The sequence below is a fragment of the Pseudomonas sp. F3-2 genome, from assembly GCF_038804275.1.
GTDB lineage: Bacteria > Pseudomonadota > Gammaproteobacteria > Pseudomonadales > Pseudomonadaceae > Aquipseudomonas.
The window spans coordinates 1084872-1544040 of record NZ_CP152388.1; the positions used below are offsets into that span (position 1 = coordinate 1084872).

413 protein-coding genes, 1 tRNA gene, 2 pseudogenes and 2 riboswitches (2 of these 418 only partly in view) are annotated in these 459169 nt (G+C 60.4%); of the genes and pseudogenes, 195 read left to right on the plus strand and 221 right to left on the minus strand.

Annotated elements, in window-relative coordinates; translation table 11 throughout:
• The 3 genes from AAGQ88_RS04975 to AAGQ88_RS04985 form a co-directional block, all read right to left on the minus strand.
• Positions 1-222, minus strand: partial view of an MFS transporter gene (locus tag AAGQ88_RS04975; RefSeq protein WP_285423133.1) — the 5' end (the start) only. Its footprint begins 945 nt before the window's first position; only the first 222 of its 1167 coding nucleotides appear in the window; its start codon is at positions 220-222; its stop codon lies off the left edge, out of view.
• A gap of 35 nt (positions 223-257) precedes the next feature.
• Complete coding sequence (locus AAGQ88_RS04980; RefSeq protein ID WP_285423134.1) at positions 258-560, minus strand: helix-turn-helix transcriptional regulator; 303 nt, start codon at positions 558-560, stop codon at positions 258-260.
• 156 nt (positions 561-716) lie between these two features.
• Positions 717-5735, minus strand: a complete 5019-nt coding sequence (locus AAGQ88_RS04985) for an RHS repeat-associated core domain-containing protein (protein WP_342654582.1) — start codon at positions 5733-5735, stop codon at positions 717-719.
• A 473-nt stretch (positions 5736-6208) separates the two neighbouring features.
• Between AAGQ88_RS04985 and AAGQ88_RS04990 the strand changes: the two genes are divergently transcribed.
• On the plus strand, positions 6209-6805 hold the full coding sequence (locus AAGQ88_RS04990) for an ACP phosphodiesterase (protein WP_342654583.1): 597 nt from the start codon (positions 6209-6211) through the stop codon (positions 6803-6805).
• On the opposite strand, the gene AAGQ88_RS04995 is transcribed toward AAGQ88_RS04990, so the two are convergent.
• Positions 6766-7554 carry a lysophospholipid acyltransferase family protein gene (locus AAGQ88_RS04995; RefSeq protein WP_342654584.1) on the minus strand — a complete coding sequence of 263 codons (789 nt, stop codon included), beginning with the start codon at positions 7552-7554 and terminating at the stop codon, positions 6766-6768. The genes AAGQ88_RS04990 and AAGQ88_RS04995 overlap by 40 nt on opposite strands.
• Entirely contained in the window at positions 7554-8309 is a 756-nt protein-coding gene (gene olsB, locus AAGQ88_RS05000; protein ID WP_342654585.1) for an L-ornithine N(alpha)-acyltransferase, read from the minus strand. Before olsB ends, AAGQ88_RS04995 begins: the two co-directional genes overlap by 1 nt.
• A 240-nt stretch (positions 8310-8549) precedes the next feature.
• Here olsB and AAGQ88_RS05005 point away from each other — a divergent pair, with 240 nt between their 5' ends.
• From AAGQ88_RS05005 to AAGQ88_RS05020, 4 genes are all read left to right on the plus strand, one after another.
• Complete coding sequence (locus AAGQ88_RS05005) at positions 8550-9653, plus strand: serine hydrolase (RefSeq protein ID WP_342654586.1); 1104 nt, start codon at positions 8550-8552, stop codon at positions 9651-9653.
• Positions 9650-9985 carry an amidase gene (locus AAGQ88_RS05010; RefSeq protein WP_342654587.1) on the plus strand — a complete coding sequence of 112 codons (336 nt, stop codon included), beginning with the start codon at positions 9650-9652 and terminating at the stop codon, positions 9983-9985. Before AAGQ88_RS05005 ends, AAGQ88_RS05010 begins: the two co-directional genes overlap by 4 nt.
• A gap of 109 nt (positions 9986-10094) precedes the next feature.
• Positions 10095-10679 (plus strand): DJ-1/PfpI family protein, encoded by a 585-nt coding sequence (locus AAGQ88_RS05015; RefSeq protein ID WP_285423140.1) that lies wholly within the window; start codon positions 10095-10097, stop codon positions 10677-10679.
• A 230-nt stretch (positions 10680-10909) separates the two neighbouring features.
• A complete protein-coding gene (locus AAGQ88_RS05020) occupies positions 10910-12067 on the plus strand; it encodes a phosphatidylserine/phosphatidylglycerophosphate/cardiolipin synthase family protein (protein WP_342654588.1) in 1158 nt (385 codons plus the stop codon).
• A gap of 30 nt (positions 12068-12097) precedes the next feature.
• Here the strand turns inward: AAGQ88_RS05020 and AAGQ88_RS05025 are convergent, their stop codons facing one another.
• The 9 genes from AAGQ88_RS05025 to AAGQ88_RS05065 form a co-directional block, all read right to left on the minus strand.
• Positions 12098-14632, minus strand: a complete 2535-nt coding sequence (locus tag AAGQ88_RS05025) for an RHS repeat-associated core domain-containing protein (protein WP_342654589.1) — start codon at positions 14630-14632, stop codon at positions 12098-12100.
• A 108-nt stretch (positions 14633-14740) separates the two neighbouring features.
• Complete coding sequence (locus AAGQ88_RS05030; RefSeq protein ID WP_342654590.1) at positions 14741-15742, minus strand: hypothetical protein; 1002 nt, start codon at positions 15740-15742, stop codon at positions 14741-14743.
• 47 nt (positions 15743-15789) lie between these two features.
• Positions 15790-18429 carry a hypothetical protein gene (locus AAGQ88_RS05035; protein ID WP_342654591.1) on the minus strand — a complete coding sequence of 880 codons (2640 nt, stop codon included), beginning with the start codon at positions 18427-18429 and terminating at the stop codon, positions 15790-15792.
• Positions 18426-19475: a hypothetical protein gene (locus tag AAGQ88_RS05040; RefSeq protein ID WP_342654592.1), complete on the minus strand. Its 1050-nt coding sequence runs from the start codon at positions 19473-19475 to the stop codon at positions 18426-18428. Before AAGQ88_RS05040 ends, AAGQ88_RS05035 begins: the two co-directional genes overlap by 4 nt.
• A gap of 336 nt (positions 19476-19811) precedes the next feature.
• A complete protein-coding gene (locus tag AAGQ88_RS05045; RefSeq protein ID WP_093461653.1) occupies positions 19812-21335 on the minus strand; it encodes a fumarate hydratase in 1524 nt (507 codons plus the stop codon).
• Between the two features lie 243 nt (positions 21336-21578).
• The gene (locus tag AAGQ88_RS05050) at positions 21579-23987 is read right to left on the minus strand and encodes an RHS repeat-associated core domain-containing protein (protein WP_342654593.1); all 2409 of its coding nucleotides are present in this window, start codon (positions 23985-23987) and stop codon (positions 21579-21581) included.
• Between the two features lie 44 nt (positions 23988-24031).
• The gene (locus AAGQ88_RS05055) at positions 24032-26476 is read right to left on the minus strand and encodes an RHS repeat-associated core domain-containing protein (RefSeq protein WP_342654594.1); all 2445 of its coding nucleotides are present in this window, start codon (positions 26474-26476) and stop codon (positions 24032-24034) included.
• 92 nt (positions 26477-26568) lie between these two features.
• Positions 26569-29202 carry an RHS repeat domain-containing protein gene (locus AAGQ88_RS05060; protein WP_342654595.1) on the minus strand — a complete coding sequence of 878 codons (2634 nt, stop codon included), beginning with the start codon at positions 29200-29202 and terminating at the stop codon, positions 26569-26571.
• Positions 29203-29284: 82 nt separating this feature from the next.
• Positions 29285-30289, minus strand: coding sequence for a hypothetical protein (locus tag AAGQ88_RS05065; protein WP_342654596.1), 1005 nt, complete (start codon positions 30287-30289; stop codon positions 29285-29287).
• A gap of 327 nt (positions 30290-30616) precedes the next feature.
• Here AAGQ88_RS05065 and AAGQ88_RS05070 point away from each other — a divergent pair, with 327 nt between their 5' ends.
• A complete protein-coding gene (locus tag AAGQ88_RS05070) occupies positions 30617-31738 on the plus strand; it encodes a GGDEF domain-containing protein (protein WP_285423150.1) in 1122 nt (373 codons plus the stop codon).
• Positions 31731-32669 carry an iron-sulfur-binding ferredoxin reductase gene (locus AAGQ88_RS05075; RefSeq protein WP_342654597.1) on the plus strand — a complete coding sequence of 313 codons (939 nt, stop codon included), beginning with the start codon at positions 31731-31733 and terminating at the stop codon, positions 32667-32669. The genes AAGQ88_RS05070 and AAGQ88_RS05075 overlap by 8 nt, the downstream gene beginning before the upstream one ends.
• 172 nt (positions 32670-32841) lie before the next feature.
• On the opposite strand, the gene pyk is transcribed toward AAGQ88_RS05075, so the two are convergent.
• On the minus strand, positions 32842-34293 hold the full coding sequence (pyk, locus tag AAGQ88_RS05080; RefSeq protein ID WP_093461632.1) for a pyruvate kinase: 1452 nt from the start codon (positions 34291-34293) through the stop codon (positions 32842-32844).
• Positions 34294-34471: 178 nt separating this feature from the next.
• On the opposite strand from pyk, the gene AAGQ88_RS05085 reads away from it, so the two are divergent.
• Positions 34472-34846 (plus strand): hypothetical protein, encoded by a 375-nt coding sequence (locus tag AAGQ88_RS05085; protein WP_093461629.1) that lies wholly within the window; start codon positions 34472-34474, stop codon positions 34844-34846.
• 307 nt (positions 34847-35153) lie between these two features.
• Positions 35154-35513, plus strand: coding sequence for a PilZ domain-containing protein (locus tag AAGQ88_RS05090; protein ID WP_285423152.1), 360 nt, complete (start codon positions 35154-35156; stop codon positions 35511-35513).
• An 11-nt stretch (positions 35514-35524) separates the two neighbouring features.
• Here AAGQ88_RS05090 and AAGQ88_RS05095 read toward each other — a convergent pair whose 3' ends face one another.
• The 6 genes from AAGQ88_RS05095 to AAGQ88_RS05120 are packed head-to-tail and all read right to left on the minus strand — an operon-like array spanning position 35525 to position 42480.
• The gene (locus AAGQ88_RS05095) at positions 35525-36880 is read right to left on the minus strand and encodes a DUF58 domain-containing protein (RefSeq protein ID WP_342654598.1); all 1356 of its coding nucleotides are present in this window, start codon (positions 36878-36880) and stop codon (positions 35525-35527) included.
• The gene (locus tag AAGQ88_RS05100; protein WP_342654599.1) at positions 36877-37956 is read right to left on the minus strand and encodes a MoxR family ATPase; all 1080 of its coding nucleotides are present in this window, start codon (positions 37954-37956) and stop codon (positions 36877-36879) included. Before AAGQ88_RS05100 ends, AAGQ88_RS05095 begins: the two co-directional genes overlap by 4 nt.
• Complete coding sequence (locus AAGQ88_RS05105; protein ID WP_342654600.1) at positions 37953-39173, minus strand: DUF4350 domain-containing protein; 1221 nt, start codon at positions 39171-39173, stop codon at positions 37953-37955. Before AAGQ88_RS05105 ends, AAGQ88_RS05100 begins: the two co-directional genes overlap by 4 nt.
• A complete protein-coding gene (locus AAGQ88_RS05110; protein ID WP_342654601.1) occupies positions 39170-40762 on the minus strand; it encodes a DUF4129 domain-containing protein in 1593 nt (530 codons plus the stop codon). Before AAGQ88_RS05110 ends, AAGQ88_RS05105 begins: the two co-directional genes overlap by 4 nt.
• Positions 40749-41729 (minus strand): stage II sporulation protein M, encoded by a 981-nt coding sequence (locus AAGQ88_RS05115; protein ID WP_342654602.1) that lies wholly within the window; start codon positions 41727-41729, stop codon positions 40749-40751. The genes AAGQ88_RS05110 and AAGQ88_RS05115 overlap by 14 nt, the downstream gene beginning before the upstream one ends.
• Before the next feature lie 13 nt (positions 41730-41742).
• On the minus strand, positions 41743-42480 hold the full coding sequence (locus AAGQ88_RS05120) for an RDD family protein (RefSeq protein WP_342654603.1): 738 nt from the start codon (positions 42478-42480) through the stop codon (positions 41743-41745).
• Between the two features lie 239 nt (positions 42481-42719).
• Between AAGQ88_RS05120 and sbcB the strand changes: the two genes are divergently transcribed.
• Positions 42720-44165, plus strand: a complete 1446-nt coding sequence (gene sbcB / locus AAGQ88_RS05125) for an exodeoxyribonuclease I (RefSeq protein ID WP_342654604.1) — start codon at positions 42720-42722, stop codon at positions 44163-44165.
• 87 nt (positions 44166-44252) lie between these two features.
• Here the strand turns inward: sbcB and mvaT are convergent, their stop codons facing one another.
• Positions 44253-44630 carry a histone-like nucleoid-structuring protein MvaT gene (gene mvaT / locus AAGQ88_RS05130; RefSeq protein WP_093461602.1) on the minus strand — a complete coding sequence of 126 codons (378 nt, stop codon included), beginning with the start codon at positions 44628-44630 and terminating at the stop codon, positions 44253-44255.
• A 343-nt stretch (positions 44631-44973) separates the two neighbouring features.
• Here mvaT and purU point away from each other — a divergent pair, with 343 nt between their 5' ends.
• Together purU and AAGQ88_RS05140 are read left to right on the plus strand one after the other, a co-directional pair.
• Positions 44974-45825: a formyltetrahydrofolate deformylase gene (gene purU, locus AAGQ88_RS05135; RefSeq protein WP_285423160.1), complete on the plus strand. Its 852-nt coding sequence runs from the start codon at positions 44974-44976 to the stop codon at positions 45823-45825.
• A gap of 170 nt (positions 45826-45995) precedes the next feature.
• Positions 45996-46184, plus strand: coding sequence for a hypothetical protein (locus AAGQ88_RS05140; RefSeq protein WP_285423161.1), 189 nt, complete (start codon positions 45996-45998; stop codon positions 46182-46184).
• Here the strand turns inward: AAGQ88_RS05140 and AAGQ88_RS05145 are convergent.
• The 3 genes from AAGQ88_RS05145 to AAGQ88_RS05155 are packed head-to-tail and all read right to left on the minus strand — an operon-like array spanning position 46161 to position 49037.
• A complete protein-coding gene (locus AAGQ88_RS05145) occupies positions 46161-47096 on the minus strand; it encodes a lysylphosphatidylglycerol synthase transmembrane domain-containing protein (RefSeq protein WP_342655741.1) in 936 nt (311 codons plus the stop codon). The two genes, AAGQ88_RS05140 and AAGQ88_RS05145, sit on opposite strands and share 24 nt — an antisense overlap.
• Positions 47097-47152: 56 nt before the next feature.
• Positions 47153-47932, minus strand: coding sequence for a polysaccharide deacetylase family protein (locus AAGQ88_RS05150; RefSeq protein ID WP_342654605.1), 780 nt, complete (start codon positions 47930-47932; stop codon positions 47153-47155).
• Complete coding sequence (locus AAGQ88_RS05155) at positions 47925-49037, minus strand: glycosyltransferase family 1 protein (RefSeq protein ID WP_342654606.1); 1113 nt, start codon at positions 49035-49037, stop codon at positions 47925-47927. Before AAGQ88_RS05155 ends, AAGQ88_RS05150 begins: the two co-directional genes overlap by 8 nt.
• A 212-nt stretch (positions 49038-49249) precedes the next feature.
• On the opposite strand from AAGQ88_RS05155, the gene AAGQ88_RS05160 reads away from it, so the two are divergent.
• A complete protein-coding gene (locus AAGQ88_RS05160) occupies positions 49250-50743 on the plus strand; it encodes a helicase HerA-like domain-containing protein (protein WP_342654607.1) in 1494 nt (497 codons plus the stop codon).
• Between the two features lie 81 nt (positions 50744-50824).
• On the opposite strand, the gene AAGQ88_RS05165 is transcribed toward AAGQ88_RS05160, so the two are convergent.
• Positions 50825-52297, minus strand: coding sequence for an inorganic phosphate transporter (locus AAGQ88_RS05165; protein ID WP_285423164.1), 1473 nt, complete (start codon positions 52295-52297; stop codon positions 50825-50827).
• A 226-nt stretch (positions 52298-52523) separates the two neighbouring features.
• Positions 52524-52721 (minus strand): hypothetical protein, encoded by a 198-nt coding sequence (locus AAGQ88_RS05170; protein WP_093461580.1) that lies wholly within the window; start codon positions 52719-52721, stop codon positions 52524-52526.
• Positions 52722-53552: 831 nt separating this feature from the next.
• On the opposite strand from AAGQ88_RS05170, the gene pcaR reads away from it, so the two are divergent.
• The 6 genes from pcaR to pcaD all read left to right on the plus strand — a co-directional run bounded on the left by pcaR (position 53553) and on the right by pcaD (position 59713).
• On the plus strand, positions 53553-54395 hold the full coding sequence (gene pcaR / locus AAGQ88_RS05175; RefSeq protein ID WP_285423270.1) for a pca regulon transcriptional regulator PcaR: 843 nt from the start codon (positions 53553-53555) through the stop codon (positions 54393-54395).
• A gap of 145 nt (positions 54396-54540) precedes the next feature.
• Positions 54541-55398 (plus strand): CoA transferase subunit A, encoded by an 858-nt coding sequence (locus tag AAGQ88_RS05180; protein ID WP_285423165.1) that lies wholly within the window; start codon positions 54541-54543, stop codon positions 55396-55398.
• Positions 55395-56177, plus strand: a complete 783-nt coding sequence (locus AAGQ88_RS05185; protein ID WP_342655742.1) for a CoA-transferase subunit beta — start codon at positions 55395-55397, stop codon at positions 56175-56177. The genes AAGQ88_RS05180 and AAGQ88_RS05185 overlap by 4 nt, the downstream gene beginning before the upstream one ends.
• Complete coding sequence (gene pcaF, locus AAGQ88_RS05190; protein WP_342654608.1) at positions 56174-57376, plus strand: 3-oxoadipyl-CoA thiolase; 1203 nt, start codon at positions 56174-56176, stop codon at positions 57374-57376. Before AAGQ88_RS05185 ends, pcaF begins: the two co-directional genes overlap by 4 nt.
• 177 nt (positions 57377-57553) lie before the next feature.
• On the plus strand, positions 57554-58843 hold the full coding sequence (locus tag AAGQ88_RS05195; protein ID WP_093461569.1) for an MFS family transporter: 1290 nt from the start codon (positions 57554-57556) through the stop codon (positions 58841-58843).
• Positions 58844-58924: 81 nt separating this feature from the next.
• Complete coding sequence (gene pcaD / locus AAGQ88_RS05200) at positions 58925-59713, plus strand: 3-oxoadipate enol-lactonase (RefSeq protein WP_342654609.1); 789 nt, start codon at positions 58925-58927, stop codon at positions 59711-59713.
• 146 nt (positions 59714-59859) lie between these two features.
• Here pcaD and AAGQ88_RS05205 read toward each other — a convergent pair whose 3' ends face one another.
• Genes AAGQ88_RS05205 through AAGQ88_RS05215 form a run of 3 tightly spaced genes read right to left on the minus strand, consistent with a single transcriptional unit; the run spans position 59860 to position 65597 of the window.
• Positions 59860-61326 (minus strand): AdeC/AdeK/OprM family multidrug efflux complex outer membrane factor, encoded by a 1467-nt coding sequence (locus tag AAGQ88_RS05205; protein ID WP_285423168.1) that lies wholly within the window; start codon positions 61324-61326, stop codon positions 59860-59862.
• On the minus strand, positions 61323-64451 hold the full coding sequence (locus AAGQ88_RS05210) for an efflux RND transporter permease subunit (protein WP_285423169.1): 3129 nt from the start codon (positions 64449-64451) through the stop codon (positions 61323-61325). The genes AAGQ88_RS05205 and AAGQ88_RS05210 overlap by 4 nt, the downstream gene beginning before the upstream one ends.
• Positions 64452-64454: 3 nt before the next feature.
• Entirely contained in the window at positions 64455-65597 is a 1143-nt protein-coding gene (locus AAGQ88_RS05215) for an efflux RND transporter periplasmic adaptor subunit (protein WP_285423170.1), read from the minus strand.
• 251 nt (positions 65598-65848) lie between these two features.
• Here AAGQ88_RS05215 and AAGQ88_RS05220 point away from each other — a divergent pair, with 251 nt between their 5' ends.
• Positions 65849-66511: a TetR family transcriptional regulator gene (locus AAGQ88_RS05220; protein ID WP_093461554.1), complete on the plus strand. Its 663-nt coding sequence runs from the start codon at positions 65849-65851 to the stop codon at positions 66509-66511.
• A gap of 337 nt (positions 66512-66848) precedes the next feature.
• Positions 66849-67661 (plus strand): cache domain-containing protein, encoded by an 813-nt coding sequence (locus AAGQ88_RS05225; RefSeq protein WP_342655743.1) that lies wholly within the window; start codon positions 66849-66851, stop codon positions 67659-67661.
• A 61-nt stretch (positions 67662-67722) separates the two neighbouring features.
• On the opposite strand, the gene AAGQ88_RS05230 is transcribed toward AAGQ88_RS05225, so the two are convergent.
• The 3 genes from AAGQ88_RS05230 to AAGQ88_RS05240 form a co-directional block, all read right to left on the minus strand.
• On the minus strand, positions 67723-69231 hold the full coding sequence (locus AAGQ88_RS05230) for an MDR family MFS transporter (protein WP_342654610.1): 1509 nt from the start codon (positions 69229-69231) through the stop codon (positions 67723-67725).
• Between the two features lie 127 nt (positions 69232-69358).
• Positions 69359-69490, minus strand: a complete 132-nt coding sequence (locus AAGQ88_RS05235) for a hypothetical protein (protein WP_285423278.1) — start codon at positions 69488-69490, stop codon at positions 69359-69361.
• 193 nt (positions 69491-69683) lie between these two features.
• A complete protein-coding gene (locus tag AAGQ88_RS05240) occupies positions 69684-70577 on the minus strand; it encodes a LysR substrate-binding domain-containing protein (protein WP_285423172.1) in 894 nt (297 codons plus the stop codon).
• Between the two features lie 157 nt (positions 70578-70734).
• Between AAGQ88_RS05240 and AAGQ88_RS05245 the strand changes: the two genes are divergently transcribed.
• Both AAGQ88_RS05245 and AAGQ88_RS05250 read left to right on the plus strand, forming a co-directional pair.
• Positions 70735-72372, plus strand: a complete 1638-nt coding sequence (locus AAGQ88_RS05245) for a 5-guanidino-2-oxopentanoate decarboxylase (RefSeq protein ID WP_342654611.1) — start codon at positions 70735-70737, stop codon at positions 72370-72372.
• A gap of 14 nt (positions 72373-72386) precedes the next feature.
• Positions 72387-73829, plus strand: coding sequence for an aldehyde dehydrogenase family protein (locus AAGQ88_RS05250; RefSeq protein ID WP_342655744.1), 1443 nt, complete (start codon positions 72387-72389; stop codon positions 73827-73829).
• Here the strand turns inward: AAGQ88_RS05250 and AAGQ88_RS05255 are convergent, their stop codons facing one another.
• Positions 73830-74738: an AraC family transcriptional regulator gene (locus tag AAGQ88_RS05255; protein WP_285423274.1), complete on the minus strand. Its 909-nt coding sequence runs from the start codon at positions 74736-74738 to the stop codon at positions 73830-73832.
• Between the two features lie 378 nt (positions 74739-75116).
• Between AAGQ88_RS05255 and AAGQ88_RS05260 the strand changes: the two genes are divergently transcribed.
• Positions 75117-75470: an antibiotic biosynthesis monooxygenase family protein gene (locus AAGQ88_RS05260; RefSeq protein WP_342654612.1), complete on the plus strand. Its 354-nt coding sequence runs from the start codon at positions 75117-75119 to the stop codon at positions 75468-75470.
• 90 nt (positions 75471-75560) lie between these two features.
• Positions 75561-75800 carry a hypothetical protein gene (locus AAGQ88_RS05265; RefSeq protein WP_285423175.1) on the plus strand — a complete coding sequence of 80 codons (240 nt, stop codon included), beginning with the start codon at positions 75561-75563 and terminating at the stop codon, positions 75798-75800.
• On the opposite strand, the gene AAGQ88_RS05270 is transcribed toward AAGQ88_RS05265, so the two are convergent.
• The 7 genes from AAGQ88_RS05270 to bglX all read right to left on the minus strand — a co-directional run bounded on the left by AAGQ88_RS05270 (position 75801) and on the right by bglX (position 85774).
• Positions 75801-76424: a flavin reductase family protein gene (locus tag AAGQ88_RS05270; RefSeq protein ID WP_342654613.1), complete on the minus strand. Its 624-nt coding sequence runs from the start codon at positions 76422-76424 to the stop codon at positions 75801-75803.
• A 204-nt stretch (positions 76425-76628) separates the two neighbouring features.
• Complete coding sequence (locus AAGQ88_RS05275) at positions 76629-76952, minus strand: hypothetical protein (protein ID WP_342654614.1); 324 nt, start codon at positions 76950-76952, stop codon at positions 76629-76631.
• Between the two features lie 421 nt (positions 76953-77373).
• The gene (locus AAGQ88_RS05280) at positions 77374-77799 is read right to left on the minus strand and encodes a hypothetical protein (RefSeq protein WP_342654615.1); all 426 of its coding nucleotides are present in this window, start codon (positions 77797-77799) and stop codon (positions 77374-77376) included.
• A 291-nt stretch (positions 77800-78090) separates the two neighbouring features.
• Positions 78091-79413 carry an MFS transporter gene (locus AAGQ88_RS05285; protein ID WP_285423179.1) on the minus strand — a complete coding sequence of 441 codons (1323 nt, stop codon included), beginning with the start codon at positions 79411-79413 and terminating at the stop codon, positions 78091-78093.
• A gap of 731 nt (positions 79414-80144) precedes the next feature.
• Complete coding sequence (locus AAGQ88_RS05290) at positions 80145-81491, minus strand: sigma-54 dependent transcriptional regulator (protein ID WP_342654616.1); 1347 nt, start codon at positions 81489-81491, stop codon at positions 80145-80147.
• Positions 81485-83242, minus strand: a complete 1758-nt coding sequence (locus AAGQ88_RS05295) for an ATP-binding protein (protein ID WP_342654617.1) — start codon at positions 83240-83242, stop codon at positions 81485-81487. Before AAGQ88_RS05295 ends, AAGQ88_RS05290 begins: the two co-directional genes overlap by 7 nt.
• Positions 83243-83473: 231 nt before the next feature.
• Positions 83474-85774, minus strand: coding sequence for a beta-glucosidase BglX (gene bglX / locus AAGQ88_RS05300; RefSeq protein WP_342654618.1), 2301 nt, complete (start codon positions 85772-85774; stop codon positions 83474-83476).
• A gap of 343 nt (positions 85775-86117) precedes the next feature.
• Between bglX and AAGQ88_RS05305 the strand changes: the two genes are divergently transcribed.
• The 4 genes from AAGQ88_RS05305 (at position 86118) to AAGQ88_RS05320 (ending at position 89438) form a co-directional block, all read left to right on the plus strand.
• The gene (locus AAGQ88_RS05305) at positions 86118-86678 is read left to right on the plus strand and encodes a LemA family protein (protein ID WP_342654619.1); all 561 of its coding nucleotides are present in this window, start codon (positions 86118-86120) and stop codon (positions 86676-86678) included.
• A complete protein-coding gene (locus AAGQ88_RS05310; RefSeq protein WP_342654620.1) occupies positions 86678-87430 on the plus strand; it encodes a TPM domain-containing protein in 753 nt (250 codons plus the stop codon). The genes AAGQ88_RS05305 and AAGQ88_RS05310 overlap by 1 nt, the downstream gene beginning before the upstream one ends.
• Before the next feature lie 26 nt (positions 87431-87456).
• Complete coding sequence (locus AAGQ88_RS05315; protein WP_342654621.1) at positions 87457-88074, plus strand: TPM domain-containing protein; 618 nt, start codon at positions 87457-87459, stop codon at positions 88072-88074.
• Between the two features lie 146 nt (positions 88075-88220).
• Positions 88221-89438, plus strand: a complete 1218-nt coding sequence (locus AAGQ88_RS05320; RefSeq protein ID WP_342654622.1) for an SAM-dependent methyltransferase — start codon at positions 88221-88223, stop codon at positions 89436-89438.
• Here the strand turns inward: AAGQ88_RS05320 and AAGQ88_RS05325 are convergent.
• Positions 89435-90334 (minus strand): DMT family transporter, encoded by a 900-nt coding sequence (locus tag AAGQ88_RS05325; RefSeq protein ID WP_285423186.1) that lies wholly within the window; start codon positions 90332-90334, stop codon positions 89435-89437. The genes AAGQ88_RS05320 and AAGQ88_RS05325 overlap by 4 nt on opposite strands.
• A 37-nt stretch (positions 90335-90371) precedes the next feature.
• Here AAGQ88_RS05325 and AAGQ88_RS05330 point away from each other — a divergent pair, with 37 nt between their 5' ends.
• Positions 90372-90554, plus strand: a complete 183-nt coding sequence (locus AAGQ88_RS05330; protein WP_342654623.1) for a hypothetical protein — start codon at positions 90372-90374, stop codon at positions 90552-90554.
• Positions 90555-90595: 41 nt separating this feature from the next.
• Positions 90596-90826, plus strand: coding sequence for a hypothetical protein (locus AAGQ88_RS05335; protein ID WP_342654624.1), 231 nt, complete (start codon positions 90596-90598; stop codon positions 90824-90826).
• Between the two features lie 111 nt (positions 90827-90937).
• Here AAGQ88_RS05335 and AAGQ88_RS05340 read toward each other — a convergent pair whose 3' ends face one another.
• The gene (locus AAGQ88_RS05340; protein ID WP_342654625.1) at positions 90938-91969 is read right to left on the minus strand and encodes a DUF4917 family protein; all 1032 of its coding nucleotides are present in this window, start codon (positions 91967-91969) and stop codon (positions 90938-90940) included.
• A gap of 245 nt (positions 91970-92214) precedes the next feature.
• On the opposite strand from AAGQ88_RS05340, the gene AAGQ88_RS05345 reads away from it, so the two are divergent.
• From AAGQ88_RS05345 to AAGQ88_RS05360, 4 genes are all read left to right on the plus strand, one after another.
• A complete protein-coding gene (locus tag AAGQ88_RS05345) occupies positions 92215-92382 on the plus strand; it encodes a hypothetical protein (RefSeq protein ID WP_342654626.1) in 168 nt (55 codons plus the stop codon).
• 90 nt (positions 92383-92472) lie between these two features.
• Positions 92473-92697, plus strand: coding sequence for a DUF2188 domain-containing protein (locus AAGQ88_RS05350; RefSeq protein ID WP_342654627.1), 225 nt, complete (start codon positions 92473-92475; stop codon positions 92695-92697).
• Between the two features lie 293 nt (positions 92698-92990).
• The gene (locus AAGQ88_RS05355; RefSeq protein WP_342654628.1) at positions 92991-93464 is read left to right on the plus strand and encodes a hemerythrin domain-containing protein; all 474 of its coding nucleotides are present in this window, start codon (positions 92991-92993) and stop codon (positions 93462-93464) included.
• A 721-nt stretch (positions 93465-94185) separates the two neighbouring features.
• Positions 94186-95373: an MFS transporter gene (locus AAGQ88_RS05360; protein ID WP_342654629.1), complete on the plus strand. Its 1188-nt coding sequence runs from the start codon at positions 94186-94188 to the stop codon at positions 95371-95373.
• Positions 95374-95707: 334 nt separating this feature from the next.
• Here AAGQ88_RS05360 and AAGQ88_RS05365 read toward each other — a convergent pair whose 3' ends face one another.
• The 9 genes from AAGQ88_RS05365 to AAGQ88_RS05405 all read right to left on the minus strand — a co-directional run bounded on the left by AAGQ88_RS05365 (position 95708) and on the right by AAGQ88_RS05405 (position 102958).
• Complete coding sequence (locus tag AAGQ88_RS05365; RefSeq protein ID WP_342654630.1) at positions 95708-95884, minus strand: rubredoxin; 177 nt, start codon at positions 95882-95884, stop codon at positions 95708-95710.
• A 436-nt stretch (positions 95885-96320) separates the two neighbouring features.
• The gene (locus AAGQ88_RS05370) at positions 96321-96806 is read right to left on the minus strand and encodes a LysR family transcriptional regulator (RefSeq protein ID WP_342654631.1); all 486 of its coding nucleotides are present in this window, start codon (positions 96804-96806) and stop codon (positions 96321-96323) included.
• Between the two features lie 146 nt (positions 96807-96952).
• On the minus strand, positions 96953-97825 hold the full coding sequence (locus tag AAGQ88_RS05375) for a DMT family transporter (protein WP_342654632.1): 873 nt from the start codon (positions 97823-97825) through the stop codon (positions 96953-96955).
• A gap of 63 nt (positions 97826-97888) precedes the next feature.
• Positions 97889-99136: a cation:proton antiporter gene (locus tag AAGQ88_RS05380; RefSeq protein ID WP_342654633.1), complete on the minus strand. Its 1248-nt coding sequence runs from the start codon at positions 99134-99136 to the stop codon at positions 97889-97891.
• A gap of 35 nt (positions 99137-99171) precedes the next feature.
• Positions 99172-100413 (minus strand): ATP-grasp domain-containing protein, encoded by a 1242-nt coding sequence (locus AAGQ88_RS05385; RefSeq protein ID WP_342654634.1) that lies wholly within the window; start codon positions 100411-100413, stop codon positions 99172-99174.
• Positions 100410-101279, minus strand: a complete 870-nt coding sequence (locus AAGQ88_RS05390) for an iron-containing redox enzyme family protein (protein ID WP_342654635.1) — start codon at positions 101277-101279, stop codon at positions 100410-100412. The genes AAGQ88_RS05385 and AAGQ88_RS05390 overlap by 4 nt, the downstream gene beginning before the upstream one ends.
• A gap of 10 nt (positions 101280-101289) precedes the next feature.
• On the minus strand, positions 101290-101730 hold the full coding sequence (locus AAGQ88_RS05395; protein ID WP_342654636.1) for a DUF3291 domain-containing protein: 441 nt from the start codon (positions 101728-101730) through the stop codon (positions 101290-101292).
• A 9-nt stretch (positions 101731-101739) separates the two neighbouring features.
• The gene (locus tag AAGQ88_RS05400; RefSeq protein ID WP_342654637.1) at positions 101740-102192 is read right to left on the minus strand and encodes a VOC family protein; all 453 of its coding nucleotides are present in this window, start codon (positions 102190-102192) and stop codon (positions 101740-101742) included.
• A gap of 16 nt (positions 102193-102208) precedes the next feature.
• A complete protein-coding gene (locus AAGQ88_RS05405; protein WP_342654638.1) occupies positions 102209-102958 on the minus strand; it encodes an ArpA protein in 750 nt (249 codons plus the stop codon).
• A gap of 546 nt (positions 102959-103504) precedes the next feature.
• On the opposite strand from AAGQ88_RS05405, the pseudogene AAGQ88_RS05410 reads away from it, so the two are divergent.
• A pseudogene (locus AAGQ88_RS05410) lies at positions 103505-103657 on the plus strand (IS5/IS1182 family transposase); the annotation flags it as partial.
• Positions 103658-104007: 350 nt separating this feature from the next.
• On the opposite strand, the gene AAGQ88_RS05415 reads toward AAGQ88_RS05410, so the two are convergent.
• From AAGQ88_RS05415 to AAGQ88_RS05470, 12 genes are all read right to left on the minus strand, one after another.
• Positions 104008-104081: transfer RNA gene (locus AAGQ88_RS05415), tRNA-Gly, on the minus strand.
• Positions 104082-104311: 230 nt separating this feature from the next.
• Positions 104312-105196: an alpha/beta hydrolase gene (locus tag AAGQ88_RS05420; protein ID WP_285423193.1), complete on the minus strand. Its 885-nt coding sequence runs from the start codon at positions 105194-105196 to the stop codon at positions 104312-104314.
• Positions 105197-105509: 313 nt separating this feature from the next.
• Positions 105510-106202, minus strand: a complete 693-nt coding sequence (locus tag AAGQ88_RS05425) for a pseudouridine synthase (protein WP_342654639.1) — start codon at positions 106200-106202, stop codon at positions 105510-105512.
• Between the two features lie 22 nt (positions 106203-106224).
• Positions 106225-106443, minus strand: a complete 219-nt coding sequence (locus AAGQ88_RS05430) for a cysteine-rich CWC family protein (protein WP_342654640.1) — start codon at positions 106441-106443, stop codon at positions 106225-106227.
• The gene (locus AAGQ88_RS05435) at positions 106440-107921 is read right to left on the minus strand and encodes a sensor domain-containing diguanylate cyclase (RefSeq protein WP_342654641.1); all 1482 of its coding nucleotides are present in this window, start codon (positions 107919-107921) and stop codon (positions 106440-106442) included. The genes AAGQ88_RS05430 and AAGQ88_RS05435 overlap by 4 nt, the downstream gene beginning before the upstream one ends.
• Before the next feature lie 97 nt (positions 107922-108018).
• Positions 108019-111342 carry a DUF6543 domain-containing protein gene (locus AAGQ88_RS05440; RefSeq protein WP_342654642.1) on the minus strand — a complete coding sequence of 1108 codons (3324 nt, stop codon included), beginning with the start codon at positions 111340-111342 and terminating at the stop codon, positions 108019-108021.
• 124 nt (positions 111343-111466) lie between these two features.
• A complete protein-coding gene (locus AAGQ88_RS05445) occupies positions 111467-115249 on the minus strand; it encodes an urea carboxylase (protein ID WP_342654643.1) in 3783 nt (1260 codons plus the stop codon).
• A 125-nt stretch (positions 115250-115374) separates the two neighbouring features.
• Complete coding sequence (locus AAGQ88_RS05450; RefSeq protein ID WP_342654644.1) at positions 115375-116004, minus strand: urea amidolyase associated protein UAAP2; 630 nt, start codon at positions 116002-116004, stop codon at positions 115375-115377.
• Positions 116005-116015: 11 nt separating this feature from the next.
• The gene (locus AAGQ88_RS05455) at positions 116016-116741 is read right to left on the minus strand and encodes an urea amidolyase associated protein UAAP1 (RefSeq protein WP_342654645.1); all 726 of its coding nucleotides are present in this window, start codon (positions 116739-116741) and stop codon (positions 116016-116018) included.
• An 11-nt stretch (positions 116742-116752) separates the two neighbouring features.
• A complete protein-coding gene (locus AAGQ88_RS05460; RefSeq protein ID WP_093461452.1) occupies positions 116753-117517 on the minus strand; it encodes an ABC transporter ATP-binding protein in 765 nt (254 codons plus the stop codon).
• Entirely contained in the window at positions 117514-118329 is an 816-nt protein-coding gene (locus tag AAGQ88_RS05465) for an ABC transporter permease (RefSeq protein WP_285423200.1), read from the minus strand. Before AAGQ88_RS05465 ends, AAGQ88_RS05460 begins: the two co-directional genes overlap by 4 nt.
• A gap of 26 nt (positions 118330-118355) precedes the next feature.
• A complete protein-coding gene (locus tag AAGQ88_RS05470) occupies positions 118356-119423 on the minus strand; it encodes a putative urea ABC transporter substrate-binding protein (RefSeq protein WP_342654646.1) in 1068 nt (355 codons plus the stop codon).
• 60 nt (positions 119424-119483) lie between these two features.
• A riboswitch (guanidine-I (ykkC/yxkD leader) is annotated at positions 119484-119585 on the minus strand.
• Positions 119586-119861: 276 nt separating this feature from the next.
• Here AAGQ88_RS05470 and AAGQ88_RS05475 point away from each other — a divergent pair.
• Entirely contained in the window at positions 119862-120419 is a 558-nt protein-coding gene (locus AAGQ88_RS05475) for a hypothetical protein (RefSeq protein WP_342654647.1), read from the plus strand.
• 338 nt (positions 120420-120757) lie between these two features.
• On the opposite strand, the gene AAGQ88_RS05480 is transcribed toward AAGQ88_RS05475, so the two are convergent.
• The gene (locus AAGQ88_RS05480; protein WP_342654648.1) at positions 120758-121870 is read right to left on the minus strand and encodes an enoyl-CoA hydratase/isomerase family protein; all 1113 of its coding nucleotides are present in this window, start codon (positions 121868-121870) and stop codon (positions 120758-120760) included.
• Between the two features lie 170 nt (positions 121871-122040).
• Between AAGQ88_RS05480 and ung the strand changes: the two genes are divergently transcribed.
• Positions 122041-122739, plus strand: a complete 699-nt coding sequence (gene ung / locus AAGQ88_RS05485; RefSeq protein ID WP_342655745.1) for a uracil-DNA glycosylase — start codon at positions 122041-122043, stop codon at positions 122737-122739.
• 149 nt (positions 122740-122888) lie between these two features.
• On the opposite strand, the gene AAGQ88_RS05490 is transcribed toward ung, so the two are convergent.
• The 4 genes from AAGQ88_RS05490 to AAGQ88_RS05505 form a co-directional block, all read right to left on the minus strand.
• On the minus strand, positions 122889-123935 hold the full coding sequence (locus AAGQ88_RS05490; protein ID WP_342654649.1) for an AbrB family transcriptional regulator: 1047 nt from the start codon (positions 123933-123935) through the stop codon (positions 122889-122891).
• On the minus strand, positions 123928-125442 hold the full coding sequence (locus AAGQ88_RS05495) for a tripartite tricarboxylate transporter permease (RefSeq protein ID WP_285423205.1): 1515 nt from the start codon (positions 125440-125442) through the stop codon (positions 123928-123930). The genes AAGQ88_RS05490 and AAGQ88_RS05495 overlap by 8 nt, the downstream gene beginning before the upstream one ends.
• A gap of 1 nt (position 125443) precedes the next feature.
• The gene (locus tag AAGQ88_RS05500) at positions 125444-125902 is read right to left on the minus strand and encodes a tripartite tricarboxylate transporter TctB family protein (protein ID WP_342654650.1); all 459 of its coding nucleotides are present in this window, start codon (positions 125900-125902) and stop codon (positions 125444-125446) included.
• A 64-nt stretch (positions 125903-125966) separates the two neighbouring features.
• On the minus strand, positions 125967-126950 hold the full coding sequence (locus AAGQ88_RS05505; RefSeq protein ID WP_342654651.1) for a tripartite tricarboxylate transporter substrate binding protein: 984 nt from the start codon (positions 126948-126950) through the stop codon (positions 125967-125969).
• Positions 126951-127046: 96 nt separating this feature from the next.
• Here AAGQ88_RS05505 and AAGQ88_RS05510 point away from each other — a divergent pair, with 96 nt between their 5' ends.
• The 3 genes from AAGQ88_RS05510 (at position 127047) to AAGQ88_RS05520 (ending at position 129499) form a co-directional block, all read left to right on the plus strand.
• Complete coding sequence (locus tag AAGQ88_RS05510) at positions 127047-127253, plus strand: hypothetical protein (protein ID WP_342654652.1); 207 nt, start codon at positions 127047-127049, stop codon at positions 127251-127253.
• Between the two features lie 166 nt (positions 127254-127419).
• Entirely contained in the window at positions 127420-128091 is a 672-nt protein-coding gene (locus AAGQ88_RS05515) for a response regulator (RefSeq protein ID WP_093461419.1), read from the plus strand.
• Positions 128084-129499: a sensor histidine kinase gene (locus tag AAGQ88_RS05520; protein WP_285423208.1), complete on the plus strand. Its 1416-nt coding sequence runs from the start codon at positions 128084-128086 to the stop codon at positions 129497-129499. The genes AAGQ88_RS05515 and AAGQ88_RS05520 overlap by 8 nt, the downstream gene beginning before the upstream one ends.
• Before the next feature lie 26 nt (positions 129500-129525).
• Here AAGQ88_RS05520 and AAGQ88_RS05525 read toward each other — a convergent pair whose 3' ends face one another.
• Together AAGQ88_RS05525 and AAGQ88_RS05530 are read right to left on the minus strand one after the other, a co-directional pair.
• The gene (locus tag AAGQ88_RS05525) at positions 129526-130347 is read right to left on the minus strand and encodes an HDOD domain-containing protein (protein ID WP_285423209.1); all 822 of its coding nucleotides are present in this window, start codon (positions 130345-130347) and stop codon (positions 129526-129528) included.
• Positions 130348-130447: 100 nt separating this feature from the next.
• Positions 130448-131389 carry a folate-binding protein gene (locus tag AAGQ88_RS05530; RefSeq protein ID WP_342654653.1) on the minus strand — a complete coding sequence of 314 codons (942 nt, stop codon included), beginning with the start codon at positions 131387-131389 and terminating at the stop codon, positions 130448-130450.
• A gap of 143 nt (positions 131390-131532) precedes the next feature.
• On the opposite strand from AAGQ88_RS05530, the gene AAGQ88_RS05535 reads away from it, so the two are divergent.
• Together AAGQ88_RS05535 and AAGQ88_RS05540 are read left to right on the plus strand one after the other, a co-directional pair.
• Entirely contained in the window at positions 131533-131787 is a 255-nt protein-coding gene (locus tag AAGQ88_RS05535; protein ID WP_093461407.1) for a succinate dehydrogenase assembly factor 2, read from the plus strand.
• Positions 131771-132238, plus strand: a complete 468-nt coding sequence (locus tag AAGQ88_RS05540) for a protein YgfX (RefSeq protein ID WP_342654654.1) — start codon at positions 131771-131773, stop codon at positions 132236-132238. Before AAGQ88_RS05535 ends, AAGQ88_RS05540 begins: the two co-directional genes overlap by 17 nt.
• On the opposite strand, the gene nadB is transcribed toward AAGQ88_RS05540, so the two are convergent.
• Entirely contained in the window at positions 132207-133823 is a 1617-nt protein-coding gene (gene nadB, locus AAGQ88_RS05545; RefSeq protein WP_342654655.1) for an L-aspartate oxidase, read from the minus strand. The two genes, AAGQ88_RS05540 and nadB, sit on opposite strands and share 32 nt — an antisense overlap.
• A gap of 497 nt (positions 133824-134320) precedes the next feature.
• Here nadB and rpoE point away from each other — a divergent pair, with 497 nt between their 5' ends.
• The 11 genes from rpoE (at position 134321) to pdxJ (ending at position 144807) form a co-directional block, all read left to right on the plus strand.
• On the plus strand, positions 134321-134902 hold the full coding sequence (gene rpoE, locus AAGQ88_RS05550; protein ID WP_037014368.1) for an RNA polymerase sigma factor RpoE: 582 nt from the start codon (positions 134321-134323) through the stop codon (positions 134900-134902).
• Positions 134903-134935: 33 nt separating this feature from the next.
• Positions 134936-135526 (plus strand): anti sigma-E factor RseA C-terminal domain-containing protein, encoded by a 591-nt coding sequence (locus AAGQ88_RS05555; protein WP_285423213.1) that lies wholly within the window; start codon positions 134936-134938, stop codon positions 135524-135526.
• Between the two features lie 8 nt (positions 135527-135534).
• Positions 135535-136500, plus strand: a complete 966-nt coding sequence (locus tag AAGQ88_RS05560) for a MucB/RseB C-terminal domain-containing protein (RefSeq protein ID WP_342654656.1) — start codon at positions 135535-135537, stop codon at positions 136498-136500.
• A gap of 316 nt (positions 136501-136816) precedes the next feature.
• Positions 136817-138247, plus strand: coding sequence for a DegQ family serine endoprotease (locus AAGQ88_RS05565; protein ID WP_342655746.1), 1431 nt, complete (start codon positions 136817-136819; stop codon positions 138245-138247).
• 170 nt (positions 138248-138417) lie between these two features.
• Positions 138418-140214 (plus strand): translation elongation factor 4, encoded by a 1797-nt coding sequence (gene lepA / locus AAGQ88_RS05570; protein ID WP_093461389.1) that lies wholly within the window; start codon positions 138418-138420, stop codon positions 140212-140214.
• Positions 140215-140223: 9 nt separating this feature from the next.
• A complete protein-coding gene (lepB, locus tag AAGQ88_RS05575; RefSeq protein ID WP_093461386.1) occupies positions 140224-141078 on the plus strand; it encodes a signal peptidase I in 855 nt (284 codons plus the stop codon).
• A gap of 103 nt (positions 141079-141181) precedes the next feature.
• Positions 141182-141559: a DUF4845 domain-containing protein gene (locus AAGQ88_RS05580; RefSeq protein WP_342654657.1), complete on the plus strand. Its 378-nt coding sequence runs from the start codon at positions 141182-141184 to the stop codon at positions 141557-141559.
• Positions 141556-142245, plus strand: a complete 690-nt coding sequence (rnc, locus tag AAGQ88_RS05585) for a ribonuclease III (RefSeq protein WP_342654658.1) — start codon at positions 141556-141558, stop codon at positions 142243-142245. The genes AAGQ88_RS05580 and rnc overlap by 4 nt, the downstream gene beginning before the upstream one ends.
• Complete coding sequence (gene era, locus AAGQ88_RS05590) at positions 142238-143140, plus strand: GTPase Era (protein ID WP_093461375.1); 903 nt, start codon at positions 142238-142240, stop codon at positions 143138-143140. The genes rnc and era overlap by 8 nt, the downstream gene beginning before the upstream one ends.
• Positions 143141-143315: 175 nt before the next feature.
• Complete coding sequence (gene recO / locus AAGQ88_RS05595; protein WP_285423218.1) at positions 143316-144005, plus strand: DNA repair protein RecO; 690 nt, start codon at positions 143316-143318, stop codon at positions 144003-144005.
• Between the two features lie 58 nt (positions 144006-144063).
• The gene (gene pdxJ / locus AAGQ88_RS05600; RefSeq protein ID WP_342654659.1) at positions 144064-144807 is read left to right on the plus strand and encodes a pyridoxine 5'-phosphate synthase; all 744 of its coding nucleotides are present in this window, start codon (positions 144064-144066) and stop codon (positions 144805-144807) included.
• Positions 144808-144946: 139 nt separating this feature from the next.
• Here pdxJ and cmoB read toward each other — a convergent pair whose 3' ends face one another.
• The 4 genes from cmoB to lon all read right to left on the minus strand — a co-directional run bounded on the left by cmoB (position 144947) and on the right by lon (position 150007).
• Entirely contained in the window at positions 144947-145906 is a 960-nt protein-coding gene (gene cmoB, locus AAGQ88_RS05605; RefSeq protein ID WP_342654660.1) for a tRNA 5-methoxyuridine(34)/uridine 5-oxyacetic acid(34) synthase CmoB, read from the minus strand.
• Positions 145903-146646, minus strand: coding sequence for a carboxy-S-adenosyl-L-methionine synthase CmoA (gene cmoA, locus AAGQ88_RS05610; RefSeq protein ID WP_093461363.1), 744 nt, complete (start codon positions 146644-146646; stop codon positions 145903-145905). The genes cmoB and cmoA overlap by 4 nt, the downstream gene beginning before the upstream one ends.
• A 119-nt stretch (positions 146647-146765) precedes the next feature.
• The gene (locus tag AAGQ88_RS05615; RefSeq protein WP_342654661.1) at positions 146766-147158 is read right to left on the minus strand and encodes a protease inhibitor I42 family protein; all 393 of its coding nucleotides are present in this window, start codon (positions 147156-147158) and stop codon (positions 146766-146768) included.
• A 431-nt stretch (positions 147159-147589) separates the two neighbouring features.
• On the minus strand, positions 147590-150007 hold the full coding sequence (gene lon, locus AAGQ88_RS05620; protein ID WP_285423223.1) for an endopeptidase La: 2418 nt from the start codon (positions 150005-150007) through the stop codon (positions 147590-147592).
• A gap of 266 nt (positions 150008-150273) precedes the next feature.
• On the opposite strand from lon, the gene AAGQ88_RS05625 reads away from it, so the two are divergent.
• The 4 genes from AAGQ88_RS05625 to AAGQ88_RS05640 are packed head-to-tail and all read left to right on the plus strand — an operon-like array spanning position 150274 to position 154627.
• A complete protein-coding gene (locus tag AAGQ88_RS05625; RefSeq protein ID WP_285423224.1) occupies positions 150274-150945 on the plus strand; it encodes a methylamine utilization protein in 672 nt (223 codons plus the stop codon).
• Positions 150942-153293: an EAL domain-containing protein gene (locus tag AAGQ88_RS05630; RefSeq protein WP_342654662.1), complete on the plus strand. Its 2352-nt coding sequence runs from the start codon at positions 150942-150944 to the stop codon at positions 153291-153293. The genes AAGQ88_RS05625 and AAGQ88_RS05630 overlap by 4 nt, the downstream gene beginning before the upstream one ends.
• Positions 153294-153305: 12 nt before the next feature.
• Positions 153306-154196, plus strand: a complete 891-nt coding sequence (locus AAGQ88_RS05635; RefSeq protein WP_342654663.1) for a DUF3034 family protein — start codon at positions 153306-153308, stop codon at positions 154194-154196.
• A 2-nt stretch (positions 154197-154198) separates the two neighbouring features.
• Positions 154199-154627 carry a group 1 truncated hemoglobin gene (locus AAGQ88_RS05640; protein ID WP_093462554.1) on the plus strand — a complete coding sequence of 143 codons (429 nt, stop codon included), beginning with the start codon at positions 154199-154201 and terminating at the stop codon, positions 154625-154627.
• Positions 154628-154673: 46 nt separating this feature from the next.
• On the opposite strand, the gene AAGQ88_RS05645 is transcribed toward AAGQ88_RS05640, so the two are convergent.
• Positions 154674-155675, minus strand: coding sequence for a GntR family transcriptional regulator (locus AAGQ88_RS05645; RefSeq protein ID WP_342654664.1), 1002 nt, complete (start codon positions 155673-155675; stop codon positions 154674-154676).
• Positions 155676-156010: 335 nt separating this feature from the next.
• Here AAGQ88_RS05645 and AAGQ88_RS05650 point away from each other — a divergent pair, with 335 nt between their 5' ends.
• From AAGQ88_RS05650 to AAGQ88_RS05685, 8 genes are read left to right on the plus strand one after another with little or no spacing between them, the layout of a single operon-like run.
• Entirely contained in the window at positions 156011-157390 is a 1380-nt protein-coding gene (locus AAGQ88_RS05650; RefSeq protein WP_342654665.1) for an amidase, read from the plus strand.
• Between the two features lie 42 nt (positions 157391-157432).
• Complete coding sequence (locus AAGQ88_RS05655; RefSeq protein WP_285423229.1) at positions 157433-158314, plus strand: polysaccharide deacetylase; 882 nt, start codon at positions 157433-157435, stop codon at positions 158312-158314.
• 27 nt (positions 158315-158341) lie between these two features.
• A complete protein-coding gene (locus tag AAGQ88_RS05660; RefSeq protein ID WP_285423230.1) occupies positions 158342-159682 on the plus strand; it encodes an MFS transporter in 1341 nt (446 codons plus the stop codon).
• Between the two features lie 10 nt (positions 159683-159692).
• Positions 159693-160454: an SDR family NAD(P)-dependent oxidoreductase gene (locus tag AAGQ88_RS05665; protein WP_342654666.1), complete on the plus strand. Its 762-nt coding sequence runs from the start codon at positions 159693-159695 to the stop codon at positions 160452-160454.
• Between the two features lie 42 nt (positions 160455-160496).
• Positions 160497-161243 carry an SDR family NAD(P)-dependent oxidoreductase gene (locus tag AAGQ88_RS05670; protein WP_342654667.1) on the plus strand — a complete coding sequence of 249 codons (747 nt, stop codon included), beginning with the start codon at positions 160497-160499 and terminating at the stop codon, positions 161241-161243.
• 19 nt (positions 161244-161262) lie between these two features.
• The gene (locus AAGQ88_RS05675) at positions 161263-161562 is read left to right on the plus strand and encodes a hypothetical protein (protein WP_285423233.1); all 300 of its coding nucleotides are present in this window, start codon (positions 161263-161265) and stop codon (positions 161560-161562) included.
• Positions 161559-162563, plus strand: a complete 1005-nt coding sequence (locus AAGQ88_RS05680; RefSeq protein WP_342654668.1) for a GTP-binding protein — start codon at positions 161559-161561, stop codon at positions 162561-162563. Before AAGQ88_RS05675 ends, AAGQ88_RS05680 begins: the two co-directional genes overlap by 4 nt.
• The gene (locus tag AAGQ88_RS05685; RefSeq protein WP_342654669.1) at positions 162560-163750 is read left to right on the plus strand and encodes an extracellular solute-binding protein; all 1191 of its coding nucleotides are present in this window, start codon (positions 162560-162562) and stop codon (positions 163748-163750) included. The genes AAGQ88_RS05680 and AAGQ88_RS05685 overlap by 4 nt, the downstream gene beginning before the upstream one ends.
• A gap of 150 nt (positions 163751-163900) precedes the next feature.
• On the opposite strand, the gene AAGQ88_RS05690 is transcribed toward AAGQ88_RS05685, so the two are convergent.
• The 3 genes from AAGQ88_RS05690 to AAGQ88_RS05700 all read right to left on the minus strand — a co-directional run bounded on the left by AAGQ88_RS05690 (position 163901) and on the right by AAGQ88_RS05700 (position 170242).
• Positions 163901-166333 (minus strand): glucose/quinate/shikimate family membrane-bound PQQ-dependent dehydrogenase, encoded by a 2433-nt coding sequence (locus tag AAGQ88_RS05690; protein WP_342654670.1) that lies wholly within the window; start codon positions 166331-166333, stop codon positions 163901-163903.
• Between the two features lie 129 nt (positions 166334-166462).
• The gene (locus AAGQ88_RS05695; RefSeq protein ID WP_342654671.1) at positions 166463-167827 is read right to left on the minus strand and encodes a carbohydrate porin; all 1365 of its coding nucleotides are present in this window, start codon (positions 167825-167827) and stop codon (positions 166463-166465) included.
• Between the two features lie 384 nt (positions 167828-168211).
• Entirely contained in the window at positions 168212-170242 is a 2031-nt protein-coding gene (locus AAGQ88_RS05700; RefSeq protein ID WP_342654672.1) for a TonB-dependent receptor, read from the minus strand.
• A 251-nt stretch (positions 170243-170493) separates the two neighbouring features.
• Between AAGQ88_RS05700 and AAGQ88_RS05705 the strand changes: the two genes are divergently transcribed.
• Positions 170494-170721: a VF530 family protein gene (locus AAGQ88_RS05705; RefSeq protein WP_062388148.1), complete on the plus strand. Its 228-nt coding sequence runs from the start codon at positions 170494-170496 to the stop codon at positions 170719-170721.
• A gap of 35 nt (positions 170722-170756) precedes the next feature.
• Positions 170757-171413 carry a Pr6Pr family membrane protein gene (locus AAGQ88_RS05710; RefSeq protein WP_342654673.1) on the plus strand — a complete coding sequence of 219 codons (657 nt, stop codon included), beginning with the start codon at positions 170757-170759 and terminating at the stop codon, positions 171411-171413.
• Positions 171414-171446: 33 nt separating this feature from the next.
• Here AAGQ88_RS05710 and AAGQ88_RS05715 read toward each other — a convergent pair whose 3' ends face one another.
• The 6 genes from AAGQ88_RS05715 to AAGQ88_RS05740 all read right to left on the minus strand — a co-directional run bounded on the left by AAGQ88_RS05715 (position 171447) and on the right by AAGQ88_RS05740 (position 180335).
• Positions 171447-172217, minus strand: a complete 771-nt coding sequence (locus AAGQ88_RS05715) for a siderophore-interacting protein (protein ID WP_342654674.1) — start codon at positions 172215-172217, stop codon at positions 171447-171449.
• Complete coding sequence (locus tag AAGQ88_RS05720) at positions 172214-172807, minus strand: PadR family transcriptional regulator (protein WP_342654675.1); 594 nt, start codon at positions 172805-172807, stop codon at positions 172214-172216. Before AAGQ88_RS05720 ends, AAGQ88_RS05715 begins: the two co-directional genes overlap by 4 nt.
• 93 nt (positions 172808-172900) lie before the next feature.
• A complete protein-coding gene (locus AAGQ88_RS05725) occupies positions 172901-176023 on the minus strand; it encodes a transglycosylase domain-containing protein (protein WP_342654676.1) in 3123 nt (1040 codons plus the stop codon).
• Positions 176024-176436: 413 nt separating this feature from the next.
• Complete coding sequence (locus tag AAGQ88_RS05730) at positions 176437-177579, minus strand: OpgC domain-containing protein (RefSeq protein ID WP_285423242.1); 1143 nt, start codon at positions 177577-177579, stop codon at positions 176437-176439.
• Positions 177580-177832: 253 nt separating this feature from the next.
• Complete coding sequence (locus tag AAGQ88_RS05735) at positions 177833-179446, minus strand: FMN-binding glutamate synthase family protein (protein WP_342654677.1); 1614 nt, start codon at positions 179444-179446, stop codon at positions 177833-177835.
• Positions 179447-179522: 76 nt separating this feature from the next.
• Positions 179523-180335, minus strand: a complete 813-nt coding sequence (locus tag AAGQ88_RS05740) for a helix-turn-helix transcriptional regulator (RefSeq protein WP_342654678.1) — start codon at positions 180333-180335, stop codon at positions 179523-179525.
• A 135-nt stretch (positions 180336-180470) separates the two neighbouring features.
• Here AAGQ88_RS05740 and AAGQ88_RS05745 point away from each other — a divergent pair, with 135 nt between their 5' ends.
• Both AAGQ88_RS05745 and AAGQ88_RS05750 read left to right on the plus strand, forming a co-directional pair.
• Positions 180471-181295, plus strand: a complete 825-nt coding sequence (locus AAGQ88_RS05745) for a carbon-nitrogen hydrolase family protein (protein WP_342654679.1) — start codon at positions 180471-180473, stop codon at positions 181293-181295.
• A 126-nt stretch (positions 181296-181421) separates the two neighbouring features.
• On the plus strand, positions 181422-182747 hold the full coding sequence (locus tag AAGQ88_RS05750; RefSeq protein WP_342654680.1) for an APC family permease: 1326 nt from the start codon (positions 181422-181424) through the stop codon (positions 182745-182747).
• An 84-nt stretch (positions 182748-182831) separates the two neighbouring features.
• Here AAGQ88_RS05750 and AAGQ88_RS05755 read toward each other — a convergent pair whose 3' ends face one another.
• Positions 182832-183197, minus strand: coding sequence for a hypothetical protein (locus tag AAGQ88_RS05755; RefSeq protein ID WP_285423247.1), 366 nt, complete (start codon positions 183195-183197; stop codon positions 182832-182834).
• Positions 183198-183387: 190 nt separating this feature from the next.
• Between AAGQ88_RS05755 and AAGQ88_RS05760 the strand changes: the two genes are divergently transcribed.
• The 3 genes from AAGQ88_RS05760 to AAGQ88_RS05770 all read left to right on the plus strand — a co-directional run bounded on the left by AAGQ88_RS05760 (position 183388) and on the right by AAGQ88_RS05770 (position 185312).
• On the plus strand, positions 183388-183657 hold the full coding sequence (locus tag AAGQ88_RS05760; protein WP_093461301.1) for a type B 50S ribosomal protein L31: 270 nt from the start codon (positions 183388-183390) through the stop codon (positions 183655-183657).
• A gap of 162 nt (positions 183658-183819) precedes the next feature.
• Positions 183820-184911: a D-alanine--D-alanine ligase gene (ddlA, locus tag AAGQ88_RS05765; protein ID WP_342654681.1), complete on the plus strand. Its 1092-nt coding sequence runs from the start codon at positions 183820-183822 to the stop codon at positions 184909-184911.
• Positions 184908-185312 carry an NUDIX domain-containing protein gene (locus AAGQ88_RS05770; RefSeq protein WP_342654682.1) on the plus strand — a complete coding sequence of 135 codons (405 nt, stop codon included), beginning with the start codon at positions 184908-184910 and terminating at the stop codon, positions 185310-185312. The genes ddlA and AAGQ88_RS05770 overlap by 4 nt, the downstream gene beginning before the upstream one ends.
• Positions 185313-185384: 72 nt before the next feature.
• On the opposite strand, the gene metR is transcribed toward AAGQ88_RS05770, so the two are convergent.
• On the minus strand, positions 185385-186302 hold the full coding sequence (gene metR, locus AAGQ88_RS05775) for a transcriptional regulator MetR (RefSeq protein WP_093461292.1): 918 nt from the start codon (positions 186300-186302) through the stop codon (positions 185385-185387).
• 237 nt (positions 186303-186539) lie between these two features.
• Between metR and AAGQ88_RS05780 the strand changes: the two genes are divergently transcribed.
• The 6 genes from AAGQ88_RS05780 to AAGQ88_RS05805 all read left to right on the plus strand — a co-directional run bounded on the left by AAGQ88_RS05780 (position 186540) and on the right by AAGQ88_RS05805 (position 192743).
• The gene (locus AAGQ88_RS05780) at positions 186540-187532 is read left to right on the plus strand and encodes an alpha/beta hydrolase (RefSeq protein ID WP_342654683.1); all 993 of its coding nucleotides are present in this window, start codon (positions 186540-186542) and stop codon (positions 187530-187532) included.
• A gap of 80 nt (positions 187533-187612) precedes the next feature.
• Positions 187613-188281, plus strand: coding sequence for a DsbA family oxidoreductase (locus AAGQ88_RS05785; RefSeq protein WP_342654684.1), 669 nt, complete (start codon positions 187613-187615; stop codon positions 188279-188281).
• 183 nt (positions 188282-188464) lie between these two features.
• A complete protein-coding gene (locus AAGQ88_RS05790; protein WP_342654685.1) occupies positions 188465-189178 on the plus strand; it encodes a GntR family transcriptional regulator in 714 nt (237 codons plus the stop codon).
• Positions 189175-190191, plus strand: a complete 1017-nt coding sequence (locus tag AAGQ88_RS05795; protein WP_342654686.1) for an ADP-ribosylglycohydrolase family protein — start codon at positions 189175-189177, stop codon at positions 190189-190191. The genes AAGQ88_RS05790 and AAGQ88_RS05795 overlap by 4 nt, the downstream gene beginning before the upstream one ends.
• A gap of 163 nt (positions 190192-190354) precedes the next feature.
• On the plus strand, positions 190355-191824 hold the full coding sequence (locus AAGQ88_RS05800) for a cytosine permease (protein ID WP_285423254.1): 1470 nt from the start codon (positions 190355-190357) through the stop codon (positions 191822-191824).
• Entirely contained in the window at positions 191814-192743 is a 930-nt protein-coding gene (locus AAGQ88_RS05805) for a PfkB family carbohydrate kinase (RefSeq protein ID WP_342654687.1), read from the plus strand. The genes AAGQ88_RS05800 and AAGQ88_RS05805 overlap by 11 nt, the downstream gene beginning before the upstream one ends.
• 52 nt (positions 192744-192795) lie before the next feature.
• On the opposite strand, the gene AAGQ88_RS05810 is transcribed toward AAGQ88_RS05805, so the two are convergent.
• The 9 genes from AAGQ88_RS05810 to glpK all read right to left on the minus strand — a co-directional run bounded on the left by AAGQ88_RS05810 (position 192796) and on the right by glpK (position 204044).
• On the minus strand, positions 192796-194073 hold the full coding sequence (locus tag AAGQ88_RS05810) for a sigma-54 dependent transcriptional regulator (RefSeq protein ID WP_342655747.1): 1278 nt from the start codon (positions 194071-194073) through the stop codon (positions 192796-192798).
• A 178-nt stretch (positions 194074-194251) separates the two neighbouring features.
• Positions 194252-196144 (minus strand): ATP-binding protein, encoded by a 1893-nt coding sequence (locus tag AAGQ88_RS05815; RefSeq protein ID WP_342654688.1) that lies wholly within the window; start codon positions 196142-196144, stop codon positions 194252-194254.
• A gap of 91 nt (positions 196145-196235) precedes the next feature.
• Positions 196236-196970 carry an amino acid ABC transporter ATP-binding protein gene (locus AAGQ88_RS05820; RefSeq protein ID WP_093461263.1) on the minus strand — a complete coding sequence of 245 codons (735 nt, stop codon included), beginning with the start codon at positions 196968-196970 and terminating at the stop codon, positions 196236-196238.
• The gene (locus AAGQ88_RS05825; protein WP_177182116.1) at positions 196967-197635 is read right to left on the minus strand and encodes an ABC transporter permease subunit; all 669 of its coding nucleotides are present in this window, start codon (positions 197633-197635) and stop codon (positions 196967-196969) included. The genes AAGQ88_RS05820 and AAGQ88_RS05825 overlap by 4 nt, the downstream gene beginning before the upstream one ends.
• Entirely contained in the window at positions 197632-198378 is a 747-nt protein-coding gene (locus AAGQ88_RS05830; protein WP_093461256.1) for an amino acid ABC transporter permease, read from the minus strand. The genes AAGQ88_RS05825 and AAGQ88_RS05830 overlap by 4 nt, the downstream gene beginning before the upstream one ends.
• Positions 198379-198496: 118 nt before the next feature.
• The gene (locus AAGQ88_RS05835) at positions 198497-199414 is read right to left on the minus strand and encodes a glutamate/aspartate ABC transporter substrate-binding protein (RefSeq protein WP_285423258.1); all 918 of its coding nucleotides are present in this window, start codon (positions 199412-199414) and stop codon (positions 198497-198499) included.
• Positions 199415-199808: 394 nt separating this feature from the next.
• The gene (glpD, locus tag AAGQ88_RS05840) at positions 199809-201347 is read right to left on the minus strand and encodes a glycerol-3-phosphate dehydrogenase (protein WP_342654689.1); all 1539 of its coding nucleotides are present in this window, start codon (positions 201345-201347) and stop codon (positions 199809-199811) included.
• A gap of 310 nt (positions 201348-201657) precedes the next feature.
• The gene (locus AAGQ88_RS05845) at positions 201658-202413 is read right to left on the minus strand and encodes a DeoR/GlpR family transcriptional regulator (protein WP_037012305.1); all 756 of its coding nucleotides are present in this window, start codon (positions 202411-202413) and stop codon (positions 201658-201660) included.
• A 125-nt stretch (positions 202414-202538) separates the two neighbouring features.
• The gene (gene glpK, locus AAGQ88_RS05850) at positions 202539-204044 is read right to left on the minus strand and encodes a glycerol kinase GlpK (protein ID WP_285423260.1); all 1506 of its coding nucleotides are present in this window, start codon (positions 204042-204044) and stop codon (positions 202539-202541) included.
• 286 nt (positions 204045-204330) lie between these two features.
• Here glpK and ybaK point away from each other — a divergent pair, with 286 nt between their 5' ends.
• Entirely contained in the window at positions 204331-204801 is a 471-nt protein-coding gene (gene ybaK / locus AAGQ88_RS05855; protein WP_342654690.1) for a Cys-tRNA(Pro) deacylase, read from the plus strand.
• Between the two features lie 102 nt (positions 204802-204903).
• Positions 204904-205692 carry a PhzF family phenazine biosynthesis protein gene (locus AAGQ88_RS05860; protein WP_342654691.1) on the plus strand — a complete coding sequence of 263 codons (789 nt, stop codon included), beginning with the start codon at positions 204904-204906 and terminating at the stop codon, positions 205690-205692.
• 956 nt (positions 205693-206648) lie between these two features.
• Here the strand turns inward: AAGQ88_RS05860 and AAGQ88_RS05865 are convergent.
• The gene (locus AAGQ88_RS05865) at positions 206649-207728 is read right to left on the minus strand and encodes an ABC transporter ATP-binding protein (RefSeq protein ID WP_342654692.1); all 1080 of its coding nucleotides are present in this window, start codon (positions 207726-207728) and stop codon (positions 206649-206651) included.
• The gene (argF, locus tag AAGQ88_RS05870; protein ID WP_342655748.1) at positions 207725-208645 is read right to left on the minus strand and encodes an ornithine carbamoyltransferase; all 921 of its coding nucleotides are present in this window, start codon (positions 208643-208645) and stop codon (positions 207725-207727) included. The genes AAGQ88_RS05865 and argF overlap by 4 nt, the downstream gene beginning before the upstream one ends.
• A gap of 461 nt (positions 208646-209106) precedes the next feature.
• On the opposite strand from argF, the gene AAGQ88_RS05875 reads away from it, so the two are divergent.
• The 3 genes from AAGQ88_RS05875 to grxD all read left to right on the plus strand — a co-directional run bounded on the left by AAGQ88_RS05875 (position 209107) and on the right by grxD (position 212110).
• On the plus strand, positions 209107-209409 hold the full coding sequence (locus tag AAGQ88_RS05875) for a hypothetical protein (protein ID WP_342654693.1): 303 nt from the start codon (positions 209107-209109) through the stop codon (positions 209407-209409).
• Positions 209410-209556: 147 nt separating this feature from the next.
• Positions 209557-211665, plus strand: coding sequence for a molybdopterin oxidoreductase family protein (locus tag AAGQ88_RS05880; protein WP_342654694.1), 2109 nt, complete (start codon positions 209557-209559; stop codon positions 211663-211665).
• A 115-nt stretch (positions 211666-211780) separates the two neighbouring features.
• A complete protein-coding gene (grxD, locus tag AAGQ88_RS05885; RefSeq protein ID WP_110950078.1) occupies positions 211781-212110 on the plus strand; it encodes a Grx4 family monothiol glutaredoxin in 330 nt (109 codons plus the stop codon).
• Positions 212111-212278: 168 nt separating this feature from the next.
• On the opposite strand, the gene bfr is transcribed toward grxD, so the two are convergent.
• The 4 genes from bfr to pyrC all read right to left on the minus strand — a co-directional run bounded on the left by bfr (position 212279) and on the right by pyrC (position 215134).
• Entirely contained in the window at positions 212279-212755 is a 477-nt protein-coding gene (gene bfr / locus AAGQ88_RS05890; protein WP_037012292.1) for a bacterioferritin, read from the minus strand.
• A gap of 201 nt (positions 212756-212956) precedes the next feature.
• Entirely contained in the window at positions 212957-213175 is a 219-nt protein-coding gene (locus tag AAGQ88_RS05895; protein ID WP_092410435.1) for a bacterioferritin-associated ferredoxin, read from the minus strand.
• A 238-nt stretch (positions 213176-213413) separates the two neighbouring features.
• Positions 213414-214091, minus strand: coding sequence for a ribonuclease T (gene rnt, locus AAGQ88_RS05900; protein ID WP_342654695.1), 678 nt, complete (start codon positions 214089-214091; stop codon positions 213414-213416).
• Positions 214088-215134 carry a dihydroorotase gene (pyrC, locus tag AAGQ88_RS05905; protein WP_342654696.1) on the minus strand — a complete coding sequence of 349 codons (1047 nt, stop codon included), beginning with the start codon at positions 215132-215134 and terminating at the stop codon, positions 214088-214090. The genes rnt and pyrC overlap by 4 nt, the downstream gene beginning before the upstream one ends.
• 147 nt (positions 215135-215281) lie before the next feature.
• On the opposite strand from pyrC, the gene AAGQ88_RS05910 reads away from it, so the two are divergent.
• Positions 215282-216253 carry an OmpA family protein gene (locus tag AAGQ88_RS05910; protein ID WP_342654697.1) on the plus strand — a complete coding sequence of 324 codons (972 nt, stop codon included), beginning with the start codon at positions 215282-215284 and terminating at the stop codon, positions 216251-216253.
• 130 nt (positions 216254-216383) lie between these two features.
• Complete coding sequence (locus AAGQ88_RS05915; RefSeq protein WP_062387973.1) at positions 216384-217601, plus strand: argininosuccinate synthase; 1218 nt, start codon at positions 216384-216386, stop codon at positions 217599-217601.
• Between the two features lie 129 nt (positions 217602-217730).
• Here AAGQ88_RS05915 and AAGQ88_RS05920 read toward each other — a convergent pair whose 3' ends face one another.
• Entirely contained in the window at positions 217731-218285 is a 555-nt protein-coding gene (locus AAGQ88_RS05920) for a hypothetical protein (protein WP_342654698.1), read from the minus strand.
• Positions 218286-219428: 1143 nt separating this feature from the next.
• On the opposite strand from AAGQ88_RS05920, the gene AAGQ88_RS05925 reads away from it, so the two are divergent.
• The gene (locus tag AAGQ88_RS05925) at positions 219429-220055 is read left to right on the plus strand and encodes a response regulator transcription factor (protein ID WP_093461208.1); all 627 of its coding nucleotides are present in this window, start codon (positions 219429-219431) and stop codon (positions 220053-220055) included.
• A 107-nt stretch (positions 220056-220162) separates the two neighbouring features.
• Here the strand turns inward: AAGQ88_RS05925 and AAGQ88_RS05930 are convergent, their stop codons facing one another.
• From AAGQ88_RS05930 to metG, 4 genes are all read right to left on the minus strand, one after another.
• Complete coding sequence (locus tag AAGQ88_RS05930) at positions 220163-220345, minus strand: hypothetical protein (protein WP_342654699.1); 183 nt, start codon at positions 220343-220345, stop codon at positions 220163-220165.
• Positions 220346-220450: 105 nt separating this feature from the next.
• Complete coding sequence (nth, locus tag AAGQ88_RS05935; RefSeq protein WP_342654700.1) at positions 220451-221089, minus strand: endonuclease III; 639 nt, start codon at positions 221087-221089, stop codon at positions 220451-220453.
• 85 nt (positions 221090-221174) lie between these two features.
• A complete protein-coding gene (gene rsxB, locus AAGQ88_RS05940; RefSeq protein ID WP_342654701.1) occupies positions 221175-222212 on the minus strand; it encodes an electron transport complex subunit RsxB in 1038 nt (345 codons plus the stop codon).
• A 46-nt stretch (positions 222213-222258) separates the two neighbouring features.
• Positions 222259-224301: a methionine--tRNA ligase gene (gene metG / locus AAGQ88_RS05945; protein ID WP_342654702.1), complete on the minus strand. Its 2043-nt coding sequence runs from the start codon at positions 224299-224301 to the stop codon at positions 222259-222261.
• A gap of 182 nt (positions 224302-224483) precedes the next feature.
• Between metG and apbC the strand changes: the two genes are divergently transcribed.
• Positions 224484-225578, plus strand: a complete 1095-nt coding sequence (gene apbC / locus AAGQ88_RS05950; protein ID WP_342654703.1) for an iron-sulfur cluster carrier protein ApbC — start codon at positions 224484-224486, stop codon at positions 225576-225578.
• A 192-nt stretch (positions 225579-225770) separates the two neighbouring features.
• Here the strand turns inward: apbC and AAGQ88_RS05955 are convergent, their stop codons facing one another.
• Positions 225771-225980, minus strand: coding sequence for a cold-shock protein (locus AAGQ88_RS05955; RefSeq protein ID WP_002554837.1), 210 nt, complete (start codon positions 225978-225980; stop codon positions 225771-225773).
• Between the two features lie 320 nt (positions 225981-226300).
• Here AAGQ88_RS05955 and dcd point away from each other — a divergent pair, with 320 nt between their 5' ends.
• Both dcd and AAGQ88_RS05965 read left to right on the plus strand, forming a co-directional pair.
• Positions 226301-226867, plus strand: a complete 567-nt coding sequence (dcd, locus tag AAGQ88_RS05960) for a dCTP deaminase (protein ID WP_017126297.1) — start codon at positions 226301-226303, stop codon at positions 226865-226867.
• A gap of 121 nt (positions 226868-226988) precedes the next feature.
• Positions 226989-227210 carry a hypothetical protein gene (locus AAGQ88_RS05965; protein ID WP_285422640.1) on the plus strand — a complete coding sequence of 74 codons (222 nt, stop codon included), beginning with the start codon at positions 226989-226991 and terminating at the stop codon, positions 227208-227210.
• Positions 227211-227289: 79 nt separating this feature from the next.
• On the opposite strand, the gene pdeM is transcribed toward AAGQ88_RS05965, so the two are convergent.
• The 13 genes from pdeM to AAGQ88_RS06030 form a co-directional block, all read right to left on the minus strand.
• On the minus strand, positions 227290-227946 hold the full coding sequence (gene pdeM / locus AAGQ88_RS05970; RefSeq protein ID WP_342654704.1) for a ligase-associated DNA damage response endonuclease PdeM: 657 nt from the start codon (positions 227944-227946) through the stop codon (positions 227290-227292).
• A complete protein-coding gene (locus AAGQ88_RS05975) occupies positions 227943-230435 on the minus strand; it encodes a ligase-associated DNA damage response DEXH box helicase (RefSeq protein ID WP_342654705.1) in 2493 nt (830 codons plus the stop codon). Before AAGQ88_RS05975 ends, pdeM begins: the two co-directional genes overlap by 4 nt.
• Positions 230436-230867: 432 nt before the next feature.
• Complete coding sequence (locus tag AAGQ88_RS05980) at positions 230868-231632, minus strand: ATP-binding cassette domain-containing protein (RefSeq protein WP_093461177.1); 765 nt, start codon at positions 231630-231632, stop codon at positions 230868-230870.
• Positions 231633-231644: 12 nt separating this feature from the next.
• Complete coding sequence (locus tag AAGQ88_RS05985; RefSeq protein ID WP_342654706.1) at positions 231645-232763, minus strand: succinylglutamate desuccinylase/aspartoacylase family protein; 1119 nt, start codon at positions 232761-232763, stop codon at positions 231645-231647.
• 9 nt (positions 232764-232772) lie between these two features.
• The gene (locus AAGQ88_RS05990; RefSeq protein ID WP_093461171.1) at positions 232773-233483 is read right to left on the minus strand and encodes an ABC transporter permease; all 711 of its coding nucleotides are present in this window, start codon (positions 233481-233483) and stop codon (positions 232773-232775) included.
• Positions 233480-234208: an ABC transporter permease gene (locus AAGQ88_RS05995; protein WP_342654707.1), complete on the minus strand. Its 729-nt coding sequence runs from the start codon at positions 234206-234208 to the stop codon at positions 233480-233482. Before AAGQ88_RS05995 ends, AAGQ88_RS05990 begins: the two co-directional genes overlap by 4 nt.
• A gap of 84 nt (positions 234209-234292) precedes the next feature.
• A complete protein-coding gene (locus tag AAGQ88_RS06000; protein ID WP_062387926.1) occupies positions 234293-235075 on the minus strand; it encodes a transporter substrate-binding domain-containing protein in 783 nt (260 codons plus the stop codon).
• A 390-nt stretch (positions 235076-235465) separates the two neighbouring features.
• Complete coding sequence (locus tag AAGQ88_RS06005; RefSeq protein ID WP_342654708.1) at positions 235466-237187, minus strand: ATP-dependent DNA ligase; 1722 nt, start codon at positions 237185-237187, stop codon at positions 235466-235468.
• Positions 237184-238236, minus strand: coding sequence for a ligase-associated DNA damage response exonuclease (locus AAGQ88_RS06010; RefSeq protein WP_342654709.1), 1053 nt, complete (start codon positions 238234-238236; stop codon positions 237184-237186). The genes AAGQ88_RS06005 and AAGQ88_RS06010 overlap by 4 nt, the downstream gene beginning before the upstream one ends.
• 324 nt (positions 238237-238560) lie before the next feature.
• On the minus strand, positions 238561-241044 hold the full coding sequence (locus AAGQ88_RS06015) for a penicillin acylase family protein (protein WP_342654710.1): 2484 nt from the start codon (positions 241042-241044) through the stop codon (positions 238561-238563).
• A gap of 317 nt (positions 241045-241361) precedes the next feature.
• The gene (locus tag AAGQ88_RS06020) at positions 241362-242006 is read right to left on the minus strand and encodes a glutathione binding-like protein (protein ID WP_285422631.1); all 645 of its coding nucleotides are present in this window, start codon (positions 242004-242006) and stop codon (positions 241362-241364) included.
• Between the two features lie 123 nt (positions 242007-242129).
• Positions 242130-242345, minus strand: coding sequence for an SEC-C metal-binding domain-containing protein (locus AAGQ88_RS06025; protein ID WP_342654711.1), 216 nt, complete (start codon positions 242343-242345; stop codon positions 242130-242132).
• A 4-nt stretch (positions 242346-242349) separates the two neighbouring features.
• On the minus strand, positions 242350-242835 hold the full coding sequence (locus AAGQ88_RS06030) for an LEA type 2 family protein (protein WP_342654712.1): 486 nt from the start codon (positions 242833-242835) through the stop codon (positions 242350-242352).
• A 110-nt stretch (positions 242836-242945) separates the two neighbouring features.
• Between AAGQ88_RS06030 and AAGQ88_RS06035 the strand changes: the two genes are divergently transcribed.
• Positions 242946-243521 (plus strand): hypothetical protein, encoded by a 576-nt coding sequence (locus tag AAGQ88_RS06035; protein ID WP_342654713.1) that lies wholly within the window; start codon positions 242946-242948, stop codon positions 243519-243521.
• 12 nt (positions 243522-243533) lie between these two features.
• On the opposite strand, the gene AAGQ88_RS06040 is transcribed toward AAGQ88_RS06035, so the two are convergent.
• Entirely contained in the window at positions 243534-244007 is a 474-nt protein-coding gene (locus AAGQ88_RS06040) for a YchJ family protein (protein WP_342654714.1), read from the minus strand.
• 10 nt (positions 244008-244017) lie between these two features.
• A complete protein-coding gene (locus AAGQ88_RS06045; RefSeq protein WP_342654715.1) occupies positions 244018-244515 on the minus strand; it encodes a DUF6231 family protein in 498 nt (165 codons plus the stop codon).
• A gap of 280 nt (positions 244516-244795) precedes the next feature.
• Here AAGQ88_RS06045 and AAGQ88_RS06050 point away from each other — a divergent pair, with 280 nt between their 5' ends.
• Entirely contained in the window at positions 244796-245497 is a 702-nt protein-coding gene (locus AAGQ88_RS06050; protein WP_285422626.1) for an OmpA family protein, read from the plus strand.
• Here the strand turns inward: AAGQ88_RS06050 and AAGQ88_RS06055 are convergent.
• The gene (locus AAGQ88_RS06055; RefSeq protein ID WP_342654716.1) at positions 245487-245678 is read right to left on the minus strand and encodes a hypothetical protein; all 192 of its coding nucleotides are present in this window, start codon (positions 245676-245678) and stop codon (positions 245487-245489) included. The two genes, AAGQ88_RS06050 and AAGQ88_RS06055, sit on opposite strands and share 11 nt — an antisense overlap.
• On the opposite strand from AAGQ88_RS06055, the gene AAGQ88_RS06060 reads away from it, so the two are divergent.
• Positions 245677-245952, plus strand: a complete 276-nt coding sequence (locus AAGQ88_RS06060) for a DUF1145 domain-containing protein (protein ID WP_342654717.1) — start codon at positions 245677-245679, stop codon at positions 245950-245952. The two genes, AAGQ88_RS06055 and AAGQ88_RS06060, sit on opposite strands and share 2 nt — an antisense overlap.
• On the plus strand, positions 245945-246718 hold the full coding sequence (locus AAGQ88_RS06065; RefSeq protein WP_342654718.1) for a collagen-like protein: 774 nt from the start codon (positions 245945-245947) through the stop codon (positions 246716-246718). The genes AAGQ88_RS06060 and AAGQ88_RS06065 overlap by 8 nt, the downstream gene beginning before the upstream one ends.
• A gap of 129 nt (positions 246719-246847) precedes the next feature.
• Here AAGQ88_RS06065 and AAGQ88_RS06070 read toward each other — a convergent pair whose 3' ends face one another.
• Entirely contained in the window at positions 246848-247312 is a 465-nt protein-coding gene (locus tag AAGQ88_RS06070; protein WP_342654719.1) for a CopD family protein, read from the minus strand.
• 129 nt (positions 247313-247441) lie between these two features.
• On the opposite strand from AAGQ88_RS06070, the gene dinG reads away from it, so the two are divergent.
• The 6 genes from dinG (at position 247442) to AAGQ88_RS06100 (ending at position 255916) form a co-directional block, all read left to right on the plus strand.
• Entirely contained in the window at positions 247442-249586 is a 2145-nt protein-coding gene (dinG, locus tag AAGQ88_RS06075; protein WP_342654720.1) for an ATP-dependent DNA helicase DinG, read from the plus strand.
• A gap of 103 nt (positions 249587-249689) precedes the next feature.
• On the plus strand, positions 249690-252035 hold the full coding sequence (locus AAGQ88_RS06080; RefSeq protein ID WP_342654721.1) for a beta-galactosidase: 2346 nt from the start codon (positions 249690-249692) through the stop codon (positions 252033-252035).
• Positions 252036-252193: 158 nt separating this feature from the next.
• Positions 252194-253342 carry a serine hydrolase domain-containing protein gene (locus tag AAGQ88_RS06085; protein ID WP_342654722.1) on the plus strand — a complete coding sequence of 383 codons (1149 nt, stop codon included), beginning with the start codon at positions 252194-252196 and terminating at the stop codon, positions 253340-253342.
• Between the two features lie 151 nt (positions 253343-253493).
• Complete coding sequence (locus AAGQ88_RS06090) at positions 253494-254576, plus strand: OmpA family protein (protein WP_342654723.1); 1083 nt, start codon at positions 253494-253496, stop codon at positions 254574-254576.
• A gap of 48 nt (positions 254577-254624) precedes the next feature.
• The gene (gene pdxH / locus AAGQ88_RS06095) at positions 254625-255272 is read left to right on the plus strand and encodes a pyridoxamine 5'-phosphate oxidase (protein WP_342654724.1); all 648 of its coding nucleotides are present in this window, start codon (positions 254625-254627) and stop codon (positions 255270-255272) included.
• A gap of 179 nt (positions 255273-255451) precedes the next feature.
• Positions 255452-255916 carry a glycine zipper 2TM domain-containing protein gene (locus tag AAGQ88_RS06100; RefSeq protein ID WP_093461110.1) on the plus strand — a complete coding sequence of 155 codons (465 nt, stop codon included), beginning with the start codon at positions 255452-255454 and terminating at the stop codon, positions 255914-255916.
• 90 nt (positions 255917-256006) lie between these two features.
• Here AAGQ88_RS06100 and nhaA read toward each other — a convergent pair whose 3' ends face one another.
• The 4 genes from nhaA to AAGQ88_RS06120 form a co-directional block, all read right to left on the minus strand.
• A complete protein-coding gene (gene nhaA, locus AAGQ88_RS06105; RefSeq protein WP_342654725.1) occupies positions 256007-257200 on the minus strand; it encodes a Na+/H+ antiporter NhaA in 1194 nt (397 codons plus the stop codon).
• 314 nt (positions 257201-257514) lie between these two features.
• On the minus strand, positions 257515-259128 hold the full coding sequence (locus tag AAGQ88_RS06110) for an NAD(P)/FAD-dependent oxidoreductase (RefSeq protein ID WP_342654726.1): 1614 nt from the start codon (positions 259126-259128) through the stop codon (positions 257515-257517).
• 170 nt (positions 259129-259298) lie between these two features.
• Complete coding sequence (locus AAGQ88_RS06115; RefSeq protein WP_285422615.1) at positions 259299-259979, minus strand: hypothetical protein; 681 nt, start codon at positions 259977-259979, stop codon at positions 259299-259301.
• 62 nt (positions 259980-260041) lie between these two features.
• On the minus strand, positions 260042-260641 hold the full coding sequence (locus AAGQ88_RS06120) for a short chain dehydrogenase (protein ID WP_342654727.1): 600 nt from the start codon (positions 260639-260641) through the stop codon (positions 260042-260044).
• A 105-nt stretch (positions 260642-260746) separates the two neighbouring features.
• On the opposite strand from AAGQ88_RS06120, the gene AAGQ88_RS06125 reads away from it, so the two are divergent.
• Positions 260747-261664, plus strand: a complete 918-nt coding sequence (locus tag AAGQ88_RS06125) for a LysR family transcriptional regulator (protein ID WP_342654728.1) — start codon at positions 260747-260749, stop codon at positions 261662-261664.
• 335 nt (positions 261665-261999) lie between these two features.
• On the opposite strand, the gene AAGQ88_RS06130 is transcribed toward AAGQ88_RS06125, so the two are convergent.
• The 5 genes from AAGQ88_RS06130 to AAGQ88_RS06150 all read right to left on the minus strand — a co-directional run bounded on the left by AAGQ88_RS06130 (position 262000) and on the right by AAGQ88_RS06150 (position 267000).
• Positions 262000-262701 (minus strand): ABC transporter ATP-binding protein, encoded by a 702-nt coding sequence (locus tag AAGQ88_RS06130; protein WP_093461091.1) that lies wholly within the window; start codon positions 262699-262701, stop codon positions 262000-262002.
• A complete protein-coding gene (gene livG, locus AAGQ88_RS06135; protein ID WP_093461088.1) occupies positions 262702-263469 on the minus strand; it encodes a high-affinity branched-chain amino acid ABC transporter ATP-binding protein LivG in 768 nt (255 codons plus the stop codon).
• A complete protein-coding gene (locus tag AAGQ88_RS06140) occupies positions 263469-264731 on the minus strand; it encodes a high-affinity branched-chain amino acid ABC transporter permease LivM (RefSeq protein WP_342654729.1) in 1263 nt (420 codons plus the stop codon). The genes livG and AAGQ88_RS06140 overlap by 1 nt, the downstream gene beginning before the upstream one ends.
• Positions 264728-265657 carry a high-affinity branched-chain amino acid ABC transporter permease LivH gene (livH, locus tag AAGQ88_RS06145; RefSeq protein WP_342654730.1) on the minus strand — a complete coding sequence of 310 codons (930 nt, stop codon included), beginning with the start codon at positions 265655-265657 and terminating at the stop codon, positions 264728-264730. The genes AAGQ88_RS06140 and livH overlap by 4 nt, the downstream gene beginning before the upstream one ends.
• Positions 265658-265872: 215 nt before the next feature.
• Entirely contained in the window at positions 265873-267000 is a 1128-nt protein-coding gene (locus AAGQ88_RS06150) for a branched-chain amino acid ABC transporter substrate-binding protein (RefSeq protein ID WP_285422610.1), read from the minus strand.
• Between the two features lie 328 nt (positions 267001-267328).
• Between AAGQ88_RS06150 and AAGQ88_RS06155 the strand changes: the two genes are divergently transcribed.
• Positions 267329-267637: a DUF2288 domain-containing protein gene (locus AAGQ88_RS06155; RefSeq protein WP_342654731.1), complete on the plus strand. Its 309-nt coding sequence runs from the start codon at positions 267329-267331 to the stop codon at positions 267635-267637.
• A 515-nt stretch (positions 267638-268152) separates the two neighbouring features.
• Here the strand turns inward: AAGQ88_RS06155 and AAGQ88_RS06160 are convergent.
• The 3 genes from AAGQ88_RS06160 to AAGQ88_RS06170 form a co-directional block, all read right to left on the minus strand.
• The gene (locus tag AAGQ88_RS06160) at positions 268153-270339 is read right to left on the minus strand and encodes a hypothetical protein (RefSeq protein ID WP_285422609.1); all 2187 of its coding nucleotides are present in this window, start codon (positions 270337-270339) and stop codon (positions 268153-268155) included.
• Positions 270340-270556: 217 nt separating this feature from the next.
• The gene (locus AAGQ88_RS06165; protein WP_342654732.1) at positions 270557-272848 is read right to left on the minus strand and encodes an EAL domain-containing protein; all 2292 of its coding nucleotides are present in this window, start codon (positions 272846-272848) and stop codon (positions 270557-270559) included.
• Positions 272849-272995: 147 nt separating this feature from the next.
• Positions 272996-273385, minus strand: a complete 390-nt coding sequence (locus AAGQ88_RS06170; RefSeq protein ID WP_342654733.1) for a YkgJ family cysteine cluster protein — start codon at positions 273383-273385, stop codon at positions 272996-272998.
• A 339-nt stretch (positions 273386-273724) separates the two neighbouring features.
• Between AAGQ88_RS06170 and AAGQ88_RS06175 the strand changes: the two genes are divergently transcribed.
• Positions 273725-275080: an MFS transporter gene (locus AAGQ88_RS06175; RefSeq protein ID WP_342654734.1), complete on the plus strand. Its 1356-nt coding sequence runs from the start codon at positions 273725-273727 to the stop codon at positions 275078-275080.
• Positions 275081-275272: 192 nt separating this feature from the next.
• Here AAGQ88_RS06175 and rapA read toward each other — a convergent pair whose 3' ends face one another.
• Entirely contained in the window at positions 275273-278119 is a 2847-nt protein-coding gene (gene rapA / locus AAGQ88_RS06180) for an RNA polymerase-associated protein RapA (RefSeq protein ID WP_342654735.1), read from the minus strand.
• A 206-nt stretch (positions 278120-278325) separates the two neighbouring features.
• Here rapA and AAGQ88_RS06185 point away from each other — a divergent pair, with 206 nt between their 5' ends.
• The 3 genes from AAGQ88_RS06185 (at position 278326) to ccoM (ending at position 279151) form a co-directional block, all read left to right on the plus strand.
• Positions 278326-278673 carry an aspartate-semialdehyde dehydrogenase gene (locus AAGQ88_RS06185; protein ID WP_285422604.1) on the plus strand — a complete coding sequence of 116 codons (348 nt, stop codon included), beginning with the start codon at positions 278326-278328 and terminating at the stop codon, positions 278671-278673.
• A 65-nt stretch (positions 278674-278738) separates the two neighbouring features.
• Positions 278739-278900, plus strand: coding sequence for a hypothetical protein (locus AAGQ88_RS06190; protein WP_285422603.1), 162 nt, complete (start codon positions 278739-278741; stop codon positions 278898-278900).
• A 134-nt stretch (positions 278901-279034) separates the two neighbouring features.
• Positions 279035-279151, plus strand: a complete 117-nt coding sequence (gene ccoM, locus AAGQ88_RS06195) for a cytochrome c oxidase subunit CcoM (protein WP_285422602.1) — start codon at positions 279035-279037, stop codon at positions 279149-279151.
• A gap of 129 nt (positions 279152-279280) precedes the next feature.
• Here the strand turns inward: ccoM and AAGQ88_RS06200 are convergent, their stop codons facing one another.
• The gene (locus AAGQ88_RS06200; protein ID WP_093461054.1) at positions 279281-279751 is read right to left on the minus strand and encodes a MaoC family dehydratase; all 471 of its coding nucleotides are present in this window, start codon (positions 279749-279751) and stop codon (positions 279281-279283) included.
• 55 nt (positions 279752-279806) lie between these two features.
• On the minus strand, positions 279807-280751 hold the full coding sequence (locus AAGQ88_RS06205) for a lysophospholipase (RefSeq protein ID WP_342654736.1): 945 nt from the start codon (positions 280749-280751) through the stop codon (positions 279807-279809).
• Between the two features lie 224 nt (positions 280752-280975).
• Between AAGQ88_RS06205 and fadD2 the strand changes: the two genes are divergently transcribed.
• From fadD2 to AAGQ88_RS06225, 4 genes are all read left to right on the plus strand, one after another.
• Positions 280976-282664 (plus strand): long-chain-fatty-acid--CoA ligase FadD2, encoded by a 1689-nt coding sequence (fadD2, locus tag AAGQ88_RS06210; RefSeq protein ID WP_342654737.1) that lies wholly within the window; start codon positions 280976-280978, stop codon positions 282662-282664.
• A 442-nt stretch (positions 282665-283106) separates the two neighbouring features.
• On the plus strand, positions 283107-284804 hold the full coding sequence (fadD1, locus tag AAGQ88_RS06215; RefSeq protein ID WP_285422599.1) for a long-chain-fatty-acid--CoA ligase FadD1: 1698 nt from the start codon (positions 283107-283109) through the stop codon (positions 284802-284804).
• Between the two features lie 290 nt (positions 284805-285094).
• Positions 285095-289006 (plus strand): ATP-dependent RNA helicase HrpA, encoded by a 3912-nt coding sequence (gene hrpA, locus AAGQ88_RS06220; RefSeq protein WP_342654738.1) that lies wholly within the window; start codon positions 285095-285097, stop codon positions 289004-289006.
• A gap of 263 nt (positions 289007-289269) precedes the next feature.
• The gene (locus tag AAGQ88_RS06225) at positions 289270-290391 is read left to right on the plus strand and encodes a beta-ketoacyl-ACP synthase III (protein ID WP_342654739.1); all 1122 of its coding nucleotides are present in this window, start codon (positions 289270-289272) and stop codon (positions 290389-290391) included.
• 196 nt (positions 290392-290587) lie between these two features.
• On the opposite strand, the gene AAGQ88_RS06230 is transcribed toward AAGQ88_RS06225, so the two are convergent.
• Positions 290588-291925: a putative porin gene (locus AAGQ88_RS06230; RefSeq protein ID WP_285422597.1), complete on the minus strand. Its 1338-nt coding sequence runs from the start codon at positions 291923-291925 to the stop codon at positions 290588-290590.
• A gap of 281 nt (positions 291926-292206) precedes the next feature.
• On the opposite strand from AAGQ88_RS06230, the gene AAGQ88_RS06235 reads away from it, so the two are divergent.
• Positions 292207-293334, plus strand: a complete 1128-nt coding sequence (locus tag AAGQ88_RS06235; protein ID WP_342654740.1) for a GNAT family N-acetyltransferase — start codon at positions 292207-292209, stop codon at positions 293332-293334.
• Positions 293335-293655: 321 nt separating this feature from the next.
• On the opposite strand, the gene AAGQ88_RS06240 is transcribed toward AAGQ88_RS06235, so the two are convergent.
• The 5 genes from AAGQ88_RS06240 to AAGQ88_RS06260 form a co-directional block, all read right to left on the minus strand.
• Positions 293656-295488 (minus strand): ABC transporter ATP-binding protein, encoded by a 1833-nt coding sequence (locus AAGQ88_RS06240; protein ID WP_285422595.1) that lies wholly within the window; start codon positions 295486-295488, stop codon positions 293656-293658.
• Between the two features lie 166 nt (positions 295489-295654).
• Positions 295655-296212, minus strand: a complete 558-nt coding sequence (locus AAGQ88_RS06245; RefSeq protein WP_285422594.1) for a peptidylprolyl isomerase — start codon at positions 296210-296212, stop codon at positions 295655-295657.
• Between the two features lie 152 nt (positions 296213-296364).
• Positions 296365-296679 carry a hypothetical protein gene (locus AAGQ88_RS06250; RefSeq protein ID WP_342654741.1) on the minus strand — a complete coding sequence of 105 codons (315 nt, stop codon included), beginning with the start codon at positions 296677-296679 and terminating at the stop codon, positions 296365-296367.
• A gap of 6 nt (positions 296680-296685) precedes the next feature.
• The gene (locus AAGQ88_RS06255) at positions 296686-297486 is read right to left on the minus strand and encodes an alpha/beta hydrolase (protein WP_342654742.1); all 801 of its coding nucleotides are present in this window, start codon (positions 297484-297486) and stop codon (positions 296686-296688) included.
• 516 nt (positions 297487-298002) lie between these two features.
• On the minus strand, positions 298003-298929 hold the full coding sequence (locus AAGQ88_RS06260) for a LysR family transcriptional regulator (protein WP_285425212.1): 927 nt from the start codon (positions 298927-298929) through the stop codon (positions 298003-298005).
• Between the two features lie 60 nt (positions 298930-298989).
• Between AAGQ88_RS06260 and AAGQ88_RS06265 the strand changes: the two genes are divergently transcribed.
• From AAGQ88_RS06265 to AAGQ88_RS06290, 6 genes are all read left to right on the plus strand, one after another.
• Complete coding sequence (locus AAGQ88_RS06265) at positions 298990-299304, plus strand: 3-phosphoglycerate kinase (protein WP_342654743.1); 315 nt, start codon at positions 298990-298992, stop codon at positions 299302-299304.
• 160 nt (positions 299305-299464) lie between these two features.
• On the plus strand, positions 299465-300064 hold the full coding sequence (locus tag AAGQ88_RS06270) for an FMN-dependent NADH-azoreductase (protein WP_285425210.1): 600 nt from the start codon (positions 299465-299467) through the stop codon (positions 300062-300064).
• 240 nt (positions 300065-300304) lie between these two features.
• Complete coding sequence (locus AAGQ88_RS06275) at positions 300305-301171, plus strand: carboxylate/amino acid/amine transporter (RefSeq protein ID WP_342654744.1); 867 nt, start codon at positions 300305-300307, stop codon at positions 301169-301171.
• 153 nt (positions 301172-301324) lie between these two features.
• Complete coding sequence (locus AAGQ88_RS06280) at positions 301325-301558, plus strand: hypothetical protein (RefSeq protein WP_285425208.1); 234 nt, start codon at positions 301325-301327, stop codon at positions 301556-301558.
• A gap of 303 nt (positions 301559-301861) precedes the next feature.
• Entirely contained in the window at positions 301862-302095 is a 234-nt protein-coding gene (locus AAGQ88_RS06285) for a hypothetical protein (RefSeq protein WP_285425207.1), read from the plus strand.
• Positions 302096-302319: 224 nt separating this feature from the next.
• Entirely contained in the window at positions 302320-302565 is a 246-nt protein-coding gene (locus AAGQ88_RS06290; RefSeq protein WP_342654745.1) for a hypothetical protein, read from the plus strand.
• Between the two features lie 116 nt (positions 302566-302681).
• Here AAGQ88_RS06290 and AAGQ88_RS06295 read toward each other — a convergent pair whose 3' ends face one another.
• Complete coding sequence (locus tag AAGQ88_RS06295) at positions 302682-303935, minus strand: mechanosensitive ion channel family protein (RefSeq protein ID WP_342654746.1); 1254 nt, start codon at positions 303933-303935, stop codon at positions 302682-302684.
• A 178-nt stretch (positions 303936-304113) separates the two neighbouring features.
• Between AAGQ88_RS06295 and AAGQ88_RS06300 the strand changes: the two genes are divergently transcribed.
• Entirely contained in the window at positions 304114-305466 is a 1353-nt protein-coding gene (locus AAGQ88_RS06300) for a DEAD/DEAH box helicase (RefSeq protein ID WP_285425205.1), read from the plus strand.
• A 104-nt stretch (positions 305467-305570) separates the two neighbouring features.
• On the opposite strand, the gene AAGQ88_RS06305 is transcribed toward AAGQ88_RS06300, so the two are convergent.
• The gene (locus AAGQ88_RS06305) at positions 305571-305846 is read right to left on the minus strand and encodes a hypothetical protein (RefSeq protein ID WP_285425204.1); all 276 of its coding nucleotides are present in this window, start codon (positions 305844-305846) and stop codon (positions 305571-305573) included.
• 179 nt (positions 305847-306025) lie between these two features.
• Here AAGQ88_RS06305 and AAGQ88_RS06310 point away from each other — a divergent pair, with 179 nt between their 5' ends.
• The gene (locus AAGQ88_RS06310) at positions 306026-306448 is read left to right on the plus strand and encodes a transcriptional regulator (RefSeq protein ID WP_285425203.1); all 423 of its coding nucleotides are present in this window, start codon (positions 306026-306028) and stop codon (positions 306446-306448) included.
• A 55-nt stretch (positions 306449-306503) separates the two neighbouring features.
• On the opposite strand, the gene AAGQ88_RS06315 is transcribed toward AAGQ88_RS06310, so the two are convergent.
• The 5 genes from AAGQ88_RS06315 to AAGQ88_RS06335 all read right to left on the minus strand — a co-directional run bounded on the left by AAGQ88_RS06315 (position 306504) and on the right by AAGQ88_RS06335 (position 309494).
• Entirely contained in the window at positions 306504-307376 is an 873-nt protein-coding gene (locus AAGQ88_RS06315; protein WP_342654747.1) for a DUF6279 family lipoprotein, read from the minus strand.
• A 63-nt stretch (positions 307377-307439) separates the two neighbouring features.
• Positions 307440-308129 carry a TorF family putative porin gene (locus AAGQ88_RS06320; RefSeq protein ID WP_342655749.1) on the minus strand — a complete coding sequence of 230 codons (690 nt, stop codon included), beginning with the start codon at positions 308127-308129 and terminating at the stop codon, positions 307440-307442.
• A gap of 216 nt (positions 308130-308345) precedes the next feature.
• Positions 308346-308831 (minus strand): hypothetical protein, encoded by a 486-nt coding sequence (locus AAGQ88_RS06325; protein ID WP_285425200.1) that lies wholly within the window; start codon positions 308829-308831, stop codon positions 308346-308348.
• Positions 308832-309028: 197 nt separating this feature from the next.
• Entirely contained in the window at positions 309029-309208 is a 180-nt protein-coding gene (locus AAGQ88_RS06330) for a hypothetical protein (RefSeq protein WP_037012170.1), read from the minus strand.
• Positions 309209-309296: 88 nt separating this feature from the next.
• A complete protein-coding gene (locus AAGQ88_RS06335) occupies positions 309297-309494 on the minus strand; it encodes a hypothetical protein (RefSeq protein ID WP_342654748.1) in 198 nt (65 codons plus the stop codon).
• Positions 309495-309590: 96 nt separating this feature from the next.
• Between AAGQ88_RS06335 and AAGQ88_RS06340 the strand changes: the two genes are divergently transcribed.
• The gene (locus AAGQ88_RS06340; protein WP_342654749.1) at positions 309591-310427 is read left to right on the plus strand and encodes a S1-like domain-containing RNA-binding protein; all 837 of its coding nucleotides are present in this window, start codon (positions 309591-309593) and stop codon (positions 310425-310427) included.
• Positions 310428-310514: 87 nt separating this feature from the next.
• On the opposite strand, the gene AAGQ88_RS06345 is transcribed toward AAGQ88_RS06340, so the two are convergent.
• The gene (locus AAGQ88_RS06345) at positions 310515-310895 is read right to left on the minus strand and encodes a hypothetical protein (RefSeq protein ID WP_093460998.1); all 381 of its coding nucleotides are present in this window, start codon (positions 310893-310895) and stop codon (positions 310515-310517) included.
• 252 nt (positions 310896-311147) lie between these two features.
• Here AAGQ88_RS06345 and AAGQ88_RS06350 point away from each other — a divergent pair, with 252 nt between their 5' ends.
• From AAGQ88_RS06350 to def, 3 genes are all read left to right on the plus strand, one after another.
• Positions 311148-311339: a CsbD family protein gene (locus AAGQ88_RS06350; RefSeq protein WP_093460996.1), complete on the plus strand. Its 192-nt coding sequence runs from the start codon at positions 311148-311150 to the stop codon at positions 311337-311339.
• 240 nt (positions 311340-311579) lie between these two features.
• Positions 311580-312593 (plus strand): YihY/virulence factor BrkB family protein, encoded by a 1014-nt coding sequence (locus AAGQ88_RS06355; protein WP_285425197.1) that lies wholly within the window; start codon positions 311580-311582, stop codon positions 312591-312593.
• Between the two features lie 60 nt (positions 312594-312653).
• Entirely contained in the window at positions 312654-313193 is a 540-nt protein-coding gene (gene def, locus AAGQ88_RS06360; protein WP_093462538.1) for a peptide deformylase, read from the plus strand.
• Positions 313194-313214: 21 nt separating this feature from the next.
• On the opposite strand, the gene AAGQ88_RS06365 is transcribed toward def, so the two are convergent.
• Positions 313215-314045, minus strand: coding sequence for a methyltransferase (locus AAGQ88_RS06365; RefSeq protein ID WP_342654750.1), 831 nt, complete (start codon positions 314043-314045; stop codon positions 313215-313217).
• A gap of 48 nt (positions 314046-314093) precedes the next feature.
• Positions 314094-314564 carry a GNAT family N-acetyltransferase gene (locus AAGQ88_RS06370; RefSeq protein WP_342654751.1) on the minus strand — a complete coding sequence of 157 codons (471 nt, stop codon included), beginning with the start codon at positions 314562-314564 and terminating at the stop codon, positions 314094-314096.
• A 132-nt stretch (positions 314565-314696) separates the two neighbouring features.
• Between AAGQ88_RS06370 and AAGQ88_RS06375 the strand changes: the two genes are divergently transcribed.
• The 7 genes from AAGQ88_RS06375 (at position 314697) to AAGQ88_RS06405 (ending at position 320046) form a co-directional block, all read left to right on the plus strand.
• The gene (locus AAGQ88_RS06375; protein ID WP_342654752.1) at positions 314697-315638 is read left to right on the plus strand and encodes a fatty acid desaturase; all 942 of its coding nucleotides are present in this window, start codon (positions 314697-314699) and stop codon (positions 315636-315638) included.
• A 15-nt stretch (positions 315639-315653) separates the two neighbouring features.
• Positions 315654-316433 carry a PhnD/SsuA/transferrin family substrate-binding protein gene (locus AAGQ88_RS06380; protein ID WP_285425192.1) on the plus strand — a complete coding sequence of 260 codons (780 nt, stop codon included), beginning with the start codon at positions 315654-315656 and terminating at the stop codon, positions 316431-316433.
• Positions 316434-316616: 183 nt separating this feature from the next.
• Positions 316617-317123, plus strand: a complete 507-nt coding sequence (locus AAGQ88_RS06385) for a sigma-70 family RNA polymerase sigma factor (protein WP_342654753.1) — start codon at positions 316617-316619, stop codon at positions 317121-317123.
• Between the two features lie 60 nt (positions 317124-317183).
• Entirely contained in the window at positions 317184-318197 is a 1014-nt protein-coding gene (locus tag AAGQ88_RS06390) for an ABC transporter substrate-binding protein (protein ID WP_342654754.1), read from the plus strand.
• 163 nt (positions 318198-318360) lie between these two features.
• Positions 318361-318909: a GNAT family N-acetyltransferase gene (locus tag AAGQ88_RS06395; RefSeq protein ID WP_342654755.1), complete on the plus strand. Its 549-nt coding sequence runs from the start codon at positions 318361-318363 to the stop codon at positions 318907-318909.
• A gap of 175 nt (positions 318910-319084) precedes the next feature.
• A complete protein-coding gene (locus AAGQ88_RS06400) occupies positions 319085-319549 on the plus strand; it encodes a hypothetical protein (protein ID WP_342654756.1) in 465 nt (154 codons plus the stop codon).
• A 59-nt stretch (positions 319550-319608) separates the two neighbouring features.
• Positions 319609-320046 (plus strand): nucleoside deaminase, encoded by a 438-nt coding sequence (locus AAGQ88_RS06405; protein ID WP_342654757.1) that lies wholly within the window; start codon positions 319609-319611, stop codon positions 320044-320046.
• Between the two features lie 70 nt (positions 320047-320116).
• Here the strand turns inward: AAGQ88_RS06405 and AAGQ88_RS06410 are convergent, their stop codons facing one another.
• The 4 genes from AAGQ88_RS06410 to AAGQ88_RS06425 form a co-directional block, all read right to left on the minus strand.
• Positions 320117-321436: a PAS domain-containing methyl-accepting chemotaxis protein gene (locus AAGQ88_RS06410; RefSeq protein ID WP_285425185.1), complete on the minus strand. Its 1320-nt coding sequence runs from the start codon at positions 321434-321436 to the stop codon at positions 320117-320119.
• Positions 321437-321899: 463 nt separating this feature from the next.
• The gene (locus tag AAGQ88_RS06415; protein WP_342654758.1) at positions 321900-322919 is read right to left on the minus strand and encodes a diaminopimelate epimerase; all 1020 of its coding nucleotides are present in this window, start codon (positions 322917-322919) and stop codon (positions 321900-321902) included.
• Positions 322920-322974: 55 nt separating this feature from the next.
• A complete protein-coding gene (locus AAGQ88_RS06420) occupies positions 322975-323577 on the minus strand; it encodes a LysE family translocator (protein ID WP_342654759.1) in 603 nt (200 codons plus the stop codon).
• A 54-nt stretch (positions 323578-323631) separates the two neighbouring features.
• Positions 323632-324468, minus strand: a complete 837-nt coding sequence (locus AAGQ88_RS06425; RefSeq protein ID WP_285425182.1) for an AraC family transcriptional regulator — start codon at positions 324466-324468, stop codon at positions 323632-323634.
• 303 nt (positions 324469-324771) lie between these two features.
• Between AAGQ88_RS06425 and AAGQ88_RS06430 the strand changes: the two genes are divergently transcribed.
• Both AAGQ88_RS06430 and AAGQ88_RS06435 read left to right on the plus strand, forming a co-directional pair.
• Positions 324772-325116: a hypothetical protein gene (locus AAGQ88_RS06430; protein ID WP_342654760.1), complete on the plus strand. Its 345-nt coding sequence runs from the start codon at positions 324772-324774 to the stop codon at positions 325114-325116.
• Between the two features lie 66 nt (positions 325117-325182).
• Positions 325183-326328, plus strand: a complete 1146-nt coding sequence (locus AAGQ88_RS06435) for a PQQ-dependent sugar dehydrogenase (protein WP_342655750.1) — start codon at positions 325183-325185, stop codon at positions 326326-326328.
• 8 nt (positions 326329-326336) lie between these two features.
• On the opposite strand, the gene AAGQ88_RS06440 is transcribed toward AAGQ88_RS06435, so the two are convergent.
• Positions 326337-326975 (minus strand): LysE family translocator, encoded by a 639-nt coding sequence (locus AAGQ88_RS06440; protein WP_342654761.1) that lies wholly within the window; start codon positions 326973-326975, stop codon positions 326337-326339.
• A gap of 180 nt (positions 326976-327155) precedes the next feature.
• Here AAGQ88_RS06440 and AAGQ88_RS06445 point away from each other — a divergent pair, with 180 nt between their 5' ends.
• The 7 genes from AAGQ88_RS06445 to AAGQ88_RS06475 all read left to right on the plus strand — a co-directional run bounded on the left by AAGQ88_RS06445 (position 327156) and on the right by AAGQ88_RS06475 (position 335743).
• Complete coding sequence (locus AAGQ88_RS06445) at positions 327156-329330, plus strand: TonB-dependent siderophore receptor (RefSeq protein WP_342654762.1); 2175 nt, start codon at positions 327156-327158, stop codon at positions 329328-329330.
• A 1216-nt stretch (positions 329331-330546) separates the two neighbouring features.
• Positions 330547-331032, plus strand: a complete 486-nt coding sequence (locus tag AAGQ88_RS06450; RefSeq protein WP_342654763.1) for a GNAT family N-acetyltransferase — start codon at positions 330547-330549, stop codon at positions 331030-331032.
• Between the two features lie 86 nt (positions 331033-331118).
• Entirely contained in the window at positions 331119-331901 is a 783-nt protein-coding gene (locus tag AAGQ88_RS06455) for a helix-turn-helix transcriptional regulator (RefSeq protein ID WP_342654764.1), read from the plus strand.
• A gap of 119 nt (positions 331902-332020) precedes the next feature.
• Positions 332021-333340, plus strand: a complete 1320-nt coding sequence (locus tag AAGQ88_RS06460; protein ID WP_342654765.1) for an MFS transporter — start codon at positions 332021-332023, stop codon at positions 333338-333340.
• Positions 333341-333533: 193 nt separating this feature from the next.
• Positions 333534-334004 (plus strand): VOC family protein, encoded by a 471-nt coding sequence (locus AAGQ88_RS06465; RefSeq protein ID WP_342654766.1) that lies wholly within the window; start codon positions 333534-333536, stop codon positions 334002-334004.
• Between the two features lie 410 nt (positions 334005-334414).
• On the plus strand, positions 334415-334681 hold the full coding sequence (locus tag AAGQ88_RS06470) for a LuxR C-terminal-related transcriptional regulator (RefSeq protein WP_342655751.1): 267 nt from the start codon (positions 334415-334417) through the stop codon (positions 334679-334681).
• A gap of 363 nt (positions 334682-335044) precedes the next feature.
• Entirely contained in the window at positions 335045-335743 is a 699-nt protein-coding gene (locus AAGQ88_RS06475; RefSeq protein ID WP_342654767.1) for a hypothetical protein, read from the plus strand.
• A 51-nt stretch (positions 335744-335794) separates the two neighbouring features.
• Here AAGQ88_RS06475 and AAGQ88_RS06480 read toward each other — a convergent pair whose 3' ends face one another.
• The 4 genes from AAGQ88_RS06480 to AAGQ88_RS06495 form a co-directional block, all read right to left on the minus strand.
• On the minus strand, positions 335795-336874 hold the full coding sequence (locus AAGQ88_RS06480; protein ID WP_285425168.1) for a diguanylate cyclase: 1080 nt from the start codon (positions 336872-336874) through the stop codon (positions 335795-335797).
• Between the two features lie 277 nt (positions 336875-337151).
• Positions 337152-337820: a polyribonucleotide nucleotidyltransferase gene (locus AAGQ88_RS06485; RefSeq protein WP_342654768.1), complete on the minus strand. Its 669-nt coding sequence runs from the start codon at positions 337818-337820 to the stop codon at positions 337152-337154.
• Positions 337821-338118: 298 nt separating this feature from the next.
• Positions 338119-338343: a hypothetical protein gene (locus tag AAGQ88_RS06490; RefSeq protein WP_342654769.1), complete on the minus strand. Its 225-nt coding sequence runs from the start codon at positions 338341-338343 to the stop codon at positions 338119-338121.
• 155 nt (positions 338344-338498) lie between these two features.
• A complete protein-coding gene (locus tag AAGQ88_RS06495; protein ID WP_342654770.1) occupies positions 338499-339446 on the minus strand; it encodes a restriction endonuclease in 948 nt (315 codons plus the stop codon).
• Between the two features lie 247 nt (positions 339447-339693).
• Here AAGQ88_RS06495 and AAGQ88_RS06500 point away from each other — a divergent pair, with 247 nt between their 5' ends.
• Positions 339694-339984, plus strand: a complete 291-nt coding sequence (locus tag AAGQ88_RS06500; RefSeq protein WP_093460941.1) for a hypothetical protein — start codon at positions 339694-339696, stop codon at positions 339982-339984.
• 117 nt (positions 339985-340101) lie between these two features.
• On the opposite strand, the gene hopBF1 is transcribed toward AAGQ88_RS06500, so the two are convergent.
• The 8 genes from hopBF1 to AAGQ88_RS06540 all read right to left on the minus strand — a co-directional run bounded on the left by hopBF1 (position 340102) and on the right by AAGQ88_RS06540 (position 349486).
• Positions 340102-340716, minus strand: a complete 615-nt coding sequence (gene hopBF1 / locus AAGQ88_RS06505) for a T3SS effector protein kinase HopBF1 (protein ID WP_285425164.1) — start codon at positions 340714-340716, stop codon at positions 340102-340104.
• 158 nt (positions 340717-340874) lie between these two features.
• On the minus strand, positions 340875-341330 hold the full coding sequence (locus AAGQ88_RS06510; protein ID WP_342654771.1) for a type VI secretion system amidase immunity protein Tai4: 456 nt from the start codon (positions 341328-341330) through the stop codon (positions 340875-340877).
• Positions 341331-341597: 267 nt separating this feature from the next.
• Positions 341598-342605: an HNH endonuclease gene (locus AAGQ88_RS06515; RefSeq protein WP_342654772.1), complete on the minus strand. Its 1008-nt coding sequence runs from the start codon at positions 342603-342605 to the stop codon at positions 341598-341600.
• A 127-nt stretch (positions 342606-342732) separates the two neighbouring features.
• On the minus strand, positions 342733-343266 hold the full coding sequence (locus AAGQ88_RS06520) for a transposase (RefSeq protein ID WP_342654773.1): 534 nt from the start codon (positions 343264-343266) through the stop codon (positions 342733-342735).
• A 385-nt stretch (positions 343267-343651) separates the two neighbouring features.
• Positions 343652-344899, minus strand: a complete 1248-nt coding sequence (locus AAGQ88_RS06525) for a ribonucleotide-diphosphate reductase subunit beta (RefSeq protein ID WP_093460925.1) — start codon at positions 344897-344899, stop codon at positions 343652-343654.
• 693 nt (positions 344900-345592) lie between these two features.
• Positions 345593-346195, minus strand: a complete 603-nt coding sequence (locus AAGQ88_RS06530) for a putative adenosine monophosphate-protein transferase Fic (protein ID WP_342654774.1) — start codon at positions 346193-346195, stop codon at positions 345593-345595.
• Entirely contained in the window at positions 346192-346362 is a 171-nt protein-coding gene (locus AAGQ88_RS06535; RefSeq protein ID WP_342654775.1) for a YhfG family protein, read from the minus strand. The genes AAGQ88_RS06530 and AAGQ88_RS06535 overlap by 4 nt, the downstream gene beginning before the upstream one ends.
• A gap of 211 nt (positions 346363-346573) precedes the next feature.
• Complete coding sequence (locus AAGQ88_RS06540) at positions 346574-349486, minus strand: ribonucleoside-diphosphate reductase subunit alpha (RefSeq protein WP_285425160.1); 2913 nt, start codon at positions 349484-349486, stop codon at positions 346574-346576.
• A gap of 885 nt (positions 349487-350371) precedes the next feature.
• Here AAGQ88_RS06540 and AAGQ88_RS06545 point away from each other — a divergent pair.
• Genes AAGQ88_RS06545 through fhuF form a run of 3 tightly spaced genes read left to right on the plus strand, consistent with a single transcriptional unit; the run spans position 350372 to position 353460 of the window.
• The gene (locus AAGQ88_RS06545) at positions 350372-351109 is read left to right on the plus strand and encodes a response regulator (RefSeq protein ID WP_342654776.1); all 738 of its coding nucleotides are present in this window, start codon (positions 350372-350374) and stop codon (positions 351107-351109) included.
• Positions 351110-351112: 3 nt separating this feature from the next.
• Positions 351113-352753, plus strand: a complete 1641-nt coding sequence (locus AAGQ88_RS06550; protein WP_342654777.1) for an ATP-binding protein — start codon at positions 351113-351115, stop codon at positions 352751-352753.
• Complete coding sequence (fhuF, locus tag AAGQ88_RS06555) at positions 352711-353460, plus strand: siderophore-iron reductase FhuF (protein WP_342654778.1); 750 nt, start codon at positions 352711-352713, stop codon at positions 353458-353460. Before AAGQ88_RS06550 ends, fhuF begins: the two co-directional genes overlap by 43 nt.
• Before the next feature lie 144 nt (positions 353461-353604).
• Here fhuF and AAGQ88_RS06560 read toward each other — a convergent pair whose 3' ends face one another.
• Positions 353605-354330, minus strand: a complete 726-nt coding sequence (locus AAGQ88_RS06560) for a 4'-phosphopantetheinyl transferase (protein WP_342654779.1) — start codon at positions 354328-354330, stop codon at positions 353605-353607.
• Positions 354331-354727: 397 nt separating this feature from the next.
• Entirely contained in the window at positions 354728-355534 is an 807-nt protein-coding gene (locus AAGQ88_RS06565) for a dienelactone hydrolase family protein (RefSeq protein ID WP_342654780.1), read from the minus strand.
• Positions 355535-355719: 185 nt separating this feature from the next.
• Between AAGQ88_RS06565 and AAGQ88_RS06570 the strand changes: the two genes are divergently transcribed.
• The 3 genes from AAGQ88_RS06570 (at position 355720) to AAGQ88_RS06580 (ending at position 358289) form a co-directional block, all read left to right on the plus strand.
• Entirely contained in the window at positions 355720-356148 is a 429-nt protein-coding gene (locus tag AAGQ88_RS06570; protein ID WP_342654781.1) for a hypothetical protein, read from the plus strand.
• A gap of 123 nt (positions 356149-356271) precedes the next feature.
• Positions 356272-356949, plus strand: coding sequence for a response regulator transcription factor (locus tag AAGQ88_RS06575; protein ID WP_342654782.1), 678 nt, complete (start codon positions 356272-356274; stop codon positions 356947-356949).
• Positions 356946-358289 (plus strand): ATP-binding protein, encoded by a 1344-nt coding sequence (locus AAGQ88_RS06580; protein WP_342654783.1) that lies wholly within the window; start codon positions 356946-356948, stop codon positions 358287-358289. The genes AAGQ88_RS06575 and AAGQ88_RS06580 overlap by 4 nt, the downstream gene beginning before the upstream one ends.
• Positions 358290-358456: 167 nt before the next feature.
• Here the strand turns inward: AAGQ88_RS06580 and AAGQ88_RS06585 are convergent, their stop codons facing one another.
• Entirely contained in the window at positions 358457-359455 is a 999-nt protein-coding gene (locus AAGQ88_RS06585) for an AraC family transcriptional regulator (RefSeq protein WP_342654784.1), read from the minus strand.
• Between the two features lie 344 nt (positions 359456-359799).
• Here AAGQ88_RS06585 and AAGQ88_RS06590 point away from each other — a divergent pair, with 344 nt between their 5' ends.
• Together AAGQ88_RS06590 and AAGQ88_RS06595 are read left to right on the plus strand one after the other, a co-directional pair.
• Entirely contained in the window at positions 359800-361134 is a 1335-nt protein-coding gene (locus AAGQ88_RS06590) for a dicarboxylate/amino acid:cation symporter (RefSeq protein WP_093460893.1), read from the plus strand.
• Positions 361135-361508: 374 nt separating this feature from the next.
• Positions 361509-362690 carry a CaiB/BaiF CoA-transferase family protein gene (locus AAGQ88_RS06595; protein ID WP_342654785.1) on the plus strand — a complete coding sequence of 394 codons (1182 nt, stop codon included), beginning with the start codon at positions 361509-361511 and terminating at the stop codon, positions 362688-362690.
• Between the two features lie 128 nt (positions 362691-362818).
• Here the strand turns inward: AAGQ88_RS06595 and AAGQ88_RS06600 are convergent, their stop codons facing one another.
• Positions 362819-363313, minus strand: a complete 495-nt coding sequence (locus AAGQ88_RS06600) for a SprT family zinc-dependent metalloprotease (RefSeq protein WP_285425149.1) — start codon at positions 363311-363313, stop codon at positions 362819-362821.
• A 222-nt stretch (positions 363314-363535) separates the two neighbouring features.
• Positions 363536-364138, minus strand: a complete 603-nt coding sequence (locus tag AAGQ88_RS06605; protein ID WP_093460885.1) for a Yip1 family protein — start codon at positions 364136-364138, stop codon at positions 363536-363538.
• Between the two features lie 318 nt (positions 364139-364456).
• Here AAGQ88_RS06605 and ttcA point away from each other — a divergent pair, with 318 nt between their 5' ends.
• On the plus strand, positions 364457-365281 hold the full coding sequence (gene ttcA, locus AAGQ88_RS06610; RefSeq protein WP_093460881.1) for a tRNA 2-thiocytidine(32) synthetase TtcA: 825 nt from the start codon (positions 364457-364459) through the stop codon (positions 365279-365281).
• A gap of 131 nt (positions 365282-365412) precedes the next feature.
• Here the strand turns inward: ttcA and AAGQ88_RS06615 are convergent, their stop codons facing one another.
• The 17 genes from AAGQ88_RS06615 to arsC form a co-directional block, all read right to left on the minus strand.
• Positions 365413-366330 carry a dihydrodipicolinate synthase family protein gene (locus AAGQ88_RS06615; RefSeq protein WP_093460878.1) on the minus strand — a complete coding sequence of 306 codons (918 nt, stop codon included), beginning with the start codon at positions 366328-366330 and terminating at the stop codon, positions 365413-365415.
• A 195-nt stretch (positions 366331-366525) separates the two neighbouring features.
• Positions 366526-367563, minus strand: coding sequence for a proline racemase family protein (locus AAGQ88_RS06620; protein ID WP_342654786.1), 1038 nt, complete (start codon positions 367561-367563; stop codon positions 366526-366528).
• A gap of 229 nt (positions 367564-367792) precedes the next feature.
• Entirely contained in the window at positions 367793-368515 is a 723-nt protein-coding gene (locus AAGQ88_RS06625; RefSeq protein WP_093460872.1) for an amino acid ABC transporter ATP-binding protein, read from the minus strand.
• A complete protein-coding gene (locus AAGQ88_RS06630; protein ID WP_342654787.1) occupies positions 368508-369158 on the minus strand; it encodes an amino acid ABC transporter permease in 651 nt (216 codons plus the stop codon). The genes AAGQ88_RS06625 and AAGQ88_RS06630 overlap by 8 nt, the downstream gene beginning before the upstream one ends.
• Before the next feature lie 10 nt (positions 369159-369168).
• Entirely contained in the window at positions 369169-369834 is a 666-nt protein-coding gene (locus AAGQ88_RS06635; RefSeq protein ID WP_285425147.1) for an amino acid ABC transporter permease, read from the minus strand.
• A complete protein-coding gene (locus AAGQ88_RS06640) occupies positions 369827-371596 on the minus strand; it encodes an aconitase X (RefSeq protein WP_342654788.1) in 1770 nt (589 codons plus the stop codon). The genes AAGQ88_RS06635 and AAGQ88_RS06640 overlap by 8 nt, the downstream gene beginning before the upstream one ends.
• Before the next feature lie 196 nt (positions 371597-371792).
• Complete coding sequence (locus AAGQ88_RS06645; protein WP_342654789.1) at positions 371793-372572, minus strand: transporter substrate-binding domain-containing protein; 780 nt, start codon at positions 372570-372572, stop codon at positions 371793-371795.
• A 258-nt stretch (positions 372573-372830) separates the two neighbouring features.
• On the minus strand, positions 372831-373583 hold the full coding sequence (locus tag AAGQ88_RS06650; protein ID WP_342654790.1) for an AraC family transcriptional regulator: 753 nt from the start codon (positions 373581-373583) through the stop codon (positions 372831-372833).
• Positions 373584-373683: 100 nt separating this feature from the next.
• Positions 373684-374943, minus strand: a complete 1260-nt coding sequence (locus AAGQ88_RS06655; protein WP_342654791.1) for an FAD/NAD(P)-binding oxidoreductase — start codon at positions 374941-374943, stop codon at positions 373684-373686.
• The gene (locus tag AAGQ88_RS06660; RefSeq protein ID WP_093460854.1) at positions 374940-375176 is read right to left on the minus strand and encodes a (2Fe-2S)-binding protein; all 237 of its coding nucleotides are present in this window, start codon (positions 375174-375176) and stop codon (positions 374940-374942) included. Before AAGQ88_RS06660 ends, AAGQ88_RS06655 begins: the two co-directional genes overlap by 4 nt.
• Complete coding sequence (locus tag AAGQ88_RS06665; RefSeq protein WP_342655752.1) at positions 375169-376299, minus strand: FAD-binding oxidoreductase; 1131 nt, start codon at positions 376297-376299, stop codon at positions 375169-375171. Before AAGQ88_RS06665 ends, AAGQ88_RS06660 begins: the two co-directional genes overlap by 8 nt.
• Before the next feature lie 14 nt (positions 376300-376313).
• Positions 376314-377264, minus strand: a complete 951-nt coding sequence (locus tag AAGQ88_RS06670) for a 4-hydroxyproline epimerase (protein WP_342654792.1) — start codon at positions 377262-377264, stop codon at positions 376314-376316.
• A 216-nt stretch (positions 377265-377480) separates the two neighbouring features.
• Complete coding sequence (locus AAGQ88_RS06675) at positions 377481-378155, minus strand: GntR family transcriptional regulator (RefSeq protein ID WP_342655753.1); 675 nt, start codon at positions 378153-378155, stop codon at positions 377481-377483.
• A gap of 100 nt (positions 378156-378255) precedes the next feature.
• Positions 378256-378927: a DNA-3-methyladenine glycosylase I gene (locus AAGQ88_RS06680; protein WP_342654793.1), complete on the minus strand. Its 672-nt coding sequence runs from the start codon at positions 378925-378927 to the stop codon at positions 378256-378258.
• Between the two features lie 117 nt (positions 378928-379044).
• A complete protein-coding gene (locus AAGQ88_RS06685) occupies positions 379045-379452 on the minus strand; it encodes a DUF2069 domain-containing protein (protein WP_285425139.1) in 408 nt (135 codons plus the stop codon).
• Positions 379445-380050, minus strand: a complete 606-nt coding sequence (wrbA, locus tag AAGQ88_RS06690; protein ID WP_342654794.1) for an NAD(P)H:quinone oxidoreductase — start codon at positions 380048-380050, stop codon at positions 379445-379447. Before wrbA ends, AAGQ88_RS06685 begins: the two co-directional genes overlap by 8 nt.
• Positions 380047-380400, minus strand: a complete 354-nt coding sequence (arsC, locus tag AAGQ88_RS06695; protein WP_093460832.1) for an arsenate reductase (glutaredoxin) — start codon at positions 380398-380400, stop codon at positions 380047-380049. The genes wrbA and arsC overlap by 4 nt, the downstream gene beginning before the upstream one ends.
• 116 nt (positions 380401-380516) lie before the next feature.
• Here arsC and AAGQ88_RS06700 point away from each other — a divergent pair, with 116 nt between their 5' ends.
• Positions 380517-380984: a TlpA disulfide reductase family protein gene (locus AAGQ88_RS06700; RefSeq protein WP_285425137.1), complete on the plus strand. Its 468-nt coding sequence runs from the start codon at positions 380517-380519 to the stop codon at positions 380982-380984.
• A gap of 119 nt (positions 380985-381103) precedes the next feature.
• Here the strand turns inward: AAGQ88_RS06700 and AAGQ88_RS06705 are convergent, their stop codons facing one another.
• From AAGQ88_RS06705 to AAGQ88_RS06720, 4 genes are all read right to left on the minus strand, one after another.
• The gene (locus tag AAGQ88_RS06705; protein WP_342654795.1) at positions 381104-381508 is read right to left on the minus strand and encodes an META domain-containing protein; all 405 of its coding nucleotides are present in this window, start codon (positions 381506-381508) and stop codon (positions 381104-381106) included.
• A complete protein-coding gene (locus tag AAGQ88_RS06710) occupies positions 381505-381942 on the minus strand; it encodes a hypothetical protein (protein WP_285425135.1) in 438 nt (145 codons plus the stop codon). The genes AAGQ88_RS06705 and AAGQ88_RS06710 overlap by 4 nt, the downstream gene beginning before the upstream one ends.
• Positions 381943-382157: 215 nt before the next feature.
• Complete coding sequence (locus tag AAGQ88_RS06715; protein ID WP_342654796.1) at positions 382158-383141, minus strand: 2-hydroxyacid dehydrogenase; 984 nt, start codon at positions 383139-383141, stop codon at positions 382158-382160.
• A 175-nt stretch (positions 383142-383316) separates the two neighbouring features.
• The gene (locus tag AAGQ88_RS06720; protein ID WP_342654797.1) at positions 383317-386070 is read right to left on the minus strand and encodes a response regulator; all 2754 of its coding nucleotides are present in this window, start codon (positions 386068-386070) and stop codon (positions 383317-383319) included.
• A gap of 217 nt (positions 386071-386287) precedes the next feature.
• Here AAGQ88_RS06720 and AAGQ88_RS06725 point away from each other — a divergent pair, with 217 nt between their 5' ends.
• From AAGQ88_RS06725 to AAGQ88_RS06755, 7 genes are all read left to right on the plus strand, one after another.
• Entirely contained in the window at positions 386288-387031 is a 744-nt protein-coding gene (locus tag AAGQ88_RS06725; RefSeq protein ID WP_285425220.1) for a response regulator transcription factor, read from the plus strand.
• Positions 387024-388403: a sensor histidine kinase gene (locus tag AAGQ88_RS06730; RefSeq protein WP_342654798.1), complete on the plus strand. Its 1380-nt coding sequence runs from the start codon at positions 387024-387026 to the stop codon at positions 388401-388403. Before AAGQ88_RS06725 ends, AAGQ88_RS06730 begins: the two co-directional genes overlap by 8 nt.
• A 510-nt stretch (positions 388404-388913) precedes the next feature.
• Entirely contained in the window at positions 388914-389816 is a 903-nt protein-coding gene (gene cysM / locus AAGQ88_RS06735) for a cysteine synthase CysM (RefSeq protein WP_285425131.1), read from the plus strand.
• Positions 389816-391171 carry a 23S rRNA (uracil(1939)-C(5))-methyltransferase RlmD gene (gene rlmD / locus AAGQ88_RS06740; protein WP_342654799.1) on the plus strand — a complete coding sequence of 452 codons (1356 nt, stop codon included), beginning with the start codon at positions 389816-389818 and terminating at the stop codon, positions 391169-391171. The genes cysM and rlmD overlap by 1 nt, the downstream gene beginning before the upstream one ends.
• 159 nt (positions 391172-391330) lie before the next feature.
• The gene (gene relA / locus AAGQ88_RS06745; protein ID WP_093460803.1) at positions 391331-393574 is read left to right on the plus strand and encodes a GTP diphosphokinase; all 2244 of its coding nucleotides are present in this window, start codon (positions 391331-391333) and stop codon (positions 393572-393574) included.
• A 118-nt stretch (positions 393575-393692) separates the two neighbouring features.
• The gene (mazG, locus tag AAGQ88_RS06750) at positions 393693-394526 is read left to right on the plus strand and encodes a nucleoside triphosphate pyrophosphohydrolase (RefSeq protein WP_285425128.1); all 834 of its coding nucleotides are present in this window, start codon (positions 393693-393695) and stop codon (positions 394524-394526) included.
• A gap of 39 nt (positions 394527-394565) precedes the next feature.
• On the plus strand, positions 394566-395108 hold the full coding sequence (locus AAGQ88_RS06755) for a DUF2058 domain-containing protein (RefSeq protein WP_285425127.1): 543 nt from the start codon (positions 394566-394568) through the stop codon (positions 395106-395108).
• A gap of 52 nt (positions 395109-395160) precedes the next feature.
• Here the strand turns inward: AAGQ88_RS06755 and AAGQ88_RS06760 are convergent, their stop codons facing one another.
• From AAGQ88_RS06760 to purM, 4 genes are all read right to left on the minus strand, one after another.
• Entirely contained in the window at positions 395161-395352 is a 192-nt protein-coding gene (locus AAGQ88_RS06760; protein ID WP_062380056.1) for a hypothetical protein, read from the minus strand.
• Between the two features lie 1111 nt (positions 395353-396463).
• Positions 396464-397180 (minus strand): DUF3108 domain-containing protein, encoded by a 717-nt coding sequence (locus AAGQ88_RS06765; protein ID WP_285425126.1) that lies wholly within the window; start codon positions 397178-397180, stop codon positions 396464-396466.
• Between the two features lie 18 nt (positions 397181-397198).
• On the minus strand, positions 397199-397852 hold the full coding sequence (gene purN / locus AAGQ88_RS06770; RefSeq protein WP_342654800.1) for a phosphoribosylglycinamide formyltransferase: 654 nt from the start codon (positions 397850-397852) through the stop codon (positions 397199-397201).
• 8 nt (positions 397853-397860) lie between these two features.
• Complete coding sequence (purM, locus tag AAGQ88_RS06775; protein WP_093460788.1) at positions 397861-398919, minus strand: phosphoribosylformylglycinamidine cyclo-ligase; 1059 nt, start codon at positions 398917-398919, stop codon at positions 397861-397863.
• 345 nt (positions 398920-399264) lie between these two features.
• Between purM and AAGQ88_RS06780 the strand changes: the two genes are divergently transcribed.
• The 6 genes from AAGQ88_RS06780 to AAGQ88_RS06805 all read left to right on the plus strand — a co-directional run bounded on the left by AAGQ88_RS06780 (position 399265) and on the right by AAGQ88_RS06805 (position 404600).
• Entirely contained in the window at positions 399265-400326 is a 1062-nt protein-coding gene (locus AAGQ88_RS06780) for a DUF2066 domain-containing protein (RefSeq protein ID WP_342655754.1), read from the plus strand.
• A 54-nt stretch (positions 400327-400380) separates the two neighbouring features.
• Complete coding sequence (locus tag AAGQ88_RS06785) at positions 400381-401454, plus strand: AI-2E family transporter (protein WP_285425125.1); 1074 nt, start codon at positions 400381-400383, stop codon at positions 401452-401454.
• A gap of 258 nt (positions 401455-401712) precedes the next feature.
• Entirely contained in the window at positions 401713-402417 is a 705-nt protein-coding gene (gene hda / locus AAGQ88_RS06790) for a DnaA regulatory inactivator Hda (RefSeq protein ID WP_093460782.1), read from the plus strand.
• The gene (locus AAGQ88_RS06795; protein ID WP_342654801.1) at positions 402414-403199 is read left to right on the plus strand and encodes an NAD-dependent deacylase; all 786 of its coding nucleotides are present in this window, start codon (positions 402414-402416) and stop codon (positions 403197-403199) included. The genes hda and AAGQ88_RS06795 overlap by 4 nt, the downstream gene beginning before the upstream one ends.
• 66 nt (positions 403200-403265) lie before the next feature.
• On the plus strand, positions 403266-403955 hold the full coding sequence (locus AAGQ88_RS06800; RefSeq protein WP_285425123.1) for a C40 family peptidase: 690 nt from the start codon (positions 403266-403268) through the stop codon (positions 403953-403955).
• Between the two features lie 108 nt (positions 403956-404063).
• A complete protein-coding gene (locus tag AAGQ88_RS06805; protein WP_285425122.1) occupies positions 404064-404600 on the plus strand; it encodes a C40 family peptidase in 537 nt (178 codons plus the stop codon).
• 180 nt (positions 404601-404780) lie between these two features.
• Here AAGQ88_RS06805 and AAGQ88_RS06810 read toward each other — a convergent pair whose 3' ends face one another.
• Entirely contained in the window at positions 404781-406118 is a 1338-nt protein-coding gene (locus AAGQ88_RS06810; protein ID WP_285425121.1) for a sorbosone dehydrogenase family protein, read from the minus strand.
• A gap of 124 nt (positions 406119-406242) precedes the next feature.
• A riboswitch (cobalamin riboswitch) is annotated at positions 406243-406478 on the plus strand.
• A gap of 112 nt (positions 406479-406590) precedes the next feature.
• On the opposite strand from AAGQ88_RS06810, the gene cobO reads away from it, so the two are divergent.
• The 10 genes from cobO to AAGQ88_RS06860 all read left to right on the plus strand — a co-directional run bounded on the left by cobO (position 406591) and on the right by AAGQ88_RS06860 (position 415572).
• Positions 406591-407202 (plus strand): cob(I)yrinic acid a,c-diamide adenosyltransferase, encoded by a 612-nt coding sequence (cobO, locus tag AAGQ88_RS06815; protein WP_342654802.1) that lies wholly within the window; start codon positions 406591-406593, stop codon positions 407200-407202.
• Positions 407199-408500, plus strand: coding sequence for a cobyrinate a,c-diamide synthase (locus tag AAGQ88_RS06820; RefSeq protein WP_342654803.1), 1302 nt, complete (start codon positions 407199-407201; stop codon positions 408498-408500). Before cobO ends, AAGQ88_RS06820 begins: the two co-directional genes overlap by 4 nt.
• Before the next feature lie 180 nt (positions 408501-408680).
• On the plus strand, positions 408681-409331 hold the full coding sequence (gene bluB, locus AAGQ88_RS06825; RefSeq protein ID WP_342654804.1) for a 5,6-dimethylbenzimidazole synthase: 651 nt from the start codon (positions 408681-408683) through the stop codon (positions 409329-409331).
• Complete coding sequence (gene cbiB / locus AAGQ88_RS06830) at positions 409328-410236, plus strand: adenosylcobinamide-phosphate synthase CbiB (protein ID WP_342654805.1); 909 nt, start codon at positions 409328-409330, stop codon at positions 410234-410236. The genes bluB and cbiB overlap by 4 nt, the downstream gene beginning before the upstream one ends.
• Positions 410229-411227, plus strand: coding sequence for a threonine-phosphate decarboxylase CobD (gene cobD / locus AAGQ88_RS06835; RefSeq protein ID WP_342654806.1), 999 nt, complete (start codon positions 410229-410231; stop codon positions 411225-411227). Before cbiB ends, cobD begins: the two co-directional genes overlap by 8 nt.
• Positions 411217-412695: a cobyric acid synthase gene (locus AAGQ88_RS06840; RefSeq protein WP_342654807.1), complete on the plus strand. Its 1479-nt coding sequence runs from the start codon at positions 411217-411219 to the stop codon at positions 412693-412695. The genes cobD and AAGQ88_RS06840 overlap by 11 nt, the downstream gene beginning before the upstream one ends.
• Positions 412695-413216 (plus strand): bifunctional adenosylcobinamide kinase/adenosylcobinamide-phosphate guanylyltransferase, encoded by a 522-nt coding sequence (gene cobU, locus AAGQ88_RS06845; protein ID WP_342654808.1) that lies wholly within the window; start codon positions 412695-412697, stop codon positions 413214-413216. Before AAGQ88_RS06840 ends, cobU begins: the two co-directional genes overlap by 1 nt.
• On the plus strand, positions 413213-414265 hold the full coding sequence (gene cobT, locus AAGQ88_RS06850) for a nicotinate-nucleotide--dimethylbenzimidazole phosphoribosyltransferase (RefSeq protein ID WP_342654809.1): 1053 nt from the start codon (positions 413213-413215) through the stop codon (positions 414263-414265). The genes cobU and cobT overlap by 4 nt, the downstream gene beginning before the upstream one ends.
• On the plus strand, positions 414262-414834 hold the full coding sequence (cobC, locus tag AAGQ88_RS06855) for an alpha-ribazole phosphatase family protein (RefSeq protein WP_342654810.1): 573 nt from the start codon (positions 414262-414264) through the stop codon (positions 414832-414834). Before cobT ends, cobC begins: the two co-directional genes overlap by 4 nt.
• On the plus strand, positions 414835-415572 hold the full coding sequence (locus AAGQ88_RS06860; protein ID WP_342654811.1) for an adenosylcobinamide-GDP ribazoletransferase: 738 nt from the start codon (positions 414835-414837) through the stop codon (positions 415570-415572).
• Between the two features lie 80 nt (positions 415573-415652).
• Here the strand turns inward: AAGQ88_RS06860 and AAGQ88_RS06865 are convergent, their stop codons facing one another.
• Both AAGQ88_RS06865 and AAGQ88_RS06870 read right to left on the minus strand, forming a co-directional pair.
• Positions 415653-416330: a type 1 glutamine amidotransferase domain-containing protein gene (locus AAGQ88_RS06865; protein ID WP_342654812.1), complete on the minus strand. Its 678-nt coding sequence runs from the start codon at positions 416328-416330 to the stop codon at positions 415653-415655.
• 109 nt (positions 416331-416439) lie between these two features.
• Positions 416440-417030: a TetR/AcrR family transcriptional regulator gene (locus AAGQ88_RS06870; RefSeq protein WP_342654813.1), complete on the minus strand. Its 591-nt coding sequence runs from the start codon at positions 417028-417030 to the stop codon at positions 416440-416442.
• Positions 417031-417244: 214 nt separating this feature from the next.
• On the opposite strand from AAGQ88_RS06870, the gene AAGQ88_RS06875 reads away from it, so the two are divergent.
• Entirely contained in the window at positions 417245-418192 is a 948-nt protein-coding gene (locus AAGQ88_RS06875; RefSeq protein ID WP_285425108.1) for a GlxA family transcriptional regulator, read from the plus strand.
• A 187-nt stretch (positions 418193-418379) separates the two neighbouring features.
• Positions 418380-419588: an MFS transporter gene (locus AAGQ88_RS06880; protein WP_342654814.1), complete on the plus strand. Its 1209-nt coding sequence runs from the start codon at positions 418380-418382 to the stop codon at positions 419586-419588.
• A gap of 212 nt (positions 419589-419800) precedes the next feature.
• On the opposite strand, the gene AAGQ88_RS06885 is transcribed toward AAGQ88_RS06880, so the two are convergent.
• From AAGQ88_RS06885 to AAGQ88_RS06895, 3 genes and pseudogenes are all read right to left on the minus strand, one after another.
• The gene (locus AAGQ88_RS06885; RefSeq protein ID WP_285425106.1) at positions 419801-421096 is read right to left on the minus strand and encodes an outer membrane protein transport protein; all 1296 of its coding nucleotides are present in this window, start codon (positions 421094-421096) and stop codon (positions 419801-419803) included.
• Positions 421097-421255: 159 nt separating this feature from the next.
• Positions 421256-421729: pseudogene (locus AAGQ88_RS06890) on the minus strand (hypothetical protein); the annotation flags it as partial.
• Between the two features lie 278 nt (positions 421730-422007).
• Positions 422008-422232, minus strand: a complete 225-nt coding sequence (locus tag AAGQ88_RS06895) for a hypothetical protein (RefSeq protein WP_285425104.1) — start codon at positions 422230-422232, stop codon at positions 422008-422010.
• Between the two features lie 1101 nt (positions 422233-423333).
• Here AAGQ88_RS06895 and rmuC point away from each other — a divergent pair.
• The 3 genes from rmuC to AAGQ88_RS06910 all read left to right on the plus strand — a co-directional run bounded on the left by rmuC (position 423334) and on the right by AAGQ88_RS06910 (position 426926).
• The gene (gene rmuC / locus AAGQ88_RS06900) at positions 423334-424698 is read left to right on the plus strand and encodes a DNA recombination protein RmuC (protein WP_177182113.1); all 1365 of its coding nucleotides are present in this window, start codon (positions 423334-423336) and stop codon (positions 424696-424698) included.
• 469 nt (positions 424699-425167) lie between these two features.
• Complete coding sequence (locus AAGQ88_RS06905) at positions 425168-426619, plus strand: NCS1 family nucleobase:cation symporter-1 (RefSeq protein WP_342654815.1); 1452 nt, start codon at positions 425168-425170, stop codon at positions 426617-426619.
• Between the two features lie 181 nt (positions 426620-426800).
• Entirely contained in the window at positions 426801-426926 is a 126-nt protein-coding gene (locus AAGQ88_RS06910; RefSeq protein ID WP_342654816.1) for a PA1414 family protein, read from the plus strand.
• A gap of 166 nt (positions 426927-427092) precedes the next feature.
• Here the strand turns inward: AAGQ88_RS06910 and AAGQ88_RS06915 are convergent, their stop codons facing one another.
• The 3 genes from AAGQ88_RS06915 to speB form a co-directional block, all read right to left on the minus strand.
• On the minus strand, positions 427093-427398 hold the full coding sequence (locus AAGQ88_RS06915) for a hypothetical protein (RefSeq protein WP_285425100.1): 306 nt from the start codon (positions 427396-427398) through the stop codon (positions 427093-427095).
• Positions 427399-427629: 231 nt separating this feature from the next.
• The gene (locus AAGQ88_RS06920; RefSeq protein ID WP_342654817.1) at positions 427630-429009 is read right to left on the minus strand and encodes a sodium:solute symporter; all 1380 of its coding nucleotides are present in this window, start codon (positions 429007-429009) and stop codon (positions 427630-427632) included.
• A 213-nt stretch (positions 429010-429222) separates the two neighbouring features.
• Entirely contained in the window at positions 429223-430173 is a 951-nt protein-coding gene (gene speB, locus AAGQ88_RS06925; RefSeq protein WP_093460720.1) for an agmatinase, read from the minus strand.
• Between the two features lie 219 nt (positions 430174-430392).
• Between speB and AAGQ88_RS06930 the strand changes: the two genes are divergently transcribed.
• Both AAGQ88_RS06930 and AAGQ88_RS06935 read left to right on the plus strand, forming a co-directional pair.
• Positions 430393-431286, plus strand: a complete 894-nt coding sequence (locus AAGQ88_RS06930; RefSeq protein ID WP_342654818.1) for a LysR family transcriptional regulator — start codon at positions 430393-430395, stop codon at positions 431284-431286.
• A 12-nt stretch (positions 431287-431298) separates the two neighbouring features.
• A complete protein-coding gene (locus tag AAGQ88_RS06935) occupies positions 431299-431892 on the plus strand; it encodes a DTW domain-containing protein (RefSeq protein ID WP_342654819.1) in 594 nt (197 codons plus the stop codon).
• 1 nt (position 431893) lies between these two features.
• Here AAGQ88_RS06935 and AAGQ88_RS06940 read toward each other — a convergent pair whose 3' ends face one another.
• The 3 genes from AAGQ88_RS06940 to AAGQ88_RS06950 all read right to left on the minus strand — a co-directional run bounded on the left by AAGQ88_RS06940 (position 431894) and on the right by AAGQ88_RS06950 (position 434377).
• Positions 431894-432112 carry a DUF6316 family protein gene (locus AAGQ88_RS06940; protein WP_285425096.1) on the minus strand — a complete coding sequence of 73 codons (219 nt, stop codon included), beginning with the start codon at positions 432110-432112 and terminating at the stop codon, positions 431894-431896.
• Between the two features lie 263 nt (positions 432113-432375).
• Entirely contained in the window at positions 432376-432990 is a 615-nt protein-coding gene (locus tag AAGQ88_RS06945) for an NAD(P)H-dependent oxidoreductase (protein WP_285425095.1), read from the minus strand.
• Positions 432983-434377, minus strand: coding sequence for a class II fumarate hydratase (locus tag AAGQ88_RS06950; protein ID WP_093460710.1), 1395 nt, complete (start codon positions 434375-434377; stop codon positions 432983-432985). Before AAGQ88_RS06950 ends, AAGQ88_RS06945 begins: the two co-directional genes overlap by 8 nt.
• 261 nt (positions 434378-434638) lie before the next feature.
• On the opposite strand from AAGQ88_RS06950, the gene AAGQ88_RS06955 reads away from it, so the two are divergent.
• The 7 genes from AAGQ88_RS06955 (at position 434639) to AAGQ88_RS06985 (ending at position 442823) form a co-directional block, all read left to right on the plus strand.
• Positions 434639-435175, plus strand: a complete 537-nt coding sequence (locus AAGQ88_RS06955; protein ID WP_093460708.1) for a DUF2059 domain-containing protein — start codon at positions 434639-434641, stop codon at positions 435173-435175.
• 12 nt (positions 435176-435187) lie between these two features.
• On the plus strand, positions 435188-435484 hold the full coding sequence (locus tag AAGQ88_RS06960; RefSeq protein WP_342654820.1) for a BolA family protein: 297 nt from the start codon (positions 435188-435190) through the stop codon (positions 435482-435484).
• Between the two features lie 331 nt (positions 435485-435815).
• Positions 435816-436787, plus strand: coding sequence for a rhodanese-related sulfurtransferase (locus AAGQ88_RS06965; protein WP_285425093.1), 972 nt, complete (start codon positions 435816-435818; stop codon positions 436785-436787).
• Positions 436788-436823: 36 nt separating this feature from the next.
• Complete coding sequence (locus tag AAGQ88_RS06970) at positions 436824-437426, plus strand: DsbA family protein (RefSeq protein WP_342655755.1); 603 nt, start codon at positions 436824-436826, stop codon at positions 437424-437426.
• 43 nt (positions 437427-437469) lie between these two features.
• Positions 437470-439257: an ABC transporter ATP-binding protein gene (locus tag AAGQ88_RS06975; RefSeq protein ID WP_342655756.1), complete on the plus strand. Its 1788-nt coding sequence runs from the start codon at positions 437470-437472 to the stop codon at positions 439255-439257.
• Positions 439258-439520: 263 nt separating this feature from the next.
• Complete coding sequence (locus AAGQ88_RS06980; RefSeq protein WP_285425092.1) at positions 439521-441986, plus strand: EAL domain-containing protein; 2466 nt, start codon at positions 439521-439523, stop codon at positions 441984-441986.
• Positions 441987-442022: 36 nt separating this feature from the next.
• On the plus strand, positions 442023-442823 hold the full coding sequence (locus tag AAGQ88_RS06985) for an iron-containing redox enzyme family protein (protein WP_342654821.1): 801 nt from the start codon (positions 442023-442025) through the stop codon (positions 442821-442823).
• 4 nt (positions 442824-442827) lie between these two features.
• Here the strand turns inward: AAGQ88_RS06985 and AAGQ88_RS06990 are convergent, their stop codons facing one another.
• From AAGQ88_RS06990 to AAGQ88_RS07010, 5 genes are all read right to left on the minus strand, one after another.
• Positions 442828-443751, minus strand: coding sequence for a GGDEF domain-containing protein (locus AAGQ88_RS06990; protein ID WP_285425090.1), 924 nt, complete (start codon positions 443749-443751; stop codon positions 442828-442830).
• Positions 443752-444046: 295 nt separating this feature from the next.
• Positions 444047-444793: a YciK family oxidoreductase gene (locus AAGQ88_RS06995; RefSeq protein WP_342654822.1), complete on the minus strand. Its 747-nt coding sequence runs from the start codon at positions 444791-444793 to the stop codon at positions 444047-444049.
• Between the two features lie 151 nt (positions 444794-444944).
• Entirely contained in the window at positions 444945-445616 is a 672-nt protein-coding gene (mupP, locus tag AAGQ88_RS07000) for an N-acetylmuramic acid 6-phosphate phosphatase MupP (RefSeq protein ID WP_342654823.1), read from the minus strand.
• Positions 445617-445619: 3 nt separating this feature from the next.
• Positions 445620-446318: a bifunctional 2-polyprenyl-6-hydroxyphenol methylase/3-demethylubiquinol 3-O-methyltransferase UbiG gene (ubiG, locus tag AAGQ88_RS07005; RefSeq protein WP_285425086.1), complete on the minus strand. Its 699-nt coding sequence runs from the start codon at positions 446316-446318 to the stop codon at positions 445620-445622.
• Between the two features lie 65 nt (positions 446319-446383).
• Positions 446384-447712 (minus strand): TRZ/ATZ family hydrolase, encoded by a 1329-nt coding sequence (locus AAGQ88_RS07010; protein ID WP_342654824.1) that lies wholly within the window; start codon positions 447710-447712, stop codon positions 446384-446386.
• 225 nt (positions 447713-447937) lie between these two features.
• Between AAGQ88_RS07010 and mtnA the strand changes: the two genes are divergently transcribed.
• The 8 genes from mtnA to rpsA form a co-directional block, all read left to right on the plus strand.
• Entirely contained in the window at positions 447938-449014 is a 1077-nt protein-coding gene (gene mtnA / locus AAGQ88_RS07015) for an S-methyl-5-thioribose-1-phosphate isomerase (protein WP_342654825.1), read from the plus strand.
• Between the two features lie 304 nt (positions 449015-449318).
• Positions 449319-452114: a DNA gyrase subunit A gene (gene gyrA / locus AAGQ88_RS07020; protein ID WP_342654826.1), complete on the plus strand. Its 2796-nt coding sequence runs from the start codon at positions 449319-449321 to the stop codon at positions 452112-452114.
• A gap of 261 nt (positions 452115-452375) precedes the next feature.
• Positions 452376-453461 carry a 3-phosphoserine/phosphohydroxythreonine transaminase gene (gene serC, locus AAGQ88_RS07025; protein WP_342654827.1) on the plus strand — a complete coding sequence of 362 codons (1086 nt, stop codon included), beginning with the start codon at positions 452376-452378 and terminating at the stop codon, positions 453459-453461.
• The gene (pheA, locus tag AAGQ88_RS07030; RefSeq protein ID WP_285425082.1) at positions 453461-454555 is read left to right on the plus strand and encodes a prephenate dehydratase; all 1095 of its coding nucleotides are present in this window, start codon (positions 453461-453463) and stop codon (positions 454553-454555) included. Before serC ends, pheA begins: the two co-directional genes overlap by 1 nt.
• 125 nt (positions 454556-454680) lie before the next feature.
• Positions 454681-455793: a histidinol-phosphate transaminase gene (hisC, locus tag AAGQ88_RS07035; RefSeq protein WP_342654828.1), complete on the plus strand. Its 1113-nt coding sequence runs from the start codon at positions 454681-454683 to the stop codon at positions 455791-455793.
• On the plus strand, positions 455786-458029 hold the full coding sequence (locus AAGQ88_RS07040) for a bifunctional prephenate dehydrogenase/3-phosphoshikimate 1-carboxyvinyltransferase (protein WP_342654829.1): 2244 nt from the start codon (positions 455786-455788) through the stop codon (positions 458027-458029). The genes hisC and AAGQ88_RS07040 overlap by 8 nt, the downstream gene beginning before the upstream one ends.
• The gene (cmk, locus tag AAGQ88_RS07045; RefSeq protein ID WP_285425080.1) at positions 458026-458715 is read left to right on the plus strand and encodes a (d)CMP kinase; all 690 of its coding nucleotides are present in this window, start codon (positions 458026-458028) and stop codon (positions 458713-458715) included. Before AAGQ88_RS07040 ends, cmk begins: the two co-directional genes overlap by 4 nt.
• 121 nt (positions 458716-458836) lie before the next feature.
• A protein-coding gene (gene rpsA / locus AAGQ88_RS07050) for a 30S ribosomal protein S1 (protein WP_093460660.1) crosses the window boundary here: on the plus strand, positions 458837-459169 show its 5' end (the start). Its footprint extends 1353 nt past the window's final position; 333 of the gene's 1686 nt are visible here — the first part of the coding sequence; its start codon is at positions 458837-458839; its stop codon lies off the right edge, out of view.

Here is a 459169-nt window from a genome sequence, read left to right on the forward strand (position 1 = left end):
CAGCGTGACCAGAGCGGCCTTGCGCGGCAGCCTGGAGGTGGCCATCGCCATGAACGGTGCGCCGATGGCTACGCCCAGCGCATAGCCGGTTACCAGCCAGCCGGCGCCCGGAATGCTGACGCCCAGGTCCGAGGCGACGTCGGGCAGCAGGCCCATGATGACGAACTCGGTCGTCCCGATGGCGAAGGCGCTCAGGGCCAGAATGAGTAGTGAAAGGGGCACGTGCGTCTCCTGAAGTCTGTGTTTGAGCTGGCCGCTCAGAGTTGCTCGGCCAGTTCCTGCAAAAACGCCTGAATGACGTCTTCGTTGCGTTTGAAAAAGTGCCACTGCCCGAACTTCTTGCTGGTGATCAGGCCGGCACGCTGAAGCGTTGCCAGATGCGAGGAGACGGTCGACTGGGACAGGCCGGCGCGTTGATCGATCTGACCGGCGCACACGCCGTTTTCCAGCGAGTGATCCTGATCCGGAAAGCAGGCATATGGGTCTTTGAGCCAGACGAGGATCTGGCGGCGAACAGGGTGCGCCAGGGCTTTTATTATTTCGTCGAGGTCGATAGGCATGTCGTTCTCAAGTCGTGTAGCGATATATCGCGATGGAGCGAACTTTATATCTGTCTATCGCGATATACAAATATGAAGTGGTGCTAAGCGAAGGCTGAATCGCTATATCGGGTTATAACGATATAGGGCGGTGGCTCCTGCGCCATGTTCGACGAGTCAGGTCAGGAGCAACCGCCATTTGCCGCCAATGAGGAAGGCAGCCTGATCTGTGGAAAAGAAACGTCCTGCGCCAGGCGCATCAGTTTCAGTGCCTGTGTCATCGAGCTTGAAATGACCTGCGCGCTCGGAGTAGGGCTCAGGGTCGGGACGATCAGCTTGATGCTCCGGCAGCTGCAGCTGTCTTGGTCGGATCGGGGGGGCGACGTCGCTCGCAGCCTGGGCGCGCTGTTCTTGCATTTTGGCCTGCCTTTCCTCGATATAGGATTCAATTTCTTTGATGAGCATGCCGAGGAGTTCGTCCCTGATCGTGCCCTCGGTCAGTAGCCACCTTGCGGCATGATTCACTGCTCGGTGGCTAGCAGCTCTGGCCTGTGCATAACTCTGCTGCCAGTTGACCTTAGGCAAGGGTTGTACGTGATAGATAGTCCCTCGCCGTAATATTTTGTTGGCGGCGCGTCCCGCCGAGCGGCTCAATCGGGTCGCCATTTTCACGACTTTGGCAGACGATGCTGCCCATTCGCCCAAGCCGGTGCCAAACGATATCCAGCCCAGGATGTCGGCGGTCTTGTCGTCCTTGCCCCATACTTCCATTGCGCTGGCCGCAGCCCCGGACGCAAGTGAAACAGCGCTTAAGGCTGCAGCACCAATGGCCACTACTTCACTGGCGGTGAGGGCGCCCAATCCATACGCTGCAAAGGTTGCGAAGGCCAGGCTGGCGGTGCCGAATGAGGCGACAGTCGCTGCGATGCCCGCTGCAGTCGTGATACCGATGAACAGCCAGGTCATCCAGCCATGCCCATCAGGATCGATCCGGTTAATGGGATCACCCGCGCAGTAGGCATAGGGGTTCAACCCCCCGCGGCCGAAGGGGCTCTCGCTGTCGGGGCTCAAAAAGCTCATTAACACAGGATCGTAAGGGCGATAGCCGCCTTGAATGTACCAACCGGTCAGGGCCTCCTTGCGCTCCCCCGCAAAACCGAAAGGCCCGGTCTCTTCACTGTCGGGATCGGCTCCCTGCGGGGTGTAGTGGCGGGTCCGTACGTCTGCGTCAGCTTCCAGACGCACGCTGCCCTGAGCGTCTGTACCGAGCAGAGTCGTGCCTTGGCGCACGCCCGCGGCCAGCCGAGTCTGCGCAAAGAAGGTCTGACCATCGCCCGCCAGGCGCAAGGTACCGGTATCGCCACGTTCATGAGTGGGCTGGTTGTCGTTGAAGAAACTGCGGGTCAGGGCGCCATCGACAACCCGATCGGAAAGCTGACCCGGCGGGTCGTAGCGGTAATCGCACGTGCGATTCCGGTAATCGACCTTTATCAGCCGGCCCTGGCCATCCCAATGCAAAACCCGGCCCAGGGTGTCGCTGATCAACCGACCGCACTCGTCATGGGTCAGCTCGATGGATTGGGGCCAGGAAGCGTGGGTGTGCGTGATGTGACGCACCTGGGCAGGATCGTCAGTGGCATAGCTGAACGCCGCCTCGTCACGCGTATGGTCGAGGAACAGGCTGGAAACCCGTTCATAGCCACTGAGCTCATTGAACGTGAAGGTCTGTTCGACGATGCGATTACCGAACGGATCGACAGGAGCCGCCTGGTCGTTGGCGGTGTAGTGCACCAGCCGGTCGCGATTGTCGTAGTCGAACGTCTCCTCGCCTCGTTGCTCTGCGTCCTGCCACTGACGCTGCACCAACTGATCGAGCGGCGACCAGACCAACGTTTGCGTCCACTCGCGTAGCGAGCCATCGAGCGTCGTGCTGAACGTGCGGGTGCGTTCGCGCCCCATGCCGTCGTAAGTCAGGGCGCGTGTGAGGGTGCGGCCCGTCGCGGCATCGTGCGCCGTGTAAGTGTCGGGTCGGGACAGGCTGTCGTAGGTGACGTCCATGGTCACCTCACCGGCGACCACCTGGCGAACCCGACCGCAGGCATCGTAGAACCGACGATGCGTCGCGCCGTCCTCGTCGTCGAATTGCAGCAGCAACCCGTTAAGCGAGTGTTGCCAGCTGGCGACATGCTGCTGGCCATCGACGGTCCAGGTCTGAGAGCGCGGTTGGCCGGACGCCTTGTAAGCCAGCTCCTGCGTACCCAGCGCGCCGCTGGCAGAGGTCGGAAACCCCAGTGTCGGATCATAAGTGAAACGGCTGACAGTCTCCGCCGCGGGGGCAACGGACAGCTTGCGATTCTCCAGCTGCGGCTCGTAGGTATAAGCGATTTCGCTGCCGTCTGGCAGCCTGTGAGCGCAAGCGGGAAGCTGGTTCGGCACATAACGCAGCTGCGTCTCGCGGCCACCTGTTGCAATGGTCAACGGGCGACCCAGGCCGTCGAACGTCTGGCGGCCCAATGTCCCGACCTCATCCATTTCCAGACATTGCGGGTGGTTGCCGTCGCTGTGCAGGGCGTAGGTCCAGCGTACGCGGGTGTCGTCAGGGAAAGTCTTTTCAATGATCCGTGAATACGCGTCATACCGATACTGCGTGACGAACGGGGGCTGATCCGCCACGACGGTCGACTGTTCGATCATTCTGTCCAGACCGTCACGAATCAGCTGCGTGCAGCGTTGCAGCACTCCGCCGTCGTCGTGGACAAGCGTCTTCACCGCGCTGCCGGCGACATTCTTGATGGCGGTCTCTCTTTTGGAAGCCACGCCGGACGCGCTCTGCCGCCAGGTTTGAACCTGCAGGCCGATCGGATCGTTCCACGTGTGCAGCGTCACGCCGTCCGGCCCGGTGTCGGTGGCGGCATTGCCCCAGTCGTCATAGGTGAACGCACGAGTGAGCGTCAGGGGCGCAGATGAATCCGGAACATCCGGATTTGGGAGCCAGTCGGTGCTGGTATGTCGGGTGACCCTGCCCAACGGGTCATACCGCGTGCGGCTGATTTCGCGAAAGGTACCGGGGGCGTTGTCCTTGTCTTCATGTTCCACGCAAATCACTCTGCCCGCGCCGTCGAGCCAGGAGCGTCTGCGCGTGGTGGTGACGTCCGTTTCTTCCTTGAAGGCAATGCTGATGATGTCGGGCGGTCTTTGCGCCACGGCCTCATCGTTGATGTGATAACTGCACGTGCGCTCGGCTTCGAATGCCCCGTCGGCGGCGATGAGTGTCCGTGTGTTCCTGCCCAGGAGATCATATTCATACTGCGTGACCACACCGGCGGCGCTGGTCTGTTCCTTGATCAAACCGGTGGTCAACGAGCGGGCCTCGTGGGTCACGGAGCGCGAAGCCAGATTGAACGTGCTGTAGTCGTGGCCTTCGATGATGGTGGTCGTACGCAGCCAGCCCTCTTTGAGAATCGAGTAGGTGTACCGTGTGGTGGTCGCCAGTCCGTTGAGGGTGGTGATTGACGTGGCAATCTGACCATAGTGGGGGCTGGCTGCATCGGTGACGTACGTCTGTGCCGTGCTTTCGATGAGCTGATCAACAGATTCGTCCCTTAACTGTTCCTGCACGACCACTGAATGAGCAGGGTCGCCAGGGATCAGCGAGGGCAGATCCTCATAAACGTATGATGTCGACAGTGTAGGTGCTTCGACGTCAGCCATCGCCGGCGCAGGGAAGGTCGTTTTTTTCTTCAGAAAGCGCACTTGGCCCGATGCATCTCTTGGACAGCCCTGAGCGCTGCCGTCGGCCGGATAGTACTCCGAGCACTCTACAACGCCCGTTGGCAACTCGGTACGCAGGACATTGCCGTAATCGTCGTAGCTGTATTCGCTGCGCTCGCTGCGCTCGCTGCGCCGCGCGGTGCCTTCTCCGGTCTCTGCCTCCTTTCCATGATCGATGTAGGTGACGGTGACGAGATGCGGCAACTGGCAGTACGCAGGCTGCATTTCCCATGTGGCATCCGGGATGACGCCGTATTCGGTGTCCGTGCGAGTTTCGCACTGGCCGACGACGGTCTGCTCAAGGGTCTGCAAGTGAAAGCGGTTCCAGGTACGGGTGGTGACGGCCAGTACAGTGTCTTCGTGGTCTTTCAGGGTTTCCTCGACGCTGTACAGGTAGTCTTTATTGACCTGATAAAGGTTGTCGCGGCCGTGTTCCCAGGTATACCCGGCATCGGTGCCATAGCCGAGGAAATTCGCCGTACCCTTCCAGACGTACTCATGAATAACGCGAGTGTCATCGTCCCCAGGGGTCTGAGACCAAGTGGTGACACGAGGCAGCCAGCCAAAAGGCGCTCCCTCCGGTAGCTTGTGGCTGTTCTCGCGGGATGACCAAAAGACAGCGTCCCGCGCGCCCAGTGGCCCGTTCACTTCTTTGGGCAACAGCAGGGTTTGGCCAAAACCCACTGCAGTGGATTCATAGACAAAGCGGTGGCGCTCCGAGGTTTCCGGCAATTTGACGGACGCCAGCCTGTCGTTGGCCAAAGACAGTTCGAGGGCATAGGCATGTTCGGTCTGTGGATCGAACACGAATTTCACACCCGTTTGCCGCTCTACTTTCAGCAACGTATGGTTTTCGTCGGAGATAGAGTCCAACCAACTGTCATCTGCGCCAGCTGGCGACCATTTCAAGAACAACCGTCGTCCCTCAGGCGAGCGTAGTTCGCTCAACAGATAAGTGCTCCGGTTAGCGGGCTGCGTGAGGATCTGTATTTCGCCGGATTTGTCGGATATCTGGTAGCTGGTCGGGCTGATGCGCACAACCTCCATCGAGCGCAACTTGTTGTCGGAAAACACCAACTTGCTCTTGTCACCCGACGCCTCCCAATCCACTGCAAACCGCTCACCTGATGACAGCAGCAAGTAAGGGGCATCAGGCTCAAGCACGAGTTCTGACAACAGCAGGGACCAACCCAGGCCATATCCCTGATTCAGGGTCGACCCCATCATGTTGAAAGACAACGCCGTAGAGAGCACAGGCCCGGCCAGGTTATTGCCATGCAACGCGGGCAGTTTGATCGCCAGATTGAACTGTCCGGTGCGTGCATCGACCGCCGATTGCACCGCACCCAGGTAATTCATCGCCTGGGTGTGAATACCACCGGAAAGTTGTCGTGGACGTGAGCGCTCTGCTTCTTCCGGACGCATGATGAAAACTTCCCTGTTAGATTGGCAATGTCGATAGATAAAGTGGGCTGGCGCTCAACGAAATAATGTTGCTATCAGTTGATTGGTCAGGCCGGCGGCGCGCCGGCTGGTGTATTGATAGGTGTCTGAAGAATAGAAAATCTCGCGCCGAGTTCAAGGTGGTCATTAGCGCCCGGAAATTCACTCTTCAATTCTGAGTACTTGATATTCCTGGTGTGACTAACGGACGTGTTGCTTATTGATAAGGAAGGAAAGTTGCGTGAGTTGATTGCACATCTCATCGCGCGTTATAACCCGCCGCGATAAATTAATCCCCGCCGCGATAGCGCTTATCGCGAAATGATTGATCGCGTTGGCGCTCAAGCGACAGCATTTTTCCAAGGTCTGGCACACGTCGGCTTGTCATACACCACGGGCCGGGCTAGTTTCGCCACTGGATACCTTGAGCCGTTGAGCGGCAGACGAAGACTCCCATGAATTACCTCGCACATCTCCACCTGGGTGGCGACCGCCCTGCGCAGCTGTTGGGCAGTCTGTACGGCGACTTTGTGAAAGGGCTGTTGCCTGGGCGTTTCCCGGCCGAGATCGAAACGGCGATCCGCCTGCACCGCAGCATCGACGCATTCACCGATTCGCATCCGCTGATCAGACAGGCGATGGGGCGGTTCCCTGCCGAGCGCAGGCGCTACGCCGGCATCGTGCTGGATGTGTTTTTCGATCACTGCCTGGCGCGGGACTGGCCTCAGTATTCGGATGTGCCGCTGGATGCGTTCACCGACAAGGTCTACCGCGTGCTGGCGAACGAACCCGAGTTGCCTGAGCGTCTGGCGAGGATTGCGCCGCGCATGGCCGCTCAGGACTGGTTGGGTTCGTACCAGGATTTTGAGGTGGTGGGCGATGCGCTCGCCGGGATTTCGCGCCGGTTATCGCGCCCTGAAGGACTGGCCGGCGCCATGCAGGAGCTGCAGGCGCTTTATCGGCCATTGAGCGAAGATTTCACTGCGTTCTATCCACAGGTGCAACGCTTCGCTCAAGCGGCTCTCGCGGCCGGGCGAACATCGGCTGGCTGATCCACTTCGCCGAACAACGCGACCTGCACTGCCTGCTGCGCTTCGAACGCAAGCGCCGCGCGTTCCTTGCCTTGCGAGGCAATGGTCGGCAGCAACTGGATATGCACCTCACTCACCTCATTGGCGAACAGCCGACGCAGATGCGAGAGCAGGTCATCGTCGCCAATGAACGGCGCGATCGGGTCTGGCTTGCCGGCGCGCACGTACTTGATCGCCACCGGTTGCAACGGGACGCCTGTCTCGATGGCGCTGGACAGCAGGCGACCATGAAAGGTGCGCAGGCTGCGGCCATCGGTGGTGGTGCCTTCCGGGAAAATCACCAGCGAATGTTGGCCCAGAAGATGCTGCCCGATCTGCTTCTGGATCAGCTTGCTGTCGCCCGAACCCCGGCGGATGAACAACGTGCCGGCTTTGAGCGCCAGCCATCCCGCGACCGGCCAGGTGCGCACTTCGGCCTTGGACAAAAAGGACAGGGGCGCGAGCATGCCCAGCAGCGGGATGTCGGTCCACGACACGTGGTTGCTGACCCACAGCGTCGGCTGGCTCGGCAATTTGCCACTCACCGTCACGCGAAATGGCAACGCGGCGCTCAGACGCGCCATGAACCAACTCGTCCAGCGCTGGCGGCGGGCCATGGAATTGCCGATGCGCAGGCGCTCCATCAGCGTGAACGCGCCGGCGATGGTCAGGCCCAGAGCGATGACCCACAGCACACGGATGACGCGCGCATGGCTGCGCAGGGTGCTCATCACACTGCAGCCTTGAAGTGGCGGGCGTAGCGCGGGCACAGTTCGTCACGCTTGAGCAGGATGAAGACGTCAGCGACCTGGAAGTCCTCGTCCCAGCAAGGCTCGCCGCAGATCTTGGCGCCCAGGCGCATGTAGGCTTTGAGCAACGGCGGCATTTCGCAGATCACGTTGCCTGGCAGGTCGAGGGTGGGCAGAGGCTTCTTGGGTTCGGCGCGCAGGTGCTCGGTGCTCAGATAACGCTCGCGCAGGCGCTGCATGATTGCATGGGCCTGAATGCCGCCGTCCTGCATCGGAATGCTCGCGCAGCCCATCAGGTAGCTGTAGCCGCCTTCGTTGAGGATTTCTGCCAGCTCACTCCACAGCACAGCGATGGTCCCGCCGTTGCGGTAGGCGGCGTCGACGCAGGTGCGGCCCAGTTCCAGAATCGGCCCCTGCAGATGACCGAGGCCATGCAGGCTGAATTCTTCTTCGCTGTAAAAGCGGCCCAGCGTGCTGGCAGCCTTGTGGTCCAGCAGTCGGGTCGTGGCCACCAGTCGACCGGTGCTCAGGTCGCGCACGCCGATGTGCATGCAGTGCACATCGTAATCATCGATATCCAGGCCCAGCTCGGCGCCTTTGAGTCTGGCGTTGAATTCGCCACTGAAAACGCTGAAGCGCAAGGCCTGTGCTTCCTGCAGGGCTTTGATGCCGACCAGGCGTTCAGCCTGCAGGCGGCGTTCGGAGCGGGTGTCTCGAATACTGGCGATCTGAGTCATGTGGCGTCTCCGTGGGCCAGCCCTGGTCCAGGCCGGTCGACTGATTATTCGAAAGCATTGCTGTACGAATGCAGGCTAGGGAGGGCCGATGTCATCACCGTTAAGCTTTGGTGATGGTTGCGTGACAGGGGAAACGCAGCGGATACGCGACTTGTCTGGGGGGATTCACGCGCGGGCTCGTCCAGAGGCTGTCATGAATCGCTGCTAGGGTTGCCTGCAGCTTTCGTCCGAGGTCCTTCCATGAGCCGTGGCTTGTTTATCTGTTGTGCGCTGGTCGTGGTGCTGTCGTTGATCGACGCCCCGGCCCGCGCTGAAACCTGGCCCGATGCGCGATGGCAGGCGCGCCCCTTGCAGCCTTCGCCTGCGCTGAACGACCTTGAAACCTACGCCTTCCCGCCTCGCGACGAGGAAGAGCGCAAAGGTGTTCGCACCGATGCGCTGCTGATCATTCGCAACGGTGAAGTGGTCTACGAACGCTATGCCGGGGTCACTCGGGCCCAGACGCCGCATCTGATCTGGTCGATCAGCAAAAGCGTGCTGGCAACCGTGTTGGGTGTGGCGTTCGGCGAAGGACGGTTCACGCTCGATGATCCGGTGATGCGCTTCTATGCGCCATTCAGCGCGCATCCCGGGGTCCGGATTCAAGACTTGCTGCACTGGGCCTCCGGCCTGGACTGGCAAGAGGATTACGAATACGCGCCGCTCAACTCCTCCGTGGTGGCGATGCTCTACACGCGGGGTCGCGACGACATGGCGCGCTTCACCGCCGGGCACAGCGTTGCCAGCGCGCCTGGCACCGCCTATCGCTATTCCAGTGGCGACAGCACGGTGCTCGCCGCCGCGCTCAGAGGCATGGTCGGCGAAACGCAATACGCCGGTTATCCGTGGACGGCGCTGTTCGATCCGCTGTGCATCACGAGCGCGACGTGGGAAACCGATGCCACGGGCACGTTCGTGGGTTCGTCTTATGCCTACATGACCGCTCGGGATCTGGCGCGGATCGGCTTGCTGATGCAACGCGGCGGACGCTGGCACGAGCGGCAGTTGCTGCCTGTGGCCTGGGTTGATTTCAACCTCACCCCGTTCAAATCCGGGACGCCGGTGGATGAGGCGCCGGGTGGTCACTGGTGGCTGAACAAGACCGCCGACGGCAAGCCCGGACCCTGGCCGGACGCACCGACCGACACCTTTGCCGGACTCGGCCACTGGGGTCAGGCGCTGTATGTCATCCCGAGCGCAGGGCTGGTGATCGTGCGTTACGGCGATGATCGTGACGGGACTTACGCACACAATCAATTGCTCAAACGGGCCTTGAAAGCAGTGGCCGAGGAGGGCACGCAATGAGTTCGCGCAGTTTTGTCCGGCGGCGTCCGTTCAGCACCGTCTGCATCCTGATCCTGCTGCTTCTGTGCGCGTTAATGTGGGTCTGGCGCGTTGAGCTACAGGCCTTTCCCGGGATCATCAGCGCCTACACCGCCAAGGAGTATTGCTCGTGCCGCTATGTCATGGACAACCCGGCTGAGTACTGTCAGCGCTACGTGAAGCAATGGCTGCCGAGTTCGTTGATCGAGGACGCCGCCAGCAAGCGCATCATCGCCAACGGGATGGGGCGTGAGAGCCGCGCCCAGTGGCTCGGCGCGCGTGAGGGCTGTCGACTGGAGCCTGCAACGCCGTAAGCGTTTTCCATATGTCTGACACCTGAGCTCTGCCAGTTCTGTAGTACTAGTCTGTTACCCGACGAACACGGGCAGCGCCTGCTAACGGCGCAATGACACTGGAGGATGGATGATGGCGGCGAAGAAAATTCTCATGCTGGTGGGCGATTACGTCGAGGACTACGAAGTGATGGTGCCGTTTCAGGCTCTGCAAATGGTCGGTCACACGGTGCATGCAGTGTGCCCGGGCAAGAAGAAAGGCGACGTGATTCGCACGGCCATTCACGACTTCGAGGGCGATCAGACGTACAGCGAAAAACGCGGCCACAACTTTGGCCTCAACTTCGATTTCGACAGCGTGAAGTCGTCCGACTACGACGCGCTGTTGGTGCCGGGCGGACGTTCTCCGGAATACCTGCGCCTGAATCAACGGGTGCTGGAACTGGTGCGCGAATTCGGTCGTGATGACAAGCCGATTGCAGCGGTGTGTCATGGGCCGCAGTTACTGGCCGAGACCGGGCTGCTCAAAGGCAAGTCGTTGAGCGCGTATCCTGCGTGCGCGCCGGAAGTCCGGCTGGCCGGTGGCGAATATGTCGAGATCGCGATGGACGAGGCGCACACCGACGGCAATCTGGTGACCGGCCCGGCATGGCCTGCGCATCCTGCGTGGCTGGCAGCGTTTCTCAAGGTGCTCGGCACGCAGATCATTCTTTGAAGGCTGACGTCTGACCGATCAGCAGGGCGGTCGACAAGAGGATGCGGCAGGGCCGGTTGAATTCGGCCTCCGGCTCACAGAACGTTGCGGTTTGCCAGCGGTCAGACAGGCGGATAAGGTTGCCTCAATCGCCCGCCCGGAGTTTGCATGCTCACTCGCTGTCCTTCCTCGTTCGCCCTGTCGGCACGCTTTGCAGGTGGCGGTGCTTCGCCCATGAAGGCGCGTCGCACATGAGGGGCGCTATTTTTCCGTGGCGCGATGACAACCAGTTCAAGCTGTTGATAGACGGGCCGGCGTTCTTCCCGCGCATGATCGCCGCTATTGATAGTTCGCAGCAGCAGGTCGAGCTGGAACTGTATCTGGTGGAGGCGGGGACCTGCGCCGAGGCCGTGGTTCGGGCGCTGGTGGACGCGGCGAAGCGCGGCGTGATTGTGCGCTGCCTGTTCGATGATTTCGGCTCCCTCGCGTTCACACTCAGTCTGCGCAATCGCCTGACCGAAGCGGGGGTGATTCTGCGTTTCTATAACCGCGTGCATTGGCGTCGCGGCATCCGCAACTTTTATCGTGACCACCGCAAGCTGTTGCTGGTGGACAAAGAACTTGCAGTGGTCGGCGGGACCGGGGTCACGGACGAGTTCTGGCGGCCTGATCAGGACACCAGCGAATGGCATGAAGTCATGGTGGAGATTCGCGGGCCGCTGGTGATCGACTGGCAGGCGCTGTTCGACCGTCAGTTTCATGCCAACAATCGTCGCCGAGCGTGGCGCCCGGCGGAGAATTTCGGATTGCCCCGGCTGCCAAAGGCGCCGGTGGCGGGCGATGGTTTCGGGCGAGTCGCGTATGCTGACTCCCGTCAGCATCGCGACATTCTGCAGTCACTGGTTCGCGCGCTGAATACCGGCAGAAAACGCATCTGGCTGGCCACGCCCTACTTTCTTCCGACCTGGAAGGTTCGACGTGCGTTGCGCCGTGCCGCTTCGCGCGGAGTCGATGTGCGACTGCTGTTGACCGGCCCGCGCACGGATCACCCGTCGGTGCGTTACGCAGGCCATCGCTACTACCCGCGTTTGCTCAAGGCTGGCGTGAAGATTTTCGAGTACCAGCCGTGTTTCCTGCACCTGAAAATGGTGCTGGTGGACGACTGGGTCAGCATCGGCTCCTGCAACTTCGACCACTGGAACCTGCGCTTCAATCTGGAAGCGAATCTTGAGGCGCTCGACGCGCAACTGACGCAGGACGTGGTTGCCAGTTTCACCCGGGATTTCGCCGTCAGCAGCCAGATCAGCCTGGAAGACTGGCAATCCCGTCCGCTCTGGCGCCGCATCAAGCAGCGCGTGTGGGGATGGGTGGATCGGCTGGTGGTCAATGCGCTGGATCGGCGGGGCTGATCCGTGTGTGTCTAGAGCCCGTATCTGGCTTCACACGATGTTATTGGGTCGATACAGCCGCGCTGCTGCTACATCGAACGCTGAACGCGGTCCGAACTTCCCGCTCGATCCTAGAAACCAGTCCAGCCACGAAACTTTAGACAAAGGCAAAGAGGTTGTTCCCGGTCCTACGTCTAGTGTATTTGCGAACTTGGGGTGACCGGTCCATATGATTTTATCGTACGCAGAAACGGTCCTGTTCAGACTGTTGGCAACGTCTTGAGCCGCGCCGGACTTTCCTGCACCGCAGGCTAACAAAATTATTCCTTTGTCGTCTGGATAGCCGACATTACGCAGCGCAGGCGCAATGTCCATCTGAGCAACTTCCGAGGCGGGACGCATTATTCCGTTACTGTTCATCAACTTGCCCACTCCACTGCCATGAGTCTCGAAGGCTGCCACTCCAGAGCCCAACCAGTCTGCGTGAAATACGACATCATGGCTGCCCAGTTCAATCGCTCCATTTTTGTATGCCGTAGGGCGGGCTTCGTACAGGGTGGTTGAGCTGCCTGAGCTGCCTGAGCTGCCTGAGCTGCCTGAGCGGGTGGGTGCAGACAACCGGGCTGAGGAAGCTCCTCGTCCGGACTTGCTAGCGGCGCGTCCTGCTGAACGGCCCAGCTGGGCACTCAGCTTGGCCGCGGCCTTGGGCGCCATTTCCAGCCCTAACCCCACTAATCCGGTGCCCAAGGAAACCCATCCCAAGACACTGGCGGCCTTGCTGTCTTTGTCGGTGGCTTCCAGTACGGTTGAGGCGATCCCGGTACCGAGCGATACCGCGCTCATGGTGGCGGCGGTCATGGCCATGGCGCTACTGGCAGTCAGCGCTCCAACGCCGCCTGCTGCCAGTGCGGCAAACGCCGGAGCAGCGGCACCGAACGTGGCAATGGTGCCGATCACCCCCAATCCGATGCCGATGCCGGCCACCAGCCAGGTGACCCAGCCGTGACCACTGGGGTCGATGCGGTTGACCGGATCGCCTGCGCAGTACGCATAGGCGTTGAGGCCGCCCTGACCGAACGGGCTGTCGCTGTCGGGCGACAGGAAACCCATGATGATCGGGTCGTAAGGACGATAGCCTTCCGGCATGTACCAGCCAGTCAAGGTGTCGCGGCGTTCGCCGGCATAACCAAACGGGCTGTTGTCGTCATTGGCGGCTTCCGCGCCGTGGGCCGAATAGCGTCGGGTACGCACTGCGTTGTCTGCTTCCAGGCGCACGCTGCCCTGAGCATCGCAGCCCAGCAGGGTGGTGACCTGACGCACGCCAGCCGCCATCCTCGTTTGCGCGAACAGCGCGTTGCCGTCCCCGATCAGGCGCAGCGTCTGATCACCGGTTCGTTCATGGGTGAGCTGACTGCCGCTGAAGAAACTGCGGGTAAGCCTGCCATCGACCACCCGATCGGTGAGTTGACCGCTGGGGTTGTAGCGGTAGTCGCACGTCGTGGTCTGGTCGTCGACCTTGACCAACCGATCCTGTGCATCCCATGTCAGCGTCCGATCAAGGGCAGGGCGTGTGGCTGTGGCGGGGAAGCGGTAATTGATCGCTCTGCCGCAGTCATCGTAGGCGATATCTATCTGGGTCGGCCATGAAGGGTGACTGTGGCTGATGCTCGACACTTGAGTGGGGTCGACAATCGAAGCGTACTCGAATGTCGCGACATCAACTTCGCCGCCGATGAAGGTGCTGCTGATCTCCACGTAGCCATCGACGGCATTGAGTTTGAAGACCTGATCGACGACCCGGTTGCCGAACGGGTCGGTCGGGGCGGCGGTTGCGTTGGCGGTGTAACGAATGAGACGGCCACGGCTGTCGTAGGCAAATGTCTCCTCGCCGGTTTCAGTGCCGTCTCGCCATTGACGAAAGATGACTTGATCGAGCGCTGAGTAGACAAGGGTCTGAACGATGTTGCGCGTGCCGCAACCTTTCACGCTGATGTCGAAGGTGCGCGTGTGCTCGCGGCCCAGGGCATCGTAGGTCAGTGTCTGCACCAGACGATTGCCGGAAGTCGTGTCGACATCAGTGAATGAACCGGGCCGGTCGAACTCGTCGTAGGTGATGTCGCGCGTGATGCCGTCGGTGGTCAATTTCGATAAGCGACCGCAACTGTCGTAGTCTCGCTCATGTTGCACCTCGTCAGCATCGGCGAATCCCTTCAACAGACCGCCCAGCGTGTGATGCCACGTGGTGACATGTTCTTTGCCGTCGACCGTCCAGGTGCCGGTTCTGGGCAGCCCTGAGAGGGTATACGTCAAGACTTGGGTGCCTGAAGGGCCAGTCAGGGAACTGGGCAGACCCAGTCGCCGATCGTAGGCAATGCTGTTGGCGGCTTCGTTGGCTGGCTGAATCGTTCGAAGCTGGTTTTCCAACTTCGGCTCATAGGTGAATTCCACCCGCTTGCCGTCGGGCAGCACATTGGCGCTGGGTGGAAGTTGTTCAGCCACATACTCGTAATGAGTGGTGCGGCCGCCGACAACTACAGTCAGTTGTCGGCCCAGACCGTCGAAGGTTTGCTGGCCCAGCGTCAACATACAATCCTCCTAGCCGCTCGTTTCTGACCGCAACTTATCCAGATGAACAGCGGTCAGCACTTCCACTTGTAAAATGATGTCAGGCGAGGTGATGGTGACGATGATGGGCTACATGGATGCACCACTATCGACTAATACGCCAGTGGCAGTGTCGGACAATTGGAAAGTGGTGCCATTGTTGTTGGGAAGCAGGTAGACGTAATGCCCACAACCGTTTTGGTCGATATACATGATTTTTTTAGAGGTGTAGCGTTGGTCCGCCAGCCACGACGCCTCTTCATGGATCGCGTAAGCTGCGCCATGCCTGTCGTACGGCAACACGAAAACATCGTGAATGTTGGTTCCCTCGAATGCGGCACCTAAATCCGCCCGCTGACCCACTCCGCGAACAGGCAATGCCCAATGTCTCGTGTCCTTGTTACCACCAGCTCGAACGAATTGGGAAAAACAGTTAGTAGGATAGGCAGTATCAGATATGTCAGAGCCCAGTATGCGAAAGTTCGCGTTTCTGAACATTATTTCCCAGCGAAAAAAGTATCTGTTGTCGCCGCTGCCCCCAGCGGGGTAGCCATAACCAATGTGTCCGAGATATGCGATCCAGAAGTCTCGAGCCGAAAGTAAATAAGCAGCCAGCGGAGCGACAAGAATGGAGCTGTTGAATTTCCCTTTGTCGACGTGGCCCCCAGGTGCAGAGTCGCGCGCATTGGTTCGGTACGTTGCGCCATCCAGAGTGATCTCTGCTGCAATCTGCATTTGAGCAAAGTTTGCTGAGGCGGGCACCGACATAAAAAATGTAATGGCACTCATGTTCTGCTTGACCGAGCCAGTGCGAGACGGAGGGGGAGCGCCATAAAATTCGTACACATTTTTTGTTGCGCTTCGGGAAAACTGACTATCCACGACAGCACCGCTGTCATAGTTGATAAGCCTTACGCTTTCTAACTGATCCTTGGACAGCGGAACAATAACTCCACCTTCTGCGTAAGCCTCGATAACGATATCAACTTGAAACTGCTGCCGGCCATTTTTGTACACCTTACATTCATGCTGATCCGCCGGTGATCCATTGCCTTTAATCTGAAAATGATTCAAACCTATAATCCTGGCCATGATGACTCCCTCTGTTTCGTGTGCGTTTTGTCTTTCGGGACGGGAAACTAACGATCAAGACTGACCTCAATAACCTTGACCGATTCCGGGTGTTCGCCATCGCTATGCGCGGCATAGGTCCAGGCAACCCGCGTGTTGTCCGGCAGCACCTGCTCGACGACTCTGGCGTAACTGTCGTAGTGGTACCGCGTGACGATGTCTTGTTGCCTCGATACCTTGATCCGACGTTCCACTATTCGGTCCAGGCCGTCACGCTTGAACACAGTCGCGCGAACCACTTGATTCTGATCGTCCAAGATGTCTTCCCGGATCGTGCTGCCGGACACATTGCTGCGGGTCACTCGCTTGGCGGTGCGTTTGCCGGAGGTGGCCTGCTCCCACTGCACGGTGCGCATTTTGATCGGGTCATGGATGAGATGGCTGATGACACCTGAGGGAGAGGTCATGCAGCAGGCGTTTCCCCAGTCGTCGTAAGCTGTCCGGGTGCAAAACTCGAACGCTTTGGTGCCGTCGGCGAGCCACTCAAGAGTCGTTTGCGTGATCACGCGGCCTAATGGGTCGTATGAGGTACGCGAAATTTCGCGGAACGTGCCTTCGGCGTGGTCAAGGTCTTCCAGCTCGACAGCGACGACACGGCCTTTTCCATCCAGCCACGTTCGCCGACGTTGACCCGAAGCGTCGGTTTCTTCGAGCCCGACGCTCGTCGCCAGGTTTCTGGGGCGATTGGCGTCTACGAAGGCATCGGCCACGTGGTAGTCGCAAGTGCGTTTGGCCTCGTACTCGGAGCCTTCGGCGATGACGGTTTGAATGATTCTACCAAGCAGGTCATATCGAAAACTGGTGACAACGCCTGCGGGGCTTGTCTCATCCAGGGTCTGGCCAGTGAACAATGAACGGCTGTCAGACGTCATCGATCGACTGACCGGACGGTTGGGGTCGAAGTCGTGCCCCTCGATAATCATCTGGGTGCGAAGCCGATCTGCTTCCGTGGTGTACACATATCGAGTGGTCGTAGCCCGGCCGTTGAGGTGGGTCACCGAGGTATCGAGTCGTCCGTAGTCCGGCCCATTCCCGCGTATGTACGTTTGCAGCGTGCGTTCCAGCAGCTGGCCCTCGGCTTGGTTCCAGCTCTGCTCTTCAACCACCACGGCGCGGGGATATTCTCCGGGCAGCAGTGACGCAAGATTCTCGTAACGATAAGTGGTGTACAGCGTGGGCGCCGAGTGGTCGGCGGGTGTCGTGGTTTTCCTGCTGAGCAATCGCACCATGCCCAACGGATCCTGCGGAGCGTCATCACAGCCTTCTGCCGGATGATAGAGGCTTTGTTCGATCACGCCCGTTGGAAAACGGGTGTAAATCACATTGCCGTAATCGTCATAGCGGTACTCGATGGCCTCGCTGCGCTGATTCTGCGCATCCTGGTAATAAGTCGTGGTGACTATATGAGGCAATTGGCAGTACGCCGGTTGTGCTTCCCAGCTCAAGTCCGGATCGTCATGGTACACAGTGCTGACCTGAACCTGCGCCTGCCCCCGGACGGTGTTCTCGCGGGTCTGCAAATGAAATCGGTTCCACTGCCGGGTAATGGTGACAAGCGTCGTTCCCGCCTTGTCGGTCAACGTTTCCACAACCGAGTACTGATAGTTCTGCTGAACTTTGTAGAGATTGTCACGGCCTTCATCCCACACAAAGCCGGCCTGACTGCCATATCCGTAGTGATTGGTATTGCCGATCCATCTGTAGCTGTGATGCAAAGTCGTTTCAGAAGCGCCTGTGCTTTGTTTCCATGCCACCACCCTTGGTACGTATTCGACGGGCGCGCCAGTGGGAAGTTGATGCGCGTTGTTCCGCGAACTCCATGTGATCGTGTCTGTGGCCCCCAGGGGGCTGGTGGTTTGCTTGGGAAAGAGAAAGTCCCGTTCGGCGCCCAGGTCGATCAGTTCATACGTGATATGAAATGACGACTCGAATCCTGGCAGCATGATGTTTGAAAGCTGACTATTGAGCAGCCTCAGCTCAATGGTGTGAGGAGACTCGGAACCGGGGTCGAACACAAAATGGACCCGGCCGGTTTCACGCTCGATCTCCAGTAAGGTTCGGCTCGCGTCGGAGATACTGGACAGCCTGTGTCCGCCCTTACCGTCCGGACGCCAGGCGAAAAACATCCTGCGGCCTTCCGGTGATCGCATTTCCCGCAACAGAAAAGCGCCTTCCCCACCAAGCCGCTCCAGGATCTCGACTTCGCCCGATTTGCTGTCCATCCGATAGCTGTCGGCGCTGAGTTTGGTCACCTTCCGTGACTTGAGTTTGTGATCGGCAAATACCAACTCGCTGCCGATGGCGCCGCCGCTGGCGTCTCGATCCACAGAGAAGTGCTCGCCGGACGACAGCGTCAGAAATGCCATATCCATCTTCAGCGTGAGTGCTGATACCAGAGCAGACCAACCCAAGCCATAACCGTAATCTTGCAACGATGACAACGGGCTGAACGACAGGGTCAAGGCGAACGAAGGGCCACCCAGGTCATTGGCGTGTACGGCGGGTAACGTAATAGCAAGATTGAACTGACCCGTACGAGGATCAACGGCAGACTGCACGACCCCCAGAAAATTGTTGCTCTGGGAATAGAGGCCTCCGGGGATTTCGAGGCGTGCGCTGGTAAGCGCCCGGGACACGTCGCTTATCATCTTTTCACGGCTCCATCAGAAGGCTTTGCAAACCGATGTTCGATGTGAGCGGGGGAGACGACGTTGACTTGTAGCGTAGTGCGCTGTTCATACGCAGTACCTTGGCCAAACGAAAACTCCAGTTCATGGCTATTCCCGTTTTTGTCAAAGGCCAGTACCCGACAAGGGCCTTGATGCAAAAGTCCCCCGTCGTAGTAAGGGATCAAGTTATCGGCCTGTAGCACAACGACGACTTGATGACTGTTAGTTGATTTGACCTCTTCATGTCGGCGTTCATAAAAATCGGCTCCGACTACGATAGCCGGGTTGAATCGGAATTTTGTATCGCTCGGATAAGCGACGCCGACGTTCGACGCTGCGAATTCATCTACAGCATTGCGCTGCCATTTGATCATCCCGTCCGGATTATCATCGCGTGCCTCAGCATAAACGAGAACATCCTGCTTGGTAGAAAGCGACCATTCGTTTACGAAAGCGCTAGCAGGAGGGCCTCCGTCCTGCCAGGTAATTGCCCAGTTGTAGTCGTCGGGAAAGGAATAAGTCGGGACGGATACGGAAGATAGATCGACACTTGAATCAAAGGTGTCTTCGGTGACGTAATGTTCATTGTCTGTTTTGCTGATCCTGGCGCGCAGCGTGATCTCACTGCCTCCCAAGGCGACTGTGCTCACGTAAAATTTCTTGGTGAGCTCGGCTCTGCTGGCGGAAGAGGGCGGGGAGGAAGTCACGTGAGTTCTGCCCGAACCTTCGTAGTAGGCAAAACGCTCGTCGTGCGTCAAGCTGGCAAACCAGTCAAAGCTTTCAGTTCTATGATCGGGAAGCGGTATGTAACTGCCTTCGGCATCGAGGTAAACGAGCGTAAGCGACTTCAGTTGCTCCTCTGTAATAATCTCTTCTTCCACCGCTTCGACGGTCAGCGTAACTTCAACTTGTTGTAAGCCGTTGCCGTACAGCCCAGAATTTGTTGAGCTGACTTCAATTTTGAAAGTGCTAAGCCACTCAGTGATATCTCCATGCCTATTGGCCGCTTCATTGGGTCTTTCCATGACTGCATCATCCTGTCAGGACTGCTATTAAACCAACCTTAGCATTCTTTTGGCGGGCAGTATTAAGTTGTCTCGGCAGAGAAAGTTCGAGCGCTGTAGAGCTAAAAAAGTTAATAGCCACTGTGCTTCGGCCAGCAGTGGCGTTATAGCGAATAGCGCTGACGGTGTAAAAAGGGAGTTAAGCAGTCGGTCTTATTATCGCGAAGCGTTATGAGCTATCCAATTTGGAGATAATGCTCATTTCGAATCGGTCTAATCAGTAAAACAGGCAGGCCGTTCGCGCGCATGAAAAAAGCCCGGCACACAGGCCGGGCTTTTTTGACTGACGGTTTGCGCTTATTGCACTTCCACCGCCAGGCTTTCACTGATCTTCTTCTGCCAGATGGCAGGACCTGTGATGTGAACCGACTCGCCCTTGCTGTCGACGGCGACCGTGACCGGCATGTCCTTGACCTCGAACTCGTAGATCGCTTCCATGCCCAGTTCCGGGAATGCCAGCACTTGCGACTTCTTGATCGCCTGAGCGACGAGGTAGGCAGCGCCACCCACGGCCATCAGGTAAACGGCTTTGCTGTCCTTGATCGCATCGATAGCGGTCGGGCCGCGCTCGGATTTGCCGATCATGCCCAGCAGACCGGTCTGCTCCAGGATCTGACGGGTGAACTTGTCCATACGCGTGGCAGTGGTAGGACCTGCAGGGCCGACCACTTCGTCACCGACCGGATCGACCGGGCCGACGTAGTAGATGAAGCGGCCTTTCAGATCGACCGGCAGGGTTTCGCCCTTGTTCAGCATCTCGACCATGCGCTTGTGCGCCGCGTCGCGACCGGTGAGCATCTTGCCGTTGAGCAGAACGGTTTCGCCCGGCTTCCAGCTCTGCACTTCTTCCGGCGTCAGGGTGTCGAGGTTGACGCGGCGAGCCGACGGGCCGGCTTCCCAGACGATTTCCGGGTAAGCGTCCAGCGGCGGCGCTTCCAACGAAGCCGGACCGGAACCGTCGAGCACGAAGTGTGCGTGGCGGGTGGCTGCGCAGTTCGGGATCATGCAGACCGGCAGCGACGCAGCGTGGGTCGGGTAATCCATGATCTTGACGTCGAGCACGGTGGTCAGACCGCCCAGGCCCTGGGCGCCGATGCCCAGTTGGTTGACCTTCTCGAACAGCTCCAGACGCATTTCTTCCAGACGGTTCGACGGGCCGCGAGCCTTGAGCTCGTGGATGTCGATGGATTCCATCAGGACTTCCTTGGCCATGACCGCGGCTTTCTCGGCGGTGCCGCCGATGCCGATGCCGAGCATGCCAGGCGGGCACCAGCCGGCGCCCATGGTCGGGACGGTTTTCAGTACCCAGTCCACGATCGAGTCGGACGGGTTGAGCATCGCCATCTTCGATTTGTTTTCGGAGCCGCCGCCCTTGGCCGCCACGTCCACTTCCACGGTGTTGCCCGGGACGATGGAGTAGTGGATGACCGCCGGGGTGTTGTCCTTGGTGTTCTTGCGAGCGCCCGCCGGGTCGGCGAGGATCGAGGCACGCAGGACGTTTTCCGGCAGGTTGTAGGCGCGACGCACGCCCTCGTTGATCATGTCGTCCAGGCTCATGGTGGCGCCATCCCAGCGCACATCCATGCCCACGCGTACGAATACGGTAACGATGCCGGTGTCCTGGCAGATCGGACGATGGCCGGTGGCGCACATGCGCGAGTTGATCAGAATCTGGGCCATGGAGTCGCGGGCAGCGGGCGATTCCTCACGCAGATAGGCTTCGTGCATGGCCTGGATGAAATCGACGGGGTGGTAATAGGAGATGAACTGCAGGGCGTCGGCGACGCTCTGGATCAGGTCATCCTGCTTGATCACGGTCATGGGCGTTCTCCTCTATCAGGCGGGAACATTATGTAGGGCGGTTCGCGCAGGATGCGATCGGCAATCGCGCAAACGGCCTTGGCTCGGCTACCGCTCGGGCGCTGCGGCAGGAAAAGGCGCGGCAGTATACCGCTTGACCGCCGACGCGACACCCTGCCGCAGGGTAAACATTGGTCTTAATGGGCAGGGGCGCCGAGCGGTCAGGGTTCGTTCCGGGCCCACGGGTCGCGTTGAGGAGAATGTTCAAACAGGGAGGTAGACGCCGGGCGTTGCCAGGTCAAATTTCTGTCCTTTCGAGTAACCTGGCCCTCTGGCGCCAATCAGACGTTTTAGAAAAGGGATTTTCTGTAAGGGAAGACTGGTATCGATGCCATGACGCCCGGCAGTGTGGAAAAACCACTGCAGTTCGCCTGTCTGACCGACGTAGATGATCTCGTCAAATGCAATTACAGGCCTGCGTAAGACATTGGCAACCTGCTGCGCTGCGCCACTGGACCCCGCCTCACACGCCAGCAGTACCAACGGGCGATGGTGTTCATAGCCGACCAGCCGCGGCATGATTTCGCGTTTGGCAACGGTGCCGGCTGACTCGAAGACCCCCTTTGCGTTAAGCAGATGGCCACCTGGTGTACCATGGGTTTCAAAGGCTTTGAGATTATTGGTCCCCCATAGCTGTTCATAGAACGTCACGTCGTGTCCGCCAGGACCACTTTCCCAGATGACATGAGCGTGTGCTTGTTTGCGAAGCGTGGGAGACGGGAATGCAGTTTTGCGCGACGCGGCTCTGGCCAGATGCTGACCAGCTCCGCTCAATGCGCCTGCGGCGACCCCAGTACCCAGCGAAATCCAGCCGAGCACGCCAGTGGTGGTTTTGTCACAGCCCGCTATTTCCATTAACAGCGACGCAGCCCCTGTCGCGATCGAAACCACATCCAGCGTCGCGGCGGTGAGGATCATCACCGAACCTGCAGTCAGCGACGCGTAGCCGGCATAAAACAGTGATCCGATGACGGCCGTTGCAGCGCCCACACTGGCCACCGCTGCCGCAACACCGATCGCCAGGCCAACCCCTGCCAGCGCGTAATTCACCCAGCTGTGTCCATCCGGGTCGATCCGATTGACCGGATCACCCGCGCAATAAACGTAGGGGTTAATGCCGCCCCTGCCGAATGGGCTTTCGCTGTCGGGGCTCAGAAAGCACATCAGCACCGGGTCGTATGGGCGGTAGTCGCCCAGAATCTGCCATCCGGTGAGCGGCTCATGGCGTTGACCCGCGTAGCCGAACGGTACGCTTGCCTCATCCTGTGGCTCGACGCCGTAGGCGCCGTAGCGGCGCGTGCGCACCGAATGTCCGGCCTCCAGACGAATACTGCCTTGCGCGTCCGCACCCAGCAGGGTGGTTTGACGAATTCCGGCGGTCACCTTGCTGACTGCGAACAGGCCCAGTTCACCTGAGCAGAACTGTCGGCTGACGCCTCCGGTCGTTTCATGGGTCAGTTCCTCGCCACTGTAAAAACTGCGGCTCAGCGTGCCATCGACGGTGCGATCGGCCAAGCGGCCATGCGCGGTGTAACCATATTGGCAGGAGCGGTTCGCGTGGTGCACTTCGACCAGGCGATCTTGCGAGTTCCAGACCATGCGACGGCCCAGGCTGTCACTGATGACCCGACCACGGGCGTCGTACGTGAGCGTCACCGTTTTGGGCCACGCCGGGTGGGTATGGTTGATTTTCACCACTTGAACCGGGTTGTTGGCGGCGTAGGTGAAACGCGCCTCATCGACGCTGGTGTCAGCATAAAGGGTCACCACCTTTTCGTGACCGTTGAGCGCGTTGAAGGTGAAGGTCTGTCTGACGATGCGATTGCCGAACGGATCCTCGGGGGCGACTTGCGCGTCTGCTGCGTAACCGGTCAGGCGGCCTCTGACGTCGTAGGTGAACGTTTCCGCGCCCGTTCCGGCGTCGTCGACCCAGGCGCGCGAGGTCATTTGATCCAGCGCCGAATAGCCCAGTGTCTGAGTGGATGTCGTGGATTCGCCGTCATGCGTGACGGCCGTGAATGTGCGTGTGTGCTCCCTGCCCAGGCTGTCGTAGGTGAGTGTGGTCATCAACGATCCTGCACTGTCCGGGTCGTCGACGATCATTTCGACGGGCCGAGACAGCGCGTCGTATCGATAGCGGGTCACCACATCGCCCACCCGCGTTTCCTGCACGCGACCGAAGGCGTCGAATCGGCGGCGGTGAACCTTGCCCAACGCATCGACGAAACCCAGCGGCGTGCCGTTCAGCGAGTAATGCCACTGGGTGCGGTGGTGGCGTTCGTCCACCGTCCAGATGTCCTCCTCAGGCTGCCCGGACGTCGTAAAGCTGAACGACTCGGTGCCCAGCGCACCGCTTGCCGAAACCGGCATGCCCATCGGGTGGTAGGTGATGCGCTGCGTCGCCTCGTCGCGAGGGGTGACACTGAGCAGGCGGTTGTTCAATTCCGGCTCGTAGGTGAACTCAACGTGTGTGCCGTCGGCCAGGGTATTGCCTGACGGCGGAAGTTGTCCTTTCGCATAATGGAAGCGCGTGAGACAGCCCGCTGCTTGCACTGACAACTGACGGCCCAGGCCGTCGAAGGCCTGACGACCGATGATGAGAGGAGCATTCATGGTTCCAATCCTTGGAGGTGATGTCCGAGAAGTGCGCCGACGATTCAGACCGGCACCACGGTGCCGTCAGGGTGATAGATATTGGATCGCGCCGGTTTGTAGGTGGTTTTCCAGGCTTTGAAAGGGTTGCCCGTCGCACGCATGCGTTCGAGGTAAGAAGTGGCTTGCGTCGGGATGTTTGCGGCGTTCGGGTTCAACTGCAGATTGGCGAACCCTTTGACGAACACCTTTTCCGTGAAGCCCTGAACGGGACGGCCCAGCTCCTTGGCAATCTCCAGCGCAGCACCGTTCTTCCCGCCCCAGCACGACAGCAGCACGAACGTGTCATCTGCGCCGGCACCGAGCGCTTGCAGTCGAGGCGCGATGATGTCTCTTGCGAGGTCGGCTGCACGCAATGTGCTGCCGTCTGGCGCCATGAGCAGCGCGCGTTTTGGATCTCCGTGGGTCAGAAGGGCGGCGCGGTTGGAGCCGAGATACGTCTCGATGAACCCGACGTCCACCCCCTTGGATGTGTGCTGCGCCAGCACTTCTCCCTTGCCCAGCCGGCACGGCTTGGGCACTGCCCATCCTTGCTTGCGGTCCAGCGCCTTGAGCTGTTTGCCTGCCTGTTTCAACGTGAACAGCTTTAGGCCTACGCCAGCGCCCGCCAGGCCGGCGACCATGGAAATGCCGCCCAAGACACCGGAGGCGGCGCTGTCGTCGCCAGCGGCTTCCACTATCACGCTGGCAATGCCTGTCGTCATGCCGACGATGTCCAGCGCCATACTGACGAGCCCGGCGATTTGCGTGGAGGTCAGCAAGCCTGGTCCGACGCTGATCAGCGCTCCTGCCACCGGCATGGTCGCAATGAGCCCCGCAATTACTGATGCCAAGGCCACTGCGATACCTGCGACAGGGAGAATGTAATCCGTCCAGCTATGGCCGTCGGGGTCTACTCGATTGACCGGATCCCCTGCACACCACGCATATGGATTGATCCCGCCCGGCCCGAACGGGCTGTCGGTGTCGGGTGCGAGAAAGCACATCAGCACCGGGTCATAGGGGCGATTGCCGCCGGGGATGCTCAGTCCTGACAGGGGCTCGATCTGCTCGCCGGCGTAGCCAAATGCGACTTCGCTGGCGTCTGGAGCCTGTGCCCCATGGGCGGTGTAGCGGCGTGTGCGCACGGAGCCGTCGGCTTCGAGGCGCACGCTGCCCTGTGCGTCAGTGCCCAGCAGGATGGTCTTGCGGATGCTGCCCGTCACTTTGTTCACGGCGAACAGTGTGCTCAGATCGCCGATCAATTCGATGCTGTCTTCGCCGCAACGCTGATGGGTGAGTTGGTCGGCACTGTAGAAATCACGTGTCAGCAGGCCGTCGACTTCTCGGTCAGTCAGCTGTCCGCTGGGGTCGTATCGGTACGTGCAAGTGCCGGATGGCGAGCGGACCTGGGTCAGTCGACCCTGGGTGTTCCAGCTCAGGTGGCGACCAAGGCTGTCGCTGACCACGCGCCCACACGCGTCGTATTCCAGCGTGATCTCTGACGGCCAGGACGGATGGGTGTGAGTGACTTTCACCGGACGGGTCGGGTCGTCGACGGCGTAGCTGAAGCGGGCTTCATCGCGGCTGCCGTCAGCGTAGGTGCTCACGACTGTCTCGTGGCCGTTGTACGCGTTGAAAGCGAAGGTCTGATCGACGATGAGGTTGCCGAATGGATCCGGCGCTGCCGCGTGCTCATCTGCGGTGTAGCGCACGAGCCGGTCGCGCACATCGTAGGCGAAATGCTCTGTGCGGCGCTCGGTGCCATCGTCCCAGGTTCGAGAGAGGATCTGGTCGAGCCCGGTGTACGTCAGGGTCTGGGTGATCGTTCGACCGTCTGTGCCGTGCGTCTCACCCGTTCGCGTGAGGGTGAAGGTGCGCGTGTGCTCACGCCCCGCGGCATCGTACGTGATCGCAGTGGTCAGGGTCTTCCCGGTTTGCGGGTCGCTGACACTGACGGTCGCCGGTCGCGACAGGGCGTCGTAGGTGTAGTGGGTGTCAACCTCGCCGACGCGGGTGGTGCACACGCGGCCAGATGAATCGAACTCACGCTGATGGGTTACCCCCTTGGCATCTCGAAAGCCTTGCAGCAGGCCACTGAACGAGTAGCGCCAGGCGGTGGTGTGCGTTTGTCCGTCGACGGTCCAGCTGTCTTCGGTCGCCTGTCCTGTGGTGCTGAATGCGAAAGCCTGGGTGCCCAGCTCACCGACGATCGTCGAAGGGTGTCCGAATTGTGCGTGCCTGGCTATCTGCGTTGCGGCTTCACCATCAGCTTCAACCCTGAGCAAGGGGTTGTTCAGGTCTTTCTCATAGGTGAACTCAATCTTTTTGCCATCAGAGAGCGTGGTCGATGAAGGCGGTAGTTGCCCGGCACTGTAGTGAAAGCGGGAGGTGTTGCCGCCGACACTGACCGACAGCTGACGGCCCAGGCCGTCGAAGGTCTGACGACCGATGATTGTGGGATTGTTCATGTTTTCGATCCTTCGAAATGTTGCTTCCATCGGAAGCGCTGCTCTGCGCCGCAGCGTTCCCGTTCATGACATGCCGTGTTCCAGCACTGTGCTCAAGACGCCTGGGTGACAAGGGGCGCGGTGACGGCGACGGTCTCGGGGTGGTTGTCGTCGCTGTGAGCGGCGAAGGTCCAGTTCACGACCGTGTCGTCAGCCAGCCGCTGTTCGACGATGCGCCCGTATGCGTCCAGTCGAACGGACGTTACGCGATCGACCTGGCCAGGCACTTGAAGGGTGGTTCGGGTCACTCGATCCAAGCCATCGCGTTGCCATTTTTTGGCGCGAATCAACCTGCCCTCGGTGTCGTAGAGCTGCTCCATGATCGCGCTGCCGGCGGCGTTGTGGTGCGTGACCGTGTGCGGCCCCTTGAGTGCACCATTCTGCTGCCAGCTTTTGACGCTGAGGTTGATCGGGTTGTGCTCGGTATGGCTTTGGACCCCATCGGGTGTAACGCTCAGGCTGGTCTGGCCCCAGTCGTCGTAGTGCGTGTGAGTGGTCAGTCTGAGTGCGGTCACGGTGGTCTGATCCTCGGGATCGCGCAGCCAGTCCTGCTGCGTTTCACTGACCGTGCGGCCTTCGGCGTCGAACACACAGCAGGCGATCTCGCGGAACACGTCAGGGGCGTGGTCGATGTCTTCGAGCTCTACACGCACTGTGCGACCCTCGCCATCGAGCCATTGGCGACGACGCTGTCCGGTCGAATGCCGATGCTCGATCAACACCGGATTCTCGTCACCGGTCCTGCATTCACGCGCTTTTTGATCGTGCACATGGTAGGTCGACGCGCGCCTGGCTTCGTAGCGGCTGTCATCGGCGGTCACCGCCAGTGTGACGCGACCGAGGCTGTCGTAGACGTAGCGCGAAACGACGCCCGCCTGATTGCGCTCTCGCGTCAGCCGGCCCGTGCCGAGGGCTCTGGCACTGCTTTGCGTGGCACGCACGTATTCGGTGTTCTCGAAACCGGTGATGGTGGTGTGAGTGCTCAGCTCGTCCTCGCTCAGTTCGTAGCGAAAGCTTGTCGTGGTGGCTTTGCCGTTGAGGGTCGTGACCTTGCTGTCCAGACGCGCGTAGTGCGGTCCCGGTTCGGTGATGTAGGTCTGCGTGGTGGTTTCCAGCAGACGACCCTGTGTGTCGTCCCTCACGGTTTCGCTGTTCACCACGACAAATGCGGGCGCGCCCTTGAGCTTCGAGGCCAGTGATTCGTAATGGTAGGTGGTGGACATGATCGGGGCGCCGCCGTGGGTGTCGTCCTGGAGGTTCGCGGGCTTGATGGTCTTTTTCTTCAAATGCCGCACCATGCCCAGCGCGTTGGGCGGACAACCGCTGCCTTCGGCCGAAGCCGAAGCGCCTTCAGCCGGGTAATACTCGCTGTGTTCTTCCACGCCCGCGGGCGATCGGGCAAATACGATGTTGCCCGACACGTCGTAGCGATATTCGGTTTGCTCGCTGCGTTGCACACCGGCGCGGCTGTGGTCGATGTAAGTGACGGTCTGCAGATGGGGCAGTTGGCACCACGCGGGCTGGCCATCCCAGTCGACATCGGGCTCAAGGCCGAACGTGGTTTCGGTGCGCTTCTCGGCGCTACCGCGGCGTGTCACTTCGCAGGTCAGCAAATGGAAGCGGTTCCACGTCCGGGTAATGGTCGCCAAGGTGTCCCCGTTGGGCGCGGTCAGGGTTTCGACGACTTCGTACTCATAATCCTGCTCGACCTGATAGAGGTTGTCGCGCCCTCGCTGCCAGTCAAAAGCCTGATCGCTGCCGAACCCGAGAAAGTTATGGGCGCCGGACCATTCGTAATAGCGGGTGAGTGCGGTATGGGCCGTTCCCGCCGAGTGTGTCCATTCCAGCACTCTGGGCATGACGTCGAAAGGCGCACCGGGTGGCAGTCGATGGCCTTCTTCCCCAGTCGCCCAGATCACTGAATCGAACGCGCCCAGAGGGCTGGTGAGGCTGGTTGGCAGCAGCAGAAAGTTCTGGGCGTCGAGGGCATGATGGTCGTAGACGACGGAGAAGGGCGTCTCGATGCCGGGCAGGTACATCTCGCTGAGTTTGTCGTTGGCCAGTTGCAGGCGCACGGCCTCGTCCTCGCGTCCCGGTATCGAGAACACGACTTCGCCGTCATCGGTGTTCACCTCGAGCAAGGTCCGGGTTTCGTCGCGGATCCTTTCAAGGATGAAATCGCCATTGCCATGAGGCGCCCATTCGACGAACACGCGATTGCCTTCCGGGCTGCGCACTTCCGTGACCAGGTAGCGCGCGCTGTCGTGCTGTCGAGTGAGGATCTCCGTCTGACCGTTTTTCTGATCCACGCGAAACCCGTCTTCATGCTCACATGTCACCACCATGGATGTGAGTTTGGCGTCGAACAGCTTGAGCTCGCTGCCCGGGGTGAAGGTGGTGTCGTCGAGGTCGACGGCGAACTGTTCGCCCGACGACAAGCGCAGCGATGGCGCATCCTGATGCAGGTCGAGCTCGCTCAAGTCCAGCGACCAGCCCAGTCCGAACCCTTTATTGCGGGTCGAGCCCAGTACGCCAAAACTCAGCGTGGGGGTGAGCGCGGGACCGGCCAGATTGTTGGCCGGCAGTAGAGGCAGTTTGAAAGCGATGGTGAATTGTCCGGTGCGGGCATCGACACCGGTCTTTATACAGTCCATGAAGTTGTTGGCTTGGGTATGAATGCTGGACATGCGAATTCTCTTTAGTGGTAGGCCATTAAGTGAAAAAGCGCGTCATGAGAAAGTTGATATGACGCGCCAGCGCAAGTTCGACTTACACGTCAAACATTCTGAAATCTATTTCGTTGCCCGAGTTTTTCTGGGTCATTTCAATACCGTACGAGTTACCATACTGGTCGAATACCACCCAGCGCGATGGTCCGTGCGTGGGACTGTGGAGAGCCCCCGGGGGGCCGATCAACTCCAAGCGTAAAAAATTCATCGCGCCGGGTCGATCGTTTATTGCGACAGAAATATTTTTATAATGGAAGTCTCGGGCAGCTCCAGGCTTGAACCCGAAGTGGTACTGGGTTTCAAAGTAGGTGGAGAGAACCCATGAACGGAGTGGGTAGTAGGCTTGTGAGTCTTCATAATAAAAGTACTCATCGTCGCCATTCAGCGGTGTGGCGCCTACAATTCGCAACGTCCGCTCGGCAAATTGCAGATAATAGACGTCAATGTCTACCTCGGTCTCACCGTCGTCGGTGGAGCCTACGAAAGCATGGACTCGCTCCAGCGTGAAGTCGCTGCGTCTGCGGCGCGGGGAGCTGATGGTCTCCAGCTCGATATACGAGTTGAAACGCGACGTGCAGGTGGCATATTCGACGCCTTCCTCCTTAATGATACCTGCGTAGATCTTGTAGCGTTCGCCACCATGGGCCAAGGTGGAGATATAGAAATCGCGGCTTCGCGGCGCGGACTTGAGCAGATTCTGGGGCGCAAAACCTGACGCGGCGTAGTATTCCAAGTCCGCAGTCTTTTCGAGCGATACCTTGAAATTATCTTCCGGAGAACGGCTGTTGATTTTTGCCCGGTCTGAATGATTAGGATACAGAACGAAGTCCCTGCCCAGATCGCGGTAATCACTGCCATCCTTTATGAGAAAGATCCAAAGGCTGTCCATCTGCTCATCAGTGATTTCCTGGCCTTTGACCGGGGTCAGACTCACCGTGACTTTAACTTGCTGGTTGCCATTGTTATAGAGCTTGTTCGAGTTGGATGTAATGTCAATCTTGAATTTGCTCAGCCATTTGGCGTCATCTTTGAATTCGATATGCATGGGTAACCTTCCGTGGTTGTTGAGTGCAGCCTCAGACTACGCGCTTACATCGTCCGAATTGATATAAATATATATATCGAGAAGGCGCCCAGATATAACGTGATGTTTCGGCGCGCGCCGCGGAGAGTCGGCAGTCGTCGCACGGCGCAGTACCAGAATCCTTACACTCGAATGGCAGTATCGACATCCGGGGCGACGGGCGCGTTGGCGAAACGCGCGGTTTCCACTACATTGGCATCTTCCCGGATGATCGAAGCGTCCACTGACCTCTCTCGGCCAGCGGCGCGAAGCAGGCCCCTGTGGCCGGACAGGACGAAAGCGCAGACGATGACGACCCAGCCTCCATTAGACGGATCTATCCAGCGCTTACGGCTCAAGCGTTTTGGCCTGGCAACTGGCACGTACGTGTTATTGATCATGCTGATAATGGTTGCGTACTGCGCCGGGTATTACCACGCGACGTTTTTTGGCGTCTGGCTCGCCAGTGTGTCGGTATTGCTGATGCAGGGCGTGCTGAGTCTGGTGTTCTTTGGCGGCTACAACCTGCGCTTCAAAGACCCGAGCCTGACCGAGTTTCAGGTGCTCATGGGGCTTGGCTGGCAGACCTTTCTGCTCGCCCACATGGATTCGGCCCGAGGCACGTTTCTGGTCCTGTATGTGCTGGTCTTGCTGTTCGGTCTGTTTCACCTGAGGCCGAAAGTATTCATCCGCTGTTCGGTGCTCGCCTTGCTCGGTTTCACAGGGCTTAACCTGTGGGATGCGGCCCATGACCAACTCGACGATCCCGGCCTGGCTGCGCTGCAGACCTGTGCGTTGTTCATCGTGCTTGCCTGGCTGTGCCTCTACGCACGGTTCGTGCAGGCCTCCCGCCAGCGGATGCATCAGCGCAGGATCACGTTGCAGGCCCATCAGGAAACCCTGCGCGGAATGATGTTCCAGCTCGAGGAACTGGCGTCCACTGACGAACTGACCAACCTGTATAACCGTCGGTATTTCCTGCGCCTGGCGACCCGAGAGCTGGAGGCCATGGAGGGCAGTTATGCGGCCGGACTGGCGCTGATCGACCTGGACCACTTCAAGCGGGTCAACGACATTTATGGTCACGCCGCAGGTGACCGGGTCTTGCAGGTCTTCGCCAAGATTGCCGACGAGTGCCTGCGCCCGGATGACATTCTGGCGCGCTACGGAGGAGAAGAGTTCGTGTTGCTGATTCCGCGCTGCACCCGCGCGCAACTGGTCGATTGCTGTGAGCGTATCCGGCTGGCGTTCATGCAGGTCAAGCTTGCGGACGTGCCTGATCTGGACCTGAGTCTGTCCATCGGCATGACCCTCATCGAGCGCAATGACCACATGGACCCGGCACTGCAGCGGGCCGACCAGGCGTTGTACCGGGCCAAGCATCAGGGCCGCAATCGCTGTCACGGCGCCTGGGATTATGCCGATGCCTGAATTGCGGGCAGGCGGCCGTCAATGGACGGTCGCGCCGGCTGCCAACCTGCTCGATGCCCTGAACGATGCCGGTTTTTCCGTTCCTTACAGCTGCCGAGCCGGCAGTTGCCACACCTGTCTGGTGCGCTGCGTCAGCGGCGAGCCGCTCGATGAACTGCCGCAGGCGCTGGACGCCGACAAACGTGACAAGGGCTGGCGGCTGGCGTGTCAGTGCCGCGTGGTCGACGACCTGGCCGTGGAAATTTTCGATCCTGCCAGCGATGGCCTGCCCGCCACGGTGAGCGACTGCAACTGGCTCAGTGCTTCGGTGTTGCGCCTGCGCCTTGAGCCCGAGCGCCCGCTGCGCTATCGCGCCGGGCAGCATCTGGTCCTGTGGACCGCCAGCGGCGTCGCTCGGCCGTATTCGCTGGCCAGCCTGCCTGGCGAGGACGGATTTCTGGAGTTTCACATCGATTGCCAGCGTCCCGGTGCCTTCGCCGATGTGGCGCGCACCCTCAAAGCGGGCGATCCGCTCAGGCTCGGCGAACTGCGCGGCGGCGCACTGCAATACGATCGTGACTGGCAGGACCGGCCGTTGTTGCTGCTGGCGGCCGGCACCGGCCTGGGACCCTTGTGGGGCGTATTGCGCGAAGCCTTGCGGCAGGATCATCAAGGGCCGATCAACGTACTGCATGTCGCTCGCGACAGCAGCGAGCACTATCTGGCCGAACCGTTGAATCAGCTTGCGCACGCGCATACAAACCTGAAGACCGAACTCGTAGCCGCTGCCGATTTTCAAGCCGCCCTCGCGCATCTGCGCATCACCTCGCGGCAGACCATCGCGCTGGTCTGCGGCTCACCCGCGAGCGTCGAGGCGTTTTCCAGGCGCTTATTCATCGCCGGATTGCCGCGAGGGCAGGTGCTCGCCGATGTGTTTCTGGAGAAAACCTGACCGGAGCAGGCTCGCCATTCGGTGTGCCACCCAGAGTACGTGGCGTCACCTGCAGGAGTATGGTCACCGCGATCAGGCCCGAGTGGCCTTGTGATCCTGATGCGCAGCCCTACAACGCAAAAGCCCCGACCTCTCACGAGCGCCGGGGCTTTTGCCTGTTGCGTGCCGCGTCTTAAACCATCGGATCGCCGACGTGCAGGATCTTCATGCCGTTGGTGCCGCCGATCGTGTGGTAGCTGTCGCCCTTGGTCAGGATGACCCAGTCACCTTGCTCGACCAGACCACGCTTGACCAGTTCGTCCACAGCCGACTGGCTGACCTGACCGGCCGGCAATGCCGCCGGGTCGAACGGAATGGTGTAAACGCCACGGAACATCGCGGCGCGTGCCTGGGTTTCGCGGTGCGGAGAAAACGCGTAGATCGGCACCGAGGAGCGAATGCGCGACATGATCAGCGGGGTGTAGCCGCTTTCGGTCAGCGCGATGATCGCTTTGACGCCCGGGAAGTGGTTCGCCGTGTACATCGCCGCCAGCGCAATGCTTTCGTCGCAACGGGTGAACGAGTGGCCGATGCGGTGGCTGGACGTCTTGCCGGTCGGGTGACGCTCGGCACCGACGCAGATGCGCGCCATCGCTTCAACCGCTTCGACAGGGTAGGAGCCGGCAGCACTTTCGGCGGACAGCATGACGGCGTCGGTGTAGTCGAGCACGGCGTTGGCCACGTCGGACACTTCGGCGCGAGTCGGCATGGGGCTCGAGATCATCGATTCCATCATCTGCGTGGCAACGATCACCGCCTTGTTGTGGCGACGTGCGTGCAGAATGATTTTTTTCTGGATGCCGACGAGTTCAGCGTCACCGATCTCGACGCCCAGGTCGCCGCGGGCAACCATGACCGCGTCACTGGCGCGGATCAGCGCATCGAGGGTCTCGTCATCGGCGACGGCTTCAGCGCGTTCGATCTTCGAAACCAGCCAGGCGGTGCCGCCGGATTCGTCACGCAGCTTGCGGGCGTATTCCATGTCCGCAGCGTCGCGCGGGAAGGAAACGGCGAGGTAATCCAGGTCCATTTCCGCAGCGAGCTTGATGTCTTGCTTGTCTTTTTCGGTCAGCGCCGGAGCCGTCAGACCGCCGCCACGACGGTTGATGCCTTTGTGGTCCGACAGCGGGCCGCCGATGGTCACGGTGCAGTGCAGGGCGTCGGCGGTCTGCGTATCAACGCGCATCACCACTCGTCCGTCGTCGAGCAGCAGTTCGTCGCCTACGCCGCAGTCCTTGACCAGATCGGGATAGTCGATACCGACGATTTCCTGGGTGCCTTCGGTCAGAGGATGGCTGGTCGAGAAGGTGAACTTGTCACCGACCTTGAGCTCGATCTTCTTGTTGGCGAATTTGGCGATACGAATTTTCGGGCCTTGCAGGTCACCCAGCAACGCGACGAAGCGGCCGTTCTTGGCAGCGATGTCGCGGATCAGCTTCGCGCGAGCCTTGTGCTCGTCGGGCGTGCCGTGGGAGAAGTTCAGGCGGGCGACGTCCAGCCCGGCAAGGATCAGCTTCTCGATGACTTCTGGCGAATTACTTGCAGGGCCAAGTGTGGCTACGATTTTGGTGCGGCGAACGGACATGCACAAACTCCTTAAATGAAGCGCAGCGAGAGGCTACTACTGTATTGGTCTGTAGTCATTGTTCCTTTGCACTACCTGACTGCCCGAATGGTGGGCAACTGGCAGACCGGCGGCAGTCAAATCGCTCTTGAAGAAATCCCGTCAGGCGCCGATACAATGCAGAGCACAGGAGACTCTCATGCGAATCGTGATCATATTTGTGGCGCTTGCCGCCCTCAGCGGCTGCACTCGCTGGGCGATGAACAGCCACTTGAACAATGCCAACCGCGCCTACGCCCAGGGCGACTGCGACGCTGTGATGTACAACCTGTCGAAGGTCGACCGGGAGAGCCGCGCGCGGCGCTATGTGCAACCGGAAGTGTCAATGTTGCGCGGCCAGTGCCTGGAACGCCAGAAATTGTACGTCGACGCCGTGCAGACCTATCGCTTCATCATTACTCAGTTTCCGTACAGCGAATACGCTTTCCGGGCTCAGGCGCGCCTGGATACCCTGCACCAGCTGGGTTACGACAACCTCGCTCCGCCAGCGGTGGCACGGCCTGCGTCACTCTGATTACACCCGTATGGATGGACGGCACCTGTTTTGAGTGGCCTTTGTAAAAATCTTGGCTAGGCTGCAATGAGTAGGGACCTAAGTGTTTCTCACAGGAGTGGCGAGGGCGCTCGGTTTATCGTCGCGGTTATCGCGAAATCGAATAATCGGATGAGTGACTTCGGTTAACGCTGGTGAGTCAGATGACGTCCCTGTTGTAATGAACAGGTGGATTCGTTCGTTTACGTCGTCCCGGCAGTTCACGTACGACCGAATCTCAATGCACTAGCACGACCATGCTAAATGGTCTTTCCAGGGCGAGTGTCCAATGCTGAACGAAAGGCGAATAGAGCGTCACCAGCTGCCGTATTACCTGCAGGTGTTCAATCGATACACCGATAAGCCGTTAGGTTGCCTGGGTAATGTATCCGAACAGGGGCTGATGCTGATCAGCGACCTGCCCATTCTCGTCGGTGCCGACTTTCAGCTTCGCCTGAAAGTCCCGGACGAGAAGAACGGACTCTACAACATCGATATCAACGCCAGCTGCCTGTGGTGTCAGGAAGACGAAACGCCTGGCGTTTTCGATTCCGGTTTCAGGCTGCAGGTTGCGCCAGCCGAGTATTACCACCTCATTCAGGCCTTGCAGCGTTATTTCAGCTTCTATCCTCTGGAAGCGTCCGCCTGAAAACGGCACCTTCATAAGGTGCCGGCTTTCTTCCAGCTCAGATAGCGACTCACCAATTGCGGCCCCAGCTCTGCGGGGCGCACGTCCAGCACCGGAATGCCGTGGGCGCTCAGGCGCTCATGCAGGCTGGCCCGCGCATTGGAGAATTCCACCGTGCCGCAGTAATCAAGCGCCTGTTGCCAGGTGTGTACCGGCGTGTGACGAAGTTGATCGAGCACTTCTTCGCGCAGGCTGGCAACCAGAACCCGATGATGCCTGCACAGCTGGTTTACCGACTCAATGAGCTGTTCGTCGTCCTCATCACGAAGGTTAGTGACCAGCACCACCAACGCACGGCGTTTCTGTCGGGCCAGCAACTGGCGGATCGCCAGACTATAATCGGCCGGGCGCTGGGTGCTGTTCAAGTCATAGACCTGATTCAGGAGCACGCTCAATTGCCGCGCACCTTTACCCGGTGACAGGTGGCGATCCTCATCGGCGGCAAACGTGGAAATACCCACTGCATCGCCCTGGCGCAGTGCCACGTGACTGAGCAGCAGGCAGGCGTTGAGTGCGTGGTCGAAGTGGGTGAGATCGCCATCCTGGCTGCGCATGCGTCGGCCGCAATCGAGCATGAAGACAATCTGCTGATCGCGCTCGTCCTGGTATTCCCTGGCGATCGGCGTGCGCTGCCGCGCGGTGGCTTTCCAGTCAATCTGGCGCAGGCTGTCGCCCTCACGAAACTCGCGCAACTGATTGAATTCCAGCCCCAGTCCTCGGCGCTGTCGCTGTCGTATGCCGATCTGGCTCAGCCAATTGTCCACTGCCAGCAACTGGCCGTTGTGCAAACGGGCGAAGTCGGGATAGACCCGCGCCGTGTCTGCGCTCGCCAGATGGCGTCGCGACAGCCACAGCCGCAAGGGGCTGCGCAGCTGGATTTCGATACGTTCGAAGAGGAACGCGCCGCGGCTGGTCGGCCTTAGCCGGTAACTCAAATCGGCTTTGCGCTGCGGACGCAGCACGATGTCCTGCGGCAGATTTTCGACCTCGAAGCGATTGCCCGGGCCTTGCGGGCCGTGATCGAACAGGCTCAACGCAACCGAGCGTCGCGAGTCGTGCAGCAGTTCAATGTGCACATCGCTCCAGCGGCCCAGCGCCAGACTGCCGGGCAATCGCCGCTGAGCCTGTGGCGACGGCGTGCGCCAGACCCAGAACGCATCGAGTGCGGCCAGGCCGCCCATCACCCACAGCAACGACCAGAACAGACCCTCCAGTCTGGCCGCGATCCCGCGCCCGAGCGCCTGGCTGATGCCCAGCAACACGGCGATGCCGGCCAGAATCGCCAGCCACTTGAGCAGTCGCGTCGAGGGCTTGAGCAGTTGCTTCATTGGCGGGGCGCCGGGACCTGATCGAGCAGTTGTTTAAGCACCTGATCGACAGACAGCCCTTCGATGTCCAGTTCGGGCGACAGCCTGACGCGATGACGCAGAACCGCCAAAGCGCAGCCCTTGATGTCGTCCGGAATGGCGAACTCGCCACCGCGCAGCAGTGCACGGGCGCGCGCGCCACGCACCAGCGCGATCGATGCGCGCGGACCTGCGCCCAGGCTCAGTCCCGGCCAGGTGCGGGTGGCACGCGCCAGTCGCACGGCGTAATCGAGCACCTGTTCATCCACCGGCAGTTCGCTGGCAATGCGCTGCAACGCGATGACGTCCCTGGCCTGCATGAGCGTGCGCAGCGGCTGCACATCGAGCATGTCCGAGCGCGTGGAACGGGTGACCTGACGGACCATCTCCAGCTCCTGTTCAGCCTGCGGATAGTCCATGCGCAGCTTGAGCATGAATCGGTCCAGCTCGGCTTCCGGCAACGGGTACGTGCCTTCCTGTTCGATCGGGTTCTGCGTCGCGAGCACCATGAAGGGCTGGGGCACCGGCAGGGCGCGGCCCTCCAGGGTGACCTGACGTTCCTGCATGGCCTCCAGCAGCGCCGCCTGGGTTTTCGCCGGCGCGCGGTTGATCTCGTCGGCGAGCAGAAGATGGGTGAAAAGCGGGCCTTTGCGCAGCTTGAATTGCTCGCTCTGCATGTCGTAAACAGCGTGGCCGGTGACATCGCTCGGCATCAGATCGGGCGTGAACTGGATGCGCGCGAAGTCGCCCCCGAAGCATCGGGCGAGGGCGCGCACGAGGAGCGTTTTGCCTAGTCCCGGCACGCCCTCGAGCAAGACATGCCCACCGCCGATCAGCGCGGTCAAGACATCGTCGATGACAGCATTCTGGCCGATGACGGCTTTCTGTAACTCGTGACGCACAGCCTGCGCCAGATGGATCGCACGCTGGCGCTGCTGCGCGGGATTGCTCGACGGCGCCGCGCTTGCCTCACTGTCTTTAGGTTCCAGTGCCGCGGGGTCAGTCTCGCTCGCTCCGTTTAATACGGAACTCGACGGTTCGGTCGGATGTTCGCTCATAAGGCATTCCTGAGTGTCTGCAGGTACGCAACCTGACGGGTGAAGTCGCTGTTGGACAGGCGTTCTTCGGGGCGGGGCCGCAGGGCCTGGCCGACGTTGCTGGTGGGTTGGCGCGTCATGCGTGCCAGGGTTTGCCATTGCTCGGTCACAGGCAGCGTTTCGAATCCGGGGTGTAATTGGCGCGCGCGGCGCAGGATATCCTGCTGAAGCGCACGCAGCAGGGCATGCTGGCCCCGGCGCCGCAGCATGAAGTCGGCGCTTGCGCGCAGATGTTCACTCAACTGACGACGTGCGCGAGGGGCAAGGGGCAGCATCGGCCCGTGACGCATGCCCGCGTGCCATAGCGTGGCGACCAGACACAACCCCAGCGCCAACAGGGCGTGTGGGAAAAACTTCCACAACAGGCCGAACAGATCGTCGTGTTCGGTACGAAGCAACATCGTCACCTCGCTGTCCTGACTCAGGTACCACAGCAGCCACGCGTTATCGTACTTGCCGATCGCGCGGGTTTTCCACAGGTCGGCATCGGTGACGATGGTAATCAGCCCTTTGCCGTAGATCAGTTGCAAGAGGTGCGTGGCGTCAGCGCTGTTGGCCCAGGATCGGGCGTGATCCTGCGGGTCGTCGAGATGAAAGGCCGGGTCGAAACTCATGTACGCCGGGTCGCTTTCATTTTCGACGTAGAGTCGCGTCAACTCGGGCCAAGGCGTTTTCGGTGTCTGAACCTCAGGTGCGCTCAGGGGAATGACCGGCTTGATCAACTCGCGCTCGCGTCGCCGGTCCTGTTCACGCACATCGCGCGTGAGGAACTGGCGAATCTGCAGTTGATCCAGCAGCAGATCGCCGCTGCGTCCTTTTTCTTCATCCCACAATTGCTCGGCGACGAACAACAGACGACCACCGGCGCGCGCCCACGCCAGCAAACGCCTGACCTCGCCCGGCGTCATGTTTTCTCGCGTGTCGAGCAGCATCAGGGTCTGTGCCTGCTGGGCGGTGTCTGGCAGGCTGTTGAGCGTCTCGGCGACGTTCACCGGCACATGCTGCCCACGCAAATAAGTCTGGGCTGCAAGGTAGGGATTGGCCCGGACATCCGGCGAAGGCCCCTGATCGACCACTTCCTCATAGTGCTCGACGCGCTTGAGCAGCGGCAGGCTGGCGATGCTCAGGCCGAGCAGCGCCAATACACTGACCAGAATCCACGTGTTGCGCCGGCTCATGTTGCGCCTTGCGCTGCGAACAATTGCCGCCAGCGATCGCAGAGGTTTTGCCTGGCCGTCAGGGGCGGCAGCTGATGACCGTAAGCGAGGTTCTGCCAATGCTGTGTCAATTCATGGCTGAACGCATCCAGTGACGGCTGTTTGAGTTCGGCGATGCGGGCGAGCACCTGACCTTCGGTATCGGCGTGCCTGAGCGGCAACTGATAGTCCGTCAGCAGGCGGCTGAGCAACGCGCGATAGAGCAGGCTCAAGGCCTCGCGTGGCGATTGCTGCCACAGGCGTTCGGCGGTGCCGGCAATGTCGGCCGGCAGACTCTCGGCGCTGACGTGCAGGCCGAACAACTGTTCAGGCGCCTTGCGCGGCACCGGCGTTTTTTGCTGAGAACGCCCGACATACGTGCCGAACCAGGCGCGATAGCGCCAGATCACCCACGTCACCCCCAGCGCAAGCAGCGTCCACAGCGCCACCTCGAACACCGTTGAAAGGGTCTTGCCGACATTCAACAGCCCGACCACCCACTTCGCCAGCCAGTCGGGTGCGTCGCCGGTCTTGTCTGCTTTCTTGTGCTCGGCCAGGCGCCAGCCGGAAACCGGCTTGGGGTTCTTGAACGGCGGGTTTCCCAGCACGGATTTGATGGCGGTCTGTGACGCCTGGCTGGTCAATGGCTGATTGAGCAGACGCGGCGTTCCCGGCGCTGCGGCCTGTTCGTCCAGTTCGGGCGAATCCAGCGGCGGCAGCGGGCAACTGTAGACCTGCTCCTGTGGGGCATCGTCAGCCATGACCGCCGTGGGTGAAAAACTCAAGGCAACCGACGCGCCGAGCAGCAACGCATAAGCGCTGCCCATGACGCGCTGGCGAAGGCTGCGAAACGCCAGTTCGATGTCCCAGGCCTCCAGCGTGGTGCGTCGATTGAGATACAACGCAAATCCGCACGACACGTAAATCGGTCCCCACAGCACCAGCACAATGGCGTAGAACCCGTTGGTCAGATGCTCAAGCCAGTTCCAGTCGCCCTCGACATCCAGCAGGCTGCGCCACGACCAGTCGATTTCGATCTGTGGCGGGATCATGGCGTAGAACAGCAGCATCAGCCCCAGCCACAGACACAATTCCAGCGAGCCGCCCATGGATGTCAGCAGCCGCGCCGAGCGCAAATCCTTCTGTCCCAGCAACGCGATGCGCTGAGCGCGCGCGGAACCGTCCAGGCCCTCCAACTGCTGAACCGGCAGGGTGAAGCTGCGGCTCAGGCTCAGCCGACGCAGCGTGAGGCTGGCAATCAATTGTGGTTTGAGCGCCGCAATCCAGGCTTTCAATGCCTGCTTCAGCGTTGGCGTGGCGCCGAACAGTGCCTGGGAAAGGATCAACAAGGGCAGTCGTTCGAAAGCCGGTTTGAGCCACCAGAACAACAGGATCGCCAGCGACGGGTAATCCCACAGCAACAGGCTCAGCAGCGCGAACACCGGCAGCGTGACGATCGCCCAACTGCTCATCAGCAAGCGGCGATGCCTGCGCGCAAGGAGCACGCCCAGATCGACAGCCTCCCAAGGGTTGCGCGGACGCAGTTCGACGCTGGCTTCAGTCAGGCGCATGGGACGAGCGTCCAGCGAACAGCAGGTAAGCGGCGACCGACGCCCAGAGCGCTGCGCCGACCAGATACTTGGTGGTCGGTTGCGGCCAGGTCATCGACGACCAGTACGCCTCGATAAACGCGGCGATCAGCAGAAAAACCATCACGCCGCCAATCAGCCGCACGCTGGTGCGGGCAGCCAGGCGCAGCGCTTCATCCCGTCGCAGCGCGCCCGGGGCGAGTATCGCCCAGCCGAGTTTGAGTCCGGCGGCGCCCGCCAGCGCGATGCCGGTCAGCTCGAACGCGCCGTGGCCGATCACGAACGGCCAGAAGGTTTCGCCGAAACCCACCTCGGTCAGGTGGCCCGCCACCGCTCCGATCATCAAGCCGTTGAAGAAGAGGAAAAACAGGCTGCCGACGCCAAACAGCAGGCCGCTGGCGAAGGTCTGAAACGCAATGCCGATGTTGTGCATGATGTAATAGCCGAACATCAGCCAGTCAGTGCTCGACGCCCGTTCGACGGCCTGGCCGATGCGCCGCGCGGCGGGATCGTACATGGCTTCCATTTCATCCACCTGAGCGGGGCTGACCACGCTGTAGATCAGATCCGGGTAGCCGTACACCAACCCTCCCATGACGATCAGACTGCCGAAAAACAGCAGCGCGGCCAGTGCGACCCAACGCCATTCTGCACGCACCGCGCGGGGAAAATCGGCGAGCACGAAGCTCAGCAGTTGTGCGGCAAACTGGCTGCGATGGCGATAGAGCTGTTGATGCCCGCGCATCGCCAGTTGTTGCAGCGGATCGACCAGATGGCTGCTGTAACCCCGCGCTTGCGCGAGGGCCAGATGCTGGCAGATCTGCCGGTAATCACGGGTGAAATCGTCGCCGGATTCGCTCCTGCCGCGGCTGCGTTCCAGCACGTCCAGCCGAGCGCCGAAGCGCTGCCATTCGTCCTGATGCCGTTGTTCGAACTGGCTCTGTTTCATCTCGCCCCCCGCATCATGTCGTGCCCGCCAGCCCGCGAGCGATACCGTTGAGCCGGTCCACGGACTGTTGAGGATCCGCCTGCGACGGGATTTGCAGGGGCTCGACGACAATGGCCGCCAGCTCATGGGCGCGCGCCGTGACGAGCTGGCCCTGACGTTCGGCGAAGGCGAGCAATGCGCGTTGTTCATCCAGCGTCAGGGCGACCGGTGCCACCAGAGGCGCGGCGTCCGGCAACACGGGCCTTGGCGGCAGCGTATCGCGGTAGATCACCAGCGTACCGGCGGCAATGTCGCCCAGCCGTTTGAACAGCGGATGCTGCAGGCAACTGAACGCGCCCACGGTGTAGCCAAAGGGCAGCATGTCCACGAAGCGCAGCAGGTTGCGCAGCAGTGACGCAGACCAGCCGACGGGCGTGCCGTCGTCGTGAATGACCCGCAGCCCCATGACCTGCTTGCCCGGCGTGCGCCCCTGATGCAACACCTCGAACAGCACCATGTACCACCAGTTGATCAGGAACAGCGAAAGCACGAACAGCCCGGTGCCGAAGTCGCCGAGCGTCCCGAGCAAGAAAAACAGACCGGTCAGCAGCACGCCTCGAATGATCAGGTCGATGGCGAATGCCAGCGAGCGAGACAGCAGACCGGCCGGGCGCAGAAGCAGGTCAATGCCCTCAGGCGTTTCCATGCGAATACGGGTGTCCAGTGGAGCAGGCTGTGCAGCGATCCTTGGCCAGGCTTGCGAGGAGGACATTCGGAGGAGGTACGCCAGAAATTAAAGTCTGATGCTAGCCACGCCACGACCGGTAAGCAACCTGCGTTACAAAGTGCTGCGCGCGATCAGGCGCTGACATTTCGCAGCCGTTCGGCCGGCCGGCGGGCGCGCGGTCCTGCACCTCGACTGCGCCTTTGAACCGTGTCCCACCCATGTTGCGCGGATCGGCGTAGAACCCATCTGGTAGACTTCGTCGGTCTTTTGTTCAGGATCAGCCCGTGACTTCCAGCATCTTCTGGTACGACTACGAAACCACCGGGATCAATCCGCGCAACGACCGTCCGTTGCAAGTGGCGGGCATTCGCACGGATGACCAACTCAACGAGATCGGCGAGCCGGTCAACCTTTATTGCCAGCCCAGCGACGACATCCTGCCGCATCCCGCCGCGTGTCTGGTCACCGGGATTACCCCGCAGCGTCTGGCCGAAAAAGGGCTTTGCGAAGCTGATTTCATGACGCGGATTCATGCCGAGCTGTCGCTGCCGGGTACCTGTGGCGCCGGTTACAACACCTTGCGCTTCGACGATGAAATGACGCGTTACAGTCTTTACCGCAATTTCTTCGATCCCTATGCGCGTGAATGGCAGGGCGGCAACAGCCGCTGGGACCTGATCGATGTGGTGCGCACGGCTTATGCGCTGCGCCCGGAAGGCATTGTCTGGCCGGAAGAGGAGGGCAGGGTCACGCTCAAACTCGAGCGTCTGACCGCGGCCAACGGCATCGACCACGGTCACGCTCACGATGCGCTTTCGGACGTGCGGGCGACGATTGCGCTGGCGCGTCTGATTCGAGAAAAACAACCCAAGCTTTATGACTATCTGTTTCAGTTACGCAGCAAGCACAAGGTGCAGGAACAGATCCGCTTGCTGCAGCCGCTGGTGCATATATCAGGACGGTTCTCCGCCGCGCGAAGTTATTTGAGCGTGGTGCTGCCGCTGGCCTGGCATCCGGTCAATCGCAATGCGCTAATTGTTTGCGATCTGTTTCATGACCACAGTCCATTGCTCGACGAAGATGGCGACACCTTGCGTCAGCGTTTATATACACGCCGCGAAGATCTGGCGCAGGGGCAATTACCGGTCCCGCTCAAGTTACTGCATATAAATAAATGCCCCGTGGTCGCGCCATTGAGCGTGCTGCGCGAGGAAGACCGTCAACGGCTGCAATTGGATATGCCGGCCTACAAAGAGCGCGTCGCGCGCTTGAATGAAGGTCAGGCCGTCTGGCTGGAAAAGTTGAAAAGCGTTTATGCCAGCGACGATTTTGCTGTCAGCGAAGACCCCGAACAGCAGTTATATGATGGTTTTATTAACGACCGCGACCGGCGCCTTTGTGAGCAGGTGCGCACTGTCGAACCGCAGCAACTGGGCACTGACCCGTGGCCATTCGATGACCCACGTCTTCCCGAATTACTGTTCCGCTATCGCGCCCGTAACTTTGCGGAGACACTGAATGTCGCCGAGCAGCAACGCTGGTTGAATTTCTGCCAGTGGCGCCTGACTGATCCCGTCGCCGGGGCCCCCAATACATTGAAAGCCTTTTCCCGGGCGTTGATCGAGCTGTCCATGAAGGCGACGCCAGAGCAGTTGAAGGTGCTCGCCCAGTGGCAGGAATACTCGCTGCAGTTGCAGCAACGGCTGGGCCTGCAGACAGGCGGAAGGTGAACCCCAGGCAATAAAAAACGCCAGCGAGTGCTGGCGTTTTTTTACGTCGTACATCACTGCACAACTGCTGTCACATCACGCAGGCTATTAGCCCAGCAGAGTTGCCCAGCCTTCAACCTCGTCACCGCCCCACTTGGCTTTCCACTCTTTCAGAGTCTTGTGGTTGCCGCCTTTGGTTTCGATGATTTCACCGTTGTGCGGGTTCTTGTATTGCTTGACCTTGCGCGCGCGCTTGGTGCCGGTAGTTTTGACGGCGGCGCCGCGTGGTGCTTTCAGTTTGGAATCCGGATCCAGCAGCGCGATGATGTCACGCAGGGATTTTTGATATTCACCCATCAAGGTGCGCAGTTTGCCTTCGAACTCAAGTTCCTTTTGCAGTTTGTCGTCTTGTTGCAGGTTCTGCAGACGGGCTTGCAGTTCTTTGATGGCTTCTTCTGTGGCGCGGTATTCGTTGATCAGAGACATGAGGACTACCTATGTTGTGATGGGCAGGGTGCAATGACGCAATAATAGTCATAGCGTTTGCGCAAGTAAACATTTAAGAAAAGTTTTATCGGTCGATTATTGAAATAGTGACATGCGCTGCGCGTCTTAGAAACAAATGGGCGCTGTCGACAAAAAAATATCGCTTATTTAGTGCCTGTGTCTGGCGCCGAAATCCCGGCGCCCCGAAATGCCGGGCCGGCCGTCCATTACCGCCGATCGGACGTGGTTTTGTGTCCTCATCAATCAGGTGCACCGGAATACTGCACAGTCCTCAGGTAATCGCTAGAATAGCGGCCTTTGCGAAGTTCTGGAGTTTCCCCTCATGCGCACTTTTCGTCTGGTGATTGCTTGCCCGGACCGTGTTGGTATCGTTGCCAAAGTCAGTAACTTTCTGGCGTCGTACAACGGCTGGATTACCGAAGCGAGTCATCACTCTGACAACCTAAGCGGCTGGTTCTTCATGCGTCACGAAATCCGTGCCGATACCTTGCCGTTTGACCTGGAAGGCTTCCGTCAGGCATTCACGCCGATTGCAGAAGAATTCTCGATGGACTGGCGCATCACTGATTCGGATCAGAAGAAGCGCGTGGTGCTGATGGCAAGCCGCGAGTCCCACTGTCTGGCGGACCTGCTGCATCGCTGGCACAGCGATGAACTCGACTGCGAGATCGCTTGCGTCATTTCCAACCACCAGGACCTGCGCAGCATGGTCGAGTGGCACGACATTCCTTATTACCACGTCCCGGTCGACCCGAAAGACAAGGAGCCGGCGTTCGCCGAGGTGTCGCGGCTGGTCAAGCAGCACGACGCCGATGTCGTGGTGCTCGCGCGTTACATGCAGATCCTGCCGCCGCAGTTGTGCCGTGAATACGCCCATCAGGTGATCAACATTCACCACAGCTTTTTGCCATCGTTCGTCGGCGCCAAGCCCTACCATCAGGCGTCACTGCGGGGCGTGAAGCTGATCGGCGCGACCTGTCACTACGTCACCGAAGAGTTGGACGCAGGGCCGATCATCGAGCAGGACGTGGTTCGCGTGAGTCATCGTGACAGCATCGAGAACATGGTGCGCTTCGGCCGCGATGTCGAGAAGATGGTGCTGGCCCGGGGTCTGCGCGCGCACCTTGAGGATCGCGTACTGGTGCACGACAACAAGACGGTCGTGTTTGACTGATCGGGCTCGACCCGACTCGGCGGGGCAGGGGATGCCTGCCCGCGCCGGGCGTCACGCGGACATACCGTTCAGTTTGCGAGGCCGCGTTTGCATGGTTCGTTGACATGATTCAGTGGCGCCCTACGGCACATCCCTGACTGCCGCTTTCATTCCTCACAGAGGCAAACCTCATGACCGACCCGCTCGATAAAGCCACGTCCAAAGCGCCGCCGACGCTGGGGGAGGGCTGCCTGAGTCGCTACGATGTCGACGCCCTTTCACCGGACGACGGCACGGAATTCGAGGGCGCTGCGCAGCTGTGGGAACAACTGAAAGCCAACGAGAAAGACGACGGCTCAGGCGGCTCGGACCCGCAGTAGCTTCAACAGCAACGGACGTCCGACCATCAACAGAAATACCGGACCGCCCGCCACCAGATAGAAGTAGTAGGTGACGATCCGCCAGATCAGGATCGCCGCCGCGGCAGTCGATTTGCCCACCATCGGCGCCAGCAAGGCGGCCGACGTCAGTTCCGCAGCGCCTGCACCGCCTGGCGACAGGCTGAATTGCCCGGCGCTCAGCGACAGCATCTGCACCAAGAACGTCCAGGCCCACTGGATATCCACGCCCAGACCTTGCAGCGCCAGGTACATCACGCTGTAGCGCAGGCTCCAGTGAATGCACGTCAGCACGAAGACCTGGAACAGAATCCGGTGCGGCATTTTCCAGGTGTCGGCCAGCGCGTCGCGAAAGTGCAGCAGCTTGCGAGCCCAGCGAATGCGGGTAGTGTTCTTGCGCTTCAGGCGTTTGAGCAGCCTGCCGTTGAACAGAATGATTCGTCGGTGATACCGCGCGAACCCGGCGCAGGCGCATAACCCGGCGCCGATCAGCAGTGCGCTGGCAATCAGCATCCATTCCAGATTTTCACTGAGTTTGTGAAACACCGCGTAGATCAGAATGCCGATCAGCGCGAGCAGGAAAAACACCAGATCATTGAGTTGATCCGTCGCGAACGCCGCCGTGCTTTTCGCCGGCCCGATGCCGCTGCGCGACAGCAAGGCAACCAGCGTCAAAGGCGCGCCGCTGCCGCCGGGCGTCGCGCAATAGGCGAATTCAGTGGCCATGACCACACCCAGGCTTCTGCGCATGCCAAGGCCCTTAGCGCTGTCACCCAGCAGCAGGCGCAGGCGCATCGTGTTCATGCACCAGCCGACCAACACCATTGCGAACATGCCCATCAACAGCATGACGGGGAAGTTGCGCAAGCGGTGGAACATGTCCGTGCCGCCCATGAACAAGGGAATGAGGAGCGCGAGGATCAGGCCTGCCGCCAGCCAGCCAAGTCGCTTCACGCTGCGGACCTGATCAATGGCTGATGCTGTAACCAGGTGAACTTGGTTACCGGTTCGCGGCCGTTTTCCAGCAAGCGTGTCAGCGTCTGCAGCCAATAGCGGCGGGAAAATTCGTGGCGCATGTCGACCGGGTGCAAACCCAGGCGAATGGTGGCAGCGTTGTGCAAATGAGCCTCTCGATGGTCGCTGATGATTTTCGACAGCCCGCGACGTACGGCGCTGCGGGCGCTCCAGACGATACCCGGTGCGTCTATCGCGTGAAAGTCAGGCAGACGATACAAGTGTTGGGCATCACTTGTGTAGTCCAGCGGCAATTGGCGAAGCGCCTGGCGGGTGCCCTCACTCATCAGCCACGCAGGGGCGACGAAGCCGTGAAGCGGCCAGTCGTTATGTCGAAAGACCTCGATTCCGGCTTCGAGGCGTTGCAGGGCCTGACGTTGGTCGAGGGTGTAAAACTCGCCTTCCCAGGTGTAGATCCGGCGCATGAAAAAGGCCTGCGGGGTACGCGGCGCGGGGCTGTCGTCGCAATGGAAGTAGCCATGCAGCACCAGTTCATCCCCACGCGCCAGGCGCGAGTGCATCAGGCGCTGGAACGCAGGTGCGGCATCGACACGATCGTGTTTGTGGAAGTCCGGCACGACCAGCCACGTGATCGGGATATCGCCCAGCGCATCGACCGCTTCGACAAAGGGGCGATAATCTTCCCAGGTCTGCGGCGCGACGTCGTGCAGCACCAGCATGACGCTGCGTGGCTGGCGAACGTAGTGTTCAGCCATGGGCGTACACCGGGGTGCCGACACCGAGCACGGCTTCATAATGGCCCAGCAGTCCGGCGACGACGGCATCCCATGCGTAATGTTGCTCGACGTGCCGGCGTGCAGCGTTTCCACGGACTTCGACGTCTTCGCTGAACAGCTGCCGAACAGTCGCGGCCATGTCCTGCGCATCATTGGGTTTGCACAGCAGGCCGCAACGCTCGGGAATGATTTCGCGAAACGCCCCGGCATCGACGGCCACCACGGGAATCCCGCATGCCATGGCTTCAAGAACGATCAGCCCGAATGTCTCCTGATCGCCGGCATGCACCAGCGCATCGGCGCTGGCCAGTAACCGTGCAACCTCCCCGGCAGGGCGGAAGTGATCGATGACGGAAACGTTGTCCGCCACGGCGGTCGGCATGTGCGAGCCGACCAGCAGCAGGTGATAGCCTTTGCCAAGTGCCTTCATGCAATCGAGCAGTACCGGCAGGTTTTTCTCCTTCGAGCCGCGACCGGCGAAAATCAGCAAGCGAGTGTCCGGGCTCAGCCCCAGTTCGGCTTTAAGGCCCGGATCGCGGCAGCCTGGTTCGAACGTCTGCAGGTCGACCCCCAGCGGCTGCACATGGACATGCTTGACGCCAAGCCGGATCAGCTTTTCGGCCATCGCTGTGCTGGGCGCCAAAACCCGGTCGAAATTGCCGTACAGCTTGCTGACATAGGTCTCCACGTTGGCGCCCAGCCAGGTGCCTATCCGGTTGCTCACCAGCAGCGGCAGATCCGAGTGATAGAAGCCGATCACCGGGACATCCAGTTGACGACGCGCATCGAGCGCTGCCCATGCCGTCAGGTAGGGATCGCCGACCTCGATCAGGTCCGGTTGCAGGTTGTTCAACGTGTTTCGCCAAGGCGCCAGACGCAGCGGAAAGCGATAGCCGTTGCCGAAAGGCACAGGCGGCGCCGGAACCCGATAGACACCGTCTTCATGACTGCTGTCCGGACCTGGGACCAAAAGGCTGTGCCGAACCCCGGGATAGAGCGCCAGACGCCGATGCTTGGCATCCAGATAGGTGCGCACGCCACCGCTGGCAGGGGCGTAGAACATGGTCATGTCAGCGATGTGCACGGTATGCCTCCGTCCGGACTGTCGTCATTGGTTGACCCTTCCCGAGAATAGATGTTCGGTTACATATCCGCCGCCATAAGCGCCTCCAAGGGGAATTGCGCCACGTGGGCTAAAGTGAAAAAGCCAGCCTGACCGGCACCGTGGGTTGCGGCCGATGCAGGACGCGGCTTCGATGCTCTCGGGAAAATCAATCGCGACTTGTGGGTAAAGACATGTCTGATTCTCAACAGATTCTGATTGGCGCTGATCTGAGCAGCGAACCGGTGGGCCAGGCGTTGCGGCTGGCCAACCGTCACGGGTTGGTGGCCGGGGCGACCGGGACCGGCAAAACCGTGACATTGCAACGCCTGGCAGAGGTCTTCAGCGATGCCGGCGTTGCGGTGTTCGCCGCCGACATCAAAGGCGACCTTTGCGGCCTGGGGGCGGCTGGCAATCCCCAGGGCAAGATCGCCGAACGCATCGCCGGTATGCCGTGGCTGAACCACAAACCGCAGGGATATCCCGTGACATTGTGGGATGTGCACGGCCAGTCCGGTCATCCGTTGCGCACTACATTGTCGGAAATGGGACCGTTGCTGCTGGGCAGCCTGCTGGAGCTGACCGACAGTCAGCAATCGGCGTTATATGCGGCGTTCAAAGTGGCGGATCGCGAAGGTCTGCTGCTGCTGGATATCAAGGACCTCAAAGCCCTGCTCAATCATCTTCGAGACAACCCCGAGGTGCTGGGCGAAGACAGCGCGCTGATGACCACCGGTTCCAGTCAGGCCCTGTTGCGGCGTCTTGCGGTACTTGAGCAACAGGGCGCCGAAGCATTGTTCGGTGAACCCGCGTTGCAGCTGGAAGACATTTTGCAGCCAGCCAGCGATGGTCGCGGGCGCATCCACCTGCTTGATGCCAGCCGCCTGGTGCACGAGGCACCGAAGGTCTATGCGACCTTCTTGCTGTGGTTGCTGGCCGAGCTGTTCGAGCAGTTGCCGGAGCGGGGCGATGCCGATAAACCGCTGCTGGCGCTGTTTTTCGATGAGGCACATCTGCTCTTCGCCGACACGCCGAAGGCCTTGCAGGATCGGCTGGAGCAAGTGGTGCGGCTGATCCGCTCCAAGGGCGTTGGCGTCTACTTCGTGACTCAGTCGCCGGGGGATCTGCCGGACAACATTCTGGCGCAACTTGGCCTGCGGATTCAGCACGGCTTGCGCGCGTTCACCAGCAAAGAGCAGAAATCGCTGCGCGCCGTGGCCGAGGGGTTTCGTCCCAATCCGGATTTCGATGCGCTGGCCGTGCTGACCGAACTGGGCATCGGCGAAGCGTTGGTCGGCACTCTTCAGGAAAAGGGCACGCCCGCTATGGTGCAGCGGGTTCTGGTCGCGCCCCCACAATCGCGGATCGGACCTCTGAGCGAATCGGAGCGCGCGGCGTTGATCGGCCAGTCGGCACTGTCTGGCCGCTACGACAAGCCCATCGACCGGGAGTCGGCGTACGAAATGCTGCTGGCGCGTAAAGGCGAGACCGGCAAAGACACTGCTTCAACTGCGCCTGTCGAAGCCAAGCCCGATGGCGGTTTCGCCGACCTAGCTGGCGGTTTTCTGGGAGGGCTGGCTGGGCAGGCCATGAAAAGCGCGGTGCGTCAGGCGGCCAACCAGATCGGCCGAGAGCTGGTGCGTGGGCTGATGGGGTCATTGCTGGGTGGGGGCAAAAAGCGTCGGTGACGGTTCCTGCCGGAGATGCTCAAGCAACTGCCGGACAAAAAAATGCCCATTCATTGAATGGGCATTTTCACATCGGTCGGGTCAGGCCAATGCTTTGGACGCCAGCCAGAACAGGCCGGCAGACAGCAGCACGGTGGCCGGCAGTGTCAGCACCCACGCCAGCAGGATGTTGCGCACGGTGCCACCTTGCAGGCCGCTCTTGTTCGCGACCATGGTCCCGGCGACGCCGGACGACAGGATGTGGGTGGTCGAAACCGGCAGGCTGAACACGTTGGCCAGGGCAATGGCGCTGGCGGTAGTGATCTGCGCGGACATGCCCTGCGCGTAGGTCATGCCCTGCTTGCCGATCTTCTCGCCGATGGTCAGCACGACGCGCTTCCAGCCCACCATGGTGCCGATGCCAAGCGCCAGCGCGACGGCCAGAATCACCCAGAACGGCGCGTATTCGGTCGTGGCGGTCAGGTCTTTACGTAGCTTCTCCAGATCGGATTTCTCGCGGGCATCGAGCGCCGGCAGCTTGCCGACTTTGCGCGCGGTGTCATCCAGGCACAGCAGATAACGGCGGACTTCGATGCGATGTTCAGGCGCCAGGCTGTGGTAGTCGGTGACGCCTTTGAGATTGTTCAGCAGCGCATCGATGGTAGGCTCGGTCTGCTCCGGGTTGCAGCTGAAACGCTCAGGCAGATCGCCTGTCGTCGCCTTGCCCAGTGCGAGGTACTCACCCAGGGTTGCATTGTTGCGCTGATAGAACTGACTCAGGTGCAAAGTCGCGTCGCGGGTACGTTCGATCTGGTAAGTGGTGGTGCTCAGGTCCAGTACGAACTGGGCCGGCACGATGCCGATGAGCACCAGCATGATCAGGCCGATGCCTTTCTGGCCATCGTTGGAGCCGTGTACGAAGCTCACCGCCATCGCGGAGATCACCAGGACGAGGCGGTTCCAGAACGGAGGATGCTTCTTGTCGTCGAGCTTGCGGCGTTGCTCGGGCGTCTTGTGCATTTTCGACAAGGGACGCCAGGCTTTCAGGCCGATCAGCACCAGCCCCGCGATGATGAAGCCCGCCAGTGGCGAGAAAACCAGCGAGGCGCCGATGTCGATCGCCTTCTGCCAGTTCACGCCTTCGCCCAGTGGGATGTGGTTGATCAGCGCGTTGGCCAGGCCCACGCCGAGGATCGAGCCGATCAGCGTGTGCGAGCTCGATGCGGGAATGCCGAAATACCAGGTGCCCAGATTCCAGGTGATCGCCGCCGCCAGCAGCGAGAACACCATCGCCAGCCCGTGACCGGTATTGACGTTGATCAAAAGCTCGACCGGCAGCAGATGGACGATGGCATAAGCCACGCCGACGCCGCCGAGCAATACCCCGAGAAAGTTGAAGAACCCCGAGAAGAACACGGCCAGATGCGGCGGCATGGCCTTGGTATAAATGACTGTCGCCACCGCGTTGGCGGTGTCATGAAAGCCGTTGATGAACTCGAAGGTGAGGACAAAAGCCAGGGCGAGCAACAGGCTCACAATCACCCAAGCATCCAGTCCGCTGAATAAATCGATCATGGAAGGTTTTCTGACCCGGTATTAAGGGGGCGGGATTATGACAGAAAAAAAACTAATCGATAGGCAAGCTGCCAACTGGTAGCACGCTGCAACGAAATTTCTGCCGATACAGCCCATTGACTTCCTGTCAGGAAGCGCACATGCACGCTTCAACCTTAGCTGAATCCGGGATGGGGCGAGGCGAGTGACCGTCAGTGACCCATGTCGAGCGCACTGCCAAGGTCGCTCAAGGCTCTTCCTTCAGTTCCTGTTCCATCTTCTGCAGTTCTTGCTTGAACGCCTGATCGAGCAGACTCGCTCGCTTGCGCCACGGTTTGCGCTCTGGCTCGGGTTGAGCGGCATAGGTGGTCACTTCGCCACCGTAAACTTCCTTGTAACGTTGTTCCTGGCGCTCTAGTTCTGCGCGCAGTTCATCTTTGGTCACGTTATTACCTGAATGGTCGAGTTTGATTCCGGCGATACACAGGGTCTGAAAAGTACCAAGGCCTGCTGCCCGGATTGCCGGTTGCCAGGACTGACTTTCGCAATCAGAGCGCGGCGAAAGTATTAAGCACATTTCATATCTGCGGCTACGTGCACCAGAACGACAACCTTGTCGTAGCTACAATTCATTATCGAATGCCAGGATGCTGGCATATTGACCAGGCTTCTGGCCTGTCTATCGCTGAACCTGCTCGATGAGTTGTGCAGGGCCTGCGTGAATTGGATCCATGCAGGATGTGCGATGGATTGAAAACACGCTGTAGCGTTTAGATCGTCAATGAAACGCTACTATCTCCAAGAACTACAGAGGAGTCAACTGTAGAAAGTGTCGCAGTTCCATTAGATGGGATAAATACTATTTTGCTGTACGAAGGTTCCGAAGTTTAGACCGAACGGAGTTGTGACAGAACTTTGTTATTCAGGATTCAGAACTGCCGAGACAAATTTCTGACGACGTAAATGCACGCGATCGTGCGTCGGACGGCACGCATGTATCCGAACTCATACACATATCGTGAAGTAACGGCGGGCAGAGACAAAAACGGCCTTGCGGTGAGCAAGGCCGTGCCTGGGACTTCTCAGTGGGTACCTGACCAGTATTTCCAAGAAGCCACATGGTGGCGTGTGAAAGGTATAAGCAACCGGGCGACGGGTCAATTGCGATTATCGGCCAGTGGTTCGATAATCGCCCAAAGCAGCCTTGCCGCATTTGCAAAAAGAGGCGAGAGTGGCGCAACAGAAGGCCTGCATGGCCGCGACGAACGGTGTCAGCATGAACGATCAACTGCGTAATTCCTTTGCCTCCCTGGCGCCGCCCATTGTGGCGTCACCCGCGAAGAGGATTCAGGCCTTAACAGGCGATCCGGATTTCATGACCTCGCTGGCGCGCGGACTTGCCGTGATTCATGCGTTTCAGGAGCGCAAGCGGCACCTGACCATCGCGCAGATCAGCCATCGAACCGAAATCCCGCGCGCCGCCGTGCGCCGTTGCCTGCACACGCTGATCAAGTTGGGTTACGCGACCACTGATGGCCGCACCTACTCATTACTGCCGAAAGTGTTGACCCTCGGCCACGCTTACCTGTCTTCCACGCCGCTCGCGGTGTCGTCCCAGCCTTATCTGGACCGCATGAGCAATCAACTGCACGAAGCCTGCAACATGGCGACACTGGAGGGAGATGACATCCTTTATATCGCCCGCTCGGCCACCACTCAGCGACTGATCTCCGTTGATCTGGCGGTGGGCGGGCGCCTTCCTGCTTATTGCACATCGATGGGCAGGATTCTTCTGGCGGCGCTGGACGACGTTTCTTTGCGCGAATACCTGGACCACGTTGACCTGCAGCCCAAGACCAGTCGAACGCTGCGCACCCCCGAAGCGCTGCTCGAGTGCCTGCAGCAAGTCCGGCAACAAGGCTGGTGCATCGTCGATCAGGAGCTCGAACAAGGTCTGCGGTCGATTGCCGTGCCCGTTTATGATGCATCGGGCCAGGTCCTGGCCGCGTTGAACGTCAGCACCAGCGCTGGCCGGGTGACGCGCAACGAGCTCGAGCAGAAGTTTCTCCCGATCATGCTCGACGCCAGCCGAGACCTGAGCACTCAGCTGTTTACTTGAATGTCTCGTCACTATCTGTTCGATTATCGAACAGATAGTCGATTATCGGATTGTCGCTTTTCTTGCTCAGGCATAACCTCGATCTCAATCAGGCGCTGATGTACGTGCGCCGTCCACCGATCGAGATTTGAACCTGGAGCACCCCATGGCTGAAATTCTTTCCCTGCACGATGCCGTGAAGCAATTCGTCAACGATGGCGACACCGTGGCGCTGGAAGGCTTCACCCATCTGATTCCTACAGCGGCCGGTCACGAAATCATTCGTCAGAAGAAGAAGGACCTGACGCTGGTTCGCATGACTCCGGATCTGATCTACGACCAGTTGATCGGTGCAGGCTGTGCGAAAAAGCTGATTTTCTCGTGGGGCGGTAACCCTGGCGTGGGGTCCCTGCACCGGCTGCGTGACGCGGTCGAGAAACAGTGGCCGCAACCGATGGAAATCGAAGAGCACAGTCACGCCGACCTGGCCAATGCCTACGTGGCTGGCGCCTCCGGTCTGCCATTCGCGGTGCTGCGTGCCTACGCCGGTTCTGATTTGCCCAAGGTCAACCCGCTGATCAAATCGGTGACGTGTCCTTTTACCGGCGAAGTGCTGGCGGCAGTGCCTTCCGTGCGGCCAGACGTCAGCGTAATCCACGCGCAGAAGGCCGATCGCAAGGGCAACGTATTGCTGTGGGGAATTCTCGGTGTGCAGAAAGAAGCCGCGCTGTCTGCCAAGCGTTGCATCGTGACCGTCGAGGAAATCGTCGATGACCTCAATGCCCCCATGAACGCTTGCGTCCTGCCCACCTGGGCATTGAGCGCGGTGTGTGTGGTTCCCGGCGGAGCGCATCCTTCCTACGCCCATGGTTACTACGAGCGCGACAATCGTTTCTATCAGGCGTGGGACCCGATCGGCCGTGACCGTGAGGCGTTTACCGCATGGATCGACGAATACATCCACGGCACGCGTGATTTCAGTGAATTCCAGAGCAAGCTGGCCCACGCTTCGGAGGCAAAATAATGACCTACACCACCAGTGAAATGATGACCGTGGCCGCTGCCCGCCGTTTGAAGAATGGCTCGGTCTGCTTCGTCGGCATCGGTTTGCCATCCAAGGCTGCCAACCTTGCCCGACTGACCTCATCGCCTGACGTCGTGCTGATCTACGAATCCGGCCCCATCGGCGCGAAGCCCAATGTTCTGCCGTTGTCCATTGGCGATGGGGAACTGGCTGAAACCGCTGACACAGTGGTCTCGACCAGCGAGATTTTCCGCTACTGGCTGCAAGGCGGTCGGGTGGATGTCGGATTCCTTGGCGCTGCGCAGGTCGACCGTTTCGGCAACATCAATACCACGGTGGTGGGCGACTATCACAACCCGAAAGTGCGTCTGCCGGGTGCCGGCGGCGCGCCGGAGATTGCAGGTTCTGCCAAGCAGGTGTTGATCATCCTGAAACAGTCCTCGCGGGCTTTCGTCAATAAACTGGATTTTGTAACGTCGGTCGGCCATGGCGAGGGCGGTGACTCGCGCAAACGCCTCGGTCTGCCTGGGGCGGGCCCGGTCGGGATCATCACCGACCTGTGCATCATGGAACCTGAAGCCGACACCCATGAGTTCGTCGTCACCACGCTGCACCCAGGCGTTACCCGTGAACAGGTGATCGCCGCGACCGGCTGGGACGTTCGCTTTGCCGACAACGTGGCGGTGTCCGAAGCGCCTTCCGAATACGAATTGAACGCCCTGCGTGATCTGGAGGCGCGGACCGCCGCCGCTCACGGTCAGGCGCCGGGAGAAGCATGATGCGTGAAGTATTTATCTGCGACGCGATCCGCACGCCCATCGGCCGGTTCGGTGGCGCATTGGCGACCGTTCGTGCCGACGACCTGGCGGCCTTGCCGATCAAGGCGTTGATGGAGCGCAATCCTTCGGTCGACTGGAATCAGGTCGACGAGGTATTCCTCGGCTGCGCCAACCAGGCCGGTGAAGACAACCGCAACGTGGCGCGCATGGCCGCGCTGCTGGCGGGACTGCCGGAAACCGTACCCGGCGTGACGTTGAATCGCCTGTGCGCATCGGGCCTCGATGCGGTGGGCACGGCGTTCCGCGCCATTGCCTGTGGCGAGATGGAGCTGGCGATTGCCGGCGGCGTCGAGTCGATGTCCCGCGCGCCCTTCGTGATGGGCAAGGCAGACACAGCGTTTGGTCGCGGCCAGAAGCTGGAAGACACCACCTTGGGCTGGCGCTTCGTCAATCCGCAGATGAAAGAACAGTATGGTGTCGAAACCATGCCGCAGACCGGCGACAACGTGGCGCAGGATTTCAAGGTTTCTCGCGAAGATCAGGACGCCTTTGCCTTGCGCAGTCAGCAACGGACCGCAGCGGCGCAGGCCTCGGGTTTCTTCGCTGAAGAAATCGTGCCGGTGCGCATCGCCCACAAGAAGGGCGAAACCATCGTCGACAGGGACGAGCACCCTCGCGCAGACACCACTTTGGAGGCACTGAGCAAACTCAAGCCGGTCAACGGCCCTGGCAACACGGTCACGGCGGGCAATGCGGCAGGCCTGAATGACGGTGCGGTGGCGTTGATTCTCGCGTCGGCCGATGCGGTGAAAAAGCACGGTCTGACCCCTCGCGCCCGCGTACTGGGCATGGCCAGCGCTGGCGTCGAACCTCGGGTCATGGGCATCGGCCCGGTCCCGGCCGTTCGCAAACTGGTGGAGCGGCTGGGTCTGGCGGTTTCGGACTTCGACGTCATCGAACTCAACGAAGCGTTTGCCAGCCAGGGCCTGGCGGTCATGCGCGAACTGGGCCTTGCGGACGATTCGCCCAAGGTCAACCCGAACGGCGGAGCGATTTCTCTCGGACACCCGCTGGGGATGAGCGGGGCGCGTCTGGTTCTGACGGCATTGCATCAATTGGAGAAAACCGGCGGCAGCAAAGGATTGGCAACCATGTGCGTCGGTGTTGGGCAGGGCCTGGCTCTGGCGATCGAACGCTAAGCGCCACACAACCGAATCAGCCACCCGAGTCATCGGTTGCCTCCACGAAAAGGCAACTTGATGGCTCGGGCGGTTGTCCTTGTGATGTCGAAGTGTTACTGCTTAAGTCTTAATGTTACAGACTATGTCGTAGACTGGTGGTTTGAAGCTGGTCTTATAAAAACTGGGGATAAAATAATGACAACGACTCACTACACCGGAGAAGAAAGGAGCAAACGGATTTTTGCGATTGTGGGCGCCTCTTCGGGCAACCTCGTGGAATGGTTCGACTTCTATGTTTACGCCTTCTGCGCGATCTATTTCGCACCGGCTTTCTTTCCCTCCGACGACCCGACCGTGCAATTGCTCAATACCGCAGGCGTGTTCGCTGCAGGCTTCCTGATGCGTCCGATTGGCGGGTGGCTGTTCGGTCGCGTGGCCGATAAGCATGGCCGCAAAAACTCGATGATGATTTCCGTCCTCATGATGTGCGGTGGCTCGCTGGTGATCGCGTGTCTGCCCACGTACGCCTCGATTGGCGCGTGGGCGCCGTTTCTTCTGCTGGTGGCGCGTCTGCTGCAAGGCTTGTCGGTCGGCGGTGAATACGGCACCACAGCCACTTATATGAGCGAGGTCGCGTTGCGGGGGCAGCGTGGGTTCTTCGCGTCGTTCCAGTACGTGACGCTGATTGGCGGCCAGTTGCTGGCGGTTCTGACCGTGGTCATCCTGCAGCAATTTCTTTCTGCCGATGAGCTGAAAGCCTACGGCTGGCGGATTCCCTTCGTGGTCGGCGCCGTTGCCGCCGTCATCTCGCTGTTGCTGCGCCGCTCGCTGAAGGAAACCACCACCGCCGAAGCGCGTCAGGACAAGGACGCCGGCAGCATGGCCGCGTTGTTCCGCGACAACAAGGCGGCGTTCATCACTGTGCTGGGCTACACCGCCGGTGGTTCGCTGATTTTCTACACCTTCACCACGTACATGCAGAAATACCTGGTGAATACCGTGCACATGGACGCCAAGGTCGCCAGCTATATCATGACCGGCGCGCTGTTTCTGTACATGTGCATGCAACCGGTCTTCGGTGCGCTCGCCGACAAGATCGGGCGCCGCGCTTCAATGCTGTGGTTCGGTGGTCTGGGTACGCTCTGCACGGTTCCGCTGCTGTTGACGCTGAAAACCACGACCAGCCCGATCATGGCATTCATCCTGATCACGCTGGCGCTGGCCATCGTCAGCTTCTACACCTCGATCAGCGGGCTGGTAAAAGCCGAAATGTTCCCGGTGCAGGTGCGTGCGCTGGGTGTCGGCCTGGCCTACGCCGTGGCGAACGCAATCTTCGGTGGTTCGGCGGAATACGTTGCGCTGGGCCTGAAGAACATGGGCATGGAAAACACGTTCTACTGGTACGTCACCGCCATGATGGCGATTGCCTTCCTGTTCAGTCTGCGCTTGCCGAAAAAGCCGGCTTATCTGCACGAAGATCATTGATCCACTGCGCGCGCCTGCAATCGGGCGCGCGTCTTCCATACTCCTCATGACGTTCACGACAGTCCGCAAAAGGGGGCCGCTATGGCATTCGTACAACTTGAAGACGGTGAAATGCATTACCAGATCGACGGGCCGGCCGACGCGCCCGTGCTGGTGCTGTCCAACTCCCTGGGCACCGACCTGCACATGTGGGACGCGCAGGTCGCAGCGTTCAGCCAGTCATTCCGTGTGGTTCGTTACGACACTCGCGGCCACGGCAAGTCGCTCGTCACCCAAGGGCCATACACCGTCGAGCAGCTGGGCCGCGATGTGCTGGCCTTGCTCGACGCGCTGAACATCAAGCGCGCGCATTTTTGCGGGCTGTCCATGGGCGGCCTGATCGGCCAGTGGCTGGGCATTCACGCCAATGACCGTCTGCACAAGCTGATCCTGTGCAACACCGCTGCCAAAATCGGTGGTCCGGAGATGTGGGGACCGCGCATCGAGATGATCGAAAAAGGCGGTGAACAGGCGATGAAGGAATTAGGCGCCGGTGCGGTAGGACGCTGGTTCACCCCTGAGTTCGCGCGCGATCATGCCGACAAGGTCAAGGCGGTTACGGACGTATTGGCCGCGACCTCGCCACTGGGTTACGCCGCATGCTGTGCTGCGGTGCGCGACGTCGATTTTCGCAAGCAGGTCGGGTCAATCACGGTGGACACCCTCATAATATGCGGCAGTCATGATGCAGTGACGACGGTGGCGGACGGTCACTACCTGCAGAACCATATCCATGGTTCGCAGCTGTCTGACTACTACGCGGCGCACCTTTCCAACGTCGAACTGGGCGAAACGTTTACCCTGCGTGTGAGAGAGTTCCTGCTGAGCTGATACCCAGTTCGAGCGCATCCCCATTGTGGGAAGGCATTCATTCGCGCAGCTCCTGCGGCCGGTAAGGGCTGCTGTCCGAACTGACGGGCGATGCCAACAGCAATAAAAAAACCCACCAGACGGTGGGTTTTTTTATTGAGCGTGGATCAGAACAAGCGTGTCGAGGGGACATCGCCCGAGGTCGGCTGTTGCTGGCCGGTCGGGGTTTGTTCATACCAGCCGCCGCCGAGGGCGCGGTACAGGTTGACCTCGCTGTTCAGCTGCGACAGGCGATCGGTGATCAGCGACTGCTGAGCACTGAACAGCTGGCGCTGAGCGTCGAGGAACGTCAGGTTGCTGTCGATCCCGATACGATAACGACGCTCGGCCAGGCGGTAGTAATCCTGGTTGGCGTTGACGAAATCGGTCTGTGCGCGCAACTGATCGGTGAAGGTCTTGCGCGAAGCCAGTCCGTCGGAGACTTCCTGGAACGCTGTCTGAATCGCCTTCTCGTAGTTGGCGACGCCGATGTCTTTCTGGATCTTCGAGTAATCCAGGCTGGCCCGCAGGCTGCCGGCGTTGAAGATGGGCAGATTGATCGTCGGCTCGAACAGCCAGGTGCCTGAGCCGCCTTTGAACAGGCCGCTCAGATCGCCACTCGCGGTACCGGCACTGGCCGTCAGGCTGATGCTGGGGAAGAACGCGGCACGCGCCGCGCCGATGTTCGCGTTGGCGGCCTTGAGGCTGTGCTCGGCCTGGAGGATATCCGGACGACGTTGCAGCAACTCCGAAGGCAGCCCGGGCGGCAGCTCGTTGAGCATGTCGGCGCTCAGCGGTTGCGAGGCCGGCAGGTTGGCGGGCAGGGCAGTGCCCAGCAACAGCACCAGGTTGTTCTCGTCCTGCGCGACCAGACGCTGATACTGCGCCAGCTTCACGCGGGCGCTTTCAACCGACGTACGCGATTGCGCCAGATCCAGTGCCGAGGCGACACCGACTTCGTTGCTGCGCGAGGTCAGACGCAAGCTTTCTTCGAACGCACCGAGTGTGTCCTGCGTCAGCTTCAACAGCTCCTTGTCCGCCTGCCAGGTCAGATAAGCGTTGGCGACGTTGGCCACCAGGCTGATCTGCGTGCTGCGACGGGCTTCTTCGCCAGCGAAGTAGGTTTCCAGAGCCTGCTCGCTCAGGCTGCGCACGCGGCCGAACAGGTCCAGTTCATAGGCGCTTACGCCCAGACCCACCGAGTACTGGCTGCTGATGCCAGCCTCACCGGTCTGCGACAGGTCGCCCGGCACACGCTGACGCGTGCCGGTCGCCTGTGCATTGATGCCTGGGTACAGGTCCGCACGCTGAATGCGGTACTGCGCCCGGTAGGCGTCGATGTTCAACGCGGCAACGCGCAGATCACGGTTGTTTTCAAGCGATGTCTGGATCAGCTGTTGCAGCGCCGGATCGTGGAAGAACTGACGCCAGCCTTGCTCGGCGGCCGCCTGGTTGGCCGCCTGGGCCGGCGAATACGCCGGACCTTGCGGATACTGTGCGGGCACCGGTGCTGCAGGCTGATTGTAATCGGGGATCAACGAGCAGCCGCCGAGAATGAACGCGGTAACTGCCAGCGAGATCAGGGACTTGCTCATTGGCCAGCCTCATCGTGTGGGGTTTCTTTCTGTTTGCTCTTGAACAGCGAGGATACCGAAACGAAGAACAGAGGTACCCAGAAGATCGCCAGAATCGTCGCCGTGATCATACCGCCGATAACGCCGGTACCGATCGAATGCTGGCTGCCTGAACCTGCGCCACTGGAGATCGTCAGCGGAACCACACCGAGAATGAACGCCATCGACGTCATCACGATCGGACGCAGACGCATCCGGCACGCTTCCACCGCCGCATCCATCAGCGACTTGCCCTGTTCATGCAGTTCCTTGGCGAACTCGACGATCAGAATGGCGTTCTTCGCCGCCAGGCCCACCGTCACCAACAGACCCACCTGGAAGAACACGTCGTTGGACAGGCCGCGCAGGCTGGTTGCCATCAACGCACCGATGACGCCCAGTGGAACGACGAGCAGAACCGCGATCGGAATCGACCAGCTTTCGTACAGCGCCGCGAGGCAGAGGAACACCACCAGAACCGATATCGCATACAGCGCCGGGGCCTGCGAACCGGAAAGTCGCTCCTCGAACGACAGACCTGTCCAGGAGTAACCGATGCCCTGTGGCAGCTGCTTGGCCAGGTTTTCGATTTCGGCCATCGCCTGGCCGGTACTGTAACCCGGCGCCGGCGTACCGAGAATCTCCTCGGCCGGAACACCGTTGTAGCGCGACAGCTTCGGCGAGCCGAACACCCACTCGCCGGTGGCGAAGGCGTCGAACGGGACCATCGTGCCGCTGGCGTTGCGCACGTACCACTTTTTCAGGTCTTCAGGGCTCATCCGGGATTTCGGATTACCCATGATGTAAACCTTCTTCACGCGGCCACGGTCGATGAAGTCGTTGACGTAGTTACCGCCCATCGCCACCGACAGGGTGGTGTTGATGTCCGATTGCGTCACGCCCAGCGCTCGGGCTTTTTCGTCATCGATCAGCAACTGGTATTGCGGCTCGTCGGTCAGACCGTTCGGACGTACGCCCGTCAGAATCTTGCTCTGCGCGGCCAGCCCCAGCAGTTGGTTACGCGCCTGCATCAGTTTCTCGTGGCCAAGACCGGCCTGATCCTGCAGGTACAGGTCGAAACCGGTGGCGTTACCCAGTTCCAGTACGGCGGGAGGAACGACGGCGAACGACATGGCGTCACGGAAACCGAAGAAGTGCGCCTGCGCACGCTTGGCCACCTCGAACACGCTGTTCGACGAATCCCGCTCTTCCCACGACTTGAGCATTACGAACGCCAGACCCGAGCTCTGACCGCGACCGGCGAAGTTGAAGCCGTTGACGGTGAACACCGAGTTGACGCCTGCGTCGGTCAGCAGGTATTCGCGCATCTTGTCCAGGGTGTTCTGAGTCCGCTCGGCGGTAGAGCCGGGCGGCGTTTGCACCTGGGCGAAGATCACGCCCTGATCCTCTTCGGGCAGGAAAGCGGTCGGGATGCGGGTAAACATCCAGATCATGCCCGCGAAAATCAGGATATAGACGAGGAACGACGGGATCTTGTGGCGGATGACGTTGCCGACGCCGCGCTCGTAGCTCAGTACGCTGCGGTCGAAGGTGCGGTTGAACCAGCCAAAGAAACCCTTGCGCGGCTGGCCGTGCTTCTCGGGATCGATCGGCTTGAGAATCGTGGCGCAGAGGGCAGGGGTGAAGATCAGCGCGACCAGTACCGAGAGCGCCATGGCCGATACCACGGTGATCGAGAACTGGCGGTAGATCACGCCCGTGGATCCGCCAAAGAATGCCATTGGCAGCAGTACCGCAGAGAGCACCATGGCGATACCGACGAGGGCGCCCTGGATCTGCTGCATGGATTTGCGCGTCGCTTCCTTGGGAGACAAATGCTCCTCGGCCATGACCCGCTCGACGTTCTCCACCACAACGATGGCATCGTCCACCAGCAGACCGATGGCCAGCACCATCCCGAACATGGTCAGCGTGTTGATGGTGAAACCGGCGGCGGCAAGGATACCGAAGGTGCCCAGCAGTACGACCGGTACCGTCATCGTGGTGATGACAGTGGCGCGGAAGTTCTGCAGGAACAGATACATCACCAGGAACACCAGGACGATTGCTTCACCCAGTGTGTGAACAACGCCGTTGATCGACTCCTTGACCACAGGCGTGGTGTCATACGGGTATACGACTTTCATGCCTGGCGGGAAGAAAGGTTCCAGACGGCTGACGGTGTCGCGGATCGCCTTGGCAGTGTCCAGCGCGTTGGCACCGGTCGCCAGTTTGATCGCCAGACCCGAGGCCGGCTTACCGTTGAACTGTGCGTCGACGCTGTAGTTCTCACCGCCCAGACCAATGCTGGCGACATCTTTCAGGCGAACCTGAGAGCCGTCCTGATTGACCTTGAGCAGGATGTTGCCGAACTGCTCGGCGGTTTGCAGACGGGTCTTGCCGATGATGGTGGCGTTGAGCTGCTGGCCCTTGACCGCTGGCAGACCACCGATCTGACCGGACGACACCTGAACGTTCTGCGCAGTGATGGCGGTCTTGACGTCGACCGGGGTCAGCTGGAAGTTGTTCAGCTTGTCCGGGTCGAGCCAGATGCGCATCGCATACTGCGCACCGAACACCTGGAAGTCACCCACGCCGGGAGTACGCGCGATCTGATCCTGAATGTTGGAAACGATGTAGTTGGACAAGTCTTCCTTGGCCATGCTGCCGTCTTCCGACACCAGACCGACCACCATCAGGAAGTTCTTCACTGCCTTGGTCACGCGCAGACCCTGCTGCTGCACTTCTTGCGGCAGCAGCGGGGTCGCCAGGTTCAGCTTGTTCTGCACCTGTACCTGAGCGATATCCGGGTTGGTGCCCTGGTTGAAGGTCACCGTGATGGTCATGCTGCCATCGGAGTTACTTTCAGACGAGATATAGCGCAGGTTGTCGATGCCGTTCATCTGCTGTTCGATCACCTGCACCACGGTGTCCTGCACGGTCTGTGCAGACGCACCCGGGTAGGTCACCTGAATGGCGATGGCCGGTGGCGCGATCGCCGGATACTGGTTGATCGGCAGCTTGAGAATCGATAACGCACCGACCAGCATGATCACTAGGGCGATAACCCAGGCGAAAATCGGTCGGTCGATGAAAAACTTCGACATGGATCAGTTACTCCCTTGCGCGGGAGCCGGGGCGGCAGCAGGTTTGATGTTGGTCGCCTCGGCCACTTTCACCTGCGCGCCTGGCTTGACGTACTGCAGGCCTTCGGTAATAACGCGGTCACCCGCGCTCAGACCTTTCTCCACGACCCAGTCCGTGCCGCTGGTGCGGTTGGCGACGAGGGTACGCAGTTCGACTTTGTCGTCCTTGTTCACCACCAACGCGGTCGGCGTGCCTTTCAGGTCACGGGTCACGCCTTGCTGTGGGACGAGGAGAGCTTGTTCGTTCACACCCGATTGCAGACGCGCGTGCACGAACATGCCCGGCAGCAGCGTGTGGGTCGGGTTGGGGAACACGGCGCGCAGTGTCACGGAGCCCGTGGTCTGGTCGACCGACACTTCAGAAAACTCCAGCTTGCCGTCAGTCGGGTACTGGCTGTTGTCTTCCAGGGTCAGTTTGACTTTCGCCGCGTTGTCGCCCGCTTTCTGCAGCTTGCCGCTTTCCAATTCGCGGCGCAGACGCAGCATCTCGGCCGACGACTGGATCACGTCTACGTAGATCGGGTCGAGCTGTTGAATGGTTGCCATCGCATCGGCCTGGCCGTTGCTGACCAGCGCGCCTTCGGTGACCAGCGAGCGGCTGATGCGACCGGAAATCGGCGCGTACACTTTGGTGTAGCGCAGGTTGATCTCGGCAGTCTGCACGGCGGCCTGAGCCTGGCGAGCATTGCCAACGGCGGTGTCGTATTCCTGACGGCTGACGGCCTGTTCGTTGATCAACTGCTTGTAGCGATCAGCGAGCGACTTGTTGGAGTCGTAGGTCGCCTTGGCGCTGTTGAGGTTAGCCTCATAGACCGCCGGGTCGATCTGATACAGCTGCTGACCGGCCTTCACGTCGGAGCCTTCGGTGAACAGCCGTTTGAGAATGATGCCGTTGACCTGTGGACGCACTTCGGCGACGCGGTAAGCCGTGGTGCGGCCTGGCAGGTCGGAAATCAGTGTGTAGGCTTGAGGCTGGATAGTCACGACGCCGACCTGAGGGGGCGGTGGTGCAGCCGCGGCCGCGTCTTCCTTTTTACTGCATCCGCTGAGCAGCGATGCCAAGGCGGCGGCAGTGACCAGTACGGTAACAGCTGGCTTGAATTGCATGAAGATCCTCGGGTCAGGAGCATGGCTCATGAAAAGTGGAAGGGGTGTTTAAGCGTTCCGGCTGGATAAGTAGCAAGCTAATGAATATACTTACGTTCACGGTTGTTTGTAAACACCCGCGCCTGCGACACTCGAACGCAGCGGGGGCATCGATTGTAGGTCCGGGACAAGGCATTACAAAGGCCGCCCGGCATGCTGTTCAGGCCACTCGACCAGAGAGCCTGAAGCATTTTTATTGAGGATTTACTGCCATGGTCCGTCGCACGAAAGAGGAAGCCCAGGAAACCCGCAGGCAGATTCTTGAAGCCGCTGAGCAGGCTTTTTACGACCGTGGCGTTGCGCGCACGACCTTGGCAGACATCGCCGCGCTGGCAGGGGTGACCCGAGGCGCTATCTACTGGCACTTCAGCAACAAGGCCGATCTGGTGCAGGCGATGCTCGACAGCCTGCACGAGCCGCTGGAGGAAATGGCCAGGGCCAGCGAGAGCGAAGACGAAGTCGATCCACTTGGCTGGACGCGAAAACTTCTGATTCATTTGTTTCAGCAAGTTGCACAAGATCCCAAAACCCGCCGCATCAATGAAATCCTGTTTCATAAATTCGAGTTCACCGATGAAATGTGTGACATGCGCCGTCAGCGTCAGTCGGTCTGGCTCGATGCCAATGAGCGCATTGCACTTGCGCTGGGTAATGCTGCGCGTCAGGGACAGTTGCCCGCCGACCTGAACCCCCGGCGCGGCGCGTTGTGTCTGCACGCTTATATTCACGGCATTCTCGGTCAGTGGCTGCTGGTGCCTGACAGCTTCTCGCTGTACGACGACGCCGAACGTCTTGTCGAAACCGTGCTGGACATGCTGCGCTTCAGCCCGGCGCTGCGCGACCCTGCGCCCGAAGCCGTCGCGCGACTCGCCTGATTCGCCTCCGGTCCCCGTCATATCGTCTGCAAGCCACGCCGTTCGGCCTGTTCACGCGTTGGACTATAACTGTGTGGCGCTTAGCCTGCATCTATACATTCGTTCTTTCCGATTGAACAGGAGGTTTACCGAGCCTTTACCTGAATTCATCTTCGCATTCAGCCAAGCGACAGCCTGCCGCTGCCTCTTGAGGATGCGCACGCCGTTCATCCAGCGCCCGAATGCTTCCCTATTGCCATCGTCCGTCTAAGCTTGCTGCCAAACCAATAAAAACGGGGTAAGCGCGATGCCGGTCGTTTCAGGATGTGGAGCGTTGAGAAGGCAATTTTTCGGCTTGCTGGCCTGCCTGTGCATCGGCCAGGCGTGGGCGACGGGCGATGAAGCGCAAGAGGCTCCGGCCGCCAGAGCGCTGCTGGAAAAAGCGGTGGCGCGCTATCAGCAGCAGGGCGACAAGGCATTGGCCGAATTCAGTCGTCAGGGCGAGTTCGTCGATGGTGAGCGTTATGTGTTCGTGACCGACACCAACGGCATCATGCTGGCCAGCGGCGGGCCCTCTGTCGTGCTCATCGGGCGCGACGTTTCTTCGGTCCTCGATCCCGATTTGCAGAAGGCCTTCAAGCAGGTGTTGCAGACCCCGGAAAGCGCCGGCATTCAACAGGCCGAATACCGCTGGCAGAACTGGCGCGATGGCAAGGTCGAGCGCAAGCGCGTGTATTTTCAACGCATCGGCGACCGCGTTCTGGCGGTGGGCTATTACTTGCCCCGTGCGTCGCCCGAGCAAGCTCGCGCCTTGCTGGACAAGGCGTCCAAGGCGCTCGAACAGGACACGGAGGGCACCGTTCAGGCCATCAATAGCCTCAAGGGCGGATTCCTTCAAGATGACCTTTATGTGTTCGTGGTCGACGTCGACACCAAGCGATACGTCGCCCACGGCACCAACTTGCGGCTGGTTAATACCGATTTCAGCAAGGTCAAGGACCCGGAAGGCAAGCCGGTGGGGGCGCCGATACTGGAAATGATCAAAAAGCAGGCCGAAGGCGAGTACGAGTATCGCTGGCGTAATCCGGTCACCAGCAAGATCGAACGCAAACACGCGTACGTCCGCAAAGTGGGCCATTTCCTGGTTGCCGTGGGGTATTACAACGGCTGAGTTGTCGGGCCGTTGAGTCGACACCTGTGGGAAGCAGTCCCACAGGTTCGCAAGCACGGTTTCAGCGGTCCTTGTCTTCGCGCCCGCGCAGCAGATGATTGGGCATCGCCAGCGCTGCCGCCAGACCCAGCAGCGATACCGCGGCGCTGCCCATCAACAGGTGCTGGAACGTCATCGACAGTTGTCCACGCAACAGATCCAGCGCGGGGCCGCTGGCTGCGTGCAGGCTGTCCATCAACAGGTTGCCGGAGCTGCCTTCGACGCCGATCATGCTGTGATCTGCCTGGGCAATCCCGGAACCCGCGAGCATCGCCAGCAACAGAGCGGACATACTCGCCACGCCGACGGCACCGCCCAATGAGCGGAACAGATTGGTGGTGCTGGTGGCCACGCCCATGTCTTTCATCTCCACCGAGTTCTGCGTACCGACCAGTGAGGTCGGGAATTGCATCCCGCTGGCGATCCCCGTCAGCACCATGAACAGCCCGGTCAGCAGCGCCGACTGCGGCGGCGTGAAGGCGATGCCGAGGATTGCCAGCGGCATGAGCAGCGCACCCGTAAGGATGATGGGCTTGTAGCGCCCCGTCAGCGAAGTTCTGCGCCCGCCGAAGTACGCGCCCATCGGCATGCCGATGGCGAGCGGCATCAAGTGCAGTGCAGCGCTGTCGGCACCGCCACCGGTGACGGTCTGAAAGCGCAGCGGCAGCAGAACGATCAGCGAAATCGCCTGGAAACTGGTGAAGAAAATCGTGCACCAGCACAGAACCGCGCTGCGATTTGTAAACAGGTGCATCGGCAGCAACGGCTCGCGGGTGCGGCGTTCGTAGAGGACGAAGATCACCAGCGCCAGCAGCGCCACGCCCAGTTGCAACTGCACGTGTTCGTCCTGCCAGCTGTGGCCTTGACCGATTTCAGTGATGCCAAGGAGCAAGGCCGTCAGGCCGATGATCATCAGCACCGTCCCGAGGTAATCGATGATCGGTTTACGCTGCGGAACCGGCAGCCCGACGAGGGTCTTGCGTGCCACCCACCACGCTGCGAAGCCCAGCGGCAGGTTGATGATGAACACCCAGCGCCACGACAGATATTCGGTCATGAATCCGCCCAGAACCGGCCCCGCCACACTGGCCGCCGCGTACATGCCGCTGAAATAACCCTGATATCGCCCACGTTCGCGAGGCGGCACGATGTCGCCGATGATGGCCTGACTGACCGAGACCATGCCGCCCGCGCCGATGCCTTGAAGCACCCGCGCCAGCACCAGTTGTTCCATGCTCTGGGCCATGGCGCAGAACAGTGAGGCAATCGTGAAGGTGCTCAGGCCGAACAACATCAGGCGACGGCGCCCGTACAGGTCGCCTAGTTTGCCGTAGATCGGCACGGCCACGGTGAGGGCGACCATGTAGGCCGAGATCACCCAGGCCAGCAGGTCAAAGTCTTTGAATTGGGCAGAAATGGCGGGCATCGACACCGCCACGATGGTCTGGTCCAGCGCGCTGAGGAATACAGCCATCATCAACGCGAACAGAATGCTGCGGATGTCCGGGCGGGGTTGGTTGAGGCTCGTCACGGATAAGACTCGAACTGGCAAGTTGACCCTCGCAGAGCTGCGCGGGAAAAGTGTGTCCAGTCTAGTCCGTTAGCTTGCTAATCGATAGCCGGCTGTATCGATTCACTTGGCTCGCAACCTGCGATCGTCAGCGCAGGGCGCTGAAACTGGCGTCCGTCGGCATGCAATGGCCGAAGGTGCAGACCACCGCCATGCGCGGTTCACTGCGAAGCTGCTCGATCCTGTAGGCGCCCGCTGCATAGATGCTGAGTACAGTCACAACGGCGGCTACATAAACGCACTGTCTTTTTATTGTGGTTTTCATGACGTCTGCCTCGATCCGGTCAAAAATGAATTTCTACCGTTAAGGTCAGTGTAGGCGCCGATGGCCATCATGGCGCAGGGAACGGGATTGAATGTTTATATCGACCGCGCGGCTGCCAGAGATGCGCTCATGCAGCCGTTCTGGGCAGTCAGTGCGCAATCTGCCGCTGGGCAGCCTGGGTCTTCAGCCAGTCCAGCAGTTCATTGAGTTGTGCAGGGACGGTCGCGCGCTCCGGGTAGACGAAATAGTACGCCGCACCCGTTCTGAGCTTGAGCTCGAACGGTGTGACCAGCCGACCTGCGCTCAGGTCTTCGCCGATCAGGGCCCAATCGCCCATGGCCACGCCTGACCCTTGAGACGCCACGGTCATCGCCAGGTCCATCGTATCGAAATGCTGACCCTTGCCGACGTTGCTCAGCCGGGTGCCCGCCGCTTTCAACCACTGCGTCCAGTCCTGCTCGTCCAGCGTGGGGTGCAGCAGCATGTGTCGTTCCAGGTCGCTGTATTGCGCGAGCGGTTGCGACTCGCCGATCAGCGATCGGGAGCAGACGGGGGTGAGCTGTTCGTCGAACAGGTGATGGACGTTCATCGAGTCGCCGGGATGAGCGCCGTAGACCACCGCCGCATCGAAGCGCTCTCGTCGAAAGTCCACGCCGTGAGCGATGGTGGTCGTCAGTTCCACGGGGACATCGGGCCGTTCTTTTTGCCATTGCATCAAGCGCGGCAGCAGCCATCGCGTGATGCAGGTCGGCGCCTTCAACTGCAGTGCCTGGCGCGCCGTGCCCACCTCGTCGACCGCATCCTCGAGCAAGCTGAAGATCTGCTCGATGCGGGGAAAAAACGCCCGACCTTGGGCGGTCAGGCTCAAACCCCGGGCCTGGCGGTGGAAGAGGCGATAGCCCAAGTGGCTCTCCAGCCCGGAAATCTGTCGGCTGACCGCCCCTTGAGTGATGTGCAACAGCTGCGCCGCACGCGTGAAATTGCAGCAACGGGCCGTGATCAGGAAGGTGTGCAGAGCGGGCAGGGGAGGCAGACGTTTCATGGCAGGCGCGAGGCATGAGCTGGAGACATGGCTAAGCATGACATTTTTTGCGTTGTCACCGATATGGCCGCGCAGGTCCAATGACCGCGCATGCTCAAGCGGGCGCAGTCCGGCGAGCGGCGCAGATGTCATCACACTGAATAAAGGGCCCTGACACATGGCGACGTGCGGCGAAGTATTGGTCAAGTTACTGGAAGGTTATGGCGTCGAGCGGGTGTTCGGCATTCCGGGCGTGCATACCGTCGAGCTGTATCGCGGACTGGCCAGTTCGTCGATCACCCATATCACCCCGCGCCATGAACAGGGCGCAGGCTTCATGGCCGATGGCTACGCGCGTACCCGTGGCAAACCGGGTGTGTGCTTCATCATCACCGGCCCGGGCATGACCAACATCACCACCGCCATGGGCCAGGCTTATGCCGATTCGATTCCGATGCTGGTGATTTCCAGTGTGCAATCGCGCAGTCAACTGGGCGGTGGGCGGGGCAAGCTGCACGAACTGCCGGCCCAGGGCGCGTTGGTGGCGGGCGTTGCGGCGTTTTCCCACACGCTGATGTCGGCTGACGAACTGCCGGCGGTACTGGCGCGCGCCTTTGCGCTGTTTCAGGCCGGCCGTCCTCGCCCGGTGCACATCGAGATCCCGCTGGATGTATTGGTGGAAAACGCCGATCACTTGCTCGACAGCCAACCTGTCTCGGTCACCCGCGCGGGGCCTGCGCCCGTGGCAATCAAGCAAATGGCGGCGCTGCTGGCAGGTGCCAGACGACCGCTGATTCTGGCAGGCGGCGGCGCGATTGATGCCGCGGCGCCTCTGACGGATCTGGCCGAATACCTGGACGCGCCTGTCGCGCTGACGATCAACGCCAAAGGCATGTTGCCTGCCAGCCATCCCTTGCTCATCGGCTCTACGCAGTCGCTCGATCCGACGCGCGAGATCATCGAGGCCGCTGACGTGGTGCTGGCCATCGGGACAGAGCTGGCGGAAACCGACTACGACATTACTTTTCAGGGGCACTTCAAGATCCCGGGCACGCTGCTGCGTATCGACATCGATCCAGACCAGACTGTGCGCAACTTCCCGCCGAAAGTGGCGCTGGTGTCCGACGCCGGCACGGCCGCCGAGGCGCTGGTGGCCGCTGTGAAAAACGAGGCTTCGACGCCGCGCAGTGAGGGCTGGGGACAGGCACGTGCCGCCGCGCTGAAAACCACGCTCGATGCGAGCTGGGATCAGGCGACCCGCGGGCAGACGCTGTTCCTGCACACGGTGCTCGAGGTCTTGCCGAAGGCCGTGATCGTCGGCGACTCCACGCAGCCGGTCTATACCGGCAACCTGACGCTGGATCTGGACGAGCCCCGCCGCTGGTTCAATTCCTCCACCGGCTACGGCACGCTGGGTTATGCGCTGCCTGCGGCGGTGGGGGCCTGGCTTGGCAGTCAGGACTCAGGCGAACGCAACCCGGTGGCGTGCCTGATCGGCGACGGTGGTTTGCAATTCACCTTGTCCGAGCTTGCCAGCGCCGTTGAAGCGAAGACGCCGATCATCGTGTTGCTGTGGAATAACCAGGGTTACGAAGAGATCAAGAAATACATGGTCAACCGCGCCATCGAGCCGGTCGGCGTGGACATCTACACGCCTGACTTCATCGGCGTCGCCAAAGCCCTGGGTTGCTCGGCCCAGACGGTGGTCGAGGTCGAGCAACTGAAAGCTGCATTGCGTGCCGCCAGTGAACGCAACGGCCCGACCGTGATTGAAATTGACCAGCGTGGCTGGATGAACGGATTGAAAGCATCGTGAGTGAGGCAACTGTGTTGAACCCGGTTTTGGCTGGACTGTATATCGACGGGCAATGGCGTTCCGGCGGCGAGCAACTGACGGTGATCAATCCTTCGACCGAGGAGCGTCTGGCCATTGTGACCGGCGGCGACGCCAGGGCGGTGGATGACGCCGTTCAGGCGTCTCGCCAGGCTTTCGAGGCCTGGTCAAAAACCACAGGCGCGGCGCGCGCCATGATCCTGCGCAACATTGCCGCGGGCGTGGCGGCCAAGCGTGAAAAACTGATCGAACTGCAGTGCCGCAACAATGGCAAGCCAGCCTTCGAAGCAGGCATCGACGTCGATGACGTCATCGCCACTTTCAGTTATTACGCTGCGCTGGCGGAGGCATCCGATGGTCAGCAGAACACCGCCGTGGAGCTGCCGAGCGACGACTTCACCGCGCGACTGCGTCGTGAGCCATGTGGGGTCGTCGGCCTGATCGTGCCTTGGAATTTTCCGATGGTGACGACCGCGTGGAAGCTGGCGCCCGCGCTGGCGGCAGGTTGCTGCGTAGTGCTGAAACCTTCGGAAGTGACGCCACTGGCGGAACTGGAGCTGGCGCATATCATCGCGTCCAGCGGACTGCCCGGCGGCGTCTTCAACCTGGTATGCGGCACTGGCGCAGCGGTCGGTGCGCCGCTGTCCGGGCATCCGGGCGTCGCGAAAATATCCTTCACCGGCAGCAATGCGGTGGGCGTGCAGGTCATGCAGCGTGCGGCTGAGACCGTGAAGGGCGTAAGCCTTGAACTGGGCGGCAAATCGTCGTTGCTGGTGCTCGCCGATGCCGATCTGGACCTGGCAGTGGAACTGGCGAGTGGCGGCGGTTACTTCAACGCAGGCCAGATGTGCTCAGCCACCAGCCGGGTGCTGGTCGCGCAAGCGCTGCTGGAGCCGTTTCTCGAACGCCTCGTCTCCAAGGCTGAGTCGATCAAGGTGGCCGGCCCGCTCGAAGAGGGCGCCGAAATGGGGCCGCTGGTCAATCAGGCGCAATACCAGCGGGTGATTGCCCATATCGAGGCTGGCAAGCAAGCCGGGGCACGTCTGCTGTGCGGCGGAGGACGTCCCGACAATCAACTTCGCGGGTATTTCCTGCAACCGGCGGTGTTCACTCAGGTGCCGCTGGACAGTGCGCTGTGGCGCGAAGAGATATTCGGCCCAGTACTGTGTGTGCGCGGCTTCGGTTCAGAGGCTGAAGCGATCGCACTGGCCAACGACAGCCAGTTCGGTCTGGTCGCCAGCGTGGTCAGTGGCGACACCGCGAATGCCGAGCGGGTCGCCAATGCATTGCAGGCGGGGCTGGTCTGGATCAACGCGCCACAGGTCATCTTTGCGCAGGCGGCATGGGGCGGTTACAAACAGAGCAGTCTGGGACGCGAGCTGGGCCCGTGGGGCTTGCAAGCGTTCCAGGAGATCAAGCACGTCATCCGCGCCGTGTGATCACAGTGTTTTGCGCAGGCGCGCCAAGTCTCGCAGGGGCGGCGCGCCGAACAGACGGCTGTATTCGCGGCTAAACTGCGACGGGCTTTCGTATCCCACTCGGTAACCGGCTGCCGACGCTTCGAGGCCGTCGGACAGCATCAACCGCCGGGCTTCCTGCAAACGCAGCTGCTTCTGGTACTGCAGCGGGCTCATGGCGGTCACTGCCTTGAAACGGTGGTGCAACGTCGACACGCTCAGATTGACCTCCCTGGCCAGTTCCTCAATGCGCAGCGGTTGCTGAAAGTGGCTGTTCAGCCATTTGATCGCCTGGCTGACGCGATGGGTCTGGCAATTCGAGATGGCGATTTCGTACAGACGATATCCCTCACTCCCACGCAGCAGGCGGTAAAGAATCTCCCGAGTGATCAACGGCGCCAGCATGGGAATGTCTTTCGGGCTGTCCAGCAGGCGAATCAGGCGGATGACGGCGTCGAGCAACTGCGCGTCGATGCGCTCGACATACATGCCGCGCCCACTCGGCCGGGTTGGCACGCTCATGGGACCCGCTTCGGCGATCAGCGCGTTGATGTCGGCCGGATCGATGTCCAGGCGCATGGCCAGATGAGGGTCTTCCGGCGTCGCGTGAATCACCTTGCCGCTGATCGGCAGTGCGACTGACAACACCAAGTAGTTGAGCGGATCATAGGTGAACACTTCGCCACCCAATGTCACGTCCTTGCGGCCCTGGGCCATGATGCACAACGCCGGTTGTACAAGGCCAGGCACCGATTGCAGCGGACGGTCGTGACGCACCATGAACAGTTGCTTGATCACCGTCTGGAAGCTGCCATCGGTAGGCGCATGACGGCGGATCAGGTCGGCCAGCTCAGCACGCTGCTGCTCCAACTGCGCGCTCAGCTCAGGCATGGGGCGGCTGTCCGATACGGTAGGCTCAAGAGCGGATGGCAACATCGGGAAATTCCTCTGGCGGAGCGTTGATGCAGCACAGCTTATTTTTGTGCAAGCGCAAGCGTTAGGCGAATCCTGTCGGATGATTGCCTGATTCTGCCAACGCTTCATGCCTGTCGCGACGAAAGGCCCTGTAATGCCGGGACGATTGCTTGAAAGTCCGATGCAGCAGCAGGCAAATCCGGTGCTCATTACTGCATGCGCCGGGTTACCAGCGCAGAATCAGGCAATAACCTGGCAGTAATCGGCTAACGGGATTGACCCGCGTCCCCCTAATCTTCACTTCCGGCCACAACGCCTTTCGTGATTGTGGCTGCATCAAAAGGAGCGCAGACCATGCACAGCCAATCAGTCGTGAGCCATCTCGTATCAGTTCGCTCAAGCGCCGGCAACAGCGCGCAAGTGGGCGCACGCTTGAGCGCATTACTCGCGCCTGCTCGCAAGGCCGCCGGTTGCATGCACTTTGTCCTGCAGCAATCGCTGATCGAGGACGACGTCTGGATGATCAGTGGATCGTGGGCTGACCGATCGGCCATGAATGACTGGTTTTCCAACCCCGAACTCCAGGTGTTCGCTGACCTGGTGACCGAGCGGCTGGTGAGCAGTCTGGATTTCCAGACCTTCGCGACCATCAGTGCGGCTCAGGCCGAAGCCTCGGCCCAGATGGGCGACATGCGCAAAGCCGGTTGATGCCCCACGCCCTCCGTCATGGAGCGGGCGCCAAAGTGCGGCTGACGGTTTAAAATCCCGGCCTTCTCACCAAGGCAGGGTTTTCGATTCATGGCACGCAAAGAATTCCAGCATTACGAAGCGGTGTCGGCCGCCGTTCCGGGCAATGAAGGCTACAGCGCCGCCATCGCCGTCAAAGGGTTGGGCGCCGGTGGCGCGCCGACTTTCCATCGTGTACTGCTCGATCAGACATTCAAAACCGCGCTGGCCGCCGATCAGGCTGCGGTCGAGGAACTTGAGCGCCTGATCGACGTTACATCCGAAGGCGAACTGATGTTCGCTCAGGACTGATCAGGCTTTGGGGCGGTACATCTTGAACAACGACTCTGGCCCCAACTGGAAATAATCGGCGGGGCCGCCGCCGCGCAAGATCGGCTCGCCGGCCGCGGTGTCATAGACGCCGTCCTTGAGCAGCCGCTTGGCGATATGAATCGCCACCACTTCTCCCAGAATCAACCAGCTCGGCACGACTTCCTTGTCGGCGCGCTGCAGCTGGATGATCTGCGTTACCTTGCACTCGAAGGCCACGGGCGTCTCTTTCACGCGCGGCACCGAGACGATCTTCGAGGGCTCGGCGGTCAGATTCGCCAGCTCGAATTCGTTGACGTCGGCTGCCACTGCTGCGCAGCTGAGGTTCATTTGCTCGGCCAACGGGCGCGTCGCCAGATTCCAGACGAACTCGCCGGTTTGCTCGATATTGTTCAGGCTGTCCTTGCGACCGATGCTGCAGAAACCGATGATCGGCGGCACATAGTTGAACGCATTGAAGAAGCTGTACGGCGCGAGGTTCAGCTTGCCTTGCGCATCTTTCGACGAAATCCAGCCAATCGGCCGTGGGCCCACGATCGCGTTGAACGGGTCGTGCGGCAGGCCGTGGCCCTTGGAGGGTTCGTAGAAATGAATTTCATCTGACATGGCGCATTTCCTGAAAAGTGCTTCTACACAGCGGATCGGCAATGACGTCCGCAGAGGATGAGGCCCGTCATAGTGCAAGGCATTCACGCGCTATTCCAGACCTGACCAACCTGCGGGCAAAAAAAAGCCCGGCATGTGCCGGGCTACAAAGGGAGTTCGGGAGGTGGAACGTGAAGCGTGAAACGTAGAGCGTGTTGAAACGGATCAGCTGACGCGGTTTGCACCGACGTGATCGGCACCGTCTGCTGCCAGGCGGTTTGCGCCAACGTGGTCTGCACCATCTGCGGCCTGACGGTTTGCACCGACGTGATCGGCACCGTCTGCTGCCAGACGATTCGCGCCAACATGATCGGCGCCATCAGAGGCTTGACGGTAAGAACCAGTGTGCGAAGCATTGGTGTGAGACGAACCACCTTCCGCAACAACAGTGCCATTCAATGCCGAATGAGTGTCAGAAACAGGCAGAGCGAAAGCGCTCGATGCCAGGATGGAGAGACTAAGGCCAAACAGGATATTTGAAGTTTTCATGATGTTCGCTCCAGCGAAAGTTCAATAATTTTTTCAACTTGGGTATGGAGCTAATAATACGCGCGCACGGATTAAGTTGAAGTTAACAACATTGCTAACGACCATCGCTAAAATTGATAGTTGGCTGGAGCGCCCGGTTTTAAAGCGTTTCAGCGGAGGCTGAACCGAAATGGGGCAAAAAACAGCGGCATCGTCAGATTTGTCTGTTGACTTGTCATTGGTTTTGTGGTCGTAAATTTTTATGGCTTTGCGTTGCTGATGAGCGGTGCAGGCTGAAGCCTAGTTGCACAAGTGGATCAGGATCAGGGGAAATCTGCCAGGCGGAGATCGAACGTCAGGGATTCCGTGGGTTGTAACGGGTTGTTGATGCAGAAAAAATTAAGCCCGGCAGAAGCCGGGCTGGAGGATGAGCCTTTTAAAATCAGCTCAAGCGATTTGCACCGACGTGATCGGCACCGTCAGCAGCGACGCGATTTGCACCAACATGGTCAGCACCGTCAGCGGCAACACGGTTGGCACCTACGTGGTCAGCGCCGTCAGCGGCAACACGGTTGGCACCCACGTGATCAGCGCCGTCAGCAGCTACGCGGTTGGCACCTACGTGGTCAGCACCGTCAGCGGCAACGCGGTTGGCACCTATGTGGTCAGCACCGTCAGCGGCAACGCGGTTGGCACCTACGTGGTCAGCACCATCAGCAGCGACGCGACCAATGTTGGTATGGGAAGAACCGTTTTCTGCAACGACAGGGGCATTCACGTGTTTGCTGGCATCGACAGCTGGAAGTGCAAAAGCGCTGCTGGCAAGAATCGAGAAGGCCAGGCCGAAGATCAGTTTGTTAGTTTTCATGGTAGTTGCTCCAGATCTATTTAATTAAGTGGTAACTCGGTATGGAGTTAACTTTACTCGCGTCTGGATTATTAAGAAGTCAATCGCATTAGTAGCGAACATCGCTGAAATTGATACTACGCAAAGGGCCAGCGGTTTCAGCGACTTAGCTGCGTTCACGGCAGCAAAAAGGGCAGCCACTTGCGTGGCTGCCCCATGGCTTGGCGTCTGAAAAGCCGGCGCTGATCCGGTTTTTCTGGTGCTCTTGCTCCAGCAAACCGCTCTGGCAGGGCCGTTGCGACGCTGATTCGGTCAGTCGGTCTCGATGCGGGAGTGCTTGCGGGTGTCCTTCATGAACACATACACCAGCAGAGAAACCGCGATGCACGCGGTGACGTACCAGTAGTAGCCGGTCTCCATGCCAATGCTCTTGAACCACAAAGCAATGTACTCAGCGGTGCCGCCGAATATCGATACGGTCAACGCGTAAGGCAGCCCGACGCCGAGCGCGCGGATCTCGGTCGGAAACAACTCCGCTTTGACCACCGCGTTGATCGACGTGTAGCCGCTGACGATGATCAGCGCTGCCATGATCAGGAAGAACGCGCCCCACCACGTCTGGATCGTGTGCAGCGTGCTCAGGATCGGCACAGTGCAGAGCGTTCCCAGCACGCCGAAGGCGATCAGGATCGGACGACGGCCGACCTTGTCGGACAGCGCACCGATGACCGGCTGCAGGCACATGAACAGGAACAAGGTCGCGGCAGAAATGGTGGTGGAGTCGGAAATGCTCATGCCGACCGTGTTGACCAGATACTTCTGCATGTAGGTGGTGTAGGTGTAGAACGCCAGCGTGCCGCCCATGGTGAGGCCGACGACCGTCATCAGCTCTTTGGGATGACGCATCAACGTGCGCATCAGGCTTTCTTTCGGGGCTTCTTTCTTGCGCGTGAACGATTCGGTTTCTTCCATGCCGCGGCGCAGGAACAGCGCCACCACTGCACACAACGCGCCGATGGCGAACGGGATACGCCAGCCCCATTCATTCAACTGCTCGGTGGTCAGCACCTGCTGCAGCACGATCAGCACGGCCAAGGCGATGAGCTGGCCGGAGATCAAGGTGACGTACTGGAAGCTGGAATAAAAGCCGCGGCGCTCTTTGGTCGCCATCTCGCTGAGATAAGTGGCGGAAGTGCCGTATTCGCCACCCACCGACAGCCCCTGCATGAGGCGAGCGAGCACCAGCATGATCGGCGCGCCGACACCGATGGTCTCGTAGCCTGGGGTCAACGCGATGATCAGCGACCCGAAGCACATCAACAGCACCGAGGCCATCAATGCGGCTTTGCGGCCTTTGCGGTCGGCATAAAGGCCCATCAGCCAGCCACCGATCGGGCGCATCAGAAAGCCCACGGCAAAGATCGCGGCGGTGTTGAGCAGTTGTGCGGTGGTATCGCCTTTGGGAAAGAATACTTTGGCGAAATAGAGGGAGAATGCGGCGTAGACGTACCAGTCGTACCATTCGACCATGTTCCCAACGGAGCCGCTGAAAATGGATTTCAGACGACTGCCGGTGGTTTTCTCGGCGGCTGTTGCAGCCGTCGAGCCGTTCGACACAGAGTTGGGGATAGCCATAGGTTTTCCTGCAATCATTGTTTTTAGAGGGAGCGCAGCGATGCGGTCTGGCGAGTGTGATAGCAGGAGCCGTGCCATGGCCCAGAGGCCCGGTTTAGAAGGGGTTTGGGGCAGGCTATGAGCGGAAATCCGCTTGCTCCCCGAAAATCCTGAGCGAAAATCCGCTCATTGTCCTGCGGGTGTGGGGTGTCATGACACATGCGTCACGTGCTTTTCGTAGGACCGGCTTCAGCCGTGTAGGGGGCAGGTGTCGCGCCGATGAATTGAGGTGTCCATGCCGGCCTGTTCCCGGCTAAAGCCGGTCCTACGGATGCCGCGTACGCCGCGCACCCGCGCCCGCCGCGCCCGCCGCGCCCGTCGCGTGCTCTGGGTGCATTCGTAGGACCGGCTTCAGCCGGGAAAGCGTCAGGTGTCGCGCCGTTGAATCGAGGGTGTTCATGAAGGCCTGTTCCCGGCTGAAGCCGGTCCTACAGATCCCGCGCCCGCCGCGCACGTTGCGTGCTCTGGGTGCATTCGTAGGACCGGCTTCAGCCGGGAAAGCGTCAGGTGTCGCGCCGTTGAATCGAGGTGTTCATGCCGGCCTGTTCCCGGCTGAAGCCGGTCCTACAGATCCCGCGCACCCGCGCACCCGCGCCCGTCGCGTACGCCGCGCCCGTCGCGGGTGTCGCGGGTGTCGCGTACACCCCGTGTTCATCATAAGACTCGCTGAAACCGGTCTTGCTCGGCCTAGGTCAGCGCTGAGCATTAGCCTCAGCCAGAAAGTCCTCGCGCACCAACCCGTGGCGCTGCATCTTCTCGTTGAGCGTGCGGCGGGGCAGTTGCAGTTCCTGCATGACCGCCTTGATGTCGCCTCGGTGGCGCCTGAGCGCCGAGCGAATGCAATGGGCTTCGAAAGCTTCTTGCTGCGCCACCAGCGACTGCCCCGCCGGGATGCCCTGCGCAGCAGGCCCGTCCAGCCCCAACACCTGGCGTTCGGCGGCATTGGCCAGTTCGCGCACGTTGCCCGGCCAGTCGTGGCTGAGCAGGTGGCTCAGCTGTTCACCGCTCAACACCGGCGCGCTGCGGCTGAGGCGCTCCGCCGCGTTGCGCGAGAAGTGACTGAACAGCATCGGGATGTCTTCGCGTCGGTCCCTGAGCGGTGCCAGCCGCAGCTCGGCGATGTTCAGGCGATAGGCCAAATCTTCGCGAAAACGTCCGGCTTTTGCCTCTTCCAGCAAATCCGGCTTGGTCGCAGCGATGATCCGCAGATCGACCTCGATACTCTGATTCGATCCCAGCCGTTCCAGTCGGCGCTCCTGGATCACGCGCAGCAGTTTGACCTGCTGAGCCAGCGGCATGCTTTCGATTTCGTCGAGAAACACCGTGCCGCCGTCTGCAAATTCCAGTTTGCCGATGCGCTTGCCTTGCGCCCCGGTGAACGCACCGCTTTCATGACCGAAGAGCTCTGCTTCGAACAGCTGCTCAGGGATCGCCGCGCAATTGACCGCCACGAAAGGCTTGTTCGCGCGAGGACCGAAGTCGTGCAGACAACGCGCGACCATCTCTTTGCCGCTGCCGGTTTCGCCCCGTATCAGCACGTTCACCGGCAGTTGCGCCAGATCAAGCACCTGACGCCTGAGGGTCTGCATCGTCGGCGACATCCCCAGCAGGGTGGCGTCCAGACGCGTGCGACTGTCCGCCTGTTCGAGCAGTCTTCGGTTTTCCAGCACCAGCGCGCGTTTCTCCAGTGCCCGGCGCAGGCTGTCGAGCAGTGTCTGAGGCGTGAACGGTTTCTCGAGGAAGTCGTACGCGCCGTCGCGCATGGCGTCGACTGCCATCGGTACGTCACCGTGTCCGGTAAGCAGAATCACCGGCAGATCGCGATCCCGCGCCTGCAGCGCTCCCAGCAATTGCAGTCCGCCCATGCCGGGCATGCGCACGTCGCTGAGGATCACACCGGGAAAATGCGCCGGCAGGTGCGTCAGACAATCCTCGGCCCGGCTGAACACCTGAACGGTAAAACCGGACAGCGAAAGCCATTGCTCGACCGCTTCGCGAATCGGTGCTTCGTCATCAACCACGATCACTGAATTCAGCATGGGGGTTCAGTCTCCGGAGCCTTGCTCAGCGAGAAGAAGAATCGTGCGCCATTATTCAGGTTTTCGGCGCTCAGACGACCGCCCGACTCGTGAACGATGGCGTAGGACACTGCCAGTCCCAAGCCGAGTCCGTCGCCGACCGGTTTGGTGGTGAAGAACGGATCGAAGACGTTGGCCAGGTGTTCATCGGCAATTCCGCCGCCGCTGTCGCCGACCGTCAGGCGCCAATGCTCGCCGATGTCATCGATGCGGATTTCCAGGCGCCTGAGGGGCTTGTCGCGCATGGCGTCCAGCGCGTTGCGCAGCAGATTGATCAGCACTTGTTCGAGGCGAATGGCATCGCCGCGCACCCACGCCGGGCGCGTCAGATCCAGCACGCAACTGACGCGCTCTTCACGGATGCGCGCGTCCAGCAGCAACAACGCCTGATCGACCACGCACGCCAGATCGACGCGTTCGCGCAGGCCGCTGGGGCTTTTGCGCGCGAAGGTCTTGAGGTGGCCGGTCAGGGCAGCCATGCGTGTCAGTTGCTGATCCAGCAAATCGAGCGCCTTGCCAGCTTCTTCGACGCGGCCGTGGTCGAGCAGCAGGCGCAAGGTCGCCAGCTGCATGCGCTGAGCGGTCAACGGCTGGTTGATTTCATGGGCGAGGGCGGCGGACATCTGCCCCAGCGCCGCCAGCTTTGTCGACTGGACAAGACCGTCCTGCGCGGTCTGCAGGTCCCGCGTGCGCGCGGCGACCAGTTGTTCGAGCTCTTCGCGACTGCGCTGACGCATCCGGGCCAGCCGCCAGCGCTGGTAAAGGAAAAGCCCCAGAAAGACCAGTGTCAGCCACGTACCGGCAGCCGCCAGCGCCGCATTGCGAATGTCTTCGTCGGCAGGCTGCGGTTTGCGCAGCAGGTGCAGCGTCCAGCCTTCCGGCTGCAGCGGCAGCGATTGCCACAAGTAGTCGGCTTCTTCGCCGGGAGCGGCAACGCGGCTGAGCTGACTGTGCTCGCCGAAGGTGCGCAGTGCCGTGTGCGTGAGCGAGGTCAGCGGCTGTTTATCGTACTGGCGAGTGCTGGCCAGCTCTGCGCGGTCCTGTTCGGACAGCGGGCGCAGCGCACGATAGCGCCAGCCAGGGTGATTGGCGATGAACACGATGCCTTTGGCGTCACTCACCAACAGCAGATCATCGCCCTGCGCCCAAGTGTGCTCCAGATCGGGAAATTCGAGTTTGACCACCATCGCGCCAATGAACTGTCCGGCATCGTCGCGCACCGCGCTGGACAGGAAGTAGCCGGGAATGCCGCTGGTCACGCCCACCGCATAGAAACGGCCGACGCCGTTGGCCCTGGTTTGCGTGAAGTACGGCCGGAAGCCGTAATTGTGGCCGACGTAACTGCTGGGCAGCCGCCAGTTGCTGGCCCCCACGGCGAGACCCTCGCGATCCAGCAACTCGAGGGTGGAGGACTGCGCGGCGCCGTTGATCTGCTCCAGCTTTTCGTTGAGCACCTGCGTGGTTTCAGGGCTGACGGGGCCGCTCAAGGCTGCGCGCATCTGCGTGTCCAGCGCGAGGACGGCAGGCAATGCCCGGTAGCGCTCGATGAGTGTCTGCAACGTATTCGCGTACAGCGAAAGGCGATCCTCGGCGCGTGCCGCGTCTTCTTCGAGTGCGTGACGCTGCGCCTGATGCATCGCCAGAGAGGCAACGAGAACCGCGCCGGCGAGAATCAGCAGGATGGAGAGAGCGAGGCGCGCTGAGCGGGACATGGAGGGGCCTGTCATGTGCGGCGATCCGGTTGGCGCCGTGGCGAGTCATCCCAATGACGGACGGGCTCCTCACACTGTTCTTGTTATTGACGAAAACCTGAATCGACTTGCTGTGGCGCGGTCCAGCGCAGCTGCGCAGCTGCGCAGGTGCGCTCGCCAGACGTCGTCCGTGGAGCGCAGCGCTGCACGTGTGAGGTGCGGCCGAAACGGACCGCACCCCGGCCGCGATGCTTACAGCAGATTGAACGTTGTTTCTTTCACATCTTCTGAATCCAGGCCGATCATCAGCTTGAACTCGCCGGCTTCGGCGGCAAATTGCAGTGAAGGATTGAAGAACTTCAGGTCTTGCTCTGTCACGGTGAAGCTCACGGATTTCTCTTCGCCCGGCTTGAGCATGATCTTCTGGAAGTTCTTCAGCTCCTTGACCGGACGGCTGAGCGAAGCGGCGACGTCACGCAGGTACAGTTGCACCACGGTCTCGCCGGCGACTTTGCCGGTGTTCTTGACCTGTACGGTGGCGGTGAGTTTGTCCTTGCGCGTCATCTTGTTGATCGACAGCGTGATGTCAGAGACGCTGAACTGCGTATAGCTCAGGCCGTAGCCGAACGGGAAGAGCGGGCTGGTCGGCTCTTCGAAGTAGTTCGAGGTGTAGTTAGAATCGTTCGGGCGATACGGGCGGCCGGTGTTCAGGTGGTTGTAGTACGCAGGCACCTGACCGACGGAGCGCGGGAACGTCATCGGCAGTTTGCCCGACGGGTTGTAATCGCCCAGCAGGACATCGGCCAGCGCGTTGCCGCCTTCGGTGCCGAGGAACCAGCTCTCCACCATGGCGTCGGCCAACTGGTTTTCTTCGCCCAGCGCCAGCGGCCGGCCGTTCATCAGCACCAGCACCAGCGGCTTGCCTGTGGCCTTGAGCGCGCGGATCAGGTCGCGTTGGCGCCCCGGCAGAACCAGGTCGACGCGGCTCGCGGCTTCGTGAGACATGTTGCGCGACTCACCCACGACGGCGACGATCACATCCGACTGCTGAGCGACCTTGACCGCTTCGTCGATCATCTCCTGTTCCGGACGGCCGTCGATATGAATCTTGTCGTCCATGTTGTTCAGGTAAGCGATGGCTTCCTGGTTGTCGGTCACGTTGGAACCGGCCGCGTAAAGCAGTTTTGCCTTGTCGCCCACGGCATTGGCCAGGCCGTCATAAGCGCTGACGGTCTGGCGCGCCAGACCGGCTGCCGACCAACTGCCCATCATGTCCAGCGAGCTTTTGGCCAGCGGGCCAATGACGGCAATGGTGCCTTGCTTCTTGAGCGGCAGGGTGTTGCGCTCGTTTTTCAACAGCACGATGCTCTTGCGCGCGACGTCGCGGGCTTCTTCGCGATGCAGGCGGTTTTCCGCGTTGCGATCGGCGGGATCATCGACCGCAGCACCGATGCGCAGATAAGGGTTGGCGAACAGACCCATGTCCCATTTCGCGCCCAGAACCTCACGCACGGCATTGTCGACTTCCTTGACCGACACTTCGCCGCTCTTCACCAGCGCCGGCAGTTCTTCGCCGTACGCCTTGTCGTTCATGCTCAGGTCTACGCCCGCCTTGATAGCCAGCTTGGCGGCCTCTCGGAAATCTTTGGCGACCCCGTGATCGATCAGTTCCTTGATCGCGCCGTGATCGCTGACGGTGACGCCTTTAAAACCCCAATCCTTACGCAGCACGTCTTGCAGCAGCCAGGCGTTGGAGGTGGACGGCACGCCGTTGATCGAGTTGAGCGCGACCATGACACCGCCCGCGCCGGCGTCGATGGCGGCGCGATAGGGCGGCAGATAATCCTGCTGCATGCGCACCGGGCTCATGTCGACGGTGTTGTAGTCGCGACCGCCTTCGACTGCGCCATACAGCGCGAAATGCTTGACCGCCGCCATGATGCTGTTGGGCGCCTGAGTGCTGGTGCCCTGAAAGGCACGGGTCATGGTCGCCGAGAGGCGTGAAACCAGATACGTGTCTTCGCCGAACCCTTCGGAGCTGCGGCCCCAGCGGGCATCGCGCGTGATGTCGACCATTGGCGCGAACGTCATGTCCACGCCATCGGCAGCGGCTTCGATCGCCGAGACGCGACCGGCGCGGGTGACCGCGTCCATGTCCCAGGTCGAAGCCAGACCCAGGCTGATCGGGAAAATGGTGCGCTGACCGTGTACGACGTCGTAAGCGAAGAACATCGGAATTTTGCTGCGGCTGTGGGCAACTGCGGCGTCTTGCATGGCGCGGTTGTCAGGCAGGACCACGGAGTTGAATGTGCCGCCAATGCGCCCGGCGGCGATTTCCTTGAGAATTTCCGGCTTGGGCATCTCCGGACCGATGCTGATCAATCGCAGCTGGCCGATCTTTTCGTCCAGCGTCATCTGCTTCATCAGATTGGCGACGAACGCATTCTTGGCCTGGAGCGTGGAAAGGTTGCCCGCAGGGCTGGAGGCGTTCTCGGCCCAGGCCGACTGGCTGGCCAGACCGATGACGAGACTCAATAAACACAGCTTATTCATGAATGGTTTTCTCAAGGCGGTACCGGCAACTCGCGCGTAATACCGGTCAGCCATTTTTCAGGTGTCGAACCTTTGGTTTTTATTGTCGTCAGGACGGGGAAGTCGCTGAACTCCTGATTCTTATGAGCATCAGTAGCGCAGCGAGTTTTATCTGATTGCGGTCTGGCAATCCAGACCCCTGACAACGCGATGGGGCAGGATTATGCCGGGGATCATCCGATTTGGCTAAAGTCATGTCTGACCGGAACCATTAATAGCGACAACAAGGAGCGCGCAGGCCATGCAAATAGAGCGTTACGGGCACATACGGGGCAGTCGTTACAATTTGTCACTGACATTGTTGATGCTCCTCAGCACCTTCTTGGCCGGCTGCGGCATCAACAATATTCCCACCTACGATGAACAGGTCAAAGCGGCCTGGGCGCAAGTGCAGAACCAGTATCAGCGGCGCGCCGATCTGATTCCCAACCTGGTGGAAACCGTCAAGGGCTACGCCAAGCAGGAGCAGGACACGCTGACCGCTGTCATCGAGGCGCGCGCCAAGGCGACATCGATCCAGGTGGACGCCAATACCCTGAATGACGCGGCCAGACTCAAGCAGTTCCAGGACGCCCAGGGACAACTGACCGGGGCGCTGAGCCGACTGATGGTGGTTTCAGAGCGTTATCCGGACCTGAAGTCCAACCAGAACTTCCTGGCCCTGCAATCGCAGCTTGAAGGGACTGAAAACCGCATTGCCGTTGCCCGGCGCGACTTCATCGCTGCGGTGGAGAAATACAACACCGAAATCCGCACCTTCCCCGGTCGCCTTTGGCATTCGGTGATGTACAGCGATCTGCCGGTACGGCCCAATTTTGAAGCCACTGCCGCCGACGCCGACAAAGCGCCGCAAGTGAAATTCTGATGCTCGGGGTTCGGCGGCGTGCGTGGCTGGCGATTCTGACGCTGTGCCTCAGTGTCTGCGCGCAGTGGGCGCAGGCTGACCTGACATTTCCGCCGTTGAGCGGCCGGGTGGTGGACACCGCCGGCATGCTCGACACACCCGGCAAGGAACGTCTGTCCCAGATGCTGCGGGCGCATGAGGAGCTCAGCACCGAGCAGGTCGTGGTCGTGACGGTGCCGAACCTGCAGGGCTCGACCATCGAGGATTTCGGCTACCAGCTCGGCCGCTACTGGGGCATCGGGCAGAAGGGCAAGGACAATGGCGCGCTGCTGATCGTCGCCCGGGACGAGCGCAAGGTGCGTATCGAGGTCGGCTACGGCCTGGAGGACCGGCTGACCGACGCGCAGGCGTCGGTGATCATCAGCCAGATCATTACCCCGGCTTTCAGACAAGGCGATTTTGTCGGCGGGATCACCCGTGGCACTGAAGCGATCGTGCAGGTCCTCGGCGGCGATCCGCTGGCCGAACCGGCAGTTGGCGCCTCGGGCGGCGAAGAAGAGGTTTCGGACTGGCGAATCACGTTGCTGCTCTTTGCGTTGTTCGTGATTGCCGGCTACATCAGCATGCGCTGGGGCAACGGGATCGGCTTCATCAGTTCGGGCGGCTCGGGCGGCTTCGGCTCCGGCGGTATGGGCTCGGGCGGATCGAGCTCGGGCGGAATGAGTGGCGGCGGTGGCAGTTTTGGCGGTGGCGGTGCCTCCGGTGGCTGGTAGTCGATAGCTCAATAAGGATGCGTGGCATGGCGTTACTCAATGAAGACGAACAGCGACAGGTGGCCGAGGCCATCGAAGCGGTCGAACGCGTCACCGACGCGGAGCTTGTGACCGTGCTGGCGGCCAGCGCCGACGATTACACCTATGTGCCGCTGATCTGGGCCGGGTTCATCGGAATGCTGTTGCCCGGTCTGATCAATTTCTATCCCGGCTGGCTCAACGCCAACGAACTGCTGGTGACGCAAGTGGCCACCTTTATCGCGGTCGCGTTCTTCTGCCGCCTGCCGGCCATCACCACGCGGCTGGTGCCCGCCGCCGTGCGGCACTGGCGAGCGGGAAGTCTGGCCCGGCGTCAGTTTCTCGAGCAGAACCTGCACGCGACGGTCAACGGCACCGGCGTGCTGATATTCGTCAGCGAAGCGGAGCGCTATGTCGAGATCATCGTCGACGATGGCATCGCGCGGCGGGTGGACGATCAGGTCTGGCGGTCGATGGTCGACACCTTCACCGGGCAGGTCAGGGAAGGGCAGATTCTGGAAGGGTTTCTGGGATGCATCCGCTCCTGCGGGGCGGTGCTGAGCGAAGGTGTGCCGGTCACTGATGCGCGCAATGAATTGCCCAATCGCCTGGTAGTGCTCGACTGACCGTCGAGCAGGCGCGCAGGTACTTGCCTGGACGTGCTGGCTGATCGATCCGGCCCGTTACGGACCGGTCGGCAATTAAATCCACCACAATCGTCGGACACGCCTAAAATAGCGCCCTCGCATTTTCGCTCCCGAGGCTTCATCCGATGTCCGCAACAGCTCCCGCCGCCGCTTCAGCGCCCGATCACCGCGCTCAGTTCCTCAGCCTGCTGGAGACCTGCCTGACGCAAAACTCGCTGATCAAGCTGGTGCTGGCCAAGTACGTCGGGAATGAAGTGGACCTGCAGCGGGTCATCATCAAACCGGTGACGGTAAAGGATCAGGCTTGCCTGTCATTCGTCTACCGCTACAAAACCCGGGACATCACCAAGAACCATCCGCTGACCGATGCCCAGGCGCTGATCGCCACGTTGATTCCCGATGCGTTCAAGAATGCGCACTTGCTTTCGCTCACCGATGAAGTGCAGCTGGAGTTCAGCAAGAAGGGCAAGAGCACGCTGTTCCGCAACAAGTCCAGGCAACAGCGCCAGGCGCCTGCGGCAGAACACGATCGCGAGAAGAAGCGTTATCTGGAGCTCAGCCGGCCGTTTCTGGTGGATCTTGGTGTCACCAACAAGCAGCACGAGCTGATTCCCGCGATGTCGCGCAAGTGGAAGCAGATCAACAAGTTCATCGAGGTGTTTTCCCACGCGCTGGCAACGTCGCCCATTCGGCTCGACCAACCGGTGACGGTCGCCGATTTCGGTTCGGGCAAGGGCTACCTGACGTTCGCCATCCATGATTACCTGAGCAACACGCTGCAGGCGCAGGGCAACGTGACTGGCGTGGAGTTGCGCGAGGACATGGTTACGCTGTGCAACGACGCGGCGGCGCGGCTGGATCATCCGGGGCTGGTGTTCAAGTGTGGCGACGTGCGCACTGTGGCGCCGAGCAAGCTGGACGTGATGATCGCGCTTCACGCCTGCGACATCGCAACCGATTATGCGATTCACACCGGCATTCGCTCCGGCGCCTCGATCATCATGTGCTCGCCTTGCTGCCACAAGCAGATCCGCTTGCAGATCCAGAGCCCGACGCTGCTCAAGCCGATGCTGCAATACGGCCTGCACATGGGCCAGCAAGCCGAGATGGTCACCGATGCGTTGCGTGCGCTGTTGCTGGAAGCGTGCGGTTACGAGACCAAAGTATTCGAATTCATTTCGCTGGAACACACCAACAAGAACAAGATGATTCTGGCGGTAAAGCGCGCGACTCCGGCCGATCCCGCGCAGCTGCTGGCGAAGATTCAGGAGCTGAAAACCTTCTACGGCATTCAGGAGCAATGCCTGGAGAGCTTGCTCCAGGCGGACGGCCTGCTCGGCTAGATCCTCGCCGAGGTCACCGGTTTGGGCGCGATGACGGCGGTCTTGCGCCCGATGGCCAGGGTGACCACGACGCCCGCTGCGAAGATCCAGGTGATCGGGTCAATGTGCTCGCCAAAGAACAGCGCCGAGAACGCCATCGTGAAGAACAACTGGATCAGCTGGATCTGACTCACGCGCGCAATGCCGCCCATGGCCAAGCCGGCATACCAGGCAAAAAAGCCGATGAACTGCGAGAACAGCGACACGTAGCCGAACGCCCACCAGGTGCCTGCCGAGATCGGTCCTTCATGCTGCGCGGCAAGATAGCCGACCGGAATGATCAGCACCGGAATCGAGATCACCAGCGCCCAGCAGATCACCTGCCAGCCACCCATCTGTTTGGCCAGTCGCCCGCCCTCGGCGTAGCCCAGGCCGCCGATCGCCACGGCGCCGACCATCAACAGATCGCCCGCCTGAAGATTGCCCGCGCCGCTGATCAACGAGTAACCGAGCACCAGCACGCTGCCCATCGCCGCGCACATCCAGAAGGCTTTCGACGGACGTTCATGGGACAGCCAGGCCGCGTAGATCGCGACGAGCAAGGGCTGCAGACCATTGACCAGCGCGCCGTGCGACGCCGGCAGGGTTTTCATTGCCCAGGCGGACAACACCGGAAACCCGATGATCACGCCCAGCGCCACGACCATCAGCGCCTTCACTTGCGCACGCGTCGGCCATTTTTCCCGGCGCCACAGCAGCAGTGCTGCCGCCGGGATCGCGGCGAACAGCGCGCGGCCCAGACCGTTGAGCAGCGGGTGAATTTCCTGAACGACGATGCGTGTCATGGGCAGGGTCAGGCTGAAGATCACAACGCCGATCAGGCCGAGGATCATTCCAGTGTTTTCACGAGAGGACATGGTAAGCGTGCCTTTCTTTTTATGAGTAAGAGCAGGGATGAAAGAAGGCATTCATTCAGCCACAGATCGTCACGAAAGCCCCTTAACAGCTGGCGACAGAATCATCCGTACACTTGCCGTCAGTGAGGGAAACGCCGTAATCGAGGATTTTCCCGCCGCGCGCATTTCCAGCCCGGATCTTGGTGCAGAACTTGAATGCAATCTTGCTGCAACCGTTTGAAGGTCAAATGGGTGCCATCGAATTCAGCCAGGAGAACAATCGTGTCGGTCATCGGAAAGTGGGCGTTGCAAGGTGTCGTGGTGTTCCTGTTCGCATGGATGGCGACCGTAGCGGCTCAATGGTCATCCAGCGTTGTCAGATCGACCAGCAGCGACCGCCTGGCGGCGCTGAGCAGCGTGCGCCTGTCAACCGAATCGGTTGCACAGAGCGTCAATAAAAAATCACCCGGCGAGGCCGTTGTGGTGGGCGCGCTGTCGGACGGTAACGAATAAGCGTCAGGGTTGGGAAGTTCGGAAGCATCAGGCTTCACCCTCAACAGAGCCGTCTTCGGGCGGCTCTTCCTGATCCGCCCATGGCTGGGCTGTTTTGCACGTCCCGCGGCTTCACGCCTTCTTTTGTTCCAGCGTTTCTTTCAGTCGTCCTGTGGACACACTCAAATGCGGCTGGCCGAGCGGATGGGTCTTCGCATTGAAAAACTGCAGCTCGATGTTCTGGCCCGCGAACAGTGCGCTGTAATGGCGCTTCTGGTGCTGAATGAACGCTTCGCTGCGTGGCAGCACGGAAATCGCGACGGTCTTCGGCCGGGCTTGCAGGATGGCCTGCAGGATGTGTCGATCCTGCTTGCCCAATGAGTGACCGAAGATGCACAGCGCGCCGTCATGTTGCGCCAGTTGCGCGTGACAGAACGACAGGTAATCGGAACTGCGGATGATCTTCATCTTGTCGTCGCTGCGTCCTTCGCAGACGAACAGTGGCACGTCGTCCAGGGCGTTCACCGCAAAGCTGCCGAGCAGCGTGCTCTCCGAAGACATCAATTTGCGCGCCGTGCCGTCGAAGTTCTTCACCAGGTGCATGCCGCCGTGCAGATAGAGAATGCGCGTGGCGTGGCTGTGGGTGCGATGAAGATTGAAGACCGCGTCTTCTTCGAACAGGTCGTCGAATGGCTGCGCCCCGTGCATCACCGCCCAATAGGCGAGCAGGTCATAGTTGGTCGAGTAGACGGTTGCGTATTGGCTCAGCGCCGCGCTGAGGTGGGCAATCGTGCTGGTATCCATCAGCCGCCACGGGATGTGCGCCGAACGAATGCCGTGAATCAGCGCTTCCTTGATGGCGAAATAGCGATTGCGCGGAGAAGACGAGCTGATCGTCAGCGCCGCGTTCACCCGCATGGCGATCTTCAAGCCGCTCAGGACAGGCTCGAAATTTTCGGTCTCCATGGATTTGAACAACGCCAGTTCGGTCGGGCTCAGCGGCTTGTTGCGCGTGGTCTGTGCCAGTTCGAAGAGCGAATCGTAGGCAAAGTTTTTCCACACGGCCAGACTGGCGCCATTGCCCATCAACAGCCCCGAGCAGGGATGCGTGGTCTGCAGCGTGTTCCAGTCGGCCAGTTCGGCATCAAAATCCGTGAATTCCATCTTCTCGCTTCGCTTTCAGGTGAGCAGTACTGACCGGACGCCAGAACGGAGTGGACTTATAGAAACCCAGGTCCGCGTTGTCAACGCTGCGGGGGACGGGTTGCCGCCTGGCAGATATTTCGAACCCGCACATCGGTGGTGCTTCTAAGCTTTGAACCCCGAATCCGGTTCGCTGCGAGGTGAAGATGAAAACCGATCCAGTAAATAGCACAGCGGCACAGAGTCCCGGGCCGCACCCAAGCCCCATGGAAAACCCGCGCAAGGATGCGACCCGCCAGCAGGCGCAAGAGTTCGAGCGGATAGAACACGCCGATGAACAATCGTCGGAAATCCCCCCACCGCAGACCTGGAAACACCCTGACGACGGTAAGAGTCTGTCGGAGAAAGACGAGGAAATTCCCCTCAAGCCTTGAAGGCCATTTGTCTGGCGGTCGTCTGCAGAAGAATGGTCCGGCGTAAGGTTTTGCTTCCAATAACACTCTCAAAACGAGAGGGAGGTCACCATGCACAATGCGATGCTCAGTAAAACGCACTTCAACGGTTACGACGTCATCAACGTCAACAACGGCCCATGGCGGGTCTGCACCCATCATGATCGATTAGGTTCGTTCAGCACCCGTGAAGAGGCGATGGCCTTCGCGGCATCGTTGCCTGCTTATCAGGAGCGAACGGCGTACCGCACCGCGGCTGCGTCAGATGAAACTGAAAAGCCACGAGCCAAGCACTGATCGACCAGAGCCCCGGGAAACCGGGGCTTTTTGTATGGACAGTTTTTCGCGGGTCATCGTCTTGTGCCTGTCACTCCCGCGCTGACTTCGCGTGGTCCCTTCATCTGCAACACCCGTTTGCGCAGATTCATGCAAGGTGCACGACTACCTGCCTCTCACGCTTGACTTAACTCATTGTAATAGCTGAACAAATTCTATTGACGCTCTGCGGCACGGTCGATGCAACTCATTGAGGGTACATGCAGGATCGACGTCAGATCGGTCCACCATTCGTGAAGCCAGAGGAAATAATCATGAACGCTATCGACCTTCTCACCGCCGACCATGAACGCGTGAAGAGCATCCTGTCGCAGCTGAGCGAATCCACCGAACGTGGTGTGAAAAAACGCACTGATTTGCTCAACAAGCTTGAGATGGAAATCACCATTCATACCAAGCTGGAAGAAGAGCTTCTTTACCCAGCCTTTAAGGAAGCCGGCGCCAAAGAGCAGGACATCATGTACTACGAAGCCAAGGAAGAGCACCGCACCGTCGATTCCCTCGTACTGCCAGACCTCAAGCAGACCGACCCCTCGACGCCAGAATTTTCAGGCCGGATCAAAGTGGTCAAGGAGTTGCTGGAGCATCACATCGAGGAAGAAGAATCCGAGATGTTCCCGCAGGCGAAAAAACTGCTGGGTAAAGCCAAGCTCGAAGAACTCGGCGCACAGATGGAGGCCATGAAGGCTCAGTATAAGAAGTCGCTGATGTCGGACCTTGCCGCATAACGGCTCGATGCACGCTAAAAACCCGGACCTGTTCCGGGTTTTTTTATGGGTGATGTCCGGAATGTCGCGTTGCGCCCGAGCGAACGTTTCTCGTGCCGTGAGGCCGAATGAGTAATCGAGCCAGATGTTGCGAGCATGATAAAAATAGAACAGAGCGAATGTCGCCGACGGGCGTGGGGCTTGGCGTTTGTCGTCTGGTCAGTGGGTGCCGTAGTGATTATCTGCTTGCACCGCAGTTTGCCCGAATCAGGGTGGGGCGCGTGGCTGTCCTACCTCATGTACTTTCTGGAATTCTGGTATTTCCTGGCGCTCGGTGAGTTACACAGGTGCTTTTATGTACTGCTGACCCGATCATCCGAATAGCGCGATGCGTCCGGGCAGTGGTCCTGTCGCTTGAAGTGGCGGATGCGGGTTTGATACATTTCGTCACAGACATTGCGCTCACCCGCGCTTTGCGTAAGCGTTAACGTCAACCAACGCAACCATAGGACACGTCCGTCCTTAAGTTGCGTGGTTTTATGACGACCTCTTCACCGGCCGCTTGGGTCGGTCATGTTTCAAACACCTTGTTTTTGCTGATCCGTATTGCGCGGACTGCCGTCGATGCGTGCGCATCGAATATGGATTTATCGCTCCAGTGCGTCGAGAGCGTTTCAAGGTGTTCTCGCGTCATCGACGTGAATGACGCTTTTCCTGATTTTCCTTCTAAAGAGCACTTCTAATGTCTATCCAGCAAACACCTGGCCAAGTGTTGTCTGCCCGCAGCGCAGCCAAGATGGAAGCGGCGATGGCGGTGGGCAGTTTCGCCATCGGCACCGGCGAATTCGCGATCATGGGCCTGATGCCGGACATCGCCAATAACCTTCATTTAAGCGAGCCGCAGGTCGGACATGCGATCAGTGCATATGCGTTAGGGGTGATGGTCGGAGCACCCTTGCTGGCCATCCTCGGCGCGAAGATGTTGCGCAAGCATTTGCTGATTTTATTGATGGTGCTGTATGCAGCGGGCAACGTAGCGACGGCGTTTACCGCCACCTTCGGAAGTCTGGTGGCATTTCGATTCATCAGCGGGTTGCCCCACGGCGCCTACTTTGGCATCGCTGCAGTCGTCGCTTCGAGCATGGTGCCAGCCAACAAGCGTGCCGGTGCAGTCGCGAGAGTGATGATGGGGCTCACGTTGGCGATGTTGCTTGGAAACCCTCTGGCGACGACCCTGGGTCAATTCTTCGGCTGGCGCTCTGCGTTCGCGCTCGTGGGCGTCATTGCGATCATCACCATTGCGTTGATATGGCTCTGTGTCCCTGATCGTCGAGACGAACCCCGCAGCAATCCGCGTAAAGAGTTGCAGGCATTCAGGAAACCTCAGGTCTGGATGGCACTGTGCATTGCCGCCATCGGTTTCTCAGGCATGTTTTCGGTTTTCAGCTATCTGGCCCCGACGATGCTTGAAGTGACCCGGACGTCTCCGACGTTAATCCCGTTTGGTCTGGCAGCCTTCGGTTTAGGCGGCATCATCGGCAACATCGCAGGCGGCAAACTGTTCGATCGCCTGCAATTTCGCGCGGTGGGATGCGTCCTGCTGTGGTCGATTGCGGTGTTGACCTTCTTCCCGTGGGCGGCCGAGTCGGTCTGGGGAGTGATGCTCGGCATCGGTCTCGTCGGAACCATGATTGCTATGGCGGCACCCTTGCAGATTCGCTTGATGGATATCGCCCATGAAGCGCCCAGTCTGGCGGCGGCTTCAAATCATGCCGCGTTCAACCTCGCGAATGCCTTGGGGCCATGGTTGGGTGGAATGGCGATAACGGCGGGATTTGGCTGGACGAGCACGGGATATGTGGGTGCTGCCACTGCACTGGCAGGGTTTGCGATCTATCTTTTCGCCCGACGAATGAAGGGCGGCGAATGACAGTGGCCGGATGAGCATTTGTAAGACGCCTGCGCGCACTTTGAGGGTCTCCGAGCAAGTCCTCAAAACTTCTTCGGGATGAAGGCGCATCGGCGCATCGGCGCAGATGCGGAGTCAGGATTGGTTCATCATGTTCACGGCACGGCGGCCAATGTGGCCGATTGATCTGATCATCCTAGGAGAGCACGGTGCTATGAGACTCAGAAAGCATTTTCCAACGAACGAGCTTGACTAAAGCACTCGCTAGTAAGTTTACGGGCTAAGTGAAAATGGATAAAGGCAGAGTGGCTTGGCTTGAAGCATGGCATCGTTGATGCTTAGCATCTCAAGCCAGTTACTCTAGTTTTGCGATGAAATATTCTTTACCCATGCCGCAGTCTGGGCACACCCAGTCGTCAGGGATATCTTCAAAAGCGGTTCCGGGAGGGATTCCATGCTCTGGATCGCCAATGGCGGGGTCGTAAATATACCAGCAAGGCTCACATACATAACTATGACTTATGTCGCTCATTATAAACTCTCCAAATCCGAATTGTTTAAACCAATAACTTATAACCCACCAAGAGCTCGAAGCCTTGTGGACAGATGATCGGCCATAAGTTTGGTTTTTTGAGAGACGTGTTTCCCTGGTTGAAAGATTAACCAAGCCATGCCTTGGCAAGGACCTTGATACTCCCACCCAGGGAGTACTTGAAAAAGCTGGTTTCTAGCGATGGCGTCGTTAGCCAGCCTTGATGGGAGGCATGAAATTCCAAGCCCAGCCACAGCGGCGTTCTGAGAGGACTCTGGCCCGTCGGAGTAGTAGCGCCCAGAAATCTTTACATCGCATTTTTCAGTTCCTGACACAAAGCTCCAGGTTTCAGTCTCATTAACGGTGGTCACAGGGATGCAACTGTGACCCGACAACTCGCTAGGGTGTGTGGGCAAGCCTTTGTCTTCTTTGTATTCTAGAGACGCGCAAAGACGTAGTCTACGTGAAAGAGTTTTCGTGCTACTAAGCCTAAGGGTGGCTTGTCGGTAACTGTTATTCCAATATCAACGCTATCGGCGATAAAATCGAGTGAACGATCACTCGAGATCAGTTGTATATTGATATCTGGATATTTGCGGAGAAATTCAGGCAGCGTTGTGTTGCATGCGCGGTGAAACGCTTTAGGTACGACCAAGCGTATCAGGCCTTGGGGTTTCTCCAGGAAACGATCTTTTAACCTAAACACGTTTGCAGAAGAATCTAACAGCTCTCGGCAATGAGAGTATATCTCTGCACCCTCGGCATTGACCTTCAGCTGTCGAGTGCTGCGCTCAAGTAATCTAATAGATAGCGCATTTTCCAGTCTGGATATTTGTTTGCTGACCGCAGAAGCGGTGACGCCTAATTTCAATGAGGCGTCAATAAAACTTCCTGTTTCGACTACCACTGCGAAAGCAGCCATGCAAGGCAGCATTTCCACGTGATGCCTAGGAAGATAATCGCTATATATTCCATTATTTATACCACTTATGTCGATTTGAGCCGAAGTTAAGTAGATCTGTATGCATCTATGAGAGAGTTGGCCAGGCGTTGGCGTGAGAATCGTGCTCAGCCATACGCATGTAGCACGGCCGCACCAGCAAGCACTAGGAGAATCCCTGCCAACTGCACGGGCGAGAGCGTTTCTTTATAGAATACGTATCCCATGAGCGCTGCAATGCCTCCGGAGAGAGTACTGATAACTGTGACAATTGAAATCGACCCATTAAGTGCGCCCCATGCAAAAGCGGAGAATCCTCCAAGATTAAATATGCTCGCAGCGCACAATGGAGCCAGTGCAGCTTTTGGGGGAAGTCCCAGTTCCGCTTTAATAGCGCTACTCAGAAACGTAGGCGCCATCATCGCTATTCCCACTGCATAGCCTAACCAAAGCATTGTCGGGGCGCCTAGGCTAGGGAGGGCAAACTTCCCCTGTAGCCAAAAGCTGCTGCCATATAGCAATGCCGCGAGCACGGCAAAAAAAATAGCCACTCCACCGTTCTGCGTAGGCTTAGCCTTGGTGGCCCTCTCTTTCAAACTGGCGAGGACTACACCGCACACGCATATTAAGATCCCCGCGAGTTGCGACGAAGAAATGCTTTCTCCACTCCACCAAGAAAAAAGAGCAGTGAAAACACCATAGGAGGTTACTAATGGAGCGACCACTGCGGTCTTACCTAAAGCAAACGCTTTAGAAATGGCTAACGCACCTGTCAGGGTGAAGCAAGAGGCGACAACTCCGAACACCAATGCGTGAGGGGGGGCTGCAAGAATTTTTGAGTAACCAGAAGACAATAAGAGAATAATACTCATTATCATCAATCCTAAGAGTTGCCCGAAAAAAACAGCTCTCTTGATCCCAACATTACGAGCGTTTACCCCAACGAGGAAATCAGTCGCCCCCCAAAATACAGCCGCCAAAAGCCCCATTACGACGTCCACTGTGCGTCCTTTTTCTTGTTGAATTCCAAATCCTTGGCACAGTAAACTGGATCCAATCGAAAATCAAACGCTTGTCCTTCCAATTTCTCGGTACTGGTTATCAGGCTTTGACACCGTACCATTAATGAGGCTTATAAGAGGGACAGTGAGCGCTGTGGATATCAATGCCAATAGCAGCAAAACGCTATATGCAGCACCACTCAATATCCCCGTTTGAAGTCCCACACCCAAAACCACGAGTTCTACGAGCCCTTTCGTGTTCATAAGAACGCCCACTTCCAGCGAGGTCGCCTTATCCAGGCCAATCAGCCGACTGGCCACATACGATCCGAAAATCTTACCAAAACATCCGCCGATAACGAGAATGCAGAGCCATGCCCAAATGCTGAGGCCATCGGAAAAAATAAGTGAAACTTGGAGGCCGGAATAAGCGAAGAACACTGGCGTAAGGAGAAAGTCTGCACAACCAGATATTGTTTTTTTCCAAGCTTCGGCCACTCCTGGAATGCCAAAAAAAACATATCCGGCAAGCACAGCTCCGATCGCTTGATGAAAACCCAACCAGGAAGTTAGCTGTGCAAAACTAAAGCAGAGGCTGATGGCGATGAAAAGTTTTGCATGGTCATTTTTGGACGCTGAAATATACAGCTTGAGCATGGGTTTAATCAACCACATCGCCACTACAATCAATCCGAACAGTCCTGTGAATCTGATCAGCCCTGCCTCAAGGCTTTGAGCGCTGCTTAGCTGCGCGGTCAACACTAGCGTAAGGCCAATCCACGCAAACACATCTGTATATACTGCAGCTGAAAGGGATATGGCACTAGCTTTGGCACTAATATTGTTGAACTCTCTAACAATCCTTACCAAGACAGGAAGGGCCGTAACGGACAACGCAATGCCACAAAAAAGCATATACGGTAGCAGCGGTTTATCTGGAGCCAGCGCAGTCTTTGAAAAGAAACCGATCAAGCATCCGATAAGAAATGAGACGCCAATGCCAGATAACGCAATTAATCCAGGCGCTATTTTCTGAAATTTCTCATCAGTGATGCGTGGCGCATGCCACGGCACCTCAAACATTAGCAGCATTAAACCAAGCTCGCTCAGTCCAGCGATTACATGAAGCGATTCGGGCTTAAAAATATCAAAAGATGTGCCCGAAAAAAACGATCCGTAAATGGTGGGGCCCAAAATTATTCCAGCGAAGATTTCTCCCACCACCTTACTTTGCCCAATTTTTTTTGCGACCTGTCCAAATAGATTTGAAGCAGCAAGGAGGATGCATATTTGTATCGCCCAATTAGACATGATACGTCCCTGATTAATTTGATGATGAGTATTGATCAGCTTGCTTCTTGAAATTTCATCTTCATGAGCGCATGAACTGTTTCCGCGTGGATATTCAAAGTTTCTGGGTCTTCATGAACAAGATATACAAAGCCCCAAGTGGATAGAAAATCCATGGTGGCATCTACTTTGTCACCAGGAGCTACCAAAAGGCTGGCGGAATGGAAAGAGCTGAGTTTCTCGATTTCAGGCACTCCATCAATTTCTTTCAATACACCGTTCGAATTTGAGATCAAACAGCAGATGCAAAAATGCTTTGTGTACTCGGCCGAGATGTCTAGCGTCGTGTTTCCCAAATAAAGATCAAGATTCAAGTCATAGCAATTTATGCCTGTGCATAACTCGATCAGAGAAGGCACGTTTGCTCCAGGGAGTCTGCCATTTTGCTCAATAACAAAGTGACCGGCCTGATTGATTTTAAACTCAACATCGTTGATCCCAACGTTAAAATCCAGTGCAGCGTTGATGCTTCTGATATATTCAAATGCGCGTTCGGCGACAGGACCTATGGGCGGAATGGATCGAATATTTTTGTAGACGCTTGGGCTGTTTCCGATTTGAATTTTTTCGTATTTAGCCATGCAAAGAATTTTTTTAGACGCTGCATTGCCCAGGTTTGCAGTAGCAATAAAATATTCTTGTCCATGAATGAATTCTTCAACTAACGCGAGTTTTTCATCACTGTTGTATGAGTCGTTTGTAGACTCAATGGCGGCAAGAGCCTTGTAAATATCACTTCTTGAGTCACAGATTTTTACGTTTTTGCTACCGGTCCCTTGACTCGGTTTCACAACAACTGGGAATGGCAATTCAATGGGTAGCCCTGAGCTTAAGCTATCCAACGAAATCTCATATGATTGGGTGGCAGGCACGCCCTTGGCAATAAGGCGTTTTTTCATTTCTAGCTTGTTAACTCGCGCGCGATATGATTCGGTAGGATTTCCGCGCACCGACAACTCTTTGGCTATTTGGTCGCAAAACTTAAGAGCAGAATCTGACCCAGGGATTACAGCCTTTACGTTTTGAGTTAGTAAAACTTTAGACGCAGTGGCTCCGCCGTTAACATGTATCACTTCATCAAAGCCTTCCACGCTATGCAATCTTTGCAGTTGGCCAGGGTATTGCTTTCGAGTGATTAATGCTATCGATTTGTACCCCTTTTTTCTTATTTCAACGCCATACCGCCGTGCAGAGCTGACAGGGTCAATTACCACGATTGAACCATTTGAGGCAGTCATACAATCTTCCTCATGGCTGCGTACATATATTTATAATAACGGAGAGCGACGTTATACCGAATCATCACTCCAATAGCTAATTCTCGGATAATGTATTCTCCGGAGCTTGAATAGTGCTCCAAAACCCTATCAAACCAAGCTGCACTGTGGCGCGTGTCGATACTAATGTGCGCTTTATGATATGCAACTACTTCGTGCGGCAGATTCAATCGCTCCATTGCAGCGGTAGTAGCGCCGAATCGAACAGGTGCAGACCCTTCAACCAATCCCATTGCACCTATCAGCCTTACGTTGTATTCGCGACGGACTGCCCACATCAACAGTATGTTGCCATTCATCAGGCATTCTACAGGAGGGGTTTCAAGTTCAACCTTTCCTGCAATCAATCGACGCATGTAGCTCGATGACGTTTTAAACATGGTTGTGTGGACAAGCGAAAAGTCCCCATTACCCATCTCGTCCCAGTAATTTTCTGCCGCAACCATTTTGCAATTCATCGGCATTCCAAGCTGTGTAATGGCCATCAAGTCATCAAATGAACCATCGACCATTTCTTCCATACAAATGTAATATGCTACTTGCTCGGCAGAGGCGTTGTGACGCATGAAGTCTACGAAAAAACGAATGTCTTCATTTATTTTCTTTTCGCACATCAGATACCATGTCAAAAACTCCTCCTTTGATCGGGGAAGTTCTCTCAGATCCACAAAGCTTTCTTCATGGCTGTTCCATTCATCCTCGATTTTTTCAGCTTCTTCACGCAGCGGATGAATCAATGATGTAGATTTGGCTAAATTTTCAGGGTCGCCCATGAATAGCCGATAATAATGTGCTAGCTTGCTCTGCTGTTCGCGCGATGTGATCATTTCTATCTTCCTAATACAAGGCTATTGGAGGGTGAGCATTTTTCAAATCGAATGCCTGGTACGACGGGCCTCGCTCGTAGAGAAGTGCCATGCGATCATGAGCTTCTCTCAATGTCGGTAATGTACGCTCTGGAATCCACCACATCACTACTTGCGGCTTGGATATTAACTCGAACCACTCTTTGCCGCGCCTGAGAAATTCCATGTGCGGTGTTCGATACAAGAAGTCTTTTAAAGATTCAACATCTTTCCATATTGACAGCGTATATAAATAACCACTTCCCCATAGCTCCTCCAGTAAATCTGCGTCCTCTTCTTTTTGACGCCATATGAACCCAGGCTGCCTTTCTGCCAAGTCGTTAACATATTTAGTTGAAGAGTAGAAGGGATCCATGCGGCTATCGCTTTTCGGAAACTTCGGCTTCACGATGTCAAATTGTGCCAAATGCATTATTGTCAATCACTCCCAGCTTTGAATTTCAATTATGTTTCTGTCCGGATCTCGCACATACACAAAGGTGCAGACGCCCACACCTTCGACTGGTTGATGAGCAAGCTTTCCTAGCATCCAGCCGCCTGCTTTCACTACTTTTCTGCAAGTCTCATCGAGATCGGAAACCTCAAAAGCTATGTGTGTATACCCTTTAGAATTCGCAAATGTTTCGTTTTGCTGTAAAACATTACGGTATTGAAAAATTTCCAAGGTAGGTCCACTGTTGCCGTGCCCAGGAAGGCGCAAGTGAATGCCTTCTATATTGGCGTTCGACACGCTAGTACCATCTTCAACAGTTCGACCAGAAAGCTGACGCACTGGGCCCGATGGAACACAGTCAAATACGTCCATATAAAACTTTGAAATCCGTTTCCAATCAGTTGTAATTAAGTTCGTGTGGCTATATTTGACGGTGCCCATTGGTGGCTAATCCTTCTTAATCACGGAAAACGAAGGTTTCATGTTCAACCTGGCGATCACGATCTCGCGCCCGCTCCCAGGTCGTGTTTAAAATGATGCGGGTCACGTCTTGAGTAAGTGGTTTAACGCGATGCAGAGTGGTATCGGCTTTCAGCAGATACACATCTCCAGTTAGATGAAAATATGAATCAATAGGGTTTTCGACAAGAAGATTCTCTACGCGTGGGTTTTTCTTATCCCAGTTGGTATGTGGTACGCACTCAAGCAGGCCCCCGGCCTCAATGCTCGGGGCTTCAACGATCCAAATAATCGTGTAAGGATAATCGCCCCAATGCCATCCATGGGTGTCGCCAGACTTATGCTGACTATTGATAATGTAGTGATCCCATTTCCATGGGGTTGGGATAATGTCTTCTTTCACAATATTCCCAATCAAGCTCATCAAGTATTTTGACTTGTAGGCCTCCGGGATATATTTGCCGTTTGCTTCAATATTTTCTTGGGTGACATTACTCAGGTAACGAGGGGTGTGCCCTGTGGACTCAATCAGAAAATCACGACGTTTTGAGAAGTTGGATAGCAAGTACTTAACATCTTCCGAAATTTTGTCTCTCACTTCCGGATCGATCAAGTGATTAATCTTGAGGTATCCGTCCCTGGCAAAGCGATGTTGCTCCCAAAAAAAGTCCCGACCAGTAAAAGGATCAGAGTTGAGCACATCGTCGTTAGTCACAATTGTTTTTTCAGGAGCTGCAACGTCAGTCATTACTAATTCCTTTTAAGCGGATGGTTGGGCGGCCTCAGATCAAGGCTCAAATTGGATCCTACAACCTATAAAGCTCCTGATATATTGCTTCATAAGACTTGGACTCGTTCCTGAAACGTTGTAATATTTCATCATATTCGGTATGTCGATACTGACTATTGATTTAATTCATGAACATGCCTAGGTATTAGGAAACAGCTTCGATGAGATAGATAGCGTTTAAGCTCGTACCCCATTGGGGTTTGCTTGGCGGTGATATCAATTGCAGGCTATAGCTGGCGAAGTTTTGTAACGTACCGTCACCGTTTTGTGACTGTGTTTAACAATTTCTCGGCGAATGTCGCTATGGGAGTAGTGGTAAACCCATGTTCGGCAAGCCATTCATTTTTTTGAGGCGTCGATGGTTAGCAGCTTACCGCACGTTATTTGCGTGAGTGCTCCCTCAGTCGTGCTGCACTCAATGAATGGACCGGCTGCTTTACCACCCATATAAATCATCAGACTGGGTGGTGAACCAGCAACCGCGAGACGCCTGAAGCCAAGAAAGATAATCAATTCCGGGTCATCAAGCGTTAGCTTGGCTACGTGAAAGTACGCTTTCACGGGCTGATGAAAAATACAGCTCAGCTGATTACGCTCTTTGGCCTGCCGAATCTGCGAATGGCTCGAAGAGAGCTGATCGGTGTGGGTGAGTTGCGCTCCCGACATGAAGAACCGGGAAAAACGCCCTCGATCTCCTTGGCACTGGGCCATTTTCAGCAAATAGCGCTCCGTGCTGAGCACATTACGACCTGCGGCCGCCATAAAGAAAGTACATCGGAGCGTTCGTAGGGAGACTGCGCATATCGGTTTCCCAAGATGCGCTGATGATTTTATTTTCATGCCGCAAAGTCAGCAGTCAGGACATTCTGATCAGCGTTGAAATTGCATGACGCAGTGTGCAACTGACTGCAAGAGGGCTTCGAGAATGGAGAAGTAATATCGGCGTCGGGGTCAGCCAGGAATGCGGATGAGGGGAAGAGCCAGAGGATTGAAACGAGGAGAGAAGGTGGAGCGGGTAGAGGGAATCGAACCCTCAACTAAAGCTTGGGAAGCTTTCGTTTTGCCACTAAACTATACCCGCTTTTTTCGTCTGTTTACTCACTGAACGGACAGGTCTGTCAGAACCCTCGTATCAGCTGTAAGAACGCTATGACGCTTTCAGCGGCTGACTTTGTACCAGATGCGGGCGGTGAATTGAAGCGTTAAATCGTCGGCGGGGAAATCCGCGTTGTTGCGCGAAGGGACAGGATTCATTCGTCGCCGCGAATGACGGGCGTTGACGAATGAATCCGTTCCTTGAGACCTGCACGGTCAGATTGCAAATGCATGGTGCGTCTGTACCTGTCGATAGCGAGTTCTGCCGGGCTCGGGTGTCGGTGCGAGAAAGTCCATCAGGGCGTTTTGCGATTGCAGGCATGCCGCCTTGTGTTCCATGTCCAGGAAGTGGCCGGCGCCGTGGATCGTGGTGAAATGGCAATCGCGAATGTGGTGGGTAAAAAGCCGGGCGTCCAGCGCTGCGGTGTACTCATCCCATTCGCCGTTCATGAACAGCACGGGAACGTTGATGCGCTTGGCCGCTTTCAGTTGATGCTGGGTGTTGGTGTCCAGCACATGATTGATGTGATGGTGCATCTGCGCATATTCATGCAGATCCAGCGAGCTGACGTGCTTGTAGTTGAAGCGCTTGAACAGCGATGGCAAGTGCTTGCCGATGGTGCTGTTGATCAGCGTGCCAACCTCGTAGCGGTCGAACGCGCCCAAGTGTTGCTGACCGCGTTCGAGGTAGTCGCGCATTGGGTCGTTGATCACAGGCGAAAACGAGCTGATCACGGCTTTTTCGATGCGTTTGGGCCGATGCGCGAGCGCGACCAGCGCGGCCGCGCCACCCCATGAAAACGACATGATGTGCTCGGCGTTGAAGTGGTCGATCAGCTCCAGCAGGATCTGGCCTTCTGTCTCCTTGGTGAGCGGTTTTTCATGAAGATTGTGGGGCTTGGATTTGCCCGCGTAGGGCTGATCGTAGAGGACCACGTTGAATTGCGGATACAGGTTGCGGACGGTCTGGGCGAAAGATGCAGTAGTGGCCAGTGAGCCGTTGACCATGACGATGGTCTTTTCTGCGGCATCTGCGCGATAGAACTCCGTGTAAACCCGAAACTGGCCCTGTATATCAAGCACAGCGATTTCTGGCCTCATATCCATGTCTCCTGACGTAAAAACAGGTGTGCGCGCAACCACGTTGCACGAGTTTCGTGACAGGTAGGCATTTGCCTTGAAGGGGCCCCATGTCGGTCCGGAACGGTCTGTCCGACAGGTGTTGTTATTGGCGGGCGGGTTGCCGGGCGCAGTGCCAGGGGAGGCATCTGCAGCGGCGAAATCGTTTTTTTGGATGCACAGGTGACTCGCCGGTCACTTGTGGACCGACGTCTGGATTCAAGCAGGCGATCGGGTAACCCGCAAGTGCCGTTGGTGAATTGTCCGACACGATCTGCCGGGCGGTCGCAAGCCTTCAGATCAGCTGAATCTCTTCAGCCGTCAATGGCCGGTACTGACCGGGCGCCAGCGATGGGTCGAGGACCAGCGGCCCCATGCTTTCACGGTGCAGGCGCACGACCTTGTTGTCGTAATAACCGAACATCCGTTTCACCTGATGGTAGCGGCCCTCGACGATGCTGAGCCTGGCGCAGTGACTGTCGAGGATCGTGAGCAGCGCCGGCTGCGTGGTCAGGTTTTCGAAAGCGAAATAGAACCCTTCGGCGAACTTTTCGAGGTAATGATCGCCGATCGCTTGCTCGGTCTCGACGTAGTAGACCTTCGGGAGTTTGGTGGTTGGCTGGGTCAGGCGTCGCGACCATTGGCCGTCGTTGGTGATCAGCATCAGCCCGGACGTATTGAAGTCAAGACGCCCGGCAATGTGAAGGTCGTGCTTGTCAGGCTCGTGCAGCAGATCGAGCACGGTCGGATGCTGAGGATCGGTGGTGGCGCTGACGCATCCGGGTGGTTTGTGCAGCATGAAGTAACGAGCGGGCTTGCCCTCCTGCAGCACTTCGTCGTCGAGCATGACACGGCTGAACTCACGCACCTCGTGCAGTGGATCCCGGACCGTGCAGCCATCGACCTGCACACGGCCAGCGAGCAGCGCGAGGCGCACGTCTTTGCGACTGAAGCGGGGGAGGTTGCTGAGAAAGCGATCGAGGCGCATGGCTATGTTCGGCAGGCGAGCGTCATAGGGCCGGCAGGTGTTTATCAGCCAGCCCGGCGCATCGCGGACACAGGCATGCCTTGTCGCGCACCTCGTCAGGCAAGGCGGCGAGAACGGCGGGGTCGATGGTTTCGCTGAAACACCAGCAGGCGCGGTCCAGCGTGCGTGGATCGGCCAGCGTGCAGCGATTGCTCTGGCCGCAGACCGGGCACAGGTCTGCGGCGGGGGATATCAGGGTCATGCCGGTTCCGCTGCTTCAGTGCATACCCGATTGCGGCCGCTTTGTTTGGCGCTGTAGAGCGCCTGGTCAGCGCGTGCGATCAGGCTTTGCAGGGTGTCGTCGGGATGCAGTTCGGTGAGGCCCAGGCTTACCGTTACTTGTAGGGCGGAGCCTGTGAACACATAAGTATGTTGCTCGGCCAGCAAGCGAATCTTCTCGGCGACGCGTCGGGCACCGCTGATGTTGGTGTCCTTGAGCAGAATGATGAACTCTTCTCCACCCCAGCGGCAAATGATGTCGGTGTCGCGCAGGCAACGTCGGATGTCTTCGGCAAACCCGCTCAGCACTTCATCGCCGGCCAGGTGGCCGTGGGTGTCGTTGAGCCATTTGAAGTGATCCAGGTCCAGCAGCATCGCGGACAATGCTTTGTGCTCGCGACGCGTCTCGGCAATGGCATTCATGGCGATCCGGTCGAAGCCACGGCGGTTAGGCAGACCGGTGAGGCTGTCGGTCATCGCCTGGGTTTCGATGCGCAACTGGAATCGGCGCACGACCCGGTTGAGCAGAATCAGCACCACGATCATGACGACAAGGCAGATCAGCAGGTTCAGAAACAGGGAGCGGCGAATCTCGTTCAGCGCGCCGTTTTCGCGCTTGTCGACGAACAGGTACCAGTTCAACTCCGGGATGTAGCGCACGTTGAGAAAGTGCCCGTCGTCGGTGGCGTCATATTGATAGCTGCCGCTGTGGGGCTTCGGCATCTGCCGATGCAGCTCCTTGAGATCCGGCAGATCGCGCAGCACCTGACCGATCTTCGCGCCATTGGGGCCGCCTTCGGCGCCTGTCAGGACCAGCCGACCAAATGTGTCGACGAAATAGACACTGCGTTGATAGCGCTGCTGATAGCGATCGATCAGCTTGATCACGGCGTCCACCGTCAGGCCCACGCCGGTGGCACCAATGAAGTTGTCGTTGTAATCGAAGACCTTGTAGTTGATGAAAAAGGTCAGGTTGTCCTTGTTGGCCATGTCCGGATCGACGTTGATCTCATACGGGTCCCGCATGTCGCGCACGCGGTAGTACCAGACGTCCCGGGGTTCATCGGCGCGGATTTTTTTCAGGACGCCCTTGGCCTGGTAGTAGGTCAGGCTCTGGTTGGAGACGAAGAAAGCGGTGTACGCGCCGTAATGATCCATGACCTCCTTGAGGTAGCGGGTCATCTGCTGCGGATCTTTTTCACCCGCCACCACCCAGTCCCGCACGAACGTATCGCGGGCCATCATCGACGACAGCAGGACTGGCCTGACCAGGTCTTTCTGGATCTCCGAGTACACCGTGTCGGAGGTCAGCGGCAATTCGGTGTTGACGATGCTGTCGCGTATGGCGTCCCTGGAGGCGAAGTAACTCAGCAAGGACGTTGCCAGAAAGCCGCTCCCCAAAAGGATCACCAACGTCAACAGCAGGGAGCGTTGTGAATGGAGCGTGGAACGAAGGGGCATGACCGATCCGCTTGAATGATTAATCCGTTAAGCCGGACATGCTAGCTTGCGGCCACTGTTTTGCGCCATGGGCGTTTTCAGTTTGCGACGGACCGGATCAGGGCGTTATCGGCGACGAACCCTGCGGCGCGACAAACTCCGGCGCCCGGCCCAGCAGCGAGCTGAGCGCAGAACAACGGCAATGCAGCAGCAGGATTCTGTCGTAATGAATGCCGTGGCGATGCAATTCGGCGAACAGATCCTCAAGGCTCGGGTTGGGCATGCCGAACCGGTTGCGCACGGTCATCACGTCCATCGCGACGGCAGGCAGGTCGCTGCCGGGCGAGGGCTGATGAGAGTTGCGCACAATATGGCTGATTTGCCGGTAGCTCTCGTAGCGCTCACTCTGGAATTTGGACAGCGTGTAATTTTTGATGCGACCTGCCAGGGGCGTGCCGGCCATGAGAATGTCGGCACCGGGGGCGCCGGACAACTCGCCGGTACGTGGGCCCGGAAGCGTGTGCGTGTCATTGAGCAGCGAATAAGGCGCAACCTTCTGACTGACCACTCGATGCAGCGACGGGTCGACCAGCGAGTGACCATGGGGCGCGTAGGTCCTCAACTCGGTGCCGTTGGGAACGGCGCTTGTGCGCGTCCAGGGCAGATAATAGCCGTGGCTGCTGACTACCAGCGTGCGCGCCTGTCGGTGTTCGGACGTCCAGAGCAGAAACCGCCGCCCGAGTTTCCAGGCTCGCACCGGTTCTGTCCCGAACGTCGCGTTTCCGGCCACGCTCCAGGTCTTGAGCGGGCCAAGATCGTTGAAGAAGGGCTTGAGGGTGGTCTTGCGCGATGCAGTGATGCGTTCAAGCCAACCGCTGAAACCGCGCGCCGGAGCAATCGGCACCGCTCGCCCCGGCAGTGGGTTCGACACGCTGATAGCCCTGAACGCCCGCAGCAGTCGGGGCGTGGCCGGTCCCATCTGCAGTAACCCCAATGAGAGAATGGCGAACAAAACCTGCCGACGCTCCGCCTCGCGATCCCCGGGCAGATGAGCGGCCTGGACATGAAGCGCGAGTGTGGCGGCGCCTGCGGTCAGCGACGCAATGGACGCCGCGGGAATGAGCAACGCCAGCGGTGCCAGCAGCAACTGCAATCGCTCAGCCAGTCGGGTCCAGTTGCGCAGCGCCACCTCCCGGTCGGTCTTGATGCTGTCCTCTGCATCGTAAAGGCTGTTGCGTTGCAGGCCCTGACAAATGAAGGCTGCCGGCGACCCGTCCACCGGCATCTCGCACAGCGTGTGTTGTCGGGCTTTGTGAGCGTGCGGGCGGTAGAGCGGTTCAAGCCACGGACGCAGAATGGAGACCTGCTCCTGTGGCTGCCTGATGCCGGCCCACAGCTCGAGGATGTACGTCAGCCTGACGTGATAACGGGCTGGCATGTGGTTGAGCAGCGTCCGGCGCCACTGCTCGTCACCGGCCGCACGCGCGAGGTGATCGGTCAGTTGTCGCGGGTCGCGAAACGCCATGAACGGTTGTGTCTGGCCGGCCTGATACAGCAGGCCGCCCGGTCGATCCTTGTGGCGCAGCAGCAACAGGCCCACACAAAAAGGGCAGTCACTCTCGGCGGGCAGTCCGGTGCTGACATAAAACCCCAGCGTGCTCCACTGCAGCGAGGCGTGCGGCGTCTGCCATTCGGCGGCTTCCATCGCCGCCGCCAGCGAGTTGAAATCGTCAATCGAGAGACCGCCGCTTTTCAGGCTCACGAGCGCCTGGCCAATCAGGGTCGAACACAAGGAGCGTTCTATCGCGTCGCGCTGACTGCGCCAGAAGCGCTCGAGCCGGCGCTGCATCAAGGACAGCAGATCGACGCTTGCGAGGTAGGCGTCGACGTCGTTTGCGCGGATGGGCAGTTCGTTCTGGCCTGTCCAGTGGCCCGCGGCGCTCGGGTCCGCGTACACGACCCAGCGCCCGCCGTGGTCGTCATAGCCTTGCGGAGCGCGCACGCGCAGGTTGTCCACCACTGCCTGATCCAGCGCGACAGGTGCTTCATCAGGGGTGAACATGACATTGCCGGCCGCAATGGACGGGCGCCCCCACGGCGTCGTCGACGTACCGCGCAAATACCGGATGAACACCTGCCGTGGGTCCATATCCAGGCCATGTTGATGCTTGAGCCATTTCCTCATGATTCGGTTGGCCAGTTTCAACGGCGTCGGCACACGCTGCGGCATCTGCGCGGGGTCGTGCCAATGGTTCAGGGTGCCGATCAGCGTCAGCGCCGGCAGGATCGGCATCACCACACAGTCATCCTCGTCGGTGGCGTCGTTTTCCAGAAGTTCGCAGGCGTCGCCCGACTCGAGTCTCGCTGTGCAGAACGCCTCCTGCGCGCGGTGCAGCAGGGTGAACACGTCGTCCACCGGTTCTGTCAGCGTGAGCCCTTGTTCGAAATCGCCGGGCTGCAGATGCAGCCGATGCCACTCGGACGCGTTGAGCGCATTCAGAACGCTTTGCGCACGCCACGGCGCGTCGTCGCTGATGTATTCGCGGCATTGCGGATGCTGGCCGAGCACATGAACGTAGCAGTGGCCGGTGTGCCTGGCTTTCAGGTGAAACACGCCAGGAATGATTCTGCCGTTCAGCGCGATGCCGCAGACCGAGGAGCCGCGGCGTCGCTTGCCCTGACGCAGCCGCACCACTGTGCGCGGAAACGCGTCCAGCCCCAACGCATCGAGCGCGAGGGCGTAGCCTTCCTTGTCGATGCGTTTGCGTGCTCGCAGTCGGCACAAACCGTCGAGAAACGACAGTTTGGCGAGGGTTTGCCAGGTGTCGCGATGGCGCGCCCAGAACTGGCCCAGGGTCTGCTCGTACTCCAGCGTCCAGCGAGCGCTGATGAGCTGTTTGAAGAACGCGTTGATGGTGAAGCCGGGAAGCTCGTCCCGCAGCGCGCGATCGGGCTCGGCACAGCGCTTGAGCGCGAGGAAGGCGGCAGGGTCCAGAACAGCGCGGCCCAGTTGCCGCAGGGACAGTCGTCGCTCGAAACGCTCCTCACCGTTGCTGTGCACTTCAGGCGCGTGGTCGGTGCTGAAACCGATGTGGATCGCGTCGAGATCGAGCGTCTGGCCATACTCATCTCGCAGCCCGGCCTGCAGGCAGCGGTCCAGATGGTCGTGGATCGAAGGGGGCAGTTCCAGATCCAGTTGCCAGGCGCGCAAAACCGTGGCCGAGCCGACCAACAGTGTGGCGACGGGGCTGGCGGACAGCTGCGCCAGACGCCTGTGATCCAGCGTGCGTGGCGCATCGGCTTGCAGTTGGGCGGGTGGTGCGGTTTCAGGCCGAGTCATTTCTTCGAAGGGCGGGATGCCCGAGAAAGCGGGGTCTGGCAGGGCGTCGTTGATGTTGAGATTCAGGCCGTGATCGGCCGATGGGTGGATGCTGTCGTTCATGAATACTGCGCCACGTGAAAGACCCTCACTATGGCGCGGTAAGTCCGTCGAAAGGCGCTAACTATTTATGGCGCCTGCGACGGGTTTTTGTGCCTGCGCGCGAGCGAGCCCACGGGCGTGGCGGTCAGGTCGACGCCTCCAGTACCACGACCCGTTGACCCGAGCGCACGGCGGAGCCGGGTTGCACACGGATTTCGCTTACGATGCCGGCAACGGGCGCCAGCACTGGAATCTCCATCTTCATCGACTCCAGCACCACCAGTGTTTCCCCCGCTTCGACGCGTTGGCCGACGTTGACCTGCACCTGCCAGAGATTGCCGGCGATATGGCTGTCCACGCTCATCAGCCCGGCCTGCAATGGCGCTTCTTCGCTGGACTCGGCCACCGCTTCCTCGCTCTCGAAAGTCGCCTGACCGTTGGCAATCCAACGCTCGCGCTCGGCGTTGAAAGCGCCTTGCTGCTGAGCGCGAAACGCCGCGATGCTGTCGGCCTCTTCAGCCAGGAACGCCTGATAGTCCGCCAGATTGAGCGTGCTGTGCTCGATCTGCAGCGGGTAACGCCCGAGCGGGAAGTCGCGACGGATTTTCAGCAGCTCGTCGGCGCTCACCGGATAAAAGCGGATCTGGTCGAAGAAACGCAGCAGCCAGGGCTTGCCATCGAACGCTTCGACGGCGCGGTAGCGGTTCCACATCTGCAGTGTGCGGCCAACGAATTGATAGCCTCCCGGACCTTCCATCCCGTAAACGCACATATAGGCGCCGCCGATGCCGACCGAGTTCTCGGCGGTCCAGGTGCGCGCCGGGTTGTACTTGGTGGTCACCAGCCGATGGCGCGGGTCCAGCGGCGTGGCGACGGGCGCGCCGAGGTAGACATCTCCCAGCCCCATGACCAGATAGCTGGCGTCGAACACTGTACGTTGCACTTCGTCCAGGTTCGGCAGGTCGTTGATGCGACGGATGAACTCAAGGTTGCTCGGGCACCACGGCGCATCCTTGCGCACGGTCGTCATGTACTTCTCGATGGCCAGCTGACAGGCCGGGTCGTCCCACGACAGCGGCAGGTGCACGATGCGCGAAGGCACCTCAAGATTCTTGCTGGCGCAGACGCCGTCCCATTCACCCGCGACGACCGCGAGCAGTTCGGCCAGCGGCAGTTGCTCGGGCTGGTAATGCACTTGCAGGGAGCGAATGCCCGGCGTCAGGTCGATCACGCCCGCAAGGCGTTTGCCTTCCAGCGCCTGCATCAGCGCGTGGCCACGAAAACGCAGCACCAGATCCAGCTCCGGCGCGCCAATCTCCAGCAACAGGTGCGTATCGCCGGACAGACGAGCGACGAGGCGCGTGTCGGCGACGCCAATATCAAGGACGACAGGCGACTGCAGAAAAACCTCCTCTCCAGCCACAGATGATTTGTCGGATGCACTGGCCGCTTCGTGAGCAAGCTCACTCCCACCTGATTGACGTTCACCTGAGCGGACGGCGACATCGAATCCCTGTGGGAGCGAGCTTGCTCGCGAATGCTGAGTTCCGGCCGCAGAAGGGGTACTGGATGCACTGGCCGCTTCGTGAGCAAGCTCACTCCCACCTGAACGGAGGCGATCTTCGCGGGCAAGCGCGCTCCTACAAAACAGCATGCGGGCTGTCTCGATGCTTACGGCATGGAACCTGACTTTATCCCCCGCCTTAAGCTGCCCCAACTGCCACAAGTCCGCCTCGATGATGGTCACCGGGCACACGAAGCCGCCCAGGCTCGGGCCGTCCGGGCCGAGAATCACCGGCATGTCGCCGGTGAAATCCACTGCCCCGATGGCATAAGGATTGTCGTGGATATTCGAGGGGTGCAAACCGGCTTCGCCGCCGTCAGCGCGCACCCATTCAGGTTTAGGCCCGATCAGGCGGACGCCGGTGCGGCTGGAGTTGAAATGCACCTCCCAGTCGGTGTCGAAAAATGTCCTGATGTAGCCTTCGGTGAAGTATTCCGGCGCGCCGTGCGGGCCGTAGATCACCCGGATATCCCGCACCGTCGGCAGATCGGCGATCAATTCGGCGGCCAGTTGCTGACCGGCGCTGCGGTCCACCAGCGGCGCGAGATGAAGGACATCGCCGGCACGCAACGCACGTCCCCCGTGTCCACCGAACTGACCCTGCGTGAACGTGCTCTTGCTGCCCAGATAATCCGGCACATCCAGCCCGCCGCGCAGACACAGGTAACTGCGCGCGCCAGCGCCGGCGATCGTCCCGAGCGACAAGGTCGAACCGGCCGGAACCCGCAGCGATTGATTCATCGGCTGCGCTTCGCCGTCCAGCGCCACAGGGATCACCGCACCCGTCACCGCCACGACCGCGTCGGTATTGAAGCGCAGCATCGGCCCGCTCATGGTGATTTCCAGCGCGGCGCAGCCCTCAGGGTTGCCCAGCAGGCGATTGCCCAGGCGCAGCGAGCGGCTGTCCATGGGCCCTGATGGCGGGACGCCGACTGCCCAGTAACCCAGGCGCGCCGGATAGTCCTGAACACTGGTCTGGGTGCCGCCGCTGAGGACTTCGAATGTGTCGGCGCGGTACACCAGGCCTTCCAGACAGCGCGTCCACGGCTGGCCGCTGGCGAAAGGCGCATCGTCGATGATCTGGCGCAGATAGTCGCGATTGGTTTCGACGCCATACAGGCGCGACTCGCTCAACGCCTTCGACAGCCCGGCGCTGGCCGCTGCCCGATCTGGCGCCCAACTGATGACTTTGGCGATCATCGGATCGAAGAACGGCGGGATCTCGCAGCCGGCTTCGACCCACGTGTCGATACGCAGCTGTCGACCGTCGGCAGGCGGAAACTGCACGGAAGTCAGCAGGCCTGGGCTTGGCTGAAAATCCCGGCCCGGATCTTCGGCGTACAGGCGTGCCTGAATCGCATGACCGTCCGGTTTGAGTTTCGCAGCCAACTGCGGCAATGGCGGCAGATCACCGGCCGCCAGTTGAATCATCCACGCCACCAGATCGACGCCCCAGACCTGCTCGGTGACGCCGTGTTCCACCTGCAGCCGCGTGTTCACTTCAAGGAAATAAAAGCGCTGATCATCGCTGTCGAAGACGAATTCGACCGTGCCCGCGCTGCGATAACTGACGGCTTTCGCCAGTTGGATCGCTGCGGCGCACAACTCATCGGCCATGCCGGTGGGCAGGTTTGGCGCGGGGGTTTCTTCGAGCACTTTCTGGTTGCGCCGCTGCACTGAACAATCCCGCACGCCCAGCGCAATGACATCCCCCTGACCATCGCCGAATACCTGAACCTCCAGATGACGAGCGCGCTGAATGTACTTCTCCAGAAACACGCCTGCGTCGCTGAAGTTGTTCTGCCCCAGACGCTTGACCGCTTCGAACGATTCACTCAGCTCGCTGGCGCTGCGGCACACGCGCATGCCGATGCCGCCTCCGCCTGCCGTACTTTTCAGCATCACCGGGTAGCCGATCGCCGCTGCTGCGCTCAGGGCCGCCTCGACACTGTCGAGCAGTTCGGTGCCTTCGAGCATCGGCACGCCATGCTGTCTGGCCAGTGCGCGGGCGGTGTGCTTGAGCCCGAACACGCGCAGTTGCTCAGGCGTCGGACCGACGAAAGCGATGCCCGCGTCTTCACACGCTTGTGCGAACGCGGCGTTTTCGGAGAGAAACCCATAGCCTGGGTGAATGGCCTTGGCGCCGGTGGATTGCGCGATGGCGAGAATCTTGTCCACCGCCAGGTAAGTCCCGGCCGCGCCGCCTTCACCCAGGCTGTGGGCCTGATCGGCTTCGAGAATATGCAGGCTGGCGGCATCGGCTTCGGAATAAACCGCCACGCCCTCGACGTTCAAGGTGCGCAGGGTGCGCAGAATGCGGCAGGCAATGGCGCCGCGGTTGGCGATCAGCAGTGTGTCGAACATGGCATTGACCCTGGAGACCGACGAGCATCGATCCCGAACTGGGGTAGCGGGCCGTCCCGCTGTGGTACTGGTTGCGCGAAGGCCGTCCCTCGCGCCGAAACGTCAGATCGGTGAGCGCCGCTCGCTCAATCCCACACCAACAGTTCAGCGGGCGTCGGGTTGTAGCCGTTGCACGGATTGTTCAGCTGCGGACAGTTGGAAATCAGCACGATCACGTCCATTTCAGCGCGCAGTTCCACGTACTTGCCCGCGCCTGAGATACCGTCTTCAAAGGTCAGGCCGCCTTCCGCGGTTACCGGCACATTCATGAAGAAGTTGATGTTCGGGCTGATGTCGCGCTTGCCCAGGCGGCCGTCGTGCATACAGGCGCGCAGGTAGTTGTCGCGGCAGCTGTGCATGTGGCGTTTTTCCAGCGCGTAACGCACGGTGTTGCTCTCTTGCGCACAGGCGCCGCCAAGGGTGTCGTGGCGCCCGCAGGTGTCTTCGACGATGGTCAGCATCGGTTTGCCGAGGTTGGAATACAGCACGCTGCCCTTGCTCAGATAAACGTTGTTCTGCCGACGCAACGTGCGCTGTACGTCATAGCGCTCGCGAGGGTCGGCGAGGCTGTAAAACAGCGTATCGACCGCCTGATTGCCTTCCAGGTCGAGCAGGCGCAGGGTCTGCCCGGCCTTGAGCTCGGTCAGCGACGGTTCGCCTGCCGGGATATGGGTGATGGAAACGGGGGCGTTCGTGTGGGTGTGTGCAGTGTTCATGGCAGGCGTCCTCAGGCGAACAGGCGGTCGGTATTGATGAAGCCGCGCACGTTTTCCTCGCGCGAGGTGCGGCAGTGCTCGGCGACACTGGCGTCAGCTTTCATCCAGCTCAGCTTCACAGGCTGCGGGGCATACTCGGGATTGGGGTCCATCGGGTGTTGCAGCGCGGTCAGCACGACCAGCGTGTCCATCGGGGCATAGAGCTCGATGTAATCTCCCGCTTTGGCGTTGCCGGAGACGAAGGCGAGTGCGCCGTGATCATCGACGTTGACCCGGCTGAACAGGTTCAGGGTCATCAGCAGATCGGACAGCCCCAGCCCCCATTTGCCCATTTCCACCAGCAGGTTGTCGGCGCCGTTGCGGAAGAAACCGTTGCGCAGTTCCTGATAGCGGCCCTGGCCGTATTTTTCAGTCACTTCTTCGGCGCACAGCACGCCGCCGATGCTGTCGCTCCAGCCGCAGGTGTCAGCGGTGATCGCCGCCAATACGCGGCCCATGTCCGAGTACAGGCAGTGGCCGGTGGTCAGCTTCGCCGTGTGTTGGCATTTGAGGCTGTCGGGCAGGTTCAGTCGCTCGGTTTTCTCGTGAGCGTTGAACATCGTCAGGCTGACGTTGGCGTTGCCATTGATGTCGGTCAGGCGCAGCAGCTCGCCACGTTTGAGCACGAAAGACAGGTGGCCGCCGCCGGGCAGCAACTCTTCGGCGAAAACCGGAAACACAGTGGTTGAATCAGTCATGTCGAAATCCTTCAAGCCGTTTGCAGCGATTCGATGGCCGCGCGCGCGGCGCGGCGATCACTGTTCAGGGGAATGTCGTAAGTGATGCGGGCGCCGTAGGCACCGGGGGCGTGCGGGTCGTGGCGGACTTTGTCGAAGACCATCAGGCGCGTGCCGAGATTGAAGCCTTCGGACAGGTCGTGGGTGACCATGAACACGGTCAGTTGCGTCTCGCGCCACAAGTCCAGCAGCAGCGCGTGCATGTCCTTGCGGATGCCTGGGTCGAGTGCGCCGAAGGGCTCGTCGAGCAACAGCACGCGAGGTTTCATGATCAGCGCCTGGGCGATGGCGAGACGTTGTTGCATGCCGCCTGACAGCTGCGTGGGGTATTTGTCCAGCGCGTGGCCCAGGCCAACCTTGTGCAGCAGCACCGAAGCCTGCTCCCGCGCGTCGCGTTTGGCTTTTCCGAACAGTCGCCCCAGCAGCGCCGAACGTGGCAGTTCGAGTCCCAGCGCGACGTTGTCGAGCACCGAAAGGTGCGGAAACACCGAGTAGCGCTGAAACACCACGCCGCGGCTGGCATCAGGCTCTCGGGCCAAGGGTTGGCCGTCGAGCAGAATGCTGCCTTTGCTCGGCACTTCCTGACCCAGCAGCAGGCGCAGGAACGTCGATTTACCGCAGCCCGATGCGCCGACGAGGGTGCAGAATTCGCCTTCGGCAATGCTCAGGTTCAGGCCTTCGAGCACCACTTGATCGCCGTATTGTTGCCAAACGTTATTGACCGAAATGAAGCTCATGCGCGCGCCCCCTCGTACCACGGAAACGCTTTACGCGTGAGCGCCTTCAGGCCCCAGTCCATCAGCCAGGCCAGCAAGGTGATCCAGACCACGTAAGGCAGGATCATGTCCATCGCCAGATACCGCCGCACCAGAAAGATCCGGTAACCCAACCCGTCGGTGGACGCAATGGCTTCCGCCGCGATCAGGAACAGCCACGCCGAACCCAGCACCAGCCGCAGCGAGATCAACAGGCGCGGCAGCAGCTGCGGCAGCACCACGCGCAGAATCAACGTCCATGTCGAAGCGCCGAGTGTCTGTGCCTTGATCAGCAGTTCCACCGGAATTTCCCGGGCGCGCTGCTCCAGATCACGCGCGAGCACGGGCGTAATGCCGATCACGATCAGCATCACTTTCGACAGCTCGCCCAGCCCGAAGACGATGAACAGGATGGGCAGAATCGCCAGTGGCGGCACCATCGACAGCACGGTCAGCAGAGGAGACAACGGCGCACCGAACAGCGGCAGCACGCCCGACGCAATGCCCAGGCACAATCCGACGACTGCGCTGATCGCGAGCCCGATCGCCAGACGCTGCAGGCTGGCGCCGGTGTCCTGCCAGAGGATGTACTCGCCAGTGCGTTGGTCGGGAATGACCGCCACACGTTTGATCGCATCCGTCATTTGCACGGCGCTGGGCAACAGCTTGTCGTTGGGGTTTTCCGTCAGCCGCGTTGCCGAGCCTGTGAAGTAGGCGAACAGCAGCAGGGCGAACGGCAGGATCACCAGAATCAAACGGCTGGCGCGATCCGGGCGGCGGTTTATCAGACGCATAAATGTGACCTTCAGCGGAGCGGGTTTTACAACTTGCCGTCAGCGGCCATCTGCACGTAACTCGGGTCGAAGTGCAGCTTGAGATTGCCCTTGTCACCCTCGGTCACGCTGTTGGCGAAGGTCATGCCCACCGCGCTCGAGTCCTTGGCGCCTTCGCCCAACAAGCCGTGTTCGAAGGAAAAGTCGGCCACCTTGCGCATGGTGCTCGGCAGCTGTTTGCTGGTGGCGAATTCCAGGGCTTCTTTAGGCGTGGCGAACAGCTTGGTGGTGTCCAGCTGCGACTGGAAACCGGCCAGATCGGTACCCGAAGCCTTGGCCATGTGCTCAAGCGCCTTGCTGGACTCGGCGGATTTGGCGTTCATCAGTGCGACGACTTCGAACCAGGCGCCGGTCAACGCCTTGCCCAGTGCCGGGTTGTCCTTCAGGGTCTGGGTGTTGACGACCATCATGTCCATGATCTCGCCAGGGATCTTGCTGGAGTCGAACACTTCAGTGACGCCAGGCTTGGCCTTGATCTCCGACAGCATCGGGTTCCAGGTGGTGACGGCTTTGACGTCACTGGTGTTGAAGGCAGCCGCGATGTCTGCGTCGGAGGTGTTGACCACCTTGAGGTCCTTCTCGGTCAGGTCCACCGAGTCCAGCGCGCGGGCCAGCAGGTAGTGGGACACCGACAGCTCCACCAGATTGACGTCCATGCCTTTCAGATCGGTGACTTTCTTGCCGTCGCCCTTGATGACGATGCCGTCGTTGCCGTTGGAGAAGTCACTGACGACCAGCGCCGTGCTTTCCACGCCACCGGCGGCAGGAATGGTCAGGGCGTCCATGTTGGTCATGGTGCAGCCGTCGAACTGCCCGGCGGTGTACTGGTTGATTGACTCGACGTAGTCGTTGAGCTGGGTGACCTTGATGTTGATGTTGTACTTCTTGGCCCACTTGTCGACGATGCCTTGAGTACCCGCATACTCCCACGGCATCCAGCCGGCATAGATCGTCCAGCAAACGTCGAAATCTTTTTTCGGGGCGGCGTTGGCCGAGAGGCTGAAAGCTGCGATGAGGCCTGCGGTGATCAGGCCGAAGAGAGGGGACTTCTGCATTGGAAAACCTCCAGTAGCGAAAAGGGACGTTCAGGAGCACGGCGACACCACTGGTGTCCTGTCTCCCGGGCTTTTATCCCGCCGTGTAACCTCTACTGGAGGTCGCCAACTCTCGGACCAGCCACTCGCTTCAAGCGAGCCGGAACCCTAGTCGGCTATTGCAAATTGTGGTGCCGCGAACCGGTGTTGACTCCTGCACAAGGTTTACCAAGCGAGAGTTGTGCCAAGTTGCAGCAGGCCTTGGTGGGTGGGAGCAATGGCGAAAACCTGGTCTGCCGAGCGGAAGAATATGCACTGTTGCGGGGCGCCGTCCGGCGGTTGGGGCTTGAGCTGGGGCACTCGAAACGGATCCGGCAGTCTTAAATTACGTTCTCGGCAATTGGGAGAACGCCGACCAGCGCCGCTGGTTCGAGCTCTATCGCGGTCCGGGAGGCCGCCATGTATCGACGAAGCTTGCTCACCGTTTTGATGACACTGTCCCTCGCAGGTTGCTACGGAGGCTATTACGAGTCAGAGACGTATACGCTGCCAAGACCGGTCTACGGCAGCGGCTATAGCAGCAGTTATGTGTACGACGGCTATCGCCCTTACGCTCCATCCGGTTATTACGGATCAACGGTTTATTACTCATCACCGCGTTATTACTCGGCGCCGCGCTACTACGCGCCGCCTCCGCGGTATTACGCCCCGCCACGCTATTACGGTCCGGGCTATGGCGGTCGCCCTGGATACGGCGGTGGTCGACCCGGTTACGGTGGTGGTCACTGGAACGGCGGAGGAGGCGGCTATCACGGTGGCGGTGGCTCCGGTTATCACCCACCGCCGCCCGGTCCGAGGCCTGGCGGTGGCGGTAATGGTCCGCGTCCGGGATGGAACGGCAATCCGGGCGGTGGCGGCGGTGGAGGTCGACCTCCGGGAAGGCCTTCAGGCGGCATTCGTCAGGACGGCGGATTCGGCCGTGGCGGACACGGCGGTCCAGGCGGCGGAAATCGCTGAAGCAGACTTCCCTGGTGAGAAAATTGAACGGCGCTCCTGAGAGCGCCGTTTTTTGTCCTGCCGATTCACCCTGCGGCCGTGTAGCTTGTCCCGACCTGGCATGCAACGGCGGCCAATCCAGCACGCCGATCTGGCTGATGCCCCTGGCATACAGAATACGACGGCTGGGAGCGCTGTATCTGTCAAGTCAACGTGTAGGAGCGTGGCTTGCCCCGCGATCTGGCGCGCAGCGGCAGTCAATCCTTCGCACCGAATCTGCCTGGAACTGCCAATGCGCCAGGTTGATGACTGCTCTACAACCGAACACGCAGCAAGCCACGCTTCTGCCTGACCGACCTTCAATATTCCGACAGATCAGCCAACGGATGGCGTCCTTCCCAGGCCTTCTCGAAATGCGCATCGATCACGGCCAGCGGTATCGTCGCGATGTCCTGCCAGTGCCAGCGCGGCGTCTGATCCTTGTCGATCAACCGGGCGCGTACACCTTCGGCGAACTCGGGATGACGGCAGCAGTTGAGGCTCATGGCGTACTCCAGTTGAAAGACCTCGGCCAACGACATATGTCGAGCGCGCTGTATCTGTTCCCAGACCAGCTGTGCCGTCATCGGGCATCCTTCGATCAGCGTCTTCGCGGCCTTGGCGATCAGCGCGTCGTGCGAGCCGAGTTCAAGCTTCAACGCGTTCCAGGCCGCCGGTGCATCGGCGACATCCAGCAGTTCGTCGATGGCCTTTCGACGCGGCAGCCATTGGGCCTGGGGCAACTGCTCGACGGCCTCTTGCTGCAAGGCCTTGAACAGGCTGTTGAGTTGCACCGCGGTCTGTTCCTGCCAGTTGATCTGCAGCAGCCGGTCGATCATTTCCTCTTGCTGGTCGTCCAGCAGAAACCGATCGGCGAGGTCCAGATCCAGCGCGTCGCGACCATTGATGTGGGCGCCGGTCAGGCCCAGAAACAGCCCGAGCTTGCCGGGCAATCGCGACAGGAACCAGCTGGCGCCTACATCGGGATACAGGCCAATGCTGACTTCCGGCATTGCCAGCCGGCTGCTTGGCGTGACGACGCGGATGCTGGCCCCTTGCAGCAAGCCCATTCCTCCGCCAAGGACATAACCGTGGCCCCAACAGATGAGCGGTTTTGAATACGTGTGCAGCTTGTAGTCCAGTCGGTATTCAGCCGCGAAGAAGTGCGCCGCCAATGGTGGGACGGTTCCGGTTTTTCCCTGTCCGGCCTCGATCAGCGCCCTGACGTCACCTCCCGCGCAAAAGGCCTTCTCGCCCTTGCCGCGCAACAGCACGCAGACGATTCCGGAGTCGCTTTCCCACGCGTCGAGCCGATCCTGCAGGGCGAGGATCATTGGCAAGGACAAGGCATTCAGGGATTTTTCCGCGTCCAGCGTGGCAACGCCCAGACGGGCGCCATCGGTAGCGGTGAGCTCTTCGAATTGCAGATTCATCGTGACCTCTTGTCAGTGGTACGGGCATCTATAAAGGACTGTGAGTCCCGTCGACGCCGGGAAGTTGCAAATCAGGTGACGCAGACCAGTGTAGAAAACGCGGCGTGCGCTGCGCTGGAAATAATTGGCGACAACCCCTAAAGTCCGCCCATTTGTTCCTGCCGGATAGCATCATGACCAATGACGACCGCATCAAACTGGAGGCCAGCTGGAAGCAGGCCCTGCGCGAGGAATTCGAGAAGCCTTACATGGGCGAGCTGCGTGAGTTCCTGCGCCAGGAACATGCGGCGGGCAAGGAGATCTACCCGCCAGGCCCGCTGATTTTCAATGCCTTGAACTCCACCCCGCTGGACAACGTCAAGGTGGTCATTCTCGGTCAGGATCCTTATCACGGCCCCAATCAGGCGCACGGGCTGTGCTTCTCGGTGCAGCCAGGCGTGCCCGCGCCGCCGTCGCTGGTCAACATCTACAAAGAGCTCAAGCGCGATCTCAATATCGACATTCCCAATCATGGCTATCTGCAATCCTGGGCCGAGCAGGGTGTGTTGCTGCTCAACACCACCCTTACCGTCGAGCGGGCGAATGCCGCTTCCCATGCGGGGCGCGGGTGGCAGCACTTTACTGACAAGATCATCGAAACCGTCAGCGCCCACCAGCCGCATCTGGTGTTTTTGCTGTGGGGCGCTCACGCGCAGAGCAAGAAAAAATTCATCGATGCCACCAAGCACCTGATCCTGACGTCCGTGCATCCTTCACCGCTGTCGGCCTACAAAGGCTTCCTCGGCTGCGGGCATTTCGGCATGGCGAACAAGTTTCTGGTCGACAACGGCATCTCGCCGATCGAGTGGCGGCTGCCGGCAAACGTCTGAAGCAGGTGCTTGGCCTGTCGGGTACAGGGCTGAATTCTGCTGCGCAGGTATCTACAGCATGCCGGCCTCTTCCCGGGTGAAGCCGGTCAGGCAGGTGCTGCAACGTTTCGTAGGATCGGCTCTGCCCGATCGTGACAACAGCCGCACACCTACGGTTTTGGGTCGGCGCAGGCTTTGCGATCCCAGTAGCGAAACAGTGGCTCCGCCAGAAATAACACGAACAAAAGCCTCATCACCTGCATCGCCGTCACCAGTGGCACTGACAGTTGCAGCACCTCAGCGGTGAGGCTCATTTCTGCAATGCCGCCGGGCATCATGCCCAGGGTGAGGGAGCGCAGGTCCAAGTGAGTCATCGTGCTCAGCGCCAGTGCGCACAGTGCGGCGATGCTCATCGTCAGCGCCGTGCCAATCAGCGTACGCCCGATGAACGAGGGCGCACGGCGGAAAAACGCTCGATTGAAATGACAACCCAGGCCGCTGCCGATCAGCCATTGACCCATCTGACTGCCGCCGTTGGGCAGCCCGATGTGCAGGTCAAAGCTGACGCTGATCACCGCGCTCACCAGCAACGGCCCGAACAGCCACGGATTGGGCTGCTTCAATCGTTGCCAGAGCCAGGCCACCCATGCGCCCAGTGGAAACAGAATCAGCAGCCACCACCCATCCACCACGTTCGCGTGTGAGGGCGGGCCGCCGTTACCCATCAGGTATTTGAAGATCGCCGGAACGCACAGCACCACCGCCAGCACCCGAAGGCTCTGGCCGGCGGCGACGTTGCTGAGGATCGCGCCATTGCGCGCGCCAAGGTTGACCATTTCGCCCGAACCACCGGGCATGCTGGAAAAGAAAGCAGTCGCGCGGTCTTCGCCGGTGCGCAGCATGAGCCACACGCCAACGACGCTGGACACGCTGGTCACCAGCGCGCCGATGAAAATCAGGCCGAAGTGAGAAACCACCTGTTCGATGACCACCGGCGTGAAATGCAGGCCGATCCCGATGCCGACCACCCATTGGCCGCATTTGCGGCCGCCGGGGATTTCAGCCAGCTGCCATGGCGTCAGGCAGCGAACCAGAATGATCGCCAGCAACGAGCCGACCATCCATGGCAAAGGCCAGCCGACCTGACTGGCGAGGTATCCCCCCAGCAGGCCGACCAGCGGTGTTCCCCACCATGTCTTGAATGGCCGGTCAGACATCGGCCAGCGCGCGACGCTGCACGGCGCGTTTACGCCAGATACGGATCAGCGGCAGCACCAGCATGAACGCGGTGACCACCCAGACGCCCAAGGTGATCGGGCTGGACCAAAGGATGTCCATCGAGCCATTGGAAATCGACAACGCGCGACGCAGGTTCTGCTCCATCAGGCCGCCCAGAATGAAGCCCAGCAGAATCGGCGACAGCGGGAAGTCCAGCTTGCGCAGGATGTAACCGAAGATGCCGATGCCCACCATCAGGAACAGGTCGAACGTGGTGGCGTGCACCGCATAGACACCGATACCCGTGATGATCGCGATCACCGGCACCAGCGCCCAGTTAGGCACGGCGAGGATGCGGGTAAAGATGCGGATCATTGGAATGTTCAGGATCACCAGCATGATGTTGGCGACGAACAGCGAGGCGATCAGGCCCCAGACGATGTCCGGTTGCTGTTGGAACAGCAGCGGTCCTGGGGTGATGTTGTACAGCGACAGCGCGCCGATCATGACCGCAGTGGTGCCTGAACCTGGAACGCCCAGTGTCAGCATCGGCACCAGCGCACCGCAGGCGGTTGCGCCGATCGCGGTTTCGGGCGCTGCCAGACCGCGCATGTCGCCCTGTCCGAATTTGCCGCTGGCACCCGCGATGCGTTTCTCGGTCATGTAGGTCACGGCGCTGGCAAGCGTGGCACCGGCCCCTGGCAGTACGCCCATGATGAAGCCCATCAGGCCGCAGCGGATGTTCACGGCGAACACCGAGCTGGCTTCCTTGAAGTTGAACATCATGCGGCCCGTCGCCTTGACGGCTTCCTGACCGCGATGGGTCTTCTCCAGCAACAGCAGGATTTCACTGATCGAGAACAGGCCCAGCACCAGCACCACGAACTGAATGCCGTCCGCCAGGTGAATGTTGTCTCCGGTGAACCGGTACACGCCGCTGTTGGCATCGATGCCGATACTCGACAGAAACAACCCGATCAACGCCGCGACGAAAGTCTTGAGCGGACGATCGCCGGCCATGCCGCCCAGGCAGACGATGGCGAACACCATCAGCACGAAATACTCAGCCGGCCCGAAGGCAATCGCCCATTTGGCCAATAACGGGGCGAACATGACCATGCCGCAGGTGGCGATCAGTGCGCCGATGAACGAACTCCACGCCGACAACGACAGCGCCACACCCGCCAGCCCTTGGCGCGCCATCGGGTAGCCATCGAGCGCGGTCATGACGGTGGATGCCTCGCCTGGAATGTTCAGCAGGATCGAGCTGATGCGCCCGCCATACTCACAGCCCAGATAAACCGCCGCCAACAGAATCAGCGCCGACTCCGGTGGCAGGCCCAGTGCGAAAGCGATGGGGATCAACAGGGCGACGCCATTGATCGGTCCCAGCCCCGGCAACAGGCCGACGATGGTGCCGATCAGGGTGCCGGAAAGCGCTGTAACCAGGTTGTATGGGGTCAGCGCGACGCCGAAGCCCTGGCCCAGATAGCCGAGAGTGTCCATATCAGTTCTCCAGAACGTCGAGCAGGCCCAAGGGCAGTGGCACATCCATCACTTTGTCGAACAGCACGTACAGTGCGATGCTCATCAACGTGATGATGACGATACTGGGCAGCCAGCGACCGCCATACAGGCGCGCCATCGGAATGCCGATCAGCATGCTGCTGAGCAGGAAGCCCAATGGTTCGAACAGCCCGGCGAAGATCAGCAGCAAAAGGGTGCAGATCCCGATTTTGATCAGGGTCGGACGGTCCAGCGGCGGCTCGTCCTCGGAATGCTTGATCGGCGTCGGGCGAATCAGCATGTAGAGCAGGGAAATGCCCATCAGCCCCAGCATCAGCAGCGGAAACGCACGCGGACCGACGGGCTCATAGGAAAACGGGGCCTGATAAGGCCAGGCCATGAGTGCCAGGCCAATGCAGGCCAACAGCAGCACCAGGGCGAAAATGCGTTGCAAGACCATGGGAAAGCTCCTGGGTCACGCCACCGCGCAGGCGGCGTGACCGTCGTCAGTCAATTGGGCTCAATCACTGAATCAGGCCGAATTCCTTGGCCAGCGTCTTGTATTGCGCGACTTGCTTCTTGACGTACTTGTCCAGTTCCTCGCCGGTCATGGCGAAGGGGAACAGTTCACGCTGGTCGCGCAGCTTGGCGAAATCCTCGGAGGCCAGCAGCTTGTCGAACGAGTCTTTCCACCAGTTGTATTCTTCGTCGGTGACCTTCGGCCCGAGGTAGAACCCGCGCACCACCGGCCAGACGATGTCGTAGCCCTGTTCCTTGGCGGTCGGGATGTTCTTCATTTCCGGCTCGTCCAGGCGCTGCTCGGAGAAGACAGCCAGCAGGCGCATGTCGCCGCTGAGGATGTGTGGCATGGAGTCGGAGATGTCAGTGGAACCCACTTGAATATGGCCGCCGAGCAATGCCGTGGCGATTTCGCCGCCGCCTTCGAGGGCCACATAACGCAGGTCACGCGGGTTGATGCCGGCGGCCTTGGCGATCAGCGCCGTCTGCATCCAGTCCTGACTGCCCACAGTGCCGCCGGAACCGATGACCACTTTGCTCGGGTCGGCCTTCAGCGCTTTAACCAGATCGTCGAGGTTCTTGTACGGTGAGTCGGCTTTCACCGCGATGGCGCCATAACTGGTGCCAACGGCCGCCAGCCAGCGCACGGCGTTTTCATCGAAGCGCCCGAACTTGCCCTGTGCCAGGTTGAGCAACGAGCCACTGGACCATGCGACCAGAGTGCCCGCATCTGCCGGCCGCTGGGCGACCACCGCGTTGTAGGCCACCGCGCCAACGCCGCCGGGCATGTAGGTGACGCGCATGGGTTTGGTCAGGATTTTCTCGTTCACCAGCGCGCTTTGCACCAGTTTGCAGGTCAGGTCAAAGCCGCCGCCGGGCGAGGCCGGGGCAATGCATTCGGGACGCTTGGGCTCACTGGCCGCCCATAACTGGGTGGCAAGCAGCATGCAGCTGGCAGCAACGCTGATACGACGCATCGATAGGGTCATGGTCTGTCTCCAGAGGAGTTGTTGTTTTTGGACGGTCAGGTAATCGGTCAGGCGCGTTCGCACGCTGGCTGCGCGTATAGGACCCATGTCAGGGACGTGACGAAGCACCGCGCGGCAAGGCTGCGTGGCGAACAGAAAACAGAACGGGATTCAGGCGGCACGGTGGCCGAGGATTGCAGTGATTGCATCACCGATGACTCCGATATTGTTTTTATTGTTGAAAACGCGTCGAGGCGTTTTTCGTCACGACTCAGAGGCGTTGCGCAGGCGGCGCTGGCCGCAGGCGTAACAAGTCGTGACTGAATCCTAATCAGCGAAGCTTTCATCAACCTTTCAACTACCTTTCATGAAGCTTTCGCCAGACGTGCACTGAGCGGGGCTGGCCGGGTTCGAGGCAGGTCGGGTCTTCACAGACGCCAGCGCGCCTGTAAACTCCGCCCCCAAACAACGCCTGATTCGGGAGAAGTCGATGCGTGTCCTGCTCGTCGAAGACCATCTGCAACTGGCTGAAAGCGTCGCGCTGGCGCTCAAGGGCAGCGGACTCACCGTGGACGTTCTGCACGATGGCGTTGCAGCCGATCTGGCGTTGGGCAGCGAAGAGTACGCGGTCGCGATCCTCGATGTCGGGCTGCCGCGCATGGACGGTTTCGAGGTGCTGGCGCGCTTGCGGGCTCGCGGCAAAAACATCCCGGTGCTGATGCTCACGGCGCGCAGCGACGTCAAAGATCGCGTTCACGGCTTGAACCTCGGCGCGGATGACTACCTGGCCAAGCCCTTCGAACTCACGGAACTGGAAGCGCGGGTCAAGGCGCTGCTCAGGCGCAGCGTGCTGGGGGGCGAGCGTCAGCAGCGCTGTGGCGTACTGGTCTATGACCTGGACACGCGGCGGTTCACCCTTGGCGATGAGATGCTGACCCTGACCTCCCGTGAGCAATCGGTGCTCGAAGCCCTGATCGCCCGACCTGGACGGGTGATGAGCAAGGAGCAACTGGCGGCGCAGGTGTTCGGTCTCGACGAAGAGGCGAGCGCCGATGCCATCGAGATCTATGTGCATCGCCTGCGCAAGAAGCTCGATGGCCAGCCCATCGCCATCGTCACCTTTCGTGGGCTGGGTTACTTGCTGGAAAGCCGGGATGCTTAATCCGTTTCCCTCCGCGGAAAACAGCCTGCGCTGGCGCCTGCTGTGGAACCTTGGCCTGTTGTTGGTCGTGCTGATGATCGCCAGCGGCATGAGCGCTTACTGGAACGGCCGCGAAGCGGCTGACACCGCCTACGATCGCACCTTGCTGGCTTCGGCCAGAACCATCGCCGCCGGTTTGTCAGCGCACGACGGCACCCTCAGCGCCGACGTCCCATACGTGGCCCTCGACACCTTCGCTTACGACAGCGCCGGGCGCATCTACTATCAGGTCAACGACATCCACCAGAAGCTGATTTCCGGCTACGAAGATTTGCCTGCGCCGCCGCCCGGCACGCCTCGAACCGACGCCTATCCCGCGCTGGCGAAGTTCTACAGCGGTCGATATCAGGGCCAGGACGTGCGCGTCGTGAGCCTGCTCAAAGCGGTGAGCGAACCGAACATGAACGGTATCGCCGAAATCCGCGTGGCCGAAACCGAAGAGCAGCGCGTGGCCATGGCCCGCAGCCTGATGGCCGATACGCTGTTGCGCCTTGGCATGCTCGGCAGCGGCGCTTTGTTGCTGGTGTGGTTTACCGTGAGCGCCGCGCTGCGTCCGCTGGAGCGCTTGCGCACGGCGGTCGAGGAGCGTCAGCCGGACGACCTGCGCGCGCTGCCCATGGTTGAGGTGCAGCACGAACTGCGGCCCTTGGTCAGCTCGCTCAATCACTTCACCGAACGCCTGCGCATGCAGTTCGAGCGTCAGGCGCAGTTCATCGCCGATGCCGCCCATGAACTGCGCACGCCACTGGCTGCGCTCAAGGCCCGGGTCGAACTGGGGCTGCGCGATCAGGAGCCGGATGCCTGGCGCGCCACGCTGGAAAGCACGGCCCTCGGCACCGACAAGTTGACGCATCTGGCCAACCAGTTGCTGTCCCTTGCGCGCATCGAAAACGGCGCGCGGGCGGTTGCCGAAGGCGGCGCACAGTTGCTCGATCTCAGCCAGTTGGCGCGCGAACTGGGCATGGCGATGGCGCCGCTGGCACACGCGCGCGGCGTCGCCCTGGCGCTGGAGGCCGATGCGCCGATCTGGGTGCGCGGCGAGCCGACGTTGCTTAACGAGCTGCTGAGCAATCTGGTGGACAACGCCCTGGCGCACACGCCGCCGGGCGGAAACGTCGTGTTGCGCGTACACGCGCCGTGCGTTCTTGAAGTCGAGGATGACGGCTCCGGCATTCCGCTGCACGAGCGCGACCGCGTGTTCGAGCGCTTTTACCGGCGCCATCAGCAAGGCACCGGTTCCGGGCTCGGTCTGGCGATCGTGGGTGAAATATGCCGGGCGCATCTGGCGCGCATCACGCTGCACGACGGTGCTCAGCGCGGTCTGAAAGTCCGGGTGACGTTTGCGGCGGTGGAAACGGAAGGACGGTAGCGGCGCGTACCGCGCGAAAGGCCGACTCAGTACAGCAGCGTCATTGCCTCGTTCATCTCGCCGATGAGGGCGCCTTCCGCCATGTTCAGGCCCAGTTGAGCGACCGCCGGAATCGCCTGGACGTCCAGGTGCGGGTACGGCCTGCCGGTGGCTTCATGAACGTGAACCGTCGCCACTTGCACCAGATCCACGTAATCGGCCTGTTGCGACACCCGGCTGAAATTCTGGAACTGGCGCGGCACGATCGCCAGTGCTTCGGGGAAGTCCCAGGAGCGCAGCAGCCGCTCGCCGATGATCGGGTGAATCCGCTCGATGACATGATTCAGGCTGATCGGGTCTGCGAGCAGTTCGAAGTTATCTTCTGCATACGTGAGGATCGGCAGCACGCCGATGAGGTGGATCAGCCCGGCAAGTGTGGCTTTGTCGGCTTTCAGATGCGCCCGGCGGTGGCTCAGCAGGTTGCTCACGCCCGCCACCTGCAGGCTGAGCTTCCAGATGTCGCGCATCTTGGTTTCGACCACCTCGGATTTGGCATGGAACATCTGCTCCACCACCAGCCCGATCGCCAGGTTGCAACTGTAATTGACGCCCAGCCGCCGAACCGCTGTCAGCACGTCGCTGACCTCGAAATTCGGCCGCAGCAGCGGGCTGTTGACGACTTTGATCAGGCGCGCGGACAGCGCGGTGTCGCTGCCGATGACCTTGCTCAGGGCAATGATGGAAATTTCCGAATCTTCCGCCGCCAGGCGAATTCTCATTGCCACTTCAGGGAGCGTCGGCAGGAACAGGGCGTCTTTGTCGATCGCCTTGATCAGGTTCCTCTGCACCTCGTCAGCCATGCTACTCATATCGGGTCTCTGGACATTGCCTTCCGGCCGGCGCCTGGCCATCCACTGGCACAGGCGCGGGCGACTACGCTGACAGCTGAAACGGTGTCTGTATCAAGGTTCAACGCTGCGTTTCAAGCTTGGCGTCGAGAGTGTATGGCAATTCGCCCAATTGCAACGCGGCGCCATCGGACGAGCCCAGGCGGATATCACCGTTTTCCACCGCATCGGCCTGCAACACCGCCAGCAATTCAACGCCCCCAGAGGCGCGCGCAGCCACGACGACGTTACCCACCGAACTAGCATGAACCGGGGAAAACAATTCGACGCCCGGCGCCGGTACGTCTTCGCCAGACAGCGACAGGCGATACAGGCGGCGTTTGAGTTTGCCCAGATACTGCATCCGCGCAACGATTTCCTGCCCGGTGTAGCAGCCTTTTCGGAAACTGACGCCGCCCACCGCTTGCAGGTTGATCATCTGCGGGATGAATTCTTCGCGGGTTTGCCCGAACACCTGACCGATCCCGGCGCGGATCTGGCCGAGCAGCCAGTTGTTCAGGGTGCCTTGCGTCATTTGCGCGGCGAGACGATTGTGCAGCTCATCGGCCTGATCGGCTTTTGCCCACAATTCTGCGCGCGAAGGCGAGACGCGGATGGCGATCAGATCGTTCGCGCGCACGACCGAATCGGTGTCCTGGGGCAGATCGAGCCCGAGGCTCACCAGCGCGCCGTCGCCGCCGTCCAGGCCGAAACGCACCCACGATGTACTTTGATCAGTCAGCTTCGACTTGGAAAACACGGCGTATTTCTTCAGATCCAGCAGCTGTGGTTCGACCAGTTCGCTGGCCATCGCCAGCACAACACCGTCGCCTTCCAGCAGAATGCGGAAGCTGGACTGCATGCGGCCTTTCTGCGTGCAACGCGCGCCCAGCGTGGCTTTCGCCTCGCTCAGGTAATCCATGTTGCAGGTCAGTTGGCCTTGCAGGAATTTGCTGGCGTCCACGCCGCGAACGGCAAGCACACCTTCATGGGACAAGGGGCAGAAAAAAGCTGAATCGGCCATGAGTCATCGCAGGGGTAAAAGTCTGGGGCACCATCATAGTGCCGTGTTTCGTTTATGGGTATATGCAAAAAGCTGCGACTAAGTGCGGGTACGCCCCGCGACGCTGCCCCTGTATACTCGCCGGCAAATTCGAGGAGCGCCCCATGGTCGAAGATGTTGAACTCAATCGCCTCTTTTGGCACAGCCGCCGCGGCATGCTCGAGCTGGATGTGTTGCTGGTGCCGTTTGTCAGAGAAGTCTATCCATCGCTCAATGATGTCGATCGCGAACTCTACCGTCGCCTGCTGACCTGTGAAGATCAGGACATGTTCGGCTGGTTCATGCAGCGTGGCGAATCGGAAGATCCGGAGCTGCAGCGCATGGTCCGCATGATTCTGGACCGTGTCCAGCCGAAGTGATCGTTTCGAATGCCGTTGGCAGGCCTCTCGGGCATTGCTGACGGCGTACCTCGGCGCGCAGGTCCTGGCGCTCGTGTCACTCTCTCAACTGAATATTCCCCTCTGGGCCGGATCGGTCGGCGTGATGCTGTGCCTGCTGCACGGCGCGTGCACCCTGCGCGCATTGACCGCAAAGAACGGCGCCCGGGCGTTTACGGGCCTGCGCCGCGATACCTCGGGCTGGCATCTCTGGAGCGAGGAGGGCGGATGGGAGCCTGCGCAGCTTCGTCCCGACAGCGTTGCGCTGCCGCAGCTCGTCATCTTGCGATTCCGGCTGCGTTCCGGCTCCTGGTTGCGACAGTTGCGGGTTCGCAGCCTTTGCATTCCTGCCGACGCAATGGCGCCGGACAGCCACCGACGCTTGCGTCTGCGCTTGAAGTTCAGTCGGCGTAGGTGGGCGGCACCAGAATAGTGTCGAGCGCCTCCGGCAACATATCCGGATAGTCCAGCGTGTAATGCAGCCCTCGGCTTTCCTTGCGGGCCATGGCCGAGGCGATCATCAGCTCCGCGACCTGGGCCAGATTGCGCAGCTCGATCAAATCACGGCTGACCTTGTAATTGCTGTAAAACTCGTCGATCTCGTCCAGCAACAGCCGCACCCTGTGTTGCGCGCGCTGCAAGCGCTTGCTGGTGCGCACGATGCCGACGTAGTCCCACATGAATCGCCGCAATTCATCCCAGTTGTGCGCGATGATCACATCTTCGTCCGAATCCGTGACCTGGCTCGAGTCCCATGCCGGCAAGTCCTGTGGCTGACTGACCTCGGTCAATTGTCCGACGATGTCGTTGGCCGCCGATCGTGCGTACACAAAGCATTCCAGCAACGAATTACTGGCCATGCGGTTGGCGCCATGCAGGCCCGTGAAACTGGTTTCGCCGATTGCGTACAGCCCCGGCACATCCGTTCGCCCTTGCTCGTTCACCATCACCCCGCCGCAGGTGTAATGGGCGGCCGGCACCACGGGAATGGGCTGGCGGGTGATGTCGATATTGAACTCCAGACAGCGCTCATAGACGGTCGGGAAGTGGCTTTTGATGAACGCTTCGGGCTTGTGGCTGATGTCCAGATAGACACAGTCCGCCCCCAGGCGCTTCATCTCATGGTCGATGGCCCGGGCAACGATGTCTCGCGGCGCCAGTTCGGCGCGAGGATCGAAACGCTGCATGAAGCGTTCGCCGTCAGGCAACTTCAGGTAAGCACCTTCGCCGCGCAGCGCCTCGGTAATAAGGAAGCTCTTGGCTTGCGGGTGATAAAGGCAGGTGGGGTGAAACTGATTGAATTCCAGATTGCCGACCCGGCACCCCGACCGCCACGCCATGGCAATGCCGTCACCGCAGGCACCGTCCGGGTTACTGGTGTAAAGGTAGACCTTCGCTGCGCCCCCGGAAGCCAGAACGGTGAACCGGGCGCCATGCGTGTCCACCTCGCCCGTGGCGCGATCCAGCACGTAGGCACCCAGGCAGCGCTTACCCTCCAGCCCCAGCCGTCGCTCGGTAATGAGGTCAACGGCGACGCGTTGTTCCAGCAGCTCGATGTTCGGACGCGCCTTGGCCTGCGCCAGCAGCGTGCGGAAGATGGCCGCTCCCGTCGCATCGGCGGCATGGATGATACGACGATGACTGTGGCCGCCTTCGCGGGTCAGATGAAATTCGAAGCCGCCATCTTCCACCGACGACTGATCGTCCCGGGTAAACGGCACGCCCAAGTCGATGAGCCACTGAATGGCTTCCCGACTGTGCTGCACGGTAAAGCGCACGGCCTCTTCATTGCATAATCCACCACCCGCATTCAGGGTGTCTTCGACGTGGGACTGGACTGTATCGGCGTTGTCCAGAACGGCCGCAACGCCGCCCTGAGCCCAGAACGTCGAGCCGTTGGCCAGGTCGCCCTTGCTCAATACGGCGATGCGCAGGTGTGCGGGCAATGTCAGCGCCAGACTCAAGCCTGCTGCCCCGGAGCCGATCACCAATACGTCGTGCTGAAAATGCTGACTCATGTCTTATTCCGGCTTCTAATGGCCACTAGTATATGAAGGGTGGGAACGGCACAATGGCCGTGATTTATGGCAATTGTGAATCACGGCGGAGGCGAATTGTGCGCCACTCCGCGACATCGTGCATACCGTTTGGCAGTCGATCCCGGTCCCGGGTTTTTGGGCGGGAATGGATCCTACATACGGGCAGGTGTGTGTCTTACGCTCTAATGCGAAATGTGGGAACTTTTCATAAAGCCCCACGTTCAATAGAGGGTTGCCGATAAAGGGACAGCGTCGGCGTTCTGCAATGGCCGTTTCACGGACCAGCGCAAGCGCTTTCGACGACAAGATTATTCACGCAGCCGACCTGGTTCGAGCTGCGTTTTTCGTGCGGGCTACCGACGCTCGCCGGAAACTTGCTTGAAGGGGGGAGAACTTTTGCTAAAAGCCCGAGTCTATGTTTGCAAGCCTGCGAAAGAGCCGATGCAATGCTCCTTTAAGCTCTATGAGGAGTGTTCATGCTAACCCAGGAAGAGGATCAGCAACTGGTCGAACGCGTACAGCGTGGCGACAAGCGAGCCTTTGATCTGCTAGTGGTGAAATATCAGCACAAGATTCTTGGGTTGATCGTGCGATTCGTCCACGACACCCATGAAGCCCAGGATGTTGCGCAAGAGGCTTTTATCAAGGCTTACCGCGCGCTTGGGAACTTCCGCGGCGACAGTGCGTTTTATACGTGGCTGTACCGCATCGCCATCAACACGGCGAAAAACTATCTGGTGTCGCGAGGTCGGCGACCGCCGGACAGCGATGTCAGATCTGAAGACGCGGAGTTCTACGACGGCGATCATGGCCTCAAGGACATCGAGTCGCCGGAGCGTGCATTGTTAAGGGATGAGATCGAAGGCACCGTCCATCGGACCATCCAGTTACTGCCAGAAGATTTGCGTACAGCTCTAACTTTGCGTGAGTTCGACGGTCTGAGTTACGAGGACATTGCCAGTGTCATGCAATGCCCGGTTGGTACCGTGCGCTCTCGCATTTTCCGCGCTCGGGAAGCCATTGATAAAGCCCTGCAGCCTTTGTTGCAGGAAACCTGAGACAGCGGCGATAGCCATATGAGAGGAACCGCCATGAGTCGTGAAGCCCTGCAGGAATCGCTGTCCGCGGTGATGGATAACGAAGCGGACGAATTGGAATTACGTCGGGTGCTCAATGCAATCGACGATGCGGATACACGTGCCACATGGTCGCGTTATCAAATTGCTCGCGCAGCAATGCATAAAGAACTGCTGATGCCTCATCTGGACATCTCGGCTGCTGTTTCTGCCGCGATCGCCGATGAAGTCAGCCCGCTGAAGGCCGGTCGTGGTCCGTGGCGTACCTTGGGTCGTCTGGCAGTGGCTGCTTCCGTCACCGTGGCTGTTCTGGCAGGTGTCCGTCTGTACAACCAGGATGAAATCGCTGGCGCTCAACTGGCCCAGCAATCGGCTCAGCCTGCCAACATCGCCATGCCTCAAGTGAAGGGCCCTGCAGTACTGGCCGGCTACACTGAAGGCGAGCAAGCTCCTGGTCCAATGGCCAGCGGCGTGTTGCAGAATCAGGCTGGCTGGCATGACCAGCGTCTGCCAGGTTACCTGCGTCAGCATGCTCAGCAAGCCGCGTTGAAAGGCACCGAAAGCGCTCTGCCATACGCACGCGCCGCCAGCCTGGAAAACCGTTAAGGAGGATCATGCGCGCCATCCCTCTAGTGCCGCTTCTGCTTGGTGGATGGCTGGTCCTTCCAGTTCATGCCGATGATGCGCAAGACCAACTCAAGCGTCTTGCGCAGGCAGAACAGCAGCAAAGCTTTCAAGGCACCTTCGTTTACGAGCGTAATGGAAGCTTTTCCACTCACCGAATTTGGCACCGGGTTGCCGACGGCAAGGTTCGTGAGCACCTTCTCCAGCTTGATGGTTCCGCACAAGAAGTACTGCGCGTCGACGGGGTGACCCAATGCGTAAGCGGTACGCTTGAGGCGGGCGTCTCCAATATCCCCGATTCTCCTGCCCACGCATTCGATGCCGCGAAGCTGTCTTCGTGGTACGACATGAAAGTGGCGGGAAATTCGCGTGTGGCGGGCCGTCCAGCCGTTGTCGTGACATTGACGCCGCGTGACCAGCATCGCTACGGAATCGAGCTGCATCTGGACAGTGAAACCGGCCTGCCGCTCAAATCGCTGCTGTTGAGCGAAAAGGGCCAGTTGCTCGAGCGCTTCCAGTTCACTGAGCTGGACACCAAAGAACTGCCGAACGACCAGGCGCTGCAGCCAAGCGGTGACTGCAAGCCGGTGGATGCGGTGAAGGCGAAGGCCGCTGATGCGCAGAAGACTCAGGTAGCGTGGCGATCTGACTGGCTTCCGCCAGGATTTGCGCTCAGCAGTGCTGCCGCGCGCAAAGATCCTCAGTCCAAGAATCTTGTCACCAGCTTGATGTACGACGACGGGCTGGCGCGGTTTTCGGTGTTTATCGAGCCGGTCAGTGGTGCTGCCGTGACGGATATTCGCACTCAGCTGGGTCCGACCGTTGCCGTTTCTCGCCGACTGACCACGCCCAAGGGCGATGCGATGGTGACCGTGGTCGGCGAAATACCGATCGGGACAGCGGAGCGCATCGCGTTGTCCATGCGTAACGACGCCGCTGCCACGAGCAAGAAGTAACCTGACAATACCGGTGAATGCCCAGTGTGAAAAAGGTTTCATATTGGGCGTTTCAGGCTGCCAGCCCGGCAATTTCGGGCTTTGGACGAGACACTGAAATGTTTGGTGAGCTTTGCAGGTTGCAAACCCACTCTTTTTTTTCTATAGGTCACAGCTTCGCAGCTCTGGCCTTTGTCGTTTCAGCCCCAGTGAATCCGCTGAGCGCTGAAACAGGCATTGAGAATGCGCTGCGGATCACCGCAGCGCGTAGATGCTCCTCGAACCGATTGGTTCGTACCGCTTAACCATGCTCGTTGTGAACGGGAGCCGTATGTCGATACCACGTTTGAAATCCTATCTGTCCTGGATGGCCGCAGTGGTCATGCTTGGCCAGGTCTTAACCGCGCAGGCAGAAGCGTTGCCAGACTTCACCTCTCTGGTGGAGCAGGCCTCACCTGCCGTCGTCAACATCAGTACCCGCCAGAAGCTGCCGGATCGCTCGGTGGCGCAGGGGCAGGCGCCCGACCTTGAAGGGCTGCCGCCGATGCTTCGCGAATTTCTGGAGCGGAGCATGCCGCCAGGTTCGCGTCCGCCGGGAGCGGGCAAAGGCGACCGTCAGCGTGAAGCGCAGTCGCTAGGTTCCGGTTTCATCATCTCCGCAGACGGTTTCATCCTCACCAATAACCATGTGATCGACGGCGCTGATGAGATTCTCGTGCGCCTCTCTGATCGCAGCGAGATGAAGGCCAAGCTGATCGGCACCGATCCGCGCACCGACGTCGCGGTTCTCAAGATCGATGGTAAAGACTTGCCCACCGTGAAGCTGGGCAATTCAGACAAGCTGAAAGTGGGTGAGTGGGTACTGGCCATTGGCTCGCCATTCGGCTTTGACCATTCGGTGACCAAAGGCATTGTCAGCGCCAAGGGGCGCAGCCTGCCGAATGACACCTATGTGCCGTTCATCCAGACCGACGTGGCGATCAACCCAGGTAACTCCGGTGGTCCGCTGTTCAACATGGCTGGCGAAGTCGTGGGCATCAACTCGCAGATTTTCACCCGTTCCGGTGGTTTCATGGGGCTGTCGTTCGCAATCCCGATCGACGTGGCCATGGACGTGGCCAACCAGCTCAAGGCTAACGGCAAGGTCAACCGCGGCTGGCTCGGTGTAGTCATTCAGGAAGTGAACAAGGATCTGGCTGAGTCGTTCGGTCTGGACAAGCCTGCCGGAGCGCTGGTCGCACAGGTACTCGAGGACGGCCCGGCAGCGAAGGGCGGCCTGCAAGTGGGTGATGTGATCCTGAGCGCCAATGGCACGCCGATCATCATGTCCGCTGACCTGCCACACCTGATCGGCAACCTGAAAGACGGCAGCAAAGCCGAGCTGGAAGTGATCCGCGACGGCAAGCGTCAGAAACTGACCGTGACCGTTGGCGCATTGCCAGCTGAAGGTGAAGAAATGGGCGCAGCCGATGCCGGCGTCGAGCGCAACAGCAATCGGCTGGGCGTTTCGGTGACGGATCTGACCGCCGAGCAGCTGAAGTCGCTTGACCTCAAGGGCGGCGTCATCATCAAGGACGTACAGGATGGCCCGGCTTCGCTGATCGGTCTGCAGACCGGTGACGTGATCACGCATCTGAACAATCAGCCGATCACCTCGGCCCGGCAGTTCACTGAGGTCGCCAAAGGCCTGCCGAAGAACCGTTCGGTGTCGATGCGGGTCCTGCGTCAGGGACGTGCGACATTCATCACGTTCAAACTGGCCGAATAAGCGTCGGAAATAGAAAAAGGAGCGGTCGGACCGCTCCTTTTTTTGTGCGCGGAGGGCTTGTGGCCGTCCGGCTTCGCGTGTGAGCGTGACGCCTCAGGCTTCCTTCAGGTACAATTCCCGGCTATTTTTCGGCGGGCAGTCTGCCTGCAACCTTTTTCGAGTGTTGATCCGTGAGTGATTTGAGTCATATCCGCAATTTCTCCATCATCGCCCACATTGACCATGGCAAGTCGACGCTGGCTGACCGTTTCATTCAAATGTGCGGCGGCCTGACCGAGCGCGAAATGGAAGCGCAGGTGCTTGACTCCATGGACCTGGAGCGTGAGCGCGGTATCACGATCAAGGCCCACAGCGTCACCCTTTATTACAAGGCGAAGGACGGCATCACTTACCAGCTGAACTTCATCGATACGCCCGGCCACGTCGACTTCACCTATGAAGTCAGCCGCTCGCTGGCCGCGTGCGAAGGTGCGCTGCTGGTGGTCGATGCCGGTCAGGGCGTCGAAGCGCAGTCCGTCGCCAACTGCTACACCGCCATCGAGCAGGGCCTGGAGGTCATGCCGGTCCTGAACAAGATGGACCTTCCGCAGGCCGATCCGGACCGTGTGAAGGAAGAGATCGAGAAGATCATCGGTATCGACGCCACCGACGCCGTGGCCTGCAGCGCCAAGAGCGGCATGGGCGTGGATGAGGTCCTGGAGCGACTGGTTCAGACCATTCCGGCGCCGACCGGTAACATCGAAGATCCCCTTCAGGCACTGATCATCGACTCCTGGTTCGACAATTATCTGGGCGTCGTCTCCCTGGTGCGCGTGCGTCATGGCCGCGTCAAGAAGGGCGACAAGATTCTCGTCAAGTCCACCGGCAAGATTCATCTAGTGGACAGCGTCGGCGTATTCAACCCTAAACACACCGCGACTGCTGACCTGAAAGCGGGCGAAGTGGGCTTCATCATCGCCGGCATCAAGGACATTCACGGTGCGCCGGTCGGTGACACCCTGACCCTCAGCTCGACGCCAGACGTTGAAGTGCTGCCAGGTTTCAAACGCATTCAACCGCAGGTCTATGCCGGTCTGTTCCCGGTCAGCTCCGACGATTTCGAAGACTTCCGCGATGCACTGCAGAAGTTGACGCTGAACGACTCGTCGCTGCAATACCTGCCTGAGAGCTCCGACGCACTGGGCTTCGGCTTCCGTTGCGGCTTCCTGGGCATGCTGCACATGGAGATCATCCAGGAACGTCTCGAGCGCGAGTACGACCTTGACCTGATCACCACCGCGCCTACGGTCATTTTCGAGCTGTTGCTCAAGACCGGCGAAACCATTTACGTCGACAACCCGTCGAAGCTGCCGGATCTCTCGACGATCGAGGACATGCGCGAACCTATCGTGCGCGCCAACATCCTTGTGCCTCAAGAGCATCTGGGCAACGTCATTACGCTGTGCATCGAGAAACGCGGCATTCAGCACGACATGCTGTTCCTTGGCACCCAGGTTCAAGTGACTTACGACCTGCCGATGAACGAAGTGGTGCTGGACTTCTTCGACCGTCTGAAGTCCACCAGTCGCGGTTATGCGTCGCTGGACTATCATTTCGATCGTTACCAGTCGGCAAACCTGGTCAAGCTCGATGTACTGATCAACGGTGACAAGGTCGATGCGCTTGCGCTGATCGTGCACCGTGACAACGCGGCCTATAAAGGCCGGGCGTTGACCGAAAAGATGAAAGAACTGATTCCTCGTCAGATGTTCGACGTGGCTATTCAGGCTGCCATCGGTGGCCAGATTATCGCGCGTACAACCGTCAAGGCCCTCAGAAAGAACGTACTGGCCAAATGTTACGGTGGCGACGTGAGCCGTAAGCGCAAGCTGCTTGAAAAGCAGAAGGCCGGTAAGAAACGCATGAAGCAGGTCGGCAACGTGGAGATTCCACAAGAAGCTTTCCTTGCAGTGCTCAGGTTGGAATAGTCAGGCCCTATGTCACTAAATTTCCCGCTGTTGCTGGTCGTCGCCGTGTTTGTCTGCGGTTTGCTGGCCTTGTTCGATCTGATCATATTGGCGCCCCGTCGCCGCACCGCGATAGCGAATTACGAAGGCAGCGTCAGCCAGCCGGACGTCGCCGTCGTGGAGCAGTTGAACAAGGAACCTCTGCTGGTGGAATACGGCAAGTCGTTCTTTCCCGTGTTGTTCATCGTGCTGGTCCTGCGCTCGTTTCTGGTCGAGCCGTTCCAGATTCCTTCGGGATCGATGAAGCCGACGCTGGACGTGGGTGATTTCATCCTAGTCAACAAGTTTTCCTACGGCATTCGTCTGCCGGTGATCGACCTGAAGGTCATTCCCGTCGGCGATCCGCAGCGCGGCGACGTGATGGTGTTCCGCTACCCAAGCGATCCGAACGTCAATTACATCAAGCGCGTGGTCGGTCTGCCGGGCGATGTCATTCGCTACACCAATGACAAGCAGTTGTTCATCAACGGCCAGTTGGTCGCCAAGCAGTTGATCGGCTCGGAGCCTGGAACGCTGGGCAGCGCCGAGCTGTACAACGAGAAGCTGGGCGAGGTTGAGCACCAGATTCGTCAGGAAATGAGCCGCTATCGCGCGCCACCCGATCACGAATGGACGGTTCCGGCCGGTCACTACTTCATGATGGGCGACAATCGCGACAACTCCAACGACAGCCGCTACTGGGATGATCCCAACATTCCCAAAGACGAGCTGGGCATGGTTCCGGACCGGAATATCGTCGGCAAGGCCTTCGCGGTCTGGATGAGCTGGCCCGAGCCGAAGCTCAGCCACCTGCCTAATTTCTCGCGGGTTGGCCTGATCAAATAACCGATGCGGCGCTGCCAGATGCAGCGCCGTATGTCATTTCGGCGGGCTATGTTGCGTAGCTGAACGTGCAGGCAGCAGGGAAGGACTATTCTTGAGGGCAAACATGAGTTCTGCCAGATCGCAAAAAGGTTTGTCATTCGTTGGCTGGCTGGTATTGCTGGCAGTTCTGGCGTTTGTCGGGAGTACCGCAGCCAAACTGGTGCCGCATTATCTGGATAATCTGTCGTTGAAGAAAATCATCGAGGCCGCGGGCACCGACCGGGGCGGCGATATCAGTGACAGCGACGATTTCTACAGTTATGTCGCCAAGGGCATGCAGGTCAACAATATTCGGGATGTGGATTTGAAGAAGGCGTTAAGTGTGACGACGGAGAACAACAGGTTCCTCGCCCATTTGAAATACGAACAGCGTGAGCCACTGATCCAGAACATCGATCTGGTGGTCACGTTCGACCACGAATTCAGCGTGGGTAAACCGTGAGCGTGTCATTGAGTCGCCTGGAGCGTCAGCTCGGCTATACCTTCAAAGACCAGGAACTGATGGTTCTGGCCCTGACCCACCGCAGTTTTGCCGGCCGCAATAATGAGCGTCTGGAATTCCTGGGTGATGCCATTCTGAACTTCGTCGCCGGCGAAGCGCTGTTCGAGCGTTTTCCGCAGGCGCGCGAAGGTCAATTGTCGCGACTGCGCGCCCGTCTGGTGAAAGGCGAGACCCTGGCGCTGCTGGCTCGCGGTTTCGATCTGGGCGAATACCTTCGTCTGGGTTCGGGTGAGCTGAAAAGCGGTGGTTTTCGTCGCGAGTCGATTCTGGCCGATGCGCTGGAAGCCTTGATCGGGGCGATCTACCTCGATTCCGGCATGGAAACCGCCCGTGATCGCGTGCTGTCCTGGCTGGCAAGCGAGTTCGACAGCCTGACGCTGGTAGACACTAACAAGGACCCGAAGACCCGTCTGCAGGAATTCCTGCAGTCGCGCGCCTGTGAATTACCGCGTTACGAAGTGGTGGACATTCAGGGCGAGCCGCATTGCCGAACGTTTTTCGTCGAATGCGAAATCACCCTCTTGAACGAAAAAAGCCGGGGACAGGGCGTCAGCCGTCGCATTGCCGAACAGGTAGCAGCGGCCGCAGCCCTTATCGCCCTCGGTGTGGAGAATGGCAATGACTGATTCAACTGCAACACGCTGTGGCTATGTCGCCATCGTCGGCCGGCCAAACGTGGGCAAGTCGACGCTGTTGAACCACATCCTCGGGCAGAAACTGGCGATCACATCGCGCAAGCCCCAGACCACGCGTCACAACATGCTGGGCATCAAGACCGAAGGCGACGTGCAGGCGATCTACGTCGACACGCCGGGCATGCACAAGGGCAGCGACAAAGCGCTCAACCGCTACATGAACAAGACTGCCTCGGCAGCGTTGAAAGACGTTGACGTGGTGATCTTCGTGGTCGATCGCACCAAGTGGACCGAAGAAGACCAGATGGTGCTGGAGCGCGTGCAGTACGTCACCGGTCCGCTGATCGTGGCACTGAACAAGACCGACCGCATCGAGGACAAGTCCGAACTGATGCCGCACCTGTCGTGGCTGCAGGAACAACTGCCGAACGCGCAGATCATCCCGGTTTCCGCCCAACAGGGACACAACCTTGAGGCGCTGGAAAAGGTCATCGCCGAGCAGTTGCCCGAAAACGATCACTTCTTCCCGGAAGATCAGATCACCGACCGCAGCAGCCGTTTCCTCGCTGCCGAGCTGGTGCGCGAGAAGATCATGCGTCAGCTGGGTGCTGAGCTTCCGTACCAGATCACGGTCGAGATCGAAGAGTTCAAACAGCAGGGCAAGACGCTGCACATCCATGCGCTGATCCTCGTCGAACGTGACGGGCAGAAGAAAATCATCATTGGCGACAAGGGCGAGCGCATCAAGCGCATCGGCTCCGATGCGCGCCGTGACATGGAAGTGCTGTTCGACTCCAAGGTCATGCTCAACCTGTGGGTGAAGGTCAAGGGTGGTTGGTCTGACGACGAGCGCGCGCTGCGTTCGTTGGGTTACGGCGACCTGTAAAATCAGGCTGTACGCCGGCCGACTGTGGGAGCGAGCTTGCTCGCGAATGAGGTGTAGCACTCAGCATTGATGTTGATTGATACGCCGCTTTCGCCAGCAAGCTCGCTCCCACAGTGGTTTCTCCCACACTGTTTTCCGGATTGCCTGTAAGACCCGTTCTTTCATTGAGATCGCAATGTCGCAAACGCCTCCCGTCGGCCAGCTTGCCTACGTTCTGCACAGCCGGGCGTACCGCGAAAACAGTGCGCTGGTCGATTTCCTGACCCCGCAGGGACGTCTGCGCGCCGTGTTGCGCAGTGCCCGTGGCAAGGCTGGCTCTCTGGCGCGGCCGTTCGTGCCGCTTGAAGTCGAATTTCGGGGCAAGGGCGAGCTGAAGAACGTCGGCCGGATGGAAAGCGCGGGCATCGCCGCCTGGCTCGAAGGCGAGGCGTTGTTCAGCGGCCTTTATCTCAATGAGCTGTTGATCCGTCTGCTTCCCGCCGAAGACCCGCATCCTGGTGTTTTCGACCATTACGCCGCAACGCTGTTGGCGCTCGCCGAAGGGCGCGCGCTGGAACCCTTGTTGCGCTCGTTCGAGTGGCGTCTGCTGGACGACCTGGGTTACGGTTTCGCCCTCGATGCGGACGTGAACGGCGACCCGTTGTCTGGCGACGGCATGTACCGGTTGCAGGTAGACGCTGGGCTGGAGCGGGTGTATCTCTTTCAGCCGGGGCTGTTTCAGGGCGCCGAGCTGCTGGCGATGTCAGAAGCCGACTGGACCGCACCCGGCGCGCTTTCGGCAGCCAAACGCTTGATGCGTCAGGCCCTGGCGGTCCATCTGGGAGGGCGCCCGCTGGTCAGCCGTGAATTGTTCCGCAAGCCTTAATCGATAAGACCGTCGCAGGCGTCAGTCGCCTGTTCAGATCAAGTTTCAGGAGAGACCCGTGACCCACAGCACCCGAATTCTGCTCGGCGTCAACATCGACCACGTTGCTACCCTGCGTCAGGCCCGTGGCACTCGCTATCCCGACCCGGTAAAGGCCGCGCTGGACGCTGAAGAAGCCGGTGCCGATGGCATCACTGTTCACTTGCGCGAGGACCGTCGCCACATTCAGGAGCGCGATGTGCTGTTGCTCAAGGACGTGCTGCAGACTCGCATGAATTTCGAAATGGGCGTTACCGAAGAGATGATGGCGTTCGCCGAGCGTATTCGCCCGGCGCATATCTGTCTGGTGCCGGAAACGCGGCAGGAATTGACCACCGAAGGTGGTCTCGACGTAGCGGGGCAGGAAGCGCGGATCAAGGCAGCGGTTGAGCGGCTTTCGGCCATCGGCAGCGAAGTGTCACTGTTCATCGACGCCGATGAGCGCCAGATCGAAGCGTCGGCGCGAGTTGGCGCACCGGCCATCGAGCTGCACACCGGTCGCTACGCCGATGCCGAAACCCCGACCGAAGTGGCGCTGGAACTCAAGCGGATTGCCGATGGCGTCGCCTTCGGGCTGGACCAGGGCCTGATCGTCAACGCCGGTCATGGTCTGCATTACCACAACGTCGAAGCCGTGGCCGCGATCAAGGGGATCAACGAGCTGAACATCGGTCATGCGCTGGTGGCGCATGCCCTGTTCGTCGGCTTCAAGTCGGCGGTGTCGGAGATGAAGGCGTTGATTCTGGCGGCGGCCAAGGGCTGAACCTGTGGGCACCTTGTAGGCGTGAGCTTGCTCGCGATTGCGGGGTGTCATAAGACAATCGCATGGCTGGCTCACTGCGGATCGCGAGCAAGCTCACTCCTGCAGGGGGGCGCGGTGGGTCATGACCGCTGTTTTGTGATCAGGCTTTGCGACCGACGATCACCGCACGCCGTGGCGCGGGCAGTCCTTCTACGGTTTTACTGTGGTCGGCCGGATCGAGGAAGTCGCTCAGCGACTGGTAACGCATCCATTCGGTGCTGCGCTGTTCCTCGATCGTCGTGGTGCTGACGTCGACACAGCGCACGTCCACGAACCCGGCGCGGCGCAACCACAGTTCCAGGGCCGGTACGGAGGGCAGAAACCAGACGTTGCGCATCTGTGAGTAACGGTCTTCCGGCACCAGCACCTGCTGCGCGTCGCCTTCCACCACCATGGTTTCCAGGACCAGTTCGCCGCCTTTGACCAGGCAGTCCTTCAGTGCCAGCAAGTGATCGATCGGCGATTTGCGGTGGTACAGAACACCCATCGAAAAAACGGTATCGAAACCCTCCAGTCGCGCAGGCAAATCTTCGAGCGTGAAAGGCAGGTGCCAGGCCGGCAGGTCCGGCAGATAGCGCTGCATCGCCTGGAACTGGCAGAAGAACAGCCAGTTCGGGTCCACGCCGATGACGCTGTCGGCACCGGCGCCCAGCATGCGCCACTGGTAGTAGCCATTACCGCAGCCGACATCCAGTACGCGTTTGCCCTTCAAATCCAGATGCGGGGAGACTCGCGACCATTTCCAGTCCGAACGCCATTCGGTGTCGACGTGAACGCCGAACACATCGAACGGGCCCTTGCGCCAGGGCGACAGGCCCATCAGTGCGGCGCGTGTCTGTTCGCGCGTGGCGTCATCGCAGTCGGCGTCGAGAATGAAGTCGTCCTTGAGCTCGACGCGGCTTGGCGTGAGATCAGGCAGCGCATTGAGCGCACCCTGCCAGCGATCGAGGTCGCCATGGCCTTTTTCAAGCTTCGCATCGAGTTGCGCTTGCAGGCCTTGGGCCCAGGTGTACAGAGGTGTGCCCGCCAGACGGCGAACCAGTGGGGCAAGATCAATCATGGCAGGGCAATCAACGAGGCAAAATTAAGGCACTGGAACCAGGGCACGACTTTACTGAAACCGGCCGCGAGGAGGCGTTCGCGGTGTTGCTCGAGGCTGTCGGGCTTCATCACGTTTTCGATGGCGCTGCGCTTCTGGGCGATCTCCAGCTCGCTGTAGCCGTTGGCGCGTTTGAACGCCACGTGCAGCTCAGTGAGCAGGGCCTGTTCGCCGTCATCGTCGAAGCGCAGCTTCTCCGAGAGGATCAAGGCTCCCCCGGGCAGCAGCGACTGGCGAATCCGGCCGAGCAGCGCCAGACGCTGATCGGGCGCAATGAATTGCAGCGTGAAATTCAGCGCGACGACCGAAGCAGGCTGAAATTCGAGAGCCAGAATATCGCCTTCGATCACCTCGACCGGCAGCAGCTCCTGAAACATTGAGTCCTGCGCGTTGAGGTATTCGCGGCAGCGCTCGACCATCGCCGAGGAGTTGTCGATCGCGATCACCCGGCAGTCCTCGGTGCGCACGTGTCGGCGCAGCGCCTGAGTGACGGCGCCGAGCGAGCTGCCCAGGTCATACAACACACTGTGCGGCTGCGCGAACTGCGCCGCCAGCACGCCAAGATTCTCGACGATGGTTGGGTAACCCGGCACCGACCGTTTGATCATGTCCGGAAATACCCGCACCACGTCTTCGTTGAAAGCGAAGTCGGGCACCTGGGCCAGCGGCTGGGCGAATAGGCGGTCGGGTTCTTGGCTCACGGCGGTTCCGGGGGACGAGGCGAAAAGTGCGGCATTTTAGCCAATTGTGTGGCAATGCCGAAACCTCATCTGATCCGGACGTTTGAGCTCGCAGGTGCCGCGGGTGAGCGCAGCCGTGTTTACTGCACAGTGATCGCGCAATCGAACGTGCGTTCAGGCGCGACTTCCGGCGCCCACGGTTGCTGATAGACCATCATCAGGTGGCCGCTGCCTGCCGCCGCGGCTTTGTAGCGCCAGACGGACTGGCCCGAGGTGCCGACCAGACCGACGTCTTCCGGCGCGTTGAACACTTCCGGGCCGAGGGCGTTGAGGATCGACGGCGCGGGATTCTGCATCAACCAGCGGTGCCCGGTGGTGGGGTTGCTGGGCAGCATGAGCATCAGGGTCTGACCGGTCCGCAGGGTGATGGGGCAGTCCTTCTGATCGTCCAGGGAAACGATCTGTTTCGGTTGCTGGGCACAGGCGGCCAACAGCGCAAGGCTGAGCGGGACGAGCAGTCGTGCAGGGGTCATGAGGGCTCCGGTCGTGGGCAACGTGAGGGGAGCATAACCGAAGAATGCGGGAGAGAAACCCTGCAGCAGTGAGCCAACTGTCTTTAACGCCGCCTTCGATCAACGCGTAACAACCGACGCCTTCCCGGCTAAAGCCGGTCCTACGGAAAACTTGCAACGCCTGCAGGACCTGCCAAAGCCGGTCCTACGGAAAACTTGCAACGCCTGCAGGACCTGCCAAAGCCGGTCCTGCGAAAAACTTGGAACGTCTGTAGGACCGGCTTTAGCCGGGAAGAGGCCAGTGCATGCCGTGGGGATGCAGCGGCTGGAATTCACTCTTCGCGGGCAAGCGCGCTCCTACAGGATTCGTGTCTGGGAGGAGAATTCGGGAATGCCCGGTGATCCCTGCAGGAGTGAGCGTCCTGCAGGGCATCGAGCGAGTGGCGCGAGGCTTAGAACAGCACCTTCGCCACGTCCGAGAAGCGCTTGGCGAAGTGCACGGTCAGGCCTTCTTTGAGGTAATCCGGAAGCTCTTCGAAGTTGCCGCGGTTCGGTTCAGGCAGGATCAGCTCGAAGATTTTCTGCCGTCTGGCCGCGATGACCTTTTCGCGCACGCCGCCAATGGGCAGGACGTGCCCGGTCAGGGTCAGTTCGCCGGTCATGGCGACACCTTTTTTCGGCGCCTGATTGCGAGCCAGTGAGAGCAGGGCGCTGGCCATGGTCACGCCGGCACTCGGGCCATCTTTCGGCGTCGCGCCTTCCGGAACGTGAAGGTGGACGAAGGCTTCATCGAAGAAACCCTTGTCGCCACCGAACTTCGCCAGATTGGAGCTGACGTAGCTGTAGGCGATTTCGGCCGATTCCTTCATCACATCGCCCAGCTGGCCGGTGAGCTTGAAGCCACGGTTGTGCGTGTGAATCCGCGTGGCTTCGATCGGCAGCGTGGCGCCGCCCATGCTGGTCCAGGCCAGTCCGGTGATGACGCCGGTGCCGGACAACACTTGCTCGCTGCGGAACACCGGCATGCCGAGGGACGCTTCGAGGTCTTTCGGGCCGATCTTGACCACGGTGTCCGGGTTGTCGAGCAGCTTGACCACCGCCTTGCGCACCAGTTTGCCCAGCTGCTTTTCCAGCTGCCGCACGCCGGCCTCACGCGCATAACCTTCGATGACCGCACGCAATGCGCTGTCGCTGATGGTCAGGCTGTTTTTCGACACGCCCGCCTTGTCCAGCTGCTTGGGCCACAGGTGACGCTTGGCGATCGCGAGTTTTTCCTCGGTGATGTAGCCCGACAGGCGAATCACTTCCATACGGTCCAGGAGCGGGCCTGGAATCGAGTCCAGTGTGTTGGCGGTGCAGACGAACAGCACTTTCGACAGGTCCAGACGCAGGTCCAGATAGTGGTCGAGGAATTCGACGTTCTGCTCCGGATCGAGGGTTTCCAGCAGCGCCGAGGCCGGGTCGCCCTGATAGCTCTGGCCCATCTTGTCGATCTCGTCGAGCATGATGACCGGGTTCATCACTTCCATGTCCTTGAGCGCCTGCACCAGCTTGCCCGGTTGGGCGCCGATGTAGGTGCGACGGTGGCCCTTGATCTCGGCCTCGTCACGCATGCCGCCGACGCTGAAACGGTAGAAAGGACGACCCAGGGATTCGGCGATGGACTTGCCGACGCTGGTCTTGCCCACACCCGGCGGGCCCACCAGCAGCACGATGGAGCCAGAAATCTCGCCTTTGTAGGCGCCCACGGCAAGGAACTCCAGAATGCGGCTTTTGATGTCGTCGAGCCCGGCGTGGTGCTGATCAAGCACTTTGCGCGCGTGCTTGAGGTCCAGCTTGTCTTCGCCGTACACGCCCCACGGCACCGAACTCGCCCAGTCCAGGTAATTGCGCGTGACGGCGTACTCCGGCGAGCCGGTTTCCAGCACCGAGAGTTTGTTGATCTCTTCATCGATACGTTTACGCGCTTGCGGCGGCAGCACCTTGCCTTCGAGACGTTCCTCGAACTGTTCGATGTCGGCGCTGCGATCGTCTTTGGTCAGGCCCAGCTCCTGCTGGATGACCTTGAGCTGTTCCTTGAGGAAGAACTCGCGCTGGTGCTCGCCGATCTTGCGGTTCACTTCGGCGGAGATTTCTTTCTGCAGGCGCGCCACCTCGACTTCCTTGCGCAGCATCGGCAGCACTTTTTCCATGCGCTTGAGCACTGGCACGCAGTCGAGGACTTCCTGCAGCTCGACGCCGGTGGCGGAGGTCAGGGCGGCGGCGAAATCGGTCAACGGCGAAGGATCATTGGGGCTGAAGCGGTTGAGGTAGTTCTTCAACTCCTCGCTGTACAGCGGGTTGAGCGGCAGCAGTTCTTTGATCGCATTGATCAGCGCCATGCCATAAGCCTTGACCTCATCGGTCGGCTCGTTGGGCTGATGCGGGTATTCGACTTCCACCAGGAATGGCGGGCGATGGTGCTTGAGCCAGGTCTTGATGCGCACACGGCTCAGGCCCTGGGCCACGAATTGCAGCTTGCCGTTTTCCCGGCTGGCGTGATGAACCTTCACCAGCGTGCCGTATTCAGGCAGCGCCTTGGTATCGAAGTGGCGAGGGTCGTCGGGCGGCGTGTCCATGAAGAACAGGGCCAGCGAGTGGTGGTCGGACTTGCTCACCAGTTCCAGCGTTTCGGCCCACGGATCTTCATTGACGATGACCGGGAGCACCTGCGCCGGGAAGAAGGGACGGTTGTGAATCGGAATGATGTAGACCTGGTCCGGCAGGTTCTGGCCGGGCAGAGCGAGACTCTTTCTGTCTGAACCAATGACTTCGTGTTCGTGCTCGTCGTCGTGTTGCGCGTGTGTAGAGTCGGTTTGCTGGTCGCTCATGGGGCACCTGCATAAATGGAGATGAGGCTTAGATGGGGCAGTCGGGCTCAGGTTTCAATAGGAGCGGTCGATAGCAATGAATAACGACGCCGATATAAATAAAGAGAGTGCCTGTGTGCCTTTCGTCGGCGGTTCGAGAGTGATGGCCTTATGCCTGCTTTTAGTGCGTGATCTTCCGTCGGCTGACGGTTAATCTGCGCGGGACGCTGCAACATTTGCCAGGGCCGGCGCTTTTTCTACCGACTACGCCGTTCTGGAACATCTGTATGACCCATGTCCTTTCTTCATTGTTGGTGACCGCATCTGTCCTGTTCGGCGCTGTTGCCAGCGCCGCTACATTGACCGCCGAGTTCGTCGACGGGCAGGGCAAGCCGTTGACTGACGCCGTGCTGACCCTGCAAGGACCGGCGCCCAAGGCAGAGCCAGCGCTCAAGGCCGACATGGATCAGCGCGACCAGCGCTTTGCGCCTCACGTCCTCGCCGTGCGCACCGGAACGCAGATCAAATTTCCCAACAGCGACAACATACGCCATCAGGTGTACTCCTTTTCGACGCCCAAGCGTTTCGAGTTGCGCCTTTATGGCGGCACGCCGTCGGATCCGGTCCTGTTCGATAAACCCGGCGTCGTGGTGCTCGGCTGCAACATCCATGACTGGATGCTGGGCTACGTCTACGTCACCGACGACCCTTGGTTCGGGGTGAGCGATGACAAAGGCACGCTCACGCTTGATCAACTGCCGGCGGGCCACTATTCGGCAACCCTGTGGCATCCGCTTGCGCCTGACATGCAGCCGGTTTCCGGCGGCGAGTTCGACATTCCGGCCTCGGGCCTGCGCCAGCGCTTCAGCGTGGCCGTGCAACCCAAGGGTGACGACATGCCCGCAGCGCCGCCGTCCAGTGCGTTCGGCGACGCCTTTCACAAAGCCGCCCATGAATGAAACTACGAACTAGCTTCCAGGCACGAATTGCCGGCGTGCTGATCATGCTGCTGTTGATCGTTGTCGTCGCGGTGTTTCTGGCCGTCAAGGCCGCGACGCAGGACGCTGTGCGCAAGCAGGCTCAGGCGCAGCTGGAAGTGGGTACGCGGGTTTTCGAAGGGCTGCTGGAGATGCGCGGCAAGCGTCTGCGCGACGCGGTGCAGTTGTTGTCCGCCGACTTCGGGTTTCGGGACGCCGTGGCGTCTGCCGACTCGGCGACCATTCGTTCGGTGCTGCTCAATCACGGCGCGCGCATCAATGCCAATGACATGTTCCTGCTGGGCATGGACGGGACTGTGCTCTCCAGCACCGTGGCGCAGATTCCCGAAGGCACGCCTTTTCCGTACATCCAGGCGCTGCGCGACCTCAAGAGTAAAAACCAGTCGATGCTGATCGTGCCGTTGCAGGGTCAGCCGCACTTGCTGGTCGACAGCACAGTGATGGCGCCGCTGCCGATTGCGCGCGTGGTCATGGGCTTCAGCATGGACAACGACCTGGCGCAGGAGCTGCGTTCGCTCAGTGGTTTGCAGGTCTCGTTCCTGTCGGTCGTGCATCGATCGCCGGGGCAGATCATCAGCACCCAGCCTGAAGCGCTGTTCGAGAGTTTGCGCGGCGTCATGATGAGCACGTCCAGCGATCACATGCAGATGACCGAGCACCAGAGCCAGAGCTTTCTGAGCAAAACCCTGAGGCTGGGCAGCATCAGTGACAGCGATAGCGACGTCGTGGCGTTGCTGCAAAGCCCGCTGGATCAGGCCATGCAAGCGTTCGCACCACTGGACGAGAAGCTGTTCTGGATCACGCTGGTGGCGCTCGCCGGTTCGCTGATCGGCACGCTGTTGCTGGCGCGCAGTGTGTCGTTGCCGGTGCGCGAACTGGCCCAGGCGGCCCAGCGCATTGGTGAGGGCGACTACAGCACGCCGGTGGTGCTGGCGCGCAGCGATGAGTTGGGTCTGCTGGCCGGTGCAATCAACTCGATGCAGAGCGGCATCGCCGAGCGCGAACAGCAACTGGCACACAATGCGCTGCACGACGGGCTGACCGGTCTGCCCAATCGGGCGCTGGTGATGGAGCGTCTGGGCAGTGCGATTGCGGCCAAGCGTGCCGTGGCACTGCTGTATCTAGGGATCGACAACTTCCGGGCGATCAACGACAGCATTGGTCCTGAGGGCGTCGAGCAGTTGCTGCAGATCATCGGCGAACAGCTGTTGTTGCCGCTGCGTCCCGGCGACACCGTCGCGCGCCTTTCCGGCAACGAATTCCTGCTGTTGGTGCACAACGCCGGCACCGACGCCGCCGTGGCGGTGGCCGACCGTCTGCAGCGCCTGTTGCTCAAGCCTCAGCGAATCGGCGAACACGACATCGCCATGGATGCCTGCATCGGTATCGCGGTGTACCCGGCCAACGGCGATTCGGCAGCCGAATTGCTCCAGCGCGCCTCCATTGCCCGCCAGGACGCGGTGCAGATGCCCGGCCGCCTGCAAGTCTACGAAGACGGGCGCGATCTGGCTCACCAGCGCCAGATCAGCCTGATTCGCGACCTGCGGCAGGCCGCTCGCAATGGCGAGCTGATGCTGCATTACCAACCCAAACTCGACATCCGCAATGGCCGCGTTCGTCAGGCCGAGGCGCTGCTGCGCTGGCAGCACCCGCAATTCGGCAATGTCTCGCCTGCCGAGTTCATCGTGCTCGCCGAGCGCACCGGCAGCATTCAGATCCTCACCAATTGGGTCATCGAGGAATCGATGCGCCAGTTGGCTGAGTGGGCTCGCCGCGGTCTGCACGTTCAGTTGTCGGTGAATATCTCGGCCGATGATTTGCTCGGTGGCGATTTGCCCGACCGTGTGTCGGATCTGCTCAAGCTGTACCGCGTGCCCGCCGAACAACTGATATTCGAGATCACCGAAAGCGCCGTGATGCGCGAGCCCGAGCAGTCCCTCAACGTGCTAAACCGCTTGCGTGAGTGCGGCATCAGCCTGTCGGTCGATGACTTCGGCACCGGTTATTCGTCGCTGGCGCACCTCAAGCGCCTGCCGGTGCAGGAATTGAAGATCGATCAATCATTCGTGCGCAATCTGGACGAAACCAGTGAGGACGCGGTGATTGTTCGATCGACCATCGAAATGAGCCACAACCTGGGCTTGAAGGTGGTCGCCGAGGGCGTTGAATACGAACACAGTCTGCGTCTGTTGGAGCGCTGGCACTGCGATACCGCGCAGGGCTACCTCATCAGCCGGCCGCTCAATGCGGTCGCGTTCGAGGCATGGATCGCCAAGTCGCACACTTCTCCGAGCTTGATGGTTCACTGATTGGTCAATGTTATGGCACGTAGTCTCTCGGCTGTTTTCAGCCCTTTGGTGTTGGCAAGTGTGGTCGGCGGCTGCGTGAGCGCGGGCGCGCCACTGGCCTGGGGCGAACAGGGTCGTCTGGTGGCGACCGGCGGTGCGAGCAGCATCGAAGGCGGCGCGGGCGGCGGCGTCATTCCATGGGCCGTCCTGGCCGGTTATGGCGAGAAAGGCGAGTGGGGCGGCAGCGCTTTCGCGACCCACGTCAATCTGCCGGACTACACGCTGGACGTGGTTGGCGCAGCGGCGTCCTACGCTAACCGCATCGAGTTTTCCTACGCCCATCAGCGTTTCGATCTGGGGTCTCTGGTCAGCAAGCTGAGCCTGCCCGAGGACAACCTCACTCAGGACATTTTCGGGGTGAAGGTGCGTCTGTTCGGCGACCTGATCTACGACCAGTTGCCGCAAGTCTCCGCAGGCCTTGAATACAAGCACCAGAACGATTTCCTGATCCCCAGTCTGGTCGGCGCCAAACGCGATTCGGACGTCGAGGGCTACCTGACCGCCAGCCGTCTGTTCATGGGCGCAGCCTTCGGCTACAACGTCGTGGTCAACGGCGGCCTGCGTTACAGCCGCGCCAATGAAACCGGTCTGCTGGGTTTTGGCGGCGACCGCCGAGACACCCGCAGCGTGCTGAAAGAAGGCGGCGCGGCCATTCTATTCAACCCGCACTGGGCGCTTGGCGTCGATTACCGCGAAAAGCCGGACAACCTGTCGTTTGCAGGCGAAAGCGACTGGGTCGACATGTTCGTCGGCTGGTTCCCCAACAAACATGTCTCGGTGGTGCTGGCTTACGCGCACTTGGGCGAAATCGCCACCTTGGATAATCAGAACGGCACGTACCTTTCCGTACAGGGGAGCTTCTGATGATGCGGCCCGTTCGATGGATCAGTGCGTTGGCGCTGGCGTTGCTGGTCGGGTGCGCGCAGCAGCCGCCCAAAGATGACAGCCTGTATCAGGAGCTGGGGCAGCGCGCCGGCATTCAGAAAATCGTCGAAGGCATGTTGCTGCACATCGCCAAAGACGACCGGATTTACAAGTATTTCGCCAAAGTCGACATCGTTCGGGTGCGTGACAAACTGGTGGAGAAATTCTGCGTCGAAGCCGGTGGCCCGTGCACCTACACCGGCGACACCCTGGTCGAGGCGCACAAAGGCCTGAACATCAGCCGCAGTGATTTCAACGCGCTGGTGGAAAACCTGATCGACGCGATGGACGACCAGCACATTCCCGTGCCAGCGCAGAACCGGTTGATCGCGCGGCTTGCGCCGCAGCGTGGGGAAGTGATCGAGAAGTAGAAGGCGTGCCGTCCGATGTGTGCTGGCGCAGGCGACTACTGCGCACTCAACTCAACTTGGTCAGATAACCCGGCGCCTCCTGCTCGGGCAACACCGACAACACCTTCAGGCGCTGCAACATGCGTTGGCGGGCGCGGTTCAGGTGTTCCTTGAGATTCAGTGCCGCGGCGTCAAAAGCGCCGTGCAGCAACAGCTCAAGGATCAGTCGATGTTCGGCGAGCATCGCTTCGTCAGGGCCGATTCCCAACTGGCTGTAGAAGATGCGGCTGATGATCATCGGGTTCTGACCCTGCCGGATGAGCGCGGCAATCTTGCGATTGTTCAGCCCGGCCAAGCAGTGGTGATGAAGATCCTCTTCAATCCGCTCAATGTCGGCGAGGCTGCACTGCGGGTCGTTCTGGGCCGCGATCACCCGCTCCAGCATGGCCTCGAGCACCTCGCGACTCAGCTGTGGCGCTGTCTGGCGCAGGGCCTCGGGCTCGAGACAGGCGCGCAGTTCGTAATCCTCGGTCACCTCACGAGCGGTCAAGGGCCCGGCCAGCCACTGTGAATAAGGCTCTTTTTCCACCAGGCCGCGATCCCGCAGGCGCATCAACGCTTCACGCACCACCGCCCGACTGACGCCGTAATGCTCGGCGGCGCTCTGCTCATCCAGGCGGTAATGACCGAAGGCGATGCAGGTCGAGAGCGCGGCGCCGATTTCGTCGTACATCCTTTCGCCCAGCGGCCGCGTATCGACCAGCTCTTCGCTGCTGTCCAGGCCGAACTGCTTGTGGGTCAACGTCAACCGCACGGGCTCGATTTGCGCACCTTCGGGATTGACCAGATAGCCGCGTCCGTCAAAGCGGCTGATCAGCCCTTCTTCATGCAGCAGATTCAGCGCCTTGCGCACGGGTACACGGCTGGTGCCGAACAGGTCGGCCAGGGGTGCTTCGAGCAGTACCAGGCCCTGGGCCGCAGCGCCATTGACGATGGCGTCGCGCAAGACCTGACGAATCATGGCGTAGCGTGACGCGGTGCGCGAATCCTCAGCAGACATCGATTTCATACGCTTCTCGAACAAACGGACGGCGATTCTCGCACATGTGGATTTGTCACCGCAGGCCACGTTGTTTGTGCCCATTCGTGGGGCCCGCGTTACTTTTCTGCACTGAAATGTATCTTTTATAAAAAGTACATTAATAGTCTTCAACCATTTTTCTCACTGAAGCGTCTGACGATTGGCCCATCGTTGTCCAGCGCTGCAAGGCTCATTCGGCAAGGCTTGCTCCAGAATCGTCGCTTCGTATCAGCGCGGCCAGCCGAGCACCTGTGTCCACTCTGGCATGGTTTCTGCCTCTATAAAACGTACATTTTACTAATATGTACATTTAAGGTGGTCCCATGCCGGATGCCCACGCTGCTCGCTCCAGTGATTTCGCTGATGCCATCGCGATGGCCGAATCGTTCGCTCGCGGCGAAAGCGATCCCGTGCAAGCGCTGGACTCTGCGTTGGCCAGCGCTGCGACGGCAGACCATGTGTTCATCTCGTTGTCCCACGAACGGGCGCGTCGCGAAGCGCAGGCATCCGCTGCTCGCTGGAAAGCCGGACAGCCGTTGAGTCGTCTGGATGGCGTGCCGGTTGCCTGGAAAGACCTGTTCGATGTGGCGGGCAGCGTGACGACGGCCGCTGCGGCTGTTCGCCGTGATGTCTCGCCTGCGTTGCTTGACGCAACGGCGGTGGCGCTGCTGAGCCGATCCGGGCTGGTTTGCATAGGTAAGACCAATCTCAGCGAGTTCGCGTATTCCGGCCTTGGGCTCAACCCTCACTTCGGCACGCCGACCAACCCCCATGGCCTTGATCAGCCCCGGGTGGCGGGCGGCTCGTCTTCGGGATCGGCGGTGGCGGTGGCGGCTGGCGTCGTGCCCATTGCGATGGGCACCGACACCGCAGGGTCGATTCGCATTCCGGCGGCGTTCAATGGCCTGGTCGGGTTTCGCAGCAGTTGCAAGCGCTACAGCCGCGATGGGGTTTTCCCGCTGGCGCGTACGCTCGACAGCATTGGCCCATTGACCCGCAGCGTGCGCGACGTTCTGGCGATCAACGACATTCTCAGGGCGCGTTCACAGCCCACCTCGCTACTGGCGCGCAGCCTCGCTGGACAGCGTTTCTGGGTCGATGAAGCGGTGATGCTCGACCCGCGCACGGAGCCTGCGGTGCGCGACAACCTGATGCGCTGTGTGGCGATGCTCAAGGACGCAGGCGCGAGCTTCGATGTGCGGCCATCGCCTGCATTCCAGGCGACGTTGACGCTGATCGAGCAGCACGGCTGGCTCGGTTCGGCGGAAGCCTTTGCGTTGCATCAACCGCTGCTCGACAGCCCGGCAGCTCAACAGCTCGATCCACGTGTGCGCCGCCGTCTGGAAGCGGCCCGGCATTTCCCGGCCAGCCAGTTGATTCACCTGTGCAACGAGCGCGAGCGGCTGCAACAGCAGCTCACCGATGAACTCGATGGTGCCTTCCTCATCACCCCGAGCGTGGCTCATGTCGCGCCGCCCCTTGCGCCGTTGGAGGCCGATGACGAGTTGTTCGCGCGCACCAATCTGGCGACGTTGCGCCTGACCATGCCGGGCAGTCTGTTGAACCTGCCCGGCGTGTCGCTCCCCAGCGGGCGGGATGCGTCGGGATTGCCCACCGCCTTGCTGATCAGTGCGCCTGCCGGCGAGGACACGCGCCTGCTGCGCGCGGCCCTGGCGGTCGAGGCCGTGCTCGGCGGGCTCTGATTCACGTTTGATCCGATTCGATTAATCCGCAGGAGAACAATGATGGCTAAAGAAATTCTGTGCGCATTCGGCGTCGACGTCGACGCGGTTGCTGGCTGGTTGGGTTCGTACGGCGGCGAAGATTCGCCGGATGACATTTCACGCGGGCTGTTCGCCGGCGAGGTCGGGGCGCCGCGCCTGCTCAAGCTGTTCGAGCGCTATGGCCTGCGCACCACCTGGTTCGTCCCCGGCCACTCGATGGAAACCTTCCCTGAGCAGATGAAGGCGGTTGCCGATGCCGGGCACGAAATCGGGGTACACGGTTACAGCCACGAAAACCCGATCGCGATGACTCCCGAACAGGAAGAAATCGTCCTCGACAAATCCATCGAGCTGATCACCCGGATGACCGGCAAACGCCCGACCGGCTACGTCGCGCCCTGGTGGGAATTCAGCAAGGTGACCAACGAGCTGCTGCTCAAAAAGGGCATCAAGTACGACCACAGCCTGATGCATAACGACTTCCATCCGTACTACGTCCGCGTCGGCGACAGCTGGACGAAGATCGATTACACCCAGCATCCGGACACCTGGATGAAGCCGCTGGTGCGAGGTGAGGAAACCGATCTGGTCGAGATTCCGGCCAACTGGTACCTCGATGACCTGCCGCCAATGATGTTCATCAAGAAGGCGCCAAACAGCCACGGCTTCGTCAATCCGCGTCACCTGGAAGAAATGTGGCGCGACCAGTTCGACTGGGTCTACCGCGAGCACGAGCATGCCGTATTCACGATGACCATTCACCCCGATGTCTCGGGCCGGCCACAGGTGCTGCTGATGCTGGAGCGGCTGATCGAACACATCCAGAGCCACGCGGGCGTGAAGTTCGTGACGTTCGATGAAATCGCCGATGACTTCGTGCGCCGCAACCCTCGTAACCGCTGATTGTTCTTTCATTCCGAGGCATGACCCATGTCCATTTACAACAAGCTCGATCTGACCGGCTGGAAACCTCAGCCTCTGACCTCCCAGCAAGTGCGTTACGCCACGTGGATCGCGTTCTTCGCATGGGTTTTTGCGGTGTATGACTTCATCCTGTTCGGAACGCTGTTGCCGGAGATCGGCCGTCATTTCAACTGGGGCGAAGCGGAGCAGGCCGAGATCGCTACATGGGCGGCAGTGGGCACGGCAGTCATCGCGTTGGCCATCGGGCCATTGGTGGATCGACTCGGTCGGCGCATGGGCATCATTTTCACGGTGACCGGTTCGGCGATCTGCTCGGCCCTGACCGCCATCGGTGGTTCGTGGGGCAAGTCGCCGTTGATTCTGATTCGCTCCCTGAGCGGGCTGGGTTATGCCGAGGAAACGGTCAACGCGACCTACCTCAGTGAAATCTACGCTGCCTCGGAAGACCCGAAGCTGGCCAAGCGTCGCGGCTTCATTTACAGCCTGGTGCAGGGCGGCTGGCCGGTGGGCGCGTTGATCGCTGCGGGCCTGACTGCCGTGTTACTGCCCATCATCGGCTGGCAGGGCTGCTTCATCTTTGCCGCAATTCCGGCCATCGTCATTGCCATCATGGCGCGCAAACTTAAGGAAAGCCCGCAGTTCCAGATTCACCAGCGCATCACTCAACTGCGCAAGGCCGGCGACGTCGGTCAGGCACAGGCGGTGGCGCAAACCTACGGCGTGGATTATGAAGAGCACCGCACTGCAGGCCTTGCGGCAGCGTTTCGCGGCACCTCACGCCGGGCGACGCTGGTGATCGGCGCTGCGATTCTGCTCAACTGGGCAGCGATTCAAGTGTTCAGCGTGCTGGGTACATCGGTCATCGTCAGCGTGCACCACATCTCCTTCGAGAACTCGCTGATCATCCTGGTGCTGTCGAACCTGGTGGGCTATTGCGGTTACCTCAGCCATGGCTGGATGGGCGACAAGATCGGCCGCCGCAACGTCATCGGCCTGGGTTGGATGCTGGGCGGCCTGTCGTTCGCCGGCATGCTTTACGGGCCGAGCAACATGCCGATGGTGGTCGGGCTGTACAGCCTGGGCCTTTTCTTCCTGATCGGCCCTTACTCGGCGGCCTTGTTTTTCATCAGCGAAAGTTTCCCGACCAGCATCCGAGCCACCGGAGGCGCAATCATTCATGCGATGGGCCCCATTGGCGCAGTGGTCGCAGGTTTCGGCGCGACCTCGGTGCTCAGTGCAGGCGGTGACTGGCAGACCTCCGCGCTGTATTTCGGAGCGGTGCCGTGCTTTCTCTCCGGCGCACTGATGTTCGCCGCTCGCCACGTGCGTCCGGAAACCGTGAAATAAGGAACGAGACATGACTCGCAAAGTAGCGTTGATCACCGGTGCCGCCAGCGGCATCGGCCAGGCATTGGCCGTAGCATTCGCCAGAAGCGGTGTGGCGGTGGTGGGTGGATTCTTCCCCGCCGACCCCCACGACCCGCAGATCACCCGCCGGCTGGTGCAGGAGGCGGGTGGCGAATGCCTGATGGCGCCGCTGGACGTGACTGATACCACCTCTGTGGATGCGTTGGCCGAGTGTGCGGTCAGCGCGTTTGGCCGCATCGATTACGCGGTCGCCAATGCAGGTTTGTTGCGCCGCGCTCCATTGCTGGAAATGACCGACGAGCGCTGGAACGAAATGCTTGATGTCGATCTCACTGGCGTCATGCGCACCTTCCGGGCCGCGGCCCGACACATGGGCGAAGGCGGTTCGATGGTGGCGATTTCATCGATTGCCGGCGGCGTGTATGGCTGGCAGGACCATGCCCATTACGCTGCCGCCAAGGCTGGCGTGCCGGGCCTGTGTCGCTCGCTGGCCGTCGAACTGGCGCCCCGTGGCATTCGTTGCAACGCCGTCATTCCGGGGCTGATCGAGACGCCGCAGTCCCTTGACAGCAAAAACTCGCTGGGCCCCGAAGGCTTGGCCAGAGCGGCACGTGCCATCCCGCTGGGACGCGTCGGGCGGGCGGACGAGGTGGCCTCGCTGGTGCGCTTCTTGTGCAGCGATGAGTCCAGCTACCTGACGGGCCAGAGCATCGTCATCGATGGCGGCCTGACGGTGCGCTGGCCAGAGTGAGCGGGCGCATCCGCAGGGCGATCACGAATTGAGGACAATCCTATGCAACTGAACAACAAACGCGCCGTGATCACCGGTGCCGGCAGCGGAATCGGGGCCGCCATTGCGTTTGCCTACGCCGAACAGGGCGCGAGGCTGGTGCTGGGCGATCGCGACGCCGTCACCCTGGCGCACACCGCGCAACGCTGTCGCGAACTGGGCGCGCAGGTGCTTGAAAGTGTCGCCGATGTCGGCAGTGTCGAAGGTGCGCAGGCCGGTGTGGACGCCTGTTTGGCTCACTTTGGCGGCATCGATATTCTGGTCAACAACGCCGGCATGCTGACCCAGGCAAGGTGCGTCGATCTGACTCTGCAGATGTGGAACGACATGCTGCGCGTGGACCTGACCAGCGTCTTCGTTGCCAGCCAGCGCGCCTTGCCGCACATGCTTGCCCAGCGCTGGGGACGCATCATCAATATCGCCTCCCAGTTGGGTATCAAAGGCGGCGCCGAGCTGACGCATTACGCCGCTGCGAAGGCGGGCGTGATCGGTTTCACAAAGTCGCTGGCACTGGAAGTGGCCAAGGACAACGTACTGGTCAACGCTATCGCGCCGGGGCCGATCGAGACACCGCTGGTGTCGGGCATCAGCAGCAGCTGGAAGACCGCCAAAGCCGCCGAGTTGCCGCTGGGACGCTTTGGACTGGCCCAGGAAGTCGCGCCGGTGGCGGTGTTGCTGGCCAGCGAGCCGGGCGGCAACCTGTTCGTCGGTCAGACGCTGGGTCCCAATTCCGGCGACGTCATGCCTTGATACCTCGGAGTGAATGAGCATGTGTGGATTGTGCGGGCTGCTGGGCGAGGATGTGCACTGGAGCGATCCACTGGGCGACGGTTTGCCGCGCCGCCGTGAGCGACTGAGCCGCATCGTTGCGATCAACAAGGTGTTGGCGCCATTTCGACTCAAGGTCGAGGACTTTCAGGGCGTCTCTTACCTGCTGCTCGGCGCGACGGGCAAACAGGAATTGGCGACCGGCCTGGATCAACTCTGGCAGCGCGCCGAGTCGCTGATCGGACGTGCTCTGGATCCGCTGGATCCGGCGCTGCTCAATCAACTGGAGTGCGGATCATGAGTATCGCGCTGAATGTGATCACCGGCTTTCTCGGCAGCGGCAAAACCACCTTGCTCAAACGCTTGCTCAGCGACGAGAACATGGGCGACACCGCGTTGCTGATCAATGAGTTCGGTGATGTCGGTATCGATCACCTACTGGTGGAAGAGGTCGCGCCCGACACGGTGCTGCTGCCCAGTGGGTGTGTGTGCTGTTCGATTCGCGGCGAACTCAGAGATGCCTTGTCGGGATTGCTGGAGCGAAGGGGAAGGGGCGAAATCCCGGCGTTCCGGCGGGTGATTCTGGAAACCACCGGCCTGGCCGACCCGGCACCGATTCTGGCCACGCTGAACAACGACCCTCATCTTCGCGGGCGTTTTCATATCGGTCTCGTGGTGACCCTGGTCGATGCCAGCCACGCCGAGATGCAGCAGCGCCTGCACCCCGAGTGGCTGGCGCAAGTGGCCGCTGCGGACCGGCTGCTGATCAGCAAGACTGACACCGTCAGTCCGGAGCAACAGCAGGTTCTGCGCGCTCGTTTGCACTCCCTCAACCCGGCGCCGGTTCTGGACACTGCTGATATTCACAGCGGCGATCAACTGCTGCTCGGCGAAGGTCTGCGCAGTGCCGAACCGGCTCACGAGGTGGCTCGCTGGCAGTTGCATCGCGTGCAGTCGACACCGGCACGCCACGGTGACGCACAGGTTTGCTGCCTGACCTTTGAACGGCCGCTGGACTGGATCGGCTTCGGGGTGTGGCTTTCCATGCTGTTAAGATGCCACGGCGAACGAATCCTCCGCGTCAAAGGACTGCTCAACGTGAATAACAGCCAGGCCCCCATCGTTATCCATGGTGTGCAGCATTGCCTGCATGCGCCGGTTCATCTGCCCGCATGGCCGAGCGACGATCACACCTCAAGACTGGTATTCATCCTGCGCGGGCTGGACGCGGATCAACTGCGTCGCTCTTTCACCGTTTTCAGTCAGAGCCTTGCGCCCATGACCAACGGGGCGGCGGCATGAGTGTGACGCTTCGGGTGTTGGGCACCTCAGTGACACTGCTTGAATCGCTGCGGGTTCGGGCCGAGCAGGAACTGGGTATCAAGCTGGTGTATCAGGTGCACGACGTGCAGACGGCGCAGCGTATCGCGGTCATGCAGCCCAACAGTTATGACCTGTACGATCAATGGTTCCATAATGTCGACTTCGTCTGGCCAGCCCGGGCCATCCAGCCGATCGACACGCGTCGTATCGCGCTGTGGCACGAAATCAACGATCTCCCCAAACGCGGCCGGCTGTCGGTGAACGACAAGCTGGGCAGCGGCAGCGTGCCCAGCGAACGTTTGTTCGTGCAGCACGATGGCAGCCTGGGCAGTGCGGTCAGCGACCGCATCAGTATGTTGCCGCTTACCCATAATGCCGACAGCTTCGCTTATCGCCCGGAGCGTTTGCCCGAGGGGCTGAGTGCGCAGAATGAAAGTTGGGGCTGGTTGCTCGACCCGGCCTGGGGCGGGCGCATTGCCTTGCAAAGCGATGCGGCCATCGGCGCTCTGGACGCAGCGTTGGCCGTACAGGGTGCTGGTCTGGCGCAGTTCAGAGACATCGGCAATATGAGCATCGAGGAGATCGACGTGCTCGCCGATGTGCTGGTGCGCAAGCAGGAGGAGGGGATGTTTGGCGCCTTCTGGTCCGACGATGAAGAGGCCGCCGAATTGATGCTGCACCCGACCATCGACATTCAGAGCCTGTGGTCGCCGACGTTGGTGCGCCTGCACCGCGCCGGGGTCAAGTACCGAGTGGCGGTGCCGCGCGAAGGTTATCGGGGCTGGTTCGGTGGGTTGTCGCTGTCACGCCATGCCAAAGGCGCAGTGCTCGATGCGGCCTATGCGTACCTGAACTGGTGGCTGTCCGGCTGGCCCGGTGCGGTCATGGCACGCCAGGGTTATTACATCGGCAATCCGGCTCGCAGTCGTGATCACCTGAGCCCGGCTGAGTGGGATTACTGGTACGCCGGTCTGCCTGCCCGTGAGCAGCTGCTGGGCAGCGATGGTCTGCCGCTGATCGACGTGGGAGAAGTCCGCGATGGCGGCTCTTATGAACAGCGCATGGGGCACATCGCGGTGTGGAACGCGGTGATGGATGAACATAACTATCTGGTGCGCCGCTGGGGCGACATCTTGCGCGCCGGCCCTAAAGGGTCGCGCCGATAACGTCCCGGCTCCGGCTGTACGGGCACTCATGGATGGGCGGGTATGCAGCCGACCGCGATCTCCAGGCTCCGAACCTGACACACGAAACCTTCACCCACAAAAAAGGCGGTCATCTTGCGATGACCGCCTTTTGCGTTGCTGCTGACCGGATCAGTCCGGCAGTTTGAACGCCATCACGTAGTCGCCCTGCTTGGTGCCGAGCGATCCGTGACCGCCTGCAACGACCAGCACGTATTGCTTGCCGTCCTTGCCGGTGTAGGTCATCGGTGTGGTCTGGGCGCCTGCTGGCAGACGGCCTTCCCACAGTTGCTTGCCGTTACGCACGTCATAGGCACGCAGGTACTGGTCAAGCGTTGCGCTCAGGAACGATACGCCGCTGGCGGTGATGAACGTGCCGCCCAGGCTTGGAACGCCCATGGTCAGCGGCAGCGGAACAGGCGAGCTGTCACGCACGGTGCCGTTCTTGTGCATCCAGATGGTTTTGTGGGTGGTCAGGTCGACGGCCGCCACATAACCCCATGCTGGCGCCTGGCATGGCAGGCCCATCGGCGACAGCAGCGCTTCGAGGATCACGCCATACGGCGCGCCTTTGTTCGGCTGTACACCTTCGGTTTCGCTCTTGCGACCAGGGCCGCCTTCCACTTCGGCAGCCGGAACCAGCTTGGAGCGGAACGCCATGTAGCTCGGGTTGACGAAAGCGATCTGACGCACCGGGTCGACCGAGATGCCGCCCCAGTCGAACACACCGAAGTTACCCGGGTAGACGATCGAGCCTTGCAGCGACGGCGGCGTGAACGGGCCTTCATAACGCAGCGACTTGAAGTCGATCCGGCACAGCATCTGATCGAACGGGGTGACACCCCACATGTCGCGTTCCTTGAGCGGAGGCGGCATGAAGTTCAGGTCGGATTTAGGCTGAGTCGGCGAAGTGTGGTCGCCTGCGACAGCGCCGCCGGGAACCGGCACTTCGTTGATCGGAACGATCGGCTGGCCGTTGCTGCGATCCAGCACATAGATGCTGCCTTGCTTGGTGGACGCCAGCACGGCCGGCTTCACGCCGTCAGCGGTTTTCATGTCCATCAGGGTTGGCTGACCGCCCACGTCCATGTCCCAGAGGTCATGGTGAGTGAACTGGAAGTTCCACTTCACGTGGCCGGTCGCGATGTCCAGCGCGACCAGGCCGGCGCTGAATTTCTCGGACTCAGGCGTACGGTTGCCGCCCCACTGGTCAGGCATCTGGTTGCCCATCGGCAGGTAGAGCATGCCCAGCTTCTCGTCGACGCTGAACATCGACCACATGTTGGGCGAGTTGCGCGTGTAGGTCTTGCCTGGCGCAAGCGGCGTGGTGTCATCAGGGTTGCCGCTGTCCCAGTTCCAGACCAGACGACCGGTGTGGACGTCGAATGCACGGATCACGCCCGACGGTTCGTCGGTGGAGACGTTGTCAGTGACGTGACCACCGATGACCACCAGATCCTTGGTCACGGCAGGTGGCGAGGTGGAGTAGTAACCGCCTGGCGCGTACGTACCGATGTTGGCGCTCAGGTCGATCGAACCGTTGGTGCCGAAGTCTTCGCAGACCTTGCCGGTGTCAGCGTTCAGTGCGATCAGACGAGTGTCTGCGGTCGGCAGGAACAGGCGACGCGGGCAGGCATTACCGGTGGTGGCAACGGCCGCCGTGGCCGGGCTTTGCGCCGGAGCGGCGGCGTCGGTCGGAGCGGCGGCAGCATAAGCGGCGTCATCGTGATACGACACGCCACGGCAGGTCATGTGGGCCCAGCCTTTGAAGTTGGCCGCCTTGCCGCTGCTGATTTTCGGATCGAAGCGCCAGATTTCCTTGCCGGTGTCCGGATCCAGGGCAATCACCTGGCTGTGCGGAGTACAGACGTAGAGCATGCCGTTGACCTTCAGCGGCGTGTTCTCGGCAGTGGTTTCACCTGGATCGTTCGGACCCGGAATGTCGCCGGTGCGGTAGGTCCAGGCAGGGACCAGCTTGCTGACGTTGTCCGGGGTGATCTGCGCCAGCGGCGAGTAGCGATCGCCGAACGCCGTGCGGCCGTACGACTGCCAGTCGCCTTCAGGCATGGCAGGCGCGGCACTGGAGGTGCCTGCGGTTTCACGGTCCAGTTGGCCTTTGATTTCGCCGGGGTTGGTGAACTGGCTCGCCAGAGCAGCCAGGCCAGCCAGCACGACTGCCACGCTCAGTGCGCCAGTGCCCATGCCGCCTGCCTGGCCACGTAGCACAGGGCGGCGGAACCACGGCAGCAACATGACGATGCCGAGGGCGAACAGCAGGGCCAGACGCGGCACCAGTTGCCACCAATCCAGGCCGACCTCCCACAAGGCCCACACGGTGCTGGCAAACAGCACCAGTGCATACAGACCGAGTGCGGCGCGACGCGCCATGATCAGCAAGACGCCAGTGACAATGAAGCCAATACCGGCCAGCAGGTAGTACAACGACCCGCCCAGCGTCAGCAGTTTGATACCCCCGGCCAGCAAGGCCAGGCCCATGATCAGAATCACCAGTCCGAGCAAGCTCGGAAGCAGGCGACCCTTACCGAAAGCACCTTCAGTGCTCATAGTGTCGTACTCCGTAACGATTAAGTGGTTGACGCTTTGTTCTTTTCAATTTTTTCGGCTCGAGCCCTTTGAATCCGTCTTATTGAAGCTAGTTCCTGAAACGGGATTCAGAAAGGTTAATTAAGCCGATCAGAACGAGGATTGAATTTTCAGTCCGGCAACCAGCGCATCATCGACCTGATTCACGCCGCCCGGATGACGGATGAATTGCAGGTTGGGACGCACGGTCAGCCAGTTGGTAACGTGCACGCCGTAATACACCTCGGCGTTGTATTCGGTGTCCTGCACAGGCAGGAAGGCCGGGTCGTCGTAGTCCGACACGCCTGCGGCCTGATTGCTCAGATTGATGTTCTTGCGATACGCCGGATTGACGTGAATGCGACTGATGCCAACCCCGATGTCATCTTCGGGCCGCGCGTCGAACGGACCTTTGTACGTGGCCCCGAGGGCGACAAAGTTGTCGATCATGTTGGTCTTTTTGTCATGCAGCGTGCCGTTGGCGAACAGGCTCAGGCCGCGGCTGTTATCACTGGCCTCGCGGGTGACTTGCTGGCGCAGGGTCAGCCACATGCCGTGTTTGCTCGACGACGACGCGTAGTCATCGCCGCTGCGGGCTGCGTAACCGCCGTTGCTGTCCTTGACCACATCTGTGCTGCTGGCGGTGCTGTAGTAGTAGCCCAGGCGATATTCACCCGGCAGTCCGTTGACTTTCGGCGACCACACGACTTCCACAGGCAGTACCGCGCCCTTGGTGCCGCTGCCGCTGAGCTTGAACGCGTTGTCGTTTTCCAGATTCGAAGGGTTCTGCTCGAAGGCGCCGATCTGTACGAACAGTTCCGGATTCAGCTCGTACTTGACGCGCATCGCCCACTGGCTGATCGGCCAGTTGTACCAGATGCCGCCGCCCCAGTTGCCCACTTGCGAACCGCACAGCGCCAGGTTCTGGAAGTCGCACGGGAAGGTGTTGAAGTCTTCGCCCGGGTTGAAGCGGCCGACCTTGACGCTGAGCGAGCGGTCGAAGAATTTCTGCTGATACCACATGTCCGTCAGGCGCGTGACGTTGCCACGGCCCCAGACTTCCTGCGAGGAAGAAATCGTGCCCACGCGCGGATCGCCGACACGGTCGTTGCTGATGTTGTCGCCGTTGCGGTTGGTCAGCGTCAGCTGGAATTCGGCGTCCTGCCAGCCAAGGATCTTCTGCAGATCCATGTGCGCGCCGAGGGCGAACTGATCGCTGTAGCGGGTGGCCTTGTCGTGGTCGTAACCGCCATGCAGGTTGGAGCCCACCTCCACGACCGAATCGAGCTTGAAGTCGTACCCTTCCTGCGACAACTCACTGCGTTTGCCGCCCCAGTCTCCCAGCATCCACGGCGATTGGCTGTCGAAGGCGGGCGCAGCGTGAGCGCTTGTCGCCAGGCTCAAGACGGCCAGTCCCAGCGCATGGCGATGACGAAGCGGACGAATGCATATGCAGCGTTTGGAGTGAGAAGGCATAGGGCGATGAGTTCTTTTCAGTGATCTGGAGACGGCACAGGCGCGAGCTGCGTCGATAAGCCGCGTGTCAAAACTTGACAGACAAAAAAATTAATCGTTTCAGCTTGCAACGCGGCGCGATGATAGGGGGCTAACGATTTTAAAAAAAGAGGTTTTTGCGACAAGAATAGTTACAGGTTGCGCAACAGTCGTGAAAGACGGGACAGCGCTGTCCCTTATGATTCGTCTGTTTCGAGAGGATGAGACGATTGAAGCAGGAAGTTAAGACCGTTGCGCAGGATGTACAGATAAGGCGGCAACGCTGCGTGGTTGTGCATGTACAGGAACCAGAGGGCTGGCCCCTGCACACTGCGTACGAATGACTGACCGGATGGGCGAATCAGATCAGAAGGTGGTCCTCAGCCCGACCTCGATACTGCGACCTTGCGCCGGAGCGATGTCGCGCAGAATGGAGCTGGCGTAGCGCACGGTCTGGTTGGTCAGGTTCTCGCCGTTGACGAAAGCGAGCCACTGGCTGCCGCCGACGTCGAATGTGTATCCGGCACTGGCGCCCAGCGTGGTATAGCCGTCGGTGCCGGTTTCGTTGTCCGGCACTCGCCCTTGTGACGCGGCGTGCTCCACATCGATACGCGCTTGCCACTTGTCCAGCGCCCACAGCAACCCGCTGTTCAGGCGAAGTGGGGCGATGCGTGGCAGTGCTTCGCCGGTGTCGAGATTCTTCGCGCGGGTGTAATCCCCCGACAGCTCGAGGGCGAAGCTTCCGTAGCGGCTTTCGCCCAGCTTCCAGTGATCTTGCGCCTCGAAACCGGCGAACCGCGCGCGCACGCCCGAGTACCCGTACTCGGGGATGCCGTCCGGGTCTTCGACGCCCTCATCGTTGAGAGTGCGACCTGTCCCCAGCAGCCCGATGTAGTTGGAGAAGCGGCTATAGAAGACGCCGACGCTGCCTTTGTGGGTACCGTTGTCGAAGCGCAGCGCCAGATCGCTGGAGACGGCTTTTTCTTTCGACAGATCGGCATCGCCGACTTCGTACGTTCCGGTGGCGACATGAGCACCGTTGGCGTACAGCTCATAGAACGTCGGCGCACGTTCGGTGTAGCCCAGAGTGGCCGCCAGCGACCAGACCGGCGTCAACGTGTAGACCGCACCGGAAGACACGCTGCCCGCCGTGAAACTGCTTGAACTGTCGGCGCCGGAGAAGCGCTCGTTGCCCTTACCGTCCGGGTCGACGGTGGTGTGCTCCAGTCGCCCGCCCAGGCTCAGTTTCAGGCGATCGGTTGCCTGCATTTCTTCCAGAATGAACAGCGCGCCGGCATCGGTATCGGTCTGCGGCACGAACGCTTCCTCGCCCAGGGCGGAGAATTCGCTGCGCGTCACCTGCGCGCCAATCACGCCATTCAGCGGACCGATCGGCTGGTGCCGAGCTTCGACGCGGGCTTCGTAACCCTTGTTCTTGAACGTCGTGCCGATCTCGCCGTCTTCGATTTCCATGTGTTTGTATTCGGTGTAGCCGGCGTCCAGTTTCACCGAGCTGAATGGACCGCTGAGGTTACGGATCTCAGAGGCGAAAGCGTAGTGATCCTGCTTCATGCGAATCCGCACGTCCTGCTCGGCGGGCGAACCGTAGTTGGCGTCGTAGTTGCTGTAGGAGAGCCCGGCATAACCGTCGTCCCACGTGTACGCCCCGCCGATTGCCCCGCCGTCCTGGCGCCCGTCGCTGTTGCCGAGTCGATGTTTCTTGTCGTCGCCATCCGGATCGCGTGCGCGTTGATCGGCGGTCCGGGCATACCCCGGAATCTTCAGATCGTTGAACTCGCGAGCGTTCGCGTCCAGATGCAGGGCGAACGTGCCGTTGCCCGCCTCGAGCTTGCCTGCGCTGCTGCGCGTGGTGTCGGCGCCGCCGTAGCGCAGTTCGCCTGCGCCATGAATGCCTTCGATGGCCTCGGTGGGGATGCGGTTATCGAACGTGTTGACCACGCCACCGATGGCGCTGCCGCCATAAAGAAGCGCGGCCGGGCCGCGGACGATTTCGATACGGTCGACGTTGACCGGGTCCAGCGGAACCGCGTGATCGTAGGACAGCGATGAAGCGTCCAGCGCGCCGACGCCGTTGCGCAGCAGACGGATGCGGTCACCGTCCAGGCCGCGAATGATCGGTCGGCTTGCGCCAGGTCCGAAGTACGACGAGGACACACCTGGCTGCTTGTTCAACGTCTCGCCCAGACTGCCTTTTTGCTGCAGCGTCAGTTCGTCGCCCGTCAGTACAGTGCTGGGCGACGCCAATTGATCGCTGCCAAGCGGATTGGCGGTGATGGTTTGTTGCTCCAGTTCTATGGCGTTCGCCGGTGACGCCAGCAGCAGCGCGGTGGCCAGCGGAGTCAGGTGCCAGAGCGGAAAAATGGATGGGCGGGACATGCAGCGTTTCCTTGTCAGGGAGTGATTCGAAAATGATCGGGCTGTTAGTGTTATAACATAACAATAAAATTGCAATCATTTTGGAATCGGACGACGATTACAGCGCTCGTTGGCTGGCGCCGGCGGCCCTTTCGCAGGCCTGTGAGGACAAGGCCGCTCCTGCGCGACAGCTGTCTCTTCACACCTGCCGGTTGCTCCGTTAAGGTGCGCACCTCGCGACCCTGTCACTCATCGAATGCAAAAGGCCCGGCATGACCACACCCCACAACAACCCGCTGCATGGCGTGACGCTGGAGCAGATCCTCAATGCGCTGGTCGAGCACTACGAATGGTCTGGCCTTGCCGAGCGCATCGATATTCGTTGCTTCAAGAGCGATCCGAGCATCAAGTCGAGCCTGACGTTCCTGCGCAAGACACCTTGGGCGCGGGAAAAGGTCGAAGCCCTTTACGTGAAACTGGCCCGCACCAAACGCGGCTGATTCACTCCGCTTCGATCGCACAGGAATGACGCTGGATGGAAAGCCAAACGCTGCACCTGGCGCGGGGACAGCGCCGCTATGCCACCGCCGCTGCGCTACTGGGCTGGTTTGCGCTGGCCGTGCAGCTTTATCTGATTCTGTGGGGCCGCTGGACTGACGACGCCAGTGTGATGGGCGGGCTGGTGCGCTATTTCAGTTTCTTCACGGTACTGACCAACACGCTGGTCGCCGTGGCGCTCACGTGTGCGATCACCGACCGGCACAGCGCGGGTCATCGCTTCTTCAGATCCCCCGTGGTGTGCGGCGGAATCGTCACCAGCATTCTGCTGGTCGGCGTCGCTTACAGCCTGCTGCTGCGCCATTTATGGAGCCCGCAGGGCTGGCAGTGGGTCGCTGACGAGTTGCTCCACGACGTCATGCCGCTGCTGTTTCTGGGGTATTGGTGGCTGTACGTCGCGAGGGGCGTGCTGCGTCTGAACCACGTGCTGCTGTGGATGCTCTATCCGGCGCTGTATTTTGCGTACTTACTGTTTCGCGGGGACATCTACGGCGACTACCTCTATCCGTTTCTGGACATCGGCACGCTGGGGGTGACGAGTGCATTGATCAATGCATTCGGGGTGCTGGCGGGGTTCGTCGGAATCGGGTTGTTGATCCTGCTGATCGACAGGTCCAGGCGTCGAAGGGAATAGCTGCGATCCCCTCGACGTCCCGCGGTGTCAGGGTTATTGCTCGTCCGAACCTTCGATGCGCCAGTAGCCTGCCGCTTTGACCGATGCTTCATCAAGCCCGAATTCATCGAGCAATACGCGACGAACTTTGCGCGACAGGCCTGATTCTGTCGCCACCCAGGCATACAGCGTACCTTCGGGTAAGGTCAGCTGGCGTGTCACCTCCAACAGGTCGCGCTCCCCGCGCAGCACCCAGATCACGTCCACCTGGGCCTTGCTGTTCAAGGTCTGACGCTCTGCGTCGTCTTCGATCTCGATGACGACCTGCGCGCGGCGGTTGGCGGGCAGTTCCTCCAGGCGGCGGGCGATGGCCGGCAGGGCGGTTTCATCGCCGATCAGCAGATAACTGTCGAACATGTCCGGGACAATCATCGAGCCGCGCGGGCCGGCGATGTACAGAAACTGCCCGGCTTGAGCCTGAGCGGCCCAGGTGGCGGCCGGACCTTCGCCGTGCAGGACGAAATCGATGTCCAGCTCGCCCGATGCCGCGTCATAGCGGCGTGGCGTGTAGTCCCGCATCGCAGGCTTTGGCCCTTCGCTGTTCTGCCCAGGCATGAAGCTGTCCAGCGCCGCTTGTTCCTGCGGCGTGGTCGCGAATAGCAGTTTGACGTGGTCGTCGGTGCCCAGGCTGATGAAGCCGGCCAGCTCCGGTCCGTGCAACGTGACGCGGCGCATTCGCGGCGTGATGTCCGTGACGCGCAACACCTGAAGCTTGCGGCGCTTGATCTCGTGGCTGACTCGATGGATCGACTGCTGTGAATTCATACGGACGTCTCCGACGGCTTGACTGGACCGTCGACGACGGCTTTGGCGGTTTCGTTCAACAGGTCGCGAACGCGGATGATTTCTTCCGGGCTCCAGCGACCGTGATGCATCTGCAGGGCGTGACGCAGGTTATGCACAGCCTCGTGGATTTCCGGCGGACGGTCGTGTCCCCGCAGCGAGCGCTTACTGACATCGATGCGCATCTTCACGCCGTCCAGCGCGACGGCCTGTTCTGCAAGGAATTGCTGCCCGGTCGCGGTGATCTGGTAACGCTTCTTGCCTGCCTCGGCGTCGCCGAGGATCAGCTCGCTTTCTTCCAGGAAGGTCAGCGTCGGGTAGATCACGCCGGGGCTCGGGCTATAGGCGCCGTCGAACATGCCCTCGATCTGCCGGATCAGATCGTAGCCGTGGCAAGGCTGGTCGGAAATCAAGGCGAGCAGCAGCAGCTTCAGGTCGCCGGGCGCAAAAACACGCGGCCCGCGTCCGCCGCGTTCGCGGCCGGTCCGTTTCTCGAAACCGTCGCGGCTGTCGCCATGTTCGCCGAAATGCGGCCGGTGATGGTGGGGGTGATCGTGTGAGTGGTCTCTCATCGCTTTTCATCTCTCGTTACAGTTAGATATACCTTAAGATATATCTTAATGCTTCCGCAAGAGACGTTAAGACGAACGGTTCTCGTTTGGCGGTCAGTAGATGCTCGCCACCTGCGTCGCCGCAGGCGCTTTGCACTGGCTGTACGTGCCCGGTTCCAGATACAGATTCAGGATCGGCGCCATGCCTTTGAGCACCTGAACGGGCAAAGCGGAAGTGAACTTGAAACTCTCGGCCGCACGACCGGGCACGTAAGCGGTGAGCGTGCCGAAATGGTTATCGCCGATGAAGAACACGAAGGTGGCGGTCCGGTTGATCGCCTTGGACGCCAGAATGCGCCCGCCGGAGCCAATGCTTTCGATGCGGTTGTCGCCTGTCCCGGTCTTGCCGCCCATCGCCAGGGTCGTCCCGTCCTGCAGCTTGAAGCTTCCGGAGACGCGCCTTGCCGTACCCGCGTCGACCACCTGGGACAACGCCTCGCGCATGGCGGCCGCCACTTGGGAAGACAGCACGCGCTTGCCCAGTTCCGGGTTGTTGTTCAGCTGCGTTTCGTAAGGCGTTCCGGCGGCGAAATGCAGGCTGTCGATACGCAGAACGGGCAAGCGCACGCCGTCGTTCTGAATGATCCCGATCAGCTCGGCCAACGCGGCAGGGCGATCGCCGGAGCTGCCTATCGCCGTCGCAAGCGAGGGCACCAGATGATCGAATGGATAGCCCAGACGCTGCCAGCGCTGGTGGATATCCAGAAAGGCTTCGATCTCCAGCATCGTCCGGATGCGACTGTCCCGAGCGCTCTTGTGCCGACTCTTGAACAGCCAGCTGTACACCTCCTGACGCTCGAAACGACTGGCGGCGACGGCGTCCTTGAACTTGGCATCAGGGTTTTGCAGCAGGTAGCCGACCAGCCACAGTTCCAGCGGGTGAACGCGGGCGATGTAGCCTTGATCCGGCAGATCAAACTTGCCCGGGCCGTAGGCGTAATACAGCTCGTCCAGACGCTTCTCGGTCAGCCCAGGCCTGGTTTTGTCCGCCACGGCATGGGCCCGTACAAATGCGTTGAAAGCACTCTGGCTGGCTTCGGGCAGCAGATAGCGATGCACGGCGGCGAGCCGGCTGGCAGAGGGATGAACGCTGTCGAGAAACGTATCGAGCCGGTCCTGCGTCGACTTGTTCTTGTAGCGTTTCCAGAACCGCAGCAGGAACGATGTGCCCTCGCGATCGGCGAATTCCGCCAGGTACTCCTGACGTCGCGGATCGCTGTCGTCCTTGAGCAACACGGCACTGTTGTTCGGTCCCTGATACGTGGTGTAGCGCACCAGGTCACGCATCAGCCGAATGAACGGCAGGTTGATCGACTCACGCAACGCCTCGCGCAGCGTAGGATTGCGCGCGTTGTCTTCCCGCCGGAAGTTGTTGAAGTGGTGCATGCCGCCGCCAGTGAAAAAGCTTTCGCCTGGGCTTGCGGAATACTTGCGGTCCAGTGCTGCGGCCAGCATCTTCGACAGGTCGCGGTCCTTGTTCTGCATCAAGTAGTCCAGCGCCCACCGGCTCAGCCGGTCAGGATCCTCGACCGGGACTTTCTTGAGTTCGGCATTGCTCATGCCCGCGTACTTGTCGTGGAGTTCGGCGATGACCTGCAGGTAAGTGGTCAACACCCGCATTTTCGCGGTCGAGCCCAACTCCAGCTTGCTCCCCTCGTTGATGTCGAACGGCTGATCGGTGCTGTCGGTCTGCACGCGCACACGCGAGCCGTCGATGTCCCGTTCGAACAGCGTAAAGCTGTAGCGCACCGCCTGGGTGCTGGTGGGCGTGAGCAAGTGCTCACCGATCAGGCCCAGCTTGCCTGCGAATTCAGGATTCGCCAGGTCCCGCAAGTACTGGCCGACACTGATTTGCAGATCGTTTTGCAAGGTGCTGGTTGCGGACAGGTCCAGACGATCAAGATCGTAGAGCGGGCGATCCAGCATGTTCGACAGGCGATTGCGCGCGACCGTTATCCCCTTGTTGGTTTCGATAGGCTGCACGGTAGGCTGCTGCACCCAGTCGCGATAGGTCACGGTCGCCGCGAGCGCAGCGTCGGCCAGCGGCGGGTCGATGACTTTGTTCTGCGCCAGCAGACGAATGTGGCTGTCGGTCAGGTCCGCCAGTTCCTTTCGGCCTTTTGCCAGAAAGTGCGAAGGCCGCCGTTGCGCGATCACCAGTGACAGCACTTCGCGCAGCGCAAGCCCCTGTGCGGCGAGGGTCTTCGCATCGTTGCCCGCTGCCATGAGCAACTGGTTGGTGCGGTCGAAGTCTGCGCCGTACCAGACCCGCAGCCCCTCAGCCATGCCGTGGACCTCTCCGTGGCCCGGCACAGCAGAAAGCGGCACGCTGTTGAGGTAGTCACGCACGACACGCTCCCGGGCTTCAAGGGTTTGCGGCCCTGGTTGATAGGCCCGCACGCTGGCGGACACCATCTGACGGATCTTCTCGCTGCCGGATTGCGTCAAGCCATCAGGCGAATGACGGTATTTCTCAAGTTGCGTGGCAAGCGTGCTGCCACCCGCCGATTGCCCGGGCAAGCCAACTGCCTTGGCGACCTGAGACACGGCGGCTTTGAGGAACCGGGGCCAGTCGACGGCCGGGTTGGCCTGCGGCTGACCGGCATCGAGCAGGTCGCGGTTTTCGATGAATAACAGGCTGTTGACCAGCACCGGCGGGATTGCCGCAAAGGTCGGGTAAAGCTGCTGAGGGTAGGTGTATTGATAGAGGGCATCGCCGCGGCAGTCCGTGATCGTCAAGCCAGACTGGCTTTTCTCTTGATAAGGCACGAAGAAACCGCGGTTGGCGTAGGACAGCATACTGGGGGAGAACCGCGCCTGCGCGCTGATCAGGTAATCGCGCTTGAGCAGACGTGGCAGAAACTCCCCAAGCGCCGAATAACCCAACCGCTTATCGAACGGGCCGTCGCCTGGGTAGACAATCGCATCGCTTGCGCCCGGTTCCACGGTGTAGCTGAGGTCCCTGGCAAAATCACTGAACTCGCGGGCCTGCAGTCTGGAACTGCGCACCTCCGAGGCAACAGCAAACCCCAGAGCTACCATCGCCATCAGCAACACAACCCAGACGACCCGCCAGACATACTGCCTCTGTCTCGGGCTCACAGGCATTGGAGATTCCCCCTGACTGTCAGCCGTAACCGCAGTCTTCTTCGTATCGGAATGCCAGAAAGCGCCCATATCGTTGGCCCGGTTAAACCTGTTAATCGCACCTGACTACAAGCTTAGACGCTGGGTGGGGAGGGTGAGGGATTTGTGAATTTCCCTCGGGGGCGCAGCAGGCGGGGGCGACCGGCTGTGGTTTCGAGCTCGACGTCAGATTTTCACTTCCTGGGCTGCAGTGATGGGTAGAAGTATCCTGTTTCTATATTATTTCGATTATTACCTGAGTAAGACGACGTCACGACGTCCAGTCAGGCCTTGTTGCGGATTCGGTCGGCATTCCTCTTCGGGACGCTGACCCGAAGAGTGATATCCATTATTTCCTCGCTGATTTACCCGTACCTTCTTCGCATAACGGCCGCATGCGAAAAAGCTTTGCCTGATAAACCAGTAGGAAAATTCCGAGGGTTTCGTTCAGTGAGAACCCGTTCTCAGACCTGCACCACCTGCGCTCTCTTCGGGCTGCCCAGTCGCTTGTTCAATTCCAGCCAGTTGGACAGCAGCAACATCAGCCCCAGGCCCAGCAGGGCGGTGATCACGCGCATTTGCCAGATGTCACCTGCCAGCGCGTTGATGCCGTCAGCCAGGGGAGCGAGGAGCACGCCCAGGCAGAAGATCTCCAGAGAGTAGCGGCCCATGCGGCAGGTTTGCTGGGCAGGCCAGTTGTCCAGCCACGCATGTGAGGCGGGCAGCAGTTTGGCGACCACGTAGACCAGCGCGACGAAGTGCAGCAGGCGCAGTGGAGAGAGGTTAGTTTTGTCGATCGGATAGATCAGGTCGGTGAACGCTTTGGGCAGCAAGGCGTCGTGCACCTCCGGGAATTTCCAGAGCAGCGCGATGTTTGCCGCGATCAACAGGTAAAGCGCGGCGCCCATAAACAGCGGCTGTTGCCACAACGGGCGCTCGCCAGAACGAACGGTCATCGGTTTTTGTGTGTGCATGGCGAAGGCGCCGCCGAGCACGAAGATCAATTGCCAGGCGACCGGGTTGAAGTACCAGTAACCGCCGCCTTCATAGGCGCGCAGGTTCCAGCCGAACAGCGGCACCATCATGTACAGCGAGATCGATAGGCCGACGGCGACGGCAGCGTTGCGCAGCATGATCGGCAAGATCAGCGGCAACGCTCCCATCAGCAGGATGTAAAGCGGCAACGGGTCGGTGAGGTTGGGTTTGAAGCGCAGCAGCAATTCGTCGGCCAGCGCCTGTTGCGGATTGCCGACAAAATATTCGAGGCCCATCTCGCGCACCATGTCGCGGGTTTCGACGTGGTTGTTGGCAACGAATACGATGCCCATCAGCAGGGTCAGCAGGAAGATATGCGCCACATAAAGCACCCACGTGCGTCGCAGGATGCGCAGGCAGGCAACAGCATAACCGTCGCGCTGGGCGACACGGCCATAGGCCAGAACAGCGGCATAACCGGCGAGGAAAACGAAGACTTCAGCCGCGTCGCTGAAGCCGAAGTTGCGCAGGGTCAGCTGCGCGAAAGGGTTGTCCGGTACGTGATCCCAAAAAATGAAGATCAGCGCCAAACCTCGAAAGAAGTCGATTCGATGGTCGCGTCCGTTCGTCATGACGGTGGAGCTCTTGCAATGTGTTTAAAGAAGATAGGCTAATGGAGGCCTTGGTTCCGCAGCGACAGCCAGGGCTGATCGGCGGCGCGAAGGGTGGGGCTTTTAGGGGGTAAAGGCAAAGGTTGAATATTACAGGATGTCTCAACCGGCCGCTCTGGAACAGGGCTGGAGCAGCCCTGCGCAGCTGCGCCAACAGCGTGTTCAACACGCTGCTGGCAATAGCGACTTCCATTCAGTGGCGAAGGCGAATCGATCAATCGATATCATTGGGCTCGAAGCTGTCGGCCCGCGCCATGCGCCACATGCGTGAGTAAAAGCTGTCATCGACCACGCCATTGAGCAACTGCCCAGGCTGCAAGAAGACGTGTGACTGAGAGAACAGTTTGACCTCAGTGGCGGACATGCGGCGCACCAGATGCTTGCCTTCCAGTTGCGATGGCGAGTCCAGACCGGCCGCGGCGAGCATTTCGGCCAACGCGTGAAGCGTGTTGCGGTGGAAGTTGAACACCCGCTGGGCTTTGTCCGGAACCACCAGCGCGCGCTGGCGCAGCGGATCCTGAGTGGCGACGCCGGTCGGGCATTTGTTGGTGTGGCAGCTTTGCGACTGGATGCAGCCGATGGCGAACATGAACCCGCGCGCCGAGTTGGCCCAGTCAGCGCCGATGGACAGCACGCTGGCGATGTCGAACGCGCTGACGATTTTGCCGCTGGCGCCCAGCTTGATCTTGTCGCGCAGGTTCAGGCCCACCAGCGTGTTGTGCACGAACAACAGGCCCTCGCGCATCGGCACGCCCATGTGGTCGGTGAATTCCACGGGTGCGGCTCCGGTGCCACCTTCGGTGCCATCGATGACGATGAAGTCCGGAAGAATCCCGGTTTCCAGCATGGCCTTGGCGATGCCCATGAATTCCCACGGGTGGCCCAGGCACAACTTGAAGCCCACCGGTTTGCCGCCGGACAGCTCACGCAATTGCGCAATGAACTGCATCAATTCGGTGGGCGTCGAAAACGCACTGTGCCGAGAGGGCGAAATGCAGTCTTCGCCCATGGGAATCCCGCGCGTCTCGGCGATTTCCTGAGTGACTTTGTGCTTGGGCAGAATGCCGCCGTGGCCCGGCTTGGCGCCTTGGCTCATCTTGATCTCGATCATCCGCACCTGAGGATCCTGCGCCTGTTTCGCAAAGCGTTCCGGATCGAAGCGGCCATCGGCGGTACGGCATCCGAAGTAGCCACTGCCCAGTTCCCAAGTCAGATCGCCACCGTTTTCACGATGGTAGGGGCTGATGCTGCCTTCGCCGGTGTCGTGGGCGAAGTTGCCCAGTTTTGCACCCTTGTTCAGCGCGCGGATTGCGTTGGCGCTCAATGAGCCGAAGCTCATGGCGGAGATGTTGAAGATCGACGCGGAATACGGCTGAGCGCATTGCGGGCCGCCCACTGTCACGCGGAACTGGTTCGGGTCGGCCAACGGCGCCGGGCGCATGGAATGGCTGATGAATTCGAAACCGGTCTGATAGACGTCGATCAAGGTGCCAAACGGTTTGTCGGCCGATTCATTTTTCGCGCGTGCATAAACCAGCGAACGTTGAGCGCGGGAGAAGGGCAGGGCGTCGCTGTCGGATTCCAGCAGGTACTGGCGGATCTCCGGTCGGATGGTCTCGACGGCGTAGCGGATGTTGCCAAGAATCGGGTAGTTGCGACGTATCGAGTGTGGCACCTGGATCAGGTCGAACAGCCCGATCAGGCTCAACACTGCCGTGGTGAGGGTGAACGGCCAAAGCCATTCGTGGTACAGAAACGGAAGGCTGAACAGGGTGAACAATACGCAGCCGACGAATACGGCGTAGCGACTTAGAAGCGACAAGCTCATAGGCGGTCCTGGTCTTTACACGGTTAAGGGAGAGAGCGCTGTGCCGCGCCTTGTTTCGGCAAGACTGTGTTTCGCTTCACGCGCTCTGCGCCTGAAGAAAAATCGAAAACAGCTCGGACTGTGATTTGATCCCGAGCTTGCTGTAGATGTGCTTTTTGTGAACCCGCACGGTTTCGGCGGAGATATCCAGTTTGCGTGCGATTTCCTTACTCGAACAACCGCTGAGCATCAGGCGGCCCACGTCCAGCTCCCTGGCGGTCAACTGTGCTCCGCGACTTTGCTGCACCGAGGCCTCCAGCTGGATACGCCAGTCGGCGCCGGGCTGCTGGGCGATGACCGGTTCGTTATCGGACGTCTTTTCCGCCAGCTCAAACGGCAGGCGTTGGCGCAGCAGCGCAATGACCCACGGTTGGATCGTTGACAGCAGGGCGATCTGCTCGGCGCTGTAACGTTGCGTCGAACCCAGCGAAAGGCAGAGCGTTCGGTCCTGATCGAGCTGGCAATTGAACTGTATTTCATCGGCGACGACATTCAGACGAAAGTATCGCTGGTAGTACTCGGTCAGTTCGAAATGCTCCGGCGCGACTTCTGCAAGCCGAAACAGACCGCTTTGTGAGCGCTCGCGACTGGCGATGTAGAAGGGGTCCAGCAGGTACAGGCCTTTGAGATAGTCCTGGAACAATTGATCGGGGCTGCCGTCCTCAGCCGGGCATTCGGCGAATACGTGGGGCCGTTGGCCAGAGCTGAATTGCAGCGACACCCAACTATCGAAGCTGACGTACTGACCCAGCAGGCGTACCAGTTGCGCCCAGAAGTTGGGGCGGTCAAGCGCTTCGATCAACTGCGCGACCGAGCGATGCCAGGCAATGTCCTGAAGTGCGATTGTCATTGATCTACCCCTAATGGGTTACTACAGCTGCGTAATACCCCGTGACACTTGCTGATGCGCATACTGCCCGCAGAGCCAATGTTCAGGCCAGCATTTTGTGCCCGATCGGCTACGTGACTCTAATAAGGAGAACCCATGAAGGTGGAATTAGCCCAACTGACGGGCCAGGACAACGCCACGGCGCACAACCTGAAAAAGGCGTTGAACGCAATTGCTGCGTGCGCCAGCGATACCGCGCTGATCGTGTTCCCGGAGACCCATCTGATGGGCTTCCCTTCCAGCGAAACCGTCGCTGACGTGTCCGAGCCCCTCGACGGTCCGACCGTGCGCGCAATTGTTCAGGCAGCCCGAGCGCGGGACGTCTCGGTCGTGATCGGCATGGCCGAGAATGACCAGGGGCGTTTCTACAACACCACGTTGCTGATCACCCCTGAAGGCGTCGCGCTGCGCTATCGCAAAACCCATTTGTGGGCCTCTGACCGAGGCGTGTTCAGCGCAGGTGATCGCTATGCAACCTGCCTCTGGAACGGCGTGCGCGTCGGCATGCTGATCTGCTATGACATCGAATTTCCCGAGTCGGCCCGCGCCTTGGCCCAGTTGGGGGCCGAGTTGATTATCGTCACCAACGGCAACATGGACCCGTACGGCCCAACGCATCGCACCGCGATCATGGCGCGCGCCCAGGAAAACCAGGCGTTCGCGCTCATGGTCAACCGCGTGGGCGAGGGCGACGGCGGCCTGGTATTCGCCGGCGGCAGTGCGTTGGTCGACCCGTTCGGCACGCTGTTGCACGAAGCAGGACGTGACGAAGAGCAGTTCAGCGTCGAACTCGATCTGGAGCAGTTGCAGGCTGCCCGTCGCGACTACCGCTATCTGGACGACCAGCGCCTGCGCCTGCCGGGCGAAGTGATCGAGCGGCCCGATGGCATCCGCGAACTGTTGATTCCGAAGCACCCATAAAAAGTCATCAGTGATCGTCGCCGGGCGCAATCCCTCGACGATCACCGCGTCACTCAATAAAAGAAACGCCTTTGTTCTGCCGAACTTTTCTCTGCCATAAAACCTATAAATTCGGAGTAGTCGCTCATGGCTCGTTTGCAACGCACCCTTTCGTTAGGGTCGGTGGTGCTGTTCGGCATCGCCTATATGACCCCCATCATCGTGCTCGGGACATTCGGAATCCTGGCGCAGTCCACCGGCGGCATGGTTCCGGCTTCGTATCTGGCGGCGCTGGTCGCCATGTTCTTCACCGCAATGAGCTACGGCCGTATGGCTTCGGCCTTTCCCGTCGCCGGTTCTGCTTACAGCTACGTGCGCAAGGCGATCAGCCCGAAGCTCGGTTTCATCGCGGGCTGGGCAGTCTTGCTGGACTACCTGTTCCTGCCGATGGCGATCTGGTTGATCGGCGCCGCATACCTGGGTTCGGCGTTTCCTTCGGTGCCGCAGCCGCTCTGGGTGCTGGCGTTCATCGTCGTCACCAGCCTGATCAATATCGTCGGCCTGAAACTGGCCAACACGGTCAATGCCTTGCTGATGATCGTGCAGTTCCTGGTGCTGGCGGCTTTCGTGGCGCTCTCTATCCATTACATCGCTGGCGACGCCAGCAAGCCGTTGTGGACGCTCATCCCTTTCCTGAATGGCGACATGCAGATGCCGTTGATCATGAGCGGTGCGGCGATTGCCTGTTATTCGTTCCTGGGCTTTGACGCTGTCAGCACGCTGACCGAAGAAACCAGAGATCCGCGGCGCACGATTCCCAAAGCCATCATGCTCATTACGCTGATCGGCGGGCTGATCTTCGTGGGTGTGTCGTACTTCGTGCAACTGGCTCACCCATCGGCGCAATTCGACAACGTCGATTCGGCCGCTTACGAAATTGCGCGCAACATCGGCGGCGATGTATTCGTGACCATTTTCATGATCGGTCTGATCGTTGGCCAGTTCGCGTCTGGGCTTTCGGCGCAGGCCAGCGGTTCGCGCCTGCTCTACGCGATGGGTCGCGACGGCGTCCTGCCGAAATCCTTCTTCGCCCGGCTGAGCGAGCGCTTCGGCACGCCGGTCAACAGCATTCTCTTGTGCGCGGTCGTCGCGTTGCTGGCGTTGAAACTGGACGTGACCACGTCGACCTCATTCATCAACTTCGGTGCGTTTCTGGCGTTCAGCCTGGTCAACCTGTCGGTGATCTTTCATTACTGGATCGCGGGGGAAAAGCGCGGCTTGCGTGAACTGTTGCTATTTCTCGTCTGCCCGTTGATCGGTCTGATTGCCGATCTCTGGCTGATGGTCAGTCTGGACAGGTTGGCGATCATCCTGGGCGTGAGCTGGCTTGCGGTGGGTTGTGTCTATCTGGCCTGGCTGACCGGCGGTTTTCGTCGCCAGCCGCCTGAAATGGACTTTCAGGAAGCGACCTGATCACAGCGAGGCGCGCCCGTTGGGTGCGCCTTTTTTTGCTGTGTGGATGTCGCCTGCGCCACTGAACCGCGGCGGTGGCCGTTGTTACTTCGGTTCGGGCATTGGTTTGCGGTTCATGGTTTCGCTGACCATTTTGCAGATGTCCTTCTTCCCGTCGTCGTTGCAGCAGCGAATCTGATGCAACATCTCTCGTTCCGATGGCGACAGCGCGATGTAATTCCACTCGCAGGCCTGGCGCATGAATGCGTCGTGACCGTTGATTGCGCGGACGTCGTCAGCGGCGTCGTTCAGCGCTTCCACCAGCGGTGTCAGCGAGTCGACAAGCTGGTCCCTTCCCAGCGGTTCTTCCGTGGACTGCACCAGACGCTCAAGATGATTCAGCGCGCTCCGTGCGTCGACCAGGCGCATGTGGCCTGGGATGGTCAGTTCATATCGGTCGATCATGTACATGGCATTACCTCCTGGTGGCGGTTCGATTCCGTTCCCGGTAATCCGGGCTGGCTTCAGCGGCGCGAACATTAGCGGCAGGGGGCATGAGAGCAAAGACTAAAGTTGTAACGGTTACAAAATGGTTCGATTGAACTTCTTTCTCGTGTTACTGTATAACGTATTACATGATTACTTACATCTGGAGAGCGCCATGAAAGCCGATATCCATCCCGACTACCGTCAGGTCCTGTTTCACGACACCGCTGCCGATGTGTACTTCCTGATCGGCTCCACCGTCGATACCGATCGCACTCAAAAGCACACGGACGGTAACACCTATCCCTACGTCGCCCTCGACGTGTCCAGCGCCTCGCACCCGATGTACACCGGGCAGCAGCGCAAGACCACCACCGAAGGCCGTATCGCAGGGTTCAACAAACGCTTCGCGACCTTTGGCTCCGGCGCGAAAAAAGCTGAATGACCGGTGCTGCGCCCGCGCTTGAAATGTCGCTTTGCGGCACGCCAGGCGCGGGTTTTTTGTCTGCGTTTCACGTCTGCATTCCGTCCAGCAGATGACCGTGGCACTGGACTAACGGCGCAAATTGCTTTTAGCTCTGCGACCTGAAATCCAGGAGCCATCCCTTTGAAAAAGTCAGTCGCCATCGTTTTCGGTGGGCAATCCTCCGAACATGAAGTGTCGTTGCAATCGGCGCGCAACGTGATCAATGCGATTGATCGCAACAACTACTACGTCACCCTCATCGGTATCGACAAGCAAGGCCACTGGCTGCGCTTCGACGAGCGTGATTACCTGCAGAATGCCTCGGATCCGGCCCATATCAAGCTCAGTGAGTCTGGCCGTCTGCTGTCTCTGATGCCCGGCGCGCAAGGGCCGCAGTTCGTTGAAGTGGAAACCGGGCTGGAAGTCCCGCGCATTGACGTCGTATTCCCGCTGATTCACGGCAGCTTCGGCGAAGACGGTTGCCTGCAGGGCATGTTGCGTCTGCTGGATATTCCCTTCGTCGGCCCCGATGTGCTGGGTTCCGCTGCGTGCATGGACAAGGATGTGACCAAGCGTTTGTTGCGCGACGCTGGGATCGCCGTGGCGCCATTTGTGGTGCTTCATCGCGGCGAATCCGTGGATTTCGTCAGCGTCTCGGCGCAGCTTGGATTGCCGCTGTTCGTCAAACCCGCGTGTCAGGGCTCGTCAGTGGGCGTGAGCAAGGTGACGGACGAGGCCAGCTATCTGCAGGCGTTGAAGCTTGCCTTCGAGTACGACAACAAGGTGTTGATCGAGCAGGGTATCGTTGGCCGTGAAGTGGAGTGCGCCGTGCTGGGCAACCACGAACCTCAGGTCAGCGTGTGCGGTGAAGTGGTCGCCAACGATGAGTTTTACGCCTACGACACCAAGTACCTGAATGATGGCCAGGCGCGCATCGCGATCCCGGCGCAATTGCCCGACGGTTTGAGCGACGAAGTCCGAGAAGTCGCGTTGCAGGCCTACCGCGTGCTCGGCTGCGCAGGTCTGTCCCGGGTCGATTTCTTCGTCACTGAAGCGCGGGAAATCATTATCAACGAAATCAACACGATCCCCGGTTTCACCTCCATCAGCATGTATCCCAAATTGTGGCAGGCGAGCGGCCTGAGCTATCCCGAGCTCATCGACAGGCTGATCGTACTGGCGCTGGAGCGGGCCGAGGAAACCCGCGCGCTGAAAACCGAGGTGGTGCTGTGAAGACGATTCGTATTGCTGCAGCGTTGCTGATCGGGCCCGACGACAGAACCCTGCTGGTGCGCAAGCGCGGTACGCAGGCGTTCATGCAGCCGGGTGGCAAAATCGACGCCGGCGAATCCGCGGTTCAGGCCTTGGCCCGTGAGTTGAACGAGGAACTGGGGCTGGTGATAGCGACCGAAGACGCCGGGTTTCTCGGCGAATTTTCCGCTGTCGCGGCCAACGAACCCGGTCACGAGGTCAATTGCCAGCTGTACCGCGTGCAGGTCGAGCAAGACGTTGTGCCAGCGGCAGAAATCGAAGAAGTCGTTTGGGTTGACGCTGGCGATGTCGGCCATCTCGAACTCGCGCCGCTGACCCGCGACGCCATCCTGCCGCTGTACCGAACGCTGCAGACAGCCTGATCGACGCTGTGTCGAGGGTGAAACGACCGCGTTTCACCCTGCGTTCTTGCGGTCTGCCCAGGACACGCTGGCTCAGCGTACCGCGCTGACGCCATCCAGCGTCGAAAACGACGTGTCCTTTGCCGTCAGCAGGAAGTCCCGCATGTAGGGCGCATCCAGCATATCTGTACGAATCGCCGCATAGAGCGTGGCGAACAGTCCCTTTTCCCCCAGCCGTTTGGCTTTCACATAGCCCCTTGAGCTGTATTCGTGCAGCGCCCAGTGCGGCATCCCACAGACGCCGCGGCCGCTGGCCACAAGCTGCATCATCATCACCGTCAGCTCCGAGGTGCGGACCTGCGCCGGTTCGACATCCGCAGGTTCGAGGAAGCGCGTGAAAATATCCAGCCGGTCTCGCTCCACGGGGTACGTGATGAGTGTCTCGCTGGCCAGATCTTCCGGCACCACGTAGGGGCGCGCGGCCAGCGGGTGCTGATTGGCAACGGCAAGCATCGCTTCATAGGTAAACAGCGGCACATAGGTAATGCCTGCCAGGTCGAGCGGATCGGAAGTCACCACCAGATCAAGATCGCCTCGCGCCAGAGCGGGCAGCGGGGCGAATGCGAAGCCGGAGGCCAGGTCCAGTTCGACCTCAGGCCAGGCATCGCGGAACTGGTCGATGGTCGGCATCAACCACTGGAAACAGCTGTGGCATTCGATTGCCATGTGCAGACGTCCGGCTACGCCGCCCGCCAGGCGAGAAATATCGCGTTCCGCATGACGCAACTGCGGCAGCACCGAGTCGGCGAGTTGCAACAGACGCAACCCCGCGCTGGTGAAGCGAACCGGTTTAGTCTTGCGCACGAACAGCGGCATGCCCATGCGCTCTTCGAGTTCCTTGAACTGGTGCGACAACGCGGACTGGGTCAGATGCAGCCGGTCGGCGGCGTCCACCAGGCTGTCGGTCTCGCGAAGGGCGTGCAACGTTTTCAGATGGCGGATCTCAAGCACCCAGGCGCTCCATGAATGAATTTTGTGGTCGGGACGAATGTGATGAGTTTGTCTCATGTGAGCGTCGCTGTCGATATCGCCTCCAACCCGTGCGCCAGGGCTGTACAGGGTGACAGTACGCCCCGTTTGCCTACCACTCGGCTCCCTTCATCAAACTGTCATGCAACTGTGGCAGCGCGCATCTGAAAACTTCATCAGACTCGCGGCCTACTGGGGTTCTGCGGTTCGGTGTTTTCCATGCGGTTTTTCTTCTTTCTGGCTGCGCTGATGTGCAGCTTGCCGTCTTTTGCGGCCTCTCGATGCGATGTTGACGTTCCCACGCAAGTGGCGGAGCTTGACGACGTGCACCTGGCTTACCAGAGCATCGGTCAGGATTCCGACCCTGCGCTGCTGCTGGTGATGGGGCTGGGCGGGCAATTGATTCACTGGCCCGACGAGGTCGTCGTCGCGCTGTGTCAGCAGGGTTTCCGGGTGATTCGCTACGACAATCGCGACGTCGGACTGTCGACCTGGGTGCAGACACCTGGCAACGCGAACCTGACCTACGAAGTGCTGCGCTACAAAATCGGTTTGCCGGTGTCCGCGCCGTACTCGTTGACCGACATGGCGCAGGATGCGTTGGGCCTGATGGACGTTTTGCGCATTCAGCAATTCCACGTGCTGGGGGCGAGCATGGGCGGGATGATTGCGCAGCATCTGGCCGACATGGCGCCCAAGCGCGTGGAGAGTCTGACGCTGATCATGACCAGTTCAGGTGCGCCGGGACTGCCAATGGCGAGCCCGGCGCTGCTTCAGTTACTGGCCCGCCGTGGCGCGCCGGATCGGCAGAGCGCGCTGGAACAACAGGCTGATTTGCTGGCCGCGCTCGGCAGTCCTGAGGTCAAGGACGATCGACAGAAACTGCTCCAGCAAGCGGCGATTTCCTACGACCGTGCGTTTAATCCTGAGGGCGTGAAGCGGCAGATTCTGGCGATCCTCGCTGAACCCAGTCGAGTGGAGTTATTGAATCGTCTGCGGGTGCCAACGCTGGTGGTGCACGGGACGGCTGATCCACTGCTGCCCGTGATGCACGGCATTCATGTGGCCGCGCATATCCAGGGCAGTCAGCTGAAGCTGATTCCAGGCCTTGCCCATCGTTTTCAGGAGGCATTCAAGGCGCCGTTGCTCGCGGCCGTGTTGCCATACCTGCGTGAGCACCGCGAGGATGCGTCCCACGTGGCGCAACTTTGATGACAGCAGGCAGCGCACAGGTTTGTGTGTCAGCCTGATCGGCGTATCGTGGCGTTTTCCCTCATTTGCACGAGGCTGCCATGAGCACTCCGCTGAAGATCGACTTCATTTCCGACGTTTCCTGCCCTTGGTGCATCATCGGTCTACGCGCCCTGGACCATGCGCTGGAGCATCTGGGCGATGAAGTCCAGGCCACGATTCACTTTCAACCTTTCGAACTGAACCCGAACATGGGCCCGCAAGGGCAGGAAATCTTCGAGCACATCGCTGAAAAATATGGTTCCAGCCGCGAGCAGTATCAGGCCAATGCCGAAAACATTCGTCAGCGTGGTGCCGAGCTGGGCTTTGTCTTCATGCAGGGCGAGCGGAGGATCTACAACACCTTCGATGCTCACCGCCTGCTTCACTGGGCTGAGCTTGAAGGGCAGCAACAGGCCCTGAAAGAGGCCCTGTTTACCGCCTATTTCAGTCATCACGCCGATGTGTCGTCCCACAAGGTGCTTGCCGACATCGCACAGAAAGTCGGGCTGGATCGGATGCGTGCCGAAGCGGTGCTGGCGTCCGACGATTACGCGGTCCAGGTACGGGAGCTTGAACAACTCTGGGTTTCGCGAGGTGTCAGCTCGGTGCCCACCCTCGTCTTCAATGACCAGTACGCGGTGTCCGGCGGGCAGCCTGTCGACGTGTTCGTCAGCGCCATTCGTCAGATCGTCAGCGAACAATCGAGCGTGATCGACCCGGCGCAGTGATGAGCTACGCTGACGGACGCTCTGCCCAGTCACGCGTGTGTCCGCGGGCGTCATCTGTCACCTTCGCATTCTTTAAAAGGGGCAATGCGCGCTCGTAATGCGATGTAACGGATGTAACAAATCTTCGATTGCAAATAAAAAATCACTTGCTCCCATCAACCACTTTCGGATATCAATTTGTACATGATTAGACAGGTTCGATTCGACAAGAAAAAACGCGTGGTCGATGAGCTCGCCCGACGCATTGAAACCGGCCAGATGGGCTCCGGGGAGTTGCTGCCCGGCGAGAACATGCTCGCTCAGGAATTCAATGTCAGTCGCGGCACGCTGCGCGAGGCGCTGTCCGAACTCAAGCGGCGCAACTACATCGCGACCCAGACAGGCGTGGGATCGATTGTCACGTACGACGGTATTTCGCTCGATCAGCGCGCCGGCTGGGCGCAAGCTCTGGCCGATACCGGTGCCAGGGTGACGACCGAAATATTGCGACTGGTGGCTGTGCAGCGCCCGGACCTTGCGGGTCGTTTCGGAACGGCGGATTTCATCGCGCTGGATCGTCGTCGTACGGCGGCTGATGGCAGTGTGGTATCGCTGGAGCGCGTCCTGATTCCGGCCAGTGACGGCCTGGAGAATCTGCCGCGCGATGGCCTGATCGATGATTCGCTGACGGTGACCATGGCCGCCCATGGATTCGTCGGTGACCGGGGCGATCAGTGGATCGGAGCGGAGCCTTTGAGCAAGGACGATGCGACGTTAATGTTGCGCGAGCCCGGCTCGGTGTTTCTCAAGGCCACTCGAACCACCTTTGATCGTCGCGAACGTTTCATGGAGCACGTGGAGAGCCTTCTGGATCCCGTGCATTTTCGACTGCATCTGGCTTTTGGATCGTCCACATGACCGCACTGATCGACATTCGCGACCGAAGCCTGGCCGCTTTCTATGGCCTGGCCCTCGGCGACGCACTGGGTATGCCCACGCAGTCGCTGAGTCGCGAGCAGATCAAGCAACGTTTCAACCGTATCACCACGCTGACGGCAGCCGATGCCGACCAGCCGATTGCTCCGAACATGGCCGCAGGTTCGATCACCGATGACACCGAGCAAGCGGTGCTGGTGGGTGAGTTACTGGTCGAAGGGGGAGGGCGCATCGTCCCTTCGGACCTGGCACAGAGCCTGATCGAGTGGGAAGCCGTGATGCAGGCCAAGGGTTCGCAGGACCTGCTTGGCCCGTCGACAAAGCGTGCGATCGAAATGATTCTGGCAGGTCATAGCCCTGAAGAAGCTGGGCGTTTCGGCACGACAAATGGCGCGGCGATGCGCATTGCACCGATTGGCATCGCTTTCGACGTGGCTGAGGAAGCGGCTTTCGTTGAGTCGGTCAAACAGGCGTGCCAAGTCACCCATAATACCAATCTGGGTATCTCCAGCGCCGCCGCGGTCGCGGCCGTGGTGTCGGCAGGGATCAATGGCGCCAGTCTGAGCGACGCCTTGACTGTCGGCGCGCGCATCGCCGATCAGGCCGAGCGTTTCGGTTACTGGATCGCTGGCGCGCGTATCGGTCCGCGTATCCGCTGGGCCCAGACGCTCTGCGCCGATTGCAGCAACGAGGAGTTGCCCGATGTGATTTACGACGTCATTGGCACGTCGGTGGCGTCGCAGGAGTCGGTGATCGCAGCGTTCGCCATTGCGCATCAAGTGGCGAGCGCAAGGCTCGATGCGTTCGATGCGCTGTGTATGGCCGCGAGTCTGGGCGGCGACACCGACACCATCGCAGCGGTGCTCGGCGCCATGCTCGGCGCTTGCCAGGGCATGAATGCCTGGCCGCACGCCATGATCGAGCAGATCCGCACAGTGAACGATCTCGACCTCACAACGCTGGTCGAAAACCTGTTGATCCTGCGCGCGGCCTGAGCCGGCCGACGCCAGAGCACTGATATGAATAAGACACACGTCGTCGCTGATCACAGCGGCGATCCGGGGCCTCTTGCTGTCCAGAAAGCCCCATGCTGACACGGACGTCGTTTGCTTTGCGTACTGCCCACAACCAGAACAAATGGCAACAGGAGCATTTCCAATGACGTCATCCAACGCCAATCAGGGCGCAGGACAGCTTGAAACACGCGGTATCGAGCCCGTACCGGAAAACGAATGCAACGGTCATCCGCTGCAGCTCTTCTGGGTCTGGTTCGCCGCCAACATCAGCATTCTCGGCTTGCCGTTGGGTGCGACACTCGTGGCATTTCGTGGCTTATCGATCTGGCAGGCCATCATCGTGGCGATTCTGGGAGCTGCGGGCTCCTTCGCCGTGGTCGGGGTGATCTCCATCGCAGGCCGACGCGGCAGGGCGCCAAGCTTGACATTGTCCCGTGCCATTTTTGGGGTGCGTGGCAACATCGGTCCTACCATCGTTTCATTGATGTCCCGCCTGGGCTGGGAAACAGTCAACACCACGACGGCCGCTTTCGTACTGCTGTCGCTGTGCTCGATCCTCTTCGGCACGCCGGTCGAAGCGAAGAGCGCGCCGGGTCTTACGCTGGTGTTCATAGCCATCTTCGTGCTGATGACGCTGACCGTATCCGGTCTCGGCCACGCGACATTGCTGGTGATCCAGAAGTGGGCGACCTACATTTTCGGTGCGCTGAACATCATCGTCGGCGGCTTCCTGATTGCGCACATCGACTGGACGGCGGTGTTCAACGCGACACCGGCGCCCTTGAGCGCGATGATCATCGGCGTCGGCACCATGGCCGCCGGCACCGGTATCGGCTGGGCCAACGCTGGCGCCGACATGTCGCGTTATCAGCATCGCAGCGTGAGGGCTGCGGGGCTGGTTGCGTCTGCGGCGTTCGGTGCAGGCATTCCACTGGTGTTGCTGATCACCCTCGGCGGCCTGCTCTCGGTGGGCAACGATCATCTGGCCTCGGCCACCGACCCGATCATTGCAATTCGCGAGCTGCTGCCGACCTGGATGGCGGTGCCTTATCTGATCACTGCTTTCGGTGGTCTGCTGCTGTCGAACAACCTGTCCGTGTATTCGGCAGGCCTGACCACGCTGACGCTGGGCTTGAAGATCAAGCGCGTGCACGCAGTGATCGTCGACATCGTGGCCATCTTCGCCGGGTCGATTTACTTCATGCTGATCGCAGACAGTTTCTACGGCCCGTTCATCACCTTCATTTCGATGCTGGCAGTGCCGATCACGGCGTGGGTCGGGATCTTCGTCGTCGACCTCATTCATCGCCATTACTACTCGGCCAAAGACCTCATGGATGTCTCGCCGCGCAGCGCCTACTGGTATCGCGGCGGCGTGGAGTGGCGCGCGGTGGGCGCGTGGGCCTTGGCGATCGTGCTGGGTTTCAGCTTCACGACGGTCGCGACCACGCCGGAAAACGTGCTGTTCAAAGGCTTTCTGTCAGATTCCTGGTTCGGCCATAACGGTCTGGGCTGGATCGTGACATTCATAGTGGCGGGCGGTCTGTACGCGATTCTCGGCGGTTCGCGCGATCGCCGCGTCGTCAACGAAGAGGCTGCTCATGCCCGCTAGATTGCTGTACACCGGCCAGGTCGTGGTTGATCTGGTCATGGCGCTCGACACGCTGCCGCGCTCGGGGGGCGATGTGCTCGCCAGCTCCGCCAGATTCGAGACCGGTGGTGGCTTCAACGTCATGGCCGCTGCCTGTCGCAACGGCATGCAGACACGCTATCTCGGGCGTCACGGGAAGGGTCGCTTCGGTGACCTCGCCCGTCAGGCCATGACCGAGGAAGGCATCGAGTTCGCTGCGGCCAGTGCCGATGAGCAGGACACGGGCTTGTCGGTTGCACTGATCGAGCCTTCGGCCGAGCGTTCCTTTATCTCCTATGTCGGGGCAGAAGGTGGTTTGTCGGAAGACGACCTGCGTGATGTCTCGGTGCAGCCTGAGGACTACGTTTTCGTCAGCGGCTACAGCCTGTTGCACCCGAACAAGGTCCCCACGCTGCTCGACTGGTTGGGGACGCTGCCGCAGGGGACTGGCGTGGTGTTCGATCCGGGGCCGCTGGTGAATTCGCCAGATGGCGCCGAAATGCAGGCTGTTCTGCCGGTTATCTCGCTGTGGACCAGCAATTGCGAGGAAGCGTTGCGTTTCACTCGGTGCAACGCCATTGCCGATGCGCTGGAGACCTTGGCGCGGTGGCTGAATCAGGACGCGCTGATTGTGGTCCGCGACGGGCCGCAGGGTTGCTGGATTCGCCAGGCAAACCATACCCAGCACGTGCGCGGATTCCCGGTGAAGGCCATTGACACCAACGGCGCAGGCGACGCTCATGCCGGCGTGTTGCTGGCGGGGCTGGCGGCCGGACTGTCGGCGGAAGAAGCGGCACTGCGTGCCAACGCGGCGGCGGCGATTGCCGTTACGCGCTGGGGACCGGCGACAGCGCCGAAGACCGACGAGGTGGATGAGCTGATCGGGAACGCGCAACAGTAGGTTCGTGCGCTTGGCCGCCATCGCGGGCAAGCGCGCTCCTACAGGATTGACCTCAGCCCAATCCGTACTTTTTCACTTTGTCGAACAACGTGGTCTTGGCCATGCTCAGCTCCTGGCTGGCCTGACTCAGGTTCCCCCCGCTGCGTTGCAGCGCCTCACTGAGCAAGTTTTTTTCGAACGCTTCCACTGCCTCGGAAAACCCGAGGCTCTGGCTGCTCGCCGACAGCCCCGACTTCTTGAACGCCGGAAGTCCCAGCGCATAACGCTCGGCAACGTTGCGCAGTTCACGCACGTTGCCCGGCCAGTCGTGGCTCATCAGTGACGACAGAGTCTGCGCATCGAGCTGCGGCGGCTCCCGGTCGAAACGCAGCGACGACAACTGCAGGAAATGCTCGAACAGTTGCAGGATGTCCTCGCGGCGTTCGCGCAGCGGTGGCAGTTCCAGCGTCACGACGTTGAGGCGGTAGTACAGGTCGCTGCGAAACTGGCTGGCTTTGCTCAGTTCGTTCAGGTCCGATTTGGTGGCCGCGATGACCCGGCAATCCACCGCGACACTCTGGTTGGAGCCCAGCCGTTCCAGGGTGCGCTCCTGCAGCACGCGCAGCAGTTTGATCTGTAGATTGATCGGCATGCTTTCCACTTCATCGAGGAACAGCGTGCCGTTGTGAGCGTGCTCGATCTTGCCGATCCTGCGCTTGCCGGCGCCGGTGAACGCATTGGCTTCATGACCGAAGATTTCACTTTCAAACAGGTTTTCCGGCAATCCGCCGCAGTTCAGCGCGACGAACTGATTGCTGTGGCGCCGACTGAAATCGTGCAGGCAACGGGCGACCAACTCTTTGCCGGTGCCTGTCTCGCCTTCGATCAGCACGTTGGCCGAGGTGTCAGCGACATTGGCGATCAGGGCACGCAGGTTCTGCATGGCAGCAGAGCGGCCGATGATTCTGCCTTCCAGCGAATCGCGCTCGGCCAATTGGCGACGCAACGACCACACCTCGCGAGCCAGGCCACGCTGCTCCAGCGCGCGGCGGGCAACGTCCACCAGGCGTTCGGGCGAAAAGGGTTTTTCCATGAAGTCGTATGCGCCGTCGCGCATCGCCCCGACCGCCATCGAGACATCGCCATGACCGGTGATCAGCACCACCGGCAACGTGCGGTCGCGCGCTTTGAGACGTTTGAGCAGTTCAAGGCCGTCGATGCCGGGCAGGCGGATATCGCTGATGACAATGCCTGCAAAGTTATCGCCGACCAACGACAGCGCTTCCTCGGCGCTGCCCACCCCCTGACTATGAATGTCTTCCAGCGCCAGCGCCTGCTGACAGCCAAGCAACACGTGGGGGTCGTCCTCGACGATCAGAACGGTCAGTTCAGTGTTCATGTGTATGCTTCATCCGTATTCGTAGGCCGCGCTTGCCCGAGAATGCTGTTCATCACGTTTGAAAGTGGTGACTGACAGACTGCAATCGCGGGCAAGCGCGCTCCTACAGGAGAGTGGGCGGTCAGATGCATCATGGAGACGACATTCCAGTCGCCACCAAAGGCAAGACCAGTACGAACATCGTCCCGCCTTCTGCCGGGTCTTCGGCGTTGAGGCTGCCGCCTGCCGCGGCGGCGAGGCTTGCCGACAGGGTCAGACCCAGTCCCAGGCCTTGTTCGCCGGGTTTGGTGGTGAAAAATGGCTCGAACAAATGCTTGCGTGCCTCGGCGTCGATGCCATGACCGTTGTCGCGCACGCGTAACCGATAACGGCCCTCGAACACCTCGCCCTCCAGCCACAGCACCGGCAATGGCTGCGCCTGCATGGCGTCCAGCGCGTTGCCGATCAGGTTCACCAGAATCTGTTCCAGGCGGGTCTGGTCGATCGCCAGTTCCACGTCATCGAGTTGCTGACGCAGCTCCGGCGCGTGGCTTTCCAGCCGACCGGCCAACAGTTGCAGCGCTGCGTCGACCGCCTTGGTCAGTGACGCCTGGCCCTTGTCTTCGCCGCGACGGGCGAAGGCGCGCAGGCTGGCGGTGATGCGACCCATCCGGTCAACCAGATCGTTGATCGTGCGCAAATTGGTGCTCGCGGTCTCCAGCGCGCCGCGTTCGAGAAAGCGCACCGTATTTCCCGACAGCGTGCGTAATGCCGCAAGAGGCTGATTGAGTTCGTGAGCGATGCTGGTGGACATCTGGCCGATGGCGGCGAGTTTTCCGGCCTGTACCAGCTCGTCCTGAGCCTGACGCAACGTCTCCTCGGCCTGGCGACGTTCGCGGATCTGACCCTTCAACCGCTCGTTGCTCGCGCGCAGATCGGCGGTGCGTTCGGTAATCCGACGCTCGAGTTCGTTGTTGGCCTCTTCCAGTGCTTCCCGGGCCGCAAGGCGTGTGGAGATCACCTTGCGCCGCTCATTCCAGGCGATCAGCAGAAACATCGCCAAGGCGCAGGCCACCGCCACTAGCATGCCTTGATTGGCGGCTTCCCGGCGCAGGTCCTCGAGCGGGGTGAGCAGTGTCAGGTGCCAGGGGGTGTCGGCCAGATCGCGCGTCTGCGCCAGATAGCTGACCACCGTGTGTTCGTGGTCGACGCTGCTGTTGGCCGGGAAAGTCAGCTTTTCGACGCCATCGGCAATGGATTCGCGCTCCAGCGGCACCAGCTCGTTAAGCGGCCACCAGTAATATTGCAGGCTGCGCGCCAGACGCTCCTTGATGTCGGCCGTCAGCGGGCGAACGGATTTGAGCCGCCGCGCAGGATCGCTGGAAAGAATGATGATGCCGTTTTCGTCGCTGACGAAAGCCTCCAGGCGCGCCCGCTGCCAGCGCTCTTCCAGCGCTTCCAGGCGTACCTTGATCACGGCGACGCCGATGATCTTGCCTTTCTCTTCCAGCCCGTGGGCCAGGTAATAACCGGGCTCGCCGGTGGTGCTGCCGATGCCGTAGAAGCGCCCCGGCAGTCCGCGAATCGCGTCCTGATAATAAGCCCGGAACGACAGGTCTTCGCCCAGATAGCTGTCGGCGTCGCGCCAGTTACTGGTCGCCAGCACACGGCCCGTGGTGTCGAGCACGTAGATGGCGCGACTGCGGCTGCGGCGATTGAGGCCTTCGAGGTAGTCATTGACCTTGCTGCGCAACTCCGGCGAGGGGTCGTTGAGCAGATCGGAAACGTTGGATTCGAGCTCCAGCACGCTGGGCAGATAGTTGTACTTGTTGATTTCACTTTCGACGGTGCGCGCGTGCAGTTCGAGCTGACGTTCGCCATTTTCGCTCAGCGCCTTGATGCCGTTCTTTTCGCTGTACAGATAGGTGACGTAGCCCAGCGCGATCATCAGCAGAATGACCAGCGGCGGCAGAAACAGGTGGCGGATCAGGCGGGGTTTCACGGCAAGTGATGGCGGCGCGCTAAGAGGTGGATCGCATTTCATCACAGTCGTCCTGGACCGGCCAGCCGCCCGTGTCATTGATGATCGAGTACGGGCGGCGGGTGGTTTTTTGCCCTTGTGAGGCGTGAATCAATTAATGCTGCAGGATCTTGTTGAGGAACTGCTGGGCACGTTCGGAGCGTGCGTTGACGTCACCGAAGAACTCTTCCTTGGCGCAGTCCTCGACGATCTGGCCCTTGTCCATGAAAATCACCCGGTCGGCGACTTTGCGAGCGAAGCCCATCTCGTGGGTCACGCACATCATGGTCATGCCTTCATGGGCGAGTTGCACCATCACGTCGAGCACTTCGTTGACCATTTCCGGGTCCAGCGCGGAGGTCGGTTCGTCGAACAGCATGACCACCGGATCCATCGCCAGCGCGCGGGCGATCGCCACACGCTGCTGCTGACCACCGGACAACTGGCCTGGATGCTTGTGGGCATGGGCCGACAGGCCGACGCGCTCGAGCAATTGCAGGCCCTTTTTGGTGGCCTCTTCCTTGCTGCGGCCCAAGACCTTGATCTGCGCGATGGTCAGGTTTTCAGTGATGGTCAGGTGCGGAAACAGCTCGAAATGCTGGAACACCATGCCAACCCGCGAACGCAGTTTCGGCAGATTGGTTTTCGGGTCGGCGATGGACGTGCCGTCGACCACAATGTCGCCTTTCTGGAAGGGCTCAAGCGCATTGACGCATTTGATCAGGGTTGATTTGCCCGAGCCCGAGGGCCCGCAGACCACGATCACTTCGCCTTTCTTGACCTCGGTGCTGCAATCGGTCAGCACCTGGAAGTCCCCATACCACTTGTTGATATTTTTGATGGAAATCATACGGCTAACCTTTTCTGCATGAGCTTGACCAGACGCGATGCCGCGAAGCTGATCGTGAAATAGACAAGACCTGCGACGATCAGGAATTCATTGGAGCGACCGATGATGTCGCCGCTCGAACGCGCCGAGTTGAGGAAGTCGACCAGCCCCACCGTGTACACCAGCGAGGTGTCCTGAAACAGGATGATGCTTTGCTGCAGCAGCAGCGGGGTCATCTTGCGGAAGGCCTGCGGCAGGATGATCAGGCGCATCATCTGGCTGTAGGTCATGCCCAGCGCCTGAGCTGCGCCCATCTGGCCGCGAGAGATCGATTGCACACCGGCGCGCACGATTTCGCAGAAGTAGGCCGCCTCGAACATCATGAACGCCACGACGCAGGAGGTGAACGCGCCGACCGGCGTGTCTTGCCCGGTGATCCAGCGCAGCACGAAGGGCACCGCCAGGTAGAACCAGGTGATGACCAGCAGCAGCGGAATCGAACGGAAATAGTTGACGTAGGCACCGGCGATGCGCGACAGCAGTTTGTTCGACGACAGCCGCATCAGCGCCAGCAGCGTGCCGATCGCGATACCGCCAATCACACCCATGACCATCAGTTGCAGGGTCATGACCATGCCGTTCCACATGCCTGGAATGGCCGGAATTACTCCAGAGAAGTCCATTATTTACCTCCCACGGAGATCAGGCCGGGCACGGCGACTTTCTTCTCGACCAGGCGCATGAGCAGCATCAGGCTCATGTTCAGGGTGAAATAGATCAGCGTGGCCAGGGTGAACGCTTCGAACAGGTTCGCGGAGAACTCGGCGGTCTGTTTGGTCTGCGCCAGCAACTCCATCAGGCCGATCAGCGACGCCACGGACGAGTTTTTGAACACGTTCAGGAATTCGGAGGTGAGCGGCGGAATGATGATTCGGTAGGCCTGCGGCAGCAGCACGTTCCAGTAGATCTGCGGCAGTTTGAAGCCCATGGCGCGCGCGGCTGATTCCTGGCCGGGCGGCAGCGCCTGGATGCCCGTACGCACTTGTTCGCAAACCCGTGCGGCAGTGAACAGGCCCAGACAGACGACAACGCTCAGGAATGCCGAGGTGGTCGGGTTGAGGTCTTGCTTGTACCACTCTTGCAGGTTTTCGGGCAGCAGATCGGGCACCAGGAAGTACCAGATGAACAGTTGCACCAGCAGTGGCACATTACGGAATATTTCCACGTAGATCGTGGCGATGGAAGAAACGATGCGGTTAGGCACCGTACGCATGACCCCGAGCACCGAGCCCAGGATTAACGCGATGATCCAGGCGGCGACGGCAATGGCGATTGTCCAGCCCAGACCGGTGATGTACCAGTCCAGATAGGTCTCGCTGCCAACGCCAGTGGACTTGAAGAACACGCCCCAGTCCCAGTTGTAATTCATCAGGGTCTCCCCTCTGATCGATCGTTATGCACGCATGCGCTTTGCAGCGGCTCCCGGGAAAACACTGGGTCTTCCCGGGAATCAGGCTTTTACGTTCTTATGGTTTGCGGCGAAGGGCTCAGGCCTTCTTGTCTGGGGCCGGCTTGTCGTTCGGGTTGGCAATCAGCTTCTTGAGCTCTTCGCTCATCGGGAAGCTCAGGTTCAGGCCTTTTGGAGGAATCGGCTGGGTGAACCACTTGTCGTAGATCTTGTTGATCTCGCCCGATTTGTAGAGGCCGACAATCGCGTCGTCGACGGCTTTCTTGAACGCAGGATCATCCTTGCGAACCATGCAGCCGTAGATTTCATAGGATTGCGGCGTGCCGGTCACGTGCCAGTCGGTCGGCTTTTTGGCCTTGGCCATTTCGCCCGCCAACAGTGCGTCGTCCATCATAAAGGCAACGGCACGACCCGATTCCAGCATCTGGAAGGACTCGCCGTGGTCTTTGGCGGAGATGACGTTCATGCCCATCTGCTTGTCAGCGTTCATCGATTTGATGATGCGCTCGGACGTGGTGCCAGCGGTGGTCACGACGTTCTTGCCCTTGAGGTCATCGAAGTCGTTGTACGGCGAGCCGACTTTGGTCAGCAGCCTGGTACCGATTTCGAAGATGCCGACCGAGAAGTCGACTTGCTGCGCGCGCTCGGCGTTGTTGGTGGTCGAACCACATTCAACGTCGACGGTGCCGTTCTGCACCAGCGGAATACGGGTCTGAGAAGTGACCAGGTTGTACTTGACGTTCAGATCAGGCTTGTTCAGGTCTTTTTTGATCGCTTCGACGATTGCCTGCTGAATGTCGTGGGAGTAACCGACTGGCTTGCCGGAAGCGTCAGCGATATACGAGAAAGGAATCGAAGAGTCGCGGTGACCGAGGGTGATGGTGCCTGAATCGCTGATTTTCTTCAGGGTTCCGGTCAGCTCGGCAGCGGACACTGGGGTGCTGATCAAAACGGCGGCAGCGATGGCTGCGCCCAGGAGGTGGGGAACGATACGCATCTGTTTATCCTCGACATTGTTTTTTTTATGGGTCCGGTGTTGGGTCGGCCCTATCGTTTCAGAACGCTACAACGGCGGCCCAACCAGGCGGCACGCTACATCGGAGCAATCGTGAAAGAGTGTAGAGCATGAGTCATGCCAGGCGCGTGACAGTGGCTAAGAGGCTGAAAAATAACGGGATTTAATTTTTTTCTGCAGCGAGGAGGGGATGGGGCGTACGGAATGCCGAATAGGCGGGGAAGGGGTGTTCGGAAATCCGAATGGGATGCAAGCGACGTCGTTTAATCACTGTGGGAGTGAGCTTGCTCACGAGGGGCCATTACTGATCACACTTACGTTGCGTCTGACAGGCATTCTTCGTGAGCAAGCTCGCTCTACAATGTTTGGTATTGATTTATGCCGCCTCGATGGCACCTTTATTCCGTGCCACTTTATCTAGGTAAGTCTGGACGTTCTGCTGTTCTTCAGGCGTGGTGAACAGGCCCAGCTTGGTACGGCGCCACAGAATGTCTTCGGCTTTGGCCGCCCACTCTTCGCTGCACAGATAATCAACCTCACGACTGTACAGACCTCCGCCAAGGTGCTCGCCCAGGTCTGTCAGATCCCGCGCGCCTTCGACGATGCGCCAGCTGCGCGAACCGTAGGTAATCGCCCAGCGGCTGGCGATGTCGGCCGGCAGCCAGCTGAAACGCTGCTTGAGCTCGGCGGCCAGTGCCGCTGGCGTGCTCATGCTTTCGCCACCCGGCAGGCTGGATTTGGCGGTCCAGCTCGGCTTCATCTGCGGGAAGAACGGCGCCAGTTGCTGCATTGCCGATTCGGCCAGCTTGCGATAGGTCGTCAGCTTGCCGCCGAAGACCGAGAGAATCGGCGCCTCTTCAGCGCTTCCCGACAGAGAAAGCGTGTAATCGCGCGTGATCGCTGACGGATTGTCCGACTCGTCGTTGCAAAGCGGTCGCACACCCGAATAAGTGCGGATGATGTCATCGCGGCTAAGCTGCTTTTTAAAGTGCTCGTTGACGATTTTCAGCAGGTAATCGGTTTCGCCTTCAGTGATCGCCACCTTGGCCGGATCGCCGGTGTACTCGCGATCGGTCGTGCCGATGATGGTGAAGCGCTCCAGATAAGGAATCGCGAATACGATGCGCTGGTCTTCGTTCTGCAGAATGAATGCATTCTCGCCTTCATAGAGTTTCGGCACGATCAGGTGGCTGCCCTGAATCAAACGGATGCCGTATTGAGACTCGAGCTTCAAGTCTTCACGAATGAACTTGGCCACCCACGGACCCGCCGCATTCACCAGCGCTTTGGCACGAATGGAGAACAGGCTGCCATCCACGCGTTCCATGTTCAGGTGCCACAGGCCGCCGCTGCGTCGGGCGCTCAGGCAGCGGGTCTGGGTATGGATATGAGCGCCTTTTTCACGAGCGGCCATGGCGTTGAGTACGACCAGACGCGCGTCGTCGACCCAGCAATCCGAGTATTCGAAGCCGCGAGTGATGGTGCTGTTCAGCGGACTGTCAGCACCAAAGCGCAGGTTCTTCGACGCAGGAAGCTTTTCGCGTTTGCCCAGGTGGTCATAAAGGAACAGGCCGGCGCGAATCATCCATGCCGGACGCAAATGCGGGCGGTGGGGCAGCACGAATCGCATGGGTTTGACGATATGTGGAGCCTTTTCCAGGAGCACCTCGCGTTCGGCCAGTGCTTCGCGCACCAGGCGGAACTCGTAATGCTCCAGATAACGCAGACCGCCATGGATCAGTTTGCTGCTGGCGGATGACGTATGGCTGGCCAAGTCGTCCTTTTCGCACAGGAAAACAGAAAGGCCACGCCCCGATGCGTCCGCCGCAATGCCGACACCGTTGATACCACCGCCGATAACGGCGATGTCATAGACTTCTGAAAGGGGTGGGGTGGGCAAAGTGGCGCTGGCCATCGGGGCCTCCTGTGTGGATTCGGTGACGCCTGTCGTCAAAGGCGCTCGTTTGAAAGGCGAATTCGAACATTTATGTTCATTTCCGAAAATAGTAGCGCAATAACGAGCAACGAACCACTCAGTATTGATTGAAAATACTGATTGGAGAGGCAGGAAAAGAACAATATCGAACATTGGAGCGTTGCTCCGATGGAGCATGGACGCGACACGCGACACGCGACTTGCGATTGATTGAGGAGGGAGGTCAAAGAGCGCGGCAGCGCGCAGCCATCCTGCGTCTCAGGGCAGACGCAGGCGGGGCAGGAGGAGGCTAAACCACTTCCAGCCGGATCTTGTTCTGCGTCAGCAGCTGGGCCAGCGCCGGCACCGGCGCCTGATCGGTTACCAGGCAGTCGATCAACGTGATGGGGCCGAGCCGAACCATGGCGTTGCGGCCGAACTTGCTGGAGTCGGCGGCCAGAATGACCTGCCGGGCATTGGCGATGATTGCTTGGGAAACCCGCACTTCCTGGTAGTCGAAGTCCAGCAGGCTGCCGTCTTCGTCGATGCCGCTGATCCCTACCAAGGCGAAATCGACCTTGAACTGCGTGATGAAGTCGACGCTGGCCTGACCCACCACCCCGCCGTCGCGGCGCACATTGCCGCCCGCCAGCAGGACCTCGAAATCATCCTTGCCGCTGAGAATCGACGCAACATGCAGGTTGTTGGTGATGATTTTCAGGTGGTTGTGATTCAGCAGCGCGCGAGCGATGGATTCAGTGGTGGTGCCGATGTTGATGAACAGCGAGGCGTGGTCGGGAATCTGGGCCGCGATGGCTTCGGCGATGCGTTGTTTTTCATCGCGCATCTGGTCGGCGCGCATCGCGTAAGCCGTGTTTTCGATGCTGGAGTCGTAAGCGGCACCACCGTGGTAGCGGCGCAGCAGGTTCATTTCTGCCAGCTGATTGATGTCGCGGCGGATGGTTTGCGGGGTCACGACGAACAATTGCGCCATTTCCTCGATGCTGACATAGCCGCGCTCACGGACCAGCTCGAGGATCTGCTGTTGACGGGGTGGCAGATTCATTTTTTTTCCTTCGGGCAAGGGCGCCCATGATGCCGCAGGCAGCCATTACCTGTCAGCCGGAAAAATCTGCACGTCAGTTCAACCTGTGGGAGCGAGCTCCCTCAGGTCAAACACGGCGTATGTGCTCATTCCGCCTCTTCGTGAGGCTCCCAGTCGCGCGTGCGTTCAACGGCCTTGCGCCAGCCCGCATAGAGTTTTTCCTTCTCGGCTTCGTCGCACTGCGGCTCGAACTTGCGCTCGATCACGGCCTTGTCCTTCAGCTCATCCAGCCCGCTCCAGAAGCCGATCGCCAGCCCTGCAAGATAAGCGGCACCCAGCGCGGTGGTCTCACGCATTTTCGGGCGCTCCACCTGAGTTCCGAGGATGTCCGCCTGGAACTGCATCAGGAAGTTGTTCGCCACCGCGCCGCCGTCGACGCGCAGCGCCTTGAGCGGTTCACCGGCGTCTTGCTGCATGGCATCCAGCACATCGCGGGTCTGATACGCGATGGACTCCAGTGCTGCGCGAATGATGTGATCGACTTTCACGCCGCGCGTCAGGCCGAACAGCGCTCCGCGTGCGTAGGGATCCCAGTATGGCGCGCCCAGCCCGGTGAACGCCGGAACCAGATACACCCCGTTGCTGTTCTTCACCTTGGTGGCGAAATATTCGGTGTCCATCGAGTCGTTGACGATCTTCAACTCGTCGCGCAGCCATTGCACCGTCGACCCGCCGTTGAATACCGCGCCCTCCAGCGCATAAGCCACTTCGCCGCGCGGTCCGCAGCCGATGGTGGTGAGCAGGCCGTGGTTCGACTTGACGGCTTTCTTGCCGGTGTTCATCAACAGGAAGCAACCGGTGCCGTAGGTGTTCTTGGCCTGACCGGGCTCTACGCACATCTGACCGAACAGCGCCGATTGCTGGTCGCCTGCGATACCGGCGATGGCAATCCCGCTTTTGCTGTGACCGTACACTTCAGATGAGGACTTGACCTCGGGGAGCATCTCCCTCGGCACGTCGAGCACTTCCAGCATCCGCTGATCCCATTCCAGGGTGTGGATGTTGAACATCATCGTGCGTGAGGCGTTGGTGTAGTCGGTGACATGCACCTTGCCGCCGGTGAATTTCCAGATCAGCCAGCTATCGACGGTGCCGAACAGCAGCTCGCCTCGGCGCGCGCGTTCCCGGCTGCCTTCGACGTGGTCGAGAATCCATTTCAGCTTGCTGCCGGAAAAGTACGGATCGATGACCAGGCCGGTGGTCTGCTTGATGTAGTCCTCAAGACCGTCGCGCTTGAGCTGCTGGCAGATTTCCGTGCTGCGTCGGCATTGCCAGACGACCGCGTTATAGATCGGACGCCCGCTGTCCTTCTCCCAGACCACCGTGGTTTCCCGCTGGTTGGTGATGCCGATGGCAGCAATCTGATTGTGATGCAGATTGGCCTGCGCCAGCACTTTGGTCATGCAGGCGGTCTGGGTGGCGAAGATTTCCATCGGGTCGTGCTCGACCCAGCCAGGCTGCGGATAATGCTGAACGAACTCGCTCTGTGCAGTGCTGACCACATTGGCGTCACGATCAAAAATGATGGCGCGAGAGCTGGTCGTACCTTGGTCGAGAGCGATGATGTAATTCTTGTTTTCGGTGTCGGTCATGTCGATTGCCTGGTGATAACGCGGGTGTCCGGAAGACTGGCCATCAGTTTACGTGCGAAAACGCACCGATTGCGCGGTGCTCTTCACGAAGGACGACTGAATATTCGTATTCGAAAAAATATAGACGTAAACGAACAATGTCAAAGGTCGAAAGTGAACGGCTGCAAGGCCTGGACGACAGGGTCGATTTTATCCGCGCCAGCGCGCCGAACAGAGGCGTTTTGATAGCAAATGGCATAAAGTGAAAGGAGAAAGCAAGAGACAATCTGGTCCTCTGGAGCGCTGCATGACCCCCGCACTGGATTTACTGAAAAAAGCCCGCGCCGAGCATCGGGTGCACAGTTACGAGCACGACCCCAAAGCGGCTTCGTACGGGCTGGAAGCGGCAGAAAAGCTCGATCTGCAGCCCGCTCAGGTCTTCAAGACATTGCTGGCCAGCACTGAAAAAGGCGAATTGTTGGTGGCGGTCGTGCCGGTTGCAGGCTCGCTCGATCTGAAAGCCCTGGCTCACGCCGCTGGCGCAAAAAAGGCCGAGATGGCCGACCCCGGCGCAGCACAGCGAGCGACCGGCTATTTGCTCGGTGGCATCAGCCCGCTGGGGCAAAAGAAAAGACTGCGAACTTTCATTGACGAGACCGCTCAACCTTTTGCCACCATCTACGTCAGCGCGGGCCGACGGGGACTTGAGGTCGAGCTTTCCGCAGCAGTGCTGGCGCAGCACACCAACGCGACTTATGCGCAGATTGGCCGCGAATGATTCCTCTGCATCGTCAGAAATATTCCGATTATTCGCACAGCGACCGTTTTGCGGCGACCGAGGCAGGACGCCGCCCTACAACAATGATTGGGGATGCCTTCCATGCAGCTTGAATTTCATCAGGTCGATGCGTTCAGTGATCGGCCGTTCGCGGGCAACCCGGCCATGGTTTACCGGCTCGATGCATGGCTGACCGATGAGCTGATGCAGCGCATTGCCGCTGAGCACAACCTTTCTGAAACGGCGTTTGTCGTGCGCGAAGCACAGGGCTGGCACATTCGCTGGTTCACCCCGACCCATGAAGTCCCGCTCTGCGGCCACGCCACGTTGGCCAGTGCGTTTGTGCTGCTTGAGAAATACGGCGAAGCGTCCGAGACCATCGAGTTCGTCAGCAAATCGGGCCCATTGAGTGTGACGCGCGAGAACGGCCGGTTGCTGCTGGATTTCCCCGCCATGCCGCCGAGCGAAGTGGGGGTGACAGTCGATATCGAACGCGCCCTGAATGCAGAAGTGGTCGACGTGCTGGGCTCGGCGGAGCTGCTGGTGGTGCTGGAGTCGGAAGAGGCGGTTCGCGCTTGCAAACCGGACCTCGCCGCGATCGCCCGACTGCCTTGGCCGGGCGTGATCATCACGGCAAAAGGTGATGGCGAGCGCTACGATTTCGTGTCCCGCTATTTCGCGCCTGCCATCGGTATTCCTGAAGACCCGGTCACCGGCTCGACCCATTGCTGCCTGATTCCCTACTGGTCGTCACGCCTGAACAAATTCAGCCTGACCGCACACCAGAGTTCAGCCCGTGGTGGAGAGTTGTTTTGCAGGCTTGAAGGCGACCGCGTCAAGATCGGCGGCTACGCGACACTGGTCGCCAGTGGGACATTGACGGTTGGGTGATCAACCGTTCGGCTAGACACTCACCTGTGGCAGCGAGCTTGCTCGCGAAGGCTAACTGTCACGCGATACCTCTGCGGCGGACATATCGGCCCCATCGCGAGCAAGCTCACTCCCACACGATTTCTGTGGCGTCGTCTGGTATTGGGTCAAGCACAAAACCTGTGGGAGCGAGCTTGCTCGCGAAGGCTTGATGCACTGCCCGTAGGAGCGTGGCTTGTCCCGCGATCGGCGACGAAGTCGTCGTAAAGCCCGGCCATGCGGTCTGCCTGACATACCCCGTCCGATTCTGCTGCCGCTGCGCGCCAGATCGCGGGACAAGCCGCGCTCCTACAAGGGATTTGTGGGGTTGCCAGGTTCGTGTCGAGCACAAAACCTGTGGGAGCGAGCTTGCTCGCGAAGGCGTGATGCACTACCCGTAGGAGCGTGGCTTGTCCCGCGATCGGCGACGAAGTCGTCGTAGAGCCCGGCCATGCAGTCTGCCTGACATACCCCGTCATCCGATTCAGCTGCCGCTGCGCGCCAGATCGCGGGCAAGCGCACTCCTGCAAGGGATTTGTGGGGTTGCCAGGTGTGTGTCGAGCACAAAACTCGAAGGCTGATGGTCACGCGATATCTCTCCGGCGAACATATCGGCCTCATCGTGAGCAAGCTCACTCCCACAGGGATCTCCGGGCATTCCCGATTCTCCTCCCAGACACGAATCCTGTAGGAGCGCGCTTGCCCGCGAAGACTGAATTCCAGACGCTACATCTGTACGGCATGCATCGGCCTTTTCCTGGCTGAAGCCGGTCCTGCAGACGTTGCGAATTTTGTGTAGGACCGGCTTCAGCCGGGAAGGCGTCAGGTATTACGCCGTTGATCGAAGGGGCGTTGAGGACAGTTGGCTCACCCCCACACGATTCCAGCGTCTGCCGGTATCAGGTCAGGCACAAAACCCTGTGCTTGAAGCCTGTTTGTCAGACCGTCGCTTCTTGATGCACTGGCACGCTGCCCGCGGCGCGGAACAGGACCAGGTGTTCCGCGCAGACGCTGATGCCGACTTCGTCCCCTGCGCGCAGGTCGGCATGGCTCGGAAACAGCGCCTCCAGCTGAGTGCCGGTGGGCAATTGCAGGCGATACAGCGTCGACGCGCCCTGAAATGTTTTGCTCGCCACCTTCGCCTTCAATGCGCTGTCCGGTGTGTACACGATGTCGTCGGGTCGCAGAAGGACGTCCATCGCCGTTCCACTGATGCCGGGATAGGCGCGATTGCCGCGCAGAATGCCGAGTTCGGTCTGCACGGATTCCGCGTCAATCATCTGCCCACGGATGAAATACCCCTGTCCGACAAAGCTCGCGACATAAGGCGTAGCCGGTTCGTGATAGAGGTTGTAAGGCGTATCCCACTGTTCCAGCCGGCCTTCCTTGAACACGCCGACATGATCGCTGACCGCGAACGCCTCTTCCTGATCGTGGGTCACCAGAATCGCGCTGGTGCCGCGCGCTTTGAGGATGTCGCGCACTTCATGGCTCAAGCGGCGACGCAACTCGCCGTCGAGGTTGGAAAACGGCTCGTCCAGCAGCAGCAACTGCGGTTCCGGCGCGAGGGCCCGGGCCAGCGCAACGCGTTGCTGCTGACCGCCGGACAGTTCGTGGGGATGGCGCTTGCCCAACGCGCCGAGATTGACCAGATCCAGCATTTCCTGAACGACCTGCGTCAAACGCGGGTGATTGCGGATGCCGAATGCAATGTTATCGGCGACGGTGAGGTGCGGGAACAGTGCGTAGTCCTGAAACACCATGCCGATTCGACGCTTCTCCGGCGCCAGGGTGAATCCGGCTTTGGAGATGACTTCGCCCGCCAGCACGATCTCGCCTTCGTGCACCGGTTCGAAGCCGGCAATGGCGCGAAGTGTCGTGGTTTTACCGCAGCCTGAAGAGCCCAGCAGGCAACCGATGTCGCCCGGATTGAGGTGCAGGTTGAGATTCTGCACCACCAGATGGTCCTGATAGCCGCAGGCGAGGTCGCGCAGTTTCAGCAGCATGGCATCACTCACTCAGGCGTGTAGGCCGGCGCGACAAGGAATTCCAGCAGCGCTTTCTGGGCATGCAGGCGGTTTTCGGCCTGATCCCACGCGACGGAGCGGACGTCATCGAGCAAGTCTTCGCTGATTTCCTCGCCCCGATGCGCTGGCAGGCAGTGCATGAACACGACGTCTTCGGCTGCCAGGTCCAGCAGCGCGCGGGTGACCTGGAACGGTTTGAACAAGGCGATGCGCTTGGCGGTTTCCTCTTCCTGGCCCATGGAGGTCCAGACGTCAGTGCTGACCAGATGCGCACCCTTGACCGCTTCACGCGGGTCGCGGGTCAACGTCACGCGATCGCCCGCCAGCGCCATGAATTGCGGGTTGGGCTCATAACCCTCGGGGCAGGCGACGCGCAGCTGGAAGTCGAACTGGATGGCCGCTTCTATATAGCTGTTGCACATGTTGTTGCCGTCGCCGATCCAGGCCACGGTCTTGCCCTTGATCGAGCCACGATGCTCAAGGTAGGTCTGCATGTCCGCCAATAACTGGCAGGGATGCAGATCGTCGGACAGACCGTTGATGACGGGCACCCGCGAATGAGCGGCGAATTCGGTGAGGTTGCTATGGGCGAAGGTGCGGATCATCACCGCGTCGACCATCCGCGACATGACGCGTGCGCCGTCGGCAATCGGCTCGCCACGACCCAACTGAGTGTCCCGAGGAGAGAGAAAAATGGCCTGGCCGCCGAGTTGAATCATCCCGGCTTCGAACGAAACCCGGGTACGAGTCGAAGATTTCTCGAAGATCATCGCCAGGATCCGGCCCTTGAGCGGCTCGAACAGAACCCCTCGATTTCGCAGGTCCTTCAGCTCAATGCCGCGACGAATCACGCCGACCAGCTCATCGGGCGTGTAATCCATCATCGAGAGAAAGTGCCTTGCGCTCATCATTAACTACCTTGTCTGCAACAGACCGCAGATCCTCTAAGCCGGGTTTTATCGGGAAAACGGGCGAGACCTGCGGCAAAAGCCGCACGGGGCGACGAATAGGGAAGGCGCGAGGGTATAAGAAAATGTCGCCTGATGCCAAGGCCTGACATGTTTCAAAGCCGCAGTCAGACGTTCGGTCGCTTAAAATTGGCGGTTTCAGAACACATCCGCCTCAAGCTGGTGCTAGAGTGTTGCCTGATGGAAGGCAATTTGCCACTCTACGCCATCGCTGTGGGTCCGATGGTGGACGAATGCCCGCTGTATCGCGTGGCGTTCGGTGCATTGCTACTGGATTCGCAACAGTCGAAATCGGGCATAAGGCCTTATGCGACATGCTTCACGCCGCGGAAAACCGGACGTTTCCTAAAACATCGGTGTGGGTTATAAAGGCCGCTTATGTACTCCAAAGGGGGTGAGGAATGGATTCAAAAGAGAAACAACTGACGGAACTGCTCGGGCTGACTGCCCGCACCCTGACGCACCTCACCGCTTCCATGACCTCGATGTCCTTCGAGCTGATGCGCAGTGAAGATGAAGTCACGCGCTCGGCAGGCCGTCGGATGATCGACCGTATGGCGACCATCAGTTCTGGTCTGGACGACCACTGGCGTCTGATCGGCGAACTGACCGGGGTGCAAGTGTCACAAGAGCAGGTCGAGACCGTTCACGAGATCCAGATGCAGCGCAAAGTCGTCACGCCCATCGGTGGCTCGGGGTCCTGATTCCCTCCTGATTGCCCCGGCGAGCTATCGGCTCGCCTGATGCCGTCCGATTCACGGCACTGAAGTCTCTGGCGAAGCACTGCGACAGGCCCCATAGTTTTGTAACCGCGATCGCCTCGATCGCCACACAAAAACATGAGACTGGCGATGACCAAGACTCTTCACTACCGGGCCTGTCACCTGTGTGAGGCCATCTGCGGCCTTGCCATCGAAACCACCCGCCAGGACGATGCCTCGACGCTGATCAGCTCGATCAAGGGCGACGCGCTGGATACGTTCAGTCGCGGACACATCTGCCCCAAGGCCGTCGCGTTGCAGGATATTCAGAACGATCCCGATCGTTTGCGTCAGCCCATGCAGCGCGTCGGCACGCAATGGAAGCCGATCGAATGGCACGCCGCTTTCGAGCTGGTCGCCGAGCGTCTGGCCGATGTCCAGCAGCGTTACGGGCAAAATGCGGTGGCGGTGTATCAGGGTAACCCCAGTGTTCACAACTACGGGCTGATGACCCACAGCAACTACTTTCTCGGCTTGCTGAAAACACGCAACCGCTACTCGGCGACTTCGGTGGATCAGCTTCCGCATCACCTCACCAGTTACCTGATGTATGGCCACGGCTTGCTGTTGCCGATTCCCGATATAGATCACACAGACTTCATGCTCATTCTGGGGGGCAATCCGCTGGCTTCCAACGGCAGCATCATGACCGTCCCCGATGTGGAAAAGCGCCTCAAGGCCATTCAGGCGCGAGGTGGCAAGGTGGTCGTGGTTGATCCGCGTCGCAGCGAGACCGCCGCCATCGCCGATCAGCACCTTTTCATTCGTCCGGGCGGCGATGCGGCATTGCTGTTCGGGATGTTGCACACGTTGTTCGCCGAGGGCCTGACCCGCGAGAGTCACCTGGCCGTGGATGGGCTGGACGAGGTGCGCAGTGCGATTGCCGAGATGAGCGCCGAGGCCATGAGCGCGCGATGCGGCATACCGGCCGGGCAGATCCGGCAACTGGCGCGGGACTTTGCCAGCGCCGGGAGTGCGGTCTGTTACGGGCGCATGGGGGTTTCGACTCAGGCGTTCGGCACGCTCTGTCATTGGCTGGTGCAACTGATCAATCTGGTCACCGGCAACCTGGACCGCCCCGGCGGCGCGTTGTGCACCCAGCCTGCGCTGGATCTGGTGGCTTCGACATCCGGCGGCGGTTTCAATCGTTGGCAGAGCCGTGTTTCGGGCTTGCCGGAATACAGCGGCGAGCTGCCGGTTTCAGCGTTGGCCGAAGAGATGCTGACCGAAGGCGAGGGGCAGGTAAAAGCCCTCATCACGGTCGCGGGTAACCCGGTGCTGTCCACGCCCAACGGGCGCAGGCTCGATGAGGCGCTGGAAGGTCTGGATTTCATGCTCAGCATCGATCCGTACATCAACGAAACCACGCGACACGCCGACCTGATCCTGCCCTCGACGTCCGCACTGGAAAACGACCACTACGACACCACGTTCAACATGTTCGCGGTGCGCAATGTCACACGTTTCAATCGCGCCATCCTGGCTAAACCCGAGGGTGCACTGCATGACTGGGAGATATTCGTCGGGCTGGCTCAGGCGTTCGCTGCCAGGACCGGACGTGAGCTGAAGCCGACGCTGTCGCCCGCGCAAATTGTCGATCGCGGGTTGCGTGCCGGACTTTACGGCGATGAATCGGCGCACAGACTGTCGCTGGAAACGCTGTACGCGCATCCTCACGGGCTGGATCTGGGGCCATTGCAACCTAATCTGGTGACCCGCCTGAAAACGGCGAATCAGCGCGTGCAGGCTGCGCCTTCGGTGATTCTGGCCGACCTTGCGCGGTTTGCGCAGTCATCCACACCACAGGCGGGCGAATTGCTGATGATTGGCCGCCGGCACGTGCGCAGCAACAACTCGTGGATGCACAACTACCACCGCCTTGTGAAAGGCAAGCCGCGTCATCAATTGCTGATGCATCCTGCGGACCTGGCCACGCGCGGCCTGAGCGACGGTCAGCGTGTGCGGGTGAGCTCACGCGTTGGCGTCATCGAGGTGGAGGTGTCGAGCAGCGCCGACATGATGCCGGGCGTCGTGAGCCTGCCCCATGGCTGGGGGCACGAGAGGGCGGGTGTGCGAATGGAGATAGCCAGGGGGCAGCCCGGCGTCAGCGCCAATGACCTGACCGACGAGCGGCAACTGGACGCCTTGTCCGGAAACGCCGCGCTCAATGGTGTTCCGGTGACCGTCGCTGCGGCATGACGCTCATCATATTTCTCACCGTGCTAAGGCCAAGACCGAGCTTTACGCTGGGGATTCCGTTACAATGCGCCACCGTGTCGACTCATACAGTCGTAAAGTTAAGCCGAGGTGCTCCATGGATATCATCGAAACGATCAAAGACCAGATTGCCAAAAACACCGTTCTGCTTTACATGAAAGGCGCTCCGAATGCCCCGCAGTGTGGCTTCTCGGCCAAGGCGTCTCAGGCACTGATGGCGTGTGGCGAAAAGTTCGCGTACGTCGATATCCTGCAGAACCCGGAAATCCGCGCCAACCTGCCAAAATACGCCAACTGGCCGACTTTCCCGCAGCTGTGGGTCGACGGTGAACTGGTGGGCGGCAGCGACATCATCGCTGAAATGCACGCCGCTGGTGAACTGCAACCGCTGATCAAGGCTGCCGTCGAGAAGAACGCGACTGCCTGATCCACCCGGTTACCCAAAAGCCCCGGTCTCGATCGAGATGCGGGGCTTTTTTGTGCGCGGGTATCGCTCAAATCAGACAAAGGCGGGTAGCCATTTGCGGAAACCCGCGCATAAAAAAGCCCCGCCAGGCTCACACCCGGCAGGGCATTTTTGACTGCGAAGCTGGAATCAGCCTTCTTCGCCCATCTGCGACTGCAGGTAGTTCTCGATACCAACCTTGTCGATCAGGCCCAGCTGGGTTTCCAGCCAGTCGATATGCTCTTCTTCGGATTCGAGAATATCTTCCAGCATTTCACGGCTGCCGAAATCACCCACGGTTTCGCAGTGAGCGATCGCCGCCTTGAGGTCGGCGTGGCCTTTACGCTCGATCCTCAGGTCGCATTCGAGCATTTCCTTGGTGTGCTCACCGATCAGGATCTTGCCCAGGTCCTGCAGGTTAGGCAGGCCTTCCAGGAACAGGATGCGCTTGATCAGCTTGTCCGCGTGTTTCATCTCGTCGATGGATTCGTGGTACTCGTGCTTGCCCAGCTTGTTCAGACCCCAATCCTCATACATGCGGGCATGCAGAAAGTACTGGTTGATTGCGACCAGCTCGTTTCCGAGGATCTTGTTGAGATGCTGGATGACTGTAATGTCGCCTTTCATTATCGAGGTCCTGTCGAAGGTGTTCGTATATAAGCCGCAAGTCTGAGCCCGATATAAACGCGTGTCAAACCTAAGTTATTGAATAATAAGTGAAAATAAATAGGAATAAGAATGTTTGTGTTCCGCATCTTGACGCTAAGCAATTGAATTACAGGCATAAAAAAACCGGACACAAGGTCCGGTTCTCTAAAATCGATTGACTCAGGCTGCTGAAAATTCTGCGGGATATGCGAGCGCTGCCTGCGTGGTCTGCAATTCGGTCAGGGTTTCACGTACCACTTCCTTCGCCAGGCAGGCACATTTCCCACATTTACTGGCGACACCCAGGGTCTCGCGCACTTCACGATAGCTGCAGCATCCTTCCATGATCGCTTCGCGGATTTGTCCGTCGGTGACACCTTGGCAGAGGCAGACATACATAAAAAGTAACCGTCGCTGAGTTATTTGCTCAATGCGAAAGATACTAATGTTAATGAGAATGCTTGTCAAAACTACTTCTGCTTCGTCCAATGACGACCGATGAGTGGTCAGATGAGGACCCGCATGATGATGAGTGATGGCGGATGCCAAGACGCTCTGTGCCGGGCCTTCCTGGAGTCGTGCAAGTTTGTGCAATAAAAAACCGGCCCAATGGCCGGTTTTTCAGCAAGCGCAGCACTCAGTCGTTGAAGTCGTGCCAGCCGCCCATTTCTTTCCAGCGGTTGACGATGCCGCAGAACAGCTCCGCCGTCTTCTCGGTGTCGTAGCGAGCCGAGTGAGCCTCACGACCGTCGAAGTCGATGTCCGCCGACTGACAAGCCTTGGCCAGCACAGTCTGCCCGTAGGCGAGGCCTGCCAGCGTCGCAGTATCGAAACTTGAGAATGGATGGAACGGATTACGTTTCATGTCCAGTCGCGCAACGGCAGCATTGAGGAAGCCCAGGTCGAAGCTGGCGTTATGGCCCACCAGAATCGCGCGCTTGCAGCCGTTGGCTTTCAACGCCTTTCGGATACCGCGGAAGATATCGGTCAATGCCGTCTCTTCGCTCACCGCCATGCGCAACGGGTGGTCGAGCTTGATCCCGGTGAACTCCAGGGCTGCCGGTTCGATATTGGCGCCTTCGAACGGTTCGACGCGGAAGAAATAGGTGTGCTCGGGAAACACGAACCCTTTCTCGTCCATGCCGATCGTCGTGGCCGCAATCTCCAGCAAGGCGTCGGTGGCCGAGTTGAAGCCACCGGTTTCTACGTCGACAACGACCGGCAGGTAGCCGCGAAAGCGCGCTGCCATCGGATGCCTGGAGCCTGTGCCGCCGCCAGAACCTTCCTGATCGTCGTCGTATTGGTCTTCACTCACGCGTGTTCCTCCAGCAGGCGCCAGCGCAGTTTCTCACCGGCGCGCAGCGGGATAACGGACAGCTCGCCGAACGGCAGGCTGGCAGGCGCCGTCCACTCGTCGCGAACCAGGGTAATGGTGTCGGTGTTGGCGGGCAGGCCGTAGAACGCTGGGCCGTTGAGGCTGGCGAACCCTTCAAGCTTATCCAAGGCGTTGCGTTGCTCGAATGCTTCGGCATACAGCTCGATCGCAGCGAAGGCGGTGTAGCAGCCCGCGCAACCGCATGCTGCTTCTTTGGCATGCTGCGCGTGAGGCGCCGAGTCGGTGCCCAGGAAAAACTTGCTGCTGCCGCTGGTCGCTGCATCCAGCAGCGCCACCTGATGGGTGTTGCGCTTGAGGATCGGCAGGCAATAGAAGTGCGGACGAATACCGCCCACCAGCATGTGGTTGCGGTTGTAAAGCAGGTGATGCGCGGTGATGGTCGCGCCGACGTTGGCCGAAGCCTCGTTGACGAACTGCACGGCGTCCGCTGTGGTGATGTGCTCGAACACCACTTTGAGGGTCGGGAAGCGCTCCACGACGCGACGCATGTGCTCATCGATGAAGATTTTTTCGCGGTCGAAGACATCGATGTCGCCGCGTGTGACTTCGCCGTGGATCAACAGGGGCATCCCGACTTCGGCCATGGCCTCGAGCACCGGGAAGATCTTGTCGACGCTGGTCACGCCCGAATCGGAGTTGGTGGTGGCGCCGGCCGGGTACAGCTTGGCAGCGTGCACGAAGCCGCTGGCCTTGGCGGCGCGGATGTCTTCGGGCTGGGTCACGTCGGTAAGGTAAAGCACCATCAATGGCTCGAAACGGCTGCCTGCGGGGCGCGCAGCCAGGATGCGCTGGCGATAGGCATCCGCTTGCTCTGCGTTGCGTACCGGCGGCACGAGGTTCGGCATGATGATGGCGCGGGCAAAGGTGCGCGCTACGTCAGCGACGGTATGGGGCAAAACAGCGCCATCACGAAGATGGATGTGCCAGTCGTCGGGGCGCAGGAGGGTCAGGCGTTCGGACATTGGGGATTCCAGGCGGGTCAAACTCGCTGGGAATGCTACCGGAAAAGACTCTTGCAGGCACTCGCTATCAAGTTTTGCAGGAAGCAACCGATAGCCCGCTGTAAGCAATGAATTTTGTAACGCCGTGAATTTTATGTGGAGCCTCCCGTGCGCCAGCGATATCTAGCCCTGCTCAGCGTGTTTGCCAGCCTGCCGGCCATGGCTCTCACTTTCCAGACCCGTCTGGAGAATATTGAGTGGAAGGTAGAAGGCGACCAGTTCGAATGCCGCCTGAGTCAGCCGATCACCGATTTCGGTGCGGGCGAATTCGTGCGTCGCGCGGGCGAGCAGGCGACTTTCCGACTGAAGGCTACCGGCTACAGCCTCGCGTCCGGTTCGGCCACTCTGATCGCCGCCGCCGCGCCGTGGCAGCCAGGGCGCAGTGACCTTAATCTGGGTGCAGTAAAAGTCGGCAACGGCGAGATTCCCTTTAACACCAATCAGGCGCAGGCTGGCCGGTTGATCGCGGGTCTGATGGAAGGGCGCAGCCCGGTGATTCGTCATGCACTGCGGGACGGCGGAGCGATGGAAGTGCGGTTGCTGCCCGTTAAATTCAGCAAAGCGTTTAGTGACTTCCAGCTGTGCACCGCCAAGTTGCTACCCATGAACTTCGAGCAAGTGCGCCAGGCCGAGATCGGTTTTCCCGGCGGCGGCATTGAGCTCGACGCGCAGGCCAAGCGCCGGCTCGATACCGTGCTCGCTTACATGAAGGCCGATCCGACCGTGAATCGGGTCGAGCTCGATGGCCATTCGGACAACAGTGGCAATCGCCTGACCAACCGTGACCTTTCGCGTCGCCGGGCGTTGGCAGTGATGGATTACCTCAAAGCCCAGGGCGTGCCCGAGGAACAGATCACGCTGCGCTTTCACGGCGAGCAGTACCCGCTGGTGCCCAACACCAACAACGCCAACCGTGCGCGCAACCGTCGGGTGAACATTCATCTGGATCGTGTGCCGGAGCCGCAACCTGCCGTGGCACCTGTTGCCGCGCCGGCCGTGTCGCCTGCTCCAGCGCCGGCCCCTTCGCCCGTGCCTGCTCCGTCGACGGCGTCAGGTGCCGCGCCAGCGAAGACCTCCTGAACGCTTGCTATCGAGTCGTGTGTTCGACAGATTCTGTCGCTTCGTCGTCAGAAGCTGTCGCGACACTGTAAATCCACGTGGTTGAACGGTAGAATCAGCGGTTTTCCGTACAACGCGTTGGAGTGATGGCATGGCGGACGTAAACAAGGTAGTTCTCGCGTATTCCGGTGGCCTGGATACTTCGGTAATCCTCAAGTGGCTGCAGGATACGTATAACTGCGAAGTGGTGACTTTTACCGCCGACCTCGGTCAGGGCGAAGAAGTCGAGCCAGCACGCGCCAAGGCGCAGGCCATGGGCGTCAAAGAAATCTACATCGACGATCTGCGCGAAGAATTCGTGCGCGATTTCGTGTTCCCGATGTTCCGCGCCAACACCGTCTACGAAGGCGAGTACCTGCTCGGTACTTCCATCGCTCGTCCGCTCATCGCCAAGCGTCTGATTGAAATCGCCAACGAAACCGGCGCCGACGCCATTTCCCACGGCGCGACCGGCAAGGGGAACGATCAGGTACGTTTCGAACTGGGCGCCTACGCGCTCAAGCCAGGCGTCAAAGTCATTGCCCCATGGCGCGAGTGGGATCTTCTGTCACGCGAAAAGCTGATGGATTACGCCGAAAAGCACGCGATCCCGATCGAGCGTCACGGCAAGAAGAAGTCCCCTTACTCGATGGATGCCAACCTGCTGCACATTTCTTACGAAGGTGGCGTGCTGGAAGACACCTGGACCGAGCATGAAGAAGACATGTGGCGCTGGACCGTCTCGCCGGAAAAAGCCCCCGACCAGGCGCAGTATCTGGAACTGACCTACCGCAACGGTGACATCGTCGCCCTGGACGGCGTCGAGATGACCCCGGCCACTGTGCTGGCGACGCTCAACCGGATCGGCGGCGAACACGGCATCGGCCGTCTGGACATTGTCGAAAACCGTTACGTCGGCATGAAATCCCGTGGCTGCTACGAAACCCCTGGCGGCACCATCATGCTCAAGGCGCACCGCGCCATCGAGTCGATCACGCTGGACCGCGAAGTCGCTCACCTGAAAGACGAGCTGATGCCGAAATACGCCAGCCTGATCTACACCGGCTATTGGTGGAGCCCTGAGCGTCTGATGTTGCAACAGATGATCGACGCGTCTCAGGCTCACGTGAACGGCGTAGTGCGTCTGAAGCTGTACAAGGGCAATGTCATCGTTACTGGCCGCAAGTCCGACGACTCGCTGTTCGACGCCAACATCGCAACTTTCGAAGAAGATGGCGGCGCTTACAATCAGGCAGACGCTGCCGGTTTCATCAAGCTCAACGCGCTGCGCATGCGAATTGCCGCGAACAAGAATCGCAAGCTGTTCTGATCCACTCCGTTCAAGAGCAGCCCTGTCCGGGGCTGCTCTTTTTCAACGCTTGCGCTGCTACCCTTCTTTGCTCTCGTTTTTACTTAGTGCTGCTGCGTGGCTTGCACAGTCATGGCTGGGCGCACCCGATCAATCGCGATCCGCTTTATCTTCTGGCGCCGCCTGCGCCATGTCGCCGTGTTCCCGGTTCTTGTTGAACTCAAAGCGATAGGCCTGACCGATATCCCAGACGTCCCTGACGCCCAGGCCCAATAGTTGGGCTATTTCCGGCACCGTATATCCCAACGTCGAGTAATGCATTGCATGACCGGCAACCACGTCGTCAACCGTCGTGGTTTCTCGGCTTCGAGTGCTGCGAGTCCGCCTCACAGGGCGGCTGTAACGTATCTTCAACCCGTTTTCACTGGCGAGGCGCTTAATGTCCTTGCGGTTCATTCGTAAGGAGTACTGCAACGCCGATACGCCGGCCCCCTTCGCCACGAGGCCCTTGAGCAGCTCCAGTTTGGTGTCCATCTCCAATTCGCAATCAGCTCCGCTCGCCGGCCCTGTCGGGTGCGCCGATTCTCCCGTTGTGCCTTCAGGAACTACATTGATGACGCCCCCGTGAGAAACATAATGCTCCACGGCATTGGCTATCTTTAGATGCTCAGCCGAGACGCCAGACGGATCTGTTTTTTTATTCATGGTTTATTCCTTTGAACGTGTTGATATACACGGCGCTGAAGTGCGCCGCAGTTCTGGATAAAAATAAACTTCGTATAAGAGGGTGCAGTCTTAAACCCGTTTATATCTTTCGTGCTATAAGCCCGGTAAGAGCATAAAAGAGTGTTAAAGACGCTAATTAATGAGTGCGTTGCAAGAAGGCGTCGTTATATCTGCGAATCGCCTGATGGCGTGCTTGAGAAAAAAGTAACGATTGGTAATTGCTTTGGCAAGTGAAAAATCCAGCGAAGCGGGGTTAGCGCTTTAATATTTTTTCAGCGGCAGATCCCGAGGTAATAATGGTCTGTTAGTTATGTAGTATTTTTCTGCTTCGCTATTCATTGCTGGATATCCGGCGCCCGATGGTATTACGTGAATGTCGGAGGAGCCTCGCAGTGTGGCGAACGGTCTTTTAACGTTAGTTGAAGTTCGCTGAGCCAGCGCCTCTGCGGTGTGTCAGCGTCGCTCAAAAAGACCTCGATTTTTGGGCAAAAATGTACCGATTCGGAAGCCTCCCAAGATGGGGTAGGAATCTTCCCAAAATAAATATGTATGAAAATGTGCGTGTGTAAATGTGTACTTTCAACGGAGACATCCGCCGCCGAGATATTTTTATGCTTGCAATATTTTTTGATTTTTGTTTTCTCACATGCTCGCAAGATCAGCTTATCCTGAGTTCAGAGCATGTCATTTGAAGTTGTGCAGGCATGCGTGACATGGTGGGGCAGAGGTGTTCTGAAAAGCGCCAGGACGACACGATTGACAACCGGGCGAACGAATTTCCGGTCTTCACCCATATGTCCGCCGCAGCTAACCCGTTCACCTGATGCTTCAATAAGGTATTTGTTGATGTTCCATCCTGTTGAGAAACTCGGTTCGTCGTCGAGATGGGCTTCCTCGCATTATGTTCTGGCGTTCGCCGGATGGACTGACGTCGCACGGGAAGCACCGATGAAAAAGATCACAATGGATGCGGATGTGGCAGGTTTTGTAGGATTTTTCTGTGGCTTGAGTGGGAAAGGTCTTTGCCTGCTAGTCCGTAGGGAGGAGCGCCATGCAAAGCACTAAACGACTAAGCTATTGTGCGGGCTCTGAAAATTCGAACTGCAAAGAAATGGACTGCTCATGAATAAAGTGTTGATCGTGGATGATCACCCTGTCATTCGGCTTGCCGTACGCATGTTGATGGAGCGGCATGGTTACGAGGTCATTGCCGAGACGGATAACGGCGTGGATGCCTTGCAGCTGGCGCGTGAACATTTGCCGGATATCGTGATTCTGGATATCGGGATTCCCAAGCTTGATGGCCTTGAAGTCATCGCCCGCCTGACGGCCATGACGCTGTCGTTCAAGGTTCTGATCCTTACCTCGCAAGCGCCCGGTCACTTTTCGATGCGCTGCATGCAGGCCGGTGCTGCGGGCTATGTCTGCAAACAGCAGGACCTGACCGAGTTGCTGAGCGCCATCAAGGCGGTGCTGTCCGGCTACAGCTATTTCCCGAACCAGGCGCTGCACACGGTGCGCTCAAGCCTGGGCAATGCCACCGAAGCGGAAATGGTCGACCGACTTTCCGGACGTGAAATGATGGTGCTGCAGCAACTGGCCCGCGGCAAAACCAACAAGGAGATCGCGGACGGCATGTTTCTGAGCAACAAAACCGTCAGCACCTACAAGACCCGCCTGCTGCTGAAGCTCAATGCTCACTCGCTGGTGGACCTGATCGAACTCGCCCAGCGCAACGGACTGGTATGAATGCGCGTGCTGCCAACCCGCCCTTAAGGTGGTGAGGCATCGTCGCGGGGGTGACCTGTACAGGCCAAAGCCTCTCGTGCGGTGGAGAGGCTTGAGGGGAGGGTGGTTCAGAGATCGAAATCGTAATCTGCCAACTGCCGCTGCAGTCGACGTTCTTCCAGCAGATTATCAATGGTGCGGCGTTTGCTGAGATTGGTTTTAGCCGTTTCTACCGGTACTTGCGCGGCTTCGTCAGAGTCTCCGGAAACGAAGTCGTCATCCACGTCGATCTGCTCTTTGTCAGTGCTCATATGTTGACTCCAGACTTAAGCTGTCATTGGCGCACCTTATAGCGACAAACTTCAGTCCGGTAAAAAAGATTTTTTCAATCGATCAACTAGCCAGCGACCTATCGCTCAATCGTCGGAGGTTTTGTGCTTGTACTCGCACAGGTCCTCAATCCGGCAGCTGCCACACCGAGGCTTGCGGGCAATACAGACGTAACGGCCGTGAAGAATCAACCAGTGGTGGGCGTCGAGCAGATAATTCCGAGGCACGAACTTCATCAGTTTGTTTTCCACTTCAACCACGTTCTTGCCCGGTGCGATCCCGGTACGGTTGCTGACGCGGAAGATGTGCGTGTCGACCGCCATGGCGAGTTGGCGAAACGCAGTATTGAGCACAACGTTGGCTGTCTTGCGTCCTACACCCGGGAGCGCCTCCAGCGCTTCACGCGTTTGCGGCACTTCGCCGCCGTGGAGCTCAATCAGCATGCGGCACGTCTCGATGACGTTCTTCGCCTTGCTGTTGTAGAGGCCGATGGTTTTGATGTACTCCGACAGCCCCTCCACCCCCAATGCGTAAATCGCCTGCGGGGTATTCGCGACCGGGTAGAGCCGAGCCGTTGCCTTGTTCACGCTGACGTCGGTAGCTTGCGCCGAGAGAATGACAGCAATCAGCAATTCGAACGGCGTGGTGTAGGCCAATTCAGTTTTGGGATCAGGATTGTCCTCGTGAAGGCGACGAAAGATTTCCAGACGTTTTGCTGCATTCATGAAAAGCGTATTCCTTGAGGAACGGTCGGGCGCGTGTCGCGGCTGCGGTAGATCGTGTGATGCATGGGCTCACCTCAAGCGGGCGTCAATCAGGTTTGCCGGTGGCCAGATCAAATGAAGCCAGATGCTCAGCAGCCTGATCGACTTCGTTGCCAAGCGCTGCAATGTGCTCAGCGCAGGCGTGAGCCGCAATGGCTTTATTCAGCGCGGCACGGCGCATCGCCAGCTGGATTTTCGCGCGGTTCATGCTCGCCGTATCGGCTTCGGCGGCGACCGGAGAAGGCGCCGGCTTCGGTGCTGCGGGAGCGCTTTCGAGTAGCTCTGCCAGTCCGCGTTCGGCTTCGTCAAATTCGCGCCCCAATTCAACCAACCTTGCCGCTTGCTCGGCCGTGGGTGGATGGCCAAACGCTTTGAGCGACTTGTGAAGCTGCGCCCGGCTCATGCTGACGTTAATGCGTGCCTGTTTGAGTGCCGCATCGTTGTCAGCGGCTCGTTGCAGACGGACGCGCTCCAGTGCCGCCTGCACCGGATCGGCGGGCGTGAGGCTGGCCGCAGGAGGCCGCTGCTGTCGGGCCAGACGCTCGGCCTGACGCTGTTTCTCTTCGCGTTCAAGGCGAGCATTGCGTGCTTCGAAACGCTGGCGTGCATGCCCGCGCTTGGTGGCCCGAGCGATGCGCTGAGCTTCGTTTGATGCAAGTCCACCGACGACAGGCACGACAGAGGCGATAGGCAGCGGATGCAGTTCGATGCAATCGACCGGGCAGGGCGCCACGCACAAATCGCAGCCAGTGCATTCATCGACGATAACGGTGTGCATGAGTTTGGCGGCGCCGACGATGGCGTCCACCGGGCACGCCTGGATGCATTTGGTGCATCCGATGCACTCGGCTTCGCGAATGAACGCGACTTGCGCAGGCGCGCTTCCGCGATCGTTATCCAGTGCGATGATGGGCACATTCAGCAGGCGCGCGACTGCCGCGATGGTTTCGTCACCGCCGGGTGGGCATTTGTTGATCGCTTCGCCGTTGGCGATGCCTTCGGCGTAGGGCTTGCATCCTGGGTGGCCGCATTTGCCACATTGGGTTTGCGGCAACAGGGCATCGATGCGCTGAATCAGGTTCATGCGTTGACCAGACTGGCGCTCCGCAGATCGCCAGCCACGTTCAGGGTTACTTGATGCGTTGACCTGGCTTGGCGCCGCTGTCAGGGCTCAGCAGGTAGATTTCTTCACCGCCAGGGCCTGCTGCCATCACCATGCCTTCGGAAATGCCGAAACGCATTTTCCGTGGCTTGAGGTTGGCAATCATCATGGTCAGGCGACCTTCGAGCTCAGCCGGGTTCGGGTAAGCGCTCTTGATGCCGGAGAACACGTTGCGCTTCTCGTCTCCGATGTCGAGGGTCAGGCGCAGCAGCTTATCGGCACCTTCGACATGCTCGGCTTTTTCGATCAGCGCGACGCGCAGGTCAATGGCGGCGAACGCGTCGAAATCGATCTCCGGCGACAGCGGGTCCTTGGTCAGTTCACCGTTGCCTTGCGGACCCGTATCGGTGGCGCTGGCTGCCAGATCTTCTTTCGAGGCAGTGGTCATGGCTTCCACTTTTGCTGGATCGATGCGCGTCATCAGTGCCTGGAACGGATTGAGCTGATGGTTGCTCAGCAGCGTCAGGTGATCGTCCCAGGTCAACGGCGCGACGTTCAGGAACTGCTCGGCATCAGCCGCCAGATTCGGCAGGACGGGCTTGAGGAAGATCACCAGCTGGCGGAACAGGTTGATGCCCAGCGCGCAGATGGCCTGAACTTCGTCCTGTTTGCCTTCTTGCTTGGCCAGCGACCACGGCGCTTTGTCGGCGATCCAGGCGTTGGCGCGATCGGCCAGCGCCATGATTTCCCGCATGGCCCGCGCAAAGTCCCGTGCCTCATAAGCCTCGGCGATGCTCGGCGCGGCGGCGAGGAAGGCATCGGTCAGCTCCGGCGCGGCATTGCCCGCCACCAGCACGCCTGCGTTGCCCTTATGGATGAAGCCTGCACAGCGGCTTGCGATGTTGACCACTTTGCCGATCAGGTCGGAATTGACCTTTTGCACGAAGTCTTCGAGATTCAGGTCCAGATCGTCGACGCCGCGGCCCAGCTTGGCTGCGTAGTAATAGCGCAGGTATTCGGGCGAGAGGTGCTCAAGGTAGGTGCGCGCCTTGATGAACGTGCCGCGGGATTTCGACATCTTCTGGCCGTTGACCGTCAGGTAGCCGTGGACATTGATCGCGGTGGGCTTGCGGAAGCCCGAACCTTCGAGCATGGCCGGCCAGAACAGGGCGTGGAAATTGACGATGTCCTTGCCGATGAAATGGTAAAGCTCGGTCGTGGAATCCTTGTTCCAGAATGCGTCGAAGTCCAGACCTGGCGTGCGATCGCACAGGTTCTTGAAGCTCGCCATGTAGCCGATGGGTGCATCCAGCCACACGTAGAAGTACTTGCCAGGCTCACCCGGAATCTCGAAACCGAAATACGGCGCATCGCGGGAGATGTCCCACTGCTGCAGGCCCGAGTCCAGCCACTCCGACAACTTGTTGGCCACAGCGTCCTGCAGGGTGCCGCTGCGGGTCCAGCTCTTGAGCATGGCGTCGAAGGCGGGCAGGTCGAAGAAGAAGTGCTTGGAATCCTTGAGAACGGGCGTGGCTCCGGAAATCGCCGATTTCGGGTCTTTCAGGTCGGTCGGTGCGTAAGTAGCGCCGCATTTCTCGCAGTTGTCGCCGTACTGATCTTCAGTGCCGCATTTCGGGCAGGTGCCTTTGATGAAGCGGTCGGCCAGGAACATTTTCTTTTCCGGGTCGAAATACTGCGTGACCGAGCGCGTGGCGATGTGGCCAGCGTCGCGCAGACGTGTGTAGATCAGGCTCGACAGCTCGCGGTTTTCTTCGGCGTGAGTGGAATGGAAGTTGTCGAAGTTGACCAGGAAGTCGGCAAAGTCGGCGCTGTGTTCAGCCTGAACGTTGGCGATCAGTTGCTCCGGGGTGATGCCTTCCTTTTCTGCACGCAGCATGATGGCCGAGCCATGGGCGTCGTCCGCGCACACATAAATGCACTGGTTGCCGCGGTGCTTCTGGAAGCGCACCCACATGTCGGTCTGGATGTACTCGAGCATGTGGCCAAGGTGAATGGAACCATTGGCATAGGGCAGGGCGCTGGTGACGAGAATCTTGCGTGGCTCGGACATGGGGCTCGGCTACTTGAAGTGAAACGGAGGTCGGCCACTATAAAGGCCTGAGCGTTTTTTTTCATCCCGCACAGCGTGTGGGAATCGGCTTCGCGAGTCATGGGTAAAAACCCGGCCCTCTTATTCCGACGAACGCGGTAGGATAGCCGCCTGTTTTGCTCAGTCTTTTTCGGGAGTGACCCATGAGCGCTGTCAATCGCGCAACGGTGGAGGCCGTCCTTCGCCAGTACACCGATCCTTATTTGAATCAAGACCCGGTCAGCGCTGGCTGCGTGCGGGCGATCGACATCGATGGTGATCGCGTCAGCGTTCAGCTGCAGCTGGGCTACGCTGCCGACCTGTTCAAGAACGGCTGGGCGCAGATGCTGCAAATGGCGATCGGGAACCTTGATGGCGTGGCGTCTGCCAGTGTGCAGGTCGATACGCTGATCGGTGCGCACAAGGCACAGGGCCAGATTCCTGGCTTGGCCAACGTTAAAAACATCGTCGCCGTCGCCTCCGGCAAGGGTGGCGTGGGCAAATCCACCACCGCTGCCAACCTGGCGCTCGCTTTGTCGCGTGAGGGTGCGCGGGTGGGCATTCTCGATGCCGACATCTATGGACCCAGCCAGGGCGTGATGTTCGGCATTGCTGAAGGCACGCGTCCGCAGATCAAGGATCAGAAATGGTTCGTACCCATCCAGGCGCATGGCATCGAAGTGATGTCGATGGCTTTTCTGACCGATGACAACACGCCGATGGTCTGGCGCGGGCCGATGGTTTCCGGCGCGCTGCTGCAGCTGGTGACTCAGACCGCCTGGAACGATCTGGACTATCTGGTGATCGACATGCCGCCAGGCACCGGTGACATCCAGCTGACGCTGGCGCAAAAGGTCCCGGTTGCGGGGGCGGTCATCGTCACCACGCCTCAGGATCTGGCGTTGCTGGATGCCAAAAAAGGCGTGGAGATGTTCCGCAAGGTCAACATTCCCGTACTGGGCGTCGTCGAAAACATGGCGGTTCACATCTGCTCGAATTGCGGTCATGCCGAGCATCTGTTCGGTGAGGGCGGAGGCGAGAAGCTAGCGTCCCAATACGGCGTTGAGCTGCTGGCTTCGCTGCCGCTGTCGATGCTGATCCGCGAGCAGGCCGATGGTGGCAGGCCCACAGCCATCGCCGAGCCGGAAAGTCAGATTGCGATGGTGTACCAGGAGCTGGCGCGTCACGTCGGCGCGCGCATCGTCCTGCAGGAAGCGGCAACGCCTGCGATGCCTGACATTTCCGTCAGCGACGATTAACGGGCAATCGTCCGGTCTGACGTGCAACTCCACTCATCAGGGTGGGGTTGCTCGCTGGCGTTCGGTCGCTGAAGCAGTCCGGACAGGCACCGCGAGCAGGCTCAGTTCTACGGGTGTTGCACGCTGTGCAAAACCTGCAGGCATAAAAAAACCCCGCCTTGAGGGCGGGGTTTTTAAGCGAATCAGTACAAGTTAGATAACTTGAACTTCTTCAGCTTGCATGCCTTTCTGACCGCGGGTAGCGATGAAAGAAACCTGCTGGCCTTCTTTCAGGCTTTTGAAGCCGTCGGACTGGATTGCTTTGAAGTGTACGAACAGGTCGTCACCGGATTGTGGAGTGATGAAGCCGAAGCCTTTTTCATCGTTGAACCACTTAACGGTACCGGTTTGGCGATTGGACATGGTGTATCTCCTTGGACAAAGTTAACTGCGACTCAGGAAGAGCCCTGGCCGAGACTGAGTGCAAAGAGCAGGAAAAATTCTTGGAGATGGTTGGATCGAAATTCAACATCGTGTAGAGATTCTCAGTGACACAAGCAACACAGTGGACCCACCTTAACCGGTTTTTTCATATGTGCCAATGGGCTTGTTCCATTTATTTCTAACCATGGCAAATGGGCATCGTGCAAAGCGCCAAGGTCCAGCGGACAGCCTTTGAACCGGAGGCCCCGGCCCGGTAAGATGCCGGACATCTTTTTCACCTCGCTATTCAGGACACCGCCATGAGCATCAAATCGGACAAGTGGATTCGCCGCATGGCGCAAGAGCACGGCATGATCGAGCCGTTCGTGGAGCGCCAGATGCGCGGCGAGGGCGCTGACCGGCTGATCTCCTTCGGTGTGTCCAGCTATGGCTACGACGTGCGCTGTGCCGACGAATTCAAGGTGTTCACCAACATCAATTCCGCGACCGTCGATCCGAAGAATTTCGACGAAAAGAGCTTCGTCGACATCAAGAGCGACGTCTGCATCATCCCGCCGAACTCCTTCGCCCTGGCCCGCACCGTCGAGTATTTCCGCATTCCGCGCAACGTCCTGACCATCTGCCTGGGCAAGAGCACCTATGCGCGTTGCGGCATCATCGTCAACGTAACGCCGCTTGAGCCGGAATGGGAAGGCCACGTGACGCTGGAGTTCTCCAACACCACGACTCTGCCTGCGAAAATTTATGCGAACGAAGGCGTCGCTCAGATGCTGTTCCTGGAATCTGACGAAGAATGCGAAGTGTCCTACAAGGACCGTGGCGGCAAGTATCAGGGTCAGCGCGGCGTCACCCTGCCACGCACCTGAGTCTGTGACGTGGTGCACCGTTGGTCATTTTGAAACTGAATTAGTCACGAATTCGGCACTCTATTGATTGAACCGTTCCCATCCGCACCATGCGGATGGGGCCAACGCTCGGGAGTGCCCTATGAAGAGACAAATCAAAACCAGCAGCAAGGAAGCCGACCCCGGACAGAATCAGGTCGGGTTGCTGGCTTGGTCGCTGTTAGCGCATCCACACCTGAATAACATGGTCGCTGGCGGGATTCCCGGCCAGCCTAACCCTGACACCCCTAACGATTATCCTCAGCCCACGGAACCCGGCGAGCCTACATTGCCAGATGAGCCGCCGCCCGCCCCCGTAGCTTGACCGTCTGCCAACTGCCAGCCTGCCGACTTCGCGTCGGCAGGCTGCTTTTCGCCTGCCGATTTGAAGCGCCTCGCGCTTTTTATTTCGCTTCCCACACCGCGCCGTCTCCTACAACGTAAATGCGGCTGCCTTGCGCCGGTCTGATGTTCATGCCCCCGGTAAACGCGCCAAAGGCGGGAAGCAGGCTTACGTCTTCCAGCAAATAGAAGCACGGCAGGCGCAGACTCTGACGCCCTTTGCCTTGCAGTCGATAAGCAGGGTGCACGTGGCCGGCCAGGACGTGATGCGTCGGGTGAGGGTCAGGCTCGTGCTGAAGCGCGAATGCTCCGAGCATGAGCGGCTCGGGAACCACGTTAATGCGCAGGTCCTGCGGCGGGTCTCCCGCTCGCTTGTCATGGTTGCCGCGGATCAGCGTGATAGCGAGGCCGGCGTGACGATCGCGCCAGGTCCTGAGTGCCGACAGCGTCAGTGCCGCATGGGATTCAGGGGCGTGCAGGAAGTCGCCGAGAAAAATCAGCTGTTCGCAGTCGTAGCCTGCCAGCAGATTGTCCAGACGCTGCAGATTGTCATCCGTGGTGCCATGGGGCACCGGTTGACCCAGCCGTCGATAGGCGGCGGCTTTGCCAAAGTGAGCGTCGGCGATCAACAGTGCGCGGTAGGCCGGGTAATAGATCGCTTTTTCTGCCAACAACCAGAGCTCTGCGCCGGCGAGCTCAATGGACAGGTATGGCCTCATGTGATGACCTCAGGGCCGGCGGCTTTTTCCAGATCCTGCACCATGCGTCCAATGCGGTCCGACAGTTTCTCGGTGCTGAGGCTTTCGCGCATGCGTTCCACCAGCAACGGGAACGCCATCGGTGTCGGACGCTTGATCACGTGCATATCCAGCGTTCGGCTGTTGATCCGGCGCAAGGTCTGTTCGAGCCTCGCGACATCGAGTTCTTGCCGCAGCACTTCTTCCTCCGCCTGGGTGAGGAGCAGATTTTGCGCATCGTATTGTTTGAACACTTCGAAAAACAGCCCGCTGGACGCCTGCAATTGTCGATTGCTCTTAGGTGCGCCGGGATAGCCAGAGAAGACCAGACCAGCGATGCGTGCGATCTCACGGAAGCGGCGCAATGCGAGCTCGCCTGCGTTGAGGCTGGCGATGATGTCGGCCAGCAAATGGTCTTCTGAGAATAATGCAGCGCTTATTCGTTCTGGCCAGTCGATCTGGGTAGCGCTCAGCAATTCGAAGCCGTAATCGTTGACCGCAATCGAGAAGGTCAGGGGCGTATCCCTGCTCAGGCGCCAGGCCAGAAGACTCGCCAGGCCCAGATGCACGTGGCGTCCGGCGAACGGGTACAGGAACAGGTGCCAGCCTTCGCGGGACTTCAGCGTTTCGGCCAGTAACGTGTCTTTGCGTGGCAACGCAGACCACTGGCGTTGCACCTCCAGCAGCGGGCTGACCGTGTGCATTTCCGGGCTGTCGAAATGGCCGTGGGCGGCGGAATCGAATTTCTCCACCACGGCGTCGGCCAATTCGCTGGAAAGCGGCATCCGACCTCCGTTCCAGCGTGGGACGGCGGCCTTTTTGCTGGTGGCGCGTTTGACGTAGGCGGTCATGTTCTCCACGCGCACCAGCTCCAGCAGGCGGCCGCTGAACAGGAAGCCATCACCGGGTTTGAGCCGCGCAATGAACCCTTCCTCGACGCTGCCGAGCGAGCCGCCGCCACCGCCCTTGCTCCAGTACTTCACGTTGATGCTGGCGTCGCTGACGATGGTGCCGACGCTCATCCGGTGACGCCGCGCCAGACGTGCATCCGGCACGCGCCAGACGCCTTGGTCATCGGGCTCGACGCGCCGGTAATCGGGATAGGCCGTCAACGACAAACCGCCATGGCGGACGAAGGCCAGTGCCCACTCCCATTCGTCATCGGTCAGGTCGCGATACGCCCAGGCCGTCCGAACTTCGGCCAACAGCTCGTCAGGCAGGAAGCCGCCTCCCAGTGCCATGCTCACCAGATGCTGTACGAGTACGTCCAGCGATTTGTGGGGGGATTCGCGCGGCTCGATCAGGCGCGCAGCCACGGCGTCGCGTGCAGCGGCGGCTTCGACCAGTTCCAGGCTGTGCGTGGGCACCAGCGTGACGCGGGAAGGGCGGCCCGGCGCATGGCCGGAGCGCCCGGCGCGCTGCATCAGGCGGGCGACGCCTTTGGCTGAACCGATCTGCAACACGCGCTCCACCGGTAGAAAGTCGACACCCAGATCCAGGCTCGATGTGCAGACCACGGCCTTTAAATGACCTTCTTTGAGGGCGCGTTCGACCCAGTCGCGAACCTCCCGCGACAGCGAGCCGTGGTGCAGTGCAATCAGGCCAGCCCAGTCGGGCCGTGCATCGAGCAGCGCCTGATACCAGACCTCCGACTGCGCGCGGGTGTTGGTGAACAGCAGGCAGCTGGAGCTGCTGTCCACCTCCGCCAACACCTGCGGCAGCATTCGCAAGCCCATGTGCCCGGCCCACGGGAAGCGCTCGATGCTTTGAGGAATCAGGGTGTCGACGGTCAGCTGTTTTTCGACCTTGCCCTGCACCGTGACACCGCCCTCGCCGAGCAGGACGCGTTGCGCATGTTCTTGATTGCCGAGGGTGGCGGAGAGTCCCCACACGATCAGTGCAGGGTTCCAGCGGCGCAGGCGAGCGATGGCGAGCTGCAGCTGCACGCCTCGTTTATTGCCGATCAGTTCGTGCCATTCATCGACGACGATCATCTTGAGGGTCGAGAAGGTCGCCTGTGCGTCAGCGCGCGTCAGCAACAGGGTCAGGCTTTCGGGTGTGGTAATGAGCGCGGAGGGCAGGCGACGACCCTGTTTTGCCCGCTCGCTGCTGCTGGTGTCACCGGTGCGCAGGCCGACACTCCACGGAATGTCCAGGTCCATCAGCGGCGCTTCCAGGGCCCGTGCGGTATCGGCCGCGAGGGCGCGCATGGGCGTGATCCAAAGCACGCTCAACGGCGTGGGAGGCGGCTTGCGTTTGCGCGCCGTGCCATCGGTCTTTTCAGGAATCGTTCTGGCAAACCGATTGAGCGCGGCGAACCACACCGAATAGGTTTTGCCCGCACCAGTGCTGGCGTGCAGCAGGCCGGACTCTCCTCGCGCAACGGCGGCCCACACTTCTTTCTGGAATGCGAAAGGCTTCCAGCCGCGAGCGGAGAACCAGCGCTGGGCAAAATTGACGGTTTTGGGCATGCGCGGGCTCTGTAGTGTGTTACTTCAGAGACCGTCGGGGGAGTGGATTAGTTTGGTCTGGATTTATCGTCCGGCGCTGAACCTGCAGGAGTGAGCCAACTGTCTTCAACGCCCCCTTAGTTCTACGGCGTAACAGTCGACGCCTTCCCGGCTAAAGCCGGTCCTACGAAGACTTGCAGCCGCTGTAGGACCGGCTTCAGCCGGGAAGAGGCCGGTTCATGCTGTGAAGATGTAGCGTCTGGAAATCAGTCTTCGCGAGCAAGCTCGCTCCCACCGGTTCGGGTGCCTGGCGCGAGACCATGCCATGCCGCAATGCCCTTGTGGGAGTGAGCTTGCTCGCGATTGGATGGGGTCTGCACCGGAAATGGCCGGCTGACATAAGGCAATCGCGAGCAAGCTCACATCCTGCAGGGGATGCAGGTTTCGAGGAATTTACTTCAAGTTGCCACTCAGGAACTGCTTGAGGCGTTCGCTCTTCGGATTTCCCAGCACGTCGTCGGGGTGGCCGATTTCTTCGATCTGACCTTGATGCAGGAACACCACCTGATTCGCGACTTTGCGGGCGAAGCCCATTTCGTGGGTCACCAGAATCATCGTGCGGCCTTCCTCAGCCAGGCCCTGAATCACCTTCAGCACTTCGCCCACCAGCTCGGGGTCGAGCGCCGAGGTCGGCTCGTCGAACAGCATGATTTCCGGCTCCATCGCCAGCGCGCGGGCAATTGCCACCCGCTGCTGCTGGCCACCGGAGAGAAACGCCGGATACTGGTCGGCCACGCGAGCAGGCAAGCCAACCTTCTCCAGGTACTTGCGCGCGCGGTCCTCGGCTTCGACTTTTGAAACGCCCAGCACCCGGCGCGGGGCCATGGTGATGTTTTCCAGCACGGTCATGTGGCTCCACAGATTGAAGTGCTGAAACACCATGGCCAGTCGCGTGCGGATGCGTTGCAGTTCGGCCGGGTCGGCAACGCGCATGCCGCTGGCGTCGGCCACCATGCGAATCTGCTGGCCGTCCAGGCTCATGGCGCCGTCGTTGGGCTGTTCGAGAAAATTGATGCAGCGCAGGAACGTGCTCTTGCCCGAGCCGCTGGCGCCGATCAGGCAGATCACGTCACCGACGTTGGCCTTCAGCGAAACGCCCTTGAGCACTTCGTGGTCACCGTAGCTTTTATGCAGGCCATCGATGGTCAGTTTGTACATGACTGGCAATCCTTAAGGAGAAAGTAGGTAGCCGCTGCGGTAGGCCTCGGTGCCGGCGACATGGGCGATGACCATGCCGGCAGTTGCCATGCGTCGCAAAGAGCGGGCGTACATAAGACCGGCGTTGGCCGTGTGGATCGGGGTCACCGCGTCGCTGATCGGGTCAATGACCTCAGCAATCAGTTGCCCGGCCTCGACGTACTCGCCCGGCAGTGTGCAGAACACCAGCAGGCCGCCGACAGGCGTGGCAACCGGTTCGACCGCCGCCAATGGCGTCGCCGGATAAATCAGTTCGGGTTGCGCCACCGGCTCACCGGCGATCGCGCCGTAATGCATCAGGTAGCTGATGATCGCCTGGCAGTCGCGGCTGCCGAGCGCGTGATTCACATCGCCCTGGCCGCGCAACTCGAGGGTGACGGAGAAGCTGCCCAGTGGAATCGGGAAGCGCTTTTCGAAGCGCTGCTGCAACTGCCACCACACCAGCGTGAAGCATTCATCGAAAGACTGCCCGCCTGAGTCGGTCGCCAGCAAGCTGGCCTGCGCCCCGAGGTAGCGCGACAGCGGCTCGACGTGCGGCCAGGCTTCAGGCGTGGTGTAGAGGTGCTCGACCGATTCGAAATCGCAGTGCAGGTCCAGCACCATGTCGGCGTCGCACGCCAGACGCTGCAGAGTCAGGCGCTGGGATTCCAGCTGAGTGCCACCGATGCAGGCATCAAGGGCATTGCGCAGGCTTTGGCGAATCAACGCGACGTTGTGTTCTGCGTCGTCGGTCAGCAGCGGCTCGACTTCATCGCCCACCTGCTGGCCCAGATCGACGAAACGGCGATTGAAATTCTGCCCGCTTTCCAGCTCGTAACGGCCCAGTGGAATGTCCATCAGGATCTGCTCCAGGCCGATCGGGTTGGCCACGGGAACGACCACGATCTCGCCCAGCAACTGGCCTGCGTTTTCCAGCTCGGCCAGCCGCTGCTTCAGGTACCAGGCCACCAGCATGCCCGGCAGTTCATCGGCGTGCAGGGACGACTGGATATAGATTTTGCAGGCGCCGTTTTCCGGGCCGTAGTGAAAGCTGTGGATCTGCCGCGCCGTGCCAGGCACCGGCGCCAGCAGATCATGGGTCTGGTGTCGCATGCGAGTGTCCTAGTGAGACGGGCCGAGGAAGGCCAGCCAGCGGCGCTCGGCCAGGCGGAACAGGCCGACGAGGATGAAGGTCACTGTGAGGTAGATCAGCGCCGCGATGCCGAACGACTGGAACGTCAGGAAGGTCGCCGAGTTGGCGTCGCGCGCGACCTTGAGCACGTCCGGCACCGTTGCAGTGAAGGCCACGGTGGTCGAGTGCAGCATCAGAATGACTTCGTTGCTGTAGTACGGCAACGAACGACGCAGCGCCGATGGCATGATCACGTATGTGTAAAGGCGCCAGCCGGTCAGGCCATACGCCTTCGCCGCTTCGACTTCGCCGTGGTTCATGCTGCGAATCGCTCCCGCGAAAATCTCGGTGGTGTACGCGCAGGTATTGAGGGCGAAGGCCAGAATGGTGCAGTTCATCGCATCGCGAAAGAATGCGTTGAGCATCGGTTGATCCCGCACGGCGGCAATGCTGTAGATGCCGGTGTAGCAGATCAGCAACTGGATGTAGAGCGGCGTGCCCCGGAACAGATAGGTGTAGAACTGCACCGGCCAGCGCACCAGAGGATTGGGCGAGACACGGGCAATGGACAGCGGAATCGAGACGACGAAGCCGATGGCGATGGAGGCGCTGAGCAGCCACAGCGTCATCGCCAGGCCGGTGATGTTCTGGCCGTCCGTATAAAGGAAGGCGCGCCAGTATTCCTGAAGCAGTTCAATCATCGTTTAGCCTCCCGGCTGCCTGCGGCGTAACGCCGTTCAGCCCAGCGCAGGGCAAAGTTGGACACGCTGGTGATGACCAGATAGATCAACGCGGCGAGTACCAGGAAATAGAACAGTTGATACGTGCTTTTGCCGGCGTCCTGTGACGCCTTGACCAGATCGGCCAGACCGATGATCGACACCAGCGCCGTGGCCTTGAGCACGACCTGCCAGTTGTTGCCGATTCCGGGAAGGGCGAAGCGCATCATCTGCGGGAACACCACGAAGCGAAAACGCTGGGCGCGGCTGAGTCCGTAGGCGATGGCAGCTTCTACCTGTCCGCGAGGCACGGCGAGAATCGCGCCGCGGAACGTTTCGGTGAAGTAGGCGCCGTAGATGAAGCCCAAGGTGATTACGCCAGCGGCGAAAGGGTCGATTTCGATGTAGTCCCATTCCAGCGCTTCGGTGAGGCCGGTCAGCCAGGTTTGCAGGCTGTAGAAAATCAGGAGCATCAGCACCAGGTCAGGTACGCCGCGGATCAGCGTTGTGTACACCTGGGCGGGGACGCGAAGAAACGCGGCCTTGGAGAGTTTGGCACTGGCGCCCAGCAGGCCGAGCACGATGGCCAGCAGCAGCGACATTACCGATAATTTGACGGTCATCCAGGTGCCTTGGAGCAGCAACGGGCCGAAGCCTTTAAGGCTGAACGCGGACAGTCCCAGGTTTTGCAGGAGAGTATCGAACATGTGGAACCTATACAGTCAATAAAAACGCCCGTGAACTTCAGCGGGGGATTCGGATGATCGCTGAAGACACGGGCGTTTGTTTTCTTACTTACCGCTGTACAGATTCAGATCGCCGAAGTGCTTCTTCTGGATCTCGGCATACTTGCCGTCATCGTGTAACGCTTTGATACCTTTGTCCAAAAGCGCTTTCAGGTCTTTGTTACCTTTCGCGATGCCGACTGCGGTCTTGGCTGGCAGCAGCGGATCGTCGATTGGCTTGCTGACTTCGTAGTCAGCGCCCTGTGGCGACTTCAGGAAGCCCAGTTCGGCTTGCAGCATGTCTTGTACGGAAGCGTCCAGACGACCGGACACCAGGTCGGCGTAGACCTGATCCTGGTTGGCGTAGGCTTGGGTTTTAACGCCAGCCTTGTCGAGGATGGCCTTGGCGTAGGCTTCCTGGATGGTGCCTTGCTCGTAGCCGACGGTCTTGCCTTTGAGCGAAGCAACGTCAGCGCTCAGGCCGGAACCTTTTTTGTAAACCAGCGAGGTCGGGCCGGAGAACAGTTCGCTGGAGAAGTCGATGACTTTCTCGCGAGCCGGGGTCACGGTCATGGAGGAAATCACGCCGTCGAACTTGTTGGCTTTCAGGCCAGGGATCATGCCGTCGAAATCGCTTTCGACCCACTTGCACTTGACCTTCAGTTCAGCACAGATCGCGTTGCCCAGATCGATGTCGAAACCCACGAGGCTGCCGTCGGCAGCTTTCGATTCGAATGGAGCGTAGGAAGGATCGACGCCGAAACGCAGCTCCTTGTACTCCTTGGCCATTGCGTTACCCGCGGCCAGACAGATGGCGAGTGCGGAAAGGGTCAGCCATGCTTTTTTCATCGTTCAGTCCTTAAAACCAAATTGAGCGTTGGGAACACGCGAAGGCTTGCTACCGGCAGGTGCCAGACCGCAAAAAGATAGCAATTTCCGAACCAAAGAGACGAACGTGCGTTTTAAATGTACGGAGTTGTCGCAATGATGACTTTGAGCCATCTCTTGTCTTTTTTTCAGGGCGCCGGAGGCAGGGGGAGAGTAGCCGAAACGGTCGAAAAGGGCGCGTAAAAAATCATCCTCGGCGCCTGCTGTTTCCGTAAACGGCAGGTTTGCGTCCAACCGTAGCAGTCGGGGCTGGTTCGGTAGCGATTTTTTGCCGTTACGAGCGGCGCTTGCGTGCCGCTCAAAGGAGCATGTGCGTGAGGCGATTCGGGGCGTGGCGCACCAAAAAGGTGCCTAGGATAATAAATCCTGCAACGTTGCCAAGCTGTCTGCCTCGGCAACAGGCTTGTCCTGTCGCCATCTGAGCATCCGTGGAAAGCGCACGGCGATCCCGCTTTTGTGGCGCTTCGACAGCGCGATGCCTTCAAATCCAAGCTCGAATACCAGGGTTGGGGTAACGCTTCGCACCGGCCCGAATTTTTCGACCGTGGTCTTGCGGATGATTGCATCGACTTTGCGCATCTCTTCATCGGTCAGGCCCGAGTAGGCCTTGGCGAACGGCACCAGCGTACGTTCGCTGGACTGCGGCGGGCCGTCCCAGACGGCGAACGTATAGTCGCTATACAGACTGGCCCGACGCCCGTGCCCGCGTTGGGCATAGATCAACACCGCATCGACGCTGAAGGGATCGATTTTCCACTTCCACCAGACGCCCATGTCCTTGGTCCGGCCGACGCCGTACATCGAGTCCCGCGCTTTGAGCATCATGCCTTCGACGCCCAGGCTGCGGGACGCTTCGCGCTGCTGACCGAGGTCCAGCCAATCCATGCCGCCCAGCACAGGTGAGGCCAGCAGCACGGGGCTCTGCGCCTGAGCGATCACGGCCTCGAGCTGAGTGCGCCGCTCATGCTGAGGTCGACTGCGCCAGTCATGTTCCTGCCATTCCAGCAGGTCGTAGGCGAGGACGACGACGGGCACATCCTCAAGGATCTTTTTGCCCAATGTCTTGCGGCCGATGCGTTGTTGCAGCAGCGCGAAAGGTTGCACGGACGGTGTTGCTTCGCCCGGCGTACCGGGAGCTGGAGTTTCGAGGGAGAAGTCGCTTGCGCTGTCGGCGTCGGTTTGAGGCGCAGGTGCCTTCCAGACGACGATTTCGCCGTCGATCACCGTCCCGTCTGGCAGGCATTGCAGCAAGCTGTGCAGTTCAGGGAAGCGATCGGTGACCAGCTCTTCGCCGCGCGACCAGATCCACAAACGACCTTCGCGCTTGACCACTTGCGCGCGGATGCCGTCCCATTTCCATTCGACCTGCCAGTTTTCGGGCGCGCCGAGCAGCGTTTCGAATTGATCGACCGGCTGTTGCAAGGAGTGGGCGAGGAAGAACGGGTACGGTTGGCCGCCGCGCTGGGCATGTTCGTCTTCTGACTCCTCGGCGATCAGTTTCAGGTAGCCCTCGGCGCTCGGCCGGTGCGAGAGATCGGTGTAGCCCACCAGTCGCTGCGCCACGCGCTTGCTGTCGATATCGGCCAACGCGGCGAGCGCCCGGGTGACCAGCAGTTTGGACACACCCACGCGAAAGCTGCCGGTGATCAGCTTCAGGCAGACCATCAGGCTTTGCGGATCCAGCTGCGCCCAAAACGTCGGCAAGCGTTCCAACAGCTCCTCGGGCGGCAAGCCGCGCAGGGGTAACAGTTTGTTTTCCATCCAGCTCGCCAGGCCTTCTTCGGAGCTGTGCTCGGCCTTCGGCAACAGCAGCGACAAGGTTTCAGCCAGGTCGCCGACCGCCTGATAGCTTTCTTCGAACAGCCATTCAGGCAGGGCGGACAGCTGCATCGCCTGTTCGCGCAGAAGGCGCGTGGGCACCAGCTGCCGTGGCCGTCCGCCGGACAGAAAGTACACCGCCCAGGCTGCATCTTCTGCAGCGGCGTGCGCAAAGTAGTGCTGCATCGCAGCCAGCTTGGCGTTGCTGGAGGTCGTGGCATCCAGCAGGGCGTACAGCTCGGCGAAGGCTTTCATGACGATGCCTCCTGAACCTCGGGCCCATCGCCGTCAGTTTGTGTCTTGCTCGGCGCGTCGTCTTCCTCGTCGCCGTATTCGGTGGTGAAGCCTTGGGCGTCGAGGCCGGATTCTCGCAGGTAGCGGACCAGCACGGCGACCGAACCGTGGGTCACCATCACCCGTTCGGCGCCGGTGTTTTCGATCGCCCAGAGCAGCCCCGGCCAGTCGGCGTGGTCGGACAAGGCAAAACCTCGGTCCACCCCGCGACGCCGTCGGGTGCCGCGCAGCATCATCCAGCCACTGGCGAATGCATCGCTGAAGTCGCCAAATCGCCGCATCCAGATGCTGCCGCCAGCTGAAGGCGGCGCCACGATGAGCGCCTGGCGCAGCGCCGGGTCAGTTTTTTTGAAGTCGCCAGCGTAATGGGTCTCTGGAATGCGAACGCCCGCCTCGCGATATACCCGGTTCAGCGGTTCAACGGCGCCGTGAACCAGAATCGGTCCGATGTCGGGATCGATGCCGTGCAGGATGCGCTGCGCTTTGCCGAAGGAATACGCGAACAGGACGCTGGCCTTGCCCACGGCCGCATTGGCGCGCCACCAATCGTTGATGCCGGTGAAGATTTCCGATTGCGGCTGCCAGCGATAGATCGGCAAGCCGAACGTGGATTCGGTAATGAACGTGTGGCAGCGCACCGGTTCGAACGGCGCGCAGGTGCCGTCGGGCTCGACTTTGTAGTCGCCCGATGCGACCCAGACTTCACCTTTGTATTCCAGCCGCACTTGCGCCGAACCGAGGACATGGCCCGCAGGATGAAGGCTCAGTGTGACGCCGTGATGTGTGATGGACTCGCCGTATTCGAGGGTCTGCAGGTTGATGTCCTGACCCAGCCTTGAGCGCAGGATGCCTTCGCCGGGAGCCGCCGCCAGGTAATGCTGGTTGCCCGTGCGCGCATGGTCGCCGTGGCCGTGGGTGATCACCGAGCGCTCGACCGGGCGCCACGGATCGATGTAGAAATCGCCGGGCGGACAGTACAGACCTTCGGGGCGGGCAATGACAAGATCCATGGTATGACCGGATTTGGGGGCTTGTCAGGTAGAGCGATTCGGGGGGAGGGAAGTTCGGTTTTTTGTCGAGCCGTGTGGGCTGCGCGAAAGCGCGCTTGCCCTGGGCCGCACTCGGACGATCTGCCGCGGCGGTAGCAAAATCAGGCGACCCAATCAGGCCTGACACCCCGCATTCACAGGCTTTGCAGCCGGTTTCCGGCAGATCGCGGGACAAGCCGCGCTCCCAGAGTTGAGGGCGGGAGGCGAGTGCAGGCCGGGCCCCAGGCCTGAACCCGTACTCAACTCACCATCGATTCCCGCTACTCACGTCGTAGCCGCGCGACGTTACTTGCCGGGCGTCAGGGTCAGCCGCTGCTTCCCGTAGACCTTTTCATAGTTCTCAGGCTGCATCGGCACCGACATGTACAGGCCCTTCAGCCACGGATCAATGCCGTCGGCATAGTGCGGGCTGGCCGGATTGCCCGACTGACCTGCCGCGTTCTGCGCCATCATCGGCTCCTGCTGGGCAAAGTCGACGATCATGCGCATCGCCGGAATCACCGCGGCATCGAAGTCCTGCCCCCAATGGAAGCCCGACGCATTGATCGTGGTGTGATCGCCACCCGCTGCCATCGGCCCTTTGACGACGCTCGCCTTGCTGCCGCCCATTGCCGCGGTCAGTTGCGCGCTTTGCGAGGTCCAGCTGTAGGCGTGCAGCTTGCCCCATTGCCAGGCCTTGTGATCGCTGCCCAGACGGGCTTCGCCGGCGACGATGGCCGCCGCGAGACTGCGCGCCAGAATCGCAGGCTTGTCCTCTTTTTGCGGCGTTTTCACGTCGTCCCAATACGGACTGTCCTCACGCCCCAGCAGGTGATCGGCCTCGGGCGAGTAGGAAAGATCCGCGCTTTGCACCAGCGCTTTCCAGGCCGGGCTGCCTTCAGGGCCGAGTTCGTCGAGGAAGGTCTGCTTGGCGCTTTCCTGCAGGAACAACTCGTAAATCGCGGCATCGGCGGAAACCGGCGAGAGCCGGCCATCGAATGCCATCAGGCGAGTGAACGCCTCCCGGGCCTTGTCGCGTTCCGCCGCAGGCAAGGCGTCGATGGCCTGTTGCAACGGTCTGGCCATGCCTGGCGCTTCGAACATTTTCTTCAATTTGGCAGCGAACAGAGTGGTCTGGTCGTACTGCATGCTGATCGTGCTGCGCGTGTCCTGCTTGCCGGTGTTGGCGAGTTCGGCAATGCGCTCGGCACGCTCCGGGTAATCCCACGAATTGGAGAGCTGCATGCCGTAGCCCTTCGGCATCGTGCGCTGGTTGGCGGTGGCGATCCAGCCTTGCTGCGGATCCTGGTCGTAAGGGTGCAGCATGGCATCGGCATAGCCGTCCCAGTCAAAACGGCCCTCCCAGCCCGGCGAAGGAATGAGCCCCAGGCCCTCACGGCGATTCGGGTAGCGGCCGGTGACTTGCCAGCCGGTGCTGGAAGCGTCCGCGAAGACCATGTTCAGCGTAATCGCGCGGATTTCCCGCGTCGTGTCGAACGCACGCTCCACGTTCTGCGCGCGGGTCAGGTCAAACAGCGCGTCGAGGGTTTTGTCGTCCTTGGCATCCGGGGTTTGCAGCGCGATGCCCAGGCCACTGGCCAGCTGCGCCGACCCTGCGTTGAGCAGTGGTCCGTGACGCGTTTCGTAAGCAGGCTCGCGCACGGGCCGCTGGCCTTTGACGAAATAGGTTTCTTCATGAGCGCCCGCAACAACCCATTTGCCATCGGCCATGACCATCAGGCGGTTGTTCTCACGCTTGAGCTTCTCCAGGAACAGGTCCTGATTGTCGCCCATGGCAGGTCCCATGCCCCACGCCAGCTTGCCGTTGAAACCGGACAACACCAGCGGCAGACCGGCGACCGTCGCACCGGCGGCCTGATATTTCGGAGCGCGAATCTGCACGAAATTCCACATTGAAGGCAGCGTGGCCGGCAGTTGGCTGTCGGTGGCCAGCAGGCTCTTGCCCGCGCGAGCCCGTTGCGGCGAAATCACCCAGTTGTTCGACGCCGAGACACCCAGCAGATTGAGGTCGGAAAGCTGCAGTGCGGCTTTGTTCAGATCGCTCAGGCCAGGCATTTGGCTGCTCAGGTTCAAGCCTTTGAGCTTGTCGGCTTCCGCGAACGGCAGCGCTTCGTCGGGGTAGGTCGGCAGCAGCCAGGCCAGTTTGTCGGCACCGACTTTCTGAGCCAGCACCAACGAGGAAATCTCTTCCTGCAGGTTCACGGAAAGGCTGAAGTTGAGCAGGCTGAAGATCAGCGCTGAGTCTTCCGGCTTCCAGTATTCGGGCTTGTAGCCGGCATCGGCCAGGTCCGAAGGCAGTTTGTCGCGATAGCGGAACAGGTACGCGTTGACCCCGCGGCTGTAGACCTCGAAGAACCGTTTAAGGCGTGGCGACGACGCGTTGTACAGCTCGCTGGCCGTCTGCTTGAGGTTGGCGGCGCGCATCATGCGATCCAGGTCCAGCGCGCCGGGCCCGGCGATTTCCGACAGTCGACCCTGGGCGAGCAGACGCATCTGCACCATTTGCGAGATGCGATCACTGGCGTGGACGTATCCCAGGGTGAACAGGGCGTCATGGAACGTGTTGCTTTCGATCAGCGGCATGCCCAGATTGTTGCGCCGCACGGACACGTTCTGCGCCAGCCCCTTGATTGCGAACACGCCGCTGGTGGGCGGCAAATTATCCCGGTCTTCGCCGCCCAACTGGCAGCCGGCAAGGCTCAACAGCCCGATCATGACAGCGGCGGTACTGAGTCGCGTCTTCAGGAAAGATGGGGCTGGCGAGGCCATGATGAAGCTCCTGCGGGGGTAGGCGTTGGAAAGGCGCTACGTTAGAGAGCGGGCAGGCGCCACGCAAGCGGGGGGCAGGGGTTTATTTCAGGATTTTTCAACGCTGTCGTCCAAGCCTCACACCCATGAGGAATAAGCCAACTGTCATTGAAGCCTCTTTTCGATCAGTGGCGTGACACCCGACGCCTTCCCGGCTAAAGCCGGTCCTACAAAAAAGGTGCATCGTCTGTAGGACCGGCTTCAGCCGGGAAGAGGCCAGCGCATGCCGTGGTTGCAAATCTTGCGAGCACGCTTGGGCCTGCGAGGATCATCGCGGCTCAGGGCTTCGGCGGATTGACCTTGTCTACCAGCGCATAGGCGCGCTTCACCGCATCGCGGCTGGCAACCGATTCGAACCAGCGTTTGAGGTTCGGGAAGTCGTCCAGGTTCTGCTCCTGATAAGTGTGCGGCACGATCCACGGATAAATCGCCATGTCGGCAATGCTGTATTGCTCGCCTGCCACGTAGGCACGATCGGCCAGGCGCTTGTCCAGCACGCCATACAGACGCGCGGTTTCATCGACGTAACGCTTGATTGCGTACGGAATCTTTTCCTTGGCAAACCGATTGAAGTGGTGATTCTGCCCAGCCATCGGACCCAGGCCGCCCATCTGCCAGAACAGCCACTGCAGCGTCTGCTCGCGTCCACGCAGGTCGGTAGCAATGAACTGGCCGGTTTTTTCCGCGAGATACAGCAGGATCGCGCCGGACTCGAACACGCTCAGCGGCTCGCCGCCGTCGGCCGGTGCATGGTCGACGATGGCCGGAATCCGGTTGTTGGGTGAGATCTTCAAAAAATCGGGCTCGAACTGCTCGTTCGCGCCGATGTTCACCGGGAAAATCCGGTAAGGCAGGCCCGCTTCTTCCAGAAAGATGGAAACCTTGTGGCCGTTGGGGGTGGTCCAGTAGTGCAGGTCGATCATCGAACGCTCCAAATGAGTCATCGCGACTGCCGTTTCAGGCTGACGCTGTTTTACGCTCTAGGAGGGTTGTCGCACAAACGAAAACGGCCTGATCGCTCAGGCCGTTGAATGAAGCGCAGGCAATCAGGCGCCGTGGCACTTCTTGAATTTCTTCTCGCTGCCGCAAGGGCAAGGGTCGTTGCGACCGACGTCCTTGAGTGCATTGCGAACCGGCTCTTGAGGCTCGTGATTGCAATGCGGGCCGTGGACATGACCGTGGTCATGATGATGGTCGTGATGGTCGTGATGATCGTGATCGTGGTTGCAATCAGGACCGTGCACGTGGGCTTGCTGGTTCATGGGGTTACTCCGGAATCAAATCGCCGGGGATTATCTCGCCATCGCGGCCAATACGCACGTGATGTCCGAATAAAAATCCGGTCTTGAGCTTGCCTTCCAGCCGGTAATGAACAGGCTGCCTGGGTTTGCCCAGCATGCGCGTCACGTCCTTGAGGTGTTCCCAGAGATTGGTGCGGATGGGCACTGAGAAGTTCTTGTGGCTGTCGGCCTTGACGATGAACCAGTCGCTGTAATCGCCTTCGGCGATCAGGATGTCGTTGAGCATCACTTTGTAGCGCAACCCTCGCACCAGAATGCTGGAGTCGTTGGGGTTGTCGACGCGAAAGCGCAGCTTGAGGTCCTGATGAAGCAGTCGCGCCTTGACCACATCGACCTTGAGCAGCCTGACGTCGGGATCTTCGGCGCCGCCGGTGATCAAAGACGAGCAGCCCGTCAGCGTCAGTGCCATGCACAGGCCGAAGATTCTGAACACGCTTGCCGGAAACACCATTGGTTCACTCCCTGTCGGGCTTGAGTCTAGCAAGCGACCGTTTCAGGGCAACTCGCTGTTCTACTGAGCCTGCGCCATACTCACGCGATGTGTCGAAGGAGTATTGACCCATGAAACGCTATGAAATTGTATTTTCCGGCCAACTGGTCCCGGGCGCGCAGCTGGATCGGGTCCAGGCGAACATGGCCAAGCTGTTCCAGGCCGATGCCCAGCGTATCGCATTGCTGTTCTCCGGTCGCCGGCTGGTGCTCAAGAATAATCTTGATCAGGCGGGCGCCGAAAAATACCGCTCGACACTGGAGCGCGCCGGCGCCCGTGTCGAGGTCGTGGAGATGCCCGAGCAGGTCGAAGTCGAAGAAGTGGAGCTCGCTCCGCCGCCCGACGAGCCGACCTGGACCCGCAAGACAACGTCCCCCGCTGCGCCTGCTTCCGGCCAGCCGAAGGCTGAGCAGAAGTCGCGACTCGAGCCTCGGGATGTCTACGCCGCAGCGTTCGTCGATGTCGAGGCGCCGGACTTCACGTTGTCCGAGCCTGGGCAAGATGTGCAGGACCCGAAGGCCGAACCGGTCGCCCCCAGACTCGATCTTTCCGGCCTGAGCCTTGCGCCTGCGGGCAGCGACATGGGTGAGTCCCGGCGTGTCGAACAGGCGCGGGTGCCCGATATTTCACACCTGAAGCTGGCGTGACAGCGCCAGCCCTCAGGCCATGTACCCGGCGCAGCACTTCTTGAATTTCTGCTCACTGCCACAAGGGCAGGCGTCATTACGCGTGGTCTTGAGCGAAACGGTCGGATCGATGAAATACCAGCGGCCCTGATTCTGCACGAACGCCGATTTTTCACGATGACTGTGCTCGCCCGTCGCGTCATGCCAGCGGGCGACAAAGGTGACAAACGCGTGCTCAGGTTTGCCGCCGAGCAGTTCGACGCTTTCGACCTCAAGCCCGAGCCAGGTGCTCTGCGCGCTCCACTGACGGATCGAGTCGCGATCCAGGCCATGTTGCTGCGCCGGCAGCGTGGTTGCCAGCAGATAGTCGATCAGGCCGAGCACGTAAGCGCTGTAGCGCGAACGCATGAGCGCTTCGGCGCAGGGTGCGGGCTGACCGGCGTGATAACGGCCGCAGCAGGCGACCAGAAGGTTGCCGCTGCCACAGGGACAGATTGCACTGCTCATGATGCGAGTCTCACCACCAGTACTTGCCAAAATTCTCCGGGTTGGCCCAGAACTTCGCGTTCAGCCAGTCCGGTACCTGTTTGTATTCGCGCAGGTCGTAGGTGAACAGGGTCAGCACTTGTTCATCTCTGGCGAAACGCTCACTGGCCTGCAGCGCCAGTGAATAGAAATCCGTGGTCTGCCAGCCGCAGGCTTGCAGGTCAGCCAGCACGGCGATGCGGCTGGCGTTGAGATTGCGGATGCCGCCCAGCAGCTCAAGGCCTGCGCGCTTGGAAATATGTTCCAGACAGTCGACGACCAGGGCCAGGTCAAAGCGCCGGGCAGCAAGCTCCGCGGGCAGCGGGCCGGGCGCCGCGAGGGCCAGTTCGGTCTCCGGATGAGCCTCCTGAAAGGCCTGTAGCGCCGGAAAACTGTCTGCTCCGATCAGCAATAGCTGCTTGGGCGCATAGCGATCGAGCAGGGCGGCGAGGGCCTGTTGGGGCGTGCGGGTGGAAAAACTGTCGGTCATCAGAATCCCTCAATGTAGCCCGCAAGGTTAGCGCGCCGAACCTTAATGGCCTAGTGCTTGAACTTTTTCATTCGTCGCCCTGACAAAGCGTACGAGTGAAGGCAAAAGGCTATTCAAATAAAGGGACAGATTTTCTTCGATTTTCCGGAAGGCCCAACGCAACCCAGTATTCGCCCCATGTTTATTGCCACGCGCGGCCTCCGTGAAGTTGAAGAATGGCTAAGTGCCGTCTTTACTCCACCCCAGTCGGTTTTAGCCGATACCAAAGGAGAAGAACTGTATGAGCATGATTCGGACAGCGTTACCTCTGATTTTGGTTACCAGTGTATTGACGGGCTGTGCCGGCTTGCAAAAGACCGACTGGCCTCTGTGTGCGGCAGGCGGCGTGCTGAGCGGTGCCGCTATCGGTGCATTTCAGTCCGCCTCCGTGGCAGCGGGCCTGGGCGGCGCGGTCGGTGTGATGGCCGGCGCCTATTGCTGGGTTCACGGCGATGGCGATGATGATGGCGACGGTGTATTGAACAGCGTCGACAAGTGCCCTGATACCCCTAAAGGCACGCCTGTCGATGCAACCGGTTGCCCGATCGTGACGCCAGCGCCAGAACCTGTCGCAGCGCCGGTCGTTCTGCCTAAAGAAGAAATCATCACCATTCGCGATGTGCACTTCGAGTTCAACAAGGCAACGCTGACCCCAGGCGACAAACAGCAACTGGATATGGTTGCGACCAAGCTGAAAACCGAAGCGACGAACGTGCAACTGCACGTCAGCGGCCACACCGACAGCGTAGGCAGCGATGCTTACAACCAGAAACTGTCGGAAAAACGCGCGCAATCGGTGACTGATTATCTGGTCAGCGCAGGCATTGCTCGCAGTGCGTTCGTCTCGGTGGAAGGCGATGGTGAAGCGCGTCCAGTGGCCGACAACAAAACGGCCGATGGCCGTGCGTTGAACCGCCGTGTGGAAATCAAGATCAATCGCTGATCGATGCGTGATCCGGAAAACCCTGCTTCGGCAGGGTTTTTTTATGACCGCCTGGCGGGATGACGCACGCCTGATCGCGCAGATTTTTGAAATCATCTTCTGGCATAGTCGTTGCTCTGGCCTTACTGTGCGCGAAGCGTTTTCGCCGCACGGAAATAAAAAAACAGCAGGGGCGTTTCATGAAGTTGTTCTGGGGGTTGGGAAAAATCCTGACATTGGGGTTCTGGCTGGTCGTACTGGTCAACGCGGTCGTTGTCCTGCCAAACCCTTTTGACGTGTTGATCAAACTGGCGGGCGGCTTTTTATTGCTGACTCACCTTCTGGAAGTGCTCCTTTTCAATGGCAGCTTGCGCGGGCGACCTCATCCGTGGCGCGACCGTCTGCAGATCGTTTTCTTCGGCATCTTTCACCTGCAATCACTCGGTCGCCGTCAGGCGGAGGTTCACCATGCGTAACGCGTTGTTGATGACAGCGGGCCTGCTGTCGGCCCTGAGCAGTTCCTGGGTGATGGCGCAGGCCATCTCGGTGGAGCCGCACTCGCTGATGCGTCTGCCCAGCAACGCCAGCGTGCTGCAACTGGATCGGCTGGAGGTCGCCGATTACGGCACGCTGCTGATCCCCGCCGGCCTGACCGAGGTGAAGGTCGATCAACTGGTCATGGGGCATGAGTCACGCATCGCCATCGTGCCGAGTCCACAGCCGTTCAGCCTGCAGGTCAAGCGGGGCGAGCTGGGCAGCGGCGCGCAGATCACGGCGCGCGGCGCGCCGGGCACGTTCGAGAAAGCACCGCTGCCAGGTCGCAACCTCACCGTCCGGGTCGAGCAATTGACGGCCGATCTGCTGTCGATCGACGCTCGCGGCGGTGCCGGATCGCCGGGGTTCGTGGGCCTTGATGGCGGCAACGGCCAGAATCCGGGCTGTACCTGGGGATCAGCCAGTCGCGGTTTCGACGGCGACAACGGCGGAAACGGGCGTGAGGGCGCGGCCGGTGCGCTGGTGCGCCTGGAACTGCCTGCGGCCTTCCCGGATGACCACGTGCAAGTCAATGTTCAGGGCGGAGCCGGTGGCGCGGGCGGTGAAGGCGGTCGCGGCGGCAAAGGTGGCGCCTCCAAGGGCTGCATCGTCTACCGAGCCGATGGCGCGAAGTCGGGCAAGAACGGGGAAAAGGGTCAGTCAGGTGCTCAAGGGGCCGCCGGCTCGGTGAGTGTGCGCAAGCTGTAAGCGCGTGACGCGGTCCGACGCTGGGACATTCGGCGCGGGAAACGAGGGTGCTCGTGAACAGGCCGCTGCGAGTCAGCAGCGGCTCTTGAACACGCGTGAGCGTCCTCGCGCTGGCGGCCTTGCGTCGGGCTAGAACCCGGGACGTGCCGCCGCAATGGCGATGACGGCGATCCCGACCAGTAGATTGATCCCCACCAGACGCCGGATCTTGCCCAGCGCCGCGGCGCCATCCGGCCACTGTTCGGCAGCCACGGCTTTTCGCAGCTCCGGCAGGTTGAGGGTCGAGATCCGCAGAAACAGCGCCACCATCACCACGTACAGCCCGATCATCACCTGCACGTAGCGGGGCGCGGTCTGCAGGCCGCTGAAATTGATGTTGATCATGCCGATGCCGGTGACCGGCAGCAGGATCACGGCCCCCCACACCCAGATAAAGAAGCGCGGAAATACCTGCACCCACAGCTTCAGACGCGCCGGGCCCTCGAGGGCGGCGATGACCGCTGGTCGAAGAATCATCCAGGCGAAAAACATTCCTCCTACCCACAGAACAGCCGCCAGCACATGCATGGCGTAGACAAAGGCTACAAGTGACATCAAGAACTCCGATCTGCGCAGAAAGCATTAGCGCGGTATGATAGCCGCCCTCCAGAAACTGGAAATATATCCAGCAGTTTTTTTGTGTTCTTATTCAGCACCCGTGACGCCGAGCCAACGACCCAGCCAATGATCAGCACCGAACTCAAGTCCCAGATTCAGGGCGCCTATTCGCGTTTTCTCGAAGCCAAGAGCCTCAAACCCCGTTACGGCCAGCGTTTGATGATCGCCGAAGTGGCCAAGGTGCTGGGCGACGTGGACACCGACGAGGAAGGCCGGCGTTCGGGCGATCCGGCTGTGGTGGCGGTCGAGGCAGGGACCGGTACGGGGAAAACGGTCGCCTACGCCATCGCCGCGATTCCCACGGCCAAGGCTGCGGGCAAGCGCCTGGTCATCGCCACCGCAACGGTCGCGCTGCAGGAACAGATCGTTCACAAGGACCTTCCTGACCTGATGCGCAACAGCGGTTTGAGTTTCACCTTCGCACTGGCGAAGGGGCGCGGCCGTTACATGTGCCTGTCCAAGCTCGACATGCTCTTGCAAGAGGGCAACGCGCAAAGCGCCACCGCTCAGTTGTTCGAAGAGGAAGGCTTCAAGATCGAGGTCGATGAAGCGAGCCAGAAGCTCTTCACGACCATGATTGAAAAACTGGCCGGCAATAAGTGGGACGGCGACCGCGACAGCTGGCCCCAGGAACTGGCCGATCAGGACTGGGCCCGCCTGACCACCGATCACAGCCAGTGCACCAATCGTCATTGCCCGAATTTCCAGCAATGCGCTTTCTACAAGGCGCGTGAAGGCATGGGCAAAGTCGATGTCATCGTCACCAACCATGACATGGTGCTGGCTGACCTGGCGCTGGGCGGTGGCGCTGTCTTGCCGGATCCTCGCGACACGCTCTACGTGTTCGACGAAGGGCACCATTTGCCGGACAAGGCCATCGGCCATTTCGCTCACTTCAGCCGTCTGCGTTCCACGGCCGACTGGCTGGAACAGACCGCGAAGAACCTCACCAAACTGCTGACCCAGCACCCGCTGCCCGGTGATCTGGGCAAGCTGATCGAGCAAGTCCCGGAACTGGCACGCGAGATCAAGACTCACCAGCAATTCATGTTCACAGCCTGCGAACAACTGGCCGACTTCAAGGCCGGCGAAGACATGGAAGGCCGCGAACGTCCGCGTCATCGCTTCGTCGGCGGCGTGGTGCCTGAGCACATGCGCGAGATGGGCATCGAACTGAAAAAGGGTTTCGCGCGGCTGGACGACCTGTTTACGCGCCTGACCGACCTGCTCAAAGAGGGCATGGACGGCGAATCCAACATCGGTATCGCCAGCCATCAGGCCGAAGAGTGGTACCCGCTCTTCGGTAGCCTGCTGGCCCGGGCCCATGGTAACTGGGAATTGTGGACGGCGTTCACCGCCGAGGACCCAGAGAACAGCCCGCCGATGGCGCGTTGGCTGACGCTGGCCGAGAGCGGCTCGCTGTTCGACATCGAAGTCAATGCCAGCCCGATCCTTGCCGCCGAAATGTTGCGTCGCAACCTGTGGAACGTGGCATACGGCGCCCTGGTGACGTCGGCAACGCTGACGGCGCTCGGCAAGTTCGATCGGTTCCGCATGCGCGCCGGTCTGCCCAAGGACGCGGTCACCGCCGTGGTGCCAAGCCCGTTCCATCATGCCGATGCGGGCGTGCTGCGGGTGCCCGATCTCAAGGCCGATCCGCGCAACGCTGCCGAACACACTGCGGCGATCATTCGTGAACTGCCCGATCTGGTGGAGGGCTCGAAAGGCACGCTGGTGCTGTTCTCCTCACGCAAGCAAATGCAGGAAGTGTTCGACGGGCTCGAGCGGGACTGGCGCAAGCGGGTGTTCATTCAGGGCAACCTCTCCAAGCAGGAAACGCTGAACAAGCACAAGGCTCGCGTCGACGGCGGCGATGAAAGCGTGCTTTTCGGCCTTGCCAGCTTCGCTGAAGGCGTCGACCTGCCGGGCGATTATTGCGAGCACGTGGTGATTGCCAAAATCCCGTTCGCCGTGCCCGACGATCCTGTCGAAGCGGCACTGGCTGAGTGGATCGAAGCGCGCGGCGGCAACCCGTTCATGGAAATCGCCGTGCCCGACGCGTCCTTGCGCCTCATCCAGGCGTGCGGCCGTCTTCTGCGCACCGAAAAAGACCGTGGCATCATCACGCTGCTGGATCGCCGTGTGGTCACGCAGCGTTACGGCAAGGCCATTCTCAACGCGCTTCCACCGTTTCGCCGCGAAATATCCTGACGCCTCTCGGGATGAAACGCAGCGGGTCAGGTCTTAACCCGGTCTGCCCGGGCGACGGCACAGCTGCCGCGCGGGCTTCCGAGATTCAGGAGTTCTTGATCGCATGATTCGCCGTTCGCTGTCTGCCGCCCTCGTGACACTGTGCGCAGGATCCGCCCACGCGGCCCCCGATGTGCAGCAGACGCTGTTCAATTTCGTACGCCCTGCCGACGTGGTGCAGGTCACCACGCAGGACGCCAGCCTGCCGCAATCCAATGGTGAGCAGACCGCCGAGGGTGAAGTGCTGCGGCGGGTGACCTTCAATCCGGTCGCAAGACCCACCTTGCGCCTGGCGCCCCAGACCGGCGAGTGGGACTGGAGTGGCGACAGCGCAATGACCTTGCGGCTGCAAAGCGCGATGGATTGGGCGCTGACCTTGTACGTTCAAATCCAGAGCAGTGACGGAAAAGTGCTCAGCAGCCGCGTTGACCTTCCGGCAGGCCCCGCACAAACCCTGGTTCTGCCGCTCAAGGCCTGCTCGCCGCTCAGTCAGGGCATGCGCGCAGGCCCACCGATGCCGTGGACCTACGAAGGGCGGCGTGTGTTGTTGGCCAGTACCGAAGGCGATCTGGACAGCGCTCACGTGGCGTCGGTGACCGTGTCGATGTCCCGGCCCGATGTCGCCCAGAGCGTGTTGATCGAGAAATTCGGCGTGCAAGAGGGCGATGCGCTGCAACGCGCGGTTTACGGCAATCTGGTCGACGGTTACGGGCAGTACGCTCGTGGCAAATGGCCGGAAAAGATCACCAGTGATGATCAGATGAAGGCGCTGGCGGCCAAGGAGCAACAGCAACTCAAGGGCTGGTTGAAAGAGCGTCCGGCCCATGACCGGTTCGGCGGCCTGCTCAAAGGGCCGTCGTTCGAAGCCAAAGGTTTCTTCCGCACCGAAAAGCGCGACGATCGCTGGTACCTGGTCACGCCGGAAGGCCATCCGTTTTACTCACTCGGCGTCAATGCCATTGCCGCCGATGACAGCCAGACCTACATCGAGGGGCGCGAGGGGATGTTCGCCGAGCTGCCGACCAGCAACGATCCTCTTGCGGCGTTCTACGGCAAGGGCGACGACCATCGTGATACCGGCGCCAGCAAGGATCGTCAGTATGACCGGGGGCGCTGGTTCGATTTCTATGGCGCCAACCTGCAGCGCACCTATGGCCCGGCCAAGTGCGTCGACGTTGTCTCGCCTGCTGCGCCTGATCAGGACGACGCCGACAACGAGGAATCGTCCGCCGAGGCATCAAGCGATTCGAGCACGTCGGCTCCAACTGCGCAGACACCGGCCGTGGTGCAGCCCGCGGCCGAGTGCAAACCGGTCATTCTGGACAGCAAACGCTGGGTCGAGCACACGCTGCAACGCTTGCAGGCGTGGGGATTCAACACCATCGGCAACTGGAGCGAGCCAGCGCTGGAAGGCAACGAAAAGGCCACCAAAGGCCGTGTGCCTTATACCTTGCCGCTGTCGATCGTGGGCGATTACGTCAGCATCAGCACCGGCCACGATTGGTGGGGCGGCATGCCCGATCCGTTCGATCCGCGCTTTGCCATGGCCACCGAACGGGCCGTTGCTATCGCTGCCCGCGATCATCGCGACGATCCTTATCTGATTGGCTATTTCGCCGACAACGAGCTGGCCTGGGCCGCGCCGGGCGACGATCCGAAAGATCGCTACGCACTGGCTTACGGAACGCTGAAACTGACCACGGATGTGCCGGCCAAGCGCGCGTTCCTCAAGCAATTGCGCGACAAATATCGCAACCAGCAAGGGTTGTCCAAAGCCTGGGGAATCGACCTGCCTGCCTGGGAGCTGATGGAGGACCCGGGTTTCGAGCCGCCACTGCCGAGCGCCGATCATCCTGAGATCGAAAACGACTTCCGTTATTTTCAGCGCGTCTTTGCCGAAACCTACTTCAAGACCATCTCCGATGCGCTGAAGTGGCATGCTCCCAACCATATGCTGCTCGGCGGGCGCTATGGCGTCACGACGCCCGAAGCCATCGAGGCCTGTGCGAAGTATTGCGACGTGCTGAGTTTCAACCTGTACACGCTCAAGCCTCAGGACGGCGTGGACTTCGCAAGATTGCGTGTGCTGGACAAGCCGGTGCTGGTCAGCGAGTTTCATTTTGGCTCTCGTGATCGCGGGCCGTTCTGGGGCGGCGCGATCGAGGTGCCGCGCGAGGAGGACCGTGGCCCGGCGTACGCCAACTTCCTCAAAGCCGCGCTGGCAGAACCCTCCATCGTGGGCGTGCACTGGTTTCAGTACCTCGATCAACCCGTCACCGGGCGCCTGCTCGACGGCGAAAACGGCCATCTCGGTCTGGTCGGCATTACCGATGTGCCATATCAAGGTTTCATCGACGCCGTGCGCAAGGCCAATGGACAGGTCGTCGACGTCATGGGCAAGACCCGATAACGCTTTTGATCCGCCGGGTTTCGTCGACAGATCCATTGTCCGGCGAACGCCCTTTGAAGCGTCACGCTGCGTCTGAAGCCGTGTTGCGGTTCCCAAATCCGCTGATCGCTGGAACAATGCACGGCATTTTGTGAAGCCCCTGATCGGAGAGCGAAACCGTGCAGATTCAAGGTCATTTCGAGCTTCAATTCGAGGCCGTCCGCGAGGCATTCGCGGCGCTGTTCGACGATCAGCAAGAGCGCGGCGCGGCGTTGTGCGTGCAGATCGGCGGAAACACCGTGCTCGACCTGTGGGCAGGCACTGCCGACAAGGACGGCGCGGAGATCTGGCACAGCGACACCATCGCCAACCTGTTTTCCTGCACCAAAACCTTCACAGCTGTCACCGCATTGCAGTTGGTGGGAGAGGGCAAGTTGAAACTGGACGAGCCTGTCTCGCGGCTATGGCCTGAATTTGGTGCTGCCGGCAAGCAGGCCATCACGCTGCGTCAACTGCTGTGTCATCAGGCCGGGTTGCCGGCGATTCGCGAGATGCTTCCGGCCGAGGCGCTCTATGACTGGGACGCAATGACCCGCGCGCTGGCTGCCGAAGAGCCTTGGTGGACGCCGGGCCAGGGCCATGGATACGCCGCAATCACGTATGGCTGGCTGGTGGGGGAAATGATCCGCCGCGCCGACGGCCGAGGGCCGGGAGACGCCATCGCGGCGCGGATCTCGAAGCCGCTGGGCCTGGATTTCCATGTCGGATTGCCCGACGCGGAATTTCATCGCGTTGCTCACATTGCCCGCGGCAAGGGCAATATGGGGGATGAAGCAGCACAGCGATTGGTGCAGACCACCATGCGCGAACCGGCTTCGATGACCGCGCGAGCATTCACCAATCCTCCTTCGATCATGACCAGCACCAACAAACCGGAATGGCGCCGCATGCAGCAGCCTGCGGCGAACGGTCATGGCAACGCCCGCAGCCTGGCGGGTTTCTACAGCGCACTGCTCGACGGCAGCCTGCTGGAAGCGGAGCTGCTCAACGAGCTGACGCGCGAGCACAGCGCCGGCCAAGACAAGACCCTGCTGACCCAGACGCGCTTCGGCCTGGGCTGCATGCTGGATCAGCCGTCAGTACCTAACGCTACGTTCGGACTGGGCGGCAAATCCTTCGGACATCCCGGGGCAGGAGGCTCGGTCGGCTTCGCCGATCCGGAGCGCGATGTCGCGTTTGGATTCGTCACCAACACATTGGGGCCTTATGTGTTGATGGATCCTCGCGCTCAGCGCCTGGTGCGTGTCCTTGGTGAGTGTTTGCAATAACTATCGCTGATAAGTGCTTGTTATACCGACTGTCAGTTAAACCGCCCATATCGGAACCGTAGGGCGGTTTCCTTTTCCAAAACGGCGTTTATGCGTGTTATATGGGCGCTGCTTCGTTCATTTTCTGATCAATTATTTGTGTGGGTCACCCATGTCTGCCAATAAATCTCTCGCATTCGCGCTGTGCATCGCCGTCACCGGCTGTGCGCAAACTCCTCAGGATCAATCGGCGAGCAATGGCCACTGGTGGTCGTTCGGTTCGGGCAAGGGCACCGATGCCGCGCCAGTCAAACCGGCCGCCAGCCCGGTCGCCGCCGAGGTTGCCAAGACGGAAGCTGAAAGCGGCACGCACTGGTACTGGCCGTTCGGCTCTGACCATGGCACCACTGAGAAGAAGCCCGAACTGGCCGCGACTCAACCCGCTGAAAAGCCCGCAGTGGCGAAGGCCGATGATGGCAGCAAGTGGTGGTGGCCGTTCGGCAGCAGCGAAGCGAAAAAAGACGCAGCCCCTGCCATTCCCAAAGTCGATCCGAAGGTCACTCAGGCCTGGCTGGACCAGTACGAGCCACGCGTGCGTGACGCGATCAAGGACAGCAAGTTCGAACTCGAGCGCCGCGAAGACGTTCTGGTCGTGACCGCGCCCGTGGACAGCACCTTCAACCCGGACCGGCCCGAGATGCTGCTTCCCGTCAATCTGGGCCCGATCACCCGCATGGCCAAAGTCGTCGAGGGCGATCAGAAAACCGCCATTCTGGTGCTCGGTCACAGTGATGTCGCCAGCGACAGCAATCTGAAAATCAGCCAGCAACGCGCACAATCGGTTGCCGCCATTTTCCGTCTCAGCGGGCTGGAGCGTAATCGCCTGAACCTGCGTGGCATGGGTGCCGTGATGCCGCGAGCGGCCAGCGACAGTGCAACCGGTCGTGCGCTCAACCGTCGTGTGGAGATCATCATGACGCCGCAGGACACCATGGTTGCGCTGATGGCCAAATACAACCTGCCTCCGGCGCCGACCTTGGTCGCTGTGCAGAACGCCAAGCCTGCGCCTGCCCCGGCACCTGCGCCAGCAGCGCCGGCCAAGGCTGCAACTCCGGCGAAAAAAGCTGCCGCCGCCAAAGCCCCCGCTGCTAAAAAAGCAGCCGTTAAGAAAGCCGCGCCAACCAAGGCCAAAGCCGCTCCAGCCAAGGCTGCGGCCAAGAAACCCGCTGCGGATGCACAAGCCAGCAACAACTGAGGTTAATATCGGCGTCCCGCTCATGGATTTCGTTTAAGGAAGGCAGTGATGAGCCAGAGTCTGGCCGATATGCGTCGTAACTATGCCCGCGAGGGTTTGACCGAAGCCCAGGCGCCGGATGAGCCGTTCGCACTGTTTCGCCAGTGGTTCGACGAAGCGGTGAAGACCGAACAGGCGCCGGTTGAAGCCAACGCCATGACGCTGGCGACCGTCGATGCCGACGGTCGCCCTCACTGCCGCGTCTTGCTGCTCAAAGGGCTCGATGCGCAGGGTTTCACTTTCTTCAGCAATTACCTCAGCGCCAAAGGGCAGCAGATCGCTGCGCAGCCTTTTGCGGCCATGACGTTCTTCTGGCCGACCCTCGAGCGCCAGGTGCGGATCGAAGGGCGTGTCGCCAAGGTCACTCACCAGGAGTCTGACGCTTATTTTCAGGTCCGCCCGCTGGGCAGCCGGCTCGGTGCCTGGGCGTCGCCGCAGAGCCAGGTCATTGCCAGCCGCGAGGCACTTGAAGGCCTGCTCAAAGCCACCGAAGAGCGCTTCAGCGACACTCAGCCGACCTGTCCGGACCATTGGGGCGGCTACCGACTGGTCCCGGATCGCATCGAATTCTGGCAAGGACGTCCAAGCCGTCTGCATGACCGCCTGAACTACCGTCTGATCAATGATCGCTGGCAGCGTGAACGTCTGGCGCCTTGACGCTCCGGCGGCAAATCACACGAATCTTTGAATCTATCCAGCACGCCGTCGTCCATAAAAGTAGACGCCGGCGGCTTGCTGTATCGCGCCTGAATAAACGTAAATTATCGGTACAGGACCGTGACATCGGTTGGCGTCGCGGAGTCTAATGGCTACCTGTTCCTTCGGAGATAAAGTTTATGCGTAAGTCTGTTCTGTTGGTCGCTTCGTTCACCGCCATGGCGCTGACGCTGGGCGGCTGCACATCGAGCCTGACTGGCGACTCGTACTCGCGCGATGAAGCTCGTCAAGTGCAGACCGTGCGCCTGGGTACCATCGAATCGTTGCGTCCTGTGAAGATTGAAGGCACCAAGACTCCGATCGGCGCAGGCGCCGGTGCAATCGTCGGCGGCGTTGGCGGTAGCGCAATCGGTGGCGGTCGCGGCAGCATCGTGACAGCAGTGATCGGTGCGGTGGCCGGTGGTCTGTTGGGTTCTGCGGCTGAGGGCGGTCTGACCCGTGCCCAAGGTGTGGAAATCACCGTGCGCGAAGATGACGGCACCATGCGTGCCTACGTTCAGGAAGTACAGGAAAACGAGATTTTCCGTGTTGGCGAACGTGTGCGCATCATGACCGTAAATGGCACGAGTCGCGTGACTCACTAAGCGACGCTTGAAACGCCGAGCAAGGTTCTCGCAATACTTGCTTACAAAAAACGCCCTGATCAATCCGGGGCGTTTTTGTTTGCTCTTAGGTCACGGTGCAGGCGCTGAAGCGACTGCCTTGCGACTGGCGATTGCGGTGATGCCGTAGCCAATCAGCGCCGCGAGTATCGAACCCGTCAGAATCCCCATCCGGTCCATTCCGGCGAAGATACTTTGCCCTGGCACGAACGCCAGTGAGCCCACAAACAGGCTCATCGTGAAGCCGATTCCGCACAGTATCGACACGCCCAGCACCTGGCCCCAGTTGGCGCCCGTTGGCAACGCCGCCATGCCGGTCCTGATCGCCAGCCAGGTCAGGCCGAACACGCCGAGGGTCTTGCCCAGCAGCAGGCCCAGAGCGATGCCCATCGGCACGTGATGGGTGAAGCTTTCAAGGGACATACCGCTCAGCGACACGCCCGCATTGGCGAACGCGAACAGCGGCAGGATGGCGAACGCCACCCACGGATGGAGCCCGTGTTCGATTTGCTGCAGAGGCGAGGGCGCGTTGCGCTGTGTTTTCAGCGGGATGCAGAAGGCCAGGACCACGCCCGCCAAGGTGGCGTGTACGCCGCTTTTGAGCACGCACACCCACAACACCAGCCCGACCAGCAGATACGGTGCAGGCCTGCTGACGCCCAGACGATTCATCACGATCAGTGCGCCGATCGACATTGCAGCCAGGCCCAGCGCGAGGCCCGATAGCTCAGCGGAATAAAACAACGCAATGACAATGATCGCGCCCAGGTCGTCGATGATGGCCAGGGTCATCAGGAACAGCTTCAGTGACACCGGTACGCGCTTGCCAAGCAGTGCCAGAACGCCGAGCGCAAACGCGATGTCGGTCGCCATCGGAATTGCCCAGCCGGACAGGGCAGCAGGGTTGTCTTTGTTCAGCGCCCAATAGATCAGGGCGGGAACCACCATGCCGCCGATAGCCGCGGCACCGGGAAGCACGATCTGGGAAGGATGGGACAAATGCCCCTGAAGCACCTCGCGTTTGACCTCCAGCCCGATCAGCAGGAAGAACAACGCCATGACGCCATCGTTGATCCACAGGAGCAGCGGTTTGGCGATCTTCAGCGCGCCGATCTGCGCGACGACGGGGACGTCCAGCAGGCCGTTATAGAGCCATGAAAGAGGGGAGTTGTTGATGATGAGCGCAAGCGCTGCTGCTGCGATCAGCAGTAATCCGCCGGCTGCCTCCAGTTGGAAGAAACGTCTGAAAGTATTGCGAACGGGCAAGGTCACGCTCCATGGACATGCGCAAAAGGAGTGACACCCTAACCTCAGTTCTTATTTCTGAAAACAAAAGTTATATTCGATTTGGTTATTAAAAATCGAAGCGTGTTCTGTATACAAATAGATATTGAGATAAGTTACAAAGTGCTACAGGGCTTATCCCGCGTGGCTTGTAGGAATCGTTACCAGTATGGGAAAGAAACGACTGTGGGAGCCAACTCGTCGACGATGGTGGATACGACTCATGAAGACAGAGTTGGACGTACCGGCCATTCGCTAACGAATTCGCTCCCACCGAGAGCACCGCTTTCGTTGGATCAGTCGACAATAGCCAGCATGCCCTTCGCCAGAGCTTCGGCAATGCGAATGCCGTCGACGCCCGCGGACATGATCCCGCCTGCATAACCGGCGCCTTCGCCTGCCGGGTACAGGCCCTTCACGTTCAGGCTCTGCATGTCGGCACCGCGGGTAATCCGCAGCGGCGAAGAGGTGCGGGTTTCGATGCCGGTGAGCACGGCGTCGGGTTGCGAGAAGCCTTTGATCTGCTTGTCGAACGCCGGCAGCGCTTCACGAATGGCCTCGATCGCGAACGCGGGCAGGGCGTCGGCGAGGTCGGTCAGCTTCACCCCAGGTTTGTAGGAAGGTTCGACTTCTCCCAGAGAAGTCGACGCCTTGCCAGCGATGAAATCGCCGACCAACTGAGCAGGGGCTTCGTAGTTTTCCCCGCCCATGATGTAGGCGTGGGACTCCAGACGCTCTTGCAGCTCGATCCCCGCCAGCGGGCTGCCCGGATAGTCTTCATCAGGCGTGATGCCGACGACGATGCCGGAGTTGGCATTGCGTTCGTTGCGCGAGTACTGGCTCATGCCGTTCGTGACGACGCGGTTGGGCTCCGACGTTGCGGCGACCACGGTTCCGCCGGGGCACATGCAGAAGCTGTAGACCGAGCGTCCATTGCGTGCGTGGTGCACCAGTTTGTAATCGGCGGCGCCCAGTTTCGGGTGACCGGCGTATTTGCCCAGGCGCGCGCGATCGATCAGGCCCTGAGGATGTTCGATGCGGAAACCGACCGAGAACGGCTTGGCCTCCATGTACACGCCGCGGCCGTGGAGCATGCGGAAGGTATCGCGGGCGCTGTGGCCGAGGGCGAGGATGACGTGGCGCGACTCGATGCGTTCGCCGCTGTCCAGCTGCACGCCCAGCATCTGACCGTCTTCGATCAGCACATCAGTGACGCGCTGCTGAAAGCGCACTTCGCCGCCCAACGCCTCGATCTGCTGGCGCATGTTTTCCACCACGCCGGTCAGGCGGAAGGTACCGATGTGCGGTTTGCTGACGTAGAGGATTTCTTCGGGCGCACCGGCTTTGACGAACTCGTGCAGCACTTTGCGACCGTGGAATTTCGGGTCTTTGATCTGGCTGTACAGTTTGCCGTCCGAGAACGTGCCCGCGCCGCCTTCGCCGAACTGCACGTTGGACTCCGGATTGAGCACGTTCTTACGCCACAGGCCCCAGGTGTCCTTGGTGCGCTGACGAACTTCCTTGCCACGTTCGAGAATGATCGGTTTGAAGCCCATCTGCGCAAGCAGCAGACCTGCGAAAATGCCGCACGGGCCGAAGCCGACGACCAGCGGACGCTCGGTCAGGCCGGCAGGGGCATGGCCCACCACTTTGTAGCTGACGTCAGGTGCAGGACCGATGTGCTTGTCGTGGCTCAGGCGTTTGAGCAACGCAGCTTCGTCGCGCACCTGGAAGTCGATGGTGTAAATGAACTGCAACTCGGTGGATTTCTTGCGCGCGTCATAGCTACGCTTGAACAGGGTGAAATCCAGCAGTTCGTCGCTGCCGATGGCCAGGCGCTGCAGGAGCGCGGCGCGCAGCTCGTCGTCCGCGTGATCCAGCGGCAGTTTGAGTTCGGTGATTCGTAACATTGAGAGGTCCGGTTTCGGGCCGCAGGATCGGCCCGGCAGCGCTACAAGAACCGGCGATTATAAGACAGATTGGACGTAGAGCGTTGGCCGGAGCGACGACCCACAGATAGGTGTCGCTCATCGAGTCGGCGCACAACCTTCAACCGCTACGCTCGACGCGCGCAAGGCGATCAATCGTTCCGCATTGCCCCGAAGTATGCACACCCACGCTGAACCTGACCGTTGACCCGCAACTCGGCGGTCAGATGCTGCACCGAACCGTTGACTGGATCGACGCAACGCTGCGGGGCGACGTACAGCTCGACGTGCTGGTCGTTGGCGTCGGTGATCAGGTTGAAACGGCCTTCGGGCATCTGCTCCTCCATGTAGGGAACAGCGAACGGCTCCATGCCCTGACGCTCGAGGACCAGGCCTTTGCCGCTGGCGTTCAGGCTCCATTTCGGGCTATTGCCGCCGGCATGAATGGTCAGGCGCTTGAAGTTGGGGTCTTCACAGGCGCCGCTGGGACGCTCGGCGCGGTACAGCTGGAAAACGTCGGCCTGACCGTCACTGCCTTGGGCTTTGCTGGCGACGAAATTGCCGCGCACGTCGGCGAATGCCATGCCGTTCTTGTCCACCACCGACGCAGCTTCCTGCAGGATGCCGGTGTTGCCTTTGTCAGTCACTGCGTAGCGGCGCTGTTCATTGCAGGGCGAAAAATACAGTTTGCCGCTGTCACCGCTGAGGATGCCTTGCATGCGGATCATGCCGGCGGTGGAAACCTTGTTGTCGGCGGATTGCGAAGGCAGCAACTGGCACCCGGCGAACAGTGGCAGCAGGGCGAACATGAGGATGGAACGAGCAGCGAACATGTGGCGGTCTCCAGACAAGTGCCGCCACGTTACTCAGGCTTCCCGTTCATCACAAGAGGTGATTAACCGACGTGATAGGTCTGGCCGGTCTGAAGGCCCTCGACGCTTTTTGCGTAGGCCAGCGCGACATCAGCCGCGGGAACCGGCTTGTAACCGCGGAAGTAAGGCGCGTAGCTGCCCATGGCCTCCACCAGCACGGTCGGGCTCACGGAATTGATCCGCATGCCACGCGGCAACTCAATGGCGGCCGCTCGCACGAATGCGTCGATTGCACCGTTGACCAGGCTCGCCGACGCACCTTTGGCGATCGGGTCGTGGCTCAGAACGCCTGTGGTGAAGGTGAATGAGGCCCCGTCGTTGGCGAACTCGCGGCCGATCAGCAGCAGATTGACCTGACCCATCAGCTTGTCGCGAAGCCCCAGCGCGAAGGCGTCTTCCGTCATTTCAGCGAGCGGTGCGAAGGTGACATTGCCCGCCGCACAGACCAGCGCATCGAAAGAACCCGTCCGTTCGAATAGTTTGCGAATCGATGCGCTGTCACTAATATCGACGTGCTCATCCCCACGGGTTCTGCCGATGCGGACGATTTCGTGGCGCGGCGCCAGTTCTTTCTCGATGGCTGAGCCGATGGTCCCGCCAGCGCCAATCAGTAAAATTTTCACGATGCAGTTTTTCCGTTCAGAGGATCAGGTGCACAGTGTGAGTCGCGTTTTCCCACCGATAAATGGCCTGAACGGCAACCCCGGTTTGCGAAAAAGGAAACAATCATGAGCGAAATGGACGACCTGGCAGCGTTCGCGATGCTGGTTGAGGCCAATAGCTTCACGTTGGCCGCGCAATGGCTGGACACCAGTACCAGCCAATTGTCCAAGCGCATCAGCAAACTGGAGAAAAGCTACGGCGTGACGTTGCTGCACCGCACCACGCGCAGTCTGACGCTGACATCAGCCGGTGCCATCTTGCTGCCTGAGGCGCGGGCGTTGCTGGCGCAGCGTGACCGGGTGCGCGATGCCATGGCATACCTCAGCGAGAGTCTGGTGGGAACCGTGCGCCTGACCGTCCCGGTATCGCTGGGCGAAACCTTTTTCGAGGGGCTGCTGGGTGAGTTCGCCAAGACTTATCCGGACGTGCAGGTGGAACTGGATCTGAACAATCAGTTTCGCGACATGCGCCGTGACGGGTTCGACCTGGGCATCCGCTCCAGCGTAGGAATAGATGAGCGGCTGGTGGCCAAACCGCTGTTGTCCTTGCAGGAACTCACCTGCGCCAGCCCCGAATACCTGGCCGAACACGGCAAACCACAGTCGCCGGACGAACTGCGCTTGCATCGTTGCCTGCTCAACAGTCATTACGCGGGGCGCGAAACGTGGGCGTATCACCAGAACCACGAACTGACCCGGGTGAACGTGCGGGGTACGTTTGCCAGCAATCACTATGGTCTGTTGAAAAAGGCGGCGCTGGTCGGCGCCGGTATTGCCCGGCTGCCGTCCTATATGGTCCACGATGAGCTCAATGACGGCCGGCTGATCTGGCTGCTGCGCGACTATCAGACGCCGGTGTCGTCGCTGTATCTGGTGCATCCGTTTGAAGGGCATCTGCCGAGAAGGATTCAGGTGATGGCGGATTACCTGACGCAGTGGTTCGAGCGGAGTACGGCGGCGTTGGAACGACTGGGTCACGTTTAGAATAGCGGCCGCCGGTGCCGATTTTCGGGTTCACCTCTTCGCTGCCCCTACCCGAAATGGTAGGAGCGTGGCTTGTCCCGCGATCGGCTGCGCAGCAGGCGCAAAACCGGTCACCTCGGAGTATCAGGCAAACCGCATTCACAGGATTGGCTGCCGGTCCCCGGCAGATCGCGGGACAAGCCACGCTCCTGCACCTTCTGTAATAGTGGCCCTGCGTGGATCCGATGGTGCTGATTCCGCCAGAAGAAAGCGCGATTGCCCGCAATCCGAAATCCAATAAAAAAGGCCCCAGAAGGGGCCTTTCTATACTTTTCAGAACGCCGGATGGCAGAGATTCAGCCCCCCAAATACGCATCCCGCACTTTCGGATCAACCAGCAACTCAGCCCCCGAACCTTGCATCACCACCCGGCCGTTCTCCAGAACGTAGGCGCGGTCGGCGATTTTCAGGGCCTGGTTGGCGTTTTGCTCGACCAGGAACACGGTGACGCCGTCACGCCGCAGCTGTTCGACGATCTCGAAAATCTGCTGAATGATGATTGGCGCCAGACCCAGCGACGGTTCGTCGAGCAGCAGCAGTTTGGGCTTGCTCATCAGCGCGCGGCCGATGGCGAGCATCTGCTGTTCGCCGCCGGACATGGTGCCGCCGCGCTGATGGAAGCGCTCTTTCAAACGCGGGAACAGGGCCAGAACCTTGTCCATCTGCTCCTGATAATCGCCCTTGTCCGTGAAGAAACCGCCCATGGCCAGGTTTTCCTCGACGGTCAGCCGGGCAAACACGCGGCGGCCTTCCGGCACCACCGCGATGCTCTTGCGCATGATCACCGACGACTCCAGACCGACCAGTTCTTCGCCCATGTAACGGATGCTGCCGCTGTGCGCACGCGGCGACCCGCACAAGGTCATCAGCAACGTGGATTTACCTGCGCCGTTGGCGCCGATCAGGGTGACGATTTCACCCTGCTGAACATCGATGCTGACGCCGTGCAGCGCCTGAATCTTGCCGTAGAAGGTGGAAACGTTGTCGAACTGCAGCATTTACGCTTCCCCCAGGTAGGCTTTGATCACTTCAGGATTGTCACGGATCTGCTCGGGCGTGCCATCCGCCAGAGGCGTGCCCTGGTTGATCACCACGATGTGGTCGGAAATGCTCATGACCAGCTTCATGTCGTGCTCGATCAGCAACACCGTGGCGTTGTGCTCGTTGCGCAATACGCCGATCAACGCTTTCAGATCCTCGGTTTCCTTGGGGTTCAGACCGGCTGCCGGTTCATCGAGCATGAGGATGCGCGGGCGCGTCATCATGCAGCGGGCGATTTCCAGACGGCGTTGCTGACCATAGGCCAGCGTGCCGGCCGGGCGGTTGGCGAACGCTTTCAGATCGACCGCCTCGAGCCAGTGCTCGGCGTACTCCATGGCCTCGCGCTCGCTTTTGCGATACGCCGGCGTCTTGAACAGGCCCGACAGGAAATTGGTGTTCAGGTGCCGATGCTGAGCCACCAGCAGGTTCTCGACAGCGGTCATTTCCTTGAACAGACGCACGTTCTGGAAGGTGCGCACCACGCCTTTGCGCGCGATCTCGTGGCCGGCCAGGCCTTGAATCGGCTCGCCGTCCAGCAGGATCGTGCCCGCCGTCGGTTTGTAGAACCCGGTGAGGCAGTTGAAAACGGTGGTCTTGCCGGCGCCGTTAGGGCCGATCATCGACACGACCTGTTTCTCTTGCACAGTCAGACCCACGCCATTGACCGCCAACAGGCCGCCAAAGCGCATGCTCAAGCCAGAGGCTTGCAGAAGTGGACGGCTCATCAGCGCTCCCCTTTGAGTTTCATGACGGGACGCTGCATTGGCAGGAAGCCCTGAGGACGCCAGATCATCATCAGCACCATCAAGGCGCCGAAGCCGAGCATCCGGTATTCACTGAATTCGCGGAGCAGTTCAGGCAACAGGATCATCACGACCGCTGCCAGAATCACGCCTAGCTGCGAGCCCATGCCACCCAGGACCACGATCGCGAGAATGATCGCCGACTCAAGAAAGGTGAACGATTCCGGGGTGATCAAGCCTTGGCGCGCCGCGAAGAAGCTGCCGGCGAAACCGGCGAACGCCGCGCCCAGGGTAAAAGCGGAAAGCTTGATCACGGTCGGGTTCAGACCCAGCGCGCGGCAGGCGATTTCGTCTTCGCGCAACGCTTCCCATGCACGGCCGATCGGCATGCGCAACAGGCGGTTGATCACGAACAGCGCCAGCAGTGCCAGCAACAGCGCGATCAGGTAGAGGAAGATCACCTTGTTGATGGAGTTGTATTCCAGGCCGAAATACTCGTGGAAGGTCTGCATGCCTTCCGCCGCCTTGCGCTCGAACGTGAGGCCGAACAGCGTCGGTTTTTCGATGTTGCTGATGCCGTTCGGGCCGCCGGTGATGTCGGTCAGGTTACGCAGGAACAGGCGAATGATTTCACCGAAGCCCAGCGTCACGATGGCCAGGTAATCGCCGCGCAGGCGCAGTACCGGGAAGCCCAGCAGGAAGCCGAACGTCGCCGACGCCAGGCCCGCCAGCGGCAGACAGACCCAGAAACCCAGGCCGAAATAGTGTTGCAGCAGGGCATAGGTGTAGGCGCCGACGGCGTAGAAGCCGACATAACCCAGGTCCAGCAGGCCGGCCAGGCCGACCACGATGTTCAGGCCCAGGCCCAGCATCACGTAGATCAGGATCAGCGTGGCGATATCCACCGCGCCGCGGGAGCCGAAGAACGGCCAGATCAGTGCGGCGATGACGATCGCGCCGAGGAACCAGCGCTGCGTCGACGGTAGGGTCAGAAAGTTGCTGGCCTTGTCCGACACCAGTTGCTTTTGCGGGCGCGAACGCCACATGGCGCTGATCTGCTCGTTGAACAGCACGCGCAGGAACATCAGCAGGGCGGCGGCGAAGATCACCAGCACGGTGGTGGTGCTCGCACCGACGACCGCGAGGTTGACCCCGACGATGTCCAGTTTCAGCCCGAGGATCGGGTAGGCGACGGCCAGCACCAGCACTGCGCTGAAGAGGGCCGATTTGAGATTTCTGGTCATACTTTTTCAACCTCCGGACGGCCGAGCAGGCCGGTTGGCCGGAACAACAACACCAATACGAGAAGACCGAACGCCACCACATCCTTGTACTGATCGCCGAAGATATCGGCGCCAAACGCTTCAGCCACACCCAGCACCAGACCGCCAAGCATCGCGCCCGGGATGCTGCCGATACCGCCCAGAACCGCTGCGGTGAAGGCTTTGATGCCGACCAGAAAACCTGCGTTGGGGTTGATCACGCCGTACTGCATGCTCAGCAATACCGCTGCGACCGCCGCCAGCGCTGCGCCGATGACGAACGTCAGGGCGATGATGTTGTTGGTATTGATACCCAGCAGGTTGGCCATCTTGATGTCTTCGGCGCAGGCGCGGCAGGCGCGGCCAAGGCGCGAACGCGAGATGAACCAGGTCAGGCCGAGCATCGCCAGCACGGTGACGATGAAAATCAGGATCTGCATGTACGAGATCACGACTTCATGGGTGCTGGCGCTGCCGAACACGAAGTTGCCGGGAATCAGGTTCGGGATCGATTTGTCTTTGGAGTCCTGCGACAACAGCACGGTGTTCTGCAGGAATATCGACATGCCGATCGCGGAAATCAGAGGGATCAGACGGTTGCTGCCGCGCAAGGGACGGTAAGCGACGCGCTCGATGGCATAACCGTAGGCACTGGTCACCACGATGCTGGCGATGAAGGCCGCCGTGATCAGCAACGGAAGGTTGTCCAGACCCAGCATGGTCAGGCCCGCCAGGGCGATGAACGCCACGTACGAACCGATCATGTACACCTCGCCGTGGGCGAAGTTGATCATGCCGATGATGCCGTAGACCATCGTGTAGCCAATGGCGATCAGGGCATAAGTGCTGCCAATGGTCATGCCATTAACCAGCTGTTGGAAAAAATGATAGAGATCTATCTCGGGCATTGCCGCGCTCCTAAAAACCTTCTCGGTGTTTCACTGGTGAAGTCTTTTTCCCGCTCGCGCGTCGTGATCTACGTCCGCGTTCGGCACGAGCCCAGTGATTCACTGGTGCGGTTTCAAGATGTTCAGGTGTCGGGACTCTTGTGAAATCCGTCGGCCTCGTAAAACAAAGCCCACTGCGGTTGCAGTGGGCTCTGGGTTCAACATGAGGCGTGTGATTACTTCACAGGGGCTTCAGTCTTGGTGCCATCTTTGTGCCAGGTGTAAACGACGAATTTGAAGTCTTTCAGGTCACCCTTGGCGTCGAAAGACAGATCGCCGGTAGGGGTCTTGAAGGTACCGGCGTGGATGGCGGCAGCCACTTTGGCGGTGTCTTCGGACTTGGCGGTCTTGATGGCCTCGGCGATCACTTCAACAGCGGCGTAGGCCGGGAACACGAACGGACCGCTCGGGTCTTCTTTCTTCGCTTTGAAGGCATCTACCAGCGCCTGGTTCGCAGGATCCTGGTCGAAGGATTTCGGCAGGGTCACCAGCAGACCTTCGGATGCATCCTGGGCGATTTGCGAGATGGACGCGTTACCCACCCCTTCCGGACCCATGAAGCCGGCTTTCAGGCCTTTTTCCTGTGCCTGACGCAGAATCAGACCCAGCTCAGGGTGGTAGCCGCCGTAGTAGACGAAGTCGACGTTGGCTTGCTTCATTTTGGCGATCAGCGAGGAGAAGTCCTTGTCGCCGGCATTGATGCCTTCGAACAGGGCGACTTTCACGCCGTCTTTTTCCAGTGTCTGTTTGACGGCGGTGGCGATGCCTTCACCGTACTGCTGTTTGTCGTGGATGACCGCAACGATTTTCGGCTTGACCTGTTTGGCGATGTACTCGCCGGCGGCCGGGCCCTGAGCGCTGTCCAGGCCGATGGTGCGGAAGACCATTTTGTAACCACGGGCGGTGATTTCCGGGCTGGTTGCAGCCGGGGTCACCATGATGACGCCTTCGTCTTCGTAAATGTCGGACGCTGGCTGAGTGGAGCTGGAGCAGAGATGGCCGACCACGAATTTCACGCCGTCGTTGACCACTTTGTTGGCGACCGCGACCGCTTGTTTAGGGTCGCAGGCATCGTCGTAATCAACGGCTTCAAGCTTCTTGCCGTCGATACCGCCTTTGGCGTTGATTTGCTCGATGGCCATCTTGGCACCGCTGAACTGCATGTCGCCGTATTGGGCAACAGCGCCGGTTTTAGGGCCAGCGATGCCGATCTTGATGGTATCAGCTGCGAACGAATGGCTGGCAACCCCCGCCAGAACCAGTGCGGCAAACAGCTTGGAAATCTGATTAATACCCTTAGTCATGATGCTCCACTCTTGCGTTGTAGTTTTTATAATCCTGACGGCCAAAAGCTGCAGGACCGGATTGATCTATCCAGGCCACACCCCCGGCAACTGTACCGGAACAGTTTAGAGCGCCGGTCGAGCGCTTGAAAAGCTGGCTGCAGGGGGCAATACCTGTTGATGTCGCTTAATCGAAAGAAAGATACACAATCAAGCCGGTCGATCAGGCGAACCGGTCGTTCAATCTATCGGCTTGAGCGAAGTTCTCTGCAATCAATCACTTGAATCCAGGTTTGTCCGTATGAAGTGCAGCGGTATCATTACGCCGATTTTCAATACGGTGAAACCCATGACGCAAGAACCTAGCACCCTCTATGCCAAGCTGCTTGGCGAAACGGCTTCGATCACGTGGAAAGAATTGCAACCATTCTTTGCCAAGGGTGCCCTGTTGTGGGTCGAGCCCTCGCAGGATTTGATCGCGGTGGCGCAGGCATTTGCCGAGAATGCCGAGGCAAAGGTAGCGGCCTGGCTGGAAGCGGGAGAGGTCGGCAAGGTCTCTGAATCAAAGGCTCTGGACTTGCTGGAGCGTGATCCGGCGTTGTGGGCGGTGGTCGTTGCACCCTGGGTGTTGATCCAGGAAAGGGCGTCGCAGGGCTAAGTGCACTGATCTGGTGCTTTGCATGATGGCAAAGTGGGTAGGTCGGTAACCTTGGGTTGGCTCTGGATTGTTACTCTGATGCCCTGGCGGGCCTGTCGCGAGCAAGCTCACTCCTACATTTGTTGCAATGTGCCATGGCTTGATAGACCGAGTTGCTAGCCTTTAGAAGCTCAAACCTCGATCTATCAGAATGCGGTTCGTTGCAGAGAATGCAGGAGTGAGCCAACTGTCTTTAACGCCCCTTCGATCAACGGCGTGATACCCGACGCCTTCCCGGCTGAAGCCGGTCCTACGAAAAACTTGCAGCGTCTGTAGGACCGGCTTTAGTTGGGAAGAGGCCGGTGCATGCCAAGCAGATGTAGCGTCTGGAATTCAGTCTTCGCGGGCAAGCGCCGCTCCTACGGGAGTGGGGCGTGCCCGGAGAGTTCGGGAATACCCGGAGATCTCTGTAGGAGTGAGCTTGCTCGCGATCAGGCCCGAAGGGCATCTAATGTGGCGATATCAAGCCAAACCCTTCAATTCAAATACCCCGTCTTCCCCGTGTGCTGATTCAGCGAGATCACCCGGGTCTTGCCGATCCGGTGACGGTAGATTTCGCGCAGGTATTTAACGGCCTTTTTCACACTGTCGCGGGAGATCCGGATGTCGTTGATCGAGACAAAGCGTTCCTTGTCATCGATCAGCTCCCGGTATTTCTTCTCGTACATCGGCTTGATCGCGTACCAGTTGGTGTCGAGGATCTTCGCCGGGTTTTCGTATTCGTTGAGCAAGTCGTCGATGCGGTTCTCGTCGAATTCGTCGCTCATGATGAAGTCCAGAATCGAGTTGTCCAGCGTGTCGTCGAAGCGATACGGCTGTTTGGCAAAACAGCGTTTGATGAAGGCTACGATCAGCGTCAGGAAGTCGTCCGACAGGCACGGGCTTTTGGCGATCAGGGTGGTCAGCGACAGGTTCGCGGAGGCGCCGATCACCAGCGCATAGCGCTTGAGCGTGGTGTTGGGGAACAGGCTGTTGAGGTGCGTCTTGAGCCGGTTAAGGTCCATGTACGACAGCTTGTAGTCCTTCGGCAGCGAGACGATCGACACCACCGACGAGCAATTCTTGAAGAAATGCAGATCGTGCAGCGCTGCGGCGTCATACCCCGATGCCTTGTATTGCTCCAGGGCCGCGCGATAACGCCGCGACTCGATCGGCAAGAGGCTGATTCCCTCAATCGCCTGAGTCATCTTGTTGAAGTGCGGCAGGTCGATCGAGCGGAAGAACAAGTCGTCGATGTCCAGCCTTGGCGGCTCTTTCTCAAAGATCTTCAGCTTGTCCGAACCTTGGGACGGGGTTTCCGGGACGACCGATTCGGCGTAGGCAATCGCGACCGGGCCGGCCAGACTCATGAACAGATCGTTGGCGTCCAGGCGGATGGTTTCACCGATGTCGATGCCCGCGCGCCGGAAGTAATTCTGGTCGTAGTCGGTGGTCACCGCCTGAGCCGTCAGAATGTTGAAGATCTGCTGTGAGATGTACTGGTTGGCGTGCCGCTCCATGGCGTTGACATCGATGTTCTCGATGGTGCCATCGTCGCTTTCTTCCGCGTACCGCATGATGTCGTTGGAGATCAGCATCATTGCGTTCCATGGGCGGATGCGCCCCATGACACTGGCTTCGCTGCTGTCTTCGTTCTCGAAGTTGTACGAGAAGTCCCATTCCTCAGCGAGATACTTGCACAGCAGACGCCCGGCGTTGATATGCAAGGCTTCTGACATTTCGCTGCGGTGATCGGAAATGTTCGGCAGCACGCAGATGCCGCTGGTGAAAATAGGCTCGAAGACGAACGAGCGGCCGCGTTTGCCATCGTTTTCACTGGCCGGTTTGGTGTCGAACGTCTTGTTCATGTACGAGAACTGCTGGGCCAGGCCGAACTCCGATGCCATGCCCGAACCTGTACCGCCGCCGGCGCTGAAGATGTAGAAATACAGCCGCGACTGGTTGGCCTTGATCCCGCACGAGTCGATCAGGTAGGAGTGGATCAGTTTCCAGTCGGCGCTGGAAAAGTGCTCGGTGTCCTTGTTCAGGATGATCTTGGCCAGATACTGGCCCAGGATCGGCGCGTTACCGGCGCCACCGGCGTGGACCTCGGACAGGTCCATGATCTTCATCTTGCTGTAATCCTTGATGAAGCCGCTTTTTTCGCCCTTGCGCGAGAAACGGATGCGTCCGGCGATGTCTTTGTCCAGATCGCCCAGCATCACCAGCGGTTCGACCAAAAACACCGGTTTGCTCGACTTGTTCTGGACCAGCCGCAAATTGTTGCGAATCCAGCGCGCGGGGCTGTAGCCCTTGTCGTCGCGCAGGCGGTCATCGTTGTTCAGCTGGTTCAGATAAAACTTGCGGGCGTTGTACACCAGTTCCGCGACATCCAGTGCGATGTTGGAGCCGCAACGGCCCAGGCCGATCAGGCAGACCGAGGGGAACTGCTGATCGCTGCGGTTTTCGGTGTCCTCGAAATGCATTGAGGGTGGAAACACCATATCCCGCAGGCCATCGAGGTTGTCGAGGATGCGGTCGGTGTCGGTTTCAGTGAAATACAGGTAGGACTGCGCGGGCGCTGCCTGAGGCCGATAGTGCCCTTGGGGCACGACGCTGTGTTCGCTGATTACGTTCTGCAGAAGTTCGGATACAGCGCCTGCTGCCTCGGTTTTATTGGTCATCGCACGCCATGCCTGTGGGATGACGCCGAAATGTCATCGCGCCATCATCAAAAGAGAACCCGACTGTACAGCGGGATATTGGACACGAGCGATAGGGTCGAACCCTAGCCCTGCCTAAGGGAATCCCTCGGGTCATCGGCGACGAACGGTCGTTCTTGAGTCGGGAATGGCGCAAGGCCACGTGGTTGAGCCCTGGTTCACATTTCCATCGGGCGATTCAGCGCATCGGCTGGGCGCCAGACCGGTCCAATGAGGCTGATTTCACGTCACTGACAGCGAGCTGCGCGCCGTGATTCTCGACCGCGAGCGTTAAGGCGTCGAGCATGTGCGTCGACGGCGACAGGTCCGACGGACGACGCAGGTTGAGCTGCTGCACCAACGGCCGCAACTCGCTCAGCGGGGCGGGTTTGCTGAACAGGTAGCCTTGCACATAGTCGCAGCCGTACTGGCTGAGAAACGCCAGTTGCGCCGGGTTTTCCACGCCTTCGGTGACGACCTTCAGGTGCAGCGTGTGGGCCATCAGAATGATCGCCTGCACGATCTCCATGTCCTGAGGTGAAGCGGGAATGTCGAGGATGAACGAGCGATCGATCTTCACCGTGTCCAGCGGCAGACGTTTGAGATACGCCAGCGACGAGTAGCCCGTGCCGAAGTCGTCGATCGACAACGACACGCCCAGTTTGCGGATTTCCTTGAGCAACAGAATCGTATTGCTGATGTTGCCCATGAGCGCGTTTTCAGTGACTTCCAGTTCCAGCCGGTGAGGAGCGACTGCCGCGTCCGTGAGTGCAGCGGCGACCTCATCGACCAGCTCATCTCGCGCCAGATTGAGCGCTGAGCAATTGACGGCAATGATCAATTTTTCGAAGCCCGGCGCCGTGAGCTGGCTGAGGTCGCGACACGCGCGGCGCAACACCCAGTTATCCAGTTCGGCGATCAGGCCATTGTTTTCCGCGATGCCGATGAAGCGGTCCGGCGTCAGCAGGCCGTGGCCAGGGTGGTCCCAGCGCACCAGCGCTTCCAGCTTGGCGACATGCCCGGTGCGCAGGTCGACGATGGGCTGGTAATACAGCTGCAGGCCGCTCTCTTCACGTAATGCAGCGCGCAACTCCTCTTCCAGCAGCAGCTCCAGGCTGGCTTTGGTCTTGAGGTTGGGACTGAAGAAATGAATGCTGTTGCGGCCATGCCCCTTGGATTGATACAGCGCCAGATCGGCGTGTTTGAGCAACTCTTCAGAGGTTTCGCCATCCTCGGGGTAGACGCTGATGCCGATGCTGGTCGTCATGACCATTCGCCTGCCTGACAGCGCAATCGGCTCCTTCATCTTGTGCATCACTCGCTGGGCGAGGTGCAGGGCTTCGTCGGGCTCGTGCAGCGCGAGCAGGATGCAGAATTCATCACCACCGAAACGCGCGACCACATCGCCGGTGCGTGTGGCGCCGCGAATGCGTTCGGCAATGACCTTGAGCAGATCATCGCCAGCGTCATGGCCGAGGCTGTCGTTGATGCGCTTGAAGTGGTCGATGTCGAGGAACATCACAGCCAGTCTGCCTTGGGCTTGCTGCTGCTCGATCAAACGCTCGGCAAATACCTGATTGAAGCCACGCCGGTTGATCAGGTTGGTCAGCGCGTCGTAATGCGCGACTTGTTGCAGGGAGATCCGGGCCTGATCGAGCTGGCTGAGCAAGGCATTGACCCGGCGCAGGTCGCGATCCCTGCTCTGCAGCTTTTTGTCGGCGAGCGCCGCGCTGACGCTTCCGGCGATGATCAGCAGCACGATCAGGGCGATGGTCAGGCTCAATTCCAAAGTGTTCTGAGGGTCGGGCGCCTGTATCTGTGCGTCGACCGGAATGGCCAGGCGCAGCGACCACATGCCCATGAAGTGCGTGAAGACAATGCCGGCACCCAACACCAGACTGGCGCCGTATTTGAGCAACTGATGGCGCGCGCCGCTGCCTTGGCGCAGGCGGATTGCAAGCACCAGTGCGGTCAGGCTGGCGACGATGGCGATCAGGATCGAGGCAAAAAAACGGACGGGTTCGTAATACTGCGTGGCGTGGGAACGCATGGCCGACATGCCGACGTAATGCATGCTGGCAATGCCCAGACCCATGAACACGGAGGCGACCACATACTGCACGATAGTGAGCTGGTCGTGGCTCAACGCTTCCATCGCCACCATGCCCGCGATCAGCGCGATCATCAACGACACCACGGTGACGGACAGGTCGTAATGCATCATCAACGGGGTCTGGAAGGACAACATGCTGATGAAATGCATGGCCCAGATGCCCACAGCCAGGCACAAGGCCCCGAGGCTGCGCCAGCGAATCCTCGCGTGGGCGTCTTCGACATGCCCGATCCGCTCGGCAATGTGCAGCGTCGCAAAACTGGCGGCGCATGCCACGAGGTAAGCAAGTCCCACCAGCATGGGGTTGTGACTGCAGTCCATCAGCAACCGGCTGTCCGCCGGCAACGCGGCGAGAAAATGCAAACCCAGCCAATCCATAGCGTGCCCTATCTGTCCATTACTACGTAACCACGGCCTTAAAGACCGATGGCACTTTGCAATGATTATAGAGAGCGGCCGGTTTTAAACAGCTGTTCGGGGACGGACGTGCCAACTATTTTGGAATAACAGTAATCGCTAAACGTTCTAAGCGATGGCAGCCACTTCAAACACAGACGGGCCGCTCTCATGCATCAGCGAAGGGGCTGCGATCGGCGCCAGGCCAAACGCGGCGCGCGCGGCGTCGCAGTCCGGATTGTGCTGATCATCCGTCCAGGACGCGTCGAATTCGCGGCAGGTGCTCGAGCGCTGAGCATAAATCGAACAGCTCACGCCTTTGCCCACTTCGCCTTCCAGCGCAGTGCAACGAACGTTTTTGCAGTCGGTGCCGAGCATCGCCACGCGGCTCGGGCTGATGCTGCTCACCCATTCATCAGGCACCGTGCCGCCCGCCGACGTGCATTCGCCCCAGAAGAAAGACACGCGAAAATGCGAACAGCAGGCACCACAATTCAGGCACGGACTGACATCGGACATGACGGTAACCGAAAGGAAAGAGTAGGGGGATTTGGGGCACAACGGCTGGCTATTCTAGGCTTTCCGTTGGCGGTGGGAAGTGGGGGCGAAAGATATATTTCGGCGTGTTTCCGGGGGACGTAACGTCGCTCGGTGACACATGGGGATCGCGCGGCTGAGTTCGCGCGCAGCCCCCGTAGCGTTTGGGCTCGAGCATTTGAAGCCGCAGTTCGAGGCCCGTGCAATGGCTGGGTATCAGCCTTGCGAATGATCAGGGACAGCGCGTCTTTCCATGACTAGATTTGCAATCTCCAGGTGTGAGCAGTGTCTGGCCCCCACAACAATAAGAGAGTTCGGCGCATGGACCATTCGACTCAGGCAAGGAACGCGTGGCGCGTTCTGTTTCTGCTGTTTCTCGCCAATCTGTTCAATTTCTTCGACCGAACCATCCCGGCAATCATCATTGAGCCCATCCGCAAGGAATGGCTGCTCAGCGATTTTCAACTCGGCATCATCGGCACCGCGTTCACGCTGGTTTACGCCATCGCCGGTCTGCCGCTGGGGCGCATGGCGGACAATGGATCGCGGCGCAAGCTGATGGGCTGGGGGCTTGCGGTGTGGAGCGGGCTGACGGCCGTCAATGGGCTGGTCGGCAACTTCTGGGCATTCCTGCTGGTGCGCATGGGCGTGGGTATCGGCGAGGCCAGTTACGCCCCCGCCGCCAATTCACTGATCGGTGATCTGTTTCCGGCCCATCGTCGTGCTCGAGCAATGGGCATCTTCATGTTGGGCTTGCCGCTTGGGCTGTTATTGGCATTCTTCACCATCGGCGCGATGGTGCAGGCGTTCGGCAGCTGGCGAGCGCCCTTTTTCATTGCCGCTGTGCCGGGGCTGGTGCTGGCCGTGTTCATGTTTTTCATCAGAGAGCCGGCCCGGGGCGCCGCGGAAAGCGTGGCGATGTCCCAGGAGAAAATCGACAAGCCGATCCGTCGGGTGCTGTCCATTCCGACGTTTCGCTGGCTGGTGCTGGCCGGACTGGCCTTCAACTTCGCGACCTATGCGTGCAACTCGTTCATGGTGCCCATGCTGCAGCGCTACTTTCTGCTGCCCTTGCAGGAAGCGGCGATGGCCACGGGCATGATCGTCGGTGTCACGGGCCTGATCGGGCTGACCGCAGGCGGCTGGGTTGCGGACAAACTTCATCAGCGCTGGACCAACGGCCGCCTGATGTTCGCCGCATTGAGCATGGTGGTGGCGACGCTGTGCACGGGATACGCCTTGCATTCGGGGCGTATCGAGATCGGCGTTTTTGTTGGCGTGTTCAGCCTGGGCTGGCTGTTTTCCTACAACTTTTACACCTGTGTCTACACCGCAATCCAGGATGTCGTACAGCCGCGATTGCGCGCGACGGCGATGGCGCTGTTCTTTGCCGGGCTGTATTTGCTGGGCGGAGGTCTGGGGCCGGTGGTTGTCGGACTGCTCTCAGACCATTTCGCTCATTCGGCGATGTACGCCGCGCAGGCCGAGCAGATGACCGAGCCGTTCAAGGCTGTCGGGTTGCATGACGCGATGTATCTGATTCCAGTGGCGCTGTTCTTCGCGCTGGTGTTTCTGGTGCGGGCGTCGAAATGCTTCAGCCGCGACGCGCAACGGATGAGGGAAGGGATGGTGGCGGATGAGCCAGTGGGGCTGGGGGGGAAGCCGTCGGTGGCGTGATTTTCCGGTGTTCTACGGACCTGTAGGAGCGCGGCTTGTCCCGCGATCGACCGGGAACCGGTCGCAGAACCAAGCGGCACAGTTGTATCTGATACACCGTGCCCTCTGGTTTTACTTCCGCCGCGCGGAAGATCGCGGGACAAGCCACGCTCCTACAAAGGTTTGTGTTCGCCGCATTTGCGGCGAGGTGGTTTAACCCGCCACCAACACCCGAATCGCTTCCAGGCGCAGCGCGGCTTTGTCGAGCATGGCCAGACCTTGTTCGCGCTGTTCACGCAGGGCCGTCAGTTCGCTGTCGCGCACCGTAGGGTTCACGGCTTGCAGAGCGGTCAGACGTGCCAGCTCTTCATCGGTATCGGCAGCCAGACGACGCTGTGCCTCGGCCACGCGCTCGGCGTGTTTGGGCGCGATCTTGCTTTCCGCCGCATTGATCTGCGGATTGAGCACATCGCGTTGTGCCTGGATGAATTTGTTGGCGCTGGCCCGTGGCACGCTTTCGAGCTGGTCGTTCAAGGTGGTGAACGAGACACGGCCCGACAGATCGTTACCGTTGGCATCCAGCAGGCAACGCAGCGCGGCAGGCGGCAGGTAACGACCTAATTGCAGCGAGCGCGGCGCGACCACCTCGCTGACGTACAGCAGCTCAAGCAGGACGGTGCCAGGCTTCAATGCCTTGTTTTTGATCAGCGCAACGGCGGTGTTGCCCATCGATCCGGACAGCACCAGGTCCATGCCGCCTTGCACCATCGGGTGTTCCCAGGTGATGAACTGCATGTCCTCGCGGGACAGCGCCTGATTGCGGTCGTAGGTGATGGTGACGCCTTCGTCGTCGCCCAGCGGGAAGCTGGCATCGAGCATTTTCTCGCTCGGCTTGAGGATCAGCGCATTCTCCGAATGGTCTTCGCTGTCGATGCCGAATGCGTCGAACAGGGTTTCCATGTAGATCGGCAGGGTGAACTGATCGTCCTGCTCCAGGATCGCCTCGACCAGCGCCTCGCCTTCGCCCGCGCCACCGGAGTTGAGCTCCAGCAGGCGGTCGCGACCGGTGTGCAGCTCGCTTTCCAGGCGCTCACGCTCGGCACGCGCCTCGCTGACCAGCGCCTGCCAGTCGTCTTCGTCGCCGCCTTCGAGCTGCGGCAGCAGACGCGGACCGAACTGGTGCTGCAAGGCGTTGCCGGTCGGGCAGGTGTTGAGGAAAGCGTTGAGCGCTTCGTGGTACCACTGGAACAGCCGCTCTTGCGGGCTGGTTTCCAGATAAGGCACGTGCAGTTCGATGACATGCTTCTGGCCGATCCGGTCCAGACGCCCGATGCGCTGCTCCAGCAGGTCGGGGTGTGAAGGCAGGTCGAACAGCACCAGGTGATGGGAGAACTGGAAGTTGCGGCCTTCGCTGCCGATTTCCGAACAGATCAGCACCTGCGCGCCGAATTCCTCATCGGCGAAATAGGCCGCCGCGCGGTCACGCTCAAGGATGTTCATGCCTTCGTGGAACACGGTGGCCGGGATGCCGGAGCGCACGCGCAGGGCGTCTTCCAGGTCCATCGCGGTCTCGGCGTGGGCGCAGATCACCAGCACTTTGACGCGCTTGAGCATCTTCAGCGTATCGATCAGCCAGTCGACGCGCGGGTCGAAGCGCCACCAGCGCTCTTCTTCGCTGGTCTCGCCTTGTGCCTGGAAGCTGACTTCCGGGTACAGGTCGGCATGCTCGCCAATCGGCAGCTCCAGGTATTCGGCAGGGCAGGGCAACGGATACGGATGCAGCTTGCGCTCCGGGAAACCCTGCACGGCGGCGCGGGTGTTACGGAACAGCACGCGGCCGGTGCCGTGACGGTCCAGCAGTTCGCGTATCAGCCGAGCGCTCGCCTCGGTGTCGCCATCGGCCACGGCACTGAGCAGTGCTTCACCTTCGGCGCCAAGGAAGCCGTGAATGGTCTTGTGCGCGTCGGGCGACAGCCGGCCCTGATCGAGCAGCTCCTGAACGGCTTCGGCCACCGGGCGATAGTTTTCGCTCTCGGCGCGGAAGGCGTGCAGGTCGTGGAAACGGTTGGGGTCGAGCAGCCGCAGACGCGCAAAATGGCTGTCTTGCCCCAGTTGCTCCGGGGTCGCGGTCAGCAGCAGAACGCCCGGGATCACCTCGGCCAGTTGCTCGACCAGCGAGTATTCGCGGCTGGCCTTGTCTTCGTGCCAGACCAGATGGTGCGCCTCGTCGACCACCAGCAGATCCCAGCCGGCCGCGAACAGCGCATCCTGAGCCTTTTCGTCTTCGACCAGCCATTCCAGCGACACCAGCGCCAGTTGCGTGTCTTCGAACGGGTTGCTGGCATCGCTTTCGAGGAAACGCTCGGCGTCGAACAGCGCAACCTGCAGGTTGAAGCGACGGCGCATTTCCACCAGCCACTGATGCTGCAGGTTCTCAGGAACCAGAATCAGCACGCGGCTGGCGCGGCCCGAGAGCAACTGGCGATGGATCACCAGACCGGCTTCGATGGTTTTACCCAGGCCCACTTCGTCGGCCAGGAGTACGCGTGGCGCGATCCGGTCGGCGACTTCCCGGGCGATGTGCAGCTGGTGGGCGATCGGCTGAGCACGAACGCCGCCCAGGCCCCACAGGGACGACTGCAGCTGGCGGCTGGTGTGCTCCAGCGTGTGGTAGCGCAGCGAGAACCAGGCCAGCGGATCGATCTGGCCGGCGAACAGTCGGTCGCTCGCCAGACGGAACTGGATGAAGTTGGAAAGCTGGGTTTCAGGCAGCGTCACGGGCTGATTCTGGGCATTCAGGCCGTGATAAACCAGCAGACCGTCGACGTCTTCGACTTCGCGAACGGTCATTTTCCAGTTCTCGAAGTGCGTGATAGTGTCACCCGGCGAGAAACGCACCCGCGTCAGCGGGGCATTGCGCAAAGCATACTGGCGGGTGTCGCCAGTGGCCGGATAGAGCACGGTCAACAAGCGGCCGTCCTGTGCCAGAACGGTGCCCAAACCCAGCTCGGCTTCGCTGTCGCTAATCCAGCGTTGCCCCGGTTGATACTGCTGCGCCATGCTGCCTGACTCCCGCCTTGAAAAAGCCGACTATGGTAACGGAACACGGCGCTCAGGCCAAAGATACATTGTAAATACGCCCGGATTCACTGGGCTTCTGGCCTGATACCGGCACTTGTTGCGAAAAACATAGTCGAAACTTCCACTTCCAACGGCTCAAGTCGACGAAACGGCAGCCGACAGCTTGATAACAGGAGACCATTACCATGCTGCCACCGCTGATTCCTTTGAGCGCGGCCCCCGTGACGTCGCAGCTGGACCCGGTCAAGCCCACGCCGGACATTCCGCCTGTGGCGCCGACGCAACCCAGTTCCAACGAAACCAACATTGATATGAGCGAACGCGACCGCGAACAGGCCGAGCTGCTGCTGCGCGAAGAGCAACGCCGCCAGCAACGACGCCGCCGGGATCGGCGCGTGGCTGATCGTCATCCCGACCTCGAAGAAGGGCCGGCCATCCCGGGCGAGTCGCTGAACGCTGACAACACCGTGCCGGTGGTGCCGATCATCGATAACGAACCGCGTCAGGGGCTGTGGGTGGATTTGAAGGTCTGACGCTGGTCAGCGCTGCCATGATTGCGCATTATTGACAGCAACAGGCATTCAAGAGCGGTACGCCCATGAGCGATGACGGAAAACTGGTAGACCTGAGCGTCGAGCGCGCCAAGCGCGTTCATGACCTCAATGACAAGCGGCTGAACGAAGTGCGACAGGCTTTCGAACAGGCGATGCCGCTCGGCAAGGGCAAGAAAAAGTCGAAAAGCAAACCGAAAAAACGCTGAATCCCTCCTGCTTCCGAAGCGGGTCGGCCCGGCATCGTTCGCGATGTCCCGCGGCATTGACCTGCGTCAACACTCGTCAATACTCGTCCGGTTAGTCTGCACCCATCGAACAGGGTCAAGCAGGAGGCGCGCTCATGTTTCTCGACCACGCAGTGATTGCCGGCGTCATGACAGTCGGTCTGATGGTGGTGTTATTTGCAGGCTTTGGACTGTTCATCTGGAGAGACTCACCCAGGCGCCGCAAGGAGTGAGTGCCCGATAAAAAGAGCACGCAAGGCATTTAGGGCAACTTCGGTTGCCCATTTTTTTGGGTGCATTTTTTTACTTCAGGAACGCGGACCCTGTTCAGGACGTCGTCTGACAGCGCCCGCTTCGGTCATTCAACCCACGGTGATCGGCGGCAACTCGGCGAGACTCACGGTCTGTTCCTTGCGCGGGGCGAGGATCTCGGCTTCGCCCTCGACCACCAATTCATCATGCTGGTTGAACACATTGGTGGCGATGCGCACGCGGAATTTCGGCAGTTTTTCGAGGATCTCCAGGCGCACGGTCAGCGTGTCGCCGATCTTCACCGGCTTCTGAAAACTCATCTTCTGACCCAGATAGATCGTGCCCGGGCCAGGCAGCTCGCAGGCCACTGCCGCGCTGATCAACGCGCCGCTGAACATCCCGTGAGCGATACGATCCTTGAACATGGTCTTGGCCGCGAACTCGGCATCCAGATGCACCGGGTTGCGGTCACCGGACATTTCGGCGAACAGCTGAATGTGACGTTCTTCGACGGTCTTGCTGTAGCTCGCGGTCTGGCCGACTTCAAGGGCTTCGTACGGCGTGTTGGTGACGTGTGTCATGTTGCGGTCCTGTGACGTGAATTGAAAAAAAGAAAAGATGAAAAATCCTGACCGATCACTCGCTGCGGCGCGGTCGCGGCTGTTCCAGCGCCTGTTCGAGCCAGGCGAGTAAATCATGAGTGACGGCCTGGCGGTTGGTCTCGTTGAGTATTTCATGACGCGCCTGCGGGTAGACCTTCAGTGCCACGGCATGATGATCGGTACCGGTCAGGGCGTCGGCCAGATCCTTGAGACGCTTGCCATCGCTGACCGGATCACATTCGCCGCCCATGATCAGAATCGGCAGGCTTTTGTCGATCTGCGCCAGGTTGGAACGCTTGCTGATCTGCTGGAGGCCGCCGAGCATGTCCAGCCAGAACTGATTGGTGCATCGGAATCCGCAGAGCGGATCGCTGATGTAGCGGTCCACTTCCTGTGGGTCGCGGCTGAGCCAGTCGAATGGTGTGCGTACCGGCTTGAAGCGTTTGTTGAAGGAGCCGAATGAGAGGAATTCGATCAGTGCGCTGCGGCCTGTTGCGCCCTGGCGCCAGCGTTCGAAGCGCGCCACCAGTCTGGCGCTCCGGTAAAGCGAGACCGGCTGGAAATTCGAGCCGCTCAAGATCGCGCCTTGCAGGCTCGCACTGTGGTGCATCAGGTAAGCCTGAGCGACGTAACTGCCCATGCTGTGACCCAGCAGAAACACCGGCACCTCGGGATGCTTTTGCGCAATCGAGGCGTTCAGGGTGGCCAGATCGCCTACGACTTTGCTCCAGCCGTCCCGATCGCCGTAGTGCCCGAGCAGTCCCTCGGATGCCGTCTGGCCGTGTCCGCGCTGATCGTGTGCATACAGTGCGAAGCCTGCCTGGGTCAGCGCCTCGGCCAGACGTTCGTATCGCCCGCTGTGCTCGGCCATGCCATGGGACAGCATCACCACCGCTCTGGCCTGTCCTTCAGGTGCCCAGGCATTGACGAACAAACGGCTGTGGTCGCTGGCGTCCAGCCAATAGGCTTCATGGTTCATGGCGTTTCCCTGGCCTTGTAAGAATTTGTCATGAAAATTGCGCGGCGAGCGCCTCGCATCAGTGTATAGCCGTTGCCAGATGGCGGTCTTGTCACACGCAAGATTCACGTCATTGATGACGGCCCGCGGCGTATTTGCCTTCTGCGCGTTAGCTGCTAACGTCCGGCGAACGCCCGTTTAAAAACCATTGGGCCAGCACTCTCAGGTAAGAGGATAAAAACAACATGCAACCTGACTTCTGGAACGACAAGCGCCCGGCTGGCGTCCTCTCCGAGGTGGACCTTCACGCGTACAAGTCAGTGGTCGAGGTGTTCGAGCGCAGTTGCCGGAAGTACGCCGACCGCCCGGCCTACAGCAATATGGGCGTGACGTTGACGTACGCCGAACTCGAGCGCCAGTCCGCGGCCTTTGCCGGCTACCTGCAGCAGCAGACCGAGCTCAAACCGGGCGACCGCATTGCCGTGCAGATGCCCAACCTGATCCAGTACCCCATTGCAGTGTTCGGTGCGATGCGCGCCGGCTTGATCGTCGTCAATACCAACCCGTTGTACACCGCCCGCGAAATGCGTCATCAGTTCAAGGACGCCGGGGTGCGGGCGCTGGTGTACCTGAACGTCTTCGGCAAGCACGTCGAGGAAGTGCTGCCCGATACCGACATCCAGTACCTGATCGAAGTGAAAATGGGCGACATGCAGTCGCCAGCCAAGGGCTGGTTGATCAACACCGTGGTCGAGAAGATCAAGAAGATGGTGCCCGCATACCACTTGCCGCAGGCCGTCTCGTTCAAACGTGTGCTCAAGCTGGGACGCGGCGATCATCTGCAGCAAGTGACACGGGGGCTGGATGATGTTGCGGTGTTGCAATACACCGGCGGCACCACCGGGTCGCCCAAGGGCGCGATGCTGACCCACGGCAATCTGGTGGCGAACATGCAGCAGGTTTATGCCTGCATGCTGCAGCACGGCGCCGATGGCTCGCCGATCTTCAAACAGGGCAGTGAAATCATGATTGCGCCGCTGCCGATGTACCACATCTATGCCTTCACCTGTAACTGCATGTGCATGATGGTCAGCGGCAATCACAACGTGCTAATCACCAATCCCCGAGACATCGGCGGCTTTATCAAAGAGCTGAAAAAATGGAAGTTCTCGGCGATGCTCGGCCTCAACACGTTGTTCGTCGCGCTGATGGATCACCCTGAATTCAAGACCCTGGATTTCTCTACGTTGCGCCTGACCAACTCAGGCGGTACGGCGCTGGTGAAAGCCACGGCCGAGCGCTGGCTGCAGTTGACAGGCTGCCCGATCGTGGAAGGCTACGGCCTGACCGAAACATCCCCCGTGGCCACCGCCAATCCCTACGGCGACAAATCCAGGCTGGGCACCGTCGGAATGCCGGTGCCGGGCACCACCGCGAAGGTGATCGATGACCAGGGCGCGGAACTGCCAGTGGGCGAGCGTGGCGAGCTGTGTCTGAAAGGCCCGCAGATCATGCTGGGTTACTGGCACAAGCCTGACGCCACAGCCGAGGTGCTCGACAGCGACGGCTGGCTCAAGACCGGCGACATTGCCGTGATCGACCCTGATGGCTTTATCCGCATCGTCGATCGCAAGAAGGACATGATCATCGTCTCAGGCTTCAACGTTTACCCCAACGAAATCGAAGACGTTGTCTCGCGCCATCCAAAAGTCGCCAACTGCGCGGTGATCGGCGTCCCTGACGAGCGATCGGGCGAGGCCGTGAAGCTGTTCGTCGTGCCCAGGGACGCAAGCCTGACGAGCGACGAACTCAAGGCGTACTGCAAGGAGAACTTCACCGGCTATAAAATCCCTAAACAAATCGTGCTGCGCGAGTCGTTGCCGATGACGCCGGTGGGCAAAATCCTGCGGCGAGAGCTTCGCGAAACCGCATAAGGCGGTTTGGCAAGAGAAAGGCGTGTCGCGAGGCACGCTTTTTTTTCGCGTGCAATCAGGGCTGTCGCTGCAAGCCGCTGGCCCCTGAATTCATTCGCCAGACGTCGGCGCAGGCGCTATAGCTATAAAGGTGCGGATCCAGCTGAGCCGTTGCGAATGCATTTGCTCTGCGCCGGGTTTGATCGGGTCAGACCGGGGCGTCAAAAGCAGGCATTTTCGACATTTAGGTTCATTGCTCTAAATGTGACCAAGATAAATTCAAGAGTCATTTATGTGACTGTAGGGGCCGCTTTTGGCCCTAGTCGGCATTTGGCAAAGCTGCTACGCTCGGCCCGCTTTTTGTCCAGTCGATAGACAAAACGCAGTGGCTACACCATTCCAAACACAAGAAATCATCGCATGAGCGGTGTGTAGAAACGCTGTCGCTGAGGAGTCGGCTTCCATGATCGAAAACTTCTGGAAGGATAAATATCCGTCTGGTATCGCTGCCGATATCGATCCGGACCAGTATCCAAACGTTCAGGCGGTATTGAAACAGTCCTGCGAGCGTTTCGCCAACAAACCTGCATTCAGCAACCTGGGCAAGACCCTCACTTATGGCGAGATGTACGCGCTGTCCGGGGCGTTTGCCGCCTGGCTGCAGCACCACACCGACTTGCAACCGGGCGACCGGATCGCCGTGCAGCTGCCGAACGTGCTGCAGTATCCGATTGCCGTGTTCGGCGCCATCCGCGCCGGGCTGATCGTCGTCAACACCAACCCGCTGTACACCGCGCGGGAAATGGAACACCAGTTCAACGATTCCGGCGCCAAGGCTCTGGTATGCCTGGCGAACATGGCGCATCTGGCAGAAAAGGTCGTGCCCAAGACCGGCGTCAAACACGTCATCGTCACGGAAGTCGCCGACCTGCTGCCGCCGCTCAAGCGGCTGCTGGTGAACAGCGTCATCAAGTACGTGAAAAAGATGGTGCCGCCGTTTCACTTGCCCAAGGCCGTCAAATTCAATGACGTGCTGGCGAAGGGGCACGGCCAGCCGGTCCAGGACGCGACACCCAAGAGCGATGACGTTGCGGTGCTGCAATACACCGGCGGCACGACCGGCGTTGCCAAAGGCGCGATGCTGACCCACCGCAACCTGATCGCCAACATGTTGCAGTGCAAGGCGTTGATGGGTTCCAACCTCAACGAAGGCAGCGAAATCCTCATCACGCCGCTGCCGCTTTATCACATCTACGCGTTCACGTTTCATTGCATGTCGATGATGCTGAGCGGCAACCACAACGTCCTGATCAGCAACCCGCGCGACCTGTCGGCGATGGTCAAGGAGTTGTCGAAATGGAAGTTCACCGGCTTTGTCGGGTTGAACACGTTATTCGTGGCGTTGTGCAGTAATGCAGACTTCCGCAGCCTGGATTTCTCCTCGCTGAAACTCACCCTGTCCGGCGGCATGGCGCTGCAACAGGCGGCCGCGGAGCGCTGGAAGGAAGTGACCGGTTGCTCGATCTGCGAAGGGTACGGCATGACCGAAACCAGCCCGGTGGCGACCGTAAATCCGATTCAGAAAATCCAGATGGGCACCATCGGTATTCCGGTTCCGTCGACGCTTTGCAAGACCATCAACGATGCGGGCGAAGAGCTGCCGTTCGGGGAAGTTGGCGAGTTGTGCGTCAAGGGCCCGCAGGTCATGAAAGGCTACTGGCAGCGCCAGGAAGCCACCGATGAAATGCTCGACGCCGAGGGCTGGTTGAAGACCGGTGATATCGCGGTGATTCAGCCCGACGGCTATATGCGCATCGTCGACCGCAAGAAGGACATGATTCTCGTGTCCGGCTTCAACGTGTATCCCAACGAACTCGAAGACGTGCTGGCCACGCTGCCCGGCGTGATGCAGTGCGCGGCGATTGGCGTGCCGGACGAGAAGTCGGGCGAAGCGATCAAGATCTTCGTGGTCGTCCGGCCGGGCATGACACTCACCAAAGAGTTGGTGATGGAGCACATGCGCGCGAACGTCACAGCGTACAAAGTGCCCCGCAGCGTCGAATTCCGCGATGCCTTGCCGACCACCAACGTCGGCAAGATCCTGCGCCGCGAACTGCGTGATGAAGAACTGAAAAAACTGGCGCTGAAAAAACCGGCGTAAGTGCTGGATCACCGACAGACCCCGCCATCGTGCGGGGTTTGTTTTTTCCAGCTGCGCAGTCTTTGCAGGAGCGTGGCTTGTCCCGCGGTCTGCCGGGACCGGCAGCAAATTCTGTCGACTCGGTGTGTCTGATGCGGCCGGATCTACCGGTTTGGCTGCCGCTGCGCGTCAGATCGCGGGACAAGCCACGCTCCTACAGGCACTGGGGTGTATCAGTGGATATGCATCCCCACCCCCAAATCTGCGACAATCCGCGCCCTGCATTCAGATAGAAAAGACTTCCCGCCCTGATGACCGACGAATCGACCTCAATCGACCAACTGCTGAAAAGCCTTGACCACGCGATGATCAGTGATCGTCATCGCTTGCGCCGTCAGTTGCATGAGCTGCGCAAGAAGCCCGACGAGGCGAAGTTGGCGCAGTGGGTCGAGCGTGTGCAGGCGTCGTGCGCGCGGGTCGCCAGTCGCAAGCAAAGTGTGCCGTCGATTCGCTACGACGAAAATCTGCCCATCGCGGCCAAGCGCGATGAGATCAAGGATGCACTGCTCAAGCACCAGGTGCTGATCATCGCGGGCGAGACCGGCTCGGGCAAGACCACCCAGCTGCCGAAAATCTGCCTGGAAATCGGCCGCGGCCAGCACGGTCTGATCGGTCACACCCAGCCCCGCCGGATCGCTGCCCGCAGCGTCGGCAGCCGGGTCGCGGAAGAAATCGGCACGCCGTTGGGCGCGCTGGTGGGATATCAGGTGCGCTTCGAAGACCAGAGTGATGAAAACACCCTGATCAAGTTGATGACCGACGGCATCCTGCTCGCCGAAACCCAGCATGACCGCTTTCTCGAACGCTACGACACGATCATCGTCGACGAAGCCCACGAGCGCAGCCTGAACATCGATTTCCTGCTGGGCTACCTGAAAACCCTGCTGCCGCGGCGCCCGGATCTGAAGATCATCATCACCTCCGCGACCATCGACCTTGAGCGCTTCTCCCAGCATTTCGACACGGCGCCGATCATTGAGGTCTCCGGTCGCACTTTTCCGGTCGACACCTGGTACAGGCCGTTGACCGCCGAGCAGGATGAAGAGGGCAACAGCGTCGAGGAGGACCTGACCGTCGATCAGGCGATTCTCGCCACGCTGGACGAGCTGGCGGCCTTCGAACGCAGTGAACGCAAATCGCCGGGCGACGTGCTGGTGTTTCTGCCCGGCGAACGTGAAATTCGCGATGCCGCCGAAATGCTGCGCAAAGCGCAGCTCCGACACACCGAAATCCTGCCGCTGTATGCGCGGCTGTCGCCGGCCGAACAACAACGGATTTTTCAGTCGCATCCGGGACGTCGCGTGGTGCTGGCGACCAACGTCGCTGAAACCTCGCTGACCGTGCCCGGCATCCGCTACGTGATCGACACGGGCACTGCGCGCATCAGTCGCTACAGTTATCGCGCCAAGGTCCAGCGGCTGCCCATCGAAGCCATTTCCCAGGCCAGTGCCAACCAGCGCAAGGGCCGGTGCGGCCGTGTCGAGCCTGGGTTATGCGTGCGCCTGTACAGCGAGGAAGATTTCCTCTCGCGTCCTGAATTCACCGATCCCGAGATTCTTCGCACAAACCTGGCAGCCGTTATCCTGCAGATGCTGCACCTGCGTCTGGGCCAGATCACTGATTTTCCGTTCATCGAGCCGCCCGATGGCAAAGCCATCAGCGACGGTTTCAACCTGCTGCAAGAGCTGTCGGCGGTCAACCGCGAGAACCAGCTGACGCCACTGGGGCGCCAACTGGCGCGCCTGCCCGTGGACCCGCGCATGGGCCGCATGCTGCTGGAGGCTGCCAAGCAGGGCAGCTTGCAGGAAGTGCTGATCGTCGCCAGCGCCATGTCGATTCAGGATCCGCGAGAGCGTCCGCCGGAACGCCAGCAGGCGGCCGATCAGGCTCATGCACAGTGGAAAGATCAGGATTCGGACTTCGCCGGGCTGGTCAATCTGTGGCGTGGGTTCGAGGAGCAGCGCCAGGCGCTGACCGCCAGCCCGTTGCGCAACTGGTGTCGGCGCAACTTCCTCAACTACCTGCGCCTGCGTGAGTGGCGTGACTCTCACCGTCAGTTGAGCCTGATCTGCCGCGACCTGCAGTTGACCGTCAACAAGGATCCGGCCGACTACCCGAAATTCCACAAGGCCGTGCTGTCGGGCCTGTTGAGCCAGATCGGCCAGAAGACCGAAGAAGGCGATTACCTGGGCGCGCGTCAGCGACGGTTCTGGGTGCATCCATCCTCGGGTCTTGGCAGAAAACGCCCACAATGGATCATGGCCGCCGAACTGGTGGAGACCACCAAGCTCTACGCGCGAATGGTCGCCAAGATCGAGCCAGACTGGATCGAGCCGCTGGCCGGGCATCTGGTCAAGAAGAACCATTTCGAGCCCCACTGGGAGAAAAAGCGCGGGCAAGTCGTGGCCTTCGAGCAGATCACCTTGTTCGGCCTGATCGTCGTTGGCCGGCGTCCCGTGCACTTCGGGCCGATCGATCCGGTGGTTTCCCGCGAGCTCTTCATCCGTGAAGGGCTGGTGCGTGGCGAGATTCAGTCGCGGGCCAAATGCCTGAGCGCCAATACCCTCCTGCTCGAGCAACTTGACGAGCTCGAAGCCAAGGCGCGGCGCCGTGACATTCTCGCTGACGAGGAAACGCTGTTCCGGTTCTACGACGAGCGACTGCCTGCCGAAATCCACCAGACGGCGACGTTCGACGCCTGGTATCGCATGGAAAGCCAGAAGAACCCGCAGTTGCTGATCATGCGCGAGGAGGACGTGCTCGCCCGCGAGGCCAGCGAAGTCACCGCCAATCAGTACCCGGACACGCTGCGCCTGGGCGATTTGACCCTGCCGCTGACGTATCACTTCGAACCCAATCATCCGCGCGATGGCGTGACGTTGCGCGTGCCGGCGCCGTTGCTGTTGTCGTTACCGGCCGAGCGGCTGGAGTGGCTGGTGCCTGGGCTGCTGGAGACCAAATGTGTCGCGCTGGTGCGCAATCTGCCCAAAGCGCTGCGCAAGAACTTCGTGCCAGTGCCTGATTTCGTCAAGGCCGCGCTGCAGCGCATGGTGTTCGCCGACGGCTCGCTGCCGCAGGCATTGGGCCGCGAGCTGCTGCGCATGACCGGCGCACGGGTGTCCGACGACGCTTGGGCCGAGGCAGCGCAACAGCTGGAAAGCCATCTGAAAATGAATCTGGAAGTGGTCGACGCCAACGGCAAGTTCCTCGGCGAAGGTCGTGATCTGGATGAGCTGACCGCGCGTTTTGCCGAGGCCGGCCAGGCCGCCCTCGCGGTGCCGCAGTCGGCCAGAAGTCAGCAACCCGTCGAAGCCAAGGGCTTTGCGGCGGTCGCGGAGAAGACCCAGCAGAACATCGCCGGGTTGTCGATGACGGTCTACCCGGCGCTGGTCGAAGAAAACGGCACGGTCAAAGAGGGCCGTTTTTCGACCCAGACCGAGGCCGAGTATCAGCATCGTCGGGCCCTGCAACGCCTGCTGTTGCAGCAGCTGGCCGAGCCTGCAAAATTCCTGCGCAGCAAACTGCCGGGTCAGACCGAGCTTGCGTTGCTGTATCGCGACATGGGCCGGGTCGACGCACTGATCGAAGACATTCTGCTGGCGAGCCTGGACACCTGCATCCTGGAGGGCGAGGCCAGTCTGCCTCGCGACGGCGCCGGGCTGATGTCGCTGGCCGAGCGCAAGCGAGGGGCGCTGACCGAGCATGCCGAGCGGCTGGCGAAGCTGACGCTGGAAATTCTCAAGCTCTGGCATGGCCTGCAAAAGCGCTTCAAGGGCAAGATCGATCTGGCTCAGGCCGTTGCGCTCAACGACATCAAGGCGCAACTGGGCAAGCTGGTGTATCCGGGATTCGTGCGTGAAACTCCGGCACAGTGGCTCAAAGAGCTGCCGCGCTACCTCAAAGCCATCGAGCTGCGACTGGAGAAACTGGGCAGTCAGGTGCAGAAAGACCGGGTCTGGAGCATCGAGCTGGGCAATCTCTGGGCGCAATACCAGACTCGCGCCGACAAGCATGCCCAGGAAGGCAAGCGCGACGACGAACTGGTGACCTATCGCTGGTGGCTCGAGGAGTATCGCGTCTCGCTGTTCGGCCAGCAGTTGGGAACGAAGGTGCCGATTTCCGACAAGCGCCTGAGTAAACAGTGGGCGGCGGTGGAAGGGTGACTCTTTCGTGGACTATCCGAATCGCCAGGCTCACCCCAAAGGTCGGTTATAAGCGGGATTAACGGGCTGCCGTTCAGTGCATCGATAGCGCCAAATCTCGGCCGTTATGGCAAACTTCGCGGCTAAAACCTCAAAGCGTTACCCATATTGATCTCCCGTATACGGGGGAATTTATCGTTGCATTGGTACTGTCGTTCCAAAACAGCCAGGACCATGCTTGCGCAGGCGACTTGTCTGCTGCCATCCAAGAGAGAGGAACGACCGTGTACGACGTCGTGATCAGTGGGACCGGACTTTTCACCCCGGCCAACAGCATTTCAAACGATGAACTGGTGCAGTCTTTCAACACCTACGTCCCCCAGTTCAACGCAGAGAATGCCGCTGCTATCGAAGCGGGTGACGTTCAGCCGCTGACCGAATCCAGCGCCGCGTTCATCGAGAAGGCCAGTGGTATCAAGAGCCGCTTCGTCATGGACAAGGACGGCATTCTCGACCCGCAGCGCATGAAGCCGCGCCTGCCCGAGCGCTCCAACGATGAGTGGTCGATCCTCTGTCAGATGGGTGTGGCCGCTGCCGAACAAGCCTTGCAGCGCGCCGGCAGAACTGCTGCCGACATCGATGGCGTGATCGTCGCCTGTTCCAACCTGCAGCGTGCGTACCCGGCCATCTCGATCGAAATCCAGTCGGCGCTGGGCGTTCAGGGTTTCGGTTTCGACATGAACGTCGCCTGCTCGTCGGCCACCTTCGGCATCCAGACTGCGTGCAACAGCGTCAAGCTGGGTCAGGCCCGCGCGCTGCTGGTGATCAGTCCGGAAATCTGCACGGCCCATCTGAATTTCCGCGACCGTGACAGCCACTTCATTTTCGGTGACGCGGCGACGGCGGTCGTGGTTGAGCGCGCCGATCTGGCGACCTCCGCGCATCAATTCGAGATCGTCAGCACCAAGCTGCTGACCACGTTCTCCAACAATATCCGCAACAACTTCGGCTTCCTCAATCGCACGGCGGAGGAAGGTGAGGGCAAACCGGACAAACTGTTCGTGCAGGAAGGCCGCAAGGTCTTTCGCGACGTCTGCCCGATGGTCGCCGAACTGGTGGCGGCGCACCTGGACGAAACCAGTCTGAATGTCAGCGACGTGAAGCGCTTCTGGCTGCATCAGGCGAACCTGAGCATGAACCACTTGATCGTGAAAAAACTGCTCGGGCGTGACGCCTCCGTCGAAGAAGCGCCGGTCATTCTCGACAGCTACGCCAATACCAGCTCGGCAGGTTCGGTGATCGCTTTCCACACGTATCAGGACGATCTGCCAGCCGGCGCGCTCGGCGTGTTGAGCTCGTTTGGCGCGGGCTATTCGATTGGCAGTGTGATTCTGCGCAAGAAGTGATGCGCCCTGAATGACCGCGGTCGATGAGGCAGGGTTGTCCGGCGTATCGCCTGACGACAAAAAAGCCCGGCGCTGAGCTGTCGGAACGGATGATGGGGATCCGACAGGGCAACGGCGGGCTGGAAGTCTGGAGCGCTTCAGGCGACGGGAGCGGGCCGCCTGGAGTTTGTCACCGGGTATTCAGACGGCGTCTGGCTTAGAACTTGGCCATGACGTCCAGTTGCAGCGTGTTGGCATCCTTGTCGCGTTGATTGCGCGGAGCAGCCTGTGCGGCGGCGTTCGCGAAGTCAGCTTTGGTCAGGAAGTACGTCGCGCCGACCGAGAAGTTCTTGTCGATGTCGTAGGAAACGCCCAGTTTGTGACCGCGCGAACCGGTAGTGCCGTTGGCGAAGTCGGAGTCGGTGAAGGCGCCAACCACTGCGTTACGCTGAGTATCGCGATAGTTGTAGTCCAGGCCGAAGCCGAAAACCTTGGTCTTCACACCCGCCAGCCACGCCGTGTCTTCGTCGCTGTCGGTGGCGCTGTTGACCACGTACTGACCGTACAGGCTGACCGGCACTGCCAGACCGGTGAAGTCCAGTTGACCGAAACCTTCATACAGGCGGAAGTCGTTGGTGTCGTTGCCGTTGATGTTCAAGCCGCAGAACGTGGTCGAGGTGCTTGCCGCTGTCGGATCACAGTCGTTGGCGTTTTCGTACTGATACACCGAACCACCGACGGTCATCTTGGCGTTGTCAGTGACGGCGATGCGTGTGCCCAATTGAGCGGCGTTCAGGCGCAGGTCGTTTTTGAATTGCGTGCCTTCACCGCTGATGTTGTCTTTGAGGGTGTAGGTACCGGCGCTGCCGAACAGCTCGAAGCCCTTGGTGACCGGCAGGCTATAAGTGGCCGCCAGACCTTCAGGGTTGATGTCGTTGTCCCAGATCACGTCGCCTTCGCTGACCCACGGCTGAGCCATCTTGCCGCCGATGATGTGCAGGTTCTGGATGGCGGTCGGGTGGTAATCGATGTAGCCCTGATCCAGCCACAGGTCTTTCTTGGTGAAGTAGTCGTTCTGGTCGACGTTGGTGGAGTTGGCCTTGTTGTCGCCACCGGTGGCGATACGGATACCCGTGCTGACCTGCGGGTTGATGTCGGTATACGCACCCAGACGAACGCGGATACGCTGACGGTTGCGATCCTGGCTGTTGTTCTGGTCGTCGATCTTGACGGTTTCCTGGCGAACGCGAACGTCGCCCTTGAATTGAGTCTTGGCGGCCCAAGCCACTTTCTGTTCGAACGCGGACAGCTCCGACGATTTGGCGGCGGAAGCAGCTGCGATCTGGTCAGCGGTCGCTTTCTGCGCCTGTTGTTGAGCCAGCTGATCCTTGGCGAGCTCCGATTGCAGCTCGGCATACTGAGCAGGTGAAATCGAGCCGTTGGCCTTGAGCATGTCGAGCAGTTTCGCGTCGACTGCGGCGCTGGCCGGTACACTCATGGCCAGCAGCAGCCCGCCACACAAGGCTGCCGCAGTTTTCGTGGAAGCAAGACGCATATCAATCTCCGTAAATGAGAAGGATGACTAAGCCATCCAGGGAACAACCGACCGTTGGCGGGCGGGAAGAAATCGAGGTTTTTAGAACCGGGGGCTCTAAAAACAGGCGCCAGTATTACGGCCGTTTATGACAGGGGGATGGCTATGTGATGGCATGTCGATGACATGTTGGAAATCTGTTGAACCCGCGAGCTAGAGCGGTGTCGTGGGTAAATTCATGTGCAAACGTCTTCGATGGGTGATATTGCGCAAACGTTGGCGTGAAGACCGGGAGCAGTGAGATGTCGTTACATCGATTGGATAGGTTGTCGGATCTGGCGTCCGAAGAATGGGACGCGCTGATACCAGGCGACTCACCGTTTTTGCGCCACGCTTTTCTCAGTTCGCTGGAAGACAGCGGCAGCCTCGGTCCCCGATCCGGGTGGCGTGCGGAGCACTTGCTGCACTACGAAGGTGAGAGGTTGATCGCGGCGTTGCCGAGCTACCGCAAGTGGCATTCCTACGGCGAGTACGTGTTCGATCACGCGTGGGCCGACGCCTGCCGCCGCGCGGGCATCGCCTATTACCCCAAGTTGCTGGTGGCTGTGCCATTCAGCCCGGTCGGCGGGCCACGGCTGCTGGCGAAGACGCCTGAAGATGGCCGCGAGTTGCTGGCCTGCCTGCCCGGTTATGCCGAGGCTGAAGAGCTGTCCAGCGTGCACGTGAACTTTACCGATCCGATGACCGACAGACTGCTCGCCGAACAGCAGGGCTGGCTGCAGCGCATCGGCTGTCAGTACCACTGGCAGAACCGCGGCTATCGCGACTTTCAGGATTTTCTGGACGCGTTTAGTTCACGCAAGCGCAAGCAAATGCGCAAGGAGCGTGAGCAGGTGGCGGGGCAGGGTTTCGAGTTCGAATGGCTGCAAGGTCATGAGCTCAGCGAGGCGCATTGGGACTTCGTCTACGCATGCTATTCGAACACCTACGAAGTGCGTGGCCAGGCGCCATACCTGACGCGGGCGTTCTTCAGTCTATTGGCCGAGCGCATGCCCGAGGCAATCCGCGTGGTGCTGGCGACACAGGGCGCACGCCCCGTGGCGATGGCGTTCAGCCTGATCGGCGGCGACAGTTTTTACGGTCGTTACTGGGGCTGCCTGGCAGAGTTCGATCGGCTGCATTTCGAGACGTGTTTCTATCAGGGCATGGATTTCGCCATCGCCGAAGGCTTCAAGCGATTCGATGCCGGCGCGCAGGGCGAGCACAAGCTGATTCGCGGGTTCGAGCCGGTCATCACCCATTCATGGCACTACCTCGCGCACCCCGGTTTGCGTGAAGCGGTGGCGGACTTCCTGCAACAGGAACGCGCAGGCATCCTGGCCTACGCCGAGGAAGCAAGAAGCGCGCTGCCTTATCGGCAGGCGGATTGACAGCTTCACGACCCCCACGATTCGGCGGCGTCACACCCGACGCCTTCCCGGCTAAAGCCGGTCCTACGAAAAGCTCACAGCGTCAATAGGACCAGCTTCAGCCGAGAAGAGGCCGGTGCATCCGATGGAGATGCAGCGGTTGAAAGCAGCTTTCGCGAGCACGCTCACTCCTACAGGTCATGTGTTCAACCAAACGTCCGGCAAATGCCGAGCTTTTTGTAGGAGTGAGCTTGCTCGCGAAGAGGCCGGTGCATCCGGTGGAGATGCAGCGTTGGAAAACCAGCCGTCGCGAGCACGCTCAATACCCAGGTTTCGTGCTCGTCAATCCACTCCGACAAACCCGCCGGTCTGGTGGGCCCAGAGGCGTGCGTACAGCCCTTTGTGCGCGAGCAGTTCCGAGTGGGTGCCGCTTTCGGCAATGTGGCCATTTTCAAGCACGACCAGCCGGTCCATTTTCGCGATGGTCGACAGCCGGTGCGCGATGGCAATTACCGTCTTGCCTTGCATGAGCGTCTCCAGACTCTCCTGAATCGCCGCTTCGACCTCCGAGTCCAGCGCCGAAGTGGCTTCGTCCATGATCAGAATCGGCGCGTCCTTGAGCAGCACGCGCGTGATCGCGATGCGCTGGCGCTGACCGCCGGAAAGCTTCACGCCTCGCTCGCCGACGTGGGCATCCAGACCGGTGCGCCCTTCGGAGTCTGACAACAGCGGGATGAACTCGTCGGCTCGCGCTTTGCGCATGGCTTCCCACAGCTCGGCGTCGGTTGCATTGGGTTTGCCGTAAAGCAGGTTGTCGCGAATCGAGCGATGCAGGAGCGATGTATCTTGCGTGATCATGCCGATATGCGAGCGCAGGCTTTCCTGAGCGACGTGGGAAATGTCCTGATCGTCAATGAGAATCCGACCGCCTTGTACGTCGTAAAGACGCAGCAGCAGGTTCACCAATGTCGATTTACCGGCACCGGAAGGTCCGATCAGGCCAATCTTCTCACCTGCTCTGATGTTCAGGTTCAGGCCGTGAATCACGCCTTTGTTCTTGCCGTACTGGAACTGCAGATCTTCGAATTTCACCTCACCACGGCTGACCGCAAGCTTCGGTGCGGCTTCGCGGTCCGTCACGCCGACAGGCTGCGAAATGCTCTGCAAACCGTCCTGCACCATGCCGATGTTTTCGAAGATGCCGTTGACCACCCACATGATCCAGCCGGACATGTTGACGATGCGAATGACCAGGCCGGTGGCCAGCGCGATAGCACCGACGGAGATCATCGACTGGCTCCATAGCCACAGTGCCAGCCCGGTGGTCCAGACGATCAGGATGCCGTTGAGCGTCGTGATCACCGTGTCCATTTCGGTAATGACGCGGCCTGCCAGTTGAGTCTTCTCGGTCTGCTCGCTGATGGCCTCGCGGGCGTATTGCTGCTCGGAGTTGGTGTGGGCGAACAGCTTGAGCGTGGTGATGTTGGTGTAGCCGTCGACGATGCGGCCCATCAGTTTCGAACGGGCGTCGGACGACACCACCGAACGCGCCTTGACCCGCGGGACGAAGTACCAGAGCGCAAGGATGAAGCCGAGGATCCAGCTCAGCAGCGGAATCATCAGGCGCCAGTCGGCCTCGGCAAACAGCACCAGCGCGCCGATCGAATAGATCAGCACGTGCCACATCGCGTCCACCGTCTGCACCGCGGAGTCGCGCAATGCATTCCCGGTTTGCACGATGCGCTGAGCGATGCGCCCGGCGAAGTCGTTCTGGAAGAAGTTCAGGCTTTGCTTGAGCACGTAGCTGTGGTTTTGCCAGTTGATCATGCTGGTCATGCCGGGACTGATGGTCTGATGCACCAACAGGTCGTGCAGCGCGACGAAGATCGGCCGCAGGACCAGTGCGACGACCACCATCCAGGTCAGCTCAAGCGCGTGATCACTGAAGAAATTCGGGTTCGGCGCCCCTTGCGCCAGATCGATGATGCGACTGAGGTAACTGAACAGCGACACCTCGATCAGCGCCCCGATCAGGCCGACCACCAACAGCGCTACGAAGCTGGGCCAGACCTGGCGCAGGTAGTAGACGTAGAACGACATGACGGTATTGGGAGGAGCGGCGGTGGGCGCGTCGCGGAAGATATCGATCAATTGTTCAAAACGACGATAGAACATTGGCTATGACGCCCACGCTTGAGCGGGCTCTCCTTTCTGAGGGACCTTCAGGAACAGTCCCTGTTCTGACCACATGAAAATCGCGATTGTTCGCGCTGATTCACGGGTGATTGCCCTGAAAACGTAAAAGCCGGGCACGTGCCCGGCTTTCGTACTGGCGTCGAGCTCAGTTCACGCGCTTGGCGGACTTGATCAGGATCGGGTCCAGCGGAACATTCTGCATGCCGTTTTTGCTGCCGGTCTGCACGTTGACGATCTGGTCGACCACGTCCATGCCTTTGACGACTTTACCGAACACTGCGTAGCCGAAATCCCGGTTGCCGTGGTCGAGCATCGAGTTGTCGACAACGTTGATGAAGAACTGGCTGGTGGCCGAGTTCACGTCAGAAGTGCGCGCCATGGCGAGGGTGCCGCGTACGTTATGCAGGCCGTTATCGGCTTCGTTCTTGATCGGATCGTTGGTGGATTTCTGCACCATCTGCGCCGTGAAGCCGCCACCCTGGACCATGAAGCCCGGGATCACGCGGTGGAAAATGGTGTTGCTGTAAAAGTTGCTGTCCACGTACTTGAGGAAGTTCTGAGTGCTGATCGGCGCTTTGTCCTGATTCAGCTCGATCTCGACCTGGCCGAAACTGGTGTCCAGCACGACATGAGGGGCAGGGGCCGCCATCAGATTGCTGGCGAACAGTGCAGCGGCGGCGGAGAGGGCGATTTTTTTCAGCATGGGCAGAGTCCTGAAATTGATGTCGACTGCAAAAAAAACAGGACGTAAGGGAAGCACGTTTGAAGAGATTTGGACAGCGGGGGAGGTTTTGAATCACGCTATTTGCGTTGAAAGAAAGGCCTGCTTTGAGGCCTCTCCATCGTTTCAAGACGTCATGGTGAATTAAATCCGCTGGTCAATTGGCTGATCGTGTCCGCCAATGTTTTACCCAGCCCGCCGATAACACCACCTAGCCCGTTCGTGACCCCACCCACAGCCTTTCCTACCGTGCTACTTGCCGCCCCGACGGTATTGCCGGCCGTGACGCCCACATCTACGACCACACGGTCTACACTAGGAACGCAGACTTCAATCCCCCCCAAACCCACCTCTGCCGTATAGCCCGCAGGACACGCTGCCAATGCCGGTTGAGCTAACATGGCGCCCGCTACGATTGCTGCAAGCAGCAGTTCCTTTCTTGCCTTCATGACAAGTCACTCCTGTGACGATGCCTCTACTTCTCGAACAAATTCCAGCAGAACCCGATTGAATTCCTCTGGTTGATCCAGCGGCGTCGCATGTCGGGAATCCTCGATGACCACCAACCTCGCCTCTTGAATAAGCCTAACGTAGGACTCCTTAAGCGCCACCGCCATGTAATCATATTTCGCTGTAACAACCAGCGTCGGACAACCGATTCGCGATAACTTCTCCCGCACGCCCCAGCCGACAATCGCGCTGAAACTGGCGAGATACGCACGCTTGTCGTTCTGCGCCCAACGCGTTGCGATCTTCTCTCGCAGGTCGGCCTGATCGGGCCTGGGAAACAGATTCTTGCCCAGCGCCTTGCCGATGGCGTGCATGCTGAAGGCGCGTGCCAGCAGCCAGCGTTTAGCGAACTGCCGCCAGTCCGCGAAACTTTTGATCTTCACCTCCGGCGCGCTGTTGACGATGGTCAGGCTCTTTAACCGTCCGGGATGATCGACGGCCAGTTGGAAACCGATCATGCCGCCCATCGACAGCCCGACGTAATGCACAGGCCCGGTTTGCAGGTGGTCGAGCAGGGCAACGATGTCAGCGCTGAAACCAGCGATGCTGTAGCGCTCGCGTGGCTTGTCGGAGCGACCATGACCCCGAACGTCGACAGCGATCACCCGATAGTGCTGCGCCAGCGCCGGAATCTGATACTCCCAGTCCTGAGCACTCGACCCGAGCCCGTGGACCAGCAGCACCGGCGCGCCTTGGCCGTACTCGTCATAGTGCAGGGAACAGCCGTCACGTTCGAACTGTGGCATGGGACATCCTTGTATCTGAGTAGGGGCGGGCCTGCTCACGAAGCCCGTGGTTCAGCGGCATCACACCCGACGCCTTCCCGGCTGAAGCCGGTCCTACGAAAGTTTGCAGCGTCTGTGGGACCGGCTTTAGCCGGGAACAGGCCGGTTGCATGCTATGGAGATGCGGTGGTTAGAAATCAGTCTTCGCGAGCAAGCTCGCTCCCACAGGTTTGGTCATTGGCTCGGTCTCCGAATCGCTGCAAAACCCCGGTGGGAGTGAGCTTGCTCACGAAGAGGCCGGTACCTCCGACGCAGATGCATCGGTCAAAAATCAGTCTTCGCGAGCAAGCTCTCTCCCACAGGTTTGGTCATTGGCTCGGCCTCCGAATCGCTGCAAAACGCCGGTGGGAGTGAGCTTGCTCACGAAGAGGCCGGTTCATCCGACGCAGATGCATCGGTCGGAAATCAGTCTTCGCGAGCAAGCTCGCTGCCACGGGTTCTATGATCGGCACTGAACCTGTAAGCCTTGCATTGCCCTCAAACCACCTGCTGAGGGGCGGCGAATGCTGCGTCGAGCGGTGCGGTGTCGAAGGTCTGGATCAGCTCGATCAGAATCTGCGTCGCCGGCCCCAGCGGTTTGTCCTTGCTGGAATAAAGGTAGAAGGTCGGATGACGGCTGCCACCTTTGTCCAGCGGCAGGATCTTCAGCACGCCTTCCTTTATCTCGCGCTCGATCATGTGCCTTGGCAACCAGGCGAAGCCCAGGCCGCTGCTGACGAAGGTGGCCGCGGTCGCCAGGCTGCCGACCGTCCAGCGCTGCTCGGCACCCAGCCAGCCGACGTCCCTTGGCTGGTTGCGACCCGAGTCGCGGATCACTACCTGAAGCTGGCTTTCCAGGTCCTGAAAATTCAACTCGCGCTGCATCTGATGCAACGCATGCTCGGGATGCGCCACGGCAACGAACTCGACGTCGCTCATTTCAGTGCCCAGATAGCCCGGAATGCTGAACCCGCTGATCGCCAGATCGGCCACGCCTTCAAGCAACACTTCCTCCACGCCGGACAGGACTTCTTCGCGCAGACGCACGCGACAGCCGCGGCTTTGCGGCATGAAGGCAGTCAGCGCACGAACCAGGCGCGCGTTCGGGTAAGCGGCGTCCACCACCAGCCGCACCTCGGCTTCCCAGCCCTGTTCCATGTGGTGGGCCAAATCTTCCAGCTGGCTGGCGTTCTTCACCAGTTGCCGCGAACGGCGCAGCAGCACCTCGCCGGCCTCGGTCAGTACTGCCTTGCGCCCATCGATGCGCAGCAAAGGCACGCCGAGCTGATCCTGCATTCTGGCCACGGTATAGCTGACAGATGACTGAGAACGGTGCAGCGCTTCGGCTGCCTGGGCGAAACCGCCATGGTCGACCACGGCCTGCAAGGTGCGCCATTGATCAAGGGTCACGCGGGGCGCTTTCATCTCTCGCTCCTTTAGTCCTAAGCTGGCAGTCCTTACACACTCTCGTCTGGAGACTGCCGAATGAAAAAATTCTGTTGTGTGCTGCTGGCCATGCTGCCGTTGAGCGCGTTTGCCTACCCGATCGACGTGGAAAAGGACCTCAAGGGCGTGCAGATCGATTACAACAGCCACGACACCGCTTATGACATCGGCAACATCACCGTGAACAACTACGGCGATGTTCCTGCCAAATGCAGCGTGGTTTTCCGCAACGGGCCGGAGGCTCCGCGCACCCGACGCGTGCAGGTTGCGCCGAAGAGCAGCACCGAAGTCACCGCCAAATTCAACCGCGAGATCGTCAAGCTGCGCATCAAGCTCAGCTGTGAGCCGCTTTGACGCAGGCCTTGCGACAGGGAGAGCGTAATGCTCTTCCTTGCATAAAACAAATTATTAGATGTATAGCAGCAGATTTTTGCGCTTTTTAATCGATTTGTCCGAGCATAATCTTCACTCCATCGAATTCAACCCCCTCATTCATTCGCTGGAGGCCACACCCATGTCTCGCGTCCTGATCATCGAAAGCAGCGCCCGTCAGCAAGACTCCGTTTCCCGTCGCCTGACCCAACAATTCATCAGCCAGTGGCGCGCCGCGCACCCCGCTGACGACATCACCGTGCGTGATCTGGCAGTCAAGCAAGTGCCGCACCTGGACGTCGACCTGCTGGGTGGCTGGATGAAGCCTCAGGATCAGCGCAGCGCCGTGGAACAGGCTGCACTGGAACGCTCCAACGAGTTGACCGACGAGCTGGTGGCGGCGGATGTCGTGGTGCTCGCCGCGCCGATGTACAACTTCGCGATCCCCAGCACCCTCAAATCCTGGTTCGACCACGTGCTGCGCGCCGGCGTGACATTCAAGTATGGCGAGACCGGACCGCAAGGTCTGCTCACAGGCAAACGCGCTTTCGTGCTGACCGCCCGCGGCGGCATCTACGCCGGCAGCACGCTGGATCATCAGGAACCTTACCTGCGTCAGGTGCTGGGATTCGTCGGCATCCACGACGTGACGTTCATTCATGCCGAAGGCCTGAACATGGGCGGCGATTTCTCCGAGAAAGGCCTCAATCAGGCCATCGCCCGGCTGGCTCAGGTCGCCTGACCGCGTGAGAGTGATCGCTTAATCGGCCGTTAATGCCGCCGAGCGATCATTCTCGCGTTCATCGACTCCCCTTGGCACTCGTCCCGCTCCTGAGTGCATTGCCCGATCGACCCGCCTGATTGCGCCGGGTCATCGGTTTTTTTCTTGTCTGCGCAACCGCCGTCCGCCTGGGTGACGGGTATCGCTTGAACAGCATCGCTCGAACCCGCTAAGGTCGCCGCCTTCAAAAAAGGGGCAACCATGGGCTATCTACTTTTCGTCACGCTGATTCAGGCGTTTTCCTTCAGCCTGATCGGCGTGTATCTGGCGGGGCACGTCGACAGTTACTTCGCCGTGCTGATTCGTGTGGTACTGGCCGGACTGGTGTTCATTCCCCTGACGCACTGGCGTCGGGTTCCGGCGCCATTCGTGCGTGGCATGTTGCTGATCGGTGCGCTGCAGTTCGGCGTGACCTATGTCTGCCTGTACTTGAGTTTCCGTGTGCTGACGGTGCCCGAAGTGCTGCTGTTCACCATTCTCACGCCACTGCACGTGACGCTGATCGAGGATGCGCTCAATCGCCGTTTCAATCCGTGGGGGCTGCTGGCGGCGATTGTCGCAGTGCTCGGCGCGGTCATCATTCGGTACGACCGCGTGGACCCCGACTTTCTCGGCGGCTTCTTGCTGCTGCAACTGGCCAACTTCACCTACGCGGCGGGGCAGGTGCTGTACAAACATCTGGTGGCGCGCCATCCCAGCGAGCTGCCGCACTACCGGCGCTTCGGTTTCTTCTACCTGGGCGCGCTGGCCGTCGCGCTTCCCGCGTTTCTGCTGTTTGGCAACGCTCAGCATCTGCCCGATGCGCCGCAACAATGGGTTGTTCTGTTGTTTCTGGGATTGTGTTCGACGGCGCTTGGCATGTACTGGTGGAACAAGGGCGCCTGTATGGTCAACGGCGGCACGCTGGCGGTGATGAATAACCTGCATGTGCCGGTCGGCCTGCTGATAAATCTGCTGATCTGGGGGCAGAACGAAGACCTCGGCAAGCTGTTTTTCGGCGGTCTGGTGATCGTTTTTTCGGTGTGGATCAGTCGGCGCGGACTCGGTAAACAGCCGTTGAATCGCTGAAATAGCGACGCTAGACGCCTGCGCTGCTGACATCATCGAGGTTGATGTTTGATATCTGCGAGCTTGGTTTTTCATGTTGGGGCTAACCGAATAGATTGGCTCCAACGAAACGAATTAACCCCACTTACTCAAAGTTCTGCGGAGATCGCCCTCATGAAAAAATCAATCGCCTTCGGTTTTGCACTTTCGATCCTGGCTGCCGGTTCTGCTTTTGCCGCTCCGGAAAAAACCTACCAACGCGCTATCGTTGATGTTTCCAGCGCCACTGTCCTGGACAGCAAAGTAGCCAGCAAAGACGCCATCAAGCCTTTCGACACCAAGTCGTCGAGCACCGTGATCGTTGCAGAGAACCGCAAAGAGTTCGGTTCCAGCTATCAGCGCTACTGATAACGGCAAGACTGTACGCAACGCATTAAAGCCCGGCACACGCCGGGCTTTTTATTTGCCTGGAATAAATGCAAGGTCGTTACATAGTGCCCCGATTCTGCTTGCGTTTGCGCGGGGTTCGGGGAGGGTTTGCACATTATCCAATGCCCGAATGCCCGTGCCAGACGGCTGCAAGCCTTATATCAGCGGGCTTGATGTCGAATATGCCCAAGCTTGGTTTTCCATTGTCAGCACAGCCGGGTAACTTGGCTCCAACGAAACGAATTAACCCCACTTACTCAAAGTTCTGCGGAGATCGCCCCCATGAAAAAATCAATCGCCTTCGGTTTTGCACTTTCGATCCTGGCTGCCGGTTCTGCTTTTGCCGCTCCGGAAAAAACCTACCAACGCGCTATCGTCGATGTTTCCAGCGCCACTGTCCTGGACAGCAAAGTAGCCAGCAAAGACGCCGTCAAGCCTTTTGATACCCAGTCGTCGAGCGCCGTGATCGTTGCGGACAACCGCAAAGAGTTCGGTTCCAGCTATCAGCGCTACTGATTACAGCAAGACGGCATCAAACGCATTAAAGCCCGGCGCACGCCGGGCTTTTTATTGCTCGATCATAAAGTCAGATTGACGGAGTTTATTGCGCCAATAGTGCTTTCCCTATTATCAGCGCAATCGATGTTCAGCATAAGTCGCGGTGTTTTTTAATTCGTCGGCGATGGGAATAGATTGATTTCAACGCCACGATTCACCCCCAACTACCGGAGACACTGATCATGAAAAAATCCATCGCCCTGGGCTTCGCGTTGTCGGTTCTGGCAGCCACCTCTGCCTTCGCCAGTCCGCAAGCTTCCACCGCCGGCCAGACCATCGTTCTGGAACCCACCTACATCCACGCCACGGCCATCAATGCCGACGGCGCAGATAAAACCAGCGTCAAACCTTTCGCCAGCCCATCAACCAATGCAGTTATCGTCGCTGACAACCGCAAAGAATTCGGCTCGCAGTATCAGCGTTACTGAGTGCAGCAATCGCGCACTGACCATCAAAAGCCCGGCGGACGCCGGGCTTTTTGTTGCGCGGATGAAAAGGCGCAGCCTCTGCTTCCAGGTATACACCGGCTCTGCGCGCCAATTTCTTACGACCTTGCCAGACCGATCCGCATGTCCGATCCACTCGGCTGCTGATAAAGACTCAGCCCGAACTCCGGCAACACCGCTAGCAGGTAATCGAAGATATCGCCCTGAATGCGTTCGTAGTCGGCCCAACTGGTGGTGCGCGTGAAGCAGTAGATTTCCAGCGGAACCCCCTGCGCTGTCGCCTCCATCTGGCGCACCATGCAGGTCATGTCCGGGTGAACGTCCGGATGGCTTTTCAGGTACGCCAGCGCGTAGGCGCGGAAAGTACCGATATTGGTGATCCGGCGCCGGTTTGCCGACAATTCCGCAACGCTGCCCTGAGCCTCGTTCCAGGCTTTGAGCTCGGCTTTCTTGCGGCCCATGTAGTCCGTCAGCAGGCGAACCTGGGTCAGTTTCAGTTCCTCGCTGTCCGACACGAAGCGCACCGCGCTGGCATCGATGTACAAGCTGCGCTTGATCCGCCGACCGCCAGCCTGCTGCATGCCGCGCCAGTTCTTGAACGATTCGGACATCAGCCGCCAGGTCGGGATCGAGACAATGGTCTTGTCGAAATTCTGCACCTTGACGGTGTGCAGCGTGATATCCACCACATCGCCATCGGCGCCGACTTGCGGCATTTCGATCCAGTCGCCCACCCGCAACATGTCGTTGCTGGTCAGTTGGACGCTGGCGACGAACGACAGCAACGTGTCTTTGTAAACCAGCAGAATGACCGCCGACATCGCGCCCAGGCCCGACAGCAACAGCAGCGGCGAGCGGTCGATCAGCGTTGCGACGATGATGATCGCGGCGAACACATACAGAATCATTTTCGCCAACTGCACGTAGCCCTTGATCGACCGCGTTCGGGCGTGTTCGGTACGGGCGTAGATGTCCAGCAGCGCATTGAGCAGCGCGCCAAGGGTGAGCATCAGCGAGAGGATGGTGAACGCCAGGGCGACGTTACCCAGCACGTGGCTGGCCACCGGCGTCAGATCGGGCACCAGGTTTAGGCCGAACTGGATCACCAGCGACGGCGTGATCTGTGCGAGTCGATGGAAGACTTTGTTATGCAGAAAGTCGTTCAGCCAGAACAGCGCCGGCTGGCGGCCGAGGGCTTTCATACCGTGCAGCAGCAGGAAGCGCGCAAGGCGGCCAAGTGCGAAAGCCGCGATCAGCAACATGAACAACCCCAGCGTCGCGCGCAGCACGGGTTGGTGTTCGAGCAGGTCCCAGATCTCCTGGGCGCGGAGCCAGATCGAGTGAGTGTCCATGGGCGCAGATTCTCCTGATGAAAAAAAGGGCGCGATTAGAGCACTGTTGAGCAACACAAAGCAGTGCGCGGCAGATCCGGTAACAAAATAGGCCGTTCGAGGTAAAGAGACTCGGCGAAGACCGCTTAAACCGGTAACCTATGCGACTGTTTTTTTGTATTCCGCCGAGGTAACACCCGTGTTCTCCCAATTCGCCCTGCACGAACGCCTGCTCAAAGCCGTGGCCGAACTCAATTTCGTCGAGCCTACGCCTGTGCAAACAGCGGCCATTCCGCTGGCGCTGGAAGGACGCGATCTGCGGGTGACGGCGCAAACCGGCAGCGGCAAGACTGCCGCGTTCGTATTACCGATGCTCAATCGCCTCATGGGGCCGGCCAAGGTTCGCGTGGACATTCGCGCCTTGATCCTGTTGCCGACCCGCGAGCTGGCACAGCAGACGCTCAAGGAAGTGGAGCGCTTTTCGCAGTTCACCTTCATCAAGGCGGGGCTGATCACCGGCGGTGAGGATTTCAAGGTTCAGGCCGCGATGCTGCGCAAGGTGCCGGACATTCTGATCGGCACGCCGGGTCGCCTGCTCGAGCAACTGAATGCGGGCAATCTGGACCTCAAACAGGTGGAGCTGCTGGTGCTCGATGAGGCCGACCGCATGCTCGACATGGGGTTCGCCGAAGACGTCGAGCGTCTGGCGGGCGAGTGCGCCAACCGTCAGCAGACCATGCTGTTCTCGGCCACCACCGGTGGGTCGGGCCTGCGCGAGATGATCGCCAAGGTGTTGAAGGATCCTCAGCATCTGCAAGTCAACAGTGTCAGCGAACTGGCTGCGGGTACCCGCCAGCAGATCATCACCGCCGACCATAACGTGCACAAAGAGCAGGTTCTGCACTGGCTGCTGGCGAACGAGACCTACCAGAAAGCGATCATTTTCACCAACACCCGGGCCATGGCCGATCGCATTTACGGTCGCCTCGTGGCGCTGGAATACAAGACGTTCGTGCTGCACGGTGACAAGGACCAGAAGGATCGCAAGCTGGCCATCGATCGTCTGAAGCAGGGCGGCGTGAAGATTCTGGTCGCCACCGACGTGGCCGCTCGCGGTCTGGACGTCGAAGGCCTGGACATGGTCATCAACTTCGACATGCCACGCACGGGTGACGATTATGTTCACCGCATTGGCCGCACGGGCCGCGCCGGTGCAGAAGGCCTGGCGATTTCGCTGATCACCCACGGTGACTGGAACCTGATGTCCAGCATCGAGCGCTACCTCAAGCAGAAGTTCGAGCGCCGCACCATCAAGGAAGTCAAAGGCAGCTACACCGGGCCGAAGAAGGTCAAGGCTTCGGGCAAAGCGGTGGGCGTGAAGAAGAAAAAGACTGACGCGAAAGGCGACAAGAAGGCTACCGAGAAGAAAAAAGCCGCCAAGGGCCCGACCAAGCGCAAGACGGTGAATCGTCCGAAGGCCGAATCGCTGGTCAGCCAGGACGGCATGGCGCCGTTGAAAAAACGCGTCACCCGTCCGCCGGTTTCCGAATAAGGCCTCGTTGATCCATGCGCCGGATCGGGCATGGATCACGTGACGTTCTGCAGGCGTGAGTGGGCGCCTGCAGTGTCCTGTCAGCGGCAGGCAGCGGGTTGAACTCAGCCCTGCGCTTTCTTCGCCGCTTCGTCCATCTCTCTCAAGCGCTGATCGATCAACTGGCATTTGTCCGGAACATCTTTGGCCGCTGTCTCCAGCTGCATGTCCTTGATCTCTTGATTCAGCTCCTTGGCCTTCGCCGGGTTCTGCTGCGTCAGCCTTTGCACCTCCTGCGCCAGCTGTTCGCGTTTGGCCTCCGCCTCTTCCGGTGTGCAGGCCCACACCGGCACGGCTGCAAGCAGCGTCAGCGCAGTGGTGATGCTCATCAGGATTTTCATGATTGCCTCGGTATCCATTGCGGGCTTACTGAAGTGGAGAGGGGCGTTCAGGCAAAAGTTCAGCGCCCGACCGCCCGGCCAGCGGGCTGAACGGCGGTCGACGGCTTCGGTCACAGTTTCAGAGCACCAAGCCCGATGACGGGACGTCACGGGTAACTATCCCTGCTGGAGGTTGGACTATGTCTGATGCATCTGACAAAAAAAGCTACGACTGGGACCTGATCGAGCGTCTGCTGCATGAAGTACAGAACAGCGCCGATAAAACATTCGCGCCTCGCAAATATGCCGAAGAACATGCGGCGGCCAAAGCTGCCGAAGGCGAGAGTGCGGGCAATCTGGACGCGCTGAAAAGCCAGGCCGCCGACCTTGAGGCGTTGCTGTTGAAACGCGGATTCATTGAATCGCGGCCTGAGGAGGAGGGCGGAAACGGTGAGAACTTTGTCCTGACTCCACGCGGTTCACGCCTGCTGGCCATGATCGACAGCGGTATTCCCGGCGACACCGGCCCGCGTCAGGCGCTGGATAATCAGGCGGATCCGCTGGATCCTGAGAAGTTTGACAGCATTGCGTCGCAGCCTCAGACATCGCCTGGCGCGATCTGAACGGCCGGCTCCCGACGGGCAATCAAACTCACTGCCGAAGCGAAGGCGTCCTGGTTCAGGACGCTTTCTTCGCCCCTTTCAAACAGGCCAGATCTTTGAAGTCCTTGCGCACATCAGCGATTTTCTCAAGCAGCTTCTGGCGCTGATCCGGCGAACTCTGTGCGACGAGGTCGCTAATCAGTGAAATGGCGGCGTGTTCCGTGTGGTCATACGCCTGGCGGTACTCGGGCGTCCAGAAGGTCTCGCGATCTTGCAGAAGGTTGGCAATCTTTTGATCGAAATCTGCCGCCTGGCGCCGTTTGACGGCGCTGACAAGCAATGACTGCCAGTGAGCGCGGTTGTCGATCCACAGTCGGTTCTGCTCGCCCAGCGATGTCGACCACTGCATCACGCGGTCTCGTTGCACGGGACTGAGCTTGCCGATCCAGGGGTTCAGGCGTTTTTCCATCCGTTGGGCGCGATCACGGATCTGCTTGTCCAGCGGTTGATCGACGAACTCGGCCTCATGCTTTTGCATGTCCTTGGCGAACGCCGATTCCATTTCCGCAACCTGCTGATCGTTGAGCTGGCGGAGCAACTGAATGGCTGAAGGCGTGATCTCTCGGGAAACCGCTGCAATGGCCTGACGTGCCTCGGCAGTGCGAGCCTCGAGCTGCTGCTCGTTCACCTGCTGGGTTTCGACCATGTTCTGCAGACGATCCAGCCAATCCAGATAGCCCGGAATCTGCGTGGTGCAGTGCCAGCTCAGGTGCTCTTTCAGGCGGTCGTCCAGCCAGTCCTTCTGTGCGGCATTCATGTCCAGATAGTCGTTCAACGACCAGGGGATGATCAGATCAAGATGCCGGTAGGTCAGACCAATCTGGCTGCAGCCTGCCACCAGCATCAGGCTCAGGCACAACGACATACAGGTCTTCAGCACGCTCCGCATGACAGCTCCTTGCTCGTTCACTTCCCAGTTATAGAGCAAGTCGGTTCATGCCAGTTCAGCCAATCAGAAAAACGAGCGAACCACCTTCAGGGTGACTGCGCCTTCGCACTGGGTGTTATGGCCGCTGTACGCACTGCAATCGGCGCCGTTGAGGCTCGACCCGCTGTAGATCAGGTTCATGTCCATGCCCATCCAGGGGCGTGACACATTGAACGACCAGTCGTTGTAAGTGCTGACCACGCCGCCGCCTTCGATCACCGACGGCGTGTCGAGCTGATGGTTGCCGTACTGCATGCGCAGGTCCAGGCCCAAGGGAATGAGACTGCCCAGGTCCAGAAACAACGTGCTGTCCTGACGTCCCGCATCGGTGCTGAAGGCTGTGCCGATGCGGCTGTCGAAGATCCTGAATCCGGCATAAAGCTCGTGGCTGTCGAGCTGATCGGTGTTCGGGTAGCTGTAACGGATCACGCCCAGTTCGTACCCGAGGGTTTTGTCGAACGGCTTTTTGAAGCCCATGTAGGAATCGACTTCAAGCGCCGTGTCCGGTGTAAGGCCTGCACTGGGTGACCACTGGCCAAAATAGAAACCGCTGTCGTGTGTCAGGTCCAGGCCGCCGTGAAACGCCGTGTCGCCGCCGCTTGGCGTCACGAGACCTTGCGCCATCGTCCGGCTGGGTGTGGTCCCCAGCTTGAGGCTGAAGTCACCCAGTTCCCGCACCATGACCTGAGCACTGGCGGTCTGATGCACAAACATCGCGCCGGTGAACAGCGCAACGCTCCATCGTGTAAAACAGCGAGCATAAGGCATGCTTCACTCCTTTCAGATTCAGAGGAGTGGGATCGAAGGTGTCTTATCGGTACGCCGATTGGCTCGATAGGAACCGCGAGCTAGAGCGTCGCAAGCATACCGCCGATTGCCGCGACGACTCGACCGCTCATCGATTCGATGCAGAAAATGTGAACTTTGCGATCAGTTGCCCTGCGAAATCAGCTTGTTGACCACGATCAAGGCTTCGGAAAATGAAGGGTATCCACTCTTCGCCACATCGAGTTCGTCGTACTGCGCGCGGTAGCGGATAGCCTTGGCTTGATCCTGTGTCGCAGTGCGCTGGGCCATCAACGCAACGGCCAGTGGGTACTTGCGATCGGCGGAGTCCTTGAGCTTGTCGTTGACCTGCGCCTCATCGGCATTCTGCCGCAGCATCAGCACCGCCTGATAAAACTCGGCCTCACCGGTACTGTCTTCGCGGGCGGCTCGTTGCAGCAGAGCGCTGGCCAGCTCGTAATTTTCCTGACGACGCTCATTGATCAGTAACTTGGCCTGCAACATGTCGTTCTGATACAGCAGATAGTCTGCCCGGCATGAACTGCCCGCGACCGTGTTGTCACACCCATGAGTCGCGCAACCGCCCAGACCGAGACAGAACAGGGCGCCGAAGAACATCCATTTTTTCATATCGGGTTTCCGCAGGGACGACTGGAAAATCAGGGCATCGTCCTGTCTGTCTGGTCATTCAGCCGAATGCCGTGCCGGGACAGCGACGAGCGGTCAATGACGGACAGTAAAGCAGAGCTTTGTGCAGCGAGGATCGATGGACCTGGCGCTTTGTGTTCAAAGCGCCTGGATGTCGACCGCGGGGGCGGGGAAAAATTTTACTTTTTGCCGAGGGAGATCTGTTTCGACGGGCCGAAGGTCTGGCCGCTGACGCCTTTGGCGATCTGCTGGATTTCGCCGCCGGATTTCAGGAAAGCTGCGATCTGAGCGTTGATCGAATCACTGGTCTCAACGGCTGGAGCTGGCTTGGCTTTCGAGTTGGATGCTTTTACGCGCATGGCTGCTATTAACCTATATAAAATTAATACGGCCGGCCATGTTATCTGAATGCGCAGGAAATTGCTCGGCAAATATTGGCGCCGAACCCTATACCGATAAGTCGACAAGACGCAAATCATTTCCTGAAAATATTCGGTAAATGCCTGTTTTAATTGCCAAGTCTGTGATGATGCCGTCCGCGAATGCATGCGCGATGGCGCCCTGAATCGGATTGGCGACCTGACGAATGGCCCCTCGCAGCCGATGCATTGCGCCGCTCGCCCGTGCCAAGACGTTGATTTTCAAGGCCTGCGGCGCCCCCGATCAAACCCGTGCGGGGCAAGCGGCAATCCGCTGGCAAACTCGGGTAGAATGCCGCCCACGTAATGAGGGTATCTGGACATGGCTTTAGTCGGGCGCTACAACAGTTTGCAAGTGGTCAAACACACTAACTTCGGTTTATATCTGGACGGCGCTCAGGACGGCGAAATATTGCTGCCCAATCGTTATATCCCTAAAGATATTCCCAGTGAAGATGAAGACTGGCTCAACGTTTTTATTTACCTGGACAGCGATGACAAGTTAATTGCCACCACTGAAAAACCCAAAGTTCAGGTGGGCGAATTCGCCAGTCTCAAAGTGGTTGAAGTCAACAGCATCGGGATCTTCCTCGATTGGGGCCTGCCCAAGGATTTGCTGCTGCCTTACTCCGAAGAGAAACGTCCGCTGAAGGCCGGCGATTACTGCGTCGTCCACGTTTACCTGGACAAACACACGCGCCGCATCACCGCGACTACCCGCCTGGACCGCTACCTGGACAAAGTGCCGGCCAACTATTCGGTCGGGCAGGAAGTTGACCTGCTGGTGGCCGAAGAGACCGCGATGGGCTTCAAGGCCATCATCAACAACAAGCACTGGGGCCTGATACACAAGAACGAAGTGTTCAAGTTTCTGCGCTCAGGCAAACAGGAAAAAGGCTTCATCAAGGAAGTGCGCAGCGACGGCAATATCAGCCTGAGCCTGCAACCGGTAGGCGAACAGCTTGCCAGCAGCCTGAACGCGAAGATCCTCGACAAGTTACGCGAGAGCAACGGGGTGTTGCCGGTCAGCGACAAGAGCGATCCGCAAGTGATCAGCAATCTGTTCGGGGTCAGTAAAGGCAACTTCAAGAAAGCCATCGGCGCCTTGTACAAACAAGGCCAGATCGTCATTCACGCCGACCGCATCGAGCTGGTCTGAACCCTGCTGTCGTGCCCCGCGCATCAGATTGCCGGGGCGCGGCGTTCACGTCAGCGAATGTGAGCGCCGGCGTTCCGGCCCGCGGGCTTATTTCTGCACGAAGCCTGCAAAGCTCAGGCTGGCGCCGTTGGGGCGCATGTCCTTGAGGTAGGAGTCCTTGTCGGCGGACAGCTCGAGGCTGACGGTCGACTTGCGTTTGCCTTCATTGCGAATGACCACGCCGTCCTTGTTCTCGCGCAGGAATCGGGTGGTCACCTTCAGATGGATCAACTCGTCGGTGGCCGGTGTGTGCAGCAGCAGGTGCAGCCATTCGTACTGGCCCACTGCAAGGCGGCTGACGGGCAGGTCGAACCACCAGATATTGCGCTTGGGGTCCAGGGTGGCGAAATGGGTGTTGTTGGTGCCGAGCACAGCGCCGCCCAGTTGTTCGTTGCGGCGCGCGATGGCCTGCTGCTTGTCGAGTTTCATAACGTTCCTGTGGATCTCTGTCTCGTGAACCTGGTGTTGCATGATAGGCACAGCCCGGCTCGGGCGCGCATTCTCCGGGGTTCTCGGACAAAACTAAAGGCAAACTTGGCGGACGGGACGAAATGTACGACCGCCTCGCGCATGGCCGCCGGGAAAATAATTGAAACTCTGCTCGCGGGAGGCCAGTCAACCACTACGTCGAGGTTATGACACCCGATTCCGCTTCCGGAATCTCACACTGGAGAATTTCCCATGAGCAGCACCAGCGATAAAGTCAAAGGTATGGCCAACGAAGCAGCCGGTAACGTCAAACAAGGCGTCGGCAAAGTGACTGACAACGACAAACTGCGTGCAGAAGGTAAGGCGCAGGAAATCAAAGGTGAAGCGCAGCAGACGGCCGGCAAGGCCAAAGACGCTGTCAAGAAAGGCGTCGACAAGGCCTGAGGCCTCTCCGCTTCAGGCGCATGAGCCTGAAGCGGATACACGTTTCGCCCATAACGGCCATCCTCGGATGGCCGTTATTGTGTCCGGTGCTGTTTTTTGAAACGCATCGGCTATGGCAAAGCTGCTTAACTGTCTGTAAAAAACCGGCCCGTTGCAGCGGGCACACGGAATTTCAAAGCGTTTGCCCGCTCGTATAGGTAAATGTGCTTCAGATACGTCTACGTTGCGAAAGGAGACGCCATGATATTCCCGGATTTGCGCCAGCTGCGTTTGACGACGGTGTTGGTCAGAACGGTCAAAGAATTTCTCGATGACGAGATGTCGACGTACGCCTCGGCATTGGCTTATCAGATGCTGTTTTCGTTGTTCCCGTTTCTACTGTTTCTCATCGCCCTGATCGGTTTCCTGCACCTGCCGGACTTTTTCAGCTGGCTGCGATTACAGTCCGAACTGGTGCTGCCGCCTCAGGCGCTGGATCAGGTCAACCCGGTCATCGATCAACTGCAGCAATCCAAAGGCGGGCTCCTGTCCATCGGTATCGTCATCGCCTTGTGGACCGCCTCGGCGGGCGTGCGCCTGATGATGAGCGCGATGAATGCGGCGTACGACGTGGTCGAAGAACGGCCGGTGTGGAAGCGCATTCCATTGTCAGTGCTCTACACCATTGGCATTGCCGGGATGCTGCTGGCCGCTGCCGCATTGATGGTCACCGGGCCTCAAGTGATCAGCTGGCTGGCTGCGCAGATCGGCATGGAAGATTTCATCGTCACGCTCTGGACGATCCTGCGCTGGCCGCTGATCATCATTCTGCTGATGGTCGCGGTGGCGATCATGTATTACGTGATGCCGGACGTTAAGCAGAATTTCCGCTTCATCACGCCCGGTTCGGTATTGGCCGTCGTGGTATGGATCGTCGCTTCCCTGGGCTTCGCCTATTACGTGAAGACCTTTGCTGATTACAACGCGATGTACGGCAGCATCGGAGCGATCATCGTGTTGCTGCTGTACTTCTATATCTCGGCTGCGGTGCTGTTGCTGGGCGCTGAAATGAATGCGGTGATCGAGCACATGTCCGACGAGGGCAAGGACAAAGGCGAGCGCGAGGCGGGCGAAAACGACAGCGCCACCGGCGCCGGCAAAACTTCCTACGAGCCCGCCTACGAAAAGCAGCACCTGTCCGGGCTGGGTCGTGATCATCGCCACGATCACGACTACGAACAGCAGCCACAGGTGCTCAAGACCGACAAACCGTGATCGAGAATGTGGCAGGATGCGCCTTTCTCCGGCGCATCCGCCCAGTCGAAAGGTTCTGCCATGATTCGTGAAATTCTGAAAATGGGTGACGAGCGCCTGCTCCGTGTGGCGCCGCCAGTGCCTGCATCGATGTTCGGCTCTCGCGAGTTGAAGACGCTGATTCAGGACATGTTCGAGACCATGGAAAGCGTGGGTGGCGTGGGCCTCGCCGCGCCGCAGATCGGCGTCGATCTGCAGTTGGTGATCTTCGGATTCGAGCGCAGCGAGCGTTATCCCGATGCCGAGCCCGTGCCGCAGACCATTTTGCTCAACCCGCTGATCACACCGCTGGCGCCCACGCTGGAAGAAGGCTGGGAAGGGTGCCTGTCGGTGCCTGGGCTGCGGGGTGTGGTGGAGCGTTACGAACACATCCGCTACGAAGGTTTCGATCCCGACGGCAAGCCTGTTCAGCGTACCGCCCGCGGTTTCCACGCACGGGTGGTGCAGCACGAATGCGATCACTTGATCGGCCGTTTGTACCCGTCACGCATTACCGATTTCAGCCGTTTCGGTTTCACCGAAGTGCTGTTCCCGGACATGGACCCGAACGCCGACGATTGAGTTCGGGTCTTGCGGGCTCACCTATTTGCCGGGCTTGATGAAGCGCAGCGTCATCCTGTCCGACTCGCCGATTGCAAGGTACCTGGCCTTGTCCTGATCGCCTTTGACCAAGGCCGGTGGCAAGGTCCAGACGCCGTCCGGGTAGTCCTTGGTGTCTTTGGGATTGGCGTTGATCTCGCTTTCTCCGGCCAGCGTGAAGCCTGCGTTTTGCGCCAGCTTGATCACGTAATCCGTAGGCAGGTAGCCGTTCTTCTCGTTGTCTTTCGCAGTCGTGCCGCTTTTAGCGCGGTGATCGACAACGCCCAGCGTGCCGCCGGGCTTGAGCACTTCATAGAAGGCCTTGAAGGTTGCCGCTTCGTTGCCGGCATCGACCCAGTTGTGCACATTGCGGAAGGTCAGGACCGTGTCTGCAGACCCTGGCTTGCCCAGGACCGGGGCGTCTGGCGCATATTCCACGACCTCGACCTTGCCGTAATGCGCGGGGTCGGCGGCGTATTTCTGCTTCAGACCATCGGCGGATTTTCTGGCGTAGTCGCTGACTGAAGGCGCGACGATTGCCGCCACGTAATGACCCTTTTCCTTAAGCAGCGGCGCCAGCAGTTCGCTGTACCAGCCGTTGCCAGGGGTGATTTCGATGACCGTCTGGTCATCGCGCAGACCGAAGAATTGCAGGGTCTGCTCGGGATGGCGGTATTGATCGCGGGCTGCGTTCTGCGGCACGCGCCAGTCGCCGGCAAGTACCGGCGCGAACTGCGCATGGCTGATAGTTGGGGCTGGCGCGGGTGTTGCGGCAGTGGCCAGCGTCGGGCCGATGAGTGCTGCCAGGGACAAAGCCAGAAGCGTGCGTTTCATGTGCATCCCGTTCGATCAGAAGTGATGGGCGAGGCTAGCACGCGGGATTCAGCGGGGAATGGCACATTTGGTTTGGTGGTCCGCACCAACGGATCTAAGGATTGCGACGTCGGGGTAAACCAGTGCGACCAGCGTCTTTGTCTGGCGATAACGGGCCAGCCGATCGGCCAGGGTCCGGGGCAGGTCTTCGGTTTCGACAAAACCCAACCGCCGGTAAAAGCCTGCGACCAGATCCGGCTCGCAGAACAACCAGACGCAGCCCTGGACGTGCGCGACGGCCGCCTTCACCAGACCTGCGCCAACGCCGCGTCCGCGCATCGATGGCGCGACGAATAACCCGGTGAGCCAGTGCCCTTCGGCCATCGGCGTCAGGCACAGGCCGCCCACCACTTCGCCTGTCCTGGCGACCCAGAACTGCGCCTCGCCTTTGCTGCGCATGGAGGAACGCTGGGCACGGTAGAACTTGTCCAGCAGGGGACGTTGCAGGTCGGGCAGGGCGTGAAACCGGATCGTGGACATCTGCGTACAAGGTTGGGGACGTATCGCGCAGCGTAGCGCTCGGGCTTCGTTCTACCGTCATAACCAATCGATCTACAAGTTTTTCCTGCGCCGATGCACATCCCTGTATCAGCCCCACTGCAGGAACCGGCAATGCCCAACTATCTGGACGACGCGCAACGCGATGAGATCGTACGCCTGCGCACGAGCTTCACTGGCCGCACGGAGTGGCCGACGTGGTTGCTGTTGATCGCTGTGTATGCCGGCTGGCCTGTGCTGATGCTGCTCAGTCCCACGCTGGGTGTGTGGCCGACCACGCTGCTGTTGATCCCGCTGCTGATCCTGTGGATGTCGCTGCAGCATGAGCTGCTTCACGGCCATCCGACTCGCCGTGCGTGGCTGAACAAAATGCTCGGTTACGCGCCCTTCGCGGTCTGGTATCCCTACACGCTGTACCGCGACACCCACCTGCAGCACCACTGCGACGAGGACCTGACCATTCCGGGCCGGGATCCGGAAAGTCGTTACCTCAGCCAGACCCGCTGGCAGCAGACTGGCGCGCCGATGCGTCTGCTGCGCTGGCTGGACAAAACGCCGCCGGGGCGTCTGGTGTTTGGCGTGCCGCTGGCGCTCTACGGCCTGATCGTCGGGGAAGCAACGCGTCTGCAGCAAGGCGAGCGACAGGCATGGGCGATGTGGGTGACGCACGGGTTCTTTCTGGTGTTGATGTTCGGTTTCATCGAGCGTTACAGCGCGTTGTCCAGCCTGCATTACCTGGCTTTCGGCACCGTTCCAGCGCTGGCGATTTCCATGGTCCGCTCCTATTACGAGCATCGGCCCAGCGAACAACCGCAGCAGCGCACCGTGATCAACGAGGCATCATGGCCGTGGGGCTGGCTGTTTCTGAACCTCAATCTGCACCTGGTTCATCACGACTTGCCGGGGCTTTCCTGGTATCACATTCCGCAGGTCTATCGCGCCCGTCGCGAGCAGTGGCTGGCACGCAGCGGTGGTTTTCTGGTGCCCGGATATGCTGAACTGTTCCGGCGTCACAGTTTCAGTCCCATCGACAGCCCACAGCACCCTTACGTCTAGACCCGGAACTCGAACATGCCCCAGGGATTTGCCGAACTGCTGATGTATGTCGCGCCAGCGCGCGTCCATGAGGCGCAGGAAAAGTGGCTGCTGCGAGCGCTGGACATCCTCGGCGTGGAGCGTCTGGATGCGCAGGCGCTGGACTTGAAGCAGCTGTGGTTATCGCCGCAGCTGCTGCTCGCGCAGACCTGCGGTTATCCACTGATGACCGCGTTGCGCGGGCAGGTTCAGGTGGTCGGCCGACCGGTGTATCAACTGGCCCACAGCGCTGACGGCAACCATTGCAGCCTTTTGGTCGCGCGTGCCGACGATGCGCGTCAGACGCTTGAGGCTTTCCGCGGCAGCCATGGCCTGCTCAATTCGCGGGATTCCAATTCGGGCATGAACCTGTTCCGTCACACGCTGGCGCCGTTGCAGCAGGACGGCCGGTTCTTTGCCCAGGTGTCCTTGTCCGGCGGGCACCGCAACAGTCTGGCCCGGATCAAGGCCGGAGAGGGGGATCTTGCCGCCATTGACAGTGTGACGTTCGACTATCTGGCACGCGACCACAGTGAGGAGGTCGCTGGCATCAAGGTGATTGCCCGCACGGCGGCGGGACCGTGCCTGCCGTACATCACCCACCTGGATAACGACGGCGCTGCGATCCGCAGGGCGCTCAATCAGGCACTCCAAGCGCTGCCGGACGTCGCACGAACGCTGGCGATCAGTGAAGTGGTGCCTGCGGCCGAGGGCGATTATCAGGTCCTGCTCGATTATGAACGTGACGCCCAAAGGCAGGGCTTGAGCACGCTTTAGGCGGTTCGATCCGGTGAGCGCGACTGCCACCGCGTCGGCGCGAGCTAAGAATTTCCGCCGATTTCATTTATTTCCGATTCGTCTATAAGAAGCACTTTTAAGTCTTTTTACTGCATAACGGCACTTGTTAGCATGGCGCCACCGGCACTCCCGGGATAACAAGAACACGTCAGGGGACGTCTCATGGCTGGCGCCGATCTTACCCATCGCCAATACCTCAGCGAGTTGTTCGTGCAGCACCATGCGTGGCTGTGCGAGCGCCTGCGTCGGCTGCTCAAGTCCCGCGAATGCGCACAAGACATCGCTTCGGAAACCTTCCTGCAACTGCTCGCGTCGCCCAATGTGGTGCCGATCCGTCAGCCGCGCGCACTGTTGACCACCATCGCCCAGCGCCTGATTTATCAGCGCTGGCGCCGCGGCGATCTGGAACGCGATTATGTGCAAGGGCTGGCGCAGGAGGAACAGCAGGCGCCTTCCCCTGAGCATCTGGCGGCCGCGCTGCAGACCCTCGACCGCATCGACCGGCGCCTCAACCGTCTCCCGCTCAAGGTCAAAGCGACTTTCGTGCTCTCCCACACACAAGGCCTGACCTACCCCGAAATTGCCGTGCATCTGGGCATCTCGCAAAGCTCGGTCAGTGCTTACATGGACAAAGCTGAAACCTGTTGCCGGCGCGCTTGTCTGGAATGAAGCGTGAGCTGTGCTAAACCCAACTGGGCCTTTCCTATTCTTGAGCCACGAGAGACAACGATGACATCGATCAAACACTGGCTGGGCGGCTCGCTGCTGGCCTTGGCTGCGCTGGCGAGCTCAGCGAACGCCGCAGAAAAGACAGCGCCGATCCACTTCGGCGACATCACTTGGGAAAGTGGCAGCCTGATCACCGAGATCCTGCGCACCATCGTCGAAAAGGGTTACGGCTACCCCACCGACAAACTGCCCGGCAGTACCGTCAGCCTTGAAGCCGCGCTGGCTAAAAACGACATTCAGGTGATCGGCGAAGAGTGGGCCGGTCGCAGCCCTGCGTGGGTCAAGGCTGAATCCGAAGGCAAGGTGCACGGCCTGGGCAACATCGTCAAAGGCGCGACTGAGGGTTGGTGGGTGCCGGAGTTCGTGATCAAGGGCGACCCGGAAAAAGGCATCAAGCCGCTGGCGCCGGACCTGAAATCGGTCGCCGATCTGCCCAAGTACAAGGACGTGTTCAAGGATCCCGAATCGCCGGACAAGGGGCGTTTCCTCAACAGCCCGACCGGCTGGACCTCGGAGATCGTCAACACGCAGAAACTCAAGGCCTACAAACTCAACGACAGCTACGTCAACTTTCGCACGGGCTCGGGCGCCGCGCTGGATGCGGAAATTGCCTCCTCGATCCGCCGTGGCAAACCGGTGTTGTTCTATTACTGGTCGCCCACGCCGCTGCTTGGACGCTTCAAGCTGATCAAGCTGGAAGAGCCGCCGTTCAACGAAGCCGCCTGGAAAACCCTGTCCGATGCCAGCAATCCGAATCCGATCGGCTCCAGTTCACTCGCGGCGCATCTGGCCATCGGCGTCTCGGAGCCTTTTCACAAGCAGTATCCGGAGCTGGTGAGCTTCTTCGAAAAGGTTGACCTGCCTATCGACCAGTTGAACAAAACGCTGGGTGTCATGAGCGAGAAGCGCCAGGAACCGGATGCCGTGGCCAAGACCTTCCTCAAAGACCACCCGGAAATCTGGAAAGCCTGGGTGCCTGCCGACGTCGCGGAGAAAGTCTCCGCGGCGTTGTAAGGCGCCAGGACACACGCCGCAGGATTGCGCCGGGCCGTCAGTCATCGGACCTCTGACAGCCCGGTATCAACCCCCCGTGAAGGCAGGCATTCACTTCTCTGCCGCCAGTCACACGCACCAGCCTGCGCCATGCTCAAGGCTTATGCCCGCAGGATCAGCGATCATGACTCATCACGTTTTTTCCCGGCACATCGAGCGTCTGACGCTGCGTGAGTTGATCCCTGACGACACGCCGGCGCTGGCGCAGATACTTGGCGACGCTGCGGTCATGCGTCATTCGGTACGCGGGGTTCTGTCGGAAAAGGCCACGGCTGAATTCATCGAATGGTGCCGCCATTCCTATCGCCAGTACGGTTTCGGGCCGTGGGCGGTGGTGGACAACGCTTCGTCAACCTTGGCCGGATTCTGCGGTCTGAATCCTGAGCGCGTGGATGGGGCCGACGAGGTCGAGCTTGGCTATCGGCTGGCGTCAGCGTTCTGGGGCAGAGGATTGGGCACCGAAGCGGCGCGTTGCGCGCTGCAAGCGGGATTCGCAGGCGCCGGTGTTGATTCAGTGATCGCTATCGTCCAGCCCGCCAATGTGGCGTCCGTTCGGGTGATACAGAAAGTCGGCTTCCAAGGCTTCGTGCACAGCCAGTATCACCGTCAGGGGGTGAGGATCTATCGCATGAGCGCGCAGCAATGGTCTTCATCAAACCCGTCCTGCGCCTGAGCTGACCGATAACGCACGCCTGGAGGACTGGCAAAGCAGGCCTCAACTGCTAGCTTCACCGAACGTGACACCGAGCCGTCAATGAGTTGATCACACTGATAAAAGTCGCCGGGGAGAGGACATGGGATATTGCAGATCGACTGCGTTGACGATTTCAAAGGGGTCGAGCGCGCTGATGCTCAGCCTGTTGCTCGCGACGGCTCCCCAGGCCAGGGCATCGGAAGCGGCGCCGGCAGCGCCCGTGCCAGACAGCGCGCTGACATTCGTCAAAGACCGCCATCTGGGAGAAAGCCTCGGCTGGCTCGGCTATCAGGTTGCGTCACGCACGGTGGCGTTCTCCACCATCGTCGAGGCGGTCGGCCGGACCAAGGCGCAGGAAATCGTGCAGGATGAGCTTCAATACCTGCAGCCTCAGTATCAGCAGGAATGGGACCGGAATCTGGCCGCTGCCTACGCCGCGTCATTCACGCCCGAAGAGCTTCAGGCGCTGGACATCGGCGATCCGGAGCCCGAAATCGCCAATAAATTTCGCACCAAACAGCGCGATGTCGGCATGGACATGAAAGAGCGTTCCAGCGAACTGCTCAAGGTCTATGTGTCGACTGCACTGGACAACGCGCTGAAAAAAGCCAAGCCTTGAGCCCGCCTGACCCTGCACGAGCAGGGCTGCAGATTTATTGACCATACGGGAGAGGGATCATGGACCCATTCATGCAAGCTGCGATTGAAGAGGCGCAAAAGGGGCTGGCCGAGGGCGGCATTCCGATTGGTTCAGTCATCGTCCACGACGACAAGATCATCGGACGCGGGCACAATCGCCGGGTCCAGGAAGGCAGCGCGATCAAGCACGGCGAGATGGACGCCTTCGAAAACGCCGGTCGCCAACCCGCCCGTGTCTATCGCGAGGCCACGCTGTACACCACGTTGTCGCCCTGCGCGATGTGCAGCGGCGCCATCCTGCTTTACGGCATCCGCAAAATCATCGTCGGCGAGAACGAGACGTTCATGGGCGAAGAAGCGTTGCTGCGCTCGCGCGGCGTCCAGGTCGACGTCGTCCACAGCGCCACCTGCATCGCGCTGATGAAGCAATTCATCGCCGACAAGCCAGAGCTGTGGAACGAAGACATCGGCGAGTAATTTCCGTTATCGAACACGTCAAGGCGGCTTACCGCTGGCGATCTGCCGGGTCGCCGCGGTGAGCCCAAAGTCAATCCAGCTGCAGTGTCGAGTTGAACTGGCTGATGGCATCTACCACGTGGCGGGAGCCTTGCTGGATTTCCAGGATGACTTCTCCGGCTTCGTTGGCCAGTTCCACGCCGGTGCCGGTTCGGCTGAGGCTGGATTGCATGCTTGAAACCGCGCTTTTCGCCAGTTCGTTGTTTTGTCGCACCACGTCGACGATCTCAACCGTGGCTTTGCTCGTTCGTGCGGCCAGGCCGCGTACTTCGTCGGCGACCACAGCGAAGCCGCGACCATGCTCGCCCGCCCGGGCGGCTTCAATGGCGGCGTTGAGGGCCAGCAGGTTGGTCTGATCGGCGATGCCGCGAATGGTCTGGACGATGCTGGCGATGACTTCCGACTGTTTGTTCACCGCATCGATGCTTCGCGCGGCTTCATTGAGGTCGCTGGAAATCTGCTCGATCACTTCCACGGTCTGCTGCACCACGCTCGAACCCTTTTGCGCGCTGGCGTCGTTGCGGACCGAGGTGTCATGGGCCGTGGCCGCCGCATGGCGCTGGACCGTCACTTGCTCGGTGATGTCACTGGCAAACTTGACGACTTTGTACAGCCGACCTTTCACGTCGAACAGCGGGTTGTAGGAGGCCTCCAGATAAACCGTCTGACCCAGCTTGTTCACCCGTTCGAAGCGATGGGAATGGTATTCCCCACGATTGAGCGACGCCCAGAAGGCCTTGTAGGCCGGCGACTCCACTTCAGCGCGGGTACAGAAAATGCTGTGATGCTGCCCGATGACTTCGTTCAGCGAGTAATGCATGGTCTGCAGAAAGTTCTCGTTGGCGGTGAGCACGCGGCCGTCCGGGGAGAATTCAATGATTGCCATCGAGCGACCGATCGCATCGATCATGCTCTGGTTTTCATGCTCCTTGTGCGAGCGCGCGGTGATGTCGGACGCGATCTTGACGACGCTCTGGACCTTGCCGCCCGCATCGAAAACCGGCACATAACCCGCTTCCAGCCAGATTTCCCGGCCGGATTTGTCCAGCCGCATGAACGTCCCGCACACCGGCTCGCCCCGTGCCAGATCGCGCCAGAGCCTGGAGTATGCCTCGCTCTCATAGAACGCTTTTTCGCAAAAGATGCGGTGATGCTTGCCCACCAATTCGTCGCGTTCATAGCCCATGGCGCGGCAGAATTTCTCGTTGGCGTCGAGGATGATGCCGTCAGGCGTGAATTCGATCATCGCCATGGCCCGGCTGATAGCAGCAAGCTTGGACTGAGACTGGCTCAGCGCCGCAGTGGACATCTGCAACTCGGCTTCAACGGCCTTGCGGTGTGAATTGAACATCTGCCATGTACCTCAATATTGCGAAATGCGGTCGGAGGACCGTCTTCCCTGAATTGGCTAACCAAAGAGTCGACCTGCGGAAAACCGCCTTGAGTCATGGCGGGATGGCATCAATGTTTGATCGAGTATGCAGAAGAGGGCTGAAACGGCCGGGCCAGAGGCCTGCGTGCTGTACGGGAGGCGTGTCGACCGGTCGTCTGATGAGCATCGAAACGATCAACGGTCGCAGAAATCGGGAGAGAAACGGAGATTCCATGTCGGCGCCTGACGTCCATAGTCGATGACTAGCTGACCTTTGGTCCGCCATTCAAACGGATGGCGGACGACAATTGCTGAAAGCATAGACAAATGCGGCGGCGATGCAATCGCGGTAGTGGCATTTTCCCATGATCCTGCGCGCAGGTTCGCACTTTGGCACAAGCGTCGTACGTCGCCGCAGCCTGCGCGGCGTTGTGGCAACGATTCAGCGTTGCAGGCGCGCGGCGCCGAACAGCTGCACTTGTGCCAAATCACCCTGTTGCTCGATCAGCCGAACGGGCGCTGTCCCGCCCGGCATCACCACTTCAACGAGCCCCGCTTTGACCCAGCCACATCGCCAGGCCGCTGAAGCCACTGCACTGGCACTGGTGCCTGACGACGCCGTCGGACCTTCGCCCCGTTCGAACACCCTGGCGGCGATCCGGTCGGGGCCCAGCCTGGCCGCCCATTGCAGGTTGACGCCCGCCGGACAGGGATCGCCGCTGCCGAGCGCCCCGGCGGCGAAGGCGATGCGCGTCAAAGCATCGTTCAACGGGTTTTCATGGAGTTCCTCGAAACTTGGCAGCGCCTGGATGTCGGTGACCAGTGTCACGCAGTGCGGATTGCCGACCCTCACGAATACGCTGCTGTGCCACGCCGGGTGCAGGCACGCCAGTCGTTCGACCCGGCTGACCCGATGCGGGCCGAGCAGGGCGTCCGTCACGCCGTCCCCTTTTGCGCCGACGGCTTGCGGGCCGAACCCCGGGGTGCCGATGTCCAGCCAGAACCCGCTCACGCCGTTGACGACTGCAGGGACCACCTGAGTCGGCTGCGGGCTGGCGGAGTCGGCGTTGTCGTGATGAACGTGCAGGGTGAAGCTTTCGCCGGCGTTGATCAGTCCAGTGTCGGTGAGGGATTGGGCAAAGATGGTCAGGCCGTTGCCGCTGCGCTCGGCGAGGGTGCCGTCGGTGTTGACGATCAGCACGTCGAACGGCGCAACGCCCTGCAAAGGTGCAACGCTCGGGAAGGGACCTACCAGCAAGCCATCCGAGCGGTGGGCTTTGCTCCCTTGCGGACGCTGCCCCGCAGGCCAGTCGCAGATTGCGCTGATGGCCGCTGACGTCCAGTGCTGACGGGCCGACGCGGCTTGAGCGGCTGACTCCGGCACGTTGACGCCCATGGCACGCAGGGTCTCAGGGGAAATGACGGCGTAGATGTTGCCGCGTGCATCGTAGAAAGGCGCCATGTTGCGTCCTGATCGGCGTTGAAAGCAGGCATTAAAACACGCCCGCCAGCGCGCCTCACATCACCAGCGTCAGCCAGGCGGAGGCCAGCAATAACAGCGCCATGGCTTGATTGAAGCGCTTCATGCTGCGCGCCGAGCGGAACAGCTTCGCCGCGCTCACGCCCACGTAGGCCCAAACGATCAGGCATGGGACCGACACCAGAAAAAACGCCAGCGACAGCCACATCACTTGCAGCATCCGGTCGGCGCCGGTGCCGGCAAATACGCTGACCACGGCCAGTGCCATCATCCAGGTTTTCGGGTTGACCACCTGCAGGCTGGCCGCGCCCCACAGGCCGAGTTGCGGCGTGCCTTTGGTGCGATCAGGCTCGACCGCTTCAGCGGGTGCCCGGAAAATCTGCCAGGCCAGCCAAGTCAGCCAGAGGATGCCGATCCACGACATCGCCGTCTGTATCGCCTGATGTCGTGCCAGCAGGTCACCCAGGCCCGTGCCGACCAGCAACACCAGCAATGCCGCGCCAGCACAGCCGCCCAGCACGATCGGCAGGGTGCGCAGCATGCCGTGACGCGAGCTGTTGGTCAGCACCAGAATGTTGGTCGGGCCGGGGGTGATTGACGCGACGAAGGCGAACAGCAGAAAAGGAAGCAAGGTTTGCATGGGACCCCTCGGCAGTTATTGATCATGAATCGATGATCGCTGCCGCCCGGGTCGTCAGTCTGGAAGATTTGAGCAGCGCCTGCGGTAGTCCGCCGGGGTCATGCGGTAAGCGCGCTGGAACCAGCGCCCCATGTGGCTCTGGTCGGAAAAACCGAGTGCGGCTGCGACGCTGACGGGGAGTTCGCCGCGCGCCAGCAAATGCCTGGCGCGGGTCAGGCGCAACTGAATCAGGTACGCATGGGGCGCCAGGCCGAATGCCGCTTTGAATGCACGGCTCAAGCGGAAGCGGTCCACGCCGGTGGCCCGGGCCAGATCATCCAGGCCGATGTCCTGATGCAGGTGGCTGTGCAGGTAATCGCGAGCCCTTTGTGCCACCAGCGGCAGGCGCGGATCGGGCGTGATCGACGTGCGCCAGCGCAGATGGCTGGTCAGGCTCGACAGCAACTGATCCAGAGCGGTCTGGCGCACGATGCGCAGTTCGTCATGGTGCATGGCTTGGAAAGCATTGGCCGTCGCGACCGCCAGACGGCTGTCCTCGGCCAGGGTTTCGGCGAAGCTCAGGCTGGCGTTGTCCGGCGCTTCCTCGAACTGGGCGCGCAGCTCGCGATCGAGCCAGGCGGGTTCGAGGTAAAGCGTGCGATAGGTGAAGCCGCCTGCATCGGGGGCGTGGCCATCGTGGATGTCGCCGGGCTCAAGCAGGAAGACCTTGCCCGGCGTGCTGTTGTACTGCTGGCGCCGGCAATTGAATTGCTGCACGCCTTGTTCGGTGATGCCGACCAGATAACTGTCGTGCCAGTGCGGGTCGTAGGCGTGGCCCTCGAAATGCGCGCGCACGGTCTCGATGCCGGACATCGCGTCCTGCTTGAGATCGATCCAGTTGCGGTTGGACATCGGGGGCTCCTGAGGGGCACGGCTTGGCGAAACGAACTGCACGGCGCATCCGCTCGATACCCGCACGCTGCGGGTGAATGCGCTGCCATCGCTGCTTACCTTATCAACAGCGGACGGTCGGGTCTGGAAGATTTGTGCAGCAGCCGACCGACTGCCCATCACCCGGCGACAGACTAGTCTTGTTACAAAGCGAATCGTCCTACGCGTTGCTACGCCACCCGAGCGGCGCGAACCTACGCGCTCGATCGTCATCAAACACCGGACTCGTGACTCATTCGATCGCCCTCCCACATGAGATAACCGATGAACAGTTTCCTGCGACGTCTCGTGATGTTTTCTCTGACCGGTCTGCTTTGCGCCGGTGCCGCGCAGGCCGCTGAGCGCGGGGTGGATTCATCCCTGCAACTGGCTGCGGCCAACTACCCTGGCCGATCGAACACTACGTCGGACAATGGCGCCATCCGCCGCGCCAACCCCAACAGCCGTCAAGGCACCCAGTCGATTACGCCCGGCATGCGCGGCCCTGATTTGCGGCCAGTACAGCCGCGGCCGCCGACCCTCGAAAACGGCGGTATCGGCAATGGCTACCCGGCGCGCCAGCCTGCGCCTGCGGCGCCTTCCACCGACGCACCGCGCCGCGTTCAATGAAAACGATGATCGTGACCGCCACTTTCGCTCCCCGCCATAAAGGAATCGCCCATGATGCATAGCTCGTTGATCCGCAGGACCCTGATTGCCACTGTGAGTGCGTGCGCCTTGCTTGGCCTGTCGATACACGCGTCGGCAGCAACTTATCAAAGCGAGGAGGGCACATTGACCGTGGATGAAGTCGTCGGTGGATTGCAGCATCCGTGGGCCGTGGCATTTTTGCCCGGCAACGACGGCATGCTGGTGACCGAGCGCACCGGCAGCCTGCGGCGCGTGGCGCCTGACGGCAAGCTGTCAGCACCCATTTCGGGTGTGCCGAAGGTCTGGGTGCAGGGCCAGGGCGGGCTGCTGGATGTCGAGCTTTCCCCTGATTTCGTCAAGGACCGAATGGTCTACCTGACTTACGCCGAGGCCGGCAGCGATGGCAAAACCGGCGGCACCGCTGCGGGGCGCGGGCGACTGTCCGAAGACATGACCAGGCTGGAAAACTTCACGCGGATTTTCCAGCAACAGCCGAAATTGTCGGTGGGCAATCACTTCGGTTCGCGCATCGTGTTTGACCGGGACGGTTACCTGTTCATTGCCTTGGGCGAGAACAACAACCGGCCGACCGCGCAGGATCTGGACAAGCTGCAGGGCAAAATCGTGCGGCTTTATCCCGACGGCACGGTGCCCAAGGACAACCCCTTCGTCGGCCAGAAGAACGTGCGCCCGGAAATCTGGAGTTACGGCCACCGCAATCAGCAAGGCGCCGCGCTCAACCCATGGAGCGGGACGCTGTGGACCAATGAACATGGGCCCATGGGCGGGGATGAAATCAACATCATCGAACGGGGCGCGAATTATGGCTGGCCGATCTCCACGTTCGGCATCGATTACACCGGCCAGCCTATTTCCGAGGCCAAAGGCAAGATTATCGAGGGCGTGAAGAATCCGTTTCATGTGTGGGAAAAATCCCCGGCCATCAGCGGCATGGCGTTCTATGACGCCGACCGCTTCAAACAGTGGGATCACAACGTGTTCATCGGCGCGCTGTCGGCTCAGGTGTTGATCCGGCTGGAGCTCAAGGACGACAAAGTGGTGCACGAAGAGCGACTGCTCGGCGAGCTGAAGTCGCGCATTCGCGATGTGCGCCAGGGCCCGGACGGCTATCTTTACGTACTGACGGACGAAGACGACGGCAAGTTGTTGAAGGTCGGCCTGGCGCAGTAAGCGCCTGGTCAGGGCTTGCGCGGCAGAAGCCCTGGTACGGCATGCATCAGCGCATTGATCGCGAAACCGATGAACATCACGCCGCACAGCCGCGTGATGGTCAGTTCGTGCCGTTGATAGACCGACCGCACGTGGCGAGCGCCGACCACGCCGACGATGATGCCGTACGCCGCGATGCCGCCCAGCGTGCTGATCAGGATCAGCAGCGGCAACATCGACCAGTTGAGCATGTCGGCGCGGCTGGAAAGCAGAGCCGTGAAGGTCGCGACGGCCACCGGGTACGCCTTCGGGTTGGTCAGACCGAACATGATGCCGTGCCAGAAAGGCTGCCGCGCCGGCGCTTTGGTCGGGTCGTCGCTGCTGCGTCTGGCGCGAAGGGCACGCCAGCCGAGCCAGAACAGAAATACCCCGCTTATGAGCCCGAGCACATCGAACGCCGTCGTCCCGATCACCCTGGCGCCGATGATCGCGGCCAGCGCCGTGCTGCACCAGATCACATCGCCCAGCAAATGCCCGCACAGAAAGGCCGCCCCGGCGCGCCGCCCTCTGGACGCGCCGATGCCGAACACGGCGAGCACGCCGGGGCCTGGCGAAATGGCGTAGATGAAGCCTGAGGCGAGCACGGCCAAGAGCAGCGAGGGCGTCATAGGGGAGCGTCCATGAAGAGGTAAGCCCGGAGTGTAAAGGAGGCTGCCCTGACATTTCGAGGCGCGCGCGAGGTTTATATCGAGGTTGTAAAAATCCGGCGCAGAACGTAAAAGATGCGCCGCCGATTCGCCTGCGCGTCGTTCACCGCCGACCGCTATCAACCAGGAATTCCGCCGCCGATGAACACCCCGTTCCGACCTGTCGCAGGCTTAACGCGTCGCTTGTTGCCGCTGAGCATCGCTTTCGCATCGCCCTGGCTGGCCGCGCAGGAGGCCGAACCGCTGACGCTCGATGCGCTGAATGTGTCAGGCGAACAGGAGTCGGTTTATCAAGCTGGCAGCGCGTCGGTCGGCGGCTTCAACGAGGCGCCCTTGATCGATACACCCGCCTCGATTTCGGTGTTCAGTCAGGAAATGCTCAAGAATCAGCAGGCCAGGCTGCTCAGCGAGGTGCTGCGTAACGATGCGTCAGTGGGCGACAGCTACGCGCCGGTGGGTTACTACGAAAACTTCGTCGTCCGCGGGTTTTCTCTGAACGCCTCCAACAGCTACCGCATCAACGGCCGCAGCATCACTGGCGAGCAGAACGTGGCGCTGGAAAACAAAGAGCAGGTCGAACTGCTCAAAGGCCTGTCGGGCTTGCAGAGCGGGGTTTCCGAGCCTGCAGGTGTGGTCAATTACAAGACCAAGCGCCCGGAAGACGTGCGCTCGGTGACCGTCTCCACCAACGAACATGGCGAGCGCTACCTGGCCACGGATGTGGGTGGCTGGTTCGGCAGCGAAAAGCAGTTCGGCCTGCGCGCCAACGTTGCCCACGAAGACATTCGCTCGTATGTCGAGCATGCTGACGGCAAGCGCGATTTCGCCTCTCTGGCGTTCGACTGGAACATCAACGATCAGTCGACGCTGCAGCTGGACGTCGAGTATCAGACCAAAGAGCAGCGATCGGTGCCGGGCTATCAACTGTTGGGCGGCACCGAGCTGCCTCACGATGCCTCTCCGCGCAAGCTGCTCGGCTATCAGAGCTGGTCCAACCCGGTCGGCATCGACTCGCTGAATATGAGCGGCCGTTACGAGTACCGCTTCAATGATGACTGGAAGGCCAGCCTCAGCGCCTCGCGCAGCCGCGTGGTGATCGACGATTACAGCGCGTTCGCTTACGGCTGCTATTTCCAGAGCGACTGCCCGAGCGAACCGGTAACGGGGCATTTCACCCCTGGCGGCGGTTACGACATCTACGACTTCCGCAGCCCCGACGACACCCGACGCAATGACGAAGTCGAGGCGTCGATGAGCGGGCTGTTCAGCACGGCCTGGCTCAAGCATGAACTGACGTTCGGCACCAGCGCATTCCGCCGCACTGTGGACACCCGGCCGTATTTCAGCGAATACGTGGGCTCGGGCAATATCCACGACACGCCGCAGAAGTTCGATCCGTCGAACCTGTCGGTCGGGCATACCGAGCGGCGTCTGGACAGCCGTCAGTACGGCCTGTTCGCCACGGATCGCATCCATTTCGACGAGCATTGGCAGACCGTTATCGGTGGGCGGCAGGTGCGCCTCGATGAAAAAGCGTACAACGACGACGGCAGCGACAATCGTCACACGCAGCGCTCGATTTTCCTGCCGCAGGCCGCGCTGATCTACAAACCGGTCGACAACGTTTCGTTCTACACCAGTTACAGCAAAGGCCTCTCGCTGGGGGGCACGGCGTCGGTGTTCGACACCAACGCGGGCGAAATTCTGGCGCCGACGATCTCCCGTCAGCTCGAGGCCGGGGTCAAGTACGATTGGCGCCGGATGAGCTTCACCGCGGCGGTGTTCCAGACGCGCCAGGCGTACCAGTATTCCAGGCCCAATGATGACGGCATCAGTTCGGTGTTCGTCCAGCAGGGCCAGCAGAAGAACACCGGTCTGGAGCTGAGCGCCAACGGCTGGCTGACTTCGCAGCTGCAGATCGCCGCCAGTGTCGCGGCCATCCGCGCGCGCGTGGAAGACAGCGGCACCGCCGCGTACGAAGGCCACCAGGCGATCAACGTGCCGAAAGTGCGCGGCAGCCTGTCCGCCGATTACAGCTTGCCGATTCCGGGACTCGCCCTGCTCGGCGGCATGCAGTACAGCTCAAGCAAGTACGCCAACCGGGAAGGCTCGGTGAAGGTCGACGACTATGCAGTGTTCAATGCCGGCAGCCGCTACAGCACCCGCATCGACGGCTACGACACCGTGTTCCGGCTCACCGTCGACAATCTGTTCGACAAACGCTACTGGCGCGACGTGGGCGAATACCTGGGCGACGACTACATCTTCCTCGGCGCCCCCCGCACGGCCCGCCTGTCAGCGACCGTCAGTTTCTGAGGCGGAGCGCCCGACGCTTTCCCGGCTAAAGCCGGTCCTACGAACAGGTCGCAGCGCCCGTAGGACCGGCTTCAGCCGGGAAGGGGTCGGTTGCATCCGGTGGAGATGTGTCGGTCGGAATGACGCCTTCGCGGGCAAGCGCGCTCCTACAGGATTCGTGTCTGGGAAGAGAATTCGGGAATGCCCGGAGATCCTTGTAGGAGTGAGCTTGCTCGCGAAGACTGAGCGCCTGCCGCTGGAGATGTGTCGGTCGGAATGACGCCTTCGCGAGCAAGCCCGCTCCTACAGGATTCGTGTCTGGGAAGATAATTCGGGAATGCCCGGAGATCCTTGTGGGAGTGAGCTTGCTCGCGATGACTGAGCGCCTGCCGGTGGAGATGTGTCGGTCGGAATGACGCCTTCGCGAGCAAGCTCGCTCCTATAGGATTCGTGTCTGGGAAGAGAATTCGGGAATGCCTGGAGATCCTTGTGGGAGTGAGCTTGCTCGCGAAGACTGAGCGCCTGCCGCTGGAGATGTGTCGGTCGGAATGACGCCTTCGCGGGCAAGCTCGCTCCTACAGGATTTGTGTCTGGGAAGAGAATTCGGGAATGCCTGGAGATCCTTGTGGGAGTGAGCTTGCTCGCGAAGACTGAGCGCCTGCCGGTGGAGATGTGTCGGTCGGAATGACGCCTTCGCGGGTAAGCGCGCTCCTACAGGATTCGTGTGTGGGAACAGAATTCGGGAATGCCCGGAGATCCTTGTAGGAGTGAGCTTGCTCGCGAAGACTGAGCGCCTGCCGCTGGAGATGTGTCGGTCGGAATGACGCCTTCGCGAGCAAGCTCGCTCCTACGGGATTCGTGTCTGGGAAGAGGATTCGGGAATGCCCGGAGATCCTTGTGGGAGTGAGCTTGGTCATAACACCTTCTATGCAGCGGCCTGACGCCCGGCGCTTTCCCGGCTAAAGCCGGTCCCACGAACAGGTCGCAGCGTCCGTAGGACCGGCTTTAGCCGGGAAGAGGCCAGTGCATGCTGAGGAGATGTGTCGGTCGGAATGACGCCTTCGCGGGTAAGCGCGCTCCTACAGGACGTGCGTCCGAGCCACGGCCTGCCATTCCCCCGAGATTCAAGATCCGAGCTCGGCGCTTTCGCCCGTCAGCTCATTAGCGCATTCTGTCGCCTGAGCAGTGGCATTACATGGACAGGGCGGTTCGTGGGTTTTGAGGGCGAGGAGCGAAGATGATCGAGTTGAAAAAAGGCAGCATCGCCGATATTCCGTTGTTGTGGTCGCTGCGCACGCGGGCCGTGCGCAGGGTGTGTGCCAGTCATTATTCTCCCGAACAGATCGACGTCTGGAGCGCTTCGCCGCCGCCTGAGTCCTACCTGCGACTGCTCGCCACCGGATGCGCAGTCATCGCCGAAGAGGATGGCCAGTGGCTCGGCTACGGCATTCTCGACCGGCAGAGCGGCGAGGTTGTCGCCTTGTTCGTCGAACCCGGACTGATTGGCAAGGGCATCGGGCGACATCTGATGCACGCGCTGGAAGCCATTGCCGCCGAAGAGCGCTTCAGCCGGCTTCATCTCTACGCGTCGCTCAACGCCGCCGACTTTTATCGAGCAATGGGCTTTGTGGCGATTCGTGACGAGCCCTACGAACACCCCAGCGGCATTACGTTGCGCAGTCTGTACATGGAGCGGGCATTACCGGCCCATTCCGTTCACTGAGCAAGCGCGGAAAACCTGTCGTATCACTGGCAACGGTCCTTCTGGCTTGCTAACGTCGGCAAGCCTCTCAACCGGGAAATCGGGCCATGCCAGCACAGTACCCGTTGCAACGTCGCATCCAGGACGGCCGACCCGTATTGGTCAATGCGCCCTTGCAGTCGGGCAGCGAAGACAGCCTGCACCGTTACCGTGAAGGCCAGTTGTGGGCTGTCCGGGAAGGCCTGATTACGGCCGAGCTCGACACCGGCAGTTGGGTCGTGCCGGCGCGTCGCATCGGCTGGATTCCTCCGGGCGTTGCCCATGCCGCGCGGATCCATGAGGCCGCCAAAGGTTGGATGATCTACCTGCGCCCCGACCTCTGCCCGCTGTTTCCCACCACTCCCACGGTTTTTGACATGACGCCATTGTCCCGCGCCTTGCTGGAACGCATCGGCGGCTGGAGCGGCGCGCTGCTCGAGCACAGCGCTGGCGAACTCACGCCGCCGCAGCATCGTCAGCTGGAAGTCCTGTTCGACGAGTTGAAGATTTCTCCCGCCGAGCCGCTGTTTCTGCCGATGCCCAGCAGTCCGCATCTGGTGGGAATGACGCTGACGATCGTGGCCGATCCTGCCAACAAACTGAGCCTGGACGACTGGGCCAGGCGCACAGGCATGTCGCGGCGCGGCCTGACCCGGCACTTTCGCGCCGAAACCGGCATGTCGCTGGTGCAATGGCGCATCGTCGCGCGAATGAAGCGCGCGCTGGAACTGCTCGCACAGGGCGACAGCGTCAACCGCGTCGCGCAGCGCCTGGGCTACGACAGCGTCAGCACGTTTATCGGCGCCTTCAGCGCCCAATTCGGCACGACTCCCGGCGCATACACCCTGTGATCGGACGCAAGTGGCGTCACGTCAGCCGTCTGCCAACCGCCCTCAATCTGTAAGCTTTGTTATCCTGCGCGCCTTTGTCGCACTTAACTGCCGTTTCAACCTGTGATTTGGGGTCTTTCATGACAGCCATTCTTCGACCACGTCCACAACCGATCAACCGGGGCGACTACAAGACCCTGGGCCTGGCGGCATTGGGCGGGGCGCTGGAAATCTATGATTTCATCATCTTCGTCTTTTTCGCCCTGACGCTCAGCCAGCTGTTTTTCCCGCCTGAAATGCCCGAGTGGCTGCGCCTGCTGCAAAGCTTCGGCATCTTCGTCACGGGCTACCTGGCGCGTCCGCTGGGCGGCATCCTGATGGCGCATTTCGCCGACAAGCTGGGGCGCAAGCGGGTGTTCAGCCTGAGCATTCTGATGATGGCGCTGCCATGCCTGCTGATCGGCGTGATGCCGACGTACGCCGATATCGGCTACTGGGCGCCACTGGTGCTGTTGGCATTGCGCATTCTGCAGGGCGCAGCCGTGGGTGGCGAAGTGCCGAGCGCCTGGGTGTTCGTCGCTGAACATGCGCCCAAAGGCCACCGCGGCTACGCCTTGGGTGTGCTGCAGGCCGGGCTCACCTTTGGCTATCTCATCGGCGCGCTGACGGCCACCTGGCTTGCGCGAGTGTTCACCCACGCAGAAATCCTCGATTTCGCCTGGCGAATCCCGTTTCTGCTGGGCGGCGTATTCGGTGTGATTGGCGTCTGGCTGCGCCGATGGCTGAGCGAAACCCCCGTCTTCATGGCGCTGCACGCCCAGCGCGAAGGTATGACCGAACTGCCGCTGCGCGCGGTGATTCGTGAACATCGCCAATCGTTGCTGCCTGCGGTGTTGCTGACCTGCGTGCTGACCTCTGCGGTGGTGACCCTGGTGGTGATCACGCCGACGGTGATGCAACAGCGCTTCGGCATGAGCCCTAGCGACACGTTCGCGCTCAGCAGTGTCGGCATCGTGTTTCTGAACATCGGCTGCGTGCTGGCCGGCAGGCTGGTCGATCGCATCGGCGCCTGGCGCGGCGTCGTCTTGTACAGCCTGCTGCTGCCGATTGGCGTCGGTCTGCTGTACGCCAGTCTGGTCATCCAGTGGCTGCCCGTGGGCCTGGCCTATGCCGTCGCGGGCCTGGCCTGCGGCATCGTCGGCGTCGTGCCATCGGTCATGGTCGGACTGTTCCCGGCGAACATTCGCGTCTCCGGCATCTCCCTTACCTACAACGTCAGCTACGCGCTCTGGGCCAGCACCACGCCGTTGGCCCTGATCGCGCTGATGCCGTGGAGTCCGTGGGTCTGCGTCGGCTATTGCGTGATCATGGGGGCGGTCGGCCTGCTGACCGCGATGTTCTTCGGCATGCGCAAGGGCATGCAGGTGGACGACGTGATGGTGGCGCCGACAGGCAACTGATCGTCGGGCAATCCGGACGATTGCTCTGGCAGAACTACGCTTGACCGGTGGAGCAGGTTTCAGACAGGGGCGGGATGGGCGCGGCCGCAGGGCACGGCGCTTCCCGCCAGCAACCGCGCGAGGCGGTCATCGGGTGAGCGAACCTGCGCCGCACCGCAACCATCTGATAAGGCTAAAGCCTCTGGAGCCTGCCATGAGCGTCAAACCTATCCCCGACGGCCAGCACAGCCTGACTGTGTACATGGGCGTCTCGCCCGCCGACCAAGCCATCGAGTTCTACAAAAAAGCCTTCGATGCCCAGGAAATGTTCCGGCTGGACAGGCCGGGCGGAAAGGTCGGTCACGCCGAACTGCAAATCGGCGACTCTCGCCTGATGCTCGCCGAGCCTTGCGATCAAGGCGGGTTCGTCAGCCCTGCACCCGGCAGCCAAACCTCCTTCGCCATGCACCTGTATGTCGCTGACGTCGACGCGCAATTCAAGCGCGCCGTGGAGTCGGGCGCGACAGTGGTCAGCGAGGTCCAAGACATGTTTTACGGCGACCGCAGCGGCAGCGTCCGTGATCCGTTCGGGCATCTGTGGTTCATCGGCACGCACAAGGAGGACCTCACTCCCGATGAAGTCCGTGAGCGCGCGGCGAAACTTTTCGCTCAACCTTCCTCCTGAAACGCTTCTTTCGTTCCTGCACCCGCCCGGCGTGATTTGCACCCTGACCGCTTGATCGCCGGGCGCGTGAACACCGTGAATCAACGCCTCTGATTTGTAACAGATGATTGTAATTATCATTCGTAAGTATTATCGTGCCTGTCTATACAAGCTGTCTCTATATAACTGGGCCAAACTTTGGTCTGCGCCAGGATCAATTACTGCGCGGGCGATAATTGGTCAGGCCAGCAAGGAGTTGTCCTTGCGTGCTGTAGGAATAATTACCTTTGTTGTGCTCATTATTAACCCTTCGCCTGATCGATAGCCGAAGTTGTGCGCGCTCGAAAATTTTACTCAATAAAGCTGTATCAGTGCCGATGAGCTGTTCAATGCCAGGGAAGGCAACTAATGGAGGTTATTGCAGGCCGATGATGGAACAAGACCGCAAGCGAAAACGATCGAGCAGAGCGACGCCGAGAGAGAAGGAAGTCCTGCAATTGGTGCTGCTGGGCTGCACCAACAAGGACATCGCCCAGAGGCTGGGCATCAGCGATTACACGGCGCGGGACCATGTCTCGTCGCTGCTGAAGAAAAACGCGGTCAAAAACCGGGCGCAATTAATGGCGCTGCATGTGCCCGGGCTGCGTAAGAAGAAAATCTGTACACCCCTACATTTGACGGATTGTATCGCCGAGTGAGGCGCGCATAATAAAACCGATTGAAGACTGAGCATTTATAAGTATTGTGACGCCCGCAAATATTTGGGTCGGTACGGGCGCGTGCCTGTGAAGTTACAACTCGCGTGCATCAATGGATTGGCAGGAAAGATCATGAATCAGGTGTCGAGCGATACTTCGGCTGCGTTATTTGTTTTGCGCGGTGTCAGTCAACTTTATGGCGAGGAAAAGAATGCGGCTGGATGTGCTGGAAAAAAGTTGCGCTGATTGACGATGCCTCGCTGCGGAGCCATCACCAGCATGGCGCGGCTATGCAGAACGATTGATGGCGCGGCCATACCAATGCAGCCGAACCACATTTGAACAACAAAAAGGAACGATCCGATGACACTTCAAAGCGCCACTTCACAGCCTTCGGCTCCGCTTCGTTCGCGACCTGATCACGTCGGAGTCGCGGCTGAATTCAACCGGCTGGTGGACGAGCAGGCCGCGCTATCCAGAGACCAACTCAATGCACTCCACAAACAATGGTTTGGTCCGCAGGGCCTGTTCGCCACCTTCAGTGCAGAGGTCGAGCGCCTGGGACGGCAGGCGCCGGCGCTGGACGACCTGACCTGGCTCGACAATCCGCAGCGTTTACAGGAGGCGGAGCGCGCAGTGGCCTTCGCGCTGGCGCAGAGCAATCGTCGCGGCGCCGCCGTTAATCCTTTCAGCGGTCGTGCGCGCCACGATCTGTGTTGTGTGGTGTTCGATGAAACCGGCGCGTACACGCTGGTCGAGCGCTATGCAGCGTATGAAGCCATGCGCCAGAGCGATTCGGATTTCTTCATCAAACTGATCGCCACCACTCGCGGCGTGGTGGAGCGGCGCATCGTTTTCCGAGGGCTGCTGGAGCATTTCGATCGCTTGCTGCCCATCGAAAAAAGCATCTATCCCGGTGCTTATCGCGAAGTCCAGCAAGCGCATCTGGACCGCGAAGAAGGGCTATATGGTCCTCTGACGCTGAGCGACAGCCTGGTTGCCCTGCTGGAGACGGTGTCGCCCGTCGAGTTGCTCAAGCTGACCCAGCGCTGCGCCGACTGACCGAATGCAGGCACAAACTCTTCCAGACCCTCGCTCGCCTCCGACGCTGACTCACTCAAGTTCGGCACTCGCTGATTCGCAGGCCCTTACGCCGGGCGGCGCCGATGTCACCCGGTTGCGCCCGGTGCTTTTGGCTTTGTACAACGCCATGTCGGCCTCATGCAGCCACATGCCCGCATCGTTCAGATGGGCGCCGTAAGCCGCGATGCCGACGCTCAGGCTCAATTTAAGGTCGGGGAGGGCGGCGTGAGAATGCTCGTTCACCGTGCGGCGCAGGCGCTCGAGGATGTCGGTGGCTTGCGCAAGTGAGGTGTCGGGCAGGATCACGCAAAACTCGTCGCCGCCGTAGCGTCCGGCCAGATCGGTTTCCCTTAGGTTGGCGGACAGGGCGTTGCTCAACTGCTTGAGCACGCTGTCGCCGATGATGTGGCCATAGGTGTCATTGATGGTTTTGAAGTGATCGATGTCGATCAGCGCAACGCTGTTGTGCCTGTCCAGCGTCCGACTCTTGTTGAATTCCAGCGTCAGCAGATCCTTCCAGGCGCCATGGTTCATCAGACCTGTCAGGCTGTCGGTGGTGCTCAGCTTCTCCAGCGCCTTCTTGCTGTTGGAAAGTTGTACCGCGACGCGGTAGGACAGCAAACCGAGAGCCAGCGGATAAATCACCAGCATCGGCAGGCAGGCATACACCTGAATCTGGGTGACGGGCGGAAACAGTTCCGGGCGGAAAATCCAGTACGAAAGCAGCGCGCCGCTGGCCTGCGCCACCGAGCCAATTGCCAGCATTCGTGGGCCGCCCGCGGCGATGTTGTTCATGGCCAGCATCGATAACGCCGCCACCGCTGGAAGCGGGTTCAGCCCCATGGCGCCAGCCCAGAAACCACCGGCCACTGAGTCATAAACCAGATTGCGGCGCTCAGCCTGGTAGGGCTTGTCGGAATAGCGAGCGAGAAAATACGCCAAGTGCGGCCAGACGTAAGCGTGCAGCACCATCAGCACCCAGACCCACGTGGGCGGATGAGAAGGATATAACGCGGCGGCCACGGTGAAAAAACCCATGCCCAAGCCCACGCTGCGCGGCAGATGCAGACGCCGTGCAAATGAAAGACCTTTGTGGCTTGAGGTGCTCATAGCTCTTCACCGGGTGATGACACAGCGTCCGGATTGAAACATCGGCCACGACCAATGACCCAGAGTGTCGCTTGCCGATTGAAGGGAAGGAAGAGCGATTTGCCACTATTCGTCCATTTCGCATCGCCGGTCGTCGCCTGAGGACGAATCAGGCTGATCGGATGGGCAGAGCGTAGACCCTATTGCCCCTTCCATCCTGCAATCCATCTGAATACGCCAGCGGACATGGCTTCTTGCAGTCGGTGTCCGCAGGGGGCGCGTCCTTCAGACAGGCCGCTCAATTGCTCCCGGTCATGTTTTTGATCAGCTGCGCGTGCGCTTTGGCGTCCTTGGCGAGCGAAATCACATTGACCATTGCAGTGCGCGTTCCCGAAGCGGCAGTCAGCGTGGTGCTCAGGACATTGCCACCGTCCACGCCCCCCGCGATATCCAGCTGACGAAGGCCGAGGCCTTTTCTGACCATCTTCTTCTCGCCGAGCTTCTTGAAATCACGGTAGCTGGACTGCTGTTGGACGAGCGTTTCGGCAATGATGGTGTCCAGCGTTTCGGCATCGTTGGAAGGAACAGACTTACCGTCCGGCAGCGGCGTTTCGGTGATGATCACCACGCGCTTCGCGGGCTTGTTCATGTACAGCGAACCGGTTACGCCAGCGGCCTTCGCCTTGTCGTCGATCTCCTCCATCGGCCCTTTGACGTAGTCCTTAGGCAGATAGAACAGGAACTTGCCGCCCAGCATCGAGACTTTCTGACCTGCAGGTTTGCTTGGTTTTTTCGACGACTTGGCAGGTTTTGAGGTCTTCGAAGACTTCGTCGTTTTGGAAGAGTGCGCGGTCTTCGACGAGTTTGACGACCCCTGCGTGTCGGTCGCGGCTTGTACACCGGCCGCCCCGACACCCATCGCCAGCGCGATGCAAATCAAGGCAGTCTTCAATTTGAACAAGCGCATTCCTACCCCTTTGGCGGCTGAGTCCTACATAGGATCGGCATTTTGCCTGACAGGGGCGCCTGCCTGCTACGGGCATCATTTTAATGCTCTGCCGTTATCGAAGGATTTGCAGTCGGTGTTATTGGGAACAGGCTTCGTTTTTGACAACTTGTAAACGTAGCCAGGATATAAATCATGTTTCGTTGAGTCGAAAAAAAGCCGCTGGGGTCAGCGGCTGAAGTTTGGAGCTTTGAGGCCCCACGCCGGGAGCAACGACGCGGAGAAACAACAGAAACGACACGATGAATCAACGTACAGGTCAGGTATGTTTGGCATTCTCCGTTTGTGGATTGTAAGTCGAGGCTTGCTGAGTCTTGTCCTGCTCCCTGGCCTTGGCGGCCAAGGACTCTTCGTGCTGCTCGAAGCTCGCGTGAAGCGCTTCGTTACGCGCGACAAACGCTGGGGACTCTTCAGCCATTGCGGAAGGAGCAACCCATAAAGAAGAAAGAATAAGTGCGCTGGCAATACCGATGGATTTAAACATTTGAAGAAACCTTCTTGCTCGTGCAAGTTCGATCAGGTGACGCCACTGTAAGAACACAGCGACGCCGGATCAAATGAAACCCAGGTAAAGATTCTTTAGAAAAAATGTTATGTGCAGAGGAGGGAATTAGTCAGTTGAAGCTTACGGCAAACCCTTCAACGCCCCACCTTCATTGGCGCGAACTGTGGCCGAATCCCCCGGCACTTCGGATAATCGACGCATCCCCAGAAATGCCCGCCGGCGTTTTTCCCAGTACGTGCCAGTTTCGTCACCATCGTCTTCTTACAAAACGGGCAGGCCGGCGCTGTCGGCTCAACCACGTCAGCCACTGATTCCGCCGGCTTTACCCTCGCAGTCGGCGCCTCAACCGCTGGCTCAACTGCTCTCTTAACGGCTGGCTCGACGCGCTCGGCGGTAGGCTCCGGGCGAGGGGGCGGTTGACGGTTCTTCGTTTCGGCAATCCACTGCTTTAACTGCTCGCCGTCAATCAGCTGCACGTTGCGCCCCGAGGCAAATGCGCGCGCTGGTTTGGAAAACGTCCCACTGGTCACGACGAAACCGCCTACCGCGCCCTCCGCCGCCATCGCGCCGTAAAGCTCACGCACCACCGGCACGCCGACCTGTATCGAGCGCCACTGCTTGCATTGCACCAGATACGTTTCGCCATCCTTGCGCGCAACCAGATCCACGCCGCCATCAGGTCCGTTCGTACCTGTTTTCTGCACGGCATAGCCACGGCGCCGTAAGGCTTCACCTACCAACAGCTCGAAATCGTGCCAGCTGATGGTCAGCAGGGTATTACCGCCTGCCGTGCTCACTGAATTCAAAAGATGGCTGCGTTTGCGGCGTCTGAAGATCGAGGCCACCGCGCCCGCCACAAAAATCACTGGCACAAAGAACTGCCCGAACGTCGCCAGTCCGCCGAATACCGAGTGAGTCAACACCGTATCGATATGTCGAACGTCACTCATCGTCGGCGGGGCAGCGGTGGCAAGGGCGTGGAGGTACATTCCCGAGGCAGCGGCAAGCGCAATGCTCGCCCACCAAGGCAGCTTGCTTGCGAGAAAAATGAATGCTTCGACAGCAGAGGTTTTCTTGGCCATATCCGTGGTCTGTTACAAATCCTGAGAGAGAAGGTGATCAATAACGCAGCAGAACTCTAGGTCTAGCGATGCTTGCAGCGTGACCCACATAAACGAACTCTGACATTCAGAGAAGCGTCTGTCAGAAGGCTCGTCTGCAATAGCAGGAAAACGCCGTCATTCTATAGAAAAAAAAGCATGATAGTGGCTTATTGATGTCATGGTAAAACGTTGGCGGAATTTTCGACCGTACAGCTAAGGAACAGCCATGACCAAGGTAGGAATCAGCTTCATCGCAGCCCTCGCACTGCTCAGCGCCTTCACCGTTTCCGCGAAGGACGCCCGCCTCACTGACGCCGCCATTGCCCAGATTCTCATCGAAGATTCGATCTCTTCCTACCCCGGCAACTGCCCATGTCCTTACAACTCGGCTCGCAATGGCAGCCGCTGCGGTAAACGCAGCGCCTATAACCGAGCGGGGGGATACTCGCCACTGTGCTTCAAAGAAGACGTCACCAAAGACATGGTTCAGGCGTATCGAGCGCGCTCGAAGGGATAATGCTGCTTGCCTTCAGGCACTGCGCGCTCATATGAATCGTGGTGCGCAAGTGGTTGTCGTGCACGAGTGAGTGACCCGCTTCATTGAGGTCACTCACTCCTTCGCATGCCTGACGGTTCAGTCGCTGTCGCTGTCGACCAACGTGTTCTCCAATGCAAGGGCTCGCAACTGGCGCACTTTGTCGATGCTCTTTTCCGGCGATGATCTGATCACATCCCTCGGGTCATTGATTCGCACCCGACCATGCCCGTCGATAATGAACTGCAAGTCTTCAATGTGCAGATCGTGATTTCTCAGCCTGGACATAATTTCGTCGCAGTCTTTCAACACATTTTTATTGAACGCCAAGTCCTCAGGCATGGGCTTGCGACGGTTGATGACATCCTCCGAATCCAGGGCGTTGTGGATATAGTCTTTCGACAGACCCACCTTGCCGTCATGGGTGACCAACTCATGTGCATCGACGACCGGAAACCCCAAGTCCTTAAGCTTCTTCGTCATTTCCAGCTCCTTGGCCGCGCAGTCGCCCTCCGCGATAGTCCCGGTCGTGCCAGGCCGGATCAGGCATATGCACTGCGTGGCATTCTGCCGAGAATGGTAAACGTCCTTCTGGCTTCCTTCGCCGAGAAATTCGCCTACCGAGTCGATCGACTTGAATTGAGTCGCCGCCGCTGCGGTTGAAACGCCTGGACTGTGCCGGATTGAGGCGGCATTGGAGACACTTGGCATCATGGTCATCGCCTTGTCTGACTGGTTTGATGGACAGGCGAGCACGGAGCTCGCGCGATTCTGCGCAGTGAGTGGGTGAGCAGGTGGATTGGGTTCCGGGGATTGGGCGGAGTTTGCTGGCTCTCCGAGACATGACTCGCCGCTAAACCACTGGATGGCAATTAACGTCCATCTGGAGCCTGAAGTTCGCCACGTTCCTGTACCACGGCGTGTTGAGGATCGACGACCAAGCGTTTTGTCTGCTGTTCCAATTCATCGCTGTGGAACAAGTCCAGGCACTTCAGCAAATCGAAACGGGTGCCGGGGGCTTCCGGTTCTGCCAATGGATTGTGGTAGTCCCTGGACAAGAATTGATCGACCAGATCCCTGATCTCATCAGGCGCTTTCTCCAAGTCGTAATAAGTCCAGTCCCGCAACGCGCTGACACTGCTGCCCGCATCGGCGGCAGCTTGTTTTTCGTCTCGGTATGCAGTTGCTATGCAGGTCGCCAGAACCAGGTCGTTGTAATTCTGCGCATGAGTGCGAGCGCTGGCTTGCGGGGAGTCGGTAGCGCCGGCCATTGAGCAGCAGACCGACAGCAGCGCCAGGACCGTCGTCGCAGTTACGCGCAGAGTCATGCCAAGCGTCCGCCGAAATCATACGGCATCGTAAATGCGCCGCGAGGCAGCCCACGCGGTGGTAAAGATCGGGCGGTTCATTCCACATCCTTGGCTCGGTTCGACATCAAGGTCGTGACTCTACCGGCATTTTCGGATGCCCAGCCGTCGTCGAGAAAATCCGGAGTTTTCCTATCTCTGTTCTGGGTTTTTCTTACGTGGACGAGGTTGGCGCCTCTAGCGCCGATGCTGTAGACCGTTTCTGAAAGTTTCGACCGGGGCGCACCGTCACCCGTTAGCGACTCTCACACCCAATTTTTTGATGTGCGTGATCTCGGCAAGATTCGCAAGAGGCGCTTGGCTTTCGCTACTTAGCGCCTCTGCCCCATCGGACGTTTTTTCCAGTGATTTGAACGAGTTGATGTGTGAGAGGAGAGCAATCGCGCTCGGCCGGTCAGATGATTTTTGCGGGACGAAGATCGGCTTGCCCGCCCAGTTTTGATATTCGCTCTCCCTCAATGCCTCAGCGAGCTTTACAACTCGACAATCTGGATCGATCCACAAAAGCCCGAGGTCAAAAAGGGTATGGATATCAGCGCGAAGCAGCAGACCATTACTGACCACATTGGTATCGGAACCTTGATAAGGAACGATGTGCGCTGCCTCTAGTAACGCTTCAATAGTGCAACCTGTGACGGCGCACTTACCCTCATAGGCCTTGAGCAGTGCCGCTCTGAACTGGGTCTGGCCTTGCCGGCGCACCACAGAGGCAAGGACTTTCCGGCGTGCGTCGATGATGTTTCGAGGATCGAATTCGCCCGAATCCTCTAGCTCCGCTTCAATGAGCGGGATGCTCAGCGCTGGGCTATTTGCTTGGCGAAGCGTGAATTGGGTCGGGCCTGAACTTTGATCACTTTGATAAAGAAACTTGCCCTTGTAAGTGAAGCCCGCGCCGGGGTGCTCGTACTTTTTCGTTCGATAGAACAGAAGCAGCTCAAGGCCGCGTACGACGTGCTCCCTGATGAGGTAGTCGGTGGCGCCTTGCGTCTGGCCTTCCATGTTCAACACGTCGTCGATCAAGGCGTCGACATATTGAGTGCGGTCGGCTGTCTTGTGTTCGGTTACAAAGATCCACACGGAGTCGTAGGCTGCGGGCTTGAAGATTCCGTTGTTGATGCTCGAAGCGGTGATGGCGAAGAGTGCGCGCAGGTCGTCGCGGGTGTAGACATGACCTTCCTCAAGCGACTGCGATGCGTATGAGCCAGTGAGCACTTGCTGTGAGTTCTTCTTCGCCACGTTGTAGTCCCTTTCCTTGTCGCTTGTAGGAAAAGGGATGTTGCTTCAGTGCGAGGCTTTGTTACAACTGGTTATTGATCGTTCCAACGCTCCGCGTGGGAATGCCGCGAGTGACGCTCCGCGTCAGCTAATACCACTTCTGGATCTCAATCAGCCCTGGTTGTCCCTGATAATCCCGCGCGCTCGAATATCTCCAATGCTCACCAAGATCGACGTATCCTCGTTTCACTGGATTGGCGTGGATGTACTCGAGTTTCTGCCGCATCACGCTTTCGCTATACACCAATTCAGCATGTACACCCTCTTGCCAGACCTGATAAACGCGGTCGACTTTGTGTGCGCGCTTAGCGAAGCGCAGGCGCTGTAGGGTGCGTTCTGCCCGGACTTCCTCCAAGTAATTGATGATGTTTCTCGCCGTGAAAGACTTGAAGCTGGCGACGGATTTTTCGAGGCCTGGAGATTGCGCGAGGTAGTGGAGGTGGTTTTCAAGAACGACATAACCATAAAGCTTCAGGCTCTGATTCGTTTGTTGAAAGCGCCACGCGTTCAGCACGATGTCGACCAGGGCTGGGCGGGTGAAGAGCGGAAGCCATTCGACGATGGTGCACGTAAGGAAATGAGGATTATGGGCTTCGGTGATGGTGTATCGGCTTCGGGCCATGGAATCGTCCTTGAATCTGAAAGGGAGCGATTCAGGCTAGGTCATGTATAAGGCGCGAGTCGTCGAGCTGGTGTTTCGGAGTGCTTCGGGCATGTATCGGATTTGTCGAGACGGACTGAGACGCGGAGCGTCAGCAGCTGCATCCCCACGCAGAGCGTAGGAACGATCTCGGAAGCAGGGACAAGCTTAGATCACGTGTCACGATTACCTCTCTTGGCCGCCGCTGCTGGTAAGCCCATACGTCAGAATGTCGTCCAATTCAAAAAATTCGAGGCTCACGGTTTGGACAAAAAAGGGTTGCCATTTGGCAACCCTTTCGACACAAAACCATTTCATTCTTGATGAGATGGATTCAGGTTTTGATGCGACTTCACGGGGGTAATTATCAATCCCAGCTCAAAGCCCCACCGGTTTGATACTCAATCACCCGCGTCTCAAAGAAGTTCTTCTCTTTCTTCAAGTCCATGATCTCGCTCATCCATGGGAACGGGTTGGTGGTCCCTGGGTATTCTTCCTTCAGACCAATCTGGCTCAAACGACGGTTGGCGATGAACTTCAGGTAGTCTTCCATCATCGCGGCGTTCATGCCCAGTACGCCGCGAGGCATGGTGTCGCGGGCGTATTCGATTTCCAGCTGAGTGCCTTGCAGGATCATTTGCGAGGCTTCTTCCTTCAGTTCGGCGTCCCACAGGTGCGGGTTTTCGATCTTGATCTGGTTGATCACGTCGATGCCGAAGTTCAGGTGCATGGATTCGTCGCGCAGGATGTATTGGAACTGTTCTGCGACGCCGGTCATTTTGTTGCGGCGGCCCATGGAGAGGATCTGGGTGAAGCCGCAGTAGAAGAAGATGCCTTCCAGCACGCAGTAGTAGGCGATCAGGTTGCGCAGCAGTTCTTTGTCGGTCTCGACGGTGCCGGTGTTGAATTCCGGATCGGAGATGGCGCGGGTGTATTTCAGGCCCCAGGCGGCTTTTTTCGCGACCGACGGGATCTCGTGGTACATGTTGAAGATTTCGCCTTCGTCCATGCCCAGCGATTCGATGCAGTACTGGTAGGCGTGGGTGTGGATCGCTTCCTCGAAGGCCTGGCGCAGGATGTACTGGCGGCATTCAGGGTTGGTGATCAGGCGATACACGGCCAGCGCGAGGTTGTTGGCAACCAGGGAGTCGGCGGTGGAGAAGAAGCCCAGGTTGCGCATGACGATGCGGCGTTCGTCGTCGGTCAGGCCTTCCGGGTTTTTCCAGAGGGCGATGTCGGCGGTCATGTTGACTTCTTGCGGCATCCAGTGGTTTGCGCAGCCGTCCAGGTACTTCTGCCAGGCCCAGTCGTACTTGAAAGGCACGAGTTGGTTGAGGTCGGCGCGGCAGTTGATCATGCGCTTTTCGTCGACGGCAACGCGGGCGGCGGAGCCTTCGAGCTCGGCCAGACCTTCGGCGATGTCGAGTTTGTTCAGGGCCGCTTTGGCGCGGGCGACGGCGGCGGAGTCGTTGGCGTTGGCAGCGCGTGCTTCCTGCGCGGCCGCACCACCGGCGCTGTCGAGTTTGTCCATGGCCGCTTCTGAAGCGTGGCCGGCGTTGGCGCCTTTGGCGGGTTCAGCGGCGTCTTCTTTGTCGAATTCGTCCCAGCTCAGCATGGTGATGAGGCTCCTGCGTGAGAACCGCCTTGGCGGTCGATTGGATTTTAAAGTCGGCGTTGCCAGCGGTGCATCTCGCGTAGGCGGCAACGGGAATGAATTGGGTGCAGCTCAGGGTCTCACTGTTATTGATCAACGAAGACGAGAATCGTCGTTTCGGATCGATCAGCGAACGTGCTGCGAAGGCCACCTGTGGCAGGCCGGCGAAGCGGGTCAACGGGGCTGTTTTCAGAGTGCCAGCTTTGCAATGTGCAAACGGTCATTTTGAGTACCCTGGGTGAGCGCGGGATTATACAGATTTTGCCCGGCGCGGGTTCGTCCCTGACGGAATTTGAAGGTCGAATTGCCTTCATTTTCCGTTGCGCTTTTCCCCAAGCCATGCTTGAGAGAAAACGCGTTGATTTTAGAGATCAATCACGTATCTAGTGTTTAGCGCTGAAGCGAGACACATCATATAGTGTGCTTGGGGAGTCGGCAATCGACGGAATGGGTCGAATTCCGGCGAATTCATCCGTGTTGATGTGGGTCAAGGCTCTGATATAGCGCTGACGTTGCGTATCCAAAGGCGTACAGGGCAGATCACTCGAAAATCAGCACTCGCTGGCCAATAGAATAGAAGCGCCAGATTGAGACGAAGTCGACGAATGGCCTCAGTCGGGCTATGTCACTCATCACGGATCATCAGCGGATTTTTCAGCTACCGATTGCCTTACCCACACACCGCTCGAATACGCTTACGAGTCCCCCAAAATCATAGCCCACTGCGTCGATATTGGCCTGTATCCATTCGGTGGGCTCTACCGGCCACCAGCTGATTTCATACCCGGCGTTGACGATGATGTGTTCGAACAGGATGCGTTGGGCACGGCCATTGCCCTCGCGGAAGGGATGAACCACGTTCAGGTCGCCGAACAATTCTGCGCTGGCGTTTATCAGATTCGCCCGGTCCAGACCCTCAAACCAGTTGGCGTTGGCGAGCGACCTGAACAGTTTATTGGCTTCGGGCTCGATGCGGCTCGTGACACAGAAGTGGGTGTCGTTCTTGGAAATGTCGACGGTGCGAAGTTGGCCGGCCCATTCGTACAAGTCTGAGAACAGACTGCGATGGATTCGCTGCAGGTAGGCGAGATCATAGGGCGGTGGTGCGAACTCGATGGACTCGGCTGCTACTTCGGAAAGCGCGCGTTCAGCTTCAGCCAGGATCTGTTCGTCTTGGATTGCGAAACGGTTATGCAGGATTGCTGTACCGGGAAAGCAGTAGGGATCCTGGCCAGCGCCGTATTTGTCGAGCGTCACGCTTTTTTGCCACGGTAAATTTCCAGCAATTCCTGTCGAGTCGGGAGGGGCCGTTCAGCATCATCGGGTGTGCTGGGGAAGCCTTCCAGGCGCAGGCTGGCAGCGTAGTTGGATTTGCGCGTTTTGGCGCAATAGGCTTTCTTGGCTTCGAGAGAGGGTGTTGGCATGACGTGGACTCTTGTCGCGATGCACCCAAGTTTAGCGGAAATGGAAGCGGGCTGTGCGCGCCGCTTTTTGGGAGATTGTGTTGCTCAGGCGCGTTCGCGGGGATGTCGATGGGGGGGCAGGCGTTTCTGCGCAATGCAAACGCCGGAAAGTAAAAAGCCCCTGTGAAGGGGCTTTTTACCGCGTGCCGTCAACTGCCCGGCACATCAGATATTACTGACAAGCCTCGCAATCCGGCTCATCAATGGCGCACGCCTTTGGTACTGGCGCCGGACCGGCCGGGGCTGCTTCGGCTGGACGCGGGGCGGTGATCGCCGAGTCGTCCGGGCCGTGGCCGCCGCTGGAAACGGCGTTCAGTTTTCCGGTGTTGATGGTCGACTTCTCGGTGCTGGTCGCGGCCAGGGCACGGAGGTAGTAGGTGGTTTTCAGGCCACGGAACCACGCCATGCGGTAGGTCACGTCCAGCTTCTTGCCCGATGCGCCAGCGATGTACAGGTTCAGCGACTGAGCCTGGTCGATCCACTTCTGGCGACGGCTTGCAGCGTCGACGATCCAGCGGGCTTCGACTTCGAACGCGGTGGCGTAGAGGTCTTTGAGCTCCTGCGGGATGCGCTCGATCTGCTGAACCGAACCGTCGTAGTACTTGAGGTCGTTGATCATGACCGAGTCCCACAGATCGCGAGCCTTGAGGTCGCGAACCAGGTACGGGTTGATCACGGTGAACTCGCCCGACAGGTTCGATTTCACGTACAGGTTCTGGTAGGTCGGTTCGATCGACTGCGAAACGCCGGTGATGTTGGCGATGGTCGCGGTCGGCGCGATGGCCATGATGTTCGAGTTACGAATGCCTTTCTGAACGCGAGCACGCACGGGCGCCCAGTCCAGGGTTTCGTTCAGGTCGACGTCGATGTACTTCTGGCCACGGGCTTCGATGAGGATCTGTTGCGAATCCAGCGGCAGGATGCCTTTGGACCACAGCGAACCCTGGAACGTCTCGTAGGCGCCACGCTCGTCGGCCAGATCACAGGAAGCCTGGATCGCGTAGTAGCTGACGGCTTCCATCGAGCGGTCGGCGAATTCGACGGCAGCATCGGAACCGTAAGGAATGTGCTGCAGGTACAGCGCGTCCTGGAAGCCCATGATGCCCAGACCGACCGGACGGTGACGGAAGTTGGAGTTCTTCGCCTGAGGCACGGAGTAGTAGTTGATGTCGATGACGTTATCGAGCATGCGAACGGCTACGTCGATGGTGCGCTTGAGCTTGTCGGTGTCCAGCTTGCCGTTGACGATGTGGTTCGGCAGGTTGATCGAGCCCAGGTTGCAGACCGCGATCTCGTCCTTGTTGGTGTTCAGGGTGATCTCGGTGCACAGGTTCGAGCTGTGCACCACGCCAACGTGCTGCTGTGGCGAACGCAGGTTGCACGGGTCTTTGAAGGTCAGCCAAGGGTGGCCGGTTTCAAACAGCATCGACAGCATCTTGCGCCACAGGTCTTTGGCCTGGATGGTCTTGAACAGCTTGACCTTGCCTGGGTACTCGGTCAGCGCTTCGTAGTACTCGTAACGCTCCTCGAAGGCTTTGCCGGTCAGGTCGTGCAGGTCCGGAACTTCGGAAGGCGAGAACAGGGTCCATTTGCCGTCATCGAAGACACGCTTCATGAACAGGTCAGGGATCCAGTTGGCGGTGTTCATGTCGTGGGTACGACGACGATCGTCACCGGTGTTCTTGCGCAGCTCGATGAACTCTTCGATGTCCATGTGCCAGGTTTCCAGGTAGGCACAGACAGCGCCTTTGCGCTTGCCGCCCTGGTTCACTGCAACGGCGGTGTCGTTGACCACTTTCAGGAACGGCACGACGCCCTGAGATTTGCCGTTGGTGCCCTTGATGTACGAGCCCAGCGCACGAACCGGCGTCCAGTCGTTGCCCAGACCGCCTGCGAATTTGGACAGCATGGCGTTGTCGTGGATGGCGTGGTAAATGCCCGACAGGTCATCTGGAACGGTGGTCAGGTAGCAGCTCGACAGCTGTGGACGCAGGGTACCGGCGTTGAACAGCGTCGGGGTCGATGCCATGTAGTCGAAGGACGACAACAGGTTGTAGAACTCGATGGCGCGGTCTTCACGGGCTTTCTCTTCGATTGCCAGGCCCATGGCCACACGCATGAAGAAGATCTGCGGCAGTTCGAAGCGCACGCCATCCTTGTGGATGAAGTAACGGTCGTACAGGGTCTGCAGGCCCAGATAAGTGAACTGCTGGTCGCGCTCGTGGTTGATCGCCTTGCCCAGTTTTTCCAGGTCGAATTCGGCCAGGACAGGGTTCAGCAGTTCGAACTCGATACCTTTGGCGACGTAAGCCGGCAGTGCCTTGGCGTACAGGTCGACCATTTCGTGGTGAGTGGCGCTTTCGGCGACGCCCAGGAAACCCAGGCCTTCGGCACGCAGGGTGTCCATCAGCAGGCGGGCGGTGACGAACGAGTAGTTCGGCTCACGCTCGACCAGGGTGCGCGCTGTCATCACCAGTGCGGTGTTGACGTCGGTCAGGGCTACGCCGTCGTACAGGTTTTTCAGGGTTTCGTTCTGGATCAGGTTGGCGTCAACCTCGGCCAGGCCTTCACACGCTTCGGTGATGATGGTGTTCAGGCGACCCATGTCCAGCGGCGCGAGGCTGCCGTCTTTGGTGGTGATGCGGATCGACGGGTGAGCCTGCACAGGCGCTTCGCCGCCACGACCGGCACGCTCTTTGGAGCGGTCGTTACGATAAATCACGTAGTCGCGAGCCACTTTTTGCTCGCCAGCACGCATCAGCGCCAGTTCTACCTGATCCTGAATTTCTTCGATGTGGATGGTGCCGCCCGAAGGCATGCGACGCTTGAAAGTCGCGGTGACCTGTTCGGTCAGACGGGCAACGGTGTCGTGGATGCGCGACGAAGCGGCAGCGGTGCCGCCTTCAACTGCGAGGAAGGCCTTGGTGATGGCGACGGTGATCTTGTCATCGGTGTACGGAACAACGGTGCCGTTACGCTTGATCACGCGCAGCTGACCCGGAGCGGTCGCGGACAGGTCCTGCTGGGTCGCACCTGTCTGCGGCGCAATGGCCTGCGGATTCTCGCGAGTTGTGTCTGTTTGCATGGGTGTCTCCACGTTCTCTATGTTTATTTGGACGCCAGGGGCATCCACCGTTCCGTCTTGAGGCAGTTGACCGACAAACGTCAGTCCAGAAACTTCAAAACGGAGGGAAAGGCTGATTGACCGTCCTTGGTTTCGAAGTCCAGAAGGGTGCGGGTCTGAGCCCGTCGCCCGGAAAAAACTGTTGCAGAATGCTCGACTTGTGTTGCAACACTTGTACCGCTACGCGCAGATCGTGACGCTTGCTGTCTGCCATTCGCGTGAAAGCGGTCAGGCGGTAAAACCGGGGGTGGTTCAGCCCTTTGAACACGAGAAAAAATGCTTGAAATCTCTCGGTCACTTGTGTTTGGTTTTTCGAGTCAAACCCTACATGTAGGGTCTTCATCAGCGACGGGCTACAAGATAATGCGTTTCGGACACCAATTGCAACGTGTCACCTGTGGATAAAGCTGTGTGTAATTTGTGTGCGAATCGGGGAAATCGCGTGTAGGCCGCATGGCGACTGGGATGGGCGATTTTTCAGGGGTAGAAATCAATTTTCGGGTTTTTTGCGGGCGCGCACCCTATCACGAAATAAGGGATTGGCAATGGCGACGGACGGGTGGTTTGGCATGTCGTGTGTCATGTTGGGCGAGTGGGTACTATTGCGACGGATCAACACTGTACCTCTTGAACGACGCTATACCTTTTGAACGCTGTACCTGTAGGAGCGTGGCTTGTCCCGCGATCGGCCGGGAACCGGTCGTAAGATCGGCCAGTGGTGTTGTCTGGCACAACGCATTCTCCGGTTTGACTGTTGCTGCGCAACAGATCGCGGGACAAGCCACGCTCCTACAATGGATGTCCCGCGCCACTATTAATAAGAACAATCACCAGGAGACACCGACCGTGCACCAAGAACCCTGGCAGGTGCTGATCGTCGAGGATGATCGGCGGCTGGCCGAGCTGACCCGCGATTACCTTGAAAGCAACGGCCTGCGCGTCAGTCTGGAAGGCAATGGCGCGCGCGCTGCTCAGCGGATCATCGACGAGCAGCCGGACCTTGTGATTCTCGACCTCATGCTGCCCGGCGAAGATGGCCTGAGCATCTGCCGCAACGTGCGCGGCCGCTACGAGGGACCAATTCTGATGCTCACGGCCCGCACCGACGACAGCGACCAGATTCAGGGTTTGGACATGGGCGCCGACGATTACGTAGGCAAACCGGTCCACCCTCGGGTTCTGTTGGCGCGCATTCATGCCCTGTTACGGCGCACCGAGCCGGCGCAAACGCCCGCTCCAGAGCAGCGCCGTCTGGTGTTCGGTCCTCTGGTGGTCGACAACGCGCTGCGCGAGGCCTGGCTCAACGACCACAGCATCGACCTCACCAGCGCCGAATTCGACCTGCTGTGGCTGCTGGTGGCCAACGCCGGTCGCATTCTCTCCCGTGAGGAAATCTTTACAGCGCTGCGCGGCGTCGGCTATGACGGCCAGGACCGTTCGATCGATGTGCGCATTTCGCGAATCCGTCCGCGCATCGGTGACGATCCTATCCATCCGCGCCTGATCAAGACCGTGCGCAGCAAGGGCTATCTGTTCGTACCGGAAGCGGCCGGGGACATGAGTCACGTCATGCTCAACGGCTGACCCATGCACTCCATCTTTCTGCGCATTTACGGCGGCATGCTGGGCGTTCTGGTGCTGGTCGCCTTGCTGGGCGTGCTGACGCTGCACCTGGTCAACAAGGTGCGCAGCGAGCAATACCGCGAGCAACTGGCCCACGGCACTTTCACCTTGATGGCCGACAACCTGAAACACATGGACAGCATCGAACGCACCCGGGCGCTGGCCGTGTGGGAACGGTTACTCGGCATTCCGCTGGCGCTGCAAACCGCCGCCCAGGCGCATCTGGATGGCGGCGCGCGCAATCGGCTGAGTCGTGGCCAGGTTATCGTCGAACAGACCGGCCCCCATGCCGCTCGGGTCTTTCGCGAAGTCGCGCCGGCGGGCTCGTCAGACAGCGGGGCAGCGTTGCTGTTGACCGGCGAAGTGCAGCAGATCAGTGAGCAGTTGGCCCGGGCGACGCTCTTTCTGCTGCTCGATGAGTTGGTGCGTGTGCCCGTTGACGAGCAGCCGATGCGCCTGGAAAACCTGCGTGTGAGCAAGGGTTTCGGCTTCGACCTGCACCTGATCAGGCTGGAGCAGGCCGACGTCGACGACGATCAGCGTCGGCGCATCGAGGAGGGCGATACGGTAATGGCGCTGGGCAAGGGCGGCGATTCCATCCGCGTGCTGTCCGGCGTCGGTAAAACCCCGTGGGTGCTGGAGATCGGCCCGCTGTACCAGATGAATCCTTACCCGCCCGAATTGCTGATTCTCATCGCATTTCTGGGGCTGTGCCTGATCGGTCTGGTGGTGTATTTACTCGTGCGCCGATTGGAGCATCGCTTGCGCGGGCTGGAGGCCGCCGCGACGCGAATCGCCCAAGGCAGCCTGGAAACGCGCGTGCCGGAAAGCGGCGCCGATTCGGTGGGGCGTCTGGCCTCGGCGTTCAATGGCATGGCCGAGCATCTGCAGCGTTCGCTGACCATCCAGCGTGAACTGGTGCGGGCGGTGTCCCACGAGCTGCGTACGCCGGTGGCGCGCCTGCGCTTCGGTCTGGAGATGATCGGCGAGGCGAGCACGCCCCAGGCGCGGCACAAATACATGGTCGGCATGGACAACGATATTCAGGACCTCGACAAGCTGGTCGACGAGATGCTGACCTATGCGCGTCTGGAGCAGGGCGCGCCAACCTTGAATTTCCAGCGGATCGACCTTGACGCGTTGATCGATCAAGTGATCGCCGAGCTTGCGCCACTGCGCGCCAACGTTCGCGTCACCCGTGGCCAGTGCCTGGTGGTCAACGAAGATGCCGCTCTGGGCAACGAAGCCTGGGTCGAGGCCGAACCCCGTTACCTGCACCGCGCGTTGCAGAATCTGGTGGGTAACGCCACGCGGCACGCGGAATCCGAGGTCTGTATCGGCTATCAATTGAGCCAGACGCGCTGCCGCGTCGATGTCGACGACGATGGCCCCGGCGTGCCGGAAACGGCATGGGAGCGGATTTTCACGCCGTTCATGCGCCTGGATGACAGCCGCACGCGGGCTTCCGGCGGTCATGGTCTGGGGCTGTCGATCGTCCGGCGGATCATTCACTGGCACGGCGGGCGCGCGTTGATCGGGCGCAGTCAGCACCTGGGCGGCGCGTGCTTCAGCCTTTCCTGGCCGCGACAACAGGAGGACGTTTGAGCGTTTGTGTGTTTGACGGCCCGTTGGCCACCTTTGCGGACACCGTCGTCGCGGATGACAGGCGTCCTGTCGTGCCGCTGCCAGAGCTGTTGCGCGATGACACGCTGGATCGCCTGCTGCTGAAGGTCTACGGCCCTGAACTGATGCCGGGCGTGTTGCCGGTGCTGGTGTCGCAGTGGTTCAAGTTCTACGCCATGCAGTTGATCCCGCCGGTGGTAGTGGCGACGCTGACGCGAGGGGTCAGTTGGCCATTGCAGCTGGATCAACTGGCTTTTGCCGTGAATGAACAAGGCGTCCTCGACGGGGTGAAGTTTTACGCAGCGGCGTACGAAACGTCTGCCTCGGAAGATCCATTCGTGCGGTTTGCGCCTTTGCTCGACAATCTGCAACACGTCATCGCCCGATTGAGCGCTTACGGCAGCGTGGCGCCGAGCGTGTTGTGGAGCAGCGCCGGGGATTACCTGGAAACCTGCCTGCGGCAATTGGCGGCGGTCAGCGATGTGTCGCTGGCGTCGGGTTACGGGTTGTTGCGCGAAAGGCTGCGGCCGGACGGGAAACGCAATCCGCTGTTCAATGCGATCACTTATATAGAAGGGCAGAACGGGCAGTGGGTCAGGCAGCGGCGCAGTTGCTGTCTGAGTTACCGGGTTGAGTGGGTCGGACGGTGTGAGCATTGTCCGTTGCGTGGGGCCGACACCGAACAATGACATAACATCTGAAGGGGTGAGCGTGCTCGCGATCGCGGTGACGCCTGTGGGAGTGAGCTTGCTCGCGATCACGGTCCGTCAGATGAGTGAGTGTTCGATGAGCCGCCGCAATCGCGGGCAAGCGCTCCTACAGTGGTTTTCCGTTCACGCGGGGATGGCCACCAGGCTCAACAACTGCCCGTCGCGCACGCTGAACTGCGCCTCCAGCTCCTTGCCGTCATGCCATTCGGCGCTGAGATCGATCTTCAGCCGCAGGCGCGCGCGGCCGTCGTCCGACCACTCCAGCAACTCGGCGTCCTCGAAGTAAAAGCGCTTAAGCACGAGGGGATAAAGCGCCTTGAACAGGCTTTCTTTCAGCGAAAACGTCAGCGTCACCTGGTGGGCGACCTGATGTTCCGGGCCTGCGGCCATGCGCTTGAGCTCGTCGGCGGTGAGGATTTCCCCGGCCAGGCGGACGGCGCGCTCGTTGCTCATCAACTGCTCCGCATCCATGCCCAGCCCGCGCCAATGTTGACGACGGGCCACAATGGCGGCGGCCCAGCCGGTGCTGTGGGTGATCGAGCCGCACAGGCCCTCCGGCCAGACCGGTGCGCGATCATCGCCGATCGGTGGCACATGCGTGCGGCCGTCCAGCAGGCGCATGGCTTCGCGGGCGCACAGGCGGCCGGCAAGAAATTCGGTCTGCCGTTTTGCCACCGAGCGCTGAATGCTTGCGGGCGGATCGATCAGGCAGCGTTGAAAATCGCCATCGGCCAGTTTGTGCGGATCGAAGGGCGTGCTGACCAACACCACATCAGCCAATGGCTGAGGCAGCGGCCAGTGATGAGTGAGAGCGGGGCAGCAGAGTGGAAGATCAGGGGATGAGCTCATGGACGGCATTTTGCCGGAACTGGATCAGGGCACGCCACACGCAAGCCACCAACGGTGGGCGTGAGCTTGCATGCGATCGCGTTATTTCCGCCGCTTTGAATGCCACAGACAGACAGCAATCGCGAGCAAGCTCACTCCTACAGGGTTTTGCAGCGCTGCGAAATTTCCAGGCCACCCACACGTCCCATGGGAGCGAGCCGACTCGCACCACTGGCTCGCGACTGCCGCATTTCTGCCAAATGCACCGGCCCTTTCCCGGCTAAATCCGGTCCTACAGACGTTGCAAGCTTTTCGTAGGACCGGCTTCAGCCGGGAAGGCGTCGGGTGCTGCGCCATTGATCGAAGAGCGCGTTAAATACGGTCGTCTCACACCTGCAAGGCATGGGTCGCTGAATCGTTACAAGGTCGAGTTCTTCGCGAACTGCTCTTTCAGGAACGCTTTCATGTCTGCCCACGAACTCATGTCGGCGGCCTGGCTGTAGCCGATGTCCGGGCCGCCATGGTCGCCGTGACTGAGCTTGTCGGCGTCGGGATTGGTAAAGCCATGTTTCGCGCCTTCGATGCCGACGAATTTGTAGTCGGCCTTGGCCGCGTCCATTTCCTTCTTGAAGTCCGCGACATTCTGCGCCGTGACCATGGTGTCGTTGTCGCCATGCTCAATCAGCATCGGCGTCTGGGTCACGCCCTGTCTGGCGGGCGTCTTGGTGGTCAAGGCACCGTGGAAACTGACGACAGCGGCCAGCGGTTCGCCCCGTCGCGCGGCGTCGAGCACCACGCCGCCGCCGAAGCAGTAGCCGATGGCGGCGATCTTCCTGGGGTTGGTCTCTGGCTGTTTTTTCAATTGCTCGACACCTGCGTCGAAGCGTTTGGCCGATGCTGCTGCGTCAGCCGTGGCCGCTTGCATGAAGGCCATCGCGTCTTTCGGGTGTTCGGTGTTCTTGCCTTCGCCATACATGTCGATGGCCATGGCGCTGTAGCCCAGCACGGACAGGTCGCGGGCGCGGCGTTTGGCGTAGTCGTTCAGGCCCCACCATTCATGCACCACGACAATGCCGGGGCGTGGGCCTTTGATGGCGTCGTCGTACGCGAAGTAGCCGACCAGGCGAGTGCCGTCGGCGCTTTTGTAATCGATGGTCCGGGTCTGCACCTCTGCCTGGGCCAGGCCGGCCAGGCACATGAGGGTGAAGGCTATGAGTAAACGCATGTTCAATCTCCTTGTCCGGTTGCTCGTCTGGCGATGAGCCTAGACGATTGTGCCGCTCAAGTTCCGACCGGAAGGGTGCTCGTATGTTCAGCTCGGGTTCAGTGGGTGTTCAGGAGGGGTTCAGCGCTCGCTGCGTATGCTTCAAACCGTACCCGACAAGGCGCCTGGCGCCGGAGGACCTGCACATGCTGACGTTCAATAAGTTTTTCCTGGCGCTGGCGTTTCTCGGCGGCAGCGCGGCGGCACAGGCCGCGGACGGCAATGCTGACGTTTCACGCATCGACTACGGCAAGAACAGCGAAAAGACCGACAGAACCAGTGGCATTCGGCGGACGCAGAGCGTCAGCACGGCGATCGGCGGCTGGAGTGAGGGTTTCACCCAGCAACCTGTCGATCATCCCTACTGCGTGAGCTTCGAAAACCTGTCGGCCACGGTCAACGGTGTCAAGCTTCGCCAGGAATCCCAGCTCGCCAGCTACGATGTGAAGATGCCATCAAGTACTGCGGCTAAACTGTTCAGCGACGCCACGCCCGCCCGCACGCTCGGTGCCGGAGAGTCGCTGAGCCTGAGCGACAGTCCAGACAACTACTTGCCAGTTCACCGTGTGTTGTAAGCCGCCGATGTTTTTGCCGGTGTCCGGATTGCGCAATCGTCGCCAGGGTCGTCACCATGACGGCCTTGGCAATGTCGTTGGGGTCCACGAATCGAGAGGTATGCCTTTGCCTGGGAGTGCGTCATGAAATTGCTGGTTGTCGAAGATGAAGCCCTGTTGCGTCATCACTTGCAGACCCGACTGACCGAGAGCGGCCATGTGGTCGAGGCGGTGGGCAATGCCGAGGAGGCGTTGTATCAGGCGGGGCAGTTCAACCACGATCTGGCGGTAATCGATCTGGGCCTGCCGGGCATTGGCGGCCTGGACCTGATTCGTCAGCTGCGCGCTCAGAACAAGGCGTTTCCGATCCTGATCCTCACCGCACGCGGCAACTGGCAGGACAAGGTCGAAGGCCTGGCCGCCGGTGCTGACGATTACGTGGTCAAGCCGTTTCAGTTCGAAGAGCTGGAGGCCCGGCTCAATGCGCTGTTGCGCCGCTCGAGCGGCTTCACGCAATCGACGATCATTGCCGGGCCGCTCACCCTGGACCTCAACCGCAAGCAGGCCTCGCTGGACGAACAGCCGCTGGCGCTGACCGCTTACGAATACCGGATTCTGGAATACCTCATGCGCCACCATCAGCAGGTGGTGCCCAAAGAGCGCCTCATGGAGCAGCTCTATCCCGATGACGACGAGCGCGATCCGAACGTGATCGAAGTGCTGGTCGGTCGCCTGCGCCGCAAACTGGAAGGGCCCGCCGGCTTCAAACCGATCGATACCGTGCGCGGCCTGGGCTACCTCTTCACCGAGCGCTGTCGATGATTCGTTCGCTTCGCCTGCGTCTGATGCTGGCCGCCGCGACTCTGGCGGTCATCTTCATGCTGCTGATGTTGCCTGCGCTGCAAAGCGCGTTCAGCCTGGCGCTGGAAAGCTCCATCGAAAAACGACTGGCCTCGGACGTCACCACGCTGATTTCCGCGGCGCGGGTGGAGGATGATCGGCTGTTGATGCCGACGCTGCTGCCAGGCGAGCAGTTCAGCCTGCCGGACAGCCGCTTGCTGGGCTACATCTATAACCGCGCCGGCAAGCTGGTCTGGCGGTCCCGCGCCACAGAAGACGAAGCCATCGACTATCAGCCGCGCTATGACGGTCGGGGTAACGAGTTCGCCAAGATCCGTCAGCCCAATGGCGAAGAATTCTTCGTGTATGACGTGGAAATCAAACTGCTGGGCGGACGCAATGCCGCCTACAGCATCGTCGCCTTGCAACCGGTGCGTGAATATCAGGAAACCATTTCCGGTCTGCGTGAAAAGCTCTATCTAGGTTTCGGCGGCGCATTACTGGTGTTGCTGATTCTGCTCTGGGTCGGCCTGACCTGGGGCTTGCGTGCACTGCGCGGGATGAGTCAGGAGCTCGATCAGGTCGAAGCCGGTTCGCGGGAGAGCCTCAGTGAAGAACACCCCAGCGAACTGTTGCGTCTGACCGATTCGCTCAACCGCCTGTTGCGCAGTGAACGTGAACAGCGCATTCGCTATCGCGACTCACTGGGCGATCTGGCCCACAGCCTGAAAACGCCGCTGGCCGTCTTGCAGGGCGTCAGTGAAAAGATCGCCAAGCGCCCCGAAGACCTTGAGCAGGCGCGCATTCTGCAATCGCAGATCGAGCGCATGAGTCAGCAGATCGGTTACCAGCTGCAGCGTGCCAGCCTGCGCAAAAGTGGTCTGGTGCGCCATCACGTCGCGTTGAAGCCGGTCATTCAGAGCCTGTGCAACACGCTGGAGAAGGTCTATCGCGACAAGCAGGTGACGGTCGTGCTCGACTTGCCGGACAACTGTCAGGTGCAGATGGAGGAGGGCGCGCTGCTGGAGATGCTCGGCAATTTGCTGGAAAACGCCTATCGCCTGTGCCTGGGTGAGGTGCGGGTCAGTTGGCGGCCTTCGATGATGGGCGACGAACTGTGCATCGAAGACGACGGCCCCGGTGTCCCCCTCAACCAGCGCGCCCGAATTCTGGAGCGTGGCGAGCGCCTGGATCAGAAAAACCCGGGTCAGGGCATCGGCCTTGCGGTGGTCAAGGACATCATCGAAAGCTACGGCGCAGGGCTGACTTTGGGGGATTCGGAATTGGGCGGCGCAGCGTTCAGGATTCAGTTTGCGATTTAAACTACCCGTCACAACCCTGTAGGAGCGTGGCTTGTCCCGCGACCGGCTGCGCAGCAGTCGACAATCCGGACACTTGGGCGTCTATCCCTGCGCATTGTCAGGAAATGCTGCCGCTGCGCGACAGATCGCGGGACAAGCCTAGCTCCTACCCAATATGCTCAGGCCCTTCAGACCGCCTGCGCCCGATACGCTCCTGGCGTGAGGCCTGTCCATTTCTTGAACGCGCGATGAAACGCCGAAGGCTCCGAAAACCCCAGTTGCTCGGCGATCTGCTGCAGTGAAAGGTTTGGCTGACCCAAATGGTAAATCGCCATGTCCCGGCGCAATTCGTCCTTGAGCCCCTGAAAACTGGCGCCTTCCTCACGCAGATGCCGGCGCAATGTTTGCGCGCTGATGTGCAAGTGATCGGCGACCGTTTCCAGGTCCGGCCACTGATTGCAATCGCGGCTGAGCAGGCGACGCAACTGGCTGCTCAGGCTGTCACCCTCATCGGGGCGGGCAAGCAGGTCAGCGGGAGAGCGTTCGAGAAACCGCTTTAACGTACGCTCGTCCTGCAGCAGCGGCAGGTTCAGGTAACGGTGATGGAAGGTCAGGGCCGTGCGCTCGGCATCGAATCGCAACGGCGAATAAAACAGCAGCTCGTACTCCGCGCCATGGGCGGGGCGCGAATAGGCGAACGTCGACTGCTCCAGGCGAATACGCTGGCCGATCAGCCAGCTCGCCAGCCGGTGCCAGATCACCAGCAGCGACTCGCTGAGAAAATGTTCCGGGTCACGCAGGCTCGAATCGTCCAGGCACAGCCGCACCCATTCGCCATCGCGCTCAAGGCTCAGCCGTGGGGCCTGCGCAAACAGGCCATAAAACCTGAACCCGCGCTGCAGCGCTTTTTCCAGCGTCCGGCAATGAATCAGGGCGTGGCACATCATCGCGAACGTGCCGCGTCTGCTGGGCGCAAGGCCAAAGCCCATGAATTCGTCATCCAGAGCGCGCCAGACCAGCTGGATCAGCCGTGCGAACTGCTCCGGCGCGATCCGCGCCCTTGGCTCGTTCAGCCATTCAGGCTGTATACCCGCCTGCTCCAGTATCGGCCGGCAATCAAGGTCGTAATGCCGCGCGCCTTGCAGAACGGCCCGGGCGAAGTGGCTGGCGATGGTGCGATGGCGCATGGGGCTGCTCTTTTTGTGTTTTGGCTGCGGATGCGTGAACGCAGGGTCGCGCCGATCGTTGTCGCCTGCAAGGCGGATACCCGCCAATGACAGCGCCTATTTGTCGAAAAAGGGCGGAAATCCGCCACCGTGCCGACCGATTTCAGACTAGGATTCAGCGAACGGTCCTTGCCACTTGGGGTTTCTGGCGCTTTATCGAACGATGGCACGGGGCTTGCGTTAATGGGTGCAGAGGTCTGCCTGAGAGCAGCTCGACAACAACAAATCCCTCCGAGCAGGAGGGTTCGCACTTTAGGCGTCGCTGCATCTGGAATGCTGCAAACGATGCTCTTGAGGAAACTGCAATGACGACTCGTCAGCCAATCTACAAATCCCTGTATGCCCAGGTGATCGTTGCAATCATCATCGGTATCGCACTCGGTCACTGGTATCCCGACACTGCCGTTACGCTCAAACCCTTGGGTGACGGGTTCATCAAACTGATCAAAATGGTCATCGCCCCCATCATTTTCTGCACCGTGGTCAGCGGTATCGCTGGCATGCAGAGCATGAAATCCGTGGGCAAGACCGGCGGTTACGCGCTGCTCTACTTCGAAATCGTGTCGACCATCTCGCTGATCATCGGCCTGATCGTGGTCAACGTGGTTCAGCCGGGCGCCGGCATGAACATCGACGTTTCGACCCTCGATGCTTCCAAAGTTGCCGCCTACGTCACGGCCGGTAAAGACCAGAGCGTGATCGGTTTCATTCTGAACGTGATCCCGAACACCATCGTCGGTGCCTTCGCCAACGGTGACATCCTGCAAGTGCTGATGTTCTCGGTCATCTTCGGCTTCGCGCTGCATCGCCTGGGTTCGTACGGCAAGCCGATCCTGGACTTCATCGATCGCTTCGCTCACGTGATGTTCAACATCATCAACATGATCATGAAGCTGGCCCCACTGGGTGCGCTGGGCGCGATGGCCTTCACCATCGGCGCTTACGGCGTCAGCTCGCTGGTGCAGTTGGGTCAGCTGATGCTGTGCTTCTACATCACCTGCCTGCTGTTCGTCCTGCTGGTGCTGGGCAGCATCGCCCGTGCGCACGGTTTCAGCATCCTCAAGCTGATCAAGTACATCCGTGAAGAACTGCTGATCGTGCTGGGGACCTCTTCCTCTGAATCGGCTCTGCCACGCATGCTGATCAAGATGGAGCGTCTGGGCGCGAAGAAATCCGTCGTGGGTCTGGTGATCCCGACCGGCTACTCGTTCAACCTGGACGGCACGTCGATCTACCTGACCATGGCGGCCGTGTTCATCGCGCAAGCGACCAACACCCACATGGACATCACCCATCAGATCACCTTGCTGCTGGTGCTGCTGCTGTCTTCCAAAGGCGCAGCGGGCGTGACCGGTTCGGGCTTCATCGTACTGGCGGCGACCCTGTCTGCCGTCGGTCACCTGCCGGTGGCGGGTCTGGCGCTGATCCTGGGTATCGACCGCTTCATGTCCGAAGCCCGTGCACTGACCAACCTGGTCGGTAACGCAGTCGCGACTCTGGTCGTGGCCAAGTGGGTGAAGGAACTGGACGTGCCGCAAATGCAGGCTGAACTGGCCAGCGGCGGTCGCGCCATCGAAGAAACCCGTCCAGAGGACGACCTGGGCGTGGCTGAAGGTTCTGCCACGGTAGGGCGCTCTTGATCGCTTAGCGTCTGGCTGATGTGAAAAACCCGCCCGAGGGAAACCCGGGCGGGTTTTTTATTGGCTGTAAGTCGGGAAACAGTACCTTTGGGTGTGGGCTTGCTCGCGAAGCCTCAGCTCCGCGCCGAATGTCCTGCGCATGCACCGGTTTGTTCCCGGCTAAAGCCGGTCCTACGAAAAGCTTGCAGCGTCCGTAGGACCGGCTTTAGCCGGGAAGGCTTCGGGTATTACGCCGTAGATCGAGGGGCTATAAAGACAATTGGCTCACAACCTCCGAGGCCGCCTGCAAGTCTTGATGATGGATCGGGTCATTGCCCCGCCGAACACCCCGACCTACGCTGTTCCTCATCACTGATGTCCAGGGAAGCGCCCGCATGCAAGGTCCGTTGTCTTCGCTCAAAGTCCTCGATTTTTCCACGCTGCTGCCCGGCCCTTTTGCTTCGTTGTTGCTGGCCGATATGGGTGCCGACGTGTTGCGCATCGAATCGCCGACCCGGCCAGACCTTCTGCGCACGCTGCCGCCCCATGACCAGGGCGTGTCCGCCAGCCACGCGTATCTCAACCGCAACAAGCGCAGCCTGGCGCTGGATCTCAAACAGCCGCAGGCGATCGAGGTCGTCAAACGACTGGTCGCGGATTACGACATCGTGCTGGAGCAGTTCCGGCCCGGCGTGATGGAGCGTCTGGGCATCGGTTATCAGGCGCTGCAGGCGATCAATCCGAAGCTGATCTACGTGGCAATCACCGGCTACGGCCAGACCGGCCCTTATCGCGACCGTGCCGGGCATGACATCAACTATCTGGCGCTGTCGGGACTTGCCAGCCACACCGGTCGCAAGGACAGCGGCCCGTTTCCATTGGGCGTGCAGGTCGCCGATGTGGCGGGCGGTTCGCTGCACGGCGTGATCGGCTTGCTGGCAGCCGTGGTGGCGCGCAACGAGACCGGGAGAGGGCAGTACGTCGATGTCAGCATGACCGACTGCGCTTTCAGCCTGAATGCCCTGGCTGGCGCCGGTGCCCTGGCGGCGGGCGTCGAGCCGCGCCGGGAAGACCAGATGCTCAACGGCGGCAGCTTCTATGACTACTACCGCAGCCGTGACGGGCGCTGGTTCGCGGTCGGCAGTTTGGAGCCTGTGTTCATGGATGCGCTGTGCGAGGCTTTGGGGCGACCCGAATTGGCGCAGTCGGGACTTTCACCGGACCATGCCCGGCAGATGGCGCTCAAGCAGGCGTTGCAGATTGAGTTCGAACGGCGCAGTTTTGCCGAACTTACGACCTGTTTCGCAGCGATTGATGCATGCGTCGAGCCGGTGCTGAGCTTCTCGGAGGCGGTGGACCATCCACAGTTGCAAGCCCGGCAGGTGGTCACGCTGGTGCCGAGGAGCGATGGCAGCGCTCAGCCACAGATGGCGTGCCCGCTGAAGTTTTCCGAAGGCCTCGCACCGCCCCGGCATATCGGTGTGTCAGTGGGTGCGCACAGCGAACAGGTGCTGGCGGAGGCGGGGTTTGATCAGGAGCAAATCAGCGCCATGCGTGCAAGCGGGGTCATTGGCTGACAGGTGTGGCGCAGCCACCGGCCTCTTCGCGAGCAAGCTCGCTCCCACACGTTCAAGTATGCCTCGATCCCCTGTGGGAGTGAGCTTGCTCACGAAAGGGCCGGTGAGGACTGGAGAGAAGAGGAGGATTACTCGACCCGCGTCTCGCCGCTGAACACTAGGATTTCCCGACACCGGCGGCACAGATAACGCCGACCTTTGCGCACCAGCTTGTGCCGCTGCACGGAAAACGGGAAATCGCTTTCCGGGCACGGGCAACGGTAGATGTAGCGGGTCACGCTGCGACGCTGGATTTCATAGGTGTGGCAGCGGTTGGGCGGCAGCTCGTACACGCCACGCATGATCAGTTGCCACTCTTCGCCGTGAGGCGCGATGGTGTCGCCGAACAGTTGATGGGCGACTAGGTGCGCGACTTCATGGGCCACGGTCTGACGCAGGAAATCTTCACTGTTTTCGCGGTACAACTGCGGATTGAAGCGCAGCATGTTTTCGTGCAGATGCGCGACACCGGCCTTCTGGCCCCTTAATTTGAGGCTGACGACAGGGCGTTTGAAAGGGCGTTTGAAGAAGTCTTCGGCTTGTTGGTAACAGGATTCGACGCGGGTATTGAGTTGCTCGAGCATGCTTCATCGGTCTCCAGAGGAGGCGAGTATGCCGCAAAGCGCGTCCCTGCCGAAAACCTGAGCTGCCGAATGGTCATGAATTCACCGCCGAGCCGTGTAGGAGTGAGCGTGCTCGCGATTGCTATCTGTCAGAGAAGTCCTTGTGTCTGGCAGACCGCAATCGCGAGCAAGTTCACTCCTGCAGGTTTTGCGTACGGTCGCTGGATCGATGACCGACAGGCCTCAATTCGTGTATTCAGGCCCGACCCCGATGCCCCACAGCACCACCGTGAATGCCATGATCGCCACCAGCACCACCAGCCCCACCGCCAGCACGGAGCTGGAAAACATGAAGCCTTCGTCCGGGTCGATGCCCATGAACACCGGCAGCCCGACGTACAACAGATAAACCGTGTAACAGACCGCCGCCACCCCGACCATCATTCCCAGCCACATGTGCGGGTAGAGCGCCGCCAGTCCGCCGATGAAAAGCGGTGTGGCGGTGTAGGTCGCAAACGCCACGCAACGTGCGAGGCTAGGGCTGGCGTCGTAGGTTCGTGCCATCCAGTGAATGAACCCACCCATTACGGCGACGCCCGCCAGCATGGCGATGTACGACATGATCGTCATCCATATCGCACTGTCGCTGGTGAGCATGACGGGTGTGCGTCCGCCGATGACCCAGCCGACCTGCGTGGTGCCGATGTACGCCGAAACGGCCGGGATCGCCGCGAGGATCAATGTATGCGTGAGGTACATGTGGCCGATGCTTTCTTCTTTTTCGCCACGTATTTGTTGCCATTCCTGATCGGGGTGCGTGAACAGCCCCAAAACGTGATGAATCATGCCCGCTACTCCTCATGAGGGAACCGTCGCACCTGACAACCTGATGCAGTCAGGGCAAGGTCACGCTCTGGCAAGGGAAACGGCGGCGACCTCACTGGCAGTATAGAAAGCTGAAAGCTATGAAAACCGCAGGCGTTAGAGTGTTTCGAGCATTCAAGAACGCTGTTAATAGCCGTTGGTGATTTGTACCTGGACGGCATCCACGTGATTACGCAGAACCCGGGCAGTGTTCAAGGGACCAACAGGCATTACCAGCCCCAGCGTTTATGCGTAAAATGCCGTCCTTTTCCAGAGTCACAGCGAGCGGATATCAGCGCCATGGGCACCCTTTCAGTCAATCAGAACAAACTGCAGAAGCGTCTGCGTCGGCTTGCAGGCGAGGCAGTTGCCGATTTCAACATGATTGAAGAGGGCGACAAGGTGATGGTCTGCCTGTCCGGCGGCAAGGACAGCTACACCATGCTCGACGTGCTGCTGCATCTGCAGAAGGTCGCGCCGATCAAGTTCGACATCGTTGCCGTGAACATGGACCAGAAACAGCCGGGCTTTCCGGAGCACGTGCTGCCGGCCTACCTGAAAGAGCTGGGCGTCGAATACCACATCGTCGAGAAAGACACGTACTCGGTGGTCAAGGAGCTGATTCCGGAAGGCAAGACCACTTGCTCGCTGTGCTCACGCCTGCGTCGCGGCACGCTGTACACCTTCGCCGACGAAATCGGTGCGACCAAGATGGCGCTCGGTCACCACCGTGACGACATCGTCGAAACGTTCTTCCTGAACATGTTTTTCAACGGCACCCTCAAGGCCATGCCGCCCAAGCTGCGCGCCGACGATGGCCGCAACGTGGTGATCCGGCCGCTGGCGTACTGCGCCGAGAAGGACATTCAGGCGTATTCGGACATGAAGCAGTTCCCGATCATTCCTTGCAACCTGTGCGGCTCGCAGGAAAACCTGCAGCGTCAGGTGGTCAAGGACATGCTTCAGGAGTGGGACCGCAAGACGCCGGGCCGCTCCGAAATGATCTTCCGCAGCCTGCAGAACGTGGTGCCGTCGCAACTGGCCGACCGCAATCTGTTCGATTTCACCAGCCTGAAGATCGACGAAACCGCCGCGTCGCGGTTTGTGAATGTGGTGAATATTTAAAGCAACGCACGGAATCCTGTGGGCGTGAGCTTGCTCCGATTGCGGTAGGTCAGAGATAAAACAGTGTCTGACGAATGGCAATCGCGAGCGAGCTCACGCCTACAATGGTCAAGTGTCGTTCAGCAGGTTCGTCAAAGCCCCACATCCGGCAACACCGGCTTGTTCGCCAGCGCGGTCTTCATCAGCCCTTCGACGTACGCCCGGTCGCTGTCCGGCAACGCCAGACGCGGAGGGCGGGTGAGGGCGCTGCCGCGTTCCATGATCGCTTCGCACAGCTTGATGCACTGCACCAGATCCGGACGCGCATCCAGGTGCAGCAGCGGCATGAACCATTCATACAGGGCCATCGCTTCGGCGAAGCGTCCTGCCTTGGCCAGGCGGAACAGGGTTTCGCCTTCTTTCGGGAAGGCATTGGACATGCCCGACACCCAGCCCACCGCGCCCACCGCCACGCTTTCGACCAGTACGTCATCGAGCCCTGCGAACAGCACGAAGCGGTCGCCCACCTCGTTGCGCACGTCGATGAAGCGGTTGGTGTTACCCGACGAGTCCTTGAAGCAGACAATGTTGTCGCAGTCGGCCAGCGAAATCAGGATGTCCGGGGTGACGTCGTTTTTGTAGATGGGCGGGTTGTTGTACACCATCATCGGCAAGTCGGTGGCGGCGGCCACGGTGCGAAAATGCGCAGCGGTTTCAAACGGTTTTGACGAATACACCAGCGCGGGCATCAGCATGATCCCGTCGGCACCGGCTTTCTGTACGTCTTTGGCGACAGCACTGGCGTTGGCGCTGGTGAATTCGGCGATCCCGGAAATCACCGGCACTCGACCGGCCGAGGCGTCCTTGGCCGCCTCCACCAGACTGATTTTTTCGGACACGCTCAAAGAGGTGTTCTCGCCCACGGTCCCGCAGATCACCAGACCTGACACGCCGTCGCGGACCAGATTGGAAATGACCTTGTGTGTAGCCTCCAGGTTGAGGGAAAAGTCTTCGTTGAATTGTGTGGTGACCGCGGGAAAAACACCGCTCCAGGATACGGACTGACTCATGAGTGACTCCTTTTGTGCATTAAGGTATTTCGTATACGTTTTGGTTTGGACGAATTTCGCCCGGTTTGATGTGCTTTGCGAATCGACTGTAGGAGCGCGCTTGCCCGCGATGCGGTGAATCAGTCACCCTCAAAGCGTCTGATCCGACGCATCGCGGGCAAGCGCGCTCCTACAGGTATTGCGTCTTGCTTCAAATCACAGCTTCAGGCCGACCGGCCAGGTATCGGTCAACTTGTACCCCTCTGGCCACGGGTCGCTTGGGTCGAGCATGTGCTGGTGCGTCCCGGTGATCCAGGCGCGGCCCGAGAGGCTGGGCACAATGGCCTTGCGGCCGGCGATTTCGGTTTCGCTCTGGATCTTGCAGTGAAACTCCGAGCCGATGATCGAGCGCCCGATGAACCGGTCACCGACCTTCAACTGTCCCTTGGCGTGCAACACCGCCAGACGCGCCGAACAGCCGGTGCCGCACGGTGAACGGTCGATCTTGCCGGGACGGATCACCACCGCGTTCGCGGCATTGGCGACGCCGGCTGCGTAATTCACCGGGGCCGCGATCTGACAGAACGAAATGTGGTTCCAGTCCTTGTTCAGCGGGTGGGTGAAGCCCAGTTGCTCGTTGGCCGCCTGGGTGATCTTGAGGCCCGTTTCCACGAGGTCCTTCGCCTCGTCGGCCGTGAGCGAAAAACCCAGTTTCACTGAGTCGACGATGGCGAAACTGTCACCGCCGTAAGCCGTGTCGACCTGCACCGAACCCAGGCCGGGCACCTCGATCCACACGTCCAGTTGATCGGCGAAGGACGGATGGTTGTGCACCTCGACGCTCTGCACCTTGCCGTCGCGGCATTGCGCGATGGCTTCGATCAGTCCGCCGGGCGCTTCGAGAATCAGGCGGGTTTGCGGCTCGGTCATGGGCAGAATGCCGCTGTCCAGCAGCACCGTTGCCACGCACAGCGAGTTGGAGCCGGACATCGGCGGCACGTCGGCAGGTTCCATGATGATCCAGCCCATCTGCGCCTTGGGGTTCTTAGGCGGCACCAACAGGTTGACGTGGCGGAACACGCCGCCGCGCGGCTCATTGAGCATGAAGTTGCGCAGCACGTTGTCCTGCTCGATCCAGCGCGACTGTTCCCAGATCGTGTCCCCGGGTGGCGGCGCGACCCCGCCGACGATCACATCACCGACCTCGCCCTCGGCGTGACAACTGACCACATGAATCACTTTCGATGAGCGCATTTCGCAAAACCCTCCTGTTGGACTCGTATTACCTGACGCCACTGCACAATCTGTGGGAGTAAGCCAGCTGTCTATGACGCCCCGCTTCGATCAGCGGCGAAACACCCGACGCTTTCCCGGCTAAAGCCGGTCCTACGCAAAGCTCGCAGCGTCTGTAGGACCGGCTTCAGCCGGGAAGACGCCGGTACATCCGGTGCATCCATGGACTGACCCTCAGCCTTCAGATCGCTTAATTGATCGACCGCAGAAAGTCCGCCGTTTCCGGCCGCTGCGGGTTGCCAATGACCTGGTCCGGCGTGCCGATTTCATGCACCAGGCCGTTGCGGAAAAACGCCACGCGGTCGGACACGTCCCGCGCGAAGCGGATTTCGTGGGTCACCAGAATCATCGTCATGCCGTCCTCGGCAAGCATGCGCATGGTGTCCAGGACCTCGCCCACCAACTGCGGGTCGAGCGCCGAAGTCGCCTCGTCAAACAGCATGTAGTCCGGCGACATCGCCAGCGCGCGGGCAATCGCCATGCGCTGTTGCTGCCCGCCCGAGAGCTTGCCGGGGAATACCTTGAGCTTGTCGCCCAGCCCCACATGGGTCAGTTGCCGGACCGCCAGCGCTTCGGCCTCGGCTTTGCTTTTACCCAGCACCGTGCGTGGCGCCAGCATGACGTTCTCGAGCACCGTCAGGTGCGGGAACGCGTTCCACTGCTGGAAGACGATGCCGATCTTCTGCCGCAGCTTGTTGATGTCGGTGCCCTTGGCATGCACTTCCGTGCCGTCCACGCGAATGCTGCCGCTCTTGATCGATTCCAGGCCATTGATGCACATCAGCAGCGTCGACTTGCCCGAGCCCGACCCGCCGATGATCGACACCACTTCGCCCTTGTTCACCTGCAGACTCACGCCCTTGATGACTTCAAGCTCGCCGAATGATTTGTGTACGTTGTCGATCTCAATCATTTTCCTGCCACCTTGTTTCCAGCCGGGCACCCAGACGGGCGATCACCAGACTCATGACGTAGTAAATGAGGCCTGCGATGCACAGCACCAGCAGCGGCTCCTGAATGCGCGTGACGATGGTCTGCGAGGCGCGGAGCAGTTCGACGATGCCGATCCACATCACCAGCGCGGTGTCTTTCATGACTGAGAGCAGCAGACTCACCCAGCCGGGGAAGGCGACGCGGGTCGCCATCGGCATGACGATCCGGCGCAGGTCCTGCCAGTACGTGAGACCCAGCGAGCGGCTGGCGCGGCGCAGGCTGAGTGGAACCGACAACACGCCGCTGCGCACGATCTCCGTGCAATACGCAGTGACATACAGCCCCAGCACGACGCAGGCCACGGCGAACGCGCTCCAGTTCAGGCCCGCGATGCTTTTCAGCGCATTGAACAGGACGAACTGAATCAGCAGCGGCACGCTGCGAAACACATCCAGCAACCAGGCCAGCGGGATGGTGCTGCGTGGCAGCAGCGCGCGGGCCATGCCGCAGACCACGCCCGCCAGGGTGCCGATGATCATCGAGACGACCGTCAGCAGGATCGTCACCCAGGCGCCTTGAAGCATGAATTGAAGATCGTTCCAGCTGAACGTGCTATTGAACATGCTCGACTCCTCAGTACCGGAACAGGCGCCAGGACAGCAGCCGCGCCACGGCCACGATCAACTTGGCGATCAGGTAATAGAGCACCGCCGCGATGGCGAAGAATTCGAAGGTGCGGAAGGTCTTGACGTTGTAATCCTGCGTCACGCCGGTGAGGTCGTTGTTCAGGCCCACGATCACGCCCATCGAGGTCATCAGCACCGCCCAGACCATCTGGTTGGTCAGGGGGTAGAAGACGATGCGCAGCAACTGCGGAATGACGATCAGCCGATAGGCCTGCGGCGCGCTCATGCCCAGCGAGCGGGCGGCGCGCAGTTGAGTGTCAGGCACCGCCTTGAGGCCGCCGCGAAAATTCTCCGCGAGATAGCCGGCGTTATTCAAAGTGATGCCGGCCAGCAGGGCGACCCATGAGCTCACATGCAAACCGAACGAGCCAAGGCCGAAATACAGGATGTACACCTGAAACAGCGAGGGCGTGTTGCGCGCGATGGAGATCCAGGTGGCTGCGAAGCCGCGGAACACAGGGTTCTTGCCCTGACGCATGAACACCAGAAACAGCGCGATGATGACCCCGAGGATCATCGACAGGGCGGCGGTCTGGAACGTCACCCAGGCGCCATCGAGCATGTCCGGCAGGGCCTTGAAAGCCGCTCGCCAATGGAAGTTGTAGTCAAACATTCGCGGCAGCCTCCGCACGGGCCGCCGCGTGCAGCCAGGCTGGCAGGAGGCCGCTGGCGACGCCGGTGCAGGCGCTTTCGACGCACTCGGCAAGGCTGGCGAAATGCACGCGGCGGCCCACCAGACCGGGTGCGTAGTGGGCATATTTGCCCGAATTGGTCATCAGCGTTCGGGCGGTCGGCGGGATGACCGGTTCGGCGAGCATGCACCAGCAGGTGTCGGTGACGAATTGCACGCCGAAGTCTTCCAGCGTGGCGACGTACCCGGCCTGTTGCGCGCGCTCCAGCGTGGCGCGACCGCAGGTGATGACGATGGCGACGCGCTCGTGCTTGCGTTTGCCTTGGCACAGTTCTGCCAGGCTTGCGCATTCGCTCAGGGAAAAGTGCGGATTACCCAGCGTCACCGCGTCGACCTCCGGGCTCTGCGCGCTGTTCAGTTCGCGCCAGCTGTGCAGTAAATCGGTTTCGCTGACGCTCAGCGTTCGGGCGGGAGGGTGTCCGCCCAGGGCGAGTTCGACGGTGGTGGCTTCAGGCGTGACGGCGGCGATGTGAAACATGGGCGCAGCCGACGTGGTGGCGAACGCGGCACCGAAGGCCTTGAGGTCATCCAGGGTCGGGCCTTTGTGCTCCAGGCCGCAGACCACCGGGATTTCGGCACCGCAGAGCAGGCCGATGTGATAGCCCAGCAGTGGGTAGAAACTGTCGTCCAGCCGGTCGAGCGCAGGAATGTCGATGCGCAGGGCAGCCAGGCGTTGCTGCGTCAGGTGGCAGCCGATGTTTGGCGCGCGGCCGGTCAGGGCGATGCAGATGTCGAGGTAGTCCGGGTACTTGAGGGTGCGCGCGCCGATCACGCTGTTGGCGTAGACCACCGCATTGGATTCGGCCCAGACGATCTGGTCGCCCAGCTCTGGCGCGCTGTCCAGCAGATAGGGCGCGCAGGTAAAACTGACGCGGGCGCCCATGTCCAGATACGCGTCACCCAGTTGACTGGCGGGTTCGCCGAGCGCCGGATCGACCCCCAGCTCGCGCCAGCGACGCTTGTCTACCGAGATCGAATTCAAGGTGGTCGGCACGCGCACTTTGGCGCCCCATTCGACCAGTTGCCGTGCGAAACGCAGACTCGCCGGGCCTGTGTAGATGCAGCCGTCGATGTGCGCCTGGGTGATGTCCAGCAGTTCTGTCGCCCCTTGCAGCTCGGCCATGCGCAGGATGATGCCCATTGCCACTTGTGCGGCTTTGCCATAGGTGCCGTCGAGAAAACTCTGATCCATCTCGCTCAGATTGATGGTCTGGCTGACGCGACTCGCCTGGCGTGGCGACTGAGCGGGCAGTGCAGGCGGGGCGCTGTCGAATGCCGTGACACGGGCGCCGTCGACGCGCAGGAATTTCACTGGGCGTAATGCGGCGAACCCTGCCTCGCCCAGGCTGATGACCGGAATCGAGTGGCCGAACAGTTGCTCGGCGACGAGCACGCCGAGGGTCAGAATGTCTTCGACCCGCTCGAAGACCAGTGCTGCAGGCGCGTGACCGTTGAGGATCAGCTCCAGCAACACGCTGCTGCCGGTGCACGAACCGCGTCCGCTCGGTATCGCCAGCACCCGTCCGGTGATGATCTGGCCGCTCAACGGGTGATGGCGATCGATCACTTCGCCGGTGAACGGCTCGACCCCGCCCCAGAAGCTCAGGCCGACATCGGCGTACAACAGCTCGCCCTGGGCAGCGCCTGCGACCAGACAACGGCCGTTTAACGAAACTTCAGACATCGTGGGCTCCTGAATGAGGTAGTCAAACCAGATGCGATCCCTTGTAGGAGCGTGGCTTGTCCCGCGAGCGGCGACGTAGTCGTCGTAACCCTGCGCATGCGGTGTATCAGGCCCCACGCATGCGCTGAATTTGCTGCCGGTTTCCGGCAGGTCGCGGGACAAGCCACGCTCCTACAGGGGGATGTCAACTCCACGCTCAGTAATAAACCCCCGGCACGGTCAGGTTGGCCGGCTTGATTTCGTCACCGACCCACTTCTTCCACAGCTCGTCATAACGGCCGGTGCGCACCTGTTGGTTGACGAACAAATTGAGGTAATGGATCAGCCCGTATTCGTTGCGCTTGGCTGCCAGAGACACGTAATCGATGACGTATGGCGCGTTGCCCGCGACTTTCAGGCCTTTGTATTTCCCGGATTTGAGCGTGGCGGCGGCGACGGTGTTGGTGACCACGGTCGCGTCGATGTGGCCTTGAGCGACGGCCAGGATCGTGTCGTTCTGCGTCTGGTAGGCGCGGAAACTGCCGCTGCCCCAGGCCTTCTGGTCTTTTTCCAGCGCGATGGCTTCATAGGTGCCGCTGGTGTTGCCGACGTTCTTGCCCTTGAGGTCGTCGTATTTGCCGATGCCGGTGTTGTCGCGGGTCAGGACGACCATCTGAAAGGCGAAATAGGGAATGGTCATCGCCACGGTTTTTGCCCGCTCCAGCGTGTCGGACGTCGAAGCGACGATGACGTCGGCGCGTCCCGAGACCAAGGCCGGAATCCGGTCCGGAAACGGCGTTTCCACCACTTCGGCGGTGACCCCGAGCACCTTCGCCAGATCGTTGCAGTAATCGACGTCAAATCCGACCGGGTTGTTCTTGTCATCGCGCGAACCCATGGGCGGGAAGTCCAGGGTCACGGCGCAGCGCAATTTGCCGGAGTCGATGATGTCATCGAGCTTGTCGGCAAAGGCAGTATTGATGAAAGAGGAACTCATTACAGCGAGGAGGGCTACGGCAACAGCATGCTTTTTCATAGAAGCCTCGGTGGATGCAAGTAATGGAACGGCCGGATAAGTAATTTCGTATACGATATTTCATATGCACGGTGCGTGCCCGATTTGCCATCACGTGCTGCAGGGCTTTGGATGGGCGGCCTGCCGACAGGGCAGGGGCCTGCCGGGGCACCAGAGGTGTTACATAAAGGAGCAAAAAACCACGCAGTGCTTCATAGATGCACGTTGGTGAGCGCGGTATCAGTTCTGCTGCTGCGCATCCCGATACTGACTGGGCGACACGCCCGTCAACGCCTTGAATTGCCGGCTGAACGCGCTGTGATCGGTGTACCCGCAACGCAAGGCAACCTCGGTGATCGACAGGTCCTCGCGCAACAGCCGCGACGCTTCGCCCAGTCGCGCTTTGTGAATCATCTGGCGCGGCGTGAGCTGGAAAATGCGCTTGCAGTGGCGCTCCAGCTGGGCAATCGACAGCCCGGCGATGGCGGTCAGTTCCTCAAGGGTGATGGAGCGCGCGAAATGCTGGCGAATATAAGCATCGACTTCGACCAGCTTCTGATACGCCGGGTGTGTGGTTTGCAGGGTCTGTAAATCCCGGGATATTCCGGCCAGACCAATGATCGCCCCTTGATGGTCGCGCAAGGCAATCTTGTGGGTCAGGCACCAGATCGGCTGATTGCCGTAATAGAGGTGCAGCTCGAGCTGATCACTCAGCTGTCTGCCATCGGCCAGAACCCGCCGATCCTGCGCGGTGTACAGCGGGCCGAACCGCGCCGGGAAAACCTGCTCGGCGGTCAGCCCGACGATCTGCTGCTTCTCTCTGCAACCGCACCGTTGCACCAGCGTCTGGTTGACCAGCGCATAACGCGCATTGGCGTCCTTGATGAAAAACACCACGCCGGGAATTGCATCGAACAACGGCGCAACCAGTTCCAGACTGGTCAGCAATTGATCGAGGTCGCGCAGGGGCGAGGCAGGCAGCAGGTCAATCATGTTCATCATCAGGGCGGCCGGACGGATGGGCAGGGTCGATCATGCGGCAATGTGGCGCTGCTTAGAAAGCGGCAATAAGCAGGACGGACCTCACCGGCCGTCAGGCCGCAGGTTCCGCTTCGTCCAGGCACGCCAGCGTCGCGATGCGAGCCGGACTGAACGGTGGGCGCAACACCGGTGGCTCCCAGCCAAACAGGGTTTGCGCGGCGGTCGAGCAGATGCGGCCCTGACAGGCGCCCATGCCGCAGCGGGTGTTGAGTTTCGCAGCGCTCCAGGTGCCATGCTCGACGAGGCTCGCGTAGGCCACATCCTCACAGCGGCACACCAGCGTGTCCGGCGCGGCCAGTCGCTTCAAGGCCGGATCGAGGGCAAACGCACGGTTCAACCGGTCGGCAAACCGCTGCCAGCGTTGACGCTGAGGCCACAGCGCACGCGCCTGGTCCTGACGGTCGATCGCCACGAGCCCGGCAATCCGGCCCTCGACCAGCGCCAGTTCGCTGCCGCCGAAACCGGTGCATTCCCCGGCCGCGTAATGATCGGTCAGCGTGCTCGCCTGCCAGTCGTCCACCACGATCGCCTGATCCCGCACCTCACAGCCCAGGGCCTTGGCGACCTCGACGTTCGGCACCAGACTGAACCCGCAGGCCAGCCGTTCGCAAGCGACTTCCTCGACGCGCTCACCCATCTGGATTCGCACCGCTTCAAGTCGGTCCGAGCCCAGCGCCTCGACAACATGGGCCGCTGTCCGGTAAGCGCCGCTGAACAACGTCAGCGCCTGAATCGCTTTGTTCGGCCATTGCCAAAGCCCCATTGCAAACCGGCCGACCGCACCTGGCCCGGCTTGCTCGGCGACGCGCACGATCCTTGCGCCGTTCTTTCTGGCGGTTGCGGCCGACGCGAGCAGCAGCGGCCCGGTGCCTGCGACCACCACGCGCTCACCTTCTACCGACAGGCCGCCTTTAATCAGAGCTTGCAGGCCGCCGGCGCCGGTCACACCGGGCAGCGTCCAGCCGGGAAACGGCAAAAGCCGCTCACGCGCGCCGGTGCACAGAATCAGCTTGTGGTAGCTCAGCAGCCAGCCCCGTTCAGGGTCTTCGAGCAGCAGCCGTTTGTGGCCGGCGAGGGCGACGACCTTGCAGGCGCTGTGCAGATGAATGTTGGGATGACGGGCCAGTTGCGCGCGCATGTCACTGGCCAGCCCGGGCAGTTGCGCCTGCGGGCCGTCACGCCAGATCTGTCCGCCTGGCACGGGGTTGTCGTCCAGCAACGCAATGTTGATGCCGCTGGGCGCCGCGGCCAGGGCTGCGGCCATGCCAGCAGGGCCCGCGCCGATGATCAGCAGATCGACAGGCCGGCTCACGGTCGCGTCTCCACGTGCATCCCGTCGCGGCACAGCGTCTGGCAGGCCAGTCGGCGCAGACCGTCGACGTTGACCCGGCATTCCTGGCAGATGCCCATGCCGCACAGCGGCGCCCGACGCTGGCCGCTGACCGACGTGCGACTGCAGCGGTCACCCGCGGACATCAGCGCTGCGGCAACGGTGGTGCCTTGGGCGACGCGCAGGGGCTGGCCGTCGATGATCAATTCAGGCATGGGCGTGGGCTCCGATAAAACGTTGCGGCAGGTACGCGTCCAGGTGCGCCTGCAGCGAGGGGGGAGTCGGCAGACCCAGCAGCTGCGCGGCGAGCAGCCTCGCGGTGCCTGGGGCGGTGGTCACGCCAAGCCCCTCGTGTCCCACCGCCAGCCACAAGCCAGGCTGCAAAGGGTGCTCGCCCACCAGCGGCTGGCCGTCGGGGCTGGCCGAACGAAAACCGGTCCAGCTGCGAATGCCGTTCATCTGGCCAAGGTCAGGCAGAAACTCCATCGCCCGGCGCAGCATCCGTCCCAGCATCGCGGCATCGACCTCGGGATCGTGATTGTCGAACTGACGCGAGGAGCCCACGAACAGTTGCCCTGTCGGCCGCTGCTGCACGTTGAACGCCACGGAAGGCCCGTTGCCTTTGTGCGCACTCGTGACATAACCCAGCTCGACCAGCGTGTGCGTGATCTGCGCCGGGTAACGATCGGTGATCAGCAAATGGCCTTTCTTGGCCTGAAGCGGCAGGTCGGCGCACAGGTCGCGGGCATAGATACCGTTGGCGAGTACGACCGCCGTGGCGTGCAACCACTCGCCGGTTTTCAGACGGACGCGATGGCCCTGCACTTCGATGACTTCAGCGCGCTGCTGGCGCACCTGTTCAGGTCGACGCTGCAACAGCCAGCGCGCCGCATTGGGGGCGTACAGAATGCCGTCGCCCTTGACCCGCAGAGCGCCAGACAGCCCGGACCGCAGAGACGGCTCGACCGCCGCCAGTTGCCCCCCGGACATGAGCTCACAGGTCAGCCCATACGCGTTGAGCGCCAGATGCTTGCGTTCGGCCTCGGCCATTTCTTCTTCATTGCACGCCAGCCACAGCGTGCCGTTGTTGCGCATGGCGCAGTCGTCGGGAAGCTGCGGTGCCAGTTCCCGCCACGCCCGCACCGAATACTCACCCAGCGCCAGCTCCGCCGGGCTGTGATCCAGCACCACAAGGTGGCCCATCCCCGCAGCGGTCGCGGCCGGGCGCTGGCAGTCCAGCACCAGCACCCGCAGGCCATGGCTGGCCAGTTCGTCGGCGCACGCAGCCCCGATGATGCCGCCGCCGACGATGATCACGTCGGCCACGTTGCCCTGCATCGCCTGACGGTCGATCAAGCGCGGATACCCCAGGCGAACGGGTCTTCGTCGTCCAGCAACAAGGTGGCTTCGGCACTGATGTAGGCGCGGCCACGAATGGTCGGCACGATGCGGTCGCCCAGTTGCCGCTCCCCGTGCTGCCACGCGAAACTGCCCTCGAACTGGCTGCCGATGACGCTGGCCTGCTGCCAGATCCCGCCGGGTTGCAGCTTGCCGTCGGCCGCCAGACACGCCAGTTTGGCGCTGGTGCCGGTGCCACACGGCGAGCGATCGTAGGCTTTGCCGGGGCAGAGAACGAAATTGCGGCTGTCGGCGTGATCGTCGTCGGCGAACAGCTCGATGTGGTCGATGACGCCGCCGTCTTCGCCGCGAATGCCCTGGCTCTCCAGCGCCTGACGGACTTTCCAGGTGTAATCGGTGAGGGCGTCCAGGTTGTCGCCCGTCACGCTCAGGCCGTGATCGGCGATCAGGAAGAACCAGTTGCCGCCCCAGGCGATGTCGCCGGTGACGTTGCCCAGCCCCGGCACATCGACGATGAAGCTTTTCCGGTAGCGATAGGACGGCACGTTGTCGACGCTTACCGAACGGTCTTCGTGCAGCGTCGCCTGAACCGTGCCGACCGGTGTTTCGATGCGGTGGACGCCGGGACCGATTTTGCCCAGATGCGCCAGCGACACCACCAGGCCAATGGTGCCGTGGCCACACATCCCCAGATAGCCGGTGTTGTTGAAGAAAATCACCCCAGCGCAGGCTTGCGGGTCCACCGGTTTGCACAGCAGCGCACCCACCAGCACATCGCTGCCGCGCGGTTCCAGCACGGTCGCGGCGCGCCAGTCATCGAATTCATCGGCGAGCAACTGCCGCCGTTGCGCCATGCTGCCGACACCCAGGTCGGGAAAACCGTCCAGCACCAGCCGTGTCGGCTCGCCGCCGGTGTGGGAATCAAGGATCTGGATGCGCTTCATGAATTCACCCCAAGGTGGAGAAGATTGGCGGTAGCGGTGGGCAGACGCGCACTCCTGCGGGAGTGAGCTTGCTCGCGATTGCGGTATGTCAGACGCACGACTCTGCACGCACTGCAATCGCTCGCATGATCGGTCTTCAGATTGGCGTCAAAGCGCCTCGGGGTCTTGACCGATTTCGTCCTTGAGAATGACGAAATCGGCACAGCCGGCATGCCGTCAGATTTCGGAAATCGCGGCGTTGGGCAGGTGGGCGTAAAGCGCTCGGCAGACGCCGATGATGTGGTGTTCGATCAATTCGGCGGCTTTGTCGACATCACGATCGGCACAGGCCTTGAGGATGTCGCGGTGCTCGCGATCGGCGCGCTCCTTGCCCTCTTCAAAGCTCATCTGCACGCGCAGGTAGCGTTCGACCTTGTCGTGAATCGAGCGAATCATGTTCAGCAGAAACGGCCGTTGCGCCGCTTCATACAGACACGTGTGAAAGGCCCAGTTGAGCTCGGCCCAGCGACCGATATCGTCATCGCCGACGAACTCGTCGCAGATTGCCGTCGCCCGTTCGATCTGAGCCTGAGTCAACCTTGGCACAGCCAGTCGAATGGCCTGCACCTCGAGCAGCACGCGCACCTCGAAAATCTGCGCCAGCTCAGGTTCGGAAATCCGTGTGACCACCGCGCCCTTGTTCCGCTGAAACTGCACCAGGCCTTCTGCCTCGAGCCGTTTGAGCGCTTCACGCACCGGGATCTTGCTGACGTTGAACACGCGGGCAATGTCATCCTGGCGAATGGGCTCATCTTCGGCGAACTGGCCAGAAATGATCGATTCGCGCAGGAATCGGGAGATGACCTCGGACGCCGAGGGGGCGACGCCTAAATTAGGCGCGTCTGGGAGAATGAAGGGCACGCGGATGGCTCGGCAGTGACGGAGTGGCGGATATTGTATACGACCTCCGATTCCTTACAGCCACTGCCCGGCAGGTCGACGCGAAAAAAGATCAGTGGTTGACCGTGTACGCCAGCATCATCGACAGCTGGCACATGGGACGGCCGCTCTGCTCATGCCATTCGTTGAACGCCGCTTGCACTGCCGCCTGATCGCGCTGACTGCTCGGCACTTTGTCGACGATATTCTGCGCGTTGAGCGCGGCGACGACGTCGTAGGTCGGGATGAACGTGTCCTTGCCGACCATGCGCAGAAAGCGCGGCGCGGACAGCCCGCCCAGCTGGTTGCCGTGTTTGGCCAGGTAGCGCCACAGGCCGACGATGTCAGTCACAGGCCACTGCGCGATGAAGTGACCGAAGCTGCCGTATTCGTGGGCGATATCGAGGATCAGCTGCGCATTGCGCGGCACGCTCTTGAGCTTGCCCAGATGACGAATGATCCGCGCATCCTGCATCAACCGCTCAAGATGATCGGCGCCCATCAACACCACTTTTTCCGGATCGAAGCCGAAGAATACCTGCTCGAAAGCCGGCCATTTTGCGTCCACCAGACTGTGCTTCAGACCGGCACGAAACACGCGCAGGGCCAGCGTCGAGAGGTAGCGATCGTTGCTGATCGCCTCGAGGCGTCTGGGGGTGGCGGGACTGGGAAGATGCGCCTCAAGGGCGGCGGCGGATCCAAAGCGATTCAAGCAGTATTCATTGAGCCATTTGTAGTCTTGCATGCCCTCTCCAAAACGAAATTTGAGCCATACCCCTGTAGCGGCGCGCTTGCCCGCGACGCCGGTGCGCCTGAAATCGTTGATGGCTCCGACACACTGTAATCGCGGGCAAGCGCGCTTCTACAAGGCGGCGAGCTTGCGGTTGAGTTGATACCGCCAGCGCACATACAGCAGGGCGCTGGTGAACACCGCGAGACTGGCCAGCATTTCCAGCACGCCGAACACCATGCGGCTCGGATCGTAGGCCGCCAGCGCGCCCTTGATGAAATACAGGTTCACCCCGAAACACGTCCAGGAATGTCCGCGCGCGCTGCCGCTGATCATTCCCGGTGTGAGCACCAGCAGCGGCACCAGTTCAATCGAAAGAATCACCCAGGGCCGCGCGCCATGCAGGTCGGCGACGATCAGGTAGTACGCCGTCAGCAACGCGATCAGCCCGAAAAAGCACGACAAGGCCGCCACCCGGCTCCAGCGAACCCGAGGTTCGAGCCATTCCAGAGAGGGCAGGGCCTTGAGCGCTTTAGCCACGCGACGGATCCAGCAGCAGCGCGGTTTTCGCCAGGCGCTGACCGAGCACGCGGCACAGGGTGGTTTCGTGTTGATCCAGTGGACGTTTGCCGTCCGCCCCGGCGTGATGGCTGGCGCCGTAAGGCGTGCCGCCACCCTGGGTTTCGATCAGGGCAGCTTCGCTGTACGGCAGGCCGGTGATGAGCATGCCGTGATGCAGCAACGGCAGCAGCATCGACATCAGCGTGGTTTCCTGGCCGCCGTGCAGGCTGGCGGTCGAGGTGAACACGCTGGCCGGTTTGCCCACCAATGCCCCGGTCAGCCACAGGTTGCTGGTGCCGTCGAGGAAGTATTTGAGCGGCGCGGCCATGTTGCCGAAACGGGTCGGGCTGCCCAGCGCCAGGCCCGAGCAGTTCTTCAGGTCGTCGAGGGTGGCGTACAGTGCGCCGGTGTCCGGAATGCTCGGCGCCACGGCCTCGCATTCGGTGGAAACCGCTGGCACGGTGCGCAGCCTGGCTTCCATCCCGCCCATCTCGATGCCCCGGGCGATCTGCCGGGCCATTTCGCTGGTCGAGCCGTTGCGGCTGTAAAACAGCACCAGAATGTAGGGCGCGCTCACGGCAGGATCTCCAGGATTTTTTCCGGTGGGCGGCCGATCACGGCCTTGTCGCCAGCGACCAGAACAGGGCGTTCGATCAGCTTGGGGTGAGCAGCCATGGCCGCGATCAGTTGCTCGTCGCTCAGGCTGGCGTCGGCCAGGTTCAGGGCCTTGTACTCGTCCTCGCCGGTGCGCAGCAAGGCGCGGGCGCCAATGCCCAGCTTGCCCAGCAGTTCGCGCAGCTGCGCGGCGTCCGGCGGGGTCTCCAGGTAACGGATGATGGTCGGCGCAAGGCCTCGGGCTTCGAGCAATTCCAGCGCGCCACGTGACTTGGAGCAGCGTGGGTTGTGATAAAGCGTCAGATCGGTCATTTGCAGGTCGCATCTAGCGTGAGGTGGCGGCTATTCTACAGGCGTGACGACAAAGACCAATATCGCGCGCCACTGGGGCGCAGTCCGAGTCGGTTTTCCATACAGGAACAAGCATCATGGCAAGGCGGTTGGCGGCGACAATAGCGCTTTTGGGAAGTGTGTTGCTCAGCGGTTGCGGGGTCGATCTGGGCACCGATCAGAACGGGCAGAAGGTGGCCAGCGAGCGGGTCGACAAACATTGGCTGGTGGTCAATTACTGGGCCGAATGGTGTGGCCCGTGCCGGACCGAAATCCCCGAGCTGAACAAGCTGTCCGATCAGATGAACGGGCAGAAGGTCAGCGTGTTCGGCGTGAATTTCGACAACCTTCAGGGCGACGACCTGAAAAGCGCCAGTAACGCGCTGGGCATCAGGTTCACCGTACTGGCGCAGGACCCTGCCGACCAGTACGACCTGCCTAAAAGCGAAGCGCTGCCGGTCACCTATATCATCGACGACAAGGGCAAAGTGCGTGAGCAGTTGATGGGTGAGCAGACCGCCGCGGGCGTGGCGCAGAAACTGGCGGAGTTGAAAGGCAAGGGTTGATTCAGGAAGCTCTGGTCACGCATTTGTAAGCGCGCACTGCCCGCGATGGCGATTTGCTTGAGACCTGTTCGGCGGCCATCACCAGCCCATCGCGGGCGAGCGCTGCTGCGCTCGGGCGTTCAACCCTCTTCGGGCCAGAACCTCAGGGGCAAACCCTGCGCAGGCCACAGCTGCAGCTGTTCGACCTCGGATACATCCCAGTGCTCGACTTTGCCGATGGCTTCGAGGAATCGGTGTTCCTGTTCCATCAGCGCGGGCGCGCACAGCTTGCGCGTGCTGCCGACCGGGCCGAAGTGGATGGCATCGCCGTCCAGCTGATAGGACGCGAACCAGTGATTGCAACCGGCATTGCCATACGCCCGGCCGTCTTTGCCCAGGGTCATGGTCAGGTGGCTGTTATCGATCAGCGGACGCTCGCCGATCCACTCCAGCACGTAACCATGATCGCGCTTGAGCGCATCGGTGTCCGTCGCGCAGCCCGTCAACAGGGCGGTGGCGAGCAACGTCAGCAGAAGGCCTTTCATGCGGCGGCTTTCGCGCAGGCCGGGCAGAGATGGTTCTCACCGACGGTTTTCCAGCCCAGTTCCGCGATGCGCGCGGTGGCGGCGGGCTTCAGGGCTTTCTTGCCGTCCTTGCCGTCGACCATGAACTCGATATCCTGCTCTTTGCCACAGCCGTTGCAGTTGACCTTCCACTGATGAATCGCAAGCTCGGTGAACGCCGGGCCGTTGGCCACCGCCACCCATTGGCCGGGCGGGTTGATCAGGTGGCGGACTTTTTCCACGTTCAGGCGCATGTACAGGTCTTTGCTGCCCTTGACGGTGACCAGCAACACGTCGTCGTGTTTGATCGAACCACCGTTGCCGGTCACTTGATAACGCCCGACCGCCAGACTGCGGCACTCGATCAGGGTGTGGTGCGGGGTGAGCATGCTGTAGCGAAAATCGTGTTCGGCCATGAGGGTCTCCAGATAGGCGGCGCATCCTAACACTTTAGATCGCCGATGCCCGCTGCCGGTAGGCGGACGGACGAACCGGCGCCACGCGCAGGATGGGCGTCGATCGAGGGGCGACGTCATGGCAGGGAGCTTACTGACCGAGGCGTCGGCGCAGCCTCTTAACATCGGTTATCCGGAGGTCCTGCGCGTAAACACTCACGCCATAGGCAGCGTGATTACACCTGATTCTGCGGCGTACCGGCCGCCCAGCAGCGGATGTTATCCAGCGTGGTCTGCGCAATCGCACCCAGCGCCTCTCGGGTCAGGAAAGCCTGGTGGGCGGTGACGACTACATTGGGGAAGGTCAGCAATCGTGCGAGGACATCGTCCTGCAGCGGAAGGTCGGAGCGGTCCTCGAAGAACAGCTGCGCTTCCTCCTCATACACATCCAGCCCCAGATAGCCCAGTTGCCCGCTTTTCAGCGCCTCGATCAGTGCCGGCGTGTCGACCAGCGCGCCGCGACCGGTGTTGATCAGCATCGCCCCGCGTTGCATGCCGCTCAACGATTGCCGGTTGATGAGGTGGCGAGTGTGTTCGTTGAGCGGGCAATGCAGGCTGACGATTTGCGACTCGGCCAGCAGCTGTTCCAGCGGCAGATAACGCGCGCCGAGCGCTTCAACCTGCTCGGCAGGGCAGGGATCGTACGCCAGCAATCGGCAGCCGAAACCCGCCATGATGCGGGCGAAGGTCGCGCCGATCTGGCCGGTGCCCACCACGCCGACGGTCTTGCCCACCAGGTCGAATCCGGTCAGACCGTGCAGGGTAAAATCGCCGTCACGGGTGCGGTTGTAAGCCCGGTGCAGATGCCGGTTCAGGGACATGATCAGCGCGACCGCATGTTCGGCCACGGCGTGAGGCGAGTAGGCCGGAACGCGCACGACCTCCAGACCCAGACGCTTCGCTGCGGGCAGGTCGACATGATTGAAGCCTGCCGAACGCAAGGCGATCAGCCGGGTTCCGCCGGCAGCCAGGCGCTCGAGAACCGGCGCGCCGAGGTCGTCATTAATGAAGGCGCACACGACCTCGTATTGATCGGCCAGCGCTACCGTGTCGAGCGTCAGCCGCGCAGGCTGGAAATGCAGCTCGATATCAGAAGGCACGTCGGCGGCGAGGAAACTTTCGCGGTCGTAGGTCTGGCTGCTGTAGAGGAGGGTACGCATGGTTGCTCCTTGGTTTTTAAGAAACGCCGCAGCTACAGGTTTTGTGCCGCACTCGAAGGGCAGCAGCAACGCCAAACCCTTGTGTGAGCGAGCTTGCTCGCGAAAACTCATGTTCTACCGAAGCAAGCTCATGCCTACATAATACCCATCACCCTCAAACGGATATTGACTCGTATCAAGCACTCACCCGGGCTTCGATCTCCAGTCGCGTGATGGCTTTTTCCAGGTCGTCCAAGGCCTTGTCGCTGTCCGGCGAGTCCTGCTTGAGCAGCGTTTCGGTGCGCTGACACGCAGCCCGCAGTTGCGGCACGCCGCAGTAGCGGGTTGCGCCGTGCAGGCGATGCACGCGTTCGATCAGCCCCACGTGATCGTCGGCCTCGCGCGCGCTGCGAATCGCCTCGCGGTCAGTGTCCAGCGAAGCCAGCAGCATCGCCAGCATGTCGGCCGCGAGGTCGGCTTTACCGGCGGCCAGACGCAAACCCTCTTCGTGATCGAGCACCTGCAGGTTGACGCCGCCCTGAGCCACCTCATGGTGCCGCTCCGGCGCCTGATTGCGCAGCGCCAGCCCGGTCCACTTGAGCACCACCTGCGCCAGTTGCCGTTCGCTGATCGGCTTGGTCAGGTAGTCATCCATGCCGCTTTGCAGCAGCGCGCGCTTTTCGTTGGCCATGGCGTGGGCCGTCAGCGCGACGATCGGCAGCGACGTGACGTGGCGCTCAGTCTCCCAGCTGCGAATCGCTTCGGTGGCCTGGCGCCCGTCCATGCCGGGCATTTGCACGTCCATCAGCACCAGATCGAAGGGTTCATCCTGCACCGCCTGGATCGCTGCGTAGCCGCTGTCCACGGCCAGCACCTTGGCGCCCATGTCTTCGAGCAGCGTCTGCACCAGCAACAGGTTCGCCGGGTTATCGTCGACGCAGAGGATTCGCGGCGGCCGGCTGGACATCGGCTCCGGCACCTCGTTGCGCAGCTGTTTGGGGTTGATCAGCTCCGACAGCGCGCGGCGCAATTTGCGCGTACACGCCGGTTTAGCCTGCAGTTGAGTGTAGGCGTCGGGCACTGACAACTGATACAGCGCCTGCTCGGTGGTCGGGCACAGCACCAACACCTTGCAGTCCAGGTTCTCCAGATCCCAGATCTGCTGACGCAGCCGTTCGGGCGGCAGTTCGTGAGCAGTCACGCCCAGTACCGCCATCTCGATGGCGTGGGGCGTCTGATGCACCACCGTCACGCCATTGATCAGGTTCTCCAGATTGTTGAACACCATCGGTTGCAGGCCGCAATCCTCCAGCTGATGCTCCAGCGCCTGGCGGGCCAGATCGTGATGCTCCAGCACCGCGGCACGGCGCCCCATCAAGGGCGGTGCGGGCAAGTCATCCAGGTCGTCGCGGGTTTTTGGCAGCGTCAGGCTGATCCAGAATTCCGACCCTTCGCCGGGCGTGCTTTCGACGCCGATTTCCCCGCCCATCTGCTCGATCAGGCGCTTGGAAATCACCAGCCCCAGCCCGGTGCCGCCGGAGTGACGGGACAGCGAGTTGTCGGCCTGACTGAATGCCTGGAACAGCGCGCGCACGTCCTGGCTCGACAGGCCGATGCCGGTGTCCTGCACGCTGATGCGCAGCTGAACGCTGTCGTCCTGTTCATCCTCCAGCATCGCGCGGGCGACGATGGTGCCTTCGCGGGTGAACTTGATGGCGTTACTGACCAGGTTGGTAAGGATCTGCTTGAGTCGCAGCGGGTCGCCGACCAGCGACAGCGGCGTGTCGCGGTACACCAGGCTCACCAGCTCCAGCTGTTTGGCGTGAGCGGCAGGAGCGAGGATGGTCAGGGTGTCTTGCAGCAAGTCGCGCAGATTGAATGGAATGGCATCGAGCACCAGCTTGCCGGCCTCGATCTTCGAGAAGTCAAGAATCTCGTTGATGATGCTGAGCAGGCTGTCGGCAGACTTTTCGATGGTACTCAGGTAATCGTGCTGACGCGGCGTCAGCTCGCTTTTCTGCAACAGGTGAGTGAAGCCGAGAATGCCGTTGAGCGGGGTGCGGATTTCATGGCTCATGTTGGCCAGAAACTCGGATTTGATCCGGCTGGCTTCCAGTGCTTCCTTGCGCGCCAAGTCCAGCTCGATGTTCTGGATCTCGATGGTTTCCAGATTCTGGCGGACGTCTTCGGTGGCCTGCTCGATGCTGTGCTGCAACTCTTCCTGAGCATTCTGCAGTGTCGCGGCCATGCGGTTGATGCCTGAACCGAGCTCGTCCAGTTCATGGCTGCCCATCGGCGGCAACCGCGCCTCCAGATTGCCGTCTTTGAGCTGGGCGACGACATGTTTGATCTGCGCGATGGGCGCGTTGATCGTGCGGCTCATGCGCAACGCCAGCACGGCGGTCATGCCCAGTCCGACGGCGATCAGTAACAGGCTGGCGAACAGGCTGCGGTAGCCGCGCAGCAAGGTGCCGCTGTGGGACAGTTCCAGTTCGACCCAGCCCAGCAGGCGGTCGTCTTCGCCAGGCACGACATTGCCGGTCAGATGACGATTGCGCCCGAACACCGGCATCAGATAACGCGTGGCGTCGTTTTCCGAGCGCTGCAGCATGTGCGAACTGTTACCCACCGGCGCCTGATTGATCATCGTCGGCCCGGCGTGGGCCAGCAGATTGTGATCGGCATCCAGAAACGACACCGCCCGCACATCGGCTTGTTCGAGGACCTGCCCGGCGATGCGCTCCAGCAACGGCTTGTCACCGTTGCCCAGCGCGGACGCCGAGAGCGGTGCGAGCTCGTTGGCGATCATTTCGCCGCGCTTGAACAGCTGCGTCTGCAATTCCGACAGCTGCATCCAGGTGAAATAACCGCCCAGCAGCGCTGCCATCAGGCAGGTCGGCAAGAGGGTCAGCAGCAACACGCGGCCTTTGATGCCCAGTTTGTTCAGCACACTTTCTCTCCAGCAGTCCCGGCACGGATTCAGGCAACCGCTGTGCCATGTCAGCCCAAACGGCTCGATAACTGCGCAGTGTAGTCACTTGTGCATGAGGAATCCCGGCTAAAAAACCACGGGATGGGACGCCGGCCGCAACTCCCGATCAATCGCCATTGCCCAGCCGGACGCAATCTTGAATAATCGCCGGCTTGAGAATCACTCGCAGACGCCAATGAATCCCGCCAGCATTCAACGCCCCAGCATACTCGCCATTGAGGACGATCCTGTGCTCGGTGCTTTCGTGCACGATCAACTGCACCGCTGCGGCTTTCAGGTCACCTGGTGCCAGGATGGCGCGGAGGGGCTGGACCGTGCGCAGCGTCAGCCCTTCGACGTCGTGCTCATGGATATTCTGCTGCCGGGCATGAACGGTCTGGACATCCTGACCCACCTGCGCCGCCGCCATACAACGCCGGTCATCCTCATGTCGGCGCTGGGCGCGGAGGCGGATCGCATCAGCGGTTTTCGCAACGGCGCCGACGATTATTTGCCCAAGCCCTTCAGCGTCGACGAGCTGCGGGTACGCATCGAAGCGATCCTGCGCCGGGTGAATCTTGAGCGCCGCTTTCAGACCCCGACGCCCTCGCCACAGGTCTTGGCCGACGAGCCCGACGCCGATGCGCTGTCGTTCGACGAAGGCTTGAGCGACGTGCGTTTCGAGGGCAAGCCGGCGCAACTCACGCGCAGCGAATACCGCTTGCTGGAAACCTTGTGGCGCAACCCCGAAGACGTGCTCAGCAAGCCATTCCTTTATCAGCATGTGTTGCAGCGCGGCTATTCACAGCATGACCGCAGCCTGGACATGCACATAAGCCAGATCCGCCGCAAGCTCAAGGCCGTCGGTTATCAGGCGCGCGAGGTGCGTACCGTCTGGGGCAAGGGCTACGTGCTGACAGCGGCCGCACCCGATGCGTGAGTCCGGTAATCGCCTCCCCGGTCGCCATTCGCTGTTCTGGAAACTGGTGTTTCTGCTGGTCGCGTTTTGCCTGCTGATGATCTGGCTGAGCTGGTATTGGGGCCGTTACATCGAGAATCAGAACGCCTACCTCAGTCACGAAGCGCGCAATGTACTCAACCGCTACGCCGCCGAAGCGGGGCAGGCCTGGCGTACGGGGCAGCGACAGGGCATCGATGCATGGCTGGATGAGATCAGGCATCACGAACAGGGCTGGGTCGGCGTCATCGGCACCGATCTGCAATCGTTGAGCAGCACGCCGCTGAGCGGCAGTGAGATGCAGCGCCTGACGTTCATGCGCGGTGTCGACTGGCCGATGAGCGCCCGACAGAAGACCGCCCCGTGGTTGAAGATCGCCTTCCCGGATGCCCCTCAGGCGGGCAGTCTGGTCATCGAGTTGCCTGCGCGCTTCAAGCCCGGTCGGCACGCGCTGATCTGGCAGATGCTCACCAACGTCCTGATCCCGGCGCTGTTCACGTTGCTGCTGTGCGTCGGGCTGTATCGGCTGCTGATTCGCCCGCTCAACCAGCTGCGCGAGCAGGCCAATGCCTGGCGTGCGGACCGATTGTCCAACCGGCTGTCACCGCAGATGACCTCTCGCCGGGACGAACTGGGCGAGCTGAATCGTGCATTCGATCACATGGCCGCGCGATTGCAGTCCACGGTGCAGATTCAGCAGCAGTTGCTGCGCGACCTTTCTCACGAATTGCGCACGCCCCTGAGCCGCCTGAAAGTCGCCTGCGACAGCGACCAGACGCTGCCGGAACTGCGCGAGCGATTGAACCGCGAAGTGGACGGCATGCGCCGTCTGGTCGATGACACCTTGCACCTGGCGTGGCTGGACGCCGAGCGCGAGAAACTGCCCAGCGAAGACATTCAAGTGCTGGCGCTGTGGGACATGCTGGTGGACAACGCCTGCTTCGAGAGCTGCTGGCCGTCGCGACAGTTGCGCTGCGATCTGGACAGCGATTGCTGGGTCAGCGGCGACCTCAACACGCTGGCTCAGGCGCTGGAAAATATCCTGCGCAACGCGATCCGGCATTCTCCGCCGCAGGGTGTCGTGCAGCTGAGCGGCAGGCGGCAAGGCGAGGACTGGCTGCTGTGGCTGGAGGATCAGGGCGGCGGCGTGGACGACAACGACCTGGAACGGATCTTCGCGCCCTTCATCCGCCTGGACGGTGCCCGACCGGGCCACGGCGGTTTCGGCCTGGGCCTGAGCATCGCACGCAACTCCCTGCGCCTGCAGGGCGGCGACATGTGGGCAGAAAACACCGCTCAAGGGCTGCGAATGACCATGCGCCTGCCCGCCCGAGAAGTCGAAGCACTCGTCTGACTCGCCGCAATGCTGTAAGAGCGCGCTGGGTCGCAAAGGCTGACTGTCTGGCAAAGGATCTCCAGCGGACATACCGGCCTCTTCCCGGCTAAAGCCGGTCCTACAGACGCAGCAGACTTTTCGTAGGACTCGCTAAAGCCGGTCCTAGAGACGCAGCAGACTTTTCGTAGGACCGGCTTTAGCCGGGAAAGCGTCGGGAGTTACGCCGTTGACAGCAGAAATAGTTAAGACAGTCGACTCACCCCCGCAGAGATGACCCGTACGGTGGAATTCGCCAGTCACAAATCCCGTAGGAGCGCGCTTGCTCGCGAAGGCTGACTTTCAGCCGCCGGATCCCCGACGGACACACCGGATCACGCGCCCACAGAGTGAACACGATGGCATCGCCGTCCCGCCCTGGATCGGCCGCTTATTCCATTTCGCCCTATCGAACTCACTTTGCGTGATATGGGCTTGGGGCGATTGCCGGTATGATAGGCGACCCCCGCATGTCTGGATCGCGAACACGCCATGACCCTGCAGTATCCAACCATCGCCGATTGCATCGGCAACACCCCGCTGGTGCGTCTGCAACGCATGGCCGGGAACACCAGTAATACGTTGCTGCTCAAGCTTGAAGGCAACAACCCGGCTGGCTCCGTGAAAGACCGACCGGCCCTGTCGATGATCACCCGTGCCGAGTTGCGCGGGCAGATTCATTCCGGCGACACGCTGATCGAAGCGACTTCGGGCAACACCGGCATTGCCCTGGCCATGGCGGCCGCCATCAAGGGCTACCGCATGATCCTGATCATGCCCGATAACTCCAGCGCCGAACGCAAGGCGGCCATGACCGCTTACGGCGCCGAGCTGATCCTGGTCAGCAAGGAAGAGGGCATGGAAGGCGCCCGCGATCTGGCCGAGCGCATGCAGGCCGAAGGTCGCGGCAAGGTGCTCGACCAGTTCGCCAATGGCGATAACCCTGAAGCGCACTATGTCGGCACCGGCCCGGAAATCTGGCAGCAGACGGGCGGCACCATCACCCATTTCGTCAGCTCCATGGGTACCACCGGCACCATCATGGGCACCTCGCGTTACCTGAAGGAACAGAACCCCGACATCCAGATCGTCGGCCTGCAGCCGATGGATGGATCGGCGATTCCGGGCATTCGTCGCTGGCCGCAGGAATACCTGCCGAAGATCTATCAGGCCGATCGCGTCGACCGCATCATGGACATGGCCCAGAGCGAGGCCGAAGACGTCATGCGTCGTCTGGCGCGCGAAGAAGGCATCTTCTGTGGCGTATCGTCCGGCGGCGCCGTGGCCGGCATGCTGCGTCTGTCTCAGGAAGTCGAAAACGCGGTCATGGTCGCGATCATCTGTGACCGTGGCGACCGTTACCTGTCGACCGGTGTCTACGATGCGCCCAACTGATGGCCAAGCGTGACTCAGGCCTGCGTTTCCAGCCCAGCGGCGGCACACGGACAACGCAGGTCCCGACCGGTAAGAAACAACGTCTGAAAATCGAGCGGCTGGCCAATGACGGCCGCGGCATCGGTTTCGTTGAAGGCCGGACCTGGTTTGTCGCCGGCAGTCTGGCGGGTGAGGAAGTCGAGGCGCGCGTGTTGGGCGCCCACGGCAAGGTCGTCGAAGCGCGCACCGAACGCGTGTTTCAGGCAAGCCCGTTGCGGCGGCCCGCGCCGTGCAAGCATTTCGGCCGCTGTGGTGGTTGCAGCGTGCAGCAAATGCCCCACGACGAACAACTCGCCCTGAAACAGCGCATGCTCGCCGAGCAGTTGAGTCGCGTGGCAAGTGTGGAGCCTGAAGAGTGGGCCGCCCCTCTGACCGGTGATGAATTTGCCTACCGTCGCCGCGCGCGCATCGCCGTTCGCTGGGACGTGCGCAGCAAACAGCTGGACGTCGGCTTCCGTGCGGCCTCGAGCCAGGACATCATCGCCATCGAAGAATGTCCGGTGCTGGTACAGGCCTTGCAACCGATCATGACGGCGTTACCGGCCATGCTGCGGAGTCTGGGCAAGCCGCAGGCGCTGGGGCATGTCGAGTTATTCAGTGGGTCGGCCAATGCGCTGCTGTTGCGTCACACCGCGCCGTTGGCGGAAAACGACCTTGCGACGCTCAAGGCATTTTGTGATGCCCACGGTGCGCAACTGTGGTTGCATGGCGAAGGTGAGCCGCAGCCTGTGGACCCATCGGCAGCGCTGGGCTATCGCCTGGAGCCGTGGAACCTTGCGCTGGCTTATCGTCCGGGCGACTTTGTGCAGGTCAACGCACAGGTCAATACGGCGATGATCAGCCAGGCGCTGGACTGGCTCGAGCCTCGTGCCGATGAACGAGTGCTGGACTTGTTCTGCGGGCTTGGTAATTTCGCTTTACCGCTGGCCCTCAAGTCGCGCGAAGTCGTGGCAGTGGAGGGCGTGGAGACGATGGTTCAACGCGCCACGAGCAACGCGGCGAGCAATGGTTTGCATAATGTGAAGTTTTATCAGGCGGATCTGTCGCAGCCGCTGGACAAGGCGGCCTGGGTGGCGGAAGGTTTCCGCGCGGTACTGCTCGATCCTCCCCGTGACGGGGCGTTCGAAGTGGTGCGAAACCTCAAGGCCCTGGGTGCTGAACGGTTACTTTATGTGTCGTGCAACCCGGCAACTTTGGCGCGCGACACGGTCGAATTGATCAGGCAGGGCTACCGATTAAAACGTGCCGGAATTCTCGATATGTTTCCGCAGACTGCGCATGTCGAGGCGATGGCGTTATTTGAAGCGAGTAAGTGAGGCCTCAGGCTCAAGGAATCGAGTCAGCGCCTCACACGGAGTCTCGTTTAATCCGACTGGCCCGCGCACGCGCCCTTGCATGGCCCGCAAGGCGTATGCGCTTCAAGAAGGCTGGCGACTGATGGCGCATTTCATCGCGCCGTAGGGAAGGTAAGCAACATGGTACAGGTGAGAGCACACCAGCCGATAAACACAGACGGCAGTATCAATCTCGACGCATGGCTTGATCATGTGGTCAGCGTCGACCTCGCAGTGGACCGACAGGCATTGAAAGAGGCCTGTGAATTTGCCCGGCAGGCCGAGCAGCAGGACAACGCCGCCAAGAATCTCTGGGCGGAAGGCACGTCGAGTTTTCAGACGGGCCTGGAAATCGCCGAAATCCTGGCCGACCTCAAACTCGATCAGGATTCTCTCATCGCCGCCGTGATCTATCGCGGCGTGCGCGAAGGCAAGATTCCCTTGCCCGATGTCAGCCAGCGTTTTGGCCCGACGGTGGCCAAACTGATCGATGGCGTGCTGCGCATGGCCGCGATCAGCGCCAGCCTCAGCCCACGCCAGTCGCTGGTGCTCGGCACTCAGGCGCAGGTCGAAAACCTGCGCAAGATGCTGGTCGCGATGGTCGATGACGTTCGCGTCGCCCTGATCAAGCTGGCCGAGCGCACCTGCGCCATCCGGGCGGTGAAAAACACCGACGACGAGAAGCGCAACCGGGTTGCCCGGGAAGTCTTCGACATCTATGCGCCGCTGGCCCATCGTCTGGGGATCGGCCACATCAAGTGGGAGCTGGAGGACCTGTCCTTCCGCTACCTGGAGCCGGAGCAGTACAAGCAGATCGCCAAATTGCTGCACGAGCGCCGCCTCGATCGTGAGCGTTTCATCACCGATGTGATGTCGCAGCTGGAGAACGAGCTGCTGGCGACCGGGGTCAAGGCCGACATCAGCGGGCGTGCGAAGCACATCTATTCGATCTGGCGCAAAATGCAGCGAAAAGGTCTGGAATTCAGCCAGATCTACGACGTTCGTGCCGTTCGCGTGCTGGTGCCCGAGATGCGCGACTGCTACACGGCCCTCGGCATCGTCCATACCCTGTGGCGGCACATTCCCAAGGAATTCGACGACTACATCGCCAACCCCAAGGAGAACGGCTATCGCTCGCTGCACACGGCGGTGATCGGCCCTGAAGGCAAGGTGCTGGAAGTGCAGATCCGCACCCACGCCATGCATGAGGAGGCCGAGCTGGGCGTCTGTGCTCACTGGCGTTACAAGGGCACTGACGTCAAATCCAGCTCCAATCATTACGAAGAGAAAATCTCCTGGCTGCGTCAGGTCCTCGAATGGCATGAAGAGCTGGGCGATATCGGCGGTCTGGCCGAGCAACTGCGCGTCGACATCGAGCCGGATCGCGTCTATGTGTTCACGCCTGATGGCCACGCCATCGACCTGCCCAAAGGCGCGACGCCGCTGGACTTCGCCTATCGCGTGCACACCGAAATCGGCCACAACTGCCGCGGCGCCAAAATCAACGGTCGCATCGTGCCGCTCAACTACAGCCTGCAGACCGGCGAGCAGGTCGAGATCATCACCAGCAAGCACGGCACGCCGAGCCGCGACTGGCTGAACTCGAACCTGGGTTACATCACCACGTCGCGGGCGCGGGCGAAGATTGTTCACTGGTTCAAACTGCAAGCGCGCGATCAGAACGTCGCGGCCGGTAAAGTCTTGCTCGAACGCGAGCTGGCGCGCCTGGCGCTGCCGCAGGTGGACTTCGACAAGCTGGCTGAAAAGGCCAACATGAAGATCGCCGAAGACATGTTCGCGGCGCTCGGCGCCGGCGATCTGCGGCTCGCGCAGTTGGTCAACCTTGCTCAGCAACTGGTCGAACCCGAGCGTGGCAACGAGCAGCTGGAGCTGATTCCGCGCAAGGCATCCGGGTACAAGCCGGGCAAACGCGGCGACATCCAGATTCAGGGCGTGGGCAATCTGATGACGCAAATGGCCGGCTGCTGCCAGCCGCTGCCGGGCGATGCGATCGTCGGTTACATCACGCAGGGGCGCGGCGTCAGCATCCACCGTCAGGATTGCGCCTCGGTGCTGCAACTGGGCGGGCGCGAGCCCGAGCGGATCATCCAGGTCAGTTGGGGCCCGGTGCCGGTGCTCACGTATCCGGTGGACATCATCATCCGCGCCTACGACCGTTCCGGTCTGTTGCGGGACGTCTCTCAGGTGCTGCTCAACGAGCGCATCAACGTGCTGGCGGTCAACACCCGCTCGAACAAGGAAGACAACACCGCCCTGATGTCCCTGACCATCGAGATCCCGGGCCTGGATGCGCTGGGCCGGTTGTTGGGGCGCATCTCGCAATTGCCGAACATCATCGAGACGCGGCGTAACAGAACGCCGTGACCCTGCAGGAATGCGCTTGCCCGCGAACACGTCGTGCCTGTGACGACTAGGTCGACGACACACCGCAATCGCGGGCAAGCCCGCTCCTACAGGCTTCGATGCTGCTGAAGGGATAACTATGTACAAACTCCAGGACTTGCTCACGCTCATGGCCCGGCTGCGCGACCCGCAATACGGGTGCCCGTGGGACGTCAAGCAGAACTACGCGACCATCGTGCCGCACACCCTCGAAGAGGCTTACGAAGTGGCCGACGCCATCGAGCGCGGGGATTTCGATGATCTGCGAGGTGAGTTGGGCGATCTGCTGTTTCAGGTGGTGTATTACTGCCAGCTGGCGCGCGAAGAAGGCCGGTTCGAGTTCGATGCCGTGGTCGACGGGATCACGCGCAAGTTGATCAGGCGCCATCCCCACGTGTTTCCGACCGGTGATCTTTATGCGCCTCTGGAAACGCCGCGCCTCAGTGAAGAGCAGGTCAAGCATCGCTGGGAGGAGATCAAGGCCCAGGAGCGGGCCGAGAAAGCGCATGTGCCGGAGCAGCTGTCTTTGCTCGATGATGTCCCCAACGTACTGCCTGCATTGTCGCGCGCCGGCAAGTTGCAAAAGCGCGCCGCGCAAGTGGGTTTCGACTGGCCCGACGCGTTGCCGGTGGTCGATAAAGTGCGCGAGGAACTCGACGAGGTGCTCGAAGCGATGGCCGACAACGACCCGGCCGCGATCAGCGACGAGATCGGCGATCTGCTGTTTGTGGTGGTCAATCTGGCCCGCCATCTGAAGGTCGACCCCGAAAATGCCCTGCGCGCTGCCAACAGCAAGTTCGAGCGACGTTTCCGATTTATCGAACAGGCCTTGCGCGATGCCCGTCGGCCCATTGAAGATTGCAGTCTTGAAGAGATGGACGCGCTCTGGGGCGAAGCCAAGCGTCAGGAAAAGAACACGCCCAACTGCGGTTGAGCTGACTGTTTAGAAAGAGAAGTCAGAGAGAGAAAACACATGGCGGGTATTTCCCTTCGTGACCAGTTGCTCAAGGCAGGTCTGGTCAACGAAAAACAGGCCAAGCAGGCCGCCAAGAGCAAGCAGAAAGAACAGCGTCTGGTGCACAAGGGGCAGGCCGTCGCCGACGATGCCGCCCAGCGCGCCGCGCAGGAAGCGATGGCCGAGAAAGCCAGGCGCGACCAGGAACTGAATCGTCAGCAACAGGAAAAGGCCGAGCAGAAAGCTCGCACCGCGCAGGTCAAGCAACTGATCGAAGCGACCCGTCTGCCCAAGCTGACCACCGAGGATTACTACAACTTCGTCGACGACAAGAAGGTCAAGCGCCTGTCGGTCAACGCGCTGATGCGCAGCAAGCTCAGCAACGGGTCGCTGGCCATCGTCCATCATGGCGGCACTTACGAGGTCATCCCGCGCGAGGCGGCGCTCAAGGTTCAGGAGCGCGATCCGCGGCGCATCGTCTTGTTGAGCGAGCCGACTGAAGAGCCGGATGGCGATGATCCATATGCCGCCTACAAGATCCCTGATGATCTGATGTGGTAAAGCCTGAAACGACAAAACCCGCCGAGGCGGGTTTTGTCTTGTTGCGATTCCGTTATTGCGAGTTGCTCGCTGCCTTCTTGGCTTCCAGTTCCGCGAGCTCTGCTGCGTAACGCTGTGCGTCCGATTCGTGGTGAAACATCCCTACCAACTGGTCTTGCTGGCGAACATCCCAGATTTGAATGCCATCCGCGATGCTTTCGTGGGAGATGTGGGCGTCGTCGCGTTCAGTAACAGTTACCGTCATAGTGAAAACTCCTGACTCTTTGATATCTGCGGCAGGACGTCGCAGTGGTTCCTTTATAGGATTTGGTAGCTTGCTAAGTAAATGAGCGATTCCGGTAAGAGTTTTTTACCGATTCGGTAACAGTGGCTAACTGATTGTTTTAACTGGGATGCGGCGTTTTGTCGCACTCGTTTGAAGGGCGTGAAGAAAGTTTCATGTTCGGTTGGGGAACAGGGGGCGTCGCTGAATTGGCGGTCGGTGTTTTGTTCTGAGGTTTGAGGAGCGGGGGCAGGTGCAGCCGCGGAGTGCCTGGCGAAATCGAGTTGATTGGTTTTGCTACCGCTGCGCGGCAGTTCGCGGGACAAGCCACGCTCCTACACGATCAGCGTCGAGCTGAAGGTGTGTGAACGGGTTGCCTTAATGGAGTAGGAGCGCGCTTGCCCGCGATCTGCCGGGAACCGGCAGCAAGGCCGCTGTATGCGGAGTGCCTGGCGAAATCGAGTTGATTGGTTTTGCTACCGCTGCGCGGCAGTTCGCGGGGCAAGCCACGCTCCTACAGGGTCAGCGTCGCGCTGAAGATGTGTGAACGGGTTGCCTTAACGGAGTAGGAGCGCGCTTGCCCGCGATCTCCTGACATCCGACGCCTTCCCGGCTAAAGCCGGTCCTACGAAAAGCTTGCAGTGTCTGTAGGACCGGCTTCAGCCGGGAAGGGGCCGGTGCATCCTGAGGAAATGCATCGGTTGAAAATCAGGCTTCGAGGGCGCGCTCCTACACGATCAGCGTCGCGCTGAGGATGTGTGACGGGCATCGAACCGGTGGGAGTGAGCTTGCTCACGAAGGCAATATTCCAGTCACCCTCGCAGTGCCTGAGATGCCGTATCGCGGGCAAGCCACGCTCCCACAGGATCAGCGTCGCGCTGAAGATGTGTGACGGGCATCGAACCGGTGGGAGTGAGCTTGCTCGAAGACAATTTTCCAGTCGCCCCTGCAGTGCCTGAGATGCCGCATCGCCGGCAGCGCGCTGCTACTGAATCAGTGCCGCAGTGCTTGAGCGATTAGCCTTGGCTGATCCGAAACCGATCCAATAAAAAACCCCGCCAGTTGGCGGGGTTTCGGGAGGGCGGGGCTTGGGTCAGCTGCCTTTTACAGCTTTACCGTTCACCGAGCCTTCCTGCAGCATGATGTTGTACTCCTTGCCATCGGTTTCGACCTGCTGCAGGCGAACCAGCAGATAGTCGTAATCCTTGGCAAACCACATCACCGTGATGCGCTTGTTCTGCGTTGGATCGCGCACGCGTTCGACCTTGATGGCATCGACCGAGCCGACCTTGGTGTCGACCTTCTCGGTGCCCAGTACGCGGAAGTCGTAGGTGTCGACTTCATCGCCATCCACGACCTGGTAGGTCATGCTCTTCTTGCCTGCCGCCACGTCATGCTGCAGGGCCAGTTGATACGTGGACTTGTCGAGGACGCCGGTGTTCAGCGGGATTTTCACCGCATCGTTACGATCGGTCCCGGTGATGAACTTGGTCGGCCAGTCGAAAACCAGATCCACTGTCTTGCTTTTGCCAAGGCCACCACGTTCGAAGTGGTAGGTCTGCGGCAGCAACTGGTCCTTGTCGACCTTGAGGGTGCTCACTTCGGTCAGGCTGGCGATCATCATCGAAGCCTTGAAACTCAGGGTCCAGCTGCCGTTGGCGTTCTTTTCCAGGCTGCGGGTGGCACTGCCGCCGCCCACGGGCAGCTGTTTGAAGTCAGCGGTGTAGCTGGCGGAGAAAGGTTGAAGGTCTGCCGCGTTGACCGCAGGGAGCGCGAACAGAGCGAGAGCGAAGAGCAGAGCGCGACGCATAATATCTCCTGTCTTGGATTAGAGGGCCGGAATCAGGTGGCCGCTGGGTCCCAGTGGCTGGCCGTTCAATGATGCGCCATGTTCGCCGAGGGTCAATCGTCCTTCTGCGAACCAGCGAATGGCCAGTGGATAAATCAGATGTTCCTGGGTGTGAACCTTTTGCGCCAGTGTGGCAGGCGTGTCATGCGACTCTACCGAAACGACAGCTTGTACGACCAGAGGCCCCCCATCGAGTTCCTCGGTGACGAAGTGCACGCTGCAGCCGTGTTCGGCATCGCCAGCTTCCAGTACGCGCTGGTGCGTATGCAAGCCTTTATACAGGGGAAGCAGCGAGGGGTGAATGTTCAGCAGCCGGCCATGGTAGTGACGCACGAAGCCAGGTGTGAGGATTCGCATGAAGCCGGCAAGGACAACGAGCCCGGGCGTGAAGGTGTCGATCAGCTCGATCAGCGCGGCGTCGAAGGCCTGCCGGCCTTCATAGCCCTGATGGTCGAGGACGCGGGTTTCGATGCCCGCCTTCCTCGCGCGCTCCAGCCCGTAGGCATCGGCGCGGTTGGACACCACCGCGCGGATACGGGCCGGGCTCGAGTCTTCCTGAAAGCTGTCGATCATCGCTTGCAGGTTACCGCCAGTGCCGGACAGCAGCACCACCACATCACAGGGTTGAGGCATGTCAGGCATCAATGTGCCTTGAGGTTCTTCAGCTCGACTTGAGCGGCGCCTGGCGCAGCAGTGCCGATCTGGCCGATGACCCAAGGCTGTTCGCCCGCGTCACGCAGCGCTTTGAGGGAAGCTTCGACGTGTTCCTGAGCCACGCAGATGACCATGCCGACGCCGCAGTTCAGAACGCGGTGCATTTCGTGCTCGTCGACGTTGCCCTTTTCTTGCAGCCAGTCGAACACCGCTGGACGGGTCCAGCTGGCGACGTCGACGACGGCTTGAGCGCCTTCAGGCAGTACGCGCGGGATGTTGTCCAGCAGACCGCCGCCGGTGATGTGGGCCATGGCTTTGACCGCGCCGGTGTCCTTGATCAGCTTGAGCAGCTGCTTGACGTAGATGCGCGTCGGTGCCATCAGCAGGTCGGTCAGTGGCTTGCCGTCCAGCTGGATGGATTCGATGTCTGCGCCCGACACTTCGATGATCTTGCGGATCAGCGAGTAGCCGTTGGAATGTGGGCCGGAAGATGGCAGGGCGAGCAGGGCATCGCCCGCCTGGACCTTGGAGCCGTCGATGATGTCGGCCTTTTCCACGACGCCGACGCAGAAGCCGGCCAGATCGTAGTCTTCGCCTTCGTACATGCCAGGCATTTCAGCGGTTTCGCCGCCGACCAGCGAGCAGCCCGCCAGTTCGCAGCCAGCGCCGATGCCGGTGACCACCTGGGCGGCCGTGTCTACGTTCAGTTTGCCGGTGGCGTAGTAGTCGAGGAAGAACAGGGGTTCTGCGCCGCACACCACCAGGTCGTTCACGCACATGGCGACCAGGTCGATGCCGATGCTGTCGTGTTTGTTCAGGTTCAGCGCCAGGCGCAGCTTGGTGCCCACGCCGTCAGTGCCGCTGACCAGTACCGGCTGCTTGTAGCCCGCCGGAATTTCGCACAGAGCGCCGAAGCCCCCCAGGCCGCCCATCACTTCCGGGCGCTTGGTGCGCTTGGCGACGCTCTTGATGCGTTCGACCAATGCTTCACCGGCGTCGATGTCTACACCGGCGTCTTTGTAGCTCAGGGAGGGTTGCTTGCTCATGATCCAGGCCTTTAGGGGGGATTCGGGGTAACGACCGAGTGGGAACGGCTCGTGGCCGTGTCATCGCCGGTCTGCGAAGGCGCGCGATTTTATCAGGATTGGCTTCAAGCGGCCATCCTTGGGCCGACGGGCAGGGCCATGATGAAGAAAAAATAACCTGATTGCAGGCATCGCGGGGGCTGTCGGGGCTGGCCCGTTCGTCGGCGGCTATATAAGGTGTAAGTTCTTCGCCAGAGTGAGCGATTCGCGCCAACCTGCGGTCTGAGTCGTGCCAGACATTTTCACGCAGCTGTCCATACGCTGCCATTTGCCCATCGGGAATTTTCCATGCTTCCACCTTCATTCATGCGCCTGAAGAAATGCCTGTTCGTGGGCTGTCTGTCTCTGATCAGCCTGCCGGCGCTGGCCGAGACCGTGACCAACCTGTATCAGGTTCGCGAGCCCGTCAGCGGTCAGACCCCGGACGAGAAAACCCGCGCCACCCAGGCGGCCCTCGAGACCCTGGTGATTCGCCTGACCGGTGACGGCAAGGCCGCGCAAGGCCCGGGACTTGCCGACGTGCGCAAGGATCCGCAGCAGATCATCAGTCAATATGGCTACGACGCAGGGCCGCCCGAGACCTTGCAGGTCGATTTCGACCCGGCCAGTACCGACCGCGCATTGCGTCAGGCGGGGCTGTCATTGTGGGGCTCCAATCGCCCGGTAATCATGGCCTGGTGGCTGAACGATGCCACCGACGGCGCCAATCTGGTAGGCGACGGGCAGTCCTCTGCCGAACCGTTGCGCCGCGCCGCGCAGCATCGGGGTCTGCCGCTGCGTCTGCCGCTGGCGGACCTTGCCGAACAAGGCATCGGCAACGCGAAGACGCTGGATGGCAACGATGTGAAGCCTCTCAAGGAGGCGTCCGAGCGTTACGGTTCTGACGCGATTCTTGCCGTGCACGCGCAGGAAAATGGCGGTCAGTGGCAAGGCAAGTGGCATCTGTGGCTGGGCGACAAGATGGAGCAGGGCAGCGCGTCGGGAGCGAGTTCCGCAGAGTTGGCCGATGCGGTGCTGCTGGCGGTGAGTCAGCGTCTGGCGCCGCGTTTCGTGGTCAAGCCGGGCGCGTCATCCGGCATGGCGCTGGACGTGCAGGGCATGAATCTGGAGCGTTACGCGCAGCTGCTGCGCTTGCTGGAACCTTTCGGCGGGCGCCTCAAGTCGGTGGAGGGGGATCGCGTGGTGTTCGATGTCAGCGGCAGTGCGGACCAGTTGCGCTCGCAATTGTCCCTCGCAAAATTGCAGGAGGTGCCGGAGAGTGAAGTGGCCAGCGCGCCGGTCAACGCTGCACAGCCGCCGGTTGACGGCCCGACCCCAACGGCCCAGCCGCCAGTTGTTTCCGCGCCTGCATTGCACTTCCGCTGGTGAGCGGGTTCATAACGACGTTGCACGATGTACATCATCCGGGGTTGAGGGGCAGTAATGACTGATACGCGTCGTTGGTTCTGGCTGGGCGGGGTTGTCCTGCTCTGTCTGTTTATAGGGTTGCTGCACGCGATTCTGACGCCTTTTCTGGTGGCGCTGCTGCTGGCGTACATGGGCGATCCGCTGGCGGACCGGCTGGAAAAGCTGAAGATGTCGCGCACGCTCAGCGTGGTGACGGTGTTTGTGCTGTTCACGCTGATCTTCATGGGCCTGCTGCTGGTGCTGGTGCCCATGCTCGCCAAGCAGCTGTATCGCCTGTATGAACTGGCGCCACAGATCCTCGACTGGCTGCAGCACACGGCACTGCCCTGGACGCAGGCCAAGCTGGGTCTGGCGGACGGTTTCTGGAAGTTCGACAAGGTCAAGGCGGCCATTTCCGAGCACATGGGGCAGACGGGCGATATCGTCGGCATCGTGCTGGCGCAGGCCACGACCTCGACGCTTGCGCTGATCGGCTGGCTGACCAATCTGGTCCTCATTCCGGTGGTCTGCTTCTACTTGCTGCGCGACTGGGACGTGATGATGGCCAAGGTGCGCAGCCTGTTGCCGCGTCATCGCGAGAAGAAGATCGTCGCACTGGCGGACGAATGCCACGAAGTGCTCGGCGCGTTCATTCGCGGGCAGTTGCTGGTGATGGTCGCGCTGGGCGTGATCTACGCCGCAGGGCTGATGCTGGTCGGACTGGAGCTGGGTCTGTTGATCGGTGTCATCGCCGGGCTGGCGGCGATCGTGCCTTACATGGGCTTCGTGATCGGGATCGGGTCGGCCATCCTGGCGGGCCTCTTCCAGTTCGGCGGTGATCTGTATCCGATGCTGGGCATCATCGCGGTGTTCATGGTCGGACAGGCGCTGGAGGGTATGGTGCTGACGCCGCTGCTGGTGGGCGATCGTATCGGCCTGCATCCGGTGGCGGTCATCTTCGCCATTCTGGCGGGCGGCGAGCTGTTCGGCTTCACCGGCATCCTGCTGGCCTTGCCGGTGGCGGCAGTGATCATGGTGCTGGTGCGTCATGTCCACGATCTGTACAAGGATTCGGATATTTATGGCGGGATGGAAGATCCGGATCTCTGACCGTCAAGTGGGAGCCATGATCTCTGTGGAGCAAGCGGGGTTCCACAGATTTTTGGGCTCGGCCATCCCTGGAAGGTGGCCCGTAATCACGGATAAATGCCTGACTTTCGCAGGCAATCCGCGGCCTGGCCGGGTGCAGACGCAACCCTTTGATTTTGCAGGCGGTCTGGCGCATTGTGCGGCCCGGCCTGCGGGTATAAACTTTGCAGACTTTACACAGAGGCCCCTTGGCGGTTCGTCATGAACCGTTCAGCCAGCATGAAACCAGTTCAGCTGCCCCTGAGTGTGCGTCTGCGTGATGACGCCACCTTCATCAATTACTATCCAGGCGCCAATGCCGCTGCACTCGGCTACGTCGAGCGGCTGTGCGAAGCCGACGCCGGGTGGACCGAAAGCCTCATCTATCTCTGGGGCAAGCACGGAGTAGGGCGCACGCACCTGTTGCAGGCCGCGTGTCTGCGCTTTGAGCAACTGGGCGAGCCAGCGGTGTACCTGCCGATGGCTGAAGTGATTGATGAAGGCGTCGAGCTGTTCGACCACCTGGAGCAGTACGAACTGGTCTGTCTGGACGATCTGCAGGCCGTGGTCGGCAAGCCGGAGTGGGAAGAAGCCCTGTTTCACCTGTTCAACCGCTTGCGCGACAGTGGCCGGCGCCTGCTGATCGCAGCGTCCTGTTCTCCTCGCGAACTGCCGGTCAAACTGGCCGATCTCAAATCCCGACTGACCATGGCGCTGGTGTTCCAGATGCGTCTGCTGTCGGATGAAGAGAAGCTCCGCGCCCTGCAATTGCGTGCCTCCCGGCGTGGGCTGCACCTGACCGATGAAGTCGGCCATTTCATCCTGACCCGCGGTACGCGGAGCATGAGCGCGCTGTTCGACCTGCTCGAACAGCTCGATCAGGCCTCGCTTCAGGCGCAGCGCAAGTTGACCATTCCTTTCCTTAAAGAGACGCTCGGCTGGTGAGCCAGACGGAGGTCGATCCGACCCTCGTGCTGCAAACCGCAGCGGCTCTGCGTCACGCCAGAAGAATTCTGATCATCACCGGCGCGGGGTTATCCGCCGATTCCGGTCTGCCGACCTATCGGGGTGTCGGCGGTCTTTATAATGGCCAGACCCACGACGGCCTGCCGATCGAAATGGCGTTATCCGGGCCGATGCTGCGACGTGATCCTGCGTTGTGCTGGAAGTACATTGCCCAATTAGGCAGCGCTTGCCTGGCCGGGCAACCCAATGCGGCGCACTATGCCATCGCACAATTGCAGCGGTACAAGCCCGAATGCTGGGTGCTGACACAAAATGTTGACGGTTATCATCGTGCCGCGGGCAGCCCACCGGAACGGCTTATCGAAATTCATGGGCAGATGGCACCGCTGTATTGCCAGTCCTGCGGGGCGGAGGATCCGCAGCTGAGTGCCCATCTAGAGCGACCGCTGCCACCGCTATGCGCGCAATGCCACGGCGTCCTGAGGCCGCCGGTCGTCTTGTTCGAAGAAATGCTGCCAGAGCTGGCATTGAAAATGCTGTACGAAGAGATGGCAAAAGGCTTTGATGCTGTACTCAGCATTGGAACCACCGCCAGCTTCCCGTATATTCACGAGCCGATGTTGCGCACGAGGGTCACGGGAGGCTTTACCGCCGAGATAAACCCGTCGCCCACCGATCACTCCGATCACATGGATGCGTTTCTGAGGTGTAGAGCCTTAGATGTGATGGAGGACATCGTAAGTCACATTTGTTTCGATTGAATTTGCAAATGATGACGATAGAAGGCATAGTCTCGGCTTCTTTACATATTAGCCACGGTCGTGCCCATGCTAAATCGCTTCGCACCCCTCGTGCCTCTCGCACTCGTTTCGCTGTTGTTCGGCTGCGCGGCCCAGATGCCAGCGTCGCAACAACAGTCGCAGAGCCCGCAATTTAAGGACTCCGCAACCGCACAGACCGCCGCCAAGCGTGCTGATTATTCTTCTTCCGTGCTGGACGACGAGATCGCCACCGAAGATGAGCTGGCCCAGTTCTCCGACAACAAGCCGTACCAGTTGCCGGTTCTGGCCGACAGCATCCTGGAACGCGGCAAGTCGCTGATAGGGACCCGCTATCGTTTCGGCGGTACCTCGACCACTTCCGGTTTCGACTGCAGCGGTTTCATCGGCTATCTGTTCCGCGAAGAAGCCGGCATGAGCCTGCCTCGTTCTTCTCGTGAAATGATCAACATCGACGCGCCTCTGGTCAAACGCAACGACCTCAAGCCTGGCGATCTGCTGTTCTTCAGCACGGCCGGTCGCGGTCGCGTCAGCCACGCGGGCATTTACCTGGGGGATGATCAGTTCATTCATTCCAGCAGTCGTCGCAGTGGCGGTGTCCGTGTAGACAGTCTTGACGACGCCTACTGGGCCCGGACGTTCATCGAAGCCAAGCGCGCGCTGGCCATGGCACCTTCCAAGGTTCCAGAAACCACGACCGCCATGACCTCGACTACAATCAAGCGCCAACACCGGTAGCAGGGCCCGCAGCACCCCCTGCTTTGGCGTGCAACCGGGGAATCCCTGATTGCACGCAACGCCGGCTCCCGGCAAAGTAAGCCGCATCCCGCAAAGGTTGTTGTGTTTATGTCGTTTACGGTTCGCCTGGCTGTTGCTTCAATGGCTGCATTGCTGGCCGCTTGTTCCAGCAATCCACCGCCATCCCCTCCAAAGGTCGTTTCCAGGCCTGTCGTTTCCGCTCCCGCGCAGTTTTCTTCTCCTCTTGCAGATGACGTTTTGCTACGTGCCATCGGGCTCGTCGGCACGCCGTATCGCTGGGGCGGCAATACGCCGGATTCGGGGTTCGATTGCAGCGGCCTGATCGGCTACGTGTATCAGGGCGCGGCGGGAATCACGCTGCCACGCTCGACGCGTGACATGATCAATCTGCGCGGGCCGAACATCGATCGCAGCGAGCTGCAGACCGGCGATCTGGTGTTTTTCGCCACCGGCGGCGGGTCGAATGTCAGCCATGCCGGGATTTACGTGGGAGAAGGGCGCTTCGTGCATGCGCCAGCCACCGGCGGCACGGTCAAGCTGGACAGCCTCGACAAACCGTATTGGCAGAAAGCCTGGCTGAACGCAAAGCGCGTGATTCAGCCCTCGAACCTCGCCCGCCAGTAGTTACGCGATTCCTGTGGGAGCCAGCTTGCTGGCGATCGCGGTGTGTCATGTGACACTCAAGTGTCTGACCCTCCGCCTACCTTGTAGGAGCGCGCTTGCCCGCGATTGCGGCGTGTCAGTCGATATTTCCGGTCCGGACATACCGCCATCGCGGGCAAGCGCGCTCCTACAGGTCTGATGTCAATTGGAAGCCTGCGCCGTGCGCGCGGCTGTCACGCGCCAGATCTTGTTGCCGACGTCATCGGCCACCAACACGCCGCCCTTATTGTCGTTGACCACTCCCACCGGCCGGCCCTGCGCTTTTTCGTCCGCATTCAGAAAGCCGGTCAGCAGGTCGACCGGTGTACCGCTCGGCTTGCCGTCCTTAAAGGGAACGAACAGGACTTTATAACCACTGTGCGGTTTGCGGTTCCATGAGCCATGTTGCCCGACGAACAGCCCTTCATTGAACGGCGCGGGCAAGGATTTCCCGTCAGCGAACGCCAGGCCGAGCGAGGCTGTGTGCGGGCCGACGGCGAAATCAGGCGCGATGGCCTTCTGCACCAGCTCTGGATTCTGCGGCGTGACCCGCACATCCACATGCTGGCCGTAGTAACTGAACGGCCAGCCGTAGAACGCACCGTCCTGCACCGACGTCACGTAGTCGGGCACCAGGTCGCTGCCGATTTCGTCACGTTCGTTGACTGCCGTCCACAGCTTGCCGGTGTGCGGTTCCCAGTCCATGCCGTTGGGGTTGCGCAATCCTGAGGCGAAAATCCGGTGGTTACCCGTCGCGGCATCCACCTCCCAGATCGCTGCGCGGCCTTTTTCGGCGTCCAGACCGTTTTCCGCCACGTTACTGTTGGAGCCAACGGTCACGTACAGCTTGCTGCCGTCTTTGCTGGCGATCACGTTTTTGGTCCAGTGATGATTCAGCGTACCCCCAGGCAGGTCGGTGACTTTCAGCGGCTCGCCCTTGATCGATGTCTCGCCGGGGACGTAGTTGAAGCGCAGCAGGCGATCGGTGTCCGCCACGTAAAAATTGTTGCCGACCAGCGTCATGCCGAATGGTGAATTCAGATGATCGATGAACACGGTGCGGGTCTCCGCGACGCCATCGTGGTCGTTGTCGCGCAACAGGGTGATTCGGTTGGCGCTCGGGACACCTGCGCCTGCGCGGCCCATGACTTTTTTCATCACCCAGCCACGGATGCCCTTGCCATCGTCGGGTTTGGGCGGCTCGTTGGTTTCGGCGACCAGCACATCACCGTTGGGCAGCACGTACAGCCAGCGCGGGTGATCGAGGTTCTCCGCGAACGCCGCCACTTGTGTCCCGGGTGCCGCGGCGGGCTTGGCACCGGCTGGCCAGCCGACGGCCGGGGCGATGTTGACGGTGGGGATCAAGGTCTTGTTCGGCTCTGGCAGGCGGGGTGATGGCCCCGTCCCGTCGGACACCTGCAATCGGGACGACTCGCCACAAGCGGCGAGGCCGCCTGCAACTATCAGTAAAACCACAGCATGGGGCCTGAGCGTGAACATGATCGATCTCCCTTTCATGGCAGTCATGCAAGCGCATGTCTATGAGTAGAGGCGCGCCTGTGCGCGGGGTTCAACCGGCGCGGCGGATGCCGAGTCGATTGACGCTCTTTAGTCAACCCTCTAACCTTCGCCGATTGTTTCAGGTGCCTTGGGCCGCTCGCGGGCGACAGGGTGAAACAGGGAAGCCGGTGCGAGCGCCTTCATGCTCTATCCCGGCGCTGCCTCCGCAACGGTAAATGAGCAAATGCCACGCACGATGCCACTGTGTTCAGCGAACATGGGAAGGCGCGCGGCTTGAGGCGACAGATTGTGTGTCGCCACTCATGAGTCCGGAGACCGGCCTGATCCATTCAACAGCATCACGGAGGGCGATGCTCTGCGCAGGCGCGTGCCCATCGAGGTGACGACGCGTGCTGTCAGTCTTTGCCTGCGCCCTCCGTTTGCCACACCTGCCCTCAAGCGGAGAGCTGAGATGAGCGAATCCCCCGAACGTGACGAACGCCACCTGGCGCGCATGCTGCGCAAAAAAGCAGTGATGGACGAGCGCATTGCCAGCGCACCCAATGAATGCGGACTGTTGCTGGTTCTGACTGGCAACGGCAAAGGCAAAAGCAGCTCCGCTTTCGGCATGCTCGCACGCGCCATGGGCCACGGCATGCAGTGCGGCGTGGTGCAGTTCATCAAGGGTCGTAACAGCACGGGCGAAGAGCTGTTTTTCCGCCGTTTTCCCGAGCAGGTGCGCTATCACGTGATGGGCGAGGGGTTCACTTGGGAGACCCAGGACCGCCAGCGTGACATCGCGGCTGCCGAGGCCGCCTGGGCAGTGACTCAGGAAATGCTTCGCGACCCGACCATCGGCCTGGTGATTCTCGATGAGCTGAACATCGCCCTGAAGCATGGATACCTCGACCTTGAGCGTGTGCTGAGCGACCTGCAAGCCCGTCCGCCCATGCAACACGTGGTGATCACCGGCCGGGGCGCGAAACAGGAGCTCATCGATCTGTCCGATACGGTGTCGGAAATCGGCGTGATCAAGCATGCGTTTCACGCCGGCATCAAGGCGCAGAAGGGCATTGAATTGTGAGTGAGCGTGAACCCCGGCACTGCCCGGCCGTATTGATCGCAGCGCCTGCGTCCGGTCAGGGCAAGACTACGGTCACCGCAGCGCTCGCCCGGTTGCATCGCAATCAGGGGCGCCAGGTGCGCGTCTTCAAATGCGGCCCCGACTTTCTCGACCCCATGATTCTGGAGCGCGCCAGTGGTCATCCGGTGTATCAGCTGGACATGTGGATGGTGGGCGAGCAAGAAAGTCGCCGCCTGTTATGGGAAGCGGCCGCCGAGGCGGACCTGATCCTCATCGAAGGCGTCATGGGGCTGTTCGATGGCACGCCGTCCAGCGCCGACCTGGCGCGACGGTTTGGTGTGCCGGTGCTCGGTGTCATCGATGGCACGGCGATGGCTCAGACCTTTGGCGCGTTGGCGCTCGGGCTGGCCCGCTATCAACCGGACCTGCCTTTCGCCGGCGTGCTGGCTAATCGGGTCGGCACTGTGCGCCATGCGCAACTGCTCGAAGGCAGCCTCACGGAAGGCCTGCGTTGGTACGGGGCGTTGTCGCGAGAGACCGGGATCGAGCTGCCCAGCCGCCATCTGGGATTGGTTCAGGCGAGCGAGTTGAACGACCTCGACCTGCGTCTGGATGTCGCCGCCGATGCGCTGGCCAGTACGTGCGATGCAACGCTGCCGCCTCCGGTGAGTTTTTCGGCGCCTGATATCACCCCGGCGCAACCTTTGTTGGCGGGCGTTCGCATCGCCGTTGCCCACGATGAGGCGTTCGCGTTCACCTACGGCGCCAGCCTCGACCTGCTGCGCGCGATGGGGGCCGAGTTGTCATTTTTCTCGCCGATCCGCGATCAGCACCTGCCGAGCGCCGACAGCCTGTACCTGCCCGGCGGCTATCCGGAACTGCATCACGTTGCCCTGGGGCAGAACGTTTCGATGCTCAACGCCATTCGCGCGCACCATGCGGCAGGCAAGCCGCTGCTGGCCGAATGCGGCGGCATGTTGTACCTGCTCAATGCGTTGACCGACGTCGAAGGACAGCGCGCCGAGCTGGTCGGTCTGCTCGACGGCGAGGCGGTCATGCAAAAACGCCTTGCGGCGCTGGCGTTGCAGGCGGTCGAGCTGCCGGAAGGCACGCTGCGCGGGCACACGTATCATCATTCGCTGACCAGCACCGAACTCACACCGATTGCGCGCGGCGTCAGCCCCAACGGCGGCCGCGGTGCCGAAGCGGTGTATCGCGACGGCCGGATGACCGCCTCTTACGTGCACTTCTATTTCCCGTCCAATCCACAGGCGATGGCGGCGCTGTTCCTGCCATGAACCGCGCCCCCACAATCCCCATCGCGCCCGCCAAGGCAGAATCACCGATCCCTGTGGGAGCGAGCTCGCTCGCGAAAGGGCCGGAGAGCCAGCCACACATCCAGCGCCTGCCAAGCAGCCTTCGCGAGCAAGCTCGCTCCTACAGAAAAACAGCGTTCTTGCGCGCTGCGGAGGCTTGTCATGACTGATATGGCTTTCAGCGATGAAGAACGCGCAGCGGTTTACCGTGCGATTGCCGAGCGGCGGGACATGCGTCATTTCTGCGGCGGCGAGATCGCGCCGGCGTTGCTGGCGCGACTGCTGGAAGCGGCTCACCAGGCACCGAGTGTCGGCCTGATGCAGCCTTGGCGGTTCATCCGCATCAGCGACCCCGCGCTGCGTGCGCAGATTCAGGCTCAGGTGGAGCAAGAGCGCGTCCGCACCGCCGAGGCGCTGGGCGAGCGGTCCGATGACTTCATGAAGCTCAAGGTCGAGGGCATCGGAGACTGCGCAGAAGTGCTCGTCGCCGCGCTGATGGATGATCGCGACAAGCATATTTTTGGTCGCAGGACCCTGCCGGAAATGGACATGGCATCGTTGTCCTGCGCGATTCAGAACCTGTGGCTCGCCGCGCGGGCCGAGGGTCTGGGCATGGGCTGGGTCTCGTTGTTCGAGCCCCAGGCGCTGGCCGATCTGCTGCACATGCCAACCGGTTCAAAACCCCTGGCGATTCTGTGCCTGGGGCCGGTCAAGGAATTCTATCCCGCGCCAATGCTGGTGCTGGAAGGCTGGGCGCAGGCGCGGCCGTTGCACGAGCTGGTTTACCAAAACAAATGGGGAGTGAGTCAATGAGTGTGGCGCTATTGAGCGTCGCGGGCTTTGCGCTGGATGCGCTGCTTGGCGAGCCAAAACGAAACCACCCGCTGGTGGCGTTCGGCCGATATGCCGAGCGCATCGAGCAACGTTTCAACGCAGGCGGCCGAGGCTGGCGCAGTCATGGCGTCACCGCCTGGTTCATCGCGGTCGTGCCGCTGACCCTGCTGATCACCCTCTTGAGCTGGCTGCCTTACATCGGCTGGCTGGTCGAGATCCTCGCGCTGTATTGCGCGCTGGGGTTGCGCAGTCTGGGGGAGCATGTCGGCCCGGTCGCGCAGGCGCTGCGCGGCAATGATCTGGAAGAAGCCCGTCGTCGAGTCGGCTTCCTGGTCAGCCGCCAGACTTCAGAGCTGGATGCCACCGAGGTCGCCCGTGCGGCCACCGAATCCGTGCTGGAAAACGGCAGTGACGCAGTGTTTGCTGCCATTTTCTGGTTCGTCGTGCTGGGCGCGCCGGGCGTCGTGCTGTACCGGCTGTGCAACACGCTCGACGCCATGTGGGGCTATCGCAACGAACGGTTCGAGCGCTTCGGTTGGGCCTCGGCAAAAATCGACGATCTGCTTAACTACATTCCGGCGCGTCTCGTGGCGTTGACCTACGCATTGCTCGGCAAAACCCGACTCGCCTGGCGCTGCTGGCGTACACAGGGGCCCAAGTGGGACAGCCCGAACGCAGGTCCGGTGATGGCCGCTGGAGCCGGGGCGCTCGGCGTCGAGCTGGGCGGTGCGGCGATCTATCACGGCGAGTTGCATCAGCGTCCGCAATTGGGCGAGGGCGCACCTGCCGATGCTGATTCCATCGATCGGGGCTGGCAGCTGGTGCAGCGTGGGGTCTGGCTGTGGTTGCTGGTCTTGTGCCTGGGGACTGAATTCTATGCTTGAGCACGGCGGTCGATTGCGAGGGGCGGTGCAGAAATACGGCATCGATGAAGCGGACTGGCTCGACCTCTCCAGCGGCATCTCGCCGTGGTCATGGCCGATCCCGGCGATACCGACGCAGGCCTGGGCGCGTCTGCCGGAAACCGACGATGGGCTGGAAGCGGCAGCCTGCGCTTACTACGGCGCCCCCGCCGTGCTGCCGGTGGCCGGGTCGCAGGCGGCGATTCAGGCGCTGCCGCGGTTGCGTCAGGCGGGCAAGGTCGGCGTGCTGTCGCCGTGTTATGCCGAGCATGCCGAAGCGTGGCGCAGCAGCGGGTTTCTGGTGCGCGAAGTGTTGGAGCATGAGGTCGAGCGCTTCATCGACAGTCTCGACGTGCTGGTGGTGGTCAACCCGAACAACCCCACGGGCCTGAGCCTGACGCCGGAGCGCTTGCTCGACTGGCATGCCCGGTTGGCCCAGCGCGGCGCCTGGCTGGTGGTGGACGAGGCATTCATGGACAACACGCCTGATGCGAGCCTCGCTGCGCACAGCCAGCGGCCGGGTCTGATCGTACTGCGCTCGTTCGGCAAATTTTTCGGGCTGGCGGGCGTACGCCTGGGGTTCGTGCTGGCCGAGTCGCGTTTTCTGAAAGTGCTCGCCAGGCAGATCGGCCCGTGGTCCGTCAGCGGCCCGACACGGATTCTCGGTCAGGCATGCCTGGCGGACGTCGAGGGGCACCGGCTGCAGCGTGAGCGCACTGCGCAGGCCAGTCAGCGTCTGGTCGAGCTGCTGAGCCGACATGGCTTGACGCCCCATGGCGGCTGCGCGCTGTTCCAGTGGCTGGTCACGCCATTGGCTGCCGAGCTGCACGAGTTCTGCGCTCAACGCGGCATTCTGCTGCGCATCTTTCTTCACACCAGCAGCCTGCGTTTCGGCCTGCCGCGCGAAGAGGCCGACTGGCAGCGACTGGAGCAGGCGCTCAGCGAATTCGCCGGGGGCGCGCATGATCACTGAGCCAGCCGGCAACACCCTGATGGTTCAGGGCACCACGTCGGACGCCGGCAAAAGCACGCTGGTGACTGCTCTGTGTCGCTGGCTGACCCGGCAGGGCGTGCGCACCGTGCCGTTCAAACCGCAGAACATGGCGCTCAACAGTGCGGTGACTGCCGACGGCGGCGAGATCGGCCGCGCCCAGGCGGTACAAGCCCAGGCGTGCGGGCTGGAACCGCACACCGACATGAACCCTGTGCTGCTCAAGCCCAACAGCGACACCGGCGCGCAAGTGATCATTCATGGCCGCGCGGTGACCACGATGAACGCGGTGGCGTATCACGATTACAAAGCCATTGCGATGCAAGCGGTGCTGGCCTCGCACCAGCGTCTGAGCGCCCATTGGCCAGTGGTCATCGTGGAAGGTGCCGGATCCCCTGCGGAAATCAATCTGCGCGCCGGTGACATCGCCAACATGGGGTTCGCCGAAGCCGTGGACTGTCCGGTTCTGCTGATCGCCGACATCAATCGAGGCGGCGTTTTCGCCCACCTCGTCGGTACCCTGGAGTTGCTCTCGCCCAGCGAGCAGGCGCGTGTGAAAGGCTTCATCATCAACCGTTTTCGCGGCGACATCGCGCTGCTTCAGCCAGGCCTGGACTGGCTCGAACAGCGCACCGGCAAACCGGTGGTCGGCGTGTTGCCCTACGTGATGGACCTTCACCTCGAAGCCGAAGACGGCCTCGATCAGCGCCAGACCGACAAGGCCGAACAGGTGCTCAACGTGATCGTGCCGGTGTTGCCGCGCATCAGCAACCACACCGATTTCGACCCGCTGCGTCTGCATCCGCAGGTCAATCTTCAATTCGTCGGGCCTGGACAGCCGATTCCGCCCGCCGATCTGATCATCCTGCCCGGCTCGAAAAGCGTGCGCAGCGATCTGAGCTATCTGCGCAGCAATGGCTGGGATACTGCCATTAGCCGCCATTTGCGTTACGGCGGCAAGGTGCTCGGGATCTGCGGCGGCCTGCAGATGCTCGGTGAAGAGATCCATGATCCCCTCGGGCTGGAAGGCGCAGCGGGGTCGAGCCCGGGGCTCGGGCTGCTGGCGATGAGCACAGTGCTGGAGCGGGAAAAGCAACTGCGCAACGTGCAAGGCCGACTGATGCTGGAGGATGCGCAGGTCAGCGGTTATGAGATCCATGCGGGCGTCACCACGGGCGCGGCGCTGGAACGTCCGCTGGTGCAGCTTGGCGATGGTCGCTGCGACGGCGCGCAGAGTGTTGACGGTCAGGTGCTCGGCACCTATCTGCACGGATTGTTCGAACAGCCGGCCTCCAGCAGCGCGCTGTTGCGTTGGGCCGGTTTGCAGAACGTGCAACAGGTCGACTATCACGCGTTGCGCGAGCGGGACATCGAGCGCCTCGCCGATCTGGTCGAGAAACACCTGGACGGCAGGTTGCTGCGTGAACTCTGTGGCGTGGAGCAACCCTGATGCTGCAATTGATTCTCGGCGGCGCACGTTCCGGAAAAAGCCGGCTGGCGGAAAAACTCGCCAGCGAAAGCGCGCTCCAGGTCGTGTACATCGCCACCAGTCAGCCACTGGACGGTGAAATGAATCAGCGGGTTGCGTTGCACCGTCAGCGGCGCCCGGATTCATGGGGATTGATCGAGGAGCCGGTCGAGCTGGCGCGCGTACTGAGAGACAACGCCGCGCCGGATCGCTGCCTGCTGGTGGACTGCCTGACCCTGTGGCTGACCAACCTGCTGATGCTCGACGATCCGCAGCGCCTGGTTCAGGAGCGCGAAGCCTTACTCAACGGCCTGGCGAACCTGCCTGGCGAAATCATTTTTGTCAGCAACGAGACCGGGCTTGGCGTAGTGCCACTCGGCGAGCTGACACGTCGTTATGTCGATGAAGCCGGCTGGCTGCATCAGGCGCTGGCCGAGCAATGCCAGCGCGTGGTGTTCACGGTTGCCGGCCTGCCCATGACCTTGAAAGGACCCGCACTATGAGTAATGCCTGGTGGCTCGCGCCTGCACGTGAAGTCAATCGCGAAAGCCGTGATCAAGCGCTGGCCCGTCAGCAGCAATTGACCAAGCCCGCTGGCTCGTTGGGCCAATTGGAAGCGGTGGCGGTACGCCTTGCCGGTCTGCAGGGGCGGGAGCAACCGACCGTGGAGGACGTCTGGATCGCGATCTTCGCCGGTGACCATGGCGTGGTCGCCGAAGGGGTGTCGGCCTATCCGCAGGCCGTCACCGGCCAGATGCTGCACAACTTCATCATGGGCGGCGCGGCAATCAGCGTGCTCGCCCGACAACTGTCCGCGCAGCTGGACGTGGTCGATCTCGGCACTGTAGCGCCGCTGGATTTGCCGGGCGTCTTGCATCTGAACTTAGGCGCCGGCACTGCCAATTTCGCCCAGACCGAGGCGATGACTCAGGATCAGCTGGAGCGTGCCCTGCAGGCCGGTCGCGACAGCGTGCTGCGCGCGAGCGCGAAGGGTTGCCAGTTGTTCATCGGCGGGGAAATGGGCATCGGCAACACCACCGCCGCCAGCGCCGTGGCCTGTTCGCTGCTGGAGTGCCCGGCCTCGCTATTGGTCGGCCCAGGGACCGGGCTCGATGCGCAAGGCATCAGCCACAAGGTCCGCGTCATCGAGCAAGCGCTGCAACTGCACGCGGCACACGCACAGGATCCTCTGGGAAGCCTGCGCGCGCTGGGCGGTTTTGAAGTGGCGGCGCTGGTTGGCGCGTACCTGGCGTGCGCGCAGCAAGGCATTGCCGCGCTGGTGGACGGTTTCATCTGCACGGTTGCCGCGCTGGTGGCGGTGCGTATCAATTCTTCCTGCCGTGAGTGGCTGTTCTTCGGCCATCGTGGCGCAGAACCGGGTCATCGCCACGTGCTGGAGGCCCTGCACGCCGAACCGTTGCTGGAACTTGGCCTGCGCCTGGGCGAAGGCAGCGGCGCCGCGCTCGCCGTGCCGCTGTTGCGAATGGCGTGCGAACTGCACAACGGCATGGCGACGTTCGCCGAAGCGGCCGTGGCGGATCGCCCGGCATGACCCTGCGTCTGGACGTGGTGCGCCACGGCGAAACAGAAGCCGGCGGCGGATTACGGGGCAGTCTGGACGATGCGCTCACCGAGTCGGGCTGGCAGCAACTGCGTACTTCGGTCGAGGGCCGTGGGCCGTGGGACCGCATCGTCAGTTCACCGCTGCAACGTTGCGCGCGTTTCGCGGACGAGCTGTCGACGCGACTGTCGCTGCCCTTGACGCTGGACGCCGATCTCAAGGAGCTGCACTTCGGCGACTGGGAAGGGCAGGGCACGGCGCAGTTGATGGAAACCGACGCCGAAGGGCTTGGCCGCTTCTGGGAAAATCCCTACACCTTCACGCCGCCTAACGGCGAGCCGGTCCAGGCGTTTGCCGCCCGCGTGCTCGGCGCGGTTCGACGGTTACAACGCAACCACGACGGTGAGCGAATCCTCGTGATCAGCCACGGTGGCGTGATGCGGCTGCTGCTGGCGCAAGCGCGCGGCCTGCCACGGGAGCAGTTGCTTCAGGTGATCGTCGGCCACGGCGCTCTGTTCAGCGTGGATGTCGGCGAAGACTGTGGGTTGACGGAGGTATAAATGCTTCCTTTCTGGATCGCCCTGCAATTTCTCAGCAGTCTGCCGATTCGCCTGCCGGGCATGCCTGCACCGACGCAGCTTGGGCGTTCGCTGTTGTTCTATCCGGTGGTCGGGCTGGTGTTCGGCTCGATACTCATGGCGCTGAACGCATTGCTCGACGGCGCGCCGACACCCCTGCATGGCGCATTGCTGCTGGGCGCGTGGGTGCTGCTCAGTGGCGGCCTGCATCTGGACGGCCTGGCTGACAGCGCGGACGCTTGGCTGGGCGGTTTCGGCGACCGTGAACGCACGCTCACCATCATGAAGGATCCGCGCAGCGGCCCCGTTGCGGTGGTGACCCTGGTGGTCGTGCTGCTGTTGAAGTTCACGGCGTTGCTGGCGTTGATCGACGCTCATCACGGGGTTGGTCTGTTACTGGCACCGGTCATCGGGCGTGCAGCCATGCTGGGATTGTTTCTGAGCACGCCGTATGTGCGCGCTGGCGGTCTGGGCCAGGCGCTGGCGGATCATCTGCCACGCAAACCTGCGGTGCAGGCGTTGCTGCTGACCGCTGTGGTGTGTGTGCTGTCAGGGGGCGTTGCGGGTGTCTGGGCGCTGTTGCTTGCCGTAGGCGGATTCTTCTGGCTGCGTCGGATGATGATCAAACGTCTGGGCGGCAGCACGGGCGATACGGCGGGAGCCATGCTTGAACTGCTGGAAACCCTGGTGATCGTCGCGCTTGCGCTGATAAGCACCTGAGCATCCCGGATCAATCCGGCTTGCCGAGCCGATTCATCAATTGCATGAACGTCGGCAAGCCGTGCTGATACAGGTCATCGTTATTTCAGTCGAGCCACGAGTGCCTTGGCGGCCGCTTCCGATGAGCCAGGGTTCTGGCCGGTAATCAGCAGGCCGTCTTCCACCACGTACGAAGACCAGTCCGCGCCCTTGGAGTACTTGCCGCCTTTTTCCTTGAGCATGTCCTCGACCAGGAACGGCACCACATCGGTCAGGCCGACCGCGTCTTCTTCACTGTTGGTGAACCCGGTAACCGACTTGCCCGCCACCAGCGGCTGACCGTCGGCGGCCTTGACGTTACGGAACACGCCCGGTGCATGGCACACGGCGGCCAGAGGTTTGCCAGCGGCCAGGGTGTTTTCGATCAGTGCGATGGAGAACGCGTCCTCGGCCAGATCCCACAACGGGCCGTGTCCGCCTGGGTAGAAGACTGCGTCGAAATCCTCGACGCGAACGTCCTTCAGGCTCAGCGTGCTCTTGAGCTGCGCAGTGGCTTCGCTGTCCGCTTCGAAGCGGTGAGTCGCTTCGGTCTGGAAATCCGGCTCGTTGCTCTTCGGATCCAGCGGTGGTTGCCCGCCTTTGGGAGAAGCCAGCACGACCTGATGGCCGCTGTCTTTGAAGACGTAATAAGGCGCGGCCAGTTCTTCCAGCCAGAACCCGGTCTTTTTACCGGTATTGCCCAGTTGATCGTGGGATGTCAGCACCATGAGAATCTTCATCGTTGTTACCTCGTTATATAGAGAATGATTGAATGAAGCGGTAAAGCCTGTCCTGCGCTGTTCTTGTTCAAGAACAGCGGGTGACGGTGAAACATGAATATATTCGGTGTTACTGCAACGGCTTCAATATCTGCCGAGTGGCCGACATCGTGTGTTCGAACGGCACGGCGCTGCGCGTGATCTTCACCATGATGCTGGCGCCCAGCCACAGTTCGTACAGCATCAGCGCCACCTTTTCGGGTGTGTCCGGTAGGTTCACCGAACCCTCTTGCTGCCCACGCAGCATCGCCGCGCTCAGGCGTTGAATGATCTGCGCCGTGCCTCTGTCCAGCGCCTGGCGCATGGACTCGGACAGGTCGGCGACCTCGGCGCCGAGCTTGACCGCCAGGCATTTCCCGAAGAACTGCTGGCTGGTCTGATTATGAATCCAGCCCTGCCAGTAATTGATCAGTTTCTGATATTCCGACGCGTCCGGATTCAGAAAGATATCGTCCATTTCCGCCAGGTAACCTGAGAAGTAAGACTCAAGTAACGCTTCACCAAAAGCATCTTTGGAACTGAAGTAGTGATAGAAAGAACCCTTCGGTACTTTGACGGTTTGAAGGATTTCATTAAGACCAACTGCCGAGAATCCTTTTTTACCGATGATCGAACCTGCGGTGTCGAGGATTCGCTGTTTTACATCTGTTTGAGTATTCATGGTTGATCACTGTTAAGTAGACCAGTCGTCTAGTGGGTGAAGTGATCTTAGGGTCTGCTGCAAATGCCAGCAATGTCATATCCGCAAGGATTTCGGACATCGACGAAAATCCGCGTGCGCGCTCCTCGGTGCCAAGCTAGCATCGGCTTCCATCACGACAGCCCGACTGTCAGTCGTCTGACCGGCGCTCGAGGCCGGCACACCGGAGAGCTGCATGCATAGCGTTGCCCTGGTTGTTTACCCCAATTTCCAGTCGCTGAGCCTGTCCATCGGATCGGTGCTGGCGTGCGCGAACCTGATGCAGGGCGAGCCTGCGTACTCGTTTCATCTGGTGTCCGAAGCCGGCGGCGCGGTCATGACCTCCGAAGGTTTTTCGGTGAACACCACCGCGCTTCACCCCGATGGTTACGACACCACCATCGTCAGCGGTTACATGGACTTCCAGGTGCCGACCAATAGCCTGCTTGAATTCGTGCGCACGGCGTCAGCTCATTCTCGGCGAGTGGCGTCGTTGTGCACCGGCAGTTTCGTGCTGGCCGAGGCGGGACTGCTGGAAGGCAAACGCGCGACGATGCACTGGATTCACACGCCGGAGTTTCGCAAGCGTTACCCCAACATCCGCGTCGAAGAGGACAAGCTTTTCGTCATCGACGGGCACATCTGGACCGGCGCCGGCATGAGTGCGGGACTCGATCTGGCGCTGGCGATGGTCGAGAACGATCTGGGCAGCGACATTGCCCGGCGGGTGGCGCGCAAGCTGGTCATCTATCAGCGCCGCGGCAGCGAGCAATCACAACTCTCGACGCTCCTCGAACTGGACCCTAAATCCGACCGCGTGCAGCTGGCCCTGGCGTACGCCCGGGAAAACCTGAAAAGCGATCTTTCCATCGAAGCGCTGGCGGCAGTGGCGAGATTGAGTCCGCGCCAGTTCAGTCGGGTGTTTCGCGAAGAAACCGGGCAGACGCCAGCCAAAGCAATTGAAAGCCTGCGCGTCGAGGTGGCCCGGGCGATGATGGAAACCAGTCGCCATCCGGTCGAAGTCATTGCCAGGGAAGCCGGCTTCGGCGATCGGGAAAGAATGCGTCAGGCGTTTCTGCGCAGCTTCGGCGAACCGCCGCAGGCGATGCAGCGGGCGTTCATGTGCGCCGATAAAGCCAGCTGAGCCAGCGCCGCCTGCAGCGTAGTCTGGCGGCGTTTAGTCCTGCAACCCCGTCGGGGCGAACCGCTCATGTCCAGCGGCGACGCGTGGATTGACACCTCCAGAACCGGCGCGTAGCGTCCGCTCTTTCGGATTTGCTGGCATATGCGCCTAAATCCATCGGGCAACGTGTCGAGTGCGGAGAACAATCATGGCATCGGTCTGGCGTACCAGTGGCTGGATTCTGTTGGGCAGCGCGCTGATCCTTGCGCTGTCGCTGGGCACGCGGCATGGCTTCGGGCTGTTTCTGCCACCGATGAGCGCGCAGTTTGGCTGGGGCAGAGAGGTCTTCGCGTTCGCCATCGCTCTGCAAAACCTGATCTGGGGGCTCGCGCAGCCGTTCACCGGCGCACTGGCTGACCGGTTCGGCGCGGCCAGGGTCGTTCTGGTCGGTGGCATTCTCTACGCCGCAGGCCTGATGCTCATGAGCATGGCGGACTCGCCCGCGTCCTTGTCATTGAGCGCCGGTCTGCTGATTGGCATCGGGCTCTCCGGCACGACCTTTTCCATCATCCTCGGCGTGGTCGGCCGGGCATTGCCGGCTGAAAAACGCAGCATGGGCATGGGGCTGGCCAGCGCGGCCGGGTCATTCGGGCAGTTCGCCATGCTGCCAGGCACGCTGGGATTGATTGGCTGGCTGGGTTGGTCCATGGCGCTGATCGCACTGGGTTTGCTGGTGGCTTTCATCCTGCCGCTGGTGGCCATGCTCAAGGATAAGCCGCTGCCGCCCAGCGCGGGCGAGCAGACGCTGCGTGAAGCGTTGCACGAGGCCTGCACGCATTCGGGCTTCTGGCTGCTGGCATTCGGCTTTTTCGTGTGCGGTTTTCAGGTGGTGTTCATTGGCGTGCACCTGCCTGCGTATCTGGTGGACCAGCACCTGCCTGCCTCTGTGGGCACCACGGTGCTGGCGCTGATCGGGCTGTTCAACGTCTTCGGCACGTACGTGGCCGGCTGGCTCGGCGGCAAAATGTCCAAGCCTCGGTTGCTGACCGGCCTGTATCTGCTGCGTGCGGTGGTGATCGTGCTGTTTTTGTGGGCGCCGCTGACGCAGACCACGGCCTGCCTGTTCGGCATCGCGATGGGCCTGCTGTGGCTGTCGACCGTACCGCTGACCAACGGCACCGTTGCCACCCTGTTCGGCGTCCGCAACCTGTCGATGCTGGGCGGCATTGTGTTTCTCTTTCATCAATTGGGCGCATTTCTGGGCGGCTGGCTGGGCGGCGTGGTGTATGACCGCACCGGCAGCTACGACCTGATCTGGCAGGGGTCTATCGCCTTGAGCCTGATGGCGGCCGCGCTCAACTGGCCGGTGCGCGAACGTCCCGTTGCCCGTCTTCAAGTGCATCCGGTGGCGCTGTGACGCGCGTCATGGCCGGGTGCGGCGTTGCAGCCCTTGTGCTGGCGCTGCTGGCATTGACATGGTGGGGCTGGCAGCGCGTCGGACTGGCGGCGCTGCAGCTGGGCATGTCCTGTTGGTGATTTGCGCTCTTGCAACGAAAAACCCCGCAGCCATCGCTGGCTGCGGGGTTTTCTGTCTGGCGGACAGGTGATCTGCCTGTCCCGCCGACTGCATCAGAAGCGGTAAGTCAGACCCAGGCCGAAACCGTTGGCGCTGTTTTCGTACTTGGCGTTGTAGCTCTGGCCCAGTGCGTTGGTGTTACGCACCTTGACGTCTTCTTCTTTCAGGTACGAATACGCGACATCGATGGTGATGTCGTCAGTCGGGCTATAGCCAGCGCCGAGGCTGAAGATCGTACGGTCGCCAGTCGGGATGCGCGGCGAGCGGTTTTCGTTGTTGGTCGGCGACTGGTCGAACGACAGGCCAGTGCGCAGAACCCATTGCTTGTTGACCTGGAACGAAGTACCGATCGCGTAGGCCCAGGTGTCATGCCATTTCTGCTCTTCGGTGATGGTGCCGGCCAGTGCTCCGGTGGCATCGAACGGGGAGACCGGAACGATGCCGGAGTTCTTGACGGTGATGTCGTGCAGACGGCTCCAGCGTGTCCAGGTAGCACCCGCGTAGACCTTCCACGCATCGCTCAACTGCTGAGTGACGGAGAAGTCCACGTTTTCCGGTGTATCGAGGCTCAGCTTGGCGTCGTAACGGCCGCCGGGCAGCACAGCAGAAGGCACGCCCGCGCCTGGAGTGATCTCGGTGTGGCCATCCAGCTTGTAGGTCACTTTGGAGTGGTAGGTCAGGCCGACGCTGGTGGTGTCGGTGGCTTGCACCAGCAAGCCGACGTTGAAGCCGTAGCCGACGTCGTCGCCTTTGACCTGCACGCGGCCGTCGCCGGTGGCAGCACCCAGAAGCGGGCTGACGTTGAGCGTGGATTCCAGCGAGCCGGAGATGCGGTTGATGGTCGGACCGAAACCGATCGAAACTTTGTCGTTGAAGGCGTAGCTGACGGTCGGCTGGAAGGTCACGACCTTGACGATGCTCTTGCTGCCGAAGTTCTGGCCCTGGAAGTTGCTTTCGTAGTCAGTGACCAGGCCGAAAGGTGCGTAGACGCCCAGGCCGAAGGCCCAGTGCTCGTCGATCGGGTTGACGTAGAAACCCATTGGCACGGCGATGAACGGAACCATGTCGCCTTTGTTGGTACCGGCGCGGCTGCCGCTGGCGTCGGAGATGTCAGTCTTGGCATCGATCGCAGCAACGCCCACAGTCACTTGCTGGCGTTTGAGGCGCGACATGCCGGCCGGGTTGCCGTACACGATGCTGGCATCATCGACGGACGATGAGCGACCGGCAAAGCCTGTGCCCATGCCGCTGATGCTCTGTTCGTTCAGGGCAAAACCGGATGCGAAAAGTTGAGTGGAGGCAAGAGTGACGGCGAGACTGAGGCTGGATTTGATCATTGTTTTTTTCATTGTTAGAACTCCTTGTTGATCACCGCGCGGAAATTACCAACATTTTTCATAACGCGCTATAGGCTGGATCACCCGAGATAGAGCAGTTTTTGTAGGACAATCCGGGAAATTTGTTGCGAACGTCAGCGAAACCGCTGAGTCACAAAAAATGGCTGGTTCGACTTGATACAAGGGGCGAACCGAGGTTTGCCAGGCTGCGGTGAAATCTTGCAGGCGGCCTTCGGGCTGAAATATTTCGCGCCACATGCGTGCCATGCCGAGCAGATCGTCCGAGTGGGGCAGGGTCAGTCGGCTGGCTTCAACCATCAGCCAGGCGATTGCCGTTGCGTATCGCAGGTTGACCGTCAGTTCCAAGTCGGGACCGGTGAGGAATGCATGCTGGCTGGCCAGGCCACGCACCAGGCTGGCAAGGTCGGGGTCGCGGGCCAGATAGTCATCCCACAATTGCCGATGCCGCAGGTCCGGAATGCTGTAGAGGCCGTGGCCGCGCTGGGTATCGAGTTCCGCGCCCAAGGCAGACTGGCTGGCAGCGACCCCGAGCAGAAAGTATTCAGCTGCGCAATTGTGTCGGCCCAGATAGATCAGCGTAGGGCGGATCACATAACGGCACAGTTCACTGGCGGCGATTCCCATAACACCCTCGGGAGTTCAATGAGCCGGTGGACCCTGGCGCTTGGCAGCAGGGATAAGATCGGGTCCACCGGAAGCGGCTCAGACCGCTCGAGTTGAAGTGTAGTGTCATATTCCGGGTGTAAAGGGCTGTTTTTAAAATATTTCCCGCCCGCTGAACGGTAGCCTGTTTCAGCGAAGAAACGGCCAAGGTGATTTTTTTCAGGAAAAACAGACACAAAAAAGCCCCACCGTTTAAAGGTGAGGCTCGGGTCTCGCGAGGTATTCGCCGACAGACGGTATCAGGCGATCAGTGCCTGACGCGTGCGGTCGATAATCGCCTGCAGCGGCTCCGGGCTGGAGTACTGATCGGGATACAAACGCTCGCTGTGACGGGCAATACCGTGTTCATTAACGATGGTGAAGCTGAAGCAGCCTTTGCGAGCGGCCATGATCAGGCAGTCCATCGGTGCAAAGGCATTGGTGAGGGTGCGAATGGCATCCTGAGTCTGAATATGAGTAGTCATGTTTAGGTGTTTCCTGAATCGACACGCAATAAGAGGCGTGCAAAATAAAAACGTTCCAGTAAACGCGGACCGATGCTCGAATGCGAGTCAGGGGCAGGGCGCAGAACCTGTCTGGAACAAAAGCAGCCAGTTGAAGCGCGGTTATCGTGTGGCGCTGGGCTGACTGGTAGGTACTTCGGAGGGCAGGCGACACAACAGGAGCAAAGGTTCGATGCTCGGGGTGAAGATCCTGATCAATTTGCAGGCTGGTCTGGCAGTGCATGAATGAGTCTGCACACCCTCCGATTCTTCGGCAGGTCGTGTGAGTTCATGTCTGGAAACCATCGAGGTGATCGATCCCTTTTTTCAATCCGTTCACTCACTTCGTAAACCGGGATTGGGGGATTTGTTCGATCAGAATTGACTTTCAGCTTGGTACTAACGGCGGCGATGGTAATCGAATGCAAAAAGCGGCACAAGCCCTGACTTACTTTAATTGCAGAATGCTGACGAGCGGACTGCATGTTCCTGCACCGGCGTGGGAACCGATCTCAATTGCGCACCGCGCCTTGGGTGGCGTTTTGCCGCAATTTCAGCCGAATTAAGCACCCATTCGCCCATCAGGCGATGCGCTTATAGCGAATGGAAATTGACTTGTGCACATTGCGACAGGTAGCTGCCATCTCACTGTCACATTGCCCGCTAACAGATTGATTTCATGCAGCCAATTATTAAGTCAATGAAAACCATCGCTTTTTTTTGTTGGTGAAAAAATCGTCAGTTTGAACGCAGGCCCCATTCTGCGTGCGTTTGCGGGGGATCACTGGGCGTTGTCCACTGAGTTATCCACAGCTTCTGTGGATTGTCCCAAGCGCTTGCTCTAGTACGCGGCTTTGCGTTTTCAAGCCAGGCTCGGTTCCATCGCTTTGCAATCTCGCATGCGGATCTGACGTCACCGGCGGATCTGCGCATAATGCTGCCTGCGAGAATGATGGAGTCTGCATTTTGATGGGTTTGGAGCTGACCAGCCTGCTGCTGGGATTAGGCATCGCGGCGTTGCCGCTCATGGCACTGGCCTGGCAACTGCAACGGCGTATTGCCCGGCACGAGGCGCAGGCGGTGCTGCTGGACGAGCGCTTGAGCAATGCGCAGATGGCGCAGGACGGGCTCAATGCCCAACTCGACGCCTGCCGGGACGAGATCAGCGATCTGGGGCAGGCCAATGCCGCCAAGCAGGCTGATCTGGCCGCCCTGCGACGCGAGGTCGAGCTGTTGCGCCTGCAGCAGGAAACGGCGCGCGCGAGCGAAGAACAATGGAGCCACGAACGCGCAGTCAAGGAACAGGAACTGCGCCGCCTGGATGCCCAGTGCGCCTCGCTTGGTGCCGAACTGCGCGAGCAGGAAGAAAGCCATCAGCAGCGCCTGACTGACCTGCAGGGTTCTCGCGACGAATTGCGCGCGCAGTTCGCGGAGCTGGCCGGCAAGATCTTCGATGAGCGCGAGCAGCGTTTCGCCGAGACCAGCCAGCAACAATTGGGGCAACTGCTCAATCCGCTGAAAGAACGCATCCAGTCATTCGAAAAGCGCGTAGAGGAGAGCTACCAGCAGGAAGCCCGCGAGCGCTTTTCGTTGGGCAAGGAGCTGGAGCGTTTGCAACAGCTCAATCTGCGCCTGAGCGACGAGGCGACCAACCTGACCCGCGCGCTGAAGGGCCAGAAAACCCAAGGCAACTGGGGCGAGCTGATTCTGGAACGCGTGCTTGAGCACGCGGGCCTTGAGAAGGGCCGCGAATACCAGACGCAAGTCAGCCTGAAAGGCCCGGACGGCGAGCGTTTCCAGCCCGACGTATTGATCATGCTGCCCGGCGACAAGCAAGTGGTCGTGGACGCGAAGGTCAGCCTGACGGCGTATCAGCAATACGTATCCGCCGAAGATGAAGCGATTTCTCAGGTCGCCCTGAAGCAGCACGTGCTCTCCCTGCGCAACCATGTGAAAGGGCTCTCCGGCAAGGATTACAAACGCCTGGAAGGCCTGCACAGCCTGGATTTCGTTCTGCTGTTCGTGCCGATCGAAGCGGCATTCTCAGCAGCCCTGCAGGCGGAGCCCACGCTGTTTCAGGAGGCGTTCGACCGCAGCATCGTGATTGTCAGCCCGACCACGTTACTGGCAACGCTGCGGGTCATCGACAGTCTCTGGAAGCAAGAGCGGCAAAGTCAGAATGCGCGGGAGATCGCCGAGCGGGCAGGCTGGCTGTACGACAAATTCGTGCTGTTCATTCAGGATCTGGATGAAGTGGGCAATCGTCTGCAGCAACTGGACAAGGCCTACAGCGCAGCGCGCAACAAGCTGACCGATGGACGCGGCAACCTGGTCAGCCGCAGCGAACAGCTCAAGCTGCTGGGCGCACGCGCAAGCAAACAGCTGCCTGCGGACCTGCTCGAACGCGCGATGACGGATGAAGACGGGCTGGTTCAACTGCCGGAGTAAGACGTCTGTCTCTGCTGGGGAGTACCTTGCAAGGCGACTGCTGGGGGCCGTCCGGTGAGCGGTCCCCTCGACGAAGAACATCAAGGCCTGCAACAGATCATAAGGCCTTCCGGCCAACGCCGATGCCTGAGGACGACGCTGCATTCACCCGAACAATCGAAAGACATCCTGTATACAAAATTTCGCCATCGTTCTCTGCGCATGCACTTGCCATTCAGCGTGCACCGCCTTCAAGCACGGCTGCACTGTCAGCGAGCGTCAAACGCTCGAACCCCATTGATGTCGTATCGCTATCTTCTCCTGCTGACTTCATCCGGATGCCGCAGAGCTCGCGGCCTGAAGCGAGGCTGACGGGCGTCTGGCACGCATTCTGCCTTCCAGTTCGTATACAACCCACGCTCGCTCCCGTACGCAGTGTGGTCGCTGTCCTGCTTATGGGAGCCAGTTCGTCCTGTCAGGGAGAAATGCGATGACCGAGCCAATGCCCAAGGGCTACAGCCCCCGTCTTTATAATCAGGATCTGGGGCCGTTGCCGCAGAAGTGGACCTGGTACAACATTTTTGCGTTCTGGATGAGCGACGTGCACAGCGTGGGCGGTTATGTGTTCGCCGCCAGCCTGTTCGCGCTTGGGCTGGCGAGCTGGCAGGTGCTGATCGCGCTGCTGGTCGGCATCTGCATCATTCAGGTCATCGCCAACTTGCTGGCCAAACCCAGCCAACAGGCCGCTGTGCCCTATCCGGTCATATGCCGTCTGGCGTTCGGCGTATTCGGCGCGAACATTCCGGCGGTGATCCGCGGACTGATCGCGGTGGCCTGGTACGGCGTTCAGACGTACCTGGCGTCAAGCGCGCTGATCATCGTGGTGCTGCGCTTTTTCCCACAGATGTCGGTGTACGCCGAACCTCATTTTGCTGGCCTGTCCTACCTGGGGTGGTTCGGCTTCCTCGCGTTGTGGCTGGTGCAGGCCGCCGTGTTCTGGACCGGGATGGATTCGATTCGCCGTTTTATCGATTGGGCCGGACCGGTGGTGTACGCGGTCATGTTTCTGCTGGCGGGCTGGATCGTCTGGAAAGCCGGCTGGGCCAACATCAGCTTTACCTTGTCAGAGAAATCGCTGACCGGCTGGGAGGCGTTTTCTCAAGTGATCATGGCCACGGCGCTGGTGGTGTCTTACTTCTCGGGCCCGACGTTGAATTTCGGCGATTTCAGTCGCTACTGCCGCAGCATGGCTGAAGTGCGCCGGGGCAACTTCTGGGGTCTGCCGGTCAACTTTCTCGCCTTCTCTCTGGTGACCGTGGTCATCGTTTCCGGCACATTGCCAGTGTTCGGCGAGATGCTTCACGATCCGATCGCTACCGTTGCGCGCATCGATAACGATGTGGCGGTTCTGCTCGGCGCGTTTGCGTTCGTGACCGCGACCATCGGCATCAACATCGTCGCGAACTTCGTGTCTCCGGCATTCGATTTCGCCAACGTCGCACCCAGCAAAATCAGCTGGCGCGTCGGCGGCATGATCGCGGCCATCGCTTCCATCTTCATCACGCCCTGGAATCTGTTCAACAACCCCGCCGTAATCCATTACACCCTCGACGTCCTGGCGGCATTCATCGGCCCGCTGTTTGGCATCCTGCTGGTGGACTATTACCTGATCAAGAAGCAGCAGATTGACGTCGACTCGCTGTTCAACGACGGCCCTGGCGGTAGGTACTGGTATAACGGCGGAGTGAATTACACGGCGGTGAAAGCGCTCATTCTCGCGACGCTGGTCGGCATCGCCATTACCTTCATCCCGGCATTGCAGCCGATGGCCAACTTCGCATGGTTTACCGGATGTTTCCTCGGCGGGGCGTTGTTCTTCCTGTTCGCCAGACGCGCGCAAGCCCACGAAGGCGCGGCGTTGACGCCTGCCGTGACTGGATGAACCGCGTGCCGTTTGTCGCGTGACGCGTCCAGATTCCGGATTTGGACTGTCACAGCGTAAAGAATGGGAAAATTTCCTGCCGCGACACTCGGTAGCAGGCGTAAAGTGCGACTTAGCACTATGATCTGCGCTAAGCAGATCAGAAGTTGGCTGCCGAGTATTTCCCTGAAGGGGGCGTTAAATGAACAGCAAATTGCAAGAATGGCTTCACGATGTAGGTGTTGCGCTGGGCTTGATCGAACGGCCGAAACTGCAGCCGGTACCTGTCCGTTCCGATGATGACGAGCGCCGTCGTCCTCGCCGTTGAACCACTGATCCGGTCCCGTCTTTCCGGATTTGGACTTCCCATCGGCGGCGCTATTGCCTGATAGCCCGCTCGCACTTCTCCACTCGCTGCGATCCGCCAGCGAGTTTTTCAGCAGCCGGCTCCCATACCGAAATCAAACGCATCTGCGTTCACTTGAACGCGTATTTCAGCCCTTTATTTTTTTCACGATCAGCTCGACCAGTCCTTCAGCCGTGAGCGTGCTTTGCGGCTCGGCATGGTATTCCTCCACGTTCTCCTGAACGCCAAAAGCTTCGAGAAATTCGTTGAGGGAATCTTTTGGAAGGGGGATGTTTGAATCGCTGCGCAGGGCGTCGAGGAAGTCGACGACATCATCCTTCTCCAACATGAATTCGGTCAGTTGCGGATCGCCGTCCTCCTGAATGAGCGTCTTGTCGACCAGAATTTTCCCCAAGGCGTCATCTACGTGCTGTCTCACTTCGTCTTTGTCCATGGCGGGCCTCTGCTGATGTGTCTGAAATCACCTCGACTGCTGTGACAGAGGCTGTCGGTGGAAGGCCAAAGATTTCGTCGCTCACGAGCGCGTGTGAAAAGCCGCTTCGTTGGCAGTCCTGACGTTAAGGCTAGTTCAACTTGAAGCGTCAGGAACGGGCTGTATGTGCTGTTTTTTTTGTAACCGCGCATAAAAAAGGCGCCCGCAGGCGCCCTTGTCTGGTGGTCTCGATCATGCCGCGCTGGCGACGGCTACCGTACGTGGCGACACCAGACTGACGATCACGAAACTGACCAGACCGACCGCCAGGCTGTAATAAATCGGCGTGTTGGCGTCCAGGCCGTCCTTGAACATGAACACCAGTGCAGTGACGAACCCCAGGGCCATGCTGGTAATCGCGCCGGCGGTGGTGGCGCGATTCCAGTAGATCGCGCCGATCAACGGAATCAGCATGCCGCCGACCAGCAGGTTGTACGCCAGGGTCAGGGCACTGATCACGTCGTTCACCACCAGCGCAATCGCCAGTACGACCACGCCGGTGAGTGCCGTAAAGAGGCGGTTGATGCCCAGGCTCGATTGTTTGCCACCGCGCAGCCGGGGCAGCAGATCCTCGGTCAGGGTGGTGGACGCGGCCAGCAGACCCGCGCTGGCGGTGGACATCATGGCCGCGAGCGCAGCGGCGATCACCAGCCCGCGAATGCCGTCGGGCAGCGACGCTTTGACGATGGCGGCAAAGGCGGTGTTGACGTTGGCCAGATCCGGCAGCAACACGCGGGCGGCCATGCCGATCAGTGCACACGCCAGGCCGTAGAAGATGCAATAGACGCCGGCGATGGAGCCTGCGTATTGCGCGACTTTTTCGGTGCGCGCCGTGAACACGCGCTGCCAGATGTCCTGGCCGATGAGAATGCCGAAGAAGTAGATCAGGAAGTACGTGATGATCGTGTCCCAACCGATGCTCGTCCAGCTGAAGCTTGTAGCAGGCAGTCTGGCGACCAGTTCGTCCCAGCCGCCCACTCGATACAGGCAGATCGGCAGCAGGATGAACATCAATCCCACGGTCTTGATGACGAACTGAACGATGTCGGTCAGGGTCAGCGACCACATGCCGCCGATGGTCGAATACACCACGACCACGCCGCCACCCAGCACGACCGAGATCCAGAAGGGCAGGTCGAACAGCACTTGCATGACCGTGCCGATCGCGAGAATAGACGTCACGCCGATCATCAGCGCGTAGGCGAGCATGATCACCGCGCTGGCTTGGCGCGCCATCGGGTTGTAGCGTTTTTCGAGGATTTGCGTGACGGTGAAGATGCGCAGTTTGAGCAGAGGTTTGGCGAGGAACAGGTTCAGCGCGATGATGCCCAGGCCCAGTGCGGCACACAGCCAGAAGCCCGAAATGCCGTGAACATAGCCCAGACGCACAGTGCCGACCGTGGAAGCGCCGCCCAGAACCGTAGCGGCCATGGTGCCCATGTACAGGCTTGGCCCCAGATTGCGTCCGGCAACCAGGTAGTCTTCATGGGTCTTGGCCTTGCGCATGCCGTACCAGCCCAGTACCAGCATGCCGGCCGCGTAGATCAGTACGACGAAAATATCTAAAGCCATGGAGTGTCTCCAATCATTGTTTTTATAGTGAAGCGCGCATCATCCGGCTGAGAGGGCACAGGCGGTCAGCGGTGAAGGCTGTTTATCGTGTTGTGGAGCGATGAGTTTTTGTAGGGGCGCGCTAGCCCGCGATTGCAGGTTGCCAGTGACCTCTCTGGCAGCTGACACGTTGCATTCGCGGGCAAGCGCGCTCCTGCGGGTTCAGCGTGGTTATCAGCGGTGCGCGACACCCGGCAGCACGCAGAGCATTTCGTACAGCAGGTTGGCGCCCAGCAGCGAGGTGTTACCGGTGGTGTCGTAAGGCGGCGAGACTTCTACCAGATCGCAACCGATCAGGTCCAGGCCCTGGCAGCCGCGAATGATCTCGATGGCTTGAATAGTGGTCAGGCCTCCGATTTCCGGGGTGCCGGTGCCGGGCGCCCAGGCCGGGTCGATGCCGTCGATGTCAAAGCTCAGGTAAACCGGGCCGCCGCCGACTTTTTCGCGCACTTCGGCCATCAGCGGTTCCAGCGACTTGTGCCAGCATTCTTCGGCCTGCACGACGCGGAAGCCCTGCTTGCGGCTCCAGTTGAAGTCTTCGGCGGTGTAGCCCTGCGCGCGCAGACCGATCTGCACCACACGGTCGCAATCGAGCAAGCCTTCTTCCACCGCGCGGCGGAAGGTGGTGCCGTGAGCGATCTTCTCGCCGAACATGTGATCGTTGACGTCAGCGTGTGCGTCGATGTGGACCAGGCCGACCTTGCCGTGCTTCTTGTGGATGGCGCGCAGGATCGGCAGGGTGATGGTGTGGTCGCCGCCGAGTGTCAGCGGGATGATCCCGTGTTCCAGGAAACCGTCGTAGGCCTCTTCGATGATGCGCACGGCATCCAGCAGGTTGAAGGTGTTGATCGCCACGTCGCCGATGTCGGCCACCGAAAGGGAGTCGAAAGGTGCAGCGCCGGTGGCCATGTTGTAGGGGCGAATCATCACCGATTCCGCGCGGATCTCGCGAGGCCCGAAACGGGTGCCGGCGCGCAGCGAAGTGCCGATGTCCAGCGGCACGCCGATGAAAGCGGCATCAAGGCCAGCGGGCGATTGCAGGTGTGGCAGACGCATCATGGTTGCGATGCCGGCGAAGCGCGGCATTTCGTTGCCGCCCAGTGGTTGGTGGAAAATCTTGTCCACGGGATTGCCTCATCGGTGAGTAGGGTGAGTTATCAGACTGGGGCCGATTCTGCGAAGCGCACGCGGTGCGAACAATCGCTGAGGCAAAATACTTAGTTCAGAGATTTCTGAACTATCGTCTGAATCAGGTTAAGCTGCCGCGCCTGGACGGCCCGGTCTTAGCGACAGCCGCTGCCAGGGTTCTGACTGATTCGAGCACGTGATCTTTCCGGTGTTTTCATGGCTAACGCATTACCCGATCTGAAATTGCTGCGCATCTTCGTCTGCGTGGTGCGCCATCAAGGTTTCGCCAGCGCGCAGCAGGAACTCAACCTGTCGACCTCCGCCATCAGCACGTACATGAGCCAGCTGGAGTCGGCGCTGGGCATCGTGCTGTGCCATCGCGGGCGAGGGGGCTTCAGCCTGACCAGCAAAGGCGAGCTGTTTCATCAGGAAACCTTGCGCCTGCTCGGCGAGCTGGAGGGCTTCGAGCTGTACGCTGCGGCGCTCAAGGGCGAACTGCGCGGCACGCTGAATCTGGGCGTGCTGGATTCGACCGTCAGTGATCGTGCCTTGCCGTTCGCCGAAGTCATCGGCGCCTACAGCGAAGAACACCCTGCGGTGCACTTGCACCTGTCGGTCATGAGTCCTTACGAACTGCAACTGGGCGTGCTGGACAATCGCCTGGACCTTGCGATCGGGTCGTTTTCGACGCGCATGAACGGGCTGCTGTACCAGCCGATGTACCGCGAGCAGCATTGGTTGTATTGCAGCAACCGCCATCCGCTGTTCGCCGAGCGGCGTATTCCGGAGCCGGTCATCACCCAGCAACGCATGGTGGGCCGGGGTTACTGGAGCCAGGCTGAACTTGCGCGCCACGGTTTCAAGCACAGCGCGGCCACAGTGGAAAGTATGGAAGCGCAGCTGATTCTGGTGTTGTCGGGCGCGTATATCGGCTATTTGCCCGAGCATTACGCGCAGTCGTGGGTCGATTCGGGGCATCTGCGGGTTCTGCTGCCGGCCACGTTCGGTTATCAGGCGCCGTTTTCGATGATCCTGCGCCGTGGCCGCAGTCGCGAAGCGTTGATCCAGACGTTCCGTGATCTGCTCAAAGCGCAACTGAACCCCGTCTAAGGACCGCCCACGATGTCACGAGCCCGCTGCGAGCGCTGCCTGCGTCCCGAAAAACATTGTCTGTGCTCGCTGATTCCGCGCCTCGGCAGCCGGACCCGGGTGCTGATCCTGCAACACCCCAGCGAGGTCAACCATGCGCTGAACACCGCACGTCTGGCGGCATTGGGGCTTGAGAACGCACAGCTGCTGGTGGGGGAAGTGTTCGAGGATCTCGCCCGACAGCTCAACATTCCCGGTTATCAGGCACGTTTGCTGTTTCCGGGAGAAGCGGCAAACGCGCTGAATGCTCAGTCAGATGAACAGCCGCCGACGCTGCTGGTGGTGCCCGACGGCACCTGGCGCAAGGCGCGCAAGCTGCTGCACCTCAACCCGCTGCTTGCCGCATTGCCGCGGGTAACCCTCAGCGAAGCGCCGTCTTCGCGCTATCGGCTGCGCAAGGCACCCGACCCCGATGCCTTGTCAACGCTGGAGGCCATTGTCCATGCGCTTCAGACGCTGGAGCCGGCGACGTCATTCGATGCCCTATTGCGCCCCTTCGATGCGTTGATCGAAGGGCAGATTGCAGCGATGGGCGAGGACACGTTTCGCCGCAATCATCAGAAGTGAGTCAGGCGTTCAGTGACGACGCATCGGGGTTTGAAAACCGCCCAGCCTGCATGCGGCGGATATAGGCTTCGGTTTCCCGCTCGGCGTCCTCCTTGCTGGAGAACGGGCCTTCAAGGGTGTTTTCTCGTGTACTGAAAAAGTACAGGCCATTGACGCGGGAAACGCGGTCGCTGCGAAAGTGCACGGTGACGTCTGGATCTTGTTCACGCTTGCTCAACATGGCCTTCTCCGGCGAGGGGAGTGTGGGGGTAGGAATCAGGACGGCTAAACCTTGTGTCACGATGGCCAACTGACGATTCCACAGCGTGAGACGAAAAAGTCGGCTGGACGTTCGATAATTTACTCCAAACCACAGGGTTTGGTGCAGTGCCGTGAAGCGGCGGGTTCGAACGCACCTGCCAGCTCGCAAATTCCGAGAGGCCCAGCGAGCCGGCCCCCTCGATTTTTACCTGCGCCATTGAACATGCTCAAGCGCCGGAAGCGTCAGCGCTTGCCCAAGGCTTCGGCCTGATGAATCCACTGCTGGCGCTGTTCTTCGGTGGACGTGCGCACTGGGGAAAACTCCGTCAGGCGTGTCGTCTTGATCCCGCAGAACTCCAGGATCGTCTTGATCATCTGCCGATGAGCCGGCGCCTTGAAGACCCAGCGGAAGTACCGCGAAGGCGTGTCCATGGTCACCAGCAATTCCGCGGTGCGGCCCTTGAGCAACTCGTTGGACGGATGATGGCGCCCATGGGCCTTGAAGGCGAAACCGGGCATGAACACCCGGTCGAAGAAGCCGCTGAGCAGGCTTGGCAACCCGCCCCACCAGACCGGGTAAACGAACACCAGATGCTGGGCCCAGTGAATTTCACGCTGGGCTTCGAGCAGGTCGTGTTCCAGTGTCTGGCTCGATTCATAGCCGCCGTGCAGCACCGGATCGAAGTCCATTTCTTCAAGTTTCAGCACCCGCACCACATGACCCTGGCTGCGCGCGCTCTGGGCATAGGCTTCGCCCAGCGCGTGACCGAGGCTGATGGTCTTCGGCGTACCGATGATCATCAGGATGCGCTTGCCGTACCCTTCCAGTGGGGTGGCGCCGCTGATTGGCTCAGCCATTGCTGCCCGCCTCAAGCATCTTCTCAGGCCGGACCCAGGCATCGAACTCGGCATCGGTCAGAAAGCCCAGTTGCAGCGCGGCTTCGCGCAGCGTCAGGCCTTCGCTGTAGGCTTTCTTCGCGATCTGGGCGGATTTGTCGTAGCCGATGTGCGGGTTAAGCGCCGTTACCAGCATCAGCCCCCGCTCCAGGTGCTCGGCCATCTTGCCGGCATCCGGCTCCATCCCGGCGATGCAGTGCTCGTTGAAGTTGCGGCAGCCATCGCCCAGCAGGCGAATCGATTGCAGCAGATTGTGGATGATCACCGGCTTGAACACGTTCAACTGCAGATGACCCTGGCTGGCGGCAAAGGCGATCGTGGTGTCGTTGCCCATGACCTGGCACGCCAGCATCGACAGCGCTTCGCACTGGGTCGGGTTGACCTTGCCTGGCATGATCGAGCTGCCGGGCTCGTTGGCTGGCAGCTTGACTTCGGCCAACCCGGCGCGCGGGCCGGAGCCCAGCAGACGCAAGTCGTTGGCGATTTTCATCAGCGTGACCGCGAGGGTTTTCAAAGCGCCGGAGAGGGCGGTCAACGGCTCGTGGCCGGCGAGTGCGGCGAATTTGTTCGGCGCGGTCACGAACGGCAGCCCGGAAAGCGCGGCCAGTTCGGCGGCGACTGCTTCGGCAAAACCATGCGGAGAGTTCAGCCCGGTGCCGACGGCGGTGCCGCCCTGAGCCAGTTCACAGACGGCGGGCAGGGCTGCGCGGATGCTCTTCTCGGCGTAGTCCAGTTGCGCGACGTAAGCGGAAAGCTCCTGGCCGAAGGTGATCGGGGTGGCGTCCATCATGTGCGTGCGGCCGGTTTTCACCAGTTTCATGTGCCGCGACGATTGCTCGGCGATGCCGGCGGACAGCTCGGCGATGGCCGGCAGCAGTTGCTCTTTGACCGCCTGGGCCGCTGCGATGTGCATGGCCGTCGGGAAACAGTCGTTGGAGCTTTGCGAGCGGTTGACGTGGTCGTTGGGGTGAACCGGCGATTTGCCGCCGCGACCTTTTCCGGACAGCTCATTGGCGCGACCGGCGATCACCTCGTTGACGTTCATGTTGCTCTGCGTGCCGCTGCCGGTCTGCCAGACCACCAGCGGAAACTGGTCATCGAGCTTGCCGCCGAGCACTTCATCGGCCGATTGTTCGATCAGGCGTGCGATATCGGCAGGCAGGTCGCCGTTGCGATCATTGACTCGCGCGGCGGCTTTCTTGATCAGCGCCAGCGCATGCAGGACAGGCAACGGCATGCGTTCCTGACCGATGGCGAAGTTGATCAGAGAGCGTTGCGTCTGCGCGCCCCAGTAAGCGTCTTCTGGGACTTCGATCGGACCTATGCTGTCGGTTTCGGTACGGCTCACTGGACTCACTCCTTAAGGTCAATTGCGCAGTTTTAGTACCCGCAAAGCCGGACGGGTTCCCGGTAGCGGCCAGGTGGCAGGCACTGGAGAGGACAGTGTGCGACAAAACGCCGGAAAAGGTCGCCTTAAACCTTCGTATACGCGCTTTTGTCCGTCGCGTGTGACAACCGCTCGTAGGGACAGGGGTTGAGCGCAGTGCGCAAAGGGGCGCAGAATGCTCGGCCTTGGGGTTTTGCCTCGCCTGCTAGATAAGGAAACTCGATGACCCGTCTTCGTGCCATCTGTGCTGCGGTCGCTCTGGTATGTGCCAGCGGCCAGGTTCTCGCCGACACCGCCAGCCATGACGCCAGTGCTGTAGCGTTCCTCAAACTGGCTCACGCCGATCAACTGGGTGCGCCGGTTTACATGCAAGTCCAGCAGATGTTCGCCCAGCGTTTTGCCGAAACCAAAGCGCCAGCGTCCAAGCAAGCCACCCTTGAAACCTACCAGGCCAAAGCCAATGCTGCGCTGGATCAGGTCATCAGCTGGGACAAGCTGCAGCCAGACATGGTCAAGCTGTACACCTCGAACTTCACCGAAAGCGAGCTCAAAGACCTCGTCGCTTTCTACCAGTCGCCGCTGGGCAAGAAAGTCCAGGCGAAAATGCCGCAGATCAGCCAGCAGTCCTTCCAGCTGACGCAAAGCAAGCTGGAAAGCGCGGTGCCTGTGGTCAACAAACTGCTGGCCGACATGACCAACGAGCTGACGCCGGCGGGCAGCAAGCCAGCCACCGCTCCGGCTCCCGCCAAGAAGCCATAAGCGAAGCCCGACATGAGCATGCAACAGCGAATCGAATCCGCGTTGGCGGTCTTTCAGCCTGAGTACCTTCAGGTGCTCAATGAAAGCCACATGCACAGTCGCGGCACGGACACTCACTATAAGGCCGTGGTGGTCAGCGAGCAGTTCGCCGGCCTCAACGCAGTCAAGCGCCATCAGAAGGTCTACGGCCTGCTCGGTGGCTTGATGGGTGAGTTTCACGCGTTGGCGCTGCACACCTACACGCCGCAGGAATGGTCGAAACTGGGCACCGCGCCTGCATCGCCGACCTGCGCCGGTGGGCATGACTGAGCAGGTGTTCAACCCGCTCTTAGCCCGTTTCGATGAATGAATGCGTGCCCCTCGTGGGTGCGTATTCATTCCGGGCGGCGCTCCGCGACACGCTGGCCTGCCAGCGCAACGCGTCTGGGTCCCCGGTTTTCTGCAATTGAATTTGCGCCACCGGCAAGTTCGGTGTCTGGCGTGTCTGTTGACCCACGTCAATTCCCCGCTGATCCAGCGCCCTGTCTGCTGCCCTCAGATCTTTGCTAGAATCCGCGCCGCGTTGCCCGCTTGGCCCGCATTCACTTGAATCATCACATCCGGTAGGCCCTTTGCGAGGGTCACCACCTGGAGACGCAACATGACCCAAACCGCACCCATCGTCGTCGCGGCGCTGTACAAATTCGTCACCCTTTCGGACTACGTCCAGCTGCGCGAGCCGCTGCTCGAAGCGATGATCGCCAACGGCATCAAAGGCACCCTGCTGATCGCCGAAGAAGGCATCAATGGCACGGTTTCCGGTACCCGCGAAGGCATTGACGGGCTCATGGCCTGGCTCAAGAACGATCCCCGCATGGACGATATCGACCACAAAGAGTCGTACTGCGATGAGCAGCCGTTCTACCGCACCAAGGTCAAGCTGAAGAAAGAAATCGTCACCCTCGGCGTGCCCGGCGTCGACCCGAACAAGGCTGTTGGCACCTATGTCGAGCCACAGGACTGGAACGCGCTGATCGCAGACCCCGAAGTGCTGCTGATCGACACCCGCAACGACTATGAGGTTTCCATCGGGACGTTCGAAGGTGCCATCGACCCGAAAACCACCACGTTCCGTGAGTTTCCCGAGTACATCAAGGCGAACTTCGATCCGGCCAAACACAAGAAGGTCGCGATGTTCTGCACCGGTGGCATTCGCTGTGAAAAAGCCTCCAGCTACATGCTTGGCGAAGGCTTCGAAGAGGTTTACCACCTCAAAGGCGGCATTCTCAAATACCTCGAAGAAGTGCCCCAGGAAGAAAGCCAGTGGCGGGGCGACTGCTTCGTGTTCGACAATCGCGTCACTGTCCGTCATGACCTGACCGAAGGCGACTACGATCAATGTCATGCGTGTCGCACGCCGATCAGCGCCGAAGACCGTGCCAGCGAGCATTACTCGCCCGGTGTCAGTTGCCCGCATTGCTGGGACTCGCTGAGCGAGAAAACCCGGCGCAGCGCCATCGACCGGCAAAAGCAGATCGAGTTGGCCAAGGCGCGCAACCAGCCACATCCGATCGGGCGCAACTACCGTCTGCTGGACGCTCAGGCTGCCGATAACCACACCCACGAGGCCTGAGTCATGCATGCCCGCCTGCTCTACGTGATGGACCCGATGTGCTCCTGGTGCTGGGGATTCGCCCCGGTGGCCGAAGCACTGGTCGAGCAGGCGAGGGCCGCGGGCCTGCCGTTGCATCTGGTGGTCGGCGGGTTGCGCACCGGCAGCGGCGCATCGCTTGAGCCCTCGACTCGGCGCTACATTCTCGAACACTGGCAGGCGGTGCAGAACACCACCGGCCAGTCGTTCAAGTTCGACGGCGCGCTGCCCGACGGATTTGTCTATGACACCGAACCTGCCTGCCGCGCCATCGTCGCCGCCCGCAGCCTGGCGCCGGACATTGCCTGGAAGCTGGTCAAGCACATTCAGCAGGCTTTTTACCTCGAAGGCCGCGACGTCACTCAGGCGTCGGTGCTGTCCGAGCTCGCTGAAACCGCCGGTCTGCCGCGCATCGAGTTCGCCGATGCGTTCGACAGCGCCGAGCAGCGCGCGGCCACCGCTTCGGATTTCTCCTGGGTGCAGGACCTGGGGATTGCCGGGTTTCCGACGATGCTGGCCGAGCGCAATGGTCAACTGGCGTTGCTGACCAATGGCTATCAATCGCTGGACGAACTGGCGCCGTTGCTCAGCCGCTGGCTGGAGCGCGCCGCCAGTGCGTGATCCCGCCGAGATCGAACACCGCCCTCAAGCGCCGGATGATTCACTGGCGCACGTCGACCGCCTGAGTTGGGCGCAGATCCGACGTCTGGCCCTGCAGCATAAAAAAGCGCTGTGGATCGCCAATGGCGTCGCCGTTCTGGCTGTCCTCTGCTCGGTGCCGATTCCCCTGTTGCTGCCCTTGCTCGTGGATGAAGTGCTGCTGGGCAAGGGCAATGGCGCGCTGGTCTTCATGAACCAGTTCCTGCCCGAGAGCCTGCACAAACCGGTGGGGTATATCGGCCTGATGCTGGGTGCGACGCTGTGTCTGCGCTTGGGCGCGCTGCTGTTCAACGTGATTCAGGCACGGCTGTTCGCGGGGCTGGCCAAGGACATCGTCTACCGCATCCGCACGCGGCTGATTGAACGATTGAAGCGCATTTCCCTAAGCGAATATGAAAGCCTGGGCAGTGGCACGGTGACTGCGCATCTGGTCACCGATCTGGACACGGTGGATAAATTCGTCGGCGAAACGCTCAGCAAGTTTCTCGTGGCCATGCTGACACTGACCGGCACTGCCGCGATTCTGGTGTGGATGCACTGGCAACTGGCGCTGTTGATTCTGCTGTTCAATCCGTTGGTGGTGTTCGCCACGGTGAAGCTGGGCAAGCGCGTCAAACACCTGAAAAAACTCGAGAACGACAGCACCTCGCGCTTCACCCAGGCGCTGACGGAAACCCTGGACGCGATTCAGGAGATCCGCGCCAGCAATCGTCAGGGGCATTTTCTGGGCTTGCTCGGGTTGCGTGCGCGGGAAGTCCGCGATTACGCCGTGTCTTCGCAATGGAAAAGCGACGCGTCAGGCCGCGCCAGTGGCCTGCTGTTCCAGTTCGGCATCGATATTTTCCGGGCGGCAGCCATGCTCACGGTGCTGTTCTCCGACCTGTCCATCGGCCACATGCTCGCGGTGTTCAGTTACCTGTGGTTCATGATCGGCCCGGTCGAACAACTGTTGAACCTGCAGTACGCGTTCTATGCCGCGGGCGGTGCGTTGACGCGCATCAATGAACTGCTGGCCCGCGCTGATGAGCCGCAGTATGAAGGGCAGGTCAACCCATTCCTGGGCCGCGAAACGGTCAGCATCGACGTGCGCGGCCTGTGTTTTGGTTACAACGACGAACGGGTGCTCGACCAGCTCGACCTCTCCATCAGCCCTGGCGAGAAGGTCGCCATCGTCGGTGCCAGCGGCGGTGGCAAAAGCACGCTCGTGCAACTGCTGTTGGGGCTGTACAGCGCCAAAGCCGGGACCATTCGTTTTGGCGGCGCCAGCCTGCAGGAGATGGGGCTGGACACGGTGCGCGAGAACGTCGCGGTGGTGCTGCAACATCCGGCGTTGTTCAACGACACGGTGCGCGCCAATCTGCTCATGGGTCGAGAGCGCGACGACGACGCCTGCTGGCAGGCGCTGGAGATTGCCCAGTTGGACGCAACCATTCGTGCGCTGCCTCAGGGGCTGGACAGCGTCGTCGGGCGCTCCGGGGTGCGACTGTCCGGCGGGCAACGCCAGCGCCTGGCGATTGCGCGCATGGTCCTGTCGGACCCCAAAGTGGTGATTCTCGATGAGGCGACGTCCGCTCTGGACGCGGCCACCGAATACAACCTTCATCAAGCGCTGAACCGCTTCCTCAGCGGCCGCACCACGCTGATCATCGCTCATCGTCTTTCCGCCGTTAAGCAGGCCGACCGGGTGCTGGTGTTCGACGGCGGCAGCATCGCCGAAGACGGCGACCATCAGCAACTGATTGCCGATGGCGGTCTTTATGCCCGTTTGTATGGGCACCTGCAGCAGGTGTGATACATCCCGTCGGTTTTTCGCAGTGCTTTATGCAAATGGCGCATCGCCAGTGGAATACGTCAATTCTTGGGCTACGCTAGAGCTCTGTGCGTAACGAACGTGTGAAAAGCGTCATATTTACGTCTTTGAGATCCATCTGGATGGAATAGCGCAAAGACGTAAGATCGCCCGCTGCATCGTGGAATTAGCCGAGTTCTCCGGTTTCAGAAAGGTAGTCTGGATCGCAGAAGTGAGTATCTGGCAGTGCTGATGAAAGGGACACCATGAAGCAAAAGCGGATTCTCGAGAAGCCACGTCTTCTGGGTATCGTGTGGCCATTTATCGCCGTAGTGCTGTTACAGGCGCTGCTCGGCTGCGTCAGCCTTTATATGATGTCGGCGGTGCGCAGTTACGTCGGCGGTGAAAGCCTCTGGTCCAAGGGCCAGAAAGACGCCATTTATTACCTCAATCTCTACGCCAACAGCCGCGATGAGATCAATTACCTGAAATACCAGCAGGCCATCGCCATCCCTCAGGGCGGCCACGATCTGCGGATCGCCATGGATCAGCCTGTTCCTGATATTCCGCGCGCCACGGCTGGCATTCTGCAGGGCGGAAACCACCCCGATGACGCGAAGAGCATCATCTGGCTTTATCTGAATTTTCGTCATTTCAGTTACCTGGAGAAGGCCATCGATCTGTGGAAGATCGGTGACAACTACCTGGTGCAGCTCGATGAAGTCGCGCGGGAAATGCACGAGCGCATTCTCGAAGGCGGCGTGACGAACAGCGATGTGCTGGTGTGGCGCCAGCGGATCAACGCGATCAACGAAGGCGTCACGCCAGCCGCAACGGCGTTCAGCGATGCGTTGGGCGAGGGCTCGCGGGTCATCCTGCGGATCCTGCTGGTGGTCAATCTGGCGACCGCGGTCTGCCTGATCATTCTTGCGTTGCTGCGCACGCATAAACTGCTGGAGCAACGACACGCCTTCGCCACGGCCTTGCAGACCGAAAAAGACCGGGCGCAGATCACGCTGGAGTCCATCGGCGACGGCGTCATCACCACCGGCGTCGACGGCGCCATTGCCTACATGAACCCCGCCGCCGAGCAACTGACCCACTGGAAAAACGAGCAGGCGGCAGGATTGCCCCTCGCGGCGCTGTTCAACCTCATTGACGAAAACGATCAGAAAGACAGTTCGACGCTGCTTGAACACATGCTCAGCGGCAAGCTGGGTGGCGGCAGTGAGAATTCCCGGGTGATTCAGCGCCTGGACGGCAGCACGGTGTCGGTGGCGCTGGTGGGCTCGCCGATTCGCACCGAGGGCAAGGTCAGCGGCGCGGTGCTGGTGCTTCATGACATGACGCAGGAGCGTCAATACATTGAGAATCTGTCGTGGCAGGCGACCCACGATGCCCTGACCGGTCTGGCCAATCGCCGGGAATTCGAATACCGACTGGAACTCGCCCTCAACGGCCTGGCCAGACAGCCCGGACACCACACCCTGATGTTTCTGGACCTGGATCAGTTCAAGCTGGTCAACGACACCAGCGGCCATGCGGCGGGGGACGAATTGCTGCGGCACATCTGCACCCTGCTGCAACAAGGCATCCGCGACGGCGATACCCTGGCGCGGCTGGGCGGCGATGAGTTCGGAATCCTTCTCGAGCACTGTGCGCCCGACGCCGCCGAACGGATTGCCGAAGGGCTGCGCGAAACCGTCGAGAGCCTTCATTTCGTCTGGAAGGGCCGACCATTCGTGACCACCGTCAGCATCGGCCTGGTTCACCTGTCTCAGGCGCCGATGACACTGGAAGCGTCGCTGCGCTCGGCCGACATGGCCTGCTACATGGCCAAGGAAAAAGGTCGCAATCGCGTACAGATCTATCACGACGACGATTCCGAACTGTCCACCCGTTTCGGCGAGATGGCCTGGATTCAACGGCTGCACATGGCCCTCGAAGACAACCGCTTCTGTCTCTACTCCCAAGAGATCGCGGCCTTGGGACGTGAGGCGGGGCAGGGCACGGGGCACATCGAAATTCTGCTGCGTCTGCGTGACGAGTCCGGACGCATGATCCTGCCCGACAGCTTCATTCCAGCCGCCGAGCGCTACGGCATGATGACCACCCTGGACCGTTGGGTGGTGCAAAACGTCTTCAAGATCATTGCCGACTGCCTGACCAGTAATCATCGTCAGGGTCCGCTGGCGGTCTGTGCGATCAACTTGTCCGGCACCAGCATTGGTGACGACGCCTTTCTCGAATATTTGCGACAGCAGTTCCAGATCTACGCAATACCCCCTGAACTTATCTGTTTTGAAATCACCGAAACCAGTGCAATTGCCAATCTGGGCAGTGCCATTCGGTTCATTAATGAACTCAAGAGTCTGGGGTGTCGTTTTTCACTGGATGACTTCTGTGCAGGGATGTCGTCATTCGCTTACTTGAAGCACTTGCCTGTGGATTTTCTGAAGATTGATGGCAGTTTCGTAAAGGACATGCTCGATGACCCGGTCAACCGGGCGATGGTGGAAGTGATCAACCATATCGGGCACGTAATGGGTAAACAGACGATCGCCGAGTTCGTCGAGAGCCCTCAGATAGAGCAGGCATTATTGGAAATCGGTGTGGACTACGCTCAGGGGTATGTTATCGAGCGACCGCAATTATTCACCTGCGAATGTCTGCACGCACGGCCCGCGAGGCAGACCCCCATGTTATTCAGCGCACCTGGGACTTTTCGCTGAATGGCACCGATGGAACATCAAATAAGGAGCGACATAGTGATCGATATGTTCATAAGAACCGGTCCGCTGATGGATGCCAGCAGTTACCCCGCCTGGGCGCAGCAATTGATCAAGGATTGCAGCGACGCCAAGGAAAGAGTGGTAGGGCATGAACTTTATCAACGTATGAGAGATGGGCGGCTCAGTTCGAAAACCATGCGCCAGTATCTGATTGGTGGCTGGCCTGTGGTTGAACAGTTCGCGGTCTACATGGCACACAACCTGACCAAAACCCGTTTCGCCCGACACCCGGGTGAAGACATGGCGCGTCGCTGGCTGATGCGCAATATTCGGGTCGAACTCAATCATGCCGATTACTGGGTAAACTGGAGCGCCGCGCACGGCGTCACGCTTGAAGACCTGCAGGCGCAACTTGTGCCTTCTGAACTGCACGCGCTGAGCCACTGGTGCTGGCACAGTTGCTCCTCCGATTCGCTGGTCGTCGCAATTGCCGCGACCAACTATGCGATTGAAGGCGCCACTGGCGAATGGTCTGCTGTCGTGTGCTCGCAAGAGACCTACGCAGACATGTTCCCGCCGGATCAGCGCAAACGGGCAATGAAGTGGTTGAAGATGCATGCACAATACGACGACGCCCATCCCTGGGAAGCCCTGGAAATCATTTGCACGCTGGCCGGCAACAACCCCAGCGAGCAATTGCAGGCGGACCTGAGAATGGCGGTCTGCAAGAGCTACGAGTACATGTACCTGTTCCTTGAGCGCTGCATGGTTCAGGAACGATCGCAACAGGAGTCCAACGCACCGCTGCGCGAGCGTCGCTTCGCGCTCGGCGTCTAAACCTTCAGCCCGCCATTTCGAGGCGGTTACGGCCCTGGCGCTTTGCCGCGTACAGGGCCGTGTCGGCGCGTCTGAGCATGCTGTCGCAGGATTCGCCGGGCAGCAGCGTCGAGCAGCCCAGACTCACCGTCAGTTCGACCGTCTGGTCATTCACCGGATAGCTGAGCTTGAGCGCGGCATTGCGCAAGCGTTCGCCGACCAGCGCGGCCGATTCGCGACCGGTATTGGTCAGCACGATGAGAAATTCTTCCCCGCCAAAACGGAACACCTGATCGATGTTGCGCAGCCGGTCCTTGACCGCGTCCGTCACCGCTCGCAGCACTGCATCGCCGGTGGCGTGACCGTGTGTGTCATTGATGACTTTGAAATGGTCGATGTCGAGCATCAGCACCGACAACGGCTGCTGCTGGCGTCGGGCGATTTCCACTTCACGGGTCAGGGACTGCTCCATGGCGATGCGGTTGCCGGCACCGGTCAGCGGGTCGCGCAGGGCGCTCAGGCTGGCATTGCGGTACAGCAGCGCATTGCGCAGCGGGTACAGCAAGTGAGTGAGCAGCGATTCCAGTTGGGTCAGTTCCTGCTCGCCAAAGCGGCGTTCGCGCTGAAATGACACCTCGCCCATCTGCTCGCCCTCGTGGGTCATGCAATAGCTGGCGTTGTGCCGCGCGCGTTCGCCCAGCTCCAGGCGCAAGTCTGTGCCCAGATGCTTGTACCTCAGCGCATCGAGCGGAATGAGTTGCTGCACCTGGTTGAAGAAGATCGACAGGATCTTGTCCGCTTCGAGGCTGGTCTGCAGTTGCAGGCCAAGCTGACGCTGCAACTGCTCGTAATCCAGCGGCTGCGCAGAAGAGTGAGTTGGCACGAAGCCATGGCGTTGAAGCCGCGCACTGTCGAAGTCAATGGCGTTGGTTCTTGTCGGAAAACTCATGTTTTCGCTCCTGCGCCTCTAATCGGGCTTGAATTCGCTGGAGCGAAAGTCGTGCCAATTCGTCTGCTGTGAAGGAATATCAAGTAGATCAACCACTTAGCGCCTGTAATCAACGGCCCGCCAATCGTCGGCGCCTTGGAATTGGCTAACGTACCGGTTTACACACGAATGGACTACCAAGAGGCGACGGAAAACCGCCGAGGAGATGAAAGGCAGGCAGCTTTTCGGACGTGTCGATTTTCCTGCAGGGCACGGACGCTGTGCCCTGCAGGCTAGCGAGTGCGATCAGCGCAGATCATTTTTGCTGCGCGTCGAACGCCTGGCCGTTGATGCCGACGCTGTCCGCGCCCATCAGGTACAGGTACACCGGCATGATTTGCTCAGGCGTCGGATTTTTCATCGGGTCTTCTGCCGGATACGCCTGCGCCCGCATGTCGGTGCGCGTGGCGCCCGGGTTGATGCTGTTGGCGCGTATCGCCGCGACGCCCTCGACCTCATCGGCCAGGGTCTGCATCAGCCCTTCCGTGGCGAACTTCGACACCCCGTAAGCGCCCCAGTACGCACGTCCCTTGCGCCCGACGCTGCTGGAGGTGAACACCACCGAGGCGTCTTGCGACAGCTTGAGCAGCGGCAACAGTGCGGCCGTCAGCATGAACGTGGCGTTGACGTTGATGTGCATCACCCGCATGAAGTGCTCGCCGGACAACTGCTCGACGGGCGTGCGCGGGCCGATGATCGACGCGTTGTGCAACAGCCCGTCAAGACGCCCGAATTCGCCCTCGATCATTGCCGCCAGCTCGTCATATTGATGGGGCAGGGCTGTTTCCAGATTGAACGGAATCACTGCGGGTTGCGGGTATCCCGCCGCTTCGATTTCGTCATAGACCGCCGTGAGGTTCGACTCGGTCTTGCCCAGCAACAGCACGGTAGCGCCGTGGGCGGCATAGGCTCTGGCTGCCGCGGCACCGATACCACGGCCAGCGCCGGTCACCAGGATGATACGGTCCTTGAGCAGTTCGGGGCGGGCGGTGTAGTTGAACATGGGGGCTCCATTTTTACGGATACGGAACGCGGTGGCGAGGATATGAAGAGCGTTGTAGGAGCGCGCTTGCCCGCGAAGGCGATGGACGGTTGACCATCGATGTGGCTAATAAACCGCAATCGCGGGCGCTCCTACAGACGCCGCGTTTGGCTCAGCAACTGCACAACGCATTATCCAGCACCCGCCGCAACTCCAGCGGATGGTCTACTACAACATCAGCGCCCCAGTGATCAGGGTTGTCGTGGGGATGAATGTAGCCGTAGCGCACGGCAGCCGTCCTGGTCCCGGCATCGCGCCCGGATTCGATGTCGCGCAGGTCGTCGCCGACGAACAACACGCTGGCCGGGTCCAGGTCCAGCATCTTGCAAGCGAGCAGCAAGGGCTCGGGGTCCGGCTTGCTCTTGGTCACGTGATCCGGACAGATGAGCACCGCGGAACGCTCGGCCAGCTTCAACTGTTCCATGATCGGCTGGGCGAAACGCACAGGCTTGTTGGTCACCACGCCCCAGAGCAGGTTCGATTTCTCGATGTCTGCCAACAGCTCCGCCATGCCGTCGAAGAGCTTGCTGTGCACCGCGCAATCCTTCTGGTAACGCTCGAGAAACTCCAGGCGCAGCGCTTCGAACTCAGGCTCGCTCGGCGGCATTGCGAACGTCGCCGACACCATGGCCTTGGCGCCGCCGGAAATCTCGTCGCGGATCAGTTTGTCTTCCACCGCCGGAAAGCCGCGCTCGGCAAGCATCGCCTGACAGATCGCGATGAAGTCAGGCGCGGTGTCGAGAAGCGTGCCGTCCATGTCGAATAGAACTGCTCTCAGGCGCATGAATCAGGCTCCCCGCAATGTCTGGATCATGTAATTGACGTCGACGTCCGAAGCCAGTTTGTAATGCTTGGTCAGCGGGTTGTAGGTCAGGCCGATGATGTCCTTGACCTCGAGCCCGGCGCTGCGGCTCCAGGCACCCAGCTCGGAGGGACGGATGAATTTCTTGAAGTCATGAGTGCCGCGCGGCAGCAGGTTCATGATGTACTCGGCGCCGATGATGGCAAACAGATAGGCCTTGGGATTGCGGTTGATGGTGGAGAAAAACACCTGGCCGCCCGGTTTGACCATTTTGTAGCAGGCGCGGATGACCGACGACGGGTCCGGCACGTGTTCGAGCATTTCCAGGCACGTCACCACATCGAACTGCTCAGGCATTTCTTCGGCGAGCGCCTCGGCGGTGATCTGCCGGTACTCCACGCTTACGCCGGATTCGAGCTGATGCAGCTGGGCCACGGCCAGCGGCGCTTCGCCCATGTCGATGCCGGTCACGGTCGCGCCGCGCAACGCCATGGCCTCGCTGAGAATGCCGCCGCCGCAGCCGACGTCCAGGACTTTCTTGCCGGCCAGATTCACGCGCTCGTCAATCCAGTTCACCCGCAGCGGGTTGATGTCGTGCAGCGGCTTGAACTCACTGTTGCGATCCCACCAGCGGTGAGCCAGGGCTTCGAATTTTGCGATTTCGGCGTGGTCGACGTTGCTCATGTGTGATCCCTCTAAAACTTGAATTCGATGTTCGGTCCCGGCCAGCGGCCGTGACTGCAGAAATGTCAGCCCTTGGCGGCGATGCGATTGCCCCAGGCTTTGGCGGTGCGTGTCAGCGCTTCTTCGTCCATGCGCGTCAGACGCTTGTCGGCGAGCAGCTGTTTGCCCGCGACCCAGACGTGGCTGACACAGTCGCGGCCGGTGGCGTAGATGAGCTGCGAAACCGGGTCGTAGATCGGCTGCTGCGCCAGCCCCGACAGGTCGAAGGCGACGATGTCGGCGGCCTTGCCGATCTGCAGCGAGCCGGTGTGATCGTCGATACCCATGGCGCGAGCACCGTTGAGTGTGGCCATGCGCAAGGCCCGGTGAGCGTCCAGCGCCGTGGCTGAACCCGCGACGGCCTTGGCGAGCAGGGCGGCGGTGCGGGTCTCCCCGAGCAGGTCCAGATCGTTGTTGCTGGCCGCGCCATCGGTGCCCACCGCTACGTTGACGCCGGCCTGCCACAAGCGCTCGACCGGGCAGAAGCCACTGGCCAGCTTGAGGTTCGATTCAGGGCAATGGATCACGCTGGAGTTGCTCTCCACCAGCATCGCCAGATCCTCATCGTTGATCTGGGTCATGTGCACGGCTTGAAAGCGCGGGCCCAGCAGACCCAGGCGTTGCAGCCGGGCCAGTGGACGTTCGCCGCGTTGCTGCACGGCTTCCTGCACTTCGAAGGCGGTCTCGTGCACGTGCATGTGGATCATGGCGTCCAGTTCGTCGGCGATCACCCGGATCTTTTCCAGGTTTTCATCGCTGACGGTGTAGGGCGCATGCGGGCCCATGGCGATTCTGATGCGATCGTGATGGGCCAGATCGTTGAACAGCTCGACGCCGATGTGCAGCGCTTCGTCAGTGTTGCGTGCGCCGGGTATCGGGAAATCCAGCACCGGCACAGTGATTTGTGCCCGAATGCCACTGTTGTGCACGCGCTCGCAGGCGACTTTCGGGTAGAAATACATATCGGAAAAACAGGTGATACCGCCCTTCAACTGCTCGGCAATGGCCAGGTCGGTGCCGTCGCGCACGAAGGCTTCATCGACCCATTTGCCCTCGGCAGGCCAGATATGGTCCTGCAGCCAGGTCATCAGCGGCAGATCGTCGGCCAGGCCGCGGAACAACGTCATCGCGGCGTGACCATGGGCGTTGATCAGGCCAGGGCTGAGCAGCATGCCGGGCAGCTCGCGCACTTCCCGGGCATCCTGGCGCAGTGCTTCGGCGCGGGGCCCGATATAAGCGATCAGGCCATCACGGATGCCGATACCGTGCTGTTGCAGCACGACGCCTGCGGGTTCGACCGGTACCAGCCAGTCAGGCAGGAGAAGAAGGTCGAGCGGGGCAGCGGACTGAGGCATGGCGCGAGCATCCAATGGCTTATTACAGGGACGGCGAAGTATACCCGAGCGTCTTGGCGGGCGGCTCGCTATAATCGGCGGCTTTTTCAGCTGCTGGCTATTTGATTCCTGGCCCGCAGTCCTGTGGAAAGGAGCGTGCTCACGGTTGTCAGGGTACTGTCACCGAGAACGTGGCGCGGGCACCGGTTCCTCAGGTCTTCAACAATTCATCATGTGGGGTGTGCAATGCGCGATCGATTACTGGCTGCGGAGAAAGTGAAGGCCATCGATTGGCGGGACGGCACGCTGTATCTGCTGGATCAGCGGATTCTGCCGTTCGAGGAAACCTGGCATCCCTATAAGAGTGCCGCCGGTGTTGCCGAGGCGATCCGTTCGATGGTCGTTCGCGGCGCGCCGGCCATCGGCATCAGCGCGGCCTACGGCATTGTGCTGGCGGTGGTCGACCGTCTGGCCGCAGGCGGTGACTGGCAGATGGCGCTGGAGGAGGACTTCGACCTGTTGGCCAACTCCCGGCCCACGGCGGTCAATCTGTTCTGGGCGCTCAATCGCATGCGCGAGCGTCTGTATCGCCTCAAAGATCACGAAGATCCGCGTAAGGCGATGGAGGCCGAGGCCGTCGCCATTCACCTGAGCGATCGCGAGGCCAACCTGACCATGGCGCAGCTGGGTGCCGAGCTGATCCGCAAGCATCAGGGCAATCTGCAGACCGTACTGACCCACTGCAACACCGGCGCGCTGGCGACCGGCGGCTTCGGCACGGCGCTGGGCGTGATTCGCGCTGCCCATATAGAAGGCATGATCGAGCGCGTGTACGCCGACGAAACCCGCCCGTGGCTGCAAGGCTCGCGGCTGACCGCCTGGGAACTGGTCAACGAAGGCATCCCGGTCACGCTGAACGCAGACTCGGCCGCCGCGCACCTGATGAAGACCAAAGGCATCACCTGGGTCATCGTCGGTGCCGATCGCATCACTGCCAATGGCGACGTGGCGAACAAGATCGGCACGTACCAGCTTGCGGTCGCGGCCATGCATCACGGCGTGCGTTTCATGGTGGTTGCGCCCAGTTCGACCATCGACATGAACCTGCCCAGCGGCGAAGACATCCCCATCGAGGAGCGCGACGGTCGAGAGCTGCTTGAGGTCGGCGGTCAGCGTGTTGGCGCCGAAGTCGACGCATTCAACCCGGTGTTCGACGTCACGCCGGCGGATCTGATCGACGCGATCGTCACTGAAAAGGGCATCGTCGAGCGGCCCGATACGGTGAAAATGGCGCAGTTGATGTGCCGCAAGCGTTTGCACTGATCGCTGGCTTTCAAGTAATGGCGAGCGCTGCGAAGGCGCTATCGGGCCCTGTAAGCGCGTCTCAGGCGTCTGCTGGCGAAATGGCTCGTTTTCAGCGCCTTCAAAGGCTTCGTGCCTGACGGCGATTGTGGTAACATCCGGCGGTTTCCAAGGGGGCGCATTGCGGCCCTCTTTACTGCGCAAATCCAAGGCATAAATCGCTGATTTGTCGTAAGTCGTCGCCTGGCAATTGTCGGCGGCGGCGAGCTTCGTTCATCCCGGATGGCTGAACGAGGTTTCACCAGAAAAAGGAATCAGGCTTCTCATGGGCGAACTGGCCAAAGAAATCCTCCCGGTCAATATCGAAGACGAGCTGAAGCAGTCCTACCTCGACTACGCGATGAGCGTCATCGTCGGACGAGCTCTGCCCGATGCGCGCGACGGCTTGAAGCCCGTGCACCGGCGTGTACTGTACGCAATGAGCGAACTGGGTAACGACTGGAACAAGCCGTACAAGAAATCCGCCCGTGTGGTCGGTGACGTCATCGGTAAGTATCACCCGCATGGTGACACCGCGGTCTACGACACCATCGTGCGTATGGCGCAACCCTTTTCCCTGCGTTACCTGCTGGTAGACGGCCAGGGCAACTTCGGTTCGGTGGACGGCGACAACGCTGCGGCCATGCGATACACCGAAGTGCGCATGACCAAGCTGGCCCATGAGCTGCTGGCCGACCTGCACAAAGAAACCGTCGACTGGGTGCCCAACTACGACGGCACCGAGCAGATCCCGGCGGTCATGCCGACCCGGATTCCCAACCTGCTGGTCAACGGTTCCAGCGGTATCGCCGTCGGCATGGCGACCAACATTCCGCCGCACAACCTCGGTGAAGTCATCGACGGTTGCCTGGCCCTCATCGACAACAACGACCTGACCGTCGACGAGTTGATGCAGTACATCCCCGGCCCTGATTTCCCGACAGCGGGCATCATCAACGGTCGTGCCGGTATCGTCGAAGCCTACAAGACCGGTCGTGGCCGCATCTATATGCGCGCCCGCTCCATCGTCGAGGACATCGACAAGGTCGGCGGCCGCCAGCAGATCGTCATCACCGAGCTGCCGTATCAGCTGAACAAGGCGCGTCTGATCGAGAAGATCGCCGAGCTGGTCAAAGAGAAAAAGCTCGAAGGCATCACTGAATTGCGCGATGAGTCCGACAAGGACGGTATGCGCGTGGTCATCGAGCTGCGTCGTGGCGAAGTGCCTGAGGTCATCCTCAACAACCTCTACGCCCAGACCCAGCTGCAAAGCGTGTTCGGCATCAACATCGTTGCGTTGATCGACGGCCGTCCGCGGATCCTCAACCTCAAGGACCTGCTCGAAGCCTTCATCCGTCACCGCCGCGAAGTCGTCACCCGTCGCACCGTGTTCGAACTGCGCAAAGCCCGCGAGCGCGGCCACATCCTCGAAGGCCAGGCCGTCGCGCTGTCGAACATCGACCCGGTCATCGAGCTGATCAAGGCGTCGCCGACGCCGGCCGAAGCGAAGGAAGGCCTGATCAATACGCCGTGGGAATCGAGCGCCGTGGTGGAGATGGTCGAGCGCGCAGGCGCCGAGTCGTCCCGTCCGGAAAACCTCGATCCGCAATACGGCCTGCGTGACGGCAAGTATTTCCTGTCGCCGGAACAGGCCCAGGCGATTCTGGAACTGCGCCTGCACCGTCTGACCGGTCTGGAACATGAAAAGCTGCTGACCGAGTACCAGGAAATCCTGACGCAGATCGGCGAGCTGATCCGCATCCTCAACAGCTCCACGCGCCTGATGGAAGTCATCCGCGAAGAGCTGGAGCTGATCCGCGCCGAGTACGGCGACGTGCGTCGCACCGAAATTCTCGATGCGCGTCTGGACCTCACGCTGGGCGACATGATCCCGGAAGAAGAGCGCGTCGTGACCATCTCTCACGGTGGTTATGCCAAGACTCAGCCGCTGGCCGTCTATCAGGCTCAGCGTCGCGGCGGCAAAGGCAAGTCGGCGACCGGCGTCAAGGATGAGGACTACATCGCTCATCTGCTGGTCGCCAACAGCCACACCACACTGTTGATGTTCTCCAGCAAGGGCAAGGTTTACTGGCTCAAGACCTACGAGATTCCGGAAGCGTCCCGCGCTGCCCGTGGTCGTCCGCTGGTCAACCTGCTGCCGTTGAGCGAAGGCGAATACATCACCACCATGCTGCCGGTCGACCTGGAAGCCATGCGCAAGCGGGCTGACGAGGAAGAGGCAGAAGGTGTCGAGACCGACGCCGAAGACATCGAGAACAGCAACGAAACCGAAGAAGAGCGCAAGGCGCGTATCAAGGCCGCAGACAAGAAGAAGGCACCGTTCATCTTCATGTCGACCGCCAACGGTACCGTCAAGAAGACCCCGCTGGTGGCCTTCAGCCGTCAACGCAGCGTCGGTCTGATCGCGCTGGAACTGGACGAAGGCGACATCCTGATTTCCGCGGCGATCACTGACGGCGAGCAGGAAATCATGCTGTTCTCCGACGGCGGCAAGGTCACGCGCTTCAAGGAATCCGAAGTACGCGCCATGGGCCGTACCGCTCGCGGCGTGCGTGGCATGCGTCTGCCAGAAGGTCAGAAGCTGATTTCCATGCTGATTCCGGAGCAGGGCAGCGAGATCCTCACTGCGTCCGAGCGCGGTTATGGCAAGCGCACCGCCATCACCGAATTCCCTGAGTACAAGCGTGGCGGTCAGGGCGTTATCGCCATGGTCAGCAACGAGCGTAACGGCCGTCTGGTCGGCGCGGTTCAGGTGCAGGACGGTGAGGAAATCATGCTGATTTCCGATCAGGGCACGCTGGTTCGTACTCGCGTCGACGAAGTCTCGAGTCTGGGCCGCAACACTCAGGGCGTCACCCTGATCAAGCTGGCCAAGGACGAGAAACTGGTCGGTCTTGAGCGCGTTCAGGAACCGTCCGAGGTTGAAGGCGATGTGCTGGAAGGCGAGGAGTACGAAGGCGAGATCGTGGACGGCGAGGTCGCAGACCTTGCGGATGTCGATGAGTCTGCCGGCGATCTGCAAGCCGACGGCGCTGCCGACGAAGAAGAATCGCAAGACTGATGTAAATGCGGGGGGCTGGTGACAGGCCCCGGTTGGAGTGGCCGTGATGTGGGTGTGTCAGACGCACCGCATCGCGACCGTCGAACCTCCGATTGCGCCTACAGAACATGACGTTGATGTACAGGCGAACCTGTAGGAAAAATCGGAGTCACGACGATCTGGGCCGCATCCGTACGAATGCGGTCTACATGACGTGCCGCAACCCCGCCCCGCAACGCTTTCACCCGTTTCAAATTAAACGCGTTACTGACGAGAGTGGATATGAGCAAGCGAGCCTTTAACTTCTGCGCAGGTCCTGCCGCGCTTCCTGATGCTGTTCTGCAGCGTGCCCAGGCCGAAATGCTGGATTGGCACGGCAAGGGCTTGTCAGTGATGGAGATGAGTCATCGCAGCGACGATTACACGGCAATCGCCGAGAAGGCCGAGCAGGATCTGCGCGAGCTGCTGTCCGTTCCCTCCAATTACAAAATCCTGTTTCTGCAAGGCGGCGCCAGCCAGCAGTTCGCGGAGATCCCGCTCAACCTGCTGCCGGAAAACGGCACCGCTGACTACGTCGAGACCGGCATCTGGTCGAAAAAGGCCATCGAGGAAGCTCGTCGTTTCGGCAACGTCAACGTCGCCGCCAGCGCCAAGCCGTTCGACTACCTGGCCATTCCGGGTCAGAACGAGTGGAACCTGACCAAAGATGCCGCGTACGTTCACTACGCTTCCAACGAGACCATCGGTGGCCTGCAGTTCGACTGGGTGCCGCAGACCGGTGACGTCCCGCTGGTGGTCGACATGTCGTCCGACATTCTCTCGCGCCCGATCGATGTCTCGCAGTTCGGCCTGATTTACGCCGGTGCCCAGAAAAACATCGGCCCGAGCGGCCTGGTGGTGGTCATCGTGCGCGAAGACCTGCTCGGTCAGGCGCGCAGCAGCTGCCCGACCATGCTCAACTACAAGGTTTCGGCCGACAACGGCTCCATGTACAACACGCCGGCGACCTATTCCTGGTACCTCTCGGGTCTGGTGTTCGAGTGGCTCAAGGAGCAGGGCGGCGTCGAGGCGATGGAGCAGCGCAACCGCGCCAAGAAAGAGCGCCTGTACGGCTTCATCGACGGCAGCGAGTTCTACACCAACCCGATCAGCCATAACGCCCGTTCGTGGATGAACGTGCCGTTCCGTCTGGCTGACGAGCGTCTGGACAAGGCCTTCCTCGCGGGCGCCGAGGCGCGTGACCTGCTCAACCTCAAGGGCCACCGTTCGGTCGGCGGCATGCGTGCCTCGATCTACAACGCACTGGGTCTGGAAGCCGTCGAAGCACTGGTGGCCTACATGACCGAATTCGAGAAGGAACACGGCTGATGTCGGAACAAGAGCTCAAGGCGCTGCGGGTTCGCATCGACAGCCTGGACGAAAAGGTTCTGGAGCTGATCAGCGAACGCGCTCGCTGCGCGCAGGAAGTGGCGCGGGTCAAGATGGCCAACCTGGCCGAAGGCGAGGAGCCCGTTTTCTATCGTCCGGAGCGTGAAGCTGCGGTGCTCAAGCGCGTCATGGAGCGTAACCGCGGCCCGCTGAGCAACGAAGAAATGGCGCGTCTGTTCCGCGAAATCATGTCGTCCTGCCTGGCGCTGGAGCAGCCGCTCAAGGTTGCCTATCTGGGCCCTGAGGGCACGTTCACCCAAGCCGCGGCGCTCAAGCATTTCGGTCATGCGGTGATCAGCAAACCGATGGCGGCCATCGACGAGGTATTCCGTGAAGTGGCCGCGGGTGCGGTCAACTTCGGCGTGGTGCCGGTGGAAAACTCCACCGAAGGCGCGGTCAACCACACGCTGGACAGCTTCCTCGAGCACGACATGGTCATCTGCGGCGAAGTCGAGCTGCGTATTCACCATCACCTGCTGGTCGGCGAGAACACCAAGACCGACAGCATCAGCCGCATCTATTCCCATGCACAGTCGCTGGCTCAATGCCGCAAGTGGCTGGATGCGCATTACCCCAACGTCGAGCGCGTCGCTGTTTCCAGCAATGCCGAGGCGGCGAAGCGCGTCAAGGGCGAGTGGAATTCTGCCGCCATTGCCGGCGACATGGCCGCTGGTCTGTATGGCCTGACCCGTATCGCCGAGAAAATCGAGGACCGTCCGGACAACTCGACGCGCTTCCTGATGATCGGCAATCAGGAAGTGCCGCCGACCGGGGACGACAAAACCTCGATCATCGTTTCGATGAGCAACAAGCCCGGCGCGTTGCATGAACTGCTGGTGCCTTTCCATGAAAATGGCATCGACCTGACCCGAATCGAGACCCGGCCTTCGCGCAGTGGTAAATGGACCTACGTGTTCTTCATCGATTTCGTAGGGCATCACCGGGATCCGCTGATCAAGGCGGTGCTGGAGCAGATCAGCCAGGAAGCCGTGGCGCTCAAAGTGCTGGGTTCCTATCCGAAGGCGGTTCTCTGACGGTCATGGCCTGAAACAGCATGACGTGTGCCGGGGCGACTTTTTTCAAGTCGCCTTCGGTGGGTCGGCTTTCAGAGCGACCTGAACTCGCAGGACTGAAGTTTCATAAAGAGGTAAAGCGGTAAATGAGCGGCGACTTCCTCGCGCTGGCGCAGGCTGGTGTGCAAAAACTTTCGCCATACGTCCCTGGCAAACCGGTGGACGAACTGGCCCGTGAACTGGATATCGATCCGGCTCGAATCATCAAGCTTGCCAGTAATGAAAACCCGATGGGCGCGAGCCCCAAGGCCCTGCGGGCGATCAGCGATGCCCTGGCAGAACTGACCCGCTACCCCGACGGCAACGGTTTCGACCTGAAAATACGCCTGTCGCAAGTCTGCGGCGTCGCGCCGAATCAGGTCACGCTGGGCAACGGCTCCAACGACATCCTCGAGATCGTTGCCCGTGCCTACCTCGCTCCCGGATTGAACGCAGTCTTCAGCGAGCACGCCTTCGCGATCTACCCGATCGTGACCCAGGCAGTGGGCGCCGACGCGCGCGTGGCGAAAGCCAAGGACTGGGGGCACGACCTGCCAGCCATGCTCGCGGCCATCGACAGCAACACGCGCGTGGTCTTCATTGCCAACCCGAACAACCCGACCGGCACCTGGTTCGGCCCCCAAGGGCTGGCGGCCTTCCTCGCTGAAGTGCCGAAAGACGTTCTGGTGGTGCTGGACGAGGCGTACATCGAATACGCCGAAGGCGCCGAGTTGCCGGACGGCCTGAATTTCCTGGCGGATTACCCGAACCTGCTGGTATCGCGCACGTTCTCCAAGGCCTATGGATTGGCGTCGCTGCGGGTCGGTTACGCGCTGTCTTCGCCGGTGGTGGCTGATGTACTGAATCGTGTTCGCCAGCCCTTCAATGTGAACAGCCTGGCGTTGGCCGCTGCGTGTGCTGCACTGGACGACGCCGACTATGTTGCGCAAAGCCGTCAGTTGAACGAGGCGGGCATGCAGCAGATGGAAGAGGGCCTGCGTCAGCTGGGCCTGAACTGGATCGCGTCCAAAGCCAACTTCATCGCGGTCGACCTCGCTCGCGAAGCCGCCCCGGTGTACGACGGTCTGCTGCGCGAAGGCGTGATCGTGCGTCCGATCGCAGGGTATGGCATGCCTCATCACTTGCGCGTGAGCATCGGCCTGCCTGCTGAAAACAGCCGTTTTCTCGAGGCGTTGAGCAAGGTTCTGGCGCGTGGTTGATGTCATCTCGGCGCAATCCGGCGCGCCTGTAATCGGCCGCCTGGTGGTGGTCGGCCTCGGTCTGATCGGAGGATCGTTCGCCAAAGGCCTGAAAGAGAGCGGTCTGTGTCGCGAAGTGGTAGGCGTCGATCTCGACCCGCCGTCGCGCAGAATGGCCGTCGAACTGGGTGTGGTCGACCGCTGTGAAGACAATCTTGCTGCTGCCTGTGTCGGTGCCGATGTCATTCAGCTGGCCGTGCCGATTCTGGCGATGGAAAAACTGCTCGGGGTTCTGGCTACGCTGGATCTGGGCGACGCCGTGCTGACGGATGTCGGCAGCGCCAAGGGCAACGTCGTGCGTGCCGCTCGCGAGGCGTTCGGCGCCATGCCGGCGCGCTTCGTCCCCGGGCATCCCATTGCCGGTTCCGAACAGAGCGGAGTGGAGGCTTCCAACGCCCAGTTATTCCGTCGTCATAAAGTGATTCTGACGCCGCTGCCTGAAACCGATCAGGCAGCGCTGGCGCTGGTCGACCGTATGTGGTCCGCGCTGGGCGCCGACGTCGAGCACATGCAGGTCGAGCGTCACGACGAAGTGCTGGCGGCGACCAGCCATCTCCCGCATCTGCTTGCGTTCGGGCTGGTGGATTCGCTGGCCAAGCGCAACGAGAATCTGGACATTTTCCGCTATGCAGCGGGCGGTTTTCGCGATTTCACCCGGATTGCCGGCAGCGATCCGGTGATGTGGCATGACATCTTTCTCGCCAATCGCGAAGCGGTGCTGCGTACGCTCGACACCTTCCGCAGCGACCTCGACGCCCTGCGCGACGCCGTGGACGCGGGTGACGGCCATCAACTGCTGGGCGTTTTCACCCGGGCGCGCGTGGCGCGCGAGCATTTCGGCAAGATCCTCGCGCGGCGTGCCTACGTCGAAAAGGCCGCAGCGGAGGATATGACGTTCGTTGCCCAACCGGGCGGCAGCGTGAACGGGCAAATCCGGGTACCAGGCGACAAGTCGATTTCCCATCGCTCGATCATGCTCGGCTCGCTGGCGCAAGGCGTCACCGAAGTCGAAGGCTTCCTCGAAGGGGAGGACGCGCTGGCGACGCTGCAGGCGTTTCGGGACATGGGCGTGGTCATCGAAGGGCCGCATCATGGCCGACTGACCATTCATGGCGTAGGCCTCAATGGCCTGAAACCTGCGCCGGGTCCGATTTATCTGGGCAACTCCGGCACATCCATGCGCCTGCTGTCAGGTCTGCTCGCTGCGCAGCCTTTCGATAGCGTGCTGACCGGCGATGCGTCCTTGTCCAAGCGGCCGATGGGGCGTGTGGCCGAACCGTTACGGCAGATGGGCGCAGTCATCGAGACCGCCGCCGATGGCCGCCCGCCGCTGACGATTCGTGGCGGCAAGGCCCTCAAAGGCATCGCTTACGACATGCCGATGGCCAGCGCGCAGGTCAAATCCTGTCTGCTGCTCGCCGGACTCTACGCAGCGGGCGACACCACGGTGACCGAACCTGCGCCGACGCGGGACCACACTGAGCGTATGCTGCGTGGCTTCGGTTACCCGGTCACGGTCAATGAAGCTGCAGTCAGCGTGCAGGCGGGCGGCACGCTGCAAGCGACCCGCATTGAAGTGCCGGCCGACATTTCTTCGGCCGCCTTCTTCCTCGTGGCCGCCTCGATCGCGCCGGGCTCCGATCTGCTGCTGGAGCACGTCGGGATCAACCCGACTCGCACCGGCGTCATCGACATCCTGCGCCTGATGGGGGCTGACATTACGTTGCAGAATGCGCGGGAGGTGGGCGGCGAACCCGTTGCCGATCTGCGCGTGCGTTCAGCGAAGCTCAGTGGTATCGAGATTCCCGAAGCGCTGGTGCCGCTGGCGATCGACGAGTTTCCGGTGTTGTTCGTCGCCGCAGCCTGTGCTCAAGGGCGTACCGTGTTGCGTGGCGCTCAAGAGTTGCGGGTCAAGGAGTCCGATCGCATCCAGGTCATGGCCGAAGGTCTGACCACGCTGGGTATAAAGGTTGAACCCACCGCCGATGGCCTCATCATTGAGGGCGGAACCATCGGCGGTGGTGAGGTCAATGGTCAGGGTGATCATCGCATCGCCATGGCTTTCAGCATCGCATCGTTGTGCGCTACCGGTCCGATCCGGATCCGGGACTGCGCCAACGTCGCGACTTCTTTCCCCAATTTCCTGGTGCTTTGTGCCCAGGTGGGTATTCGTGTAGCGCAAGAGGGGCAATCGTGAAAGCTCAAGCTCCGGTCATTACGATCGACGGACCTAGCGGTTCCGGGAAGGGTACGGTAGCCGGTCTGCTGGCCAAGCGTCTGGGTTGGTGCTTGCTGGATTCCGGCGCGTTGTACCGTCTGTTGGCATTTGCAGCCCGCAATCATGGCGTCGATCTGACCAACGAAGAGGCACTGAAACTTCTGGCGGCGCACCTGGACGTCCAGTTCGAGGCGGCGACCGACGACCATGGTCAGCGCATCATTCTGGAAGGCGAGGATGTGACCCTGGCGATCCGCAACGAGCAGATCGGCAGCGGCGCTTCGCAGGTTGCATCGTTGCCGGCGGTGCGTGAGGCATTGCTGCAGCGCCAGCGCGCATTCCAGGAGTTTCCCGGTCTGATCGCCGACGGCCGGGACATGGGCACGGTGGTCTTTCCGTCCGCGCCCCTGAAGGTTTTTCTGACCGCCAGCGCCGAAGAGCGTGCCCGTCGCCGATATTTGCAGTTGAAGGCCAAGGGTGACGATGTTAGTCTGTCGAGTCTGCTAGATGAGATACGTGTCCGCGACGAGCGCGACACCCAGCGAGCGGTAGCCCCGCTCAAGCCGGCGCACGACGCCATTCAGCTGGATTCCACCGAATTGTCCATCGAGCAGGTGCTTGAACGCATCCTGAGTGAAGTCGCGCTTCGCGATCTCGCTGGATGACCAGGAAGCCATGTGGGAGACCAGTCAAAGTCCCGCAGGCTTTCTTTCATATGAACGAAACCCACGTTGTCTGGAGCGTGGCAGATGGGCGGTTACTTCGCCCTTATCAACAGGAATTAAAATGAGCGAAAGCTTTGCAGAACTCTTTGAAGAAAGCCTAAAGACCCTCAATCTTCAGCCGGGTGCAATCATCACCGGTATCGTTGTCGACATCGACGGCGACTGGGTTACCGTACACGCTGGCCTGAAGTCCGAGGGCGTCATCCCGCTCGAGCAGTTCTACAACGACGCTGGCGAGCTGACCATCAAGGTCGGTGACGAAGTTCACGTTGCGCTGGACGCGGTCGAAGACGGCTTTGGCGAAACCAAACTGTCCCGCGAAAAAGCCAAGCGTGCTGAGTGCTGGATCGTTCTGGAAGCGGCTTTCGCAGCTGAAGAAGTGGTCAAGGGCGTT

Bases quoted from the DNA above. Each gene is read 5' to 3' on its own strand.
- ybaK (WP_342654690.1), top strand. From the start codon at position 204,331: ATGACCCCCGCACTGGATTTACTGAAAAAAGCCCGCGCCGAGCATCGG.
- AAGQ88_RS05350 (WP_342654627.1), top strand. From the start codon at position 92,473: ATGCACAATGCGATGCTCAGTAAAACGCACTTCAACGGTTACGACGTC.
- livG (WP_093461088.1), bottom strand. From the start codon at position 263,469: ATGAGCCGTCCACTTCTGCAAGCCTCTGGCTTGAGCATGCGCTTTGGC.
- AAGQ88_RS05705 (WP_062388148.1), top strand. From the start codon at position 170,494: ATGACCACACCCCACAACAACCCGCTGCATGGCGTGACGCTGGAGCAG.
- AAGQ88_RS06395 (WP_342654755.1), top strand. From the start codon at position 318,361: ATGACTCATCACGTTTTTTCCCGGCACATCGAGCGTCTGACGCTGCGT.
- hopBF1 (WP_285425164.1), bottom strand. From the start codon at position 340,716: ATGATGCCAAGTGTCTCCAATGCCGCCTCAATCCGGCACAGTCCAGGC.
- AAGQ88_RS06540 (WP_285425160.1), bottom strand. From the start codon at position 349,486: ATGCAAACAGACACAACTCGCGAGAATCCGCAGGCCATTGCGCCGCAG.
- AAGQ88_RS05680 (WP_342654668.1), top strand. From the start codon at position 161,559: ATGAGTATCGCGCTGAATGTGATCACCGGCTTTCTCGGCAGCGGCAAA.
- AAGQ88_RS05275 (WP_342654614.1), bottom strand. From the start codon at position 76,952: ATGAAAACTTCAAATATCCTGTTTGGCCTTAGTCTCTCCATCCTGGCA.
- AAGQ88_RS05930 (WP_342654699.1), bottom strand. From the start codon at position 220,345: ATGAGCACTGACAAAGAGCAGATCGACGTGGATGACGACTTCGTTTCC.
- AAGQ88_RS05645 (WP_342654664.1), bottom strand. From the start codon at position 155,675: ATGAAATCGATGTCTGCTGAGGATTCGCGCACCGCGTCACGCTACGCC.
- AAGQ88_RS05045 (WP_093461653.1), bottom strand. From the start codon at position 21,335: ATGACCGTGATCAAGCAGGATGACCTGATCCAGAGCGTCGCCGACGCC.
- AAGQ88_RS06665 (WP_342655752.1), bottom strand. From the start codon at position 376,299: ATGCAGGGCAACGTGGCCGACGTGATCATCGTCGGCGGCGGCATCATC.
- AAGQ88_RS05925 (WP_093461208.1), top strand. From the start codon at position 219,429: ATGAATAAAGTGTTGATCGTGGATGATCACCCTGTCATTCGGCTTGCC.
- AAGQ88_RS06440 (WP_342654761.1), bottom strand. From the start codon at position 326,975: ATGACGCCCTCGCTGCTCTTGGCCGTGCTCGCCTCAGGCTTCATCTAC.
- AAGQ88_RS06040 (WP_342654714.1), bottom strand. From the start codon at position 244,007: ATGAGCAGTGCAATCTGTCCCTGTGGCAGCGGCAACCTTCTGGTCGCC.
- AAGQ88_RS06240 (WP_285422595.1), bottom strand. From the start codon at position 295,488: ATGTTCTATCGTCGTTTTGAACAATTGATCGATATCTTCCGCGACGCG.
- AAGQ88_RS06325 (WP_285425200.1), bottom strand. From the start codon at position 308,831: ATGAAAAAATGGATGTTCTTCGGCGCCCTGTTCTGTCTCGGTCTGGGC.
- livH (WP_342654730.1), bottom strand. From the start codon at position 265,657: ATGCCCGAGATAGATCTCTATCATTTTTTCCAACAGCTGGTTAATGGC.
- mtnA (WP_342654825.1), top strand. From the start codon at position 447,938: ATGCGCGATCGATTACTGGCTGCGGAGAAAGTGAAGGCCATCGATTGG.
- AAGQ88_RS06595 (WP_342654785.1), top strand. From the start codon at position 361,509: ATGCAAGGTCCGTTGTCTTCGCTCAAAGTCCTCGATTTTTCCACGCTG.
- AAGQ88_RS06520 (WP_342654773.1), bottom strand. From the start codon at position 343,266: ATGGCCCGAAGCCGATACACCATCACCGAAGCCCATAATCCTCATTTC.
- AAGQ88_RS05460 (WP_093461452.1), bottom strand. From the start codon at position 117,517: ATGAGCTTCATTTCGGTCAATAACGTTTGGCAACAATACGGCGATCAA.
- AAGQ88_RS06400 (WP_342654756.1), top strand. From the start codon at position 319,085: ATGCTCAGCCTGTTGCTCGCGACGGCTCCCCAGGCCAGGGCATCGGAA.
- purM (WP_093460788.1), bottom strand. From the start codon at position 398,919: ATGAGCAAGCAACCCTCCCTGAGCTACAAAGACGCCGGTGTAGACATC.
- AAGQ88_RS06280 (WP_285425208.1), top strand. From the start codon at position 301,325: ATGAAAAAATCAATCGCCTTCGGTTTTGCACTTTCGATCCTGGCTGCC.
- AAGQ88_RS06250 (WP_342654741.1), bottom strand. From the start codon at position 296,679: ATGAAGGCAAGAAAGGAACTGCTGCTTGCAGCAATCGTAGCGGGCGCC.
- AAGQ88_RS05270 (WP_342654613.1), bottom strand. From the start codon at position 76,424: ATGTCAGATGAAATTCATTTCTACGAACCCTCCAAGGGCCACGGCCTG.
- olsB (WP_342654585.1), bottom strand. From the start codon at position 8,309: ATGACTCAGATCGCCAGTATTCGAGACACCCGCTCCGAACGCCGCCTG.
- AAGQ88_RS05780 (WP_342654683.1), top strand. From the start codon at position 186,540: ATGCGGTTTTTCTTCTTTCTGGCTGCGCTGATGTGCAGCTTGCCGTCT.
- AAGQ88_RS06760 (WP_062380056.1), bottom strand. From the start codon at position 395,352: ATGACGGTAACTGTTACTGAACGCGACGACGCCCACATCTCCCACGAA.
- AAGQ88_RS06705 (WP_342654795.1), bottom strand. From the start codon at position 381,508: ATGAAAGGCCTTCTGCTGACGTTGCTCGCCACCGCCCTGTTGACGGGC.
- AAGQ88_RS05815 (WP_342654688.1), bottom strand. From the start codon at position 196,144: ATGAAATGCGATCCACCTCTTAGCGCGCCGCCATCACTTGCCGTGAAA.
- AAGQ88_RS05310 (WP_342654620.1), top strand. From the start codon at position 86,678: ATGCTCGGGGTTCGGCGGCGTGCGTGGCTGGCGATTCTGACGCTGTGC.
- AAGQ88_RS05745 (WP_342654679.1), top strand. From the start codon at position 180,471: ATGAAGGTGGAATTAGCCCAACTGACGGGCCAGGACAACGCCACGGCG.
- AAGQ88_RS06840 (WP_342654807.1), top strand. From the start codon at position 411,217: ATGATCACTGAGCCAGCCGGCAACACCCTGATGGTTCAGGGCACCACG.
- AAGQ88_RS05830 (WP_093461256.1), bottom strand. From the start codon at position 198,378: ATGAATTACAACTGGGACTGGGGCGTGTTCTTCAAGTCCACTGGCGTT.
- AAGQ88_RS04995 (WP_342654584.1), bottom strand. From the start codon at position 7,554: ATGAGCACCCTGCGCAGCCATGCGCGCGTCATCCGTGTGCTGTGGGTC.
- AAGQ88_RS06575 (WP_342654782.1), top strand. From the start codon at position 356,272: ATGAAATTGCTGGTTGTCGAAGATGAAGCCCTGTTGCGTCATCACTTG.
- AAGQ88_RS05875 (WP_342654693.1), top strand. From the start codon at position 209,107: ATGGATTCAAAAGAGAAACAACTGACGGAACTGCTCGGGCTGACTGCC.
- AAGQ88_RS06255 (WP_342654742.1), bottom strand. From the start codon at position 297,486: ATGCCACAGTTCGAACGTGACGGCTGTTCCCTGCACTATGACGAGTAC.
- AAGQ88_RS04980 (WP_285423134.1), bottom strand. From the start codon at position 560: ATGCCTATCGACCTCGACGAAATAATAAAAGCCCTGGCGCACCCTGTT.
- AAGQ88_RS06080 (WP_342654721.1), top strand. From the start codon at position 249,690: ATGATTCGCCGTTCGCTGTCTGCCGCCCTCGTGACACTGTGCGCAGGA.
- AAGQ88_RS06185 (WP_285422604.1), top strand. From the start codon at position 278,326: ATGCTGCCACCGCTGATTCCTTTGAGCGCGGCCCCCGTGACGTCGCAG.
- AAGQ88_RS06045 (WP_342654715.1), bottom strand. From the start codon at position 244,515: ATGACCGACAGTTTTTCCACCCGCACGCCCCAACAGGCCCTCGCCGCC.
- AAGQ88_RS05120 (WP_342654603.1), bottom strand. From the start codon at position 42,480: ATGTCCTCCTCGCAAGCCTGGCCAAGGATCGCTGCACAGCCTGCTCCA.
- hisC (WP_342654828.1), top strand. From the start codon at position 454,681: ATGAGCGGCGACTTCCTCGCGCTGGCGCAGGCTGGTGTGCAAAAACTT.
- AAGQ88_RS05385 (WP_342654634.1), bottom strand. From the start codon at position 100,413: ATGACTGCCTCAAATGGTTCAATCGTGGTAATTGACCCTGTCAGCTCT.
- AAGQ88_RS05325 (WP_285423186.1), bottom strand. From the start codon at position 90,334: ATGTCCTCTCGTGAAAACACTGGAATGATCCTCGGCCTGATCGGCGTT.
- AAGQ88_RS05710 (WP_342654673.1), top strand. From the start codon at position 170,757: ATGGAAAGCCAAACGCTGCACCTGGCGCGGGGACAGCGCCGCTATGCC.
- AAGQ88_RS06875 (WP_285425108.1), top strand. From the start codon at position 417,245: ATGCATAGCGTTGCCCTGGTTGTTTACCCCAATTTCCAGTCGCTGAGC.
- AAGQ88_RS05755 (WP_285423247.1), bottom strand. From the start codon at position 183,197: ATGTACATGATCGACCGATATGAACTGACCATCCCAGGCCACATGCGC.
- AAGQ88_RS05895 (WP_092410435.1), bottom strand. From the start codon at position 213,175: ATGTATGTCTGCCTCTGCCAAGGTGTCACCGACGGACAAATCCGCGAA.
- AAGQ88_RS06810 (WP_285425121.1), bottom strand. From the start codon at position 406,118: ATGTTCACGCTCAGGCCCCATGCTGTGGTTTTACTGATAGTTGCAGGC.
- AAGQ88_RS06550 (WP_342654777.1), top strand. From the start codon at position 351,113: ATGCACTCCATCTTTCTGCGCATTTACGGCGGCATGCTGGGCGTTCTG.
- AAGQ88_RS06290 (WP_342654745.1), top strand. From the start codon at position 302,320: ATGAAAAAATCCATCGCCCTGGGCTTCGCGTTGTCGGTTCTGGCAGCC.
- AAGQ88_RS06420 (WP_342654759.1), bottom strand. From the start codon at position 323,577: ATGCAAACCTTGCTTCCTTTTCTGCTGTTCGCCTTCGTCGCGTCAATC.
- grxD (WP_110950078.1), top strand. From the start codon at position 211,781: ATGGATATCATCGAAACGATCAAAGACCAGATTGCCAAAAACACCGTT.
- AAGQ88_RS05915 (WP_062387973.1), top strand. From the start codon at position 216,384: ATGGCGGACGTAAACAAGGTAGTTCTCGCGTATTCCGGTGGCCTGGAT.
- AAGQ88_RS06060 (WP_342654717.1), top strand. From the start codon at position 245,677: ATGAAGTTGTTCTGGGGGTTGGGAAAAATCCTGACATTGGGGTTCTGG.
- AAGQ88_RS05390 (WP_342654635.1), bottom strand. From the start codon at position 101,279: ATGATCACATCGCGCGAACAGCAGAGCAAGCTAGCACATTATTATCGG.
- AAGQ88_RS05145 (WP_342655741.1), bottom strand. From the start codon at position 47,096: ATGGGCGGCACGGACATGTTCCACCGCTTGCGCAACTTCCCCGTCATG.
- AAGQ88_RS06340 (WP_342654749.1), top strand. From the start codon at position 309,591: ATGGCTTTAGTCGGGCGCTACAACAGTTTGCAAGTGGTCAAACACACT.
- AAGQ88_RS06640 (WP_342654788.1), bottom strand. From the start codon at position 371,596: ATGTCTGAAGTTTCGTTAAACGGCCGTTGTCTGGTCGCAGGCGCTGCC.
- cbiB (WP_342654805.1), top strand. From the start codon at position 409,328: ATGAGTGTGGCGCTATTGAGCGTCGCGGGCTTTGCGCTGGATGCGCTG.
- AAGQ88_RS05520 (WP_285423208.1), top strand. From the start codon at position 128,084: ATGCTTAATCCGTTTCCCTCCGCGGAAAACAGCCTGCGCTGGCGCCTG.
- AAGQ88_RS05495 (WP_285423205.1), bottom strand. From the start codon at position 125,442: ATGGACACTCTCGGCTATCTGGGCCAGGGCTTCGGCGTCGCGCTGACC.
- AAGQ88_RS06885 (WP_285425106.1), bottom strand. From the start codon at position 421,096: ATGAAAAAAACAATGATCAAATCCAGCCTCAGTCTCGCCGTCACTCTT.
- AAGQ88_RS05160 (WP_342654607.1), top strand. From the start codon at position 49,250: ATGTCTGATTCTCAACAGATTCTGATTGGCGCTGATCTGAGCAGCGAA.
- AAGQ88_RS06560 (WP_342654779.1), bottom strand. From the start codon at position 354,330: ATGAGCTCATCCCCTGATCTTCCACTCTGCTGCCCCGCTCTCACTCAT.
- AAGQ88_RS05650 (WP_342654665.1), top strand. From the start codon at position 156,011: ATGCCGGATGCCCACGCTGCTCGCTCCAGTGATTTCGCTGATGCCATC.
- AAGQ88_RS06500 (WP_093460941.1), top strand. From the start codon at position 339,694: ATGACCAAGGTAGGAATCAGCTTCATCGCAGCCCTCGCACTGCTCAGC.
- era (WP_093461375.1), top strand. From the start codon at position 142,238: ATGACTGATTCAACTGCAACACGCTGTGGCTATGTCGCCATCGTCGGC.
- cobO (WP_342654802.1), top strand. From the start codon at position 406,591: ATGAGCGAATCCCCCGAACGTGACGAACGCCACCTGGCGCGCATGCTG.
- AAGQ88_RS05440 (WP_342654642.1), bottom strand. From the start codon at position 111,342: ATGAACGACAGCATCCACCCATCGGCCGATCACGGCCTGAATCTCAAC.
- AAGQ88_RS05690 (WP_342654670.1), bottom strand. From the start codon at position 166,333: ATGAGCACTGAAGGTGCTTTCGGTAAGGGTCGCCTGCTTCCGAGCTTG.
- AAGQ88_RS06000 (WP_062387926.1), bottom strand. From the start codon at position 235,075: ATGAAAAAAGCATGGCTGACCCTTTCCGCACTCGCCATCTGTCTGGCC.
- AAGQ88_RS06330 (WP_037012170.1), bottom strand. From the start codon at position 309,208: ATGCGCGTAAAAGCATCCAACTCGAAAGCCAAGCCAGCTCCAGCCGTT.
- pyrC (WP_342654696.1), bottom strand. From the start codon at position 215,134: ATGTCCGAACGCCTGACCCTCCTGCGCCCCGACGACTGGCACATCCAT.
- AAGQ88_RS05700 (WP_342654672.1), bottom strand. From the start codon at position 170,242: ATGTCCCGCCCATCCATTTTTCCGCTCTGGCACCTGACTCCGCTGGCC.
- pcaD (WP_342654609.1), top strand. From the start codon at position 58,925: ATGGCATTCGTACAACTTGAAGACGGTGAAATGCATTACCAGATCGAC.
- AAGQ88_RS05030 (WP_342654590.1), bottom strand. From the start codon at position 15,742: ATGGCCAGGATTATAGGTTTGAATCATTTTCAGATTAAAGGCAATGGA.
- AAGQ88_RS05090 (WP_285423152.1), top strand. From the start codon at position 35,154: ATGCTGAACGAAAGGCGAATAGAGCGTCACCAGCTGCCGTATTACCTG.
- AAGQ88_RS05795 (WP_342654686.1), top strand. From the start codon at position 189,175: ATGACCGCACTGATCGACATTCGCGACCGAAGCCTGGCCGCTTTCTAT.
- AAGQ88_RS06405 (WP_342654757.1), top strand. From the start codon at position 319,609: ATGGACCCATTCATGCAAGCTGCGATTGAAGAGGCGCAAAAGGGGCTG.
- AAGQ88_RS06200 (WP_093461054.1), bottom strand. From the start codon at position 279,751: ATGACACACGTCACCAACACGCCGTACGAAGCCCTTGAAGTCGGCCAG.
- AAGQ88_RS06910 (WP_342654816.1), top strand. From the start codon at position 426,801: ATGAACAGCAAATTGCAAGAATGGCTTCACGATGTAGGTGTTGCGCTG.
- AAGQ88_RS06470 (WP_342655751.1), top strand. From the start codon at position 334,415: ATGGAACAAGACCGCAAGCGAAAACGATCGAGCAGAGCGACGCCGAGA.
- AAGQ88_RS06385 (WP_342654753.1), top strand. From the start codon at position 316,617: ATGGCTGGCGCCGATCTTACCCATCGCCAATACCTCAGCGAGTTGTTC.
- AAGQ88_RS05320 (WP_342654622.1), top strand. From the start codon at position 88,221: ATGTCCGCAACAGCTCCCGCCGCCGCTTCAGCGCCCGATCACCGCGCT.
- AAGQ88_RS06065 (WP_342654718.1), top strand. From the start codon at position 245,945: ATGCGTAACGCGTTGTTGATGACAGCGGGCCTGCTGTCGGCCCTGAGC.
- AAGQ88_RS06805 (WP_285425122.1), top strand. From the start codon at position 404,064: ATGTCGTTTACGGTTCGCCTGGCTGTTGCTTCAATGGCTGCATTGCTG.
- def (WP_093462538.1), top strand. From the start codon at position 312,654: ATGATTCGTGAAATTCTGAAAATGGGTGACGAGCGCCTGCTCCGTGTG.
- recO (WP_285423218.1), top strand. From the start codon at position 143,316: ATGTCGCAAACGCCTCCCGTCGGCCAGCTTGCCTACGTTCTGCACAGC.
- AAGQ88_RS06175 (WP_342654734.1), top strand. From the start codon at position 273,725: ATGGACCATTCGACTCAGGCAAGGAACGCGTGGCGCGTTCTGTTTCTG.
- AAGQ88_RS06475 (WP_342654767.1), top strand. From the start codon at position 335,045: ATGACACTTCAAAGCGCCACTTCACAGCCTTCGGCTCCGCTTCGTTCG.
- pcaR (WP_285423270.1), top strand. From the start codon at position 53,553: ATGAACGATCAACTGCGTAATTCCTTTGCCTCCCTGGCGCCGCCCATT.
- AAGQ88_RS06725 (WP_285425220.1), top strand. From the start codon at position 386,288: ATGAATCCCGCCAGCATTCAACGCCCCAGCATACTCGCCATTGAGGAC.
- glpD (WP_342654689.1), bottom strand. From the start codon at position 201,347: ATGGCCAGCGCCACTTTGCCCACCCCACCCCTTTCAGAAGTCTATGAC.
- AAGQ88_RS06605 (WP_093460885.1), bottom strand. From the start codon at position 364,138: ATGATTCATCACGTTTTGGGGCTGTTCACGCACCCCGATCAGGAATGG.
- AAGQ88_RS06620 (WP_342654786.1), bottom strand. From the start codon at position 367,563: ATGCGCTCATCGAAAGTGATTCATGTGGTCAGTTGTCACGCCGAGGGC.
- AAGQ88_RS05790 (WP_342654685.1), top strand. From the start codon at position 188,465: ATGATTAGACAGGTTCGATTCGACAAGAAAAAACGCGTGGTCGATGAG.
- AAGQ88_RS06100 (WP_093461110.1), top strand. From the start codon at position 255,452: ATGCGTAAGTCTGTTCTGTTGGTCGCTTCGTTCACCGCCATGGCGCTG.
- AAGQ88_RS06305 (WP_285425204.1), bottom strand. From the start codon at position 305,846: ATGAAAATCCTGATGAGCATCACCACTGCGCTGACGCTGCTTGCAGCC.
- AAGQ88_RS05655 (WP_285423229.1), top strand. From the start codon at position 157,433: ATGGCTAAAGAAATTCTGTGCGCATTCGGCGTCGACGTCGACGCGGTT.
- AAGQ88_RS05260 (WP_342654612.1), top strand. From the start codon at position 75,117: ATGCACAGCCAATCAGTCGTGAGCCATCTCGTATCAGTTCGCTCAAGC.
- AAGQ88_RS06980 (WP_285425092.1), top strand. From the start codon at position 439,521: ATGAAGCAAAAGCGGATTCTCGAGAAGCCACGTCTTCTGGGTATCGTG.
- AAGQ88_RS06245 (WP_285422594.1), bottom strand. From the start codon at position 296,212: ATGCTGAAAAAAATCGCCCTCTCCGCCGCCGCTGCACTGTTCGCCAGC.
- AAGQ88_RS06460 (WP_342654765.1), top strand. From the start codon at position 332,021: ATGACAGCCATTCTTCGACCACGTCCACAACCGATCAACCGGGGCGAC.
- AAGQ88_RS05055 (WP_342654594.1), bottom strand. From the start codon at position 26,476: ATGAACAATCCCACAATCATCGGTCGTCAGACCTTCGACGGCCTGGGC.
- AAGQ88_RS06455 (WP_342654764.1), top strand. From the start codon at position 331,119: ATGCCAGCACAGTACCCGTTGCAACGTCGCATCCAGGACGGCCGACCC.
- lon (WP_285423223.1), bottom strand. From the start codon at position 150,007: ATGAGCGACCAGCAAACCGACTCTACACACGCGCAACACGACGACGAG.
- AAGQ88_RS06295 (WP_342654746.1), bottom strand. From the start codon at position 303,935: ATGGACACTCACTCGATCTGGCTCCGCGCCCAGGAGATCTGGGACCTG.
- metG (WP_342654702.1), bottom strand. From the start codon at position 224,301: ATGTCCGAGCCACGCAAGATTCTCGTCACCAGCGCCCTGCCCTATGCC.
- AAGQ88_RS05280 (WP_342654615.1), bottom strand. From the start codon at position 77,799: ATGAAAACTAACAAACTGATCTTCGGCCTGGCCTTCTCGATTCTTGCC.
- AAGQ88_RS05530 (WP_342654653.1), bottom strand. From the start codon at position 131,389: ATGGCCGATTCAGCTTTTTTCTGCCCCTTGTCCCATGAAGGTGTGCTT.
- AAGQ88_RS05480 (WP_342654648.1), bottom strand. From the start codon at position 121,870: ATGAATCTGCAATTCGAAGAGCTCACCGCTACCGATGGCGCCCGTCTG.
- AAGQ88_RS06535 (WP_342654775.1), bottom strand. From the start codon at position 346,362: ATGCCAACACCCTCTCTCGAAGCCAAGAAAGCCTATTGCGCCAAAACG.
- rsxB (WP_342654701.1), bottom strand. From the start codon at position 222,212: ATGAACCTGATTCAGCGCATCGATGCCCTGTTGCCGCAAACCCAATGT.
- AAGQ88_RS06015 (WP_342654710.1), bottom strand. From the start codon at position 241,044: ATGGCCTCGCCAGCCCCATCTTTCCTGAAGACGCGACTCAGTACCGCC.
- AAGQ88_RS06125 (WP_342654728.1), top strand. From the start codon at position 260,747: ATGAGCGAAATGGACGACCTGGCAGCGTTCGCGATGCTGGTTGAGGCC.
- AAGQ88_RS05805 (WP_342654687.1), top strand. From the start codon at position 191,814: ATGCCCGCTAGATTGCTGTACACCGGCCAGGTCGTGGTTGATCTGGTC.
- bluB (WP_342654804.1), top strand. From the start codon at position 408,681: ATGACTGATATGGCTTTCAGCGATGAAGAACGCGCAGCGGTTTACCGT.
- AAGQ88_RS06365 (WP_342654750.1), bottom strand. From the start codon at position 314,045: ATGAAACGCACGCTTCTGGCTTTGTCCCTGGCAGCACTCATCGGCCCG.
- AAGQ88_RS05220 (WP_093461554.1), top strand. From the start codon at position 65,849: ATGGTCCGTCGCACGAAAGAGGAAGCCCAGGAAACCCGCAGGCAGATT.
- AAGQ88_RS06870 (WP_342654813.1), bottom strand. From the start codon at position 417,030: ATGAATACTCAAACAGATGTAAAACAGCGAATCCTCGACACCGCAGGT.
- AAGQ88_RS06590 (WP_093460893.1), top strand. From the start codon at position 359,800: ATGACGACTCGTCAGCCAATCTACAAATCCCTGTATGCCCAGGTGATC.
- AAGQ88_RS05285 (WP_285423179.1), bottom strand. From the start codon at position 79,413: ATGGCTATCCCCAACTCTGTGTCGAACGGCTCGACGGCTGCAACAGCC.
- AAGQ88_RS06935 (WP_342654819.1), top strand. From the start codon at position 431,299: ATGTCACGAGCCCGCTGCGAGCGCTGCCTGCGTCCCGAAAAACATTGT.
- glpK (WP_285423260.1), bottom strand. From the start codon at position 204,044: ATGACCGACACCGAAAACAAGAATTACATCATCGCTCTCGACCAAGGT.
- AAGQ88_RS06940 (WP_285425096.1), bottom strand. From the start codon at position 432,112: ATGTTGAGCAAGCGTGAACAAGATCCAGACGTCACCGTGCACTTTCGC.
- AAGQ88_RS06140 (WP_342654729.1), bottom strand. From the start codon at position 264,731: ATGACCAGAAATCTCAAATCGGCCCTCTTCAGCGCAGTGCTGGTGCTG.
- cobU (WP_342654808.1), top strand. From the start codon at position 412,695: ATGCTGCAATTGATTCTCGGCGGCGCACGTTCCGGAAAAAGCCGGCTG.
- AAGQ88_RS05560 (WP_342654656.1), top strand. From the start codon at position 135,535: ATGCGCGCCATCCCTCTAGTGCCGCTTCTGCTTGGTGGATGGCTGGTC.
- AAGQ88_RS05345 (WP_342654626.1), top strand. From the start codon at position 92,215: ATGGAAAACCCGCGCAAGGATGCGACCCGCCAGCAGGCGCAAGAGTTC.
- AAGQ88_RS05290 (WP_342654616.1), bottom strand. From the start codon at position 81,491: ATGCTGAATTCAGTGATCGTGGTTGATGACGAAGCACCGATTCGCGAA.
- AAGQ88_RS06480 (WP_285425168.1), bottom strand. From the start codon at position 336,874: ATGAGCACCTCAAGCCACAAAGGTCTTTCATTTGCACGGCGTCTGCAT.
- AAGQ88_RS05640 (WP_093462554.1), top strand. From the start codon at position 154,199: ATGCGGCCCGTTCGATGGATCAGTGCGTTGGCGCTGGCGTTGCTGGTC.
- AAGQ88_RS06915 (WP_285425100.1), bottom strand. From the start codon at position 427,398: ATGGACAAAGACGAAGTGAGACAGCACGTAGATGACGCCTTGGGGAAA.
- AAGQ88_RS06445 (WP_342654762.1), top strand. From the start codon at position 327,156: ATGAACACCCCGTTCCGACCTGTCGCAGGCTTAACGCGTCGCTTGTTG.
- lepB (WP_093461386.1), top strand. From the start codon at position 140,224: ATGTCACTAAATTTCCCGCTGTTGCTGGTCGTCGCCGTGTTTGTCTGC.
- AAGQ88_RS05695 (WP_342654671.1), bottom strand. From the start codon at position 167,827: ATGCCTTCTCACTCCAAACGCTGCATATGCATTCGTCCGCTTCGTCAT.
- AAGQ88_RS05255 (WP_285423274.1), bottom strand. From the start codon at position 74,738: ATGCCTGAGCTGAGCGCGCAGTTGGAGCAGCAGCGTGCTGAGCTGGCC.
- AAGQ88_RS05165 (WP_285423164.1), bottom strand. From the start codon at position 52,297: ATGATCGATTTATTCAGCGGACTGGATGCTTGGGTGATTGTGAGCCTG.
- AAGQ88_RS05340 (WP_342654625.1), bottom strand. From the start codon at position 91,969: ATGGAATTCACGGATTTTGATGCCGAACTGGCCGACTGGAACACGCTG.
- AAGQ88_RS05675 (WP_285423233.1), top strand. From the start codon at position 161,263: ATGTGTGGATTGTGCGGGCTGCTGGGCGAGGATGTGCACTGGAGCGAT.
- AAGQ88_RS05050 (WP_342654593.1), bottom strand. From the start codon at position 23,987: ATGAATGCTCCTCTCATCATCGGTCGTCAGGCCTTCGACGGCCTGGGC.
- AAGQ88_RS05720 (WP_342654675.1), bottom strand. From the start codon at position 172,807: ATGAGAGACCACTCACACGATCACCCCCACCATCACCGGCCGCATTTC.
- AAGQ88_RS05800 (WP_285423254.1), top strand. From the start codon at position 190,355: ATGACGTCATCCAACGCCAATCAGGGCGCAGGACAGCTTGAAACACGC.
- AAGQ88_RS06630 (WP_342654787.1), bottom strand. From the start codon at position 369,158: ATGTTCAATAGCACGTTCAGCTGGAACGATCTTCAATTCATGCTTCAA.
- AAGQ88_RS05505 (WP_342654651.1), bottom strand. From the start codon at position 126,950: ATGACCCTATCGATGCGTCGTATCAGCGTTGCTGCCAGCTGCATGCTG.
- AAGQ88_RS05845 (WP_037012305.1), bottom strand. From the start codon at position 202,413: ATGAATCTGCCACCCCGTCAACAGCAGATCCTCGAGCTGGTCCGTGAG.
- AAGQ88_RS06425 (WP_285425182.1), bottom strand. From the start codon at position 324,468: ATGTCCAACCGCAACTGGATCGATCTCAAGCAGGACGCGATGTCCGGC.
- AAGQ88_RS05100 (WP_342654599.1), bottom strand. From the start codon at position 37,956: ATGAGCGAACATCCGACCGAACCGTCGAGTTCCGTATTAAACGGAGCG.
- AAGQ88_RS05020 (WP_342654588.1), top strand. From the start codon at position 10,910: ATGAGGGGCGCTATTTTTCCGTGGCGCGATGACAACCAGTTCAAGCTG.
- arsC (WP_093460832.1), bottom strand. From the start codon at position 380,400: ATGACCGATCTGACGCTTTATCACAACCCACGCTGCTCCAAGTCACGT.
- AAGQ88_RS05365 (WP_342654630.1), bottom strand. From the start codon at position 95,884: ATGAGCGACATAAGTCATAGTTATGTATGTGAGCCTTGCTGGTATATT.
- AAGQ88_RS05635 (WP_342654663.1), top strand. From the start codon at position 153,306: ATGGCACGTAGTCTCTCGGCTGTTTTCAGCCCTTTGGTGTTGGCAAGT.
- AAGQ88_RS06320 (WP_342655749.1), bottom strand. From the start codon at position 308,129: ATGTTTGTGCATCAGACCGCCAGTGCTCAGGTCATGGTGCGGGAACTG.
- nadB (WP_342654655.1), bottom strand. From the start codon at position 133,823: ATGAGTCAGCATTTTCAGCACGACGTATTGGTGATCGGCTCCGGGGCA.
- AAGQ88_RS06670 (WP_342654792.1), bottom strand. From the start codon at position 377,264: ATGAAGCGCATCCAGATCCTTGATTCCCACACCGGCGGCGAGCCGACA.
- AAGQ88_RS05785 (WP_342654684.1), top strand. From the start codon at position 187,613: ATGAGCACTCCGCTGAAGATCGACTTCATTTCCGACGTTTCCTGCCCT.
- AAGQ88_RS06465 (WP_342654766.1), top strand. From the start codon at position 333,534: ATGAGCGTCAAACCTATCCCCGACGGCCAGCACAGCCTGACTGTGTAC.
- AAGQ88_RS05315 (WP_342654621.1), top strand. From the start codon at position 87,457: ATGGCGTTACTCAATGAAGACGAACAGCGACAGGTGGCCGAGGCCATC.
- rlmD (WP_342654799.1), top strand. From the start codon at position 389,816: ATGGCCAAGCGTGACTCAGGCCTGCGTTTCCAGCCCAGCGGCGGCACA.
- AAGQ88_RS05670 (WP_342654667.1), top strand. From the start codon at position 160,497: ATGCAACTGAACAACAAACGCGCCGTGATCACCGGTGCCGGCAGCGGA.
- AAGQ88_RS05380 (WP_342654633.1), bottom strand. From the start codon at position 99,136: ATGTCTAATTGGGCGATACAAATATGCATCCTCCTTGCTGCTTCAAAT.
- AAGQ88_RS06765 (WP_285425126.1), bottom strand. From the start codon at position 397,180: ATGCGTCGCGCTCTGCTCTTCGCTCTCGCTCTGTTCGCGCTCCCTGCG.
- AAGQ88_RS05095 (WP_342654598.1), bottom strand. From the start codon at position 36,880: ATGAAGCAACTGCTCAAGCCCTCGACGCGACTGCTCAAGTGGCTGGCG.
- AAGQ88_RS06285 (WP_285425207.1), top strand. From the start codon at position 301,862: ATGAAAAAATCAATCGCCTTCGGTTTTGCACTTTCGATCCTGGCTGCC.
- purU (WP_285423160.1), top strand. From the start codon at position 44,974: ATGCGCACTTTTCGTCTGGTGATTGCTTGCCCGGACCGTGTTGGTATC.
- fadD2 (WP_342654737.1), top strand. From the start codon at position 280,976: ATGCAACCTGACTTCTGGAACGACAAGCGCCCGGCTGGCGTCCTCTCC.
- AAGQ88_RS05420 (WP_285423193.1), bottom strand. From the start codon at position 105,196: ATGAGGCCAGAAATCGCTGTGCTTGATATACAGGGCCAGTTTCGGGTT.
- AAGQ88_RS05425 (WP_342654639.1), bottom strand. From the start codon at position 106,202: ATGCGCCTCGATCGCTTTCTCAGCAACCTCCCCCGCTTCAGTCGCAAA.
- AAGQ88_RS06570 (WP_342654781.1), top strand. From the start codon at position 355,720: ATGCTGACGTTCAATAAGTTTTTCCTGGCGCTGGCGTTTCTCGGCGGC.
- AAGQ88_RS05665 (WP_342654666.1), top strand. From the start codon at position 159,693: ATGACTCGCAAAGTAGCGTTGATCACCGGTGCCGCCAGCGGCATCGGC.
- cobD (WP_342654806.1), top strand. From the start codon at position 410,229: ATGCTTGAGCACGGCGGTCGATTGCGAGGGGCGGTGCAGAAATACGGC.
- AAGQ88_RS05980 (WP_093461177.1), bottom strand. From the start codon at position 231,632: ATGTACAAACTGACCATCGATGGCCTGCATAAAAGCTACGGTGACCAC.
- AAGQ88_RS05725 (WP_342654676.1), bottom strand. From the start codon at position 176,023: ATGGGCGCTTTCTGGCATTCCGATACGAAGAAGACTGCGGTTACGGCT.
- AAGQ88_RS06450 (WP_342654763.1), top strand. From the start codon at position 330,547: ATGATCGAGTTGAAAAAAGGCAGCATCGCCGATATTCCGTTGTTGTGG.
- AAGQ88_RS06995 (WP_342654822.1), bottom strand. From the start codon at position 444,793: ATGTTCAACTACACCGCCCGCCCCGAACTGCTCAAGGACCGTATCATC.
- gyrA (WP_342654826.1), top strand. From the start codon at position 449,319: ATGGGCGAACTGGCCAAAGAAATCCTCCCGGTCAATATCGAAGACGAG.
- nth (WP_342654700.1), bottom strand. From the start codon at position 221,089: ATGAATGCAGCAAAACGTCTGGAAATCTTTCGTCGCCTTCACGAGGAC.
- AAGQ88_RS04990 (WP_342654583.1), top strand. From the start codon at position 6,209: ATGAATTACCTCGCACATCTCCACCTGGGTGGCGACCGCCCTGCGCAG.
- AAGQ88_RS06645 (WP_342654789.1), bottom strand. From the start codon at position 372,572: ATGAGTTCCTCTTTCATCAATACTGCCTTTGCCGACAAGCTCGATGAC.
- AAGQ88_RS06230 (WP_285422597.1), bottom strand. From the start codon at position 291,925: ATGCGTCTTGCTTCCACGAAAACTGCGGCAGCCTTGTGTGGCGGGCTG.
- AAGQ88_RS05470 (WP_342654646.1), bottom strand. From the start codon at position 119,423: ATGCAGAAGTCCCCTCTCTTCGGCCTGATCACCGCAGGCCTCATCGCA.
- AAGQ88_RS05180 (WP_285423165.1), top strand. From the start codon at position 54,541: ATGGCTGAAATTCTTTCCCTGCACGATGCCGTGAAGCAATTCGTCAAC.
- AAGQ88_RS06680 (WP_342654793.1), bottom strand. From the start codon at position 378,927: ATGCAAGACTACAAATGGCTCAATGAATACTGCTTGAATCGCTTTGGA.
- AAGQ88_RS05615 (WP_342654661.1), bottom strand. From the start codon at position 147,158: ATGACCCCTGCACGACTGCTCGTCCCGCTCAGCCTTGCGCTGTTGGCC.
- hrpA (WP_342654738.1), top strand. From the start codon at position 285,095: ATGACCGACGAATCGACCTCAATCGACCAACTGCTGAAAAGCCTTGAC.
- AAGQ88_RS05105 (WP_342654600.1), bottom strand. From the start codon at position 39,173: ATGAGCCGGCGCAACACGTGGATTCTGGTCAGTGTATTGGCGCTGCTC.
- AAGQ88_RS06600 (WP_285425149.1), bottom strand. From the start codon at position 363,313: ATGCTCGAGCAACTCAATACCCGCGTCGAATCCTGTTACCAACAAGCC.
- ttcA (WP_093460881.1), top strand. From the start codon at position 364,457: ATGGGCACCCTTTCAGTCAATCAGAACAAACTGCAGAAGCGTCTGCGT.
- AAGQ88_RS05405 (WP_342654638.1), bottom strand. From the start codon at position 102,958: ATGACTGACGTTGCAGCTCCTGAAAAAACAATTGTGACTAACGACGAT.
- AAGQ88_RS05685 (WP_342654669.1), top strand. From the start codon at position 162,560: ATGAGTGTGACGCTTCGGGTGTTGGGCACCTCAGTGACACTGCTTGAA.
- AAGQ88_RS06565 (WP_342654780.1), bottom strand. From the start codon at position 355,534: ATGCGTTTACTCATAGCCTTCACCCTCATGTGCCTGGCCGGCCTGGCC.
- AAGQ88_RS06510 (WP_342654771.1), bottom strand. From the start codon at position 341,330: ATGACTCTGCGCGTAACTGCGACGACGGTCCTGGCGCTGCTGTCGGTC.
- AAGQ88_RS06390 (WP_342654754.1), top strand. From the start codon at position 317,184: ATGACATCGATCAAACACTGGCTGGGCGGCTCGCTGCTGGCCTTGGCT.
- AAGQ88_RS06730 (WP_342654798.1), top strand. From the start codon at position 387,024: ATGCGTGAGTCCGGTAATCGCCTCCCCGGTCGCCATTCGCTGTTCTGG.
- AAGQ88_RS06155 (WP_342654731.1), top strand. From the start codon at position 267,329: ATGACGCAAGAACCTAGCACCCTCTATGCCAAGCTGCTTGGCGAAACG.
- AAGQ88_RS05630 (WP_342654662.1), top strand. From the start codon at position 150,942: ATGAAACTACGAACTAGCTTCCAGGCACGAATTGCCGGCGTGCTGATC.
- AAGQ88_RS05965 (WP_285422640.1), top strand. From the start codon at position 226,989: ATGAAGAGACAAATCAAAACCAGCAGCAAGGAAGCCGACCCCGGACAG.
- AAGQ88_RS06315 (WP_342654747.1), bottom strand. From the start codon at position 307,376: ATGCGGAGCGTGCTGAAGACCTGTATGTCGTTGTGCCTGAGCCTGATG.
- AAGQ88_RS06990 (WP_285425090.1), bottom strand. From the start codon at position 443,751: ATGAGTTTTCCGACAAGAACCAACGCCATTGACTTCGACAGTGCGCGG.
- AAGQ88_RS06880 (WP_342654814.1), top strand. From the start codon at position 418,380: ATGGCATCGGTCTGGCGTACCAGTGGCTGGATTCTGTTGGGCAGCGCG.
- AAGQ88_RS06370 (WP_342654751.1), bottom strand. From the start codon at position 314,564: ATGTCCACGATCCGGTTTCACGCCCTGCCCGACCTGCAACGTCCCCTG.
- AAGQ88_RS06485 (WP_342654768.1), bottom strand. From the start codon at position 337,820: ATGCGCTTGTTCAAATTGAAGACTGCCTTGATTTGCATCGCGCTGGCG.
- AAGQ88_RS05140 (WP_285423161.1), top strand. From the start codon at position 45,996: ATGACCGACCCGCTCGATAAAGCCACGTCCAAAGCGCCGCCGACGCTG.
- AAGQ88_RS05535 (WP_093461407.1), top strand. From the start codon at position 131,533: ATGGTCGAAGATGTTGAACTCAATCGCCTCTTTTGGCACAGCCGCCGC.
- AAGQ88_RS05195 (WP_093461569.1), top strand. From the start codon at position 57,554: ATGACAACGACTCACTACACCGGAGAAGAAAGGAGCAAACGGATTTTT.
- AAGQ88_RS05555 (WP_285423213.1), top strand. From the start codon at position 134,936: ATGAGTCGTGAAGCCCTGCAGGAATCGCTGTCCGCGGTGATGGATAAC.
- AAGQ88_RS06035 (WP_342654713.1), top strand. From the start codon at position 242,946: ATGAAACGCTATGAAATTGTATTTTCCGGCCAACTGGTCCCGGGCGCG.
- AAGQ88_RS06020 (WP_285422631.1), bottom strand. From the start codon at position 242,006: ATGATCGACCTGCACTACTGGACCACCCCCAACGGCCACAAGGTTTCC.
- AAGQ88_RS05660 (WP_285423230.1), top strand. From the start codon at position 158,342: ATGTCCATTTACAACAAGCTCGATCTGACCGGCTGGAAACCTCAGCCT.
- serC (WP_342654827.1), top strand. From the start codon at position 452,376: ATGAGCAAGCGAGCCTTTAACTTCTGCGCAGGTCCTGCCGCGCTTCCT.
- AAGQ88_RS06715 (WP_342654796.1), bottom strand. From the start codon at position 383,141: ATGCGTACCCTCCTCTACAGCAGCCAGACCTACGACCGCGAAAGTTTC.
- AAGQ88_RS05305 (WP_342654619.1), top strand. From the start codon at position 86,118: ATGCTCCTCAGCACCTTCTTGGCCGGCTGCGGCATCAACAATATTCCC.
- AAGQ88_RS04985 (WP_342654582.1), bottom strand. From the start codon at position 5,735: ATGCGTCCGGAAGAAGCAGAGCGCTCACGTCCACGACAACTTTCCGGT.
- AAGQ88_RS05370 (WP_342654631.1), bottom strand. From the start codon at position 96,806: ATGGCTGCTTTCGCAGTGGTAGTCGAAACAGGAAGTTTTATTGACGCC.
- AAGQ88_RS06895 (WP_285425104.1), bottom strand. From the start codon at position 422,232: ATGACTACTCATATTCAGACTCAGGATGCCATTCGCACCCTCACCAAT.
- AAGQ88_RS06780 (WP_342655754.1), top strand. From the start codon at position 399,265: ATGCGCCTGAAGAAATGCCTGTTCGTGGGCTGTCTGTCTCTGATCAGC.
- AAGQ88_RS05750 (WP_342654680.1), top strand. From the start codon at position 181,422: ATGGCTCGTTTGCAACGCACCCTTTCGTTAGGGTCGGTGGTGCTGTTC.
- AAGQ88_RS06205 (WP_342654736.1), bottom strand. From the start codon at position 280,751: ATGAACCATGAAGCCTATTGGCTGGACGCCAGCGACCACAGCCGTTTG.
- mvaT (WP_093461602.1), bottom strand. From the start codon at position 44,630: ATGTCTCTGATCAACGAATACCGCGCCACAGAAGAAGCCATCAAAGAA.
- AAGQ88_RS05625 (WP_285423224.1), top strand. From the start codon at position 150,274: ATGACCCATGTCCTTTCTTCATTGTTGGTGACCGCATCTGTCCTGTTC.
- AAGQ88_RS05515 (WP_093461419.1), top strand. From the start codon at position 127,420: ATGCGTGTCCTGCTCGTCGAAGACCATCTGCAACTGGCTGAAAGCGTC.
- AAGQ88_RS05015 (WP_285423140.1), top strand. From the start codon at position 10,095: ATGATGGCGGCGAAGAAAATTCTCATGCTGGTGGGCGATTACGTCGAG.
- AAGQ88_RS05060 (WP_342654595.1), bottom strand. From the start codon at position 29,202: ATGTCCAGCATTCATACCCAAGCCAACAACTTCATGGACTGTATAAAG.
- cysM (WP_285425131.1), top strand. From the start codon at position 388,914: ATGACCCTGCAGTATCCAACCATCGCCGATTGCATCGGCAACACCCCG.
- AAGQ88_RS05740 (WP_342654678.1), bottom strand. From the start codon at position 180,335: ATGACAATCGCACTTCAGGACATTGCCTGGCATCGCTCGGTCGCGCAG.
- purN (WP_342654800.1), bottom strand. From the start codon at position 397,852: ATGCCTCAACCCTGTGATGTGGTGGTGCTGCTGTCCGGCACTGGCGGT.
- AAGQ88_RS06110 (WP_342654726.1), bottom strand. From the start codon at position 259,128: ATGTTACGAATCACCGAACTCAAACTGCCGCTGGATCACGCGGACGAC.
- AAGQ88_RS06710 (WP_285425135.1), bottom strand. From the start codon at position 381,942: ATGGCCGAACACGATTTTCGCTACAGCATGCTCACCCCGCACCACACC.
- cobT (WP_342654809.1), top strand. From the start codon at position 413,213: ATGAGTAATGCCTGGTGGCTCGCGCCTGCACGTGAAGTCAATCGCGAA.
- AAGQ88_RS06375 (WP_342654752.1), top strand. From the start codon at position 314,697: ATGCCCAACTATCTGGACGACGCGCAACGCGATGAGATCGTACGCCTG.
- AAGQ88_RS05005 (WP_342654586.1), top strand. From the start codon at position 8,550: ATGAGCCGTGGCTTGTTTATCTGTTGTGCGCTGGTCGTGGTGCTGTCG.
- AAGQ88_RS05040 (WP_342654592.1), bottom strand. From the start codon at position 19,475: ATGGAAAGACCCAATGAAGCGGCCAATAGGCATGGAGATATCACTGAG.
- AAGQ88_RS06270 (WP_285425210.1), top strand. From the start codon at position 299,465: ATGTCTCGCGTCCTGATCATCGAAAGCAGCGCCCGTCAGCAAGACTCC.
- AAGQ88_RS06955 (WP_093460708.1), top strand. From the start codon at position 434,639: ATGACCCGTCTTCGTGCCATCTGTGCTGCGGTCGCTCTGGTATGTGCC.
- AAGQ88_RS06905 (WP_342654815.1), top strand. From the start codon at position 425,168: ATGACCGAGCCAATGCCCAAGGGCTACAGCCCCCGTCTTTATAATCAG.
- AAGQ88_RS06580 (WP_342654783.1), top strand. From the start codon at position 356,946: ATGATTCGTTCGCTTCGCCTGCGTCTGATGCTGGCCGCCGCGACTCTG.
- AAGQ88_RS06970 (WP_342655755.1), top strand. From the start codon at position 436,824: ATGTGCTCCTGGTGCTGGGGATTCGCCCCGGTGGCCGAAGCACTGGTC.
- AAGQ88_RS06170 (WP_342654733.1), bottom strand. From the start codon at position 273,385: ATGTCCGATGTCAGTCCGTGCCTGAATTGTGGTGCCTGCTGTTCGCAT.
- AAGQ88_RS05500 (WP_342654650.1), bottom strand. From the start codon at position 125,902: ATGGTCTTGCAACGCATTTTCGCCCTGGTGCTGCTGTTGGCCTGCATT.
- AAGQ88_RS05355 (WP_342654628.1), top strand. From the start codon at position 92,991: ATGAACGCTATCGACCTTCTCACCGCCGACCATGAACGCGTGAAGAGC.
- AAGQ88_RS05490 (WP_342654649.1), bottom strand. From the start codon at position 123,935: ATGTCTGACCGGCCATTCAAGACATGGTGGGGAACACCGCTGGTCGGC.
- AAGQ88_RS05820 (WP_093461263.1), bottom strand. From the start codon at position 196,970: ATGATTTCCATCAAAAATATCAACAAGTGGTATGGGGACTTCCAGGTG.
- AAGQ88_RS05400 (WP_342654637.1), bottom strand. From the start codon at position 102,192: ATGGGCACCGTCAAATATAGCCACACGAACTTAATTACAACTGATTGG.
- AAGQ88_RS06650 (WP_342654790.1), bottom strand. From the start codon at position 373,583: ATGATTGACCTGCTGCCTGCCTCGCCCCTGCGCGACCTCGATCAATTG.
- AAGQ88_RS06165 (WP_342654732.1), bottom strand. From the start codon at position 272,848: ATGGATTGGCTGGGTTTGCATTTTCTCGCCGCGTTGCCGGCGGACAGC.
- AAGQ88_RS05075 (WP_342654597.1), top strand. From the start codon at position 31,731: ATGCCTGAATTGCGGGCAGGCGGCCGTCAATGGACGGTCGCGCCGGCT.
- AAGQ88_RS05215 (WP_285423170.1), bottom strand. From the start codon at position 65,597: ATGCAATTCAAGCCAGCTGTTACCGTACTGGTCACTGCCGCCGCCTTG.
- AAGQ88_RS06615 (WP_093460878.1), bottom strand. From the start codon at position 366,330: ATGAGTCAGTCCGTATCCTGGAGCGGTGTTTTTCCCGCGGTCACCACA.
- AAGQ88_RS06005 (WP_342654708.1), bottom strand. From the start codon at position 237,187: ATGAAAGCCTTCGCCGAGCTGTACGCCCTGCTGGATGCCACGACCTCC.
- AAGQ88_RS05395 (WP_342654636.1), bottom strand. From the start codon at position 101,730: ATGCATTTGGCACAATTTGACATCGTGAAGCCGAAGTTTCCGAAAAGC.
- AAGQ88_RS05450 (WP_342654644.1), bottom strand. From the start codon at position 116,004: ATGAACACTGCACACACCCACACGAACGCCCCCGTTTCCATCACCCAT.
- fadD1 (WP_285422599.1), top strand. From the start codon at position 283,107: ATGATCGAAAACTTCTGGAAGGATAAATATCCGTCTGGTATCGCTGCC.
- AAGQ88_RS05920 (WP_342654698.1), bottom strand. From the start codon at position 218,285: ATGAATAAAAAAACAGATCCGTCTGGCGTCTCGGCTGAGCATCTAAAG.
- AAGQ88_RS06115 (WP_285422615.1), bottom strand. From the start codon at position 259,979: ATGTTCGCTGCTCGTTCCATCCTCATGTTCGCCCTGCTGCCACTGTTC.
- AAGQ88_RS06430 (WP_342654760.1), top strand. From the start codon at position 324,772: ATGAACAGTTTCCTGCGACGTCTCGTGATGTTTTCTCTGACCGGTCTG.
- dcd (WP_017126297.1), top strand. From the start codon at position 226,301: ATGAGCATCAAATCGGACAAGTGGATTCGCCGCATGGCGCAAGAGCAC.
- argF (WP_342655748.1), bottom strand. From the start codon at position 208,645: ATGAGCGCAAGGCACTTTCTCTCGATGATGGATTACACGCCCGATGAG.
- AAGQ88_RS06490 (WP_342654769.1), bottom strand. From the start codon at position 338,343: ATGTTTAAATCCATCGGTATTGCCAGCGCACTTATTCTTTCTTCTTTA.
- AAGQ88_RS05035 (WP_342654591.1), bottom strand. From the start codon at position 18,429: ATGATAAGCGACGTGTCCCGGGCGCTTACCAGCGCACGCCTCGAAATC.
- AAGQ88_RS06265 (WP_342654743.1), top strand. From the start codon at position 298,990: ATGAAAAAATTCTGTTGTGTGCTGCTGGCCATGCTGCCGTTGAGCGCG.
- AAGQ88_RS06660 (WP_093460854.1), bottom strand. From the start codon at position 375,176: ATGCCTGAATTGATCATCGACGGCCAGCCCCTGCGCGTCGCCCAAGGC.
- hda (WP_093460782.1), top strand. From the start codon at position 401,713: ATGAAACCAGTTCAGCTGCCCCTGAGTGTGCGTCTGCGTGATGACGCC.
- AAGQ88_RS06960 (WP_342654820.1), top strand. From the start codon at position 435,188: ATGAGCATGCAACAGCGAATCGAATCCGCGTTGGCGGTCTTTCAGCCT.
- AAGQ88_RS05010 (WP_342654587.1), top strand. From the start codon at position 9,650: ATGAGTTCGCGCAGTTTTGTCCGGCGGCGTCCGTTCAGCACCGTCTGC.
- pdxH (WP_342654724.1), top strand. From the start codon at position 254,625: ATGAGCCAGAGTCTGGCCGATATGCGTCGTAACTATGCCCGCGAGGGT.
- AAGQ88_RS05730 (WP_285423242.1), bottom strand. From the start codon at position 177,579: ATGACGAACGGACGCGACCATCGAATCGACTTCTTTCGAGGTTTGGCG.
- AAGQ88_RS05715 (WP_342654674.1), bottom strand. From the start codon at position 172,217: ATGAATTCACAGCAGTCGATCCATCGAGTCAGCCACGAGATCAAGCGC.
- AAGQ88_RS06965 (WP_285425093.1), top strand. From the start codon at position 435,816: ATGACCCAAACCGCACCCATCGTCGTCGCGGCGCTGTACAAATTCGTC.
- pyk (WP_093461632.1), bottom strand. From the start codon at position 34,293: ATGTCCGTTCGCCGCACCAAAATCGTAGCCACACTTGGCCCTGCAAGT.
- AAGQ88_RS05975 (WP_342654705.1), bottom strand. From the start codon at position 230,435: ATGCCCAAAACCGTCAATTTTGCCCAGCGCTGGTTCTCCGCTCGCGGC.
- AAGQ88_RS06275 (WP_342654744.1), top strand. From the start codon at position 300,305: ATGGGCTATCTACTTTTCGTCACGCTGATTCAGGCGTTTTCCTTCAGC.
- apbC (WP_342654703.1), top strand. From the start codon at position 224,484: ATGAGCGCTGTCAATCGCGCAACGGTGGAGGCCGTCCTTCGCCAGTAC.
- AAGQ88_RS06350 (WP_093460996.1), top strand. From the start codon at position 311,148: ATGAGCAGCACCAGCGATAAAGTCAAAGGTATGGCCAACGAAGCAGCC.
- AAGQ88_RS05205 (WP_285423168.1), bottom strand. From the start codon at position 61,326: ATGAGCAAGTCCCTGATCTCGCTGGCAGTTACCGCGTTCATTCTCGGC.
- AAGQ88_RS06380 (WP_285425192.1), top strand. From the start codon at position 315,654: ATGCCCCAGGGATTTGCCGAACTGCTGATGTATGTCGCGCCAGCGCGC.
- AAGQ88_RS06865 (WP_342654812.1), bottom strand. From the start codon at position 416,330: ATGAAGATTCTCATGGTGCTGACATCCCACGATCAACTGGGCAATACC.
- AAGQ88_RS06010 (WP_342654709.1), bottom strand. From the start codon at position 238,236: ATGGATCTTGTCATTGCCCGCCCCGAAGGTCTGTACTGTCCGCCCGGC.
- AAGQ88_RS05735 (WP_342654677.1), bottom strand. From the start codon at position 179,446: ATGAGCTTGTCGCTTCTAAGTCGCTACGCCGTATTCGTCGGCTGCGTA.
- AAGQ88_RS05025 (WP_342654589.1), bottom strand. From the start codon at position 14,632: ATGTTGACGCTGGGCCAGCAAACCTTCGACGGTCTGGGCCGACAACTG.
- AAGQ88_RS05430 (WP_342654640.1), bottom strand. From the start codon at position 106,443: ATGACCCTGATATCCCCCGCCGCAGACCTGTGCCCGGTCTGCGGCCAG.
- AAGQ88_RS06355 (WP_285425197.1), top strand. From the start codon at position 311,580: ATGATATTCCCGGATTTGCGCCAGCTGCGTTTGACGACGGTGTTGGTC.
- AAGQ88_RS06050 (WP_285422626.1), top strand. From the start codon at position 244,796: ATGAGCATGATTCGGACAGCGTTACCTCTGATTTTGGTTACCAGTGTA.
- cobC (WP_342654810.1), top strand. From the start codon at position 414,262: ATGACCCTGCGTCTGGACGTGGTGCGCCACGGCGAAACAGAAGCCGGC.
- AAGQ88_RS06700 (WP_285425137.1), top strand. From the start codon at position 380,517: ATGGCAAGGCGGTTGGCGGCGACAATAGCGCTTTTGGGAAGTGTGTTG.
- AAGQ88_RS05580 (WP_342654657.1), top strand. From the start codon at position 141,182: ATGAGTTCTGCCAGATCGCAAAAAGGTTTGTCATTCGTTGGCTGGCTG.
- cmoB (WP_342654660.1), bottom strand. From the start codon at position 145,906: ATGATTGATCTTGCCCCACTGGTTCGCCGTCTGGCGGGCACACCTCTG.
- AAGQ88_RS05150 (WP_342654605.1), bottom strand. From the start codon at position 47,932: ATGGCTGAACACTACGTTCGCCAGCCACGCAGCGTCATGCTGGTGCTG.
- AAGQ88_RS05265 (WP_285423175.1), top strand. From the start codon at position 75,561: ATGGCACGCAAAGAATTCCAGCATTACGAAGCGGTGTCGGCCGCCGTT.
- AAGQ88_RS06625 (WP_093460872.1), bottom strand. From the start codon at position 368,515: ATGATTGAGATCGACAACGTACACAAATCATTCGGCGAGCTTGAAGTC.
- AAGQ88_RS05880 (WP_342654694.1), top strand. From the start codon at position 209,557: ATGACCAAGACTCTTCACTACCGGGCCTGTCACCTGTGTGAGGCCATC.
- AAGQ88_RS06310 (WP_285425203.1), top strand. From the start codon at position 306,026: ATGTCTGATGCATCTGACAAAAAAAGCTACGACTGGGACCTGATCGAG.
- AAGQ88_RS05465 (WP_285423200.1), bottom strand. From the start codon at position 118,329: ATGCGTCTGATAAACCGCCGCCCGGATCGCGCCAGCCGTTTGATTCTG.
- AAGQ88_RS06130 (WP_093461091.1), bottom strand. From the start codon at position 262,701: ATGCTGCAGTTCGACAACGTTTCCACCTTCTACGGCAAGATTCAGGCG.
- AAGQ88_RS05330 (WP_342654623.1), top strand. From the start codon at position 90,372: ATGAAAGAAGGCATTCATTCAGCCACAGATCGTCACGAAAGCCCCTTA.
- AAGQ88_RS06525 (WP_093460925.1), bottom strand. From the start codon at position 344,899: ATGCTGAGCTGGGACGAATTCGACAAAGAAGACGCCGCTGAACCCGCC.
- pcaF (WP_342654608.1), top strand. From the start codon at position 56,174: ATGATGCGTGAAGTATTTATCTGCGACGCGATCCGCACGCCCATCGGC.
- AAGQ88_RS06495 (WP_342654770.1), bottom strand. From the start codon at position 339,446: ATGGCCAAGAAAACCTCTGCTGTCGAAGCATTCATTTTTCTCGCAAGC.
- AAGQ88_RS06055 (WP_342654716.1), bottom strand. From the start codon at position 245,678: ATGAAACGCCCCTGCTGTTTTTTTATTTCCGTGCGGCGAAAACGCTTC.
- AAGQ88_RS07010 (WP_342654824.1), bottom strand. From the start codon at position 447,712: ATGCCTCAGTCCGCTGCCCCGCTCGACCTTCTTCTCCTGCCTGACTGG.
- AAGQ88_RS05295 (WP_342654617.1), bottom strand. From the start codon at position 83,242: ATGTCCCGCTCAGCGCGCCTCGCTCTCTCCATCCTGCTGATTCTCGCC.
- AAGQ88_RS06235 (WP_342654740.1), top strand. From the start codon at position 292,207: ATGTCGTTACATCGATTGGATAGGTTGTCGGATCTGGCGTCCGAAGAA.
- AAGQ88_RS05240 (WP_285423172.1), bottom strand. From the start codon at position 70,577: ATGAAACGTCTGCCTCCCCTGCCCGCTCTGCACACCTTCCTGATCACG.
- AAGQ88_RS06785 (WP_285425125.1), top strand. From the start codon at position 400,381: ATGACTGATACGCGTCGTTGGTTCTGGCTGGGCGGGGTTGTCCTGCTC.
- AAGQ88_RS05065 (WP_342654596.1), bottom strand. From the start codon at position 30,289: ATGCATATCGAATTCAAAGATGACGCCAAATGGCTGAGCAAATTCAAG.
- AAGQ88_RS06415 (WP_342654758.1), bottom strand. From the start codon at position 322,919: ATGGCGCCTTTCTACGATGCACGCGGCAACATCTACGCCGTCATTTCC.
- AAGQ88_RS06030 (WP_342654712.1), bottom strand. From the start codon at position 242,835: ATGGTGTTTCCGGCAAGCGTGTTCAGAATCTTCGGCCTGTGCATGGCA.
- AAGQ88_RS05990 (WP_093461171.1), bottom strand. From the start codon at position 233,483: ATGATTGAACTGCTTCAGGAATACTGGCGCGCCTTCCTTTATACGGAC.
- AAGQ88_RS05995 (WP_342654707.1), bottom strand. From the start codon at position 234,208: ATGTTCGATACTCTCCTGCAAAACCTGGGACTGTCCGCGTTCAGCCTT.
- dinG (WP_342654720.1), top strand. From the start codon at position 247,442: ATGATCAGCACCGAACTCAAGTCCCAGATTCAGGGCGCCTATTCGCGT.
- AAGQ88_RS06860 (WP_342654811.1), top strand. From the start codon at position 414,835: ATGCTTCCTTTCTGGATCGCCCTGCAATTTCTCAGCAGTCTGCCGATT.
- AAGQ88_RS06410 (WP_285425185.1), bottom strand. From the start codon at position 321,436: ATGTTCAATTCACACCGCAAGGCCGTTGAAGCCGAGTTGCAGATGTCC.
- AAGQ88_RS06345 (WP_093460998.1), bottom strand. From the start codon at position 310,895: ATGAAACTCGACAAGCAGCAGGCCATCGCGCGCCGCAACGAACAACTG.
- AAGQ88_RS05760 (WP_093461301.1), top strand. From the start codon at position 183,388: ATGAAAGCCGATATCCATCCCGACTACCGTCAGGTCCTGTTTCACGAC.
- pheA (WP_285425082.1), top strand. From the start codon at position 453,461: ATGTCGGAACAAGAGCTCAAGGCGCTGCGGGTTCGCATCGACAGCCTG.
- ccoM (WP_285422602.1), top strand. From the start codon at position 279,035: ATGTTTCTCGACCACGCAGTGATTGCCGGCGTCATGACAGTCGGTCTG.
- AAGQ88_RS05210 (WP_285423169.1), bottom strand. From the start codon at position 64,451: ATGTCGAAGTTTTTCATCGACCGACCGATTTTCGCCTGGGTTATCGCC.
- AAGQ88_RS05085 (WP_093461629.1), top strand. From the start codon at position 34,472: ATGCGAATCGTGATCATATTTGTGGCGCTTGCCGCCCTCAGCGGCTGC.
- AAGQ88_RS06800 (WP_285425123.1), top strand. From the start codon at position 403,266: ATGCTAAATCGCTTCGCACCCCTCGTGCCTCTCGCACTCGTTTCGCTG.
- mazG (WP_285425128.1), top strand. From the start codon at position 393,693: ATGTACAAACTCCAGGACTTGCTCACGCTCATGGCCCGGCTGCGCGAC.
- AAGQ88_RS06150 (WP_285422610.1), bottom strand. From the start codon at position 267,000: ATGACTAAGGGTATTAATCAGATTTCCAAGCTGTTTGCCGCACTGGTT.
- rapA (WP_342654735.1), bottom strand. From the start codon at position 278,119: ATGGCGCAGCAGTATCAACCGGGGCAACGCTGGATTAGCGACAGCGAA.
- AAGQ88_RS05955 (WP_002554837.1), bottom strand. From the start codon at position 225,980: ATGTCCAATCGCCAAACCGGTACCGTTAAGTGGTTCAACGATGAAAAA.
- AAGQ88_RS06070 (WP_342654719.1), bottom strand. From the start codon at position 247,312: ATGTCACTTGTAGCCTTTGTCTACGCCATGCATGTGCTGGCGGCTGTT.
- AAGQ88_RS05245 (WP_342654611.1), top strand. From the start codon at position 70,735: ATGGCGACGTGCGGCGAAGTATTGGTCAAGTTACTGGAAGGTTATGGC.
- AAGQ88_RS05435 (WP_342654641.1), bottom strand. From the start codon at position 107,921: ATGCCCCTTCGTTCCACGCTCCATTCACAACGCTCCCTGCTGTTGACG.
- AAGQ88_RS06585 (WP_342654784.1), bottom strand. From the start codon at position 359,455: ATGCGCCATCGCACCATCGCCAGCCACTTCGCCCGGGCCGTTCTGCAA.
- AAGQ88_RS06945 (WP_285425095.1), bottom strand. From the start codon at position 432,990: ATGGCTGAGCCAATCAGCGGCGCCACCCCACTGGAAGGGTACGGCAAG.
- AAGQ88_RS05475 (WP_342654647.1), top strand. From the start codon at position 119,862: ATGTATCGACGAAGCTTGCTCACCGTTTTGATGACACTGTCCCTCGCA.
- AAGQ88_RS05360 (WP_342654629.1), top strand. From the start codon at position 94,186: ATGTCTATCCAGCAAACACCTGGCCAAGTGTTGTCTGCCCGCAGCGCA.
- AAGQ88_RS05525 (WP_285423209.1), bottom strand. From the start codon at position 130,347: ATGAGTAGCATGGCTGACGAGGTGCAGAGGAACCTGATCAAGGCGATC.
- bfr (WP_037012292.1), bottom strand. From the start codon at position 212,755: ATGAAAGGCGACATTACAGTCATCCAGCATCTCAACAAGATCCTCGGA.
- AAGQ88_RS05835 (WP_285423258.1), bottom strand. From the start codon at position 199,414: ATGCGTATCGTTCCCCACCTCCTGGGCGCAGCCATCGCTGCCGCCGTT.
- AAGQ88_RS05985 (WP_342654706.1), bottom strand. From the start codon at position 232,763: ATGCGACACCAGACCCATGATCTGCTGGCGCCGGTGCCTGGCACGGCG.
- AAGQ88_RS05070 (WP_285423150.1), top strand. From the start codon at position 30,617: ATGACGACCCAGCCTCCATTAGACGGATCTATCCAGCGCTTACGGCTC.
- bglX (WP_342654618.1), bottom strand. From the start codon at position 85,774: ATGAATAAGCTGTGTTTATTGAGTCTCGTCATCGGTCTGGCCAGCCAG.
- pdeM (WP_342654704.1), bottom strand. From the start codon at position 227,946: ATGAGGCCATACCTGTCCATTGAGCTCGCCGGCGCAGAGCTCTGGTTG.
- AAGQ88_RS06930 (WP_342654818.1), top strand. From the start codon at position 430,393: ATGGCTAACGCATTACCCGATCTGAAATTGCTGCGCATCTTCGTCTGC.
- rpoE (WP_037014368.1), top strand. From the start codon at position 134,321: ATGCTAACCCAGGAAGAGGATCAGCAACTGGTCGAACGCGTACAGCGT.
- AAGQ88_RS06755 (WP_285425127.1), top strand. From the start codon at position 394,566: ATGGCGGGTATTTCCCTTCGTGACCAGTTGCTCAAGGCAGGTCTGGTC.
- AAGQ88_RS06025 (WP_342654711.1), bottom strand. From the start codon at position 242,345: ATGAACCAGCAAGCCCACGTGCACGGTCCTGATTGCAACCACGATCAC.
- AAGQ88_RS05115 (WP_342654602.1), bottom strand. From the start codon at position 41,729: ATGAAACAGAGCCAGTTCGAACAACGGCATCAGGACGAATGGCAGCGC.
- AAGQ88_RS05860 (WP_342654691.1), top strand. From the start codon at position 204,904: ATGCAGCTTGAATTTCATCAGGTCGATGCGTTCAGTGATCGGCCGTTC.
- relA (WP_093460803.1), top strand. From the start codon at position 391,331: ATGGTACAGGTGAGAGCACACCAGCCGATAAACACAGACGGCAGTATC.
- AAGQ88_RS06635 (WP_285425147.1), bottom strand. From the start codon at position 369,834: ATGTTTGACTACAACTTCCATTGGCGAGCGGCTTTCAAGGCCCTGCCG.
- AAGQ88_RS06920 (WP_342654817.1), bottom strand. From the start codon at position 429,009: ATGGCTTTAGATATTTTCGTCGTACTGATCTACGCGGCCGGCATGCTG.
- ubiG (WP_285425086.1), bottom strand. From the start codon at position 446,318: ATGAGCAACGTCGACCACGCCGAAATCGCAAAATTCGAAGCCCTGGCT.
- AAGQ88_RS06160 (WP_285422609.1), bottom strand. From the start codon at position 270,339: ATGACCAATAAAACCGAGGCAGCAGGCGCTGTATCCGAACTTCTGCAG.
- AAGQ88_RS06260 (WP_285425212.1), bottom strand. From the start codon at position 298,929: ATGAAAGCGCCCCGCGTGACCCTTGATCAATGGCGCACCTTGCAGGCC.
- mupP (WP_342654823.1), bottom strand. From the start codon at position 445,616: ATGCGCCTGAGAGCAGTTCTATTCGACATGGACGGCACGCTTCTCGAC.
- AAGQ88_RS05455 (WP_342654645.1), bottom strand. From the start codon at position 116,741: ATGACTGATTCAACCACTGTGTTTCCGGTTTTCGCCGAAGAGTTGCTG.
- AAGQ88_RS05110 (WP_342654601.1), bottom strand. From the start codon at position 40,762: ATGCGCCTGACTGAAGCCAGCGTCGAACTGCGTCCGCGCAACCCTTGG.
- AAGQ88_RS05445 (WP_342654643.1), bottom strand. From the start codon at position 115,249: ATGTTCGACACACTGCTGATCGCCAACCGCGGCGCCATTGCCTGCCGC.
- AAGQ88_RS06090 (WP_342654723.1), top strand. From the start codon at position 253,494: ATGTCTGCCAATAAATCTCTCGCATTCGCGCTGTGCATCGCCGTCACC.
- AAGQ88_RS06190 (WP_285422603.1), top strand. From the start codon at position 278,739: ATGAGCGATGACGGAAAACTGGTAGACCTGAGCGTCGAGCGCGCCAAG.